General features: G+C 40.0%; 377 protein-coding genes, 5 pseudogenes, 2 riboswitches and 1 other annotated feature (3 of these 385 cut by a window edge). Of the genes and pseudogenes, 281 read left to right on the top strand and 101 right to left on the bottom strand.

The window, feature by feature from the left end:
* Positions 1-5 carry the end of an HAD-IIA family hydrolase gene (locus MKY15_RS04585; protein WP_187045880.1) on the top strand. The gene continues 769 nt to the left of window position 1, outside the view, so 5 of the gene's 774 nt are visible here — the last part of the coding sequence; its start codon lies off the left edge, out of view; it ends in the stop codon at positions 3-5.
* Here MKY15_RS04585 and MKY15_RS04580 read toward each other — a convergent pair.
* Positions 1-563, bottom strand: the 5' portion of a protein-coding gene (locus MKY15_RS04580; RefSeq protein ID WP_187045879.1) for a glycerol-3-phosphate responsive antiterminator. Its footprint begins 1 nt before the window's first position; only the first 563 of its 564 coding nucleotides appear in the window; it begins with the start codon at positions 561-563; the stop codon is cut by the window's left edge — 2 of its three bases fall inside, at positions 1-2. The genes MKY15_RS04585 and MKY15_RS04580 overlap by 6 nt on opposite strands.
* 168 nt (positions 564-731) lie before the next feature.
* Between MKY15_RS04580 and MKY15_RS04575 the strand changes: the two genes are divergently transcribed.
* The 3 genes from MKY15_RS04575 to MKY15_RS04565 all read left to right on the top strand — a co-directional run bounded on the left by MKY15_RS04575 (position 732) and on the right by MKY15_RS04565 (position 7,034).
* On the top strand, positions 732-2,372 hold the full coding sequence (locus tag MKY15_RS04575; protein WP_342539148.1) for an FAD-dependent oxidoreductase: 1,641 nt from the start codon (positions 732-734) through the stop codon (positions 2,370-2,372).
* Between the two features lie 357 nt (positions 2,373-2,729).
* Positions 2,730-4,994: a 5'-nucleotidase C-terminal domain-containing protein gene (locus MKY15_RS04570; protein WP_342539147.1), complete on the top strand. Its 2,265-nt coding sequence runs from the start codon at positions 2,730-2,732 to the stop codon at positions 4,992-4,994.
* Between the two features lie 471 nt (positions 4,995-5,465).
* Positions 5,466-7,034 (top strand): family 10 glycosylhydrolase, encoded by a 1,569-nt coding sequence (locus MKY15_RS04565; RefSeq protein ID WP_342539146.1) that lies wholly within the window; start codon positions 5,466-5,468, stop codon positions 7,032-7,034.
* A gap of 563 nt (positions 7,035-7,597) precedes the next feature.
* Here MKY15_RS04565 and MKY15_RS04560 read toward each other — a convergent pair.
* Positions 7,598-7,741, bottom strand: a complete 144-nt coding sequence (locus tag MKY15_RS04560) for a hypothetical protein (RefSeq protein WP_342539145.1) — start codon at positions 7,739-7,741, stop codon at positions 7,598-7,600.
* Positions 7,742-8,199: 458 nt separating this feature from the next.
* Here MKY15_RS04560 and MKY15_RS04555 point away from each other — a divergent pair, with 458 nt between their 5' ends.
* The 28 genes from MKY15_RS04555 (at position 8,200) to MKY15_RS04420 (ending at position 35,678) form a co-directional block, all read left to right on the top strand.
* The gene (locus MKY15_RS04555) at positions 8,200-9,081 is read left to right on the top strand and encodes a DUF1672 family protein (protein WP_342539144.1); all 882 of its coding nucleotides are present in this window, start codon (positions 8,200-8,202) and stop codon (positions 9,079-9,081) included.
* Between the two features lie 231 nt (positions 9,082-9,312).
* Entirely contained in the window at positions 9,313-9,975 is a 663-nt protein-coding gene (locus MKY15_RS04550) for a hypothetical protein (RefSeq protein WP_187045872.1), read from the top strand.
* A 215-nt stretch (positions 9,976-10,190) separates the two neighbouring features.
* Positions 10,191-10,853, top strand: a complete 663-nt coding sequence (locus tag MKY15_RS04545) for a hypothetical protein (RefSeq protein WP_342539143.1) — start codon at positions 10,191-10,193, stop codon at positions 10,851-10,853.
* 162 nt (positions 10,854-11,015) lie between these two features.
* Positions 11,016-11,669, top strand: coding sequence for a hypothetical protein (locus MKY15_RS04540; RefSeq protein ID WP_342539142.1), 654 nt, complete (start codon positions 11,016-11,018; stop codon positions 11,667-11,669).
* Between the two features lie 215 nt (positions 11,670-11,884).
* Complete coding sequence (locus MKY15_RS04535; RefSeq protein WP_342539141.1) at positions 11,885-12,547, top strand: hypothetical protein; 663 nt, start codon at positions 11,885-11,887, stop codon at positions 12,545-12,547.
* Between the two features lie 644 nt (positions 12,548-13,191).
* Complete coding sequence (locus tag MKY15_RS04530; protein ID WP_342539140.1) at positions 13,192-13,860, top strand: hypothetical protein; 669 nt, start codon at positions 13,192-13,194, stop codon at positions 13,858-13,860.
* Positions 13,861-13,902: 42 nt separating this feature from the next.
* Positions 13,903-15,870, top strand: coding sequence for a DUF6792 domain-containing protein (locus MKY15_RS04525; RefSeq protein WP_342539139.1), 1,968 nt, complete (start codon positions 13,903-13,905; stop codon positions 15,868-15,870).
* 17 nt (positions 15,871-15,887) lie between these two features.
* On the top strand, positions 15,888-16,238 hold the full coding sequence (locus tag MKY15_RS04520; RefSeq protein WP_187045868.1) for a hypothetical protein: 351 nt from the start codon (positions 15,888-15,890) through the stop codon (positions 16,236-16,238).
* Positions 16,239-16,384: 146 nt separating this feature from the next.
* A complete protein-coding gene (locus MKY15_RS04515; RefSeq protein ID WP_067212644.1) occupies positions 16,385-16,678 on the top strand; it encodes a WXG100 family type VII secretion target in 294 nt (97 codons plus the stop codon).
* Between the two features lie 80 nt (positions 16,679-16,758).
* Positions 16,759-16,998, top strand: coding sequence for an EsaB/YukD family protein (locus tag MKY15_RS04510; protein WP_067212643.1), 240 nt, complete (start codon positions 16,759-16,761; stop codon positions 16,996-16,998).
* A gap of 13 nt (positions 16,999-17,011) precedes the next feature.
* Positions 17,012-18,367 carry a type VII secretion protein EssB gene (essB, locus tag MKY15_RS04505; RefSeq protein ID WP_342539137.1) on the top strand — a complete coding sequence of 452 codons (1,356 nt, stop codon included), beginning with the start codon at positions 17,012-17,014 and terminating at the stop codon, positions 18,365-18,367.
* 45 nt (positions 18,368-18,412) lie between these two features.
* Positions 18,413-22,894, top strand: coding sequence for a type VII secretion protein EssC (gene essC / locus MKY15_RS04500; RefSeq protein ID WP_342539136.1), 4,482 nt, complete (start codon positions 18,413-18,415; stop codon positions 22,892-22,894).
* The gene (gene esaA, locus MKY15_RS04495; RefSeq protein ID WP_342539135.1) at positions 22,891-25,719 is read left to right on the top strand and encodes a type VII secretion protein EsaA; all 2,829 of its coding nucleotides are present in this window, start codon (positions 22,891-22,893) and stop codon (positions 25,717-25,719) included. The genes essC and esaA overlap by 4 nt, the downstream gene beginning before the upstream one ends.
* Positions 25,709-26,245 carry a type VII secretion protein EssA gene (essA, locus tag MKY15_RS04490; protein ID WP_067212633.1) on the top strand — a complete coding sequence of 179 codons (537 nt, stop codon included), beginning with the start codon at positions 25,709-25,711 and terminating at the stop codon, positions 26,243-26,245. Before esaA ends, essA begins: the two co-directional genes overlap by 11 nt.
* Positions 26,246-26,256: 11 nt before the next feature.
* Positions 26,257-26,619, top strand: a complete 363-nt coding sequence (locus tag MKY15_RS04485; protein ID WP_067212631.1) for a DUF5082 domain-containing protein — start codon at positions 26,257-26,259, stop codon at positions 26,617-26,619.
* Positions 26,616-26,918 (top strand): YwqI/YxiC family protein, encoded by a 303-nt coding sequence (locus tag MKY15_RS04480; RefSeq protein ID WP_338655059.1) that lies wholly within the window; start codon positions 26,616-26,618, stop codon positions 26,916-26,918. Before MKY15_RS04485 ends, MKY15_RS04480 begins: the two co-directional genes overlap by 4 nt.
* On the top strand, positions 26,915-28,492 hold the full coding sequence (locus tag MKY15_RS04475; protein WP_340740733.1) for an LXG domain-containing protein: 1,578 nt from the start codon (positions 26,915-26,917) through the stop codon (positions 28,490-28,492). Before MKY15_RS04480 ends, MKY15_RS04475 begins: the two co-directional genes overlap by 4 nt.
* Positions 28,489-29,277, top strand: a complete 789-nt coding sequence (locus MKY15_RS04470) for a hypothetical protein (RefSeq protein WP_342539134.1) — start codon at positions 28,489-28,491, stop codon at positions 29,275-29,277. The genes MKY15_RS04475 and MKY15_RS04470 overlap by 4 nt, the downstream gene beginning before the upstream one ends.
* A gap of 21 nt (positions 29,278-29,298) precedes the next feature.
* Positions 29,299-29,754 carry a hypothetical protein gene (locus MKY15_RS04465; RefSeq protein ID WP_338655064.1) on the top strand — a complete coding sequence of 152 codons (456 nt, stop codon included), beginning with the start codon at positions 29,299-29,301 and terminating at the stop codon, positions 29,752-29,754.
* Positions 29,751-30,200, top strand: coding sequence for a DUF5085 family protein (locus MKY15_RS04460; protein WP_338655066.1), 450 nt, complete (start codon positions 29,751-29,753; stop codon positions 30,198-30,200). Before MKY15_RS04465 ends, MKY15_RS04460 begins: the two co-directional genes overlap by 4 nt.
* A gap of 74 nt (positions 30,201-30,274) precedes the next feature.
* Entirely contained in the window at positions 30,275-30,493 is a 219-nt protein-coding gene (locus tag MKY15_RS04455) for a hypothetical protein (protein WP_342539133.1), read from the top strand.
* 147 nt (positions 30,494-30,640) lie between these two features.
* The gene (locus tag MKY15_RS04450) at positions 30,641-30,898 is read left to right on the top strand and encodes a hypothetical protein (RefSeq protein WP_338655070.1); all 258 of its coding nucleotides are present in this window, start codon (positions 30,641-30,643) and stop codon (positions 30,896-30,898) included.
* Positions 30,899-30,945: 47 nt separating this feature from the next.
* Positions 30,946-31,500, top strand: a complete 555-nt coding sequence (locus tag MKY15_RS04445; protein WP_342539132.1) for a membrane lipoprotein lipid attachment site-containing protein — start codon at positions 30,946-30,948, stop codon at positions 31,498-31,500.
* 310 nt (positions 31,501-31,810) lie between these two features.
* Positions 31,811-32,362 (top strand): hypothetical protein, encoded by a 552-nt coding sequence (locus MKY15_RS04440; protein ID WP_187045858.1) that lies wholly within the window; start codon positions 31,811-31,813, stop codon positions 32,360-32,362.
* Positions 32,363-32,585: 223 nt separating this feature from the next.
* The gene (locus tag MKY15_RS04435) at positions 32,586-32,966 is read left to right on the top strand and encodes a hypothetical protein (RefSeq protein WP_187045857.1); all 381 of its coding nucleotides are present in this window, start codon (positions 32,586-32,588) and stop codon (positions 32,964-32,966) included.
* A gap of 21 nt (positions 32,967-32,987) precedes the next feature.
* Positions 32,988-33,551: a hypothetical protein gene (locus MKY15_RS04430; protein ID WP_342539131.1), complete on the top strand. Its 564-nt coding sequence runs from the start codon at positions 32,988-32,990 to the stop codon at positions 33,549-33,551.
* Positions 33,552-33,622: 71 nt separating this feature from the next.
* Positions 33,623-34,000 carry a hypothetical protein gene (locus MKY15_RS04425; protein WP_342539130.1) on the top strand — a complete coding sequence of 126 codons (378 nt, stop codon included), beginning with the start codon at positions 33,623-33,625 and terminating at the stop codon, positions 33,998-34,000.
* Between the two features lie 751 nt (positions 34,001-34,751).
* On the top strand, positions 34,752-35,678 hold the full coding sequence (locus MKY15_RS04420) for an aldo/keto reductase (RefSeq protein WP_342539129.1): 927 nt from the start codon (positions 34,752-34,754) through the stop codon (positions 35,676-35,678).
* A gap of 377 nt (positions 35,679-36,055) precedes the next feature.
* Here MKY15_RS04420 and MKY15_RS04415 read toward each other — a convergent pair whose 3' ends face one another.
* Positions 36,056-36,238, bottom strand: coding sequence for a hypothetical protein (locus MKY15_RS04415; RefSeq protein WP_342539128.1), 183 nt, complete (start codon positions 36,236-36,238; stop codon positions 36,056-36,058).
* Between the two features lie 223 nt (positions 36,239-36,461).
* On the opposite strand from MKY15_RS04415, the gene MKY15_RS04410 reads away from it, so the two are divergent.
* From MKY15_RS04410 to MKY15_RS04390, 5 genes are all read left to right on the top strand, one after another.
* Positions 36,462-39,200 carry an X-prolyl-dipeptidyl aminopeptidase gene (locus MKY15_RS04410; protein ID WP_342539127.1) on the top strand — a complete coding sequence of 913 codons (2,739 nt, stop codon included), beginning with the start codon at positions 36,462-36,464 and terminating at the stop codon, positions 39,198-39,200.
* Between the two features lie 587 nt (positions 39,201-39,787).
* The gene (locus MKY15_RS04405) at positions 39,788-40,057 is read left to right on the top strand and encodes an excalibur calcium-binding domain-containing protein (protein ID WP_187045853.1); all 270 of its coding nucleotides are present in this window, start codon (positions 39,788-39,790) and stop codon (positions 40,055-40,057) included.
* 704 nt (positions 40,058-40,761) lie between these two features.
* A complete protein-coding gene (locus tag MKY15_RS04400; protein WP_342539126.1) occupies positions 40,762-42,066 on the top strand; it encodes a glucose-6-phosphate isomerase in 1,305 nt (434 codons plus the stop codon).
* Positions 42,067-42,808: 742 nt separating this feature from the next.
* The gene (locus MKY15_RS04395; protein WP_342539125.1) at positions 42,809-43,633 is read left to right on the top strand and encodes an alpha/beta hydrolase; all 825 of its coding nucleotides are present in this window, start codon (positions 42,809-42,811) and stop codon (positions 43,631-43,633) included.
* A 374-nt stretch (positions 43,634-44,007) separates the two neighbouring features.
* Positions 44,008-44,649 (top strand): hypothetical protein, encoded by a 642-nt coding sequence (locus MKY15_RS04390; RefSeq protein ID WP_067212584.1) that lies wholly within the window; start codon positions 44,008-44,010, stop codon positions 44,647-44,649.
* Between the two features lie 483 nt (positions 44,650-45,132).
* Here the strand turns inward: MKY15_RS04390 and MKY15_RS04385 are convergent, their stop codons facing one another.
* From MKY15_RS04385 to MKY15_RS04350, 8 genes are all read right to left on the bottom strand, one after another.
* Entirely contained in the window at positions 45,133-46,185 is a 1,053-nt protein-coding gene (locus MKY15_RS04385) for an acyltransferase family protein (RefSeq protein ID WP_342539124.1), read from the bottom strand.
* Positions 46,186-46,491: 306 nt separating this feature from the next.
* Positions 46,492-47,253 (bottom strand): IclR family transcriptional regulator, encoded by a 762-nt coding sequence (locus tag MKY15_RS04380; RefSeq protein WP_342539123.1) that lies wholly within the window; start codon positions 47,251-47,253, stop codon positions 46,492-46,494.
* A 57-nt stretch (positions 47,254-47,310) separates the two neighbouring features.
* On the bottom strand, positions 47,311-48,579 hold the full coding sequence (locus MKY15_RS04375; protein ID WP_342539122.1) for an ArgE/DapE family deacylase: 1,269 nt from the start codon (positions 48,577-48,579) through the stop codon (positions 47,311-47,313).
* Positions 48,576-49,526 carry a DUF1177 domain-containing protein gene (locus MKY15_RS04370; RefSeq protein ID WP_338655095.1) on the bottom strand — a complete coding sequence of 317 codons (951 nt, stop codon included), beginning with the start codon at positions 49,524-49,526 and terminating at the stop codon, positions 48,576-48,578. The genes MKY15_RS04375 and MKY15_RS04370 overlap by 4 nt, the downstream gene beginning before the upstream one ends.
* Positions 49,527-49,545: 19 nt before the next feature.
* Complete coding sequence (locus MKY15_RS04365) at positions 49,546-50,514, bottom strand: dipeptide ABC transporter ATP-binding protein (RefSeq protein ID WP_342539121.1); 969 nt, start codon at positions 50,512-50,514, stop codon at positions 49,546-49,548.
* A complete protein-coding gene (locus MKY15_RS04360; protein ID WP_342539120.1) occupies positions 50,507-51,520 on the bottom strand; it encodes an ABC transporter ATP-binding protein in 1,014 nt (337 codons plus the stop codon). Before MKY15_RS04360 ends, MKY15_RS04365 begins: the two co-directional genes overlap by 8 nt.
* Before the next feature lie 17 nt (positions 51,521-51,537).
* Positions 51,538-52,431, bottom strand: coding sequence for an ABC transporter permease (locus MKY15_RS04355; RefSeq protein ID WP_342539119.1), 894 nt, complete (start codon positions 52,429-52,431; stop codon positions 51,538-51,540).
* Positions 52,428-53,396 carry an ABC transporter permease gene (locus MKY15_RS04350; protein ID WP_187045838.1) on the bottom strand — a complete coding sequence of 323 codons (969 nt, stop codon included), beginning with the start codon at positions 53,394-53,396 and terminating at the stop codon, positions 52,428-52,430. The genes MKY15_RS04355 and MKY15_RS04350 overlap by 4 nt, the downstream gene beginning before the upstream one ends.
* 311 nt (positions 53,397-53,707) lie before the next feature.
* Between MKY15_RS04350 and MKY15_RS04345 the strand changes: the two genes are divergently transcribed.
* The 6 genes from MKY15_RS04345 to MKY15_RS04320 all read left to right on the top strand — a co-directional run bounded on the left by MKY15_RS04345 (position 53,708) and on the right by MKY15_RS04320 (position 63,640).
* The gene (locus MKY15_RS04345; protein ID WP_342539709.1) at positions 53,708-55,300 is read left to right on the top strand and encodes an ABC transporter substrate-binding protein; all 1,593 of its coding nucleotides are present in this window, start codon (positions 53,708-53,710) and stop codon (positions 55,298-55,300) included.
* A gap of 79 nt (positions 55,301-55,379) precedes the next feature.
* Complete coding sequence (locus tag MKY15_RS04340; RefSeq protein ID WP_342539117.1) at positions 55,380-56,459, top strand: amidohydrolase family protein; 1,080 nt, start codon at positions 55,380-55,382, stop codon at positions 56,457-56,459.
* Entirely contained in the window at positions 56,459-57,619 is a 1,161-nt protein-coding gene (locus MKY15_RS04335) for an amidohydrolase family protein (RefSeq protein WP_342539116.1), read from the top strand. Before MKY15_RS04340 ends, MKY15_RS04335 begins: the two co-directional genes overlap by 1 nt.
* Positions 57,616-58,287: an AroM family protein gene (locus MKY15_RS04330; protein ID WP_342539115.1), complete on the top strand. Its 672-nt coding sequence runs from the start codon at positions 57,616-57,618 to the stop codon at positions 58,285-58,287. The genes MKY15_RS04335 and MKY15_RS04330 overlap by 4 nt, the downstream gene beginning before the upstream one ends.
* 29 nt (positions 58,288-58,316) lie before the next feature.
* On the top strand, positions 58,317-59,228 hold the full coding sequence (locus MKY15_RS04325) for an aminopeptidase (RefSeq protein ID WP_342539114.1): 912 nt from the start codon (positions 58,317-58,319) through the stop codon (positions 59,226-59,228).
* Positions 59,229-60,595: 1,367 nt separating this feature from the next.
* Positions 60,596-63,640 (top strand): ATP-binding protein, encoded by a 3,045-nt coding sequence (locus MKY15_RS04320; RefSeq protein ID WP_342539113.1) that lies wholly within the window; start codon positions 60,596-60,598, stop codon positions 63,638-63,640.
* 51 nt (positions 63,641-63,691) lie between these two features.
* Here MKY15_RS04320 and MKY15_RS04315 read toward each other — a convergent pair whose 3' ends face one another.
* Together MKY15_RS04315 and MKY15_RS04310 are read right to left on the bottom strand one after the other, a co-directional pair.
* Positions 63,692-64,852: a response regulator gene (locus MKY15_RS04315; RefSeq protein WP_342539112.1), complete on the bottom strand. Its 1,161-nt coding sequence runs from the start codon at positions 64,850-64,852 to the stop codon at positions 63,692-63,694.
* Between the two features lie 149 nt (positions 64,853-65,001).
* On the bottom strand, positions 65,002-66,132 hold the full coding sequence (locus MKY15_RS04310; RefSeq protein ID WP_342539111.1) for a DUF5050 domain-containing protein: 1,131 nt from the start codon (positions 66,130-66,132) through the stop codon (positions 65,002-65,004).
* A 397-nt stretch (positions 66,133-66,529) separates the two neighbouring features.
* On the opposite strand from MKY15_RS04310, the gene MKY15_RS04305 reads away from it, so the two are divergent.
* Complete coding sequence (locus MKY15_RS04305; RefSeq protein WP_342539110.1) at positions 66,530-67,147, top strand: class D sortase; 618 nt, start codon at positions 66,530-66,532, stop codon at positions 67,145-67,147.
* A gap of 139 nt (positions 67,148-67,286) precedes the next feature.
* The gene (locus tag MKY15_RS04300; RefSeq protein WP_342539109.1) at positions 67,287-73,319 is read left to right on the top strand and encodes a SpaA isopeptide-forming pilin-related protein; all 6,033 of its coding nucleotides are present in this window, start codon (positions 67,287-67,289) and stop codon (positions 73,317-73,319) included.
* 289 nt (positions 73,320-73,608) lie between these two features.
* Here MKY15_RS04300 and MKY15_RS04295 read toward each other — a convergent pair whose 3' ends face one another.
* Genes MKY15_RS04295 through MKY15_RS04285 form a run of 3 tightly spaced genes read right to left on the bottom strand, consistent with a single transcriptional unit; the run spans position 73,609 to position 75,646 of the window.
* Entirely contained in the window at positions 73,609-73,737 is a 129-nt protein-coding gene (locus MKY15_RS04295; RefSeq protein WP_342539108.1) for a hypothetical protein, read from the bottom strand.
* Between the two features lie 56 nt (positions 73,738-73,793).
* Entirely contained in the window at positions 73,794-74,438 is a 645-nt protein-coding gene (locus MKY15_RS04290) for a response regulator transcription factor (RefSeq protein ID WP_342539107.1), read from the bottom strand.
* Positions 74,438-75,646, bottom strand: coding sequence for an ATP-binding protein (locus tag MKY15_RS04285; RefSeq protein WP_342539106.1), 1,209 nt, complete (start codon positions 75,644-75,646; stop codon positions 74,438-74,440). The genes MKY15_RS04290 and MKY15_RS04285 overlap by 1 nt, the downstream gene beginning before the upstream one ends.
* Before the next feature lie 52 nt (positions 75,647-75,698).
* A riboswitch (cyclic di-GMP riboswitch) is annotated at positions 75,699-75,780 on the bottom strand.
* A gap of 598 nt (positions 75,781-76,378) precedes the next feature.
* On the opposite strand from MKY15_RS04285, the gene MKY15_RS04280 reads away from it, so the two are divergent.
* The 9 genes from MKY15_RS04280 (at position 76,379) to MKY15_RS04240 (ending at position 83,056) form a co-directional block, all read left to right on the top strand.
* Positions 76,379-76,993, top strand: a complete 615-nt coding sequence (locus tag MKY15_RS04280) for a CalY family protein (protein WP_342539105.1) — start codon at positions 76,379-76,381, stop codon at positions 76,991-76,993.
* Between the two features lie 317 nt (positions 76,994-77,310).
* Positions 77,311-77,982, top strand: coding sequence for a hypothetical protein (locus MKY15_RS04275; RefSeq protein WP_342539104.1), 672 nt, complete (start codon positions 77,311-77,313; stop codon positions 77,980-77,982).
* Entirely contained in the window at positions 77,930-78,541 is a 612-nt protein-coding gene (locus MKY15_RS04270) for a signal peptidase I (RefSeq protein ID WP_255428506.1), read from the top strand. The genes MKY15_RS04275 and MKY15_RS04270 overlap by 53 nt, the downstream gene beginning before the upstream one ends.
* A 33-nt stretch (positions 78,542-78,574) precedes the next feature.
* Complete coding sequence (locus tag MKY15_RS04265; protein WP_342539103.1) at positions 78,575-79,474, top strand: hypothetical protein; 900 nt, start codon at positions 78,575-78,577, stop codon at positions 79,472-79,474.
* 147 nt (positions 79,475-79,621) lie between these two features.
* On the top strand, positions 79,622-80,200 hold the full coding sequence (locus MKY15_RS04260; RefSeq protein WP_342539102.1) for a class D sortase: 579 nt from the start codon (positions 79,622-79,624) through the stop codon (positions 80,198-80,200).
* A 415-nt stretch (positions 80,201-80,615) separates the two neighbouring features.
* Entirely contained in the window at positions 80,616-81,038 is a 423-nt protein-coding gene (locus MKY15_RS04255) for a hypothetical protein (RefSeq protein WP_342539101.1), read from the top strand.
* A 39-nt stretch (positions 81,039-81,077) separates the two neighbouring features.
* Positions 81,078-81,851 (top strand): hypothetical protein, encoded by a 774-nt coding sequence (locus tag MKY15_RS04250; protein WP_342539100.1) that lies wholly within the window; start codon positions 81,078-81,080, stop codon positions 81,849-81,851.
* Positions 81,852-81,915: 64 nt separating this feature from the next.
* Positions 81,916-82,560 carry a hypothetical protein gene (locus tag MKY15_RS04245; RefSeq protein WP_342539099.1) on the top strand — a complete coding sequence of 215 codons (645 nt, stop codon included), beginning with the start codon at positions 81,916-81,918 and terminating at the stop codon, positions 82,558-82,560.
* Between the two features lie 361 nt (positions 82,561-82,921).
* Entirely contained in the window at positions 82,922-83,056 is a 135-nt protein-coding gene (locus tag MKY15_RS04240; RefSeq protein ID WP_255428504.1) for a hypothetical protein, read from the top strand.
* A 9-nt stretch (positions 83,057-83,065) separates the two neighbouring features.
* Here the strand turns inward: MKY15_RS04240 and MKY15_RS04235 are convergent, their stop codons facing one another.
* From MKY15_RS04235 to MKY15_RS04225, 3 genes are read right to left on the bottom strand one after another with little or no spacing between them, the layout of a single operon-like run.
* Positions 83,066-83,638 carry a hypothetical protein gene (locus tag MKY15_RS04235; RefSeq protein WP_342539098.1) on the bottom strand — a complete coding sequence of 191 codons (573 nt, stop codon included), beginning with the start codon at positions 83,636-83,638 and terminating at the stop codon, positions 83,066-83,068.
* Between the two features lie 12 nt (positions 83,639-83,650).
* A complete protein-coding gene (ribD, locus tag MKY15_RS04230) occupies positions 83,651-84,751 on the bottom strand; it encodes a bifunctional diaminohydroxyphosphoribosylaminopyrimidine deaminase/5-amino-6-(5-phosphoribosylamino)uracil reductase RibD (RefSeq protein ID WP_342539097.1) in 1,101 nt (366 codons plus the stop codon).
* Positions 84,744-85,499 (bottom strand): GTP cyclohydrolase II, encoded by a 756-nt coding sequence (locus MKY15_RS04225; RefSeq protein ID WP_187045820.1) that lies wholly within the window; start codon positions 85,497-85,499, stop codon positions 84,744-84,746. The genes ribD and MKY15_RS04225 overlap by 8 nt, the downstream gene beginning before the upstream one ends.
* A 402-nt stretch (positions 85,500-85,901) precedes the next feature.
* On the opposite strand from MKY15_RS04225, the gene MKY15_RS04220 reads away from it, so the two are divergent.
* Positions 85,902-86,765 (top strand): YitT family protein, encoded by an 864-nt coding sequence (locus tag MKY15_RS04220; protein WP_082786844.1) that lies wholly within the window; start codon positions 85,902-85,904, stop codon positions 86,763-86,765.
* Positions 86,766-86,861: 96 nt separating this feature from the next.
* Here MKY15_RS04220 and MKY15_RS04215 read toward each other — a convergent pair whose 3' ends face one another.
* Both MKY15_RS04215 and MKY15_RS04210 read right to left on the bottom strand, forming a co-directional pair.
* Entirely contained in the window at positions 86,862-87,935 is a 1,074-nt protein-coding gene (locus tag MKY15_RS04215) for an S-layer homology domain-containing protein (protein ID WP_342539096.1), read from the bottom strand.
* A 475-nt stretch (positions 87,936-88,410) separates the two neighbouring features.
* Entirely contained in the window at positions 88,411-88,620 is a 210-nt protein-coding gene (locus MKY15_RS04210) for a hypothetical protein (protein ID WP_342539095.1), read from the bottom strand.
* Positions 88,621-89,071: 451 nt separating this feature from the next.
* Between MKY15_RS04210 and MKY15_RS04205 the strand changes: the two genes are divergently transcribed.
* The 12 genes from MKY15_RS04205 (at position 89,072) to MKY15_RS04150 (ending at position 102,035) form a co-directional block, all read left to right on the top strand.
* Positions 89,072-90,040, top strand: a complete 969-nt coding sequence (locus MKY15_RS04205) for a BadF/BadG/BcrA/BcrD ATPase family protein (protein WP_342539094.1) — start codon at positions 89,072-89,074, stop codon at positions 90,038-90,040.
* Between the two features lie 44 nt (positions 90,041-90,084).
* Complete coding sequence (locus MKY15_RS04200; protein WP_342539093.1) at positions 90,085-91,137, top strand: serine hydrolase domain-containing protein; 1,053 nt, start codon at positions 90,085-90,087, stop codon at positions 91,135-91,137.
* A gap of 10 nt (positions 91,138-91,147) precedes the next feature.
* Positions 91,148-91,870 carry a PIG-L deacetylase family protein gene (locus tag MKY15_RS04195; protein ID WP_342539092.1) on the top strand — a complete coding sequence of 241 codons (723 nt, stop codon included), beginning with the start codon at positions 91,148-91,150 and terminating at the stop codon, positions 91,868-91,870.
* The gene (gene nagZ / locus MKY15_RS04190; RefSeq protein WP_342539091.1) at positions 91,867-93,435 is read left to right on the top strand and encodes a beta-N-acetylhexosaminidase; all 1,569 of its coding nucleotides are present in this window, start codon (positions 91,867-91,869) and stop codon (positions 93,433-93,435) included. The genes MKY15_RS04195 and nagZ overlap by 4 nt, the downstream gene beginning before the upstream one ends.
* 120 nt (positions 93,436-93,555) lie before the next feature.
* Complete coding sequence (locus tag MKY15_RS04185; protein WP_342539708.1) at positions 93,556-94,707, top strand: anhydro-N-acetylmuramic acid kinase; 1,152 nt, start codon at positions 93,556-93,558, stop codon at positions 94,705-94,707.
* Between the two features lie 27 nt (positions 94,708-94,734).
* A complete protein-coding gene (locus MKY15_RS04180; protein WP_342539090.1) occupies positions 94,735-96,066 on the top strand; it encodes an extracellular solute-binding protein in 1,332 nt (443 codons plus the stop codon).
* A 60-nt stretch (positions 96,067-96,126) separates the two neighbouring features.
* A complete protein-coding gene (locus MKY15_RS04175) occupies positions 96,127-97,071 on the top strand; it encodes a sugar ABC transporter permease (RefSeq protein ID WP_338655143.1) in 945 nt (314 codons plus the stop codon).
* 14 nt (positions 97,072-97,085) lie between these two features.
* A complete protein-coding gene (locus MKY15_RS04170) occupies positions 97,086-98,057 on the top strand; it encodes a carbohydrate ABC transporter permease (RefSeq protein ID WP_342539089.1) in 972 nt (323 codons plus the stop codon).
* The gene (locus tag MKY15_RS04165; protein ID WP_342539088.1) at positions 98,057-99,220 is read left to right on the top strand and encodes a DUF1343 domain-containing protein; all 1,164 of its coding nucleotides are present in this window, start codon (positions 98,057-98,059) and stop codon (positions 99,218-99,220) included. The genes MKY15_RS04170 and MKY15_RS04165 overlap by 1 nt, the downstream gene beginning before the upstream one ends.
* Before the next feature lie 12 nt (positions 99,221-99,232).
* Complete coding sequence (gene murQ / locus MKY15_RS04160) at positions 99,233-100,147, top strand: N-acetylmuramic acid 6-phosphate etherase (protein ID WP_338655146.1); 915 nt, start codon at positions 99,233-99,235, stop codon at positions 100,145-100,147.
* Between the two features lie 8 nt (positions 100,148-100,155).
* Entirely contained in the window at positions 100,156-101,103 is a 948-nt protein-coding gene (locus MKY15_RS04155; protein WP_342539087.1) for a GNAT family N-acetyltransferase, read from the top strand.
* 53 nt (positions 101,104-101,156) lie between these two features.
* Positions 101,157-102,035: a MurR/RpiR family transcriptional regulator gene (locus tag MKY15_RS04150; RefSeq protein ID WP_338655149.1), complete on the top strand. Its 879-nt coding sequence runs from the start codon at positions 101,157-101,159 to the stop codon at positions 102,033-102,035.
* 365 nt (positions 102,036-102,400) lie between these two features.
* Here the strand turns inward: MKY15_RS04150 and MKY15_RS04145 are convergent, their stop codons facing one another.
* A complete protein-coding gene (locus MKY15_RS04145) occupies positions 102,401-103,738 on the bottom strand; it encodes a S8 family serine peptidase (protein ID WP_342539086.1) in 1,338 nt (445 codons plus the stop codon).
* 258 nt (positions 103,739-103,996) lie between these two features.
* On the opposite strand from MKY15_RS04145, the gene MKY15_RS04140 reads away from it, so the two are divergent.
* Positions 103,997-106,006 carry an S-layer homology domain-containing protein gene (locus MKY15_RS04140; protein WP_342539085.1) on the top strand — a complete coding sequence of 670 codons (2,010 nt, stop codon included), beginning with the start codon at positions 103,997-103,999 and terminating at the stop codon, positions 106,004-106,006.
* A gap of 345 nt (positions 106,007-106,351) precedes the next feature.
* Complete coding sequence (locus tag MKY15_RS04135; protein ID WP_342539084.1) at positions 106,352-107,254, top strand: nuclease-related domain-containing protein; 903 nt, start codon at positions 106,352-106,354, stop codon at positions 107,252-107,254.
* A 140-nt stretch (positions 107,255-107,394) separates the two neighbouring features.
* Here the strand turns inward: MKY15_RS04135 and MKY15_RS04130 are convergent, their stop codons facing one another.
* Complete coding sequence (locus MKY15_RS04130) at positions 107,395-107,766, bottom strand: hypothetical protein (RefSeq protein ID WP_342539083.1); 372 nt, start codon at positions 107,764-107,766, stop codon at positions 107,395-107,397.
* Between the two features lie 395 nt (positions 107,767-108,161).
* Here MKY15_RS04130 and iscB point away from each other — a divergent pair, with 395 nt between their 5' ends.
* Together iscB and MKY15_RS04120 are read left to right on the top strand one after the other, a co-directional pair.
* Positions 108,162-109,439 carry an RNA-guided endonuclease IscB gene (gene iscB / locus MKY15_RS04125; RefSeq protein ID WP_342539082.1) on the top strand — a complete coding sequence of 426 codons (1,278 nt, stop codon included), beginning with the start codon at positions 108,162-108,164 and terminating at the stop codon, positions 109,437-109,439.
* A 183-nt stretch (positions 109,440-109,622) separates the two neighbouring features.
* On the top strand, positions 109,623-110,354 hold the full coding sequence (locus tag MKY15_RS04120; RefSeq protein ID WP_342539081.1) for a hypothetical protein: 732 nt from the start codon (positions 109,623-109,625) through the stop codon (positions 110,352-110,354).
* 103 nt (positions 110,355-110,457) lie between these two features.
* Here MKY15_RS04120 and MKY15_RS04115 read toward each other — a convergent pair whose 3' ends face one another.
* From MKY15_RS04115 to MKY15_RS04105, 3 genes are all read right to left on the bottom strand, one after another.
* Positions 110,458-110,937 (bottom strand): VanZ family protein, encoded by a 480-nt coding sequence (locus MKY15_RS04115; protein ID WP_342539080.1) that lies wholly within the window; start codon positions 110,935-110,937, stop codon positions 110,458-110,460.
* A 218-nt stretch (positions 110,938-111,155) separates the two neighbouring features.
* Positions 111,156-112,082 carry a LytR family transcriptional regulator gene (locus MKY15_RS04110; RefSeq protein WP_342539079.1) on the bottom strand — a complete coding sequence of 309 codons (927 nt, stop codon included), beginning with the start codon at positions 112,080-112,082 and terminating at the stop codon, positions 111,156-111,158.
* Positions 112,083-112,563: 481 nt separating this feature from the next.
* Entirely contained in the window at positions 112,564-113,382 is an 819-nt protein-coding gene (locus MKY15_RS04105; RefSeq protein WP_342539078.1) for a hypothetical protein, read from the bottom strand.
* A gap of 138 nt (positions 113,383-113,520) precedes the next feature.
* Between MKY15_RS04105 and MKY15_RS04100 the strand changes: the two genes are divergently transcribed.
* The 20 genes and pseudogenes from MKY15_RS04100 (at position 113,521) to MKY15_RS04005 (ending at position 137,855) form a co-directional block, all read left to right on the top strand.
* Positions 113,521-114,249, top strand: coding sequence for a Wzz/FepE/Etk N-terminal domain-containing protein (locus MKY15_RS04100; RefSeq protein WP_342539077.1), 729 nt, complete (start codon positions 113,521-113,523; stop codon positions 114,247-114,249).
* Between the two features lie 5 nt (positions 114,250-114,254).
* Complete coding sequence (locus MKY15_RS04095) at positions 114,255-114,959, top strand: CpsD/CapB family tyrosine-protein kinase (RefSeq protein WP_342539076.1); 705 nt, start codon at positions 114,255-114,257, stop codon at positions 114,957-114,959.
* Positions 114,960-115,014: 55 nt separating this feature from the next.
* A complete protein-coding gene (locus tag MKY15_RS04090; protein WP_342539075.1) occupies positions 115,015-115,782 on the top strand; it encodes a CpsB/CapC family capsule biosynthesis tyrosine phosphatase in 768 nt (255 codons plus the stop codon).
* 114 nt (positions 115,783-115,896) lie between these two features.
* On the top strand, positions 115,897-117,726 hold the full coding sequence (locus MKY15_RS04085) for a nucleoside-diphosphate sugar epimerase/dehydratase (RefSeq protein WP_342539074.1): 1,830 nt from the start codon (positions 115,897-115,899) through the stop codon (positions 117,724-117,726).
* A 69-nt stretch (positions 117,727-117,795) separates the two neighbouring features.
* Positions 117,796-118,674 (top strand): UTP--glucose-1-phosphate uridylyltransferase GalU, encoded by an 879-nt coding sequence (gene galU, locus MKY15_RS04080; RefSeq protein WP_342539073.1) that lies wholly within the window; start codon positions 117,796-117,798, stop codon positions 118,672-118,674.
* A gap of 194 nt (positions 118,675-118,868) precedes the next feature.
* Positions 118,869-119,978, top strand: a complete 1,110-nt coding sequence (locus MKY15_RS04075) for an aminotransferase class I/II-fold pyridoxal phosphate-dependent enzyme (RefSeq protein WP_342539072.1) — start codon at positions 118,869-118,871, stop codon at positions 119,976-119,978.
* A 5-nt stretch (positions 119,979-119,983) separates the two neighbouring features.
* Positions 119,984-120,616, top strand: a complete 633-nt coding sequence (locus MKY15_RS04070) for a sugar transferase (RefSeq protein WP_342539707.1) — start codon at positions 119,984-119,986, stop codon at positions 120,614-120,616.
* Positions 120,617-120,624: 8 nt separating this feature from the next.
* Complete coding sequence (locus MKY15_RS04065; RefSeq protein WP_342539706.1) at positions 120,625-121,242, top strand: acetyltransferase; 618 nt, start codon at positions 120,625-120,627, stop codon at positions 121,240-121,242.
* A 3-nt stretch (positions 121,243-121,245) separates the two neighbouring features.
* Complete coding sequence (locus tag MKY15_RS04060; RefSeq protein ID WP_342539071.1) at positions 121,246-122,457, top strand: glycosyltransferase family 4 protein; 1,212 nt, start codon at positions 121,246-121,248, stop codon at positions 122,455-122,457.
* A 19-nt stretch (positions 122,458-122,476) separates the two neighbouring features.
* Positions 122,477-123,499, top strand: a complete 1,023-nt coding sequence (locus tag MKY15_RS04055) for a polysaccharide biosynthesis protein (RefSeq protein WP_342539070.1) — start codon at positions 122,477-122,479, stop codon at positions 123,497-123,499.
* Entirely contained in the window at positions 123,496-124,605 is a 1,110-nt protein-coding gene (locus tag MKY15_RS04050; RefSeq protein WP_342539069.1) for an NAD-dependent epimerase/dehydratase family protein, read from the top strand. Before MKY15_RS04055 ends, MKY15_RS04050 begins: the two co-directional genes overlap by 4 nt.
* Positions 124,606-124,612: 7 nt before the next feature.
* Positions 124,613-125,743 carry a UDP-N-acetylglucosamine 2-epimerase (non-hydrolyzing) gene (gene wecB, locus MKY15_RS04045; RefSeq protein WP_342539068.1) on the top strand — a complete coding sequence of 377 codons (1,131 nt, stop codon included), beginning with the start codon at positions 124,613-124,615 and terminating at the stop codon, positions 125,741-125,743.
* On the top strand, positions 125,743-126,822 hold the full coding sequence (locus MKY15_RS04040; protein WP_342539067.1) for a glycosyltransferase: 1,080 nt from the start codon (positions 125,743-125,745) through the stop codon (positions 126,820-126,822). The genes wecB and MKY15_RS04040 overlap by 1 nt, the downstream gene beginning before the upstream one ends.
* Before the next feature lie 27 nt (positions 126,823-126,849).
* Entirely contained in the window at positions 126,850-128,052 is a 1,203-nt protein-coding gene (locus MKY15_RS04035) for a glycosyltransferase (RefSeq protein WP_342539066.1), read from the top strand.
* A gap of 211 nt (positions 128,053-128,263) precedes the next feature.
* Positions 128,264-129,514: a hypothetical protein gene (locus MKY15_RS04030; RefSeq protein ID WP_342539065.1), complete on the top strand. Its 1,251-nt coding sequence runs from the start codon at positions 128,264-128,266 to the stop codon at positions 129,512-129,514.
* 264 nt (positions 129,515-129,778) lie between these two features.
* Complete coding sequence (locus tag MKY15_RS04025; RefSeq protein ID WP_342539064.1) at positions 129,779-130,963, top strand: glycosyltransferase family A protein; 1,185 nt, start codon at positions 129,779-129,781, stop codon at positions 130,961-130,963.
* Positions 130,964-132,304: 1,341 nt separating this feature from the next.
* Positions 132,305-133,642 (top strand): flippase, encoded by a 1,338-nt coding sequence (locus tag MKY15_RS04020; RefSeq protein WP_342539063.1) that lies wholly within the window; start codon positions 132,305-132,307, stop codon positions 133,640-133,642.
* A gap of 32 nt (positions 133,643-133,674) precedes the next feature.
* On the top strand, positions 133,675-134,589 hold the full coding sequence (locus MKY15_RS04015) for an ATP-grasp fold amidoligase family protein (protein ID WP_342539062.1): 915 nt from the start codon (positions 133,675-133,677) through the stop codon (positions 134,587-134,589).
* 138 nt (positions 134,590-134,727) lie between these two features.
* Positions 134,728-135,894, top strand: coding sequence for a nucleotide sugar dehydrogenase (locus MKY15_RS04010; RefSeq protein WP_342539061.1), 1,167 nt, complete (start codon positions 134,728-134,730; stop codon positions 135,892-135,894).
* 198 nt (positions 135,895-136,092) lie between these two features.
* Positions 136,093-137,855, top strand: a pseudogene (locus MKY15_RS04005) (phospho-sugar mutase).
* A 114-nt stretch (positions 137,856-137,969) separates the two neighbouring features.
* Here MKY15_RS04005 and MKY15_RS04000 read toward each other — a convergent pair.
* Positions 137,970-138,548 carry an RES family NAD+ phosphorylase gene (locus MKY15_RS04000; protein WP_342539060.1) on the bottom strand — a complete coding sequence of 193 codons (579 nt, stop codon included), beginning with the start codon at positions 138,546-138,548 and terminating at the stop codon, positions 137,970-137,972.
* Between the two features lie 15 nt (positions 138,549-138,563).
* Complete coding sequence (locus MKY15_RS03995; RefSeq protein ID WP_342539059.1) at positions 138,564-142,193, bottom strand: VPA1262 family protein; 3,630 nt, start codon at positions 142,191-142,193, stop codon at positions 138,564-138,566.
* A gap of 516 nt (positions 142,194-142,709) precedes the next feature.
* Between MKY15_RS03995 and MKY15_RS03990 the strand changes: the two genes are divergently transcribed.
* The 5 genes from MKY15_RS03990 (at position 142,710) to MKY15_RS03970 (ending at position 151,685) form a co-directional block, all read left to right on the top strand.
* Positions 142,710-143,888, top strand: coding sequence for a beta-ketoacyl synthase N-terminal-like domain-containing protein (locus tag MKY15_RS03990; protein WP_342539058.1), 1,179 nt, complete (start codon positions 142,710-142,712; stop codon positions 143,886-143,888).
* A 12-nt stretch (positions 143,889-143,900) separates the two neighbouring features.
* On the top strand, positions 143,901-146,297 hold the full coding sequence (locus tag MKY15_RS03985; RefSeq protein ID WP_342539057.1) for an EAL domain-containing protein: 2,397 nt from the start codon (positions 143,901-143,903) through the stop codon (positions 146,295-146,297).
* Between the two features lie 725 nt (positions 146,298-147,022).
* A complete protein-coding gene (locus MKY15_RS03980; protein WP_342539056.1) occupies positions 147,023-150,505 on the top strand; it encodes a right-handed parallel beta-helix repeat-containing protein in 3,483 nt (1,160 codons plus the stop codon).
* Positions 150,506-150,761: 256 nt separating this feature from the next.
* The gene (locus MKY15_RS03975) at positions 150,762-151,217 is read left to right on the top strand and encodes a DUF4274 domain-containing protein (RefSeq protein WP_342539055.1); all 456 of its coding nucleotides are present in this window, start codon (positions 150,762-150,764) and stop codon (positions 151,215-151,217) included.
* 213 nt (positions 151,218-151,430) lie between these two features.
* Positions 151,431-151,685, top strand: a complete 255-nt coding sequence (locus MKY15_RS03970) for a GlsB/YeaQ/YmgE family stress response membrane protein (RefSeq protein ID WP_342539054.1) — start codon at positions 151,431-151,433, stop codon at positions 151,683-151,685.
* Between the two features lie 386 nt (positions 151,686-152,071).
* Here MKY15_RS03970 and MKY15_RS03965 read toward each other — a convergent pair whose 3' ends face one another.
* The gene (locus MKY15_RS03965; protein ID WP_342539053.1) at positions 152,072-152,740 is read right to left on the bottom strand and encodes a DNA alkylation repair protein; all 669 of its coding nucleotides are present in this window, start codon (positions 152,738-152,740) and stop codon (positions 152,072-152,074) included.
* 731 nt (positions 152,741-153,471) lie between these two features.
* Here MKY15_RS03965 and MKY15_RS03960 point away from each other — a divergent pair.
* From MKY15_RS03960 to MKY15_RS03950, 3 genes are all read left to right on the top strand, one after another.
* Positions 153,472-154,554, top strand: coding sequence for an NAD/NADP octopine/nopaline dehydrogenase family protein (locus MKY15_RS03960; RefSeq protein ID WP_342539052.1), 1,083 nt, complete (start codon positions 153,472-153,474; stop codon positions 154,552-154,554).
* Positions 154,555-154,890: 336 nt separating this feature from the next.
* Entirely contained in the window at positions 154,891-155,400 is a 510-nt protein-coding gene (locus MKY15_RS03955) for a MepB family protein (RefSeq protein WP_342539051.1), read from the top strand.
* A gap of 66 nt (positions 155,401-155,466) precedes the next feature.
* Positions 155,467-156,123: a Type 1 glutamine amidotransferase-like domain-containing protein gene (locus tag MKY15_RS03950; RefSeq protein ID WP_342539050.1), complete on the top strand. Its 657-nt coding sequence runs from the start codon at positions 155,467-155,469 to the stop codon at positions 156,121-156,123.
* A gap of 382 nt (positions 156,124-156,505) precedes the next feature.
* On the opposite strand, the gene MKY15_RS03945 is transcribed toward MKY15_RS03950, so the two are convergent.
* The gene (locus tag MKY15_RS03945; RefSeq protein WP_342539049.1) at positions 156,506-156,988 is read right to left on the bottom strand and encodes a sigma-70 family RNA polymerase sigma factor; all 483 of its coding nucleotides are present in this window, start codon (positions 156,986-156,988) and stop codon (positions 156,506-156,508) included.
* 252 nt (positions 156,989-157,240) lie between these two features.
* Between MKY15_RS03945 and MKY15_RS03940 the strand changes: the two genes are divergently transcribed.
* Complete coding sequence (locus MKY15_RS03940) at positions 157,241-157,741, top strand: competence protein ComK (protein WP_342539705.1); 501 nt, start codon at positions 157,241-157,243, stop codon at positions 157,739-157,741.
* A 786-nt stretch (positions 157,742-158,527) separates the two neighbouring features.
* On the opposite strand, the gene MKY15_RS03935 is transcribed toward MKY15_RS03940, so the two are convergent.
* The 6 genes from MKY15_RS03935 to MKY15_RS03910 all read right to left on the bottom strand — a co-directional run bounded on the left by MKY15_RS03935 (position 158,528) and on the right by MKY15_RS03910 (position 161,708).
* On the bottom strand, positions 158,528-159,316 hold the full coding sequence (locus MKY15_RS03935; protein WP_342539048.1) for a helix-turn-helix domain-containing protein: 789 nt from the start codon (positions 159,314-159,316) through the stop codon (positions 158,528-158,530).
* Positions 159,317-159,879: 563 nt separating this feature from the next.
* Positions 159,880-160,497 carry a peptidoglycan DD-metalloendopeptidase family protein gene (locus tag MKY15_RS03930; protein WP_342539047.1) on the bottom strand — a complete coding sequence of 206 codons (618 nt, stop codon included), beginning with the start codon at positions 160,495-160,497 and terminating at the stop codon, positions 159,880-159,882.
* Between the two features lie 94 nt (positions 160,498-160,591).
* Positions 160,592-160,726, bottom strand: a complete 135-nt coding sequence (locus tag MKY15_RS03925) for a YvrJ family protein (RefSeq protein WP_342539046.1) — start codon at positions 160,724-160,726, stop codon at positions 160,592-160,594.
* A 76-nt stretch (positions 160,727-160,802) separates the two neighbouring features.
* On the bottom strand, positions 160,803-161,021 hold the full coding sequence (locus MKY15_RS03920) for a DUF2922 domain-containing protein (protein ID WP_342539045.1): 219 nt from the start codon (positions 161,019-161,021) through the stop codon (positions 160,803-160,805).
* A gap of 33 nt (positions 161,022-161,054) precedes the next feature.
* Positions 161,055-161,276: a DUF1659 domain-containing protein gene (locus MKY15_RS03915; RefSeq protein ID WP_067212838.1), complete on the bottom strand. Its 222-nt coding sequence runs from the start codon at positions 161,274-161,276 to the stop codon at positions 161,055-161,057.
* A 255-nt stretch (positions 161,277-161,531) separates the two neighbouring features.
* On the bottom strand, positions 161,532-161,708 hold the full coding sequence (locus tag MKY15_RS03910) for a hypothetical protein (protein ID WP_338655241.1): 177 nt from the start codon (positions 161,706-161,708) through the stop codon (positions 161,532-161,534).
* Between the two features lie 627 nt (positions 161,709-162,335).
* Between MKY15_RS03910 and MKY15_RS03905 the strand changes: the two genes are divergently transcribed.
* The gene (locus MKY15_RS03905) at positions 162,336-162,518 is read left to right on the top strand and encodes a hypothetical protein (RefSeq protein ID WP_338655243.1); all 183 of its coding nucleotides are present in this window, start codon (positions 162,336-162,338) and stop codon (positions 162,516-162,518) included.
* Positions 162,511-163,938: an amidase gene (locus tag MKY15_RS03900; protein ID WP_342539044.1), complete on the top strand. Its 1,428-nt coding sequence runs from the start codon at positions 162,511-162,513 to the stop codon at positions 163,936-163,938. The genes MKY15_RS03905 and MKY15_RS03900 overlap by 8 nt, the downstream gene beginning before the upstream one ends.
* A 72-nt stretch (positions 163,939-164,010) precedes the next feature.
* Here MKY15_RS03900 and MKY15_RS03895 read toward each other — a convergent pair whose 3' ends face one another.
* Complete coding sequence (locus tag MKY15_RS03895) at positions 164,011-164,139, bottom strand: YvrJ family protein (RefSeq protein ID WP_342539043.1); 129 nt, start codon at positions 164,137-164,139, stop codon at positions 164,011-164,013.
* A 217-nt stretch (positions 164,140-164,356) separates the two neighbouring features.
* Between MKY15_RS03895 and MKY15_RS03890 the strand changes: the two genes are divergently transcribed.
* From MKY15_RS03890 to MKY15_RS03835, 12 genes are all read left to right on the top strand, one after another.
* Positions 164,357-164,827: a peptide-methionine (S)-S-oxide reductase gene (locus MKY15_RS03890; RefSeq protein WP_342539042.1), complete on the top strand. Its 471-nt coding sequence runs from the start codon at positions 164,357-164,359 to the stop codon at positions 164,825-164,827.
* 666 nt (positions 164,828-165,493) lie between these two features.
* The gene (locus tag MKY15_RS03885) at positions 165,494-165,763 is read left to right on the top strand and encodes a hypothetical protein (RefSeq protein WP_187045784.1); all 270 of its coding nucleotides are present in this window, start codon (positions 165,494-165,496) and stop codon (positions 165,761-165,763) included.
* Between the two features lie 495 nt (positions 165,764-166,258).
* Positions 166,259-167,560: an ArsR family transcriptional regulator gene (locus tag MKY15_RS03880; RefSeq protein ID WP_342539041.1), complete on the top strand. Its 1,302-nt coding sequence runs from the start codon at positions 166,259-166,261 to the stop codon at positions 167,558-167,560.
* Positions 167,561-167,707: 147 nt separating this feature from the next.
* The gene (locus MKY15_RS03875) at positions 167,708-168,886 is read left to right on the top strand and encodes a M20 family metallopeptidase (RefSeq protein WP_342539040.1); all 1,179 of its coding nucleotides are present in this window, start codon (positions 167,708-167,710) and stop codon (positions 168,884-168,886) included.
* Between the two features lie 32 nt (positions 168,887-168,918).
* A complete protein-coding gene (locus tag MKY15_RS03870; RefSeq protein WP_342539039.1) occupies positions 168,919-170,331 on the top strand; it encodes a Na+/H+ antiporter NhaC family protein in 1,413 nt (470 codons plus the stop codon).
* 396 nt (positions 170,332-170,727) lie between these two features.
* Entirely contained in the window at positions 170,728-171,417 is a 690-nt protein-coding gene (locus MKY15_RS03865; RefSeq protein WP_342539038.1) for an RraA family protein, read from the top strand.
* Positions 171,414-172,421, top strand: a complete 1,008-nt coding sequence (locus tag MKY15_RS03860) for a TRAP transporter substrate-binding protein (protein WP_342539037.1) — start codon at positions 171,414-171,416, stop codon at positions 172,419-172,421. The genes MKY15_RS03865 and MKY15_RS03860 overlap by 4 nt, the downstream gene beginning before the upstream one ends.
* A gap of 17 nt (positions 172,422-172,438) precedes the next feature.
* Positions 172,439-172,933 carry a TRAP transporter small permease subunit gene (locus tag MKY15_RS03855; RefSeq protein WP_342539036.1) on the top strand — a complete coding sequence of 165 codons (495 nt, stop codon included), beginning with the start codon at positions 172,439-172,441 and terminating at the stop codon, positions 172,931-172,933.
* A 3-nt stretch (positions 172,934-172,936) separates the two neighbouring features.
* Positions 172,937-174,223, top strand: a complete 1,287-nt coding sequence (locus tag MKY15_RS03850) for a TRAP transporter large permease (protein ID WP_342539035.1) — start codon at positions 172,937-172,939, stop codon at positions 174,221-174,223.
* Between the two features lie 82 nt (positions 174,224-174,305).
* Complete coding sequence (locus tag MKY15_RS03845; RefSeq protein ID WP_342539034.1) at positions 174,306-175,112, top strand: carbon-nitrogen hydrolase family protein; 807 nt, start codon at positions 174,306-174,308, stop codon at positions 175,110-175,112.
* 17 nt (positions 175,113-175,129) lie between these two features.
* Entirely contained in the window at positions 175,130-175,774 is a 645-nt protein-coding gene (locus tag MKY15_RS03840; protein WP_342539033.1) for a GntR family transcriptional regulator, read from the top strand.
* A gap of 219 nt (positions 175,775-175,993) precedes the next feature.
* Complete coding sequence (locus MKY15_RS03835) at positions 175,994-176,950, top strand: AEC family transporter (protein ID WP_342539032.1); 957 nt, start codon at positions 175,994-175,996, stop codon at positions 176,948-176,950.
* A 713-nt stretch (positions 176,951-177,663) separates the two neighbouring features.
* On the opposite strand, the gene MKY15_RS03830 is transcribed toward MKY15_RS03835, so the two are convergent.
* Complete coding sequence (locus tag MKY15_RS03830) at positions 177,664-178,593, bottom strand: DMT family transporter (RefSeq protein ID WP_342539031.1); 930 nt, start codon at positions 178,591-178,593, stop codon at positions 177,664-177,666.
* A gap of 145 nt (positions 178,594-178,738) precedes the next feature.
* Between MKY15_RS03830 and MKY15_RS03825 the strand changes: the two genes are divergently transcribed.
* Positions 178,739-179,617 carry a LysR family transcriptional regulator gene (locus MKY15_RS03825; RefSeq protein WP_342539030.1) on the top strand — a complete coding sequence of 293 codons (879 nt, stop codon included), beginning with the start codon at positions 178,739-178,741 and terminating at the stop codon, positions 179,615-179,617.
* A gap of 661 nt (positions 179,618-180,278) precedes the next feature.
* Complete coding sequence (galU, locus tag MKY15_RS03820) at positions 180,279-181,166, top strand: UTP--glucose-1-phosphate uridylyltransferase GalU (protein ID WP_187045773.1); 888 nt, start codon at positions 180,279-180,281, stop codon at positions 181,164-181,166.
* A gap of 203 nt (positions 181,167-181,369) precedes the next feature.
* Here galU (MKY15_RS03820) and MKY15_RS03815 read toward each other — a convergent pair whose 3' ends face one another.
* The 10 genes from MKY15_RS03815 to MKY15_RS03770 form a co-directional block, all read right to left on the bottom strand.
* Positions 181,370-182,899, bottom strand: a complete 1,530-nt coding sequence (locus tag MKY15_RS03815; RefSeq protein ID WP_342539029.1) for a hypothetical protein — start codon at positions 182,897-182,899, stop codon at positions 181,370-181,372.
* 96 nt (positions 182,900-182,995) lie between these two features.
* A complete protein-coding gene (locus MKY15_RS03810; RefSeq protein WP_342539028.1) occupies positions 182,996-184,045 on the bottom strand; it encodes a glycosyltransferase family 4 protein in 1,050 nt (349 codons plus the stop codon).
* 3 nt (positions 184,046-184,048) lie between these two features.
* A complete protein-coding gene (locus MKY15_RS03805; RefSeq protein WP_342539027.1) occupies positions 184,049-184,840 on the bottom strand; it encodes a glycosyltransferase family 2 protein in 792 nt (263 codons plus the stop codon).
* On the bottom strand, positions 184,818-186,038 hold the full coding sequence (locus MKY15_RS03800; RefSeq protein ID WP_342539026.1) for an O-antigen ligase family protein: 1,221 nt from the start codon (positions 186,036-186,038) through the stop codon (positions 184,818-184,820). The genes MKY15_RS03805 and MKY15_RS03800 overlap by 23 nt, the downstream gene beginning before the upstream one ends.
* Positions 186,019-187,488, bottom strand: coding sequence for an oligosaccharide flippase family protein (locus MKY15_RS03795; protein ID WP_342539025.1), 1,470 nt, complete (start codon positions 187,486-187,488; stop codon positions 186,019-186,021). Before MKY15_RS03795 ends, MKY15_RS03800 begins: the two co-directional genes overlap by 20 nt.
* 7 nt (positions 187,489-187,495) lie before the next feature.
* On the bottom strand, positions 187,496-188,491 hold the full coding sequence (locus MKY15_RS03790; protein ID WP_187045768.1) for an NAD-dependent epimerase/dehydratase family protein: 996 nt from the start codon (positions 188,489-188,491) through the stop codon (positions 187,496-187,498).
* A gap of 24 nt (positions 188,492-188,515) precedes the next feature.
* A complete protein-coding gene (locus MKY15_RS03785) occupies positions 188,516-189,067 on the bottom strand; it encodes a sugar transferase (protein WP_187047985.1) in 552 nt (183 codons plus the stop codon).
* 102 nt (positions 189,068-189,169) lie between these two features.
* The gene (locus tag MKY15_RS03780; protein ID WP_342539024.1) at positions 189,170-189,808 is read right to left on the bottom strand and encodes a CpsD/CapB family tyrosine-protein kinase; all 639 of its coding nucleotides are present in this window, start codon (positions 189,806-189,808) and stop codon (positions 189,170-189,172) included.
* Positions 189,789-190,535, bottom strand: coding sequence for a Wzz/FepE/Etk N-terminal domain-containing protein (locus tag MKY15_RS03775; protein ID WP_342539023.1), 747 nt, complete (start codon positions 190,533-190,535; stop codon positions 189,789-189,791). The genes MKY15_RS03780 and MKY15_RS03775 overlap by 20 nt, the downstream gene beginning before the upstream one ends.
* Positions 190,536-190,589: 54 nt before the next feature.
* Positions 190,590-191,687: an acyltransferase gene (locus MKY15_RS03770; protein WP_342539704.1), complete on the bottom strand. Its 1,098-nt coding sequence runs from the start codon at positions 191,685-191,687 to the stop codon at positions 190,590-190,592.
* A 530-nt stretch (positions 191,688-192,217) separates the two neighbouring features.
* Between MKY15_RS03770 and MKY15_RS03765 the strand changes: the two genes are divergently transcribed.
* Both MKY15_RS03765 and MKY15_RS03760 read left to right on the top strand, forming a co-directional pair.
* Entirely contained in the window at positions 192,218-192,394 is a 177-nt protein-coding gene (locus MKY15_RS03765) for a hypothetical protein (RefSeq protein WP_342539022.1), read from the top strand.
* Positions 192,394-193,101: a DNA alkylation repair protein gene (locus MKY15_RS03760; protein ID WP_342539703.1), complete on the top strand. Its 708-nt coding sequence runs from the start codon at positions 192,394-192,396 to the stop codon at positions 193,099-193,101. The genes MKY15_RS03765 and MKY15_RS03760 overlap by 1 nt, the downstream gene beginning before the upstream one ends.
* A gap of 213 nt (positions 193,102-193,314) precedes the next feature.
* On the opposite strand, the gene MKY15_RS03755 is transcribed toward MKY15_RS03760, so the two are convergent.
* Positions 193,315-194,094: an acetoin reductase gene (locus tag MKY15_RS03755; RefSeq protein ID WP_342539021.1), complete on the bottom strand. Its 780-nt coding sequence runs from the start codon at positions 194,092-194,094 to the stop codon at positions 193,315-193,317.
* A gap of 285 nt (positions 194,095-194,379) precedes the next feature.
* Here MKY15_RS03755 and MKY15_RS03750 point away from each other — a divergent pair, with 285 nt between their 5' ends.
* From MKY15_RS03750 to MKY15_RS03720, 7 genes are all read left to right on the top strand, one after another.
* Positions 194,380-194,976, top strand: coding sequence for a class I SAM-dependent methyltransferase (locus MKY15_RS03750; RefSeq protein WP_342539020.1), 597 nt, complete (start codon positions 194,380-194,382; stop codon positions 194,974-194,976).
* A gap of 518 nt (positions 194,977-195,494) precedes the next feature.
* Entirely contained in the window at positions 195,495-196,574 is a 1,080-nt protein-coding gene (locus MKY15_RS03745) for an iron ABC transporter permease (RefSeq protein ID WP_222617992.1), read from the top strand.
* A 3-nt stretch (positions 196,575-196,577) separates the two neighbouring features.
* Entirely contained in the window at positions 196,578-197,339 is a 762-nt protein-coding gene (locus MKY15_RS03740; RefSeq protein WP_067212740.1) for an ABC transporter ATP-binding protein, read from the top strand.
* Positions 197,340-197,349: 10 nt separating this feature from the next.
* Positions 197,350-198,360 (top strand): ABC transporter substrate-binding protein, encoded by a 1,011-nt coding sequence (locus MKY15_RS03735; RefSeq protein WP_342539019.1) that lies wholly within the window; start codon positions 197,350-197,352, stop codon positions 198,358-198,360.
* Positions 198,361-198,692: 332 nt separating this feature from the next.
* The gene (locus MKY15_RS03730) at positions 198,693-199,889 is read left to right on the top strand and encodes a hypothetical protein (protein WP_342539018.1); all 1,197 of its coding nucleotides are present in this window, start codon (positions 198,693-198,695) and stop codon (positions 199,887-199,889) included.
* A 36-nt stretch (positions 199,890-199,925) separates the two neighbouring features.
* The gene (locus MKY15_RS03725) at positions 199,926-200,246 is read left to right on the top strand and encodes a histidine kinase dimerization/phospho-acceptor domain-containing protein (protein ID WP_342539017.1); all 321 of its coding nucleotides are present in this window, start codon (positions 199,926-199,928) and stop codon (positions 200,244-200,246) included.
* 252 nt (positions 200,247-200,498) lie between these two features.
* A complete protein-coding gene (locus tag MKY15_RS03720) occupies positions 200,499-200,939 on the top strand; it encodes a cell wall hydrolase (protein WP_067212729.1) in 441 nt (146 codons plus the stop codon).
* Between the two features lie 547 nt (positions 200,940-201,486).
* Here MKY15_RS03720 and MKY15_RS03715 read toward each other — a convergent pair.
* The gene (locus MKY15_RS03715) at positions 201,487-201,612 is read right to left on the bottom strand and encodes a YvrJ family protein (RefSeq protein WP_342539016.1); all 126 of its coding nucleotides are present in this window, start codon (positions 201,610-201,612) and stop codon (positions 201,487-201,489) included.
* A gap of 283 nt (positions 201,613-201,895) precedes the next feature.
* On the opposite strand from MKY15_RS03715, the pseudogene MKY15_RS03710 reads away from it, so the two are divergent.
* Positions 201,896-202,994 (top strand): annotated as a pseudogene (locus tag MKY15_RS03710) (YjiH family protein).
* 641 nt (positions 202,995-203,635) lie between these two features.
* Positions 203,636-204,514: an alpha/beta fold hydrolase gene (locus MKY15_RS03705; RefSeq protein WP_342539015.1), complete on the top strand. Its 879-nt coding sequence runs from the start codon at positions 203,636-203,638 to the stop codon at positions 204,512-204,514.
* A gap of 70 nt (positions 204,515-204,584) precedes the next feature.
* Here the strand turns inward: MKY15_RS03705 and MKY15_RS03700 are convergent, their stop codons facing one another.
* The gene (locus MKY15_RS03700; protein ID WP_342539014.1) at positions 204,585-205,724 is read right to left on the bottom strand and encodes an amidohydrolase; all 1,140 of its coding nucleotides are present in this window, start codon (positions 205,722-205,724) and stop codon (positions 204,585-204,587) included.
* A gap of 182 nt (positions 205,725-205,906) precedes the next feature.
* Between MKY15_RS03700 and MKY15_RS03695 the strand changes: the two genes are divergently transcribed.
* The 11 genes and pseudogenes from MKY15_RS03695 (at position 205,907) to MKY15_RS03645 (ending at position 217,607) form a co-directional block, all read left to right on the top strand.
* Positions 205,907-206,356, top strand: coding sequence for an AsnC family transcriptional regulator (locus MKY15_RS03695; protein ID WP_342539013.1), 450 nt, complete (start codon positions 205,907-205,909; stop codon positions 206,354-206,356).
* Positions 206,357-206,393: 37 nt separating this feature from the next.
* A complete protein-coding gene (locus MKY15_RS03690) occupies positions 206,394-207,320 on the top strand; it encodes an ABC transporter permease (protein ID WP_342539012.1) in 927 nt (308 codons plus the stop codon).
* 1 nt (position 207,321) lies between these two features.
* Positions 207,322-208,266, top strand: a complete 945-nt coding sequence (locus tag MKY15_RS03685; RefSeq protein WP_340792148.1) for an ABC transporter permease — start codon at positions 207,322-207,324, stop codon at positions 208,264-208,266.
* A 12-nt stretch (positions 208,267-208,278) separates the two neighbouring features.
* Positions 208,279-209,301, top strand: coding sequence for an ABC transporter ATP-binding protein (locus MKY15_RS03680; protein ID WP_342539010.1), 1,023 nt, complete (start codon positions 208,279-208,281; stop codon positions 209,299-209,301).
* Positions 209,294-210,247 carry an ABC transporter ATP-binding protein gene (locus MKY15_RS03675; protein WP_342539009.1) on the top strand — a complete coding sequence of 318 codons (954 nt, stop codon included), beginning with the start codon at positions 209,294-209,296 and terminating at the stop codon, positions 210,245-210,247. Before MKY15_RS03680 ends, MKY15_RS03675 begins: the two co-directional genes overlap by 8 nt.
* 68 nt (positions 210,248-210,315) lie before the next feature.
* The gene (locus tag MKY15_RS03670) at positions 210,316-211,941 is read left to right on the top strand and encodes a peptide ABC transporter substrate-binding protein (RefSeq protein ID WP_342539008.1); all 1,626 of its coding nucleotides are present in this window, start codon (positions 210,316-210,318) and stop codon (positions 211,939-211,941) included.
* A gap of 76 nt (positions 211,942-212,017) precedes the next feature.
* Positions 212,018-212,398 carry a DUF3899 domain-containing protein gene (locus MKY15_RS03665; protein WP_342539007.1) on the top strand — a complete coding sequence of 127 codons (381 nt, stop codon included), beginning with the start codon at positions 212,018-212,020 and terminating at the stop codon, positions 212,396-212,398.
* Between the two features lie 18 nt (positions 212,399-212,416).
* Positions 212,417-214,258 carry a S9 family peptidase gene (locus tag MKY15_RS03660; RefSeq protein WP_342539006.1) on the top strand — a complete coding sequence of 614 codons (1,842 nt, stop codon included), beginning with the start codon at positions 212,417-212,419 and terminating at the stop codon, positions 214,256-214,258.
* Entirely contained in the window at positions 214,215-215,504 is a 1,290-nt protein-coding gene (locus MKY15_RS03655; RefSeq protein WP_342539005.1) for a M20/M25/M40 family metallo-hydrolase, read from the top strand. Before MKY15_RS03660 ends, MKY15_RS03655 begins: the two co-directional genes overlap by 44 nt.
* Positions 215,505-215,672: 168 nt before the next feature.
* A pseudogene (locus MKY15_RS03650) lies at positions 215,673-215,890 on the top strand (methionine ABC transporter permease); the annotation flags it as partial.
* A gap of 373 nt (positions 215,891-216,263) precedes the next feature.
* Entirely contained in the window at positions 216,264-217,607 is a 1,344-nt protein-coding gene (locus tag MKY15_RS03645) for a cyclic 2,3-diphosphoglycerate synthase (protein ID WP_342539004.1), read from the top strand.
* A 205-nt stretch (positions 217,608-217,812) separates the two neighbouring features.
* Here MKY15_RS03645 and MKY15_RS03640 read toward each other — a convergent pair whose 3' ends face one another.
* A complete protein-coding gene (locus MKY15_RS03640) occupies positions 217,813-218,874 on the bottom strand; it encodes a permease (RefSeq protein ID WP_342539003.1) in 1,062 nt (353 codons plus the stop codon).
* Positions 218,875-219,483: 609 nt separating this feature from the next.
* Here MKY15_RS03640 and MKY15_RS03635 point away from each other — a divergent pair.
* The 3 genes and pseudogenes from MKY15_RS03635 to MKY15_RS03625 form a co-directional block, all read left to right on the top strand.
* Entirely contained in the window at positions 219,484-220,194 is a 711-nt protein-coding gene (locus tag MKY15_RS03635) for a GDSL-type esterase/lipase family protein (protein ID WP_342539002.1), read from the top strand.
* Between the two features lie 400 nt (positions 220,195-220,594).
* Complete coding sequence (locus MKY15_RS03630; protein ID WP_342539001.1) at positions 220,595-221,587, top strand: bile acid:sodium symporter family protein; 993 nt, start codon at positions 220,595-220,597, stop codon at positions 221,585-221,587.
* A gap of 164 nt (positions 221,588-221,751) precedes the next feature.
* A pseudogene (locus MKY15_RS03625) lies at positions 221,752-221,865 on the top strand (IS4 family transposase); the annotation flags it as partial.
* A gap of 622 nt (positions 221,866-222,487) precedes the next feature.
* Here the strand turns inward: MKY15_RS03625 and MKY15_RS03620 are convergent.
* The 4 genes from MKY15_RS03620 to MKY15_RS03605 form a co-directional block, all read right to left on the bottom strand.
* On the bottom strand, positions 222,488-222,862 hold the full coding sequence (locus MKY15_RS03620) for a carboxymuconolactone decarboxylase family protein (protein ID WP_342539000.1): 375 nt from the start codon (positions 222,860-222,862) through the stop codon (positions 222,488-222,490).
* A 1-nt stretch (position 222,863) separates the two neighbouring features.
* Positions 222,864-224,498 carry a thiamine pyrophosphate-binding protein gene (locus MKY15_RS03615; protein WP_342538999.1) on the bottom strand — a complete coding sequence of 545 codons (1,635 nt, stop codon included), beginning with the start codon at positions 224,496-224,498 and terminating at the stop codon, positions 222,864-222,866.
* A gap of 23 nt (positions 224,499-224,521) precedes the next feature.
* On the bottom strand, positions 224,522-226,738 hold the full coding sequence (locus MKY15_RS03610) for an EAL domain-containing protein (RefSeq protein WP_342538998.1): 2,217 nt from the start codon (positions 226,736-226,738) through the stop codon (positions 224,522-224,524).
* Between the two features lie 396 nt (positions 226,739-227,134).
* A complete protein-coding gene (locus tag MKY15_RS03605; RefSeq protein ID WP_342538997.1) occupies positions 227,135-227,362 on the bottom strand; it encodes a hypothetical protein in 228 nt (75 codons plus the stop codon).
* 396 nt (positions 227,363-227,758) lie between these two features.
* Here MKY15_RS03605 and MKY15_RS03600 point away from each other — a divergent pair, with 396 nt between their 5' ends.
* From MKY15_RS03600 to MKY15_RS03590, 3 genes are all read left to right on the top strand, one after another.
* Entirely contained in the window at positions 227,759-229,015 is a 1,257-nt protein-coding gene (locus MKY15_RS03600) for an S-layer homology domain-containing protein (protein WP_342538996.1), read from the top strand.
* 213 nt (positions 229,016-229,228) lie between these two features.
* Positions 229,229-231,766, top strand: coding sequence for an EAL domain-containing protein (locus tag MKY15_RS03595; protein ID WP_342538995.1), 2,538 nt, complete (start codon positions 229,229-229,231; stop codon positions 231,764-231,766).
* Positions 231,767-232,348: 582 nt separating this feature from the next.
* Positions 232,349-232,432: riboswitch (cyclic di-GMP riboswitch) on the top strand.
* 42 nt (positions 232,433-232,474) lie between these two features.
* The gene (locus MKY15_RS03590; RefSeq protein ID WP_342538994.1) at positions 232,475-232,654 is read left to right on the top strand and encodes a hypothetical protein; all 180 of its coding nucleotides are present in this window, start codon (positions 232,475-232,477) and stop codon (positions 232,652-232,654) included.
* Between the two features lie 707 nt (positions 232,655-233,361).
* Here MKY15_RS03590 and MKY15_RS03585 read toward each other — a convergent pair.
* A complete protein-coding gene (locus MKY15_RS03585) occupies positions 233,362-233,817 on the bottom strand; it encodes an S-ribosylhomocysteine lyase (protein WP_342538993.1) in 456 nt (151 codons plus the stop codon).
* 205 nt (positions 233,818-234,022) lie between these two features.
* Here MKY15_RS03585 and MKY15_RS03580 point away from each other — a divergent pair, with 205 nt between their 5' ends.
* Complete coding sequence (locus tag MKY15_RS03580; protein WP_342538992.1) at positions 234,023-235,324, top strand: Na+/H+ antiporter NhaC family protein; 1,302 nt, start codon at positions 234,023-234,025, stop codon at positions 235,322-235,324.
* A gap of 176 nt (positions 235,325-235,500) precedes the next feature.
* Here the strand turns inward: MKY15_RS03580 and aspA (MKY15_RS03575) are convergent.
* Positions 235,501-235,839: pseudogene (gene aspA / locus MKY15_RS03575) on the bottom strand (aspartate ammonia-lyase); the annotation flags it as partial.
* A 336-nt stretch (positions 235,840-236,175) separates the two neighbouring features.
* On the opposite strand from aspA (MKY15_RS03575), the gene kdgD reads away from it, so the two are divergent.
* The 4 genes from kdgD to MKY15_RS03555 all read left to right on the top strand — a co-directional run bounded on the left by kdgD (position 236,176) and on the right by MKY15_RS03555 (position 240,258).
* A complete protein-coding gene (gene kdgD / locus MKY15_RS03570) occupies positions 236,176-237,108 on the top strand; it encodes a 5-dehydro-4-deoxyglucarate dehydratase (protein ID WP_342538991.1) in 933 nt (310 codons plus the stop codon).
* A 9-nt stretch (positions 237,109-237,117) separates the two neighbouring features.
* A complete protein-coding gene (gene gucD, locus MKY15_RS03565) occupies positions 237,118-238,578 on the top strand; it encodes an alpha-ketoglutaric semialdehyde dehydrogenase GucD (protein WP_342538990.1) in 1,461 nt (486 codons plus the stop codon).
* Positions 238,579-239,256: 678 nt separating this feature from the next.
* A complete protein-coding gene (locus MKY15_RS03560) occupies positions 239,257-239,544 on the top strand; it encodes a hypothetical protein (protein ID WP_342538989.1) in 288 nt (95 codons plus the stop codon).
* Between the two features lie 24 nt (positions 239,545-239,568).
* The gene (locus MKY15_RS03555; protein WP_187045736.1) at positions 239,569-240,258 is read left to right on the top strand and encodes a FadR/GntR family transcriptional regulator; all 690 of its coding nucleotides are present in this window, start codon (positions 239,569-239,571) and stop codon (positions 240,256-240,258) included.
* Between the two features lie 118 nt (positions 240,259-240,376).
* On the opposite strand, the gene MKY15_RS03550 is transcribed toward MKY15_RS03555, so the two are convergent.
* Positions 240,377-241,300: a LysR family transcriptional regulator gene (locus MKY15_RS03550; RefSeq protein WP_187045735.1), complete on the bottom strand. Its 924-nt coding sequence runs from the start codon at positions 241,298-241,300 to the stop codon at positions 240,377-240,379.
* A 445-nt stretch (positions 241,301-241,745) separates the two neighbouring features.
* On the opposite strand from MKY15_RS03550, the gene MKY15_RS03545 reads away from it, so the two are divergent.
* From MKY15_RS03545 to MKY15_RS03525, 5 genes are all read left to right on the top strand, one after another.
* The gene (locus tag MKY15_RS03545) at positions 241,746-242,207 is read left to right on the top strand and encodes a RidA family protein (RefSeq protein ID WP_338655320.1); all 462 of its coding nucleotides are present in this window, start codon (positions 241,746-241,748) and stop codon (positions 242,205-242,207) included.
* A 44-nt stretch (positions 242,208-242,251) separates the two neighbouring features.
* A complete protein-coding gene (locus MKY15_RS03540) occupies positions 242,252-243,226 on the top strand; it encodes a hypothetical protein (RefSeq protein WP_187045733.1) in 975 nt (324 codons plus the stop codon).
* A gap of 305 nt (positions 243,227-243,531) precedes the next feature.
* Entirely contained in the window at positions 243,532-244,545 is a 1,014-nt protein-coding gene (locus MKY15_RS03535; RefSeq protein ID WP_342538988.1) for a TRAP transporter substrate-binding protein, read from the top strand.
* A gap of 19 nt (positions 244,546-244,564) precedes the next feature.
* A complete protein-coding gene (locus MKY15_RS03530; protein ID WP_342538987.1) occupies positions 244,565-245,059 on the top strand; it encodes a TRAP transporter small permease in 495 nt (164 codons plus the stop codon).
* Entirely contained in the window at positions 245,056-246,363 is a 1,308-nt protein-coding gene (locus MKY15_RS03525; protein ID WP_342538986.1) for a TRAP transporter large permease, read from the top strand. The genes MKY15_RS03530 and MKY15_RS03525 overlap by 4 nt, the downstream gene beginning before the upstream one ends.
* Positions 246,364-246,982: 619 nt before the next feature.
* Here the strand turns inward: MKY15_RS03525 and aspA (MKY15_RS03520) are convergent.
* From aspA (MKY15_RS03520) to MKY15_RS03510, 3 genes are all read right to left on the bottom strand, one after another.
* Entirely contained in the window at positions 246,983-248,401 is a 1,419-nt protein-coding gene (aspA, locus tag MKY15_RS03520) for an aspartate ammonia-lyase (protein ID WP_342538985.1), read from the bottom strand.
* Positions 248,402-248,473: 72 nt separating this feature from the next.
* A complete protein-coding gene (gene gltS / locus MKY15_RS03515) occupies positions 248,474-249,694 on the bottom strand; it encodes a sodium/glutamate symporter (protein WP_342538984.1) in 1,221 nt (406 codons plus the stop codon).
* A gap of 171 nt (positions 249,695-249,865) precedes the next feature.
* A complete protein-coding gene (locus tag MKY15_RS03510) occupies positions 249,866-250,765 on the bottom strand; it encodes a LysR family transcriptional regulator (RefSeq protein ID WP_187045727.1) in 900 nt (299 codons plus the stop codon).
* Between the two features lie 266 nt (positions 250,766-251,031).
* On the opposite strand from MKY15_RS03510, the gene MKY15_RS03505 reads away from it, so the two are divergent.
* The gene (locus MKY15_RS03505; protein ID WP_187045726.1) at positions 251,032-251,973 is read left to right on the top strand and encodes an agmatinase; all 942 of its coding nucleotides are present in this window, start codon (positions 251,032-251,034) and stop codon (positions 251,971-251,973) included.
* 241 nt (positions 251,974-252,214) lie between these two features.
* Here the strand turns inward: MKY15_RS03505 and MKY15_RS03500 are convergent, their stop codons facing one another.
* On the bottom strand, positions 252,215-253,111 hold the full coding sequence (locus tag MKY15_RS03500; RefSeq protein WP_342538983.1) for a hypothetical protein: 897 nt from the start codon (positions 253,109-253,111) through the stop codon (positions 252,215-252,217).
* A gap of 1,237 nt (positions 253,112-254,348) precedes the next feature.
* Here MKY15_RS03500 and MKY15_RS03495 point away from each other — a divergent pair.
* From MKY15_RS03495 to MKY15_RS03460, 8 genes are all read left to right on the top strand, one after another.
* Positions 254,349-255,371 carry a LacI family DNA-binding transcriptional regulator gene (locus MKY15_RS03495; protein WP_342538982.1) on the top strand — a complete coding sequence of 341 codons (1,023 nt, stop codon included), beginning with the start codon at positions 254,349-254,351 and terminating at the stop codon, positions 255,369-255,371.
* A 103-nt stretch (positions 255,372-255,474) separates the two neighbouring features.
* The gene (locus tag MKY15_RS03490) at positions 255,475-256,626 is read left to right on the top strand and encodes a Gfo/Idh/MocA family oxidoreductase (RefSeq protein WP_187045723.1); all 1,152 of its coding nucleotides are present in this window, start codon (positions 255,475-255,477) and stop codon (positions 256,624-256,626) included.
* 28 nt (positions 256,627-256,654) lie between these two features.
* Entirely contained in the window at positions 256,655-257,677 is a 1,023-nt protein-coding gene (locus tag MKY15_RS03485; RefSeq protein WP_255428492.1) for an ABC transporter permease subunit, read from the top strand.
* Between the two features lie 12 nt (positions 257,678-257,689).
* Positions 257,690-258,568 (top strand): carbohydrate ABC transporter permease, encoded by an 879-nt coding sequence (locus MKY15_RS03480; RefSeq protein ID WP_342538981.1) that lies wholly within the window; start codon positions 257,690-257,692, stop codon positions 258,566-258,568.
* A 16-nt stretch (positions 258,569-258,584) separates the two neighbouring features.
* Positions 258,585-260,201, top strand: coding sequence for an extracellular solute-binding protein (locus tag MKY15_RS03475; RefSeq protein ID WP_187045721.1), 1,617 nt, complete (start codon positions 258,585-258,587; stop codon positions 260,199-260,201).
* A 68-nt stretch (positions 260,202-260,269) separates the two neighbouring features.
* The gene (locus MKY15_RS03470; RefSeq protein ID WP_342538980.1) at positions 260,270-260,917 is read left to right on the top strand and encodes a DUF624 domain-containing protein; all 648 of its coding nucleotides are present in this window, start codon (positions 260,270-260,272) and stop codon (positions 260,915-260,917) included.
* A 266-nt stretch (positions 260,918-261,183) separates the two neighbouring features.
* Positions 261,184-261,915, top strand: a complete 732-nt coding sequence (locus tag MKY15_RS03465; RefSeq protein WP_342538979.1) for a GntR family transcriptional regulator — start codon at positions 261,184-261,186, stop codon at positions 261,913-261,915.
* A 293-nt stretch (positions 261,916-262,208) separates the two neighbouring features.
* Positions 262,209-263,594: a S41 family peptidase gene (locus MKY15_RS03460; RefSeq protein ID WP_342538978.1), complete on the top strand. Its 1,386-nt coding sequence runs from the start codon at positions 262,209-262,211 to the stop codon at positions 263,592-263,594.
* 101 nt (positions 263,595-263,695) lie between these two features.
* Here MKY15_RS03460 and MKY15_RS03455 read toward each other — a convergent pair whose 3' ends face one another.
* Complete coding sequence (locus tag MKY15_RS03455; protein WP_342538976.1) at positions 263,696-263,836, bottom strand: sporulation histidine kinase inhibitor Sda; 141 nt, start codon at positions 263,834-263,836, stop codon at positions 263,696-263,698.
* A gap of 526 nt (positions 263,837-264,362) precedes the next feature.
* On the opposite strand from MKY15_RS03455, the gene MKY15_RS03450 reads away from it, so the two are divergent.
* From MKY15_RS03450 to MKY15_RS03440, 3 genes are all read left to right on the top strand, one after another.
* Complete coding sequence (locus MKY15_RS03450) at positions 264,363-265,142, top strand: hypothetical protein (protein WP_342538974.1); 780 nt, start codon at positions 264,363-264,365, stop codon at positions 265,140-265,142.
* Positions 265,143-266,183: 1,041 nt separating this feature from the next.
* Complete coding sequence (locus MKY15_RS03445) at positions 266,184-266,612, top strand: VOC family protein (protein WP_338655333.1); 429 nt, start codon at positions 266,184-266,186, stop codon at positions 266,610-266,612.
* Positions 266,613-267,409: 797 nt separating this feature from the next.
* Complete coding sequence (locus tag MKY15_RS03440; RefSeq protein ID WP_338655335.1) at positions 267,410-267,955, top strand: DL-endopeptidase inhibitor IseA family protein; 546 nt, start codon at positions 267,410-267,412, stop codon at positions 267,953-267,955.
* Positions 267,956-268,046: 91 nt separating this feature from the next.
* Here the strand turns inward: MKY15_RS03440 and MKY15_RS03435 are convergent, their stop codons facing one another.
* A complete protein-coding gene (locus tag MKY15_RS03435) occupies positions 268,047-269,204 on the bottom strand; it encodes a polysaccharide deacetylase family protein (RefSeq protein ID WP_342538973.1) in 1,158 nt (385 codons plus the stop codon).
* Positions 269,205-270,332: 1,128 nt separating this feature from the next.
* Between MKY15_RS03435 and MKY15_RS03430 the strand changes: the two genes are divergently transcribed.
* The 19 genes from MKY15_RS03430 (at position 270,333) to argH (ending at position 292,054) form a co-directional block, all read left to right on the top strand.
* Positions 270,333-270,500 carry a YezD family protein gene (locus tag MKY15_RS03430; RefSeq protein ID WP_082786694.1) on the top strand — a complete coding sequence of 56 codons (168 nt, stop codon included), beginning with the start codon at positions 270,333-270,335 and terminating at the stop codon, positions 270,498-270,500.
* Between the two features lie 79 nt (positions 270,501-270,579).
* A complete protein-coding gene (locus tag MKY15_RS03425; RefSeq protein WP_342538972.1) occupies positions 270,580-271,635 on the top strand; it encodes a sulfate ABC transporter substrate-binding protein in 1,056 nt (351 codons plus the stop codon).
* A gap of 80 nt (positions 271,636-271,715) precedes the next feature.
* Complete coding sequence (gene cysT / locus MKY15_RS03420; protein ID WP_342538971.1) at positions 271,716-272,549, top strand: sulfate ABC transporter permease subunit CysT; 834 nt, start codon at positions 271,716-271,718, stop codon at positions 272,547-272,549.
* 11 nt (positions 272,550-272,560) lie between these two features.
* Positions 272,561-273,424 carry a sulfate ABC transporter permease subunit CysW gene (gene cysW, locus MKY15_RS03415; RefSeq protein ID WP_338655343.1) on the top strand — a complete coding sequence of 288 codons (864 nt, stop codon included), beginning with the start codon at positions 272,561-272,563 and terminating at the stop codon, positions 273,422-273,424.
* A gap of 16 nt (positions 273,425-273,440) precedes the next feature.
* Positions 273,441-274,514, top strand: a complete 1,074-nt coding sequence (locus MKY15_RS03410) for a sulfate/molybdate ABC transporter ATP-binding protein (RefSeq protein WP_342538970.1) — start codon at positions 273,441-273,443, stop codon at positions 274,512-274,514.
* Between the two features lie 735 nt (positions 274,515-275,249).
* Entirely contained in the window at positions 275,250-276,260 is a 1,011-nt protein-coding gene (locus MKY15_RS03405) for an asparaginase (RefSeq protein ID WP_187045711.1), read from the top strand.
* Between the two features lie 41 nt (positions 276,261-276,301).
* The gene (locus tag MKY15_RS03400) at positions 276,302-277,906 is read left to right on the top strand and encodes a glutathione ABC transporter substrate-binding protein (protein WP_342538969.1); all 1,605 of its coding nucleotides are present in this window, start codon (positions 276,302-276,304) and stop codon (positions 277,904-277,906) included.
* A 71-nt stretch (positions 277,907-277,977) separates the two neighbouring features.
* Positions 277,978-278,898, top strand: a complete 921-nt coding sequence (gene gsiC / locus MKY15_RS03395; protein WP_187045709.1) for a glutathione ABC transporter permease GsiC — start codon at positions 277,978-277,980, stop codon at positions 278,896-278,898.
* 49 nt (positions 278,899-278,947) lie between these two features.
* On the top strand, positions 278,948-279,817 hold the full coding sequence (locus MKY15_RS03390; RefSeq protein ID WP_187047977.1) for an ABC transporter permease subunit: 870 nt from the start codon (positions 278,948-278,950) through the stop codon (positions 279,815-279,817).
* A gap of 25 nt (positions 279,818-279,842) precedes the next feature.
* The gene (locus MKY15_RS03385; RefSeq protein WP_338655353.1) at positions 279,843-280,892 is read left to right on the top strand and encodes an ABC transporter ATP-binding protein; all 1,050 of its coding nucleotides are present in this window, start codon (positions 279,843-279,845) and stop codon (positions 280,890-280,892) included.
* On the top strand, positions 280,822-281,799 hold the full coding sequence (locus tag MKY15_RS03380; RefSeq protein WP_342538968.1) for a dipeptide ABC transporter ATP-binding protein: 978 nt from the start codon (positions 280,822-280,824) through the stop codon (positions 281,797-281,799). The genes MKY15_RS03385 and MKY15_RS03380 overlap by 71 nt, the downstream gene beginning before the upstream one ends.
* Positions 281,800-281,803: 4 nt before the next feature.
* Entirely contained in the window at positions 281,804-282,799 is a 996-nt protein-coding gene (locus MKY15_RS03375; protein WP_338655355.1) for a winged-helix domain-containing protein, read from the top strand.
* A gap of 89 nt (positions 282,800-282,888) precedes the next feature.
* A complete protein-coding gene (dat, locus tag MKY15_RS03370) occupies positions 282,889-283,737 on the top strand; it encodes a D-amino-acid transaminase (RefSeq protein WP_338655356.1) in 849 nt (282 codons plus the stop codon).
* 318 nt (positions 283,738-284,055) lie between these two features.
* Positions 284,056-284,874 carry a M55 family metallopeptidase gene (locus MKY15_RS03365; RefSeq protein WP_187045704.1) on the top strand — a complete coding sequence of 273 codons (819 nt, stop codon included), beginning with the start codon at positions 284,056-284,058 and terminating at the stop codon, positions 284,872-284,874.
* Between the two features lie 45 nt (positions 284,875-284,919).
* A complete protein-coding gene (locus tag MKY15_RS03360) occupies positions 284,920-285,984 on the top strand; it encodes a P1 family peptidase (RefSeq protein WP_342538967.1) in 1,065 nt (354 codons plus the stop codon).
* Between the two features lie 265 nt (positions 285,985-286,249).
* Positions 286,250-287,302 (top strand): extracellular solute-binding protein, encoded by a 1,053-nt coding sequence (locus MKY15_RS03355; RefSeq protein ID WP_156476180.1) that lies wholly within the window; start codon positions 286,250-286,252, stop codon positions 287,300-287,302.
* A gap of 395 nt (positions 287,303-287,697) precedes the next feature.
* Positions 287,698-288,768 carry an ABC transporter ATP-binding protein gene (locus MKY15_RS03350; protein ID WP_187045702.1) on the top strand — a complete coding sequence of 357 codons (1,071 nt, stop codon included), beginning with the start codon at positions 287,698-287,700 and terminating at the stop codon, positions 288,766-288,768.
* Between the two features lie 12 nt (positions 288,769-288,780).
* Positions 288,781-290,502: an iron ABC transporter permease gene (locus MKY15_RS03345; RefSeq protein ID WP_342538966.1), complete on the top strand. Its 1,722-nt coding sequence runs from the start codon at positions 288,781-288,783 to the stop codon at positions 290,500-290,502.
* Positions 290,503-290,536: 34 nt separating this feature from the next.
* Positions 290,537-292,054, top strand: coding sequence for an argininosuccinate lyase (gene argH / locus MKY15_RS03340; RefSeq protein ID WP_187045700.1), 1,518 nt, complete (start codon positions 290,537-290,539; stop codon positions 292,052-292,054).
* Between the two features lie 122 nt (positions 292,055-292,176).
* Here argH and MKY15_RS03335 read toward each other — a convergent pair whose 3' ends face one another.
* Entirely contained in the window at positions 292,177-292,722 is a 546-nt protein-coding gene (locus MKY15_RS03335) for an XRE family transcriptional regulator (protein ID WP_342538965.1), read from the bottom strand.
* Between the two features lie 112 nt (positions 292,723-292,834).
* On the opposite strand from MKY15_RS03335, the gene MKY15_RS03330 reads away from it, so the two are divergent.
* The 3 genes from MKY15_RS03330 (at position 292,835) to MKY15_RS03320 (ending at position 298,415) form a co-directional block, all read left to right on the top strand.
* Positions 292,835-294,112 carry an MFS transporter gene (locus MKY15_RS03330; protein ID WP_187045698.1) on the top strand — a complete coding sequence of 426 codons (1,278 nt, stop codon included), beginning with the start codon at positions 292,835-292,837 and terminating at the stop codon, positions 294,110-294,112.
* A 21-nt stretch (positions 294,113-294,133) separates the two neighbouring features.
* Positions 294,134-295,123 carry an ornithine cyclodeaminase family protein gene (locus MKY15_RS03325; protein WP_342538964.1) on the top strand — a complete coding sequence of 330 codons (990 nt, stop codon included), beginning with the start codon at positions 294,134-294,136 and terminating at the stop codon, positions 295,121-295,123.
* Positions 295,124-295,574: 451 nt separating this feature from the next.
* Entirely contained in the window at positions 295,575-298,415 is a 2,841-nt protein-coding gene (locus MKY15_RS03320; RefSeq protein ID WP_342538963.1) for an S-layer homology domain-containing protein, read from the top strand.
* A 77-nt stretch (positions 298,416-298,492) separates the two neighbouring features.
* On the opposite strand, the gene MKY15_RS03315 is transcribed toward MKY15_RS03320, so the two are convergent.
* Complete coding sequence (locus tag MKY15_RS03315) at positions 298,493-299,860, bottom strand: DUF6612 family protein (RefSeq protein WP_342538962.1); 1,368 nt, start codon at positions 299,858-299,860, stop codon at positions 298,493-298,495.
* A 216-nt stretch (positions 299,861-300,076) separates the two neighbouring features.
* On the opposite strand from MKY15_RS03315, the gene MKY15_RS03310 reads away from it, so the two are divergent.
* The 18 genes from MKY15_RS03310 to ilvA all read left to right on the top strand — a co-directional run bounded on the left by MKY15_RS03310 (position 300,077) and on the right by ilvA (position 322,405).
* Positions 300,077-301,372 (top strand): hypothetical protein, encoded by a 1,296-nt coding sequence (locus MKY15_RS03310; protein WP_342538961.1) that lies wholly within the window; start codon positions 300,077-300,079, stop codon positions 301,370-301,372.
* A gap of 18 nt (positions 301,373-301,390) precedes the next feature.
* Positions 301,391-302,632, top strand: a complete 1,242-nt coding sequence (locus MKY15_RS03305; protein ID WP_342538960.1) for a hypothetical protein — start codon at positions 301,391-301,393, stop codon at positions 302,630-302,632.
* A 102-nt stretch (positions 302,633-302,734) separates the two neighbouring features.
* On the top strand, positions 302,735-303,352 hold the full coding sequence (locus tag MKY15_RS03300) for a class D sortase (protein WP_338655375.1): 618 nt from the start codon (positions 302,735-302,737) through the stop codon (positions 303,350-303,352).
* 233 nt (positions 303,353-303,585) lie between these two features.
* On the top strand, positions 303,586-304,230 hold the full coding sequence (locus tag MKY15_RS03295; protein ID WP_342538959.1) for an NEAT domain-containing protein: 645 nt from the start codon (positions 303,586-303,588) through the stop codon (positions 304,228-304,230).
* Positions 304,231-304,252: 22 nt separating this feature from the next.
* A complete protein-coding gene (locus MKY15_RS03290) occupies positions 304,253-305,797 on the top strand; it encodes an NEAT domain-containing protein (RefSeq protein WP_342538958.1) in 1,545 nt (514 codons plus the stop codon).
* Positions 305,798-305,890: 93 nt separating this feature from the next.
* Positions 305,891-306,868: an NEAT domain-containing protein gene (locus tag MKY15_RS03285; protein WP_342538957.1), complete on the top strand. Its 978-nt coding sequence runs from the start codon at positions 305,891-305,893 to the stop codon at positions 306,866-306,868.
* A gap of 71 nt (positions 306,869-306,939) precedes the next feature.
* On the top strand, positions 306,940-307,827 hold the full coding sequence (gene isdE, locus MKY15_RS03280) for a heme ABC transporter substrate-binding protein IsdE (RefSeq protein ID WP_338655378.1): 888 nt from the start codon (positions 306,940-306,942) through the stop codon (positions 307,825-307,827).
* A 14-nt stretch (positions 307,828-307,841) separates the two neighbouring features.
* On the top strand, positions 307,842-308,834 hold the full coding sequence (locus tag MKY15_RS03275) for an iron ABC transporter permease (RefSeq protein ID WP_340740636.1): 993 nt from the start codon (positions 307,842-307,844) through the stop codon (positions 308,832-308,834).
* Positions 308,824-309,594, top strand: a complete 771-nt coding sequence (locus tag MKY15_RS03270) for an ABC transporter ATP-binding protein (protein WP_340767141.1) — start codon at positions 308,824-308,826, stop codon at positions 309,592-309,594. Before MKY15_RS03275 ends, MKY15_RS03270 begins: the two co-directional genes overlap by 11 nt.
* A gap of 1,452 nt (positions 309,595-311,046) precedes the next feature.
* The gene (gene ilvD, locus MKY15_RS03265; RefSeq protein ID WP_067214050.1) at positions 311,047-312,714 is read left to right on the top strand and encodes a dihydroxy-acid dehydratase; all 1,668 of its coding nucleotides are present in this window, start codon (positions 311,047-311,049) and stop codon (positions 312,712-312,714) included.
* A gap of 3 nt (positions 312,715-312,717) precedes the next feature.
* Positions 312,718-312,960 (top strand) — a binding site (T-box leader).
* Positions 312,961-313,091: 131 nt separating this feature from the next.
* Positions 313,092-314,819: an acetolactate synthase large subunit gene (gene ilvB, locus MKY15_RS03260; RefSeq protein ID WP_255428716.1), complete on the top strand. Its 1,728-nt coding sequence runs from the start codon at positions 313,092-313,094 to the stop codon at positions 314,817-314,819.
* Positions 314,816-315,331, top strand: a complete 516-nt coding sequence (ilvN, locus tag MKY15_RS03255; protein WP_067212339.1) for an acetolactate synthase small subunit — start codon at positions 314,816-314,818, stop codon at positions 315,329-315,331. Before ilvB ends, ilvN begins: the two co-directional genes overlap by 4 nt.
* 137 nt (positions 315,332-315,468) lie before the next feature.
* The gene (gene ilvC / locus MKY15_RS03250; RefSeq protein ID WP_067212335.1) at positions 315,469-316,503 is read left to right on the top strand and encodes a ketol-acid reductoisomerase; all 1,035 of its coding nucleotides are present in this window, start codon (positions 315,469-315,471) and stop codon (positions 316,501-316,503) included.
* Entirely contained in the window at positions 316,490-318,031 is a 1,542-nt protein-coding gene (locus MKY15_RS03245) for a 2-isopropylmalate synthase (RefSeq protein ID WP_342538956.1), read from the top strand. Before ilvC ends, MKY15_RS03245 begins: the two co-directional genes overlap by 14 nt.
* Positions 318,032-318,235: 204 nt before the next feature.
* Positions 318,236-319,336 carry a 3-isopropylmalate dehydrogenase gene (gene leuB, locus MKY15_RS03240; RefSeq protein WP_067212328.1) on the top strand — a complete coding sequence of 367 codons (1,101 nt, stop codon included), beginning with the start codon at positions 318,236-318,238 and terminating at the stop codon, positions 319,334-319,336.
* 35 nt (positions 319,337-319,371) lie between these two features.
* Positions 319,372-320,781 carry a 3-isopropylmalate dehydratase large subunit gene (gene leuC / locus MKY15_RS03235; RefSeq protein ID WP_342538955.1) on the top strand — a complete coding sequence of 470 codons (1,410 nt, stop codon included), beginning with the start codon at positions 319,372-319,374 and terminating at the stop codon, positions 320,779-320,781.
* A gap of 19 nt (positions 320,782-320,800) precedes the next feature.
* Positions 320,801-321,391 (top strand): 3-isopropylmalate dehydratase small subunit, encoded by a 591-nt coding sequence (leuD, locus tag MKY15_RS03230; protein WP_187045683.1) that lies wholly within the window; start codon positions 320,801-320,803, stop codon positions 321,389-321,391.
* Between the two features lie 36 nt (positions 321,392-321,427).
* Positions 321,428-322,405, top strand: a complete 978-nt coding sequence (gene ilvA, locus MKY15_RS03225; protein WP_342538954.1) for a threonine ammonia-lyase — start codon at positions 321,428-321,430, stop codon at positions 322,403-322,405.
* 160 nt (positions 322,406-322,565) lie between these two features.
* Here ilvA and MKY15_RS03220 read toward each other — a convergent pair whose 3' ends face one another.
* Both MKY15_RS03220 and MKY15_RS03215 read right to left on the bottom strand, forming a co-directional pair.
* Entirely contained in the window at positions 322,566-324,686 is a 2,121-nt protein-coding gene (locus tag MKY15_RS03220; protein WP_342538953.1) for a collagen-like repeat preface domain-containing protein, read from the bottom strand.
* A 326-nt stretch (positions 324,687-325,012) separates the two neighbouring features.
* Positions 325,013-326,098 (bottom strand): glycosyltransferase family 2 protein, encoded by a 1,086-nt coding sequence (locus MKY15_RS03215; RefSeq protein ID WP_342538952.1) that lies wholly within the window; start codon positions 326,096-326,098, stop codon positions 325,013-325,015.
* 356 nt (positions 326,099-326,454) lie between these two features.
* Between MKY15_RS03215 and MKY15_RS03210 the strand changes: the two genes are divergently transcribed.
* The 3 genes from MKY15_RS03210 to MKY15_RS03200 all read left to right on the top strand — a co-directional run bounded on the left by MKY15_RS03210 (position 326,455) and on the right by MKY15_RS03200 (position 330,735).
* Positions 326,455-327,786, top strand: coding sequence for a sodium/glutamate symporter (locus tag MKY15_RS03210; protein WP_342538951.1), 1,332 nt, complete (start codon positions 326,455-326,457; stop codon positions 327,784-327,786).
* A 159-nt stretch (positions 327,787-327,945) separates the two neighbouring features.
* Complete coding sequence (locus MKY15_RS03205; protein WP_342538950.1) at positions 327,946-328,365, top strand: hypothetical protein; 420 nt, start codon at positions 327,946-327,948, stop codon at positions 328,363-328,365.
* 102 nt (positions 328,366-328,467) lie between these two features.
* Positions 328,468-330,735: an S-layer homology domain-containing protein gene (locus MKY15_RS03200; protein ID WP_342538949.1), complete on the top strand. Its 2,268-nt coding sequence runs from the start codon at positions 328,468-328,470 to the stop codon at positions 330,733-330,735.
* 520 nt (positions 330,736-331,255) lie between these two features.
* Here the strand turns inward: MKY15_RS03200 and MKY15_RS03195 are convergent.
* Positions 331,256-333,283, bottom strand: a complete 2,028-nt coding sequence (locus MKY15_RS03195) for an S-layer homology domain-containing protein (RefSeq protein ID WP_342538948.1) — start codon at positions 333,281-333,283, stop codon at positions 331,256-331,258.
* Between the two features lie 196 nt (positions 333,284-333,479).
* On the opposite strand from MKY15_RS03195, the gene MKY15_RS03190 reads away from it, so the two are divergent.
* The 9 genes from MKY15_RS03190 (at position 333,480) to rbsB (ending at position 345,269) form a co-directional block, all read left to right on the top strand.
* The gene (locus MKY15_RS03190; RefSeq protein ID WP_342538947.1) at positions 333,480-334,943 is read left to right on the top strand and encodes an O-antigen ligase family protein; all 1,464 of its coding nucleotides are present in this window, start codon (positions 333,480-333,482) and stop codon (positions 334,941-334,943) included.
* 524 nt (positions 334,944-335,467) lie between these two features.
* Entirely contained in the window at positions 335,468-337,723 is a 2,256-nt protein-coding gene (locus tag MKY15_RS03185; protein ID WP_187045676.1) for an S-layer homology domain-containing protein, read from the top strand.
* Between the two features lie 575 nt (positions 337,724-338,298).
* Positions 338,299-339,444: a polysaccharide pyruvyl transferase family protein gene (locus MKY15_RS03180; RefSeq protein ID WP_067212275.1), complete on the top strand. Its 1,146-nt coding sequence runs from the start codon at positions 338,299-338,301 to the stop codon at positions 339,442-339,444.
* 152 nt (positions 339,445-339,596) lie between these two features.
* Positions 339,597-340,577 carry a LacI family DNA-binding transcriptional regulator gene (locus MKY15_RS03175; RefSeq protein WP_067212272.1) on the top strand — a complete coding sequence of 327 codons (981 nt, stop codon included), beginning with the start codon at positions 339,597-339,599 and terminating at the stop codon, positions 340,575-340,577.
* On the top strand, positions 340,577-341,461 hold the full coding sequence (gene rbsK, locus MKY15_RS03170; protein ID WP_342539702.1) for a ribokinase: 885 nt from the start codon (positions 340,577-340,579) through the stop codon (positions 341,459-341,461). The genes MKY15_RS03175 and rbsK overlap by 1 nt, the downstream gene beginning before the upstream one ends.
* Entirely contained in the window at positions 341,458-341,847 is a 390-nt protein-coding gene (gene rbsD, locus MKY15_RS03165; protein WP_067212267.1) for a D-ribose pyranase, read from the top strand. Before rbsK ends, rbsD begins: the two co-directional genes overlap by 4 nt.
* Before the next feature lie 65 nt (positions 341,848-341,912).
* Positions 341,913-343,409 (top strand): sugar ABC transporter ATP-binding protein, encoded by a 1,497-nt coding sequence (locus MKY15_RS03160; protein ID WP_340740625.1) that lies wholly within the window; start codon positions 341,913-341,915, stop codon positions 343,407-343,409.
* Positions 343,396-344,337 (top strand): ribose ABC transporter permease, encoded by a 942-nt coding sequence (rbsC, locus tag MKY15_RS03155; protein WP_342538946.1) that lies wholly within the window; start codon positions 343,396-343,398, stop codon positions 344,335-344,337. The genes MKY15_RS03160 and rbsC overlap by 14 nt, the downstream gene beginning before the upstream one ends.
* A gap of 14 nt (positions 344,338-344,351) precedes the next feature.
* Positions 344,352-345,269, top strand: a complete 918-nt coding sequence (gene rbsB, locus MKY15_RS03150; protein WP_342538945.1) for a ribose ABC transporter substrate-binding protein RbsB — start codon at positions 344,352-344,354, stop codon at positions 345,267-345,269.
* 977 nt (positions 345,270-346,246) lie between these two features.
* On the opposite strand, the gene MKY15_RS03145 is transcribed toward rbsB, so the two are convergent.
* Positions 346,247-346,903 carry a LytTR family DNA-binding domain-containing protein gene (locus MKY15_RS03145; RefSeq protein ID WP_067212257.1) on the bottom strand — a complete coding sequence of 219 codons (657 nt, stop codon included), beginning with the start codon at positions 346,901-346,903 and terminating at the stop codon, positions 346,247-346,249.
* 226 nt (positions 346,904-347,129) lie between these two features.
* Between MKY15_RS03145 and aceA the strand changes: the two genes are divergently transcribed.
* The 7 genes from aceA (at position 347,130) to MKY15_RS03110 (ending at position 355,923) form a co-directional block, all read left to right on the top strand.
* Positions 347,130-348,410 carry an isocitrate lyase gene (gene aceA / locus MKY15_RS03140; protein ID WP_342538944.1) on the top strand — a complete coding sequence of 427 codons (1,281 nt, stop codon included), beginning with the start codon at positions 347,130-347,132 and terminating at the stop codon, positions 348,408-348,410.
* 40 nt (positions 348,411-348,450) lie between these two features.
* Positions 348,451-350,103, top strand: a complete 1,653-nt coding sequence (gene aceB, locus MKY15_RS03135) for a malate synthase A (RefSeq protein ID WP_342538943.1) — start codon at positions 348,451-348,453, stop codon at positions 350,101-350,103.
* Positions 350,104-350,146: 43 nt separating this feature from the next.
* Complete coding sequence (yhfH, locus tag MKY15_RS03130; protein WP_156476085.1) at positions 350,147-350,275, top strand: protein YhfH; 129 nt, start codon at positions 350,147-350,149, stop codon at positions 350,273-350,275.
* A 141-nt stretch (positions 350,276-350,416) separates the two neighbouring features.
* Positions 350,417-351,583 carry an alanine--glyoxylate aminotransferase family protein gene (locus MKY15_RS03125; RefSeq protein WP_342538941.1) on the top strand — a complete coding sequence of 389 codons (1,167 nt, stop codon included), beginning with the start codon at positions 350,417-350,419 and terminating at the stop codon, positions 351,581-351,583.
* Positions 351,584-352,372: 789 nt separating this feature from the next.
* Entirely contained in the window at positions 352,373-352,750 is a 378-nt protein-coding gene (locus MKY15_RS03120; protein ID WP_342538940.1) for a MerR family DNA-binding transcriptional regulator, read from the top strand.
* A 4-nt stretch (positions 352,751-352,754) separates the two neighbouring features.
* Positions 352,755-354,281, top strand: coding sequence for an AMP-binding protein (locus tag MKY15_RS03115; protein ID WP_342538939.1), 1,527 nt, complete (start codon positions 352,755-352,757; stop codon positions 354,279-354,281).
* Entirely contained in the window at positions 354,253-355,923 is a 1,671-nt protein-coding gene (locus tag MKY15_RS03110; protein ID WP_342538938.1) for an acyl-CoA dehydrogenase family protein, read from the top strand. The genes MKY15_RS03115 and MKY15_RS03110 overlap by 29 nt, the downstream gene beginning before the upstream one ends.
* Before the next feature lie 239 nt (positions 355,924-356,162).
* Here the strand turns inward: MKY15_RS03110 and pulA are convergent, their stop codons facing one another.
* Positions 356,163-358,286, bottom strand: a complete 2,124-nt coding sequence (pulA, locus tag MKY15_RS03105) for a type I pullulanase (protein WP_342538937.1) — start codon at positions 358,284-358,286, stop codon at positions 356,163-356,165.
* A gap of 546 nt (positions 358,287-358,832) precedes the next feature.
* Between pulA and glgB the strand changes: the two genes are divergently transcribed.
* The 16 genes from glgB (at position 358,833) to MKY15_RS03025 (ending at position 380,240) form a co-directional block, all read left to right on the top strand.
* Complete coding sequence (glgB, locus tag MKY15_RS03100; protein ID WP_342538935.1) at positions 358,833-360,752, top strand: 1,4-alpha-glucan branching protein GlgB; 1,920 nt, start codon at positions 358,833-358,835, stop codon at positions 360,750-360,752.
* On the top strand, positions 360,752-361,903 hold the full coding sequence (locus MKY15_RS03095) for a glucose-1-phosphate adenylyltransferase (protein WP_342538934.1): 1,152 nt from the start codon (positions 360,752-360,754) through the stop codon (positions 361,901-361,903). Before glgB ends, MKY15_RS03095 begins: the two co-directional genes overlap by 1 nt.
* Positions 361,904-362,189: 286 nt before the next feature.
* Positions 362,190-363,296 (top strand): glucose-1-phosphate adenylyltransferase subunit GlgD, encoded by a 1,107-nt coding sequence (gene glgD / locus MKY15_RS03090; protein ID WP_342538933.1) that lies wholly within the window; start codon positions 362,190-362,192, stop codon positions 363,294-363,296.
* Between the two features lie 36 nt (positions 363,297-363,332).
* Positions 363,333-364,757, top strand: coding sequence for a glycogen synthase (locus MKY15_RS03085; protein WP_342538932.1), 1,425 nt, complete (start codon positions 363,333-363,335; stop codon positions 364,755-364,757).
* Between the two features lie 11 nt (positions 364,758-364,768).
* On the top strand, positions 364,769-367,201 hold the full coding sequence (locus tag MKY15_RS03080; protein WP_342538931.1) for a glycogen/starch/alpha-glucan phosphorylase: 2,433 nt from the start codon (positions 364,769-364,771) through the stop codon (positions 367,199-367,201).
* Between the two features lie 850 nt (positions 367,202-368,051).
* Positions 368,052-369,041, top strand: coding sequence for an ABC transporter ATP-binding protein (locus tag MKY15_RS03075; protein WP_338655409.1), 990 nt, complete (start codon positions 368,052-368,054; stop codon positions 369,039-369,041).
* Positions 369,038-370,036: a dipeptide ABC transporter ATP-binding protein gene (locus MKY15_RS03070; RefSeq protein ID WP_338655410.1), complete on the top strand. Its 999-nt coding sequence runs from the start codon at positions 369,038-369,040 to the stop codon at positions 370,034-370,036. The genes MKY15_RS03075 and MKY15_RS03070 overlap by 4 nt, the downstream gene beginning before the upstream one ends.
* Entirely contained in the window at positions 370,033-370,839 is an 807-nt protein-coding gene (locus MKY15_RS03065; RefSeq protein ID WP_342538930.1) for an IclR family transcriptional regulator, read from the top strand. Before MKY15_RS03070 ends, MKY15_RS03065 begins: the two co-directional genes overlap by 4 nt.
* A 15-nt stretch (positions 370,840-370,854) precedes the next feature.
* A complete protein-coding gene (locus tag MKY15_RS03060) occupies positions 370,855-372,435 on the top strand; it encodes an ABC transporter substrate-binding protein (protein ID WP_338655412.1) in 1,581 nt (526 codons plus the stop codon).
* Between the two features lie 90 nt (positions 372,436-372,525).
* A complete protein-coding gene (gene nikB, locus MKY15_RS03055; protein WP_187045654.1) occupies positions 372,526-373,461 on the top strand; it encodes a nickel ABC transporter permease in 936 nt (311 codons plus the stop codon).
* On the top strand, positions 373,458-374,360 hold the full coding sequence (locus MKY15_RS03050) for an ABC transporter permease (protein WP_342538929.1): 903 nt from the start codon (positions 373,458-373,460) through the stop codon (positions 374,358-374,360). Before nikB ends, MKY15_RS03050 begins: the two co-directional genes overlap by 4 nt.
* 11 nt (positions 374,361-374,371) lie before the next feature.
* On the top strand, positions 374,372-377,233 hold the full coding sequence (locus MKY15_RS03045; RefSeq protein ID WP_187045652.1) for a M14 family metallopeptidase: 2,862 nt from the start codon (positions 374,372-374,374) through the stop codon (positions 377,231-377,233).
* Positions 377,234-377,250: 17 nt separating this feature from the next.
* Positions 377,251-377,865, top strand: a complete 615-nt coding sequence (locus MKY15_RS03040) for a pyroglutamyl-peptidase I (RefSeq protein WP_187045651.1) — start codon at positions 377,251-377,253, stop codon at positions 377,863-377,865.
* Complete coding sequence (pxpB, locus tag MKY15_RS03035) at positions 377,855-378,604, top strand: 5-oxoprolinase subunit PxpB (protein WP_342538928.1); 750 nt, start codon at positions 377,855-377,857, stop codon at positions 378,602-378,604. Before MKY15_RS03040 ends, pxpB begins: the two co-directional genes overlap by 11 nt.
* Complete coding sequence (locus tag MKY15_RS03030) at positions 378,601-379,368, top strand: 5-oxoprolinase subunit PxpA (protein WP_342539701.1); 768 nt, start codon at positions 378,601-378,603, stop codon at positions 379,366-379,368. The genes pxpB and MKY15_RS03030 overlap by 4 nt, the downstream gene beginning before the upstream one ends.
* Complete coding sequence (locus MKY15_RS03025) at positions 379,365-380,240, top strand: biotin-dependent carboxyltransferase family protein (protein ID WP_342538927.1); 876 nt, start codon at positions 379,365-379,367, stop codon at positions 380,238-380,240. Before MKY15_RS03030 ends, MKY15_RS03025 begins: the two co-directional genes overlap by 4 nt.
* Positions 380,241-380,297: 57 nt before the next feature.
* Here the strand turns inward: MKY15_RS03025 and MKY15_RS03020 are convergent, their stop codons facing one another.
* Positions 380,298-380,870 carry a hypothetical protein gene (locus MKY15_RS03020; protein WP_338655417.1) on the bottom strand — a complete coding sequence of 191 codons (573 nt, stop codon included), beginning with the start codon at positions 380,868-380,870 and terminating at the stop codon, positions 380,298-380,300.
* Between the two features lie 272 nt (positions 380,871-381,142).
* Between MKY15_RS03020 and MKY15_RS03015 the strand changes: the two genes are divergently transcribed.
* On the top strand, positions 381,143-382,642 hold the full coding sequence (locus MKY15_RS03015) for a long-chain fatty acid--CoA ligase (protein ID WP_342538926.1): 1,500 nt from the start codon (positions 381,143-381,145) through the stop codon (positions 382,640-382,642).
* 20 nt (positions 382,643-382,662) lie between these two features.
* On the opposite strand, the gene MKY15_RS03010 is transcribed toward MKY15_RS03015, so the two are convergent.
* On the bottom strand, positions 382,663-383,541 hold the full coding sequence (locus MKY15_RS03010; RefSeq protein WP_342538925.1) for a glycerophosphodiester phosphodiesterase family protein: 879 nt from the start codon (positions 383,539-383,541) through the stop codon (positions 382,663-382,665).
* Between the two features lie 310 nt (positions 383,542-383,851).
* Between MKY15_RS03010 and MKY15_RS03005 the strand changes: the two genes are divergently transcribed.
* From MKY15_RS03005 to MKY15_RS02970, 8 genes are all read left to right on the top strand, one after another.
* On the top strand, positions 383,852-384,985 hold the full coding sequence (locus tag MKY15_RS03005) for an ABC transporter ATP-binding protein (protein WP_187045645.1): 1,134 nt from the start codon (positions 383,852-383,854) through the stop codon (positions 384,983-384,985).
* Positions 384,982-385,884: a sugar ABC transporter permease gene (locus MKY15_RS03000; protein WP_067212202.1), complete on the top strand. Its 903-nt coding sequence runs from the start codon at positions 384,982-384,984 to the stop codon at positions 385,882-385,884. The genes MKY15_RS03005 and MKY15_RS03000 overlap by 4 nt, the downstream gene beginning before the upstream one ends.
* The gene (locus MKY15_RS02995) at positions 385,881-386,699 is read left to right on the top strand and encodes a carbohydrate ABC transporter permease (protein WP_067212201.1); all 819 of its coding nucleotides are present in this window, start codon (positions 385,881-385,883) and stop codon (positions 386,697-386,699) included. Before MKY15_RS03000 ends, MKY15_RS02995 begins: the two co-directional genes overlap by 4 nt.
* Positions 386,700-386,739: 40 nt before the next feature.
* Positions 386,740-388,110: an ABC transporter substrate-binding protein gene (locus MKY15_RS02990; protein WP_342539700.1), complete on the top strand. Its 1,371-nt coding sequence runs from the start codon at positions 386,740-386,742 to the stop codon at positions 388,108-388,110.
* 198 nt (positions 388,111-388,308) lie between these two features.
* Entirely contained in the window at positions 388,309-390,678 is a 2,370-nt protein-coding gene (locus tag MKY15_RS02985) for a bifunctional 2',3'-cyclic-nucleotide 2'-phosphodiesterase/3'-nucleotidase (RefSeq protein WP_342538924.1), read from the top strand.
* A 482-nt stretch (positions 390,679-391,160) separates the two neighbouring features.
* On the top strand, positions 391,161-392,849 hold the full coding sequence (locus MKY15_RS02980; protein ID WP_338655421.1) for a methyl-accepting chemotaxis protein: 1,689 nt from the start codon (positions 391,161-391,163) through the stop codon (positions 392,847-392,849).
* Positions 392,850-393,008: 159 nt separating this feature from the next.
* Positions 393,009-393,170, top strand: a complete 162-nt coding sequence (locus MKY15_RS02975; RefSeq protein ID WP_338655424.1) for a hypothetical protein — start codon at positions 393,009-393,011, stop codon at positions 393,168-393,170.
* Positions 393,171-393,320: 150 nt separating this feature from the next.
* Entirely contained in the window at positions 393,321-394,415 is a 1,095-nt protein-coding gene (locus MKY15_RS02970) for a CapA family protein (protein WP_067212189.1), read from the top strand.
* A 145-nt stretch (positions 394,416-394,560) separates the two neighbouring features.
* On the opposite strand, the gene MKY15_RS02965 is transcribed toward MKY15_RS02970, so the two are convergent.
* The 3 genes from MKY15_RS02965 to MKY15_RS02955 form a co-directional block, all read right to left on the bottom strand.
* On the bottom strand, positions 394,561-396,735 hold the full coding sequence (locus MKY15_RS02965; RefSeq protein WP_342538923.1) for a 5'-nucleotidase C-terminal domain-containing protein: 2,175 nt from the start codon (positions 396,733-396,735) through the stop codon (positions 394,561-394,563).
* 178 nt (positions 396,736-396,913) lie between these two features.
* The gene (locus tag MKY15_RS02960; RefSeq protein WP_067212187.1) at positions 396,914-398,599 is read right to left on the bottom strand and encodes an N-acetylmuramoyl-L-alanine amidase; all 1,686 of its coding nucleotides are present in this window, start codon (positions 398,597-398,599) and stop codon (positions 396,914-396,916) included.
* A 144-nt stretch (positions 398,600-398,743) separates the two neighbouring features.
* Positions 398,744-399,652, bottom strand: a complete 909-nt coding sequence (locus tag MKY15_RS02955; RefSeq protein WP_067214046.1) for a C40 family peptidase — start codon at positions 399,650-399,652, stop codon at positions 398,744-398,746.
* Positions 399,653-399,971: 319 nt separating this feature from the next.
* Here MKY15_RS02955 and MKY15_RS02950 point away from each other — a divergent pair, with 319 nt between their 5' ends.
* From MKY15_RS02950 to MKY15_RS02900, 11 genes are all read left to right on the top strand, one after another.
* On the top strand, positions 399,972-401,084 hold the full coding sequence (locus MKY15_RS02950; RefSeq protein ID WP_342538922.1) for a glycosyltransferase: 1,113 nt from the start codon (positions 399,972-399,974) through the stop codon (positions 401,082-401,084).
* A 1-nt stretch (position 401,085) separates the two neighbouring features.
* The gene (locus MKY15_RS02945; protein ID WP_342539698.1) at positions 401,086-402,360 is read left to right on the top strand and encodes a lipid II flippase MurJ; all 1,275 of its coding nucleotides are present in this window, start codon (positions 401,086-401,088) and stop codon (positions 402,358-402,360) included.
* A gap of 348 nt (positions 402,361-402,708) precedes the next feature.
* Positions 402,709-403,815 carry an amidohydrolase gene (locus MKY15_RS02940; RefSeq protein ID WP_342538921.1) on the top strand — a complete coding sequence of 369 codons (1,107 nt, stop codon included), beginning with the start codon at positions 402,709-402,711 and terminating at the stop codon, positions 403,813-403,815.
* 185 nt (positions 403,816-404,000) lie between these two features.
* Entirely contained in the window at positions 404,001-404,660 is a 660-nt protein-coding gene (locus tag MKY15_RS02935) for a GntR family transcriptional regulator (protein WP_342538920.1), read from the top strand.
* Between the two features lie 15 nt (positions 404,661-404,675).
* Complete coding sequence (locus MKY15_RS02930) at positions 404,676-405,875, top strand: CoA transferase (protein WP_187045635.1); 1,200 nt, start codon at positions 404,676-404,678, stop codon at positions 405,873-405,875.
* Positions 405,876-406,775, top strand: coding sequence for a hydroxymethylglutaryl-CoA lyase (locus MKY15_RS02925; RefSeq protein ID WP_342538919.1), 900 nt, complete (start codon positions 405,876-405,878; stop codon positions 406,773-406,775).
* 4 nt (positions 406,776-406,779) lie between these two features.
* Entirely contained in the window at positions 406,780-407,817 is a 1,038-nt protein-coding gene (locus MKY15_RS02920) for a DctP family TRAP transporter solute-binding subunit (RefSeq protein WP_342538918.1), read from the top strand.
* A gap of 31 nt (positions 407,818-407,848) precedes the next feature.
* On the top strand, positions 407,849-408,346 hold the full coding sequence (locus MKY15_RS02915; RefSeq protein WP_342538917.1) for a TRAP transporter small permease: 498 nt from the start codon (positions 407,849-407,851) through the stop codon (positions 408,344-408,346).
* On the top strand, positions 408,343-409,617 hold the full coding sequence (locus tag MKY15_RS02910; RefSeq protein WP_187045631.1) for a TRAP transporter large permease: 1,275 nt from the start codon (positions 408,343-408,345) through the stop codon (positions 409,615-409,617). The genes MKY15_RS02915 and MKY15_RS02910 overlap by 4 nt, the downstream gene beginning before the upstream one ends.
* A gap of 237 nt (positions 409,618-409,854) precedes the next feature.
* On the top strand, positions 409,855-410,856 hold the full coding sequence (locus tag MKY15_RS02905) for a TAXI family TRAP transporter solute-binding subunit (RefSeq protein ID WP_338655435.1): 1,002 nt from the start codon (positions 409,855-409,857) through the stop codon (positions 410,854-410,856).
* 41 nt (positions 410,857-410,897) lie between these two features.
* On the top strand, positions 410,898-412,850 hold the full coding sequence (locus MKY15_RS02900) for a TRAP transporter permease (RefSeq protein ID WP_342538916.1): 1,953 nt from the start codon (positions 410,898-410,900) through the stop codon (positions 412,848-412,850).
* 455 nt (positions 412,851-413,305) lie between these two features.
* Here the strand turns inward: MKY15_RS02900 and MKY15_RS02895 are convergent, their stop codons facing one another.
* The 3 genes from MKY15_RS02895 to MKY15_RS02885 form a co-directional block, all read right to left on the bottom strand.
* Positions 413,306-414,970: a collagen-like protein gene (locus tag MKY15_RS02895; RefSeq protein ID WP_342538915.1), complete on the bottom strand. Its 1,665-nt coding sequence runs from the start codon at positions 414,968-414,970 to the stop codon at positions 413,306-413,308.
* Between the two features lie 238 nt (positions 414,971-415,208).
* Entirely contained in the window at positions 415,209-415,808 is a 600-nt protein-coding gene (locus MKY15_RS02890; RefSeq protein WP_067212175.1) for a hypothetical protein, read from the bottom strand.
* Positions 415,809-416,001: 193 nt separating this feature from the next.
* Positions 416,002-417,588 (bottom strand): SulP family inorganic anion transporter, encoded by a 1,587-nt coding sequence (locus MKY15_RS02885; RefSeq protein WP_187045628.1) that lies wholly within the window; start codon positions 417,586-417,588, stop codon positions 416,002-416,004.
* A 217-nt stretch (positions 417,589-417,805) separates the two neighbouring features.
* On the opposite strand from MKY15_RS02885, the gene MKY15_RS02880 reads away from it, so the two are divergent.
* From MKY15_RS02880 to MKY15_RS02870, 3 genes are all read left to right on the top strand, one after another.
* A complete protein-coding gene (locus tag MKY15_RS02880; RefSeq protein ID WP_067212172.1) occupies positions 417,806-418,543 on the top strand; it encodes an SDR family oxidoreductase in 738 nt (245 codons plus the stop codon).
* Positions 418,544-419,238: 695 nt separating this feature from the next.
* A complete protein-coding gene (locus MKY15_RS02875) occupies positions 419,239-420,201 on the top strand; it encodes a BMP family ABC transporter substrate-binding protein (RefSeq protein ID WP_342538914.1) in 963 nt (320 codons plus the stop codon).
* Between the two features lie 17 nt (positions 420,202-420,218).
* Positions 420,219-421,868, top strand: coding sequence for a methyl-accepting chemotaxis protein (locus MKY15_RS02870; RefSeq protein ID WP_342538913.1), 1,650 nt, complete (start codon positions 420,219-420,221; stop codon positions 421,866-421,868).
* Positions 421,869-421,912: 44 nt separating this feature from the next.
* Here the strand turns inward: MKY15_RS02870 and MKY15_RS02865 are convergent, their stop codons facing one another.
* The 7 genes from MKY15_RS02865 to brnQ form a co-directional block, all read right to left on the bottom strand.
* Positions 421,913-423,586, bottom strand: a complete 1,674-nt coding sequence (locus tag MKY15_RS02865) for an energy-coupling factor transporter ATPase (RefSeq protein ID WP_342538912.1) — start codon at positions 423,584-423,586, stop codon at positions 421,913-421,915.
* The gene (locus tag MKY15_RS02860; RefSeq protein ID WP_342539697.1) at positions 423,583-424,341 is read right to left on the bottom strand and encodes an energy-coupling factor transporter transmembrane component T; all 759 of its coding nucleotides are present in this window, start codon (positions 424,339-424,341) and stop codon (positions 423,583-423,585) included. The genes MKY15_RS02865 and MKY15_RS02860 overlap by 4 nt, the downstream gene beginning before the upstream one ends.
* Before the next feature lie 74 nt (positions 424,342-424,415).
* Complete coding sequence (locus tag MKY15_RS02855; RefSeq protein ID WP_067212160.1) at positions 424,416-425,018, bottom strand: ECF transporter S component; 603 nt, start codon at positions 425,016-425,018, stop codon at positions 424,416-424,418.
* Between the two features lie 255 nt (positions 425,019-425,273).
* Complete coding sequence (locus MKY15_RS02850; RefSeq protein ID WP_338655446.1) at positions 425,274-426,026, bottom strand: NlpC/P60 family protein; 753 nt, start codon at positions 426,024-426,026, stop codon at positions 425,274-425,276.
* Between the two features lie 646 nt (positions 426,027-426,672).
* Positions 426,673-428,775 (bottom strand): methyl-accepting chemotaxis protein, encoded by a 2,103-nt coding sequence (locus MKY15_RS02845; protein ID WP_338655447.1) that lies wholly within the window; start codon positions 428,773-428,775, stop codon positions 426,673-426,675.
* A 183-nt stretch (positions 428,776-428,958) separates the two neighbouring features.
* Positions 428,959-429,312 (bottom strand): SCP2 sterol-binding domain-containing protein, encoded by a 354-nt coding sequence (locus MKY15_RS02840; RefSeq protein WP_338655449.1) that lies wholly within the window; start codon positions 429,310-429,312, stop codon positions 428,959-428,961.
* A 76-nt stretch (positions 429,313-429,388) separates the two neighbouring features.
* Complete coding sequence (gene brnQ, locus MKY15_RS02835) at positions 429,389-430,666, bottom strand: branched-chain amino acid transport system II carrier protein (RefSeq protein ID WP_067214042.1); 1,278 nt, start codon at positions 430,664-430,666, stop codon at positions 429,389-429,391.
* A gap of 607 nt (positions 430,667-431,273) precedes the next feature.
* On the opposite strand from brnQ, the gene MKY15_RS02830 reads away from it, so the two are divergent.
* Positions 431,274-432,587, top strand: a complete 1,314-nt coding sequence (locus tag MKY15_RS02830; protein WP_342538911.1) for a malic enzyme-like NAD(P)-binding protein — start codon at positions 431,274-431,276, stop codon at positions 432,585-432,587.
* Between the two features lie 604 nt (positions 432,588-433,191).
* Here MKY15_RS02830 and MKY15_RS02825 read toward each other — a convergent pair.
* From MKY15_RS02825 to MKY15_RS02815, 3 genes are read right to left on the bottom strand one after another with little or no spacing between them, the layout of a single operon-like run.
* Positions 433,192-434,847, bottom strand: coding sequence for a b(o/a)3-type cytochrome-c oxidase subunit 1 (locus tag MKY15_RS02825; RefSeq protein WP_342538910.1), 1,656 nt, complete (start codon positions 434,845-434,847; stop codon positions 433,192-433,194).
* Positions 434,847-435,350 (bottom strand): cytochrome c oxidase subunit II, encoded by a 504-nt coding sequence (locus MKY15_RS02820; RefSeq protein WP_067212141.1) that lies wholly within the window; start codon positions 435,348-435,350, stop codon positions 434,847-434,849. The genes MKY15_RS02825 and MKY15_RS02820 overlap by 1 nt, the downstream gene beginning before the upstream one ends.
* 23 nt (positions 435,351-435,373) lie before the next feature.
* Complete coding sequence (locus MKY15_RS02815; protein WP_082786682.1) at positions 435,374-435,520, bottom strand: cytochrome c oxidase subunit 2A; 147 nt, start codon at positions 435,518-435,520, stop codon at positions 435,374-435,376.
* Between the two features lie 286 nt (positions 435,521-435,806).
* Between MKY15_RS02815 and MKY15_RS02810 the strand changes: the two genes are divergently transcribed.
* Positions 435,807-436,508 carry a glucosamine-6-phosphate deaminase gene (locus MKY15_RS02810; RefSeq protein WP_340767210.1) on the top strand — a complete coding sequence of 234 codons (702 nt, stop codon included), beginning with the start codon at positions 435,807-435,809 and terminating at the stop codon, positions 436,506-436,508.
* A gap of 72 nt (positions 436,509-436,580) precedes the next feature.
* Here the strand turns inward: MKY15_RS02810 and MKY15_RS02805 are convergent, their stop codons facing one another.
* Positions 436,581-436,916, bottom strand: a complete 336-nt coding sequence (locus MKY15_RS02805; RefSeq protein ID WP_342538909.1) for a hypothetical protein — start codon at positions 436,914-436,916, stop codon at positions 436,581-436,583.
* A gap of 214 nt (positions 436,917-437,130) precedes the next feature.
* On the opposite strand from MKY15_RS02805, the gene MKY15_RS02800 reads away from it, so the two are divergent.
* Positions 437,131-437,622, top strand: a complete 492-nt coding sequence (locus MKY15_RS02800) for a C40 family peptidase (RefSeq protein WP_067212133.1) — start codon at positions 437,131-437,133, stop codon at positions 437,620-437,622.
* A gap of 945 nt (positions 437,623-438,567) precedes the next feature.
* Here the strand turns inward: MKY15_RS02800 and MKY15_RS02795 are convergent.
* Together MKY15_RS02795 and secA2 are read right to left on the bottom strand one after the other, a co-directional pair.
* Positions 438,568-439,470, bottom strand: a complete 903-nt coding sequence (locus tag MKY15_RS02795; RefSeq protein WP_342538908.1) for an accessory Sec system S-layer assembly protein — start codon at positions 439,468-439,470, stop codon at positions 438,568-438,570.
* On the bottom strand, positions 439,467-441,830 hold the full coding sequence (gene secA2, locus MKY15_RS02790; RefSeq protein ID WP_187045615.1) for an accessory Sec system translocase SecA2: 2,364 nt from the start codon (positions 441,828-441,830) through the stop codon (positions 439,467-439,469). Before secA2 ends, MKY15_RS02795 begins: the two co-directional genes overlap by 4 nt.
* Positions 441,831-442,247: 417 nt before the next feature.
* Here secA2 and MKY15_RS02785 point away from each other — a divergent pair, with 417 nt between their 5' ends.
* A complete protein-coding gene (locus tag MKY15_RS02785; RefSeq protein ID WP_067212122.1) occupies positions 442,248-443,291 on the top strand; it encodes an MraY family glycosyltransferase in 1,044 nt (347 codons plus the stop codon).
* A 136-nt stretch (positions 443,292-443,427) separates the two neighbouring features.
* Here MKY15_RS02785 and MKY15_RS02780 read toward each other — a convergent pair whose 3' ends face one another.
* Positions 443,428-444,483 (bottom strand): LCP family protein, encoded by a 1,056-nt coding sequence (locus tag MKY15_RS02780; protein ID WP_342538907.1) that lies wholly within the window; start codon positions 444,481-444,483, stop codon positions 443,428-443,430.
* Positions 444,484-444,632: 149 nt separating this feature from the next.
* Positions 444,633-445,265, bottom strand: coding sequence for a YigZ family protein (locus MKY15_RS02775; RefSeq protein ID WP_067212114.1), 633 nt, complete (start codon positions 445,263-445,265; stop codon positions 444,633-444,635).
* 211 nt (positions 445,266-445,476) lie between these two features.
* On the opposite strand from MKY15_RS02775, the gene MKY15_RS02770 reads away from it, so the two are divergent.
* From MKY15_RS02770 to MKY15_RS02755, 4 genes are all read left to right on the top strand, one after another.
* Positions 445,477-446,583 (top strand): sensor histidine kinase, encoded by a 1,107-nt coding sequence (locus MKY15_RS02770; protein WP_304627130.1) that lies wholly within the window; start codon positions 445,477-445,479, stop codon positions 446,581-446,583.
* A gap of 21 nt (positions 446,584-446,604) precedes the next feature.
* Positions 446,605-447,285 (top strand): response regulator transcription factor, encoded by a 681-nt coding sequence (locus tag MKY15_RS02765; protein ID WP_067212111.1) that lies wholly within the window; start codon positions 446,605-446,607, stop codon positions 447,283-447,285.
* 75 nt (positions 447,286-447,360) lie between these two features.
* Positions 447,361-447,930, top strand: coding sequence for a nuclear transport factor 2 family protein (locus tag MKY15_RS02760; protein WP_338655463.1), 570 nt, complete (start codon positions 447,361-447,363; stop codon positions 447,928-447,930).
* A gap of 180 nt (positions 447,931-448,110) precedes the next feature.
* On the top strand, positions 448,111-448,320 hold the full coding sequence (locus tag MKY15_RS02755) for a hypothetical protein (RefSeq protein WP_342538906.1): 210 nt from the start codon (positions 448,111-448,113) through the stop codon (positions 448,318-448,320).
* 136 nt (positions 448,321-448,456) lie between these two features.
* Here the strand turns inward: MKY15_RS02755 and MKY15_RS02750 are convergent, their stop codons facing one another.
* The 3 genes from MKY15_RS02750 to MKY15_RS02740 form a co-directional block, all read right to left on the bottom strand.
* Positions 448,457-448,984, bottom strand: a complete 528-nt coding sequence (locus MKY15_RS02750) for a competence protein ComK (RefSeq protein WP_338655466.1) — start codon at positions 448,982-448,984, stop codon at positions 448,457-448,459.
* Positions 448,985-449,546: 562 nt separating this feature from the next.
* Complete coding sequence (locus MKY15_RS02745) at positions 449,547-450,713, bottom strand: amidohydrolase (RefSeq protein WP_067212106.1); 1,167 nt, start codon at positions 450,711-450,713, stop codon at positions 449,547-449,549.
* A 120-nt stretch (positions 450,714-450,833) separates the two neighbouring features.
* Positions 450,834-451,343, bottom strand: coding sequence for an antibiotic biosynthesis monooxygenase (locus MKY15_RS02740; RefSeq protein WP_067212104.1), 510 nt, complete (start codon positions 451,341-451,343; stop codon positions 450,834-450,836).
* 215 nt (positions 451,344-451,558) lie between these two features.
* Between MKY15_RS02740 and hemE the strand changes: the two genes are divergently transcribed.
* From hemE to MKY15_RS02720, 4 genes are all read left to right on the top strand, one after another.
* Positions 451,559-452,599 carry a uroporphyrinogen decarboxylase gene (hemE, locus tag MKY15_RS02735; RefSeq protein WP_067212102.1) on the top strand — a complete coding sequence of 347 codons (1,041 nt, stop codon included), beginning with the start codon at positions 451,559-451,561 and terminating at the stop codon, positions 452,597-452,599.
* A 30-nt stretch (positions 452,600-452,629) separates the two neighbouring features.
* Positions 452,630-453,562: a ferrochelatase gene (gene hemH / locus MKY15_RS02730; protein WP_067212099.1), complete on the top strand. Its 933-nt coding sequence runs from the start codon at positions 452,630-452,632 to the stop codon at positions 453,560-453,562.
* A gap of 27 nt (positions 453,563-453,589) precedes the next feature.
* Complete coding sequence (gene hemY, locus MKY15_RS02725) at positions 453,590-455,017, top strand: protoporphyrinogen oxidase (RefSeq protein WP_342538905.1); 1,428 nt, start codon at positions 453,590-453,592, stop codon at positions 455,015-455,017.
* Positions 455,018-455,100: 83 nt separating this feature from the next.
* Positions 455,101-455,961 (top strand): glycerophosphodiester phosphodiesterase family protein, encoded by an 861-nt coding sequence (locus tag MKY15_RS02720; RefSeq protein ID WP_342538904.1) that lies wholly within the window; start codon positions 455,101-455,103, stop codon positions 455,959-455,961.
* A gap of 102 nt (positions 455,962-456,063) precedes the next feature.
* Here the strand turns inward: MKY15_RS02720 and yhfH (MKY15_RS02715) are convergent, their stop codons facing one another.
* The 3 genes from yhfH (MKY15_RS02715) to yhfH (MKY15_RS02705) form a co-directional block, all read right to left on the bottom strand.
* Positions 456,064-456,189 carry a protein YhfH gene (yhfH, locus tag MKY15_RS02715; protein ID WP_082786678.1) on the bottom strand — a complete coding sequence of 42 codons (126 nt, stop codon included), beginning with the start codon at positions 456,187-456,189 and terminating at the stop codon, positions 456,064-456,066.
* Between the two features lie 78 nt (positions 456,190-456,267).
* Positions 456,268-456,393 (bottom strand): protein YhfH, encoded by a 126-nt coding sequence (gene yhfH, locus MKY15_RS02710; protein WP_082786676.1) that lies wholly within the window; start codon positions 456,391-456,393, stop codon positions 456,268-456,270.
* Positions 456,394-456,471: 78 nt separating this feature from the next.
* Positions 456,472-456,597 (bottom strand): protein YhfH, encoded by a 126-nt coding sequence (gene yhfH / locus MKY15_RS02705; RefSeq protein ID WP_342538903.1) that lies wholly within the window; start codon positions 456,595-456,597, stop codon positions 456,472-456,474.
* A gap of 178 nt (positions 456,598-456,775) precedes the next feature.
* On the opposite strand from yhfH (MKY15_RS02705), the gene MKY15_RS02700 reads away from it, so the two are divergent.
* The 5 genes from MKY15_RS02700 to MKY15_RS02680 all read left to right on the top strand — a co-directional run.
* Positions 456,776-457,768, top strand: a complete 993-nt coding sequence (locus MKY15_RS02700; RefSeq protein WP_342538902.1) for a lipoate--protein ligase — start codon at positions 456,776-456,778, stop codon at positions 457,766-457,768.
* Positions 457,769-458,388: 620 nt separating this feature from the next.
* The gene (locus MKY15_RS02695; protein WP_187045604.1) at positions 458,389-459,093 is read left to right on the top strand and encodes a response regulator transcription factor; all 705 of its coding nucleotides are present in this window, start codon (positions 458,389-458,391) and stop codon (positions 459,091-459,093) included.
* A complete protein-coding gene (locus tag MKY15_RS02690) occupies positions 459,090-460,142 on the top strand; it encodes a sensor histidine kinase (RefSeq protein ID WP_338655483.1) in 1,053 nt (350 codons plus the stop codon). Before MKY15_RS02695 ends, MKY15_RS02690 begins: the two co-directional genes overlap by 4 nt.
* Positions 460,143-460,152: 10 nt before the next feature.
* Positions 460,153-460,875 carry an ABC transporter ATP-binding protein gene (locus MKY15_RS02685; protein WP_255428711.1) on the top strand — a complete coding sequence of 241 codons (723 nt, stop codon included), beginning with the start codon at positions 460,153-460,155 and terminating at the stop codon, positions 460,873-460,875.
* Positions 460,847-461,373 carry the 5' portion of an ABC transporter permease gene (locus MKY15_RS02680; protein ID WP_340740572.1) on the top strand. The gene runs 1,408 nt beyond the window's last position, so only the first 527 of its 1,935 coding nucleotides appear in the window; it begins with the start codon at positions 460,847-460,849; its stop codon lies off the right edge, out of view. Before MKY15_RS02685 ends, MKY15_RS02680 begins: the two co-directional genes overlap by 29 nt.

Below are 461,373 nucleotides of genomic sequence, written 5' to 3'. Positions count from 1 at the left end.
TATAAGTCGAAATTCCACATTTCAGGATCTCCAGAAGAAACTGCGAGTGCGCCAGCCTGTAGTGCATCATGGACTTCAGATATTTGAGTTATTAGTCCACCTGCAATAATTGGATAATTCAGTTCTGAGGAGAGCTCATCAATGATTTTTGGCATGATACCAGGCATGATTTCTACAGCGTCAGGGCGACAAGATTTCACCATCTCAATACCTTTTTGGATTGCGCTTCTGTCTAATAAAAAAATACGCTGTATCGTCATTAGTCCAACTTCATTTGACATTTTAACAATGTGGCTCTTTGTTGTGATAATACCCGTAGGTTTCCAAAATTCAGCAACATAACTGAGGGCATTTTTAGAATTCGAAATTCCATCTATAAAATCTAGATGGATGAAGACATATTTACCTGCCTCTTTAAGTTGTTTGATATAGTCAGCTATCGTCATTAAATTTCCAGTGAGTAAGAATACAATATTAGCATTACTTGTAAGTGACCGTTGTAAATCTTCTTCATTTTGCACAGATGCAATTATTTGCGATTCAACCATATCAACTAAGCGCATAGAGGATTTCCTTCTTTCAATCATTGGAGTGTTTACCTAATAATTATAACATACTAAATAGAGTAATAAATTGAATAAAGGTCAGAGAAGAAGAGAAAGGCCATTACGATGCCCTCCCATAGAGTGAGGGATATTGTGATGGCCTTATTTTGTAAAGGAGATTATAAAATGAAAAACTTTTCTTATATGGATAGAAATAAAGTGTTGTCAGGGATTGAGGGAGAAGAGTATGATGTCATAATCATCGGGGGAGGTATTACTGGAACTGGAATAGCCCTGGATTGCACAACACGTGGGCTGAAGACGCTTCTTGTGGAAATGCAAGATTTCGCAGCGGGGACATCGAGTCGGTCAACTAAATTGATCCATGGAGGTCTTCGGTACTTAAAACAATTTGAAGTGAAAATGGTAGCGGATGTAGGAAAAGAAAGAGCAATTGTTTATGAAAATGCCCCACATGTCACTCACCCGGAATGGATGCTTCTTCCTATTTATAAAAAAGGAACTTTTGGAAAGTATTCTACTTCTATCGGACTTCAAGTGTATGACTTTCTAGCTGGTGTTAAACGTAGAGAAAAGCGGAAAATGTTATCTCGGGATGAAACACTAAAAAAAGAACCTTTACTAAAAAAAGAGGGCCTTTTGGGTGGAGGATATTATGTTGAATATCGTACAGACGATGCCCGGTTGACAATTGAAGTTGCGAAGAAGGCGGTAGAAAAAGGTGCAGACCTACTAAGTTATACGAAAATGGAAGAATTCTTATATACCTCTGATGCCCGTCTATCAGGTGTTTATATTAAGGATATGTTGACAGGGAATAGGTTTAGGGTAAATGGTAAGAAAATTGTTAATGCTTCCGGTCCTTGGGTTGAAAAAATAATTGGCATGGATCGAAAGATTGATGGTAAAAGCCTTCTTCATACAAAAGGTGTCCATATTGTTATTGACGGAGCAAAATTCCCACTTCGACAGCCGATTTATTTCGATACACCAGATGGACGAATGGTTTTTGCAATTCCAAGAAGCGGAAAAGCCTATGTAGGAACGACAGATACTGTATTCGAAGATGAATTGCAGCATCCTCAAGTTACAGTCAAAGATAAGGAGTATTTATTGAAATGTATCGAGTTTATGTTTCCAGCGGCAAGCGTTGGTTTGGATGATATCGAATCGACTTGGTCGGGTGTAAGGCCCTTAATTCATGAGGCAGGAAAGGGTCCTTCAGAAATTTCTCGGAAAGATGAGGTATGGATCTCAGAAACCGGACTTATCACGATTGCAGGTGGGAAATTAACAGGCTATCGGAAAATGGCTGAAACAGTAACTAATTTACTCTGCAAGGAACTGCGAAATGTAGGAGTGCAAAGTGGTAGTTCAATCACTAAAGACTTGAAGTTATCAGGAGGGGAATTTAATAACCCCAAAAACTATCCAAACTTTATAACTTCCAAAGCAAGAGAAATTACATCACTTGGTATTTCGATTGAAGATGCGACAAATATAGCTGCCTTATATGGGACAAACACAGACGTTATTGTTAACCTTGCGAACGAAGTATTAAAGGAAACAGGGTTACCGCTCTCAATCACACTGACACTTCATTATGCCATAAAACATGAAATGATCTTAACACCAGTCGATTACTTTATGCGAAGGACTGGAACAATCTTCTTCGATATTAATTGGGTAGAGACTTGGAAGCTTTCGGTGATTGACTACATGGCACAATTTATGGAGTGGACACAAGAACGGAAAGAGGAGCTTACAGAAGAATTAGAGTTGCGCATATTGGAAGCAAAAGCATAGAACTTGAAGTTGATGAAGTTCGTTCGTGAATCGGATGTAGGATACGGGTAAGCCTCTTAATTGGTCAAAGTTCTCTGATTTCTTTAAGTACCAGAGACGAGTTGAACCCTAAAATAAAAAGGAACCCTGAACTATTTTGCTATTTGTCTGGCTACTTATACTAGTTCCAATTTAATATTGTCCTTCGGATGTACTCGTCCTAAGTATTATAGGAGTGAATAAATTTCAAGTATGCTGCGCTCCACCTCATTCGGAAAACTCACTTTAATTGAAGGACAACTTGTTAGAAAATGGTGTAAATGCTATACTCGGAGAGGTATTCTTAAGATTCCGAAAATAATAGGGGGAAATAATGGAATGGTTAAATTTAAAACGTCTATATCAATTATTTTAGCAATCGTATTAGTTCTTGGAGCAGGGACTTTCTCTATGCCAATAACTGCTAGTGCGGAAGAAAAAGAGATTAATATTACACTGCTTGCAACCTCAGATATTCATGGTCGTTTCATGCCTTGGGATTATGCAGTGGACGGATCAAACCCAAGCGGAAGTTTAACGCAATTGTTTACAATTATTAAAAATGTACGTGAACAGAATCCAAATACAATCCTTCTGGATAATGGCGATATGATTCAGGATAATTCTGCGGAACTGTTCAATGATCAACCAGAGTCACCTTTAATGAAGGCTTTAAATGAAATGGATTATGACGCATGGTCTTATGGTAATCATGAATTTAATTTTGGATTGGATATATTGGATAAAGTCTCCAGCCAGTACAAAGGTCCGAAATTGGCGGGAAATGTTTATAAAGATAATGGCGAGCGATTTTTACCGGCTTATACGATTATCGAAAAAGAAGGCGTTAAAATTGCGATTATTGGTATGGTCACGCCATTAATCGTTGAATTTGAAAAAGGTACTAATCATCTGGAGGGTTTGGTTGTTAAAAATCCAGTTGAAGAGACAAAAAAGGTAGTTAAAGAATTAGAAGGAAAAGTAGATGTCATGATTGGCATAATGCATATGGGTCTAGAAAATGAAAATGGGATTCCTGGAACGGGTGTGCGTGATGTTGCAAATGCGGTACCTGAGTTAGCTGCCATTTTTGGGGGCCACAATCATGTACTGATTGAAAAAGAAGTGGTAAATGGTGTTTTAATTACAGAACCCAATAAATACGGTACACATATTTCCCAAATAGATTTGACTTTCAATCGTGAGGGTACAAAATATATTCTGAAGGATAAAGATGCAAAAGCAATTCCAGTTAAATCTGTTGACGGAACGATTGTTGAATCGGACAGTAAGTTGGAAAAACAATTGGAATCGTTTCATGAGTTCGCTCGTGCGGATGCGAATATTGTTGTGGGGCAGCTGAAAGGAATGAACCTTGTTCCGAAAAATGAAATCACCGGAATTCCAGCTGTACAAATTCAAGAAACACCTTTGTCGGACTTTTTCCATGAAGTCATGCTTCATTACAGTAATGCGGATGTAGTGGCGCATCAAATTGATAACGATAAGGCTTTCTTGGATATCGGTCCTATTAAGAAAAAGGATATTGCATACAATTATCAGTTTGCCGGTGGAGAAATATCGGTATATGAAGTAACCGGAAAAGATTTGAAAGACTATATGGAATGGGCTGCCGGCTACTTTAACAGTACTCGATCAGGAGATGTAACGATTAGTTTTGATAAAACGCGTCGTGCATCAAAATATAGTACAAACGACTTTTTTGGCAACGTCAAATACGATATCGATTTAACAGAGCAAGCAGGTAACAGAATCAAAAATCTTCGCAGATTAGATGAAACACCAATTAACATGGAAGACAATCTAACACTTGGCATGAATGCGTATAGGATGGACTTCCTTCTTTCAAAGGGACAGCCATTTGAAGCACGAAAATTCAATATGCTTTGGTCCTCTAAAAATGAAAGCGCACATGGTGAAACAGGAGGCACAATCCGTAATTTGGCGATTAAATATTTAAAAGAAGAGATGAAAGGTGAATACACACCGATTCTTCAAAGCAACTGGAAAGTTATCGGAGTAGATACAAAATCACCGTCATATTCAGCGGTCGTTGATCTTGTAAATAAAGGCATTTTGGAAATCCCTACTACGGAAGACGGGAAATTCACAAACATCGCATCTATCAATGCAAATGATGCTGTAACGAAAGAGGAGATTAAAGCCCTTTCTTTAAAAGCCAAAGTAAGTGATAGTCATTTTTCCAAAGTGAAAACGACAGGAGAATTTTATCAGGAGCTATCAAAAGTATTAAAAACCCCTGCCCCTGTCGAAGATGAAGGAAAAGATAAGCCGGTTAGTCCGAGCAAACCGACACCGGATAAAGTTAAACCAGTTAGCCCGAGTAAACCCGCACCAGATAAAGCTAAACCCGTAGTCACAAAACCAGCAACACCTAAAGGAAATGTTACCGCATTCTACTTGAATGTTCGTTCTCATCCAGCAAACAGCGGGAAATCTTATGGCACCGTATCTAAGAATACAGAGCTAACTATTTTAGGAGAAGAAAAAGGCTGGTATAAGATTTCATACAAAGGCAAGACAGCATATGTTTACAGCCGATATGTGAAAATACAAAAGTAATAACTAGAAAAGAAGGTCATTGTGTCAATCACCGGTACCCTTAGTCAATTCTGACACTCGTGAATAGCCTCGAAGAAAATAGTCCTTCAATCCTTTAATGGATTAAGGGGCTATTTCTTTTGCTGTTCATTCTATACTCTAACTACTTTCTCTTGAACGTCGAATAAACCAAATATTTTTCGAGTTGGTGCAAAAGATAGAATGATACGAATATCGGGAAGCCGATTTCTTATATAAAACTCATCCATTGTTCCATCTCGTCAGCTCCTCTCTTTGGGTAAATAAAATTCGGAAGTTCTTTTGGATACTTTAATTGGGGGAATTACTCCTTTCATATTTACCTATAATTGGATACAATTAGAATAGGATAAGGATACAGGGGGAAATGGAAATAAAGAAGTCAAAAAGATGGACAACTACTCGAGATACTAGAAAAACCATTACATAGGGTAAGGAAGGAAGTTATTTATAATGAAAAAACATCTATTTAAAGCTACATTATCAGCGGCTATAACACTCGTTTTACTTATTTCACTCCTGCCGTTACAGGTTAAAGGAGCAAGCGTGACGCCCCCTAAGAATGAGATGCGTGCGGCTTGGATTGCAACCGTTCAAAATGTGGATATGAAACCAGGCATGAATGCAGCTCAATATACTGCTTGGGTACAGAAAACATTGGATCACTTGAAAGCTGATAAATTCAATGCAGTTATTTATCAAGTAAAACCAACAAATGATGCGTTATATCCTTCTAAATTGGCGCCATGGTCATCCTATATAACGGGGGGGAAACAAGGGAAAAGCCCTGGTTACGATCCTTTATTAATAATGATAAATGAAGCGCACAAGCGTGGTATGGAGCTACATGCATGGGTCAACCCTTACCGAGTTACAATGCCTGGCCAAACATTGGCAAGCCTTGCGCCTAGTAATGTAGCCCGTACAAATCCTGGATGGGTAGTTAAATATGGTAAGCAATATTATTTGAATCCTGGACTTCCTGAAGTACAAAATTATTTAATAGCTACAGTCAAAGAATTAGTAGCTAAATATGATATTGATGCTGTTCATATGGATGATTATTTTTATCCTTATAAAATTAAAAATGAAACATTTCCCGATCAAGCTGCATTTAAGAAATATGGATCTTCTTTCAAAAAAATAGCCGATTGGCGTCGAGATAATGTTAACCAACTCGTCAAAAAGGTTTATTCATCAATTAAAACGACTAAACCGCATGTGCAATTTGGGATTTCTCCATTTGGAGTGTGGCGTAATCAATCAATGGATCCTACTGGCAGCAGTACGCGAGCTGGTGTAACAAATTATGATGACTTATATGCAGACACAAGACAATGGATTAAAGACGGCAGCATTGATTATATTACGCCACAAATCTACTGGTCTAAAACACTGTCAGTAGCTAAGTATTCAACTCTGTTGGATTGGTGGAGTAATGAAGTAGACACCTATGCTGACAAACATCCTGTTAATCTATATATTGGTCTAGCTGATTATAAAGTTGGCGTTGACGCCGATAAAGCATGGAAAAATAAAATGGAGTTACCCAACCAAGTAATAGCTAACAGAGCAAACCAAATAGCTACGGGTCAAATGCACTTTTCTTTAAAGAGCATCCAAAAAAATCAGCTTGGTTATGCAACAATCCTGAAGCAACAACTTTATAATTATACTGCTTTAACTCCAGCAACTTCTTGGAGCAACGCGGCAATTCCAGCAGAACCAACATGGGTACAAGCTAACAAGGATATAGCTGGAATGAAGTTAGTCATCCAGGATCAAACGACTACACAACCAAGAAAATATGTAATTTACCGTTTTGAAGGAAATCAAGTAGGATCCTATGAAAATCCTCATAGCATAGTAGATGTTGTCTATAATACAAAAGGAAATACCGTATTTTTAGATAAGACAGCAAACGGCAACAAACAATATACCTATGGAATTACTTCCGTATCCGCCACTGGCGTTGAGAGTGAGAATGCATATGTTGTGACGTCTGAAGAGGTTAGGCGCTAGGGAAATAACGCTGATTTGACAGCTACGAATTCGTTAGTGGATTGCTTGAGTATGCATATTTACGGATTACAGTTCGTACGCTCGTTATGTTTAAAGTACTTAACCCAAAATTGATTGAAGACGCCTTCTGCTTGATCACAGTAAATGATCAGGTGGAAGTCGTCTTTTTTAGTCCATGGTTGCATGGGTACTAGTAGTCTCGAGCAATTAAAATCTGGGGTCTTCGGGGAATCTCCTGGAAGTGTCCAACGAACTCAATAAAGTTTCCAACCAATCGCTGAAAGCGTCCAACCATTCACGAGAACTGTCCAACCAACAGTGAAGTGTCCAACGAAACCCTCGAAGTGTCCAACAAAGCCAGAAAAGCCTACAACCAATCGCTGAAAGTGTCCAACCATTCACGAGAACTGTCCAACGAACAGTGGAGTGTCCAACGAAACCCTCGAAGTGTCCAACGAAGCTAGAAAAGCCTACAACCAATCGCTGAAAGCGTCCAACCATTCACGAGAACTGTCCAACGAACAGTGGAGTGTCTAACAAAATCCTCGAAGTGTCCAACGAAGCTAGAAAAGCCTACAACCAATCGCTGAAAGTGTCCAACCATTCTCGAGAACTGTCCAACCAACAGTGGAGTGTCCAACAGAACTAGAAAAGTCTCCAACCAATCGCTGAAAGCGTCCAACCATTTTCAAAAACTGTCCAACCAACGAAAAACCTCCAACAAACAGAAATCCAATTATCTACTAACCACATAAATCCCTTCATATCAAGGTATTTTCCGATTCTTAAAAATAGGGAGAATGAACCTAAAGTAATGGTTACGGGGCAGTCCGTAAGGTATCTTACTGTATTAGTAACAGTTTACTAGAATGGTATTTACTAATAGCAGACAATTGTTACTTGTTTAAATGGAACGGCATATTTCGTGTGGGTTAAATGATCTAAGCTTATATCATTGTATATTGTCTTTCTTTGACAGTTGGTTATCTTAGTGGTATCTATTAGTATTATGGAAAATTCATGTAAATCATTGATAGCGCTTTTTATATAGAAGAGGGACAACAATCTACTATAGACATTTGAGGTGTATTCATTGAATATTGGCTATAAAAACATACTGGCACTAACATTGAGCTCCTCATTACTAGTAGGAGGATGTACAGGTATGGATAATTTAACCAACAATGAAAAAATTGAGGTTAAGAAACCGTCGACTGAAAACAAGAGAAATGCGTACGAAATAGAGAACTTCGTACGTGTACAGGACTACACCGGTGAAGGTTATAAATTGCGCAACAGCAGACCAGAAACAGGAAGACTGGCTGAAGAACACCGGGAAGAAATCGAAGAAGCGGTCCAAAAGTATTTCTTAAGCACCTATAAAACAGAAGTGATTGTCCATAACATCATCGGGGCAGTCGATGGTGCAACCATATTTGTGGAGTCGGTAGGTGAACCCCATTTTTATACGTATGCAATTATACCAATAGATGTGGATAGTGAAACCGTGGAAACTGATGAAGTCTGGTCCGAAGAAGGGCAAGTTGAAAATGCGATCCAAGGCGCATTATATGCAATGATTTATGAACAAGAATTTGCAACGCTAGATGAATACTTGGAAAGTATACTTCAAAAATACCCTGTTGTCGGAGTACCAATAGAGGCAATAGAAAAAGTCGGAGGTTCTGGATTCTCAAGTTCAGTGTACAGAACAAGCAAGCTCGGTAACGAATTTCAAGGGATATATGATATGTATTTAGAAAACCCGGAAATTAGTAAAGAAGAAATAAAAAAGAATTTGAGTAAAGCTGATTTCAAGCCCGATCAAATGTTGATTCTCATAGAATTATTTATGAAAGAATCTGACACGGAACCCGATCAGGCGGTCTTTGATAAAATCGTTTCAGATATTAATGAGCTGGAAGGTATACCTAGAGGTGCATATACAATTATTTTGAATGATAACTTGATTGATAAAAGAAGAGGTATAGGAACAAAGGATAATACGCTGGAAAGTATGAATCCAAATGAAATTTTGAAAGAATGAGGAGGTAGAGAAAATCCCTCAAGTCTCATATTCGGTGGATGAAGAACCCTCCCTCTGATTGAAGATTAACTTTATATAGCGATAAAGATTTAGTCGAATTGACTGGTTAATCTAAGCTGAGTAATCCCTTGTATTTTGGATTTTTTAGTTCTGGCAAGATTAAATTCCATGATGAAAACCTCATACAAACCTACTAAAAAACGAAGGGTTCCATTGGAAGGAGACTACGAATTGAAACGATTACAAATGACAATCTTGATAGTTTTTTCGGTTTTGATAGTGGGCTGCACAGGCATGGAGAAATCGAGCGATAATGAGGAAACAACAACGGTGCTTCCAGATACAATTGCAGCACAAGATGAATACACACGCTCTTTCCTCGTTTCAACTGACGAAGTTGCGGAAGGGCATTATGCTTTTAAGCCATGGACGGAAGCATATACCATGTGGATACCTGTGGACGGGACGCTATCAGAAACTTTTTATGAGAAAAGAGAAAAACACTGGGAACGATTTTCGTATTCATGGGAAGAACAACAAAAAAATATTTCCTACGGCATATTTGGGCAATTTGAAGATCGCCCAGACTCTGAGGAGTATGGATTGAAACACTTGACGCGTTTTTCAGGTTTCGAAGGTGAATATAGTAAAAGCGACGATGAAAACAATGTCTATTATTATGGTGAAATGATCTCCGAGGTTGGTGAAGAAGGGGAGGAAAAAATTTCTGTCTATTCAAATATAGGCTTCATTAAACATAAAAACAGTGATAAAGCGTTGGGGATTTTATTTGATCATAGATGCAGTGATTGGACAACAAATTGTGATGCAGATACACAACGAATTAAGGATCATTTTTGGAAACTGGTCAAATCAGTAAAATTTGAGGATTAAAGTAGATCATAAATTAATTATCCAAGTCTTGCTAGAGGGGAGGACAAGATGAATAAATCAAATGACGAATAATTAGATAAATAATTCCAACAGTGTACGCCGTAGTTCGTAGAATGTCTATTGAATATAGTGTTCCGGCGGGATTTATTCCCATGATGAAAAATACATAGAAACCAACTTAGAAACGAAGGTTTCAATTGAAAGGAGACTACGAGTTGAAACGATTACAAATGACAATCTTGATAGTTTTTACGATTTTGATAGTGGGCTGCACAGGCATGGAGAAATCGGGCGATAATGAAGAAACAACAACGGACCTTCCAGATAAAATTGCAGCACAAGATGAGTTTACACGTACTTTCCTCGTTTCAACTGACGAAGTGTCAGCAGGGCATTATGCTTTTAAGACTTGGACAGAAGCTTACACGATGTGGATACCTGTGGATGCTAAACTATCCAAAGGGTTTTATGAAAAGCGAGAAAAACACTGGGAACGATTTTCATATGCATGGCTAGATAACGAAGAAAATCTTTCCTACGGCTTATTTGCTCAGTTTGAAGACCGACCAGATTCTGAAGAGATAGGATTAGAACACTTGTCTGACTTCTCTAAGTTTGAGGGGGAATATAGTAAAAAAGAAGATAAGAATAATATTTATTACTATGGTAAAAGAATTTCTGAGGTTGGAGAAGAAGGAGAAGAAAAAATTCCTGTCTATTCACATATAGGCTTCATTAAACATAAAAACAGTGATAAAGCATTGGGGATATTATTTGATCACCATTGCAGTGATTGGACAACAAATTGTAATGCAGATACAAAAAGTATTAAAGATCATTTTTGGGGATTGGTCAAATCAGTAAAATTTGAGGATTAAGCTAAATCATGGATTAACTAGCATGAGGAATCTAAAGGATGAACTCAGCAGTTATTAGATTTATTTTGCAAATTTGTATTTCAGCTATATTGTATTCCCTTCATCAAAAACACATACAAACCTACTAAAAAACGAAGGGTTCCATTGGAAGGAGACTACGAGTTGAAACGATTACCAATGACAATCTTGATAGTTTTTACGATTTTGATAGTTGGCTGCACAGGTATGGAGAAAGTGGGCGATAATGAGGAAACAACAACGGACCTTCCAGATACAATTGCAGCACAAGATGAGTTTACACGTACTTTCCTCGTTTCAACTGAAGAAGTGGCAGAAGGGCATTATGCTTTTAAGCCATGGACAGAAGCTTACACGATGTGGATACCTGTGGATGCAACATTGGATTCTACATTTTATGAAAAAAGGGAAAAACATTTTGAACGATTCTTATATGCATGGGAAGAAGAGGAAGAAAACATTTCCTACCTATTGTATGGCCTTTTTGAAGAACGACCTGATTCTGAAAAAGTAGGTTTGGATCACCTGTCTTTCTACGCGAAATATGAAGGAAACTACGAACGTTTCGAAGAAGGCGATAATATTTTTTACTATACAAATGATATTTTTGAAGTTGGAGAAAACAGTATACCTGTATACGCTCATATAGGTTTTATTAAACATAAAAAAAGTGATAAATCGATTGGAATAATATATGAAAGAAATTGCAGCGATTGGACAACGAATTGTAACGCAGATACAAAACGTATAGAAGATCATTTTTGGAAACTGGTCAAATCAGTAAAATTTGTGGATTAAAGTAGATAATGAATTAACTATTCAAGTCTTACTTGAGGGGAGGACAAGATGAATAAATCAAATGACGAACAATTAGATAAATAACTCCAACAGTGTACGCCGTAGTTCGTAGAATGTCTTTTGAATATAGTGTTCCGGGAGGATTTATTCCCATCATGAAAAACACATACAAACCAACTAAGAAATGAAGCGTTCAATTGGAAGGAGACTACGAGTTGAAACGATTACAAATGACAATCTTGATAGTTTTTACGATTTTGATAGGGGGCTGCACAGGCATGGAGAAATCGGGCGATAATGAGGAAGCAATGACGGAACTTCCAAATACAATTGCAGCACAAGATGAATATACACGTTCTTTCCTCGTTTCAACAGATGAAGTGTCAGCAGGGCATTATGCTTTTAAGCCGTGGACAGAGGCATATACGATGTGGATACCGACGGATGCAACTTTGGATTCTTTCTTTTATGAGAAAAGAGAAAAGCACTGGGAACGATTTTTATATGCGTGGCTAGATAACGAAGAAAATTTATCCTATGGAGTTTACGGTCAATTTGAGGATCGACCTGACTCCGAGAAAGTAGGTTTACAACACCTGTCTGACTTTGCAAAGTTTGAGGGTGAATATAGTAAGAGCGAAGATGAAAACAATATCTATTATTATGGTGAAAGAATTTATGAGTCTGGTCAAGAAGGAGAAGAAAAAATCCCCGTATATTCACATATAGGCTTCATTAAACATAAAAACAGTGATAAAGCATTGGGGATATTATTCAATCACCATTGCAGTGATTGGACCACAAATTGTAATGCAGATACAAAAAGTATTGAAGATCATTTTTGGAAACTGGTCAAATCAGTAAAATTTGAGGATTAAAGTAGATCATAAATTAATTATCCAAGTCTTGCTAGAGGGGGGACAAGATGAATAAATCGAATGACGAACATCTAGATATACTCAATTCCGCTATGCCCCAAGAATAAAAAACCTCAGTCAATTTCCAAATCAAATACATCCCTTCATTTCAAGCATCTTTATATCGAGATATTATTTTAATTTTCAAAAACTTAAAATGAATCTAAAGTAATAGATTCGGAATAGAAATCTTGATTATCTATTAAATAATAACTACTTAACTAGATTGATATCAACTAGTTATTACTCTGAAAAATAGATTTTAAATAGTTAAGTGGGCTTAAAGGGCTGAGTCTAATTCGCTGAAAACTGGTGTTCTTTGACAGCAGGTTATCCAAGTGTTATTTATTAATATAATGGAAACCTATGGGAATTAATTAAAATGAATTTTTAGCAAGTTAAAGAGTCAGTGAAAATCAATCGAGTAACATATTCGTCGGCTAGCGATAAAGACTTAGTAAAATTGGCTGGATAATCTAAGCGGCGTACTCCGAAGTTATAAAATTTCTTATACGAAGCCGTATTCCAGCAAAATTGAATTCCATCATGAAAAACACATGCAACCAACTAAGAGATGAAGGGTTCAATTGGAAGGAGACTATGAGTTGAAACGATTACAAATTACAATCTTGATAGTTTTTTCAATATTGATAGGGGGCTGCACAGGCATGGAGAAATCGGGCGATAATGAGGAAACAAAAACGGTACTTCCAGATACAATTGCAGCTCAAGATGAATATACACGTTCTTTCCTCATTTCAACTGACGAAGTTGCGGATGGGCATTATGCCTTTAAGCCATGGACAGAGGCATATACGATGTGGATTCCGACAGATGCAACATTGGATTCTGTCTTCTATGAGAAAAGAGAAAAGCACTGGGAACGATTTTTATATGCGTGGCTAGATAACGAAGAAAATTTATCCTATGGCGTTTACGGTCAATTTGAGGACCGACCTGATTCTGAAGAGATGGGCTTAGAACATTTGTCTGACTTCTCTAAATTTGAGGGTGAATATAGTAAAAGTGAAGATGAGAATAATATTTATTACTTTGGCAAAAGAACTTCTGAGGTTGGAGAAGAAGGAGAAGAAAAAATCCCTGTCTATTCACATATAGGCTTCATCAAAGATAAAAACAGTGATAAAGCATTGGGGATATTATTCAATCACCATTGCAGTGATTGGACCACAAATTGTAATGCAGATACAAAAAGTATTGAAGAACATTTTTGGGAACTGGTCAAATCAGTAAAATTTGAGGATAAAAGCTGATCGTGTATTCACTATCTAAGTCTTACTAGAGGGGAGGACAAGATGAATAAACCAAATGACGAACAATTAGACGTACTCGACTCCGCTATTCTTAAAGCGCGAATTGCAAAATTAGAATATGGAACTATAGATGATGGGAAATTCACTTCAATTTCAATTGAGGATATACGACGCATTTATATTGAAGAAACAGGTGCAGAACCACCAAGCGCGATTACTTTATATAAATCCAATGATTTCAAAAGAGAGGGAAGAGATAGCGGTTTCGATGGGACGGTCATTCATTTCTACGATTCAGAGAAGGGCATAAATCAAAGTTATATGATACCTCGTGGCTCTGAGCACGCAGAGAGTGGTGGAGAGGGAGACGGGCAACCGCTCGACTGGATATACAATGGGTTAGGTATTTTCACTGGGGAAGTAAATGATCAATTACAAGATGCGAAGGATTTCGAGAAATGGGCAAGTGAAGAAATAAATAAAGTAATTAAAACGGGAAATACGAGTGGAAACGATATGAGAATTCCTGAACTTAGAAAAATTGGCATTGGGCATTCACTAGGTGGTAACCACATTCAAATGCTGCATTTATTGGGGGCAGATTTTGACGGAGTCTATGCATTAAATGATGCAGCGCCGACCGTCTATCAACTTGCTGCAAATGACGCGGACTTTTTTAATGGAATTCGAAAAAAGTTCGGACAACAAATCCAGAAGGTTTCTGAACTTTACAAACTCGACCCAAATCAACTCCGTACTTTCGCATTAAACTACTACAAATCAAAGGGCAAACACATCGAGCATATTACGGCCGAAGAAGATGCGCTCTATCCCTTACATCTTACCAGAGGATTTATACGTTTTGGAAATGAACAAGTAGTCGATACGGACCCTAACATAACAGGACTTCACGATGTAATAAGTAGAATTCCGGATAAGCAGTTGCAATCACTGCAAAAGTACGTAGCGACAGCGGCACCTTACTATGAAGAGGCGGGTATGGATGGGTTATTCTACTTTGCAACGGGCATCGATAATAACTTCCTTCAAAATGTTAATGTCTTGCTGACTGGAGATTCCGAAAGTGAAGGGGCTTTAAGCCTGAAAAACATTGCGAAATTTACAATCTCCAATCCATTCAAGGCGGCAAAGAATCGGCATGCGGCTTTCAAGGGAATTGTTAACCAAATTCCTGTTATTCAAGAACGGCTGCTAACGTTGATCAAGCAGCTTCCGACGCTTATAGTGATTGCCGATGCAATGTCGGGGGAAGAGGGACAACGGATTTCAGATTATTTGAGAAGCATACAGGAGCGTGCGGAGAAGGTGTCGAATGTGTTGCTTGCAATTTCGACTTTTGATATCACGACAGTAAAAGGGTTCAATGATAGCTTCAAGGGGATTAAGTATGCGATTCAACAATTGGATGGTATCGTTTCTGACTTTCATCTTTTATGGGAATCAGGGAAGGACCTTCTAGCAGATGTATTAGGATCATTCGATGCGCATGCATTAGAGGCTCTTATCAACGGGCTTTCCCAACCGAATCGGCGCTATGTAGGGAATGACCTCATTTATTCCGCAGGAGGGGGAGCTTCCATTATCGAGGTGAATGTATCTTCTGCGACCCGGTTGTATTGGATGGGATTGGATAACTACGAAGAAAAGAGCCATGTCATCCAGCGTATACAACGTGCTTATATCGAGAAGTTTGAACAACCTTACGAGTCCAGACGAAAAGACTTACTAACTCAAATAGGCTATATGGAAACGAATCCTCATTCATACAGTTATTTGCTTGGCGGTGGTGATCGCGAGATGATCGGTATTTCTGTTCAAGAACACATTCCGCCCATGCCGTCACAAATTACAAATGTGATGGATGGAATTCAAAGTTTCTACGCAGCCGATATAGAAAAAGGGAAGCTGTTATTCAGTCAAATGAAGGATGCAATTATTCAACTTTTTACTGAAGATCAGCAACTTACGGTGATGTTTGAGCTTCGCTAATGAAGGGGGAGTTGAAATTGGGACAAATCAATATGGATTATTGTTTTTTACCAAACGAAGACATGCAGCCCAGTGGTGTATATGTGAATGGTCTGCTGGGCGAAATGGAAGAATTGGCGCTTCGATTGAATCGGTTGGTTGATGCGGAATTACAGCATGCAAAAGGCACGATTGTTGAAAAAATAATAGCTGAAGTCAATGAACGCGCGATTGAACAAGTAAATATCTGCAACTTCCAAAAATACTATGTGACGGGCGCGACCCGGGAATATAACACGATTTACAATGACCTTGCGACTCAACCAATCACAATCACTTATCGGATTAGGGAAACAGTAGAGACTACATCGATGATTCTTGCACCATAATTGCTCATCGAAACGGAAAGGAGGTGATGCCGCAAAAAACCGCGAGTCTAAATTCAGAAGTTTCTGTATTGCGATGAGAAATTGTCGTTATCCATACAGTTATTTTATACATGCACTAAAATTCAAGGAAAAGGGAGATGTTTGGAATGTCAGGAATTATTCGCGTAACACCAGCAGAACTGGATGCAATGGCATCACGCTACAATCACGAATCAGGGGAGGTTGCTTCACAAATCGGCCGTTTGGACGGAATGATTGGTGAATTGCAATCCATGTGGGAAGGGGCTTCTAGTGCAGCGTTTGCGGAGCAATATGAGCGCCTTAAGCCAAGTTTTAACGAAATGCGTGAATTATTAAGCGAAGTCGGCGTACAGTTAAGCCGTGCAGGACAAGCATTACAAGACGCGGATCAGCAAATCGCTGGTCAAATTCGCGGCTAATTGTTCAGATTCAGAAGTTGAAAATAGTGGAGCGTCATTCCCTAAAAGGAAGGCGCTTTTCCTTCATTGAGGTGGAAATTATGTATATCGAAATTACTGTAGATCTTTCAAATTACGAGGGCGATATAATCGATCTTAGATTATCCGATTACTATACTATGAAAAAAATGATAGACATTGCTTGGCAGGCAAATTCTATTTCAATTAATCCGCGTGAAGGTCACTGGATACGGGTAGTTAATAAAGACAAGCTATTTCCAGGGCATTTGACACTGGCACATTGTGGGATTAGGACAGGTGACCGTATTGAAATCATTTGAAGGAGAAAAAAAGATGCCGACTCATGTACATACATATTTAAAAGATTTGATAGGTGTAGAGATCAATGAAGAAGAGAACAAAAGAACATTCATCTTCCAAAAAGAACGTTTCGGTTTTAAAAGAAGTACTGAGATTGTCTTTTTAAAAGAAGTCAATCCTGAAATCAGAAAAGAAATTGTCATAACAGATGACGAGTTAATCATACAAGCAGACATACCAAGTTCGTTGAAGCAGTTTGATGAAATTCAATCGGAAGATGCTAAGTCAAGATGGATGTTTGCGCATCAGCTTGTAGAAAAGGTTGATGCTCATCCGTATCCCCGTCTAAATCTGATCGTTTGTCCCGAAAATATAGTGTATAGCAAAGGCATGGCCCCTGTTTTCATCTATTACGGGGTGATGGAGAGTTTGCCGCCATTTAGAAATGATGCAGAGCGCGTCTGGCTGGAAACGAGGGCGGCAGTAGCTGCGGCAGTAGATGGCTCATTCACATATGAAGAATATTTAAAGTATAACGAGGTCCTGGAGCTTAATGAGACAAGTGCGAAAGTGATGTCCATTCAGGATAGCCGAGCGCTACTCGACTATATTGAGCAACAACTTGAAAATCTGGATATCAAAGAACAAAGCTTTGTGAAATTACCGCGTAAAAAGTGGAAAATGACTAAATGGTTATCTATCGGTCTTAGCGTGCTACTTATTCCAGCACTACTATTTGCATTTATTTATTTCATACACGAAAAGCCGAAAAATGAAGCGTACATTGATAGCCATGAATACTTTTTGCAGCGAAATTATAGTCAGGTTGTCACCGTACTAAGCCCGTACAGTATAAAGTCGATGCCTTATGTGATGCTGTATGAACTGGCTCATTCATTCGTAACAAATGAAAAATTGGATGAAGAACAAAAAAGAAATGTGCTGTCGAATATCACATTGCAAACAGATTCCGACTACTTGAAGTATTGGATTTACCTTGGCCGGGGGGAAGCCGCGAATGCGGTTGATTTGGCTAGGTCAATGGAAGATGGTGAACTCATCACGTTTGGATTACTGAAGCGACGTGAAGAACTCCAAGCTGATCACACGCTTACAGGCGAAGAGAAACAATATCTGTTAGAAGAAGTAGATAGAGAAGTGGAAGAGTATGAAAAATTGATGGAGCAGAATGAAGAAGACGAGGCAGAAAAAGCCGAAGCAGAAGCAGAAGTAGAGAAGCAAGAAAAGGCAGCTAAAGTAGTGGAACAAGAAAAGCTAGACAAAGTAGAGAAACAAAAAAAGGCAGCCGAAGTAGAAAAACAAGATAAAGCAGACAAAGTTGAAAAGCAAGAGAAGGTAGACAAAGTTGAAACAGTAGATAAGGAATGAAATTTGTAAGCGAAAACTAGGAACTAAAAAAAGAAGGTGTACATGATGAAACAACTATGGGTGTTTTACGGGGAACATTATCAACGTATCGATTTGGATGAAAATTCTTTTACTTCGCTAACTATCGGGCCAGCTATCGAAAATGATATCACAATCCTGTCGTACCCATTTACATCGGGCCATTTCACAGTAGCGAAGGAAAAGGATGGTTTTACGGTTCATGATGGAGTCGATCACGTCGGTCGAATATTGGACAAAGGGAGTTTGTCGATTGAACAAAAAGAACTAATTCTTCATTTATATGTCTTAACTGCTCCCGCTTCTACAAAAACGTACTATCTCGACTATGAAAATGAAGTTTCGTTTGATAGTCGACTTGAAACTGCAACATTCAATCGGGAAGAAGTTACTTTTTCAAATGTAGAATCCGGTCATTTTTCATTGAATAAGACATTGGCTGGCTGGATTATTAAGAAAAATTACAGTTGCCCGCTCTATGTGAATGGCAAACGAGTTGACATGAATGAGCCCCTTCAAATCGGAGATGTAGTTCAGTGGGCGTTCATGGAAATGAAATTAATCGAACAAGACATTTTAGAAGTCGTTACTGCTGCCCAGTACGAAACCCGACTGTCAGAAATTGACGTGCCACAGTCTGAACTCGTTACGATGTATCCCGATTACAGACGGACACCCAGAATGATCTACGACTTGCCTGAAGACAAAGTGTCACTATCCTTTCCAACGCAGGAAAGTGATGATTCAGGGCGCGGTCTTTTGCTTATTATTGCACCGCCGCTAGTTATGCTCATCGTCATGGGGCTTGTTGCCATTTTGATACCCCGTGGGATTTTCATCATCATTTCCATTTCGATGTTCCTCATGACCTTGGTCACTTCAACTGTGCAATTTTTTAAAGATCGAAAAAGACGTAAGGTAAATGAAGCGAAAAGACGCCGTGTCTACACAATCTACTTGCAAAATATGCGTCAAGAACTATATGAATTATCCAAAAAGCAAAAAGAAGTATTGGACTATCATTTTCCACCGTTTGAACAGATGAAGCAATTGACGAATCAGTTGTCGGGTAGAATTTGGGAAAAGACATTGGAAAGTCATGACTTTCTGGAATTTAGACTTGGTACCGGCAATGTGCCCGCTAGTTATGACATTAAGTTGTCATCGGGGGATTTGGCGAATAGAGAAGTCGATGATTTGTTGGAACAAGCACAGCGTATGGAAACGGTCTATAAGGAAATTCCAGGTGCCCCAATCACTGCCCGTATATCGCAAGGAATTTTAGGACTTATCGGAAAAGCATCGATTATCAAGCGTGAATTACGCCAGATCGTTGGGCAGCTCGCATTTTCTCATAGTTACCATGATACACGTTTCATCTACATCTTTAACAACAAGGACTACGCAGACATTGAATGGATGAAATGGTTGCCACATTTCACACTTCCAAATATGCATGCAAAAGGATTGATTCATAATGAAGAGACGCGCGATCAGTTGCTGTCGTCACTCTATGAAATAATTCGCGAACGCGATATGGATGACATGAAAGGGAAAGTGAGATTCACACCCCATCTCGTATTCATCGTTTCCAATTACCCGTTAATTGCGGAGCATGTCATTCTAGAGTACTTGGAAGGGAAAAGTAATGAGGATCTCGGCATTTCTGTCATATTTGCTGAATCGGCACAAGAGCGTATGACTGAAAATGTTCATACGCTTGTCCGTTACGTAAATGACTGGGAAGGCGATATCCTCATCAATGCTGGAAAAGCAGTTAATACGCCATTTCAACTGGATGCCTATGATGAGAAAACGAATGAACGCTTTGCCCGAATGCTGAAGTCGCTCAATCATCAGATTGGTATGAAGAATTCGATACCGAGTTCGGTCAGTTTCCTTGAAATGTTCGGGGTGAAGGATGTTAAAGATGTTCCGATTGGACGCAATTGGCTGACGAACGAATCTTCGAAGTCACTTGCCGTTCCAATCGGTTTCAAAGGAAAAGAGGAACTTGTTCATTTGAATCTACACGAAAAAGCGCATGGTCCTCATGGTTTGCTGGCAGGGACGACGGGTTCAGGGAAAAGTGAATTTCTTCAAACGTATATTCTATCGCTTGCCGTCAATTTCCATCCCCATGAAGTTGCTTTTCTATTGATTGACTATAAGGGTGGAGGAATGGCGCAACCGTTTAGAAATATTCCTCATTTATTAGGCACCATCACAAACATTGAAGGCAGTAAAAACTTCAGTATGCGTGCACTTACTTCTATTAATAGTGAACTGAAAAGGCGGCAGCGTTTATTCGACCAATATGTTGTCACACATATCGATGATTACACGACGCTCTATAAGGAAGGAAATGCAGCTGAACCCTTACCGCATCTGTTCCTGATTTCAGATGAATTCGCAGAGTTGAAAAGTGAAGAACCTGAATTCATTCGCGAGCTAGTTAGTACCGCCAGAATTGGCCGAAGCCTGGGTGTCCATCTTATTTTGGCAACACAAAAACCGGGCGGTATCATCGACGAACAGATTTGGAGTAATGCCCGTTTCCGTGTCGCATTGAAAGTACAGGATGCATCGGATAGTAAAGAGATTTTGAAAAATGGCGATGCTGCCACAATTACTGTAACCGGTCGAGGCTATTTACAAGTGGGGAACAATGAAGTCTATGAATTGTTTCAATCTGCTTGGAGCGGCGCGCCGTATATGGAGGAAACATTGGAGGGCGAAGATGACATTGCGATTGTCACAGACCTTGGTCTGCATTCTCTTTCCGGCATCGAAACAAATATCAGTAAGAAAAGAAGCGGTCTAACGGAAATGGAAGCCGTAACAGCAAAAATTGCACAAACACAAGCGGATATGTCCATCCTGAAGTTAGCGAGTCCGTGGTTACCGCCGCTGGCAATGCGAATCGAAACGATGGAAGATCGTTCTGCAATACAAGTTGGCTTTCCGCTCGGGATGATTGATGAGCCAGAAAAACAAAGTCAAACACCAATTGGTTATGATTGGACGAAAGATGGCAATCTGGGTGTTTTCGGATCATCAGGGTATGGAAAGTCGTATACACTGCTGACGACAGTTCTTGGAATAGCTGATCATCTACCGCCGAGCGAAGCGAACTTTTATATTTTGGACTTCGGCAATGGATCGCTACTACCACTCCGGCAACTACCGCATACAGCTGACTATTTCACGCTGGATGAAGAGTTGAAGCGGGAAAAACTCGTTAAGTTGATGAAAGATGAGATTACGAAAAGGAAATTGGCATTCCAACAAGCGGAAGTCAGCAATATTAATATGTACAACGAATTGTCTGCGCATCGTTTGCCGCTGATCTACATTGTTGTCGATAATTACGATATCATCCGTGAAGAGATGGAAGAGCTCGAAATGCAACTGATTCAATTCGGGCGTGACGGACAGTCGCTCGGTATCTATCTGTTTATCGCTGCGACACGCGTGCAGTCAGTTAGACAATCACTCATGAATAATTTGAAAACGAAAGTTGTTCATTATTTAATGGATGCGACAGAATCATTTACAGTCATTGGACGTGTCCCATTTGAGTTGGAGCCGTTCCCTGGCAGGGCCATTATCAAAAAAGAGGATCCACATTTCGCGCAAGTTTTCCTTCCGGCGCCGGGGGCAAATGATTTCGAAGTCCTGGAAGCGATTAAAATGATTGCCCGAGAACTGAAGGAGAAATACCGTGGGCAGGAACTTCCTCAACCGATTCCGATGTTGCCGTTCGAATTGACGTCAACCATTTTCCCTTCTTATGTTTCAGGGGAACAGGAAAATGGACTTGTTGCAATCGGATTGGATGAAGAAACAGTACGGCCGATAAAGATCGACTTCAGGAAAAATCGCCATTGTCTGCTAGTTGGACAAGTACAGCGAGGGAAAACAAATACATTGAAGTGGATCCTTCATACGCTGATGGAGCAAGACGTTGGCTTCATCGCCATCTTCGACTCATTTGACCGGGGCTTATCCATGTTTTCCGGAGACCCGAAAGTCGACTACTTGGAAACGAAAGAACGTCTCATGGAGTGGTTAACGCAAGCCGAACAATTCTACATTCAAGCCGAAAATGCGTATCTGGAAACCGTCCAGTCAGGAAATAGGGCAGCTGAACTTGTACCCTCTTATTTCATCATCGATGGCTATACACGGTTTTTACAAGTAGCAGATATTGGCATACAAGACCGCTTATCGAAGCTGATGAAAAAGTATTCCCACTTAGGGTTCAATGTCATTATCTCTGGAAATAATGCAGAAATTACGAAAGGCTATGACACATTTACGAATGAATTGAAACTGGTTCGTCAAGCGCTTATCTTCATGAAAAAATCGGAGCAGACATTATATACTGTTGCGTACGAACGCAAAGAAATGGATCTTCCGTTAGGATTTGCACATTATATTTTGAATGGCAATGCTAGTAAAATACAAATTCCGTTAAGTGAGATTGAGAGGAAGATTCTGCAATGAAAAAGAATAAGAGTTTACTGAAAATTGGTGCGGGAATTGTATTAATACTAGCTGTTCCCATTTTGTTTTTTCAACTACTAGGTGTGAATCTGTTTAATGCGGATAGTTCCAATAAACGAATTATAGCGATTGTCAATGAAGACCAAGGTATGTCCAAGGATGATGAAACCGTCGATATGGGAGAAGAGGTTGTTTCCATTCTAGCCGAAGATTCAAAGTATGAATGGAAAGTCATGAGCCGTGGTACCGCTGTTAACGGGTTAAAATCGAATCAGCATGAAGCGATTGTGTATATTCCTTCAGACTTCTCGGAAAGTATCATGTCATATGATCAGCAGAATCCAGAGCAAGCGGAATTCTCCTATGAAGTACAACGCCAAAAAGCGGGTTCAGAAAAAGAAAAAGTACTCCATGAAATTGAAACGGCCACAAACCGTGTAAACGAAAAGGTTTCGACACTCTATTGGAGTTATGTTGCACAAGAAATGGATCATATTAAAAAAGAGTTCACAACTATTCTTGGCAAGGAAACGGAATTCCTTACTGCGATGTCCGACTATTATAAACCAGGGTCCGAGAAGCTAGCGGAAGAGATGAAGAGCCAGAAAAAACAAATGGAAGGACTGCGCTCCGTAATCAGTGATGCAAATAATGGTCATAATGCCCGAATTGAAAATGCAGACTCATTCGGACAGCAAATGAACGGTTTCATCACATATGTACAGCAGTATAAAGAATTTCAGCAACAGCAAAAAAATATACTTCAACAAGTCCAAGATGACAGTCTAGCTAAGATTCATGCAGCTGCCGCAACTCAATCGAGCCAGTTCAACGAATCGGTGCAGATGCTTGAAGAAAATAACGAAAAGTTAAACGGTGAAATTGTCAAAGTGAATGAGAAAATTGACGCAAATAAGGAGAAATTCAATGCACTGTCCGATTTGCGTAAAAACGAAGTCGATCGACAACTAGTGGACCTTCTTGTCGTCCAAGGAACTGCGATTGACCGCTATAATAATTCGATTTTAGGTAATTTGGAAAAAGGAATTGCGGCTGGAAAAGACGGATCGGCTGTAGGTGGTACAACTAATCCAACAGCTGATCAGCAACAAATGAACGCAATCAAAGAAGAAATGGACCGCAAAGCCGGTGCTAAGCTCGCAGCTGCATTGCCAGGGCTCGAAGAAGAGCAAAATAAAGTGACTGCGATTTTAGCAGCATTGACCGCGATGAAAGCTAGTGTTGCCGAAGCGACTCCCGATTCTACATTCATAAGTGAATTGGAACAGCTTGAAGGCGAGCTATCATCGATGAACGCAGTCATGTCAGAAAAGGAAGCACTTTGGAGCGGTACAAAGAAAGAAGGAACGGATGATTATGTAAAAGCATCCACCGACTATAAGGATCTGGTTGGTGATTATGATGTATTGAACAAAGAATATGAATCGATTCAACAAATTTTGAATTCAGCCCCTGCAGATACAGCGCAGATGATTTATCAAATAAAGCAAAAAGAAGCATCCCTTCTTAAGCACGATGGATTGTCGGGGGATCAACGGAATAGATTAGCAGACTTGTTTGCGAAAGGTGCTGCTAGCACGGATACAAAAACATTGTTGACCTATTATGCAACGCTCGAACAATTTGGTTTTACCCTCGACGAGCAGGGGCAAAGTACGCATAAAGATGGCGTTCTAAAAGATGAAATCTTAACCGCATTATTGAAAAACGTTGTCGAGATGAATGAAATAGAACTCGAAGGCTGGACTTCTGTAGGGGACGGTATCCCTGAAACTGAGCTCGGCATGAGTGAGTTGAGTACAACGTTTGCTGCAATCATGTCCGGTTACAAAGAAACAGTGCAAGAGCAGCATGCTGCGCTATTGAATGATTTGAGTTTGATTGATGAGCAAGCAAACGTTTTACTTAGCCAGATTCAAAATACTGCAGGCGAACCTGTTGCGGCAACAAGTGAAGGCGAAGTTGCTGCTAGTCAAAGAAATGTGAGTGGTCAACTTGTTTCGCTCAGCGGCATGATGGATTCATTGTCAGAGAGGCAAAAAGGTCTTGTCAATTACGCGAGTGATCTAACTGCAAAAGCGGATAATATGAAAGAAACGTCTACCGCATTCAGCGATAAGTGGGAAACGAATGTGGATGCAATGTCAGCATTTGATACGGATATTCAAGACTTTCTTGGTAACACCTATGTTGACGGCCAAGAGAATGGCTATGTGTTCAATCATTTTGTCAATCCACTCCAGGTAAAAGGAGAGGCCGCATTTGCGGATGAAGTGAGGAAAGTACCGCCTGTTATTCTACTACTCATTTTGCTTATTAGTAGCCTGTTAATTGGTTTCTTTAGTTATCAAATTAAAGAAGGTCCAATTGGCTTCCGCTTAGGATTGACTTGCATGCTGTCTTTACTCGTAGGTCTTATTATCAGTCTCTACAGCATAAACATGTATGTGCTGAATGACCAACGTGCAGTTGAATGGACAGTATTCACCATCCTTCTCCTAATGGCTAGTGCCGCGGTTATTCGTGCAGCACTTGAATTCGGGCAAACAGCAGGATGGATTGCGAGTGTCGTACTGATGTGTCTATACATTACTCCGCTGCTGATCCTTGCAGTACCTGAAATAAACATTCCAGATATTTTATCGACTGTTTATATGTCCATAAAATATGAACCTGAAACGAACTTCATATGGGGAGCAGTACTTACAGGTATCATTGCGATTGCGATGATCATGATTTCTTATTTGATCAATAAATACAAAACAAATGACACGTCAACGGCAGAACAAGCTCATGATAACTAAATCGACTTGGCTGCTACTTGTAATCCTGTTAATCGCTTGGACGGCGGGTCATAGTACCGTTCAAGCAGCTCCGGATGATGAACCCAATCTCGATTTGGAACCAGTTGTTTATGAAAAACTAAAGTTCAAGAAAAACACCGATTATTTGCATGACAGTAAAAAGGTTGAGATGAGAAACACAATTCCTGTTAAACAGTTTGATATTTACTTTGATGGTAGAAGGCAATTACCGAAGAGAAGCAATGGATCCTATCTTTTCCAGACTAAGGAACGTGGAGAGAAAAGTACTGTCGCAGCAAAAACAGCCGAACTCGGTCTCTTTACCAGTGCTGAAAAGAGTGGAAAGAAAACCAACGCTGTCAAGATCGTAGAAGAGAATACCGCTACTAATAAGCCGAGGACACTGATTTTATTGGCCATTATTGTGGCTGGGCTCGTTACCTTGTTTACGTTTTTCTTGCCAAAGCTAGTCAACACTTCTGAAGGGGATCAACGAAATTTACGGAGTGATAAAACAACAGGATAGGAGGAAAAGACTTGCTGGCTTATTACAATGAACTATTACGGAAAAAGCTGGAAGAAGTGAGGCGTCTCACCAAATGCCAATCAGACTTAGGGATAAAACAATCGGAATTTCAATCGGATGAAAAAAAGTGTCTGGAACCAGAATTATCTACGAGTACATGGCATGGTACGCTGGCCACTGCTTTTCAAGATATTCGTGAAGCGGGAATCCATACACCTTTCCTGGAAATAACCGGAGCCCAGTTCACGAACGTGTTTACTGCAATTGCTGACAAGATTAATTCGCTTAACGCTGAAATCGTTTCTATCGAACAGACCATTGCGCGTCTTGAGGCGGAAGCTAAGGAAGAAGCAGAGGAGGCAAAAACTAGATGACTACCGAAGTGAAAATAGTGTATGCAGATGTTGAAAGTAAAGTCAGTGACATGAGCAATGCAACCACATTGCTTAATCCGAAAGCAGAACCACCAATTACAGGGAATACACTGGATGTCGTGACGAAATTGACGGAGCTTTCGACTAAGCTAGAAACGTTACTAACGAGTTATCAAACGGTGCTTCTTGCTAATAGTGTAACGACTACCAATTCAGTCAAGTTTATGAGTGAATCCGATGAAAAAGTAGCATCTGTCATGCAGTGCACACTAGCAGGACCGAAGCAGGTGTCACAATGAAGGTACTGGACGTCAGCCCATTTGAAGAGGGTTTGCAGAACAATATTACTATGCTCAGCCGTTTGGAAGGTGAGATGAAAGCAATTGAAACTGCCGTTGGAGGGCTCGTTGCGCTGGATGATTCCCTGAAGGGACAAGGCGGGAACGCTATCCGAGCATTTTATAACGATTGTCATATGCCGTTCTTACAGTTTTTCACGACCTTTAAATCTTCTTATGACAGCGTTCTAAGCCAAATGAAATCCGCTCTCGACACGCTGGAATCGGCTTCGAACGGTTACATCCAAGAAAGTTTTCTCGAAGCGGACGTTAAACAAGGACTGACAACAATTGACCAATTAACGCTCACTTTGACGGACGAAGCGAATGCTATCATGGATGAAGTCAGTGACATCGTCGCTCTTCCGCACTTGAATGACAGCGAAGTGCACGAAGGCGTGAAACGTGCACAAACGAAGCAGGAAAAAACGGTCACTGATCTCCATGAATTCGATGCAACGCAGACAGCCGCATTAACGCAGATTGAAGCGGATTTGCTGACAATGGAACTGTGGTTGCTTGAAATAGAAGGTATGATGAGCAATGGCCTGACCGATATAGATTTTCAACCTGAACAGTGGGCGGAGCAATCGGAAAACCAACCGCTCAAAACAGAACTGCAACACCGAGTTGACGTTATGAATGGCGTTGTCGAAGACGGTTCAGAGGATGTAACGGGAGAGGTATCAACAGCTTCTGCCAATGGCTATGTAATGATGTTGAAAGAAGCTGTCGGTTTGGCAAAAAAAGCGAACAGTACGATTACTGGAGGGCTTTCTAGTTTTGGCATGTATGTTGCAGGTAAAGACGGTGGTTTGAGTACTTCAAGACACTTAAATCTGCAAACAGGCAACTATTCATATCGCATCAATGCAACCCAAACCGCATTAGACCGTTTAAAGGTCAATCCCGATGCGAGAGCACTTAAAGAACTCATGGCAGGACTTCCTAAAGGGAATAAAAAATGGTCTCCGAAGCATTATGGCATTCAAGCTACCAATCAGGCGATGCTGAAGTTTGCGTCACAGAAACCGGGACAGAGCGGCTGGTCAGGTACTGGAGAGAGTGTACTGAAAAAGCATCCAACTTTGGCTTACTGGAATGACCAAGCAACCATTAAACAACAGGCAAAAACAATAGGAACAGCGACCATTAAAGGCGCAGGTAAGTCCTTTACGGATGTCGTTGATTTTAAAGGCATTGCGAATAGCGGCATTGTAAAAGGAGCTGCTAAATCACTCGCACCTTTAGGAGCAGGTCTTAGTTATTATAGTAACTATTCTACAGCGAAAGACGAAGGACTAGACGACGGTGCAGCTGCAGGTAGGGCAACAGTTGACACGGCAATCGATTTAGCGATCGGCGGCGCAGTACAAGTCGGATTCACTGCAGCCGGTACAGCGCTAATCCCAATACCGGGTGTAGGTACCGCAGTCGGTGTAGTGGCAGGAATAGCAGTGAACTCCTTATTGAATGTTAAATTTGGAGATGACGATAAATCAGCAATGGACCATATTAAAGGGTGGTTCCATTGAGCGAAGAAAGGGTGCATTTGATGTCCTCCAAACGAACAGTAGAAGATTTCGAAGTTCTAAGAGGACCTCTTGAATCAGGTAGGCAGCGCCCCTCTGCTTTGGCGGGTGTCCTGGTTCTATGCGTATTCCTCCAGGCATTACTATTTTCACTGGAATACTTTGTTGCAGGAGATGTGACAGCATATCCATACAAAGATGAAATATTGAAGGTTCATTTCTGGATAACGGCGGGACTTATTGTGCTGTCTCTTATTTATGCAATTCCGGCAGTGTATAAAAGAAGTGGCAAGGTCCAGTATTTACTGTCCATCTTAGTGGCCCAAAACCTATTTTCCGTTTCTCTTTTTATCTGTGCATTATTTTTCATCGGAAAGAAAGGGGAAGGCTCGTCGGTTGCACCAGAATCACTTCTGAATTTCACCTATATCACACTCCTGATAGGGTTACTGGTTTTTATCGCAACATTCGTTCGTTTCGCTATTTTACTGCGCAATGGACATTATCGCAAAGGGTCGAAAAAAGATGAGCTTAGAACACGGTTTGAAACAAAATCGTACATACCAGCCGCTGTTCTTGGCGGAATTGGATTGGTCTTTGTGATCCAGTACATTGCCAGGACCTCTGCAATCACAGATATCAATATCATGGTTGTCATTGCGATAGGCATTTTACTGTTCTACGTCATGCTATTCATCCTGCCCGAGCAGCTCGTCATCTTGTATTGCAAGTTCCGTTTTAAAAGCTTTAATTTTAATGAACAAGGAAAATTATATAACGAAAAGTGATGTTAGAAAGGGTGTTTGTAAATGGGAATCGAAAAACGTTCACTGATTTTCAATAACGTACTAACATATGAAACAGAACAAAAAAAAGAGAACTGGCAAGAAGCCATCTTCATGCTAGAAGAGTTCACGCTCAATAAAGATGTCTACAAAAACGGTCCGGTGTTTTTCTCGTTTGTTCAAAACCTAGGGGATGAAACGTCCGGGAAATTCACTTACTACTTGCCAATCAGCAGTCCAGTCGTTTTAGTAGAAGAGTCTGATTTTACTTTCCATGAAAACCTAAGCATCGGAAGTGCATTGGTCCTGCGGCAGGCTGATGAAAAAATGGATTTCGCCGCTGCCTATGAAGAAGTGAAGGCATACGCCAACACGCAACAAATCCAATTGGACACTACCTATTATTGCGTTTTACTGTATGTATACGGGGATATCATCATCGATCTCTATGTGCCGATAAAAGGGCAGGGCGATGCATGATGATTGCAGAAAACCATCAGATTGCATACCGCAATGTCGCGTCCAAACTATATAACTTTCTACCCGAAGAAATTGATCTTGCTTTAACGGATTTTGTCTCGATTCTAGATGGGTATGGCTATCAAATTACGGGACCGATGTTCTTTTCAATCATCAGCGATCCGACTGATGAAGTCATGACAGCTGAATTATTCCTTCCCATTAAAGGGAAGCATTTTACAATACCGAAGGAAGCAGAAGTTAATTTCCACAGCTATTTCCTAGTTGACCGTATGCTCACGACACGAATCAAAGGCGATTTTGAAGTGGAAGCACAGGTGAAGTATTGGGAGCTCATGGAGTATTTGAACACACATGAAAAAACTCAAAAAACACCTATTTTTGTTGAGTACAAAAAAAGCCGCGCGGGGCAGACCTATACGGAGATGAGTGTAGGGGTTTTATAATACTTATTAAGAAGATTAGGTCAAAAAAACCTTGACTGGCTTTAAGTCTTTCAAGGTTTTTTGAGTTTGGAGGTGTGCTATTCGTTGCTACTGTCATCCGATTTTCTATTTTATTGAAAAGAGGGAAGTATCGAAAGGGATCGAAACGAGATGGACTCCTAGCGAAATTCGAAACGAAAACGTATATTCCAGCCGTTATTATTGGAGGTACTGGACTTGTGTTTATCGTTCAATTTGTCGTGAGAACGTTCAATTTGGCTGATATCGAAGAGGCTGTCATAACAGTCCTATGATTTGCCGTATTCTATACGATGATTTTTGTATTGCCCGAGCAGCTCGTCATTTTGTATTGCAAGTTCCGCTTCAAAAGCTTTAATTTCGATAAAAGGGGTTATATGAACTCTGAAGACTAAGATGTAGGAAAGAAGTTCTTTTCCATTATGAGCAATCCCACTGCCGAACTGTTTATTCCAATTGAAGCAGAAGAGGAAATTAATTTTAGCAGTTATTTCCTGAACGACCGCATGATTATGACTCGACTAACAGATGACTTTGATGCCCAATCACAGGTAACGTTTTGGGAGCTTCTCACCTATATTGAAGAGCATGAAATGAGTCGGAAAACGTCTATATTCATAGAGTTCAAAGAAACGAATGCAGGGCAAACCAATGTGGAGATGTCTGTAGGGGTGCAATGATGAACAGGCGATGCGTTACTATTTGCAATTTGATTAGGAGGATTCGCATGAAAAAAACCATATTTTTTTTGATAGTTGTTTTACTATTGGCAGGATGTGCCTCAAAGGATAATAATAGGGAAAAAGGGGCTGAAGAAAAAGTGGATAAAACAGTTGAACAAGAAACACTTTCATTACAATTATTGAAAGCAGACGAAGAAGCAGGGGTAACGATTGAAAATAGCGAAGTCTATAAAGAGTTAAATCGAATGATTACGGAAAATGCAGATATGGGACTCGCCAATGATTTCAGTATTAATATTATCGACATTGTGGATAGTGGAACAGAAAACGCTTCATTGCTTTTCCTAGCCATCAACCGCCTGGATGAACCCATGAAAAACATCAAGTTCGACTATACATTAGGTCATGATAATGGTGCATTTGTGTGGGAGGGCGTTGAAGTGGACCTTTCCGAGCAAGAAACAGGTATCATTCAACCGAATCATGCAGTTCCATTCTCTCTGAGCATAACGCCTGAACAAGAAGCACTCATCGACACACTTGAACAAGATAACCAAGTCGTGAAGATGGATAACTTTAAATTTGATTCAGTAAATTAATGAAAGCGTTGCAATGCTACTTATGATTGCAACGCTTTTAGTTGTTCGTATTTATAATTTAATTGGCGATGCAATAAAAAAGAGAACAACAGGTATCATTAATAAAGTTTCATCTTGGTATAACGGATAGGAGAGTATCAAAATCGGGGAAAATAGAATCGATACAATTACATTATCTTATTTAAAATTCCAAACGCCTAAGGAAAACAGATCTAATATTATTTGTTTTTTCTTAATATTATTATATGTAATTGGTGTAATTCCAATTTTAGGAGTACCATTTTCGTTTATTTATTTTATGGCGGCAATTGTGCCGGTAGCAATCCTACAAATTTGGGCATTACTTTATTTATTCGCCCCATACAAATTTGAGAAGTCCTATTATCTCTTTTTTGGTGTATATGGGGTTGTTAATACATATGTCTATTTTTTAGCAATACAAAAGTTATTGTATCTTCACTTAGGAGCAGAAGGGAAAGGACCTTTTATTATTGGATTTCTTCTCTTTATCGGCTTACTGGTAACGATGAACTGGTTGAATATAAAGGCGCTGTACACAGGAACATATCATAAAATGCAACAGATGGAGAGTATTAATGTTAGATGGTTATCATTCGCAGGATTAGGATATGTAATCGGCCAACTTATATTAACGTTTGTCTATAGTGAATCCGCAAAAATGATGATTTTCATTTTTTTAATTTCACTATTATCAATTATAACTGCATATTTTTCTGTATATCTGCATCGTTACTTTTATATTGTCAAAAACAAGGGTCTTGTAAAGCAGGTTTATCCGGAATTTAGTTTACCACTGAAAGAAAGACAAGACGGATCTAAAAAAAGTAATAGAAAGAAGTGAAGATATGATTCCAGAGTTTACGGAAAATGATATTTTCGTTATGTTGCAAACGCTGAATACAAAGTCAATCATCGGTTTTTCCAATCCATTTATAGCGTTAACAAAATAGGAAATAGAAAAGGAATGGGAGAAAACGTATAAGAAACTTCATCTTCGTGGGCTTGTTAACCTCGTCGACGGTGAAGTTAAGTTAGAGGAAGGGTTCGCCAATGCGCTCTGGATTATGTCCAGAACGAATTTGACTGTGGAAATTCTTACTGACGGAAAAAAGAAAAGCGTATTTTATTTCGGTACAGAGAATGTAGTTGAATGCTCTAAAACTTTGGGGAATAATTACACGCTCTATATGCACGCGGCTCCTAACGACACATGGAATGGCGTCATCTATCCACGTATACTTACTGGCGTTGAAAAACAACACGTGCAAATGAAGGATAGGATTCTTATTCCGACATCTATGAATAATACATGCGTGGAAAAAGATGTAGTTTTGGATACCGAAAAACTAGGGCTGTTCAATGAAAGTCCTAATTTGAACAGCGTAACTAAAAAGTTGAATCATTCCATTATAGTAAACTTATACATAGTCGACAGTAATTTTTAATCATGATTGGAGAGTCTCGAAATGAAGAAGCTACTTAGAATTTTATTCGCCGCAATACTATTAGTGGGGTGTAATGGCGACAATGACCAAAAACCGCAGACGGGAGAGGAAGAAAACGTGAAAAAAGAGATAGAGCAACAAGCACTTTCGATGCAAGTATTGAAAGCGGACGAGGAAAATGGCGTCACGTTGGAAGAAGAGATGTATCAACAATTGTCCGGACTTGTAGAAGCCAATCCCGATATTGGGGTTGCGGAAGACTTTAGTATTCATGCAATTGACTTTGTAGAAAAGAGTGCAGGCGAGAGTGTCATGCTATTTTTAGGAATTAACCGATTGGAAAAGGGAATCAAAAATATTACGTTAGAATACACGTTGGGCGTTGAAACGGAGGATACTGTAAAATATGTATTCAATCGTGAAAAAGTAGACCTATCCGAATCATTTGCAGGTGTTATTCAGCCAAACCATGCGATTCCATTTACTGTTCCGGTTACACCAGAGGGGAAAGAACTACTTCAATTGATGACTGAAGAAAACAAAACTGTGAAAATTGAAAACGCTAAATTCGAATTGGAAAAATAACTAAAATGCTACAGATTTTCACGAAGTTGTAGCGCTTTTATGTTTAGAGAATTTTTGGAGGTCTAGAAAACGTGAAGAAAATAATAAGGAACGTATGGGAAGTATTGAAGCAATCTGCTTCGGAAATAAAGGCGAATTGGAAGTTTAGTCAACTCGTTCAAGGAAGAAGTAAAAAGATGAAAATGTATGGATTAGTTTATATGAATACCTGTTTTTTTCTTGTCTACGCAAGTCTTTGTTTTATTTCTATGATTTATATTCTGTTTGGTATCATAGGCGGCACAATCCTAGGAATCACGGAAAGCCCATATTGGTTCTTGTTATTTCTATTGCCAGTAGCCGCGCTGCCCTTTTTGTATTTTGTACATAGCATTTGGACCTCAAACTATTCCGGCTTTAAAAAGGAATATTTAAAAACACATTCGATTCAAGTACCTCAAGGGGATTGAATTTTCCAGTGCATTCCTATTGGCTGATATCGGGGATGCCTTCATAACAGTCATATGCTTTGTTTTATTCTATACGATGATTTTTGTGTTGCCGGAGCAACTCGTTATCTTGTATTGCAAGTTCCGTTTTAAAAGCTTTAATTTTAATAAGAGAGGTAGCTTATAGAATGAAGAATATGTAAAGAAACTATGCGGGGTGGACCTATACGGAGATGAGTGTAGAGCCCTTGAAGTGTCCAACGAATCGCCGCAAGTCTCCAACCAATTTTGAAAAGTGTCCAACCAACGAAGGAGCGTCCAACCAAACCTTCGAAGTGTCCAACCAATCGCCGCAAGCCTCCAACCATTCTCGAAAAGTGTCCAACCAACGAAGGAGTGTCCAACAAAACTCTCGAAGTGTCCAACCATTCGCCGTAAGCCTCCAACCAACGAAGGTGTGTCCAACAAAACCTTTGAAGTGTCCAACGAATCGCCGCAAGTCTCCAACCAATTTTGAAAAGTGTCCAACCAACGAAGGAGCGTCCAACAAAACTCTCGAAGTGTCCAACCAATCGCCGTAAGCCTCCAACCATTCTCGAAAAGCCTCCAACAAACAAAGGAGTGTCCAACAAAACTTTCGAAGTGTCCAACCAATCGCCGTAAGCCTCCAACCATTCTCGAAAAGTGTCCAACCTAAGCATGAAATTGTTCTTTTACCTAGATTGTGAGGTATTCTAAATAGTGTGACTACATTTAAGGGAGGCTTTTTTCCATGAAATATACGCAAATTAAACATACCGAACTCAACGCATCCAACATTATTATGGGGAATATGCGTTTGACACAGCTTTCTTTAACGGAAATAGAGCAGTTAATCCGCACTGCACTTGATGAAGGGATTAACTTCTTTGATCATGCAGATATTTATGGTCAGGGTCGGTGCGAAGAATTATTTGCCGAGGCAATCCAAATGAATCCAAGCATCCGTGAAAAAATGATTTTGCAAAGTAAATGTGGCATCAAAGGCCAAGAAAACTACTTTGATTTTTCCAAAGAACATATCCTCGACTCAGTTGACGGTATTTTAAAGCGTTTAAACACGGATTACTTGGACCTGCTACTCCTTCATCGTCCTGATCCATTAATGGAGCCTGCTGAAGTTGCCGAGGCATTTGAGAAATTGCATAGCAGCGGAAAAGTAAAACATTTCGGGGTGTCGAACCATAACCCAGCACAGATCGAACTGTTGCAAAAATATACACCACATAAATTAGTAGTCAACCAAATTCAGTTTAGTATTGCACACACACCGATGATTGACGCGGGAATTGCGTTAAATATGAATATAGATCAAGCTATCAATCGTGATAGCAGTATACTAGAATACAGTCGTTTGCATGATATCACGCTACAAGCATGGTCACCATTTCAAAATGGGTTCTTTGCTGGTCCATTCCTTGGTGACTTAGAGAATTTTTTAGAGTTGAATAAAGTGATTGACGAAATTGCTGCCAACTATGACGTAACAAACACGGCCATCGCAACCGCCTGGATTAGCCGCCATCCAGCTAACATCCAAGTCGTACTCGGAACAACGAATCCCCAGCGATTAAAAGACGCATGTAAGAGCACGGATATTAAGTTAACAAGGAAAGAATGGTATGACATTTATAAAGCAGCTGGAAATATCGTTCCATAACAACACCATTATCAATTACAACGAAAACAACCTCCTGACCGGATTATCGGTCGGGAGGTTGTTCTGGTTTGAACCAATCATACCTCCACGCCAACCGATCATATCCCGCGTGGCCCAATCATGTATCCGCGCTAACCGATCATATCCCACGTGGCCCAATCATGTATCCGCGCTAACCGATCATATCCCACGCGACCCAATCATATCTCCGTGCTAACCGATCATATCCCGGGGAGACCGATCATATGTCCGCGCTAACCAATCATATCCCACGGGTCCCGATCATATGTCCGCGCTAACCGATCATATCCCACGGGTCCCGATCATATGTCCGTGCTAACCGATCATATCCCGGTTAGCCCGATCATATGTCCGCGCTAACCGATCATATCCCACGCGATCCAATCATATGTCCGTGCTAACCGATCATATCCCACTGCAGACCAACCATAGATGATACCGAATGCCGCCCGTACAATCCTACTACTGAGAATTATCGATAGTTGTGCGAGGAAGGCAAGCCGGAAATTAGCGCAAATCCATTCAAAGTTTGGAAGCACTTAGTTGCTTCCAAGGAGCTATATAAACAGTAGAATATCGGACAAACTTTGGACCTTCAAACCTAATCACGATATTAAAGTAATATCTCACTATAATAATAGGCGCACTATTCAAATTAGTTTAGAATTCGAAGTAAATTCACTGTCAAACAATTTGTAGATTTGTTATATTAAATCTGTAGTCTGACAATCTACAAACAATATGAAAAGGGGGAGTTAAGTAGTGAAACGGTTTTTAGTAGCATTTTTATCCATCTATATGGCAATTGCGATGGCATTGCCAGCATCAACGTTAGCTGCCCAAACAGTTGATACTGTCCAAGTTAGCCAAGCGACCCAACTAGAGGTTAGCCAATCCCTATTCTCACTTACGGAGATTCGCGATGTAGAGTTGGAAGTTGATTTTGGAAAGAAAGTAGACCTAACCAAACTGGAATTTCAATTTGGTGGGAAAAGTCTATCGGAGTGGAAGATGTGGGATGCGAAAGCGGAATCATATTCTGGGGATCCATTCATCATTGTTAAAAAAGAACCACACTATGTCGGCGGAACAACTAAGATCGCCGCTGAACTAGAGTTTGGACTACCTTTTAATACAGACAATCTATCAACACGGTCAATCCGTGTCATCTACAAAGAGCTAATTGGAGACTATGAACTTGCTCTGGTTGATGCTGCAAATGATTTAAATGCATCAACGACTGTAAAGTTGAATGTCTATGACCAATATCTCGACTGGGAAGCTATTAAGCCATCTATTGATAGTATTTTTGCCGAGTCAAATAAATTAAACGATCGCTATTTAGAGTATCAAAGCCCAGGTAAATCTGTCGAGGGCCGCGACTTTCACCTTGTAGTACTTGCAAAAGATAAAGAAGCAGTGGATAAGTATCTCAATCAAACACTACCGACTGCGCTTGAAAATCCGGAAGAACTAATGAAGAAGATTAAAGACGGCACGATGGGTGATTATCAAGTTCCAGTCTGGTTCAATAATATCCATCCAGATGAAGTGGAAGGAATCGACTTCCAAACAGAGCTGCTAAAGAAATTCGCGATGGAATCACAAGTTGAATTCACATCAACGGATAAAAATGGTGATTCTGAAGAAGTCATTTTGGATATGGACAAAGTATTAGACAATATTATTTTTATCTTTAACTTTTCACATAACCCGGACGGACGTGTCCTGAATACACGCGCTAATGCACTTGGATTTGATTTGAACCGTGACAATGCTTACCAAACACAGGTCGAAACGATTCAATTGAATCAGGAAATTGCGAAGTGGACTCCGCTTACAATGGTAGAAGGGCATGGCTATGTAAATGGATTCTTAATTGAACCGGCTACACCGCCGCATAACCCGAACTTTGAATATGATTTACTTATTAAAAGCATGACTGAACAGGCACATGAAATGGGGAAAGCGGGAATTGGTAATTCTAATTTAACTTCTTATTTCCTAGCTTCAGAAGGCTATAAAGATGGATGGGATGACATGGGTCCTTCCTATACACCTATCTTTTCAATGCTTCATGGAACTCTTGGACATACTGTCGAGGTGCCAAATTTAAGTCAGGACTCATTACGCGCTATGGTAGGTACTGGCTTTGGAGCGACAAACTATGTCCTTGAGAATAAAGACGAGTTATATTTAAACCAGCTTGAAATCTTTAGTCGTGGAATTAAAGGACAAGACAATCGTCTCGTTGATCCATTGTTAACGAATGCAGCTGGAGAATCAATCGGTCGGGTTCGCGGGAATAATGAAAACTTCTTCCCGGATTACTATGTATTACCGGCTGATGCAAGAAATCAGAAGAACGTGCTAGAAGTTTATAATATGGTAACGTATTTAATCCGCAACGGTTTAACAGTTGAACAAACGACTAAAGACATAATGATTGAAGCAACTACTTATCCGAAAGGAACTTATGTTGTTCCGATGAAACAAGCAAAGCGCGGCTTGGCGAATGCGATGCTTTATAAAGGCGATGACGTTTCTGATTGGGAAGCAATGTACGATCCCGTAGTCGTTAATTTCCCAGCGCTTAGAGGTTTTGACGTCGTTGAAGTACGTTTTGGAGAAGAAGAAGGATTCGAAGGACATACAACAAAGGTTAGTGCAATCGAAGTTCCAGCAAGCGAAGTTAAGAAAACGGCTACTAGACAAGTACTAAAAAACACTAATAATGACACAATCAAACTTGTGAACAAACTCCTTGCAGAAGGAAAACAAGTCGGCTTGGTGCAAGAGGAAAAATTCGGATTCCGTAAAGGCGATTACGTAGTTAATACAAGTGATTTACTCTCCTACGTCGAGGATTATACCTTTGAAGCGAATCCTTTACCAGCATACAATGCGTTTGAAATAAAGTGGATTTCGGAGCCAAAGGTAGCAGGAAGTGGTTCTAGTCAATTGGCATTTTCGTTGAAAGAGCTAGGCTTTAAGCTAGTTGATGAGAAAAATGCAGAAGTCATTATCTCTGATAGTACTTTGCCGAAAGATTTATCAGGTAAAACGTTCGTAGGTATTGGTAACAGTGTACTAAAAGCCGTTAAAGATACAAAGTTACTTGAAGGATTCGATTATGTAACGACTCAAGGTGGACATGAAGGACTTGTGAAAGCGACAGTAAATGTCAATCACCAATTAACTTCTGGTTATAAGGCAGATGAGCTTCTATATACAACGAGGGGTTCATGGATAACTGAAGTGCCTGTGGATGCTGAAGTATTGGCAACAGTCAAAAATACGGATGATTTCTTCGTTTCGGGATGGTGGCCTGGACATGAAGGAGCGCAGGGGCAAACATTCGCCTTTACGCAGCAGTTGGAAGATTCAACAGTGACGCTATTTGCGAACGACTTAGCATTTAGAGCCCACACGAAATACTATTACCGCATGCTTGCGAATAGCATCTATGCTTCGGCAAGTGAAGATACAACGCCAGAGTGAGTAGTTGATACGAAACCGGCTACCGCCAAGTTAAATTCGAAGCAAAATAGAAAATTTCAAAGTATTAAGGGGACCCAGTCATTAATAAAATGACTGGGTCTATTTACTTGTGCTAAATTGAAATCTCTAGGATTTGTCATTTTCATAGGCAGGCCATTTATATACGAGCCCGAACCGATCATATCCGTGTGCAGCCGATCAAATCCCACGCGAACCGATCATATCCGCGTGCAGCCGATCAAATCCCACGCGACCCGATCATATCTCGACGTAGCCGATCAAATCCCAAGCGACCCGATCATATCTTGACGCAGTCGATCAAATCCCGCGCTAACCGATCATATCTCCACGCAGCCGATCATATCATGACGCAACCGATCATATCCCACGCGAACCGATCATATATCAGCCCCAACCAGTTTTTTCAGGGTATTCAATAAACTCAAAGTCTGTTAAGGTAATTATATAGTTCAAGAGGGATGCCTTCAGCCTGATCGCTATGAATGATTGGGATAAAGGAAGGCGTTTTTTCATGCCTATAAACAGGTTCATACCCAAGAGGGTTAATTGAAAAGGAGGTTTTTGTTATGAAGAAAGTATTTACTGTCTTGCTGGCATTTACTATTGCGATAGGCTTCTCATTCAGTTCGGTGAATGTTGAGGCGGCTAGCCCGAAAGTCGTGACATATAAAAATTGCACAGAGTTAAACAAAGTGTATAAAGGCGGCGTAGCAAGATCTGCATCTATTAAAAATGTAGGCGGGGAAACGAAGTACAAGCCATTTGTATCTCAGGCAATCTATGATGCGAACAAAAAAAGCGACCGCGATAAAGATTTAATCGCGTGTGAAAAGTAACTATAAAAGTAACGTAACAGCTTCAGTCCAGATGGATAGGAGCTGTTTTTTACTATAGTATCTGGCTAGGCTTGGTTGTTGTTACCCTAATTCGCACTTCAAATTCATATGTATCCGCTCCCGATGTTTCTTCTCACCAGCTACTTTTATACCGAATTACTGCACATATTCTGCGAGTGTCAATCCTCTCCTATACAATAAGTGGACAGACTTTTAAGTGCACGTTTGACTATTAATTTATTCATTCAGCTATAACGGGAGCCACTAAACCGTGCACGATACATTGTATTCCAAGGTGATTAAATCATAGTTCATTAGCAGTGGTTAAAATAACAGTAATTCGTTACGGATTACTTATGTTGTGTAAGTGGGGTAGTTGCATTACGATAACTAAGTGTTACTGAAGGAAATTCCTTCATATAATATATCTTCCACTGTTAATCATCCACGGAAATTTAGAATTGAAGTTAAGATGCTTCTTGGTCATAATAGAGAAGAAGAGCTTTGATGATCTATTTTTAATTGTGATAGCTGAAGAGGCTCACCTAATGGGAAATGAGTTACTGCCCTATCTTGATAAAAGATGAGTGGGAGTTGAAAGTGATAGACTGTTATTGAACCCGTAGAAAGAAGTCGGACATGTTAGATGAATGGTAATTTATGACTTAAATTGATAAAACCACCTAGAAGGGGAGAATGTCGAATTGGTAATTCCGTTAACACTAAATCAATCACATGTATCTATAAGTAAGCTTGAGGAAGTATTTGGTACACAGGTGAAAACGATTCATCAAGAAATGAATAAAGGTACTTCTGAAGGTGCTGATTATTTGGGGTGGAAGAATTACCCGAATGAGATTTCGTCACATGAATTAGAGGATGCTCTGAAGGCGGCGAAAAAACTTCGTGAAAATGCAGATTTGGTTGTTGTCATAGGTATTGGAGGTTCTTATTTAGGAGCGAAAGCGATTCAAGACGCGCTATCACCGTATTTCGAAAAAAAGTCGGATGATCCTGAAGTACTCTTTGCTGGCCAAAACTTGAGCGGTGCTTATATGAAACAATTATTAAGCTATATGGGGAGTAAAGAAGTTGCCATTATTGTTATTTCGAAATCTGGAACAACGACGGAACCTGCAATTGCTTTCCGGATTATGCTTGAATATATGGAAAACCGTTATGGTTCATCCGCAAGCGAACGAATTGTTGCGATTACCGATAAATCAGAAGGTGCCTTGAGGGAAATGGCTGTCCGTTCAGGATTTACGTCTTTCATCATACCAAATGATATTGGGGGCCGTTATTCCGTTCTCACGCCAGTTGGTTTAATCCCTCTTGCAGTAGCTGGTGTCGATATTGAACAACTCCTTGCAGGAGCAAAAAAAGCCATTCATGATCTCTCGAACGCAAATATAGGTTCGAATATAGCTTATCAGTATGCTGCTTTACGAACGCTACTGTTATCTGAAGGCTACAATGTCGAAATTTTAGCGAGCTTTTCCCCATCCTTTGAAACTTTCCATGAGTGGTGGAAGCAGCTCTTTGGTGAAAGTGAAGGGAAGGGCGGAAACGGTATTTTCCCTGCCGCCGTCGCATATCCTACCGACTTACATTCCCTCGGTCAATATATACAAGATGGTCAACGGATGCTCTTTGAAACGTTTGTCCATTTCACAGAAGAAGCGGAGGATTGTGCGATACCTTCATCCAAAGAAAACTTGGATGGCTTGAATTATCTATCGGATAAAACATTAAATGAAATAAATGAAGTAATGATGCATGGGGCTATGGAGGCGCACCGAGATGGAGGCGTACCTTTACTACGTCTTGAAGTGGCTAAGCAAGATGCCTATCATGTTGGTTATCTCATATATTTCTTCCAACTTTCATGTGCAATGAGTGCTTACTTGCAGGGCCTAAATCCTTTCGACCAGCCAGGGGTTGAAGAATATAAAAACAATATCTTTAGATTGTTGGAGAAGCCCGGGCATGTAATAGCGGCTCTATAACAGGTGTAAGTTTTAGTAATCCACAACTTAATAAAATGAAGATCAGACATGTACGTAAATGTCTGATTTTTTTTTGTATATAGGAAATGATTGGGCTGCGGGGGGGATGTGATTGGTTATGTGGGGGTTATGATCGGTTGGCGGGAAATATGATCGTGCGTGTGGTAGTAATGATCGGTTGGCGGAATATATGATCGTTCGTGCGGCGTTACTGATTGGTTGGTAGGATATATGATCGCGCGTGTGGTGTTACTGATTGGTTGGCAGGATATATGATCGTTTGTGTGGCGTTATGATTGGTTGGCGGAATATATGATCGTTTGTGTGGCGTTATGATTGGTTGGCGGAATATATGATTGTTCGTGCGGCGTTACTGATTGGTTGGCAGGATATATGATCGTTTGTGTGGCGTTATGATTGGTTGGCAGAGGATATGATCGTTCATGCGGGGTTATGATCGGTTGGCAGGTTATATGATCGTTCACGCGGCGGATTTGATTGAGGATAAACATTTAGCTAATAATGGATAAATACTCCATAGGGAGCGTGCACAAGGAGATAATTCTCTTTTGTGACAACAAAAAGTACAGAGGGAAAATTCGAGGCGATTCTTTCAGGCTAGCACAAGACTTTTGTAAACGAATGAATTACAATAGTATTCATAAGATAACAAAAACCGACAAATTTCGATAAAATGTAGGTTTTTTGTGGATTGCTCTAAAGGGAAGAGGGTTAATTTCATTTGTTACATTATGAAACGCATAACTTAGGTCCTCAGCATGAGTGGGTTGTATTTCTTCATGGCTTGGGTGGAAATTCGAATATATGGTATAAACAAATAAAAGAGTTTAAAAAGCATTTCAACCTGCTCTTCATTGACTTAAGAGATCATGGCGGTTCCGCTAATTATGAACCCGAAATGCTAACATATACACCTGAAATTTTAGCTAAAGATGTCGTAAAGGTAATGGATTGCCTTTCTATTGAAAAGGCTCACTTTGCCGGGATTAGTTTGGGTTCTGTTGTCTTACATGCGATGCATATTTACGCACCCGGTAGAATTAAAAGCATGATTTTAGGTGGTGCAATTATCCGTTTAACAAGTGTTGCGAAAGTGATTCTGAGAACAGGAAATTTGCTTAAAAGTGTGGTCCCCTACATGTGGTTGTATAAAACATTTGCACGTATCCTTATGCCTAAAGCACACCATAAGAAGTCAAGGGATGTTTTCATCCTAGAAGCAAAGAAAATCCGTCAAAAAGGGTTTATTAAATGGTATCGATTTGCTGCCAAGGTTTGTGAAATTTATCCGCGAATTGATTGTGAAAAACATGAAATTCCCAAGATGTACATCATGGGTGATCAAGACTATATGTTTCTTGGCCCGGTTGAAGAAGATACGATAAAGGATAAAAGCGCTAGATTGCATATTATTGAGCAATGCGGCCATGTCTGTAATATTGAGAAGCATAAAGAGTTCAATCAAATAGCCATACAGTTTATCAAGGAACAAGTTAAAGTGGAGCAGGAATTATTAGCAACTAGTAAGCTTGTTAGTATTGCGTAATGTTAAATGAGGACCAGCCTGGATTGTGAGGGCTGGTTTTTTGTGCTAGTTAAAAAGTAAGAAAAATATATTTCGAGAGTATATTTATATAGACGGCACTTACAAAAAGAATGTTCTTCCAACACCGCTTTGTCGCTTGGTGATGGCCTCACGCAATAAGCCCATCAGAAGATCACTGTCGGTCTTATTGCTTCGGCTCACACTTGTCGCTCCTTCGCTAGATTTGTTCATTATACTAATGAAGGTGTAGCAACCAGTTCACTCCAAATAAGTAATACCGAACATTTACAACCCCATTGTAGAAAGTATGTTCCTAAGCATGTTATGATTATAGTAAAGATACGTAAAAGAATAGTGAAAAGGGTGGAAGCGTCATGGATAAGAAAGAACAACAGTTATTTGCACACTACTACAACAAATTTGTTGAAAGAAGTTTTGATGAAAAGGACTTCTATAGTTTCATGATGTTGGTTCGAGACGATGCGCATGGAATTGATAGTGTTAATGGGCTTGCTGATTTCATCGCGCTAAGGGAGAAGAGCTCGGGATATGTAGGGGAGTACCTAGGAGACTGCAAACAGGTTATCGCAAATTTGGGTAATGGGGTCAAAGCTAAAAAAATTGAGGATATCTTCTCGTTTAAAGAAATAAGGAATGGTTTTAACGCGCTGTTTTTGAAAAATGGCTTTGAGAAGTTACCTGCTGAAATCATCAATGATTTCATTTTATGCACAATTTCTTTATTGCAGGACGTGAAATTAGTATCGGGTAATTTGAATAAAGAAGTGGGACATCTGAGTTTTGCTGTTTCCAGCAAAGAAGTATTTTTGATGGGGAACATGAAAACATTAAACAAAGGTCGCTATATTCCAGTTACATTTCAAGTTTTGTCTGTCAAGAATAGCTACGAGGCAATAACACCACAGGACAAAAATGATACACCGTATTTGTTTAACGAGGAACTGATTGAGGTTGTAAATATCGAAGGAAATCTTGTAATAACGTTTCCGGAATAACTTTCTGGTGCAATGAAGAAAGTACAAAGCAAAACCAGCCAAGATAATAAATGGCTGGTTTTTCCGTTCTAAGCTATGTATTACGCGGCACTACTGGACAATCTCCAGTCAGATTATGCTTGGTATTCTTTTTCACCTTCCGTCGAAAGTGCCCCCGTGCGGGACAGAGGAGTGCCGCCTCTCTGTGATTAGTAGTATATGCGCGAATGCCTAGACATATACCTGTTGATCGTCTCACCGGTGTAACGAACAAATCTAGCGACAAGCGGTGTTGGAAGAACATTCTATTTGTTAAATGCCGACTATCTATATAAGTTGAACTAATGATCTTATAAATCTCCAGCGAAGGCGTCTACTGGGGTAGCCGAAGCAATAAGACTGACAGTGGTTTTCTGTCCGGCTTATTGTGGGAGGCATCCCCTAGCGCCGAGCGTTGTTGGTAGGATTCTTTATTTCAACTTATATAGTACAGATTTTAGTGTGCTACTGCTGAATGGGTAGTGGCCTTTTTTGAGAAAATCCACCAAGTAGTAGCTTTCCATGTGGTATCAATTTTTGAATGATGATTGAAACCACGATTGGAATGACCAATCCAAATCCTGTGAATCCAATAATGCCATATGTGAAGTAATCATTTAACAAAATATCTGTAAAGATGTGCAAGTACATGATCGTTAGGGAGTGCTTCTCGATCCTTTGCAGCCAATTGAGTGACAGTTGAGTAGCGATGAGTTGGAATACGCCCACCAATACAAGTGTGAATGAAAGTGGAATGATCAAATCTAAAACGAAATGTTCATAACGCAAAAATTTCATGCTCAAATGATAGTCAATTACATTAAAGTTATCAAGCAAAACTGCTGTCACACTACCGATCAATCCCGCGGTTAACCATCTTTTCGAAACATTCATCCAAATACTCTTCATATAATAACCGAGTGAAAAATAGACGACTGCCATGAGTGCAACATCGATGTTCCAAATCATTGGGATTGTTTGAGAAGCAGTATCTGGTGATCCACCAATGACGCGCATCGCAAACAAACTTTCAAAATGGGCAATACTATAAAAGATAGCCAAAATAATAATTTGTTTCGTACGACTAAAGTATTTTGTCATCCATAAGAAGAACAAATACGTAAAGAAAAGCGTAGTTACAAACCAGAATACACCATATGCACCACGTGCAAAACGTCCGCCGACAGCGAGTGTCCACAAATCATTTACATACCATGATAGATCCATATTGCCTGAACCAATTTCTATCCCGTAACGAATCAGCGTAATGCTGACGAGGAAAAACAAATAGGGGACAATCAATTGCATAAAACGTTTTTGAATGGACAGTTTCATTAAGCCCTTTTCTACAACAGGCTTAAAAAACAAACCACTTAAAATAAAGAATGCTGGCATGTGAAACCAATAGATATACTTCGCCAGTGGGAAATCGAGCTGTCCAGGATAATGACCAATGACGACAAGAATCATTAAAAATCCTTTGGTGACATCCACCCAGGATAAACGTTTCTTATTCATAATCAAACTCCTCAAGAAAATTGACGTATATCTAGTGTACAACGTATCAGTAGTTGGGAACGGTATGTAACAGAATTGACTCGGGATTGAAAGAAAGGTAGCAATGCTTGGAGATATTTCCTTGATTTATTACGGATAACTAATTTAACTGACTATTTAACGTGGTTGGATAGAGAAGCTACAGGGGAACTATCAAGGCACGCACCTTTCAAAGCAGCAATGTTCCAATATAATTGACTTAGAATCATCTATATTCAAAAAAACACCCCTCGATGATTTTTAGTCGGGGGGTGTTGTCTCGTCACTTCATGTATTCAATTTCAACTTATATCGCGTAATTACTTCCACAACCTCATCCCGAGTCTCATGCAACAATGGAAGGGCAATGTTTTTTTGTTCTTCTTCTATTCTATATGAAGGACCCGCTACCGTGATTGAGCCGATAATTGTGCTATCGACTAGTAGCGGAACTGCAAGTGCGACAACGTCAGGTGTATATTCACCTTGGCTTTCGGCCCAGCCATTTTTGCGAATTAAAGATAACTCATTACGCAAATCAGTAGAATCTGTCATCGTTTTCCCAGTGTATTTCACTAATTCACCAGTAATCACTTTTTCTCTGGTTTCTTCAGACATATATGCCAATATTGATCGGTAAGAAGCTCCTACATAAAGTGGAGCACGGCTGCCGGCTGAAACAGAGAACTTTACCTTGTTTTTAGGTTCGATTACCATCAGTGTGACAGCTTCTCCCTTATCCAGGACCGTTAGAAAAACAGATTCTCCTGTTTTCTCGCTTAATTTCTCTAGAATAGGGTTAATAAGAGTACTAATATTTAGTCCCTCATAAAAAACCGTACCCAATTCCCAAACAACTGAACCTAATGAGTATTGTTTAGTAATCGGGTCTTTACTGACGAAACCGTTCCGTTCCAATGTCTCCAGAATTCGATAGATATTGGTGTGATTCAGTTCCATTTCATGTGCTAATTCCCGGCCACCCCAAACAGGCTTGCTTTTGGAAAACATTCTCAATACCTCTAAAGCTAGATTCACTGTCTTTAACATTAATATACTCCTTTTATACGAGCAATTATAGATATTGGATATCATACTATCATCCTACTATTTTTCGTATAGGAAATCAATTACAGCCGCAGCATACACTTTTGCGCAGCGGATTATATCTTCTACTTGTACTTTTTCATTGTAGCCATGGATACTTGGAAGATAGGCAGGCCCGTATTGTAAGACTGGAATATTATAATCTCTAAAATGTCTTGCATCACTGCTTGCCCACTGCATAACGCCATAAGCTTCATGATCAGTAACGAACGTAATATTGTCCACAATTGCGCGGCAAACTGGATCTTCTGCAGAAGTGTAGTTAGCATGACTTTTAAATCCGAACAATCGAATGGAATAACGGATGCCTAAACTATCTAAAGCATCTTTTAGATACAGAGAAACTTCGTCATGTGTAATTCCGAATGGTAGGCGGCAGTCTACTTGTACTTTACAACTTTCTGGAATAATATTTGATTTTGTTCCACCTTGAATTGTTCCGATGTTAACCGTGATTTTTTCCAGCACAGGCTGAAATTTCAGTCTGTCTTTTTCAACTTCGCGCATATAGCGTTGGGATACTTCGATTAACGGTTTAATTTCATCCGGGATGGTAATGTTTAGATCCCATAAATCTTGAATTTTATCGATGGCTTTAATGGCATCAGTGATTGCATTATTCCCGGCAATTGGTGAAAGACTACCGTGTCCTGGTGTACCGAACACCTCGAGCTCAAACCAGTAAGACCCTTTTTGACCGATCGTCGGGTTGTACGGAGAAGAAGGTTCTGCGATGAGTGCACCATCGCCTGCAATCAGCTTGTTTTCGAGTAACCAAGGCACCCCGAATTCGCCACCCGTTTCTTCATCGGGAACTATCGCTAATGTTAATTGTCCAGGAAGCTGAATGTCCATCCGTTTCATTAGACCGTAAACAAAAATGAGTCCCGCTAGTCCAGCTTTCATGTCACTCGCACCGCGTCCGAGCATCCAGCCATCTACAACCTCACCAGAGAATGGATTGAAATCCCATTTCGTTAAATCGCCTGCTGGAACAACATCCGTATGCCCGCAATAAATGAGATTTTTACCTTCTTTGTTGCCATACGAAGAGATCAGGTTGAACATTTTGTCGCTTGCCTCGTGCCACTCAGGCTCTAAATCATATTGTTTTAAGTAATCTGTGATAAATTGGCTGATATCCGTAGAGTCTCCCGGTGGATTTTCACTTGGAATTTGGATAAGGGAACTGCATAGTTCAATTAGTTCGTCTTTTCTTTTCTCAACTTCATCGATTAATAATTGCTTGAGTGCTATTGTATCAGTCATACTGCTTCCACCTTACTTCCTTTTGTTTGGAGGTGATTCATTGTGCCGTATAGTTTTTCAATCAATTCAAATTCAGTCTCATCGTAGAAGTCACATTTACCTTCACCAAATGATTTTGCAACTTCGATTGCAAAACGAACAACTTGTTCAACATCAGTAGGGTGGGAAGCACCGGTTGCACAGCCGGCTACAGCCGTTTCTGTCGTAATTGCAACTCCGACAACCGGTGCATTCGTTGCAACAGCAGGCTGTAAAATACTGTTTACATGGTAAAGTCCATTGCCATAAGGCGTAATATCCTGTGTTGTAATAGGTAGTGTGACAGGCAGGATTCCTGCAGATTGTGTGTAGATGTGTAAAAGATCATCACTGACTTTTAGTATGTAACCAGCTTTTACTGTAGGTGTAATTGCAAATCCTTTATGGTTCGTGATCATATTTCCCTTTGTCGTGTCAATGGAGATAATAGCATCCATTTCAGCCGTAACTTCATGTTGATTCATCGCAAGGATGTCAACAGGCGAACCCATAAAAGCAACCGGCTCATGAGGAGTTGTCGGAGCATCTGGGCAAATATGTGTTGTTAACACGATATCGCCTTTCAGGTCATCACCTTTTCCAGACATATCAAGAAGTTTAGCAGCAGTAGAAATACATGCCAGCGCGCCATCTCCATCAGAAACGAAGCCCTTCATTTCCGGGCGTGCACCGATACCGCCTAAACGTCCGATAATACCGAGAGTAGGGGAAGTACCGCCTTTGGATTTTCCATTTTCGCCTGCAAGTGTAATTTTGATGAAATCAGTGGATCCTTTTTCACCGAAAACTGTTTCTACAGAAATGTCCCCGTTGGAAGAGATACCTTCCAAATAACTTTTGATGCTTTCTCCTGTTACAAACTTACTATCCATTAATTCAAGAACTTCCATTACGTGTTTGAGTGACATATTCATTTCCTCCTAGTTTTTAATATAGATGACAAGCGACTTGGTTTTCTGGTTCGATTGTCTGCAATACAGGTGCGTCGGTTTTACAAATATCCATCACATATTGACAGCGTTCATGAAAAGCACAGCCTGAAGGTGGATTAACCGGACTTGGTACGTCACCTGTCAAAATGACACGTTCCTTGTGTTCGAACGGATTTTCTTTTGGAATTGCAGAAAGCAGGGCCTTTGTATAAGGATGCTTCGGATCTTCGTAGAGCTGTTGGAAAGTACCTGTTTCAACGACTTTCCCTAAATACATAACTGCAATACGGTCACACATATAACGAACGACGTTTAAGTCATGTGAAATGAAAATATAGGTCAAGTTAAATTCCTTTTGTAAACTTTTAAGTAGATTGATGACCTGTGCTTGTACGGATACATCCAGCGCCGATACCGGTTCATCGCAAATAATGACATCAGGATTTAGCGCAAGAGCACGTGCAATATTGATACGCTGCTTTTGACCACCAGAAAATTCATGTGGATAACGGCGGGCATGGTAGCTACTTAGCCCAACTGTTTCTAATAGTTCATGCACCCGTTGTTTACGGCTTTCTTTCGTGCCAATATTATGGATAACTAAAGGTTCAGCAATTAAAAACTCAATCGTCTTCCGTGGATCTAGTGAAGCATCAGGATTTTGGAATACCATTTGTATCGATTTCCTTGCTGCACGAACATCTTTAGCGGATAAAGTTGCTAAATCTTTACCTTTAAACTCTACAGAACCAGCAGAAGGGTGAACAAGCTGATTGATTAGGCGTGCTAATGTCGACTTGCCGCAACCTGATTCACCCACAATACCGAGTGTTTCGCCTTTATAAACATCGAAGTTCACGCCATCAACAGCTTTGACACTTTGATGCGATTTCACAAAAGGAATGGCACTATGAATAGGAAAGTGTTTTTTTAAATCACGTACTTTTATAATCGATTCAGTCAACGTACATTCGCTCCTTTCTTTCTAAACGAGTCGTTGTCGTTTGGAAATGGCAGGATACAATATGATTCTCTTCTACTTCAATTGGCTCAGGTTTTGTTGTTAAACAAATCTCTTGGCCGAACGGACAGCGGTCATAGAAAGGACAACCCGGCATAGGTTTTCTCATGTCAGGAGGACTTCCCGGGATGGCAGGCAATTTCTCACCGTGAATTACGTCTTTTGTAATTTGTGACTCTAGTAACCCCCATGTATATGGATGGAGAGGGTTATTAAAGATTGTTTCTACCGTTCCGGATTCAACAGTTGAACCGGCGTACATGACAATCAATTTGTCGCACATTTCCCAGACAACACCGAGGTCATGCGTGATCATGATGATAGATGTATCGTTTGTTTGTTGCAGTTTTTTCATCAAATCTAGAATTTGCGCTTGTACCGTAACGTCCAGTGCAGTTGTAGGTTCATCTGCAATCAATAACTTTGGATTACATGACAATGCAATCGCAATCATAACCCGCTGCCTCATGCCCCCCGAAAACTCGTGCGGATACATGTTAATTCGCTTTTGAGGTTCCGGAATGCCGACCACTTTTAACATTTCAATCGCTTCTTTTTTAGCATCTTTTTTGGATATCACTTTATGGTTTCGAATCGCTTCGATGATTTGATTGCCAACTTTGAACACTGGATTCAAGCTCGTCATTGGATCTTGGAAAATCATTGCGATGTCATTGCCTCGTATCGCTTTCATTTCTTTTTCAGAGAGCTTCAGCAAGTCTTTGCCATCGAAATTGATGGTCCCGCCGGATATTTTACCTGGGGGGGAGGGGATTAGTCGCATTAAAGCGGTAGCTGTTACACTTTTACCCGATCCGGACTCACCGACGATACCGAGTGTTTCTTTTTTATTTAACGTGATATTTACACCATTTACGGCTTTCACTACAGAGGAGGAAGATCTGAATTGAACGTCTAAGTCCTCTATGCGAAGTAAAGTTTCCGACATATTCATCCCTCCAATCGTCAAACTTTCATTTTCGGATCTAGTGCGTCACGCAGACCATCACCGAATAAGTTAATACCTAACACCGTTATTAATATAGCAAGTCCTGAGAACGTAGCCATTTGAGGATTCAAGACCAGAAAGTCTTTCCCGTCTTTCAAGATGCTGCCCCAAGAAGCAGTAGGTGGCTGGACGCCGAGACCTAGGAAACTAAGGGCAGCTTCTGAAATGATTGCGCCAGCAATGCTCATCGTTCCATATACAATCAGCGGCGCTAAACAGTTCGGCAAGATGTGGTAGAAAATAATTCTTGGATGTGTGGCTCCCAATGAATTCGTTACTTCTATAAATTCCTCTTCCTTAACACTTAAGACTTGTCCACGTACAATCCGTGCAAATCCTGGAATATTAGCAACTCCGATTGCAATAATAACGTTTACCAGTCCTTGACCAAGTACCGTCATTAACGTAATTGCCAAAAGAATAAAAGGAAATGCGAAGAGTCCGTCCATCGTGCGCATAATAATCGAGTCAAGCTTCCCGCCGAAGTAGCCTGCTAACAGGCCAAGCAAGGTACCTAAAATGGCCCCAAGCAGTACAGCCGAAACACCGACGATAAGGGAGATTCGAGCTCCATAGATAATTCGACTGAAAAGGTCACGGCCATAGTTATCAGTGCCTAAAAGATGACCTTCAGTTCCAGCACTAGCAAGTGTATTCGCAAGATCCATACTATTTGGAGTGTGAGTTGCTATTAAAGGCGCAAATACAGCTACGATGACCATTAAAATAGTGACACCTAGTCCAAAAGCGGCTAATTTATTTTTGAACAGCTTTTTAAGAAAACTCGCTTCTTTTGGAATTACATTATCCTTGGCAGTTGGACGAGAACTAGTAGGCTGAGTCAGTGTCATTTTCCACCGCCCCCTTTTTTCGAGAGATAATTGACCCGCGGATTGACAACTTTATAGAGCATATCGACTAACAAGTTGACGACAACAAAGATGATGGCGATGAATAATACAGTTCCTTGTACAACGACAAAGTCCCTTTTATCGATGGCATCGACAATCAATCGTCCCATCCCCGGCCAGCTAAAGATTGTTTCTGTTAAAACTGCTCCTCCAAGTAGCATTGAAATTTGCATGCCTAACACCGTCAAGATGGGTGTAAGAGAGTTTTTAAAAGCATGTTTTGATATAACCCAAAACTCGCTGACTCCTTTTGCACGTGCCGTTTTAATATATTCTTGTGATAAAACCTCTAACATACTAGATCGTGTTATCCTGGCGAAAGTCGCCATTGGAATGGTGGCAAGTGTGATAGCTGGTAATGCAAGATGCTTGAGATAAGGGATGAGCCCTTCACTTAAGGTTCCCATTCCTGTTGCAGGAAACCAGCCTAAACCTACGCTGAAATAAAGAACTAACATAACACCGAGCCAAAAAATGGGCATCGACACGCCAATTAATGAAATTAACATAACCACATAATCCAAAATGGAGTTATGACGAGATGCAGAAATCATTCCTGCCGGGATACCGATAACCAGCGCAATGATTAATGCGGCTACTGCCAGGACAAGCGTGTTTGGAAAGCGCTCCATGATCAATTCCGTTACGGGTTGGTTATAACTTAATGAAGTGCCAAAATCCCCTTGTAGCAAACCAGTTATATAACTGAAGAATTGTTGATATAAGGGTTCATTTAATCCCAATTGCTCCGTCAGCTTTTCTATATCTTCTACGCTGGCGGTAGGGCCTAGCATAACGGCTGCGGGATTTCCGGGTATTAGACGTGTAATGATGAAGACGATAATAGCTACAACAAAAACAGTAGGTAATAAATCAATCAGTCTTCGAAGAAAGTACTTACCCATTCACTTCCACCTCTCATTCTATTATTCTGAAACACTGGTTCACAATGTGAATTTAGGATAGCGTACCACCCTCTGAATAAAAAGTAAATGGTAAATCTTTAGAATTCTTAATTACCTGTGGCCCTTATAATGAAGTGGCTTTTTGAATAATTATGCACGTTATAAGATATTAGAATCTTTTAAAATAATACTTTACATTTGATGATAAATCGTGTTAAGTTAGTAACTAATTTAACACTGTTGAATCAGTGGTTCACAGTGTGAATCAATATGGAAGTGGGGGGATTATATTGGGATATAAAAGGGCGAAAATGTTTTTAGTTGGTGTTTCGCTGTTACTCGTATTAGCTGCTTGTTCAGGAAAGTCATCCACGCCAAGTTCTGATAGTAAGGACGGAGACAAAGGGGGAGAAAATAGTGGGGAACCTCAAGATGGAGGGACTTTGCAAATTGGCCTCTCAGCCAATCCACAAACACTTGACCCGGTTAAATATACAGGCGTATACGAATCACAAGTTATGCGTTCGGTTGCAGATACACTCGTAGTTTATAGTAAAGACTTGAGCGAGATCACTCCATCGCTCGCAACAGATTGGCAAATCTCTGACGACTTGCTTGTCTACACGTTCCAACTAAGGGACGACGTCTTCTTCCAACCTGGTGAATACCAAGACGGCCGTCAAATGACTGCCGAAGATGTAAAATATAGCTTGGAAAGATCAGTAAATGAATCTGTCATGAACAGACTTAACGGCGTTACAAAAGTAGATGTATCAGGTGAATTTGAAGTACAAATCCATCTTGAAACACCTAATGCTGCTTTGCTAGCTGTATTGACTGATGCTGGTAACTCAATTGTGCCAAAAGAAGAAGTTGAAGGATGGGGCGATGAGTTCGGTGCGCACTTAGTGGGTACTGGTCCGTTTGCCATTAAAGATTGGAAAAAGGATCAGCAAATTGACTTAGTAAGAAATGACAAGTATTGGGGCGGTAAACCACATTTAGATGGTGTACGGATGAAAGTTATTGCGGACCCTAATATGATGACAAACGCATTGCGTTCAGGCGATATCGATGTCGCTTTGGATGTTAAAGGACAAAATAGGGAATTGATTAACAAAGACGAGAACTTTGAATTACTAACTATCCAAGCGCTATCTATTACGTATCTTGACTTGAATAATAAAGTTGGGCCAACTGCGGACGTTAAAGTTCGTGAAGCGATTTATAAAGCAACAAATGTTGACGAACTAGTATCTGGTGTTAACCAATGGGGCGGTGCTGTCCGTTCTTATCTGCCACTTCCTACTGGATCTTGGGGCTACGATGAAGAACTGGAAAAACTAGTCCCAACTTATGAACCGGAAAAAGCGAAAGAGTTGCTTGCTGAAGCAGGCTATCCAGATGGCTTTAAAACAGAAATTTACGTTGGGGCAGCGCGTGTTCCATACGCAACAATCTTCCAAAATCAAATGAAAGAAAACCTCAACATCGATGTAGAAATTAAAGTCGTAGAGTGGGGAACTTACAGTGACACGGTATCTAAAGGGAATGCACCGATGTCCATTGGCGGCTGGTCATGGTATCCAGACCCGTACTTCTTCCTTTATCAGTTGTTCCACACAGATCAACTTAGTGCTTTAGGAAACGGGAAAGGCTATGACAACCCTGAAGTTGATAAACTGTTAGATCGTGCATTATCTGAAACGGCCGATCAAGATGAACGCGCAGCAATTTATCAAGAAGCATTGAAAATTATCTTGAAAGACGTTCCGCGTATCGAAATTGATGTTCAAGAAGCAACAGCGGGCATCAGTAAAAAAGTTCAAGGATATGAAGTGTCTGCGGATAACTCTATCCAAATCGTTCACCCGAACGGAGCAAATGTTTGGATTAAAAAGTAAGTAGTAAAATAGGTATTGCTGAAAAAAGTAGAGGGTCTGAGTCTCTGCTTTTTTCAGCGTATATATGAGGAGGAGTCATATGACAACTGTTATTAAAAATGGAAGGGTACTAGATTCCGACAGTGGGGTGTTTAGTAAACAAGACATCTTTTTCACGGATGAATTATTGGCTAGCTGTGATGAAAGTGCGATTTCTAAGACGATAGATGCTACTAATCTATACATTACACCCGGATTGATTGACACTTGCTCTCAAATTGGATTACGCGAAACAGGTGTCCGGTGGGAAGGCAATGATTCCTATGAGCCCCAACAAGAAGATCCGACACAACTATCTGTGACGGATGGTATTTATCCGTTTGATCCTTCATTTAAAGATGCAGTTGCATCAGGAGTCACAACTGCACATATCCTGTCCGCGCCTAACAGTGTGATAGGTGCAAAAACGGCTATCATTCATATGAATGGTTCCACCGTTGAAGAGATGCTGATTGATAATGAAGTAGGGTTTTCTTTTTCGATGGGTGATATTCCTAAAAAGTCCTTTATGGAACAAACAAAGATGCCTTTAACGCGAATGGGTATTGCTCAGAGGATTAGGACTACACTGAAGCGGTTAAAAAGATCAGGGGAATTGGACAACAGAAAAGTATTTGTAAGATGCCATCGAGCGGATGATATCGAAACCGCAATCCGAATTTCAAAAGAAGTGGATGTGCCAATCACATTAGTTCACGCGACAGAATGCGGACTAGTCGATAAAGAAGTATTGACGCATTCCAACAGTAGTATCGGAGGACCCAGTTTTCAAGCGATTGAACGATTGGAGCTGAAGAATCTGAAACCGGCGCTCTACAAAACGCTTCAAGATTCAGGCTTACGCTTCGGCTTTGCGACCGATCACCCCGTCAATTCTGTTACACATTTAAAACTCGAAGCATCGCTTGCTTTTCGCGAAGGGGTTTCATCTGAAGATGCATTGTTAGCCTTAACGAAAAATGCAGCTAAACTACTGGAAATCGATCATTTAACAGGCTCTATTGCACCCGGACTATTTGCCGATATCGTTATCTGGGATCAGCATCCGTTAAATTTAACTGCAAATGTCCTGCATACCTTCATTAAAGGACAAGAAGTTTACCGTAAAGGAGGATTTTAATGGTTACTGTATTGAAAAATGCCACACTTTATACAATGGACAAATCGAATACAGTCATTCAAAACGGTGAATTTTGGATACAAGGCGGTTTAATCACACATATAGGCACTGAAGTTCCTATTCCAAGCGAAGCTAAAGTAATCGATTGTTCTGGAAAGGTGATAACGCCAGGCCTAATCGATGCGCATACACATGTAGGGATATGGGGAGAAATTAGTGAGCAGATAAATGATGCCAATGAATACTCAGATCCTTGGACGCCTTCGATGGCAGCAGTAGATGGGATTGATATTCGCCACTTTTCATTTGACTTAGCGGTTGAAGGAGGAGTAACTACGATTCAGACAGGTGCAGGCAGTGCGAATCCAATAGCTGGTACATGGAGTATCATGAAAACTGGTGGAGGAAGTTTGGAAAAACGTATTCTTGTAGAACGCAGTGGCTTAAAAGGAGCGCTTGGGGAAAATCCTAAAAATGTTTTTGGCAATCAATATCAAAAAAAACCGATGACGCGGATGGCTGTTGCAGATATTATACGTCAAGGTTTTCGCGATGCACAAAAATTGACGAAAGAGCAACGGGAAGTGGTAAGGGAAGATGAAAGTGAGCTAATGCCCTTTATACAGGTATTGGAACACGATATGCCGTTACGTCTACACTGCCATCGCGCTGATGATATTGCGACTGCTATCCGAATTGCAAAAGAATTCGATGTGTTGCTATCGCTTGAACATTGTACGGAAGGGCATATGATGTTGGACGCGGTTAAGAATAGCGGAGCGAGTGTGACGCTTGGTCCATTCATGTTGCCAGCAAGTAAATTTGAAACAAGAAATTCCACGCCTATGGCACCGAAAATGTTTCATGATGCAGGTATTCCATTTGCAATCATGACGGATCATCCATTTATTCCGATTCAATACCTTATTTATTGTGCTGCGGAAGCGGTTAAATTCGGATTGGATGAAATGGTAGCTTTAAAAAGTGTTACATATGAAGCAGCTCGACTTATGGGCGTAGACGAAAAGGTAGGTTCACTTGAAATTGGAAAGCATGCAGATTTTGTCATTTGGTCTCATCAGCCATTCCAGGCCCAAGCAAATGTACTCTCAACATATATTAATGGTGAAAGTGTGTACGAAAAGGGATTTGTTGAATGAAGAAAACTCTTTGTATCCTTACAATTGGGCAAAGTCCAAGGGCCGATATGATTCCAGCCATCACTCAATACTTGCCGAAGAATTTACGATTAATAGAAAAAGGTATACTGGATGATTTATCAACATCAGAAATTGAAGCACTTGCGCCTGTGGATCGTAAAAAAACATTAGTTTCACGGCTACGTGATGGCTCGAGTGTAACGCTAGGGAAACAATTCGTGGTTAGCGCATTGCAACGGCTAATAGATGAATGTCAGATGGAAGACATTGACACAATATTACTTGCTTGTACGGGGAAATTTGACCTTTTTGATTCTGCTATACCTATCGTTTATCCGGACTATTTATTGAGCCATGTCGTTAAAGGCTTATTTAAAGAGGGGGAATTAGGTATCGTCGTCCCATTACTTGAGCAATCACAAAGCATTACGGAAAAGTGGGACGATGCAGGTTTTACTTGTTCCGTTTTAGCGAGTTCTCCATATGACTTTAAAAGTGAAAATTTAATTAATGTTGCAAAGGAAATGGACAAGTTGCCTGTCACTGCGATAGTGTTAGATTGCATGGGATATACGGACGAAATGAAGAAAATTATGGTTGAGTATACTACAAAACCAGTACTTGTTGCGCGTAATGTAGTGTTTTCTTCACTAGCTGAGATGTTGTGAATAATTTAAAGCGAAAGGGTGGAGAAAAATTGAAAGACTTTCAACAAACGGTCGCAACGTTAATGGTCAATAACTTCTCGGTCGATAAAACCGTCAATATTCTCGTTCTTACGGATGTCAGCACCGAAAAACTAGGCAAGAAGTTCAGTGATGCACTGGAGAAAGACGGATGGCAAGTGAGTTCGCTTATCATGGAAGACAGAACAAAGTCTGGCGAAGAACCACCGGAAGCAGCTGCGAATGAAATGTTAAATTATGAACTAGTCTTTTGTTTGACGAAACATTCACTGACACATACTGTCGCACGAAAAAACGCAAATGCAAAAGGAATTAGTGTCATTACAATGCCAGGCATTACGGAAGATATGTTCCTGAATGGTGCGATGGCTGCCGATTACAGCGTAGTGGAACAAGAAACAAATGAAATGACTGCCAAACTAACAGCTGCGAACAAAGTAACAATTCGCACGGGAGGTCAATATGAATTGGTCATCCCGATCGACGGAAGGAATGGTGTTCCAAGTACGGGGGTATTCCGGGAAAAAGGGGCTTCTGGCAACCTTCCATCAGGGGAAGCTTATATTGCACCAATTGAAGGAGCAGCCGAAGGGACAATCGAAATAAACGGCACGATTTCTACGATAGGATTACTAGAAGAACCAGTCATCCTATCGATTGAAAAAGGTAGGTTAACTACTGCAAGCGGCAAAAATGGTGAAAAGTTGCTAGAAATACTGGGCGAAGGTGACGGACGACTGCTTTGCGAATTTGGTATTGGCACGAACTACGCTGCCCGATTGACGGGCATTATACTGGAAGACGAAAAAGCCTATCATACGATACATGTGGCATTTGGCTCGAATCATACGTTTGGCGGCACCATCAAAACAAATGTGCATATCGACTGTGTAACGAAAGAACCTATTGTTGAGTGGGATTGAGTGGATAATAGCTAATCATACGTGATATAAAAATGAAACAGCTCGGATTCAGTTACTGAATCTGAGCTGTTTTGAATGGAGGTTTTCAAAGGGAGAGGCTGTCAGAATATATAAGACTGTCGCCCGATCATATCCCAGGGCGAGCGATCATATAACACTGCCAACCGATCATATCCCAGGTAGAGCGATCGTATATCCCGTCCAACCGATCATATCCCATGTTGAGCGATCATATAACCCGCTTAACCGATCATATCCCATTTTGAGCGATCATATAACCCGCCCAACCGATCATATCCCATTTTGAACGATCATATAACCCGCCCAACCGATCATATTCCATGTAGACCGATCATATATCCGACTTAACCGATCATATCCCATGTTGAATGATCATATATCCCGCTCAACCGATCATATCCCATATTGAGCGATCATATATCCCGCTCAACCGATCATATCCCATGGCGAGCGATCATATAACCAGCTTAGCCGATCATATCCCATGTTGAACGATCATATAACCCGCCCAACCGATCATATCCCATGTTGAACGATCATATATCCCGTCCAACCGATCATATCCCATGTTGAATGATCATATATCTCGCTCAACCAATCATATCCCATGGCGAGCGATCATATAACCAGCTTAGCCGATCATATCCCATGTTGAACGATCATATAACCCGCCCAACCGATCATATCCCATGTTGAACGATCATATATCCCGTCCAACCGATCATATCCCATGTTGAATGATCATATATCTCGCTCAACCAATCATATCCCATGGCGAGCGATCATATATCCAGCTTAACCGATCTTATCCCATGTTGAATGATCATATATCCCGCCCAGCCGATCATATCCCATGTTGACCGATCGTATATCCCGTCCAACCGATCATATTCCATGTTGAGCGATCGTTTATCCCGTCCAACCGATCATATCCCATGTTGACCGATCATATCTCCCGTCCAACCGATCATATCTCCCGTCCAACCGATCATATCTCATATTGACCGATCATATATCTCGTCCAACCGATCATATCCCATGTTGACCGATCATATATCTCGTCCAACCGATCATATCTCCCGCTCAACCGGTCATATAACATATCATTCTTGCTAGCCGACCCACTGCAAAAAAGGTCTATCTGCTATGATTATCACAGATGATCTAACGCACTCCAAAGAGTTTGCGAATGAAATACCCAGTAGCGTCCAATTGGAGGGAGTCACTATACTATTACTTACACACTGCTATATCTTGCCCTTGTAATCGTGTTCTTCACACATCGAAAACGAGAGAGGTATGACTGTAAGAAGGAATTAGCTTATCAAACAGCGAATCTAACTATCATGAATAAGAAAAAAATGATTATAATAATCGGTTTATTTTTACTTTTACTTACGAGTTTTAGGTTACTTTGGCTCAATCATTATATGACGTCAGATTATCCTTACGCAGAAGGGGGAATCCTTGATCTTCGGGGTGTGGAGTTGCCAGATGATAAAGCAATCACGCTGAACGGTGAATGGGCTTTTTTCGGCAATCAATTAATAGCGCCGGAGAGCTTGACGAAGCAATTCTCTGGCGCTAAGCAACAATGGATTAGAGTTCCTGGAGATTGGGTAGAAACAGTATCTGACGATAGAAATATACCGTATGGATATGGAACCTATCGCCTTCAGATTTTGCTGGATGGACAATCCAAGCTGTACACCATGAGTTTTAAAGAAATTAAATCCAGTGCAACAGTTTTTATCAATGGTGAAAGAGTGGCAGAAATGGGACGCGTGGCTGAAACTGTCGAATCAGCTATTCAGGACTATCGCCCATTCGAAGTATCCATAGATGGCAATCTTAAAGAGATAGACCTGATTATTCAAGTCTCTAATTATAACGTTGGCCATTCAGGTGGAATCGTGAAATCGATTAAATTCGGGAACTCTGCTTCCATGAAAAAAGATCAAATGATGTCATCTTTGATGCAATTTATGTCGGCAACAATACTGTTTCTTCATGGCATTTATGTATTAGTCATCTTTCTTGTATTTGTCAGAAAGAGAGAATTGGTTTTTCTCTCCATTGTATTTTTTTGTGCGACAGTTTCAGTTCTTGCGGATGATGATAAAGTATTACTTTACTTATTTCCATCCATTAGCTCGGGGATGTGGGCGAAAATCCTTTATCTTTCATATGCGAGTAGCGCATTTTTTCTGTTGCAATTTTGCAGGCCAATAATGACGAGACATTCAAATAGTAAAGCTCGAGTATTTAACCTATATAGGGTTTTAAACCTCGTATATTTATTATTTATTGTTAGCGTACTGATAGATTTCAAGATTGTAATTAATCCGTTTTTCTCAGTTATTATGCTTCTTATCCCGATGATTATTCCACTTGTAATATTGAAGAAAGTAGCAGTAAGTGAAGCGGGGATTATCTATCTGCTTCTTGCTACAATCAGCATTGCTTCCAGCGCTATTTGGGGAGACATAAAAAATAAGCTATCTGTTTCATTACCCTACTATCCGATTGACATTATATTGGGTGTCATATTTTTTGCGGTATTCTGGTTTAAACGTTTTTTCCTCGCTACAGAAGAAACTAAGAATCTGGCTGGAAGGTTGCAGAAAGAAATTGAAAGAAAAGACGAATTCCTTGCCAATACATCACACGAATTAAGAAATCCACTTCATGGAATCATTAATATGTCACAAGCAATTTATGACAATGAAAAGGATGATTTGACTGAAGAAAGTAAACAAAACCTACGAATACTGATGACAGTCGGTCGGCGTATGTCGATGATTCTGAATGATCTACTTGATATTACTAAACTAAAAGAAAATGGAATCCGATTGCAAGTTAAAGAAACAGACCTTGCATCCGTCGTATCTAGTGTATTTGATACGCTTGGTTTTATGAAAGAAGGGAAAAGTATTGTATTTGTACAAACGATTCCCGAAACATTTCCGAAGATAGAAGCTGATGAGAATCGCCTATTTCAAATTCTATTCAATTTAGTTCATAATGCGGTCAAGTATATGAATGAGGGAGAAGTCGTAGTGTCTGCGGAATCCCAAAAAGAAATGGCGATTATTCATGTACAGGATAATGGAATTGGTATGGATGAAGAAACGATGAAGTCCATTTTTTTACCATATGAGCAGGCGGATTCTGATATGACAGCGATTGCTGGTGGAATCGGACTTGGACTAAGTATTTGCGAACAGTTAGTCAAACTGCATGGAGGATTATTATCCGTCAAATCGTCTGTAGGGAAAGGTTCTACATTTACTTTTACACTACCAATTTCAGCAAATCAAACGAGTGACCCTCTTGTACGACTAACTGTAGTGGACGTGACTAACGGGAATAAGAGGACAGAGCAGATTATGACTATAGGATTTCCACGTATATTAGTTGTGGATGATGATCCTCTTAACTTGGCGATTGTCGAGCGAATTTTAGTAGCTGAACAGTTGGAAATCATTACATGTACGAGTGGGAAAGAAGCATTGGTTTTATTGGATAAAGGAAAGTGGGATCTTGTTATATCGGACGTAATGATGCCAAGCATGTCTGGGTATCAGCTAGCGCAGAAAATACGGGAACGGTTCACGATTTCAGAACTTCCTATTTTATTATTGACAGCTCGTAGCCAATTAGAGGATATTCAAACTGGTTTTCAATGCGGAGCAAGTGATTATGTTACTAAACCCGTAGAAAAAATTGAATTGGTGTCACGCGTAAAGGCTTTAATCGATTTGAAAACGTCTATTGGCGAACGAGTTCGAATGGAAGCAGCCTGGCTGCAGGCGCAAATCCAGCCTCATTTCTTGTTTAATACATTAAATACGATTGCGGCACTTAGTGAAGTCAACCCACCTAAAATGGTGGAGTTATTGGATAAATTCGGCGATTATTTGCATGCTAGCTTTGCCAGCCATAATCTAAATCCAGTGATCCAATTAGAAAATGAGTTGGAACTTGTGCGTTCGTATCTTTTCATCGAACAAGAACGGTTTGGAGAACGATTGAATGTAGAATGGGAGGTAGAAAAGATACCAGCTATTGGAATTCCTCCACTTTCAATTCAAACAATCGTAGAAAACGCCATTCAACATGGCGTATTAAAACGTCCAGAAGGTGGAACTGTTCGAATCCAGGTTATAGAACAGCCGGAATTAGTCGAAATTACAATTCTAGACGATGGGGTAGGAATACCAGAAGGGAAATTGAAAAATTTACTGACCCATCAGATAGAAGGACATCGGGGAATCGGCTTGCTTAATACCGATAAACGACTTAAACAGCAATACGGAAGTGGAATTGACATAACAAGTGTACCCGATGTGGGGACCACCGTTAGATTTATCGTACCAAAAGAAGAATAGTAAGGAGAAAACGCCGCTGTCCATGGTACGACAGCGGCGTTTTCTCCTTAACTAATTTGTAACTAGAATCGATTCGTAGAGTTCTGTTGTTGCACGACCTGGCGAAATACCGAGATCCTCCTGTAACTGGTTTTTGAACTCATGATAGACATTAACGGCATCACCGCGGTTACTAACGGTAATGTAGTAGCGCATAAGTTGCTGTAAAGCATGTTCCGAGTAAGGATTATAGGTGAGTAGAATTTGTAAATAGTGCTGTTTTTTATCCAATTTTTCATTGTCGGTATAGTAATCAATCATTTTTTGCAGAAGCCACAACAGTTCTTGGCGAATATTTTGATTTTTGACTGCAGCCCATTTATATCCGTTTTTACCCATATAATCACCGCTGTATTGCTGAACGACATGCTCGAATAGCTGTATAGTATTATGATTTACAGAAGTATACATAGCTATTGTCTGTTCTAATTCAATTGCATCGCATTGAAAGTCATAAAGTTCTAAAGTATAGTTTTGATTGGAAAAAGTTAAAGAACCCGAATAACCCATAGAATCTAACGTTTTTCGCAAATGTGAAATAGACGTATGGAGTAGAATCTTAGCCTTTTGATATTCGGTGTCTGGCCAAAGTAAATCGATAAGGAAGTCTCTATTTACATAAGTGTTAATATTCGTGACGAGGAAAGCAAAAAGTTCTTTTACTTTTGCCGTTTTCCATTTTACTGGTTCATTATGACTGAAGACAGCAAACTCATCAAAACAGACAACTCTTAGTTTTGAGGAGATATCCTGTTCAGTGGAAGATGAGTTATCATTTACTCGCAGTTGTTCTTGTATGCGGGTTACAGTTTTTTCAAGACGTTCTTTCATAATTGGCTTTAATAAATAATCAATCGAATTCAATTCAAAAGCTTGAACAGCATAATCTCGATGGGCTGTAACGAAAACAATGTAAACATCTTTGAATTGCTCTTGAATTAGTTCAGCTAAATCCAATCCGCTAAAACCGGGCATTTCAATATCCAAAAATGCCACTTGAAAATTAAGATGTTTCATTTTTTTTAAGAAATTACCTACATTTAAAAAGGTCTTAACAACTTCGACAGTACCCAATTCACTTAGCTTGATTTCCATATGTTTCAAAGCCAATGGTTCATCGTCAACTACAATCGCGCGTATGATGAAATTACCTCCTTTCAGTGTAGGAAACACTTCATTCTATTAACTCAAGATTATCATAGTTTTGGAATATATAACAAATCTATATCTTCAATGCTATGCCAGTACGAATAAGCATTCTAGTCAAACTAAAAAGATACCATAAAAAAACTCCTAATCGGTTTTAGCCGATTAGGAGTTTTTTATTTTATCGTCAATTTAAGAACTTTTTTAGTTTTGGAATCAGTATAGTGAAGCTGATTGTTCACTGCGACAAGATTGATTGAATGGATGGAATTTAGTTGTTGAGGTTTGGATCCATCGATTTTCATCTTATACAAGAATCCACCTTTCGAATAATTACTGAAATAAATCCAGTCATCGATAATGGCGAAATAAGGAGCCTTTACATTGTTAACTTTTTGCTTAGATTTTCCGTCTTTCTTAACTCGATATAATGTATCCTTGTCCGAAATACTGCTGTAGTAATAGTGTCCTTTGAATTCGATCATCGAGCCAAAGTCGTTCAAGAAACTGTACGTTTTACTCTTGGCAATTGGCCAATCCGCTTCGTTCCATTTATGGTCTTTTCGCAGTTGATCGGCAGAGGCTAGGAAGTATTTATAACTAATAGCACCTTTTACATTCGGAACGGGGTCGTCCCAGGTAATGTCCATGAAGTAATACTGACCGTTTAGATTGACTAAGTTCCATGAATGCTGACCGCCATTACCATATCCGTCAACATAGTAATTTTCAATACCAAGACGATCAAGTAGGAGTTGAGCAGCTTTCGTATATCCATCACAAACGGCCACACCTTTTATAAGTGCACCATAAGCTGTATTGGAATCAGAAGGGATGTTGTTATTTTGAAAGTTCTTGTGATCATAAGCAACATTCAATACTAAATAATCATGAATGGCTTTTACTTTATCGAAATTTGTGAAGCCGGGCTTGATAATTTGGGCAAGCACCTTGTCAACCTCTTTTGAAAGAGCAGCTTTGTTCTTTTTTATTGTGCTAATAGGGAGTGAGTACGCAAACTCAATGTCACCATTTGACCATGACATCGCCGAATCAAAATAAAGAATTTCAGGATTTTCACGTACTACTTTTTGAATAAGGGCGTCAACTTGTGTATATGAAACTTCTGCGCTATCAAATTGCCCAGTACGTTCATTTTTTAACAGAGAGGAACGGATTGAGTTGTATGAGTCCGCTGCTACTGTCGTTTTAAATCCAGGATTTTCATTGCTAGCAGCTAGTGTATGGGTCGAGTAACTAGCAAATGACAGTGCGAAAAATAAGAGTGTGAAAAATATTTTTTTCAATAGAATTCCTCCAAATTAAAGTGCGTCATTTTAACTATGATTATTGCCTTTAACTCTCTTAATTTAATTATTTGATTAGGACTTTAGTTTACTAACTGTAATTAATAATAGTATACCATAATGCCTGAGTGTGAGATTGGTAAAGTGTTGTTAGCGTATCAATAATTAATGTTACGAATCTGTACAACGTCTAGAGAAGACTAAACAGAAATCCTCAAATTCAGGCGTACTCATTACTAAAAGACGTTGGCTATTAATTGTTTAAGAGAAGTGTAAGAGGTTGTAAAGCGTTCTATAAGAGGGATTCCATATGATAAATTAAGAAACGTTTGCCAAGGGGCTGCGAAAAGTCTTAGCGTACGTTCACTTTTTATGTCCAAGTAAGGAGCGAATAGGATTGCGGAAAATTGTAGGCATTCTATTGATGGTCATTGGCTTAGCGGTTGTATTTTATCCGCAACTTGAAAAACAGCACTATGATCATGGTCAGCAGCAGCTGGTAAGGAGTTTTGAACAATTAGGCAATACGGAACAAATTGAGCAGGCCTCCAATCAATATGAAGATACACTCGCGGTGCAGAAATACAATCAACCAACTGGTGAGAAATCCAAATTATTGGAAGGAGCCCGCGGAATTATTAATATTAACAAAATTGACCTTGAAATGATTATCTTTGATGGGACAACTCCCGAAACGCTCAGTAAAGGCATCGGCATGATCGAGCCTGAAAAAGAATTGGGCGTCCACAACATTGGTTTAGCTGGACACAGAGCAGTAGCGAAAGGGAAACAATTCAATCGTATGAATGAATTAAGGATAAATGATGAAATTCAAGTGACTACACAAGAAGGTACATATGAATTTGTCATAGTAGACTCATTTATCGTCCATCAATCGGATGTGTCCGTGCTCGACGATCAAGAAGGACCACTTCTCACGTTGGTAACTTGCACACCGCTTGGAGCAATTAATCCGCCGAACCGATTGATTGTTCAGGCGGTACTAAAGAAGTAGTAGTTTCAAAAATCATAAATTAATATTTATAGAAATTGATATAAATATATTTATTATGAAAAGGGGAATTGGGTATGAAATTTCGAAATGCCTATTATTGGGCGGACAAGTCGAATAACAAACAGATAGGGGGGATAGCGTGAAGAAGTTAAATATATTTGCCTTGATGTTACTGCTGATTGGTCAAGCTATTTTGGGACCATTGGCTTCCGCAAGTGCAAACGAATTCAGTGAAACTGAACTGAATGAGGATAATCAGATAGTTCAAGTTGAAGCTGCCCAGGAAGATGTTGGGGGAATAGAACCAGAGATAGAACCAGATGAACCAGTAACAGAACCAGAAGTAACTCCTGGTGAAGATGAAGAAGGTGCCGAAAACGAATCTCCAGAACTACCAGAAAATGTAGTGCCGGAAAATGAAGTACCAGAAGATGAATTGGGATGTGAAGAAATTGCCGAATCCCCAGAATGTGAGAAGCCAATAGAATGCGATGAAACCGATGAACTATTGGAATGTGAGGACTTGGAAAAACTACCAGTAGTAGAAGGAAGCAAAGCGGCAACGGAAATAGTAGATAATATTTTAACCGGTTTCAAATTAGCATATGAAGATAAGGATGGAAATCCAATTGCAAACCCAGGATTCGACTCACTAATTTCGGTCGATTATGCATGGGCACTTGAAGATGGTCATGGCTATAATGCCGGATCTACATTTACATTCAATCTCCCAAAAGAGCTAGAAGTTTATAACATTGTTAATAATGAAGAAATGAAATCTAATGGTGAAACAGTGGGGTATTTCAGTATTACACTCGATGGGGTAGTCACTGTAACGTTCACGGACTTCATCGAGAAAAATTCAAATATCAGTGGCACTATTCAAGTTTGGACAGAATTAAGTGAAGACATTATCGTTACAGAAGAAGGAACGATAACAATCACGCCTATAGAAGGTGGAGCTTCAATAACGATCCCTCTAACCTTTGAACCGGGTGGGCCTGCTGTTGAAAAAAGTGGGTTACCTAACAAAATCTATAATTCTGAAACAATTGAATGGACAGTCGATTTCAATAAAAATCTGAAAAAAATTAATAATGCAATCCTTAGCGACCCAATGCAGGCCGGTCAAGCATTTCAAGCAGATTCTTTGAAGCTGTACCATCTCAAGGTTCAATTGAATGGTTCCGTAAGTCTTGGAGAAGAAATGGATCCGAGTAAGTATACGGTCGGAACAACAGCAGATGGTAAAGATTTTATAATTGATTTTAATGGAGACATTAGCACTGCATATCGAGCCGTGTATACGACAACGATTACAGATCAAGATCAAGCAGTTTTTTCAAACACAGCAACGTTGTTATCGGATGGCAGTGATGTTGGAGAAGCAACTGCAACTGTTAGTGTTAAGCGAGGCCAGCCGTTAGAAAAACGGTCAAGTCACTATGATGTTAAGACTCAAACAATCACATGGGAAATTAAATACAACTACAACGAAAAGGACATTGCCCAAGCGGATGCATTGTTGAAAGACTTCTTCAATGATAGTCAGGAGCTTATAGACGATTCTTTTATCATACAGAAAGTAACAATCAATGAAAGCGGCGGCGAAGCTGGAGTTGAAGAGTTTACAAATTATACTGTTACTCCAAAATTTGAAGACAATAAAAACGGATTCGAGTTTCAGTTCAATGAAAATATCAATTCAGCTTATAAAATTATCTATAAAACAAAAGCAACTGACCGTGTGTTTGAAGGGGATAAAATCACCAATACGGTCACTACTGGTGACCTGTCGAAAGGTGCAGACAGGGATATTAACCAACAAATCTTGTTTAAATCTCATGGAACACCCAATTACAAAGACAAAAGAATTGAATGGACAATCACCTTTAACAACGACAGTCATGAAATGAAAAATGTGAAATTAACGGATATCTTTACAAATAAAGGCCTTACATTGGATCCGGAGAGCATTATTATTACGAGCGATGTAGGAACATTAACAAGCGGTACAGATTATGAACTCACAAAAAACGAACAAGATGAGTTTGTCATTGAGTTTAAAAACACGATAACGAAACCACATACCATCAAATATACAACAGCTTTTGATTATGAACAGCGAGCAGATAAAAGTAAGAATTATTTACAAAACAAAGTAACGCTTCATTGGAAAGACAAAGATGGCAAAGAGCAAACAAAAGAAGCGGAGTCTAAATTTACTCCAGACGGTTATACACAGTCCAACGGTTTTAAAAATGGTTCATACAATGCCGTGACGCAAGAAATCACTTGGAATGTGGGTGTGAACTATAACCTTAAAACTCTTTCGAATGCTTCTGTGGAGGACTTCATTCTTGGGAATCAAAAACTATTAAAAGATTCGATTGAAGTTCATGAAATGACTCTTACAGGTGGGGCGAATGGAACGGAAGTTAAAGAATTAATTCAGGGATTGGATTATTCAATTAGTTGGATCGAAAAAGATGGAAATCCAGGCTTTCTAGTTGAATTTAAGAAGGGAATAACTAAGCCGTACATGATTACGTATAAAACAAGCTTGAAAGATTTAAATTTCGTCGAAGCCAAATACGATAACACAGCAACCGTTAAGAATGGCTCGGATAAAGAAACAGATCTTACAGCATCCGTTTCAATTCCACACGGTGGAAAATACACAGCTAAATCCGGTTTGCAAAATGGGAAAATCATTGATTGGAAAGTCGACATTAACTTTGCCCAATCGAAAGTTTCGAATGCGAAAGTTACCGATATGCCAAGCACTGACCAAGCGGTTTTAGAGGATTCAATACGGTTATATGCTGCGAAAACAGATTCAGCTGGCGCAATAACTAAAGGTGCAGAATTAACAAAAGGCACAGACTATAAAATCGATTTCAATGAAAGTCACGAACCTTATGCATTCGAACTTTCATTTGTAAATGAAATTAGTGAACCGTATATTTTGGAATATCAATCATTTATTCTAAAAGCACCAGCAAGTATTACAAATAAAGTTTCATTTACTGGTGAGCATGTTGCTTCTGAAAATGAGGAAACGACCAGCACAATCGAAGTGAGAAAAACTTCGGGTATGGGAGATGGCTCAGGTGAATTAGGACGCCTACAACTAACGAAAACAGATGCTGTAACTGGCGAACTACTTGACGGTGCTACATTCATATTGAAAGACAAAGATAGTGGAATAACTATTAAAACAGGAGTTACTGATGAAAATGGAGTCGTCACATTCGACAGGTTACTCTGGGGTGAGTACCTCTTGATAGAGACTGAAGCTCCAGAAGGATATCTTGAAAATGAAGAAGTGATGCCAATTACAATTAATAAGGCATACGTCGATGGAGATGCAGAAAAAGTAGGGAACCATGAACTTGTTACGAACAAAAAGATTGTGCGAGCTGTTCAATTAGAGAAAGTAGATAGCGAGGACCATAATAAGAAGTTAAAGGGAGCCAACTTTATGCTGGAACGAAAAGATGGTGATCAGTATAAAACAGTTGGACTTAAGACGACGAATGATGATGGGATAATTCATGTGGAAAATCTTGAAGCAGGAGAGTATCAATTCGTCGAGATTATCGCTCCAGCAGGTTATCTAGTAGATGATACGCCAATCCAATTTACAATCGGAGAAAACCAACTTGAAGTTCTGAAAGTTGGACCGGTAACGAATAAGATTATTAAAGGGGCAGTCGAACTTAAGAAGGTCGACAAAGAAAATACGGAAATCACGCTTGAAAATGCAGTATTTGAGTTGCAAGATGCAACTGGAAAAGTGCTTGAACAAGGTTTGACAACAGATAGCGACGGAAAAATCATTAAAAATGGTTTAAATCCAGGCAGCTATCAGTTTGTTGAAACGAAAGCGCCATTCGGTTATAAGCTAGATCAGACACCAGTTCCATTCAAGATTGTACAGTCTCAAAATACGATTCTTGAATTGACGGCAACGAATGTAATGATTTTAGGATCCGTAGTCCTCACAAAAATTGACGAGGACAATTCCGAAACAACATTGGAAGGCGCAATCTTTGAATTACAAGATGCAACAGGTAAGAAAATTCAAGGTGGAATTTCAACGGATCAAGACGGTAAAATCACTGTCCCTAACTTAAAACCAGGAGCTTATCAGTTCGTAGAAACGAAAGCACCTGCGTACTATCAACTCAATCCAAAACCGATTGTCTTCAATATTGAAATTGGAGCAACTTCAATTACAACATCAGTCGAAGCACCAAATAAATTGGTAACTGGTTCAGTTGAATTATCGAAAGTCGATAAAGATAATGCTGAATTGGTAATAGAAGGTGCAGAATTTGCACTGCAAGATACTGATGGGAAAGTACTTCAATCGGCATTGAAAACTGACAAAAATGGCAAGTTGCTTGTTACTGACTTGAAACCGGGTAGCTACCAATTCGTAGAAACGAAAGCACCATTCGGTTATGTGTTAGATGAAACACCAATTTTGTTTACAATTGAAAAAAGTAAAACAACAGCTGATGTCAAAGTGGTGACAGTCAAAGCAGAAAATGAATTGACGACGGGCTCTGTAGAGTTAACGAAGGTCGACAATGAAGACCCGACAAACACATTGTCAGGTGCAGAATTTAAATTGCTAGATATAGAAGGTAAAGTACTAGAAGAAGGCTTACTAACGAATGAAGTAGGTAAAATCGTTGTAGACAACTTGAAACCTGGTAAGTATCAGTTTGTCGAAACAAAAGCACCTTTTGGCTACGACTTAGACCCAACTCCAGTTGAGTTTACGATTGACAAAGGTCAATCTGAAGTGCTCCAGATTTCAACAGACAATAATTTGACGCGTGGCTCTGTTGAACTCGTTAAAGTGAACAGCGATAACAATGCAGTCACTCTAGCGGGTGCAGAGTTTAAATTGCTAGACGAAAAAGGTGAAATGCTCCAAGAAAACCTACCAACGAATGCTGATGGGAAATTGGTTGTAAATGAATTAAAACCAGGAAAGTATCAGTTCGTGGAGACGAAGGCGCCTTTTGGCTATGAATTAGACGATACACCAATTAATTTCACGATTGACAAAGGTCAAACTGAAACGCGTGGATTGGAAATTCCGAATACGATCATTAAAGGCTCAGTTGAATTAACGAAATACGATAAAGACAATAATGGTGCAATTTTAGCAGATGTTGAATTTGAGTTGCAAGATGAAAAAGGTAACGCGATTCAAGTAGGATTGGTAACGGATGAAACTGGTAAAATTGTTGTAGACGAATTAAAACCAGGTAACTATCAGTTTGTAGAAACGAAAACACTATTTGGTTATGATCTGAATGCAACTCCAATCAAATTTACAATTGTCCTAGGACCAACTGCTGTAGAAACAGTAGAAGCCTATAACGAATTATCAACAGGCTCAGTTGAACTTACAAAGCGTCCCGAACATAATGGGAATGGAACACTTACAGGTGCAGTCTTTAAACTGCTAGATGCAGAAGGCAACACGTTGAAAGAAGATTTAACGACAGATAAAGATGGTAAACTAGTTGTAGATAATTTAAAACCGGGTAACTACCAGTTTATCGAGACAAAAGCTCCAACTAATTATATTCTAGATACTACACCAGTAAAATTTGAAATTATTAAAGGTCAGACAGTTACGGTACAGGTAATTAAAACAAATAAATATAATCCGTATTATCCACCGGTCGACCCAGGCAAACCGAGCGACCCAGGCAAACCGAGCGAACCAGGCAAACCGAGCGAACCAGGCAAACCAAGTGAACCAGGCAAACCAAGTGAACCAGGCAAACCAAGTGAACCAGGCAAACCAAGTGAACCGGGCAAACCAAGTGAACCGGGCAAACCAAGTGAACCAGGCAATCCAGTTGAACCAAGCGAACCGGTTGAACAAGAGAATCCGGGCGTACCGGGTAACCCAAGCAATCCAAGCAATCCAAGTAACCCAAGTAACCCGAGCAATCCAAACAATCCAAGTAATCCGAGTAACCTAAGTAATCCCGATTTAGTGACTCCAAGTAAAAAATTACCTCAAACGGGTGAAGCATTCCCAATCGGTTCAATGGCGACCGGTTTTGGAATAATTCTACTTGGAGCTTGGATGTTCTTTAGACGAAAAAAATCTCGCAAAACGCAAAGTGAGATTTAACAATAAGATAGCCCTATGCAAAACCAGTTCGCTTTAAAGGGACTGGTTTTGTTTTTTTTGTTGAATTTTAGAAGGACAAAGAGCTTTATATAGGAGAATTATTCCGCATGACAACATTTAGAATACCCGAAGTGCGAATGCCCATTCGAATCCGTCGGCCGACCAATCATATATCCCGCCACCCAATCATAACCGCCGGGTTGCCGATCATATATCCCGCGACCCAATCATAATCGCGGGGTTGCCGATCATATAACCCGTCACCCAATCATAACCGCCACGCAGCCGATCATATATCCGGCCATCCAATCATAACTGCCGGCCTGCCGATCATATATCCCGCCACCCGATCATAAACTGTCGCCCACCCGAGCATATAGTATTTCAACTGATCGTATCTTTCCACCACTCTATCCAACAGAAAAACTCCCACGAGGTTACTAATCGTGGGAGTTTTTAGCGCTAAACATACATTCAATTCACACTATACGCCACCAAGCCCTTAGCATTGGCATACAATGCCGCGTTTGTTCGATCGGCAAGATTTAACTTTGCTAATACCTGACTGACATGTTTTTTTACAGTAAACTCTGTAATATATAAAGCCTGTGAAATTTGTTTATTTGAATGGCCCATCCCGAGTTCGAGTAAGATCTCCTTTTCCTTCGGTGTTAGCTGTTCGATATGCCTATCATTTTCAAAAGGGCTTTCCTTCGATTTTATCACCAAATCAAACACCCCTGGATCATAATACTTTCTACCTCTGCCGATAACTCCGAGGGCATGGATCAGTTCTTCAGGTAATGCCTCTTTTAATATATAGCCATCGACTCCTATTTCTTTTGCCTGTTTAAAGTCGTGCTCTTCCGTCGATGAAGTTAGCACAACAAATTTACAGGTTATTCCTTGTTGTTTCGCTTCTGTAATTAATTCCAAACCGGATTCATTAGCTAAGCGAAGATCCACTATAGCCAAATCAGGTATAGTGTCATGGAATAGAGTTAGCGCGTCCTTTCTATTTGCTGCTTCACCTAGGATTTCAATTGCTCCATCTATAGTAAGGATAGATGTTAATCCTTTTCTTACTAATGGATGATCATCGACAATAACAATTTGCATTAGCCAATCACCTGGACCTTCTCAAGTATTTTTGCGGTTGGAATTTCGATTTGTATTTCTGTCCCTATCCCGTGTAATCCATTTATCAAAAACGATCCTGCAAAAGTACTTACAAGACGTCTAATATTGAAAAGACCGATTCCTTTTTCCTGCTGGCCTTCGGAAATGTGCGAATTAATTCCGATTCCATTATCATGAATTTCCAATACAGTTTTCTCGTCCAGTATAGATAATCTGAGTTCAATAGCCGTGCACTGGCCATGGCGAACGGCATTTCCGCAAGCTTCACAAATAATTCTATAGATTGCTTGTTTTAGTTCGCTTGATAGTAAAGCTTCATCACCCGTTATCTGATAATCAATTCGTATATCACTTAACCGTGCATACTCGTCCAAATAATTCTTCAGCTGGACTAGAAAAGGCTTTTCACCATTCTTCGTCGAGTTGAGACCGTAAATAGCCAACCGTAGTTCCTTTAGTGTAGTGTTGGCAGATTGTGAAAGAAATTGATATTCATCATTCAACTCAGTACTTGTCATGCCTTTACTTTTTGTTTGTAAACTGTGCAGAGAATATACAATACCGACCAATCTTTGTGAAACACTGTCGTGAATTTCATTGGAGATACGATTCTGCTCCTTAATTACAATCATTTGCTCCTTCATTGAATCTGTATGAATTCTTTCGAGCATTATTTCACTAAGTTCGGCTAAAAACTCAAATGGGCGATTAAAGAGCAATGTTTCTCTAGACTCACTTGAACCGGAAATCTTAACTCCAATCACACCGGTAGTAGTGGAGGTTCTAATTACTTTCATACCGTACCAATCCTCGTTAATCTTACTGACAAACAGTTCTTTCTCCAGGCGTATAGTATTCCATTGTTTTCTTAGGCTAGTTTCAATGTGGGGATTACTCGTAGAAGATGTTAGGTAGCTATTTTGATGATTTACGTCGGTCAACCAAAAGAATGCTTCTCCACTATGTGTAAGCTTGATGATAGCTGCCATTATTTCATTCATTATAATTTGAGGGCTTGAATTATCCATTAGGTGGTACAGCGATATACCGTGCTTCAATGTATCTAGATAGGTATCATTCGTTTCGATTGGTTTATTAGTAGCGCATGCTTGTACCAAATCCAAAGCAGAAGCTTTCTGAGTGTATCCTTCTAATATATCAGCTAGAATCTTTCTGATTTTTGTCACACCCTCTCATTTCATAATAAAAACCCAATCAACTTGAACATAATGTCCAAGTGTAATTAGGTCGGTTGCACCAATAACTCCATACATCCAAGGTGCCCATATAGAGGATGTATTTCACAGTTTCCGTAAATTATATTCTTTTATATAGTTCAGTATAACCAAATTACATTGAATATGACGTCATCTCCTGCGGTTGAAGAGGTTCTTTTTTTTTGTTATTAACTTGTATTTTAGCGAATTAAGACTTTTCAGTTACTTGTTACCTATCAGTAAATCAATATTAAAGGTTACTTCTATAAGATAGAGCTATTACTTCCGAGTGAGCTATTCATTAACAGAAGTAGAAGTGAACTGGTACAAAAGTGCACCGACCCTACACTAAAGTAGAAAATCGAAGTAGACAATCGATATCAGAAAATCACTCTTTAGAGTGAGGATGCCCGCTAGGAATACTCCTATACTAAAAGTAGTTACAAAAATGGTAACGAGCCGAAAAAAGCATTGGAGGAGATTTCCATGAAAAAGTATGACACCTACTAAAGGGGTGTCAAGGATCACAACAGCTGCCAAACTATGAAAATGGTGCATGCAATCAAGGCTACTTTATCAGGTGAAAATGAACTCATACCTTAGAACGAAGAAGAAAATAATTTCTTCCAAGTCGCAGGGAAGAACAAAGAACAAGCATTCAATAAAAGCGAAAAAATACAAACTAATTGGAGGAAATTAAAAATGGGTATTAAACAGAAGCTAGCAATGGGTATCGCAACTGGGGCATTGGCTGTAAGTATGATCGGTGGAGGAACATATGCTTATTTCAACGATGTGGAAACAAGCACGAATACATTCGCTGCCGGTACACTGGATTTATCACTAAAGCCTGAAACAATTATCGATGTAAAAAACATTAAGCCTGGTGACTGGATGAATCGTGATTTTACATTGAAAAATGACGGCACACTCGACATATCCAAGGTATTACTTAAGACAGAGTATTCAGTAACAGACAAAAATGGTGATAATGTAGAAAACTTTGGAAGTCATATCCGAGTTAACTTCATGTGGAACCACGATAAATCAATCACGGGACCGTGGACTGGACTGGACAACGTGGTTTACCAAACAACTCTTGCTGAGTTACAGGGTATGACACCAGATGCCGTTGCAAATAAAGTCTTTGTCCCATACCTTGAAGAAAAAGGCGGTTTAAAAGCCGGCAATTCTGACACGCTGTCCGTACAATTCGAATTTGTCGAGAACGACAAAGATCAAAACGAATTCCAAGGTGATTCTTTAGAGCTTAAATGGACATTTGATGCACAGCAGACAAAAGGGGAAAAGAAATAACATATATCCCGGGAGGAGAGCACTTCTCCTCCTTCCTTTTATTTCATCAATCAACCAATGCTCTTCCTTATATATATTTCTCAACATATAACTCGATTTTATGTTTTGAGGAATATACGTAAGAAAAATCCAGTGGTAAAAAATCGAAAGGCGGGATCAGGTTGAAAACCAGCCGAAGGCGCAAACGTAGGAAAAAGCATCAAGGTCCATTTCTGACTTTAAAATTGGCACTCATATGTTATTTAGTCATCTTTAGCATTAGTTATATTTCGTCTGACACATCCGCATATCTCAGTAGCCAGTCGGAAGTTTCCCAGATGATCACTGCCGAATGGGAAGTTCCGGTTGTACTTACGAATCAATGCGGTGAGGAAATTGAAAAGGATGCTGTAACGGGCGAGGAAATCAAGATCGACCGCGAGAACATAGATAATAAGCCTAAGGAAGAAAACGATAAGGACACGGTATCGGGTGAGGAAACCGAAGTCGACTGCCTAGACAAAGATGATAAGACTAAGGAAAAAGAAGAGCAGGATGCTGTACCAAGCGATGTCGATTGCAAGCGCGAAGATGGTAAGTCTGTTGGAGAAAACGAACAGGATGCTGTATCAAGCGAGAAAATAAAGGCCGACTGCAAGAATATAGATGATGAATCAAAGGAAGAAATTGAAAAGGATAAGGTCATAGAAGGTGAAGATGATAAAGCAGATTCGGATGCTAACAAAGAGAACGAGCAGCAGAAGCCTGAAGATGACGGTCAAAAACAGCCGGACATCAAGGATGGATCTGTTGATGAATCTACTGAAAAGAAACCGGATGAAAAGGATTCTGTAGAAAATAAGGCTCCAGAAGACGGCTCTAAAACAAAGAATGAAGCTGAAGTGAACGCTGTCGTAGAACCAGAAAATAATACAAAGAAAGTAGAAGGTGATACAAATGAGAGAGAAGAAATTAATGAAAAAGAAGAAACGAATGAAGAGGATAAGTAGCATCGTCTCAGGCATATTGATGGTTCTGCTGATTAGTGTCGCTTCCGTAGTGGTCTTCACGAAAATCTCAGGCGGCGAGCCACAACTTTTCGGTTACCAACTAAAAACTGTTCTGTCGGGATCCATGGAGCCGGGAATCCTAACAGGCTCGATCATTGCTGTGAAACCGGCTGAAGATAAAACCAATTTTAAAAAAGGCGACGTCATCACATTCCAGGAAGCAGAAAATATTTTGATCACACACAGGATTACTGAGGTGGTCAAAAGTGGAGACTCCGTACTTTACCGGACAAAAGGCGACAACAACAATGCAGAGGACATGAATCCAGTTCTGTCTGACAATGTGGTAGCAGAGTACACCGGTTTTACAGTGCCTTACGTAGGGTACTTCATTAACTTTACCCAGTCGAAGAACGGTGCGCTTTTGCTATTAATACCCGGATTCCTGCTGCTTATCTACTCGGGGTTTACGATTTGGAGAGCACTTGGAGAAATCGAATTGGCTCCGAAAAAAAAGGTGAATATAGTGGGGGAAGATGGCGGAGAAAGTTCTTCCTGAATCAATCGCTAAGATATGTAAGGAGGCATTATCATGAGCAAACTGTTTCGACTTTTTCCGGTTCTTCTATTGATTAGCGGAATCTGTTTCTTTCCTATGACGAGCGTATTAGCAGATGGTGAAGACAACACGGGCAATGCTGATATAGACATCGGCATTTCACCAAAAGATACGTTATTTGAAATCAGCAATATGAAGCCTGGTGACTGGGCACCTCGGACCATTACAGTCAAAAACTTAGGTAGCAAAGAATTTGCCTACCAAATGCAGTTAGAAAACAGTGGAGAAAAAAAGCTGTTCAACGAGCTACTGCTGGAAATAAAAGCCGACGACAAGGAATTGTATCAGGGCAAATTGGCTGCATTTAAATCTCTGCCCGCAAGAAAACTTACACGCGGCAGCGGGGAGAATCTGGACATCACTATTCGTTTTCCGGAGCACCTTGGAAATGATTTTCAAGGCCTTGGGGCGGCATTTGTTTTCACTTTTACGGCGGAAGGAAGAGATAACCCGGGGAATGGAGGAGGCGATAACCCAGGGGACGGAGGAAGCGATAACCCTGCGGAGGGAGGAAGCGATAACCCTACGGAGGGAGGAAGCGATAACCCTACGGAGGGAGGAAGCGATAACCCTACGGAGGGAGGAAGCGATAACCCTGCGGAGGGAGGAAGCGATAACCCTGCGGAGGAAGGAAGCGATAACCCTGCGGAGGAAGGAAGTGATAACCCAGCGGAGGGAGGAAGCGATAGCCCGGCGGTTCAAGTCACAATACCAGGACAGATCGACAGCGGCGTTCCAACAACAGCCGGGTTCAACTTGCCTGCCACGTCAACAAATATATTTAATTTGATGTTAGTTGGTTCTGTACTTGTGGCAGGTGGAATTGTGTTGATGATCATCAGGCATTACAGAAGGATGAAAATAGCTCAATAGACACGTAAATGACTCAAATGGCTAATTGGTTAAAGAGAAACTTTTGAAAAGCTGCCTGTGCATGGCGTATCATGCCTTGGTAGCTTTTCTGTTTTTCGTGAAAATGAGATGAATCAACACATGCTTTATTAGCTGGAGGTGATGTAATTGCTGAAAAAAATGGCTGTGATTTTGCTGGCGGTTGGACTATTTTTGATAGGCTACGCCAGTGTGCAGCTAAAATCCGCACAGCAGTCGGAAAAAGCCGCACTGGTTCAGGCAAAGGGGGAGTTGGAAAAACAAAAAATAAAGTCACCCCAGCTTGAGTCATCCTATCCCGACCTGTCTTTTCAGAACGGTCAAACAATCGGCATCCTGCAAATTCCCATTATCCAAAAAGAGCTTCCCATAGTGGAAGGGACGGATGACGATGCTTTAAAGCAAGGCGTTGGTCACTACACAGGCACCGTTTATCCCGGGCAAAAAGATCAAATTCTGTTATCGGGACACAGGGACACCGTGTTTACCGGATTGGACAAATTGCAAAATGGCGATACAATCATTATGGAAATGCAGCATGGCACCTTTACATATGCCGTTGTGGATACGGAAATTGTAGATGCAAATGATACAACAGTCATCCGTTCTACAGCACCGGAAGAAATGCTGACTTTATCCACATGCTATCCATTTCGGTATATCGGCAATGCACCGCAACGGTATATTGTTTATGCGATACCGAAGTGAAATGAGTACCTACAAGACTTCGTTATTCAAAAAAGTTTGGAAAAAATCCAGCCAAGTACGTGATTGGTTGGATTTTTGCATGCTTAGCACCGAATACTGTCGCTATTTCTTCTCACATCGATAAGAACCTACATCTATTACAACTACCCATCGATTAATCAATATACAAATTTACTTCTATAAAATAGAGCCAATCATCGAAGTAGAAGTGAACTGGTACAAAAGTGCACCGACACTACACTAAAGTAGAAAATCGAAGTAGACAAACGATACCAGAAAAGTACTCTTTAGAGTGAGGATGCCCGACAGGAATACTCCTATACTAAAAGTAGTTACAAAAAAGGTAACAAGCCGAAAAAAGCATTGGAGGAGATTTTCATAAAAAAGTATGAAATCTACTAAAGAGGTGTCAACGATGAAAAAAATTCTTGGGTTTGTTCTGGTGTTTACTCTCTTAATAGGCGCAGGAACCATTTATGCAAGTGGCAATCCAGGACAGAACCTTTCCCAATGGTATAAGAATGCATTCCATAAAGAAAGCGAAAAGTTGGGTGCAGCTACTGCAACCGGTATGATATTGGTCTTGAAAGAGGTCAATGTTTTTGTGAAAGAATCAAAAAAAAGCATTGATGATGCATTGGCAAGTTTCCGCGACGATAAGGTGAAAGAAGCGGAGTCCGGCATCGAAAAGTATCAGGCTGACACGATAAATAGTCTGAACGCTACGGTTAATAAACTTGAAAACGTAAACTTCAATGATTATGTGGACAAGCAGAATATTGAAGCACAAATTGATCAGGAATTCGAAAAGATGGTAGAAGACGTATTTAGCGAATAAGCACTCATACAAACCAATATGATAAAAGGGGATAATTAAATGTTCAAAACAGTAAAAGGTAAAGTAATCGCAGGAACAATGGTATTTGGACTCGTAACAGGTGCAGGAGTAGCGTTCGGTGCAACAGATGCAGGCACAAACCTCAAAAGTTGGTATGACGGGCAATTTGGGAAGGCATCCACAAATGTAGCAGGACAAGTTGCCGCATACGCTGGCGGTAAAGTTGACGGATTGGCGGTTGAATATAATGGCCTGAAAACAGATGCTACAAACAGTATTAATGCAAAGGGCGTAGCCCAAGCAGGTGTAGCAAATGAAAATATTGAGAAACAGAGCCGTGAACACATCGATGCAATAAAAGAAGAACAAGCACATATCAACACTTATTTGTCTGGTCAATTTGATAGCTTATCAAATTTTGCTAACGGTTTAATTAATCAAGCTGGTGATGACGCCCTTCAATATGCGAAAAATGATTTAAGGGAATACACAGGAGCTGCGGGAAATGCCGCGAATGAAAAAGTTAAAACGGACGTAAAAGCAGTAACTACTCAAGCGATTAGTGATTTGGAAGTAACAATCAATGCGGCGAAAGCAGATCTTCAAGCTAAATTGGATAAGGAAACGGGTTTAACCGTTACTGAAATTAAAGGTTTAATCGACGCGAAAATTACTGACCTCCGCACTAAAATCACTAAAATGAAAAATGATTTAGTTAAAGAACAGGAAAAACTTATTACTTTCACAGCAAAAGGACTTCAACTTGAAGCTGAAAAGGCAATGCAAGATTTGGTAGATGGCATTAATAAATAAGTACTAATGCTCAATAAGGACCTCATCCAGTGAGGTCCTTATTGTTTTAAATGGAGGTGCAACTATGTCGAATAAATTCAAAAGGTATAAAAGTAACTTCAGTTTTAAAAAGATAGGCCTCTTACTCGGGGCTCTCCTGTTAACGATAGGTCTAGGAAGCGGCATGAATAATGCATTTGCTGGCGAGGATGCCGGAAGTTCATTAATAAATTGGTTTGGAGCCAAGAGGACAGTATCTGAACAAGAAATATCCGGGGCAATTACTGTAGAAAAAGACAAACTTATGGGCGAGTTGAAAATAGCTTTGCAAGAAGCTAAGCAAAGTGCCGAAGACGAATTGGCGAAATTCACTGAAGAACAAAAACAAATCCGTACAAGTGAATTGCAGAAATTCGCCGCTAATTTAAAAGCGAATATAGAAATCGACCTCACTAAAGAAAAAGAGGCGATTATTGCCGAGTTGGATGCAGAACATAAGCAAGCCATCGAAGACTTGGAAAACCCAGCGGCTCCAATCAATCCAACACCAAAACCAGGAGTAGAACCGGAACCAGCTCCAGAGCCGGGGGCAGAAGTGAAACCGGAGCCAACGCCAGAACCTGAATTGGAGACACAACCAGTGTTGCCATCTGAATCGGATACAGAACCGAAACCCGAGCCAGCATCTGAACCGGAAACAGCGCCAATAACGGAGCCGACTTCAGAATAACTTGCAGGCGCGGGTTAGTGACAATGAATCCCTGCAAATCAGAGGCAATCAAGCTTTATTGGACGACAAAAATCCAGCCAAGTACGTGATTGGCTGGATTTCTGTATGTTTATCACCTAAAACTATCCCTATTTCTTCTCACCAATCATAACCGCCCTGCTACCGATCATATATCCTGCCAAGCGATCATAACTGGCGGGCTGCCGATTATATATCCCACTCACCGATCAAAACTGCCCGTCTGTCGATCATATACCCTGCCAAGCGATCAAAACCGCCGCGCTACCGATCATATATCCCGTCAACCAATCATATACTTCATCCGACTCTCCTCGATTGGGGGAATTGGGGGACACCACCAGTGTTGCCATCTGAATCGAATATAGAAACGAAACCTGAGCTAACAACTGAACCGGAAACAGCGGCACCAATTGAACAACAAAAAAAATCCAGCCAAGTTCACAAATGGCTGGATTTCTCTATGTCTAACACCTAAAAACGATCCCTATTTCTTCTCACCAATCAGCAAATCGAACAGCTCAGACCAGTCGGTTATTCGTGGGAGATCAAGATGTCGATTATACGATTGGCTTTTGGCGAACAATTTAAGGGGATGATTCCTCAACGTTTCAAGAACCGCAGGCTTGTCATCGAAATAATAGTCTAGGTTCAAATCCTTGATGATGTTGACTTTGTCTTCATCTTTCATGCCGTAATAAAACCTGTCTCTGTCAACAGGAAACCCATTTTCAATCATCCACTCGATTGTACGCTTGCCATGCACGTCGGGTCTCGCCGTAATATAATAAATTTCATGTCCTTCTCTATCCAGCCTTTGTAAGGTTTCCACTGCATCTGGATAGGGAGGGCAGGATGTGAAATAGATTTCTTCCAATGAACGATTCCACATTTGACTGCCTTGTTCAGCAGTCATGTCAAAAAGCTCATGAATTTCAACCTTATCCAACGCGTGGAAGAGATCCACCGCCACTGTCCGATTCAACTTCGTGTTGTAAAGTTGAAAAGCATGTTCCCTTAAATTAATCAACGTATCATCTATGTCAAAACCGAATTTCATTTTCCAAAACCTCTATTCATTTGCAGTATATCGCGGATAGCCGGTGAACTTGAAATCTTTACCGACGGGGGTAATCCGGAGATCTGCTAAGTCTACAGCATCCCGCATTAATTCCACGCCTGTACCTTCAAGAAATGTTGGTGCATGGGCGCCTCCGACTAATTTAGGTGCGATATAAATTTCTACTTTGTCGACGAGTCGATTTTCAAGGAAAGCAGCGTGAATCGAGCCGCCTCCTTCAATCAAGACAGAGGAAATAAGCTTTTCACCGAGAATGCGGACGACGTCATTTGGGTTCACCTGTTTCACTCCGGAAGTTGGGAAGATTAAAATTCCTTGTTCTTCTAGCTTCTGTTTAGCTAGTTGGTCAACCTCTTGTGCAGTGAAAATCCAAGTGGGTGCCTGTCCGTCGGTTACGATCTTTGAATCCAGTGGAATTCGCAGTGTGGAATCTAAAATGACGCGAATCGGATTCCTTCCATTAGGGATCCGTGTAGTTAATTCGGGATCATCCTCAATTACTGTATTGACGCCAACTAAAATAGCCATATTTTCATTGCGCAGTACATGTCCGTCATGCCTAGCTTCGGCGGATGTAATCCACTTACTATCGGCAGTGTGTGTAGCGATTTTGCCATCCAATGTGCTTCCTGCTTTCATCGTCATGAAAGGCTTTTGTTCGACGATGAACTTGTTAAATACTTCATTCATCTGGCGAGATTCCTCTTCCATTATGCCGACGATGACCTCGATTCCGGCATCTTCCAAAATCTTGACACCGTTACCGGCAACGACAGGATTTGGATCAAGCGTAGCGATAACAACTTTGTTAATCCCGGCTTCAACAATGGCTAGTGCACAAGGACCCGTTCGCCCGTAATGCGAGCATGGCTCAAGGGTCACATAAATCGTGCCGCCTTTTGCCCTATCACCAGCCATCCGAATGGCATGTATTTCCGCATGCGGTTCTCCAGCCTTTAAATGTGTCCCGATGCCAACTACTCGATTGTCATTAACAATAACCGAACCGACGAGTGGATTTGGATCTGTCTGTCCTTTCATCGCGCGCGCATTGCTTAGGGCTAAATTCATGTAAAATTCATGGTTAGTCATTTGGCTGAGTTCCTTTTTCATCTAAATGGCCTGAACGATCAATCTTTGTCTGCAAATAACTTTCATTGAACTCTGATTTATCGCCCCATAAAGGTTCTCTTCCGGATACAGGGAGCCCAGCATTTTTCAGTGCATCCAGTTTCTTTGGATTATTTGTCATGAGCTTAACAGGTTTTGTCCGTAGCGTCTTGAGTACCTGAATCGCATCATCATAATTTCTGGAGTCGTCGACAAATCCAAGACTTTCGTTTGCTTCCACTGTATCATAGCCATTTTCCTGCAGCACATAGGCCATCGCTTTGCTGAATAAACCAATACCACGCCCTTCATGATTCGCTAAATAAAACAGCGCACCCGTCCCATGGTCCGCAATATTCTGCATCGATTGCTTGAGCTGATAGCCGCAATCGCATCTTTTACTACCAAATATATCGCCAGTATGGCAAATTGAATGCATGCGAATTAACGCATCATCCGCATGTTCGAAATCTCCGTAGACGAGCACGCTTGACTGTTGGTACTCCGCCAAATTCGCAGATGACAACTGTTCGATAATTTCTAAGTAATTGTCCGTTACTTGGCAACGGCTAAGCCAGCAATACCATTGAAAAACAACTGTTTCTCCATGCAGATTGACAGGGAGTTGGATTGGTCCGACCAAGTAGATGGCGCCTTCATCTGTGGGGATCATTTGTATTTTATCTTTTAATACGTCAAGGACTTTTGGTTCCAGTTTCAAATTCAACATACAATCATTCCTTCTATTTAAATTTGGGTTATCATGCAAATTTATAGTAACTGTAGTACTAGAGCCACTTCATGTGGATTTTTAAATGTGCAATAAATCAGGAAATTATTCCTTTAGCATACCTTATTGTTTCGTGATTTACTCTAAAGTTGTTTTGGGCAGTTTGCTAGGCAGTTCATTCAATAAAACTTCATCCTCTTCTATACGTATGCGCTTATATCTTATTGTCGGTGACAGTCACCCAGTCAAATTGAAAACTGCCGAATAAGCGGTGACAAAAGCAAAGAAATCGTGCAAATTATTATTTTGCTCCGAGCTGATCTTTTATTATTTACATGGAATGCAGAAAGAGGGATAATAGTATTACAAAATAATTTAATGTCGAGGGACTGTATTTCACTCATGAAAAAACAGCACAAAAAAGAAACACGTACACATTTTATATTCCGTTATCTATTCATTATGATAGGGGCGACTATGGCGGCGGTCGCGATTGAACTATTTCTTGTTCCAAACTCTATTATAGATGGTGGAATCATCGGGATTTCACTAATTCTAACTTTTTTAACGGGTATCCCATTCGGTTTACTCATACTGCTGATCAACTTGCCATTCCTTTTCTTTGGCTATAAGTATATCGGGAAGAACTTTTTCATATCTTCCTCTTTTGCAATCGTTGTACTTGCGCTTGTGGAAATTCCACTTAAGGCGGTTGACCCTTTTGTGACGGATCCGCTTCTTGCGACTGTCTTCGGAGGGCTACTGTTAGGAGCGGGCGTTGGGCTTGTCATTCGTAATGGCGGTGCTTTAGATGGGACTGAGATACTTGGTATTTTATTGACTAAAAAGATTCCATTCTCTGTCGGCGAATTTGTGATGTTTTTCAATATCTTCATTTTCGGCTGGGCAGGCTTTGTACTCGGCTGGGAGCAAGCCATGTATTCGATTCTGACGTATTATATCGCTTCGAAAACAATCGATGCTGTTATCCAAGGTTTGGATGAAACAAAAGCGGTGATTATCGTGTCGGATGAATACGAGGAACTCGGTATTGCTATTAATGAACGTCTCGGTAGAAGCATTACGAACCTTAAGGGAAGCGGCGGTTATAACAACAGTGACAAAGATGTCATTTACGTAGTTGTCACGCGTCTGGAAATAAGTAAATTGAAACAAATCGTCCATGAAGTCGATGCAAATGCATTTTTAACAATCATGAATACGCAAGAAGCACATGGCGGACAGTTTAAATCACCGATTCATTGAGATAAACAACAAAAAGAAGTGTAGACCTTAATTGGTCTGCACTTCTTTTCATTAATAAAGAAAAATCCCCCCATCCGGATTTGGATAGGGGGACTGTCAATTAGTGCTTGGAACAAACACGTGGAAGTTAACATTAAAAGTTTCTCGGAATTGAATGTCGTTTTTGTCAGCGTAAAGTGTAACTTGGACGTCCTCTGCAGATACATCGCTGTCTGTTGAAGGTTTAGTACTTGGTTTCAAGAGGGCGAAGAAGTCTTCTTTCAACGTATCTTTTGCGGTGGGTCGCGAGAGGTCGACAGCTTTAGCATTACCTATGCTAATTTTTTTCACGCCGAGCGCTCGCAATTTACTAGAGAAAACACCAATTCCGGTCAACCCTTTAATCCCTTCGTCAATATCATAGGCAGTCATCGTTACTGTATTTGTCCTGCTATTAAACCTTGACTCAGCAACTTTTTTAACGCCTACTTCAATGACACCATTTTGCGTAACGACTTTTTTGATTTCAGCACGCGCCTTTTCGATTGGATTAGATGCGACTTTGATATTCTCGGTACGTACAACAAATGATGCCATTTGGGCACGTGTGATGCTAGCATTCGGATCGAAAGTTGTTGGCGTCTTTCCTTTCGTCACCTTGTTAGTGACGAGTGCCTTGACATGATCCACGTACCACGCAGAATTACTTACATCTCTGAATGGATTTACGGTAGATTTACCCTCGAGTTTGAATCCGAGATCGATTGCTTTCGCCATATGGGCACGCGTCATGGATGCATTCGGTTTGAACGTGTTGTCTTCGAATCCTGAAATGAGCCCTGCATTTTCAAGTGCTGCTACATATTTATAGAAGCCATTCTTGTTGTCGAGGTCTTTAAAGCCCGGATTTCTGACGTTTCTCGTATCCAGCTTCAATGCGAGCGCAAGTATTTTCGAAGCTTGACCACGCGTAAGCTCATTGTCCGGACGATACGTACCATCTGAATAGCCTTTGACAATTCCACGTCCAGCAAGATTCATAATCGGATCATAATGATCAAGAGTCGGTTTTACATCTGTAAATGAAGTACCAGCCGCATCAGTAGTGACAGGTACTGCAGTAACAATCACTCCCAAGACAACTGCCACAGAAACAGTAGCCGCATATATCTTTCTTCGTAAATTGCTCATTTTGATGTAATTCCCTCCAATAGTTAAACTTTTATGGCAATAATATGGATTTTAATACACAAAGAAACTATAGCATAATCCTATTTAGAATGATAACTCAATATATGAACTAATTATAGAGTTAAGCTGGACTTCTAGTACTTAACGGAAATGGTACTAGTTGGTTAGTTGGGGAATTGGATGTGATTGTTGAGGAGTTCAAGGAATCGGGGGAGTGTCCAACCAACCTATCGAAGTGTCCAACGAACGCGGTGGGATGTCCAACCAAATCGGTGAAGTGTCCAACCAACGCGGTAGAGTGTCCAACAAAATCGGCGAAGCCTTCAACCAATCCCGCAAAGTGTCCAACCAACCGGAAAGCGTGCAACCAAACAATCGAAGCGTCCAACAAACGCGGTGGAGTGTCCAACAAAACCGGCGAAGCCTCCAACCAATCCCGTGAAGTGTCCAACCAACCGGAAAGCGTCCAACCAAACTACCGAAGCGTCCAACCAACGCGGTGGGATGTCCAACCAAATCGTTGAAGCCTCCAACCAATCCCGTGAAGTGTCCAACCAACCGGAAAGCGTTCAACCAAACTATCGAAGCCACCAACCAACGCGATGGAGCCTCCAACAAAATCGGCGATGCGTCCAACCAACCGGAGAGTGTTCAATGAAATCGCTGGAGTGTACAACGAAAACAATGAAGTCCTCTAAAGTTGATAAAAACTTTAGAGGACTTCATTAATTCTTTATATGCATTTTTACACTCATGCAGATTTCTTTTCAAAAATGGTGAACTCCATGTTATTTAGGACCAAATCAGGTATCGATTGTACTTGGCCAATATATTTCTTTCAATTCGCCAGTACTCCCACAATTACTTGTTAGGAGCACATCTTTTTGATGGGCTTAAGAAGTATAGGGGAATATATTTCGGTTGTTGGAGAAGTATTGGTGGCTTCCTTTATATTGCGGACAAAACTTGTTTTGGGGCAGAAGTAAACTCCTCCCGCGAATCATCTTATGCCTGTTGTGGTTGGATAGCATCATACGCTTTTCTGAAATTAAATATCGAATATTGAAAGATAAGTTGAAATAATCTATCAATAGTTTATACTATATTTAAAGAAACGAAAAGGCGGGAAAAAGCGAATGTATGTGTTAGGGATAGATGGCGGGGGAACGAAAACGACGGGTGTAGTGACCGACAGAAATGGAAACGTTTACATGCAAGCAGTCACTGGACGTAGTAATTCGAACACATTGTCTCAAGAAGAATTCCAAAACGTAATGAGTGGATTATTACTGCGACTTAAAAAACAACACACTAAAATATATGATCAGATATCTGTGTGTTTTGCGGGATTAGCAGGAGTTGGCGAAAGTGGACGCGACGTTGAAGTTGTAAATTTATTAAGGAACTACTTGCCACGGGATACGAAAATACTTGTACGAAACGATGCATTTAATGCTCTTTACTCAGGAACATTAGGGGAACCGGGAGTTGTCCAAATCGCAGGAACGGGAACAATTACGTTCGGATTTAATGAGGAACAAAAAATGGTTCGTTCAGGTGGTTGGGGTTACTTATTTGATGACGAAGGAAGCGGATTTTATTTAGGGAATGAGGCGCTGCGTGCTGTATTTAAAGAGTTTGATAATCGTGGCCCCACTACGTCTTTAACTACCAGTTTTTTGAATTACTTTCAAGTTCAAGCGGTTCCAGACATCATAGGGAAAGTCTATGGGGAAGAACATCCTCGTTCCGTCATTGCTCCACTTGCTAGATTGGTAGTAGAAGCGAGCGTAGCCAATGATGAAGTAGCGAAAAACATTATATTGAATGCCTGTAAGGAAATGATGCTCAGTGTTATATCGTGTCACAATCAATTATTTGAAGCAGAGCATCCAACGACTATCGTGTTATCTGGAGGCGTCTTTACAAATTCAGAGTTATTTATTCGCCATTTTAAAGAACTATCATACAAAACTCTTCCAAATGTAATTTTTCAACAAACGAAAGTACCCCCAGTTGGAGGTGCAATTATTGCTGGTTTGAAGTTACTCGGTGTAGCAATAGACGAACACTTTGTGGCCAAGTTTAATGAGCAAATACAATAAGTAGGGGATCCAATGAACGTTCATCATAAGGAAGAGGTGAAAAAATGAAAAACAAAGTACGCTCATTTTTGCAACAAGAAATTGATAAACAAGTAACGCCAGGGGCGGTCATTCGGGTTAAACATAAGGGACAAATCATTCTCGATGAAGCCATTGGTACGAATAGTTTAGATGGGGACCGCATTCAAATGACGAGTAAACATGTATTTGATATGGCGTCTTTGACGAAGGTAATGGTGACGCTACCGGTAATGTTGCAACTCTTTGAATCTGGGGATATCCATTTACACGATAAAGTCGCTTCATTTATTCCAGCGTTCGCTAAGAACGGTAAAGAAAGCATTACTCTACAACAATTACTAACACATTCATCTGGACTGATTGCGCACCGTCCTTACTTTGAACGGAAATTGACAACACAAGAAGTTCTCGATGATATTTTTGAAGAGCAATTATCTTACGTGCCTGACACGAAAGTCGTTTATAGCGATTTAGGCTATATCTTACTTATGGAAGTAATTGAACAAGTAACAGGTCAGCCGCTTCAAGAGTATGCACACCAACACCTGTTTCAACCGCTTGGTATGAATGATACGAAGTATAAGCCGAGTTACGAGCGCGATCAATATGCACCAACTGAATACCTCGAACATTTACAAGACCATAAATATGGAATAGTGCACGATGATAACACAGAATTTATGGGCGGCATTAGTGGTCATGCAGGATTATTTTCAACTATGGATGATATTTCTCAATTTACACAAATGCTCGAGAACAACGGTATACACGATGGGAAACAAATCGTAGATCCACTATGGTTAACAAAGTCACGCGGCAATTTTACATCATTTTCTACTGAAAGCAGAGGTCTTGGGTGGCAATTAAAAGGAGAAGGATTTAGTCCAGCCGGCGATTTGATGTCGCCGCTTACCTATGGTCACACTGGTTATACTGGCACAAGTTTTTATATTGATCCACTCGAAGAATTGACGGTGATTTTATTAACAAACCGCGTGTACTTTGGGCGACATGATCCAATCGTTCGATTACGACCACGATTGCATAACATCATCGTCACAAATTTAACTAATTAGGAGTGTTTGTATGCATTTAATGATTGTGGGGGCGCATTGTGGAGATGGTGAAATTCAAGCAGGTGCTATTGCGCATAAATACGCGCAAGCGGGTTATAAAGTGACCTTTCTTCATTTAACAGCGGGGGAAAAAGGAACGCCTGCTCATTTAGATGTTGAGTCATACCGTAAACAAAAAATTGAAGAAGCCGAAAAAGCCGCGGCCATTTTAGGTGGAACGAGTATTACTTTAAATCACCGTGATGCCGAGCTGACGTTTAATGAGGAGTTAGTAAAGGAAGTGGCAACGATTTTTCGAAAAGAGAAACCGGACTTCGTGATTACACATTGGGTGAATAGTATGCATCCCGATCATGCTCTTTGTCAGCTTATTGTACAAGATGCATGGTTAAAAGCGTCACTTCCTGGTTTTGAACTAGACGGGTTGGCACCACATGGTCTGCGCCGTGTATTCCACAGTGAGAATTGGGAAGACATGGAAGGCTACGAACCGGATATTTATGTGGATGTCTCTGATTCCTTTGACGCTTACTTGGAGGCTTTGTCTTGTTACTGGTTCATTATGAATTCAACCAGTTTCAGATACTATGATTATTACAAAGCACTAGGCACGATGCGTGGATGTTTAGGACGAACGACGTATGCGCAAACATTGCAAAATTCAAAAGGACTTCATGTGCGCCGTGAAGGACATATCCCGGGATTTCCGATTCCTCAAGGAGGCACAAAATGACTATGCAAAAGAAAGTTGGTCGCTTACTAATAGCCGGGTTTAAGGGCATAACCATGTCGGATGAAATTAAACACTTGATACATGCCTATCATATTGGCGGGGTTATATTGTTTGGCCGCAACATTGGCACACCATTAGAAGTTTTAGAGTTAACGAAAAGCCTGCAGCGAGAAGCGAAAAAAGCGGGTTATAAGTTCCCATTATTAATTTGTATTGACCAAGAAAACGGTGCCGTTCGTCGACTTGGTGAAGGTACAACAATCGTTCCGGGTGCAATGTTAATTGGGGCCACACATGAACCAAAGCATGCTCGTAAAGCGGGCAACCTAACAGGTAAAGAATTAAAAGCATTAGGAATCAACTGGAACTTGGCACCCGTTGTTGATATCAACAACAACCCGAGAAATCCAGTAATTGGTGTTCGGTCATTTGGAGAAGATACGCATGACGTGGCAGAAATGGCAAAGAACTCCATGCTTGGTATGCAAGAAGCAGGTGTCATGACGACGTTGAAGCATTTTCCGGGGCATGGTGATACGAGTGTAGACTCGCATTTAGATTTACCTGTGATTGGACACGACTTAAAAAGATTGCATGAAGTGGAATTAGTCCCGTTTAAAGAATGTATCGCGGCTGGTGCGGATGCCATTATGAGTGCGCATGTGTATTTCCCAGCGTTAGAAAAAGAAGCAAATACACCCGCGACATTATCATACTCAGTCATTACAGGCCTTCTGCGAGAAGAACTTGGTTTTGATGGTGTGATTACAACTGATTGTATGGAAATGGACGCGATTGCGAAAGGCATCGGTACAGTAAACGGATGTATGAAAGCTATTGAAGCAGGTGTCGATTTAGTAATGGTGTCTCATATACATCCTTTACAAGAACAAGCAATTCTTAAAATAGTAGATGCAGTTGAAAAAGGCACGATTACACAACAACAAATTGAACAATCCATCACGCGAATTGAACGTATGATTGCAACATACACGTCTTGGGAAGAAGTTGAGGAGACGCAAGAAGTTGCAAACTTCGTCGGATCACAAGCACATCGAGATGAAATGAAACTGATTTATGAAGAAGGTATTACCTTGGTTAGTGGTGAGGGGAAGCCTATACAAGCAGATGATAAAGTTCTCTTAATTTATCCTACCAATGAATATGCAACGATGGTAGAAGATAAGCGTTATGCAACACTTGAAATGGCTGAGAAACTAAAGAACGTTCATGAGCATGTAGGTGTAATTGAAATAGACCCGACACATTTCGAAGAAACGATTACCGATATAGTAAGTCAAGTGAACAACTACGATCATATTGTGGTTCTTACGCTCAATGCTACACAACAGGAGAATCAACTGAAGCTAGTTCATCAATTAATTGATTGTGGTAAACCGGTAGACGTAGTTGCCGTTCGCACACCGTATGATGCTGCTCAGTTTCCGCTGGCAAACCGCATGATTTGCACATACGAATTCACGCAAACAGCTTTTGAGGTAGTTGCCGAAAGCTTAGTTGATAAAACTAAAATAAAAGGAAAATTACCAGTTACTCTAGCATGAGTGATATTTATTTTTATAATATTAGAAAAATATTGATATTTAATATTGAATAAGTTAAAATATGGGTAAGCATTTTTTTAGCACGACTGCTAATGGAAAGGAGGGATGAGAGTGAAACCCATGCGTGTTTGTGGACTTATGTCGGGTACGTCGCTCGATGGATTAGATATCGCGATTGTAGACTTTACCGTCGTTGCTAAACAAGTAACGTATGAGCTAAAGCATTTTGTGACAATGTCTTACACTGACGAACTGACGGCTCAACTTTTCCAACTAATGGATCCATTGGTGCCACTGAACCATGTATCGTCGATGAATATGTATTTAGGTGAATTGTATGCAAAGTGTATCAAAGATGCTTTAGTAGATTCTGAGATTGATTATGAATCAATTGATTTAATCAGTTCGCATGGACAAACGATTTGGCACGAACCGACTGTTGTAAGTCAACGCTTGTATGCACGGCCAAATACGATGCAAATCGGTGATATTGCAGTACTTGCTGAACAAGCGGGTATTCCAGTAATCGGTGATTTTAGAACGCGTGATATGGGTGCAGGAGGTCAAGGAGCTCCTCTTGTACCATTTGCAGATCAAATTCTATTTCAATCACAGACGAATGGGCGTGTGCTTGTGAATATTGGCGGAATTGCCAATATGTCTGTCTTGCCTCCCGCTCACTTTGCGCAAGAGGTTATTGCATACGATACCGGACCTGGAAATATGATCATTGATGCATTTGTTAATAAATATTCAAACGGTTTGCTAAGCTACGATGCAAATGGTGACTTGGCAAAGGACGGCATTGTTCATAACAAATGGTTAGAAAAATTGATGGCAAATGACTACTTTTCACTCCCGGCTCCGAAAAGTACAGGAAGAGAATTGTTCGGTTCAGTATACGCTGATAAATTGTGGTTACAAGGTGATGAGTATGGATGTTCGTCACTAGACAAAATCGCAACAATCACAATGTTAACCGCGAAATCATTAGCAACTGAAATTGAGAAATATTGTCAGACGCATGATTTAAAAGAGGTGTTTGTTAGTGGGGGTGGCGTTCATAATAAGACACTCTTAGCCTACTTAACAGAATTACTTCCCAATCAAATAGATGTAAGAACGTCCGATGAGATTGGTATAAGCGGTGATGCGAAAGAAGCTTTTGTTTTTGCTTTACTCGGGTATTTAGGGTTTCAAAAGATGCCAAATAATTTACCTTCAGCAACAGGTGCAAATAGACAAACAATTTTAGGGAAAATTGCATGGTGAAAATAACAATTTGGGGGGAAATGACGAATGAAGAATGTGTTTAAAAAATCCGCACTAGCAATTGCATCTTTAGGCTTAGCAGCAGCTGTTTTAGCAGGTTGTAATGGAGATAAAAAAGAAGCAGGAAACACAGAAGAATTTAAAGGAGAAATTACGATTTGGGATGGTCCAAGATGGCCGGATAAAGATGATAATAAGTTCCACTGGTTAGATGCGAAAATTAAAGAGTATGAAGCGGCAAATGAGGGTGTGAAGATTAAATTAGTTCAAGTACCCTGGGCAGAAATGGGCGACAAACTTGGCGTAACAATTGCTGGTAAATCATGGCCAGATATAGCACCTGTTGATATTAGTGGAAGTTCAGTCAACATCAATCATATCGATCAAGGCGTAATTGAGCCACTTGATGAGTTTTTTGACAAAGCTGAGAAAGCAGACTTCTATGAAAACGCATTAGATGCTTACACGTACAATGATAAGTTATATGGAATTCCAAATAGTATCACGTTGCACTCAATGCTGCTGAACTTAGATTTATTTGAAGAAGCAGGTGTGACGCCTCCTGAAAATGGAAAGTGGACATATGATGATTTTTTAGATACAGCGAAAAAATTAACGTTTGATCGCGATGGTGACGGCAAAATGGATGTATACGGATTTTCAACGTATGTAATGCCAGGATACTATGAGTCGTGGCCGTTCTTCTACAAGAATGGTGGATCTCCACTTAATGAAGACATGACAGAATTTACATTTGATACGCCTGAAACAGTTCAAGCAATACAAGATTTAGCCGATTTGAAATTAAAGTATGAGGTTGCACCTGAAACATTGGGTGGTATTGATGTTGGGGGAACATTCCAGGCATGGGCGAATGAAGAGCAACGCACAGTTGCTATGCAACCATGGGCAACATGGGCAATTGGTGCTGCACAAGGGCAATACCCAACTAACTTTATGGTAGCTGATTATCCAACAGGTGATTCTGAAACCCCAACAACAATCGGTGGTGTAGGTGGATGGGTAATGTTCCACCAAAAAGATGCTAATAAAAAAGCTGCTATAGCTGACTTCATGAAATTTATATCAACAGATGAAGAGCAATTCCTTATGGCTCAAAATTACGGTATTTTCCCAGCCCGCATCAGTGCAGCTGAAATGGATCCATTTAAAGACAATCCAGAAATGACACGTGCTATGGAAATGTCAGAACAGGTTATTATGCTTCCTCGTCACCCAGAGTGGAAGAAAATTGATGAGGCGATTCAAGCACAGCTTCAACTAGTCTTTAACGGTGAAAAAACAGCTGAAGAAGCAATGAAAGATGCAAAGAAAACGGTTGACGAGTTATTGAAATAACAATGTTTGAGCAGGTTCCGCATCGCGACAACCTGCTTCATTTTTAGGAGGTGTCCCAAATTGACTCAACTACCAATGGGTGCAGTACCGAAAAAAGAAAATGAAAAGTTAAAAGTGTTAAAGAAACCGAATAAAGGCGTGCTTCTTCAAATGAAGAAAAACTATAGTGCATACCTTTTTCTTTTACCTAAATTAATTTTATTTACGTTATTTGTGGCGATACCCGTGATTTGGGCATTCATTCTATCGTTTCAATCGTACAAAGTGTTCGGCAGTGAATTTGTTGGTCTCGATAATTACATACAAGTTTTTAGCAGTGAAGCGTTTCGTATTGCACTAAAAAACACCTTATTGTTCACGGTAGTAACAGTACCGTTTGGGGTCATTAGTGCACTTGTAATATCCACACTTATTTTTGCACTGGGAAGATTTTCTCAAAGTGTGTTCAGATCTGCGTTTTATTTACCCACAGTGACATCGATGGTAATTATCGCGATGGTTTGGCGCTGGATGTACAACTATGACTTTGGTTTATTTAATTATATTCTTGGCTGGTTTGGAGTTGAACAAATTAACTGGTTGGGTCAATCCAATAGTGCGCTCTGGGCTTTAATCATCATGCAATGTTTAATTCCATTCGGTATAGGAATTATTATGTACTTAGCTTCAATGGGGTCGATTTCACAATCACTTTACGAAGCGGCACGAATGGATGGAGCAAGTAGTGTTAAACAATGGTTTCATATAACAGTTCCATTGTTAAAGCCTACAACGTTATATCTCACTTTACTAAGTACAATTGGTTCCTTCCAAGTGTTCACTCAAATCATTATGATGACAGGTGGAGGACCAGGCAGTGCTACAGAAACATTAGTTCATTTGATTTATAAAACAGGTTTCCGTGACTTTGAATTTGGATTGGCAGCGGCTCAATCTGTTGTATTATTTGTTATCATCCTCATCTTTTCCATCATCCAATTCAGGGTGTTGCGCCATGATGAGTGATTGGGGGATAGACCATGAAGAAAAAACCATTAGATAAGTTTAATAAGTTAATTATTTATACTCTCCTTGTGGTATTTGCTGTGGTTTCGTTACTACCACTTTACTGGGTATTTTCTACATCGCTGCAATTAAGTAGCTACCAATCGCAAGATATGGAACGCCCAGTGTCTTATGTGGATTCCAATCCGCCAAAAATGTATCCGATGGGAATCCCGCTCTATTTCGAGCATTGGGGAGAGGCTAGAAAAGCGGAAAAAGTAGGGGATTTAAAAGAAGAAACTTACCATCGTGGAATGATGGATAACATTGTTGAAAATACATTTTCAAGCTATAAGAGTCTATTCAAAAAACACGATATTGGAAAATGGTTTTTTAATAGTGTATACATTTCAGTAATTGTGACGGTTGGTATTTTACTAATCGATTCGATGGCTGGCTATGTGTTAGCAAAAAAGAAATTTCCAGGTCGAAATTTAATTTTCTGGATTATTATTTCAACAATGATGATTCCAGGGCAGGTCACGCTCGTCCCTTTGTTTATCATGGTTGGGAATTTGAACTTGATGGATACGCACTGGGCGTTGATTTTACCAGATTTATCAATGGTATTTGGGGTATTCCTGATGAGGCAGTTTATGTATTCCATTCCTGACGAGTTGCTAGAAGCAGCAAAAATGGATGGTGCCAGTGAATGGCGAACGTTTTGGACGATCGTCTTGCCGCTTGCGAAACCGGGACTTGCCGCACTAGGGATTTTCACATTCATGAATGTGTGGAACTCATTCCTTTGGCCGATTATTGTACTAAACAGTGCGGAATTATATACGTTACCAGTTGGATTGAAAACGTTACAAGATGCTAACTTGGCGAGCTTTAAGTTATTAATGAGTGGGGCTGCAGTTGCTGCAATTCCAATGATTGTGGTATTTATTTTATTCCAGCGTTACTTCGTGAAAGGCTTAACACTTGGCGGAGTGAAGGAATAATGGCAGAAAAAGTGAAGCTTGGCCTCGATGTTTTTTTGGAACACTATGTGTCAGATATTCAAGGAAAGAAAATTGGTCTGTTAACAAATCAAACGGGTGCAAATGCTGAGCTAACCTCAACAATTCGATTGTTTCATGAACATCCAAATATTCAACTCACGGCGCTGTTCGCACCAGAACATGGCTTGAAAACAAATGCAAAAGAAGGCGAGAAATTTTCAGATTCCATTCATAGTGCGACAGGCATCACTGTTTTCAGTTTATATGGGGCGTCAAAAAAACCGACGGATGCCATGATGGAGCATCTGGATGTTGTAGTCTTTGATATGCAAGATATTGGTACGCGTTACTACACTTATATATACACGATGGCTTATATGATGGAAGCTTGTGCGCGCACAGGTAAAAAAATGTACGTACTCGACCGTCCGAATCCAATCGGTGGCCATGTAGTGGAGGGGAATTTCGTCGATGCAGATTTCACTTCGTTTGTGGGATTGTATCCGATTCCAACTCGCCACGGAATGACGGTTGGTGAACTTGCGATGTATTTTAATGAGGTATTTGAAATTCATTGCGATTTAGTAGTGGTGGATATGGAAGGGTGGACCCGAGATTCGTTTTTTCCGGAGACGGGATTACCTTGGATTCCGCCTTCGCCCAATACCACGAGTGTTGATATGATGTTGCTTTATCCAGGTACATGTTTAATCGAAGGGACGAATTTATCCGAAGGACGAGGAACAACACAGCCATTTGAAATTGTAGGTGCTCCGTTTATAGATGGTGAACAATTGCAAGATGAAGTCAATGCGTTAAGTCTTGAAGGTGTTCGTGCACGTGCGGTTTCCTTCACACCTACGTATCAAAAATACTCAGGTGAGCATTGCGAAGGTATTCAACTGCATATTACGGAAAGCTTTACATTTCAACCGCTCCATACATTTGTACGCATTTTGGCGCTCATTGCAAAGTTGTATCCGAAGGACTTGAAGTTTTTAGAATACGGTAGTTTGAAGCACCCCATGTTTGACCTGCTTGCTGGGAATGCAAAACTAAGAAATGCTTTAAACAATGGGGATGTGGAAGAATATCTACAACAGTGCCAACTCGACTCGAACGATTTTATGAAAAAGAGAAAAGCATACTTGCGATATAGATAGGAAGGTGGAGCTATGAAAAAGTTATCGCTTCTTACAACTGAAGAATCCAATCCGAAATCTACAAGATTAGATGAAATGTCGATAAATGAAGTTTTAAATACCATGAACGAAGAGGATCAGACCATTGCATTTGCTGTTCAACAAATGATCCCATATATCGGTCAAGTTGTTGAAAAAGTCGTAAGGGCATTTAAAAATGGAGGACGACTTATTTATGTTGGCGCTGGAACGAGTGGACGAATTGGCGTTTTGGACGCTGTAGAGTGTCCTCCTACATTTAGTACATCTCCTGAACTCGTCCGAGCGGTTTTAGCGGGTGGTGAAGGTGCTATGTTTAACGCTGTAGAGGGTGCAGAAGATGATGAATTACTTGGTTCTTCTGACTTGCAAAAACTCGATATCACCAAAAATGATGTCATTATTGGCATTGCAGCAAGTGGGCGAACCCCCTATGTGATAGGTGCCCTTACGTTTGCAAACACTTGCGGAGCAACGACAGTCAGTCTTGCAAGTAATGAACAATCCGCAATAAGTGACTATGCGGATATCAATATTGAAGTCATCACAGGCCCCGAAGTGTTAACCGGTTCAACTCGATTACGTGCAGCAACTGCGCATAAAATGATTTTAAATATGATTTCAACAACAGCGATGATTAAAACTGGAAAAGTATATAAAAACTTAATGGTTGATTTGAATGCAAGTAATTATAAATTGCGTGAGCGTGCAAAAAAGATGGTGTGCTCGATTACAGATGTGTCCTATGAACAAGCGGAAATTGTTTTAGATGAAACCGCTTATGATGTAAAACTAGCGATTGTTATAATTCTTACGAATGTGACTAAAGAAGAAGCAGGGAAACTGATAACAAATGCAGATGGATTTGTGCTAGATGCGGTGAAACTCGCTTCAATTAAAGAAGGGTGATGGAGAGAATGTACCGGACATTTCAAAATGGAGATGAAATAGGGATTGTCGAGTTATGGAATGACGTATTGTATCATGATCCCATTAATCAAATACGGTTCCGTAAACAAGTATTACTCGATGCGAACTTTGATCCACAAGGTTTATTTGTTGCTATCCGAGAAGAAAAAATTGTCGGTGCCATATTAGCCATTACCCGAAAGCTTCCAATGCAATGCGGAAGTTTGGAGTCTGATACGGGGTGGATTACGTTCTTTATGGTTCAACCAAGTGTAGAGAGAGAAGGTATTGGCCACGAATTAATGGAACGGGCATCAGCCTATATCCGTGAGCAAGGAGCGGAAAAGCTATTTTTTTCTTCATATGCTCCAAACTACTTTTTACCTGGCATTGATGAAGAAGCCTATTCATCTGGTTTTGCCTTTTTACAAAAAGAAGGATTCCGTCGCGTGTATTCACCCGTAGCGATGCACCGTACATTGCTCGATTATGTGTATCCCGAAAACGTGCAAGCGTTAAAGCGTGTACGCCAGCAAGAAGGCTACTCATTTGGTCATGTGCAAGACGGCGACTTTTATGAATTAATCCAGTTTGCCAATCAACAGTTCAATCCCGATTGGGGACGGGCGATTCGTGAAGGTGTATTGCAGGGAGTAGATCCGTCTCAAGTGTTGGTAGCGAAAAAGCATAATCAGGTTGTTGGGTTCGCATTGTATGGAGGATATGAAGGGATTCGTGAGCGTTTTGGTCCTTTCGGAGTGGATGAAAATGAACAAGGAAAAGGACTAGGCAAAATCTTGTTACACGAAACGCTTCATATGATGAAACAACAAACAATACTGGGTGCCTGGTTCTTATGGACAAGTGAAACGAGTGCAGCTGGTCATTTATACTTAAAAAATGGGTTTCAAACTTACCGAACGTTCCACGTCATGGTGAAAGAGTTGACAAACTAATAGTCGCATTAGATGATTCGGAGAGACTAGCAAGTGAAGAAGGGTTGATGGAAATGGCAATATCAAGTGGCGGTTTAGTGTTATTAAATGAAATGCGACAAGTTCTTCCACCGTCAGAACAAAAGATTGCGGATTATATTTTAGCCAATCCCGAAAAGGTTGTTACGATGACGATATCAGAACTTGGAGAAATTAGCCTAACAAGTGGTGCGGCAGTGACCAGACTATGCAAGTCTTTAAAGCTTAAAGGCTTCCAAGACTTGAAACTTCGAATTAATGGAGACATAGGTCGTAAAATTGAACTTACAAACCGGGACATCCAGCCAAATGAACCCGTTTCCACGACAATACAAAAAGTAACGGAACACGCCGTGCATACCTTACTGGAAACAGCTGAGTTACTGGAAAGCGAACAATTAGAATTAGCAGTAGAAGCTATCGTAAACGCTGAAAATATACACTTTTTTGGCGTAGGTGCTTCCGGAATTCCCGCAATTGATGCGCAGCAAAAGTTTTTACGTATTCACAAAGCTTCAACAGCAAGCACTGATTTACATATGGGTGCAACGATTGTGGCCAACGTTGGAGAAAACGATGTCGTCGTTGGAATTTCCTTTTCAGGCGCCACATTTGAGGTTGAGAAAATCTTGGAAATGGCAAATGAAAAAGGTGCCACGACAATTAGTTTAACGAAATTTGGACAGTCACCTATTTCGCTAATATCACAAATCCAGTTGTATACATCTCCAACGCGCGAAGCGAACTTTCGAAGCGGAGCTACATCCTCTAGACTTGCCCAACTGCATGTAATGGATATTCTGTTCATGTCTGTTGCATCCAGACAATTTGAAACTACGATTACGTATTTAGATGCGACCAGAGAAGCAATTGAAGACATTCAAAATCAAACTTTTCGTAAAAAGAAAAAGTGATAGTGTGATTGAAGAAGGTGCTTGGAATGAGTACTATAATTCTTCATTAAACCACTACAATATTTGCTTAAGAATTACTTTTGTGTTGAGTTTTTATGTAGTCGTCATACAAAAAAAGAAGTGCAGGCCTCGATTGGTCCGCAATTCTTTTTTTGTGCACTTTATTGGGAGTGTACAACGAACGCGGTGGAGTCTCCAACAAAATCGGCGAAGCGTCCAACTAATCCCAGGAGGTGTCCAACCAACCGGAAAGAGTATCCAACCAACTCCGGGAAGTGTCCAACAAACCGGAGAGTCTCCAACAAAACAGAACCTCCAACCCAACAAAAAAACCCAGCCAAAGTCCCACCTTGGCTGGGTTTCACCTAATATCCAGTATAAAAATCCATCAAATAATCTTTACCATTTTTAACACGAATCACAAGCTTATACGAAGTAGATGGCGCATAAGAAGAAACCGCCGTAGCAACAATCTCCTTAGTTTCAACTTTTGAACGCAACGTAATCGGCACTAGTTCACTGCCCCGAAAAACGTGAACGTCAATGATGTCCTTAGCTGAAAGCTGCCGGGTAAACTCAATATGCCACTCCTTATTCAAAGGAACATTTCTCACTGAGGGAAGCGAGATGAAGTTTGAAAAATCCATCCCCGCCACATCCGCACTTTCACTTCGAGGTTCGTCATACGACGCAACATTGACAATGCCCTCCCCGAAAATCGGATCCCAACCAACAGCACCTTGATCATCCACATACTTCTTCAACAGCCGTTCAATCTCCTGAATCGAACGACTCGGATCATCCAGTTTTATCATCGCTGCAACACTGCTAACAAACGGCACAGCCATGGAAGTGCCAGTCAGACTGCCGTATCGATTACCAGGTAAACTCGAAACAATCCCGACGCCCGGGGCAGAAAGATCTATTGCATCGCCCGTATTACTGAAACTGGCGATATTATCATGTTGATCGGTAGCGGAAACAACGATTACATTTTGTTCGGAAGCAGGGAAATAATTTGCAGTATCCGCCCCGTTATTCCCAGCAACGACGACCACAAGGACATTATTCGCAAGGGCGTAATTGAGTGCATCGGTCAAGTATTGCGAGTAACCTTCCCCAATAAAGCTCAGGTTAATAATATCCGCTCCATTATCAACCGCAAATCGAATCGCTGTCGAAATATCGGAATCATACCCTTTTCCTTTTTCATCCATTGCGCGAATGGGCATGATCTTCACATTTGCCGGCGTTGAATCAGCAATGATACCCGCGACATGCGTACCATGGAAATGCACATCCATCGGGTCAGACGTATTTTTGAGTACATCATATCCCGCTACAATCCGATCCTTCAGCAGCGGATGCGTGTAATCGACACCCGTATCGATGACTGCGATAACAACCGTACCCTTACCTGGAACCATTTTTTTTACACCAATCCGTTCTTTCCCCCAAGAATCCGCAACGCCAGTAGTTGTCTGTATGGCTGCATAGCGAATGAAATCAGGCTGAAGGACCTCGATACCATTAAGAAGTTCAACCTCGTCTTTTGCCACACTATCAATCAATTCACTACCAACGAATTTAACAAGCACTCGATCACTCTCTTTAGATGAAGCAAAGCCTTCATTTGCAGGAGGCACAACATACAAAAGTCCAAGAATAAAAAAGAATCCAAGTATAGAAATAATTTTCTTCAAAAATAACACCCCTATATTATAGTAGTTATATGTTTATATATCGGCTAAAAAGGGAAGCTAGTAAGGGAAATAGTAGAGTTGATTGTAGAAAAAGTTTTCAGAAATACCAAACAATTTTTATCAACCTACTATAGAATACCTACTAAATCTATGATACGATGAAAATAGTAAATTCAGATTACCATGTATTTATGGGGATTATGTCTAATAATATGTTAAAATGGTTTTTTAAGGATATATATCATAGGAGGTTGGAGAATGAAGAAAAACACTTATCAAAAACTATTCAGAGCAACATTAGCGACAACGGTTGCAACGGGGGCATTTGTTGCGGCTGTACCGACCTTTACACAAGCAGAAGTAACGAAAGGCACTTCTTTCTCGGACGTTAAAGATACGCATCAGTTCTATGAAGCTATCAAGAGTTTAACATCTAGAGGCGTTATTAATGGCTATGAAGACGGTACATACAAGCCAGGTCAACAAATTAGCAGAGCTCATGCGGCAAAAATCATGGCTTTGGCTTTGGGTCTAGACACGAAAAATGTAGTAGATCCAGGATTTAAAGATGTTAAAAAGGATCATCCTTACTACGGACATATCGCTGCACTTGTAAATGCAGGAATTATTAAAGGATATGAAGACAAAACATTTAAACCAACTGGTAACCTAACACGCGCTCATGTCGCGCAAATGCTCGTATTAGGCTATGAATTAGAAGAAAACAAGCTTTCTAATCTACCATTTAAAGACGTTAACAACAAACAATGGTTTGCGAACTATATTCAAACATTGTTCTCCAATAAAATCACGTCTGGAACAACTGCAACTACTTTCTCACCTAACACATTTGTAACACGCGGACAAGTTGCTTCTTTCATCTTTAAAAGTGAAGCAGCAACTAAAGTAGAAACGCCTGAAGTTCCGGAAGTTCCAGAAGCTCAACAGAAAGAATCGACACTCGTAAACATTACGGCTGATAAAGTAGAGTTCGCAGAAGGAACATATACATTGCCAGCTATCTTGAAAGACGTATTCAGCGATTCTAATCTAGAAGCTCTTAAAGGAGCAGTCGTAAAGTACTCGGTTAAAGACGGTACGATCGTTGGCATTAGTTCAATTGAAATTAAAGCAAGCGGTACTGCTGAAAAACATCTTACACTAGATGGCAAAGGTTTGACGTTCCCGGGGAATCTAACGATTAACGGAGACTATGTTCACCTGAAAAACCTTACAATCAAAGGTGATCTAGAAATCGGTAAAGAAGTGAAAAGCAGCGTCACTGTTGAAAAAGTTACAATAGAAGGAAAAACAATCGTTTCCGATAAAACAGCTTCTACAGCAAAAGCGAGTTATTCGATAGCGGCAGAAACAGCAGCAGCAGACATCATCTTTATTGATTCTACAATGGCTAGCGTTGTGGTAACGAAAGACGGCGTACTAATCGAATACAAAGGTACTACAAAAGTTTCAGAATTAATCATTTCTGCTAACGTTACGATTAAAGCGGATGCGGGCATCACGATTCCAAAAGTAACGATTAATGCAGGAGCTACAGCAGTAACAATTGATGCAAATGTAGGCAACCTAACAGTCAATTCAACTGACAAACTAACAATCGCAGGTACTGGCAACATTGCAGAAGTAACGATTGAATCTGCCAATGAAGTGAAGTTAGATACAACAGGGAAAGTCGACAAGCTTGAAATTAAGTCAAAAGACGCAAAAATCTCCCTAGGCGATAAAACAAAAGTTGCAAATCTAGTCCTTCCTGAAGGAGTAGCTGCAAAAGATCTAATCCAAGATTACGATAAAGTAAAAGGCAACATCGAGCAAATCGGTGGAACAACAAACCCTGACGCTCCAGTAGTAACACCAAGTCCTGGAAACGGTGGCGGTGGCGGTGGAACAGTAACACCTCCATCAGCTGAAGCGGTATTCGAATCAGCAGTTCAAGCTAAATTGGCTGCAGCGGGTATTTCTAGTGAAATAGTTCAATTTCTTCCGAATACTAATACTGTGAACGTGAAAATGACAGATTCGGAATTACTAGCTATAAATGGAACAGGATTAATAACTGCATTTACTGGAGTTGCTGGAGTAGATAAAGTAACAGCAGGCGGGTATGAATTTACAAATGTTACTCCCCCTTCGGAGATTAAAAGTAATGCGCTTTCTGCAATTATTAACTCTCAACTGAATGATTTAGTTGTAACGGTTAAACTAAGCGGTGGGGAAGTTTTAACGTATACAGTTAAATTTATTTAATCGTAATAGAGTTTTGGTACTACAGCACCGTTCAGATATATTTCAGTCATTTAGAAAAAGAAAGGCAGCCAATTATTGGTTGCCTTTCTTTTTATTTTTCAACCATAAGCCTCCAATCAAAAAGGCGCCCCCCAACGAACCCAATAACCAACCGCTAACATATCTCAACATCTCATTGGTTTCCCCCTGAACTTATGCTATTCTATCACCATACACAGAAAATTCTTAACGAAGGAGTGTTCAACGATACGCATTTACCGTAGAAAAACAGAACTAGCAAAAGCACTCCCGCGGCTCCTTGCGAGACTTCACCCCCAAAGTCAAAATTACAAGGAAATGGCCGACATGCTCTATCGCACGGAAGCGGGCTACGCTGGCGAAACTAAAGTCGATAGATATTTGGAATCGATTGACTTCCCAGAACGAGTCCACATTTTCACGGATCTGCAACTATCCATTAACCCCAAATTCGACATCCAAATCGACACGCTAATCCTGACCCCCTCATACGCATTGATTCTCGAAATTAAGAATATCGCGGGTACCCTGAACTACATTTCGAACCCACCCCACTTCGAATGTACCTATGAAGATAAAAAATCCATCGTTATCGATTGTCCCATCATGCAAATAAATAATAATAGGAATGGCCTGGACACATGGCTTGAAAGAAACGGTTTTCCCATTCGGACTACCGGTAAGATTGTCATGGCGAACAACAAGACATCTGTCAAAAATGCACCTACCGAAATGCAAATCATGTATGCGAAACATCTACCTCTGTACTTCAGAACGCGGAAAAATGGAAAAGTGCTTTTGACCGACAATCAATTCAGTGCGCTCGCCGAAAAGTTAGCCCGAAGTCAACAACAGTACAATCCCTATCCATTATGTGAAAGGTACAGAATTGACAAGACGCATATTTATAAAGGAATTATTTGCAGTCTTTGCAACAATAAAATTGAACGTATAAATCATATGGTTTGGGTCTGCCCAGCCTGCGAGCTCAAATCAAACCAACCATTTACCGAAGGTCTCAAAGACTGGTTCATGATTATGAAAAACACAATCTCAAACGAAGAATGTCGCGATTTCTTCCAATTAAAAGATAAATACGCTGCAAACTATGTATTGAAATCACTCCCACTTAAGCGTGTAGGGAAATCAAGAGCTTCCATCTATATCTGGGATTACAAAATTTCACCATCTACCATACAGAAAAGAAAGAAACCCACTTCGAAAAACTGAAGTGGGTTTCTTCCTAGTTGGATAAAAGTCTTCATGTCCAACCAACTCCGCAAAGCATCCAACCAAAACCCAAAAGCGTCCAACGAACTCGAAAGTATCCAACCAAATCCCCAAAGCGTCCAACCAATCCCTCAAAGCGTTCAACAAACCCGCAAGTATCCAACCAAAACCGCAAAGCATCCAACGAACCCAGTAAAGTGTCCAACCAACTCCGCAAAGCGTCCAACGAACCCGAAAGTATCCAACCAAACCCCCATAGCGTCCAACGAACCCAGTAAAGTGTCCAACCAACTCCGCAAAGCGTCCAACGAACCCGAAAGTATCCAACCAAAACCGCAAAGCGTCCAACGAACCCAGTAAAGCATCCAACCAACTCCGCAAAGCGTCCAACGAACCCGAAAGTGTCCGACCAATCCCGCGAAGCGTCCAACAAACCCAGTAAAGCATCCAACCAACCCCGCAAAGCGTCCAACGAACCCGGAAGCATCCAACCAATCCCCCAAAGCCTCCAACGAACCCGAACCCCCCAACCCAACCCAAACAAAATAATCCCATTTAAGGGAAATCCTTTCAATCAATGGTATAATAGTACCTGTATACATCAACCCCCCCAACCCCCGCAATCCAAAAAAAGCGTATTAATCATAGTCAACTACCCACCACTCCAACATCTCTAGCTGTTGAAGTGGGGGCTTGAGAGAGCCTAAGTTGTCTAGCCATAGTCTTTTTTGACTACGTTGGTTCGGTGATCACACCCTGGGATAATACTCTAGTCCCTTGCACTGTGTCGGCGCTGTAAAAGCTCTGTTGGGTCGGAGCGGTCAACCGAATTTGGCGACATTTAATGTCGGAAGCCTTACCAACATTGGCGAAGGGTGACAAACTCCAAAAAGGGAGGGAATACGCTATGCTCGTATTCGTAATTAATCAACATGGTGAGGCGCTCATGCCTTGCCCAACACGAAAAGCAAGACGATTGCTGAAAGAAGGAAAAGCGAAGATTATCGGTTACCAGCCGTTTAGTATCCAGTTAGTATATGGGTCCAGCGGCTACAAACAGTCGGTTACAATAGGCACGAAAATCGGGGAGAAACAGATCGGCATTGCGGTTATATCCGAGGGCCGTGTACTGATGAAAGGTGAAGTCGAATTACGGACTGATGTAAAAAGTCTAATCGAAACACGTAAAATATACAGACGCATTCGTAGACAACGAAAAACAAGATACCGAAAAGCCCGCTTCCTGAATCGGAAGAAGCCAAAAGGGTGGTTGCCACCGAGTTTGGAAAGTCGAAACGCGAACACTTTTCGTTGGATTAATCGTTTTAGTAGTTTGCTACCCAACCCGACACTGCATATCGAAATCGGCAAGTTCGAAGTACATAAGCTAATCAATCCAAGCGTAGGCAACATTTCCCATCAAAAGGGGCATAGTGACGGCTATTACAATACGCGGTATTATGTCTTCGCGAGAGACAACTATATTTGCCAAGTATGTAAAAAGAAAAACAAAATAGTAAATGCGCATCATATTATCTACAAGACACAAGGCGGAAGCGATCATGCAGATAACTTGATCACCATTTGCACCGATTGCCATACGTCGGACAATCATCGTCCCGGCGAAATTTTTTGGCAGTGGATGCAAAGCGGAAAAAAACTGAGATCCTACAAAGAACCACCTTTTACCATCACTTTGCGAAGCCGCGTTTACGAGCAATACCCGGATGCAATACTCTCATATGGTAGCGAAACGACGCCTCATCGGAAATTGATTGGGTTAGAAAAATCACTTGTCAACGATGCCATCGCGATAACCGGGATACCAGCGATTATGAAGATAACTGACACCACCTTCATGGCAAAACAGTTCCGCAAGAAAAAGCGAAGCCTGCATGAAGCGACCGCCCGTAAAGGACGGAAGCAGCCAAATACTACAAGTAGACGTAACGCGAAGAATACCAAGGCGTCCAAAGGATTCTTTTTGAACGATGAAGTACGAACACCTTGTGGTAACATCGGTTACATTAATGGCTTTACTGGAAAAAACGCTTGCTACGTCAAATCAATTAATGGCCAGTACATCGTTATTCCAGAAAAAACACATAAACAACAATCGCTCAAAGGACTTGTAAAGAGAAGCCATCAAGGCAATTGGCGCTATCAACTTATACATAATGAATAAGGCGAACAGTTCTACATAAAAGATTTAGTGGGATGAAAAAAGTCGATAAAGAGAAGTCCGTTCCACCCCTTATCGAGCAAAACCTACAAATTGACACAAAATGTCGAAGATTGCCTATTTAGCTACACCCGACACCGCCTTTCTGTTAAACTAGTAAAAACACACCAATAAAGGGGTAGTCAATTGAAGAAAAAACTAAAGATTTTCTTACTAATACTACTAATTGTACTTTTGGCCACCGCGGGAACTCTACTTTATTTCTTTAAATTCAAAGAGTACGATGTAGCGGATGAAGAAGTGGCAAAAATCATTGAAGATCCGTATACCATTGAAATGCCTGACGGAACGACGATTACAGTGGATGCCAATGGTGAAGTTGTGGAATCTGTCGAGCCGACTATACCTCCCGTAACCGAGGGAACTTCGTCTGAAGGAACGTCTACAGATGGCAGCGAAGTGAAAGGGACTTCTACAGACGGCAGTAAAGGGGAAGGAACGTCTTCTGGCGATAAAGCCCCTAGCTCGACGACGGGGGAGAGCAACACTACGGAAACAACTCCAAAACCGACAGTCAGTACGATTAAACAGAAGTATGTCCCGACGCTTGAAAATCTCCAATCACAGGCTGACAGTAAGCTGAATACATTGGTGGGGCATGCGAAGAAAGAGTACAGTGATAAAAAAGCGAGTGGGGAAAGCATCAGCTACGGTTATTTTTACAATAAATACGTAGGTGCTGCAAACGGGCTTGAAGCACGTACCGATGCAGTATTTGCAGGTGTCATCAAAGGGGTAGAGAAAGATCTAGTAGCAAACGGCTACGATAAATCCTATGCACAAAACTTAATCGATGATTATAACGCGAAGAAAAAAGCACGTAAAGACAGTCTATTGAACAAAGCAATGGGTCTATAAAAAGAATCAAAAAAGCAAGAGTCGCCTCTCGGTGGACTCTTGCTTTTTTATGTCTAGCCGCTTGGAGGCTCACAGGAACTGGTGCACTTAAGCTGCGTTCCTTTTAGGCGACGCTTTTCTTCTTTTTCTTCGGTTTCACTAGCATAATCAACCGTAAAATAAGCAAAAACGTCACCGCTCCAGCCGCATCGAGAATGACATCTTGCAACGCTGGCGTTCGTCCGCCCGTCAATGACTGGTGATACTCATCCGCTATAGCGAGTAGAACTGTAATCCAAGTCGCTGTCAACATTCGAAATACATGTTTGGGTAGTATCAAGTAGATAGCGACGGCAAGAACACCGAAAATGACAAAGTGAGCGCTTTTTCGAAGAAGAAATTCAACGAAGTGATAATAACCCCGTTCCTCCACTGAAATCGTTGTACCCCAATAGGGCACTTGCAGCTTTGAAAGGGATGATTCGAACGGTTCACTCGGCAGCCATTTCTCAAGTGTTGGGATGAGCGACTGCTGTTCATAGGTTTGCCCGGATGAGAAGAATAGAATGCTAAGTACAATGATCAGAACGATTAGTTTTTTCATATGGGGATTGTACCATACTGAATGCAAGAATACATACATAAGGAAAGGTCAGAGAAGGGGGCCTTCGGACGTTCAAATCAATTATTGCTTAGGAACGAACAGTCAAAAGTATTCATAGTTTGAATGAAAACTCCCCCAACTTCAAAAAAATCCCCCAACCGTTTAGTAATCCAGTTTTGGGGGACTATCTTACTAGCAAACGCAATGAACAACTGCTTTCACAACTTCAAATGCTCTTTCAATTCAACTTTGATACTTTCTAATTCCTGATCGTTCATCATGTAATACCATACACCATTCATCATTTTACCCTGACCTTCTTTAATATAAAGCTGGTCAACTTTTCCGAACGCATCGCGATACTTCGATTGAACATCAGTCATTTCGTCGAACGTCATATTTGTCCGGACATTCTTACCGATCGCGCCAAAGATACTTTTGAAATTCACTAAGCTATTAAGAGAAGCGGCTTCACGCATAACCGCTTGGATGACTTGTTTTTGTCGATCCTGTCGGCCAAAGTCGCCACGTGGATCTTCATAACGCATTCGTACGAAAGATAATGCTTTTTCGCCGTCCAATGTGATTTCACCTTTAGGGAATGTATAGGTACCTACTTTAAAGTCCAATGGATTAGTAACTTTAATACCGCCAACCGCGTCAACGATATCCTTAAAACTCTCCATATTCACTTGCACCACATAGTCAATTGGAATGTCGAGCAAACCTTCAACGCTATCCATCGACATCTCGATGCCACCGAATGCGTAGGCGTGGTTAATTTTATCTTGGACACCTTTACCAACCATCTCTGTATATGTATCGCGTGGAATACTGACCATCTTAGTGGATTTTAATGCTGGATTCACAGTCAAAACAATCATCGTATCCGAACGTCCCTTATCGCCATCACGCTCATCAACGCCAAGCACGAGTACGGAAAACGGTTCCTTCTTTTTAAAAGCAACAGGTTCTTCACGTTTTTCGGATAGTTCACGATCAATCGGTTCGTGTATCTCTTTAACTGTATCGGTCAACCCTTTGAAAACCACAATACCATAAACAACAACTGCTAAAATTAAAACCCCGATAATACCAACGATCCAAGGCCATTTTTTCTTCTTTTTTTTATCAATGCGATCCATCTTCTGTTCCTCCGTCTAGTTGCTATAAAATAAATAATTAAAAAATGTGCCCAAACTTCTGCACCATCACTGTTCGGCGTGCTCTTGTCATCTAGGAAGGCTAAGAGTTGGCCATTTAATCCAATACTTCACATATGGTATTCCTTCCACTTCGGCAACCGATTTAAGAGCAGTCACTTGAGTTGAGTAATACGTTGCTGCATAAATCGGGTTGGGAGGATGAAAGGAATAGAATGCGAAAAAAAAGAACAGAACGATTCGTTTTGCTCAGATTGGAATTGTACCATATTATGTAGACATAAAGAATCCAATAGAATTTGCTGCAGCGCTAGGGGGGGCCCTTCGCTCATTTTACATAGGTAGGCGCCTTACAAGGGGTTTTTATTGCTTCATGCTCATAGTGACTGCTTTAGTGTTGTGCCAGCTGCAGTCACAATTCGAAGTAAACGAATGGTGTCAGTAACTGGCACAGTGTATTATTTTATTCACTCACAAAATATGCAATAAGTGCATCCGACCAGGCGAGCATCCCACTCTCAGTAGGGGTACGCGCTTCATCCATATACGTCAGTAAATCTTCTGAACCCGTGTCGGGCCAATTAGACCAATGATTGATGTAGGGGATACCGCGCGTTGTTGTGTACTTTTCAAGCGCTCGGATCTGCGTCAAATAATAACCAGCTCGGTAAATCGGTTGCGGCGGAGTGACAAGGAACGATACATCCTCTACAGTACTTTCCGCTAGTGCCTTCACAGCAAGCAAATGCCGGTGTTCGTTTTCAATGACGACTTTACCGTTGTTGTGCAACGTGAATGGCTCGTACAGGACGATGTCATAGCCCGCTTGCCAGTCAATTCCTCCGCTTTCCAACTCCTCCTCGACAAAACGAGCGGATGTCATATCGAATGTGGCCACATCTACGCCAATCAAATCGCCATACGCATCACTAATCACGCTTGCAAAGCGATCCGCTGCATCTGCAAGTGCCTCGGAACCGACAATGAGCATCTGGACATGCTCCCCGGCTTCCGCGCGGGTACTAATCACCTCAAGTGTCTTGTCGTCTAATGAAGCGCCTATCTTCTGTAGGTCATCTACGCTCAACTTCTTAACGGGTGACGTCTTTTTAACATTAACAGGCGTCTCATTTTCAACAATGGTTTTTTGTATAACTTCATCCTGCTGAGTAGAAGTTCCCCCTGCATTCCGAATTTTCTCTTGCCAAGTCGAGGCACTGAACCAAAGGATACTTACACAAACAACGGATAAAATAACTATAAAAATGGGTTGAGTCTTCATACCTGCACCTTTCTACTTCGTTTTAGAATAGCTTTAATATACCATATAGATTGGGGATATTTGTTACAAAAGGAAAACCCATTATGATATACTTAGGCAAAGTTCGACAATGCAACTGTAAAGGGGAAACTGTCATTTATGGAAGAAACGATTAGTTTACAAGATTTAGCTAAGACATTGAGGAAACGGCTTGTATTGATCATCAGTGCGGTCATTCTTGCTGTAACGATTGCCGGAGTTGTTAGCTACCTCTTTTTGACACCGATATACCAAGCGTCGACACAAATTCTTGTCAATCAAGAAAAAAGTGAACAACAACAATTTAACGCACAGGCCATTCAAACCGATCTTCAACTCATTAATACATATAACGTTATCATCACAAGCCCAGCAATCCTTTCAAAAGTGATTGGAAATCTGGATTTGGATACAACGCCTGCTGGACTAAAAACCAAAATCACTGTGAATAGTGCGCAAAACTCACAAGTCTTAGACATTAGCGTCCAAGATACCGAGCCTTATGTAGCAGTGGATATTGCCAATACGACAGCTGCAGTGTTCCAAGAAGAAATCAAGAAGTTGATGAATGTCGATAATGTTAACGTCCTATCGCCGGCAGTCCTTGCGGAAAACCCATCACCGATTAAACCGGATCCGATGCTCAATATGGCAATCGCGGCAGTAATTGGCTTGATGCTAGGTGTAGGGATTGCATTCTTACTTGAATACTTGGATACGACTGTGAAGACGGAGCAAGATGCGGAAGAATTGCTCGGTTTACCGATACTCGGCCTAATCAGCACGATTGCAGAAAAAGATATACAGGATGCAAAAGGACCCGTAAAAAGTAGAAGGAAGAAGAGGTGACCGTCATGTTCAACAAGAAAAAGAAGCCCGTTCAAGCGGTTGCACGAAAACTTGTGACCAATGTGAATCCGAAATCAGTCGTTTCGGAGCAATTCCGCACGGTCCGAACGAACATTAACTTCTCAATGCCTGATAAGGATCTCAAAACATTACTGTTTACTTCATCGACGCCGGGCGAGGGCAAATCGACGAGTGCTGCAAACATCGCCATTGTTTTTGCGCAGGACGGGAAGAAAGTACTGCTCGTTGATGCGGATATGCGAAAACCAACGATGCATTACACATTCCACACAACAAATTCGACAGGGCTCTCCAACTTATTAACTAGAAAGTGGGGGTTGCAGGACGTCGTTATCGAAACAGAAATTGAAGGCCTCCACCTCGTGACATGCGGACCGATTCCGCCGAATCCTGCAGAATTGCTTGGCTCGAAAACGATGGATGTCTTGCTCGAAGAACTAATTGCAAGCTATGACATCGTTATCTTCGACGCGCCACCAATTTTATCTGTCACGGATGCGCAGATTTTGTCGAATAAATGCGATGGTACAATCCTTGTCCTGAATTCGGGTTCAACAGAGAAGGCTAGCGTTCTCAAAGCGAAAGAGGCATTGGTGTCAGCTAAAGCCAATATCCTTGGAACAATGCTGAACAATTTTGTACTTGAAAAAGATCAATACTACTACCAATATTATGGAACAGGAGAGTAAAGGGATAGATTTGTCCTTTCACTCTCTTTCTTTATTGCTGAAAGAGGAGAACTAAATGATAGATATGCATAGTCATATTCTTTTCGGTGTCGATGACGGACCGAAAACGATTGAAGACACGTTACGAATACTAGAACAAGCGGCACAAGAAGGCATTACAGATATGATTGCAACACCGCATGCATTCAGCCCACACTTTCATGTATCGCGTACTGAGATTGAAGGTCAAATCGAATTACTGAAAGATGTTGTAGCGGCAGCGGAAATTCCGGTCACGCTCCATGCTGGCCAAGAAGTTCGTCTGTGTGATAATCTTGTCGAAAAGTTGCTCATGAAAGAGGCGTTGACACTCGCGAACTCACGCTATCTACTACTCGAACTTCCAACGCAATCGGTGCCTGCCTATACCGTAAATATTATCCAGTCCTTGCTGGGAGAAGGCTACATCCCGATAATCGCTCACCCCGAACGTAACCGGGCCATCGCAGAAAAACCCGAACGGCTCGAGCGGCTCGTCAGGCATGGTGCACTTGCACAAATCACTGCGGGCAGTGTAGCGGGTCACTTTGGGAAGAACGTTCAAAAGCTGTCACTCCAACTGATTGAAGCGAACTTGATTCATACATACGGGTCAGACGTACATAACATGACGACGAGACCCGCCCTGTTCGAAAAAGGGCTCGATTATTTGGAGAAGAAGAAGCTGCATAATATCATGGATATCTTGCTAGAAAACAACGACCGTATTGTACAGGATGAATCTCTGTTCCTATTAGAACCCAAAATACCCAACTCCAAAAAGTGGTGGCAATTAATTGGATGAAGTGCTACTATTGTACTGGGATAAACTTTAAATAATGATAAATTATGTGTCATTAGTTAAAAAGTCCTGTTATAATAGGAATGTTCAAATAATTCGGCGGAAGGAGAGTGGAAAATGTCGATTAAAAAGAGAATGACATACTTAGCGATTGCGGACTCCTTCATAGTTTTGTTTTCCATCTACATAGGTTATTTCATCTTGCATCCTTATATCAACGTATTTACCAACAAAATGCTCCTCATCAGCGCGATTACTATTCAAATCGCCCATCACTTCTTCGCATGGCGCTTCGGCCTATATCGAAAGGCATGGTCCTATGCGTCTATCGGTGAGTTAAAATCGATTTTCCAAGCGGTTACATTAACGATTGTCATCGTCGCGGCGGTCCAATTCACTATTACACAAGATATTTATTTACGGGCACTTTTCCTTACATGGATGTTACATATTCTTATGCTTGGTGGGTCGAGATTGTCATGGCGGCTATTCCGGGATACGATCAATTACCGTGAGGACAAAGAAGCGAAACGGACAATGATCGTTGGGGCTGGACAAGCTGGGAGTATGATTGTGCGTCAAGTCCTTCAAAACGCTGATTCTGGCATGAAACCGGTTCTTTTTGTAGACGATGACCGTGCGAAACAAGGCCTCGAAATTTTCGATTTGAAAGTAGTCGGCGGCACGAAGCAAATTCCTAATTTCGTGAAAGACAATGACATCGAAAAAATTGTTATTGCTATCCCGTCCATGGATAAACAGCAAATGGCTGACTTGATGAAATTATGTGTTGAAACGGGTGTCCAAACACAAACAATTCCACGCATTGAAGATTTAATGACGGGGAAAGTATCCGTCAATGATATGCAAGACGTGAAAATTGAGGATTTGTTAGGCCGAGACGAAGTCCAGCTTGATTTAAAAGCGATTGCTGACAAGCTAACGGATAAAACCATTCTTGTTACAGGAGCAGGTGGTTCCATCGGATCGGAAATTTGTCGACAAGTTTGTGCATTTAAGCCAAGCCGTTTGATTCTGTTAGGTCATGGTGAAAGTTCTATCTATAACATTGACATGGAATTACGCCAAAAGGTTTCAACAGATATAGAAATAATTCCGATTATCGCAGATGTCCAAGATCGAATGCGTATTTTTGATATCGTTAGTGACTATAAACCGGATGTTATGTATCATGCAGCTGCACATAAGCATGTACCTTTAATGGAAGCTAATCCGATGGAAGCTGTGAAGAATAATATCTTCGGTACGAAGAATGTTGCGGAAGCGGCAGATACATTCGGTGTTCCGTACTTCGTAATGGTGTCAACGGACAAAGCTGTCAACCCACCCAATATCATGGGTGCGACGAAACGCTTTGCTGAGATGATTGTCCAGAATCTTGCGAAAGATAGCGAGACGAAATTTGCGGCTGTGCGGTTTGGTAATGTGCTTGGGTCTAGGGGAAGTGTTGTTCCTTTGTTTAAGCAACAGATCGCAAAAGGCGGTCCGGTTACGATTACGGATCCTGAGATGACTCGCTACTTTATGACGATTCCAGAAGCTTCACGGTTAGTGATTCAGGCAGGAACGTTGGCTGCCGGTGGTGAGGTGTTTGTGCTTGATATGGGTGAGCCGGTGAAGATTGTGGATCTGGCGAAGAACCTGATTAAGTTGTCGGGGTATAGTGAGGAAGAGATTGGGATTGAATACTCGGGGATACGGCCTGGGGAGAAGTTGTTTGAAGAACTTCTTAATGAGAATGAGCGGCAGAGTGAGTATGTGTTTCCTAAGATTTTTGTTGGGAAGGCGGAGCCGGTTAGCCAGTTAGAGATGGAGTTTGTGTTGAGTAAACTTCTTGAAATGAACAATAAAGAGCTGAAGGAAACGCTTGTTGGTTTAGCTAACCGGAAGATTCCTAGTATTGATAGGCAAGTTACGACTGCATAGCAGGGGGACCGAAGCATACTGGGTGCCAGACACTGACAACCCTAGTATAGAAGTAGAGGAGGTATTGCATTGAAAAAGGTACGAAAAGCAATTATTCCAGCAGCTGGTTTAGGTACACGGTTTTTACCGGCGACAAAGGCGATGCCTAAAGAAATGTTACCGATTGTCGATAAGCCAACCATTCAGTATATTGTCGAAGAAGCAATTGCATCAGGCATTGAAGATATTATTATCGTTACAGGAAAAGGGAAACGAGCGATTGAAGATCATTTTGATTACTCGTTTGAATTAGAGGAGAATCTTATCCAAAAGGAAAAGTACGATCTTCTTGAAAAAGTACAAGCATCTTCTAAAGTGGACATTCATTACATACGTCAAAAAGAACCAAAAGGACTTGGACATGCTGTTTGGTGTGCACGCAAGTTTATCGGTGATGAGCCGTTTGCTGTTTTACTAGGTGATGATATTGTTCAGAGTGAAGTTCCAGGATTGAAACAACTGATCGATCAATACGAGGAAACGCATGCTTCTATAATTGGCGTACAAACTGTACCAGATAATGAAACCCATCGCTATGGCATTGTTGAGCCTTCCTTGCAAACAGGACGAAGGTATGCGGTTGAAAACTTTGTGGAGAAACCTGCGAAGGGAACAGCTACATCGAATCTTGCCATTATGGGCAGATATGTACTCACTCCTGAAATCTTCATGTGTTTAGAGAAGCAGGAAACTGGAGCAGGTGGAGAAATTCAGCTGACAGATGCGATTCAACAGTTGAATAAAATTCAGCGTGTGTTTGCTTATGATTTTGAAGGTAAGCGGTATGATGTTGGCGAGAAATTAGGGTTTATTACGACTACGATTGAGTTTGCGTTGCAGAATCCGGAAATTAGGGATGAGTTGATGGCTTATCTTGAGGAATTGATGGAGAAGAGGTTAATTCGATAGTTAGTGATTATTTGGGCCCTTGTTCATTATTGTTTAATGGGCGAGGGGTTTATGTTGTTTTAGCTGGGGGTAAAGGCCCCGATGTAATAGATTTAGTGGGTTAGTAGTTGGTTGGAAATAGAAGAGATATGAAATTCCAATTAAGTCCTAACCATCTAAAGAAGAAACCTAACAAAGGAAGGAAGTCTTAGACAATGCAAGATCGAATATTACTCTCATCGCCACATATGAGTGATGAGGGTTATGAAATGGAATATATAAAGGAAGCTTTTGATACAAACTGGATTGCACCTCTTGGCGAAAACGTAAACCAGTTTGAAAATGAATTGGCCAATAAGGTTGGGTCAAAAGCAGCTGCAGCACTATCTTCTGGAACAGCTGCGATTCACTTGGCTCTTAAAGCTGTTGGAGTAGGTGAAGGGGATATTGTGTTTTGTCCAACACTTACATTCTCTGCTACAGCTAATCCAATTATCTATCAAAATGCGATTCCTGTTTTTATAGATAGTGATTATGAGACCTGGAACATATGTCCAAAAGCATTGGAAGAAGCTTTTGTGAAGTATCCGAACGTAAAGGCTGTTATCGTAGTGCATCTTTATGGATTGTCAGCAGACATGGACAAGATCATGGAAATCTGTAAGAAGCATAATGTTGCAGTAATAGAAGATGCTGCTGAAAGTTTAGGTACATATTATAAAGGAAAACATACAGGTACTTTTGGCGATTACGGTATTTTCTCATTTAACGGAAATAAGATTATCACTACATCTGGTGGTGGGATGCTTGTTTCTGATAATGAAGAACGAATTGCTAAGGCGAGATTCTGGGCTACTCAATCTAGAGATCAAGCAAGGCATTACCAACATAGTGAATTAGGATTTAATTACCGAATAAGCAATGTTGTTGCTGGGATTGGCAGAGGGCAACTTAAGGTGTTAGATCAGAGAGTTGAGAAGAAGAATTATATATTCGAGTTTTATAAGAGGGAACTTGGTGGGCTTGATGGAGTTGAGTTCATGCCTAGCAATGAATGGGACGAACCGAATTATTGGTTAAGTGCGTTGACTTTGAGTGGGAAAGTGAGACCACTTGATGTTATGGATGCTCTTGAAATAGAAAATATTGAGTCAAGGCCTGTTTGGAAGCCTATGCATTTACAGCCTTATTTCGAGAAGTATGATTTTGTTGGGACGGATGTATCAAAGAAGTTATTTGAGAACGGTGTTTGTCTGCCGAGTGATACGAAGATGACGGATGGGGATTTGGAAAGAGTAGTGGAGACTATTAAGAAGTTATGGTGAGAGAAATGAGACCTTCTCAAGGCCGTATTTATAAGAGATTTATCAAAAGGCCAATGGATTTTATATTATCATTGACTGCAATTATAGTTCTAAGTCCGGTTCTTTTTATAGTTGCAATATTAGTGCGACTAAAGCTTGGAAGTCCAGTGTTATTTAAACAACAAAGACCTGGACTGAATGAAAAAGTATTTATGATGTATAAATTTAGAACAATGACGGATGAAAAAGATGAAAATGGAAATTTCCTCCCTGATAGTGTTCGGTTGACTAAGTTTGGGAAATTCCTTCGTTCTACATCCCTTGATGAACTTCCTGGACTTTTTAATATACTAAAAGGCGATATGACTATCATCGGACCTAGACCGTTATTGGTGCAGTATTTACCTTTATATAATTATCATCAAAAAAGACGTCATGAAGTAAGACCGGGTTTATCTGGTTTAGCACAGGTTAGCGGTAGGAATGCAATTTGTTGGGAAGAAAAATTTAATAAAGACGTTGAGTATGTAGATAATGTAAGCTTTATAGGAGATTGGAAGATTATCCTTCTAACTCTTAAAAAGGTATTTGTTAGAGAAGGTATTAATTCTGAGACTGCAGCAACGATGGAGTTTTTTAGAGGGACTAAAAAGGAATGAGTAGAGATATGAAAGAAAAACTTCTCATAATAGGTGCCAGTGGTCACGGAAAAGTAGTTGCTGATATCGCATTGAAAATGAATAAATGGCAGAGCATTTCTTTTTTAGATGATGATGAAAGCATCAAATCATCAATGGAAATAGAAGTAGTTGGTAGATCAATTGATGCATTTAGACATATACAAGATTGCGACATATTTGTAGGTGTAGGTAATAATGAAACAAGAGAAAAAGTTCAGGAGAAGCTTGAAGCTGATGGTGCAAGTATACCTATATTGATCCATCCTACTGCTGTAATTGCAGAACAAGTTGAAATAGCATCAGGTACTGTGGTAATGGCTGGGGTTGTCATTAACTGCTGTACCGAAATCGGAAAGGGATGCATTATTAATACAAGTGCTACGATAGATCATGACAATAATATTGAAGGTTATGTTCATGTATCACCTGGAGCGCATTTAGCTGGTACGGTAAAGGTTGGACAAGGATCGTGGTTAGGTATCGGTAGTCTTATAAGCAATAACGTTAATATTACTAGTAGATGCATTGTAGGTGCAGGTGCTGTGGTTATTGGGGATATAGTTGAACCTGGAACTTATTTAGGAGTACCAGCGAGGAGAGTTTAGAATATGAATGTCTTGTTTTTAACACTTTTAGATTTTTCTTCAATTGAGAAGAATGGCATATATACTGATTTAATGCGAGAATTTGTAAAAAATAATCATAAAGTATATATAGTTTCTCCGACTGAAAAAAGTAATCAACAACCGACGAAGTTGATTGAAAAGGGTAATTATAAAATTCTTAAATTACAGATCGGGAACACTCAAAAAACAAACATTATTGAAAAGGGCATTTCAACTCTTACGCTGGAATCTAAATTTCTAAAGGGTATTAAAACTTACTTTTCGGATGTTAATTTTGATTTAGTAATTTATTCAACACCTCCTATAACACTTCAAAAAGCAGTTGAATATGTGAAAAAAAGAGATAATGCTAAAACATACTTATTGTTGAAAGATATTTTTCCTCAAAATGCAGTAGACTTAGGCATGATAACGAAGACCGGAATTAAAGGTCTATTATATGATTACTTAAATTCTAAAGAAAAAAGGTTATATAAAATATCGGATTATATCGGATGCATGTCTCAAGCAAATGTTGATTTTTTATTGAAATATAATCCTGAAATATCTCCTGAAATTGTTGAAGTATGTCCTAATAGTATAGAGCCTTTAGATATAAAAATAGATGATAAATTAATAATCGATATTAAAAAGAAATACAACATACCTTTTGATAAAACAATATTTATATACGGGGGCAATCTTGGCAAACCACAAGCTATTGACTTCTTAATTGAGTGTTTAAAGGAAAATGAAACTAACGAACAAGTTTATTTTGTTGTAGCGGGCTCAGGGACAGAATTTTACAAGCTTAAAGCATTTTTTAATAAAGAGCAACCGATTAATGCACAGTTGTTTGAACAATTACCAAAAGAGGATTATGAGATTCTAGCTAATTCATGTGATGTCGGCTTAATATTTCTGGATAAGCGATTTACGATACCAAATTTCCCTTCAAGACTGCTTTCTTATATGCAGGCTTCAATGCCTGTCTTAGCGGCAACTGATATAAACACTGATATTGGGCAAGTGATTGAACAAGGTGAATTTGGATACTGGTGTGAGAGCAGTGACGTTGAGAAATTCAATAAAAAAATACAGCAGTTATGTGACTTGAAATTAAGGAGAAAAATGGGTGTAAATGCAAGAAGATATTTAGAAGAAAATTATACAGTGAAGCATTCATATGGAATAATTATGAGTCATTTTGAATGACTAGAATAGAGGGAATCATATGTTCAAGAATAAAACTTTATTAATAACAGGTGGTACAGGTTCCTTTGGAAATGCTGTAATGGAGCGATTCTTACATACAGATATTAAAGAAGTCCGTATCTTTTCACGTGACGAGAAGAAACAAGACGATATGAGGAAAGTTTATAATAACGAGAAATTAAAGTTTTATATCGGAGATGTTCGTGATCTAGCAAGTGTAAAGTATGCAATGAATGAAGTAGATTATGTATTTCATGCTGCAGCACTTAAACAAGTTCCATCATGTGAATTCTTTCCCATGGAAGCCGTTAAAACAAATGTCATTGGCACAGAAAACGTATTGAATGCATCAATAGAGTTTGGTGTTAAAAAGGTTATTTGCCTTTCAACTGATAAGGCAGCCTATCCAATCAATGCAATGGGAATTTCAAAAGCAATGATGGAAAAGGTATTTGTTGCTAAAGCGAAAACTGTTTCACCAGATAAAACACTAATTTGCGGTACAAGATATGGAAATGTTATGGCTTCCCGTGGATCAGTTATTCCGCTTTTTGTAGAACAGATTAAAGCTGGTAAGCCACTTACAGTAACAGATCCAGACATGACAAGATTCCTAATGAGCCTTGAAGAAGCGGTTGAACTTGTAGTTTTTGCATTTAAAAATGCTGCTGCAGGCGATATTATGGTCCAAAAATCCCCTGCCTCTACAATTGCAGATTTGGCACAAGCAGTAAAAGAAATTTTTAATGCCGATAATGAAGTGAAACTTATAGGCACCCGGCATGGTGAAAAACTATTCGAGACGCTTCTTACAAGGGAAGAACATGTTGTTGCAGATGACTTAGAAGGATTCTATAGAGTCCCAGCAGATAATCGTGATCTTAACTATGATAAATACTTCGAGGAAGGTAATGAAAAACTTTCTACGGATGAAGAATACAACTCACACAACACATATCGACTTTCAATAGAACAAATTAAAGGTAAGCTTTTAGAACTCCCTTACATACAAGATGAATTGAAAGGGTGGAGCCACAAGTGAAAATTCTTGTAACGGGTGCAGGAGGATTCCTTGGTAAAAACTTAGTAGCTGAATTGAAAAACCAGGGATATGAAGATTTACTTTTGTATACAAGAAATCATACTTTGAAAGACTTGCAAGAGTATACAAAGAAATGCGAATTTGTATATCACTTAGCTGGAGTAAATAGACCAGAAAATGAAAAAGATTTCATGGATGGAAACTACGGTTTTACATCTGAGTTATTGAAACTACTAAAAAAGAATAATAACAAATCACCTATACTTATTACATCGTCTATCCAAGCTGAAAAAGATAATCCATATGGTATTAGCAAGAAACTTGGGGAGAATTTATTATTTGAACACTCAATAGAAACTGGTGCAGAAGTATTCGTATATAGACTTCCCAATTTGTTTGGAAAGTGGAGTAAACCTAACTATAATACGGTTGTTGCGACGTATTGTTACAATATAGCTAGAGATTTAGATATTCAGGTTAATAATCCAGACGCAGAACTTACTCTGTGTTATATAGATGATGTATTAGAGGAATTTGTGAAAGCACTTGAAGGAAATCCTAATAAAAATGATAATTATTGTTTTGTAGAAACACCATATACAATTAAATTAGGGGATTTAGCAAGTCTTATTAGAGGTTTTAAAGAGTCTAGAACAAATTTAAGCGTTCCTAATATGGATGATGCACTAACCAAAAAACTTTATAGTACATATTTAAGTTTTTTGCCTAAAGATCAGTTCGCATACGATTTAAAAATGAATATAGACAATAGAGGTTCATTCACAGAGTTTATAAGAACTCCTGATAGGGGCCAAGTGTCTGTGAATGTTTCTAAGCCAGGTATTACAAAAGGTAATCACTGGCATCACACAAAGAACGAGAAATTCCTTGTAGTTAGCGGTCAAGGATTGATAAGATTTAGAAATATTAATACTGAAGAAATCATTGAGTATAAAGTAAGTAGTGAAAAACTGATAGTAGTCGATATACCTGTAGGTTATACACATTCTATAGTGAATATAGGAGAAGACAACTTAGTTACCGTTATGTGGGTGAATGAGAGTTTTAATCCTGAAAATCCTGATACAAACTTTTTGGAGGTATAAGACTATAATGAAAAAATTAAAAGTAATCACAGTCGTAGGTACTAGGCCAGAGATTATACGACTTTCAGCTGTAATCAATAAATTAGAAGAGTCAAATGCAATTGAACATGTACTTGTTCATACAGGGCAGAATTATGATTATGAATTAAATGAAGTGTTTTTTAAAGATTTTAATTTAAGAACTCCTGATTACTTCCTGAATGCAGCTACTGGAACAGCTATAGAAACCATTGGGAATATCTTAATTAAGATTGATCCGATTTTGGGAGAAGTACAACCAGATGCCCTTTTAGTTTTGGGGGATACAAACAGCTGTTTATGCGCTATTGCAGCAAAAAGAAGACATATTCCAATATTCCATATGGAAGCGGGAAATAGGTGCTTTGATCAAAGGGTACCAGAAGAAACAAATAGAAAAATTGTCGATCATACAGCTGATATTAATTTAACTTATAGCGATATTGCGAGAGAATATTTGTTAAGAGAAGGGCTACCTGCGGATCGAATTATTAAAACTGGTAGCCCAATGTTTGAAGTACTAAACTCTAGAAAAGATGATATTGAAAAATCAGATGTGTTAGAGAGATTAGACATTGAAGAAGGGAAATATTTTGTAGTATCCGCACACAGAGAAGAAAATATTAGTTCAGAAACTAATTTCATGGATTTAGTTGATAGCTTAAATGCGGTTGCAGAGAAGTACAATATGCCTGTGATTGTAAGTACGCATCCTAGAACTCAAAATATGATTAATGCTAAAAGGATAGAGTTTAATCCGTTTGTCAAAACAATGAAACCATTAGGTTTTAATGATTATGTGAAACTTCAAGTCAAGGCAAAAGCTGTTCTTAGTGATAGTGGAACGATTAGTGAGGAATCTTCTATTCTTGGGTTTAGAGCGCTTAATATTAGACAAGCTCATGAAAGACCAGAGGCTATGGAAGAAGCTTCAGTTATGATGGTGGGTCTTAACAAGGAGAGAATATTACAAGGATTAGAGATTTTAGAAATACAGAAGAAAGATACTTTAAGAAAAGTTGTTGATTATAGCATGCCTAATGTATCCGATAAGGTGCTTAGGATAATATTGTCATATACCGATTACGTTAATAGAGTCGTTTGGAAGATGGAAGTATAATGAAAATAATGGTATTCGATGTTCCAGCCGAGAGTGGGGGGGCTTTATCGATTCTAGAAGAATTTTACCAAGAAGTAAAAAAACATCATGATAAGAGTATCCAATGGACTTTTGTTTTGAGTAAGCCTATGTTACAAGAGTCCAAGAATATCAAAATACTAAGATTTCCCTGGATAAAAAAAAGTTGGTTGCATAGGATATATTTTGATCAAATAACTGCACCAAATATTGTGAAAAAATATAAACCTGATAAAATTTTTTCGCTTCAAAACATAACTGTACCTAGAGTTGACGTTGAACAGATCATATATGTTCATCAATCACTTCCCTTTGTAGATTATCAATTTGATTTTAAAGAAAATAAACTTTTCTGGATATATCAAAATGTACTCAGTAAAGCAATTTATAAATCCATAAAAAAATCAACAAAGGTTATTGTTCAAACGAATTGGTTTAAAGATGCATGTGTTGAAAAAACGGGAGTGAGTGAAAATAAAATTATAGTAATTTCACCAAAGATAAATATCAATATTAAAAAGTGCTTTTTAGCAAGTGAAAAAAGTCTTTCAACCTTTTTTTATCCTGCAGGGGCTAGTTATTATAAAAATCATCGTACTATTGTTGAAGCATGTAAGAAAATGAAGGGAAATAAAGATGATGAGTATAGAGTGATTTTTACACTAAAAGGAGACGAAAATGATCACGTTTCCAACTTATACCAAGAAGTCCAAAATAATCAACTACCGATAGAATTTATAGGAAGTATTAGTCGAGAAGAAGTCTTCAATTATTATTCGAAATCGGTTCTCATATTTCCTTCGTATATTGAAACCTTTGGTTTACCCATGTTAGAAAGCAAACTGCATAAAGGCATGATATTAACAGCTAATACACCTCTTTCTCATGAGATTTTAGATGGTCATCTGAATACTTACTTCTTTGATACTTTTAATAGTGAAGAGCTAGCACAGCTGATGAAACAAGTTTCTAATGGGGAAATAAGCTATATAGAAAATAATTCTTTCAAATATAATAATGAAGGTGACGATAGGATTTTAGTTAATGAAGTTGTTGATTAAAATAGAAATGTGCGAGGTATGTGAAAAATGAAAGTCTTATTTTTAGGTAGTGTAATAAAAACAGAAGACTGTACAAAATATAAAGGTCCATCCGTCGCAGGAAATAAAATGCAGATTGGTTTAATCAAAGGGCTATCAAATTTGTTTGGTGAAGGTTTAACTGTGTTTACTCAGGTACCGATAGCGGCTTTTCCAAAAGAAAAGAAACTTTTTATACGTAAAGGGGAAATTAATTTAGTAAACAGTATCTCTGCCTTTAAAGTTTCCTTTATCAATTTATTTATAATAAAGCAACTACTACTTATTATAAATACGTTTATAATGATTGTTCGATGGAGCTTATTATATAAATCTGATAAAAAGGTTATTATTTGTTTTAATGCATTTCCATATATCTCAATTCCAGTCTTATTTGTTGGGAAAATATTTAAATTTAAAACGGTTTGTTTATTTGCGGATCCTCCGATAGATGTTGTTAAACGCGGTTTAATAGGGAAATGTGCTAAATATATTGAGGACAAAGCTACAAGGAACAATATTCAAAAGTTTGATGGTTTAATAGTACTTAATGAACAATCAGTAAAAAAATATGCTCCTAACTCAAAATATATACTTGTTGATGGAGGCTTTGATTTAATTGATACCCCAACAAATGAACCTGGGGGACAGTGGCTAAATTATGAAGCTAAGGATACAGTAATTGCAGTCTTTAGCGGAGCATTAATTGAATACAATGGGATAATAAATTTAGTTGAAGCAGTAAAAATTATGGATAATGATTTCTTTGTAATGGAGTTTTATGGTTCAGGACCACTTGTGGAATATGTGAAAAAAGCGGCTGAAGAAGATAGTAGAATTAAATTTAAAGGTAATGTTCCTAATTCTAAGATGATGATAATACAACAAGAGGCAGGTATTTTGATAAACCCTCGCATTGTAAATGATCCAGTGAGCTTATATACTTTTCCATCAAAGATTATTGAATATCTCTTAAGCGGTACACCAGTAGCTACCACAAAATTGAATGGTCTCACTGAGAAATATTTAGAAAATGTATTTGTGTTTAAAGATGACACACCTAAGGAGATAGCAAAAACCATAGATTATTTTATTCAGCTAGATAAACAACTGTTAATAAAAAAAGGAGAAAAGGGCCGTAGATTTATTGTTGAAAATAAGAATTGGGATATTCATAGTAAGAGGATTAAGAAGTTTATTGAAAAGATATAAAAAGTAGTTGTTTGCTTTTAATGACTAATTAATAATATAACATTGTTGGAAATGTTAACCAATCAGTAACCTAAGCTAATAAAATCCTAGAAACAATTAAGTGGAAAAGAATTGCGGAAAAAAGCATATATGATAAAACAGTTTTTTGTGAATAGTGAAACTAGGATAAAAAATGTGGAAAAATATATGACTTTATACAAGGAGTCAAATGATGAAGCAATTAAGAAATCTAGTTGTAAGAAAAAATGTAGAATACTTCGATAAGTTTGTTTTTTGGTCATGTATTATTGATATCCTTTTCTTACCTTATTTTAATTTAGTAGCTATTCCATATTCGATGCCATTAATTATTTATTGGTTTTTCACAAGAAATAAATATTTTAAAAATGATAAGGAATTTAAATTGTTTATTATTTTGTTTGGAATCATGTGCATGAGTACACTAGTAGGATTTCTTTTAGCTCCTCAATATGCATATAACAGTATGACATATTTAATTATTTTTACTTCTTTAATTTTGTATTATTTTATGTTTGTAAACTTTGTAAATAAGTACAGTTTTAATTTAAAGAAATTATTAATAGGATTTATTGTAGTCGTGGTAATATTTGCAGGTTTTTATTATATAGACAAAAATTTATATCAATTTTTCAAGACTATATGGAATTTTAAATCGAGTATATTTGTTGAAAATGCTTATGAGGGTTTAGTTGGTTATAGATTTTCATTTATTTGGCAGGATCCTAATAATATTGGATATATGATGAATGCTATTGTCTTATATTTGTGGTGTAATGAAAAAATAAATTCTTTTACTAAGGTTTTTACTTTTTTTGCTCTAATTTTTGTTTTAGTAGCTTCAATGAGTAATGGAGGGTTTTTAGCACTTGGTATTAGCATTGTGATTTACTTTTTAGTCAGTATTTTACAAGTATTCGGCAAAAAGAAGTTTAATATTAAAATTAGAATTAATCTTATGAATATGTTCTTATTCATTGGTTCTTTTTTACTTATAATATACATCATTCCAAAAATTCCGGAGTTTCTTCAAACAAGCACCGCACTTGAATCATTTGAAAGAATTGAGAATAATTCAGGGGAATCAAGATTTATTATTTGGTCAAATATAATAAATAACCTAGACTTTATTGATTATATAGTTTTATTCTTTGTTGGTAGTGGTGGAATAGCATTGATCGATGGTATAAAAATAAACCCTCATAATGGTCATTTTTATTGGATATTAAGCTATGGTTTTATCTCATATCTTATTTTCATGTATTTAGTTTTTAGAAAAAGAAAAATCACTCCGTTAAAAAAATATATATGGATAATTCCGGTCTTTATTGGATTTACTGTTAATGTCATGATAGGAGAAAGTAAGTTAACAGCCATTATATTATTATTGGTAGCATGTTCGTCAAGTGAGCTGTACTTAAAAAATTCTGAAAAAAATAGATGAATTATAATAGCCTGTTTATCATAACTTTTAGGTAGGGATATTTTCCCTACTAGAATCAATAAGCGCTTAATAAACAGTAACAAAAGTATACTCTTAAGGGTTTAAATCCCGTGTGATATTTTGGGAATGCTGCGATAGTGACAATAAATCCCTAAATATTAATGAAGTTATAATTTAAAGCTATTCTGAAAAAAATTTCATAAGATTTAAACGTTTGAGCTATATCGGAGTTATAAAAAGGAAGTAAGAAATGAGAGATTTATTATGAAAGAGATTGCAATAGTAGCTATAGCATATAATCGACCTGTAAGCTTGAAAAGACTTCTTCAATCCCTAGATGAAGTTTCTTATGACGATAAAATTAAAGTACCTCTTATAATTAGCATTGATTGGAGTGAGAATAGGGATTCAGTTTATGAAGTGGCTGAAAAATTTACATGGGAATATGGTCCCGAAAAAATTATTAAACATAAGGAAAATCTAGGTTTAAAAAAACATATAATGTTTTGTGGGGATTTAACAAAGGAATATGAAGCTCTAGCTGTTTTTGAAGATGATATATATGTATCAAAAGGATTTTACAAATTTGGGTTAAAGGCAATTGAATACTACGGGAATTCTGAAAAAGTTTCTGGTATTTCTTTGTATACTCCAGAATGGAATCAAACAGCAAATCGTTTTTTTTCTGTCGAACAAAATGAATATGATACCTTCTTAATGCAGTATGCCCAATCGTGGGGACAAATTTGGACAAGAAATTGGTGGTCTAATTTTAAACAATGGTTTGAAGAAGAGAATAATAATGATTTTAATAAAGAAACAATTCCATATAATGTCCAAGCTTGGCCTGATAATTCATCGTGGCTTAAATACTATATTAAATATTGTATTGAAAAAGATAAGTACTTTGTTTATCCGAAATTATCATATTCAACTAATTTTAGTGAAGTAGGAGAACATAACAGCATTTCAACCCCAAGTTATCAAGTCTCTTTATTTCACGCCCAAAAATCCGATTACATTTTCCAACCAGAAGACGACAATACTCTAAATTATGATGCATTTTTTGAGAGAGAGCATCTATCTCAATATTTAAACTGTAAAGAAGAAGAGTTGTGTGTAGATTTGTATGGGACGAAGAAAAACAGCAAAAGATATTTGCTAACTACGCAGATTTTAAATTATGAAACTGTTAAGTCTTTTGGAATGAAATTGAGACCACATGAGTTAAATGTGATTAGAAATATTGAAGGACAAGAAATTCATTTTTATGATACACATAAAATTATTAAAAGAACATCTGATATTAAAAAGAAAAGAAAATATATAAATATTTACCTATCTCTTTATGACATTCGTGCTACTTCAAGAAAAAATCTTATTTTACTGACATTGGAATACCTTAAGTTAGCTATATATAATAAAATCAGATTATTTCGCGGCAAATGAATACCTTAATTCCAATATTAAATGCAACAACTCATGAAAGTACAGACAAACCGTTACTCAGGCTAAGTTGACGAGTTCTTCTTCAGGTGTTCGATATCCAAGGATTTTCCTGGGTAGGCGATTACACCAGTTCTTTGTATAACGAATTGTGTCTTCAGAAACTTAAGTAATTGCTTTCACCCTTCAGGATAATACGGCAGATTAATCCATTATGACGCTCATTCGTTCCGCGCTCGTAAGATGTAAAGGGGTGAGTAAAGAAAATATCTGCATCTTCACTTAAGACGGAAGTATCAAGTTCGGAGAATTCGGATCCATTATCAGCGGTAATTTTCTAGAATACATTGGCGAAGTTAGGGCCGTAGTTCTTGCGTATCTCACAGATAGCAGCACTCACGGTTTCGCTACTCTTGGCAAAAAACTTTAAGATGATTTCCTTACTTTTTTCAGTTCAGTAATTGTCAAATGCGACTCGGCCTGGATTTTATTCCTAATTATCTAATACTTTACAATCCTCGGCTTCGCTCGGGCGCTCTTCGATACTACGACCTAGGATACGCTTGTTTACCCAGCTTTTTTTGTTTTTGTATTCAGGCGAAATTTCAAAGGTAAATTAATAATTTTCACAGTGATGAGTCTGAGCTTTGAGTTTGACAATCGCAAGCTTTCTGATTTTCTGCGTATTTTACCTGGGCTGTCTCAGGTAAGTAGGCTTCGTACATGATGCGATCGGTTTTCAGCTGTGTTACGCGACCACGTTTTAATTCTCGCCAGGATTGTACTACGGTCACAGCCGACCGAGTGTGCCATGTCCAGCATGAACCTTGCCATGAAGTGCTTCAATCATATCTCGTTAATAGGTCGTTAGAAGTTTAAAGGTGCGTTTAGATGTGGTAGAATATGTTTGTGCCATAGATAAACCTACGTATTGATTGTGTTTTAGTCGACCTAATCATGCAGGGTTTATCTGTGGCTTTTCATGTTTTAAGGTTGTTGCAGCCCGGTGTAAATGAATATTAAGATTCCTTAGAAAAAAGATGTGGTTAATAAAATTAAAGCTTTAATCCACGCTGCTGCGATTGGATACGAGATTAGATTAGTCGCAATAGTTACTAATATGGTAGATATATATAAATGATGAAATACTTTCTATTATTGCTCGCGGAACTGTTGGCATTATTCCCTTTAGGGATGACTTGTGGTTATTGACCGATTTTTTATTTTACTGTTGGTGAAAGAATAAAATTAAAAGCATTACATTTTTATCATTCAAGTTAAAAATTTTTAAAAAAACATAATAGATTAATGGAGATATAAAAAATGGAAAAGAAGGAATAGATAGTGAAAATCAAAAATAATATTACAAAATCCTTAAAATTTATAAAAAGTAATGAAGTCGCTTCAAAAATTATTAATAATGCAAGTTGGTTAGTTGGCGACAAAATTTTCACTTTGATCATTGGTGTTTTTGTCATGGCGCTAATAGCAAGGTATTTAGGTCCTGAGAATTATGGACTTTACAATTATGCATTAGCTTTTGTTACTTTATTTACAGCTTTATCTACATTAGGTTTTGAAACACTATCTGTAAAATCAATAGTGAATAAAGAAGAAGAAGAGGGAACGATTCTTTATACAAGTTTAGTTTTGCGAGTGATCGGTGGCATTATATTAACATTGTTTTCAAGTCTTATTATTCGATTTCTCGTACCAAATGAACCGCTTGTACACATGCTAGTATTAATAATGTCTTTTACCATGATTTTTAAATCCTTAGAGGTTATTGAATATTGGATACAAGCATATCAAAAATCAAAAATATCTTCGTTGATTCGGATGGGCGCATATGTCATTTCAGCTATACTCAAAGTAGCCTTTGTACTATTGGAGGGTAATTTACTTCATTTATCTCTTATTTATATGTCCGATACGTTATTAATAGGATTAGCATTAGTTATAGCATATTTTAATAAAAGAACTACCTACACTAAATGGAAGTTTAAATTCCAATATGCAAAAAATACTTTGGCACAAAGTTGGTATATGATACTTTCGGGGCTGATGATAACGCTTTACATGCAAATTGACAAGGTTATGCTTGGTTCGATGTTACCAAATAAAGAAGAATTAGGATTATATTCAGCAGCAACTCAAATCGCTAGTATGTGGTATTTTGTACCGATGGCAGTTATTACATCCTTCAATCCAGTAATTATGAGTAAAAAAAAGATAGATGAAAAGAGTTATCTTAAATCAATTCAGCTTTTATATACAATTGTAGCATGGATAGGTATTGGATTTGGTCTTTTCATTTTCTTATTTTCAGATATTATAATCGGTATACTATACGGAGCAGATTATTCAAATGCTGCCAGTATATTGACTGTGAGCATATGGGCGGGAACTTTTGCTACGCTTGGTTCTGCAAGAGGAACTTGGTTAATTTGTGAAGGCCTTCAAAAGTATTCTCTTATTTATATTAGTTCAGGAGCAGTTATCAATATAGTACTTAACTACTTTTTAATACCTATCTATGGAGGTATAGGAGCAGGGGGAGCGACACTAGTCTCACAAGTGACTGTTGCTATTATATTTCCATTATTTATTAAAAAGACTAGAATATCTTCTATAATGATGGTAAAAGGTTTCATGATGAAAGGCTTTATAAAAGAACGGTAATATCCTATGAAATTATTTTGGAGGTTAGGTGTATGTCTTCTGTAAAAAAAATATTAAAGAGAAATGATACAATTAGGAATACATATCATAAAATACATGAAATTTTTTTTACACTATTGGTAAAAGCTTCACCAATTTTGGCGAGCAAATATATATATCAAAAGGCCACTGATAAAAAATTAAATTTAAATAACCCTAAGGATTTTAATGAAAAGTTGCAATGGTTAAAGCTTTATTGGCAGCATCATTTAGTTGTCAAATGTGCGGATAAATATGAAGTTAGAAATTATGTAATAGAAAGTGGTTGTGGCGAAATTTTAAATGAATTATATGGAGTATACAATGATACCTCGGAAATAAGTTGGGATTCATTGCCAAAAAAATTCGCTTTAAAAACTACAAACGGTAGTGCTACAAATATTATATGTAATGACAAAAGTATACTTGATAAAGATGAAGCAATAAATAAATTAGAAAAATGGTTGAATATCGATTTTGGTTTACTTTATGCTGAAATTCATTATTCAAAGATGACTCCCAGGATTATTTGTGAAAAATATATAGAAACGGATGCAGGAGTATTACCTAATGATTACAAAATATTTTGTTTTAATGGTGAGCCAAAGTTTCTATATGTTGGTATAATAGATGAAACTGGATATACACATAAAACTTTTTATGATATGGAGTGGAATAAACAAAACTTTTTAAAAGAAAGTTATAAATCATATGATCATGAAAAACCTAGTTGCTTAAATGAGATGATAAAATATGCGTCTATTCTTGCTAAGCCGTTTCCATTTGTAAGAGTAGATTTTTATGATTCTAATGGTAAGCCATTATTTGGAGAGATGACATTTACACCTACTGGAGGGCTTGCTACTTATTATAAAGATGAAACTTTGGAGTTGCTTGGAAATTTGATTGAACTACCTGAAAAAATATAATAATAATATTTTGTTTATTATAGAAAAAAGGTTGACTTATTATTTTTTAGAATTGATAGATTAATGGTTGAAAATATAATTTAACCATTAAAATCTTCCGGAATTAAATATATAAAAGCAAGGTGGAGAAAACTCAGTATGAAAATAACCATTGCTGGAACAGGATATGTTGGGTTATCCAACGCAATATTACTAGCCCAAAATAATGAAGTAATAGCTCTTGATATAATGCAGGAGAAAGTAGATTTAATCAATAGTAAGAAGTCTCCTATAGAAGATAAGGAAATTGTACAGTATTTAGCAACTAAAGACTTGAATTTAAAAGCAACTACTGATGTAGTAGTTGCTTTTAAAGAAGCTGAATATGTAATCATTTCAACACCTACGAATTATGATGAAATGAAAAATTACTTTGATACAAGTACCGTAGAAGTAGTCATTCAAAATGTATTAAATATAAATCCGAATGCTGTAATGATTATTAAATCTACGGTTCCAGTGGGGTATACAGAATCGGTACGCAAAAAGTTCGATACAGAAAATATTATCTTCTCTCCTGAGTTTTTAAGAGAAGGGGAAGCACTTTATGATAATTTGTATCCTTCAAGAATTGTTGTTGGAGAACAATCTGCAAGAGCTATAGTATTCGCTGATTTATTGGCAGAAGGTGCTATGAAAAAAGATATAGACGTGTTGTTTACGAATTCGACTGAAGCAGAAGCAATTAAGCTATTTGCAAACACATATTTAGCTTTGAGAGTTGCTTTCTTTAATGAATTGGATTCTTATGCAGAAGTGAAAGGATTAAATACACAGCAAATTATCGATGGCATTGGACTTGATCCGAGAATAGGAAATCATTACAATAATCCTTCCTTTGGTTATGGTGGATACTGTCTCCCTAAAGACACAAAACAACTACTTGCCAACTATGAAGATGTTCCAAATAATATTATTTCTGCAATCGTCGATGCCAACAGAACAAGAAAAGATCACGTTGCCGAAATGATTATTAAACGGAATCCCAAGGTTGTAGGAATTTATAGATTAACGATGAAGATGGATTCTGATAACTTTAGACAATCTTCTATTCAAGGTATCATGAAGCGTATTAAAGCAAAGGGCATCGAAGTTATAGTGTACGAGCCAGCCCTTGCTGATAAAGAGTTCTATAATTCTAGAGTTATTAATGACTTTGAAGAGTTCAAGAATCTTAGTGATGTCATTGTTGCAAATAGGTTGTCTGATGAGATTAAGGATGTTGCGGACAAGGTTTATACGAGGGATTTGTTTAGTAGAGATTGAATATAAATGAATAACAATTTCCCGTTTTTTTATTCTCCGGACCGGATTATCAACTGGGTACCTTTCATTAGGTACCTTTATTTATAAATTCTTACAAGAAAAGCGCTCATTTATACGGTAAGAACTCATTCGATTGCCCGGCGTCAAGGCGGATAAGAATAATATGTTTGAATTTCTAGGAAATATCGTTTTGAGTGAATGGGAGGTTATAGTTATGGGGACATATATGCATGTTTTGAAAGATGGATACGCGAGGGTTCAATTCCAAATAAGTTGCAGTATGAGCTAAAGCTTATTTCACATAACAAAGAAGAAATAGAAGACAGGTTTTATCAATATCTTTCATTCGGGACGGGTGGAATGCGAGGACTGCTTGGAGCAGGTACTAACCGGATGAACCTATATACAATCCGTCGTGTTGCGGAAGGACTGGCTCAGCAAATCATTGCCTCTGGGGAAGATGCTATGCGCCGCGGAGTTGTGATTGCCTATGATACTCGACATTATTCAGAAGACTTTTCTTTGGAAACTGCGAAAACAATTAGGAAGCATGGCATTCGAGTTTACCTGTTCAAAGAAAGTCGACCAACGCCTGAATTATCATTTGCTATGAGACATTTAGATGCATTTGCAGGTGTCGTTATTAAAGCAAGTCATAAACCTGCACAGTATAACGGTTTTAAAGTATACGGGGAAGATGGTGGACAACTACCGCCGGATGCCGCTGATGGAATTGCTCAACATATGGAAGAGATTGAAAATTTGTTTACTATTCAAACTGCTGGTGAGGAAGACTCCTTCAAAGTGGAATGTTGACATATATACTAGAAGAGATTGATGTAGCTTATCAAGAATGTCTTCTTACACTACGGGAAGATCCAGCTGTCATTGAAGCGGTAGGGAAGGATATGTCCATCGTATACACAGCACTCCACGGATCAGGGCTTGTTCCTGTGACGGAAGGGCTACGGAACTTCGGGTTTTCAACCGTGCATGTTGTGCCAGAGCAAGCTATACAGGACCCTAGATTCTCAACGGTGGTTTATCCAAACCCAGAAGAGCGTGAAGCATTCGAGCTAGCGATTCAACTTGGTAAAGAAAAAGGTGCGATTTGTTACTTGCAACCGATCCCGATGCCGACCGTCTTGGTGTGGCAGTCAAAAACATAGATGGGGAGAATGAACTGCTCACCGGTAACCAGCTTGGCGCACTTTTGTTACATTATCTACTTATGCAGAAAAAGCGAAAAGCTACTCTAGCGGAAAATGGAATTGTTATGAAGACGATTGTCACTTCTGAATTTGGTCGTGCTGTTGCTGCGAAATTTGCGATTCCAACTATTGATACATTGACTGGCTTTAAGTTTATCTCTGAGAAGATTGAGGAATTTGAAAAGAGCGGCGAACACCAGTTTCTATTCGGATACGAAGAAAGCTACGGCTTTTTGATTGGCACATTTGTCCGGGATAAGGATGCAGTTCAAGCTGCGTTGTTGACGGCAGAAATGGCTGCCTATTATAAATCTATTGGTAAATCGTTGTACGATGGGCTGATGGATCTGTATGATGAGCTGGATCATTACAGGGAAGCCTTGGAGTCGTTAACGCTTGCGGGGAAAAAATGGACAAGAGAAGATTGCAGTGATTATGGAAGAGTTACGTAATGATTCCCCGCTATCTATAGCTGGCATTGCTGTAAGAGCTATTGAAGATTATCATGCGGGGATAAAACGCCTTGGGGATGGAACAATTGAGAAATTGACATTGCCAAAAGCGGATGTATTAAAGTACTTACTTGAGGATGGTTCTTGGGTGTGTATTAGACCATCTGGGACTGAGCCGAAGTGTAAGTTTTACTTTGGGGTAAGGAAGGATACGGTGGAAGAGGCGGAAGCTGCGATAGAAGTTTTGGTGGAAGTCATAATGGACCTTGTCGATAGTCTGGAAATTAAGCGGAAATAGCTTTCGTTGTGTGGGCTTAACTATTAATATTATTTAATTAATATGCCTCAGCTGTAGCTTATACAACTGAGGCGATTATAGCCAGGGAGTCTCCTTGCTGTGAGAAAAAATGGTTTAGTCGTCATAAACACCCTTCAGTATTTTAGCTATGCCCCCATCAGGGTCATAAACATTAACAAATGAACCTTTTTTCAAAAGCTCGGGGAAAATTACTATATTTCTTTTAGGTTCTCCCTTGGCGGTATAGAATTGAATGGCTTCAAATCGCTGAGAATCGTAGGCGGCTTTTCCCAATAACTGTGTTGGAGCTGGTGTCTGCGTAAAATGGTTCTTCCAGTTTCCTGTGAGCTCTTGGTAGCTTGTCTGTAGGATGTCCCAATTTGCATCGTTGCATAGATCAAGAACACTATCTAGTTGAATTACTAAAGAAATAAAAATCCGAGGAGGATGGTTTTGGTCCTTGGGATGATAAGTTTCATCAAACGAAGTATACATATCCTCCGAAGCATAATAGCAGGAAATTCCGTGACTTTTTAAATGGAATCGTCCATCTGCAAATTTTGCACCTTCTCCTGAAAGTGGATTATCTCCGAGTAATAAGTATTTAATGTCGCTGTTCCGGTACATTGTTTTGGTAAATGGGATGGGTTTAATTTTTTTTAATGTTTTCTCAAGTTTATTGTCCATGTACATGATTGTCCGGCCCCCTTATGAAAAATTCCCGACAATCATTCTAATCAAATCATCCAATGCGTCTCCGCTCTTGCCGCAATGAATGAAATCCCAAGGAGAATCATTTGTTAATTCATCCCGTTGATGAAGCCAATCTTGAAAAGCTTCAGTTTTTCCAAAAAGATATAGTCCTACGCCAGTGATTTGATTAAAGACATCTACGGTTCCCGCCACTCTAAAGCTTTCCTTCATTTCCTTAATACTCGTTCGAAATAAATTTGCCCACTTCTCATAATCTGCATCAGTTATAGGCGTGGAAAGTTGAAATTGAAAGGCTATACTATCTATGTTTATCGAGGTATCCTTCAGTAATGATTCAATCAACCTTGCCAATGATTTTATATCTTGGATTATTTCTACGTCGGTGATTTCTTGTGACATTGAATCGATTACTTTTGACAGCCAGATAAGGCGTCCAATCATTTTATCCCCGAGTCTAAGTTTTAACTCCTTAGATTGAAGAAGCTCTATCAATTGTGTTCTTCTTTTGGTGAAAATTGAGGGGTGGCTACCATATAAGATTAGAGAGTACGTTGGATCGAAATACTGATTTTCTAGGACTTTTAAAATTTCATCTGTTTCCTGACCATATTCGAATTCCGACAAATAGAATCCGAGTCCGTATACGACTTCATCGAGCAGCCCTGAATCATAAGTGTATAATGGGAGGCTTTCAGAGAAATAGGTCTTAAATAGTTTTGAGATTTTCTGTGCAGTTCCACCATTTAGCTTTTCATTTCCAGCTTGTAGGCTCATGAATCCGAAATGAAAGGACCATAACGCTCTATCCACGTAATTACGCCATTTGGAGTAATTATGATAATAAAGGAACGGGTTTCGTAATTTTTGTAAGTCCAGCTTTTCAAGAATTTCTTTTTCATACCAGCTTTCCCACTGCCCACCATAAGCTTGATAAGAATACATAGCCATTTCTTCTGTAATTGGTTGGTCGGTTTCAAAATGAAAACTTAAATGCTTGCCATGGAGAAGATTACTTACCCATTTGGTGACAATTCCTTTTTTTAATTCAATTACCAGTTCATCTGTAATTGAGCTTCCCATTTGCCTAAGATAAGCAAGAATAGTATCTTGCCGTATCTGCATGATGAAAGTAACAAGGCCTTGATCGATAGGTTTCTGAAATAATGATGCATGTTTTTGTATGAATAATGATTGCTGTTCCTCTTTATACGTGTGATCCAAGGCTGTGAATAGGGATCTTTGTTCAACGGCTGTTGATTCTTTAAGTTCTGTTAAAAGAACATCTTTCTTTGGATTATTGTGAGAGTCGAAAAATGAATAATAATACAATCTTGTTGCTAAGAGAGATAAGTTTGCTTCCTCAGGTGCTTCCATAACCTGATGAAGTTTTGTTAAGAAATGGGGGACAAGTATCCATTTCTTATCTAGCATTTCAAAGTAGATTCCTAGGTCATTTTCCCAAAGACCGTCAAGAATGAATTTGTACTTGTAGATGAGGCGCGTATACTCAAATGAGTATTGGTATATTGTCCACCATTCATCATAACTTTTATAGGTTTCGCCTAGCTTTTCGAATGTATCTTTTATTTGGTGCCACCTTACATCCTCGTCGTGAATTTTGAATTCGATATTCTTTTGGATATTGTCAACTGTTGGTTTCATTACTTGAATCCAAAATAGGGTATTCGGGAGTACTTCGGACGGTTTTAAATCTAGACCGTAATAGGACCAATTCGATAATGCAAGAAGCCAATGCTCCGCTTGGTCTAAATTCTGAATTGGTTCTAAATATGAGCATATGAGCTTCCGAACCGTAACTAGCTTTTCCACGATTATCGACCAAGAGTAATGACCATTGGAACTTTCAAAATATCCTTTATCTATCATTCCCTTTAATATATCAACGAGCTCTTCTTCAGGATTGTTGCGAAAAGGTTCCATAAGCAGTTCCCAATGAGGGAAAGTGGGAAAGCCTTCGCAAATAATTTCTTTTTGGACTATTGCGTTTGAAAAAAGAGTTTGAATCATTGCATCGGGACGATCGTTAACATGACCCGTTTTCAATTCATTCAGATATGAAAGGACCTCCTCTATTAGGTGGTTCGGGAATTTGACCATGAGAGAGGGATATCGTTGTGCCTGGCTATTATAAGAGTTACCTAAAAGCCAGCCCTCCCAGCACCCTTTTTCTTTTATAAGAAAAAACCGATCATGGAATTGTTGTTTTGTAGCCTCGCTGTTTTGAACGTTTAAGACAGTTAAATCAGATGGTAAATGAATCTTATATTTTTCGAGAAACTTCTTAAAGGATTCAAGCAAAGGGCTGCCAGTCTCTGGTTGTTTGGTTGTTAAGCTTGTCAGGACTGTAATTGGGATATTTGCCGTGGACCTTGTTAATATTTTTGATGCTGCCTTGGTATCAAAAAAAGGGTCAGCAATTAAGACTTCTTCGGTAGTGGAAGCGTCCAGTTTTGACTTAATAAATTCAAAGAAACGAACCTCAGCTTCCGGATTGCCGTAAAAGAAAAGGCTTTCCTCATCGGTGTTCAGAGGGGAGGGGTTCATATCCTTAAGGAAATCTGCAAAGTTTTCGACTTCTTCCACCCAAGGGTCCCGGTTGAAATCTCCTACATTTATTTTTTGAGGAGTTATCCGTTTCTGTTTTTCTACTTGATTTCTTAAATTTGTCGGTAGTTTTTTCGACCATGGATCACTTATCACTTTTGTGCCTGTATGGACACCCATAGAAATATTAATTTGACGAATTAAACCTGTTTTATTGTAATGTAGAAGTTTACCATCCGCATTCCACAGCTTCACTTCAACAGCGGAAATTGGTTCTTCGGCATCACAATGGATAAGTTCACCGACCGAGGTAATACTCAATAGCCGATCTTGAACGATAGCCTCGCTTCTCCCTCTCCCATTCCACAATGTCACATTCAGCTGTAAGGGCAGCTGATCTTCAAGAGAACCGTCCGCCCATAACGTAATACCTCTAGCATCCGTTTCCACGCGGCTCCAATTCTGCATTTGAACTTTCGTGCGCTTAACATCAACATGCAGACCAATCGGATAGAACAGAGATTGTTGTAACGGGCTAGTAAAAATCTCGAAATTCCCAAACCGTTCCGAGTCTGCGGAAAACAGTTTCAAAGTAGATTCCTCAAACAGTTTCTCCTCTATGTCTTTTCCTTTTTCAAGAAAATCTTCCTGATTATTAAATATTGCAGCTGTCCATCTTTTCTTTTCAAGAGCGAAATAAACTTTTGCACTAGCCGTATTATTCGTTAAGGCAAAAGCAGATTTATGTTCATGTTTTTTCTCATTTGCAATTATATTAGGACGGACACTCCATGATGGGAGATTTATAGATACATCTTTTCTATTTGTGAGCTGTGGATTCCATAGCACTTGATCATCTAGTTTGGAAACTAGATGATCAAGTGCTTCTGCATCCAAAATAGCCATTAGCATTTGTAGCTTAAACTGTCCCTTAGATTTAATATCTCTTAACGTAAAAGGCATATTTTGTTCGTTGTTAATTTGAATCGCACTACCGTAAAGCCAATAAGTTTCATTTGTTTTTTCATTGGTTAAGATATAAATGGATAGCCCATACATGAATTAATTTCACTCCCCGTTAAATTTTGTCATGAATCGCGTTCTATTGTTCATTGGCATCTCCCCTTATTATGCCATAGAGGGAAAGCTCTGGTACTTTCTTTTAGGCATAGTGTCTTAATCATTATGAATTTTCAGGTACACTGTGCATGACGCTATTCAGATGAGTCATTACAATTAAATATTTATAAGGCGTGGATTAGTTATTTACTTCAATATCTAATCTTATTTGCATTTTTACACAATTTCATGAATTGTTCGATGTTGTTTGTTGCACAGGTATCAATTTTTAATCGTTTACAACGTTCTCCAAATATTCATAAGTCCTCTCTAGTTCAAGTCACTTTAACCATCTAAATAAAACGTGAATTTAGTGATTATTCTCATTAAATTAGGGTCGCTATGTCTTTTGATTCATTATGCGGATCTTGAAATGAGGCTAAAGGTATGGGAATATAGACTCCCCCTATTATGTCGTATATAATAAAATAAAGTCGGAATTTGAAGGTGATGTAATTGGACGATATCGTAATAACAGGGTATGGCATTAAAGCTCCTGGTGTTTATGATAAAAATAGTTTTTTAAATGTATTAGATAAAGGTATCTGTACACAGAGTATTTTAAAAAATGAAAACCAGCCTAACACTACTATCGTTGCAGGTTTGATAGAGGAAAACTTTCTGGAGATAAATGGAGAAAATTACAAACGATATCCACGTTTTGTAAGAATGGCGATTGCTGCTGCGCTGGATGCATCTAAAATGTCGAATTTAGAATATTTTAAGCCACACCGTATTGCTGTAATTATAGGAACATCCGCTGGCGCTATTCTTGAAATTGAACAAAACTCTGCTGCGAGTTTTGATTTGAAAAGTTTCCCGATTCATGGGGTTTCAATTGTTGATACACACACTCTTTCTGGTTCTGTTGCTGAAGCGTTAGGAACGCGCGGACCAACCTTCACATTAACAACAGGATGTACTGCCAGTATTGATGCAGTATTGATGGGGAAACTCCTACTTGAGAATGGGACTGTAGATGCTTGCATAGTAGGAGGAACAGATGCCCCTCTAGGCCAATGGACAATCAATGGCTTTAAAAAAATAAGATCACTCTCAACTGAGACCTCTATCGATCAAGCTGGAGTCCCATTTTCAACGAAGCATCGAGGCTTTGTTTTAGCTGAGGGGGCTGGTGTAATCGTTCTAGAGCGGAGACAATCTGCACAAGCGCGTGAACAAAGGATATATGGGAAAATTGAACGTGTCATTTCAAGAAATGAAGGGCAAAAACTATTAAGCTTTGATAAAACTGGTAGACATATGCTCGAAGTTTTTCAAGAAGCCGTTGGAAATACTACACCAAGCTATGTGAACAGTCAGGCCCTTGGTATAGAATCAAATGATAAGATAGAACGATTTATCCTTATGGAGACTTTTGGTTCGGACGTACCAATCACTTCAATAAAAGGAATGATCGGACATACGTTTGGTGCAATGGGAGCAATGCAAATCATTTCATCCCTGCTATCAATGGAGTATGGATTTATCCCTCCTACAATCAAAACATCAGGGAATGGATTTGAAGACGTGCCGATTGTTTATGAAACTAGACATCAAGCTGTAGAGTCCGTATGCATAACTACCCATGGGAGTAGTGGGAATAATGCTTGTCTATTATTGACACATGCATAGGAGGCTCAGTATATGTTTTTTCTGTTTTTAATGTTGTTAACTTGTATTCCCTTATGTATTGGAATTACGATACTTGTTTTATTCAAAAAAAATAATCTATCAAAAATCATTTTTATATTTCTCCTATTGGCCTCATTCTGGCAATTAGATGTTGCATTTTTGTATTCGATTGATCTGTTTAAAGAAGAGACAATTGAGATTTTTTTCAAGCTCTTCCGATTTGGCTCTATCATGATAACGCCAACGATTTTCTATGTAGGGTATACAGTTGTTCAAGAGACATTGTCAAATGACTTGAAAAAGAAGTGGCGTTTTCTTGTAAATCGTGCCACCGTTCTATTATTCTATGCGTTGTCTTTCCTTGTTTATATCAGCGGATGGAGTGATAAAGGAATTAGTGGATTAGAACTTATACAAATTGGTTCTCATATATTTTATTTTCCTATATACGGAGAGCTATCATGGATTTTTAATTTCAATATCCTTCTTTTTATAGTTAGTATGATTATCTGTTTTTCGATTAGTAGACATGTACAAGATAAGAGTATGCGTTCATTTTTAGTTTATTTCAACATTTTAACGTCAATTGCATACGCAATAGGCGCTTTAAATATGTTTCCATCGTCAAGATTGTACCCAAGTTCGATTGCAATTTTGTTCTTTGCTATTTCCCTATTAATTCTTTCGAGCCGAATGTATCTAGATATAGTAAACAATATGAATAAGAAGCTATCTGAGCAAAAGAAGTTTCTATTCCAAGTTATAGATTTAAACCCAAACTATATTTATGCTCTCGACGAAAATGGTCGATATACACTTGTGAATCAGTCCTATGCTCAGTTAATGGGAATGAGAATTCAAGATATGATTGGGAAAACCGACTATGACATACATCAAGATACACTTGTAGTGAAACAAACCGTCAATCAAGAAAAGATTATGCTCAAACATCCGGAAAAACTCTTCAATAGAGAGGAAGCCGTAACAGCCGCATCAGGAGAAGTAATATGGGTACAGACTGTCAAAGTACCTATCAATATAAACGATAGCTCAGCGCTACTGGCTGTATCAACAGACATTACGGAACGAAAGCAATATGAAGATGAAATCAAGTTCCAAGCCAATCATGATGCTTTAACAGGGTTACCGAATCGAAGAATGTTCAACGAGAATTTAACTAACTTTCTAGAAAATGCTAAAATCGAGGGAAGTCGGAATGCAATTATGTTTCTCGATTTAGACCGATTTAAATACATCAATGATACACTCGGACATGATGTCGGTGATCTCTTATTAATAGAAGTATCAAGACGTATTGAAAACTTACTAAAGAAAAGACATAATTGTGAAGAGATTTATCGTCTCGGTGGAGATGAATTCACCATTTTACTTCCACATTATAATGCGACAGATAGTGAAGCTTTTGCCAAAGAATTATTGGGGGCATTTAGAAATAGCTTTTTAATTGATGGTAGTGATTACTTCATTACGCCAAGTATTGGAATTAGTATCTTTCCAAATGATGGAGATGACGCTAATACATTAATAAAACATGCAGATACGGCAATGTACTATGTGAAAGAAAGAGGGAAAAATAACTTTCAATTGTTTAATTCAGAAATGCATCAAGAATTTTACAGGAAAATGATGATTGAAAAACAATTACGAACCGCACTAGATAATGAAGAATTTGAACTTTATTATCAGCCTATTATTGATCTGAAAACGAACGAAATCGTAGGGATGGAATCTCTTATACGCTGGAATAACGAAACACTAGGACAAGTTCCACCGGATGAATTTATATCAATTGCGGAAGAGACAGGAATGATTATTCCAATTGGTCACTGGGTACTGAATACAGCACTTGAACAAAATATCCGTTGGCAAAAAGAAGGATATCAGCCGTTAACAGTAAGTATTAATGTATCTGTGAGGCAGTTACTCGATCCAACTTTTTTAGAGAAGGTGAAAAACGCGATTGAGAACACTGCACTTGATGGGTCCTATATTGTGTTAGAGATTACTGAAAGTATTGCGATGTATGCAGAGGCGATGATTGAAAAGTTAGATGCATTAAAAGAACTTGGTATAAGTCTATCAATGGATGACTTTGGAACAGGATACTCATCGCTCAGCTATCTGAATAAATATCCCCTCGATTCATTGAAAATCGATAAATCATTTGTTATCGGAATGAATCGAGACGATGAGAATAAAGCCATTGTAAAAATGATTATAGCGATAGCAAAAGAACTCGATTTGAAAGTTATAGCTGAAGGTGTAGAAGGACAAGAAGAATATCAATTCTTGGATGAGATTGGCTGTGATTTCGCTCAAGGCTATTTATTCAGTCGCCCACTCCCTGCAATCGATTTCAAAGAAAAATGGCTTAGAGCGGGTGACTAAACAATGGCGGTGCTAGTGGGCACCGACACAAGTAAAGTGCGTACCAGTGATACATAATAGGTACCGATTTTTAGATATCATCAGCGTATAGATTACGGAATAATAGACGGGGTAAAGGCGACCTCCCAACGAAAGAGGTCGCCTTTTCAATCTGGTATCTTCGTTAACACCAGATTGGCATTAATTGATTAATGTATTCTTTTATAATTTATCAAACAATTCAGAGTTTGTCAACTGGGCATCAAATTTCAAAAGCGATGCCTGTGCACCACACAATTCAGACGCTAGTCAGACAATTCAAGGAGTGAATAAAAGGAGTCCTCTGGCCGAAATATGGCTGGAGTTTTTTTATTTTCGATTCAATTTTCCACCACCTTTTGTTGTGTTGGCGATGTAGTGTCAGGTACCTGTTAAAAATACTATTTTGATAATTCACTACAGTTACATATTTATAAGTCTTCGATTAGGTATTTACTATAATATCTAATCTTTTTTTCCATTTTTATTCAATTGTGCGATTCGTTTGTTTTTTTCTTACACAGGTACCGATTTTAAAGGGTACCTTAAAATTTTGCTATCTACTCTTGTTCACAAGCAGTTCTTTACTCTGTCCGTAGGCTTACTAGTATACTTAACTGATGATGGAACTCCCGCGTATAATTGTGTGTAGAAAAATACAAAGTATAGAAATCAATTGAATTTACTAATAGAAAGTGGGAAGATACGTGGCAATTATTCAAGTGTCTCAGCGTGAAGGATCCAACTACAAAACCATTCAGGTTGCAGTAGAGACAGCTCTACCAGGAGATACAGTGGAAGTTGATGAAGGTGTTTATGATGAACATGTGACAATCGATAAGCTGCTCGTTCTTCGAAGTTCAGAAGGTGAAGCGAGCTCAGTTCGTCTAACAGGAAGTGTTCGTATCGCGACAACGGAAGAAGTGCGTATCGAATCGATCAGTATTGGAGGAGGCACTGGTCGAGTGGACTATGGTTTACATATCGAATCAGGAGGTGTAACGCTTCACCACTGTCTTTTCTCTGAGATTCAAGGAGTTGCAATGCGAGTTGATGCAGCTGCAAAAGTATCCGCAGAGCATTCGATCTTTCAAAAAAACATACAAGGGATTGAGGTATTAGGGCGTTTGGCTTTGTTCGAATGCATAGTAGAAGACACGATCAAATCTGCACAAATTAGTGTGCGCGCGGGAGGAGAAGTAGCGGTAACGAATTCCGGAATTTTAAGTGGGCAAGAAGAAGGCCTTTGCTTGTATGAAACGAGTCGAGCAACAATCACCAAAAGTTCATTCATCGGAAATCGCGGGGTTCAACTTCGTTTGGAACAAGACAGTTCTATGGACGTAGAAAGTACGAATTTCTATTTTGGACATGTCCAAGGAATCTATTGTGATCAATCTAAGGGTGTTCTGAAAAATTGTGTCTTTAAAAACCAGAGTTTGGAGCATGTAGCATTTACGAATGGATCCCATATCGAAGTCGAGGCAAGTACGTTTGAAAATGGTGAGGCTGAAGGAATGCACGTCAATGGTTCATCAGTTGAGCTATCCGACTCACAGTTTAAAAACCAAAAAGGAGACCAAATTTCCTGTAACGAACAAAGCAAACTCGCGATTACAAAAACCCAGATCCTTTCGGGTGCGTCTAGAGGAATTGTCTCCGAAAATTCCACGTGTACACTTATCGAATCTGAAGTGAAGTACAATCAGATGACACAACTCTCTGCGTTTACTCAAAGCGTGTTCACGATTCTGGGTTGTGAAATTGAGAGTGGAACCAATAAAGGAGTTTACGTGACAAGTAGTCAAGTGACTATTTCGGATTCTCTTATTAGCCATCATAGTGGTGTACAGATTTTTGCTTCTGAACAATCGGAAGTAATTCTGTCGAATACCGCAGTAAAGAGTGGGGATAGTGCAGGGATAACTGTGAAAGAATCCGAGTTGACGGCAGCCAATTGCATCATCTTCGGTCATAAGGGATCCAACGTTTTACTCAGTGCTGCGGCTAAAGCAGAAATTACCGATTGTAAAATATCGAGTGGCGATAAGAACGGCATACTTGCAGGTCCTGAAGTAGTTATTTCAGTAGAACGGTCAATTTTGTTCAATCATAAAAGGCCACAAATAAGAGCAACGGAATCTGCAGAAGTCTTTATAACGGAGTGTGAAATCTATGACGGTAAATCGTCAGGAATCGTCTTGAGTCAGGTGGAGCGTACTGAAGTGACGGTCACTCGAGTACATGGTCATCGTGATGATCAAATCATCTTGCAAGATTGTTCGGATGCTGTATTCACTGGGGTGCAAGTGATGAATGGAAAGAAGGCTGGACTGAGACTCGAGCGTTCGGTTCCGGTTCTTAACGACTGTTCTTTTGAGGACAACCAAGCAGGAGATTTAGTCCGCTTTGATGACAGTGTTCCTGTACTCACCGATACGGACTTGCAGGTTCCACCAATCACTAGTAAATTAGGCGGCAGTGCTGGACATTCCTCTACTGTAGATTCATCACCTACTGATCAGGTGGATGTTTTCATGAGTGGTTTGAACGGGTTTATTGGACTGGAAGATGTGAAAGACAAAATCCAAGAGTTTAAAAACGTAAGCGACATTAATCAATTCAAATTAGAGCGTGGAATGAAAGCTAATCCGATGGTAGCGCCTCATATGGTCTTTCAAGGTAATCCGGGTACTGGTAAAACGACAGTCGCTCGGCTTATAGGAAAGATTTTTAAGGAACTAGGTTTATTAAAGACAGGCCACGTAACTGAAGTGAAGCGGGAAGATCTTGTTGGAACGCATGTTGGTGAATCAGAAGAACGAACGAAAGTAATTATTAAGGAAGCTATGGGTGGCGTCCTCTTTATAGACGAAGCGTATACGCTTGTAGCAGGGGGCAATTCTAGTAAGGATTACGGAAAAAAAGTAATTGAAACGTTGCTGCCTGCAATGGAAAATTCTCGCGGTGAATTCATTGTCATCGCAGCAGGCTATACCGAAGAAATGAACAGATTCCTAGCGTCTAATCCGGGATTGAAAGATCGTTTTACTGAAAAGATTCACTTTCAAGACTATACACCAGATGAGTTGCTTCAAATCTTCTTAAGCCAGTGTGAAGGAAGCTATGTGCTTACTCCTGCTGCCAAACAAGCCGTTTATGAGGAGTTCGTGGAACGTTATCGTATGCGCGATGAAACATTTAGTAACGCTCGAATGGCACGTATACTATACGATCAAATCGGGCTTGCTCAGTCGATGAGAATTGCGAAACTTCCGCGTGAAGAGTGGACGGAAAAGGTATTGACGACGTTTGAAGAACAAGACGTTGTACAAGCGGTACAAGAGCGTGGCGTGAAGACGTACGAAGTTCCAATTGATGAAGTACTACTCGCCCATAAACGTGCAGAACTCCATCAGTTTATCGGCCTTGATTCTGTGAAGGCTGAAATAGATAAAATGATTGAATTAATGAGATACTACAAACGAGAAAATCATTCTACAGAGAAATTGATGAACCACACGCTGTTGATTGGTAAACCTGGGACAGGTAAAACCGAGGTCGGTCGTGTGCTCGCTGGTATTTACCAATCGCTTGGATTATTAGAACGAGGCGATCTGATTGAAGTAGATCGCAGCGATTTAGTCGGTAGTCATATTGGTGAAACGGAGAAGCTGACAGCCGGACTGATTGAACGAGCGATGGGTAGTGCGTTGTTTATTGATGAAGCGTACACACTTGCGAGTGGTGGAGAGAATGACTTCGGGAAAAAAGCAGTGGACGTGTTGCTGAAAAAAATGTCCGATCGACAAGGCGAGTTCCTCTTAATTGCCGCTGGGTACGAAAAAGAAATGAATCGTTTCTTAGACAGCAACCCCGGACTCCGTCGACGTTTCGGACTAACGCTCCATTTTGAAGATTATACACCAAAGGAATTAATGGAGATTACCGACCTCTATAGTAAAGGGTACGGCATAACAGATGAAGCAAAGCGTGCATTAGTTCATCACTATGAAGAGATTTATGCGCGTAGAGATAGTCATTTCGGAAATGCCGGTCTTGCTAAAAAAATAGCGAAAGAAATGACGCGTAAAGTCGATTATCGAATGGCTGTGGCGACCAATAAACAAAATAGGCTTGCGCTCGAAAAAGAAATTACGAAGGATGATTTAGTTTTGTTGGAGAGTTGAATTAATTTCAGGCGCATATGGTTTGCCCCCTATATATCGGACGCAGTTAAATACTAGCTTTGAGGTAACAAGTGCGCTTCCAAGTGTTTTTTACCACCGAATGATAGTAAGCGTCAAATAACGCCCACCTGTTTAACAGGTGGGCGTTAGCGTATTATTTAGGTATTCTTTCTGACGCAACAATAGAACTCTGGGAAAGAAAGCTAAAGCAATTGGAAAATTAGATTTCTAAAAGCATAGTGGGAGGGAAAATATCATGGATAAGAAAGATATTAATTTTCTTGAAGAGTTGCTATATAATACGGATAAAAATAATTTAATCAGTCAGTTAAGCAAGGTAGATAACCCACTAATACTCCATTTTTTTGTAGCAAATTATAATTGGAATAGTGGATTTGATGTACCAACAGTTATTTTAGAAAATGAGGCTTGTGATTTAGGGACGGGTTTACTAATGTTTCATTATGCAGACGGCTACAGTTTGTTAGATAATTCAGATGAAGTTTCAAGTTCTTCATTAGAGAAATGGAAAGATTTCTTGAATAAGATTTATAACAAACTTATAAAATTAGAATTTAAATCGCAGAATATTTTCTTTGACCCTGGTTTAACAAAAATTCAAAAGTATAAGTTGAAAAAAAATAACCCAAACCTTCCTGATATACTTATTAGTAAATCCTCAGGCGAAATGGTTGATATTCCTAAAATATAATGTGGTTGCTTAAAAACCTTGATTGGCAAAGTGTCTTTCAAGGTTTTTCTGTGTGATAGGCATGGGGAAACGCTGGTCCACTACAGGCTTGGCAGTAGGAACTGTTAGCAGAAAGCAAGGTTGATTTTTTCCTCATTAATGTTTGAAGGGATGTAATAAAGGTTAAAGAAGACTATAGCGAAATATTAAACTACAAAATAGGAGATGGACAGTATGAGTTTCATTTGGTTTTTAATAATTGGCGGGATTATCGGTTGGTTTGCAGGTATGATTTTGGGAAAAGATATCCCAGGTGGAATTATTGGTAATATTATCGCAGGTATTATCGGTGCATGGATTGGTGGTATGCTTCTTGGAAGTTGGGGGCCTAAAATTTCTGATTTCTACATCATCCCTGCTTTCATTGGAGCAATTATACTTGTGTTCATTGTAAGCTTAATTATGAGATCAATGCGTAAAGTTTCGTAATGGTAAATAGACCTTTCAGTTTATTTCTATACGGTTAAGTGAATCATGTGTAAGCGACAATTAATGGTGACTGTGTATATAATAAAAAGCGGCCTTCCACAATCTAATCTGTGGAGGACCGCTTTTTACTCATTACAATCTCCTATAAAAGTTAGTGTTAGGTGCCCAATAGCCTTGCATGGCAGTAAATAAAAGTAATTAAAACCTTTATAAGTATAGTAATCTATATGATTATATAATAAAATGCTCCTTCTGTAGAATTGATACTGACAACTAAATCAGTTCCCTACACTACAAATGAAGGAGCATTTCATATGAAAAGTGTAGATGGAAAAACGATGCCTGTGCACCGCACAATTAAACTCTAATGAACTTTTCAGAGGTAACTAATTTTTATGTCGTTTATTAACTTCAATTGTAATGAACTCCGGCAAATAGCTGGGAGTACATCCTTTTGCTACTACTTCATCTTTGTAAAGACCCGTTTTCTCACCAAGTTTAATACAACGCGCACGATTCTTTTCATCATAAACGCCTATCCAACCTGCGGTGAAATTCATAGCCCATTGAACTTCCGGTTCTTCCTGCGTAATAGTAGCATCTAATGCAGATAGCAAGTCTTCGGTGTTATCCGGCGGTGTTTGTCCAGTCCATCTCAATCGACCTTGATAATACCAGAAAGCTCGCCTTTGAAGAGAAGAAGGACTATTTTCCCATGACTCCATCAATGCAATTTTCTTTTTGTCTTTGGTGAGCTGATTAGCCATTAACCAATCCATTAAGTTATTTCGCTCATCAAAAGTGTGAGTCTGCATATCCTTATCAAGCTTATTTAGCACATCTTGTGAAAGAAGTTTTTTATCCATAATTAAGATTGCTAATAGTCTGGGCAAAAACTCTTCGGTTGACCAAAGTTCCATAGCTAGTTCGTGATCTTTTTTAATGTCCTTCGCGATTTTTCGTAAGTCGCCTAGCTTAGTTTTACAATTGATCTGAGGTAGAATATTTTCTGCTTTTGAAGAGCGTTTTATTTCTGTACCTTTATTTTTAATCATTTTATACAACTCCTTTATTAAAGTACTGTTTCATAATATGTCCTTGAGGGGATATATGAAGAACTTAATTGTGCCTCCAAAGGTTACCTTTTTTTAATGTTTTAGCATATATCGTATTAAAAAGCGATGCCTGTGCACCACACAATTCAGACACTAGTCAGACAGTTTAAGAAGTGAATGAAAGGAGTCCTCTGGGGGAAACATGGCTGGAGGTTTTTTATTTTCAATCCAATTTTCCACCACCTTTTGTTGTGTTGGCCATGTAATCGAACTTTTTGACTGCCGCAACTGCATAAATTTTGAATGGGTTTGGTTTTGAACTTCAAGCCCTAGTAGCAATAATCAGGTGTGGACTAGGTATTTACTGCAATATCTAATTTCATTTGAGTTTTTATGCAATTGCATGAATTGTTCGTTGTTGTTTGTTGCACCAAATTTCAAATAGAAATTGCGAAAGGCGATCATTCATGAAGAATGATCGCCTTTTTCTGATAACCTTTGACAGCATCAGATTGCATTTTATTGGAAGTTAAGCATAACATTAATCAGTTTGTTCTGTCAATGGTGAATTAATTTTAGGTACCGATTTTTAACTTTCGCACGTCTTCTTATTTTTGGAATAAATGAAAAATAATAAAAACAGTGGTATAGTAATAGTTAAGGAGGAAACTTCTGGGAAATAAACATTTGAAGAGTTGCATAGAATTGATCAAATTACTGGGGGGATTTTTATGAGAATCACAGTTGTAGGAGCAGGACATGGTGGAACAACAATCGCTGCTGATTTGAAACGTAAGGGTCATCTAGTCACTTTGTTAAAGACTTCAAAGAGTTTGCATAACGAAAATTTTGATTACTTAACGAATAATAAAGGTCAAATCACCATTGTGGATGGCAAGGAAGAAAATACAGTATATCTAGATGTAGTGACGACGGATGTTGAGGCGGCAATCAAAAATGCTGAAATAATTATTGTTTATGTACAAACGAATTACCATGAACAAGTTATTAAACGTATATTACCTTTCATGAATGAAGACCAAATCGTGTTGCTGGAGCCGGGCTATTTATCGACAGCTTATTTCTTGAAACATGAAAAGAAAAAGCGCTTTACAATTGTTGAAGCACAAAGTTCACCAATTGACTGTAGAATTATTGAACCTGGTAAAGTGAAGATATTGTTTAAAAATGTTAGGAATCCGATTGCGATCTATACGGAAAAAGATAAAGCAGTTATTCAAGAAAAGTTAAATACGCTACACTATCATTTTGTTTACCTCGAATCAGTCATCGAAGCTGCTCTCCACAACCCCAATTTAATTGTCCATACGATCGGAGGAATTATGAGTATTCCTCGAATTGAATATACTGAAGGCGACTATTGGATGTACAAAGAAGTGTTCACACCCCACGTCTGGAATATGGTAGAAAGCCTCGATAAAGAAAAAATGGATGTGCTGGAGAAAGTAGGATTGGAACGATTGTCTTACGTGGAAGCCTGCAAATTCCGTAACTTTGAAAACCAAACAATTGATGCGAAAGAAGCTTTTTTAACATATGCTAAAAACAGTTCACCAGAAGGTCCATTTGTAGCGGATTCAAGATTTATAACAGAAGACGTTCCCGAAGGTCTCGTATTGCTGGAATCTTTGGGGCTGATGTTAGACGTCGAAACGCCTACATGCACAGGTTTAATTAACATCGCGTCTGCTGCTCTTGCTACGGATTTTAGAGAGAATGCGAGGACTGTCGAATTACTTGGTAAAGAAAACTTGGAGAAGATAATCGGTACTCTTGCTGTTTCAGTAGATTGAAAAGCGATGCCTGTGCACCAAAGGAGTCCTCTGGCCGAAACATGGCTGGAGTTTTTTTATTTTAAATCCAATTTTCCGCCACCTTTTGTTGTGTTGGCGATGTAATCGAACTTTTTTTCTGGGTTCGGTGTTGCACTTCAAGTCCTAGCAGAACTACTACAAACTCCTGAAAAAATAGTTTCAGTGCTCAATGATTACGGTCTCATATTTTCTAGATGATTAATGTGAAAAACATACATTATTGATATACTTGTTGTACTAATTTAACTGATTTTCAATAAGAACTGTATTCAACAAACGGACCGCCGTTTAGGTAAAGGTTTTGGGAGTGAAGAAATGAACAACTTTTATACAGCATTAACCTATGTAAGTAAAATCATTTATGGGCCCAATCACTTAACTGTAAAGTCGATACAAGAAGAAAAGCAAAATTCCAAGTATGGTGCGGGTACATTTGAATTATCTTCTAGAACAGTTCGATTCAGAGTTGCGAATAGTACGCCTGCCAAAGTAGGGCAGTTTGTTGCATTTTGGGAAAAAGATGAAAACAATAAAAATCAAGCCTATTCATATGCAAAAGCACCGGATTTGTTAGTGATTACTACCTTTAAAAATGAAAATGAATTCGGGCAATTTATTTTTCCGAAAGAAATTCTTTTCAAGCAGAACATTCTCAGGTCCAGTTCAACAACGGGGAAAATGGCAATAAGAATTTATCCTAGCTGGGATAGTCCAACAAGTAAACAAGCGATGAAAACTCAAGAATGGCAGTTACCCTATTTTGTTGATATGAGTAACTCGAATAACTTAGCTATAGAGAAAATACTAGAACTATATTCTTTGTAATTCTTTGCAATCAAAATGTGTAACGCAGTAAATTAATGTTATTTATACTTTGCTACGGGGGTACTTATGAAAACTCACTATTATTTAGGTTGGTTTAGCAATTTTTTCCCAGAGAATCTGGGTAGGGTGTTACAGGAAGATATAGCTGATAGAAAATCGCTTGCTATGATTAGTTCGAATCCATCTATTCATGAAGATGATGGTGCTACAGAACGCTCGTGGCTTGACCAGGCTGACATTATGTTTGATGAATATCATTTAATCAATTATCGCGTACAGAAGGAAGATGCCCAAACGATAATTCAAAATGCTTCAGTGATTTTCTTGTTGGGTGGGAATATTCTTAATCAAAATCGTTTTTTGACGGACTATGAATTATCGGATTCGATTAAAAAAAGCAACGCTGTTGTGATGGGAGCAAGCGCTGGAGCAATCAACATGTCCGCTAAATGGTTATGCTCGAAAAACTTTGGAGATGAAGTTGAAATGAGCTCTGTTTACGACGGAATCGGTCTTGACAATTTTTCCGTCCTGTCTCATTTTGATCTTGAAAATAACATGGCGCTGGTTCAAAGCGAACTATCTCCCTTATCGGAAGAAATGAATATTTATGCGTCTAACAAGGATTGCGCACTACGTATAAAGGGAGACAAAATCGATATTTTTGGCAATGTATACTTAATTTCTCACTCAGAGATTAAGAAATTGGATGAGACGTTCTAGTTGAAAAGCGATGTCTGTGCACCAAAGGAGTCCTCTGGCCGAAATATGGCTGGAGGTTTTTTAAAATCCAATTTCCCACCACCCGCTGTTGTGTTGGCGATGTAATCGAACTTATTTCTGGGTTCGGTGTTGCACTTCAAGTCCTAGCAGCACTGTAACGATATTGAATCTTTACTGCAAAATGTATGGAGTCGAGTTATCTGTTCTAATTTCATATCCGGGATTGAAGCATTAACACTTCAATCCCGGATAAATTGGGAAGCCGTTTTCCAAATGAAACAGCAGCCCCTCGAGTCGCTTCAGTCTTGCCGAAAAGGCAAAGTCCGCCTTTCTCGTCAAGCCTTCCAGCGATTTTCGGGACTAAACGGCGCCTTCCGCTTTTCTAGGTTAATCCACGTTTCAATTTCGCTAGCGATCGGTATCTTCGTTTCCTAACCCCTTCAACTGTAATTCCAATTCGTTCAGCACATTCTGTAAGCGTATACCCTTCGATGAATAGCCATTGCACAAGTTCCCGCTCGGCGGAGGATAACACGTCCAGTGCATCCGCAAGTCTATTTAGCGCTTCGTGCTGGTCAGCGATTTCCGGCACCATTATAAACGCCAAGGACTCGTCTTCCATCAACGTGATATTCTCTTCAAATACGTTTTCCTTTTTTAATTCATCGAGCATGCCACCTCGTATGCTTCGATAAGCAAATGGCGTGAAACTCCCTTTCGCTTCGTCAAAGCGGCTCCATGCTTGCCATAAAGCGACTCTTCCTGCCTGCCTGAAACTGTCATGGTTGCGGTGAATATTCAATTTGCGAATAGATGCAGAAATCATCGGTTCATACTGCTCCAAAACATCTTCAAAAGTCATCATTTGTGCGGCCTTCCAGACCGTGCACGGTGCTTTGTATTCCCGGGTGACTACATCGTAGTGCATTTGAAATAGGGAATCCAATGAGCGTTTAGGATGTTTGGCGCATCATACGTGATGAATGGGTAGCGAAAAATGACATTTGACACATAGAAATTACAATATTCATCATATTCGGATAAAAGAGCTTGAATATTTATGGGTAAATGGTATCATACATTTATAACGGGTTAAAAGGAGGATGTTGATTTGCGGATGTGTGATTCTTTTTTAATTAATCGAACAGTATTGGCAGTTAAAGCATTTTTCATAGGGGGAAATAAAAGTAAAATTATTACAACACATGGTATTTATTACTCTGTGTTAACACCGCTGGAACTACTCAATAAGGCCTGCATTAATTATTCTTCAACTTGGCAGGGACGTACAGATGTTGCTACGGTTTTGTTGAATTATTCAAAGAAACCGCCGTTCATTATTGAACCTAATAAAATTGGTGTATTTCCGACAAAATCATCAAAAAGTCCGGATTGTGTCTTTATTTTTAATCATCACATCAGCGTTCACGAAGTGGCGAAAGGCCAATCAGTGATAACGTTTATGGCAGGGATTTCCGTTACCGTAAAAGTCTCAAAAAACACCATACTAAAGCAATATCAACGCCTCCACACGTTGATGAGCGTAAGCAACTTGAGGCATCAGGAAAAGGAGTTATATGATAGGGAAAATGGTTTCGATGATAGAATTGTATGGTGATTGGTGAGGATCCATTATTTAGGTAGTTGTGCGTCAATTCACTACAATTGCATACTTATGAACTGGAGAATAGGTATGTATCTATTCTCTTTTATTTTATTAACAATGGATTGAACGGTCATAACCCGTGGATCCAACAAAAGCCGGGAGTTGTCCAATCAACTTGGCCAAGTATCAACGAAAGCCTCGAAGTGTCCAACCAACAGGGAGGTTTCCAACAAACTCTTCGAAGTGCCCAACGAAAGCTCGGGGCTGTCCAACTAACATGGCCAAGTGTCTAACGAAAGCCCCAAAGTGTCCAACTAAGAGGGAGGTTTCCAACCAACTCTTCGAAGTGTCCAATGAAAGCTCGGGGCTGTCCAACTAACATGGCCAAGTGTCTAACGAAAGCCGCAAAGTGTCCAACCAAGAGGGAGGTTTCCAACGAACTTTTCGAAGTGTCCAACGAAAGCCTGAAAGTTGTCCAACCAACTCGGCCAAGTGTCCAACAAAAGCCCGTAGATGCCAACTATCCGCATCCTGCTCTAACCAACCTCCTCAGATTTCCGACGGACTATGATTTTGTTAGTGAAATTGACAGCCACGTAGAGAAAACTCGTTTGCGACTAGTATTTTTCTTTAAGTTCTTGTTAGATGTTAGGAGACAGTTAGTCGCCAGTTGCTCGTCTGCCAATGTGCTGATTACCGTCTCATCTAACCCTTGCCAAACTTCGCATTTGGCAAAGGGTATGGGACTATTTTATGCTGCTAATCGGTCTGTTGGGAACGTGAATCTAGTACTTTATTTCATCGGCAGAAAAATCCCTCAACTGGCACGTCGTAATCCATAAATGCATCGCTGAATAAAGCCTTGCCGATGAGTTCGCGCAAGACACCTGAATAATAACCGGGCAGATTCCGGACTTTTTTCTGTTTCGTTGTTTGAACCGCAATACGAAGGGCATGCATGGCTAATTGCTCGAACAGTTCTCCTTTGTCTTCGTGAATACTGAATTTCAGCATTTGTAGGGACTGTTTCCGATAGACGCCGTAAAAATTACGTGCTAATTTACTTTCTCCGATTGTTGAAGAAAGAAGAGATTTCATTTTACCGAAAAGTGTAGTAGGCACAATTTCCGTAGGAGACGTTCTTTTAAGGTCTTTAGTCTTTATCGCTTTAGAAAGAAAAGCTTCGGTTTGTAGATTAGCGGGTTCAAACTTACTGCTAGAAGGCTTTTCGTCATTCTCTGGGGTGTTCAATTTCGACTGGTCATTAGTAGGTTTAATGACATAAATGTTAGCGCCTAGACCGCTCATAACGGGGCGGATATAGTGAATGCGTTCGATGATTTCGAGCTTTTCTAATTTGCGGATGGCGCGTCGAACGGTTGCATTGGATTTCTTGATGGCCTTTTCGATTGTTTCGTGTTTCAAGTGTGCAGCGCCGTATTTAACGGAGTAGCGACGGATCATATCAAGAACAGCCCGCTCTGTTTGATTCATGTCATTCCAGTTCGTGAGTACGTGCTGCCTTGTTGCTGCGTCTAAATCGTGTTTGTTTGTGAAGTGTGCGTATTCCGTTAGGTAAGTTGTCATAAAGAATATCCCCTTTATTCTTTATATAGAAGGGAATTGAGGTTTAGGGGACAATGTTGAGAAAAAAGTTTTTGTGATTTTTTTAGAAGATGGCAAGCGCATTAAATGAAAAAATCCAGTGAGAGGGAATGGAGCATACTACCGCGTTGGCGGAAACAGCGTAGTAGGAGTAAGAAGATATCAATAAAAATGGTATGACAGCGTTATTATTGCTTCTTTTTTCTTAGTACGCAGTTGGATCAAACGGGGTAGTAAAGATACTTCAAAAGTTTTTTTAGGTAAGTTGTACGTGAAGGTATTCAGAACATACAAGGAAGTCTCCAACAAAGCCCGGAAACTGTCCAACCAACTTCGCAAAGTCTCCAACCAACTCAGGAAAGTGTCCAACAAACAGAGAGGTTTCCAACAAACTCTTCGAAGTGTCCAACGAAAGCCTAGAGCTGTCCAACGAACTCGGCCAAGAGTCCAACGAAAACCTCAAAGTGTCCAACAAACTAGTCCTAGACTCACTCGTAAAAGCCCAATTGCTCATAAAAATGAGCAATTGGGCTTTTTCATACTTATTATACCTCGGCACCATTGACCACATTATCTTTCGCCACTTTAGCAAGTGCAGCTGTCGTCAACTTTCCTGGAATTCCGTCTACAACAAGTCCAAAAGCCTTTTGAAACGACTGAACCGCAGACTTTGTAGCAGGCCCGTTTAGTCCATCCACAGCAATCTTGTAACCTACTTTGACGAGTAAGCTTTGTATTTCTTTTACTTCATGATCCACAACATAACATAACGGATCAACCGCATTCGTAAACTTGTTGTTCCAACGACCAATGTGGACCTCGAAATGAAGATGGATCCCTGTGCTTTTTCCAGTCGTACCTTTCACGCCGATACGTTCGCCCTGTTTGACAATCTGCCCGACTTTCACACTGATAGAATGTAGATGTGCATACACGGTTTCAAACGTCTTTCCACCGATTGCGTGGACAATCATAACCGTGTTGCCATAACCATTTGTCGACTTAGAAAAAGTAACTTTCCCAGCAGCTGCTGCAACGATCGTATTGTTTGAAGAAGTATTTCCGTAATCCACACCCCAATGCATCGTTCGCAAATGCGTAATCGGATGGATGCGGTAACCGAAAGGAGACGTGACAGGACCCTCGCATGGTTTAATAAACATTAATTCCCTCCTTTCTCCAAATTAAGTTCAACTAGTACCCAGCAACGCAACGCGAGCGAGTAGTCCTACTGAAATTTCCATTGATGGGAGATGATTAAAGTTCATGCATTTTTAATGAAACCAACACATCATGAATCGCAACGAGTTTTGTTTCGAGCCGGTGCAAAAGATAGAATGATACGAATATCGGGAAACCGACTTCCTGTATGAGACTCATCCATTGTTCCATCTCGTTTCCTCCTCTCTAAATACATAAAAAAACCGGTCCCCAGTCCGAAAACTGGTGAACCGGTCGTTGCTGCTTGTTAGCCGTTTACAAGTTCTGTTACATTGCGCTCTATAACCCGAGCGCTAACAACTGTTGCGAGTGGAGCGCCGTTTACTTCGAATACATTTGCAGCGATGATCTCCTGCATCACCGCTTCGATGCTTTGCGGCGTCAAATCTGCGCGGGGTTCATCCACCGTCAAACTCACCCTTTTCCCGCTTGCTGTGTTGAAGTTCAATTGTAGTGTTTTAGCCATTTTTTATCCCTCCTTTTCCTATTACTTTATTGGTTAGTCAATCAAACTCGATGTTTCCACGAGATCCGCTCCGATGAACAACAATGTTGAGAGCCGACCAAGTTGCTCCAGCGCTTTGTACAAGTCTTCAGCTGGTGCATTTTCTTTGATATAGCGGTACGTCTTCGATTTACGGATAATCTTTCCGTCCTCTGTCAAACCACCGTCGAAGAGAACGCGGCCCGCCGCGTGTTGAAATTCGATTGTTGCAGCCATGTAATCACCTCCTTTCACCCTCTATATAGAGTGATAGGGAAGGAAAGGGGACATTGTTTGTAAGTATTTTTACAGCTATGCAACGCTAGTGGGTACCGATTTTTTAGGAATGAAAAAGAACTCTATACTTAGAGTCCCTTTTCTTTCACCGGTTTACCTCAACGTATATTCAATTCAACCACAATTTTTTGTGCCATTTTACCATTATGCAGCTTTCCGAACACAGTACGCACAGGTAAATTGTAACCGATTTTTTTAGCTTCTCCATTGGTGACAGGGGGAGTCTTTAACGCTCCATTCCACTTCAATATGGTATTCATCGGGAAGTTGTTGTCCCGTCTCGTCGTCGAAGAAAATGCCCACCCCAGGTTCAACCTTTACATCCATAACTTTACCGACTGCCATTAATCCTTGTTGATTCACATATGCCAACATGATATCTCCACAGAACTGCCTTGCAGGTTACGCGGCCCGTTTTCATAACCATAAATGGCTACTACATTTCTGTTGAACATTTTCTCGTAGGACCCCTGGATGATGCTTTTCGTTCGTGTTGAAAATCCAGTGTCTTTTCCATGTGCTCGAGGAGACAACAGAATCGGGAGTATCTTGGAGGCCCTTAATTTCCAACGGAGGATAATTTGAATGCAATTTATGATTTAACTTTTGATTTTATCTTTTTATAATATACTCAAACGTAGCATCGAATAGAAAGGTAGCTTTAGCCAGAGTTAACCGAAGAAAAATACAATTATAGGATACGGAAAATGAGTCTCAGCCATATGAGTAGGTCAATGGCTGAGTATTTTTATGTTTTCATTTCTATCCGAGAATCATAGTGCTAATACAGTTAATAATTTGAATAATTTGATATCCGAATTAGTTTAATGTACACTATATTTGCTATGTGAAATTTTGATTATATGTTGGTGGTGATAGTTTTCTAGTTGAAGATCTTTTTGTTCGTTGTTGAACTGTAGGTATTCGTTCTAATTTTTGCGTTTAATTTTGTACCGATTGTAATAGTTTTAATAAAATACTAATTGGAGTGATTTATTAATGACAGTGTCAATTCGGGAACTATTTGCTGCAAAAGGGTTGGAAATACCAGAAGGTGACTACAAAGTGGTGGAGTCACGGTGGGAAGCGATTGAAAAACTGAAAGAACAACTAACAGATCTGCCACTAGAAAGCTATGACATTTCATTACGCAATATTGCAGGAGGTGACCAAGTTGAGTAAAGATCTCATCTCTCTTTCAATAGAAGAATTGGCACCACTTATTGAGAAAAAGGAAGTTTCTCCGGTTGAACTGACAGACGCAGTATTGAATCAAGCTGATGCGCTAAATGACAAGAACAATGCATATATCACCATTACACACGAAAGTGCGAAAGAGTCTGCTAAAAAAGCAGAGAGCGAGATTGCTAACGGAAATTACCGCGGCAAGCTTCACGGGATTCCGATGGGTATTAAAGATAATATTTACTTCAAAGATGAAGTGACGACGATGGCATCGAAAATCCACAGTGATTTCGTTTCGGATTACGATGCGACTGTCATCGAAAACCTTAGAGAGTCCGGTGTCATTTTTACCGGTAAGCTTAATATGCACGAATATGCTTGGGGCATCACCAATAATAACCCCCACTTCGGTCCGGCGCGTAATCCATGGGATTTGGATAGGATTCCAGGGGGATCGAGCGGAGGCTCGGGAGTGGCAATCGCCTCCAATATGAGTATTGGGACGTTAGGGACAGATACTGCCGGTTCAATTCGAATTCCATCATCGGCCTGTGGTATTGTCGGACTGAAACCGACTCATGGATTGGTGAGTAAATATGGATGTTGGCCGCTTGCCTGGTCTTTGGATCATATTGGTCCGATGACGAAGACAGTGACGGATGCGGCGGCAATGCTCGAAGTGCTCGCGGGGTATGATAGCAAAGATCCGACTTCCGTAAATGTCCCGACGATGAAATACACAGAAAAGTTAACGGGGGATGTCAAGGATTTGGTTATCGGTGTCAATGAGGATTATTTCTTCAAGGATGTCGATTCGAATGTGGAGAAATTGGTGCGTGAAGGTATCCAGGCATTGGTCGATCAAGGGGCCAAAGTGGAGGTCGTATCCATCCCTTCATTGAAATATGCTGAGTATGCGGAATTGATCACTTCGTTATCTGAAGCAAGTACGATCCATCATAAGAACTTGCAAAAACGCCCGAATGACTTTGGAGAGGATATCAGGTATCTATTTGAACTTGGTGAAATCCCTTCGGCAGTTGACTATTTACAAGCCCAACAAATCAGAAGGATGATTAAGCTCGACTTCCAAAAAGCGTTTGAAAAAGTGGATGTGCTTATCTCACCGACATTGCCATTAATCGTACCGAATATTGGCGATGACACAGTTGCGATTAACGGTAATCATGTTGATCTGATAGAAAATATTATTAGATTCACAGGTCCCGGCAACTTGACGGGCCTTCCAGCACTAACAATTCCATGTGGATTGGTTGGAGGAATGCCAGCTGGGATGCAAATTATGGGACCAGCATTCAGGGAGGATCTCGTCTTGAATGTTGCCTATGCATTTGAGAAGACGAATCCATTAAAAGGTGCCCGTCCTCAAACGCTTGTAGCGGCAACTAGTAAGTAATTTATGACGATAAGACATGTGCGCATGTCTTATTTTTTTGTTGCGCATATACCTGTGAATGTTTTTTAAAATTTATTTCATTTTCAATGTTAGTAAAACATTATGTATCGCAACAAGTTTAGTTTCAAGCTGGTGCAAAAGATAGATTGATACGAATATCGGGAAACTGAGTTCCTGTATGAGACTCATCCATTGTTCCATCCAGTTATTTCCTCTTTTCACATATGAAAAAAAGGTCCCCATTTCGAAAACTGGTGAACCGCCTTCATTGATTAAAATGCTGAACGGTAAACTTTCTGCAATTAGGTGGTCACTTGGTGATGAATGGGATATGTTAGATACATGAAATAGTTCCAGATAAGCTAAGCTTGAAGAAAATCAAAAAGTACATTTTGATTTTAAGGAGAGGAGAGTCAATATGGAAGTAGTGTATTTTGCAGGTGGATGTTTATGGGGAGTACAAGCTTTTATAAAAACGTTACCTGGAGTTACATTTACAGAAGCAGGAAGAGCTAATGGAACAAGTCATACACTTGAGGGGAATTATGATGGGTACGCCGAATGTGTAAAAATAGGATTTGATCCGACAGTTGTAACGATCAGGGAATTAATGGGGTATTTATTTGAAATCATTGATCCATACAGTTTGAATAAACAAGGACAGGATGTTGGAGAGAAATACAGAACAGGCGTATATAGTGAAAAGCCTGAACACTTAAATGAGGCGAAGGCGTTTCTTAGTGAGAGAAATGATTATGACCTCATCGTTGTTGAAGTATTACCTCTTACAAACTATGTGAGAAGTGCAGAAGAACATCAAGATAGGTTAGCTAGATATCCAAATGATTATTGTCATATTCCAGAAGAATTATTAAGTAGGTATAAGTAAGGGAGCATATTAATTTCAGGTACTGTGGCGACATTCTGACTACTCGCTACAATTACATATTTATAAGGCCTGGATTAGGTATTGACTACAATATCTAATCTTTTTTTGCGTGTTTATACAATTTCGCGAATTGTTTTTTGGTACACAGGTAGCATTCGCTACAAAAAAAGAACTCTTTATGGATCCATGACGTCTCTTGCTTAGACGAACGATGCTTTCATACTCTATATAAACAAACCATTCGAAAATGATACAACGTGATGACATTTACTTTTTCTTCACGATGGTAATGATTATGACCATAAGAACGAACCACTTCTGCCATGTTTTTTTCCAGCGATTGCCGCTAGACTTACCAATCAGTTTACTAATGGGGGAACGATAAGAAAGTGGGAATTTATAACGTTAATGATTTTGAAAGATAAAAAAGCCAAACCCCTCTAATCTTTGTGCAATTATGTGAATTGTACACTATTGTTTATTGCAACCACACAATTAGTAGGCAAATATAAGCAATAACTATTTATTTATTCTGAATTTATGATACTATAGACTTATAAGAAGCGCGTGCATTAGTTTCTGAAATATGTCCGAGTAATTCAACATAAGGCTAACTTGCTGCACTTGAATATGGTGTTTATTAAAATGGGAAGTGGGGTTATATGGATGAAGAGAGCTTTTATTATATTGGGTAACAATAAAGACACACAGGAATTGATTGATAATCTGAGAAAGAGGGATAGTGGGACGATTACGATCGTTGATGAAGAACTTGGGAATGGGCTATCTAGAAGAGGTGATCTTACCTATGTGAATTGGACTTATATAGAAAGCGTCAAGGACATGAATCTCCCATTCGTCTATTACCACCACATACCACCAACGCATCGTAGGGATGGACGGAAGTGGAGACGGAGTTTAAGTAGTGTAGGGTGAATTTCGGATACCTGCGCGAAACCATTCCGACTACTCACTACGATTACATATATATGACCGGGTGATTAGATAGGTAGCTGATAATGTAATCTCTATATGTTTTTTATACAATTGGGGGAATTAGTTGTTTTTTGTTGCACAGACACTATACTTCAGTACCAAGGACCTTTATTGATGACAGGCATTTGGAAATTGATTTCTTTAAATACTCAACATATAATAGAGTAAGAGATGAATAATATATAAAAGTGGCCAAAGGTTCGGTAAAATAATGGCTGATCCTCCGCTTTAAAAAAGAAGTAACTGTCAAACCTTACCACAGGGACGGTTTGACAGTTACTTCTTTTTTGTTTGGAAAAAGGTGCCTAACTAGCTTCCTGAGTATGTAATTACTATGCAATTCATCGGTTACTATAAGATATATTCATACTTATTGTATGAACATAGTGAAAAAAGCAAGTTCTCCTCACTCATCTAGAAAGGTGGTTCAGAACTTTGAAGAAAATTCGAATAGGCTTGTTTGGTGCGGAGGATTCCCTTGAAATTATGGAATCTGTCATTTCACAGTACCCTGAATTCAGTTGTATCTCTATTACCTACTGGCATGATGAAGAAATTCCAGAAAAACTGACTGCGAATATGTGGGATGTCGATATGTGGCTTTTTTCTGGGCAAATTCCTTATGGCTATGCCAAGAAATGGTCTGGATCCTCACAGCCGATGTTTTATGTCCCTTCTTCTGGATCTAGCTTGTATAAGACTTTGTTGCATATCGCATATCAACAAAAGATCGAATTCAACCAACTAAGCTTCGATACGTTCGAACCTTCTGTGCTAGAACGAGTTTTCTTAGAATCTGAGATAGATTTTCAACCCGTATATTTAAAACACTATGAAGAAGAGATTCCTACGGATGAAGTGGTGAAGTATCACTATGATTTATGGAAAGAAGGAAAGACACTGGCTGCTGTCACTTGTCTGAAAAATGCTCAACATGAACTGATAAAGCTTGGCGTGCCTGCATTTCGGGTCCTTCCGGCACAATCCGCAATCGTTTCTACGTTGGCACTTATTCGCCAGACATATGAAACTATGCACTTTAAGGATTCTCAAATCGCAGTACAAATGATTGAGTTTGACTCCTTTTCCAGCTTAACAAAGGATACTTTTTCAACAGATGAAATCCATAAAATCGAAATCAAAATGACAGAAAAGCTACTCGTATATACTAAAAAAATAAATGGTTCACTTAAATCTGCCGGGCCAGGTCGTTATATAATATTTACAACGCGCGGACCGTTAGATGAAATTACTAAAGATTTCACAGTAATTCCAGATCCGACAGTTCTTCAGCTAACCGGGGATGATGCTGTCACTTGTGGGATTGGAATTGGACAAACTGCCTATGAAGCAGAGATCAATGCTGGGATTGCTTTACTACATGCAAATGATCATGACAAGGGATCATGGATGGTCGTTTTTGACGGCAAAACGATTACTGGCCCATTAGGACAACCTGAACAGATTATCTATGGGATTGCCCCGGAAAAATTACAATTATTAAGCCAGCAAACCTCACTTAGCGTCGTCACTTTAAGTAAACTAGAATCTATCTTAAGGAAAATCGGGAAATCGGAAATTAGCGCCCATGATCTTGCCCAATATATGAATATTTTGCCGCGTAGCGCACGCAGAATTTTGACAGAGTTAGAGGCAAAAGGATTGGCCCAAATAGTCGCCGAAGAAACTCTACACCCAAGAGGAAGACCGAGAAAAATTTATAAAATCATGTTATGACAAGATGCCTTTTATCTTGTCTTTTTTTATTTTTATCGAAGTTAGAAAATTAACGCTAGACTGAACTACCAAACTTAATATATAATAATGGCTACAACCGTTAATGGTCCGAAATTATAAATTAAATGAATAGTAGGAGGTTATTAATTGAAAAATACTAAATTCAGTCATCTGATTGATGAAGTTCAGAATGAAGTAATTAGTTGGAGGAGATATCTTCATGAATATCCTGAGTTGTCCTTTCAGGAGGAAAAAACATCCGAGTTTATTTATGAAACCCTGCAGTCCTTCGGTAATCTAGAAATTTCACGTCCTACAAAAACTAGTGTAATGGCACGTCTAATTGGGGCTCGCCGTGGTAAAGTTTTAGCAATTCGAGCGGATATCGATGCCTTGCCAATCCAAGAAGAAAATTCACTGCCGTTTTCGTCCAAAAATGCTGGTGTCATGCATGCTTGTGGTCATGATGGTCATACAGCTATCCTACTAGGAACAGCTAAAATTCTATCCTCTCTGCAGGATCAAATTAAAGGTGAAGTCCGTTTCTTATTTCAGCATGGCGAAGAACTAGCTCCGGGTGGTGCTCAAGAAATGGTACGTGAGGGTGTGATGGATGGGGTCGACATGGTTATTGGAACTCATCTTTGGTCCCCCCTCGAGACAGGACAAATTGGGGTTGCGTCTGGCCCAGTGATGGCATCACCAGATACATTTTCAATCACGATTACCGGTCGGGGAGGACACGCCGGTCTTCCACATCAAACCGTCGATGCGATTGCCATTGGGGCTCAAGTCGTTAGCAACTTGCAGCATATTGTCTCTCGAAATATGGATCCGTTGGACAGCGTAGTCCTTTCTATCACCAAGTTCGCAAGTGGTTCAGCCATGAATATCATTCCAGATTCTGTTGAAATGGGGGGAACAGTTCGTCTTTTCAGCACTGAACATCGCATAATTATCCGTGAATTGATGGAACGAATAATAAAAGGAATAACTGAAGCGCATGGTGCCTCCTATTTTCTTACCTACAATGATGGGGTTGATCCCGTCATAAACGATGAGAAAGTATCCCGTGTAATCGAAGAGACTGTGCGTGAATTATGGGGAACCCAAGCGCTAACACAGATGAAACCGAATATGGGCGGTGAGGATTTCTCCGCTTTTCTGAAGAAGGCACCAGGCACATTCTTCTTTACAGGATCTGGTAATAGCGGTTTAGCCACTGATTATCCACATCATCATCCTCGTTTTAATATTGATGAAAGCGCTTTATCTGACGGGATGAATATGTTTGTTCACGCAACGTTTAAGTTACTTGATTACTAGTTAGTACAGCACTACACAAATGGAGGGATAATATGACGGACTCAAGAACTACTGACAATAAGAAAGTAAAAAGAAAGTGGGAAATGCCTGACACTTACGTTATTCTTTTTTTAGTGTTGTTGCTTGCTGTTATCGCAACTTACATTACACCAGCGGGATCATTTGATCGTGAAGAAGTGAATGGCATTGAGAGGGTAATTCCGAACACCTATAGCGAAGTAGAAAACAATTCCGCTGGATTAATGGATATTTTTCTAGCATTGCAATCTGGAATGGTTCAATCCGGCAGCCTTATTTTTCTTGTTCTGTTTGCGGGAGGAGCATTTGAGGTAATTGAACGTTCCGGAGCAATTAAGGGTGGTATTTTAAGGGCGGTCAATAAAACACAAGGCAAAGAATTTTGGCTCATCGCTATTATTTCCCTTTTGTTTGCACTAGGAGGAGCAGTTGGCGCAGTCGCCAATTCGGTCATTCCATTTGTGGCAATCGGTATTATTATCGCGAGAGCGCTTCGGCTTGATGCAATTGTTGCAGTCGCCATTACTTTTGGGGCTACATTTGCAGGTTTCAATGTGGGTTTTTTAAATCCCTATACGGTTGGAATTGCCCAATCAATTGCTGGCCTTCCTTTATTTTCAGGAATGACGCTTCGCATCATCACATTTATCGTTATTGTTGGCGTAACCATTTTCTATACTTGGAGATATGCAAAGAAAATTTTAGACGATCCATCAAAAAGTCTGATCGGAGTACTGGAGAATTCTGGTGATTCTGAAGGTGAGTTGATAGCTCCCTTTACTGTCCGCCACAAACTTATTTTAAGTTTTGTAGGCTTGGCATTACTATTCTTCGTCTTCGCAACCATTCAATTTAAATGGAGCATCGATCATATGGCGGCGTTCTTTATTATTATCGGGCTTGTTTCGGGAATAATTGGGGGCATGAACTATAATAAAATTGCGCATGTATTTTTGGAAGGATGTCAAAAGCTAGTGTATGGTGCGTTGATTATTGGCGTAGCAAGGGCAATCCTCATTATAATGGAGAATGCACAAATTTTAGATACAGCTGTAAATGCGCTTGCCATACCATTGGAAACGCTACCACCTGTTTTAGCTGCACTTGGCATGTTCGTGGCCAATGCTGCTCTTAATTTCCTAGTTCCTTCAGGTAGCGGCCAAGCAATGATTGCGATGCCTATTTTATCGCCATTGGCAGATATGGTTGGTGTCACTCGACAGGTTGCCGTACAAGCATTCCAATTTGGAGATGGTTTTACAAACAGTATTTTCCCTACATCTGGAACATTAATGGCCAGCCTAGCTGTGGCGGGAGTGTCATGGATTAAATGGGCGAAGTGGATGTTTCCCCTCTTTTTAATTTGGTGTGCAATAGCAGTAGTTATGCTAGTTGTAGGCGTACTCATTGGATGGGGACCATTTTAAATCTTGGTGTTGGATGACATGAATTATTGTTTGTTTTTGTTGCACTAATATTTTAGCCGATAAATTAATTCTCTATCTGTATTGCACGAGTACCCTTACTGATTTCTATAGTGATAATTCCTTGTCTTTGGATTACTATCAATACTTGTTAACCTCATAAAGTTTCTTTTCAATGGAGAATGATTATTTACTGACTTGAGAAGATTTTTGAATATGAAAAAGTCGCACCGCTAGTTATATGCGGTGCGATTTTTTATTTGAGTGATAGGTTGATAAACATAACGAAATTCATTTAATTAACATAATCTATTGAATAATTAAAATAGTGTTTGCAATTACGATGCAGGTAATGTAATATACATCTTGTATACAACAAGTATTTAAGGAGGAATAATAATGAGGATTTTTGAAAGAGTAGAAAACAACAAGGTAAGTAAGGAAATTCATGAGAGGTTTAGTAAGGTTGAACCGGCAACGGTTGGCCACCATTTGCATTATGGTTTTATGGATCCTAGGATAAAATCGATGCTCCAAAATGTCAATGTAGTTGGTACTGCATTTACGGTTCGGACAAGTGTCAATGATTCTACTATGGTTCATAAAGCAGTTAGTTTAGCGCGGGAAGGTGATTTTTTAGTTATTGATAGAACTGGAGATGTGAAGCATGCTTGCGTAGGTGAAATAGTGGCTTATGCAGCAAATGTTAGGAAGTTAGCAGGGATTATAATAGATGGACCTTGTACAGATATCCAAGCATTAAGAGAGATTGGATTACCTGTCTTTGCAACGGGTTTATCACCAATTACAACGAAACTATATGGGCAAAGTGGAGAAATTAATACAATTATCCAATGCGGTGGGGTAACTGTTCATCCGGGAGACCTAATCGTTGCAGATGATAACGGTGTTCTCGTATTGGCACAGGACTTAGATTATGAAGAAATCCTAAGGAAAACAGAAGCGAGTGAGCAAAGCGAACCACGTACCAAAGGTTTGTTGGATGGTGGTCAAGTATTAAGTAGTATAACAAGGGCTGATCAGCTTATAGATGAATATAGATTAAGAGAAGGAAGTGTTGTAAAGTGAAAAAAATAAACTTTATAGGTGTACTTCTTTTATTAATGTTAATTGTAAGCGCTTGCGGGGAGAAGGCTGAAGGTACTGACGATGTTATTGAATTAAAGTTGGGTACGAAAATGCCTCAAGATACCGCTGAAGGAAAAGGGTTTGATATTTTTGCTGATTTAGTAAAGGAGAAAAGTGGGGGTAAACTCATAGTAAAGGTTTACCCCGCTGAACAATTAGGAAAAGGTACGACACAAGTTGATAACATGCTACTTGGTACACAAGATATGTACGCTGAAGGAGCAACTTACTTTTCGGATTTTGACCCTAGAATTGAAGTGAGTAGTGTACCCTTTCTCTTTAGAGATTTTGATCATTATCAGAAATTCAATACTGGGGAAATAGGTCAAGAAATTAATGAGAAATTAATTTCTGAAGGCGTAAGAATATTAAATACAGATAGAAACTTTATACGTGGACCATATCGGGTGCTCTTAACAAAAGAACCAGTGAAAACGGTAGAAGATCTCAAAGGATTAAAACTTCGTTCATTTGAATCTGCATTTTATTCTGCGGCGTATAGTTCTGTTGGAGCTAAGCCGGTAGTGGTTGCATGGACTGAGACATATCTCGGTCTAAAACAAAATCTAGTAGATGGAGTGACTTCACCAATTTCTTTAGTTTGGCCAATGAAGTTTACGGAAGTTGCACAGAATATGACGGTTATAGATGAATATCCACAAGATGTTGTCATCACTATGAACGAAGATCGGTTCTCGAAACTATCAGAGCAAAATCAAAAAATATTAATTGAAGCGGCGAATGAGGCTGGCGAAGAAGCAACAAAAATAACATTAAGTGAAGTAGAAAAACATTTGGAATTAATGAAGGAAGAACATGATATAGAAGTATTTGAAATAAATAGAGCAGATTGGACAGAAGCATTTTCTGACTATCATTACCAATTGGAAGAGGAAGGAAAAATACCGGAAGGATTTGTTGATCGTATAAAATCTATAGAGTAAAGGAAGGAGACTTTCATTTGAAAAAAGTACTCGATTCGATTGCTAATGTATATCTGATTGTCGCTTTGCTCTGTATGGCTACCTTAATAAGTGTACTAACCGCGGAAATAGTTTTAAGGTACTTTTTTAGCCATTCGATGGTTTGGTCACAAGAACTGTTTTCAATTTTGATTTGTTGGATTACGTTTTTAGGTTTCGGGAAGATTGTTGTGGATAGACAGGATATATCAATTACTTATCTCGTTCAGAAACTAAGTAAGGAAAAACAACGAATTGTTATGATTATTAATAGTGTGCTATTACTAGTAATATCAAGTCTTATGTTGTTCTATTCTACAAAATTAACAATCAGCCATTTAGAAAAAACAACTACAATTATGAAAGCGGCTTCTGCCTGGTTCTATTCACCATTGGTATTGTTGCTGTTCCTAGTGGTACTTACATCAGCACACCATATTTATTTAGCTTACAAATCTCAATTAGGCTTATTCTCAGCGGAAGAGGAGGAATAAGTAATGGTATTAGCGCTTACTTTGTTTCTTGTTTTTTTATTATTGCTAGCAATAGGTTTTCCAATTTCTTTTGCGATGGCACTTTCAACAATTATAGCGTTAATTATGGGGAACTATACATCGGAAGTATTACCCCTCATGTTAGTGGAAGGAATAAAGGGATATACATTATTATCTATTCCACTATTTATCCTAGCTGGTAATCTGATGAACTCTTCAGGAATTACTCAGCGTATATTCGATTTTGCTTCGGCTATGATTGGTCATATTCGGGGTGGTTTAGCACAAGTAAATATTGCGGCAAGTGTAATTTTTGCAGGAATTTCTGGAACGGCTGTCGGTGATCAGGCAGGTTTGGGAGCTATTGAACTGAAAGCGATGAGAGAGAAAGGTTACGAAGGACCTTTTAGTGCAGCTCTAACGTTAGCTTCATCAGTTATTGGGGCAATTATACCTCCTAGTGTCTCTCTAATTATTTATGCTTATTTGGCGGAAGTTTCAGTAGAACAAGTCTTCATTGCCGGCGTAATACCTGGTTTGCTAATTGCGCTAACTTTATCAATATATGTATATGTCGGTGCTGCTCGAGGGACAATAGTTACCCCTCCTCCTGAACCTTTTAAAGTTCAAACTTTGCTACAAACATTTAAAGATGGATTTTTTGCGATACTCGCTCCAGTAGTCATACTTGGTGGAATGTTAGGCGGGGTAGTTACTCCAACTGAAGCAGCTGCAATCGCAGTTGTTTATGCACTGTTTTGTGCAGTTGTCTATAAAGAGTTTAAGTGGGAAAATCTAAAGAAAAGTTTTATCGAAAGCGTTGGTTCAACTTCACTAATTATGTTTTTAGTAGGGATTGGAACAGCAATGGGGTGGATAATCTCAGCAGAGCAACTGCCTTATCTCCTGTCTGATGTCTTATTGGGGCTAACGGAAAATAAATATTTAATGCTGATGATCATTAATATCATGCTTCTATTCTTAGGAATGATCATGGAAGGAATCCCAATTAAATTAATAATTTTACCGATTTTATTGCCGATTATTGATAGTTTAGGAATAGACCGCGTTCATTTTGGAATAGTAATGTCATTTAATCTACTAATAGGAATGGTAACACCGCCGGTTGGTTTAGGACTCTATGTAATGTCTAGGGTAGGGAAAATGTCATTTGAAAGTATAGTAAAGGCAATAATTCCAATGTATATTCCCCTATTTATTGCGTTACTATTAATCACTTACTTCCCGCAACTGTCACTTTGGTTACCAAATCTTTTAAGTGGCAAGTAATAAGGGGTAGTTAAACACTAAGATGCACATCATCATTTATTAGCCAAACGATATCATGTAGAATAGAAGGAGTGGAATAATATTGAAAATCGCAGTAGTTCAATTAAATTCAAAAGATGACAAGCAAAACAACTTAAATAAGGCAACTGTTTTTATTGAACAAGCAGCTGAAGCTGGGGCAGAACTCGTATCCTTACCAGAGTACTTTAATTTTATGGGTTCAGATTCAGAAAAAAAGAATAATGCTGAACAAATTCCGAATGGAGAAACTACAAACTTATTAAATGGGCTTGCTACAAAGCATGGAATTTATATTCACGTCGGTAGTATCCTCGAGAAATATACTGAAGAAAAGTCTTATAATACAAGTTTTATAATCGGTCCGGATGGGAAGATATTAGATACATATCGAAAAATCCATCTTTTTGATATTGAAATTGAAGATATGCCGGCTTATAAAGAATCGAATACAATTAAGGCTGGGGAATCTCCTGTATTGATTGACTTGCCATTTGGAAAAGCAGGATTGAGTATTTGCTATGATTTAAGATTTACTGAATTATATCGAAATTATGCATTTAACGGTGCGAAAATATTATTTATACCTGCCGCATTTACGCTATATACCGGTATGCTGCATTGGGAAGTATTATTACGCGCCCGCGCAATTGAAAACCAATGTTATGTTATTGCCGCTGCTCAATTTGGTAGTACCGAACTGGGAAAGGCTTGCTACGGCAGCAGTATGATAATCGATCCCTGGGGAACAGTTATTGCGAGATCACCAGAAAGCGAGGGGTTCATAATAACGGAAATTGACAAATCGTACGTAAAAAAGGCTAGGGAAAGTATTCCGTGTTTAACTCATAGAAGACCGGAAGTATACTAACTATCTAAGAAATGTAGGTGGAAGAAGTTTCAAGGAAAATGTATCTGAGTGATATTGCATATCTTAAGATTAAAGACTTAATCATACGTGATGAGCTTAGCGGTCCAATTGTATCCGAAAGTGAATTAGCAACATTATTAAATATGAGTAGAACTCCAATCAGGGAAGCGTTGAATAGACTACAAAATGACGAATTTTTAGAGGTTTACCCCAAACGTGGAATTTACATTAAAGAAATGACAGTGAGCGAAACAAACGATTTAATGAATGTCAGACTAGCAATCGAACTTTTTTCTATGGATAAAATTGGAGACGTATTCCAGAATCATGACTTAGATTATCTGGAAAATAAAGTTGTTGAACAAGAAGTAGCCATGGGAAATGAAGATATATTTAACTTCATTAAACTAGATTTAGATTATCATGAATACTTATTGAAAGTTACCGGTAACCAATACTTTGTTAAAACATTAAACAATGTTAATGACCGTATTTATCACCATGGTATGAAAATGTTCAAACGAGATTTGTCCCGTATACAGATGTCAATTGATGATCACAAGGTTATAAATGGACATTTGAAGAATCGGGATTTTACAGAAGCTCGTCATGCTTTGGAACAGCACATACAGACAGGAAAGAAACAATACCTAACTAGATAATAGTTAGTACCCGTCAACTTATTTTAGGTCTTTCATGACGCTAGAAACAAATACCAATAGAGCATTTCTTCAAAGTCTGTGGAATGAACGTTATTTTATGAGTGGTAAGGGGCTAAAGAAATGCTCTTTACTCATTTTTATAAAAATGAGTTAGTCCTAAGGTTATTCGGTCAGTTGTGTAGAGACTAGTTTTTAGAATGAATAAAGGCGGTTATAAAAATGGAGATAGCTGTCGTTATTCAATCTATCGCCGTCATTTCATTAATGATTATAATTGGTGCTATACTAGGCAAAACATTCGTGTTCAATGAAGATACAAGAAGTGTTTTTATTAGTTTAATCGTTAATGTAGCAATGCCTTGTATTATTTTATCAAGTATTTTCAATGTTAAAATGGATGAAAACACATTTAATACAATTATTTTTGTGTTTTTCTTATCTATATTAATAAACGTGATGGGAATTACACTTGGATGGTTACTCGCATTTGTTTTTTATCGTAACTCAACTAAAAAGAAAGAAATGGCATTGCTATCCGGACTTGGTAATACTGGTTTTATAGGAATTCCTTTATGCGCTATTCTTCTAGGTCCTGAAGGTGCGCTATACGCCGCGATTTTTGATGCAGGCGTTGACTTTACGATTTGGACGGTCGGTGTTTTTATGCTACAAAAGAACAACTTTTTTACAGTAAAAACATTGAAGTCGATGGTTAATATTCCACTCATAGCGATAGCCGTCGGATTAACAGCTTCATATTTTCATTTTAATCCCCCGTTGCTCCTAAAAAGTCTTGTTGACCAGTTGGCTGCACTTGCTGCACCGTTGGCTATGTTTTACATAGGGATTTTGGTTATGGCCTTACATGAATCTAAGGTAAAGCAAGCGAATGGTTCGAAAGTATTGCTACCCATATTCGTTAAGTTAATTATTCTCCCTGGATTAGTTGCACTATTAATAGGCTATCTGAGTTTAGAAATGACAATTGTAAAAGCAGTACTTATACAATCAATGATGCCAACTCTTACTTTGGCATCGATATTATTTGCGAAATACTCAGCAGATGAAGAAATTGGTGCAATAACGACTGTTTTATCAACCTTGTTTGCATTAGTAACAATTCCACTAATGATTTATGTAATGAATTCTGCTTTGCTGGTTGGCCCACAACGGTAGATTCGATTCTTGAGAGTACAGTGTAAGGTATCTATTTAACATAGTAGATGCCTTATTGTGCACTTATTCTTTTAAAGTTGTTAGATTGCAATAGGAAATAAATGTACCCAGTTATAACGCAATTCGAAGTTGTATTCTAGCTAGGTGTCTTTGGTTTAACCCCCTTTTTTCGGACACAGTTAACTACAATTACATATTTATAAGGCGTGGATTAGGTATTTACTATAATATCTAATCTTCTTTGTGCTTTTATACAAATTGGTTGAATTATTCGTTGTTGTTTGTTGCAGGTACCGAATTTTAAAGTTGTCCAACCAACTAGGCCAAGTGTCCAACGAAAGCATTAAAGTGTCCAACAAACAGAGAGGTTTCCAACGAACACTTCGAAGTGTCCAACAAAAGCCTGAAGGTGTCCAACCAACTAGGGCAAGTGTTCAACGAAAGCCTTAAAGTGTCTAACAAGCAGAGAGGTTTCCAACGAAACCTTCGAAGTGTCCAACAAAAGCCTGAAAGTGTACAACCAACTAGGTCCAGTGTCCAACGAAAGCCTGAAAGTGTCCAACAAACGGAGGGGTTTCCAACAAACATTTCGAAGTGTCCAACAAAATCCTGAAGTGTCCAACCAACTAGGTCAAGTCTCCAACGAAAGCATTAAAGTGTCCAACAAACAGTGAGGTATCCATTGAATTCTATCTTGTCTAGACACCTGGCACCTATAATCCGCTCTCCCTAGAGCGACTCATTGTATATAAGAAAATTCTTCTCCCCAATAATTTCTTTAAATTGATCTCCGCGGCAAGTACCCCGAATAGCACCAGGACAGCCCCTACATAACCTTTATTTGTAAGGATTTCACCTACGAAAATAAAAGCAAAGAATGCTGCAAATACAGGCTCTAATGAAAAAATCAGACCAGTACGTGTAGGTGTTGTATGTTTTTGGGCTACAGCTTGGCCAATAAATCCAACTGCACTGCACAGAATGCTTAATGCCAAAATCGCACTCCATGACTCGACGTTGCTTGGAAGTTGTGGTTTTTCAAATAAGAGTGAAAAGAGAAGTCCCCATGCACCTGCAACCCCAAGCTGTATGATCCCAATGGAGATGGCATCCACATTTTTTGTTGCTTTCCCTGTAACGATGATGTGAAGGGCATAAAATAAGGCACCTAAGATGCACAAGAAATCGCCAGCATGGATGTGGAATGTCTGGTTTAACGTTAAAAGACCGATTCCTGTAATCGAGATACACAAGCTAATCATCACTCTTTTTTTAGGTTTCTTTCGAGAAAAGAGTGCTACTAACAAAGGAACAAAGATAACCGCGAGACTAAATAAAAATCCGGCATTTGAAACTGAAGTCGTTTTTAAACCGATCACTACAGCGGAAGTGCACAAGAATAACAACGATCCGAGTAAAAATCCATATGTGATCGTTTTACCATCAATTTTCAGAAGGCGTCGATAAAATACGAGCGCAGCTACAAGAAAAGCAATCCCAAAACGTAATGCAATTAGGTTATACTCTTGAATCGAATGGAGGCCCATCTTCATAAACAAATAGGATGCACCCCATAACATTGTCACCATGACCATCATCAAGTCCGCTTTTACTTGTGTGCCCCTACTTATTGGATTATCCATCTTACACCCTCCAGTTCCATTCATTGTGCCAAAATTCAACGAAAGTTATTGATTGTTTTTTAGTATACATGTTAAGTTTAGATAATAAAAATGAATGTTTTTAAGTTATTAGATGAATAAAATTCATGTAAAGGGAGTGGGGAAGTTGTCACTGGTCAAGTTTGAAATATTTAGCACTGTTGTAGAATCAGGGAGTCTCAAACAAGCAGCAGAGATCCATGGGTTAACGCAATCCGCCGTGAGTCATGCAATTGCCAGCCTTGAATCCGAATGGGGATTTACAATCTTGATTAGAGGACGTGCGGGGATCAAGTTGACTAGTAATGGAGAACGCGTATTAAGGCATATCCATGAAATGTTAAAGTGGAATGAACAAATGATGCAAGAAATAGCGAATATTAAGGGTCTTGAAATTGGCACCGTCCGCATTGGAACTTTTTCGAGTGTTTCCGTTCAATGGCTACCAGAAATCCTGAAAAGTTTTAATGCAGATTTACCTGCTATCGAAATCAAGTTGTTAGAGGGGGATTACGATACGCTTGAGCATTGGATCGCTACGGGTATGGTTGATTTTGGGTTTGTCTCACTACCGACTTCGAAGTCATTTGAAGTGATTTTCTTAAAAAAAGACCGTATGTTGTGTATTCTTCCTGACGATCATCGACTCGCAAACCAACAGGAGGTCAGTTTTGCAGACCTTAAAGAAGAGATGCTAATTATGTCCAAGAAAGGGAGCGATAATGACTTAAAGCGCATTTTTCATGAAAACAATGTAACTCCTCATATTAAATTTGAACTTGCGGATGATCAAGCAATCATTTCAATGGTTCAAAATGGGATGGGAATTAGTATTCTTCCTGAAATGGTTTTGTACCGTGTTCCGCATAATGTACGCATCCTGAGCTTGGAAGGAGAACATTATCGTTCCATCGGTATCGCAGCCCCATCCTTCAACACGATTTCTCCGGCAGCTAGAAAATTTATTGAATATATGAAGGCATGGTTGAACAACTCCCACCGCTAAAGTGGTGGGAGTTCTAGGTACTCATGAAAGGTACCAATTACTAACTGCATTCTGAATTTCCTGGGTACCTATTATGTTAAATTGACTTAATCATATGGAAGAAAGTCGGGATGTTTCATAATGACGATTTGACCCCATTTTAACCATGAAATGGCGGTCGAATTTTAATTTTGGATCGAAAATAGGGTATAATTATTTTGAGGTTTTTTCAGTTATAGCTTGAATTTCAGGTACCTAGACGAGTATAAAAAGAGTGACCGTGAAAAAGATGTAATTGTGTGTGAACGATGATACTAATAAAAGGTCTAACCCAGAATGCGTATCTGGATTGGACCTTTTTAATGTCCATTTTTTCTTTAAAACTTAAATACTAGTAATGCCAATTTGGAAAAATGTGAACGTATGTCGGAGAAGTGAATAAAATTCGTTCAATATAATGGCTTTGGTTCAATTGATGCAGTTAATCTGTTCTCATACCGTACAACTTCGCATAGAGTGTTGGTAACGGTTGCGCGGATTCATTCGTAAAATAAGGAATACTTGAAAGCAGCTATTGATGAAGCGGAAATAATCGTTATTAGGCTGAGCAAAAAATTGTAATAAGAAAAATAAAGTCCAATGTGACATACCATTAATTTTTACTGGAAAATGGGAGGGAAATATGAAAACTGTAAAAAAGGTCATTATACCTGCGGCAGGTTTAGGAACTAGGTTTCTTCCTGCTACGAAGGCCATGCCGAAAGAGATGCTTCCTATAATAGATAAGCCTACTATTCAGTACATTGTTGAGGAAGCAATCGCCTCTGGAATAGAGGACATTATTATTGTAACTGGTAAAGGTAAAAGAGCGATTGAAGATCACTTTGATCATGCGTTTGAATTAGAGGCAAATTTAGTGAAGAAAGAAAAGTTTGACTTGCTTTATAAAGTAATAGCGTCATCTTCTATAGAAATTCATTATATACGACAAAAGGAACCATTGGGGCTAGGTCATGCAATTTGGTGTGCCCGGAAATTTATTGGTGATGAACCATTTGGTGTTCTTTTAGGGGATGACATTATCAAAAGTGATACCCCAGCTTTGAAACAATTAATTAATCAATTTGAAAAAACAGGTTCGAGTGTATTAGGTATACAGGAAGTTAACGAAGAAGACATACACAAATATGGTGTAATTGATCCTGTTTCCATCGAATCCAACCTGATAAAGGTAAGAAGTTTTATTGAAAAACCTTCAAGGAATGAAGCCCCATCAAATTTGGCAATAATCGGACGTTACATCCTGACTCCGGAAATATTTCAATTTTTGGATGAAAAAAAGATTGGCAAGGGTGGAGAAATCCAATTGACTGATGCTATCGAGCAGTTAAATACTATGCAGGATGTTTATGCCTTTAAGTTTGAAGGCAAAAGATTCGATGTAGGGGATAAACTTGGGTTCATCGAAACTACATTAGATTTTGCTTTGGACCGACCCGAATTGAAAGACGGAGTCCTTGAGTTGATGGGTAAATTTATCAATGAAAACAAAGTGAAGATTACGCTATGATTAGGCAGTTAACTGTAAGCAATGAGCAAAATCGCTGACAGTGGACAAGCCAATATAGTAAATCAAGTGTCCTACTCAATTATGTGGAGCTTAATAAGGCGGTAAGTAAGGCTTAAAATAGTTAACCTACTTAGTGTCTGTAAATTAACATTCTCTTTTTAGGGGGGCTTTCACAGCATTTGTTCTGTCAAGATTATATTGTTTCATAGCTTTGAAGTGTTAATTTGTCCTTGGTCATTAATACTCACTTTCCATTTAGTTCCGTTCGGAGAAACTAACTTCACGGATTGCCCTTTTTGTAGTTCTAAATCTCCATATAATGTACCGCCTGTAGTTGGCAACCAAGAGGCACCATGTTGTAATGATGATTTAGCAAATATCCGATTAATACGAAATCGTTTGTGCTCTTGCGTGTAACCGCTTAGTGTTAACTTAACTTTATATAACGTAGCTGCTCTTACCTCCGAAATAACAGTGTTTCCGACATTAAATGGGACATTTTTAGCCACTATCCATGGTCCATTTAAACTTTGTTGGTATTCAATTAACACATGGCTCGGACTTTCATTCCATCCAAAATAAATACCAAAGCAATTCAGCATTTTAATTGGCTGTTTTGAAAAGTCTAATTCGATGACAACTGGCTGGGAACTAGGCACATCCAAGTAATTCACGCTTTGCTCATCTAGTAAGTTAAAACAATTATTTATAGTTCCTCCATAGGGGGCTTTACCCAAAAGTTGACGTACAGTATATCGGACATGTGCATTTACTAATATATCATCTTGGTTCCCAACCAGATGTGCTTTCCCTAATGCAAGAGGGGGATATACAGGAAGGGATTCTTCATGAGGTGACGTGTAACGATTGTATTGACCAAGATCTAGAATGGATGTGGAAACTTGATTCGAGAATAGGTAATTATGATGAGAAATGGAGGAAAATTCAATGACAAGTGGAGGATCATCCATACGGTTGGTATCCCAAATCAATCCTTCAAATACATTATAGGCACCCGAGCAGCGGATTACCTTTTTTGTTTGTTTCCGGCATTGAACTTGGATATCGGTAAAGGTGTTACCAGAAATTTCATATGGTAAATCACTATTTCCGTCAATCTCTATACCATACTGACAACCATCTATATAAATAGAGTGGAAGGAGTTCGCATTAATCCAACACGGGGTATTTATATTTTGAAGTTTTTCTGTTTTAAAATAGAGGGCCGTATGAAAGTTTGTGATTTGTATGGAGTTTGCTTTAAAGAAGCTGATGAAATCCCATGCATTTTTACAGTATAGTTGAATGGCTATACCCTGGTATGTTGTTGTACGGTTTATAATATTTATATCGGAAATAGAAGTGTGATTATGAATCTCTATTTGTTGGGCACCAGAAAGGAAGATAACAGTTGAATTAAAGCTATTATCCATGATTTCAATCGTTCCACCCGAGATTGAAGCATCTTTTTGAAGCTCAAACACTTGGAAATCACCTTTGACAAGTAATGTAACTGTAGAATCAATTTCGAGACTTACATTTGACTTAATGACAATGGGGGAGGAAAGGATATATTGTTTCTTCCCTGTGATGACAACTTTTGAGTGATTATTAGCTATACAATTATTAATGGCTTCTTGAATGGCTGGGGAATTGTCTGCTAAATTTGGATCAGCTCCAAAACAATCAATATTAACAACATCTCTATTCTGGCAGTCTTCAGAGTCCATCATTTTAAAACACTCCTTTTCTAGTGGGGTGTTATAGAATATGCTTTTTAAAAAAAGATGCATAGGTATAAAAAAACAAACGAATGTATCGTTTGTTTTTTAAATTTGATAGGTTTTCAACGTAGAATGAATCATAGTAGAAAGAGAAAAAGATTCTTCTACTTTTTGTCTTGCTGTGCTTCCCAAGTCTTGTCTTAAATCCTCATTATCGTGGAGCATCATGATTTTTTCTGCAAATTCTTTTTCTGAATGATGTGAAATGAGAATCCCTGTTTCATGATCTATAATTGCTTCTTTAATGCCACCAACATCTATAGACACGATCGGCGTTCCTGTAGCCATTGCTTCAAGGACAACCATTGGAAAAACTTCTCTGAAGGATGTTAGGAGTAGCAAGTCCATATTGCAAATAAATTCATATGGATTGGAAGCCTGACCTAAAACATTTATTTTATGGCTTAACTTTAGCTTTTTTATCTCTTTTTCGACAAATTCCCTCTCAGGTCCATCACCCGCAATGTGAAACGTAAAGTGGTCCATATTCCTTAATTCATTGGCAATAGTTAAGAATAGTTTATGGTTTTTTTCTTTTGATAAACGAGCTAAGATTCCGATATTGAATGTTTTCTGAGCTTGCTGTGGTTGAAAAGGAAATTGATCCAAATCGACTCCATTATAAATGGTCCGAATAAGTTCTTTCCTTACTCCAAGTTGTTGTAAGTTCTCCGTTTCAAAATTGCTAACCGAGATAATTTGATCAACATGCCGATTCAACACTTTTTTAAAAAGGAAGGGAATCTTTTTTTCAAGCATTGTAACATTATGTTTGGTATAGACCAACTTGATTTCTCTGTTGGTAATTTTCTTTATTGCGATGGAATAGAGCAACATTCTTAAACTATTTGCATGAATGACATCAATGGCCTTTTGAATTACTTGTTTTCTCAGTGTCTTTAGATTACCGAGGTGATTTTTTAAGCTTAAAGGAATAAAGTTACTTTTATTATGAATTTGATTGTACATCTCTCCAGCTGCGGCTGCTGAGTAAAACGTCATGTTTTCATCCTTGAGGTGGTTTTCCAATTTACAAAAATACATCTCGGCACCACCTGTTATGAGTTTATCAGTTAGTAGTAGAACAGTGTACATTCTTTATTTACCCCCATTTGGTAAAGACACTTTGTTTTTATTGTATGCATGATAGGCATACTTACCAAAGTAAAAGTTGGATTTTACAAGGTTTAACTTTTCTTGGCTTCGTAAGAGTTTCCAATATCGATAGGCAGCTTTGAATTTATTCCTTGAGGCGGAGTTACAAACAATACGATATCTTGATAAAACCTTTTGTAAGCCATATGCTTTATGCCCTTGCCGAAGTAACAACAACCATAAGGCAGTATCCTCAGGCTGAATATCTGGCATTTCTATCTGTTTAATTTGTTGTCTATCTAACATTACAGTTAGGCAGCCAATAATTGTATTTCCAATCAGATACTTATAATCCACTACTTTTGGTGCTTTTACTTCTATATCCATATGATTACCATCTTCATTAATCAACGAATAGGAAGTAAAGGAAAAAGTAAGATTCCCCTTTTGCATAAAAGCAACTTGTTCTTCTAATTTAGTAGGTAACCATAGATCATCGCTATCAAGAAACGCTAAATAATTTCCTGTGGCCATTTTAATGGCTGCATTTCTAGCCCTAGCTGCACCACTATTTTGGGTTAAGGAAATTAGTTTAATCCGTTGATCGTTTTTTACATATTGTTTAATTACATGGATTGAGTCATCCTTCGACTTATCGTCAACAATGATCATTTCCCAATGGGGATATGATTGGGCCTGAACGGATTCAATGGTCTCTCTTATAAATGTCAAGCTGTTATAAGAGGGAGTAATAATGGAGACCAACGGAATATTATCCTCTTGGGCGTTCATCATAAAATTCAGCTCCTTTTTTATCAAATACAGAAATATATTTGAAAGCCAGTGCTAGAAAAATAAAAAATGCTTCATTAATTATGAGGGACAGGGACACCATCTGTAGTGAAAAAGCGAAGAGTGTAAGTACGATGTAGGGGCTTTGTTTATGTAGCTTAGTCCTAAAGAAGGCGATAACTAGCATCACCAGAAAAGAACAGTAAAAAAGAAATCCAATAATTCCTGATTCCACCAAGATCTCTAGATACGTATTATGAACATATAGTTTCACATTATGATCAAATGCGTAGTAATCAGAAAAGTTGAAAGCACCAATTCCAAAAAGAGGATGTGCCATAAAATAGTTTAAGGCTTGACTCCATAATTCAAATCGGCCACTTCCTCCGTCAGTAGAAAAATCAGTGATGCGACTGGTGAAAATCTGATTAAAATCTACTTGAATGAATGACCCTGCAGCATAGAGAAACGCTAGGCCTAACAAAGAAACGGTCATCATTTTTATCTTTTTAGAAAAATTCACTAAAATCATATACAAAATGACAACTAGTATGAGAGCGACAATCCCACCTCTTGAAAAAGTAAGAAGGGAAGTAATTACACATAAGGTAAACCCGATTGAGTGTTTGAATCCCTTTAAATGCGTTAGATAATAAGAGAAGAACAATGTATTGAAAAAAATGAAAATATTTGGATCGTCAAGTAATCCAATAAGTCTTGGATAATCTCGGTCTACTAATAATCCATAAGAAATAATCTCAATACCTTTTGGTGATCCTCCTGTCACCTGCAACCCAATTAAGTACAATAACAGGCTAATGGCGTTAAAAACAATGCCAACAGTGGCAATAGAAGTTTCAATTATAGGAATCGAGGTTTGTTCCAGGATAAATCTCATGATGAAATAACAGCCAAGGATGAGAATTACGCCTAGAATGACCCGAATGCTTTCTTCTGGATACTGTGAAAAAGCACCACTTAGGCAATAGATAAAATAAAATAACAACAGTAAAACTTCATAATGATAGAGGGGACTAAAGTGAAAAAATCTGAAATAAATGCACAGGAAAAAGACCAGAAAAACCATATATATTTTCAATGAAAAACCGATAGACAAATTATATTTACCGAGTGTAATAAAAAGTAACAAAAGGAAGACTGGCCAGGTAGAGGTGTTTTTGTTAATGTGCATTATTTTCATCCTCTCGTTGTCTCCCGTTTGTTACATGGGATATTTCCTGTTGCTTTTTCTTTTTTATAAAGCCCTTGATTAAAGCTCGAGTCGACTTATCAAATAGATAAATCATCGCAGACACAGAGATGAAAGTAGTTAATATAGCCATAAAAGGGTACTTGGATAATAAATAGTGTAAAAGGATAAAACTTATAGAAAAGTATGAGCCATATGGAAGTATAACCTTGGTTAGAATCATATTTCTTGTTGGATGTGTCAGGATATACCCAGCAAATGATACAATTTCCATGGCTAAAACTGCAAAGGCTGCACCGACTACTGCATAGGAAGCGCTCAGATAATAGAGGGACATAACACCGATAGTAATGGTGATAAACTGTACAATAGTACGACGGTTCTGCAATCCCCGAGTCGTAAGGCCGTCTGCGATGGCAATGTTAAATCCTTGTAAGACGATAATGAAGGACAATATTTTTAAGGGTTGAACAGCAGAAGCCCATTCATCTCCGAACAAAATAGTGACTAAGAATCCAGCCAAATAGAATAAGGATGTGGTCATACATATCCCAATATAGGACATAATCTTCATTTGCAAAATAGTTAAACGTGTATGTTCTTCTAGCTTTCCTTGATTATAAGTCTTAAATAGCAAAGGGAAAAATGCACCTGCAATAACCCCTGGTACTTGGTATAAAGCAGAAGGAATCCGGTAAGCTACCGCAAAGAGACCTACAAGCGTTAGGGGGAGTGTCTTTTCTAAAACTAATGGACCTAATTGGGGAGTCAACATAATAAATAAACCACTTATTAAGAACGGACTAAGATTAGCTACCAACTGGTTTTGAAAAGGAGACTTCCATTTTACTTTTACATTTTTTTGAAGTAAATACAGGCTGTAAAGGCCGGCTATAAAATAAGAGAAACCGTATAAAAAGGCTGTCAAACGGACATCTACTTTTAAGGCCATGCACAAAGTGATTGAAACGATTAATACAATCGCCGAAAAGATTTTAATGGATGCGATGAACTGCATTCTTTCAGTTAATTGAAAATAAGTGATTCCTATACCTTGCATCATTAGGCCAATAACCATGGGAATCAGTAAGCTATACATCATATAAAGAATCTGTAGTTCTTGATAAAAGGTATGAATACCAACCGAAAAAACAATAATTGCTAAAAGTAAACAGACAACCCGGATCTTTATATAGGAAGAAAATGTATTGCTTAGGCTTTCCTTCTTCGATCCTTCTCGAAGGAACGTGTTACTTACTCCAAGGTCTGTAAAAAAGTTCATGATCATAGCAAGCGCAAGAGCCACACTAAATATTCCATAGTTCTTAGAGTTGAAAAAATTGGCCAATAGTATGAGCGTGGTAGCATTTAAGATATTGGCTAGAATTGTACTGTAGAATAAATGAATTATATTTCTAATTATCGAATTTTTCTTATTCACTTGTTTTTCACTCGATTTGAAGCAATACATTCGTAGATTGCATTGTTGTTGAAGGTTCTTCAAACGAGGCACTAGTAGGCTGATTTTGCTTAAGATAATATTCGTATGTATTCGCAAGACCTTCTGGTAGCGAATATACAGGTTTCCAATCTAACTTTTGGATACTCTCTTTATTACAAAGCAAGCTTTCTTTGATATCTCCACTTTTAGGTGTTTTGTAAATAGGATAGATATCATTTTGACTTAACGATTGAATAATGGCGTATAGTTGATTGATATTTGAACTAGTTGTTATTGAAATATTGAAGATGCCACTTCCTTGTAATCTAATGGCTTGAAGATTGGCACTTGCAACATCCTCTACATAGATAAAGTCTCTAGTTTGTAAACCGTCGCCATAAATAATGGGCTGCTGCTTGTTTATTACTTGATTAGTGAAAATTGAAATGACCCCGCCTTCACCACCTGCTGTTTGCCGTGGCCCGTACACATTACTATAGCGAAGTATTACATAGTCTAAATTGAATAATTCCTTTGCGAGTATTAAATAATCTTCAGCTGTTTTTTTTGAAACACCATAAGGAGATAAGGGTTGAATAGGGTGTGAGACTGGAATAGGCAGCACATTAGAATGTCCATATACAGCGGCAGAAGAGGCAAATACGATCTTTTTTACGGCATACTTCTGGGAAAGTTGGATGAGGTTTATTGTACCCATGATGTTGATTAGTGCATCATTCGAAATATCCGAAATGGAGTTTTGTATACTAACCTGCGCGGCTTGGTGAATCACATAGTCGGGCTTGAACGTCACTAATGCCTTTTCTAGCGACCCCTTATCTTCAATATTCCCTATAAAAACTCCGGCTTCTGAATGGACATTCTTAATAGATCCAGTGGATAGGTTATCATAAACGGCTACTTCATAATTATTATGAATTAATGTATCTACAATATGTGATCCGATAAATCCAAAGCCACCCGTTACAAGTACTCTCGGCATTTTCCAAATCCTCCATTTCGTCTTCTATCTAGCACCATTTCCAGTAAAAACAATTAACAATGTTAGTAACAAAATCTTGATATCCATAGCAAATGATTTATGCTGACTATAATATAAATCGAGAGTCAACTTCTCTTCAGGGGTTAAATCGTATCCGCCATTCACTTGTGCCCACCCGGTTAATCCAGGTTTTTCAAGTAAGCGGTTTTTAAAGGTAGGGAGGAACTTATCAATTTTTTTATAAAAATATTCTCTTTCCGGTCTAGGACCAATCAGTGACATATCCCCTTTTAAAACCATAAGAAGTTGAGGTATTTCGTCAATGCGGGTTCTTCGTATAAAAACGCCGACTTTTGTAACTCTAGGATCTTCTTTATTTGCCCACTGAGGGCCATTTTTTTCGGCATCTAAACACATAGATCGTAATTTTACTACTGTAAATGTTTTTCCGTTTTGACCCAGGCGTTGTTGAAAAAAGAAGGGATTACCGGTTGAGAAAATAGGGATTAGAATACAAAATATAGCCAAAATGGGGGATAGGAGAAGTAACAAAAATAATGATGTGATAACATCCATAGAACGTTTAAAAGCGTAATAGGCTGAGATCGATTGTGGTCTTGTTAGTAATTCTTCTTGTATATTAACCTTAAACTTTGAACTCAATGGTTCGCTTCCTTTTTAATTAATTAGTACCGTACCGGTTATTCCATATTTTGCACGTTCAAATTGTTTTTTTACACTTACAATCTTTTCTAACTTGTCTTTACCTTCTTTAATCACTAAAACAATACCATCACAATATTTTGCCGCGATTTGTGCATCAGGCGTGTTTTGACTATTGGATGTATGCAATAGGATGATATCAAAATGCTGTTTCCACACCTTAGCGAGGATAGGAAGGGTCTCTTTGGATAGCAAGGTCGATGGCTCATAATGGACTTCACCTGTTGGTAAACAGAATAGATAGTCAGTTATCAATATCGTATTATCGCTATGCTGGAGCTGTTCACCTAAAAGTAAGGATGTTAGACCAGATGAGTTATCAATCATAAACAGATTATGCAGCGAAGGTTCACGAAGATTACCATCTACTACTAACACGCGTTTTCCTTGTTCCGAAAATGCAAGGGCTAAATAGGCTGTAGCATTCACTATGGTTTTTGTTTGTGTAAGTGAAGTGACCATTAATAATGTTGGATTGACCTTGGTAAGGTTAGATTCAATATTGTTACAAATGGTATAAAACTGCTCTTTAATTTTGATATTCTTCGGCTTAAATGAATGTTTCTTCTTAAATTTAATAGTCAAAGTATTCACCGCGTTTCGCTGAGTTTAAGGTGTTAAAACGTGTTTTGCGTGTTTTTTTATTTCTATGAGTGTTTAAGTTCACTCTGCCTAACAAAGGAAGACCAAGTCGGTCAAGTTCACGATCACTAAAGGCTGTATCATCAAAATGTTCCCGAATAAGCGCCAATGCTATTCCGGTAAAAAAACCTAACACGATTGAAATGGCTATAATGAATTTAGGTTTTGGAAAAAGAAGCTCAGATTCTTCAATGACATTAGGATCGATTAGAATAGTAATCTGGTTTACGTTTGCAAAGTCTTTAAACTTAGTTATGGACTGATTTGCGACAGACAGTGCAATGGCTTTAGCTAACTCTGGGTTAGAATCTTTGACGGAAATAGTAATGATTTGTGAACTATCTCTATTGGTAACGGAAACTTGCTTTAGTAACTCATAATTTGAACGAGTTAGCTTTAACTCTTTTTTCACGCCCATCATGATTTGAGGGCTTTTAATAGCATCCATATAGGAAAGTGCGAGCTGTCTGTTTTCTTGCACTTTATTTATCGAGGTTTCCTTACTATCCATACTTAAAGATCCTGCCAGAACCTGAGTAGAGTATTGATAAGCAGGTTTCATTAGAAATAGAGTCGAAGCAATAATGAGACCAGCTGTACAAATTGCAATAAGTATTATGATTAAGAATCGTTTCTTTAAAATAAGAACTAAATCTTTTATCTCTACTTTTTCATTCATCATTATTACCTCTTTTTTGAGTTAGTAGGAGAATTTACACTCCTTCACATTTATCTATCTTGTTAGTGGATGATCCGCTGGTATTGCTAAATCCACTTTCTTGGCTCTCTTAGTTAAATACCGCCCAAGGTTTATGCATGGTTTTTCTACAAATAGATAAGACAATGAAGACAATAGGAAAGAAAATATAAAAGAAAGAATCAAAATTACGGTGATAGATAATTTATCATAAAAGAGATAGATGAATGAGTATAAGGAGATTAGATGATACAAATAAAGACTATATGAAATTTTTCCGAGAAGTATGAGTATTCTATGCTTCAATAATGAACCAAAAGTTTCCGAAGAAACACTCATTATAAATAAGATACAGACGCCGAAAGAGACTACATAGTTTCTAAATATATAGTTATTTAAAAAATTTATTTCACCAATCAATCCTTCATACATAAAACAAGTAATCGCTAATGATAGAAGTATAAATTTCATTGGTTTTTTAATTTTCAAAGTAAACGTAATGAGTATATGGCGATATTTTGCTAGTAAAGCGCCTATTAAAAAGATAGTTACGTAGTGAAAACTTAAAAAAATACTAGTTAGTTTTACACCTGAGCCAAGCAAATATAATCCCAAAATAGAAGAAAAACATAATGCAATTAAATATACTAAGGATTTTTTGAGATTTTTCCCGATAAAAGGGAGTATTAAGAATGGAAATACTATTGAGATTCTCATTTCATGAACAAGAGACCATATAACGTTGTTATAGATGTCTGTATTGTACTGCCCGATAAAAAAAAGATGGCGTACTAATATGGCTGGCGAATCTGATACTGTCCAGGATTTACTAAACCAGTTACTAATAAATGGTAGGTTATTATGACTTATAAGCATTTTAGCTGAAATAGCAATTATGATGGCTACGAGATACGGTATATAAATTCTACAAATTCGTTTAATTATATATGTGGGATAATGGAACTTAGAATTATTTATTGATACATACAAAACAAAGCCACTCAATACAAAAAATAAAATGACAGATTCATTGCCGCTACTGAAGAACATGCGAAGAGGGGTTTCCTTAACCAAATAGACTATGAAAGGACTATTTAGTTCATACCTGTAACTCTCATAGGCAGGAAATATCATCAAATAATGTCCAATTAGTACAATAAGTGCTGCTACTCCTCTTAAAGAGTCTAATTCTCCATATCTAATCATCCTATTATCCCTCGTTTTGAACTGTATATTTTATTTTTTGTTATTTGCAGCATTTCGATTATATTAATTAGTTTCCCCCTTTCTTCATTATTTTCCAAACCATCATATAACTACCATATTATTAATTAGTTCTAGTTATCATACAAATTGTATAAAACTATTTGGAATTTATCTGTTTACCATTCGGATGGAGGCGCCAAATACTGCTACGTTTAACTTGATTCAAATAATCCAAAACAACACCCCCGACTAAATTATATTCAGACAAGCTGTGGAATATTTCATTTTGTAGTAATTCATTTTGTTTGGCTTAATATATCCTCTAGTAACAGTCATCCCGAAAAAATCTCATATATAAAAGTGGCAATTGACGATGCAGAAATTATCGTTGCTGAGTCGATGGCGCATGTTGCACCCCCTGACAGCGCAGCTTTGTATAATTAATGCGGTACCATTGAATGAAGCGTATGGAATCTACAGCTGGCGATAAGGATGAAAAGTATGTTGCAAAACACATTGCTGAACGATTTGAGGGGAATGATAGATTTGTGTTTTGCTGTCAAACTGCGGGTGGTTATAAGATAATGGTGATATATGTGATGGGTAAACTCCAGAAAGAAGGAAGTGTTAAATGATGAATGTAGAGTTGGTTATGCAGGAGCTTGAAGCCCTTGGCAAGGAACGAATGAAGAAAATGTACATGTCCAATGGTGCGCATGAGCCGCTTTTTGGCGCAGCTACAGGTGCTATGAAACCAATTGTAAAGAAAATTAAAATGAATCAACCTTTAGCTGAAGAGCTGTATGCCACAGGGAACTATGATGCAATGTACTTTGCAGGTATTATTGCAGAACCAAATGCTATGACGGAAGCGGATTATGATCGTTGGATCGATGCGGCGTATTTTTATATGCTGTCTGATTATGTAGTGGCTGTAACTTTATCAGAGTCAGATATTGCACAAGAAGTTGCCGATAAATGGATCGCAAGTGGTGAAGAGCTGAGAATGTCGGCGGGCTGGAGTTGTTACTACTGGCTGTTAGGGAACCGACTGGACGTTGAATTTTCAGAAGCCAAAATTTCCGATATGCTTGACATGGTAAAAAATACGATTCATGATTCACCAGAACGAACGAAATCCGCAATGAATAATTTTATATACACCGTGGGGATTTCCTATTTGCCGCTCCATGAAAAGGCAATCGAGACCGCAAAGGCGATTGGAATAGTAGAAATCAAGCGGGACAAGAAAAAAAACAGTTTCCTAAATGCTTACGAAAGCATTCAAAAAGAAGTCGATAGAGGAAAGCTTGGTTTTAAACGCAAGCATGTAAGATGTTGAAATTAATTTCAGGTACCTGTTCTGAAAGTTTCAGGTGCATGATAATCTAATTTCTATTGGTTTTTTGGTGCACAGGCATCCACACAAATATGGGGAAACCTTACACTATTTTGAGGATCAAAAAAACCTAATTTCTCGATGTTAAATGAGAAATTAGGCTTTTAAAAAATGGGGATATCTTCATTTTTATAGGATATCTCTTGAGATAGTGAATTAATTGAACACCATACCACCATCTGATAAGATGTTTTGCCCAGTGATGTAATCAGAGTTTGGTGAAGCCAAGAAGGATACAAGATGAGCTACATCTTCAGGAGTTTGTGAACGACCAAGTGCAATTCCTTCAGTGAATTTCGCAAACGCTTCTCCTTTTTTCGTCCCCATGTGTTCCATCATTTTTTCATCTAGTCTGTCCCACATACCTGTTCCAACAATCCCAGGGCAATAAGAATTGACGGTGATTTTATCTTTCGCAAGTTCTTTTGCGGCAACTTGGGTCAACCCTTTAACCGCAAATTTACTTGCCGAATAAACACCTAACATTTCGAATCCTTCTTGACCAGCAATCGAACAAGCGTTAATGATTTTACCGCCAGTCCCTTGTTTCTTCATCTGATTTGCTGCCGCTTTAATGCCATAAATCGTCCCTTTAACGTTAACTTCAAGCGTAAAATCTACCGCTTTCGGATCAACATGTGTAAGTGGTGCAACTTGTCCTTCTAAACCTGCATTGTTAATAAATACATCAACGCTGCCGAACGTATTAACCGCATGTTGAACAAGTGCTTCTTGATCGTCGGGATTGGCTACGTTACCAACGAACGATGTAACTTCAAATCCATTATTTTTAAATTCTTTTTCGGTTTCAGTTAGAGTTTGTTCGTTAACATCGCTTAACACAATTGAAAATTCTTCATTCGCTAAACGTTCAGCTAACGCTTTCCCTATACCTTGACCTGAACCTGTAATGACCGCTACTTTTTTCTTGCCCATTATAAATTCCTCCCTATTTTTTCACAAACCATCAAAACGCTACATTCAATTGCATTCCCCAAAATCTAAAACCTCAAACGATATGGAATATAGTGTTTTTCACAATAGAGGATTCTTTAGTTAGTGGGAAGTGAATTTATTTAATCTAATATATAAGGCATGGACTAGGTATTTATTTCAACATTATTCAGAGCATTGAAAGGGAGAATTGTCCCTTTAGATTTTGATGTTTGTTATAATGACGAATATGTAGCTTAAATTATGTACTAAATAGGGGAGCGGAATATGGAAAATAACGTTTTTGAACAGATGGCAAAAAGATACGACACAGAGGAAAGAATTGAATTAGCTAAAATACTAGTTAAGGAATTAAGACCAGAATTACGAAATAGTAAATCGAAATCTTTAATAGACTATGGGAGTGGTACTGGTCTAGTTAGTTTAGAATTATCAGATTTAGTAGATTCTATTTTGCTGGTAGATTCATCAAAACAAATGTTGGAGGTTGCGAAAGCTAAAATTTCTCACAAAGGAATCCTCAACTCAAAAGTACTTTATTCAGATTTCACGCAAGAAACTACTGAACTTAAGGCAGACATCGTTTTAATGTCACTAGTCCTTCTTCATATTCCGGATACTAAAAAAATTCTACAAGGATTGTTCAACATTTTAAATAATGATGGCAAGCTAATTATTATTGATTTTGACAAAAACGATGAAATATATCATCCGAAAGTTCATAACGGTTTTTCGCATGAAGAATTGAAAAATAGATTATCCGAAGTTGGATTTAAATCAATTGAAATTAAGACATTTCATCATGGAAATCGTATTTTTATGAATCAAGATGCCTCAATGTTTATATCCAGTAGTATTAAGTGATTTCTTGTTTTTTCTTGAAACACAGGCACAAAATTTCCATAAAATAAAAGAGGAATGCAACCATATCTACAAATGGTTGCATTCCTCTTTTATTTTTTATTCGGAGCCTTGAGTTGACGGAATGCAGCTATGCTCAGTTCCCCTTCTACTTGGCCATCAACAAATCATGGAAAGCGTCCAACCAATTTAGGAAAGTTTCCAACGAACGGGGAAGTGTCCAACAAACCATTCGAAGTGTCCAACCAATCCCGGGAAGTGTCCAACGAACGGGAAAGCCTCCAACAAACCAATCGAAGTGTCCAACCAACCCCAAAAAGCCTCCAACCAATCCCGAAGAGCCTCCAACCAATCCAGTAAAGCCTCCAACCAACAGGCGAGTCTCCAATGAAACAATCAGATTAACAAGTTATTCAATAAAATTGTTGTTGTTTTTCTTCAGAATATGTTCTACAATACAGAAGCAGTTGATAATGATAATCGTTATCAGTTAAGCGGGTGATTGTAACGGAGGTGAAATATTGAAGAAAAAGGATCTAAGCAAGATAGGGATGGGCAAAAGTTATTATGTATTTATTTTTCTTCTCGTAGGCATCATTTTGCTATCGGCTGTCTTTTCAGTATCAATTGGACAAGTTAATATTCCTTTCACGCAGGCTATGGACATATTATTGCATGCATTAACAAATGGAAGGCTTGGATCACTCGATCATGTACAAAGTGAATCATATTTAAATATTATTTTACAGGTGAGGATGCCACGTGTTATTTTCGCACTGCTTATCGGCATAGGGCTTGCTTTATGTGGAACGGTTATGCAAGCAGTCGTGCAAAATCCACTTGCTGACCCATACATACTTGGTATTTCATCGGGCGCATCATTAGGTGCAACTTTTGCCATTCTCGTTGGATTTGGAAGTAGCGCATTTTTGTCTCAGTTTGGCGTGGCATTCGGAGCCTTTGTTGGTGCGATGATAACATCAATGGCAGTTCTTATTTTATCGAGCATCGGCGGTAAAGCAACATCTGTGAAACTCGTTTTATCAGGGGTTGTAATCGGTGCATTGTGTAGCTCCTTCGCTAGCTTAATTATCTATTTTGCCAATAATGCAGAAGGGATTAAGACCGTTACTTTTTGGTCAATGGGAAGTCTAGCTTCAGCAAGTTGGGATAAAACACCGATTTTAGCCATTGTTGTTCTGCTTGGATCAGCCCTATTTCTTTTCCAACATCGCGTGTTAAACACGATGCTTCTAGGTGACGAATCTGCTATTACACTAGGCATTAACTTAAGTGCATTCCGAAAACTTTATATGATCATCACTGCTCTTGTTACGGGAACAATGGTCGCCTATTCAGGGATGATTGGCTTTGTTGGTTTAATTATTCCGCATATCACTAGGGGGATTTTCGGAGCAGATCATAAGCGTTTAATGCTTGGAACGCTGCTTTTAGGAGGACTTTTCATGATTTGGGCCGATATTTTGTCAAGAACGTTAATACATAATGTTGAATTGCCCATCGGAATCATTACCTCTGTTATTGGATCTCCATTATTTATCTACATGATTGTAAAAAGAGGCTACAACTTTGGAGGGTAGAAAATGGAATTGATTGCAAAGGGAATAGACATTACTATCGGGAAAAAAGAGATTGTGAAAAATATTTCAATCCTTGTGAAAAAACAACAATTTGTAGGGCTGATTGGGCCAAATGGTTGTGGAAAATCAACGCTGTTAAAGGCTATCTATAAGAGCCTTGTTCCTCAAAAAGGAATGGTTTTTTTAGACGATGTGGATGTACTGAAAAGTTCAGAGAAAAAAATTTCACAGCGATTAGGTGTAGTGGGGCAATTTAATGAAATGAGTTTTGATTTGTCCGTACAGCAAATGGTGATGTTAGGTAGAACACCACATAAAAGAATGTTGGAGTCAGACAAACAAGAAGACTATGTGATTGTGGAGGAAGCTTTGAAAACCACAAATTTACTCGATTACAAACAGCGTGGTTTCTTATCGTTGTCTGGTGGAGAAAAGCAAAGGGTTATTTTAGCGAGAACCATTGCGCAACAGCCAAAAATCATGGTTTTAGATGAACCGACAAACCATTTAGATATACGCTATCAGCTTGAAATTTTATCATGTGTTAAAAATTTGAACATTGGTGTATTAGCAGCTCTCCATGATTTAGAAATGGCAGCACATTACTGCGACTACTTGTATGCTATAAAAGATGGAGAAATCTATGCGCATGGAACACCAGAAGAGGTTTTAACGCCAACTACAGTTGAAGCATTATATCAAATTAAATGTCAAACATATACCAATCCTGTTACAAATGGATTAGGTTTTGCATATGGCATATAGGAGGGGCACCATGAAAAGAAAATTATTACTTGGTATCGGTTTAGCAGCACTTCTAACATTAACGGCTTGTGGAGATTCGAGTAAAAGTACTTCAAAGGAAGCCGAAGCGAAAGGGCATTACCCGTTAACGATTCAAAACTATACGAAAGCGGAAGGCGGAACAACTTGGGATAAGAAAGACCAAGTATTTGATGCTGCACCTGAAAGAATCATGGCTAATACGCGTCCAGCAGCGGAATTATTATTGCATTTAGGCTTAGGCGATAAAATCGTTGGGGTAGGGGCAAACTTCGGAGCTCCTGACAAATCAGTAGAGGAAGAATACTCGAAATTAACTATTCTAAGTGATGAATATGTCGGCAAAGAGGTGACATTAGGAACCAATCCAGATTTAGTTTTTGGTCGAGGCGGCTTATTTGATAATGCGGATTGGGGTGTAGGTACAGTAGATACACTCAATGATATGGATATTAAAACGTACGTAATAGAGTCATCTGTTACAGGCGGAACATATGATTCTATTTATAAAGATATTGAAAACATCGGTAACATTTTTAGTGTCCAAGACAAAGCGGACAGCTTTATAAAAGAGCTTAAAGACAAACAAACATCGATTACATCAAAATTAGAAAGTATTCAAGACCATAAAACATTTGCTTATTTGCATACAAATGACCCAAATGAGATTTATGTCTATCCAGCAGGCGACGAAACATTCTTCAACGATGCCTTTAATATGGTCAAGCTAGATAACATATTCAAGAAGGAGACTGCTGATGTAAGTATTGAAACGCTTATTGAGGCTGATCCAGATGTATTAATCTTACCGGAATGGGATGACGCAGACCTTGAAAAAGTGAAAGAAGGGATCTATGCAAACCCGAAATTATCAAGTATGAAGGCCATCAAAAATAAGCAGATTTATGTAGTGGATTACAATTATATGTTTGGCTATGGTTATAACACGATCGATGGAATGGAACTATTAGCAAAAGAAATTTATCCAGACTTGTTTAAATAACATATGAAAGCTGCCAGTTTTGAAAATACTTCAGACTTATTTTTAAAACTGGTGTCTTAATTTAGGTAAAAACTACTCTACTAATTTACTTCAATTGCATAGTAATAGAAGGAAGACCAGACAAGTTACGACTGTTTGGTTTTTTTGTATGTTTATCCAAGTGAATTTACATATATTTACTGCTGCGCATCTCTAGTGGACACCGCGCAATAATATTCACTTCCATCATTGAGATAACCCACCTTCGTATTCAAAATGAATTAATACCTAGCACTAAAAATGGGTGAATGTTATAATACTTCTAATAATTAACAAGGTGGGAGGTGAATCAATTGAAGAAGATATTCCTTTTATGTGTGACTTGCTTCAGTTTATTCCTAATCGAACCTACTATCGTTCATGGTGAAAATCCGAATGCTTCCATTAGTGAAGATGTTGGAAGATCACGAATCACTTTGTTTGGCAACGTAAAGAAGGTAGATAATGTATTGAAAGATAAAACGGAGTCTATTGATACAGTTCTTCAAGAAACAGTGAATGGTATGCAAAAAACAGAAATTAATTCTGTTACTTCTGAAATTAAGAATACAGGGGATTTACTAAATAAGACAGTTACCGATACAGTGGAGAAAACAACCTCTGAAGTAACAAATGTGGTGAATGACACAGTGAATTCGGTCGTATATGGATTACCAACTGTTCCTGTCGTCACCCCGGTCGTTAAGGATATAAATGAAACAGTTGAGAAAACAACTTCTTCTGTTCAAACGATCGTAGAAACCACAGGGGAATTTGTTAATGAAACTCTGAAATCTACAATCGATGTTTCTGAAGATGAGGTTATTGAACCTGTTGAAACAGTGGATACCGTTCCTAAAGTTATAGAACTTCCTCTTGAAATCTTTGAGGAAGATAAAAAAATCAGTAGTGGGAATGTAAATATCTTCACTAAATTAAAAGAGTGTAGTCATGATGTTAGGCCAGTGCCGAAACCGGAACCTATTACGCCTTTAGCGCCTGAAATTGAGACAGATGTATTGAGTAAACAAGTTGGTACTAGTGAACTAGAGAAACATAGTGACATCGGCTTGGATAATAAGAGTGAAAGTAGTATGAATGACGAGGTTTACCTAGAAGTAGATTCTATTTTAGTGGGAAATTATGTGAATGAGCAGTCGATTGGTAAGAAAGTAAAAGTGCATGAACAGGGGAATGGTTTGATTGAACCAATTATTAATTCTAAAACTGATGTGTTAGAAAAGAAAGATGTTGATAATCCTAATCATTCAACTAAATCAAGCCAAGAGGAGGGGAGTCTACCGCCACCTATCATTATAGGAGCACCTTCGCCTACAGCCTCCTTAACTTTAGAAATGGGCGGACAAAGTGATTTAAGTTTTTATGGAATCGTTGATGTATTCACGCTAAAATCTTCAGGCGGGGGAACGTGGATACATTTGAATGAGGTTGCAATGGTTAAATGGGCACATGCTCCTCCCGGGAAACCGCCACAACAATCTCCTTTTTAAAATGTGTGATAAACATTATAAAGGGGATGAAAACAAATGAATAACATCATGGAAATTAGGGATTTATCGGAGAGAACAAAGATTAAAGATATGATACAAAGTACAGACCAACATTATGTTGTTGGACAACTTGCGGCAAGTATTGCCCATGAAATACGAAATTCATTAACAACTATTAAAGGGTACACGCAATTAGGCAAACAGGAGGCACCAACTAAAAACTTTGATGTAGTTATGTTGGAGATCGAAAAGATCGAAGAAATAATAAATGATTTGTTACTTTTAGCTAAACCGCAAATTTCCACTTTTGAAGAATTGGATATACAAAAGGTTCTCGATAATTATTTGGAAATTTAGGCACCCATGTATAAAGTGAAAGGCAACCGCGACAACATTTGGTTGCCTTTTTTTTGAGTTTTTTTGACTATTGAATTGTCATAAATCAACCATGAACCTTTCGCTATTAACTTTAGGTATGCTGTGCATGATACTATTTCGGCAATTCACTGAAATTACATATTTATAATTTGGGTCAATTTAGCCATTCTTAATTTATAAACACTGACATCATTGTATGCTTTTATTCATACTATATTTTGGGGTGAAAAAATGCCAAGAGTGAAATACCGAGATTCAGACATCGACTTACTGGCAAGGATGATGAGAGCGGAAGCTGAAGGTGAAGGTAAACAAGGAATGCTATACGTTGGCAATGTAATTGTTAATCGTCTCGTGGCAGATTGCTTGGACTTTACAGATTTAAGATCAATTGATGATGTCATTTTTCATGTGCAAGGAGGAAATTATTCTTTTGAGGCTGTTCAAAAAGGTAATTTATTTTATGAAAGAGCAAGACCTGTTGAAAAGAGATTAGCAAGACAGACATTGGATTACTGGAGAGACCACCCAGGGAAATATGCCCTTTGGTATTTTAATCCGTCTGGTCCATGCCCTCCAACATGGTACGGTCAACCTTTTACTGGTCAGTTTAAAGAACATTGTTTTTATGAACCAGTAGCTGGAACATGTGAAAGTGTTTATATCGGTTAGGTTGACTAATGAAGATTATTAATTCTGGAGTTTAATTATAGTTTTGCTTTCTGGGAATACAAATACAACACGTTTAGCCGCAGATGCTTAATTTTAGGTACCTGCATGAAAGGGTTCAGAGTACACAAATAAAATCAAGTTTATAGGTATCCGTCTGACAATCTTGATTTTTATTTTACTATGTATGTTGACATAAAGAATCCACTCAACTACGTTCGGCGCTAGGGGATGCCTCCCTATGAGGCGCCTGTTAGAAAATCGGTTCTACTTGCTTTCTCTCGAAAGTAAAACCCTTCAAGCACCACATCATAATCCGCTGAATAAGTATGACGAGGTCCTCGGGAAGAATTTTAATTTCCACGAGGATCTTTTAGTAATGTGCGGGAAACATCCATTGAATTCAGACGTCTTTGTGGAGGAGTGTCCGGATGTAGGCTGTCAGTAGTACTGCCACTCATACAACTATGAATACCCTTCCTACTTATTTAGGAAGGGATTTTTTTATCCGGAAATTAATGGGCATGCGTATCAAGATTGAACGATACAATCAGATTTTCAATTCAAGAAGCATATCATGGATCGCCACAAGCTTGTTCTCAATCTGGTGCAAAAGACAGAATGATACGAATATAGGGAAACCGATTTCTTGTATAAAATTCATCCAATGTTCCATTTTGTTAGCTCCTTTCTTCGAAATTGGACTTATGTAGAAAGCGTCAAGGACATGGATCTCCCATTCGTTTATTACCACCACATACCACCTACGCATCGTAGAATTTGACGAAAATGGAGACGGAGTTTAAGTAGTGCAGGATGAATGTTGACGGTACGAGAGGGCAGTTCGTTAATGAATTTTTATGTATGTTTTGCACGCAGGAACGTTTCGCTTGGCAGAGTTTCCACATCCGTACCCAGTTAATTCTGCGGAACAGGTGATCGAGGATCTACCGAACTTCATCATCTACTTTAACGGTGAACTTAGCCAAAAGAGGGCTGGGTTATTTGGCGCCGACTACCCATTCTTATCGGAAAAATGGAAGAAATCGAATGTTGACACTATCTTTTCGCTGTTCAATATTATGGGGTTAATCGTCGGGATAATGCTTGTCTTTCAGTTTGGTCCAGCATGGTTATTTGATCCGAACATTGGCCCTTTTCTATTCAATAAACTCGTCATTCCCGTTGGACTACTCGTTCCCATTAGTGCAGGTTTCCTCGCTCTTTTAGTAGGATACGGACTCCTTAAGTTTGTCGGTGTATTGGCATAACCGATTATGCGTCCCATTTAGAAGTCAACGGGTCGTTCTTCGATGGATGCCGTAGCATCCTTTGTTGGAAGTTATTCGTTAGGGCTGCTAATCACGAACCGAATTTATAAAGAAGAAAATAATCGGCAAGGGAAGCGGCGATCATAGCGACTGGTTTCTCAACCGTTTCGGCGACATTCATGGTCATTGTCGCTAAAACATTAGGGTTGATGGAAATGTGGAATACTTATTTTTGGGTGACGCTCGTCGTTACAATTGCAGTAACAGCCATTACCGTGAGAATTCGGCCATTATCCAAAATCAAAGATGAGTATTATGAGGGAGCAACTCCGCAACCGGAAGCTGAAATTACTGGAAGTCGTTTTGTGGCAGCGTGGAGTGAAGCGAAGGGTACAGTGGCTGATTCGCCAGATTTACTCGAGAATATCCGAGTGAATGTAAAGGATGGCCTGATGATAGCGATGGCTATTCTTCCGTCCGTTTTATCGATTGACTTACTGGGATTGGTGTTGGCTGAATTTACGCCTATATTTGATTGGATCGGATATATCTTTTATCCCTGCACATTAGCCTTACAGCTACCGGAACAGATGCTCATTGCAAAGGCAAGTGCACTTGGCATTGCGGAAATGTTCTTGCCGGCATTATTAGTGACGGAATCTGTACTCATCGTGAAGTTTGTTGTCGCTGTTGTCTCAGGATCGGGCATAATTTTTTCTCGGCATTCATCCCTTGTTTTGTATCGATGGAGATTCCAATTTCAATTCATCAGCTCGTCACACATTGAGTTATAAGGGTCATTTTAACACTTATTATTGTGACGCCAATAGCTTATTTACAACTTTATAAGAGTTAAAATAGAAAGAAGGTTGTATGGAAAAGTCGTAGGCATTCAGACTTTTCCGTGTAGCCATTTTTGTGTTAGACAAAGTTTTTTTCTTATTATAAAGTTTGTCGACATGTCATTAGTGAATCTTACATACCTATTACTATGTTTAAAAGATGATCTCAATCATTCTCTTTCACATTAAATGATGCATGGCATTTATTAGTCCGTTTACTAGTCTCATCGGTGATGTTTGCAAGCACGATAATGTATATATTGCTTCTGATGTAAGTGTTCGTGCAGATGAAGGAACACCTTTTATATTGGCTCTAATGTTAGTCTTCAAGACAGTGTAATTTTACATGGGCTATTGAATAAATAAATTTCTTTGGGCAGTAGTAGCTATTCAATCTTTATTGGATACATGAATTTTTGTATTTCTAATTTGTGTTCTTTAACTACAAAGAGGTATAATTCGCAAAAAGAATTTGCAGTAAATCTTAAACTGGTATGGTTAAATAACGCACTTTTTTTTGAAAAAGGGTATGATATCCAAAATGGCGAAGTAAGTTTAAATGTATCTTATCAATGGAGGTTTTAAAATGTACGCACAAGTTAATGGAATTAAGCTGTTTTTTGATGTAGAAGGAGCTGGGTTTGTACCTGAAGGGCCAATAATGAGGGGAAAACCGGTTTGTTTTGTACTGCACGGAGGCCCGGGGGGGGACCATACAGTCTTTAAGCCAGCATTGAGTCCTCTGACGGAAGAAATGCAACTCATTTATATCGATAATCGGGGAAGCGGTAGATCTGAAAGAGGCTCACAATCTACATATACATTGAAAAATAATGTTGAAGATATAGAAGAACTAAGAAAATACTTAGGGTTAGATGAAATTGTTCTATTGGGCCAATCCTATGGGGGAATGGTTGCTTTGGAATACGCTAAAAAATATCAAGAAAACGTAAAGTCATTATTGCTTGTTGTAACGGCACCGAGTAGTACCTTTACTGACAAGGCAAAAGAAATTGTGAATCAAAAAGGGACGCCTAAACAAAAAGAAATGGCACAAGTACTATGGGATGGTGCATTTACATCTAGCGAGCAACAAGAACAGTATTATGAAATTATGGCTCCCTTATATTCATATAGCCATAAAGAGTCGGTCGAGGAAAACTTATCAAGAGAAAATGCAAGTAAGAGATCTAATCGCTCTTATGAAGCATTAAATGAAGGATTTGGTGGTTTTTTAAGAGACTATAATGTAGTAGACTTTTTACCATCTATAGACGTACCCACATTAATTATTGCCGGAAGACATGATTGGATTACACCAGTTGAGGGTTCTATCTTTATGAATGAACAGATACCAAACAGTCAATTGGTTATTTTTGAGGAAAGCAGTCATGGAGTAATGAAAGATGAGCATGAGAAATTTATAGCAACGGTTAAAGATTATGTGAAGAACCATATTAATTAAGCAAAAGATGGAGAAATCATTGAAAAGTCGACCAGAGTAGAGGGATCTAAACTCTGGTCGACTTTTATAGTTAGGAGGAAAATACGCATTTACCATTTATAAATGTTGAGTGGACACTTGTTCTCAAGTCAAAGGGATCTCCGTTCCAAATAACGAAGTCTGCATCTTTACCTTCTTCGATTGAACCTACACGATCACCAACTCCAATGTGTTTAGCAGAGTTCAACGTAATCGCTTCGAGTGCTATCTGTTCTGAAAGTCCGTTCTTTACAGCTAGAATTGCGCTCGTTCTTAAATGTTCAATACTAACTACTGGATGGTCTGTAGTTATTGAAATTTGGACACCTTCGTTAACAAGTTCTACTAAAGTATTCCAACCTTTATCTTTAAGTTCTTGTTTTGACCTTGTAGACATTGTTGGACCTACGGAAACCATTACATCGTGTTTCGCGATGAAACTTGAAATTTTATGTCCTTCTGTACAATGTTCTATTGTCATGTCGATGTTGAATTCTCTTTTAATTCGTAGGGCTGTTGCAATATCGTCGGCACGATGGGCATGGACTCTTAAAGGTATTTCTTTCCTCAAAACTTTTGCTATATTTTCTAATCCAAGATTTCTTTCAAAAGTATCACTTTCAGATTTATTTATATAGTTGAGGCCTTCAATTAGTTTTTCTCTTAGGCGACCCGCAACTCCCATTCTGGTGGAACCGGCTCTCCCTTTTTCACCATGGAATTTTTTCGGATTTTCACCCGTCGCTGCTTTTAAACCGGATGGATTTCTAATAACCATTTGATCGACCACATTGCCTATGGTTTTTAATACCACCATTTCTCCGCCAATAATATTGGCGCTTCCTGGCATAATTTGTACGGTAGTGACACCCGAATTCCTTGCATCTTCAAATCCTTTATCACTTGGAAGTATTCCATCCAAAGCCCTCACTTCTGGCGTAACTTCTGAACTTAACTCATTAAAATCGTGTCCATCGCGACCTCCACCTTCTTCATTTACGCCTAAATGAGTATGTACATCGATTAAACCGGGGGTCACTATATTTCCTCGTGCATCAATGACTTCCGCTCCTAAAGGAATCTCCAAAACTTTTCCAATGGATATAAATTTTCCGTTTTTTATCAACATCATGCCCTCTTCAATCGTTTTAGATGAAACAGTGACTATTTTAGCATTTTTTATAATTAACATCTAATATCCTCCTTTAATAATTTGAAAATTTATTGATTTCTGAAAGGTTTGTATATATACTAACCTATAACATATCTTTTTACGATACAAAACTTAGAATTTTGTATTGTTTTGAGTCCTTATTTGCATAATAGTCCTTTTTATAGGTATTAAATTTGAAAATTTATACAGAAAGTTGGTGGATGGTGAAAAGTAGTATAGATGATTTAGATAAAAATATTATTAAGTTATTGTCAAAAGATGGACGCATGTCATTTAGAGATTTGTCGAAACTCCTTGAGGTAACAGAAAAAACAATCAGAATGAGATATATGAATTTAATTGATAGCGGTATATTGGAAATTGTAGGTAAAATAAACCCCATCACAATTGGGTTAAAGGAAGGGGCTATTATTCAACTTAAAATTAAAGCAAACGGCTTATATAAAGTAATTGCAGACTTAAAAGAGATCCAGCATATCAGATATATCACAGTTACTACGGGAGATTATCCTCTTCTAATTCAAGTTGCAGCGGCAAATCAGGAGCAGATAACGGAGTTGATTCTTTCGTTATATGAACATAGTGAAGTTACTGAACTTAACACTATGATTCAATTAGAAGTATCAAAAAGTTCATATCAAGTAAACTGAATAATTGATGTATAAGTGAACGGAGGGGGAAATTCGAATGTATATATTGAAGCGGTTTTTCACAATGATTTTAACGATATGGGTTATTACAACTTTGACATTTGTGATGATGAAGTTTATTCCGGGTGATCCATTTGCTTCTGATGCTGACGTATTGCCAGAGGAAGTTTTAAATAACATGAGGGCAAAATATAATCTGGATAAACCAATCCCGGTACAGTATGTGCTATACCTAAAGGATTTAGTTACGCTGGATTTAGGCCCATCTATACAATCCCGAACAAGATCGGTAAATGACATCATTTTATCTGGGTTTCCCCCTTCAGCATTACTAGGAGCTCAGGCACTCGTCATCGCACTTGTTTTTGGGCTATTCCTCGGAATAATTGCAGCACTCTATCATAATCGGTTCATTGATTATTTTGCGATGATCGTAGCAATTATTGGAATATCAATCCCAAGTTTTATTTTAGCTCCGTTGTTGATAAAGTTCTTTGCTGTAGAGTGGGAGCTATTTCCAGTTGCGACCTGGGGAACTTGGAAACATACAGTGCTACCATCAATCGCATTAGCTTCCATGCCTCTTGCGGTCGTTGCCCGATTTATGAGGTCGAGTATGATTGAAGTTATGAATGCGAATTATATTAAAACTGCAGATGCAAAAGGGTTAAGTACAGCCGGAATCGTTATCAAACACGGCATTCGTAATGCAATTCTGCCAGTTGTATCTTTTATTGGTCCCTTATTCGCATCGCTGATTACTGGAACGTTTGTAATTGAAAAGATTTTTGCTATCCCTGGCATTGGCCGTTATTTCGTAGATAGTATATTTAATCGGGATTATCCGGTCATCATGGGAACAACGATCTTCTTCAGTGTTATTTTGGTAGTTACACTTTTCCTAATAGATATCTCATACAGACTTATTGACCCTAGAATTAGTCTTACAAGTAAGGAGGGATAACGTGGTAATTAAACAAGCTGAAAATGCCTTATTTACTCCTGTGGATCCTAGTAAAAAGGTAATTGATGATATTCAACGTCCTAGTTTAAGTATATGGAAGGATACATTTCTAAGTATCGTGAAAAACAAGTTAGCATTATTAGGATTCTTTTTATTAGCAATTATTGTATTCCTAGCTTTATTTGGACCGTCAATGGTGCCGTATTCTCCTTCTGAGCAAAGTCTTACAAAAACGAACATGCCTCCTTCAGCGGATCATTGGTTCGGAACGGATAATTTAGGCAGGGATATGTGGGCAAGGTCTTGGTATGGAGCTAGGGTTTCCCTAATAATCGGTATTGTAGCAGCCCTTATCGATCTGATATTAGGAGTAATTGTCGGTGGCGTTTCCGGGTATATGGCTGGTCGCGGAAAGAAAGGCGATCGCATTGACGGTATATTGATGAGAATTGTTGAAGTGCTTTACGGAATTCCATATTTATTAATCGTTATTTTATTAATGGTTATCATGGAGCCAGGAATAACAGCTATTATTATTGCCCTGTCCGTTACGGGATGGGTCGGTATGGCCCGAATAATTAGGGGACAAATCCTCCAATTGAAATCGCAGGAATATGTCCAAGCTGCGGAAAAATTGGGTACATCTCACACGAAAATTATTTCAAGACATCTATTGCCAAATACGATGGGGATTATTATTGTCAATTTAACATTTACTATTCCGACAGCAATTTTTGCAGAATCATTTTTAAGCTTCTTAGGATTAGGAGTTCAAGCGCCGTTTGCGAGTTGGGGGACGATGGCGAATGACGCGCTAGGTGTTATTTTAAGTGGTCATTGGTGGAGACTCTTCTTCCCAGGTTTCCTAATTTCACTTACTATGTTTGCATTTAACGTTTTTGGAGATGGTATTCAAGATGCATTAGACCCAAGAGATAGAAAGTAGGGAGGTGTACGAATGGAACAATTATTGGAAGTGAAAAATTTGAAAGTGAATTTTAGAACATACGGTGGTGAAGTTAAGGCTGTTCGTGATGTTTCATTTCACATTAACAAAAGTGAAATCCTTGCTATTGTAGGTGAAAGCGGGAGCGGAAAAAGTGTCACCGTACAAACAATAATGGGCTTATTGCCGACAAGCGTTGCCGATATAAAAAGCGGTTCTATTCATTATAAAGGGCAGAACCTATTGAAATTAAGGAAAAGTGAATTACGGAAATTAAAAGGTTCCAAAATCAGTATGATCTTTCAAGATCCAATGACCTCTCTTAATCCGACGATGAAGATAGGATCCCAAATAGCAGAAGGCTTGATCATTCATCAAAAAATAAGTAAACAGGATGCGAAAGCACAAGCTATAAATATGATTAAACTAGTAGGAATACCTAATCCAGAGCAGCGTTATGACCAATATCCTCATGAGTTTAGTGGTGGAATGCGTCAGCGGGTGATGATTGCAATTGCATTAGCATGTAAACCTGAATTGCTAATCGCGGATGAACCAACAACGGCACTGGATGTAACGATTCAAGCACAAGTGCTGAAATTAATGATTGAGTTGAAAGAAAAAACAGATACGGCCATTATATTAATCACACATGATTTAGGCGTAGTTGCTGAAACTGCTGAAAGAGTAGCGGTCATGTATGCAGGGGTAATTGTGGAAACAGGGACAGTTCATGAGATTTTTGAAAAACCAAAGCACCCCTATACTTGGGGGTTAATGGAGTCTATTCCGGATTTCAATAGCACAACGAAGGAAAGATTAATTCCAATTGAAGGTTCACCCCCTGACTTATTTGCCCCACCAAAGGGATGTCCATTTGCACCAAGATGTAAATATGCAATGGATATTTGCATTGACCAAATGCCCGTAGATTATGAAATTAGTTCAAGTCATTTCGCGAAATGTTGGCTAAATGATGAGCAATCACCAAATGCTGAAGAAGTTCTTGCGTTAGGGAGGTATTTATATGGGTGAAGCGTTAGTAGAAATCGGGAATTTAAAAAGATATTTTCCCGTTGCAGATAAAAAAACGGTCAAAGCTGTTGATGATATTTCAATAAGTATTTATAAAGGTGAAACGCTTGGGTTAGTTGGAGAGAGTGGAAGCGGGAAATCTAGTCTCGGGAAATTAGTCGTCGGATTGGACTCGCCTACTTCCGGATCAATCTTATTCGAAGGAAAAGAGTTTACTGGATTAAATAAGAAAGAACAACGTGAAATGAACCGTGAAATGCAAATAATATTTCAAGACCCGCATGCGTCATTGAATCCGAGAATGAGAATCGGTGAAATTATTGCGGAAGGCATTGATGGTTACAAATTGGCCAAAGGAAAGAAAAGACTTGAAATCGTTTATAGTTTGCTGGAAAAAGTCGGGCTCCGACCCGAGCATGCTCACCGGTACCCTCATGAATTTAGTGGGGGACAAAGACAGCGTATCGGGATTGCAAGAGCGCTAGCCGTTCAACCCAAGTTTATTGTGGCGGATGAACCAATTTCAGCTTTAGATGTTTCTATACAAGCGCAAGTAATCAACCTATTAGAGGACTTAAAAGAAAAAGAGCAACTGACTTATTTATTCATTGCACATGATTTAGGAATGGTCAAACACATTAGTGACCGCATTGGAGTAATGTATTTGGGGAAGATGATGGAGTTGGCTAGCAGTGATGATTTGTTTAAAAAGCCTTTGCATCCTTACACACAAGCGTTAATGTCGGCGATTCCCATTGCTAATCCTAGTTCGATTAAGCGAGACCGTATTGTCCTTAAAGGAGATCCTCCGAGTCCAGTCAACCCGCCTAGTGGGTGTCGATTTAGAACACGTTGTGCGCATGCAATGGATATATGTGCAAAAATCGAACCTCAATGGAAGGAGGTGGAAGATAAACACTGGACAGCATGTCATTTATATTCTTAATTGTGACATTTTAGAAAAAAAGGTTACAACAATACGTATTTTTACAAACATAAGGGAGGGTTATTAAATTGAAGAAAATTTTATTATTAATGATTACTATCCTAGCACTCTCAGCTGTTCTTGCTGCATGTAGTGATAAAGATAGTAGTGACACTAGTGATTCATCATCCAAAAAAACAGAAAAACAAGAAATTGTAGTAAACGCGGGAAGTGAGCCTCCAGCAATTGACCCGGCATTAGCAACAGATACAACGTCAGGTTGGGTTTTAGACCATATATTTGAAGGGCTCTACACACGTGATAAAGATGGGAAAACAGTTCCAGGATTAGCAGAGAAAACAGATGTTTCAGAGGATGGGAAGACGTACACATTCACAATTCGTGATGGTGCAAAATGGTCTGACGGAAGTCCATTGACAGCTAATGATTTTGAATTTGCTTGGAAACACGTTCTTAATCCCGACACGGGAAGTTCTTTTGCATTCTATTTGTATTATTTAGTAAACGCGGAAGAGTATAACAAAGGAAACGTTGAAGCAGAAGATGTTGGCGTAAAAGCATTAGATGAAAAAACATTAGAAGTAACTTTAAACGAGCCACTTGGTTATTTTGAAACATTGTTAACAATGTGGACATTTTATCCAATAAAAGAAGAACTAGTTGCTAGCAATGAAAGTTGGTCTGCTGAAGCCAAAACATATGTAAGTAATGGGCCATTCAAAATGACAGCTTGGGAACATGACAGTGAGGTTGTTATTGAGAAAAACGATGAATACTATGATAAAGATAGTGTGAATTTGGACAAAATAACATTCAAAATGGTTAGTGAAGCAACAACATACTATCAAATGTACAAAACTGGGGAACTTGATTTCATTAAGAGTTTACCGACGGATGTAATTGAATCTGAAAAAGGTAATGAAGACTTTGAAATTGCCCCTTATTATGGAACATATATGTACATGTTTAACGTGGAGAAAGAACCATTTACAAATGAAAAGGTACGTAAAGCATTTGGTATGGCAATTGATCGTAAAGTTTTAACAGAAAATGTTACCTTAGCTGGAGAAATTCCTGCGTACGGAATGGTTCCAATTGGAGCTGATACGCCAGAAGGAGATTTCCGTGAAGTTGGCGGAGATTATTTTGAAGAGGATTTCGATAAGGCAAAAAAATTAATAGAAGAAGGTATGGCTGAAGAAGGTTGGACTACTCTTCCGGAAGTTACACTGTTATACAATACAGATGAAAACCATAAGAAAACCGCAGAAGCAGTTCAGGAAATGTTAAAGCAAAATATCGGTGTGGACATCAAGCTTGCGAATCAGGAATGGAAAACATATCTAGAAACAACGAAAACACATAATTTCCAAATGGCGCGTATGGGATGGGTTGGAGTGTTTGTAGATCCTGTAGTGAACTTAGATTACTATTTAGGGGATAGCCCGAATAACCGTACAGGTTGGATCAATGATGACTTTGATCGTTTAATGGCAGAGTCTAAAGTAGAACAAGATACAGCAAAACGCTATGAGTTACTTCATCAGGCTGAAGAAATTTTAATGGCTGACTTCCCAATGATGCCAGTTTACTTCTATACAAACACGTATTTAACGAACGAAAGTATTAAAGGCGCGGCTAATTATGTTAACCGTTTTCCATTCATGAAGTGGGCAGAAGTAACAGGAAAATAATAATTGAACAACCCTCTGTCTTTTTTGGTTGATAGAGGGTTGTTTTAAGTTAAATGAATTGCCAGAGGAGAAAATTATGAAGGTAAATGTTTTTATTGCTAGCTTTAGTTTTATCGTATGGCTGTTGATCAGTAAAGTAGGAAACCTGTCATTACTTGAGATTACTAATTTAACATTTATTGTAGGTCTTATAGCGTTACTTATTTATTCAGTTATCTATATAATTCAGTCTAAATTTCTGGATTTATTTACCAATGGATTTAAAAAGATAAACTATTTAATATTTCCGCAATCCAGGTCTTCGAAAAGAGCGGAAGAACTTGCGGAGAGCGATTATAAACTGAACGAATGGAAACTATCTGTTAAAGAAGTGATGAAAAGATTGGCTGCTGTTATTTCAGTTACCACTTTAGGTATTTCGTTAGTCTGTTTAGCGTTGGATTATTGGATTATATAAAAATGAAGAGGTGTAAAAATGGAAGAGAAACTCTCGCTTTATTTGAATATAGTTAACGGTTATGGCCCGGCTGTAATACCAGGAAAAAACAAATTCACTTTTCTAAGTAAAAAAACTGGAATGCCTCAAGCATATATTTGGAATGGCAATGACGACACTGTACAAGCATTCGGTGATTTTGCAGATCGAATCATGTCTGCATTCCATTCACCATCTGGAAGTCGAACAATAATGGGAATGGACTTTAAAGGGAATGAAAAACAACAATTCTATTTGGTGGATGAAGAAGGGAACTATGAAGAACTTGTTTTATCACCAAATCATTTTCATAACTTTGGTGGCTGGTCCTCTGATGAAAGTAAAGTTATGTATTCAAGTAATCGACGAAATAGTGGTTGCTTTGATATTTTCGCCCTTGACCTTGTCACAAGGAAAGAAGAAATGATATTTGAATACGATGGAAATTGTATGCCAATTTGTTGGGTGAATGAAAGCCATAAGGATATTGTAATTAGTATTCAAGAAACAAATATTGATAGCTCATTTTATATTTTAAATATTGATACAAAAGAATTGACGAAAATAGGACCTGATAGTGGATTTGCAAGATATCAATCCTTAGTGTTATCGAAGGATGGAAAAACTGGATATATTTTATCAGACTTTGAAATGGACCATTTAGCCGTTTACCGATTTTTTATCGATCAACCTGGGAAATTGGAAAAGTTATTACATGAACCTCTATGGGATATAGAAGAAATATCCTTGTCGTCTAACATGGAAACGCTTCTCGTGAATGTAAATGCAGGTGGAACTTCGATTATTAAAAATTATAACCTTCTAACAAACGATGTTAACCAGGTAGAAGGCGTCCCGCGCGGGGTAATTGATTCGTTTAGTTGGATGGATAACAATCGTTTTATATTCGCGCTAAAAAGTGCTACTATGCCCGGTGATATTTGGGCATACGATGTACAAGAGAAGAAAGCCGAACGACTAACGTATTTTGGGGTGTCAGAAGAAATAGAGCATCTTTGGATACAGCCGGAAGTATGTAAGTTCAATTCCTTTGACGGTTTAGAAGTACCTTATTTTTATTATTCCAAGGAACAAAAACCGAAAGCTACTGTTATTTATGTACATGGAGGACCCGAAAGTCAAATCAGGGCTGATTTTAATCCTGTTATTCAGTATTTAATCTCTAAAGGCTTCGCGGTAGTAGCTCCCAACGTAAGGGGGAGCATGGGGTATGGTCGAAAATATGTTCAGTTAGATGACGGAAGAAAAAGAATGGATGCTGTAGCGGATCTTGCGAGTTTAGTGGAAGATCTTGTACAGTCTAAATCGATAGACCGCCATAAAATTGGAATAATGGGCAGAAGTTATGGGGGATTCATGGTGCTAGCCGCCTTAACTCACTATCCGCAATTGTGGGCAGCAGGTGTTGATATTGTTGGAATTTCTCACTTTAAAACTTTTTTGGAGAATACAGGCCCTTGGCGTAGAAAGTTAAGAGAATGTGAATATGGAACACTCGGAGTGGATGATGAATTTTTTGAAGAAATTGCACCTTTAAATCATCTGGCTCAAATTCAAGCACCTTTGTTAGTCTTTCATGGTCAAAATGATACGAGAGTTCCAGTTAGTGAAGCGGAGCAACTAACAAAAGAAATGCGTGAAATGGAAAAAGACGTTGAATTAATCATATTTGAAGATGAAGGTCACCAAACTGAAAAATTAGCCAATCATATTACAATGAATACAAAAATTGTAGAGTTCTTTAATCATAACTTTGAGAATTTGGAGGGGTTCATTCATGAGGGAAAAGCAAGTAATGGAATTGTCAAAACAAGAATATAATTTATCCACTGAGGTGCAAGAAGTTTACAAATTACTCCGTACAAATTCCCAAGTCGAAAAAGGACTTTCTTTTTTAGAGAAAGATAACGATTTTACAACAAATGAACAGATTGAACTTACAGCCATACAAGCACCTACATTTCAGGAAGAAAATCGTGGTATATACTACCAAAATAAATTAAGAAACTTAGGAATTGAGAATGTCGAAATAGACGAGGTTGGTAATGTATTTGGAATCCGTACGGGAACAGGTAAGGGCCCAACTTTAGTTTTGTGTGCCCATCTGGATACAGTATTTCCGGAAGGAACGGATACTGTCGCAAAAAAAATAGACGGGAAAGTATTTGCTCCTGGAATTGCTGATGACGGCAGAGGGTTAGCTTCTGTACTTACAATAATAAGGGCTTTGAACGATGCCAATATTCAAACAGAAGGAGACTTGCTTGTAGGTGCTACAGTGGGTGAAGAGGGACTAGGAGATTTGCTAGGTGTAAAAACCTTTTTTGAAAATCGGAATGATATTGATGGGTTTATTTCTATCGAACCAGGTGAACCCGATCGAGTAATCTATTTAGGAACAGGTAGTAAAAGATATAAAGTTTCATATCGAGGACCGGGGGGACATAGTTTTGGAAACTTTGGAACGCCAAGCCCCATTCATGCACTTGGAAGAGCAATTGCGAAAATAGCTTCTTTAGAAGTACCCGTTAACCCAAAAACAACTTATAATGTGGGCTTAATTAACGGAGGTACTTCTGTCAATACAATAGCTGAAGTGGGTGAAATGGTTATTGATTTGCGTTCTAACTCTCAATACGAATTAGTGGCTTTAGAAGAAAAAGTAATAAATATCATCAAAGAAGCCGCGCAAGAAGAAAATCTTCGCTGGGAAAAAGAAAACGACATAACTGTAGATATAGAACTAGTAGGTAATAGACCAGCAGGTACTCAAAAACCAGATTCTATCATAGTACAAGCTTCAGTCGCTGCTACATCTGTCATTGGCTTTGAACAAATCTTAAGTGAAGCAGGTAGTACCGACTCTAACATTCCAATCAATCTTGGAATACCCGCCATTACTCTTGGCGGTGGTGGTGATTCGGGGGGGCATCACACACTGAAAGAATATTACGATCCAACAGATGCTTTCTATGGTGTACAACAAATATTTTTAACTATTTTAGGACTTGTGGGACTGAAGGAGGTCACTCTACCTCTACTCTCAAAAATAGAAAGTGGAGACTAATCAACTCTTGGCGAACAGTTTGTGGTTAAAATAAAATGTGAAATAGTTACGTTGTATTCCTATGTGTAATAACGTTCAGATTGTTAAAAATAAGCGAAACAAAAATGAAAACCAAACAATTTTATGAATGGTTGGTTTCTAACATACTCTATCCATTCTCACATATAAGTTATTATATTGACGACGGCGATGATCGGACTACTGGGGGCAACAGCAATGGGGGGGCTGTCGGAGGTGGGGGAATCGGCGATTTAGCCATTTCTTACGGTTACCAGAGATTTGATTCTTTTATTATGATTGTCACTGTCATAGTCTAAATTATTTTCGTTCAAATTATACAAACCATCGGGAACTGGCTCGCAGCTAGAGCCAGACGGAAAAGTTAGGGGGCTGCCTGGAAAACGTACTATAATCGTATATAGAAAAAAGACGAAGCCGACCATATCAATGTTTTGGTCGGCTTCGTCTTTCTACTTTCCAATTAAACTACCTTCATTATAATGCCCTGCCCGTCATAGTCCAAATCGAAATGCTGTTTCTTCCGAGTGATTGAAAAATCGATGGGGAGTTGAGCTTTTAAAACGATTGCTGTCGCCTTCCTGCAAGATGATTTCTTGATATCCCGATGGCTAGTTGTCGGAATAGTGTCCGAATTAACTGGATAACTGTCACCCAGTTAATTCATAAAACTCATGTTGTATTAAAATGCAATATACTCTATAATTATAACTAGACATTGTAACTATAGGAGTGAATGCTATGAACAGAAAAAATATAATTATTATAGGCGCAGCAGGAAGGGATTTCCACAATTTCAATACGTTTTATCGTAATAACGAAGAATATCGTGTTGTTGCTTTTACGGCAACACAAATTCCTGATATCGATGGACGTAAATATCCTAGTGAATTAGCTGGTGAACTATATCCAGAAGGTATTTCTATTTATTCAGAAGACCAATTGCCAGCGTTAATTCAAGAGTTGGAAGTTGACGAATGCGTGTTTGCATATAGTGACGTAAGTTATGAATATGTAATGGGCATAGGTGCGATTGTGAATGCAGCGGGTGCTAACTTCACACTGCTAGGACCAAAAGGCACGCAGTTAAAAAGTAATAAACCTGTCATTTCTGTTTGTGCTGTACGAACTGGAACCGGGAAAAGTCAAACGTCACGGAAGATTATTGAAACGTTACTTGAGCATGATTTAAAAGTCATTGCAGTTAGACATCCTATGCCTTACGGCGATTTAAATGCACAGCGTGTTCAGCGCTTTGCAACAGTGGAGGACTTAAAGAAACATAATTGTACGATCGAAGAAATGGAAGAGTATGAACCACATGTGGAACGTGGGAATATTGTTTATGCTGGTGTAGATTATGCAGATATTTTAGCAGCAGCTGAAAATGATCCAGCTGGTTGTGACGTTATTTTATGGGACGGGGGAAATAATGATTTCTCGTTCTTTAAGCCTGATTTAGCCGTTACTGTCTTGGATCCACATCGCCCAGGTCATGAGTTGAAATACTATCCTGGCGAAGTTAGTTTGAGAACAGCCGATGTTGCCATCATTAATAAAGTTGATAGCGCAACAGCAGAATCCATTCAAATCGTGGAAAATAATATTAAACTCGTAAGTCCTAAAAGTAGCATTATTAAAGCTGAATCAAAGATTACAGTCGATCACCCAGAACTTATTATCGGTAAACGTGTATTAGTCGTTGAAGATGGCCCGACATTGACACACGGAGAGATGAAAATTGGTGCGGGAACAGTTGCAGCCGAACGTTTAGGTGCGAAGGAAATCATTGACGCACGTCCATTTGCAGTTGGTACAATAGCAGAAACGTTCAACAAATATCAACATATCCAAAACGTCCTTCCAGCGATGGGATACGGCGAACAACAATTGAAAGATCTTGAAGAAACCATCAATAATGCTGACTGTGATGCCGTGATCATTGGAACACCGATGGATTTAACTCGAATTATTTCGATTAATAAACCTTGTACACGTGTACACTATGATTTAGATGAAGTGGGTAGTCCGAATTTAAGCGATATTTTAAAAGGTTTTATCCAAGAACATAAACTTGTGAAGTAAACAAATTACAGGTACCTATTTTGAAAATACACTTCAATTTTATAATAAAACAATTAAAATCAGACAAATTGGCGACTGTCTGATTTTTTTGTACGTTAATTTGTATATATGAATTGTTTACCAGTGTGTCTTGTATTCAGATGAAAAAATACCTGAGCAAGAGACATATTTCATCTCCTGCTCAGGTATATTCAGTAACTATCTCTTATAAAATATACATACCAATCACACCGCATAGTATACCTAGCAATACGACGGATCCTGCTACAAAAAACAAGACTCTTGTAGGGAACGATTTTGCAACTAACAACAGAGATGGCAGACTGATAGAGGGTAATGTGATTAGGAGTGCTGCAGCCGGACCACCACCGAGCCCAAAGGACATGAACGTTTGGATGATAGGAATTTCCGCAGCTGTCGGAATCACAAATAACATACCTGCGATTGCAAAAATGATAATTGTGAAAATGGTATTAGCAGACGCTTCGCTCACATGCGGGAATAACCAAACGCGAATTGCCCCCATCAATAGAACGGATAGGATATAGGCCGGAAGAATATACAAAGTCATTCTTCCTAAGCTTTTCATCCATCTGGAAATGAAGGATCCTGTCTCCTCGACATCCGCTTCTTTCATGATTTTATCGATATCGACTTGTTTTACTTCCGGCACGAAACGATTGGCCAGATAGCTGACGCCGAAAGTTAAAATAACACCGAACACCAGTCGGAGTAAAGTAAACTCCCAAGACAAAACAAATGTCATGAAAATCAGTGTGGCAGGGTTCAAGGTCGGGTTGCCAAGCCAAAAAGCAAGGCTAGCCCCTACGGAGACATTTTTCTTGCGCAGTCCGACAGCAACTGGTGCAGCACAACAGGTACACATCATGCCTGGAAGTGAAGATAGGCCCCCAATTGCCGTGCTACCAAAAGAAGTTTTTCCAAGCACTCTGAGTAACCAGTTTGCCGGCAATAATACCTGTACCAAAGATCCCAATAGAATACCCAGAACAGCTGCTTTCCAAACGGAATTGAAATAGATCAAAGCATAGGACCAAGCGCCTTCCCAAGAGAAAGATCCTGACTTAGCCGGATCCCCCAAAATGGAATCCCCGATTGAATGAGAATTAATGGCCAAGATGCTTTTGCTATAATACGGCACCCATTTCAAGTAGGCCAATCCTACAATGGCAATCAACAAAAATATCAAAATATAAACAATCGTCCTTTTGGAACGGGACGATTGAGAAGGTAATGAATGATTCATCTGTACATCTCCCATGAAAATAAAATAACTAGCTAATTATAGCACTATATTAAACAAGAAATTAACTATTTTTTCCTTTGTGTTTTTTTGTGCAATTGTAGTGTGCAACAAAGCCCGGAATGTGTGCAACCAATCTCGGGAAGTCTACAACAAATCCGGTGAAGCGACCAACAAACGGGGAGGTGTCCAACGAAACTCTCGAAGTGTGCAACCAAGCCCAGAAAGTGTCCAACCAATCTCGAGAAGTCTGCAATCAATCCCAAGAAGTCTGCAACCAATTCGGGAAAGTGTCCAACCAATCCCAAGAAGTCTACAACCAATTGAGGAAAGTGTCCAACCAACAGGGAAGTATCCAACAAACTAATAGAAATCTCCAACAAATCCGAGAAAGTGTCAAACCTAAATTCAAGTACCTATGCGTGAAAAAATCAAGAATAACACTGTGATTTTATGATAATACAATCAAAATTAGGTTTATGGATGACTGCCTGACTACATAAGGAATTGAACCTGAAATATGAGATGAAATAAAACATTATTTGTTGGAAATCTGGGTATAGATATATTGTAGTAAGCTCCATACATAAGGAATAGATTTAAGAATAGGGAGTGTCAAATTTGAAAAAGATTAAGTCTTTATTAGTTATATCATTACTTTTAAATATCATTTTGATTGGAGTGGGAAGTGTTGGAGTGTCTAAAATAGGCGGCATTGAATTCATTAAAAAACAAATGCAACCGGCACCTTCCGGAAAAGGAACTTCAGATTATTACTTCACGAAAAAAAGTATCTTCGATCAGTCCGATGTTAAAGATGTACATAAAATATTCATTGGGGACAGCATTACAGATTATGGAGAGTTTCAGGAATACTTCCCTAACGAGGTTGTACTAAATAGAGGAATTAGAAACGACGTGTCAAAAGGAGTATTGAATCGAATACAGGAAGTGGTTAATCGGAACCCTAAAGAGGCATACCTTATGATTGGCGTTAACGATATTCGGTACTCCAAAGGTAGTAAGAATTTCGAAAAACACATAACTGCGATTGTGAATTCTTTCAAAGGTGAAAACAGTAAACTCTTTATACAATCCATACTTCCAGTAAATAACGAGCTGTTTGGTAATGAAGTATCTAATAAAAAAGTAAAACAATTTAATGAAGTATTACAAAGAATTGCTGAAGAAAACGGAATCGAATACATTGATTTACATTCTAGTTTCGTGGACAAGAACGGGCAATTGGATGAGAAATTCACAATTGATGGGATTCACTTAAATGGGGAAGGGTACAAGATTTGGGTGGATGCTCTAAGTTGAAAATGATAATTTCAAACCTGTGAGATACTATTTTAGATATACACTACAATTTTATAATAATACAATGAAAAACAGACAAATTAGTGAATGTCTGTTTTTTTATATTTGTTTTCGCATAAGTGATATTTTTGTCTTTTTGTCAAGCACGGTATCTTTCACTCGTTCGGGGAAGTATCTAACCATAGTAAGTCAATTGTACAGGAAAAAATATTTGGACCTGTGCATAGTGTGGTACATTTGGTAATGTGGAAGAAGCAATTGAATTAGCAAATGCCACTGATTATGGACTGGTTGCTGGTGTTTGGACTAAAGATATTGATATAGTACATTATGTAGCGATAGGCGGTGTTCAAATACCGTTTGGAGAATATAAGAATAGGCTCTAAAAAGGAGGTTTGAAATGAAAGCACTTAACAAAATTAGTAGTTTAGCTGGTAAACATTTTGCCCTTATAGTAATCGTGTTTTCAGTCCTAGCTTTTATGGTTCCAAGCTTGTTCTCTTCATTTGGTGCGTATATCACTATCTTACTTGGGGTCGTAATGTTCGGCATGGGACTTACGTTGAAAGCATCCGACTTTAAATTAGTATTTACCAATCCAATCCCTGTTCTAATAGGAATAGTCGCACAATTTTCTATCATGCCAACTATTGCATTTCTCATTGCTTATTCATTAAAATTACCGGCTGAACTTGCCGCTGGTTTGGTTTTACTTGGAAGTGTTCCTGGGGGTACTTCTTCAAATGTAATGGTGTATTTGGCAAAAGGAAATGTTCCTCTATCCATCACCATGACAAGTGTTTCTACATTACTGGCTCCAATTATGACGCCATTACTATTATTAATTTTTGCAGGTCAATGGTTGCCAATTGATCCAATGTCTATGTTTATGTCCATTATACAGGTGATCATTATACCGATTATATTGGGCTTATTAGTTAATAAATTCCTACCTACTGTTACTAGTAAAAGTGAATCTGTTTTACCTCTGATTTCCATTGTTGCGATTACCATTATTGTATCTGCAATTGTTGCAAACAATAAAGAAAATATTGCAACTGCAGGGATACTAGTGTTCGTAGCGGTCTTACTGCATAATGGATTTGGACTTTTATTGGGATACTATGCAGCGAAAGCTTTAAGACTATCTCGTCAAGACCAACGTGCAATATCGATTGAAGTAGGAATGCAGAACTCCGGTCTTGGTGTAGCTTTAGCTGCTGCATATTTCTCGCCACTAGCTGCATTACCAAGTGCATTCGCTTCCGCATGGCAAGTAATTACCGGAACTATTCTCGCTTCCTACTGGGCAAAACATGAAGTACCAAACGATACTAAAGAAATGCAACCACTTCACGATCCTTTCTCAGATGCTGAAGACCTATCAAAATAACATGAAAAAGAGCGCTTGATGAAGTATCAAGCGCTCTAAAACTATTGTTTATCTGTATGAAAAAATAAAGGATATTTCTTGATATAATCGAATAAATTCAACGAAAAGGAACTATGTAAAATCACGATGCAGCTAAAAAGTATTAAATTGAGTACATTGCACACAATTTAAACAATCACCAATGGGCTAAATCCCATAAAATAAAGGCAGTGATAAAGTTGCATCTACGTCTTTTTTTCACGGAAAAAGAAACTTCCTATCCCGAAAAAGTGGTACTCAACCAATGAATGGTTTTCCAAGGAAATGAGGGAAGCCTCCAACAAAACTATTGAAGTCTACAACCAAGCGCAGAAAGTGTCCAACGAACCCCAAGAAGACTACAACCAATTTATGAAAGTGTCCAACCAACAGGGAAGCCTCCAACAAACCTATGGAAGTGTGCAACCAAGCGCAGAAAGTGTCCAACGAACCCCAAGAAGTCTACAACCAATTTATGAAAGCGTCCAACCAACAGGGAAGTGTCCAACAAACCTATGGAAGTGTGCAACCAAGCGTAGAAAGCGTCCAACGAATCCCAAGAAGTCTGCAACCAATTCATGAAAGCGTCCAACCAACAGGGAAGTCTCCAACGAAACTATGGAATTGTGCAACCAAGCGCAGAAAGTGTCCAACGAACCCCAAGAAGTCTACAACCAATTCATGAAAGTGTCCAACCAACAGGGAAGGCTCCAACGAAACTATGGAACTGTCCAACAAACCACATAAACTCTCCAACCAACCCCATAAAAATAGAAAAAACCAAACATATTTACAAATGTCTGGTCTTTTCCATGTTTATTTAAATGTGTGAACTATATGCCTCCATATCAAGCCTATCAATCCTTCAGGCGCCAATAATCCCTACTCATTCTTAGCGAAAATCTCTCCAGCGATACCCATTGCTTGAACGGCCTTAGGGAAACCGACATATCCGGCACACTGGATTATGATTTCGATAATTTCATCTTTTGTGAGGCCGACGTTTAAGGCTGCCTGCAGGTGAACTTTAAATTGTTCAAAAGCTCCCTGTGTGATGAGGGAAGTGAGTGTTATGAATTCCCGTTCTTTAAGGGTAAGACCTTCTCTAGTGTAAAGATCACCAAAGCCGAAGGACACAATCATCTCCCAAAAGTCAGGTGAGATTTTTTTTATGCCTTCCATGCCTGTCCGTACTTCTTGCGAGAATAATTCTTCCATTGCATTTAAACCGTACTCATACCGCTTGTTATTTTCCATATTATTGCCTCCCCATTGTTGGTGGAATTTCATTTTCAAGAACTAATGCTTCAATTACGATCGGTTTGTTGGTTTCTTTAATCATATGTAACGCTTCTTTTATAGCTTCGGTTAGATCATAAGGGGTATGGCATGTAGTTGCTGTTAATCCCATTGATTCGGCAAATTTAGCTACGTCGAGTGGAGTTTCATAAATACCACCGATGGACGTGCCAATCATTTTTTGCATTCCTTTTTCCACCATGTCCAATCGTCCATTATTCAAAACGATGAACAGGACAGGGGAGTTATAGTTGTACGCTGTCGAAAGTTCCGTACCGTGCATGAACATACATCCATCACCAACTAAACAAATAATTGTTTTTTCGGGGGCTGCTAGTTTTGCACCTATGGAATAGCCGATTCCGTTACCCATCGCACCGAATATATCATCAAAGAAGAAAGTTCCTGGTTTGTAAATATCAAAGTATTTAATGCCGTAGAATGAATGGCTCCCATCATCTCCAAAAATAATTGCGTCATCTGGAAGCGTGTTACGCATCACCCGTAATACTTGGACTGCAGACATTCGCTCACCGGGCTGATTATCCTGAAGTGGGCTCAACTTAATTGGTAATAAAAAGGCTTCGCTGTTTGTTTCTGGTATATCCTTTAAAATCGCTGTTAGATTAGATTTAATGTCGCCAAGCACGGGAGTAGTTGGTACTTGAATTGATTTCCCGATAAAGGTTGGGTCATAATCAAAGTGGATGATATGCTCTGGATACATCGCTTCGGATAATCCAGCGATCGACATGTCACTTAATCTTGATCCGATGATAATAAGTAGGTCAACCTGCTCATTAAAGTATTCTGCTGCTTCCACGGTACCGCCCAATCCGAATGCTCCTAAAGAGAGCTTATGATTGGATGGAAATGTACCTTTTCCACCTGGTGTGGTGATGACAGGAATGTTCCAATGCTCAGCAAGATGCTGCACTTCTTCGTAGGCCTTGCTGGAATGAACGCCTTTTCCCAGAAATAGGAGGGGACGCTTGGCCGCATGTAGTTTTTCGAGTACATCATCGGTTTTGGGTGAAATCATTTCATGGGACACTGGAAATTCTAATTGAAATGGTTCGATCTCTTGAAGTAAAATATCAAACGGAATGGATAGATGCACAGGTCCTTTTACACCTGATAACGCTTTTTCAAGGGCATGCTGCAGGAATGGCTGTAGCATATCACCGCGCTCTACCCGTGCACTGAACTTGGTGACAGATTTGAACATATCCACAAGATCGGTACCGAATATGCTGGAGTCCTGACCCATTGCTTTTCCAGTATCTTTCAGTGAAGGGTGCCCTGTGATAATTAATAAGGGAAGATTGGAGGCTTTCGCCTGACCGGCGGCTGTCAGTAGGTTGGTCCCACCAGGCCCAGACGTACCAACTGCGACCCCGATCTTCTGATTCATTAAGGCATAGCCGGAAGCTTCAAACCCAGCGGCTGCTTCGTGTTTACTTAATACAAATTCCAGATCATGTTTCAATATCTCGAATAATATAGGGGATATTGCCTTTCCCGGAATGCCGAAAATATGATTAATACCCCAATATTTGAAATTCGCTACTAATACGGATGCAGTCGTTGTCATGCTGTTTGCTCCCCCTATTATCCTTATCGTACTAAATAAATTTCCTCGATTTCCTCAATTGGAAGTGGCTTGCTGAAGAAATAGCCTTGCGTTATATCACATTGGTGATTTGTCAGGAAGTCGAGCTGTTCCTTTGTTTCAACACCTTCTGCAATCACTTCCTTATGAAGGTTGTGTGCTAACGTGATAATTGCGTTTACAATAATGGCATCATTCGGATCGTTCATTAATTCACTAATGAAGGATTTGTCGATCTTAATATAATCAATCGGGAAGTTTTTAAGATAGTTCAGCGAGCTATAACCAGTCCCGAAATCATCAATACTGATGCCGATGCCGAGCGATTTCAGCTTATTCAATACGAGAATAGAGTATTCGTACTCCATAGCCATATATTCGGTGATCTCGACTACGAAATAGTGCGGGTCGAGTGCTGTACGTTCCAGAACTTCCTCCACAAATGTAATGAGATTTCTAGTAAGAAATTGCTGTGTAGATAGGTTAACTGCAACTTTTACAGGTACCATTCCAGCATCCTGCCATTTTTTGTTTTGGGAACATGCCTCATTGATAACCCACTCTCCAATTTGGGTGATCAATCCATTTTCTTCAGCCAGTTTGATAAATTTACCTGGAGGGAGCAGACCTAACCTTGGATGCTGCCAGCGAATTAATGCTTCAAACCCAATCAATTTACCGGTCTGGTTATGAATTTGCGGCTGATAATGAAGTACAAATTCATTATTATCAAGTGCTTTCCTTAAATCAATCTCGAGACTATATTCATCCATCATATCTTCTAGTAATTCGGAGGTGTGAACGACATAACGATTTTTACCTCGTGATTTTGCCTGATACATCGCATTATCTGCGTATACCATGAACCTCTCCATTGAAACGGGATAGGCGGGATAAATCGCAACTCCGATACTCGCTGTCGTATGCAACTCTTTCTTGCCGACTTGAAAAGGTTCATGAAACAGATTGAGTATCTCTTCGGCCTTTTTCGTCGGATAATCAGGACTACTAAAATCTGTAAGCAGGAAGATAAATTCATCACCACCCATTCGGGCAAGTACATCCTGTTCCCCAAGACAACCAGATAAACGCTCGCTTACTTTGGTAATGAGTTCATCCCCATATGAATGACCAAAGTTATCGTTAATGACTTTAAAGCGGTCCAGATCCATGTACAAAAGAGCCATAGTCCGATTTTGGCCTGCTTTTAGTCCCTGGATGATGATTGCTAGTTCCTTATTAATATATCGTCTGTTTGGTAGGTTTGTTAAATCATCATGATAGGCTAAGTAGTTATATTTTTCCTGCAGTCGGTAACGGTCTGAAATATCTCTGAACTGGCCGAAGGCACCAATCATTTTGTCTTCTTCATAAATAGGCTGGGCATCGAACAGGCAGACAACTAGGTTACCCGCGTTATCTTTAAATTTGATTTCTTCGTTTTCGAATATTTTTCCCTGTTCCAGTACTTCTTTAAAATAGTCTCCCGTTATTGACGATTCGCAAATATTTCTTCCTACAACCGATTCTCTGCTGTTATTCGATATTTTTTGGGCAAAATCATTAAACTCAGTAGTGATTCCAAACTCATCTGTAACAACAATCCCATTTCTTGTTCTGCTTAACATGATTTGATTCATAATATTAAGTTTTTTATTTTGTTTTCTTAATAAAAGTTCCCTTTCAATCGAATCAACCGCCTGGGTTAACATCGTAAGAAAAAGCGGGTTTTGAAATGAGATGGGCATCATGATGGACACACTACCAAGTAGGTTATTGTCATCAGTATAGTGAAATGCAGCCCCATAACACGCAATGTTATGAAGAAACGTATGATAATGTTGTTCGCCAATTAGACTGATTGGGTGTTTTTGTTGCAATGAAAGACTGACGACACTCGTGCCTGTATCTTCCTGGGTGAACAGGCTACTTAGTCTGATCCCAAATTGTTCGATGGTAGACTTTATAGTTTCATCTCCTTCAATTTCAAGAAGATAACCGTTTGCATCCGCAACAACAACGAGTATCGGCGTGCCCTTTAAGGAGTTCAGCAGCTTATTCGAGAAAAAACTCACAACTGATAGAATTCCACTATATGATTTTCTTTTCTCGGCAAACTCCACTTCGCTCAAAAAGTTCTTTGGCCTCGATACCTCATTCGGATCCATTCCGGACGCTTTGCACATTCTTTTAGACTCAGTAATATAGTATGGTTCCGTCATATTTAAGTTCCCCTCCCAATGTCCTTGCAAAAATTATATATTTCCTTGCCTGAATTAGTAGCTGGATTATTAATGAATAAGTAAAAAAATCCTTTTCTGCCGAGGTTAAATCAATAAAAATAACCAGTAGAAAGGATTCTTATAATACCAATTTTACCGTAATTTCAGCTTAATATCAATCTGAGTATTGGCATAGCAGCTAGCTATGCAACGCTACTATTAAATTATGCTAAAGTTGTATAAAAATAGAATGTAAATAAGACGAATTGTCTATTATTTCTTTTTTATATGCTCATTTAGTCATAGGGGATGGTTTGTCTCTTTGTCAAATGGAGGCAGTCTTTAAACATGTCTGCGACTATTTATCCCTTAAAGGTTATAAGTTCATGTCAGCGGTTAGTTGCCTGTTGAAGTAACTGTTGCGGTCTGATCTAACCGTCGATAAAGTGTCCAACCAAGCCGAGAAAATGTCCAACGAAACCCAAGAAGTTTACAACGAACCCATGAAAGTGTCCAACCAACGGGGAAGTCTCCAACGAAACTTTTGAAGTGTCCAACCAAGCCTAGAAAGTGTCTAACGAATCCCGAGAAGTCTGCAACGAATCCATGAAAGCCTCCAACCAACGGGGAAGTCTCCAACGAAACTTCCGAAGTGTTCAACCAATCCTAGAAAATGTCCAACCAATCCCGAGAAGCCTCCAATCAATCTATGAAAGAGTCCAATCAATGGGGAAGTCTCCAACGAACCCATGAAAGCGTCCAACCAACTCGGGAAAGTTTATTTAAATGTGTTGTTTTTAATGGTTCGGGTAAATACTATATAAAAAGGATATTTTTATCCAGAAAAATGTATGGGAAATAACCAAGTCGTTAAAAGTAAGAGAAATTAATTATGGACAGAGATAAGAAGGTGGAAATAATGAATATTCAGCTTGATAGTTTATAAAGTAATGTTGTTCAAGTAATGATAATTGGGTTATAGCTGCATCGAATTACGAAGTAAAAAGGAGATGGTATTAGATGAAAAACCGTTGGATATGGCAATGGCTTAGCTGCATTGTTGTTGTAGCAGTTGTGTCTCTCAGTGGACAAACAAAAGCTTTATCTCAATCGTTTAAAGATGTCTCACAAAACCACCCTTTTCGAGAAATAATTCAGAACATGCAAGTAAGGGGGCTGATTAATGGCTATCCGGATGGCTCGTTCAGACCAGACGAAACAATTTCACGTCAGCATGTTGCTCATTTATTGGATAAAGCATTAGCGTTAGAAGCGAAGACAGTCGCCGTTATTCGTTACAAGGATGTGCCTACGAATCATCCTTACTCAAATGCGATTTTAAAAGTTTCACAAGCAGGAATTTTCAGCGGAGACGTTAATGGGAACTTTAATCCTAACGCACCCATCACACGGGTACAGATGGCTAAAGTACTGGATCTGGCGTTTGAATTAAATATTAAATCCTTCAGCCATTATCGAGATGTAGGTAAAAATAATTGGGGGTTTCTGCACATACAGGCCCTCAATTCAAATGGGATTACAGTTGGAAATAAGGGCTATTTTAAACCGAATGAGCCCGTGACACGTGCCCATTATGCGGCATTTCTGCACCGTGCGTTAAAAATGCCTAAGGTTCCAATCCCTAATCCGAACCTCCCGCCGACGAAAGAGGAAATACTAAATTTAGTCTATAGATTGCCTGTTACAGTTGAAACTACTATTAATAATTCTAAGTTACAGTCGTCCCCGTTTAGCGCGGTTCGTACGGAACTATTGGAAACTGCAACGCAACCGTTAGTGGACTCAGACTTGAAGAATTACTATGCAAATATGTGTACGTATTGTGATATGGGTCTTTTTCCATCTCTAGCGGATGAAACAGATTACCGATTTGAAATTCTTGAAAACACGCCAAATTTAGTTAGGATTCGTACGGTTTCCTTTGATGCTCCGCTTGAAGACGCTGTTTATTTGGAGTATGGGTTTGAAAAACAATCGGGCAAGTGGAAACTGTCAATATTCGACTGGGATCACGTCGGGGCAGGAAGCTTTGACCTTACCAAAGAGGAAGCGCTTCAAATTGTGAAAAATGAGTATGCTAGCTATGCATCGTCGCCGGTACGAGTGACTTTTCTTAACGCCAAGTATGCCGATGTATATGATCCATACACGGACCAGGATTATCGTCGCCTTGTGTACCGAATGCAAGTGGAAACTGAAGAAGGAAGTTTCAATACCTTTTTCTATCCACATAGCGGATTGTTTGATCAAGAATAGACAGTGCATGAAAAGTGTCTCTACGTGACAATTTTCAGAAAATACACTACGCTTGTATAATAATAGAATGAAGATTAGACACTTGGTGAATGTCTGGTCTTTTTTTTGTATTTTTATTCAATAAGTTGATCGGTGAAATGAACAGTCACCAGTTCGACTCTGATACGATTACCGCGGTATTATCTAATCGTTTTTTATAAAGGGGGAGTATAATTGCTAACAAGAATTAATAAAAGGAAAAGATTAATGGCTTATCTGAACGAGGAAAAAAACTCTTATCCGCAAATATTTGAAAATTCTCCTGATATACTTCTCTTCGTTGTTGATCGAAAAGGGGTCATCGTCAGTATACGTGGAGGGAGTGAACTGATAACTGGAACTAAAGTAGAAGAATGCATAGGGGAAAAGTATAGTAACTTTGTTTATGAAGAAGATTTAGAAAGGGTAAAAGGCTACTTCGCCAAAGTTTTAAACGGAGAAGCTCAATATGTAAAATATCGAGTCATTAATGAACATGGTGGAGTCAGTCATATTGATGTAACGCTGACACCTATTCAAATGGAGAATAACGAAGTCTTAGGTCTTTATGGATTAACAAGTAATATTACTGTTGCACAAGAATTGAAGCAGGATATTCAAGAAATGCGCGAAAAACTTCAATCATTAATTCATTATTCTCATGAAATTATTGGCATCCTCGATTCAAAAGGAACAATTGTCTTTGAAAGCCCAGCAATTGAGGCTGTTCTTGGGTATGAAGTGGAGGAGATTACTGGGACAAACTTTTTTGACCTGATACATCCAGATGACCATCAACTGAAGAAGAGTAAATTCAAAGAGATTCTCAAGCGGCCTAATACTCCGTTCACAGTAGAGCTGCGATTAAAGCATAAAAATGGAGAATGGCGTGACTTTGAAGTTATCTATACGAATCTACTCCATGCCCCAAGTGTGAATGGGGTTATTTGTAACTTACATGACATTTCTGAACTGAAAAAGCAACAGCGCGAAATTCAATATATGGCTTACCATGATTATTTAACTGAGTTACCAAATCGACGAGCATTTGAAAATGGAGTGGATCTTGAAATAAGACTAGCGAATATTGATAAGAGAAAGTTCGCCGTTTTGTTCCTTAATCTAGACGGATTTAAGTTTTTAAATGATTCATTAGGTCATGAGGTCGGTGATCTGTTATTAATTGAAATTGCGAGGAAGTTAAAAAATACACTTAATAAAAATATAAAAATGATGGCCAGAATAAGTGGAGATGAATTCGCAATTTTAACTACAAACCTTCAAGACATTCATTCAATTGAACAAATCGCGAAGGATGCATTGCAAGTTTTTGAACAATCATTTGACATTAAAGGTTATAATCTTTTCATTACGACGAGTATTGGTATTAGTATTTATCCTGAATCGGGAGATGATACTGCTTCACTCATGAAAAATACAGGCTTAGCATTGTACCTTGCAGAAAAAGCGGGAAATAATAATTATCAAATTTATTCACCAACGGCCAATGTCGCTACATATAAGGTTTTTTCTTTAAGAAATGAGCTCAAGCAAGCGTTGCATGACAATCAATTTCTTGTCTATTACCAACCGATTGTTCATACGGGGACGAATCAAATTGTTAGTGTAGAAGCGCTACTACGTTGGAATCATCCAGTTTGGGGAATTGTTTCACCGGATGAATTTATTCCGCTGGCTGAGGAGTCGGGATTGATCACTCCAATTGGTGAATGGGTATTGCGGACAGTTTGCAAAAATGTGCGTTTATGGCATAATGCTGGGTACTTTATTCAGGCATCAGTCAATTTGTCACTTGTGCAGTTTTTACAAACAGGTTTAGTCGCTATGATTTCTAGCATCTTACAAGAAAATGAACTTGATCCAAAATGGCTTAACATTGAAATCACGGAAAGTACGATGATGGAGCAGGAAGAAAAAGTATTAGGGAAAATAGAGAAGTTGCGTGGGTTGGGTATACAAATCTCACTTGACGATTTTGGGACAGGCTATGCATCCTTTAAAAGTTTAAGAGACATAAAACCGGATATATTGAAAATAGATAGGAGTTTAATAAAGGACATTCCATCTGATAAGGATAGCGCCGAAATAGTAACCTCAATTATTCAATTAGCACATAGACTCTCAATAGAAGTCGTAGCGGAAGGTGTCGAAACGATAGAACAGCGAGAGTTTGTATCTAATTTACAATGCGATTGGATTCAGGGGTATTTATTTAGCAGACCTGTTTCAGAAGAAAACATTCTAAAGTTATTAGCCGGAAAATCGAATTCTGAAATTGAATCTGTGCCTATAAAAGAAAAAAGAAAATATTTTAGAATTGATCTCCAATATCCGCTTGAAGCATTTATGACGGTGGCAGAATTAAATGGAAAGAAGGTACAATTAGGAAATACAAAAGTGGTAGTTGAAAACATAGGACCGGGTGGATTACGTTTCGTATCCAACATTAAACTTCCTACAAGATCGGACATTGTATTGAAGTTTCAAACAACAATAATTGACGAGGAAATGACGCTTTATGGGACAATTGTATTTGATGAGGAACAAGGAAATCTCTACCGATACGGCGTTAAATTCATAGTCGATGAGAAGGAAAGAGACTACTTGATTAAGAATTTCAACCAATTTCAATTGCAGTTGAAAAAGGATCCGCTCTTAATCGGACATTCATTTGTAACAGAAAATGTGGCAACTTACTTCAAGGGGTTATAAGAGCTTTTAGATACCTGCACACCAGAATAGCTAGAAAATACACTGGAATTTGCATACTGATTAAAATAAAGACCAGACATGTACCTAAATGTCTGGTCTTTTGTGTTGGTGCATGTTTATTGAAGCGAGAACTGGGACTTGTTTGTTAGGTTTCCTCCTATTGAACCGTAAAGTTATAAATGGAATAACCTAACGATATCTAGCATATATTAACGAAAACATAAAAAAGAAATGTGATGGGATATTGAGTTTACCTTAATTCCATTGTTCGTAAAACTGCATAATTAAAGGCTGCCATAAAAATTTACATGTATTCAAAATGCTTTACCCGATACATTTACTGATTCAAAACAATGATTTAGAGGAAGTTTTTTATATAGAAACGGCTCCTTAGAACAAGAAAAATCCTAATATATCTTGCACCTAAGAACTATATTGAAGGGGTGAATAATATACCCAATTGGGAAGTGGATGCTATTCGATAGTTGGAACAGATTGAGATGTAACGGTAGTTCTGGAGTGAATTAACCAATTAATTGACTGTGTATTAAGACTGTTATATAGGCTATACTAATTAGGCAGAACGTATGAGGGCAAAACTAGTGAAAAGTAGTGACGCAAAACTAAAGGGGCTAATGTTTTTGACTATGCCAGCCAGTTACCAGAACGGACCTCCGTACGAATATAAACAGGGGCGGTAATGTAAACATGCGTAAAAAAGTAGCGCTTTTTTGGCATTCGTTGAGCTATAATTATAATGAAATAATTATGAAGGATTGTTTATGTCACGAAATGAAAACTAAAATTAAAGTAAAAAGAGATTATCACTCAGGAAAAATAAAAGAACTTGTTTCAAGTACCCGTGTAGGATCGTATTTAGAGAAATGACTGCATTCTTATATAAATAATGTGAAGATCAGCCATCTAAGCAGGAGGCAGATCTTTTTTGTTTGACGTTTTTGGATTGTGAGAGGAAATCAGTGGAGTGTTTAAGTAGATTATCTGGGTGTCCAACGAAGTCGGTAAGAGTGTGCAACCAAATCACCGGAGTGTGCAACGAAACAAGGGAAGTGTGCAACAAAGTCGGCGAAGTGTCCAACCAAATCATTTGAGTGTCCAACAAAACAAGTGAAGCATGCAACGAACGGCGAAGTGTCCAACCAACTATGAGAAGTGTGCAACGAAGTCGGTGGAGTGTGCAACCAAATCATTGGAGTGTCCAACAAAACAAGTGAAGTGTGCAACGAACGGCGAAGTGTCCAACCAACTATGAGAAGTGTCCAACAAAGTCGGCGGAGTGTCCAACCAAATCATCTGAGTGTCCAACCAACCAAACAAGTGAAGTGTGCAACGAAGTCAGTGGTGTGTGCAATCAAATCATTGGAGTGTCCAACGAAACTATAAAAATCTCCAACAAACTCACTGCTCACCAAATTAGTTGGCAGAACATTAGCCTACAACTCATATAGTACAAGAAATCAAGATTGCAAACAAAAAAGAGGTTGCCCCAAATTCAACGTTGGGGCGACCTCTACTGTTGTTTTCAGGTGCTAAATTATAGAATGACAATCATAATTGTACGTAATTTAATATGCTTAATCGCGGAACGGATCGTCACTTAGTCCCGCTTCAAGGACTAACTTTGCATACTCTTGTGCTGCAATTAGCGAATGATCTTTATAATTGCCACATTCAAGTGCAGAAACGGCGGGAATGTGTTCGGTTGTTACTACTTTTTCGAGCACTGTTGTTAAAGCGGCGGCAACTTCTTTAGGCTCATGTTCATTCCAAATAATCATGTAAAATCCTGTTCTACATCCCATTGGTGAAACGTCGACAATCCCTGTCAGTTCGTCGCGTAAATACGTCGCAAGTAAATGTTCTAGCGTATGAACAGCTGAAGTTGGCATTGCGTCCTGGTTGGGTTGTAAAAATCGTAAATCATATTTTTGAAGAGTACTGCCTTTCTCGTGTTGTTCCGTACCCGCCAAGCGTACATAAGGGGCTTTTACTATCATGTGATCTAATAAAAAGCTTTCCACTACTGCCATTTTAATCATCCTCTCAGGTTTGTCATCTAACCTATCACACTTTAACTAGCTATGTAAACTAATTTATACGTTAATTCTGATAATTATAAATAGCCCTGTTGACAGCAGTAAGAAAGCAGGATACGATTAGTTATTGTAATTCATATAGAAATACTATGTTTTCAGTAAGTTCTGGGATTTCGACAGACTACTAGGAGGAATATTTATGACAAAACTTAAAGTGAAAAAGGGAAATCCCTTTGCGCTTTTTCCATTACTTGTTTTTGTGTTGCTATTTATCGGCACGGGGATTTTCACAAAAGACTTTTCAAATATGCCATTGAATGTAGCGATACTAATCGCAGCCGCTATCGCTTTGATGATGAATAGAAAAGAAAAGTTGTCCAGTAAAGTGGAGACATTTACTAAGGGCGCTGGCCATCCGAATATTATATTAATGGCTGTCATCTTTATTTTAGCGGGTGCATTTTCTGCAGTTGCTAGCGGAATGGGAGCGGTCGAATCCACTGTTAACCTTGGCTTATCCCTATTACCAACGAATTTGTTGATGGTTGGATTGTTCGTTATTGGCTGCTTTATTTCGATTTCAATGGGAACGTCAATGGGGACCGTTGTTGCATTGGCTCCGATTGGAATGGGGATTGCGAGTCAAACGGGTATCCCGCTTGCAATGGCGATGGCGACGGTAATCGGGGGTGCAATGTTTGGTGATAACTTGTCGATGATTTCAGACACGACAATTGCGGCGGTTAGGACACAAAATATAAAAATGAAAGACAAGTTTAAAGTAAACTTCTTGATTGTTTTGCCTGGGGCAATTGCTACAGCGCTTATTCTAGGTATAATCACACGCGGTAATGTAGCAGATTTGAGTGGGGACTATCAGTATGAGTTGTTTAAAATACTCCCTTATATCGTGGTATTTGTAGCGGCGTTATTAGGTGCACATGTGCTGGTTGTTTTGCTTGGTGGAACGCTATTTGCTGGAATTATCGGGATGATTGATGGGTCTTACAGTTTCGGTGGTTTTTTACAACTAGTTGCTGAAGGGATTATTAGTATGGAGGATTTAGCAATCATTGCAATCTTAATCGGTGGCGTCGTTGAGATTATCAAATATAACGGCGGTATTGATTATCTTTTATATGTCATTACGAGCAAAATTAAATCGAAAAAAGGGGCTGAGTTTGGGATTGCTGGTTTAGTTAGTATGGCTAATATCGCCACCGCGAATAATACGATATCGATTATTATTACTGGGCCATTAGCAAAAAGTATCGCGGATGAATATGAGATCGACCCAAGGAAGTCAGCTAGTTTACTTGATATGTTCGCAAGTAGCTGGCAGGGGATTTTGCCTTATGGAGGGCAAATGCTTGCGGCTGCTGGATTAGCAGCAATATCACCGGTTAGTATTATCCCTTATTCTTTTTATCCTGTCTTAATCGGAATTTGCGGTGTTGTTGCCATTTTAATTGGTTATCCGAAATTTCGTCAGACAGAATAGGCAGTTGCGATTTCGCTTATTTGGGATAGCTGTCCGCTGACACACGTTTAAATTACATATAGTTCTGAAAAAGTTGTAGTTATAATTGATAATAAACAATCCCCCACAGTTTAGAAAAGTGGGGGATTGTTTATTTATTTCAATAACAGTCCTCCAGAAATTCCTGGGTTGGTCATTTAATAAAGATCTAAGATTAGGTTTAGTTCCTCTTCAGATAAAATCCCGTACTGATTACAAAGTTCACAGATGAATTTATTCTCTACAATAGCTTCACGTACTATTTTGCAGCAGCTTCATAGCCAATATGAGAAGTAATGGCTGTAATAACTGCCCCACTCTTTTAAACATAGTGTTTCATTTGCTTTTATTCCTAAAACATAATAACCGGTAAATATCAGGAATCCATTATTCATGATGTTAATGGACTACGGTAGGTTAAAAACGAGTAAAGGTTCCATGACATTCAGTTCCAGTTGGCCAGCTTCGTATGCTAGACATATGGTGTTATCAATTCCATAATCACACTTTATTTTATGTTTTACAATGCGACAATGTGTTGCTGAGCATGATTCACGCGATACATTGGGAATGCATTTATAGATTGGTGGATTACAGGAAACAGGATTCTATTCTCAGCCAGATGTACATGAAACAACCTTAGCCCAAAATCACTGTATCACTAATGATAGTAAAACTACATAATTCAGTCCGAATTCTACTTATACGTTTGGTATAACAATTTAAATGTGGAGCTTTTTTTCAAGCGTATTTTTAAAAGAGTTGACAGATAATTATTATTGTCTTACAATATGACATATAGAATAAATACAATTTTGAGGGGTGGAATTAACATGAGTACATTTAGTAGGAGAGCACCAAAAGGAATTTTAGGGTTCCCAGTTGCTCCAATGGATGCAGAAGGTAAATTGGATTTACATGCGTTAGGTGAAAACATTGAGTTTTTAATTGATAATGGGTTGAAATCGGTTTTTGTTGCGTGTGGTGCAGGGGAATTACATGCAATAAGCAATGAAGAATATAGAGCAATGGTTGAAGTTGCAGCAGAAAAGACTAAGGGGAAAGTACAACTCTATACGGGTGTTGGTGGGAACATTACTTATGCTCTTGAACAAGCTCAAATATCTAAAGAACTTGGGGCTGAAGGTTACCTGATCTTACCTCCGTATTTGATAGATCCTTCTCAAGACGGAATCTATAATTACTTGAGTAAGATCATAGAAAGTACAAATTTGAATGCAATTGTTTATCAACGTGATAACTGTGTTTTAGAACCTAAAACCTTGCAAAAACTATGTGAAATACCACAGCTCGTAGGCTATAAAGATGGATTAGGTGATATGGAGCTAAATGTTGAGCTCACTCATTTGATTGGTGACCGCCTGGAGTGGATCAATGGAATGCCGTTAGCAGAAGTGACGATGGCGTCGTATGTAAACCTTGGATTCACTTCTTATTCATCGGCTATTTCCAACTATATCCCTCACATTTCCGCGAAGTATTATGATGCACTGCTAAAAGGAAATGACGAAGTAGTTCATGAATTGTATGAAGAAGTAATCTTTCCAATTCATCGTATTCGGAAACAGAAAAAAGGGTATGCTGTTTCACTTATTAAAGCGGGGATGCAAATCGTAGGCCTTCCTGTCACTACAAATGTCCGAGCGCCTATCGCCCCTGTGGAAGAGGGGCATTATGAGGAGTTAAAATCGATTATTAATAATGCATTGGCGAAATACCCTACTCATGCCAAGGCTATAAACTAGGAGGTAATTATGAATACAACAACTGAATCTAAAACTACGACATTCTTAAATTATATTAACGGCGAATGGGTGGCTTCCGATACAGGTCAGACGGAGGTCAGTAAAAATCCTGCAATAAAAGGTGAAGTGGTCGGTTCGTATCAACTATCCTCAAGCAATGATTTTAATGATGCGGCAACCTCTGCTCGAATAGCGCAAAAAGCTTGGCGTAAACTAGCAGGAAGTGTTCGCGGAGATTATTTATTGAAAGCTGCTTCTATATTAGAGGAGCGTATCGATGACATTGCGGCTACAATGACCCGAGAAATGGGGAAAACATTTGCTGAGGCGAAGGGAGAAACTGCACGTGGTGTAGCTATCCTACGATATTATGCTGGCGAGGGAATGCGGTCGATCGGGGACGTCATCCCTTCAACAGATAGCGAAGCACTTTTGTTTACAACACGCGTTCCTGTAGGGGTTGTTGGAGTTATTACGCCGTGGAATTTCCCTGTCGCTATTCCACTCTGGAAAATGGCCCCAGCACTTATTTATGGGAATACAGTTGTTATTAAACCTGCAAGTGAAACGGCCATTACATGTGCTAAAGTGATTAACTGCCTGCACGATGCAGGTTTTCCGGCGGGTGTTATCAACATGGTGACAGGCTCAGGTGCTAAAATTGGTACAGAGATGGTAAATCATCGTGAAATCGATGCCATTACGTTTACAGGGTCGAACACAGTCGGTAAACAACTGGCCCATAGCGCTGTTACAAGGGGAATTAAATATCAACTTGAGATGGGTGGAAAAAACCCAGTTATTGTTGCAAGTGATGCGGATTTGGATTTGGCAGTCGATGCTACAATCAGTGGTGGACTAAAATCTACTGGCCAAAAATGTACAGCAACAAGCCGTGTTATCGTTCAAAAAGAGGTATACGATAGATTTAAAGAAAAGTTGCTTGAAAAAGTGGCGGAAATTAATGTCGGAGACGGTCTTGAATCAGGTACGTGGATGGGACCTTGTGCCAGCGAAGGCCAGTTGAATACCGTTCTTTCCTATATTGAAAAAGGAAAAGAAGAAGGGGCGACATTGTTATTCGGTGGAAATCGAGTACTTGAAAATAAAGGATATTACGTGGAACCTACCGTTTTTGAAAGTACTTCGCCCGATTTGACGATTGTCAGAGAAGAAATCTTCGGTCCCGTTCTTGCACTCTTGAAAGTGGATACACTGGAGGAAGCTCTGGAACTGGCAAATGACTCGGAATATGGACTAAGTGCTTCTATTTTTACAACAAACATAGGGAATATGTTGTCCTTCATTAACGAAATGGATGCTGGCTTAGTGCGGATCAATGCAGAAAGTGCGGGCGTTGAATTACAAGCTCCGTTCGGTGGTATGAAGCAATCCAGTTCTCATTCCCGGGAACAGGGTAGAGCTGCAATTGAATTTTTCACTTCTATTAAAACTGTATTTATTAAATAAGATCCAAGCAGAGGAGTTATGCGATGAAAAGCTAACTCCTCATTTTTACATGCCTTTTTTTAGTCGTTTGATTTTTTGCTGAAGTGGATGTATGGTCTCGAGTAATGATGAGAAGGGATAACGTGCATTACATTAATGACCAAGAAATTAGGAGACTCATTTCGGTGAGCGGCATTATTGAAACAATCTAAGCGTATTACTTACAGGAAGGGGAAAAACGTTCATTGCTCCCAGAGCGATTATTTATAAATGAAGGTAAAAATTCGGCTTTGTAAATGCCTTCATTTTATGAGAACTATAATGGACAAAACTAATTGAAATCACCTCTGATAATGAAGCTAGATTGAGGGGGATTTTTCTATTAAGTGACATAGAAACGATGAAACCACTTGTTCTTATGGATACCAGAGCGATTACAGCAATGCGAACCGACGCTGTAAGTGGTTTAGGTATGAAATACTTGGCCTCCGATTAAACTGATACAATTGGCGTCATTGGCACATGAGATCAGGGGTTTAGCCATTTGCAGACCGCTTGTGTAGTTCGGCCGATACAGCGCGCTTAGTGTATAATCGTAGTAAGGAATGACTAGATTCTTTTTTAGAGGAAGCCAAGGGTGAATTTCCATCCGTCCAATTTGAAGTTGCTGAACCCGAAACAATTTTGAAAGAGGCTCAATTGATTATTACAACAACGACTTCCGTGGAGCCTGTTATCCCCTTTGACGGGCAGATTGATTTAACTGGAAAGCATTTCGCAGCTTCAGGTTCCTTTAAGTCATTTATGCAGGGATTTCCTGATACAATTATTAATGGGGCGGATTATTTATTTGTCGACTCGCGTGCTGCAATTTCTGAATGCGCTGAAATGATCCAGTCAAAAACATTTGGCTATAATGAGAACATGGTTCCCGAATTGAGAAGTTTAGTCCAATGTGGTAATAATGAAAACATGAAGAAAGAATAGGATAGTTTTGAGAGGAGGGGTGGTATGCAGGAATATAAAATGGATACTATCCGTAGAAGTACATTGTCACAACAGGTGCTAGAACAAATTGTACACCTGTTGATGAGTGGACAATTGAAACCGGGGGATAAGTTGCCGGCAGAAATGTCATTAATGAAGCAGTTTGATGTAAGCCGACCTGTATTACGCGAAGCACTGAGTTCATTGGAGACATTGGAGATCATTACGAGGAGACCACGTGGAGGTACATTTATAAATAACAAGGTCGGCAGTAATCCATTCAATGTTATGCTTGCATTATCTATTAATAATGTACCTGCCATCATCGAAGCGCGTATGGCCTTGGAATTGGGTTTGGTCACGATTGCAGCTGAAAAAATAACGGATGACCAACTTGAAAGGTTAAGGGAGACCATTGATTCCATACAAGAGAATGCGGATGGTGATTATGGTCGTTTAGATAAAGAGTTCCACAGGATTATTGCACAAAGTGCAGATAATCCTGTGGTTGAGGGAATGATTGATTCCCTGCTTGTAACACATGAAAAAACGGATAGCTTAATTAGCTATCGGGAACCGGAAATTACAATTGAGCATCATATCGCAATCTATGAAGCATTAAAAAGAAGAGATCCTTTTGAATCCTTTACACAAATGTATAAGCATCTTAGCTATGTGAGAAATAAAATTTTGAAGGATTACGAAAAGAAGTAATTATACTAATAGTAAACGTCAACTAATGCCTGCAAGTTTAGATGGGCATTAGTTGACGTTTATTTATGTTCATACCAAATTCAAATGAATGGGTTTACCGTTACCCATTAAATTTCCTTCAGAGTGAAAGATCTTCATGTTTTTCATTTAAGAAATTTGCGTACTGGAGAATGAAATTGAAAAAAACCTCTATGCATGGTAACGTGGGATGAATTTTAGAAGTAGCGAGATAAATATTTCTAAATGCATTAGGGTGATCAATAGGAATCTTTTTAATGGAGAAACTATCAAGAACATCCAGATCGGGTACGATTGCAATACAATTATTATGATTAGTAGAAACTAATCCAGCCATAGTGATTTCTTCCGCCATAGTACAAAAATGATTAGGTTTTTTAGAACAACCGGAAAAAAGTCGATTGATGAAACTTTGAATTTCTCCCGCTGACTCAGTATAACTGATAATTGGGTAAGGCAATAATTCTTCCATAGATAATGAAGTTTGATTTGCCAATGGATGATTTAAAGATGTGATACAAACCAAATTTTGCTTGAGAACGGGTGTGAAATTTATATCGGGTTCATTAGGCATATAGGTGCAAAATCCAAGATCCACGGAACCGTCTTTTATCTTTTTTATACTGGTCGCGGTATCGCATTGATGGAAATTTATTGTGATATTTTTGTGATTTATATCGGCAAGAAAGTTTTTAATTAGTATAGGTACAAAATGATATCCCAGTACAAATAAGAAACTAAAATCGATGATCCCAGAATCCTTTTTCTTAAATTGATGTAGCAAATCATAACCGAGTTCAATTTCATGAAATCCCTTTGAAACATAAGAGCTTAACAATCTACCATACTTTGTCAGACGAACATTGCGGCCCTCTTTTTCAAACAGCGCAACCCCTAAATCTTCTTCCAGTATCGACATGGCACGACTTAAACTAGGCTGCGTAATGCAAAGGAATTTGGCCGCTTGTGTATAATGCTGGAATTCTGCCATTATCTTAAAATAGTAAAGATTATTAAAGTTCATGTCTATCTGTCCTCCTCATGTTTTTAAGCCTAAAATGTTTTATTCCTCGCTAGGTAGCAATCAACTGTTTATTGTGATTTTTCCATCTTCTAAAATTGATGAAAAAATGAATTGTCATTTACGAAAGAAAAAGTCAGTTTTATTGTCTTTACTTTCGAATGATTTCTAAAACTATACCAACAACCATAGATAAAAGCTATGTATTCAGGTAGAAATAAGTATTGGTAGTTATGTGATAATTCGTAGTATTATAAATGAAGCAGGGAAGATACGATAATGTTGAAACCCGCGGATGAATTAATAAAAGAATATCTTAGTATAATACGAGGCTTACGATGCTGTACAGCGCTCGAAATAATGCAATATCACAGCAGAAAGCAGATTGGTTCAAAAGAAAATTACTCGGAGTATTCTTATTGTTATTGGGTGGAAGGGAGAAATAATTATGGGTTATGAAGAAAGATTAGAGAACGAAGGATATAAACTTCCTGAACAAGTCAAACAAAGTAAGCGATTATTTGAGGGGGGAGTTAGAACCGGTAATTTGATTTTTGTATCAGGAAATGCTGCGAAGGTGGATGGCATTTTGAAGTATCAAGGAATTGTTGGTGACACAATTGCTATTGAAGAGGCCCAAGACGCAGCTAAGATTGCCTTTGTAAACTGTTTAGCAACAGTAAGGAATATGATGGGAAGCCTTGATGGTATTAAGAAAATTGTCAATATAAAAGGTTATGTGGCAAGTACAGCAGATTTCATTGAGCAGCCGGAAGTTATGGATGCAGTGTCTGCTTTGGTGAATGAAGTATTTGGTGAAGCGGGGAAACACAGTAGGGTTTCTATGGGAACAGCTTCACTTCCAGGAGGAACACCTGTAGAAGTTGAAATTGTTGTTGAAGTAAAATGATGAAGTCGTAAATTAAAAATTGACACAAAAAGGAGAAAAGAGCTATGAAAGAAATGCTAAAAGAAGTGCCATTGGGTATCAGACAATTGTTTACTAGTATTACACATTTAAAAGAAGGAGAAAAGGTACTTGTCATCACTGATGATAATAAAAAAGAAATCGGTGAGTTCGTATATAAATATGCTAAAATGTTTTTTGAAACAACTATGATTGTAATGACACCAAGGGAAGGGCACGGTGCTGAACCTACGGAAGCTGTCACAGCAGCATTAAATAATTGCGATGTTGCGTTTGGTGCAACCACGATGTCTCTATATCATTCAAAAGCCCGTTTAGATGCAAGTAAAAATGGACGATTACGCTGGATTGGACTTCAGGATTATGCCCTTCATATGTTTGAGTCAGGAGGATTAACGGCGGATTTTGACGAGGTTACAAGGGTAGTTAATCGTGTGGCTCCTTTTTATAAAGGGAAAACGTTTACACTTACTGCACCTGGTGGAACCAATATGGTTTGTAGTATAGAAGGACGTGAGCCTGTTTTGGATCATGGAACGGCAATTGTGCCTGGAGCTGCTTCATTTCCTCCGAATGCAGAAGTTGCGTTGGGACCGGTTGAAGGGACAGCTAATGGTGTATTAGTATTTGACGGAAGTATTCCACATCCTTTATTAAACTTAATTGATGAGCCAGTCAAATGTATTGTGAAGGACGGGTTTATTACAGAAATATTGGGTGGGCGTGAAGCAGATATATTACGTAAACTCTTAGCTGATTTCAATGATCCGACAGTTTATAATATTGCAGAACTCGGTCTCGGATTAAATAAAGAGAATTTCCTCTGTGGGCATATGGCGCCGGATGAAGGTTCTTTTGGAAATATCCATATTGGTATTGGAAAGAATTTGAACTTTGGTGGTCATGTAAACTCCCCATTGCATTTGGATTTGGTAATTAAGACCGTGACCTGCGAGATTGACGATCGCTTCATTATGAAAGATGGCGAATTGCTAGTATAACTAGGTAAATCATTCACAAAGAAATATTAATAAAAAACCTCTTGATATCATAAGTTGTTCCCGTTTGATGGCGAAAAGAACAACTCTATGTACCAAGAGGTTTCTATATGGTTTGTAACTTGTGAAAGCACTTAAATCACAAAAATGTCTACACAGAATAATAAACCGTCATATAAAGTAAGCGCTTACAATGTGTGGCTAAGATGAAACATTTAGCAACTACTTCTTATTTAATCTATTAAGCTCTCTTGTTGTAAAGGAAGAATAGTGAGAGGTAACGAAATATTGTATAGGAGGATGATTATATGAAAAAGATTAAAAAAATTACAGCTGTCATTCTATGCTTGTTTTTGATGCTAGTAGTAGCTGGATGTTCTTCTTCGGTTAGTGGTGAAGAAATAGGCGAAAAACGAATTATCAGCATAGCTACAGTTCAGCCAGAAAACCATTCCATCGTTCTAGGTTTGAATGCATTTAAAGAGTATGTAGAGGGGGAATTAGGTGACAGAATTGAAATAAAAATCTTTACCAATGGTGTAATTGGTGGCAATTCTGAGGCGCTTGAATTACTACAGATGGGATCCTTGGACATGCTTGTGACAAGTGGAAGCAATTTAGAAGCATTTGCTGATGAATATAAGATTTTCAGTTTACCTTATTTGTTTAAAGATGAGGCAAGTTTTCGCAAAGTTATGGACGAAGAAGAATTTGTAGACAAGATTTATGATTCTACGGCTGATAAGGGAATTCAGGGAGTCACTTGGTTTGCTAATGGTGTTAATAATTTCTATTCTTCAAAGAAAATTGAAACGCCGGAAGACCTGAAAGGCTTGAAGGTTCGTGTGCAGTCAAGTGAGGCGAACGTAAAGATGGTACAAGGCTTTGATGCAGCAGCAGTTGTTTTGGCATACGGTGAAGTCTATACTGCATTACAAAATAAGGTAATTGATGCTGGAACTAATCCTGAGATGGCACTTGTTAATATGAAGCACGGAGAGGTTGCAAAATACTATTCTCGGACAGAACATCAGATTTTTACAGATATGTTTGTGGCAAATACAAAGTTTTTGGATTCATTGACGGATGAAGAAGAAGAAGTTTTCCGAAATGCTTTCAAATTGAGTACCGAAGTTGCAAACGGTGAATGGGACAATCTGATTACAGAAGCAATCCAGGAGGCAACACTGATGGGAGTAGAGTTTGTTACAGTGGATAAAGAACCATTTGAAGAACTACAAAAGCCGGTAAAAGAAGAGTTATTGAAAGGAAATCCGGAATTGCAAACTCTTTATGACATAGTCCAAAAAATTCAAAACTAAATGAAAGGAGAGGATGATAATGGAGAAAATAAGAAGTGTTATGGATAAAGCTCTAGCAGCGATATGTGCACTACTATTAGCTTTTATGACTGTACTTGCGACGTACCAGGTAATTACGCGGTACGTCTTCAAAGCTCCGAGTACAATGTCAGAAGATATGCTGAGTTATTCATTTGTCTGGGTATCCTTGCTAGGCGCTGCACTTGTCTTTGGTCAAAAAGATCATATGAAGCTATCCCTACTTTCAGATAAGTTTAAAGGAGCAAGCGGGCTTGTCTTATCAATTTTTACTGAATTGCTAATTATAGCGATTGCAGTAATTGTCTTTTTAGTCGGAGGAATAGATTTTGTCGGAGTAGGTGCACTGCAGGCTTCACCCACTTTAAATATTACTATGGATTTTGTTTATACAATTCTTCCACTCAGTGGTATTTTGATAATAATCTACAATTTATTAAATATCATTCAATCTATCCAGAAATTTAACGATCGCGAAAAGGAGGAATTACAATGAGCGTAGCGGTATCAGCAGCTTTATTGATCCTTGTGACGATTGTTGTTTTACTACTATTGGGTATTCCAATTGGCATCACATTGATTGTTGCATCAATATTAGCTATTACGCAATCGTTGGGTTTTTCGGCAGCGGTTCCTTCCTCTGCATTAAAAATGTTTCAGGGGATTAATATCTTTACACTATTAGCAATACCTTTCTTTATTCTGGCGGGAAATATAATGAATAAGGGAGGCATTGCCCTTCGTTTAATCAATCTAGCAACTGCAATGACAGGGAGGATTCCGGGCTCATTAGCTCATACTAATGTAGTAGCTAATATGCTATTTGGATCAGTATCTGGCTCGGGAACAGCGGCTGTATCTGCAATGGGAACAATCATGAGTCCTATTCAAAAAGAGAAGGGCTATGATGAGGATTTTACAGCAGCAATTAACATCGCAACCGCACCTACTGGACTGTTAATTCCACCCAGTACTGCTTTAATAACCTACGCGTTGGTGAGTGGTGGAACTTCAGTTGCAGCTCTTTTTCTTGGAGGCATACTTCCAGGTATATTATGGGGTTTAAGTTGTATGGTTGTGGCTTATTTTTATACAAAGAAGAAAGGATATATCGATACAAAACCAATATCATTTAAGGAATTTATTAAAGTTACACTAGATGCAATCCCCAGCCTGTTTTTGATTATTATAGTTATTGGTGGGATTGTTGGTGGTATATTCACTGCTACAGAAAGTGCTGCATTCGCAGTAGTCTACACCTTGCTTTTATCCACTATATTTTATAAAACATTAAAAATTAAAGAATTATATACAATTCTAGTTGATAGCGCGAAGTTGTCAGCGATTATTATGTTCTTAATCGGCGCTTCTAATATTATGGGCTGGGTCATGTCGTTTACTGGAATACCTAACATGATGGCTGATGTCATATTGGGGATTTCTGATAATCCTATCATTATCTTGTTGGCCATAAATCTTTTATTACTATTTGTAGGTACATTTTTGGATCTTACGCCTGCGATTTTAATTTTCACACCTATTTTACTTCCTGTTTGTTTAGCATTAGGAATGACACCTTTACATTTTGGAATTATGCTTACGTTTAATCTATGTATTGGAACGATTACCCCACCAGTAGGGAATATTCTTTTTGCCGGTATTAAAGTGGCCGATAGGAAATTGGAAAAAGTTATGCCACACCTTTTAAAGTTTTATGGAGCTATTTTTGTTGTTCTTATGCTGGTAACCTATTTCCCATGGTTTTCATCATTCTTACCATCATTAGCTGGATATCGTTAACATAATATTTGAAATGATAAACAAGGGGCTGTGTGACAAACAGCTCCTTATTTGTATACCAAGTATTGGCGTATTCTAATGGAGGTTAATGTTATATCCTCAGATCAGGCGATTAGACATCATTAGAAAGATGGCGGAAACTAATTTCATGCACAGGCACCGGCGTTTGTTTTTTAAAATTACTGCATCTTCAATGTAAGCAATACATCATAGATTGCGACGAATGATGTTTCCACAATATCCGCTCCGATATATGGGACACCCGATAGTCGGGCAAGTTGCTTCGATATGTCTTCAGTTAAATTGCAATGTACAAACCATAGAAAAGGGGGGAGCGCCCGATTGTATCTTCGGGCGCTTTGAAAATGGATAGAGAAGAATCTATTCCTTCATATTAAAAGCAAGCGCTCTTCTTTTATGTCCATTATAGGGAAGCGAAGGACAGCTAACGGTAACACGATTACCGAAAAGAACGCTAAAATAAGTGACTTCGTCACTTATTTTAGCGCTTGATTTCTCAATAATCGTGTAGCGGGCACTTTGTCCAAAGCGAACCAATAATGGCCTGTAGAAAAAGGCAACTCACTGTGATTGTCTTATTTTTTTATTCAAAGTATCTTTATTTACTCAACAGTCCTCCAGAAATTCCAGGGTTGGTCATTTCGTAAGGATCTAAAATTAGGTTTAGTTCATCTTCAGATAAAATCCCGTATTGTTTACAAAGTTCACGAACCGACTTATTATCTATAATCGCTTCACGTGCTATTTTTGCAGCCGTTTCATACCCGATGTGTGGATTAATGGCTGTAATAACGCCCACACTCTTTTCAACATAGTCTTTCATTTGTGTTTCGTTTGCCTTGATTCCTGAAACACAATAATCGGTAAATACCTGAAATCCATTATTCATGATGTTAATGGACTGCAGTAAGTTGAAAACGAGTACGGGTTCCATGACATTCAGTTCCAGTTGGCCAGCTTCGGATGCAAGACATATGGTGTTATCATTTCCGATTACCTGAAAGGCAATTTGGTTAATGACTTCAGCCATTACTGGGTTTACTTTCCCTGGCATCATTGAAGATCCGGGTTGTCGGGATGGTAAATTCAATTCATTTAACCCTGCACGTGGACCGGATGCCATTAATCTTATATCATTCGCTATTTTAGACATGTTCATCATACATACTTTTAGAGAAGCGGACACTTCGGTGTATACATCCGTATTTTGTGTCGCATCTACTAAATTCTCAGCTGCGAGTAAAGGAAAGCCACTGATTTCCTCTAAGTGTTTAACGACGGATAGGATATATTTCGGCTCAGCATTGAGTCCGGTCCCAACTGCAGTAGCACCCATATTTACTTCGTACAGATGCTGACGCGATTGGGAAATACGTTTAATATCTCGTAGGATTACACGGCTATAGGCTTCGAATTCTTGTCCTAACCGGATTGGAACCGCGTCTTGTAGATGAGTGCGTCCCATTTTAATGACATGATCAAATTCATTTGATTTTAATTTAAACGCATTATACATGCTTTCCATGGTTACCAGTAACTTTTCTGAAAGGGCAAGTGTAGCAATATGAATAGCGGTAGGGAATGCATCATTTGTTGACTGAGCCATATTGACATGTGTGTTTGGGCTTAAAAAATCATAATCACCTTTTTGTCTGCCGAGTATCTCCAAGGCGCGATTGGCAATGACTTCATTGGCATTCATATTGATAGAAGTCCCTGCGCCTCCCTGTATCGGATCGACGATGAACTCATTGTGCCAGTGTCCTTCGATTATTTCATCAGCAGCCTGCACAATCGCTTTCTCCAATTGAGAAGGAAGGCGGTCTATCTCTCGATTGGCGATTGCGGCTGCTTTCTTGACGATAGCCATGGCTACTATCAATTCTTTATCGATACGATAGCCAGTAATCGGGAAATTCTCAATGGCCCTTAGCGTTTGAATCCCGTAGTAACAATCATTCACCACCTCTTTTTCACCTAGGAAATCTCTTTCTACTCGTATATTTACAGTTGTCATCTTTATCAGTCCTCACCTATTTTATCGGATAAATGTATTCTCAATAAATGCAACTAGCCCTATTAAATACCGTTAGTGTGCGAAGAAATTAGTGAATATAACGATACAAGGTACCCCTACCAAATCGATTAACATTGATCCGGCTACTGGAATGATGAAAAATGCTTTTCTGGATACAAGTCCGTATTTACTCGCAACTGCGTCCATTACAGCTAGTCCATTTGCGGTTGCTCCTAAACCATGGCCGATAAATCCACTTGCAAGCAGTGCAGCATCGTAGTTTTTTCCTGTAAATTTAAAGACAATAAATACTGCAATCAGGACTATTGCAATGGTTTGAGCTACTAGAATGATAATTAGAGGAACGGCTAAGTCATACAGTTCCCATATTTTTAATTTCATCATGGCCATCGTCAAGAATAATTCTAGGGCAATGATTGAAATGACATCGATTGTTTTCTGGCTAACGGCAAAGTATTGTTTCTTTTCATTAATTGATCGGAAAACCAATCCTACAAATAAGCTGAATACATGGCCTGGAACAGTAAATCCTGTTGCATCTGTTATCCATTTAGCTGTATTGGTTCCAATTGCTAAAATGATTAGGATTGCGGCAACGATTGTAATAATGCTTTTGGCAGTGATTTCGTCCTTAGAATTGTTATCTCCAGTTTCAACCAGCTTACTCCATCCGGCGTCAGTTTCAATTTTTAAGTTATTTCTCTTAATTAACCAGTTACCAACCGGTCCACCAATCAAACTTCCCGCAACTAAACCATATGTTGCGGCAGCCATACCGACAGTGAGAGCGCTTTCAGCTCCAGCATCTTGAATGAACGGAGCCATTGCGGCTGCCATTCCGTGACCACCCTCTAATGCAACGGCACCAGCAACAATGCCTAACAAAGGATCAATGCCAAGTAAGGTAGCGAGTGCTACACCAAATCCATTTTGGAAGATAGCCAATCCCCAACAAATGAGGAGATAAATGAAAAGTATTTTCCCACCTTTTCTAATTAAGTCAAAACTTCCTCCAAGGCCGATTGTGACAAAAAATACGAACATGAGTAAATCGCCAATTGTATTATCCAATGAAATAGAAGGTAAATTGACTTCAAATAATACCCATGTGAGTAATGCGAACCCAAATCCGCCGATTACCGGGGCTGGAATACAGTACTTTTCAAAAAAACTGATTTTCTTTCTCCCTAACATTCCAAGAACCAATAATAATGCACCAAGTGCTGTCGAAGTGATTAAATTTAGTTCAAGGCCCCCATCTTGAAAAATCATTGAAATCCTCCCCCTCTGGAATAAAGTAATACTCCTATTCAAGCATCACTAGTAAGATATTTCTGAATGACTAAAAATTTGTTATAAAAACTATAACATGTGGGGGAGGTTTCGAATTATCAGACTGTTTTATTAACTGATAGATTAAATTTATGAATGATTTAATCTAAATTAAAAAAGTGGGTTACTCTGAAATTGATGAAAAACGAAAGATGAACAAAAATTGATAATTTCTGTAACGGGCTCGTCTTTTGAATAAGCTATTGCAATTTCTGTATTGATATTTAAAGGTTTTGTTAATGGAATGTTCACCAACTGATTGCTCTCAACTTCCTCATACACTGCATGTTGCGGTAAAAAGCAAATACCCATGCCTTTCTTTACTAACCTTTTAGCGGATTCCATATTGTCGACTTCTATAATTGTATTTAGTTGGAGGTTCATGGACTCCATTAATCGATTTATATAGAGCCATTCAGTTGAATTATGATCGTAAAAAATTATATCCTCGCTTGTTAATTCTTCTAAAGAAACGGATTTTTTCTTGTTGGCCAGGTTGTGGTTTGCAGCTGCGAAAAGCCCTACAGGATTGCTGAGTATTGTTTTTGTATGAATTTTTGGATGAGTAATCGTTCTGATAAGCCCAAAATCAATTTCATTATTTACTAATTTGTTCATAATTTCTTCGGAATGATGAGAAATAATTTTCACCCTTAATAGTGGGAACTTTTTTTTGAGTTCGGGCAAAATTTCCGGTATGAGATAACTTGAAACTGAATTGGCGCATCCAATCCGTATTTGATCGGGAATATACATATCTTGTTTCATTTTATAGGTCGCTTCTTGATAATAACTAAGCATTTTTTCAGCATAAGGGAATAGTTTTTTTCCGCTATCCGTTAGTATGGACTTCCTGCCTTCTCTGAAAAAGAGTTTTGTATTCATTTCATTCTCAAGGGAACGAATGCGTGCTGAAATAGTAGGCTGGGATAAAAACAGTGCCTCCGCAGCTTTATTGAAGTTATCAAAATGAACAATGTAGACGAATGCTTCTAAGTTCCGGATATTCATACTTTCATCTCCTATTCATATCTTCTATATATTCTACCTGAAAATAAAACGACTGACAGATTGTTTTCAAATGAATGAATACATAAATATATTTTATCGTTTGATAAAATAGTCTGATAACTAATAGGGGATTTAGCGTGCTATATTTGTTTTAGCCCTAATATACACTTTCACCGGCTAAGGATGAATTATACCTTACCGGTCAGAAGGCTGAAGTGGAAATATGAAAGATAGCAGTCAAAATTCATTTAAATGGGGGATTTACTATGGAAAGAGTTAATATGCCGATTACAGGAATCTGTTCTTTTGCTAAGTATCCAATCTGTGATAACTTAGAAAATCTTGACGCTGACATCGCAGTTTTAGGTGTTCCGTACGATACGGGTGTAGGATTCATGACGGGATGCCGTTTCGGTCCAAGAAGAATTCGTGAAGTATCCACACATTATTCACGCGGAGATGCTGGTTTTTACGATCCGGAAAGAGATGAAGTTTTCTTGGGAGCACCCGTAAAAATAGTTGACGTTGGAGATGCAGACGTTGTCCACGGAGATATTCCGAGATCGTTCGACGCTATTGAGTATGCGGTTAGTAAAATTCGTGAAAAGGGTGCAATTCCTGCAATTATGGGTGGAGATCACTCAATTTCAATTCCGATTGCAAGGGGATTAAAAAACGAGGGAAAAGTAACTGTCATCCAATTAGATGCACATCTGGATTGGTCCGATGCTCCAGGTGGACAAACACTTGGTAATGGTAGTCCAATGAGAAGAATGTCTGAAATGGAACATATTGATGAAATGGTGCAAATTGGGCTCCGTGGACTAGGGAGTAGCCGGAAAGAGGATTATGATGCAGCCAAAGCATATAATAGCCAGTTGATTTCTGCAAAAGAAGCGATTAAGCTTGGTGTTGAAGGGGTGTTAGACAGAATACCGGTGGCAGATAAATATTATGTAACAATTGATATTGACTGTTTTGATATCTCGCTAGCTACCGGTACTGGATCTCCATCACCCGGTGGATTCTCATATGACTTCTTAAATGATATTTTGATAGGGATTGCAGAGAAAGGCAATGTTATCTGCTTCGATCTTGTTGAAGTAGCGCCTCAATATGATCCGACAGGTGCAACTACTCGTGTAGCTGCAATGACGATGTTGAACTTCATGGGACATATTTTGAAAAAACAAGAAAAGATTCAATAATAATGCCTCGCAATCACACGAATTAGAATTGAATTTGAAAACTTTGTTGTATTCAATAAGAATGAATACCATTGCATCTAGGTAGATTTAGTATGTATCGAAGTCTTGGCGAAGAAGGAAATTAGTATCTTAATTGAAAAAATCAATTGTCATCGTGGATCTCGAATTTAGGGAATAAATCCAATCAATTGAAATGAAAAAAAGTCAGCCAACTCTCAAAGTTGGCTGACTTTTTTGTTGTTTACTCCACCACGGAAATTTCACCGTGCTCCAAACTATAATAAAAGTTTTCGTCAGCTACTGTAACGAGAACATTGATTGTGGAGGGGTCCTCTTCGTTTGGACGATATAGTAAAAGATCTTGATTTTGCGGGACTAGTAAATAGTCGGTACCGTCTTTATTGCGGTATCGGTCGCCTTCAAAGTGCTCTGCAATTTCCGCCTCAAGAGCCTCTTTTGTTGTTGTGAAAGAAATTGTTTCTACCCAATCGTCGTAATACGTGACGAGTAATTCTTTCGCAGGGTATTGTTGAATCCAGTAATTTTGTATCATTTCATCAGGGCCTTCAGATTCTGGATTGCCAAGCTTTGCTTTCACTGCCGACGGTTTGTCGCCTTGTAGAACGCCGTAGATTAGGAATTGGTCATTTTTCATACGAAACATAGGCGTTTCTTCTATTGAAGTAGATTTTTTGTATTCACCGCTGAGTATTAACTGAGATCCGTCAGTAATTTCTTCATTGAAGGTGAGCTGGAGCGCTGAGCCGTCCATCTTGATGATCATTTTGCAGTTTGCGGTAGCCTCGCAAGTAGCTTCGGCTTGATGGCCATCAATTGTTCCGTTCCCTTCAAAGGTAAGTGACTTCGGAGAAGAGTCTTCAGTAGTTGGCTGTAAGCCGCTTATTTTGTAGTCGAATTCAGATTCATCGTTCTCCGTAATGTGCAGCGTGCCAAGTATGTTGTCACTTAGGAAAAACCATTCTCCATTCCAAGGGCTTTCGGAGACGGTTTCGTTAGTAGGTGTCGGATTTTCTACTGGATCAGTTTTTCCACTGGGAATCTGATCTTTGTCGGGGCTGCATCCCGTTACAATGATTGCGAGAAGCAGGATGGCTGTTCGTGGTATCCACTTTTGCATATTGGTACCTCCATTTATTGGGTTGTTGTGCATTCAACTATACAGGAGATACATGACAATTACATGGTAGATAAGTGTGGGCTAGTTCTAAGTTGTCTAAGTAGTGTTTGATAAACCAATAGGTAAATTGAACACTTTGGAAGTTGTGAAAAGTTAAATATAAAGTAATCCGAAAAACAATAAATTCATTTGCTTTTAAAGACAGAAGTTATTACTTACAGTTTAAGATAAAAGACATCATAAAAGGTTTTAATGCGCTAAAGAACGACAAGATTCAATCGTTAATTCACTGAAAGTTGATTGTTTTACAATGAAACATCCGAACTGCATTTATTAATGCGTCTTGGGTGTTTTTTAATTATATTGGACCAAGATAATATGTCTTTGGTATTGAAGGAAACATAGTTCACGATATCTAACGAGCAAAAAATTGTGGTTGACCTGAAAGTAAATGAAACATAATATTTGAACGAGTTTTGTTTAATTGCTCTAAAGAAGAACTTTTGAACATAGAATATCAAAATTGACGTTTGAACTCGTGTTTAAAATTTTAACGGTGTTCAAAAAAGACTTGCAAATTAATTTTCTGATTGCTAGAATGATGTAAAGTTGGAATAGTCAGATAACTAAAAGGCGTTCAAAAGGAGAGAATCAGATGAAAGGGCCGGACGTCTTGGAAGAAAATCAGGGGAAGGCTTTTTAAATACTGAGGGGTAATAAGTGAAGAGATTTATCGATAGGGTGAGCATTAGTTGCTTGTCCGTTTATTGATGTAATCGAAACTTTCGACGAAGCTTCAGTTTGCAAAAGATGAAAATCGAGTGGGAAAGTGCTGATAGGGAATATAAGATACTTTTGCATACTACGGTTTACTAATAATGAGGAGACGGGAGATATACGGTCAGTATCGAATTGAAGTCCCAACTTTTATATGCCAGGGACCATCAATTAATATAAGGGGATGCGTAACACAGTTGTATTGTGATGTAAATTAGAGTTAGTAATCTTATTTAATAGACTATTTAAAAAACATGTTGACACCCGTAAAAATAGACTATATATTATTTGTAATAACAATTTTCCGACTATAGGGAAGTACTTCACATATTTTTTACCTAAAGTTGTACCTACAACCCATCCACAAACTGCTGTGAGTTTACTATTGTACTAAACTACATGGAAATTTGTAGTACAATAATGTAAAAGAAAACGGTTGCAAAAGAAAGAGGTAAATAAAATGGTGAGATTAAAAGATATTGCAGAGTATGTGGGTGTTTCAGTTACAACTGTTTCCCGTGTGATTAAAAATGATTCTTCTCGAAATGTGAATCCTGAAACAAAGAAAAAAGTTTGGCAGGCAGTAAAAGAGTTAGGATATACGCCAAATGAGTATGCGCGGCATCTTGTTGCATCTTCTAGGCAACAGAAAAAAAGAACGAAGAGAATTGCGTGGCTAGCTAGTCCACGCCTTGCAGAAACAAATCCGTATTTTTCTAAAATCTATTCTGGTATCAGCGAAACATTGAATAGCGCTGGATACACGTTGCTGCTGCTAAGTAATGAGGATTTGGAAGATGAGGCACTTTTCCATCAGATGATTCGTGAAAAGGAAGTTGAAGGGATATTACTAATTGATAAAGTGGATGAAAAAGTTCTTCTTGAGATTAAAGATTTACTTCCTGTTGTGGGTGTTGATTTTAACTACAGTGATCATGCGATTTCAACTGTAGATTATGATCGGGAGGATGCAGCGTGGAAGGCTGTAGAACATCTAGTGTCAAAAGGGCATCAGCGTATTGGATTCATGGGCGGTGAGATAGGAGCCGATATGGCCAGCGAAAAACGTTTCAAGGGCTTTAAAAAAGCGATGAATGAATTCGGATTGACTATTGATAAAAGTTGGGTGATTAATACAGGTTGGTGTTTGGAGCAAAGTTATAAGTCGGCGATGGATTTATTGAGTCAACCATCAACTAATCGTCCAACTGCTCTATTATGCGCGGGGGATTTGTTGGCGATTGCGGCGATGCGGGCAGCACATGAACTTGGACTTACTATACCTGATGATATCGGGTTTATTGGGATCGATAATAATGAAATGGCTCAATATGTCCATCCTTCATTGACAACAATATCGATTCCACAATATGAAATGGGTGTAATCGCGGCAAAAACGCTAATTAACCAAATTGAAGACCATCCGAACATTGATTTAAAAACGTTATTACCATTTAAATTAGTAGTACGTCAATCGACATGAAAACAGGTAATTAATTTCATTAGGTACATAAGGAAAACGTTTTCCTGAAATCGGGGGATAAGTACCCAAAGTGAAAAAATTTGGATATAGATGGGGTGGGGACATGAAGAAAGTAAGAATGGGAATTATAGGAGCGGGTTTACGCGGTGGACTTGCACACTACTGGCATAAGTCGGAAGGGGAATCTGAAGTTGTTGCAATTGCAGATATTTCTAATGAACGCATTGCCAAGTTCCAAGAGAAATATGAGACACCGTTATATCAAACAAATGACTATAAAGAACTGTTAAAGCGTAATGATATCGATGCGGTTGCCGTATTGTCGCCGGATTATTTGCATGAAGAACATGTTATCGCGGCTCTTGAAGCAGGTAAACATGTCTATTCTGAAAAACCACTTGCTATTACGGTCGAGGGATGTGACCGAATTATTGAAGCGTGGGAGAAATCAGGCAAGCACTTGATGGTCGGTTTCAATATGCGTTATATGAGCATGTACCAGACGATGAAGGAATTAATTGACTCAGGTGCAATTGGGGAATTAAAAGCAATTTGGGTTCGTCACTTCGTCGGCTTTGGCGGTTATTTCTACTACCACGATTGGCACGGGAAATCAGAAAATACAACGTCACTTCTGTTACAGAAAGGTTCACATGACCTTGACGTTATCCATTGGATTTCAGGCAAGTATACGACAAAGGTTTCTGCATTTGGGAGCCTTGATTACTACGGAGGGGATATGCCGAACGACTTAACATGTCCCGAGTGTGAGTTAAAGAATACGTGCCCTGAGTATGTAGCACATACATTTACGCAATGTGCATTCCGAGAAGAAATCGATGTGGAAGACAATAACATGCTTATTATGGAACTTGAGGGCGGCATTAAGGCATCGTATCTTCAATGTCACTTCACACCAGATTATAATCGTAACTACACATTCATTGGAACAGAAGGCCGTATAGAGAATGATGATGTTAACGGAAAAATACACTTGAAAACGCGTAAAACAAACACATGGAAAGAGCTAAGTGATGTCACATACGATTTGAAACAAGAAGAAGGTAGCCATGGTGGGGCAGATCCGAAAATAACGCAAGACTTTATTGATTTAATCCTTCATGGTAAAGAGCCTCTTACTACGCCTTTCGCTGGAAGAATGAGTGTAGCGGTTGGATGTGCAGCAACAGAGTCAATTCGTGCAGGTGGTAAAGTCGTCAGGGTTTCACAAGAATCTAGCATCGTACACAGCTGAATGTGTTTGGAGGAAAAGGGGTCTGATCATGACGAATATTAGTGAGAGGGTAGGGTCTGCAGAGAAGAATGGCTTAAGTGAGGGAAAGAGGATGTTTAAAAGTCCTCAAAATAATCAGGGTCCCGAGAACGCGAGGAAAAGAAAAAAGGGAATTGGATGGAAAAAGGAAATCCGGAAAAACTGGGAACTTTATGTATTACTAACACCAGTCATTCTATACTTTCTTGTGTTCCATTACTTCCCGCTCTACGGTTTGCAAATTGCATTTAAAGATTTCATTGCGAATAAAGGGGTTACGGGCAGCCCTTGGGTAGGATTTAAGCACTTTGAGCGATTCTTTGATAGTTACTATTTCTGGAGACTTATTAAAAATACAGTCGGAATTGGTATTTTCACTTTATTGGTATCATTCCCAGTTCCGATTATATTGGCGCTCCTATTAAATGAAGTGAAAAGTTTACGTTATAAAAAATTCGTACAGACAGTTATCTACGCACCGCATTTCCTTTCAACAGTCGTTGTTGTGGGAATGATGCTACTGTTCTTGAAAACAGAGGGGCTAGTCAATCAGGTGGTTCGAATTTTCGGTGGGACACCAATCGATTTTATAACGGAGCCAGCTTGGTTTAAAAGTTTGTATGTATTGTCAGACGTCTGGCAAACGATGGGTTGGAGTTCAATTATTTACATTGCGGCATTAGCTGCAGTAGATCCTTCTCAACATGAAGCAGCAATGATTGATGGTGCATCAAGGTTCCAACGGATTATTAACATTAATATTCCTGCGATCATGCCTACAATCGTCATTCTCTTCATTTTGAATGCAGGGTCTGTTATGGCTGTTGGATTTGAAAAAGTATACCTTATGCAAAATGACTTGAATATGGTGACATCAGATGTCATCTCGACATTTGTGTATCGAAGCGGAATATTGGAAGCGCAATATAGCTTCTCTGCAGCAGTAGGACTATTCAACTCGCTCATTAACTTCTGTATGCTGATAATGGTCAATCAGATTGCGAAAAAAGTGAATGAGACAAGTCTATGGTAGGGGGTGGGTGCAGTGAGAGAGACGAAAACAGATCGTACGTTTACTATATTTAACTATGTGTTCCTTACCATTGTTGCCTTACTTGTCATCTATCCATTAGTTTTCGTGGTCAGTGCATCTCTAAGTAACCCACAATATGTGATATCGGGTGAGTTGTGGTTATGGCCGAAGGAATTTACGCTAGAGGCATATGAAAAGGTCTTCAAAAACCAGGCTATAATTAATGGGTTTGTCAACACGTTGAAGTATACAGTATTTGGAACGATTTTGAATGTCATTATGACTATTTTAGCAGCGTATCCATTGTCACGAAGAGATTTAAAGGGACGTGGTGTTATTATGGCGTTTATCATCTTTACGATATTTTTCAGTGGGGGACTTATCCCGACATATCTACTTATTCGTGATCTTGGAATGCTAGATACTTTTTGGGTCATGATTATTCCGAATGCCGTTGCGGTTTGGAATATCATTATTATGAGAACGTTTTTCCAGGCTATTCCTCAAGAGTTGGAAGAGTCAGCCAAAATGGATGGCAGTGGTAATTTCAGAATTCTTTGGAGTATTGTGTTGCCATTATCATTTCCAGTTATTGCCGTCATGGTGCTATTCTATTCAGTCGGCCATTGGAATTCATACTTCCAGGCATTGATTTATTTACAGGATGAAAATAAGTTTCCACTGCAATTGATACTTAGGCAAATTCTGATTCAAGGTCAGACTGATGACATGATTCAAGCAACGTCGGAAAGCTTTTTAGCGCAACAACTCAGTGTTGAAGGGCTAAAATATGCAGTACTGATTGTTGCCAACTTACCGATGCTCATGCTGTATCCATTTTTACAAAGGTACTTCGTGAAAGGCGTTATGATAGGTTCACTAAAAGGCTAATAAGGGGGAGAATGGTTTGAAGAGAAGGTATTTTTCAAGCGTAGCAGTAACTTTATTGTTAACAGCGGGGATTTTGGGGGCTTGTTCAAAAGACGATGAACCTGCTGAAAAAGGCGAAAATGCTGGTAATGTAAACGCAACGGGTATGCCAATTGTTGAAGAAAAGATTCAAGTCGATGGATTTGCAGCGAAATTCTTCTCTTCACAAGACTGGGACAGCCTTATGCTTTGGGAAGAGTATGAGAAAATGTCGAATGTTGAAGTGAATTGGACAACCGTACAAATTGAGGGATTAGCAGAGAAACGCAACTTGATGCTTGCAGCTGGGGATTATCCCGATTTTTACTTCGCTTCAGCTTTATCCAAAACAGATTTGATCAAATACGGAGAACAAGGTGTATTTATATCGTTAAATGACTATATAGATGAATACGCACCGAATTTCAAACAGCTACTTGATAAGTACCCTTCGGTGAAACAAGGTGTTACGATGGCGGATGGAAATATTTATGGTTTCCCTGCAATTTATGACCCGGAATTCGAAGCTTTACGTGCAGGTACACCGTGGATAAATAAAGATTGGCTTGAAAAATTGGAACTCAAAGCACCTGAAACACCGGATGAATTGTATGTAGTATTGAAAGCGTTCAAAGAACAAGATCCGAATGGTAATGGTAAAGCGGATGAGCTTGGATGGGGGAGCGGCTATGGCGTTGCTGAATTCACTAGCTATTTACGCGGAACCTATGGCTTGAACAAACAAGGGTCTATGAACATCAACCTCGACTTTAAAGAAGGTACGGAGGAGTTCCGTTTTGTTCCGGCCACAGATGAATACAAGGAAATGCTAACATTCTTGAACAAGCTATATAAGGAAGGTTTAGTTAACCAGGATGTGTTTACGACTGAACCACAGACGTTTTCTGCAGAAGCATCTAAAGGGAATTATGGTATGTTGAGTGAGGTTGACCCGAAAGAATTACTAAAACTCGACGGTTATGTTGGTGTACCGGTTCTTGAAGGTCCTACGGGGGAACGTGCTTATAACACAGTTTCCACTGGACTTGGAAATCTTGGCATGTTCGTTTTGACGGATAAAGCAAAAAATCCAGAAGCAATGGTTCGCTGGATGGATCACTTCTATGGGGAAGAAGGCAATAAAATGTTCTTCATGGGCTTCGAGGGTGTGACGTATGAGGAAGATGCAGAAGGAAACTTCAAGTATCTACCTGAAATCACGGACAATCCGAATGGCCTAAATATGGACCAAGCGATTAGCGAATACTTGACTTGGCCAGGGGGCTATTATCCTGGAATCGTTAGACAGCAATACTTCCAAGGAGCAGAAGGAAAAGAAGCTACTGCTGCAAATGCTGCGCAAACAAAACCCTATCGCATAAAAGATGAAGATATTATTCCTGGACTCAACTATACACTAGAAGAGAATGATAAAGTCAGTGCAGTTATGACAGATGTTCAAACATATGTGGATGAAATGACTGCTGCCTTTATTACGGGGAAACAGGACTTTAGCAAGTGGGATGAATACAAGAAAACACTTAATAAGATGGGATTACAATCGTATCTTGAAGTTGCTCAAGAGGCATACGAGCGTATGCAAAAAGAACAATAAAATAAAAATCAAAACTCATATGAAGAGTTACCTTCATATGAGTTTTACCTTTTAATGGAGGTCATTACATGAGCGCAAACGGATGGAAAGGTAAACTTTATTGGTTCGTGGAAGTTGTAACAATGCTCGCGGTGTTGCAACTCATGTGGATTGGGTTGACACTACTTGGCCTAGTAGTTTTGGGCATATCACCGGCTACTGTAGGGTTATTCGTTGTCATGCGAAAAAGATTACAAGGTCAAGACAGTTTACGATCGCTAACAAGCAATTATTGGGCGACGTATAAAGCTGAGTTCATTAATTCGAATAAGATTGGTATTATTTTGATTGTCATTGGCTATTTTCTCGTTCTTAATTTGCGTATTGTGCTGACGATTAATGGGACCTTTGGATTGTTGATGATAACGTTGATGGTCATGATTTCGATTCTTTATGCTGTGATGGTGATGAATATTTTTCAAGTGTTTGCTAACTACGAACTGCCACTTTTACGATATTTCTCTGCATCGCTGTTACTAAGTATTTCCTACCCGATTCAAGTGATTGGATCTGTTATGGGACTTTATGTGTTTTACCGAGGATTCCTGATTATTCCGGGGTTGCTTCCGTTTTTCGGAATCAGTGTATCGATTCTATTTTTAACATGGATGTCCTCGCAAATTTTCCGTTTGAAAGGTGAATCGGATGGTTCATCTCAAGTGGAAGAAGTTAAATGAATACCAATAATAAACTGAGCGAAGGTTCCATTTGATACCAGTAACTGGGTGCGAGATAGCACAGTGGTCATATTTAGGACGGGAGGCATCCCCGAGCGCCGGAGCGGATTTGAAGAAAATCTATATTTCAACCCTTCACAGGCATGAAATGGACAATTTGTAAGGGTTCTATTCCTGATTAGCATAATGGCGTGTTCAATTGTTGCGAGTCTTGTTGAAATGATGGTAGATTGAAGAGTAAGAACTATGAAAAAGGATGAAGTGTGATGAAACCATTAGATCAAGGAAGTATCATTCCATTATATCATCAATTGAAACAAAGATTAGATACACGCATCCGAGCAGGGGAATGGAAGCCAGGCGATAAAATTGATTCGGAAAATATCTTGATGGACATATTTCATGTGAGTCGGAATACAGCGAAGAAAGCGATTGAAGAATTGGTCCAGGAGGGCGTACTTTATCGGATACAAGGAAAAGGCACCTTTGTTTCTAGACCTAAATTTGAACAATCATTAACTGGATTTTATAGCTTTAGCCGTGTTTTACGTGAAAAGGGACTGCATCCTACTGACCGTGTACTTGAAGTAAAGGAAGTTGCCCCTTCTGCAACTGTGAGAGCGGGATTGCAGCTTCCAGCGGGTGAAAATGTAATTGAAATGAAAAGGCTACGCTGTGCGGATGGAGAACCGATTATTCTTGAATCATCATTTATGCCGAAATCAGTTATTCAAGATATGGCTGTTTTGTATGAAGTCGGAACATCATCATTGTACGATTTGTTGGATGAACGTTATGGCGTGATAGTTGTCCGTGCGAAAGAAACCTTTGAACCCGTTTTAATAAGGGAAGAGGAAAGTGACCTTCTCGAGACGGACGTTGGAAAACCTGCTTTGCTTTTGGAAAGAACAGCATATGATACGAATGGGCAACCAGTAGAATTTTGTATTTCGATTGTGCGGGGAGATCGTTGTAGATTTTACACAGAATTAGTATAAACTCATGGAATTTTCTATGGGTTTATTTGTGTTGCTAAATATGTTGAACAAATGATTACCTGTATAACCCAAGCGAAGGCGCCTTATAAGGGATAACCGAAGCTGCTGGGTTTATGGCGGGAGGCATCCCCTAGCGCCGTAGAGGATTTGAAGGGTATCTTTATTTCAACATATATGATTCAATTCGAACATTACTCGTATAGTTATCCGAATACTTTTAATCTAACTTGGAGCCTATCAATGAAAAGCGTATAATAGAAGAAAGTTGAAATTAATAGGAGGGATTAATCAGCGTGAAGATAAGCCTGAAATCATTTGTGTTGTTATTTGCCATGCTATTCGTATTACTTCCACAGGTAACTTCCGCGTCAGCAGAACCGCTTGATGAAATCCGGCAATTGGTGCGTGATTTCTATGTCGATGACGTGCCGGAATCGGTGTTGTCTAAGGGCACAGTTAATGAGATTACAAAGCATCTCGATCCCCATTCCGTCTATATGAGTGCGAAGGAGTACCAAGGATTCGTAAATGGGATTGAGCAGCGGATAGTTGGAATTGGTGTTGTGCTAGAAGAGGATTTGAAAGGTGTTAAAGTCATTTCGGTTATTCCGGAAGGGCCTGCAGCGAGAGCGGAAATACAACCGGGTGATGTGATTACACATGTAAATGGGAAAAGCATCGTAGGGAAGTCAATTCAGACTGCGATATCGTTAATTAGCGGAGAAGAAAAAACAGTGGTTACGGTAACGATTAACCGGATTGGCCAACGAGACCCTATCACCAAAAAAATTACGCGGGAAGAGATTACGCTGCCGAATGTTGAATATGAAATGCTTGGCGGCAATATTGCCTACATTCGACTGAACAGTTTTGCAATGGAATCCTCGAGAGAAATGAACAAAGCAATTCAATCTTTAAGCGAAGCAGATGGATGGATTGTTGATTTGCGTAACAACGGCGGCGGTTACATAACAGCTGCACAGGACATTGCGGGGTTCTTTCCAAATACAGTAAACGCGTTTCAATTAAGGGAAAAGAACAGTAAGCCGATGACTTATCCGTCGACTATTCAACCAAGAAAGTTTAACGGACCAACGCATGTTTTGATTAATGAATACAGTGCGAGTGCTTCGGAAATGGTCTCTGCGACAGTGAAAGAGCAAAAGACGGCTACTTTATACGGTCAAACGAGCTACGGTAAAGGTACGATGCAAGCGATGTATGGATTTGATGATGGCAGTGTGTTGAAAATGACGACTGCAAGATTTTATTCGCCGGGCGGACAATCAGTAGATAAAGTGGGTGTTAAGCCGGATGTCATAACCAAAAAAGAGGCTGAGCTCGAAGTGTCCCATCATGATCAGTTACTTAAAAAGCTGAAGGGATACAAACAGCTTCCTGAACTTGTGAATGTCCCCGTCAGCAAGAAGTTTACGGTTGAAATGAATACAACAATGAATTGGAAAAACATCGATAAAAAAACGGTTCAACTTATCCAATTGGGAGGACAAGAGATCGGGGCTTCTATAAAGGTTGTGAATGCAACTACAGTTACTGTTGTTCCGAATAAACCATTGATAGCGGGAAGTAGATATGTACTTGTGATTCATCCGCTTTATAAAAATACGCAAAATAAACCGATGAAACAAGGCGTATACTTAGAAGTATCGGTTAAATAAATAAGCACCGGGTTTTCGTCGACTTTAAGAAATATAAAGTTGGGTGAAACCTGGTGCTTTTTTTCTTGGAATATGAAATTCATTTTAAGAAATTTATAAAATCAAGAAGAAATTTGAACTTCATAGTGTAAAGAGCGTCGACGAATTTCCGCTTCTAACAATTGAATAAAGTGAGGGCATAGTTTGATGTCTTTTGCCTTGAAATAGGATTCAATCAACAAGTCATCAGGTAATTTACTCATCTGGGGTTCCACCTCCAATCGTATAGATTATAGATTATGTGTACTATATTGAAATGTGTATGCATAAGATGATATGTAACAAGGTTGTACTCTTAATCTACCAAAGATTCGGATTAAGAACAACTGTTCCTTTATCCACAGTTGACGGTGGGTAAGCTGTGGTTAATATGTTTGTAATGGCTACGGATACATAGGGAGTGGTGGGTATAACGTTAGCAACTTTATCCACAGATGTTAAAAACGCAGATTTTGTCGAAACATTTTTTTGGATTTCTGATGAATTTTGGTGTGAAATAGTTATTATGTCTATTCTAAAACAAACAGAATAAACATGAATATTTGAGTAATATGCATTCTATCTGTCCTGATTAGGCGAATCCCTTTAAGTTATTTCGGTAATTGCATTAAAAATAGGTTTTTAAGAATATAAGTACGGGTTGAAGGAATAGAGTAGAATAATCAAGTTGCTGTGTGGTAATTAGTGAAAAGTGAATTTTATTAATGACTAAGAATGGGAGGGCATGGATTGCACTGCATAAATTGCGGACATGAACAAAGTGAAGGTAAATTCTGTGCGGTTTGTGGCGTGGTTTTGGGCGACATTCTGATTGAAGGGGAGCAAACAAGAAATCGGTCATCTGCAAGATATAACCAACAATCAAATGAATACATCGAAAAGGTTAAAAATGCATCTAAAATGTACTGGAACTATTTCCTGAACTATTTGAGGCAACCTTCTCTGGCGCTTAAACAAGGTGAAAAGGAGTTTTTGAATGGCATAATAAATATAGTAACTATGGCATTTATTATTGGTTTATTTTTATTTACCTCCATGAAACGTGTTGCATCGTCATTTCTTGAAGCTTCGCACGAACTGTCATTTACCTCAGTGATTGGTAGTTCTTTATTATTTGTGTTTATCAGCACAGCAATTATTATCGCATCATTGTTCCTAACGATTAAGTTTCTCGGTTCTGAACACTCATTCAAAAGTATCGCTGGCATTTACGGAACGCATCTTATCCCATCCACATTCCTCGTATTGATATCCTTTATTTTGCTCCCATTAAAAGCGTACACCTACAGTAACTTTCTTCTATCGTTTGCACTCCTATTTGCATTTTTTATCATACCGCTGTATATTCTGATAAAATTACTGACCAAAGCAGAAGAGGGGATTGATCCGCTGTACTGCGTCCTCGCCTATATTGTCATTTTTGGAATTGCTTTTTCGATCTACCTTTTTCTTTTAGAAGGTTCTTTAATTGTTGATGTGTTGAATGGGTGGATGGTAGGCAAACTGTGAATGATGAACGGATAAAAAGTAGCATCTCAGAACTAGTTATAGGTTCGGGGATGCTGCTTTTTAATGTTTCATTCCGGTCTGTTGATTAAACATTTATTTGCATAAAATTCTGGTGAGAAGGGCTTGATGACCTTGATTTTCACTGGACTATTTTCGGCTAACTATTCAAGTGAAAAATGCAGTAGTTTTGGAAGAAAAAATGGATGACATTCTATGTAGTGTGTAAGTGCCCGAAGATGCAATTTCGGGCACACTTGCAAGTTGTATAATGCGTTCCTTTCATACTTTTAGTAAAGATTATGGACCTAATTCATGTGATGTCTTATTGAAAGTGACACTTCTTTATTAAAAAAAGAAAAAACCATATATGTTGAATTAAAGAATCCCATTGAATCTACTGTAGCGCTTAATAAGGAGAGAGTTATAATTCGGAGGGCACTGAAAAAGTACGATTTCCTTCAATCCCGTTGATTTCCGTTCCGAGCGGACGCTTTCCGCGGGCACGGCTTCAGCCTCCTCGTCACTGCGTTCCTGCGGGGTCTTCAGCTCGCGCTGTTCCCGCTGGAGTCGCCGCTCTTCACTACAATCAACTAGTTGATACTATATAAATTGAAATAAAGAATTCCATTGAACCGCTACGGCGCTAGGGGATGCCTCTCGCCATAAGCCAGATGAGGTATTCTTTAACCTATCTGGAATAACCTCTTGGCATTAACTGTATAATTTCTGCAAAGAACGCAGAAATTATACAAACCGAACTCTTCGTTGTTCGGTTGGCTACCCCTGTTAAGGCGCCTTCGCTCAGTATATATACCGGATTCAACATATAAAATTATATTCAAGAAATCCGCACTCTAGGTTGCAGATTCCATCACAGATAATGAAATGCGCTTTTTCAAATAAGACCATCCAGCGCAGGCGCGGTTTACGATTTGACCGCGTGAAAGTACCTCGCATGACACCGAAACAAAAGAAGTGTTACACTATTGGGACAAGACACTTAACAATAAAGATTAGTTAAAAATCGAAGGAGTGATGGTAATGGCTGTTGATGTTTATCTTAATTTTAACGGGAATTGTCGTGAAGTGGTGAATTTTTATGCTGAGGTATTTGGAATAGAAAACCCGAAAATAATGACATTCGGAGAAATGCCACCTAATCCGGAATATCCACTTCCAGAAGAAGCGAAAGATCTTGTTATGCACTCCCGTCTGAATATTAGCGGAAGCAATGTTATGTTTTCAGATGTGTTTCCTGGAATGCCATTTATTGAAGGCAATAACATTAGCCTCGCAATCGTTAGTAAGGATTTAGAAGAGATTACATCTGCATTTAGTAAACTGAAAGAAGGCGGCAAAGTAGTTATGGAACTCCAAGAGACACCCTGGAGCAAATCCTACGGCCAATTAACGGACAAGTTCGGGATTATTTGGCAATTTAATTACGACAGTGGAGAAACTTTCATGTGATTTAACAACACTGAAAAGTAAAACGCAATGCGCAGACTTCAAAGCGAATTGCGTTTTTTTCATTGTCTAGATTCCAGCGCTTTTCTTAAATTCAATACGTATCACTCCCTTTACTCGCATATACATAATTGGTAGGACTTACAGCTATATATATGTTGAATTAAAGAATCCCATTGAATCTACGGTAGCGCATAATAAGGAGAGAATTGTAATTCGTTGTGGATTGTAGAACGCTTGGCGCTTTGGGATGCCTTTCGCCATAAGCCTGGATTAGCGCTTCGCATCCGGTCTTACAGCTTCGGCGACCCCTTTGTCGCGCCTGCGCTAGAGTGTTCATTATCGAGAGAAATGTAATTTTGAGATGTATATGCCGAGACTATAAGGTGATTACTTTTTGATACTATTTATATTCAAGAAAGACACACTCCAGGTTGCAGATTTCATCGCAGATAATGAAAAGCTCTTTCTCAAATAGACCATCCAGCGCAGGCGCGACTTCGTGGTAGCCGGAGCGATAAGACTGAAAGCGATCTTCTTTCTGGCTTATCGCGGGAGGCATCCACAAAGCGTCCAAGCGGTATTGGCAGGAATTCTAATTAGTTCTAAGTATTGGGACTTTTTCAAAGGCCTCCTAAAAGCCCTTGTAAAGCGCATGCGCCGTATTCATTTGTTCAACATATGTAGGTTGAATTCGTTACGGTGCTAGGGGATGCCTCCCACCTAAGATTATATAGACTTTTATTTGTTCAATATACATACGACTTGAAAGTTATAAATATATGAGAGGTGGCATGGAATTGAAAAAGTTGTGGCTATTTAGCTTGTCGCTATTGCTGTTGTTATGTACTGCTTGCCAGCAATCGGCTGTTGCCGAGGTGGAAGAAAGTGAAGTTCATTCGGAGAAAGCGGTGGAGATTGCTGCAAGTTGGGCGGCGACGGCGAGTCTTGTGCAAGCAGGTGGGGTTTATATAGAAGGGGAATATATGAGGTTCAACTATAAAGGTAAGACATATCGCTACATGGCTAGCCACTTGGATACGAAGAAGGAAATGAGGGTCGAATTAGAGAAGTCAGTAACAAAAAAAGTTGCCAAACAATTTATGAAGGACCAAAATTTTATTAAACAACAAAGGAGGTTGGCGCAGGTAGAGGTTGACGGTGAATCGCTTCTTCAGTGGAGTGAGGCGACAGCAAAATTGGTGAAATCGAAAAAGAATAAAAGCGTATTCGAAGTGAGAGTACCCGTAGGCTATACAGGGGAATTTGATACGTTCGAAGTTACGTACGAATACGTGAGGAAATCAGGTTGGCGTATAAGTAAACTTCCGGAATATAAGAAATAAAAGATGAAACCTCCCCGTGAGTTGGGAAAGGTTTCATCTTTTTTGATTATAAGAACAGAGTCCCGGATGGCTGTCATCTAGCAAAGAAATTTTATCTTCCTTGCAATTTATCCGCAAATTGCTTCAAGTTCATGTTGGAGTGAATGCGCTGACGTTTTAGATCGAAGAGGGAATCTCCCTGGAAGACATTGCCCTCATCAATTGTATACGCACTCGTTATCCCGGCGGATTGTAAGGCGTAAATTGCCGCCAAACTGCGTTTTCCATACGGGTATGCGTGGGCCATAACTTGATAGTCCCCGCCAATAATTTGTTCGATGGTTTCATTTGCTGTTTGGATGTCCTCAAAGATTGCTAGTTCCGATTCATATTGTAACAGGCTTAGGTTGGTAAATGAATTAAACATATGGAATAAATGTGTGTGGTTTTGATAGGAATAGACATCCTGTGTCTGAATGATATCTTGTTCTGAAACCGTGCTGATTCGATCGATACGACTTGTAATCAGGAAAGAAGTAGCTTGGAATCCGTGATTTTTCAAAATAGGATAGGCTAAGTCAATTGTCGATTTGTAGCCGTCATCGAATGTGATTAGAACTGACTTCTTTGGAAGTGTTCCCTTTTTAGCAACCCAAGATTCTAACTGTTGTGGAGTGAGTGTCGTCCAGTTGTTTGCCTTCAAATAGTCCATCTGCTCTTTAAACTTAGCAATTTCTAATGTTGATGCATTTTGGTCGGTTTTACTACGCACAAGATCGTGATACATCAAGACAGGGATACCAGGTTCGATGAGCAGCTCGTTCTTATGTATATACCCCGTTTTACCACCTATTAAGACGGGATAATAATTACCCTTTAATCTTTGTACATTAATCGTCATATTCGGTTGGATGTGTCCAATGCTATTCGCTTTAACTGCTGGGCGATCCAAGATTTGTACAGGCTTTGAAGTCTTGGCTCGAACTGGATGTGCAGCTTTCCAGTTATTCGGTGGATCCTTAATAATTACAGCTTTCTTTTTCGAGAGTTTAACTTGATCGTTTCCAATGAACGTATGATAAAAAAGGTTCGATTCATTTACCACGGTGTGTGAAGTACCTTTTAGGAATACAGCGACCTTCTGGTAGTCATCGAAAACAGGAGTGGTTTCGGTAATTTTTATCGATTTGACAGTTGATGCTTCAGTTGCTTCTGTGAAAGTTGGAAATGCTACAAGTAATAGTAGGAAAAACAGTATAAATTTCTTCAATCTTAAGTATGCCCCTTTATTCTAGTTTCTATCTCTATGATAGATAGATTGGGAGAAACTAGCAAGGTGTAGTTGAATTAAATAATAAGTATAGAATAATCAAACTTATCAACAAAAGCGGTGGATATCCTGTGAGTAACTTGTTTGAAATGTTAATAAATACAGATAATTCGGTCTGAGTGATGTTAATAACTTTATCCACAGTCATGTGTGAAGGAGAGTTTTATGCTAACAGATAGAAAGTGACACTGTCTTCCATTCGAAAAGAAATGCTATAAAGAAGGAGTAAGCAGTCAAACATCCCGATAATTGTAGAGTAGTCGTTTAGTCCAAAGCGATTCAAAAGCACCTGTACATAGGGTATCTAGTGTTTTATCACAAAAATAAGTAGTCACTTACGGGTTTACTTTGGCTAAGTAACATATGTTAAACAAATGATTCGCTATACAAACTGAGCGAAGGCATCCCAAGCGCCGAGCGTTGTTGAGAGGATTCTTTATGTTAACAAATATAGGTAATTAGTTGTAATTATACGGGTTAATTGTAATTCACTCCTTTATTTTAAAAATGCGTCTAGACAGATTAGAAAGGATACGCTATAATCTTATTAATCTAACAAAACATATAGAGTTACTTGGTTATTGAAGAGGTACCGTTGCTGATTAGTGTTCGGAGCAAGTTATCCAGTCGTTGAAATGAATTTAATAAAACCAGAGAAAGAGTCTGTATAGGAACCTCTCCCTTGGTCTTTCATAGTAAAAAGATAGTAGCTGATCGGAAAACCGAAGGCTCTCAACCGAATTTAATGTTGAGAGCCTTTTTGTTTGTTTAAAATCATAGACAGTGTCAGCCACGTAAGGAATGTATGTGGACGAAAGAAATATAATGGGAGGTTTTTATTGTGCAGTATAGTTATGTTTCGCTTCTTAAATGTCCTAAACGTCCCTCTCCATAAAAAGGCTAATTCGTTTACTCAGATATGAAAACTGCATATAAAAGGCTGCTGATCAGACGATTGAAGGCTCCTTGAAATCTATTATTCTTGTGAATATAGGCTTCTTGGAGCCTTTTATTATAATAATCGACTACATTAGCTGAGATATTAAAAATGAAAATAGGAGGCCTCACATGGTAGAAAAACAAATCGATGAGCAATGGATTGAGTGTATTGTACTGTCAGTGAAAGAAATCAAATGCGGATCGGTGGAAATAGTTATTCATGACTCGCAAATTAAGCATATTGATCGGCTGGAAAAGAGACGGTTTTCTTTAAAAAGTCAACAACTTGAGCAATGAAGACAAATGAAGATACAATCATAAACCAATCAAAAAGGGTTCTTATAAAGAATTGAAAATAGAAGTGGAGGTTAATAGGATGAAGAAAAATACGACAATAATCAAGTTTTTAGTGGGCATCACTGCAACGGTTGGGATTTTAACAGGATGTGGTGGTACTGAAAAAAGTGGGGATCAAACTGCCTCTGCTGAAAAGAAGAATTCAGTCGAGCTGTTAAATGTATCCTACGATCCAACGCGTGAGTTATACGAGGAGTTTAATAAAGAATTTGCTGCACATTGGAAAGATGAAACCGGACAGGAAGTGACTATTCAGCAGTCGCATGGTGGATCAGGAAAACAAGGTCGAGCAGTAATTGACGGTCTAGAAGCAGACGTTGTCACACTGGCCCTTGCTTACGATATTGACGAAGTCGCCGCCGCCCGTGACCTGCTAGCAGAAAACTGGCAAACTAGATTGGAAAATAACTCAACACCATACACGTCAACGATTGTTTTCCTAGTTCGAAAAGGCAATCCACAAGGCATTAAAGATTGGGATGACTTAACGAAAAAAGGTGTTTCCGTTATAACACCAAATCCGAAAACATCAGGCGGTGCACGTTGGAATTACTTGGCGGCTTGGGCATATGCAGATAAGAAATTTAATGGGGATGAAACGAAAGTGAAAGAATTTGTTGGCGATCTTTATAAAAACGTTGAAGTACTAGATTCTGGGGCTCGCGGCTCAACGACAACTTTTGTTGAACGAGGTATTGGAGACGTATTACTTGCTTGGGAGAATGAAGCCTTCTTAACCTTAAATGAACTTGGAAAAGGTGAATTTGAAATTATCGTCCCATCACTCAGTATTTTAGCAGAGCCGCCAGTTGCAGTTGTGGATAAAATCGTCAAGAAGAAAGGCACAGAAGAAGTCGCACAGGCCTATCTGGAATACCTGTATACAGAAACTGGACAGGAAATTGCTGCGAAAAACTACTATCGTCCCCGTGACCCAGAGGTATTAAAAAAATATGCAGATCAATTCCCAGACATTAACTTCGTTACAATTGACGATGACTTCGGTGGCTGGAAAGAAGCCCAGGAAAAACACTTTAATGACGGCGGTACCTTCGATGAAATATACCTACCGTAGTAGTGTCTAATTAAAAAATCCAATTGATAAGTTGGAGTAGAGGCGTTAAAACATTTAACTACAGAAGTGAAGGTGAAGGAATGGCAAAGAAATGGAGATTAAAGAAACATAGTATATTGCCGGGATTCGGGCTATCGCTCGGATTCACGATGCTGTATCTCAGCTTGCTCGTTTTACTTCCGCTCTCCATGATTTTCATTAATACCTCATCAATGGGCTGGTCAGATTTTTGGGCAACGGTAACAGAACCACGCGTCATTGCATCGTACAAAATAAGTTTTGGTACCGCATTTGCAGCAGCCTGCATTAATCTGCTATTCGGTGTATTGATTGCCTGGGTACTCGTTCGCTATTCGTTCCCTGGCAAGCGAATAATTGATGGATTGGTAGATTTACCATTTGCACTCCCAACAGCTGTTGCGGGTATCGCATTAACAACACTGTATACGGAAAAGGGTTGGATTGGTCAGTTTTTATCGTTTAAAGTTGCGTTTACGCCTCTCGGTATTACGATTGCATTAACATTTATCGGCTTGCCATTCGTCGTCCGAATGGTGCAGCCGGTTCTTCAAAATCTTGAACGGGAAATGGAAGAGGCATCTGCTATTTTAGGCGCAAATCGTTTTCAAACGTTTGTTAGAGTAATTGTTCCAGAAATTTTACCAGCAGCAATGACGGGTTTTGCTTTAGCATTTGCCCGTGCGATTGGCGAGTATGGCTCGGTGGTCTTCATTGCGGGTAATATGCCGATGAAGACCGAGATAACACCGCTCATTATTATGACAAAACTTGAACAATACGATTATGCTGCTGCTACAGCAATTGGGGCAGTCATGCTCATTTTCTCATTTATTATATTGTTATTTATTAACGGGTTGCAATGGTGGACTAATCGGAAACTTGTTCATAATTAGGAGGGGATTCCATGGCAGAACAGAGTCAGAGGCAGTTGGTTAGTAAGAAAGGGAGCAAGCGGACTACAGATGCTCAGCCTTGGGTTCGTATTCCGCTAATTGCGATTGCACTCGGATTTCTATTGCTTTTTCTAGTATTACCGCTTGTTGCAATCTTTATAAAAGCTTTTGAAAAGGGAGCAGGCGTCTATGTAGCTGCAATTACAGACCCGGACGCACTATCGGCAATCAAACTAACATTACTTGTCGCCATACTTACGGTGCCACTAAACGCGATTTTTGGAATTGCAGCTGCATGGGCAATTACTAAGTTTGAATTTAAAGGGAAGAGTCTTTTAATTACCTTGATTGACTTGCCGTTTGCAATTTCACCAGTTATTGCAGGTCTCGTGTTTGTTTTATTATTCAGTGCCCACGGGTTGTTCGGTGAATTTTTGTTTGCAAATGATATTAAAATTCTTTTCGCCGTCCCGGGCATAGTGCTTGCCACATTGTTTGTGACATTCCCGTTTGTTGCACGTGAGTTGATCCCACTTATGCAGGCGCAAGGAACGGCGGAAGAAGAAGCCTCATTAACACTTGGAGCAGGCGGATTTAAAACATTCTTGCATGTCACGCTGCCAAATATCAAGTGGGGATTATTATACGGTGTCATTCTTTGTAATGCGCGTGCAGTCGGCGAATTTGGCGCTGTCTCGATTGTTTCGGGGCATATTCGCGGACTTACGAACACGATGCCGTTACATATTGAAATTTTGTACAATGAATATCAATTTTCCGCAGCGTTCGCTGTTGCATCTCTTATGTCCATTTTAGCGATTATTACGCTAGTTTTGAAAAACTTCATTGAATGGAAAACAAGTCAGCAGGGATAGAAAAGGAGGTCTCCAAATGAGTATTCAAATAAAAGAAGTGTCGAAGAAGTTTGGCTCGTTTGATGCACTGAAAGATATTAACCTCGACATTAAAACAGGAGAGCTCGTGGCGTTGCTTGGACCATCTGGATCGGGCAAAACGTCGCTACTGCGCATAATTGCAGGACTTGAAGAGGCGGATCATGGGGTTGTCTTATTCGGTGAGGAAGACATGACCCATATTCGCACGACAGAACGAAAGGTTGGTTTCGTTTTTCAGCATTATGCCCTGTTTAAACATATGACGGTTTTTGATAATGTTGCATACGGATTGAAAGTGCGATCCAAAAAAGAACGACCAACTAAAAAAGAGATTGCTGCGAAAGTGAATGAATTACTAGGACTTGTAAAGTTAGAAGCATTTGCTACTCGTTATCCATCTCAACTATCGGGGGGGCAAAGACAGCGTGTTGCACTAGCTCGGGCGCTTGCAGTGGAACCAAAAGTACTGTTACTTGATGAACCATTTGGTGCGCTCGATGCAAAAGTACGGAAAGAACTGCGACGTTGGTTGCGAAGATTGCATGATGATTTTCATATTACGAGTATATTTGTGACGCATGATCAGGAAGAGGCTCTTGACGTGGCGGACCGGATTGTTGTTATGAATGAAGGGAAGATTGAACAGATAGGTAGCCCGGAAGAAGTTTATGATCATCCAAACAGTCCGTTTGTATATGATTTTCTAGGAAATGTGAATATTTTTCATGGGCGCTTGCAAAATGGCAAGCTACTCAATGTACATGTCGATTTGGATGCGGTAGATCTTGAAAGAGCTGAAAATAAGTTGGCTATTGGTTATGTTAGGCCACATGATGTGACGATTGAACGAGAAAGTACAGATGCGGAAGCAGTTAAAGCAAAAATTATCCATATACATGTCGTGGGGCGCACTGTGCAAGTGGAACTTAAACGACAAGATAACGATCAATTTCTCGAAGCAGAATTGACGAAAGAGAAATACCGGGAGCTAAATGTGAAAGCAGGTGAAGATGTATATATCAAACCGAATCAACTTCGTGTTTTCATTCCAGAAGACTTCTCGATTTGAAGCGATGATCGATAATAAGATTTAAATAGAACACGTAAGCTACCTGATGCCGAATTTCTATTGGCATCAGGTAGTTTGCGTTCTTCGGAGTACTTTCATTGTGTCGTAATTGTATTGGTGACTGTCAGTTTCTCGAAAGTAAAGAATAATCAAAACTTATTAACAAAAGCAGTGGATATCATGTGAGTAACCTGTTGGAATTGTTAATCAATATAGATAAATCAGTCGGTTTAGTGTTAGTAACTTTATCCACAATGTAGAATGATGCGCTTTATTGTCGAAAGATAGTAGGGAATAAAGTGGGGAAATTCTTTGGCTTACTATATAGATTGAAAAAAGATTCCCTTAAAATCCGCTAGAGGATCCTAAACTGCCGCCCCGCTACCCCTTCTAAATCGCCTACACTCAGTTTATATAGCTACTCATATGTTCAATATATAAGCTCTATATGATGCTGGACCCGATGCCCTCTAAAATTACAGGTCTTCACGCGTCCATGATTTTACCTGCAGACTCGTTGCTACTTGTTATTGCAAGTCCGCTCATTGTATCTGTTATCAAAGGATTGTCCAAATTTACCACTTTAGGTATTATATTTTACCTATTCACGCATATATCAACGCATTAACCCATGATTAGTTTTTAGAATAGGGAGCATATTCTAAATAAAGGGTTGTAATAAGGTGTAACATGAGATAATATAGTTAGAAAATACAGATAACAAGAGGTGCAACTATGAATGCTGAACATTTAGTAGATGTAATAAGAGGAGATAATGTTGAAAGTGAGCATTGGGGACATATTGCAGTAGTGAATAGTGAAGGTAAACTTCTCTATTCCAAAGGAAATCCTAATAGGGTAACGTTTGCTCGCTCGTCAATGAAACCTTTACAAGCGATTCCGATTGTTGAAACAGGAGCAGCTGACCATTATCAATTCAATCAGGCAGATCTGTCATTAGCTTGTGCATCACATAATGGAGAAAATCAGCATACCGACCGGGTAAAAACCATTTTATCTAGACTAGGGCTTGGAACGGACGATTTGAAATGCGGCACGCATCCTCCACGCTGGACAGAAGCGTATGAAGCATTAATTATAGCGGGTAAGGAAATCACGCCCGAATATAACAACTGTTCTGGGAAACATAGCGGCATGTTAACTACAGCCATACATATGGGTGAGAGTTTGGAAGATTACTATAAAACGGATCATCCAGTTCAGAAAAGAATTATGGAAGTGATAAGTGATATCTCTGAAACACCCTTAAATGAGATAGAAATTGGTATTGATGGTTGCGGAGTTCCTGTCCATGGCATTCCACTAAAAAACCTCGCATTAAGTTTTGCAAAGATGGCAAAACCAATATCATTTCCTGAAAAAAGAAAAAATGCAATTGAGCAAGTGACTGCAGCTATGATGGCAGCACCAGAAATGGTCGGAGGCACTAACCGCTTTTGTTCAGATTTTATGAGGATTGAAGATGGAAGAATGTTTGGAAAAGCCGGGGCTGAAGGAGTTTACTGTATAGGAGATCTTGAAACAGGTCTTGGAATTGCCATTAAAATTGAGGATGGTAATGGTCGAGCAACTTCGCCTGTTGCGGTGGAAGTGCTAAAACAGCTCGATTTACTCAATGAAAAACAGATTAAACTATTACATGATTATCACTATCCGAAGTTGAAGAATGCGAGACAGGAAGTCGTCGGACAATTAAGTCCAATCTTTTCATTGAAAAATGCGTAATGCATTTTATCATAAAAAAAGTTAGTAAAGGGGAGAAGAAGATGAAAAAAGCGTATGGTTTAATTTCTTTACTGGCCTTAATGATGCTACTCGTTTTAGCCGGCTGTAGCAGTGATTCAAAAGAGGGCAGTAAAGATGCTAGTAAAGAGGATGGAAAGCCTGCTGAAAAAGCTAAAAAAGAAGGTAAGGATATCGTCATTGCTGTAGCGGATAACTTTACAGGCATGGACCCACATGACACAAATGACACGCTATCTGGCTCAGCTCAAAAAGCAATGCTTGAAGGACTTGTAGGGTTTGATAAAGATATGAATGTGATTCCACTTTTGGCTGAAGAGTATTCGGCAAATGCTGAGGCAACTGAATTCACATTCAAATTACGTGAAAATGTGAAATTCCATGATGGAACGCCTTTTAATGCAGAAGCGGTAAAAGTGAACTTTGATAGATTATCAGATCCAAATAGCGGATTGAAGAGACACAGCCTCTACGCTTTAATTGAAAAAACAGAAGTTGTTAATGAATATGAAGTGAAATTTACACTATCAGAACCTTTCGGCGCGATGATCAACACGTTCGCTCATCCAGCTGGATTAATGCACAGCCCGAAAGCTTTAAAAGAGTTTGGGAAAGAAGTTGCAAGAAATCCAGTTGGAACTGGGGCATTTAAATTTGTTGAATGGAAACCGAGTGAAGGTCTAAAAATTGAAAAGAACGAAGAATATTGGAATGCAGGATTCCCGAAAGTAGATTCCATCACATTTAAACCGGTATCGGAAAATGGATCAAGAATTGCGATGTTGCAAACAGGTGAAGCGGACTTCATTTATCCAGTTCCCACTGAACAAGTAGAGGGAATTAACGGGAAAAACGGTATAGAAGTTGAAAGTAAGCCTTCTATTGTAGTTCGTTACATGTCTATGAACACATTAAAAGCACCATATGATGACGTTAAAGTTAGGCAAGCACTTAACTATGCAATTAATAAAGAAGCTTTCGTCAAAGTTGTAATGAACGATCAAGGAACTGTATTGGATTCCATTATTGCACCTGACGTTCAGTTTTACTCAAAACAAGAGCCTTATGCATTTGACCTTGAAAAAGCGCAGGACCTACTAAAAGAAGCTGGCGTTGAAAAGGGCTTTAAAGCGAAACTATGGGGCGGCAACAGCTCTGGCGCGATTAAGGCAATGGAATTCTTACAACAGCAAATGGCACAAGTTGGTATAGATGTTGAAGTTGTACCAATGGAATCAGGCACAATATCGGACAAAATTTGGTCTGTTCAAAACCCAGACGATGCTGAGCTTGAATTGTACTATGGTGGATGGTCACCGTCTACTGGCGATGCTGACTGGGGTATTCGTCCACTTGTTGGGGGCAAAGATGCATTCCCGCCTATGTCATATAACGTTTCTTATTACGACAATCCTGAAGTAGATCAGCTAATTCTAGATGGTCTGCAAACAGCAGATTTGGATAAACGAGCAAAAGCTTATGAAGATGCACAGAAATTAGTTTGGGATGATGCACCTTGGGTCTTCTTATCTGCTGACAATACATTGGCTGGTAAGAAGAACTATCTAAAAGGAATCTATCTGTTACCGGATGGTTCATTGAGCGTATCAGATATTGAAATCGAGTAATGAATTGATAAAAGGGCGCTATATATAATTAATATATAGCGCTCTATCTATATACCAAAGGAGTGGTTCAATTGTTTCGATTCATCATTAAAAGACTACTCGAAATTATCCCGATCCTGTTGATTGTATCCATTCTAATTTTTCTATTCGTACATATGATTCCTGGGGATCCAGCCCGTCTAGTTGCCGGCGAAGATGCAACACTGGCAGATGTGGAGATGGTGAGGAAGGAACTAGGCTTGGATAAGCCGATTGTAGAACAGTATGTCACTTATATGAAAAACCTTTTTAAAGGAGACATGGGGAATTCACTAAAAACAAATCGGCCGGTGAGCGATGAGATAGGCGAACGATTCATGCCGACATTTTGGTTAACCGTCTGGAGTATGGTGTGGGCGGTCATTGTTGGTTTAGTGATTGGTGTAATTTCGGCAACAAAAAGGAATAAATGGCAGGATTATTTAGGAATGTTTGGAGCTGTTTCAGGGTTATCGTTGCCGTCATTCTGGCTAGGACTCATGCTTATCCAACTTTTCGCCGTAACGCTTGGCTGGCTACCTACTGGAGGAATGGAGTCATGGAAGAGTTATATCCTTCCTGCATTCACTCTTGGAACCGGTGTAGCAGCTGTAGTCGCACGTTTTACACGATCATCTTTGATGGATGTGCTGAAAGAAGATTATATCCGTACAGGCAGATCAAAAGGATTAAGCGAACGTAATGTTACGTGGGGACATGGATTAAGAAACGCAATGATTCCCGTTGTTACAATGACAGGTTTGCAATTCGGTTTCCTGCTCGGAGGATCAGTTGTCATTGAAACTGTATTCAGCTGGCCGGGGTTAGGAAAACTACTAATCGACTCAGTTGCTTACCGTGACTACCCGGTTATTCAAGCAGAAATGATGATCTTTGCTTTAGAATTCATCGTAATTAATCTAATTGTTGATCTGTTGTATGGCATCTTGAATCCACAGATCCGGTATGAGTAAGGAGGGGACCAAAGTGGTTGAAGTAAAACTGTCTAAAAAAGAAGAATATATGCAACGAACCTTGGAAAATATTACATCGAATACACCATTCTCTGAGTTTTGGAGGAAGTTCAAAAAACAAAAACTTGCGTTTGTATCATTCTTTTTTGTGCTATTTCTGATTGCACTTGCACTTGTCGGCCCATTTTTTGTGCCTTACGATATAGCAGAACCAGATTATGACAATGTACTTTCTGGTCCTTCAGCTCAACACTGGGCGGGAACCGATGCTTATGGTAGGGACATTTTCAGCAGAATTATCGCAGGTACACAAATTTCTTTATACGTCGGATTAACTTCCGTTTTCTTAGGAGCAATTGGGGGAACATTTTTAGGGCTTATTGCAGGCTATTACGGTAGAAAAATCGACATGATTATCATGCGCATGTGTGATGTATTACTCGCATTCCCTGGAATCTTGTTAGCTATCGGTATTATTGCAATTCTGGGACCTGGGCTTAGCAACGTCGTCATAGCGGTCGCGATTTTCAGTGTTCCGGTATTTGCCCGAATTGTACGTAGCTCGACGCTAGCTGTTAAGTCAACCCTCTATGTTGAGGCTACAAAATCAATTGGTGCAAGACCACGTCGAATAATTTGGAAGCATGTCTTTCCAGGAACATTATCTAGTATTATTGTCTATTTCACGATGCGAATCGGTTCGGCAATCTTAACAGCAGCAAGCTTAAGTTTCCTTGGGCTAGGGGCACAGCCGCCTTCACCTGAGTGGGGTGCCATGTTAAGCGGCGGACGGGATTATTTAAATATTGCACCACATGTGACAGTCTTTCCGGGACTCGCAATCTTCATCACTGTACTTGCATTTAACCTTCTAGGTGATGGCTTACGTGATGCGCTTGATCCGAAAATTAAGGACTGATACTTGGTAGAAAGGAGGCATTCTAGTGGATCAAACTGTACTGAAAGTAAATAACCTACAAACACATTTCACAAGTGATTCCGGTGTTGTAAAAGCGGTGGACGGAGTCTCTTTTGAAGTTTCAAAAGGTGAAACACTTGGCATAGTTGGAGAATCGGGAAGCGGGAAGAGTGTTACCTCACTCTCAATTATGAGGTTGTTGAAAGACACACCCGGGCATATTGCAGGTGGAGAAATTCTTTATGAAGGCAGAGATCTTGTCAAAATCAGCGAAAATGAAATGCGAAAAATCCGCGGCAATGAAATTGCGATGATATTTCAAGAACCAATGACTTCATTGAATCCCGTATTTAAAATTGGGCGTCAATTGGAAGAAGCTATTATCCTTCATTTAAAGATGTCGAAAAAGCAGGCGAGAGTTAGATCAATTGAAATGCTAACAGCAGTTGGAATTTCACGCCCAGACAAAATTGTCCATGAGTTTCCGCATCAGTTGTCAGGTGGCATGCGTCAACGTGTCATGATTGCGATGGCCATGGCTTGTAACCCGAAAGTCTTGATAGCTGATGAACCGACAACGGCACTGGATGTGACAATACAAGCGCAGATATTAGATTTAATGCGTAACTTGACGAAAACAACAGATACTGCCATTTTACTTATTACGCATGATTTAGGTGTAGTTGCAGAAATGTGTGATCGTGTTGTGGTCATGTACGGGGGGCGTGCAGTAGAAGAAAGCGATGTCCTATCAATCTTTGCTAATCCGAAACACCCTTATACGCAGGGATTACTGGCTTCTATTCCTAAGATAGGGGAAAGGGTAGAACGATTGCAATCTATTCCGGGTAATGTTCCGATACCATCGAGGATGCCGGAAGGTTGTAAGTTTGCCCCGAGATGTCCACATGCAATGGATATATGCTGGGAAAAAGAACCTGAATTTAAAGAAGTATTAGTGAAGCATTCTGTCAGATGCTGGTTACACGAGGAGGTGCATCAAGATGAGTCAGAACTTGCTGGAAGTACACAACATAAAAAAGTATTTTCCGATAAAGAAAAAGCTGTTCAGTAAAAAGAAAGGGTTTGTAAAAGCGGTAGATGGTGTTTCATTTACTGTGAAAAAGGGAGAGACATTAAGCATCGTTGGAGAAAGTGGCTGTGGAAAGTCCACTACCGGCAGAGTATTAATGAAGTTATTGGATGCGACGGAAGGACGAATTATTTTTGAGGGGCAAGACATCACCGATTTAACGGATGATGAAATTCGCCCGCTACGAAAAGAATTCCAAATGGTTTTCCAAGATCCCTATGCGTCACTCAATCCTCGGCTTACTGTAAAAGAAATCATCGAAGAACCACTGATCGTTCATAATATCGAAAAATCGAAAAGGGCAGACCGTGTTATTGAATTATTGGAAGTTGTCGGGTTGAATAGATACCATGCGAATCGCTATCCCCATGAGTTTAGTGGTGGGCAGCGCCAACGAATCGGTATTGCACGAGCACTGGCAGTGAATCCAAAGCTTATCATTGCAGATGAACCGGTTTCGGCACTTGACGTTTCCATTCAATCACAAATTCTAAACTTATTAAAAGATTTACAGGAACAATATAATTTGACATATGTATTTATCGCGCATGATTTAAGTGTAGTAGAACATATTTCGGATCGGGTTGGGGTTATGTATTTAGGGAGGCTTGTCGAATTGGCTGATCGGGATGGATTGTTCGGAGGTCCACTTCATCCTTACACGAAAGCTTTACTAAGTGCAGTTCCAATTCCGGATCCTACTTTAAGAAGAGATCGAATTATATTAAAAGGGGATATACCGAGTCCGGCCGATCCGCCTTCTGGATGCACATTCCACACTCGTTGTCCTTTTGCCCAACAATTATGCAAAGATCAAGTACCCGAGTTCCGGGAATTAGGCAAAGGTCATTTTGTGGCTTGTCATTTTGCAGAAGAATTACGGGGTTAATTAGATGCGAAAACTTCATGTTATTTCAATTCAAAAAGCTTATTTAGACATCGTGGTCAATCAATTAGTGGAGATATTTGGAGATGAAATTGAGTTATCTGCAATCACGCTCCAAGAGCTTACAATGGATGTCATTGCGGAACAGGATATTGTTATCCTGTCTAAAGAGATATTAAAGGGAATAACTCGTCCGTTCATACCGGAATCATGTCCAATTATTATTGCCAAGCGCGAAGTAAATATAGCAGCAACGAAAGACCTGTACAAACTGCTAAACGGACAACAAATTCTAGTCATAAACGACACTATGGAACATGCTGTAGAAACAGCTCGTTCCCTTAAAAGTATCTATTTTGAGCACGACTATATTGCTTATGATCCTATGAATTTAATGCCTTCCAATATCAATTGGATTGTTACTCCTGGAGAGAAGGAACTTGTTCCGAGGGAATTTGAAAATGTGATTGATATTGCCCCAAGGACACTGGATTTCAAAACTGTGCTGGAGACAGCTAAATTCGTGAAATCTGAAATGGGACAGATTTCATTAATGAATAGATTCTATAAATCGCAATTGGCATTGGCAGAAAAGTGGAATGATGAAAACGAACTTCAGTATAAGAAAGTATTGGTTCAACAGGCTGATAAGCGTTCAAAAGTCGAGGATAGGAAGGAAAAGTATAACTCCTTGGCTGTAGAAACAATGAGGTCGATTATCGATAAAATTGAAGAACATGGTTTTTTAGAAGAGAGTTTAGCAATCTTAGCTGTCTACAAAGAAGCTAAGGGGAATTTCGAATCCTTTGGTCGTGCAAAAGTAAAACTGAAATTACGAGATGCTGGTATTACGTTTTCCGATCAACAACTTCGGCTTCGATTAGAAATACTGCAGGAGATAGGTTTAGTCAATGCGCGTCAAGGCAGGGGCGGGACGAAGTTATCGGATAAAGGCGAAACATTTTTGAAACAGCACAATGAAGTAGCAAGTAACGAATTTTAGAGGCGAGTTCAGATTTAGATAAACAAATTCTGTGGTATCAATTGATTTACCGGATTAATAGCGATGCCTATATTGAGGAGGATTATTATATGACAATTGGTTATTTTAATGGTGAATTTATTTCAGTTGAGCAACTTGTTATTCCTATCGACGAACGAGGTCATCAATTTGGCGATGGTGTTTATGAGGTGATTCGAGTTTACGACGGTAAATTCTTCATGTTAGAAGAACATATTGAGCGGCTATTTAAAAGTGCACAAGCAATTAGGCTGCAAGGTGATCAATCTATAGAAGAGATTCGACAGCTTATCCACGAAGCGGTTGAGAAATCAGGCTTGGCAGATTGTGATGTTTATATTCAAATTACAAGAGGCGTTGCAACGAGAAAGCACTTATTCCCAGACGTGCCTGTCTCGGTTTCAATGACAATTAGGCCAATGAAACCAACAAGTGATACCGTCAGAGAAAAAGGAATGAAGGCGATATTCCATGAAGATGAACGATGGGCAAACTGTTATATTAAATCATTAAATCTTCTGCCGAATATACTGGCTAAACAAACCGCCCAAGACGCTGGTTGTTATGAAGCAATTCTTGTGAAAGATGGTTTCGTGACAGAAGGAACGAGTTCTAATGTGTATATAGTAAGCGACAAGACAATCTATACAACACCGCTTTCAAAACATATTTTAGCTGGAATTACACGGATGGCGGTAAAAGAACTTGCAAATGGTCTTGGTGTTCCATTTGTTGAAAAACAATTCACGACTGAAGAATTGATGCAGGCGGATGAGGTTTTCATTACAAGTACAACTAATGAAGTCATGCCGATTGTTAATGTAGACGGGAAGAATATTAAGGACGGGTCTGCTGGGGAAATGACTTTGAAGTTGAATGCAAAGCTTATGGAACTGGTTAAGTCTGTCCAACATACTTAAGTAGTATTGATTGTGAGTGTCTCCTTTTAAGATGGGGCGTTGGGAGAGTTATAATCCGACAAACCTAATTACAAGGAGTTTTTTTAGATAGTACATTGGGCCAGTCCCAGTTGCTACCACAAATCGTATGTTGTCAGTAACTAGGACTATGTGTTTTAACAGAGTGAAGGCGCCTAACAAGGGGTAGCCGAAGCCCTAAGACTGGCGGCGAAGCTGCTTGGCTTAGGGCGGGAGGCATCCCCTAGCGCCCTAGCGGATTCGATGGAGTTCTTTAATTCAATATATAGAATGAAAAATCACTTTGTGAAAGGAGCAACTATGCGCGTTTATATTTCAGCTGATATAGAAGGTGTCTCAGGGGTCGTTCATGGCGAACATACAGCCCGGGATGGTAGAGAGCATGACTATGCACGGATGTTGATGACTGAAGAGGTTAATGCTTGCGTACTTGGCGCGTTGGAGGCGGGAGCAGAAAAAGTTGTTGTCAATGACTCCCACGGAACAATGCGTAATATCTATCATGAGAAATTACATACGAAAGCAGAACTTATTCTAGGGGGACCGAAAAAACTGGCGATGATGGAAGGGATTAGTGCGGATTTCGACGCGGTTCTTTTTGTCGGGTATCACACTCGAATGGGTACAGATGGTATATTAAATCATACATTTAATGGTCGGGTAGTCAGGACTATTGAAGTAAATGGAGTAGAGCTTGGGGAATTTGGTCTAAATGCCCTGGTTGCCGGTCATTTTGATGTGCCAGTTGTGTTTGTATCAGGCTGTAATTTAGTAGCAATCGAAGCCGAGGAGTGCATTCCAGATATTCATCAGGCAATCGTAAAACAAACGATTAATCGAACTACGGCTCTGAACGTCCATCCGGTTAGGGCAAGGGAACTCATAAAAGAAGGCACGAAAAAAGCGTTGCTCCACCGCGACGAGATTAAACCATTTACTATGGAAGCACCTTATACAGTGAAAATGGAGTTTTTGCATACCGGTCTGGCTGATGCAGTTGAGATAGTACCCTTCGTGAAAAGGACAGGACCCCTTACGATTTCATTTGTCACTGATGATGTGTTGGAGTGTTATCAATTGATTAGAAGTTCAATCATGATTGCGAGTTCAGTATCTTGAACTAGTCATTCATCTAAAAACCACTATTACCTGGAGTGATTAAAATTGAAGCTACAACAGCCAAAGAAAATTAGAGATAGAGGTATTACGATTGGTCGTCTTCCGGTCGGACAAAAGAATTGTATTACGGATGTAAAGGGTGTGAAAGTTGGGCATGTCACACTGGATAATCCATTGCAGGGAGCTGAATACGCCGCTACTGGCGTGACTGCTATATTACCGCATGGGGACAATTTGTTCATGAATAAAGTAGTGGGCGCGAGTTACGTATTGAATGGTTTCGGAAAGACAACAGGACTCGTCCAAGTGGATGAATTAGGGCTGATTGAGTCACCGATTATGCTAACCAATACGTTTGGTGTTCCAGCGGTTACACAAGGGGCCTTGCAGTATATGTTAGAACAAAACCCTGAGATTGGAGATACAACTGGAACTATAAATTTGGTTGTCGGGGAATGTAATGACAGCAGGCTAAACTCGATTCGCGAGCTACCGATTCAACCAAGTCACGCGATTGCTTCTATTAAACAAGCTTCCACTGAGGCTTCCCTAGAAGGGGCGGTTGGAGCTGGAAAAGGCATGATTTGTTTTGGGTATAAAGGCGGAATCGGCTCTTCCTCACGAACTATCAAAGATGGCACAAGTGGAGAGACCTATACAATTGGTTGTTTAGTCCTTAGTAACTTCGGACGGAAAGAAGACTTTCAAATTGACAGATATCATCTGAGTGACCATCAGGATGTGCCTACCTATCCTAAACCAGCTGATGGATCCATCATGATTGTCTTGGCTACAGATGCACCGCTGGGCAGCAGGCAGTTAAAGCGGCTGGCGAAAAGATGTGGTATAGGACTAGGGAGAACTGGTAGTCATTTTAGTAATGGCAGTGGTGACATTATCATCGCTTTTTCGACGGCTCATAAAATCCCGCATTTCACTACGGATACTGTTGAAACAAGGCTAGAGCTAAGAGACGATCATCCGATTATGAATGACCTTTTCTCAGGAGCATCAGATGTTACAGAGGAAGCGATTTTAAATTCATTGTCGCAGGCAGTGACGACTACGGGACGAATGGGGAATACCGTACACGCCTATCCATTTGGATGAACATGAAATAATGAAGCGACCTTTTCAAGCATTAAAGTGCTTGAAGGGGTTCTTTTTTGTTTAATGAAAATAGTTACGGTTATAAATTGTATTTAGAAAATACCGATAAATTTGACTTGAATGAATTTCCATTTTACACTAAATGAAACATCTCTAGTTGGGGAACCATATAGTAACAGAGTGGTAGTTAATTCCTCGGTACCTTGCAATCGTTTATATAACTAAAAGGGGGGTCATTTTATTGAAGAAAAAAGGAATCTTTAGTATGTTGCTTGTCCTGTTTCTCCTTGTTGCCGCAGCGTGTGGTAATGATAAAGGGGAAGGCGACACCAAAAAGGACGATGACGTAGTGAAAGAAGAAGGCGCTTCAGGCAAGCTCGTTATTTACACAGGGCGTGATGAAAGTGTTGTTGAGAAGGTCGTTGGAATGTTCAATGAAAAATACCCTGACATTCAAGTTGATAATTTGACGATGGGGGCACAACAAATACTGGAGCGTGTCCGCGGTGAGAAAGCGAATCCTCAAGCGGACTTCTGGTGGGGCGGTACACAATCCGCAATGATGGTGGCGGCGGATGAAGATCTGCTTATGCCGTTCAAGCCGTCATTTGACGAGGCGATTGCGGCCGACTATAAAGATGCTGAAGGCAGATGGTACGGAGAAATGCTATTGCCGGAAGTCATTATGATCAATAGCGATGTATTAACACCGGAAACGGGTCCGCAAGATTGGGATGATTTGTTGAAGCCGGAATGGAAAGATAAAATTGTTATCCGCGGCGTTCTAGCGTCTGGTACGATGCGTACAATTTACTCATCAATGATTTATCGTCAAGGTGCGGATGATCCTGAAAAAGGCTATGAATGGCTTAAAGGCTTAGATGCAAACACGAAAGATTATGCGCAAGACCCGACGAATCTCTATTTGAAGCTGGTGCGTCAAGAAGGAACGGTGTCGTTGTGGAATTTGCAAGATATCTTGCTGCAAAGTAAATTGAACAACCAACCGTTTGACTATATTTATCCGAAAAGTGGTGCGCCGATTCTGGTAGATGCGGTCGGTATTGTCAACGATGCGAAAAATGAAGCGAATGCGAAATTATTCTACGAATTCCTCTTTGATCCAGAAGTACGTGCGGAACTTGCAGAAGAACTTTATCAGATTCCGACACGCTCGGATATTGCAAAAGAAGATATGCCGGATTGGTATCAAGACCTTGACCTGAAGGCGCTTGATATCGATTGGGAAGTGATGGCTGACAAAGAAGCGGAATGGATGGAGCATTGGGATTCGAATATCAAGGGTAAAGGGAAGTAATTATAGTTGAAAGATAAGTACACTTTTTCTACATGGAATAATGACTAGGCTCCTGTCGCATCTAGGCAGGCGGGCTGTGCTTTTCAGTAAGACCTCGGGTTATCACTCTCGAGGTCTTTCCATTACATAGTGACTATATTGTTGAACAAATGAACATCTATATAAACTGAGCGAAGGCGCCTTCTAAGGGGTAGCCAACCCAACAACGAAGAGTTCGGTTTGTATAATTTCTGCGTTCTTTGCAGAAATTATACAGTTAATGCTAAGAGGATATTTCATATAGGTTAAAGGATATCTCATCTGGCTTAGGGCGGGAGGCATACCCAAGCGCCGTAGCGGATTCAATGAACTTTTTTATTTCAACCTATATAGATTTGAGCGAAAGGGGTGACGGGATGAAGGGTGTTCGATTACAAGATATAACGAAAACGTTCGGAAAAGTTCACGGTGTGAAAGAGTTGAATATCGACATTCAACCTGGTGAATTTTTCACATTTCTTGGTCCGAGCGGATGTGGAAAGACGACGACGCTTCGTATGATTGCGGGATTTTATTACCCAACGGATGGGAAGATTTTTTTTGATGAACGTGATGTAACAAGGTTGCAGCCAAATAAGCGAGACATCGGCATGGTGTTCCAAAACTATGCACTTTTCCCGCATATGACGGTAAATGAAAATATTGCGTTTGGCTTAGAAGTGAGGAAGTTTTCGAAAGAGGATATAAAAGCAAAGGTGGATGAAGTGAGGGGCCTTGTGCGGCTTGAACAATACGGTGGGCGAAAAATCAATGAGCTTTCTGGCGGTCAGCAGCAACGTGTCGCATTAGCTCGGGCGCTCGTCATTAAACCGGATATTTTACTGTTGGATGAACCGTTATCGAACTTGGATGCCAAGTTGCGCGAAGAAACGCGTATTGAAATAAAAAGGCTGCAAGCGGAACTTGGTGTGACGACGGTCTATGTTACACATGATCAGACGGAAGCGATGGCGATGTCTGATCGCATTATGGTGATGGAAAACGGCTATGTACAACAGATTGGCACGCCACAGGAAATTTACAATCGTCCAGTGAATCGATTCGTTTCATCGTTCATTGGTGAATCGAATACGCTAGAAATGACTATCATGTCGATCGACAGTGAAAAAGTCGTTGTGAAAAATGAACAAGGTGTCACGCTGACGGGACTTCTTGAAAACAGTTCTCCACTTGCTCCGATGAATAAAGGGGAAACAATCCATGTGTCAATCCGTCCAGAATCAATTCTTCAAGGAGATGGGGAAAACACACTGACTGGAGAAATTACATTTGTTGAATTTACCGGTCTAAGTGTCAATTATATCGTGAAGATTCCTGGTATTACGCTCAAAGTAATGATTATTAATACAGGCGGAAAACTGTTGCAAATCGGGGATTCCATCCAGTTAAGTATCCCGTCTCGAAGCCTTTACTTTCTTGGGGAATAGGGGGCTAGACTTATGAAAAAACAGACAATCTACTCTTCGCAAGATAGTTTGTGGGCACGTATTACGCGGTCTCCTTCATTTATCTATGTCCTTATATCACCATTGTTCCTCATTTTATTTGGATATGTTATTTTTCCATTTTACCAAACGTTCATCCAAAGCTTTGGCAGTGAGACAGGGCTGAACAATTATAAAAAGTTTTTCAGTTTGGAGAGTACATCCAATCTGGAAGCACTCTGGACGAGTGTGTACATTTCAGTAATTAGTGTTATTACGTGTGCGATTGTCGGCGTGTTGATGGCTTTTTTACTGGAGCGGTATGACTTTCCGGGGCGGCGTGTATTGTCCGTTCTTGTTTTAGTGCCAATGGCGTTGCCGCCGTTAGTTGGTGTGCTGTCGTTTACATTTTTATATGGGGAAAGTGGGATTATTCCACGTGGTCTCCAGCATTTATTCAACTTAGAGCAAGTGCCTTTCAAGCTAAAAGGGGTATGGGGCGTTATTGTGGTCCATACGTTTACGATGTATACGTACTTCTATTTGACCGCGTCGGCGGCGATTAAGGGGCTCGATCCGTCACTCGAAGAAGCGGCGACAAACCTAGGTGCGAGCAGAATTCGAATATGGCGAAAAATTATTTTACCAATGCTGACGCCTTCCATTGTGGCCGCGGCGCTTCTCGTGTTCATGATTTCGATGGCGTCATACACAGCACCGCTCATTTTTGGAGTGGAGCGGACGATGACGATGCAAATCTATTTATCGAGAACGAATGGCAACTTGGATATGGCCGCAACACAATCGACAATATTATCATTTGTATCAATTTCATTTTTAATCATCATGAGATGGTACCAAAATAGGCGTAATTACCAAAACTTAAGCAAAGGAATTAGTGTCCATCGTTCGGAAGTGAAGTCGAAGGCGATGAAAGTGGTTTCCGTCATTCTATCTTTTGTTGGCGTTCTCATCTTGTTATTGCCGATTTTGACGCTCATTCTCATATCGTTATCTGTGGATGGCACGTGGACGACTCAAGTGTTGCCACCTGAATATACGTTTGACCATTATAAAGCATTATTCACGGATGAAAGGACATGGCGACCAATTTGGAACTCGTTGCAAATGGGCTTTGTTGCAACGCTTGGTAATATCGTGTTCGGTGTTGCAGCGGCGTATGCGATGGTAAGGCTTAATTTCAAAGGGAAGACATTGCTTGATATTTTAATCATGGTTCCGTGGGCGCTTCCGGGTACTGTCGTAGCAGTGAATTTGATTGCAGCATTCAGTGAAGAAAACATTTTTGCTTTCAATCAAGTGTTGATAGGGACGTTTTGGATATTGCCACTCGCTTATTTCATTCGCCACTTGCCACTCGTTTTCCGCTCGACATCAGCGTCGTTAATGCAGATGGACCAATCGATAGAAGAGGCTTCGAGGAGTCTTGGCGCTGGTTGGTGGATGACGTTCCGAAAAATTGTTTTACCATTGACATTGACGGGAATTTTAGCAGGAACACTTCTTGCATTTGTTCAAAGTATCGGGGAGTTTGTAGCGTCGATCCTCATTTATAGTACGTCAACGATGCCATTATCGGTAGCTATTTTCCAAAAGATGTATGCCTTTAAATTTGGAACAGCCTGCGCTTATGGTGTGTTGCAAATCATTTTAATCCTCATTGTGTTGACGATTTCTGAAAAGTTATCTAAAGGAACTGCTGGTTCGGCGATTTAATTACTTAATTCCGAATGAAAGGGTGGATTACCTAATGATTAGGAGCTTCAAAGATCGCATCAATGAAGTCGAAGGAGAAGAGTTTCCGTCTAAAACGTATCGGAAAATGGTTTTGCAACCTGCTTATGATGAAGCGAAGAAGTACTTTTTACATTCGATGATTCAGATTCATACTGCACATTTAAAAATGTTGGAAGAGCAAGGTATTGTCAGTCAGGAAGATGCAGTGACGATTGGAAAAGCAATCCAGACACTCGATGTGGCTTATTACAGTACGGACCATTACAATCCGCTGTTTGAAGATCTCTTTTTCCGCATTGAGCATGATTTGATTGAGGATGCAGGGGAGATTGCGGGGAATTTGCATATTGCGCGAAGCCGGAATGATATGGGAATCGCTATTTACAGAATGACATTACGCAAAAAACTGCTTGAGTTGATGAGTGAGATGCTAGCGTTAAAAGATGCACTGATTGCATTTTGTGAAGAGCATGTCGATACGGTGATGATTGGTTATACCCATACGCAACAAGCGCAACCGACAACGCTCGCCCATTATTTAAAGGCAGTAATTGATCAACTCGGCAGAGATTTCAAGCGCGTTCAGTCGGCGTTTGGAACTGTAAATCGAAGCAGTATGGGAGCGGCTGCACTAACAACAACGGGTTTTGCAATCAGCCGTGAACGAATGCGAGATTTGCTGGCGTTTGACGATATTATCGAGAATTCATGGGATGCGGTGGCTGGCGCGGATTACATTACGGAATCGGCGAGTGCAGTCCAGTTGTCCGCGTTAAATTTGGGGCGTACTGTTCAAGACTTTCTAACATGGGCGACGCAGGAGTTTAATGTTTTCACTTTGGCTGATCCATATGTCCAAATAAGTTCGATCATGCCTCAAAAACGAAACCCGGTGTCGATTGAACATATGCGTTCTTTATTGTCAGCAGTTGTGGGTGATACGAATACAGTGTTGACGATGGTGCACAACACACCGTTTGGGGATATTGTGGATACGGAAGACGATATGCAGCCTTTTTTGTGGAAAGCGATTGATCGGCTGATTGGAATCTACCAATTGTTCGGCAGTGTCGTCCTAACAATGAAAGTAAATAAGAAAAAGTTACTTGAACGGGCGGAAAGCAGTTTTGCGAACGTGACAGAACTGGCTGATACATTGGTTCGTTCGGAGCAGATTACCTTCAGACAATCCCATCTAATCGTCAGTAATTGTGTGAAAGCATTGGTAGTGGCAGGCGAGGAATCGTTAATGAGCCTTACATGGAAACTGGCGAATGACCAGGCACAGCTTGTTTTGAATAAAGATTTACTAATCACTGAAGAGGATTTCTATAAAACATTACGTCCGCAACATTTCGTAGCTATACGAACGATCTACGGTGGGCCTTCCGCGGAAACGATGAAAGCTTCACTCGAACAATCGAAAGAGTTTACGAAAGAAGCAATGCATTGGCTCAATGATAAAGAACGTAGAATTATTGATGCAGAAATTCAGTTGGCAACATTTAAAACTGATTGGGGTAAGACTTGAAGACAGTCACCTACTCAATCCCAACACGAGCATGAAAGTTAGTGCAATACATTTTCATGTTGGAAATGACATGAGAAAAGATAAATAACCTCCGACCAATTGCTGGTTAGAGGTTATTTGTGTTATTTTTCATCATACGAAATACATAAAAAACGCACATCGTTATCAGTATAATTATACCAATAATGTAGGTCTCGGGAATCGACCATTATGGAGTCGAAGGCATCGAGTGTATGTAGTTTTTCTCCGATTTGTACAGTCAATTGTCCCTCGAGAACATATAAAAACTCCTGCCCTTCGTGGGTGATGGGATCACCTTCATTTTGATTAGGTTTCATGACAACAAGGAGTGGTGTAAATGCTGGTTGATTCATCTCACCGCTCAAATCTTTGTAATAAATATTATGTTCTTTCGTCCGTATTGGAACGGTTGAATTCCGATGAACTACTTCTTTTTCCTCATTTGGGTCGATGAAAAAGTAACTTGGATTCACTTCGAGAGCAATGGAAATCTTTTTAAGGGACTCCAGTGTTGCTGACGATTTCCCGCGTTCCAGTTGAGATAAAAAGCTAATGGAGAACCCGGTCATTTCAGCTAGGACTTTCAATGTCATACGTCTTTTTGTTCGAATTTCCTTTATTTTAATACCCAAGTTACTATCTTGCATTTAATCACTCCTTTAAAAAAATGTTGACAGAAAATTTTATTATCAATATGATAGAATTAATCTAAATTGAAGTGTCACTTCAATTTAGTTAACAAACAAAGGGGAGTTTGGTATGGATAAAAGAAAGATGAATCGCGTCTTGCTTGCGAGTCTTATAGGGAGCTCTATTGAATGGTTCGATTACTTTTTATACGGAACGGTAGCGGCACTTGTTTTTAATCAAGTATTTTTTGTTACCGAAGACCCGTCAGTCGGCCTAATACTAGCGTATGCATCGTTTGCACTCGCATTCTTCATCCGTCCGTTCGGGGGAATTATTTTTAGTCATATTGGTGACCGGATAGGAAGAAAGAAAACACTTGTCCTAACACTTTCGCTGATGGGTGTTGCAACATTCGGAATGGGGCTATTGCCAACATACCAAGCAATCGGTATTTGGGCGCCGATTCTACTGATTACACTGCGCTTGATTCAAGGGTTAGGAATCGGCGGAGAATGGGGTGGAGCATTACTGCTCGCTGTCGAATATGCACCAAAAGAAAAACGTGGACTTTATGGAAGTGTACCACAAATGGGAATTACGATTGGGATGCTACTTGGAACAATTGCACTTTCGATTATGACACTTCTTCCTGAAGATTCATTTATGACATGGGGATGGCGAGTTCCATTCATCTTAAGTGCGTTGCTTGTCGTGTTTGGGTTATGGATTCGTAAAGGAATTGACGAAACACCGTCGTTTAAGGCAGTACAGGAAAAAGGGGAAATTCCGAAAGTACCGCTATTCCATACGTTAAAATATCACTGGCGCGAAGTACTCATCGCAATTGGCGCAAAAGTTGTTGAAACTGCACCATTTTATATTTTCAGTACATTTGTTGTATCTTATGCAACGACAAATCTTGGGTTCACTCGGACAGCAACATTAGGTGCGGTTATGGTCGGAACAATTGTTACAACGATCTTAATACCGATTATGGGCGCTTTGTCTGACCGTGTTGGTAGAAAACCGTTGTATGTATTCGGAACAATCGCCATGGCATTGTATGCATTCCCATACTTCTGGTTAGTGAAACAAGGTTCGGTAACACTCCTAGTTATTGCAACAGTAATTGGACTGGGCGTCATTTGGGCACCGATTACCGCAGTTCTTGGCACAATGTTATCAGAAATTTTCTCTGCAGAAGTCCGTTATACGGGTATCTCACTCGGTTATCAGATTGGTGCGGCATTAGCAGGAGGAACAGCACCACTTGTTGCAACGGCACTTTTACTAAAGTTCAACAACTCATATGTGCCAGTCGCACTGTATATTATCTTTACTGCAGTCGTTTCATTGTTAGCGGTTTGGGCTGTAAAAGATCGTAAAGGTCAAGAGTTAGACGCATAAATTAAAAAAGGTGGTATAAACATGCTTTTATTGAATGAAAATGAGATTCAATCTATTTATGGAATGAAAGAAGCATTAGTAGACATCGAAAAGGTTTTACGTTCTAAGGTCGAAGGGAAGATAAAGAATCCGCCACGGACAGTCGTTGAATTCCCAGACCATAACGCATCTTCATTGTACATGCCAAGTGCTGATCTAGTAGAAGAAGTAGTTACTGTGAAAACGGTTACAATTTTCCCGAATAATCCAGCAGTTGGAAAGCCGACAACTCAAGGAGTCGTACTCGTTACGGATGCACAAAACGGGGAGCATCTTGCATTAATGAATGCATCGTATTTGACGAGATTGCGCACGGGTGCACTTAGCGGGTTGGCGACAGCGAAATTGTCAAAGTTGAATTCAACTGTGCTAACAGTTATAGGCACGGGTGGAATGGCATTTGAACAAGTTCTTGGTGTTCTAGCAGTTCGCGATATCAAAGAGATTCTCCTTGTTAATCCGACAGAAGAAAAAGCGGTGAAGTTTGGCGAAAGACTTCAAGCATTTGGAGTTAATGAAGAAGTTCAAATTACTATTGTAAGGGATGTAGCTGACGCGGTTCGTCGTGCAGATATCATTTGTTGCAGCACTCGGTCTACTACACCAGTTTTCAACGGAACCGATGTTAAGCCAGGGACGCATGTTAATGGGGTTGGATCCTATTTACCACATATGAGGGAAGTAGATTTCGAATTCATTCAACGTGCCAGTAAAATTGTCGTTGATGATCTGGAAGGTGTAACGGAAGAGGCAGGGGAATTGATTCATGCTGCTACTGAGCCAAACTGGGGATTCGAAAAAATTCACGGGGAGCTAATGGATGTCGTTATCGGAAAGCTAGATGCCCGCACGAATGATGAAGAGATTACTTTCTTCAAATCGGTAGGTGCGGCATATTTCGATTTGGCCGTTGCGCAAGGCGTCTATCGAAAAGCGAATGATCAAGGCATCGGGGTACAATTTGAGATATAAGTAGTCGGGAAATAGGAAAGACACCATTTTGATAGTTCAAATGGTGTTTTTTTCTGTGGTGCATTTGTATGATTTTTACGAATTGTAATGAGTTCCTTCTATTATAGAGCCATATTTTTAACAATGGCACTCGACGGGTTGGGAGATAGAAGTATGGTAGACTGTTTTAAGCGTCCGGTTAACGGGTATAGAATACTATAGGTGAATGAAGCGCTCCTCGTCCTAGGCGATGTCGGTTGCTGTTTAATTCATCCTATTTACGTTGTTCCAGTACTGCTTAATCTGTTTGTGCCTTCTAATCTAGCAAACAACTATACCCATAAATTGGACCATGATAGACTTCAAACTACATGCTACGATAAGGGTGCAACAAAAAGGTACATAAGCAGTACCACTAAGAATTGGTATTTTTACAATGCAATTCTATAGTATTTAAGAGGAGGAATTTTTTATGACTAGTAAACAATCATCGAAGTACAAGAAATTTATAGTAGGAGCTGCAACAGCTGCTCTAGTAGCATCGGCAGTAGCACCGGTAGCAAGTGCGAAAGATTTCAAAGATACAAAAGGTAACACACACGAACCAGCAATCGACGCACTATCTGATGCGGGTGTCATCACTGGCTATCCAGACGGTTCATTCTTGCCAAACAAAACGTTGACTCGTTCTGATGTTGTGAAATTGATGGGTAAATGGCTTGTATCTGAAGGTTATAAAGTACCGACAGACTATAAAACTAACATGCGTTTCAAAGACTTGAAACCAACATCAAATGATGAGCTATTACAATATGCTGCAGTCGTAAAAGAAAATGGCGTATTTAACGGGAGTAACGGTAATCTATTAGCAGGCGACAACATCACTCGTGAAAACATGGCTGTTGTTATCGTTCGTGCTTTTGATACAGTTGAAGACATAGAACTCGTAAAATATGTTAAAGATCAAGACTTCAAAAAAGACGTTACTGATCTAGCAAAAGCAAAAGCTGAAGCTCGTACAGCTATCGATGTTCTTGATTTCTTCGATATCACGAACCCAGCTGCACCTGCTTTCAACCCTAAAGCCACAACAACTCGTGGACAGTTTGCTACGTTCTTACACAAAACTATTAAAACAGACTTCTCTGAAGTTAAAGCACCTGTAGTAGATGTGGATAAAGTTGCAGTGGACGCAGCAGCTGAACAAGTTAAAGCTGGCGCAGTTACTGTTGCTCGTGGAAACTATGCAACTGATGCTAACAAACTAGCAGCAGTTCAAACATATGTTACTTCACTTGTAACTGAAAAAGACGTAGTAGCAACAGTAGTAGCAGGTAAAACTGCTGGTGAATATGCTGTGACACTTACTAAAGGTGAAGCAAAAGCAGAGAAAACTATCGCTGTAACATTTGACTTCGCAGCAGACGATCGCTTTGTTACTGAAGTTAATGCATTGAACGCTACACAAGTTGAAGTTAAATTCAGCACAGCTGTAGATGCAAGTGATATTGCTAACAAAGTATCTATACAAGGCGTGAAATTCACTTCTCAGTCTTTGTCACAAGATGGAAAAACTCTTTCATTAACTGCTGAGAAACCAGTTAACGCTACAAAAGCAACAGTTGTTGTTGAACCGATTAAAACAAAAGCAGATGCAAAAGTTAAAACAGATAAATATGTTTCCACAATTACTTATAAAGATGAAGTAGCTCCGACAATTGCAAGCATTGAAGCGAAAACAAGCGGTAACGTTGCAACTAACCTTACTTTGAAAACTTCAGAGCCAATTAAAGCTACTGGACTTGTTAAAGTGAACGGAACTTATGTAACTCCAGTATTTACAGATTCAACTACTATTTCAGTTTCTGGGCTTGCACTTGAAGCTGGAAAAACACACACAATCGAACTAGTTAACATTGAAGACTTGGCTGGTATTAAAACAGTTTCAACTTCAGCTAACTTTACTGTAAGCGTTGATGCAGCTGCTCCAGCGGCTACACTTTCAGCAAAAGGTGAAAAACAAATCCTAGTTACTTTTAACAAATCAATGGATGTTAAATCTGTTCAGGATGCTATAGTAAGTGGATCTGTTAAAGATGAAGCATTAAATACTATTGCAACAAGTACAGTAACTGCTGTAGAAGGTTCAAACGATACACAGTTCTTGATTCCAGTAACAGCTGAAAACGTTTTTGCGAATAAAGCGAGCAGAACGTTGACTGTCGTATTGACAGATGCAAACAAAGATAAATTAGGTAATAAAATTGCAGCTACTACACAGAATGTAACACTTACAAAAGACACTGTGAAACCAGTAGCAACTGGCTATAAAGTAATCAAAAACGACGCTGGTAAAGTTACTTCAGTTGAAGTTGACTTCAGCGAAGGATTAGCTGCAGGAACACCTGCATTACCAACAATCGTTAGCGAAAATGGTGTAGCTGTATCGAACTTCCTTGGTGGATTCACTACAACAGTTAAAGCAGGAGATACAAAAGTAGTTTATACTGCTAAAACTCCAGCCAAAGTATCTGGTAAATTTGCATTCTCGTTTGCGAAAGACTTAGTATCTGACCAAGCAGAAACTGTAAATAAATCAGAAGCATTTAATTACACAATTGACTTTGGTCAAACAGAAACAGAAACAACATTTTCATTAACTTCCGCTGAAGCTAAAGATAATGTCATTACAGTCAAGTTCCCTGAAGCTGTAAAAGGTGGAGCAGTTGCAAACTCTGCGACAGACTTGGCTAATTATGCAATGGCGGGTAAACCACTACCATCTGGTACAACAATTACATTAGATGATGCACAAAAAGTAGCTACAATTACTCTACCAGTAGAATCAGTTGAAAAAGATGATCAAGCGGCAATCTTTACAGTAGCTAATATTCAATCTACAACTGGAAAATCATTAAACACGTACACAGGCACATTGGCTGTAGATGATAATGTAGCTCCTGTACTTGTAAGTGCAAAAGTTCTTGACAACAAAACTATAGAATTAACATACAGTGAGAATATTAAGCTTGCTAATGCTGAAGATAATATCTTCGAAGTTGATAACGACTTTGCGATTACAGTCGGTACAACTGCTTTACCTCTTAATAAGGGTGAATTGAAAGCAGAAGCAGTTTCTGGATTCCCTACGAAAGTGAAAATAACGATTGCACAAGGCAGTGGTGAAACAGCAACTACACTTGATTTAACAAAAGCTATAAAAGTCGTAACGAAAACTTCAACAACAACTAGTATTAAAGACATTAAAGGAATTGCCCAAAAAGCTGGCGTTGAAGTAAATGTAACAAAGTAAGTCAGTTATTATTAGGAAATATAAAAAAGCGGAACAAGCTCATTACGAGCTCGTTCCGCTTTTTCAAATCTACCTACTTACTTCTTCAAAGCCTCAGCTTTTTCAAACTCCAACTCTAACTGTTTCATATACTCTTCCATGCTGATTGCTTTTTTGATAACATCAGCAGGAACTTTGATTTCTTTAACTGCGTTAAAGTTGCTGAACGTTCCTTCAAGAAGTAATTTGATAGAGATTGTATCCTCATCCACCGTCATTGTAATATTTGCAACTGCAGATGTATCAAGTGGGAACAATGTCTTTTTATCGATTGTAGAAACAACATAGAATTCCTCGATGTTGAAATCTAGACCCTCAAGACCAATTACTTCTTCAGTAATTTCTCCCTCAGTAGCCTCTTCTTCAACGACAACTGCTTCTTCAGTAGCTTCTACAGTTACTTCTTCGATAACTTTCGTTTCTTCAGTTTTAGCTTCTTCAGTTACAGGAGTAGCTTTTACATCCTCTGATACTACTGGTTCAGTTAAGCCTGATCCTAGAAGTAAAGAAGTTACTTCTTCCATCATAGAAGCGAATTCTTCGTTAGAAATAGTTTGTGTCATTACATATACATCATCGTATTCAAAGATGTTAACGCCTTTAGTGAATTTCTTTTGTAGCTCTTCTAATTGTGCAAGTAAATCCGTTTGTGTTGAAAGATCAAGTAAACCTTTTGTTAGTTCATCATCATGCTTGACCCATACATCACCGATTTGTTGGAAATAACCATCTTTTGTGAGGTACATAGAAGAAATATCTTCAATTGCTTCTCCGGCAAAGTCTGTTGATGCTTTAGTAATTGTATAGAATGATAGTGGCTCGTTGATTTGGTCCATCTTGATATCCATAAGCATGCTGATTGCTTCATTTTCTTCAAGAGATGACTCCATTTTCATGTCCATTGTTAATGCTGAAGAAACACTTTTCAAATCAGCTGCAGCTGATTTTGCTAAGAATGCAGCGACGTCTTGTACACGGTTTGTCGTAACGGTAACCGTTTTTTGATCTTCAGAAACTTCAACTTCAAAACCTTCTAAAGTTGCTAAAAACTCACCAGAAACATAGTTTCCTGCGTTTTGCAAAGTAAGAGGGAATTCAGTGTCCGCTTTCTTGCCGTCTACTTCAATCGAACTTGCAGCTGCATTGAAATCAACAGTCAAGTACGTGTTTGTTACGTTAACTTTACCTGATTTGTCCTTAGCAACTTTATAGCCAGCTTCCTTAAACAAATCTTCCACCGGAATTAAAACTTGATCGTGTGACATAAAGGGTTGCTCGTAGCTAGTAACCTCGACGCCATCTACTACTAACTTCATTGCGGATGATTGTGCAGCCGCTGATCCGTGTGGCAATGCGAACGATAGTGCGAAAACGAACGCCAATGCCCATGTAATAATCTTCTTCATTGAAATAAAACCCCCATCAAATTATTGGTAAAAAACCTACTAAGTTGTAAGTATACTACCATTTACGAGTATATTCCAGAAAGGTTTCACTTATTACGAAATTAATCTGAATTTATTATTGTCATTTAAGTAGTTTGGTAGATTTAACGAAGGGTATCTGTATATAAATGAATTATTAAAAAACTCTATATCGTTTTTGGAAAGGTGGTGAATTGAGTGAAGAGAATATTTATTGTTTGTGTGACTTGTATAACATTCTTTCTATTATCACCAACTTTTGTTCATGGTGAAAAAATGCCGGTAGAAAAGTCTGACGGCTTATTGGCTGGTACTTTGAAGAATGTCGGTGCAGAGTTAAAAAGCACAACAGAGTCAATTGAAATGATAGTAGAGGAGTCGGTGCATGGCGCTAGAGAAACGGTTAAAGACACAGTTGTTTTTACAGAACAGACTGTTAAGAGTTTGTCTGAGCCAGCGAAAAGTGAGACTGAATCTTCACTACTAAATAATACAAAAAGTTTACTAGAAAACACGGTTGACAACACTTTACCTGTTGTGGAAAAAACGACTGAAGCAGTAACTGAAACGATTAGAACTACGTCAACTGAAGTAACGAATACTGTAGATTCTATCGTAAATGAATTACCGGAAATGCCTGTGGTCGCTCCAGTTGTTGGAGGAGTAAAAGAATTAGGGAAGCAAACAACGACTGAAGTGCTGAAAACGGTCAATCTGACAGTGGATTCTGTTGTAGCTGAATTGCCGACTGTCCCTGTTGTTACCCCGGTTGTAAAGGAAGTTGGAGATACGGTTAAGGAGACGGTTTCTGCAGTTCAACCAATTCAGGTAAAACCAGTTGCGGATGAAACAGAAAAAAATCCGGACAGTACTCCAATAGATGCAGTTGTAGAGACTAACGAGACGGTAAGTAAAGAACCACAAAATGATAGCGGGACAATGAGTATGGAGAGCGATAAATCCTACCAAAGACAAATAAACGCAACACGTATAATTCTAGTGGAAGAAACAACTGATTTGATTAAACAGGAGGACCTAATGGAAGAACAGACAGGCCTTAGTGATAGACCGAATAGACTTCCTGATGAAGCGGAAATAGTTAGTGCTCTTCCTATTTCAAAAGATACTTCAAATCTCGTTTCTATGAAAATAGTAGCGTCTCAACTAACAAATTATACGGGTGGTGACTCTGTTAACTTCCAAAAAGAGGTGGATCAAAAGTCTACTCTGCCAACCGAACCCCGACAAAAATGGAAAGATCTTTCGGTAGCTACCATAACATCGTCCATGTCCTCAATAGCAACTTCTCCATTACAAATAAGTGGACACAATGATTTGGGTTTTGGGGTAGTAGTTGATGTATTTTTATTACTTATTTCAAATGGTAGGCAATGGATACCATCAGATGACCATGCCATGATTCAATGGACACATGCTCCTCCAGGGCAACCGCCGCAACAGACTCCTTTTTTAAATGTGAAACAAACATTATAAAAAAGGAGAGGAATAATAATGAAAAACAATTGGATGAAGTATGCTGGGGTGACTTTAGGGATGTGCTTGACACTGAGCTTCTCTCCCTCATTTGTGAATGCGGATGAAACTGGAGAAGATAACTCGTTGAATTTGGATATTAACCTACTGAATGACAAGGAAGATAAGGCAACAATTGTGGATATTCAAGCGGATAATATTCCGATTTTAGGAGACCTGAAAGCACAGATTCCAGCAAAAAGTCCAGTCTCTGAGAATACTAGCGATGTAGGAGAGGATAATCAACAGAAATCTGCCCTTGCAACAATCGAATTGACCAATACAGATGGGTTAATCGACGATCTGAATGTCTCCGTCATGGAGCAAAGTAGCATGCAAGACGAGAACTCTGCTTCAAGTAAAAGCTCACTCGCATCGGTCAACTTATCGACACCGATAACAAACGAAGTCGAGTTGGATGTTCTTCTTTCAGATGCACAGTCAGGCGAAGAAACCTCATCGTATGATGGTGGATTAGTAGAGTTGAATGCAGAAGATCTGCCAGTACTCGGAGAAGTACATGCAGGCGTTTTGGATAGTCACTATAAAAACGCTGAGGAAACTACATCATTGTCATCCGGTTTGCTACAAGCCGATTTAGATGATGGGTTATTAGATAAAACTTCAGTTGATGTTCTTACGCTAGACAGGAACACAGATGGAAATATGACATCTACTAAACATAGCGGTGTTTCATTAATTGTTGGGAACGATACAATTGGAAATATCAACGTCGATATCCTAACAAATGAAACTATGCAGCCCGGTTTAACCGAAGGAGATACTGTACTCACTCCACCTATAGATGATGCAACTGGCTTAACGCCAGATGAAGGTGGAGACGTCGCAACCCCAAATGAAGAAACAGTCTCACCACCAAAGACTGAAGATGTGACCGGTTTAAAACCAGGCTCTGACGCAGGTGGCGTGTCACCCAATGTAAATATAGAGGAGCAAACGCCGAGTACTGTGACCGAGGAAATTACACTGAATGAAAATACAGAGGGCGTAAGTGACGATACAGTCGGAATAACACACAGTGAAGACAGTGCCAGTTCAGCATCAGAGGAGGAAACTGATGGTATAGTATGGGCCGCAACTGATTCTAATGCAATGTCAGAAGCTATTGCAATGGATACAATTGGCATGAAACAAAATCCTCCATCCAGCAATGGAATGGACAAGTATTGCCGAAAACGGGAGGGTTTTTCGATAGTATAATCCTTTCTTTACTAGCCTTGTTTCTTCTTGCAACTGGACTGGGTATCCGTCGATTTGCTCATTAATCCAAGTGATTTCAAGAGCAAGGGAGCGGATGCGTAGATGAAAAAAACAATGAAATGGCTAGGAAACATTATGATTATGACGAGCATTTTTTTGCTGGTGTGGTTGATTGCGGGAAATATGACTAGCAAACAGCAGCAAAGCCACCTTTTAGATGCTTTCGATTCGGTCAAAGCGGAAGCCGATTTAGATAGGACTATAACAACTGATGAACAAGGACCTTCCAGTGGGGAAAAACAAGAATCCCGTGAAATTGAGGGGGTATTGTCCATTCCTGTCATTAATCTAAAATCGCCAGTTCTGTATGGAGCCGATCCGGTTAGCCTAAGTAGAGCGTTGGGTGCTGTGGCGGATATGGATAAGCCAGGTGAGTTAGATGGCAGTTATGCTATCGCAGGTCACCAAGCCCATGTGTTTGGTGCGTTCTTTAATCGTCTTCATGAAGTTGAAGTTGGTACTCGCTTCATTTATGAAACAGTTGAAGAATCCATGGAATTCGAAGTGTTTGATGTGAAAGTGGTCAAGCCGAATGAAGTGAATGTCCTTGACCGAAAAAAAGGTGTCGCGCTGCTCTCGCTAATTACGTGCTATCCTGCGAACTCGAACAAATATAGACTTGTAGTCCAAGCGAAGAGAGTGGATGCGGTGACACCATAACGAACCTTAGAAATCAGTAACCCCCTTAATGTCACATAGTTGACAATGAGGGGGTTTTTCTTTGAATTGTGTCAGGATTGTTGTGATGACTGTCACCACACATGTGAACAGTTTGTGAAAGCCTTTGCAAGTTGTTTGACAACACAAATCTATAAGCTATTATAGGAAGAGTAATAGATGATAATTGTTCTCACTATGGATTCTTCCCGTGTGGAGGGAGGAGGTATTGTGTTTTGAAACATCGATTAACCATACCACTTTCATTACTCATTTTTTTTAGTGTTGTTTTTGGTTCTTATACACCTAATGCTCACGCAGCCGAACTCTCGGATGGTACATATGTTGTCGACTACGAAATGTTGCAAGCTGAGAATGATTCCGTATCGATTGCAAATGATTATTTTGAAAAACCGGCAACGCTGACGATTGATAAAGACGGGCAGTATTTACAATTCACAGTGAACCATGCTAAATGGATTAAATTCATAAAATCGGCAAATGGTGAATCATTTGCTGACGTGAATATGGTCAGTGAAGATCTTGAGAATGATAAGCGCGTCATTGCATTTAAAGTAGACGGAGATAGTACAGAGCCGTTGCTGTTACAAATGCATGTTGTCATTGAAGAGATGGAGCCGTCGTATGATCACAAGTACTCGGTCCGTTTGAATCTAGATGTAGAAACGATGGAATTGACAGACGCTCCTGCGGTTGTTGTTAATACGCCTGTTGCCGAATCAAAATCTGTTGACACGATTGAAAAGAAAGATGAGCCAACAAGTAGCACAGCACTTATTTATGTATTGCTCGCAATAATCGCTATCATTGCGATTATTTTTGTGCGCAAGTTCAGTTCCGCGAAGAAAGTAAAAAAATAAACCATTAAAAGGGGATTAACGAATGAAAAAGCAACTAATGATGTTATTTTCAGCACTACTCGTTCTATTTACTGTACTACCTGCTAGCCAATTCGAAGCAGCTGAAGTAACTACACCGGCGAAACAAGAATTTGAACTACCACTTGATATATTGCAAGTTGAAAATGATGATAAATCAGCAACAGCACAATATGTGAAAAGTCCTGCGAAAATTGTTGTTGAAGACGGTAAAACTTACGCATACGTAACATTATTAAGCAGTAAGTGGTGGCAGTCACTGAAAGTCCAAACAAAACAGCCAGGTACATTTAAAGAAACAAACTTCGCAGATGCAGAAGTAATCAGTGAAGATAAGGCAGCGGATACTAGACTTGTTAAATTTGAAGTTCAAGATCTTAGTAAAGAATTGAATGCTAAAATCCATATTATCGTAACGGGTGTACCAGGCTTAGGAGAGTATGACCACAGCTATGATATCCGTTTGAAATTCGATGACAGCAAAACTCCGGTAGTACCAGAAGTACCGGAAGTAACTCCTGAAAAACCGGAAACTCCCGAAGTACCCGTAACACCAGCACCAGAAGTAATTAAAGACGGTGCATATACAATCGATTACAAAGCATTGCATGAAGAAGAAGATAAAGATTCATCAATGACTAGATACCTTGAAACACCAGCAGCACTTTCTGTGAAAGACGGTAAAAACCTTGTTACAATGACACTTACGAACAATGAACAAATTACAGCTTTCCAAGTAGAACAAGCTGGTAAATTCGTAGATACAACTGTTGTAAAAACAGATGTAGAAGCAAACACAAGAGTTGTTGAATTTGAAGTAGCTGATTTATCAACAATTATCAATGCTAAATTCACAGTATTTGTAGCAGCAGCGAACCACACAGGGAACTATTCTGTACGTCTTGCTTTTGACAAAGCAACTATTAAACCAGTTGTAATAGAAGAAGTACCTGGTGAAGAAGTAGAAACGCCTGTTGAAGTAGTACCCGTAACATTTAAAGATATCGACAAAACATGGGCAAAACCTTACATCGAGTCACTTGCATCAAAACAAATCGTTAAAGGCAAAACGGCAACAACGTTTGCTCCAAATGATCAAATTACAAGAGTGCAATTTGCAATCCTATTGTCACGTGCACTTGAACTTCCGAAACAAGATTATAAAGGAACATTCTCTGACGTAACAAAAAACATGGACTGGATCGTTTACGAAGCTGAAGCGGCAAGCCGTGCAGGTATCATCAGCGTAACTGATGGAAAATTCCGTCCGAATGAAGCAATCACACGTCAACAAATGGCTACTATGATTATCCGTGCAATTGAATACAAAGATGCAAGTGTACTAGAAGGCGTGAAAAATGATGTTGCGTTTGCAGATGCGAAAGACATTACTGCATATGCAAAAACATCTGTTGACTTGGCAGCTGGTCTTGGTATCATTGGCGGTAAAGAAGTAAAAGGTAAACAACTATTCGAACCAAAAGCAAACGCGACACGCGCACATGCTTCTAAAATGGTTTATTACTTACTCGAAACACTTCAAAAATAATTTTATACAATCAATCAATGCCGGCGTCACTGCACCATTTGTGACAGCCGGCATTGTACTGATTAAAATGTTTTCGGTAAAGGAGATAATGATTTGAAAAAAAAATCCGTATTTATGATGACAGTATTATTCGCTTTATTTACGATACTTCCCACACTTGCACCAGACAAAGCAGCTGCGGCTTCCAAATATGCCGATGGCGAGTACACGGTTCCGTTTACAGTGTTAAAAGATACAGGTAATGAGCAATCGACGACAGCTGACTATATGGTTAGTCCGGCGAAAGTAACCGTTCAAAACGGTAAAACGTATGCCGTTGTTACATTGAAAAACAGTTCTTGGTGGCAATACTTTAAAGTGCAAGCAGGCGGTGGATTTGCCGATGTACAAGTAGTAAGTAATGATACGGCAAATGATAAACGCGTTGTGAAATTTGAAGTGACAGACATTGAGCAATTGGTAAATGCCAAAATTCATGTCATTGTAACGGGCATACCCGGTTTTACATATGACAACAAATACGATATCCGCTTCAAATTTAACAGTTCCAATATCCCTTTAGCGCCTGTCGCCGGGCAGCCCGCAACACCTCCAGCGTCTAAACCAACACCTAAACCAGTACAACCAACACCGAAACCAACGCCCGAACCTTCAGTAACGGAAAAGGCGACTGCAACACCTAAACCAGTTGAAAACAAACAGGCTGTAACAAAAGTAGAAACGAAAACTGAAGAAAAAAACGAAGCGAAACCAGTAGAATCTAAAGAAGTTGCGAGTGAAAAGTCAGCTACAACAGCAGAAGAAAAAGCGACTGTTGAGACTGAGCAATCGAAAGAAGAAGCTGAGTCTGTGGCGAGTGAAGAAGAAATCGTTGCCGAAGATCAAGCAGCGGCAGAAAAAGAAGAAGAGTCATCTGAAGTAACGAATGAAGCAAACGAGGCTGAAGTTGAAGCAGATTCAATATCTGAGTCGAATTCGAAATCTATATGGTATATCGTCATTTTCTCGATACTTATTCTTGGTGGAGTTATTGTCTTCGCTATGAGACAGCGCACACGGACTGAAAAGTAAGAGGTACATGGTAGTCGGGTCTTGAGAACGAAAGCGAGACCCTTTTTTACATAAGCTACAAGGAGTTGTTAATGAACATGCGAAAAGCACGTAATCTTTTTTATATACTTCTAGCTACTGTAGTTCTAGCTGGTTGTTCGTCCCAAAAAGGCACTTCATCCAATGAAGAAAATACCGAACCAGCGGGTGAGCGGATCGTTGCTACAACGGTTGCGTTGACGGAAATTATGGATGCCCTAGAAATCGATTTAGTCGGGATACCATCAAGTTACAAAGACTTGCCGAAACGCTACACCGATGTACAAGAGGTCGGGAATCCGATGAGCCCCGATATGGAAATGCTGCTGTCACTCAAACCGACAGAAATACTGTCCGTGACAACGCTAAAATATGATTTGCAAGAGATGTTTGACGAACGTGACATCGATATGACTTATGTAAATTTGGAAAGCATAGACGCAATGCACAGCGAAATCTTACATTTAGGCGAGAAGTATGATCGCGAAAAACAAGCGAAAGCGATTGTCGATCAATTCGAAGAGAAAGTTGCCGAAATTGATAAACTATCAGAAGGTAAAGCTCAGCCTACTGTGCTCATTTTACTTGGTATTCCAGGGAGTTATCTAGTTGCAACAGAACATTCCTATATCGGAGACCTTGTTAAGCGGAGCGGCGGTAAAAATGTCATTACAGGAGAAAAAGTAGAGTTTCTTTCTTCTAATACAGAATACTTACAGCAAGCAAAACCGGATATCATTTTAAGAGCTTCACATGGTATGCCAGAACAGGTCATTCAAATGTTTGACGATGAGTTCAAATCGAATGACGTTTGGCAACATTTCGAAGCTGTTAAAAATGACCGTGTCTATGATTTAGACGAACTTCTATTTGGAACAACAGGCAGTTTAGCAGCAGTCGAAGCATTGGGCGAACTGCAAAAAATGTTGTATCCAAACTAAAGGCAGGGATAATAATGTTACGGAAAAATAAAAAGGCGCTCAGTTTTATCAGCGTCATTATTCTACTCATACTAGTTAGCATTCAATCTGCACTAATGGGAAGTATTAAAGTCACGCCGTACGAACTGATTCATGGACTAATAACGGGGACAAATGATCAGGTTGCTATCATTAAGGATTTACGGCTTCCACGAATTCTAATCGCTCTATTTGCAGGAGCAGCTTTATCCGTGGCGGGTGTACTATTGCAAGCAGTAATGCGTAACCCATTAGCAGACCCAGGAATAATTGGTGTTTCTGCGGGTGCCGGGTTTATGTCCATAGTTGTAGTCGCTTTTTTTCCGACACTGTACTTTTTCGTTCCTCTTTTTGCTTTCTTGGGCGGAGCTTTGGCATTTTTCCTCGTGTACTCACTGTCCTGGAGATCCGGGCTTGATCCACTGCGCATGATTTTAATCGGAATAGCGGTGAATGCCTTATTCACAGGGCTGAGCCAAGGACTTGGTTTTAGCGGAAGTGCACTTACACAATCGATGAGTCAAGTGATGACCTCGACGCTTACGATGAAAAAGTGGAGTGATGTCGATGTACTCATTTTATATGGAACGATTGGCCTCGTGTTGGCGTTTGTCGTTTATTCGTGGTGCAATTACTTGGCGTTAGATGATAAGACTGCGAAAAATTTAGGGGTTAATGTAAATCTAGCGAGATTAGTGATTTCGTTAGTGGCTGTTCTGCTTGCTTCAGTTGCAACTGCAGTTGCAGGTCTATTTGCATTTGTCGGCTTGCTTATACCTCATATTGGACGGTCATTGGTGGGAACGGACCACAAAGTGCTAATTCCGTTTTCAGCACTGGCAGGGGCCTTGCTGATCTTAACGGCGGATACGTTAGGCCGAACGATTATAGCACCTAATGAAATCCCGGCATCTATCATTATGGCTGTCATCGGGGGACCTTTCCTCATATTCTTGCTGAGAAAGAGTGATCGTATTTATGGACATTAAGGCTATTACTTTCTCCTACGATAAAAAAGTAAATACGTTGCATGGCGTCAACAGTACGATTGATAGTGGGAAAGTGACGACGATTATCGGGCCAAATGGTTGTGGGAAATCGACATTACTTAGTGTGATGGCCAATAATAATCATCCGCAAAGTGGACAAGTTCTATTAGAGGGAAAAGCACTTGCCGATTTTAAACCGAAAGAGCTGGCGAAAAAATTAGCCGTTGTGCATCAGCAAAATAATGCCCCATCCGATATGACCGTCGAAAAACTAACAGGTTATGGCCGGATTCCATATAAGAGTTTGTTCACTTCAGCGACAGATGACGACCAACAGGCAATTGAGTGGGCGCTCGCGTGTACCAATCTGACAGATAAGCGAACAGTACCAATAGACGAATTGTCTGGAGGTCAAATGCAGCGCGTTTGGATTGCGATGGCGCTAGCGCAAAAAACGCCCTTCCTGCTATTAGATGAACCGACGACTTATCTTGATATTTATTACCAATATGAATTGTTGGAACTGATTAAGGGCTTGAATCGCACACATGGTATGTCAATCGTCATGGTTTTACACGATATTAATCAGGCGATACGTTATAGTGACATCATTATTGCGATGAAAGATGGAAAAATCGTTGCCAAAGGTACACCTAGTGAAGTTATCACCGTTCAAACTGTAAAAGAAATTTACGGGGTTGATGTTGTTGTGAAAAACGATAAAGAAACAGGTATGTACATCATTCCAATAGGGATTTGACTCACGTAGGTGACTGTCGTCCTCATAAGTAACCACTCCAGTAAACGCCTCTGGAGTGGTTTTTTATTGTCTAGACTCCAGCCGCTAGCCCCTGGGCCGTTGAAAAAGTCTCAATATATGGTGAAAATGGGGGATCCCGCTAATATCGCTTCTGCGCTTTGTGGATGCCTCCCGCTATAAGCCAGAAAGAAAACCACTTTCAGTCTTATCGCTCCGGCTACCACGAAGTCGCGCTTTCGCTGGGTGGTCTATGTAGAAAGCGCATTTCGGTATCGGTATGACATCTAGAAGTACGGTTTACTTCAAACATGGGAATGCATTTAACAACAGTCGCAATATAGGGAACGAATCGGAAATCCTGCTAATATCGCTTCTGCGCTTTGTGGGTGCCTCCCGCGATAAGCCAGAAAGAAAACCGTTTTCAGTCTTATCGCTCCAGCTACCACGAAGTCGCGCCTGCGCTGGATGGTCTATGTTAAAAAGCACATTTCGTTATCTATCATTACGGAGGCAAGTAATAAATATTCCAATATAGTGTGTAGAATCAGAAATCCTGCTAATACCGCTTCTGCGCTTTGTGGATGCCTCCCGCGATAAGGCAGAAAGGAGATCGCTTTCAGTCTTATCGCTCCGGCTACCACGAAGTCGCGCCTTCGCTGGATGGACTATGTGAGAAAGAGCATTTCGTTATCGGTATGAGACCTGCAATCTATAGTACTTCTTTCTTGAATTAAATCACTATCAATAAATAATCACATTAGAAACTCAGTATATACTCTCCGAATCACAACTCTCTCACTAATGAACAACGCTAGCGCAGGCGCGGCAAAGGGGTAGCCGAAGCTGTGAGACTGGAAGCGAAGCGCCAATCCAGGCTAACGGCGAGAGGCATCCCCAAAGCGCCAAGCGATCTACAATCTACACTCTGAATCACACTCTCTCAATAACGCGAGCACTAGCGCAGGCGCGGCAAAGGGGTAGCCGAAGCCATGAGACTGGATGCGAAGCGCCAATCCAGGCTCATGGTGAGAGGCATCCCCAAAGCGCCAAGCGATCTACAATCCACACTCCGAATCACAACTCTTTCACTAATGAACAACCTCATCGTGCTGAGCAGGCGATTGTGCTTTTTAAGCTTTTAGAAAAGTACTCATATCGGAAAAGATCATTGAAAATTGAATTCATGAAAAATAAATTTAAAAGTTTTTTAAATGTGCTATATGTGATATATCGCTGTATAACTGACGTGTAAGCGGATACATTTAAATCTACTATTCATAATTGGCTAACAATTTTAAAAACACTGTTGACTCCAGTGGGTATCCAAGATATGATGACATCAATCCAATTCAGTTCGTGATTCAATTCACAAACTACATAACCTAGACAACTAGATAAACAGATGTAAACATGTAAGTGATTTGATTAGGGGTGAGTACAATGGAAAAACCAATGAGAAGTGACATGATTAAAAAAGGTGTAGACCGTGCACCGCATAGAAGTCTGCTGTACGCAACGGGCGTTAGAATGAAAGATATGCACAAACCTTTCATCGGTGTATGTAACTCATATATTGATATTATTCCAGGTCATATGCATTTGAATAAATTCGCGGAAGTCGTCAAAGAGGCGATTCGTGAAGCAGGCGGTATCCCGTTCGAGTTCAACACAATCGGTGTTGATGATGGGATTGCAATGGGACATATTGGTATGCGTTATTCATTACCAAGCCGTGAACTCATCGCAGACTCTGCAGAAACGGTTATCAACGCTCACTGGTTCGACGGCGTATTCTACATTCCAAACTGCGACAAAATTACGCCAGGCATGTTGATGGCAGCAGTTCGAACGAACGTCCCATCCGTATTCGTCTCAGGCGGACCGATGGAAGGCGGCGTATCATCGACTGGTAAGCCTTTATCACTCGTTTCGGTATTCGAGGGTGTTGGTGCTTACAAACAAGGTACGATGACAGCTGAAGAGCTGCTAGACATTGAACAGAGTGCATGTCCTACATGCGGATCGTGTTCAGGAATGTTCACAGCGAATTCCATGAACTCGTTAATGGAAATGCTGGGAGTGACAGTTCCGGGTAACGGAACGATCGTTGCCACTTCGGATGAAAGACATAGACTCATTAAAGAAGCAGCGGAACATCTTGTTCGCATGGTGAAAGAAGATGTTAAACCGCGTGACATTATAACGAAAGAAACAATCGATGATGCATTTGCACTTGATATGGCAATGGGCGGTTCTACAAACACAGTCCTCCATACACTGGCAATCGCACACGAAGCAGAAATCGAATACGATGTTCGTGATATCAACAAAGTTGCTGAACGTATTCCTTATTTATCCAAAATTAGTCCATCTTCTGACTACACAATGCATGATGTTCATCTTGCTGGCGGTGTCAGTGCAATTATTAAAGAGCTCTGTGAAATCGAAGGAGCCGTCAGTCCAAACCGGATGACGATTACTGGTAAATCGCTTTATGAAAACGTAAAAGATTCTCATATTCTCAATGATGAAGTCATTCGACGTCACGATAATGCATACAGTCCTGTAGGTGGCTTGTCCGTTCTATTCGGTAATATTGCACCGGACGGCGGCGTCATCAAAGTAGGAGCCGTTGACCCATCGATTACAGAGTTCCGAGGAAAAGCCATTGTGTTTGAATCTCAGGAAGATACACAAGAAGGAATCGACAACGGAACAGTAAAAGCGGGTGATGTTGTTGTTATTCGTTACGAAGGTCCGAAAGGTGGACCGGGAATGCCAGAAATGCTCGCACCTACTGCAGCAATTGCAGGACGTGGGCTGGCAACGAAGGTAGCACTCATTACAGACGGACGTTTCTCAGGGGCATCTCGTGGTATCTCGATTGGCCACATTTCACCTGAAGCGGCTGAAGGCGGACCTATCGCACTAGTCGAAAATGGTGATATCATCTCAATCGATTTAACAAATCGGACAATTGAACTTGAAGTTTCCGATGAAGAACTAGAAAAACGAAGAGCACACTTAAAACCATTCGAACCTAAAATTAAAAAAGGCTATCTAGCTAGATATTCAGCGCTTGTCACATCTGCAAGTACAGGCGGAGTTATGAAAATTTAATAGTGAAAATCAATGATGGGGCAAAAGTAATTAGAACCTGTATTCACAGAGAGCCGGTAATGCTGGAAGCCGGTAATACAACTAGTTGCGACATCACCCCGGAGTGGATTGTTGAAATTATAGTAGGCAATCCCGGGCGTAGAGAAATCGGCGCTCGTTATAAAAAGAATAGACCTAGTCTATTCATGAGGCGGCTAGATTGCTGCGAACAAGGGTGGTACCATGAAAAGTTTTTTCATCCCTATGTAAAGGAGAAGTTCTTTGCGTGGGATGAAAAGGCTTTTTTTTTCGACAAGAAGATTGATTATTCAAAAGTAGAAGTAAGGAGGAGTTTATAGATGAATGCTGAAGTTCAAACGAAGCAAGCAGTAGAGGAAATGGCGCCAGAGACTGTGCAAGAGCCACAACAGACTAAACAACCGAAAGATGGGTCTGCTGTACTCATTCAAGCTTTGAAGGATCAAGGTGTCGAAGTTATTTTCGGTTATCCTGGAGGAGCTGTACTACCGATTTATGATGCATTGTATCAAAACCCTATTTCCCACATACTTGCACGTCACGAACAAGGCGCAATTCATGCGGCTGAAGGATATGCTCGTGTTTCAGGAAAACCTGGCGTCGTCATTGCGACATCTGGGCCTGGCGCGACAAACTTGGTAACTGGAATTACGGATGCAATGATGGATTCACTGCCACTTGTTATTTTCACTGGGCAAGTTGCGAATACAGTCATTGGTACTGATGCGTTCCAAGAAGCGGATATTATTGGGATCACGCAGCCAATCACAAAGCATAACTACCAAGTGAATGATGTATCTGACTTCCCAAGAATTATCAAAGAGGCATTCCACATTGCTTCAACAGGACGCCCAGGACCGGTACTCGTTGATATTCCTAAAAATATTGCAACGGGGCTCTTCATTCCAACTGGAGACTTGGACGCGGAAGTAGATTTACCAGGTTATCAGCCGACAACGACTCCGAACTATTTACAAATACAAAAAGCAGCAGAAGCCATTTCACAAGCGAAAAAACCACTTATTCTAGCAGGTGCAGGTATCTTGCATGCGCAGGCGATGGATGAATTGAAAGAACTCGTGGAGAAACATCAGATTCCCGTAACAAATACACTACTTGGCCTTGGCAGTATCCGTGGAGATCATGAACTATTCCTAGGAATGGCTGGTATGCATGGAACAGTTACATCCAATATGGCCATTAGTGAGTGTGATGTACTTGTCAATATCGGCGCGCGTTTCGACGACAGACTGACAGGCAATCTGGCATCATTCGCACCAAACGCGAAAATTATCCACATCGATATCGATCCTGCTGAGATCGGCAAAAATGTACCGACAGAAATCCCAATCGTGGCAGACGCCAAAGAAGCATTACAAGCGTTGCTGAAACAACAATTCAAGTCACCAGAAACAGAGACTTGGCTGACATACTTAAAAGAATCCGCCAAGAAGTTTCCACTGTGGTATGACAACGATGATGAAGGAACAATTCTTCCGCAACAAGCGCTTGAAATCATTCATCGTATTACGAAAGGCGATGCAATCGTCACAACGGATGTAGGACAGCATCAGATGTGGACGGCTCAGTACTATTCACTGAATAATCCAGATCATTGGGTAACCTCAGGCGGACTTGGCACAATGGGCTTTGGGTTCCCAGCGGCAATTGGTGCACAAATCGCCAAGCCGGATGCGCGTGTCATTGCAATTGTAGGAGACGCTGGATTCCAAATGACGGCGCAAGAGCTGTCGCTGTTACAAGAAATGCGCATTCCTGTGAAAATTATCATTCTCAACAATGGCTGTCTGGGAATGGTTCGTCAATGGCAAGAGACGTTTTACGAAAAGCGTTACTCACAATCATTGATGCCGGTTCAGCCAAACTTTGTGAAATTAGCAGAGGCGTATGACATTAAAGGCTATCGGATTGACACATTGGAAGAAGCGGAAGCGGTATTCCAAGAAGCACTGTTATCTGATGAACCCGTTCTCATCGACTGCCGTGTGAAACAACTGGAAAACGTCTATCCGATGGTTGCACCAGGTAGAGGACTACATGAAATGATCGGGGTGAGTAAACTATGAAACGAGTTATTACGGTAACTGTTATCAACCAAAGTGGCGTGCTCAATAGGGTGACCGGCTTGCTGATGAAAAGGCAGTTCAATATCGAAAGTATCACAGTTGGTCACACCGAAATAGCAGGCAGATCGAAAATGACGTTCATCGTCAATGTAGAAGACGAACGGAAAATTGAACAGCTCGTCAAACAGCTGCAAAAACAAATTGATGTTCTTAAAGTTAATGACATAACGGATAAAGCAATCGTTATGCGTGAGCTAGCTCTAGTAAAAGTCATTTCACCTCCGCATGTTAGAAGTGAAATGAACAGCATCATCGAACCATTCAGGGCAACGGTTATCGACACTGGAAAAAATGTCGTCACGTACCAAGTGATTGGAAATCCGGAAAAGATCGAGGCGTTTATCGATTTGCTCAGACCTTATGGCATTAAAGAATTGACAAGAACAGGCGCTACGGCATTTGTTCGTGAAACACAGAAAGTCCAATTACCTCAGTTATCTATATTAAAGTAAGAAAAACAGTGAAGGCGCCTTTCAAGGGCGAGAGGCATCCCCTAGCGCCGTAGCGGATTCAATGAAATTCTTTATTACAACATATCTAGACAGCAATATCAAACTAAAAAAACCCAACTATTAGGAGGAAAACAATTATGGCTAAAATGTATTATAACCAAGATATCAACGAAGGACTTTTGAAAGATAAACTAGTAGCAATCATCGGGTACGGATCACAAGGTCATGCACATGCGCAAAACCTAAACGATTCTGGATTTAATGTTGTTGTGGGTGTTCGCCCAGGTAAATCATTTGATCAGGCAAAACAAGACGGACTAAACGTATTAACTGTGCGTGAAGCTGCTGAAAAAGCGGACGTTATCATGATTCTACTTCCGGATGAAAGACAAAAACAAGTCTATGATGAAGAAATCGAACCGGCACTTAAAGCAGGTAAATCACTTGTTTTCGCACACGGATTCAACGTTCACTTCGGTCAAATCGTTCCACCTGCTGATGTTGACGTATTCCTAGTTGCACCAAAAGGACCTGGACATCTCGTTCGTAGAACATTCGAAGCAGGCGCAGGTGTTCCAGCATTGTTCGCAGTGTATCAAGACGTTTCAGGCCAAGCGAAAGACGTAGCTCTTGCGTATGCAAAAGCGATTGGATCAGCACGTGGCGGCGTACTTGAAACGACGTTCAAAGAAGAAACTGAAACAGATCTATTCGGCGAACAAGCGGTACTATGTGGCGGACTGACTTCACTTGTTAAAGCAGGTTTTGAAACACTAGTTGAAGCAGGTTACCAACCAGAACTTGCTTACTTCGAAACATTGCACGAAACAAAACTGATTGTCGATCTTATGTATGAAGGCGGAATGGCAGGCATGCGCTACTCAATCTCAGACACAGCTGAGTGGGGAGATTTCGTTTCTGGACCTCGTATTGTTGACGCGGATACAAAAGCGCGTATGAAAGATGTACTAACAGACATCCAATCAGGTAAATTTGCAAGAGAATGGATTGCAGAAAATGAAAATGGGCGTCCGAACTTCAATCGATTTGAAGAAACAGAAGCACAACATGAAATTGAAGTAGTTGGCAAAAAGCTTCGCGCAATGATGCCTTTCGTCAACGAAGGTGCGAAATCAAAAGAGGAAGAAGTGGTGGGTAGTGCGAAAAATTGACATATTTGACACAACTCTTCGGGACGGTGAACAATCTGCAGGTATTAACCTAAATACAGCGGAGAAATTAGAAATTGCACGACAGCTTGAAAAATTCGGGGCAACAATCATCGAAGCAGGGTTTCCTGCTTCATCCCCCGGTGATTTTGAAGCAGTGCAACGTATTGCAAATATAGTGAAAAAGTCGACGGTAACTGGTCTTGCCCGCGCAATGAAAAGCGATATCGAAACATCTTGGGAAGCACTTCGCGGTGCGGAACAACCTCATATACATGTGTTTTTAGCAACTTCACCTATCCATATGGAATATAAGCTTCAGAAAACACCTGACCAGGTCGTCGAAATTGCAGTAGAAGCTATAAAATATGCCCGCAAGTTCTTCCCGCAAGTTCAATGGTCTGCGGAAGATGCATTCCGTTCAGATCGGGAGTACTTAGTACGCATCATCAATCAAGTAATTGCAGCTGGCGCATCAGTTATTAACATTCCTGATACGGTCGGCTACGCAACACCTCAAGAATACGGTGCATTATTCAAGTTTTTGAAAGAAAACGTGACCGGTATCGATAAAGTGAAGCTTTCTGCACATTGTCATGATGACTTAGGCTTTGCTGTAGCCAACTCAATCGCAGCGATTGAAAATGGTGCGGACCAAGTCGAAGGTACAATCAATGGTATTGGTGAGCGGGCAGGAAATGCTGCGCTTGAAGAAATTGCTGTTGCACTCCATATCCGCAAAGACTATTACGGATTGGAAACAGGTATTAATCTACACGAAATTAAACGCACAAGCCAGCTCGTCAGCCAATTGACAGGCGTTGTCATTCAGCCAAACAAAGCAATTGTTGGTAAGAACGCATTCGCGCATGAGTCAGGAATTCACCAGGATGGCTACCTAAAAAATCGTCAAACATATGAAATCATTACTCCTGAATTAATTGGAGATAAAACTGAACCGCTTGCGCTAGGTAAACACTCTGGCAGACATGCATTTAGTGACCGTGCTATTTCAATGGGCTTCGATCTTAGTGTTGAGAAGTTAAATGAAGCGTTTGTCGAATTTAAGAAACTTGCAGACCGTAAAAAAGAAATTACAGAAGATGATCTATTTGTATTATTTACAGATCAACAAATTCAATATAATGATGTACCTGTTTATAAATTTAAAGATGTTCAAGTTCAGTATGCAACTGCGAATGTTCCATCTGCAACCGTCACGGCTGTTAATCCGGACGGAGAAACGGTCACTGCGACAGCAACAGGTTCGGGATCAGTTGAAGCGATTTTTAATACGTTGGAACTACTTGTTGAAGGCGAAGTTCACATTCTAGATTACCGTGTAACATCGATTGGCAAAGGACGCGATGCACTCGGTGAAGCGGTAGTTAATCTAAGTATTAACGGTGAAGTATCTATTGGACGCGATGTCGCGCAGGACGTATTGGGTGCATCTGCTAAAGCATACTTTAATGCCATCAACAGACAATTGGTCAAAAAGCAATCAAAAACAAAAGTAACTGTGATTTAACCAGTTACATTGAACAAATAAATACCTATACAAACTAAGCGAAGGCGCCTTAAAAGGGTAGCCGAAGCAATAAGACTAGTGGCGAAGCTGCTTGGCTTATGGCGGGAGGCATCCCCAGCGTCGAAGCGAAGTCAATGGAATTTTTATTTCAACTTAATATAGTGAGCATAAATAGATTCAAAAACAATAAGGAGGAGAAGTTCTATGGAGAAGAAAGTAGCAGTATTACCAGGTGATGGAATCGGCCCAGAAGTGACTGAAGCAGCAGTGAAGGTACTTGAAGTGATTGCAAGACGTTTTAGCCACACCTTCCATGTAGAGTACGGAGTAATTGGCGGCGTTGCAATTGACAAACATCAAAATCCACTTCCAGATGAAACGGTAGCACTATGTGAAGCGAGTGACGCGGTACTTCTCGGTGCTGTAGGGGGTCCGAAATGGGACCAAAATCCATCAGCGTTGAGACCGGAAAAAGGACTACTTGCGATTCGGAAACATTTCGACTTGTTTGCTAATCTTCGGCCTGTGAAAGCTGTACCATCCTTACTCCATGCATCTCCTCTAAAAGAAGAAGTGGCAAAAGATGTAGATATGATGATCGTCAGGGAATTGACTGGTGGTCTGTATTTCGGAGAACCAAGTCGTCGAACGGCAGATGCCGCAGTGGATTCACTCGTTTATACACGAGAAGAGATTGAACGTATTGTTGTTAAAGCGTTTGAAATTGCTCGCTTACGTAGAGGGAAAGTAGCTTCTGTTGATAAAGCAAATGTACTTGAAACGAGTAAGCTATGGCGTGAAGTTGTTGAAGAAAAGAAGAAAGCATATCCAGATATTGAAGTGGAGCATATGTTAGTCGATTCCACTGCTATGAAATTGATTACAAATCCGGCAGCATTTGACGTTGTCGTAACGGAAAATATGTTTGGAGACATTCTAAGTGATGAGGCATCTGTAATCACAGGGTCACTTGGCGTACTTCCGTCAGCAAGTATCCGTTCGGATGGTTTTGGATTATACGAACCAGTCCACGGTTCCGCGCCCGAAATTGCAGGACTTGGTTTAGCAAATCCAGCTGCAGCGATTCTATCCGTTGCAATGATGTTGAAGTATTCATTCAACCTAGACACGGAAGCATCAGCGATTGAAGAAGCAGTTAACACAGTGTTCGAAGACGGTTTCTTCACAGCCGATCTTGTAGAACCGGGTAAACGGGTTTTATCGACAAAAGAGTGGACGGACAAAGTCATTGACGAACTTGATACACAATTCGTCTCGAATAGCATTATGTTTTCATACGTTTAACCATATTCAATTGATCAGAGAGGAAGGGCTGCCATATGGCGAAAAATATCATCGAGAAAATCTGGAATCAGCATATCGTCTACGAAGAACAAGGGAAGCCTGATTTGCTCTATATCGATCTTCATTTACTACATGAAGTGACTTCTCCGCAGGCGTTTGAAGGGCTGCGACTTGCGAATCGTACCGTGCGCAGACCCGATCTCTGTTTTGCAACCATGGATCATAACGTTCCGACACGAAACCGTGATGAGATTAAAGATCCAATTGCTCGGAAACAAATAAACACATTACAAACAAATTGTGATGAATTTGGAATCCCACTTGCAAATATGGACCATCCAGACCAAGGAATTGTCCATATAATCGGGCCAGAACTTGGACTAACACAGCCTGGTAAAACAATTGTCTGCGGCGATAGCCATACATCCACACACGGTGCGTTCGGGGCAATTGCATTTGGCATCGGAACTAGTGAAGTCGAGCATGTCCTTTCGACACAAACATTGTGGCAATCAAAACCGAAAACAATGGAAATCCGCATTAACGGTAAACTTGGATTCGGTGTTACTGCAAAAGATGTCATTTTAGCAATTATCGCCAAATTCGGAATTGATATGGGCACAGGTCATATTGTTGAATTTACGGGTGAAGCAATCCGTGATTTGACGATGGAAGAACGGATGACCGTTTGTAATATGTCCATTGAAGCAGGGGCGAAAGCTGGTTTAATCAGCCCAGATGAAACAACTGTTGCTTACTTAAAAGGACGCAAATATGTTCCCGAAGGTCAAGAATTTGAAGCGGCAGCTGCACACTGGCTATCGCTTGCAACAGATGAAGGTGCAGCCTATGATACGATTCTTGAAATGAATGCAGATGAAATCGAACCATTTGTGACTTGGGGAACAAACCCTTCAATGGGTTCTGGTATTTCAGCGAACGTTCCCTATGCGAAAGATTTTGAATCAGAATCGGATAAAGACGCATTGAAACAAGCACTAACGTATATGGGGCTTGAAGAAGGTGCTCCGCTGAAGTCGATTGATATCCAGCATGTCTTCATTGGTTCATGCACAAATGCAAGATTGAGTGATTTACGTGCAGCGGCAAAAGTGATTGCAGGGAAGAAAGTCCATCCATCTGTCACAGCAATTGTCGTTCCTGGTTCACGCACTGTTAAAAAACAGGCAGAAGATGAAGGATTAGATTCGGTATTTCTTGAAGCTGGATTCGAGTGGCGGGAATCGGGTTGCAGTATGTGCCTAGCAATGAATGATGATGTAGTTCCTGTAGGTGAACGGTGCGCTTCAACATCTAATCGAAATTTCGAAGGACGACAAGGGGCAGGGGCACGGACACATCTTGTAAGTCCGGCCATGGCAGCAGCTTCAGCAATTGCAGGCCATTTTATAGATGTACGGGAATTGGAAGCTGTTCATTCATAATTGAGGAAAGGATGATTAGATGGAACCGATTAATGAAGTTGTTAGCGTCATAACGCCGCTCGATCGTAAAAACGTCGATACCGACCAGATTATTTCGAAAGAGTTCTTGAAACGAATTGAGCGAACAGGGTTTGGAAAATATTTGTTTTATCACTGGCGACATAATGCTGATGGAAGCGAAGTTCAAGATTTCGTACTGAATGATGAGCGGTTCAAAGGATCTAAAATCCTCGTTGCTCAAGAAAACTTTGGGTGCGGCTCCTCTCGTGAACATGCACCGTGGTCGATTTTAGACTATGGATTCAATGTCGTCATCGCGCCAAGCTATGCGGATATCTTCTATAATAACTGTATGAAAAACGGTTTGCTTCCAATTAAATTAACAATGTCGGAAGTAGAAGAGTTGTTGGCAAATGGGCAAAAAGATCCTTACTCAGTAGAAGTTAATCTTGTTAAACAGTCGGTGACAGGGCAGGATGGCAAGTCCTATTCGTTTGATATCGACCCGTACTATAAAGAAATGTTATTAAATGGTTGGGATGAAATATCCTTGACTTTCCAATATGAAGAACAAATTTCTAACTATGAAAAACAACATCAAAACGCGTAAACATTAACTTAAAAGGGAGATGGTGTAATTGGGAATTTGTATGAAACAACGCGCTTATTCGAAGCATTTGAACGCTTAACTGAAATTGTTCACCGCACACCTATTAAACAATCGGAGACATTGAATGAATGGACACAATCCGAAGTGTATTTGAAACTTGAAAACTTACAGAAGACAGGGTCGTTTAAAGTACGCGGCGCGTTCAACAAAATTTCTCAACTGACAGCAGAAGAATGTGCGAAAGGTTTACTTGCGGCTTCTGCGGGAAATCATGCACAAGGTGTTGCATTGGCAGGACGGAAAGTGGGCGCCAAAGTTACAATATTCATGCCTGAAACGACTCCAGCGGCAAAAGTGGCTGCTACCCGGAAATACGGGGCAACTGTTAAGCTAGTTGGGAAAAATTTCGATGAGGCTTATAAAGCCGCTCGTACTGAACAACTGGCAACAGGTGCAACGTTTATCCATCCTTTCGATGATATAACAATTATTGAGGGTCAGGCAACGGTTGCGATGGAAATGCTGCAACAGCAACCGGACTTGGATACAATTGTTGTACCAGCAGGTGGTGGAGGACTATTAGCAGGGACTGCACTTGCTGTGAAAACAATACGGCCTTCGGTAAAAGTGATTGGCGTTCAGGCCGCAAATGCACCTGCAATTGCTTCGACTTATCACGGTAGAAAAAGTAATCTGACTCACTTTTTACCGACGATAGCAGAAGGGATTTGCGTCAGAGAACCTGGTAAAGTAACGATGGATATCATTCACAATTATGTAGACGATATGATTACAGTGTCGGAACAAGAAATTTCATCAGCCATTCTTTTCATGTTAGAACGTGAGAAAATGCTTGTTGAAGGAGCGGCAGCCGCAGCGGTTGCTGCTGTCTTGAATAAGAAATTACCTGTTTCATCTAACCGAATTGGTGTTATCGTTTCGGGCGGAAATTTTGATGTTGGGAAGCTAGGAAATTGTATAACAGCATGTAATGATTCTGTGCTTAATTTTTAATATCCTTGCTGTGTTTAAAGCACAGCAAGGATCATCGTAAGAATTACTATCTTTGAACAATTTAATTTAAAAAAGCCCCTTTCATTGTTGTTGAATGAAAGGGGCTTTTTTGGTGTCTGTAGGCTTCATTTAGAACTGTGTTTCTGTACATTTTAAATTATTAATTGATTGTCAGACCTGCACTAGCGGCTCCTTGTATGAGGCCAACTAAAGGAGCACTTGCAGAAAACACCATTAGCAAACGATCTCCAGCGTTTACCGGAACTGAGAAAGTATCGGCAGTGCCAGTTTGTATGGCACCAACTGTTAATCCGCTGAATGTTAGAGTTACTGTAACGCCAGTTGCGCTGTAGGTATTGCTATTTCCGGTTGCGCGATATACTTCAGCATGAACTAATGTCGTTCCTAGGCTTAATGCCACGTTACTATTAAAGTATGCTGATATAGCTGTAAGGGTTCCTGCACGAGGAACTATAAAGGCAAAGTTACTTAGAATTGGGAGTGTTATTGTAGCACCAAGAGCAGTAAGACCTGCTATGGAACTCCCGAATCCTATAACAGAAGGAATACCAACTGCTCCCAAGAGTAACGTAGTCAATGCCATTGTTGAGGTTCCAGTTGCAAATGGAATTATCGTACTGTTACCGTTAATGCCGTTAGTTCCCGTCGCACCGGTAGCTCCATTAGCTCCAGTAGCTCCAGTAGCACCGTTAATGCCGTTAATTCCCATGGCTCCAGTAGGGCCAATATCACCCGTAGGTCCGGCAATTCCCGCTAGTCCCGTAGCTCCGGTTGCGCCAGTAGCTCCGGCTACACCAATGTCTCCAGTAGCCCCGGTAGCCCCGGTAGCCCCGGTAGCCCCGGTAGCCCCGGTAGCCCCGGTAGCCCCGGTAGCCCCGGTAGCCCCGGTAGCCCCGGTAGCCCCGGTAGCCCCGGTAGCCCCGGTAGCCCCGGTAGCCCCGGTAGCCCCGGTAGCCCCGGTAGCCCCGGTAGCCCCGGTAGCCCCGGTAGCCCCGGTAGCCCCGGTAGCCCCGGTAGCCCCGGTAGCCCCAGTAGCCCCAGTAGCGCCAGTAGCTCCGGCTGCCCCAGTTCCACCAGTCGCTCCAGTAGTTCCGGTAGCACCCGTTGTACCCGTTGCTCCAGTAGCGCCAGTCGCTCCGGTTGCCCCAGTAGCTCCAGTAGCCCCAGTCGCTCCGGCTGCCCCAGTTCCCCCAGTAGCTCCAGTAGCGCCAGTAGCTCCGGTTGCCCCAGTAGCTCCAGTAGCGCCAGTAGCGCCAGTAGCGCCAGTAGCTCCGGTTGCACCAGTAGCTCCAGTAGCGCCAGTAGCTCCGGCTGCCCCAGTTCCCCCAGTAGCGCCAGCTGCACCAGCTGCTCCAGTAGCCCCAGTAGCCCCAGTTGCCCCAGTTCCCCCAGTAGCTCCAGCTGCACCAGTAGCCCCAGTAGCTCCAGTAGCACCAGTAGCGCCAGTAGCTCCAGTTGCACCAGTTGCTCCGGTAGCTCCAGTCACGCCAGTCGCTCCGGTTGAGCCAGTAGCACCAGTTCCTCCAGTAGCTCCAGCTGCTCCAGTTGCACCAGTAGCTCCGGTAGCTCCGGTAGCTCCGGTTGAGCCAGTAGCACCAGTTCCTCCAGTAGCTCCAGTTGCCCCAGTAGCGCCGGTAGCTCCAGTTGCACCAGTCGCACCAGTTGCTCCAGCTGCACCAGTCGCTCCGGTAGCTCCAGTAGCTCCGGCTGCCCCAGTAGCACCAGTAGCGCCAGTAGCTCCAGTCACGCCAGTCGCTCCGGTTGAGCCAGTAGCACCAGTTGCGCCAGTCGCACCAGTTCCTCCAGTAGCTCCAGTTGCACCAGTCGCACCAGTAGCTCCAGTTGCACCAGTAGCTCCAGTTGCACCAGTCGCACCAGTAGCTCCAGTTGCACCAGTAGCTCCAGTTGCACCAGTCGCACCAGTAGCTCCAGCTGCACCAGCTGCACCAGTCGCTCCGGTAGCTCCAGTAGCTCCGGCTGCCCCAGTAGCACCAGTAGCGCCAGTAGCTCCAGTCACGCCAGTCGCTCCGGTTGAGCCAGTAGCACCAGTTCCTCCAGTAGCTCCAGTTGCACCAGTTGCACCAGTAGCTCCGGTAGCTCCGGTAGCTCCAGTCGCGCCAGTAGCCCCCCTGTGTCCTCTTTTACAACAACATGGATCGATATTGCATTTGTCATGTTTAACACATTCATAACATTCATTACATTTACAGCATTTATTGCATTTATTACATTTTCGTTTATTGTAATCATAATAATTCATTTTTTCACCCCCTTTCTGTAACATCCTATTCGAGCAATAGTTGGGGGGACGGGCAATCAACTACGTGCATAAAATAATAGATTAGGAAATGTCACAGAGAGGGCGAGAGATTTATTTGATATTTATCCAGTTTTATTAAGGAAAGGGATTTGGTTTTGAATATGCTCGCCATCTTGGACGCTGATGCCCCCAACCAACTAGCCGCTCCGACAAGGTGTCGAAGCGGCTAGTTAGTTGGATATATGAAGCTAATGAAAGTAGTTCTTGAATGAATTTCAACTGTAGGCTACACAAATAATCATTCTGCTGGCTGTGTGTATTGACTCTTAAATTTTCTCCTGATTATTTTTAATTACTTCATCTAAATACTTTTTATTTTTCATTATACTGTCATTATTTGGTTTGTGTTTTCGGGCTAATTCATTATGATGATAGGCTTTGTCGTACTGTTTTAAGCGATCGTAAAGAACACATAATTGAAGATTGGGTAGCCAAGTAGAAAATGAGGTGTTTTGAAAGCCTATCTGTTGATGATTTTCATATAGGAACGCTTGACTATACCAGTGGATAGCCTCGTGGTTTTTAAATTGTTCCATAAAGTAATACCCGAGTCGGCAACACGCTTCGGGACGAGGAACGTCATAGGCAAGGGTTCGTAAGGTAGAACTAAGTTCTTTATTCTTGTCATTTAATTTATGGTAGCAGTCAGCCAGTCTGAAACACGCCCTAATATTGTCTTCAATCCAGCCCAGTTTCGAATCTAAAAACTCCTCATAGTAAAGGACTGCTGTTTCAAAATCACTATGATCCATCAATTCATTGGCGTAATAGAATGTATCACGGGGGGACAATGTTTTCCCTGAAGCTAACAACTTTTTATAGATCGTGATATTACGTCCACTATCATGACTTAAAGGGGAGTGGGTAACTGCTACATCACTATCGAATAGATTACCTGACACGGAAAGAAACTCGTGTACCGCTCCTATCCATTTAAACTCATTTACTTTTTTTACTAGACGATATCTCCTCAAAAGGGAGGTCACATTGCCTTCATGATCAAAACTTAAATGGTAATTCATTGAAACAGCATCAATCGTTGGTTGTAAGGATTGTTTCAATAACTTGAACTTTTCCTGATCTTCAGCTGTAAATACATCATCCGCATCGAGCCAAAGAACATAATCCATTGTTGCTTGTTGGAATGAGAAATTCCGTGCAGCTGAAAAATCGTCAATCCACTGAAAATCAAAAATTCGATTGGTGTACTTATTTACGATTTCTTTTGTTCGGTCGTCAGACCCTGTATCCACAATATTGATTTCATCCACTAACTCGCAAACAGAATCTAAACATCTACCTATTACTTCCTCTTCATTTTTCACAATCATACACAAACTTATCGTTATCACTTTTTATCCCTCCAAGCTTCCTTCTATTTATATGCAGTCTCTAAAATTTTGACGAACAAATTGCTGTCGAATGTTACGAATATATATATATTTTATGTAGGAAATATTCTTGAAAGTCATTTAATGATGATGAATATATTTCTTTATTTAAAAGAGTTTTTAGTTAGTTTCCAATTGTGAATTCATTAAGGAATTCTAAGTAGTCCGTTAAATTTACTAGAACTTTAATAAATGTTATTGTAATATGAGTTGATAAAAAATATGCTTTTTATATTCGTGTAATCGGTTACATAGATGTTAAGAAAGGGGCATTTAATTCAGCAAAAAAATAATGTATAGATTAGGAGAATAGTTATATGGATTTTTCACCATGGGTTTTATTTACGGATATCGGTTTGATATCATTGCTTCTGCTTGTAGGGACGATTATTCGAGCAAAGGTTAAGTTCATCCAGCAAATGTTTTTGCCGGCCAGTATTATTGCGGGGCTTCTGGCTTTGCTGTTAGGGCCGAATGGTTTCGGAATTTTGCCGTTTTCAGATCAAATGAAATTCTATCCGGCAATCTTAATAGCAGTAATCTTTGGAACACTGCCGTTACTATCACCACGGATTGACTGGAATGCGATTAAGACAAGAGTCGGGAGCATGTGGTCGTACTCTCAACTTGCAATGGTATTAATGTGGGGTGGAGGATTGTTATTCGCACTTCTACTGATTAATCCATTTTGGAATGTACATGACGGCTTCGGTTTGTTACTTGCAGCCGGCTTTGTAGGGGGACACGGAACTGCAGCGGCAATTGGTGCGACATTTGAGCAAAATGGCTGGGAAGAAGCGACTTCTTTGGCTATGACATCTGCCACTGTAGGGATTATGAGTGCGATTCTAATTGGGATTCTCTTTATTAAATGGGGGTCTTCGAAGGGGCATACATCATTCCTTGCTTCGTTCAAAGATTTGCCTGACGAGATGAGAACGGGATTAATCCCGCCAGAATCTAGAACGAAATCTGAAACAGATACGGTATCGTCGATTTCGATTGATCCATATGTTTTTCACCTGTCTATCATTACGATTATCGCCATGGGCGGTTATTATTTAAGTGAATTAGGTGCAATGCTATTACCAAGCGTTGTTATACCGGCATTTTCACTGGCATTTCTTGTTGGATTGTTCGTGAAGAAGATATTGAATTCGACGGATACGGATAAATATGTCAGTAAGGATGTTGTGTCAAGAATTAGTGGAAGTGCAACGGATATTCTCGTTGCATTCGGAATTGGTTCAATTAGTATTTCAGTCGTACTTGATTATGCTGTTCCGTTAATTTTGTTATTTGTGTTTGGTCTTGTGTATGCATTTTTATTCTTCGCAGTATTTTCGAAGAAGTTTTTCCCGGAATACTGGTTTGAAAAGGGGATATTCACATGGGGCTGGACAACAGGAACGGTCGCTATGGGTATGGCGCTACTTAGAATCGTAGATCCAAAATCGGAAAGCAAGACGCTGGATGATTACAGCTTGGCCTATATACCAATTGCGCCGGTTGAAATTATGCTCGTGACATTTGCTCCGATGCTTGTATTGAACTCACAAGGATTTGTCTTTGTTGCTATCACATTTGCATTTGCATTCGTTATTTATCTGATGGCAATTAAATATAAATGGTTGAATAGAAAAGCGTAATGAAACAGGGTCCCTGCCGTCGAATGACAGCAATGGGGCCCTATTTTTTTACTGAATAGCAGTCAACCAATAAGCGACACCAAGTAGTGTGTGCCTTGTCGCTTAAACTTTTTATATGTTAGGATAATATATACTTTAGATGAAGGAGGAGAACCTAATATGAAAAAATCATTATTGTTTGCAGCATTGTTAGGATCAGCTCTTTTGCTTGGTGCATGCGGGGAGTCGGATAAGAAAGATGAGCCGAAAACTGATGAAGAGAAGAAAAGTGAGGCAGTTGAAAAAGACCTTAAGGAACAAGGAGCTGTCGATAAATCAGAAACGGCAAAATCGGACGATGACTTAAAAGAAGAGTTTGGTAAAGAAGAAGGCGTTTCTTCGGTCGGTATTATCGTGACAGAAGATAGCGGTGGCTTCGTTCTACTCGATTTTGATGTTGCTGCTGATATGAAAGAAGAGAAAGCAAAAGAACTTGTCGAAAAGTTTGCTGAAAAATTGAAAGTAGAATATCCGGATTATAAAATCGATGTTCAAGCACGTAAAAATGGCGAAACGTTTGCACAAAAGACAATAGAGTAACGAATCAGCCTCCTGGTAAATGGGAGGTTTTTCTATGCCGATATATGGTATTATAGATGGATGACTGTACAGATTAAGTAAGGAGAGGGAGGATATTTGTAAATGTTACACAAGAAAAAAATGAAAGGTCCAATGAAAGTCGGACTTATTGTCGTAGTTCTTTCACTGTTTGGCTTTGGTATATTGAATGCTAGCGCGAATCCAATTAGTCCAAGCTTTACGGACGTACATAATGATTTCTGGGCAAAAGATGAAGTAACACAACTTGTCGACTTAAAAATTATTAACGGTTATCCGGACAAGCAGTTCAGACCAAGTTTAGAGGTATCACGGGCACAAGCGGCAAACTTGATAACGAACGCACTCGAGTTGCCATTTTCATCCTACAAGCCGATTTTTAAAGATGTCAGTGCAAAGTCGTCCCATTTGAAAGGTGCCATGGCTACATATGAAGCCGGTATTTTCTTAGGGAAAGAAGACGGGACGTTCGGCGTTGGTGACTCTTTGACACGTGAACAGATGGCGACTGTCATCGTTCGGGCTTTCAAATTGCAAGATACGGGAGAAGAAATCACGTTCAAGGACGATAACAAAATCAGTGAATCTCATAAATTAGGTGTAAAAGTACTTGCGCAACACGGTATCACAACTGGTAAGGAAGACGGGACATTCGATCCGAAAACAGCTGTAAACCGCGCGACATATGTCGTATTTTTACACAGGGCGATGCTGCAAAATAAGCTAATAGAGAAATTGCCTGCAACAGAATTCACGGAGCCAAATACGTACGGTACGTTTGATACCGTCCGACATGAGCAACAATTTGTCGAAGTACCACTTTCGACTACTGCCAAAACCTATTTGCGTTCGAACTATATCATGCAGTTTGCGGGAGAGAAAACCGTCAAACATGCACATGCTACAGATATTATTTACACGTACCGCATAAGTGGCTTTCCGTCCGTCACGGTGAAAATGACGAAAAGGGAACTGCCTAACGGCGATTATTTTTTATTCAACGAACTGAGAAATCCTCAGAACATACCGGTAACTGTTGATGTTATCCAGACGGAAGAAGGATTATCGAAAGCCGTGCTTCACGAGTATAGTCGATTCCCAATCAAGAAAAGTGTGGATGAGACATTTGGCTATGACTTGATGACGTACCCAACAGGTATTTTCGAAAAAATACAAACAGACGGTAAAGTATCTCAGCGGATGATTGGGAAGTCATACCAGTCAACTGAACTGAACCAGAAATACCCTACAGGCGCAGAAAGCCATACGAGGGAATTACATCAGGAAAGCGAAGCGTTTAGCGGCGTTATGCTTGGAGAAACGCAACTTTCCGTTTACAGATTACAGTCAAGAGGTTTTGATGTTGTTGACCAATGGCTCCTAGCTTCTGAAGAACGATTGTTTGAGGATCGGAAGCAAATGGACGCTTGGATGCTTGAGTCAGCAGTTAATTATAAAAAACGAAATAAATGGTACACAGCCGAAGGTCCATACAATAAGATGGCGGTAACGGTTGAACCAATGCCGAAGTCGGGTAGAGGGTATGGTCGTAATCTTCTTCTTGTGAAAGAGGATCGAGTTATGGCCCTTTACTCCGAAACTGGTGCACGGTATTATGAAAATCTTCTCTATAATTCATTTGCTAATTTGGACGTATTCAGAGGGAAATCGACGTATTGGGAGACAGAAGTAACAAGCACGTATCTAAAAAGCTTGTACGGTATAACGGCTCCGTTCGTCGATACTCGATTCAACGAACAAATTGCATTATTCATGTATAATGGCGGCAAAGCGTTTGAACATAAGGACTACAATGTCGGTCTGAAAAACTATGCCAATTTGCTTGTATCGCAAAAGGAAAAAGGGAATATCATCAAGGTGGACAACGAGTCCTACTATATTTCTGATTACTTCCCTGGGGCGCAAAAAGTGAAGACACATACGTCCATGAACCATGCGCTTGGTGGAATGAACATTCTTTTAATGGCTTATCAAGAGTTAAACGATCCTGCATACTTAGCTACTGCAACGAGTATCCAGACAGCGATCGTAAAGGAAAAGAATAAGTGGATCCGTCCTGACGGTGACATTTGGTATAAAATTTCGCCGGAACGTGAATTCTCTGGACGCGATTATGTTCATTTAACTTTGGAAGATTTGATCAATTCTTATGAATTGTGGTCGGCGATTGATGAATCGAAGTTGCCTATCTTTGAAGAAATGATTCGTTCCAAAGCGGGTTATTTGAACGAAAACAAGTTAGGTTATACGACGAAGATTAAAAAAGGCCTTGAGCGTATCAACATGTCGGATATTCTTCCGGCAGGTAGTGAACATACGGACGCACTTTGAGGTAAAGTGATTGAAATATGAAATCCCCCGCACTGGAATCATTCAGTGCGGGGGATTTTTTGATGGGGGAAAGGGGATTGCCATTTTGATTATATATTTAGTCATCACAGTTACGGGTGAAGCCATGAGAGTTTAGTCATAAGCCATCACAGTTACGAGTGAAGCCATGCCAGTTTGATGAATTGTCATTAGAGTTCGGCGAAGCCATGAGAGTTTAGTCGTAAGCCATCACAGTTACGAGTTGAGCCATGACAGTTTGACGAATTGCCATTAGAGCATGGCGGAGCCATGAGAGTTTAGACATAAGCCATCACAGTTACGAGTGAAGCCATGCCAGTTTGACGAATTGCCATTAGAGTTTGGCGAAGCCATGCGAGTTTAGTCATTTACCATTACAGTTACAAGTGGTGCCCAGAAATTTTTCAATCAAGTTATGACCAATGTCACATTAACTAGGGGAGGCTAATTGCGTAAAAAAAATCCTGTCCACTTAAACACCAGTGGACAGGATTTACCTATTTTACTCCGTAATTCGTTCTATAAGGTCTGAACGAATCCAGCCGTAGTCTGCAGGAGGATTGCTATCTGCAATTACCTTATACCATTTGAAGCCGTCGCTACCGACTGTTTCATCGACAATAACTACTGGATAGCCGAATGCGGCATTGGCGCCGGGGTCTTTCTGTTTGTAAGAGAATAGTTTAGCACTTAGCGGATCAGGGCTTGTCCGTACATTGACACCTACGGGACCGGTATAAATGATGCGGCCGAGATCCGCTTGTTTGTAATCTTTCTTGCCGAGGAATGTATCGATTCTCCACATATGTCCGGCGATTTTACTTCCCCAGTTTGGATCAGAAGCGTACCTGACATTAAAGCCGACTACTTTATTGCCTGGAACAGCTCCATACGAATATCCGCCTAGCGGGTTAGCGTAATTTTTGTTCATGTATTCGTTAATAAATGCATCGACACTATTGTTGGGATGTTTGTATGTTCCACCTGATTCCGGACTAGAATCAAACACTTTAATACCGAAAATATTATTTTTCGTTAGTGAATTTCCGCTTATTCCGTAATCACTTTCGTGGATGGCTGTTGCAAGAATGAACAATGCGTTGACACGATGTGTTTCTTCAATTGTTTTTAAATAATTACCAAGACCAATTAACTTTGATGTAGTCGGAGCATCTTTGTAACGAGCGAGACCGGTTCTCTGACGGTCTTTCAAAATCTCAGTGATGAAGTAATCAAGTTCTGCACCGCTGTATGAAGAGGTTTGACGGACTGATTGGAATTGGAAGTATGGGTAATGTGTAATTGTGTTTTTCGTACCTACTTCATCAAAATGAACGCCATCAAGACTTGTATACCTTTTCCCGTTTTTCATGGATGAAGCTGCAGGACCGATAGAATAAACCCCACGTGTTTTAGTCAAGTTGTTATACGTATCATGATATAAGACACCATCTGTGCCTACTTCATAAAAGCTGTTGCCCGTGACAAGTTCTGTTGGAACAAGATCGACTTCGTTAGGTTTCGCGTAGAAAGTTAACCCACCAACTTCCAAAATAACATGATTCTCACTACTTCCGATATAGTTCATTTCATAACCTTTTTGAATATATGTTACTTCAGTCCGTAAAGTGGAATCGCTGTAGAGAGAGGTATATTGTTTAGGGTTTTCTGAACCAAAAGCTCGTCCAGATTTTATTTTAATAATCCTATTGTTTTTTCCAATGGCCTTAACAGATGAAGATGCATTGTAAGCAGCCAATGCATCTTCATAAGTTTTATAGAGTGCCGTTGTGGGAAGGAGTTTTCCGCCTGAAATTGTACTTACTTTGTATACTTCAGGATCAACGTCGGGTACAGAAGGAACTTCGGGTTTACCTGGTTCGCTTGGACTCGGCTCACTAGGTTCTGTCGGTTTTAACACTTCCGCGGCAGCGAATAATCTGAATAGGAATGCTGAAGCGTGTGCAATCGTTGCGTTATCTTTAGGGTTGAAATAAACACCATCTTTCCGGTGATCCCCTCGAATAATGTTCAAGTTTACGGCAGTTGAGACGGCGTCAATAAAGTTAGCTGAAATCTTTTTTGAATCTTTAAATTTCAAAGCTGTCTTTTGTGCAGGAAGGTCCATATAACGCATCGCTTTATACATCATACCTGCCATTTGTTGACGGGTAATTTTTTCGCTGGCTTTGAATGTACCATCGGGATAACCCGAAAGGATTCCTGCGCCGGCTGCATTTTGAATCTCAATTGTTAGACCCATGTTTGCCTTTAAGTCTTTGAATGTGTACTTTGTGGAAACAGGTAATTTAAGAGCACGTGCAATGTACGAAGCAAATTCGCCTCTCGTAACGGCTCTATTGGGATTGTAATTTCCTTTTGCGTCTGCACGAATGACGTTTTTTCCAATCCAATAATTCAAGTCGCTTTCCATCTGATGACCTTTAATGTCACTCGCCTGTGCTTGTATCTGGAAGACAGGGGAGAACATGAGTAGTGTGAGTAAAGTGAAAGTAATTAATTTTTTCACTCGTAAACCTCCTTCTATAATCTTACTTAATAGTATCAGAAGTTTGCTAGAATAATAAGGTTCAATTTGCACAAGTAGAATTTGTAATAAATATGAAACTAAAGAATAAGCCACAACGTCCTATAAGATGCTATAATTACGGAGGACTTTGTTCATTATTATGAGACGATTTAGTCGTAGAAAGGGAAAATATTTCATGACAACTATAAAAGAAAATTTAAAAGATAAAGAAACAATGTATTTCATTGCAGCATTGGCAGTCATCGGCGTAGCATTGATGCTCCCATCGTCGATTGCACTTGTTCTATCTTCCCTGTTCTTTGCGTTATTCGCATTTTTCAGACCGCAACAAAGCCTGCTTTTCCTCGTAGTCTATGTGAGTATCCGTCCATTTCTTGTCGAAGTGAATCCGGGCCTCAAACTAATCGGGGATCTCATTACGTTCATCGCATTTGCAAAAGTACTCATTGCGGGTAGAAAGAATTGGAAGTCACTGTTTTCGTTCAAATGGTTTGAATGGGCATTTTTTGCTTTCCTATTGTTCGGGGCTATCAGTGGACTAGTCCAAGGCGTTTTACCTTCTGCGGTCATTTTTCAACTACGGACATTTATTATTATGTATTTGCTTTACTATACTGTTTCACGGATGCTGTTACCGGAAGGATGGTTCCAACGGCTTGCATGGGTAACCGTATGGACAAGCCTTATCGTTTCAGTTCATGGCATTATCGAAAAGCTATCTATGAGGCAGTTCCTGTTGCCAGATGTATGGAAATATAAAACGTTATCGGCGACAAACTTGGTAAGAATCTATGGATTACCAGGAAATCCGAATTCACTGGCGTTATTGCTGCTGTTCGGAATTATTGCTGTGCTGTTCCTTCAATCAATCTACAAAACCGAGAAATATAAATGGTTCCTAACGATTAATCTTGTCTTGTTCCTTGGTGTATTTATCCTCACCTATTCAAGGGGAACTTGGATTTCAGCATTTATCCTCGGTGTGATTTTCATTATCATGTCGAAAAACTGGCATCTTATGAAACGACTTGTGATTGCGGGAGTGGCCTCTATCATCCTTGTTTATATACCAGTCAATCTCGGTGTACAGTACTTCAAAGAGCTTGGTCTTGCTGCACCAGACACCGGTCCAGGAAGCATCGCAGAACGATTTGGAGAGACGTTCGATCAAAAAAACTTGGCGCTCATGACGGAAAGTGGTCGTTTCTTCTATATTAATAAAGGGTTTGAAGTATTCAAAGACTATCCAGTGGCAGGAGCTGGATTCGGTTCATTCGGCGGGTCTGCGACATTGTCATATGGATCGCCAATCTATAAGTTTTATGGAATTCGTTCAGACATCTACGGCGGAAAGTATTTCTACTCGGATAATCAGTACATTCAAGTAATTGCTGAAACTGGTGTTGCAGGTGTTGCCCTATTCTCAGCGTTTCTTCTAGGAATGTTTGCGCTGTTCTGGAAAGAACGTAAAACAGTATTCGGCAAGTTCATGATTGCCTTCTGGTTTGCGACCGGATTCTCAGGATTCTACTATAATATTTGGGAATTGAAATTCTATACGATGTTCTATTTCATCATCTTTGGAGTGTTCGCATCTTATACAAGTCAATATGTGAAGTTTAAAATTAAAGACTTATAATAGAGCGGTTCGGGGAAGAGTAATCTGCCTCGGACGGCTTTTTTTTGTGTCTACGTAGTCGGCACTTAACAAATAGACTGTTCTTCCAACACCGCTTTGTCGCTAGGTGATGGCCTTACGCAATAAGCCCGTCAGAAGATCCCTAGGGAGGGATTGAACTGCATCCCTCCTTGGTCTTATTGCTCCGGCGCCTGCAGGATGCGGGTGTGCAGCCATTGCCGCAGGACGCGGCGATATTTGGCTGCCTTTCATTAGTGTCGCTCCTTCGCTAGAGTTGTTCGTTATACGGGTGAGGGATACCACCTAGTTAATTCTATATAAGTAGTGCCGAAAATATAGATGGCGCCTTCCGCTTGGGTCTACAGGATGTAGGTCATGCAGTCATTGCGACACGATGTCGCGAACTTAGACTGCTTTTCTCTTAATTTCCTTCTTATGGATTATGGTAATATATCGAATCCTTTGGTAAGCTGTATATTCATAGGAAGGGAGAGTGTCGTTTTATCACTAGTAAAGTAGCTTCAATGAAACGTTTCAGTAAACAAGTCGCAATGACAGCGGTAGCAGCCACGCTTCTTTGGACTGTACCAGCAAGTGCCTCGGCCAATCAGAATGCGGTGAAGAGTTATCCGGTATCATCGGGTGTAACTTATTCTCAATATACGCAATCAGCTTCAAAATACATAAATCATCTATCTGTCAATTTAGGAGATCCATATACAAAATTACAAGTTGGACTTCCTTCACCGATTGCGAAGAGACAAGCAACAACAGTGCTCGCAAATCGCGATTCAAAAGATGGGAACCGTGTCGTTGGGGCGATTAATGCTTCATTTTTCGACATGAAAAACGGCTTGCCGATGTATTTGATTTCACAGGGGAACGAGATTGTTAATGGCGGCGTGATCTCCGATTCAACAAGTAATTATGTAAGTCAACCGATTGCATTTGGTGTGACGAAAGATGGACTTTCTGAAATCGATCAATTTAATTTTAATGTTCGTATGGATTACAAAGGAACAAACCATCTATTGACGGGGATAAATCGTCAGCGTCAAGATGATGAAACAATCATTTTCACACCACAGAATATTGAGACACATACGAATTCCAATCAGTACGGAATTGAAATAGTTATCGACACAGGACAGCCAATTACAAATACACAATACGGCCAGAAACTGACGGGCAAAGTTGTGAAAGTACGCGGTTATGGATCGAAAGAGAAAGTAGAAATACCTAAAACAGGATTCGTTCTTTCTGTCCATGGCGCAAAAGGTCTTGAGAAATTCAAAAATATGCAAGTGGGTGAAGATGTATCCCTTGCATTGACTATCGATGATAAATGGATGGATTCTGAGTTCATGTTGGCGAGCGGTCCGATGTTATTGAAAGATGGCAAGGTGAATATTACGATGAATACATCTAATTCACGAGCTACTGCACTTACCGCGCGTACAGCAATTGCAATTAGTAAAGATAAGAAACAAGTGCATCTTGTAACAGTAGACAACGTAAGAGGCTATAGCAACGGGATGTCGCTTACACAATTCGCAAATTATTTAGCAGCACAAGGCTATGATCGGGCACTCAATTTCGATGGTGGCGGTTCTACAGCGATGGGTGTACGGAATCATGGCAGTAATACGGTCGTGCTGGCAAACCGGACGTCAGATTCTTCGGAACGCCAGGTGTCCGCAATCATGGAAGCAATCAGTACAGCACCTGTAAGCGAACCTGCACAACTTAGCGTTTCGCGCAATCAAGTTGGTACGATGCTTGTAGGTTCAAAAACATCCTTGACAGTGAATTACTTACTGGATGCTTATTACAATCCATTAAAAGTGGACAACAGTCAGATTCAAGTGACAGCAGAAAAAGGTAGCGTTGCTGGTTCGGGACTAACGTACAGTGCCGTAAAAGCTGGGGAAGATCGAGTTTCCGTGCAATATGGAAATGCGAAGCAGTCATTCCCTGTATCAGTTGTCGATGCACCGGCTAAGTTAACAATTGTACCTTCTACAACGAAAGTGAAACCAGGTGCAAGCGTGACCTATAAAGCAAATGCAACGGATGCACTAGGAAAGCCAATCATATATTCTCCAGAACAAGTGAAGTGGAGCGTTACAGGTGATATCGGAACGATTACACCGGCTGGGGCCTTTAAAGCTGTTAATAAAGCAGGCAAGGGGTCAGTAAATGTGACACTCGGATCGAAAACGACAAGCATTCCTATCGTTTTGTCTGATGATACACCAGCGTTTTCTGATATACCTTCCACTTACGCATACTATACAGAAATAAGTTTCCTAAAAGACCTTGGTTATATACAAGGAGATTTGGATGGTAAGTTTAACCCAGGAAATACATTGTCGCGAGAACATGCGGCCGTCATTTTAAGTCGTGTGTTCAACTTAGATGCATCTGTTGCAAGTACACAACAGTTTAAAGACGTACCTAAAAAACACCGTTATTACAATGAAATCAATGCTATTGCAAGTGCGAATCTAGTAGGCGGTAAAGGGGACGGAACATTCGACCCGGCTGGCCAGTTGACACGTGCTCAAATGGCAGCAATCCTTGTGAAAGCGTACAAACTGTCAGGCGAATCGTCTAAGAAATTCAAAGACGTCCCTACAAGTCACTGGGCGTATAAACAAGTTCATATTCTAGCAAACAGCGGGATCACAACAGGGAATGAAAAAGGCAATTTCGAGCCGAATAAACCTGTGAACCGCGCGCAATTCAGCGCATTCCTATACCGCAGTATTAATAAATAAGAAAAGCGGAAGGCGCCGTTTTAGCCCCGAAAAGCGCAAGACACTAGACACCCTATGAACAGGTGCTTTTGGATCACTTTGGACTGAACGACTACTATAGAATTATCGGAATTTCTTGCTGCGTAGGGTGCGACAAAGTCGCATCCTACGCAGCTTTTTCGTTAATCTTATGGTGGCCGTTCGTCCGTTGCTCTCCAAAGTTACAGGTACACGAAGTGCTAAAAACTTTGGGAACGAGTGAATAACCACTCACCTATTTATAAAGGAGCAGCCAAAGATGCAATTTTGGCTGCTTACTCCTTTTTAATAGCGTTTCCTTTTCGAATGAAAGGCAGTGTCACTTTCTATCTAGCGTCACACTGTTACTTGTATGATCTTTGCTTTATTAAAAGCGGTGACGTGCCCGAAATTTCATCTTCGGGCACGTGTAACCTCTATAGAAAGGTTGCTATTCTTTCATCGTCCAAAGCGAGCCGGAAATGTACAAGTGCAACTTCAGGCTAAAGGGTTCCATTTTCATCGAGTAGCACAGCTATGTTATACTAAATTCATCATGTAGTAGAGGAAGTCGGCTAATGAAAATAGGTATTGTAGGCAATTATGGCAACGATAATAACGGGGACGAAGCGATCTTATTCAGCATTATTAAACAAGTGACGTCAACGTTCAAGATAGACAGTAATGATTTAACGGTATTTAGTAATAATCCTAAACAAACAGCAGAACGGTATGGAGTGACTAGTTTTCCACTGTATTATAAAAATGGCAACGCAGTAAAGACATTTTTTAAAACGTACCAAAATAATAAGAGAATCGTAAAGACGTTTGATTTGCTGATTATTGGTGGCGGCGGAATCTTAATGGATTTATATAAAAGGGAAGCGCCATTATTTGGGTCATATGCAATGATGGCTAAAAATTCGAAGACGCCTTATGTTGTTTACGGATGCGGCGCGGGTCCGCTAAGCAGCGGTATAGGAAAATGGTTCATTCGCTATATGGCTAAACATGCAGAAAGTATCTCGGTACGCGATCCCGAATCTGTTGAACTGTTGAAGTCAATCGGCGTGAAAGAACACGTTCTGACTATCGGCGATCCAGCGTTTTCCTTGCGTCAAACGGGTGTTGAGAAATCGACAGTTCCGACGAAAATCGGTATCACAGCTGTTCCTTATTACAATGCAGGCTATTGGCCTGAAGGTAATCCTGCCATCTATAACGATTATATAGAAGGCATGGCAAAGAATCTGGACAATCTAGCTGAACTAGACAATGTTGAGCTGACATTTTTCGCGACAAAATTCCCACAAGATGCAGATGTTACAAAAGATATTCAGAAGAAAATGACACATAAAGATAAGACGACAATCATCGATGATAATCTACTACCAACTATGATCCTTGATGTGACAGCACAGCAAGACATTATTATTGGGACGAGACTCCATTCCTTGATTTTGGCAACATGTACTGAAACACCTGTCATGGCAATTTCTTATCATCATAAAGTGAATGATTTCATGAAACTTGCTGACCTGGAAAAGTATGCATTTCCAATCGGAGACATCAACAAACAACAAACATTATTCCTGGATGCATTCAACGACATGAAAGAAAACTGGCCTGCAACGGTTGAAAGTACGAAGAAACTCTCTCAAGATTTGTATGATGAATCGATGAAAGGAACAGAGCAGTTTATAAAGGCAATAAAGAAAAAGTAAATGACATAAAAACAGCCACAAAAGTGAAACTTACTTTTGTGGCTGTTTTCGTATTGTGAATGAATGGAATGAAACTGTTGTTGACAAACAAATCAATAGATTGGTATTATGTGTGTAACCGGTTACACACATAATAGAAAAGGGTGAAATAGTTGGCCAATATTCGGGATGTAGCGAAAGAGTCCGGTGTTTCAGTAGCGACTGTTTCACGCTTTATAAACCAAAAAGGATATGTTAGTAAAGAAGCAAAAGAGGTTATTGGACGGGCAATCAAAGAATTGGATTATAAACCGAACCTTGTTGCGCGATCATTAAGTACGAAGCAAACGAAACTTATTGGCTTAATTGTACCGGATATTATGAATCCGTTTTTCCCAGAGCTTGCTCGTGCAGTGGAAGATGTTGCACTAACTTATGACTATACGGTCGTGTTGTGCAATTCGGATGAAAAAGCAGAAAAAGAAATCCACTATATTGAGACATTAAGGCAAAAATATGTAGCGGGTTTCATCGTCACAACGAATCAGTTGCAAGCGAGTCATTATCAAAACTTGGATATACCAGTGGTTGCACTGGATCGTACGATAGATGCTTCGATACCGACAGTTTCATCGAACAACAAAGAAGGTGCACGGTTAGGAACTGCCCATTTAATCGAACAAGGTTGTCAACATATCGTCTGCATGCGTGGACCGACAGGACTTGGACCGGCGGATGACCGATTAGACGGTTTTTTAGAGGCTGTAGAAGGTAAGGAAATAGTGACGCATATTATCGAGTGTCCATTTCATTTTGAGCAATCAGAAGAGATAGCTAGAAAATTTCTGTCAGAGCACAAAGGAATTGATGGGGTTTTTGCAAGTAGCGATGTCTCGGCGGCAGGTGTGTTGAAAGCAGCACATTCACTAGGAATTATCGTACCTGATGAGTTGCAAATTGTCGGGTTTGACGGTATAGCACTTGGCGGTATGTTATCACCTGGGCTAACAACAGTAGCGCAAGATATATATAAGCTAGGGGCACTCGTTACACGAATGCTTATTAAGTTAATTGAAGAAATTGAGCTCGAAGAAAAAGAAATTCAAGTTCCAGTTAAACTGATTATTCGAGGGACAACGAGGAGTGAACAATGATGATTACGGTTGTCGGTAGCGTCAATATGGATTTAGTTGTGCAAACAGATGTATTCCCAAAACAAGGTGAAACAGTTTTAGGCCAATTATTCACCACGGTACCAGGAGGCAAAGGAGCCAATCAAGCAGTGGCTGCAGCCCGTCTTGGCGGGAATGTCCATATGGTGGCAAATGTTGGGAATGATGGTTTTGGTGAGGAATTACTGGAAAACTTGAAGGGCAACTCAGTAGACGTTTCCGGAGTAACGGAGAGTACGGGGGTAGCTACTGGCATTGCCAATATATTGTTGTCGGATGGAGATAACCGAATCATCGTCGTACCAGGTGCGAATTATGAACTGACGCCTGCATGCATTGATGAAATGAAAGAAACGATTCGAGCAAGTAAACTTGTTTTACTGCAACTTGAAATACCGATACCGACAATTATACATACGTTGAAAATCTGCGCTGATCTGAATGTTCCTGTGTTATTGAATCCGGCACCTGCTGGAGGTTTCCAAAATGAATTTATGTCATATCTTACGTACCTAACACCGAATGAGACAGAATGTGAACAAATTTTTGGGCCGGATATGGAGGCTGCGTTGGAAAGTTATCCAAATCAATTAATTGTTACACTCGGCAGTGCAGGAGCTCGTTATTATGATGGTGAAAAGCATGTCATCATAGACGGTTTTAAGACAGACGTTGTCGATACGACAGGAGCAGGAGACACGTTCAACGGTGCATTTGCGTATGCGATTGTCGAAGGATTTGAATTGACTGAAGCGGTTACGTTTGCAAACGCTGCCGCATCTTTATCCGTCGAGAAATTTGGTGCACAAGGTGGTATGCCGGCGCGCGCTGACGTAGAACTGCGACTCGGGAGTGATTGGCGATGAAAAAACATGGCATATTGAATCGTGAACTGGCAGCCGTTTTTGCAAAGCTTGGTCATACCGATCAAGTGACAATAGCGGATTGCGGATTGCCTATACCAGATGGTGTCCATTGTATCGATCTTTCATATACGATTGGAAAACCTTCTTTTATTGAAATAGTAGGCGTGGTTTTGGAAGATTTGGAAGTAGAACATGCATTTATTGCGAGTGAAATAGAGAGTCGTAATACTGAAGTGTATGAAATCCTTTGCACTAAATTACCAAGTATAACAAAGCTGGCACATGAAGATTTGAAGCAATTGACGCACAAATCAAAAGTAATCATTCGCACCGGTGAAGCAACGCCTTTTGCAAATATTGTTCTGCAGTCGGGCGTCATATTTTAAGAGAGCTCGGAGATCTGGGTGACTGTCACCGTCAAAGACTGCTAAAAGAAAGTGGGTGAAGAAGTATGATTGAAATGACTGGGATTTCAAAGTCTTTTGATGGGAACTCCGTTCTTACTAATGTGGAATTCTCCGTGAAAAAGGGAGAGATTCATGCCTTAATGGGTGAGAATGGTGCGGGGAAATCAACGCTAATGAAAATACTAACCGGTATTTATGCACGTGATACAGGTGAAGTCAAAGTGAGGGGCAAGCTAGTCGATTTCAAAAACCCGAAAGAAGCAGAACATGCTGGAATTGCAGTTATACATCAGGAACTAAATATATTGCCAGATTTGACGGTCGCTGAAAATTTGTTTTTGGGGAATGAAAAGACGTTTGGTAAAAGTGGTATTTTAAAAACCAAAGAAATGAATAAGAAAGCAAAGGTGATTTTGGGAGAACTCGGACTGGATGTCGACGTAAAAACAGTTGCCCGGGAACTTTCGGTAGGTAAACAGCAAATCATTGAGATTGCCAAAGCGATGTCATCGAATGCAGAAGTGATTGTTATGGACGAGCCGACAGCTGCACTAACTGAGCGAGAAATCGTATCGTTGTTTGAAACAATCAGAGCCCTTCAATCGAACGGTGTATCGTTTGTTTACATATCACACCGGATGGAAGAGATTTTTGCATTATGTGACCGAATTACCATTTTACGTGATGGCAATTATGTTGGCGTCAAAGAGATTAAAGAAACGTCATTTGATGAAATTGTTCAGATGATGGTCGGACGCGAACTGGGTGAACGATTCCCAGAGCGTAACGCTACAATTGGTGATGTGAAATTGACCGCAAGTGGTTTAACACGCAACGGGCATTTCGAAGATATATCGTTTGAGTTGCGTAAAGGTGAAGTTCTCGGTATTGCAGGTTTGATGGGAGCGGGAAGAACCGAAGTTGCTCAATCCTTATTCGGTTATAAAAAACTGCAAAAGGGAACGATTTCTCTTAATGGAAAACCTGTGAAAATCAGCAGTCCACTACAAGCGAAAAAACTAGGTTTCGGCTATGTTACGGAAGACCGGAAGTCGGAAGGCCTTATCGTAGATTTCTCGGTAAAAGACAATTTAAGCTTAACGAATTTCAATAAAGTTTCAAGCAATGGCATCATCAAAGCGAATGAAGAGAAAGTGTTGTACGAAACAATGGTTAAACGGTTGGGTGTCCGAACGTCGGGTCCCAACCAAGCTGCCAAATCGCTTAGCGGGGGAAACCAGCAGAAAGTCGTTATTGCGAAATGGCTGGGTATCGAACCGAATGTGCTGATTTTAGATGAGCCGACCCGAGGTGTGGACGTCGGAGCAAAAAAAGAAATTTACTCGATCATTAATGAACTTGCCGAAAAAGGTGTCGCGATTTTGATGATTTCGTCTGAACTTCCCGAAATTATTGGCATGGCAGATCGGGTACTTGTCATGCATGAAGGTACTCTTACAGCCGAACTGCAAAAAGCTGAAATGACGCAAGAACGAATTATGCATTATGCTACGGGAGGTGACAAAGTTGCTCAAATCTAATACACAGTCGGTACTGCAAAAAATCGGACCCCTTATTGGGCTCTTATTAATTGTCATTATCATTTCAATCATGAGTCCGAATTTTCTTACGCTTAACAACTTACTCAATGTTTTAAGACAAGTGTCGATAAATGCGCTCATAGCATTTGGGATGACCTTCGTCATTTTGACAGGCGGCATCGATTTATCTGTTGGGTCGATATTAGCTTTAACGGGAGCGGTGACTGCCGGATTAATGGCTGGTGGAATGGACCCGCTTCTCGCGATGTTCCTCGGATTATTACTTGGTGCGGTTCTTGGTGCAATTAACGGCGTTATTATTGCCAAAGGAAAAGTTGCTCCTTTCATCGCAACACTTGCGACGATGACGATTTACCGTGGATTGACTCTTGTATACACAGAAGGAAAACCAATTTCAGGACTTGGTGATTCACAAGCGTTCCAGTTGCTAGGGAAAGGGTACTTCTTCGGAATTCCTGTCCCTGTTATAACGATGGCCATTACTTTTGGGATTTTGTATTTCATTTTGAAAAAGACTACATTTGGTCGCCGCGTATACGCAGTAGGCGGCAATGAAGAAGCTTCACGGCTTTCTGGAATCAGCGTAGATCGTATTAAAATTTACGTTTATGCACTGACGGGAATGCTAGCGGCACTTGCTGCAATGATTTTAACCTCAAGGCTAAATTCCGCTCAACCAACTGCGGGTAACATGTTTGAACTCGACGCTATTGCGGCAGTTGTCCTTGGGGGGACAAGTTTGACGGGTGGACGGGGTTGGATTGTGGGGACGTTAATTGGTGCACTTATTATTGGTGTTTTGAATAATGGTCTCAATCTTATCGGTGTATCCTCCTTCTTCCAACAAGTGGTGAAGGGTGCAGTTATATTAGTTGCGGTGTTATTAGATCGTAAAAAAACAGCTTAAGGGGATGTTGGGAAATGAAAAAAATGAAAATAGCATTGATCATGGCGATTATGCTCGTACTTGCAGCATGTTCAACAGAGGCACCAGGAGCCAAGAAAGATGAAGAAACTAAAGGTGGAGAAGGAAGTTATAAAATTGGTTTCTCCATTTCAACGTTGAATAACCCGTTCTTCGTAACATTGAGCGAAGGAGCAAAAGAGCAAGCGAAAGAAATGGATGCAACGTTAACAGTTATCGATGCACAGGATGATGCAGCAAAACAAGCGAGTGATGTAGAGGATTTAATCCAACAAGGCGTGGACTTGATTTTGATTAACCCGACGGATTCTAGCGCAGTTGTAGCCGCGGTTGAATCTGCAAACAATGCAGGAATTCCTGTTATCACAGTCGACCGAAGCTCTGAAGGCGGAGACGTTGTTTCTCATATCGCTTCAGATAATAAAGCAGGCGGAGAATTGGCTGGTCAGTTCTTAGCTGATTTAGTTGGCGATGGAGCAAAAGTTGTAGAATTGGAAGGAATCGCTGGTTCTTCGGCTGCGCGTGACCGTGGAATGGGCTTCAATGAAATAGTAAAAGGTAAATTGGATATCGTTGCTAAACAAACAGCGAATTTCAACCGTGCTGAAGGATTGACAGTTATGGAGAATATCATGCAAGCAAACCCTGACATTAAAGGCGTGTTCGCGCATAATGACGAGATGGCACTTGGCGCACTTGAAGCAATTGAGGCCGCAGGGAAAGAAGTTAAAGTTGTTGGATTCGATGCAACAGATGATGCAGTAAAATCAGTCGAAGCAGGAAAATTGGCTGGAACTGTCGCTCAAAAACCGGATCTTATCGGTAAAAAAGCAGTAGAAGCAGCTGTTCTATCACTTAAAGGTGAAACAGTGGAAGCGTCAATTCCAGTTGAATTGGAGTTAATCAAGAAATAATATGCTAATGAATTGCGAAAGCCGCCCTAGATTAATTTCCGGGCGGCTTTTTTTATTCCTTTGAGTGTCTAAATTAGTGTGTAGACCCGATTATATAACTCCACCAACCGAGCATATCCGCAGTCCAAACGATTATATACCCATGACACCGAGCATATCGACTGTCAAAGTGATCATATCCCAATGACATCGAGCATATCCACAGTCCAAGCGATCATATCCCAATGACACCGAGCATACCCACAGTCAAAGCGATCATATCCCACTGACACCGAGCATATTCACTGTCAAAGCGATCATATCCCACTGACACCGAGCATATCCACTGTCAAAGCGATCATATAGGCGTGACACCGAGCGTATCCACAGTCAAAGCGATCATATCCCACTGACATCGAGCATATCCACTGTCAAAGCGAACATATAGGCGTGACACCGAGCGTATCCACAGTCAAAGCGATCATATCCCACTGACATCGAGCATATCCACAGTCAAAGCGATCATATCCCAATGAAACCGAGCATAGCCACTGTCCAAGCGATCATATACCCATGACACCGAGCATAGCCACAGTCAAAGCGATCATATCCCACTGACACCGAGCATATCCGCAGTCAAAGCGATCATATCCCACTGACACCGAGCATGCCCACAGTCAAAGCGATCATATAACAATGAAACCGAGCATACCCCCACTGTCAAAGCGATCATATCCCACTGACACCAAGCATATCCACAGTCAAAGCGATCATATCCCAATGAAACCGAGCATACCCGCAGTCAAAGCGATCATATATCCTTGACACCGAGCATATCCGCAGTCCAAGCGATCATATCCCACTGAAACCGAGCATATCCACAGTCAATGCGATCATATAACCCTGCCAACCGAGCATATCCACTATTCAACCAATCATATAACCTCACCAACCAAGCATATCCAAACGACCAACACTCAACCTCGCCCCTAATCACCCTAAAATCCAAGCGCTTTCCTAACATCGGCCATATACGTCTGACCAACAGGCAACTCTGTCCCATCTCTCAATGTAAGTACTAGATTAGAAGTAATGTCCCTGGAAATGCGCTGGATAGATGGGATGTTAACAATGTAAGACCGATGGATACGTAGAAACGTCTTTGGCAGTCGTAATTGTAAATCTTTCAGCGTGTAGCTGATACAGAATTGTTCACTTGCAACATAAAACCAAGTTTTCTTTTGCAAGCTTTCTATATATGCGATCTCTTCAATTGGAATAGGACACCATTCTTCTTCCTGTTTGCCTGTGAGGAAACGAAAGGGTTCTTGTTTCAGTATATGATAGTTTGAAGGCAAAATGACAAGTAGTGCAGCGGGCTCGCCTTGGAGGTCAATCGGATAACCGATTCCATAATACGGGGACCCGAACAATGTGTTATCCATAACTTTATCAACTTTGAGTCGTTTATTAATTACTTTATCCGCAATGCTGCCGGGTACAACAGGTTGCCCTTCTATTAGTTGGATATCCTGAATGCCTTCCACATAATAAATGTAGCGGTCGCCCATGGCAATCGCGATTGCGGCGTCTTTCGGTATCCAATCACCTAGTATAGAAACATATTGTTCTAACGTTTCTCTTGTAATTACCATATTTGTTTCCCCCTTGTTTTCTATGAAACTCTAAAATAACAAACTACTTCATCATCGTAAAATCGAGTTCATCCTAAAATAATGCCCTTTCGTCGGAAAGTACAGACAACTTTGTATCTTCTGTTATATATTACTGTATAACAACTTCAGCTGTTATGAAACAGTGCTAAAGAATTAATTTCATAACTGGTTGAACATAAAAAAACTGGAAGGTGTGACTGTAGATATGACTAGACAAGAGCAGATTAAACAATTGGAGAAAAGCTGGGCGGAGGATAGCAGATGGAAAGGAATTGAACGTCCTTACACTGCCGAAGATGTTGTGAAACTGCGTGGATCTGTTTTAATCGAACAAACACTGGCAACAAAAGGTGCAACTCGCTTATGGAGTTCATTGCATGAAGAAGATTTCATCAATGCTCTTGGTGCTCTAACAGGAAATCAAGCTGTTCAACAAGTAAAAGCTGGACTTCAAGCAATCTATCTAAGTGGTTGGCAAGTGGCGGCAGATGCAAACCTTTCGGGTCAAATGTATCCGGACCAAAGTTTATATCCGGCAAATAGTGTTCCTTCTGTCGTCAAACGTATCAACCAGGCACTTCAACGGGCTGACCAAATCGACCACTCAGAAGGGCGCGTAGACGGTTTTGACTGGTTCGCTCCAATTATTGCAGACGCTGAAGCAGGTTTCGGAGGACCACTTAACGTATTCGAATTAATGAAAGGCATGATAGAAGCTGGAGCAGCAGGCGTTCACCTTGAAGACCAACTTGCATCCGAAAAAAAATGTGGACACTTGGGTGGTAAAGTATTGCTACCTACACAAAATGCAATCCGTAACTTAGTTGCTGCAAGGCTTGCGGCTGACGTTCTCGGCGTACCAACTGTTCTTATTTCACGTACAGATGCAGATGCAGCAGATATGGTCACAAGCGATATTGATCCAGTAGACGCTGAATTCCTTACTGGAGAACGTACACCTGAAGGGTTCTACCGTACAAAACCAGGTATCGATCAAGCGATTGCACGCGGATTAGCATATGCACCTTATGCCGACCTTGTCTGGTGTGAAACATCGCGTCCATCTCTGGAAGAGGCACAACAGTTTGCAGATGCAATCCATGAGAAATTCCCTGGAAAGATGCTTGCTTACAACTGCTCGCCTTCATTCAACTGGGAAGCAAATTTGGATGAAGCGACAATCGCGAAATACCAAGTTGAACTCGGCAAAATGGGTTACAAATTCCAGTTCGTTACACTTGCGGGCTTCCATTCATTGAACCACAGCATGTTTAACCTTGCACATGACTATAAAGACAATGGAATGGCGGCCTATTCAAAACTGCAACAGGCTGAATTTGCTAATGAAGACAAAGGGTACACAGCGACTAGACATCAACGTGAAGTTGGAACAGGATACTTCGACGAAGTGTCACAGATCATTTCTGGCGGTACATCTTCTACGACCGCGATGAAGGGCTCGACGGAAACCGCGCAATTTGTTTGATCTTTCGGTTCCAGTTGCTGCCACAATTCGAAGGGCATGAATGGTATCAGTAATTGGGCACCAACAACAATCGGGGAGGGTGATCAATCTGTCTACGAATCAAGTGACATCTCATACTATAAAAGTTTTAGGCGAACTGACTGCTGAAAGTGAAGAGATTTTAACGCCGGAAGCACTTGCATTCCTACAATCTCTTCATGATAACTTTGACGAAAGACGGAGAGAGCTTTTGGCTAACCGGCAACAGCGTCAAAGTAGCATCGACAGTGGAATAAAACTGAATTTCTTAGCTGAAACACAACATATACGGGATGGGGATTGGACAATTGCTCCCCTCCCGCATGATCTACAGGACAGACGAGTGGAAATTACAGGTCCTGTCGGTCGGAAGATGGTCATCAATGCATTGAATTCAGGTGCAAAAACATTCATGGCTTGTTTTGAAGATGCAACATCTCCCACATGGGCAAACATGTTGGAAGGACAGCTCAATATGAAAGATGCCGTTCGGCGGACGATTGAGTTTGAACAGCATTCCACTGGAAAGACATACAAGTTGAACGATGAACCCGCGGTGCTCATGATACGGCCGCGCGGATTGCATCTGCTGGAAAAGAATGTCGTAATTGATGGAGAGTCGATTGCAGGAAGTTTCTTTGACTTCGGATTGTACTTTTTCCATAATGCCAAGGAATTAATCGCTCGCGGATCTGGGCCATATTTCTACCTACCTAAGCTTGAAAGTCATTTGGAAGCAAGATTGTGGAACGATGTGTTTGTCTTTGCGCAGCAGCAACTTGGAATTCCAACCGGTACAATTCGGGCAACGGTGTTAATCGAAACGATTGCGGCGGCATTTGAAATGGACGAAATTCTATATGAACTTCGGGACCATTCAGCAGGTCTCAATTGTGGACGCTGGGATTATATTTTCAGCTATATTAAACGGCTGCGCAATCAACCGGACGTTATCTTGCCTGATCGTGGGCAAGTAACGATGACATCGCCATTCATGCGGGCTTATACATTGCTTTGTATTCAAACCTGTCATAAGCGCAATGCACCGGCAGTCGGTGGGATGGCTGCACAAATTCCAATTAAAAATGACCCAGAAGCCAACGCAGCAGCATTTGGCAAAGTAAGTGACGATAAACGCCGTGAAGCGACGGATGGACATGACGGAACGTGGGTAGCGCACCCAGGACTTGTCGCGGTTGCGATGGAGCAGTTCAACGAGCATATGCCGACACCGAATCAGATTGGTCGTAAACGAGAAGATGTCAAAGTTACCGCTGATGACCTGCTGGAAGTCCCAAAAGGAACGATTACGGAACAAGGCTTGCGAATGAATTGCAGTGTAGGCGTTCAATATATCGCATCTTGGCTCAGGGGGAACGGGGCAGCTCCTATTAATAATTTGATGGAAGATGCGGCGACAGCTGAAATTTCAAGATCACAAGTATGGCAATGGATTCGTCATCCGCAAGGGAAACTTAACGATGGGCCGGATATTACAGAGAAATTGGTTGCAAAAGTATTGCAAGAGGAACTGGAATTAATCAAACAGACTGTTGGTGACACTGCGTTCACTACTGATAAATATGAAGCAGCTGCAGAACTGTTTTCAGCATTGATCGTGCAAGATGACTTCGTTGAATTTTTGACACTGCCGGGGTATGAAAAATTAAATTGATTTACAAATGGAGGTAAAAAATATGAGAGTGGAGGAGATTTATATGCAAACAAACAACAATAGGAAAGAATTGCCGAGAAAGATTTGTCGTGAATGTGGATGTGAAATTGTAGAGCAGATTGAATCCCCATTGTTTGAGTGCGAGCGGTGTATTGGTTCGAATGAAGAGTGACATAGCAACGGCTCTATTCCTACAAGTGGAATAAAGCCGTTTTTACTTGCCTTGATCCAATATAAGAGGGTTTACTCAACAAGTATGGAAGTAGTACTAGAGCTAGTAATTGTATTTTGAAAATAAGTGGGGGGAAATAGAATGAGAAACGAAGAAATGTTACTGATACCTGGACCGACGCCTGTTGTCGATTCCATTTATGATGCGATGGCGAGTGAAACAAGAGGGCATACTGATCCGAGATTTGTTGCAATTTACAAAAATGCGATTGAACAGACACGTGAAATGTTGCAAACAGACGGGGATGTTTTTGTCGTTGCCGGGTCAGGAACGATTGCAATGGAAATGGCGCTTGTTAACACAGTCGCGGCTGGGGAAAAGATATTAGTTGTCAGCCAAGGTTATTTCGGTGACCGGTTCATTAAATTAGGACAAGCTTTTGGCATTGAGGTGGATGTGCTTCAATCGGAATGGGGCAAGCAAGTTACACCTGAAGAAGTGGAGGCGAAACTTGTTGAAGGGCATTATAAAGCAGTAACAATTACGCATGCAGACACATCGACTGGTGTTGCAGCTGATCTCGAAGCACTTGTACCAATCGTGAAAAAACATGGTGCACTTGTCATTTTAGATGGTGTTTGTGCAACGGCAGCGATGGAAGAAGATATGAGTAAAACATACGGCAATCCGGACTATAAAATTGATGTTATTTTGACTGGCTCTCAAAAAGCAATTGGCGTTCCACCGGGATTAGCGATTGTCGCCTTTAACAAAACCGCTTTGGCTGCTAGGGAGAAGATTGAACGCGTTCCGGCTTATTATTGCGATATCTACAATTGGATTCCTGTCATGAACGACCCTTCAAAATATTTTGCAACACCGCCAGTGAACTTGATTTATGCCTATAATGAAGGAATGAGACTCGTTCACGCAGAAGGCTTGTCGACAAGAATTATTCGCCATACGGCATTCGGCAAAGCGGTGCGAGCCGCGCTTTCTGAATATGGCATGAAAGCAATTGCCGATGAAAATGTAGCAGCATCAACATTGAGCTGTATCCTCTATCCTGAGGGTGTCGGCGACTCGGAATTCCGCGCAACGCTTGGTAAAAAAGGTGTGATTGTAGCAGGATCACTTGCTCATTTAGCAGGAAAAGCGTTCCGAATTGGGCATATGGGGAACACAACAGAGGAAATGTTGGAACAAGCGATTGAATTAATTGGTGACACGTTGAATGAAATGGGTCATTCAGTTGATTCGGCGAAGGCAGTTCAGCGGTTTAAGCAAGAAGTGCGTGTGGGTGTTTGAGATGGGGCTATCCTTTAACGGGTAGCCTTTTTTTATTGGAAAAATGGGTGAGAGATTATATAACCCGGCACCCGATCCTATCTGCGTGCGACGCGATCCTATCATCAGACACCCGATCATATCCGAGTGCGACCCGATCATATAACCTGGCAGCCGAGCATATCCGCGAGCGACCCGATCATATAACCCGGCAACCAATCATATCCGAGTGCGCCCCGATCATATAACCCGCCAACCGATCATATCCGCGTGCGACCCGATCATATAACCCGCCAACCAATCATATCCGTGAACGAACTGATCATATAACCCGGTAATCGATCATATCCGTATGTGGCCCGATCATATAACCCGGCACCCGATCAAATCCGCGTGCGACCCGATCCTATCATCAGACACCCGATCATATCCGAGTGCGTCCCGATCATATAACCTGGTATCCGATCATATCCGCGAGCGACCCGATCATATAACCCGGCAACCGATCATATCCGCGAGCGACCCGATCATATAACCCGGCAACCGATCATATAAGTGTGCGACCAATCATAAAACCAGGCACCCGATCATATCCGCGTGCGCCCCGATCATAAAACCCGCCAACCGAGCATATCCGCGTGCGCCCCGATCATATAACCCGCCAACCAATCATATCCGTGTGACACCCAATCATATCTACCAGCTAACTCTATTAATAAATTTCCATATCCTCACTTGCCATTAACGTTAACGTCAATGTTAAACTACTCATATAGTTGAAAATTCCAACACTTCAAAGGGGGAGCTAAAGTGAAGGATATTACTGAAGTTGCCCAGGCATATGATGTGTCGACCCGTACAATCCGGTACTATGAGGAACTTGGTTTGTTGAAACCCGACAGGACTGCGGGAAATAGAAGGATTTATCCGAAAGCAGAGGTCGTAAAGCTGAGACTGATTTTGCGCGGAAAAAGGTACGGATTCACGCTGGATGAAATAAAGGAGATGATTTTACTTTTTGACAAAGATCGGACTGGGATAAAACAATTGGAGCGGACAATCGATTTTGGCAATGAAAAAATCGGACAAGTAGAAACCAAAATTCAGGAGCTCACGGAAATGAAGATGGAGATGGAACAGCTTCTTGTGCAATTCACCGAAAAACTAACCAATTTAAAGGGGGATTAAGGAAATGAACAGTTCACAATTGTTGGAGCGTAATGCAAGAAAATATCCTAAGACTGAAGCGGTTATTGGAATGGGGAAACGCTATACGTATAAAGAACTTGATCAGCTTGTGAATCGTTTTGCGCACGGCCTCAAGCTTCTTGGAATTGGGCGAGGAGACAAAGCTGTTCTATATATGCCAAACGTTCCGGAATTTGTTATCGCCTATTTTGCAGTTCAGCGGCTTGGGGCAATCATTGTCCCGATAAATACCAAGATGACGCTGTCAGAAGTCGAATATGTACTTGAGAATTCTGATGCAAAAGCCTTCATCGCACATGACTTGCTGTTTGAATCAGTGAAAAACCTGGATAGCAATTTAGTGTTAATCAAAACAGGAGCCCCCCTAGACGATAAGTGGATCAGTTTTGAAACAGTACTCAATGATAATGATTCCTCAATTGAATGCAATTTACCCGATTCCAGTGAATCGACCATTTTATATACTTCCGGCACAACAGGTAAACCGAAAGGCGTGTTATTCAGTTATAAAAACATCCTAACAGTTGCACAAATGATTTGTGTTGAGATGGAAATTAAACCGGAGAGCCGCTTGCTCATCATGATGCCGCTTAGTCATTCTGCACCGCTCCATCTGTTTTTCATGGCGGGGTTAATAGTTGGTGCGACTAGCGTATTAACGCCAACATTCACACCTGATCTTTTAATTGATACTGTTGAACAAGAAAAAACAACACACTTCTTCGGGGCACCCGTCGTTTATTTATTGACAGCGAAGAATCCGAAGATGGAAACAGCTGATTTGTCTTCAATGAAATGGTGGATTTACGGCAGCGCGCCTTTATCGCAACCGGAAGTTGAATTTGTGCAGAAAAAGTTCAAATCGGATAACTTCATCTGTGTCTATGGACTGACAGAAGCGGGTCCAAACGGCACGTTATTGAGCGCAAGTGAACATAAAACGAAAGCAGGCAGTATTGGAAAACGGGCGGCGCTTCACGCAGAGTTTAGGATTGTTAATCCGAACGGGGAAGACGTGCAACAAGGCGAAGTAGGGGAAATTCTTTTACGTGGGGAAGGCAATATGCTTGGCTACTATAACAATATAGAAGCAACGGCTGAAACATTTATAGGGGACTGGTTGAAAACAGGTGACTTGGCGAAAATAGATGAAGACGGTTACATTTGGGTTGTCGACCGGAAAAAAGATCTGATCATTTCCGGTGGAGTCAATATTTACCCGAAAGAAGTTGAAGAAGTACTAATTACACATTCGGCAATTAATGAAGTGGCAGTAGTTGGCGTGCCGCATCCGGAATGGGGCGAAACGGTTAAGGCTTATTTTGCGGCAAGTGAAGTGCTTAATCTAGAAGAGGTTAAACAATTTGCGCAAGAACAGCTTGCGCAGTATAAAGTACCGCGTTTGTATGAACAAGTTGAGGCTCTACCGCGTAATGCATCCGGCAAGATATTAAAACAACCATTGAGAGAAGGCGAAGTAAATGGTCTTACAGCAAAGGTCGGAAATTGAAACACCATTGAATTTCTTTGAGCACGATGAGACATTACAAACACTATTAAAAGAATCCTTGTCTCCTAAATTTTACGATTATGCCCATTCAGAATTAACGAAATTTGGTTCACTAGTTGCCAATGAAATCGATGAACGTGCCAAACATACTGACCGTGAAGGGCAACCCCGTCTTGAAATCTATGACAAGTACGGAGATGATCGTTCACATGTCTGGGTCAATGAAGGCTATAAAAAGACAGTGGAAGAAACGTATCGGACAGGGATTGTGGGCTATGTTCATAAAGATATCCCGGAACTCGGCCATAAAGGAAACTACCTCTACAGTTTTGCGCAAGGCTACTTATTATCACAAGCAGAACCGGGATTCCATTGTCCTGTGACGTTGACGCAAGCCACAGCTTATTTGCTAGATCATTATGCTAATGAAGAAGTGAAGGAGAAGTTCCTGTCGCATGTTTGTGCAACGGGTGATACGGAGTTATTTGAAGGTGCGACATTTTTAACGGAGCGACAAGGAGGTTCAGACGTAGGTGCTAATGTCGTGAAGGCAGTGGAAGACGGTGAAAACTATCGTTTATTCGGAGAAAAGTATTTTGCATCCAATGCTGGAATGGCAGGCGTCGCTATGGTTCTTGCTAGAATGGAAGGTTCAGCAGAAGGCTCGCGCGGACTGAGTTTATTCGCGGTGCCTTGGAGAAAAGACGACGGTTCACTAAATGGTATTAAGATTCGGAGATTGAAAGATAAGCTTGGCGTGCGGGCAGTACCATCGGGTGAAGTGGAGTTTGATGGTGCTCTAGCTTATGTCGTGGGTGATCCCAAAAAGGGCTTCTACTATATGATGGAAGCGTTGAATTTATCACGAATTTGTAATGCCGTCGCGTCACTTGGCATCATGCGCCGTGCGTTCAACGAGGCCTTGATGTATGCAGAAAGACGCAATGCATTTGGTAAAAAGTTGACTGACTTTCCGATGATCCAGGAAAGTTTAGCGACCATGAAATCGAAGCTTGAAGTCAAACTGGCAACAACATTCGATCTCATTAAGCTCTTTGATAAAGTAACTTCTGGGAATGCATCTGACGAAGAAACTGCATTAAACCGCCTGAAGATTGCGCTCGTTAAAAAAGAAACCGCAGAACAGGCAATCCATTTCGCTCATGAAGCAATTGAAATGCATGGTGGAAATGGCTATATAGAAGACTTCGTCACACCGCGGTTACTTCGCGATGCACAAGTATTAACGGTTTGGGAGGGGACCGCGAATATTTTAGGATTGGAGCTCCTCAGGCTCGTCAATAAATTCAGTGCACACTTGTTATTCATTGACGAAATGACAGAAAGACTAGACGCTGTTCCCGAAAGTTCATGGAAACTACGGATATCCAATGCAGTGGAGACACTAGCAAAAGACCTCACGATATTTGCAAGTTTGAACCCTGACAATCAAACAATCGAAGCAAAGGGATTAATGCGCACTATGGCTTTACTTTATGAAGGGGTCGTTGCGCTTGAATGGTCGGAACAACATGGAGGTCGACATGAAAAGCTGATGGAGATTTTCATCGAAACGAATTGGCCAGAACGAACGATTGGGGAAGTGAAGAGGAGTGTGAAATATTTTAGTGATGTACTGTAAATAGCTGAATAACGATAAATCCCCTACGGCCACTTGGCATGCTAGGGGATTTTGTTTGTTTAAAATCGATAAATTAAAGTTGATATTCGTTAAATAACACATCGGCAATGGCTTGTTCTGTATCTTGAAATGTTCAATATGAATCGTGCAACACAACAAATTTTCCGTCTCTTGTCATGTGTAAATCTCTATGAAAAATAACGCACAAAAAGGTGAGCCAAGCATCTGGGTACCCTTGCTTATTCGATCTCCCGTGATTTCTTTAAGACGACTAACTCGTAAGCATCAACAGAAGTAAATTCACCTTTTACTTCCTGTTGCGCTGTATTCTTATCAAAATTATTATTCGCCATCACTCTCCATATTGCCGATGAAGGTAAGCGCAACTCATAGGATTTTTTTGTTGGATTAATATAGATTGCAAAATCTTCGTTATCTCCAAGTAATGTGAAGCCAAAAACAGGGGCGGGCGTGTCTAATATATATAATCTTCTCCTAATATCTTGGTTAGAAGTAAGGCGAAATACATCATATTTTTTTCGAAGCGCAATCAGCGTTTTAATAAATTCAACATAGTCATTTTCTACTTCTCTTTTCCGCCAATCTAATTGATTGATCCAATCACTGGAAATATAGCTATTCTCATCGCCCTGTTTAGTTCTAAACCATTCTTGACCAGCATGGATAAACGGAATCCCTTGGCTTAATAACGTGATACCGGAAGCAAGTTGATGCATTTTCTTACGCGTCAAATCGCTGTCTTGATCATTGCTAAGTAGAAGCCGATCCCATAGTGTGTGGTTATCGTGACATTCGACGTAGTTAATTGTTTGGTTCACCTCGGACACAAATGGTGCACCAAATTCTTCTAAAGTGGTTCCAGATACGAGGTGGGGCAGCCTTTCGATGAAACGACCTTGACCATTTACATAACCAGTATCGTGTTTGTTAAATAACTGACCTTTGAGTGAATCGCGGAAGTAGTCATTGAAAAATTTAAGACCTGTTAATTGATTGGAGTGGATGGAAGTAGCTTTCTTTTCGGAAGCTAATGCTGTTGGAAGATCCCAACCTTCTCCTAAAAGCATAATTGGCACTGATTCTTCTTTACAGCGCTCATGAATTTGGTTCATTGTCTCGATATCGATGGCCCCCATTAAATCGAACCGGAATCCATCTACATGATAGTCATTCAGCCAAAAATCAATCGTATCTAAAATGAATTTCCGGGCCATTGCTCGCTCTGTTGCAAAATCATTCCCTACCCCAGTTCCGTTGCTAAGGCTTCCATCACTGTGATAACGGAAGTAATAGCCTGGAACAAGTTTTTCAAATGGTGATTCTTCCATGATAAAAACATGATTATAAACGACATCAAGGATGACCGCGATTTCTGCCTGATGAAACGCTTGAATCATCTTTTTACATTCAATGATTCTTGCTACGGGGTCATTAGGTGTTAGGGAATAACTGCCTTCTGGTACTTGAAAGTATAATGGATCGTACCCCCAATTATAGTCATCGTTCGGACTAGTCTCATCTACGCGTGCAAAATCATTAATTGGTAAAAGTTGAACATGCGTGCAACCTAATTCTTTCATATAAGTGAGCGCTGTTGAAAAACCATTTTTTGTCGTTGTAGCTGTTTCTGTCAAACCTAAATATTTACCTCGATTCACGACACCGCTTTCTTCTTGATTGGTCGCGTCTCTTACATGCAACTCATAGATAATTGCATCTTGTAAATTCTGAAGTTTTGGCCTGTTTCGTTTGTTAAAGTTAGGTGGGTCAGTTCTAGCAGGGTCTATAATCACGCTTTTTTCACTGTTAGCAAGCATAGCTTTCGCGTATGGGTCATTCAAACGTGTCGTTTGTCCATTGACGATAACCTTATAATCATAAGCAAAACCATGCCAATCACCATCCATTTTTAGTTGCCATAGACCACTTTTATGTCGATTTAATAAAAAATCACGATTATCTAAATTTAACTTTACAGAAGTAGCCGTCGGGGCCCAAATAGAGAATGTGGTTGCGGAGTGTTCATAGTCAGTCCCTAATTTAGTAGTCAAATCAGCATAGTGCTGATCAAACCAATCCGTTCGGACGATTGCTCTAGGGTAAACAGGGACCTTCGCTGTGCCCCATAAGAGCACAAGACTTTCTCCGATTGGCAGTTCTTCTAAAAGAATAATCCTTACGGTGGAATCGGCGTTTACTTTTTCAACCTTTGTCGAAAAATACTTCTCTTTTGCTGCCCAATAAATGACGGGAGGTTCTTCCGTGTGCAGCAATATAGATATATCGTTCACGATAACGGTTAACACGTGAACATCATCGATCCAAGCTACATGAGTTTCCACAAAAGCAACCCCTTTTCTTGTTTGAATCTAACATACAAGACGTTTGGACGCCGAGTTCTCTATTGCCAATACCTAAAACCTACCTCCGCTTTTGCCATTCATACTTGCTTATTCCTAGTATATGTTCTACCCCTATTTTAAGAAACTTACTTGAATTTTAACCAGGAATTAATATATTTCCCTAAAAAACAGTTGTCACATTATTCTAAAATTAAGCAATTCAATTGATTTCTATATGGATGTGGAGTCAGAGTTAAGTCATTCATTCGACATTAATTTACATTAAATTTACCAATAAAAGAATTTTGTAGAACGATTTAACATTCATTTACATAATTATCTGCTAATATTAAAATTGGTGCAACCCTTACTAATAAGGGTTCTACATTACGACTGTAGCTGCATTAGATCGTGAAAGTTGTTTCTTTTTTTATCGAGCTATTACAAAGAAGTGAATGATAAAAGATCCATGACAAAGAAGAACTAGTCATATTCATATACCATCCTGAATATAATCTTAATTGGCTCAAGAAAGGAGTCAGCACGATGTATTACAATATTTCAGAACAAGAACTATTTTTATTTCACCAAGGTACTAATTATCATAGTCACCAATTATTAGGTTGCCATACGATTGAATGGGAAGGTACTCAAGGCTATCGATTTGTAGTGTGGGCACCTAACGCTAAAGAAATTCATGTAGTCGGTGACTTTAATCAATGGAAAGGCAATTTACACCCATTAAAGAGAATCACGAACGAAGGGTTATGGATTGGTTTTTATACGGACATTCCCGAAAACATCCCTTATAAATATGAAATTGAATCGGAGAATGGTCAAGTGCTACTGAAAGCAGATCCATATGCTCTTCAATCTGAGCTTCGACCTAAAACGGCATCTTTAACCCCGATTCTATCCGGATATGAGTGGAGTGATGATGATTGGCAAGAAGAAAAGAAAACGTTTGATGTTTATTCATCACCCGTATCGATTTATGAAGTTCATCTAGGCTCTTGGAAAACAAACGTAGACGGTGAATTTTATTCATATCGCGAACTTGCTGATCAATTGGTTCCTTATGTAAAATCGCTAGGTTATACACATATTGAATTACTCCCACTTGCGGAGCATCCATTTGATCTGTCGTGGGGCTATCAAATAACTGGTTATTTTTCTGTCACGTCGCGTTATGGTCCACGTGATGAATTTAAATACTTTGTTGATCAGTGCCATCAACAGAACATCGGTGTAATTATGGACTGGGTTCCTGGTCACTTTTGTAAGGATGATTTTGCACTTCGTCAATTTGATGGGGAGGCATTATATGAATATGCCGATCCTCGTAAAGCTGAAAAAAAGTTGTGGGGAACATTAACCTTCGACTTTGGACGACCTGAAGTACAAAGCTTTTTAATCTCTAATGCACTTTTTTGGCTGGAAGAATATCATATCGATGGGATTCGTGTAGATGCAGTAGCTAGTATGCTCTATCTTAACTTTGATAAATCGGAAGACAAGGATAAAATCTACAATTCATACGGTGGAGATGAAAATCTTGAAGCATATGCCTTTATCCGCAAATTAAATGAAGTTATTTTTTCATATGAGCCTGGGGCAATGATGATGGCTGAAGACAGTTCAGATTTACCACTTGTTACGGCACCTACACATGTAGGAGGGCTTGGTTTTAATTTCAAATGGAATATGGGCTGGATGAACGACACGCTTACCTATATGGAAGCAGATCCAGTGTACCGAAAATGGCATCACAATCTACTAACTTTCCCATTTATGTATACACATACAGAAAACTTTCTACTACCGCTGTCACACGATGAAGTCGTTCATGGTAAAAAATCATTGCTCGATAAAATGCCTGGTGATCAGTGGCGGCAGTTTGCAAACCTGAGATTACTTTATGGCTATATGATGGCGCACCCTGGTAAAAAGTTATTATTTATGGGAGGTGAGCTAGCACAGTATGCTGAATGGAAGGATCAAGAACAATTGGATTGGCAACTTTTAGATTATCCACTTCATAAAGCGATTTTTAACTATGTTAAAGCGCTCAATCATTTCTACTTGGAATATCCTGAACTTTATGAATTAGACCATAATACTGAAGGGTTTGAGTGGATTGATCCTCATAATATCGATCAAAGTGTGATTGCTTTTCGTAGACGTAGTACAAGCCCAGGGGAAGAACTAATCGTTGTCTGCAATTTCACACCGGAAGTCCTTTTTGACTATAAAATTGGTGTGCCAACTCCTGGAACTTATCAAGAAATTTTTAATTCAGATGCTAGTCAATTCGGGGGATCTGGACAGGTAAACGATGCTGACCATTTTAGTATTCCGCAAGAATGGCACAGATTATTACAGCATATAAAAATAAAGGTACCACCTTTAGCTATCACAATTTTTAAGTGCAAAAAAGTACCTGAATTTATTGAGGAGGCTAATTAATGAAAAATTGTGTAGGCATGTTGTTGGCTGGTGGAGAAGGGAAACGTTTAGGCAAATTAACGAACAACTTAGCGAAACCAGCAGTGCACTTCGGAGGTAAGTATCGAATTATTGACTTCACGTTAAGTAATTGTGCCAACTCAGGACTTCAGACATTGGGCGTGATGACTCAATATTCACCACTTGAATTAAATAAACATATTGGAAATGGAAAACCGTGGAACTTGAATCGGCAAAACACTGGTGTGACGATACTTTCCCCTTATACCGCGAAAGACGGAGGAGACTGGTATTCTGGTACGGCTGATGCAATCTATCAAAACATTCATTTTATCGACCGGCATGACCCAGAATATGTCCTTGTCATTTCGGGTGATCATATTTATCAAATGGATTACGCAGCAATGTTGGAAGAACATAAACAAACGGGCGCTGATGTCACCATTTCCGCAATTCCAGTGGTTTGGGAAGAAGCATCGCGGTTTGGAATTTTGAATACAACTGATGACATGCGCATCTACGAATTTGATGAAAAACCGCAAAATCCAAAAAATAATTTAGCGTCTATGGGCGTTTATATATTTTCATGGGCAACATTAAGATCCTATTTGTTGGAGGATGCTGAAAATAGTCAATCCAGTCATGATTTCGGAAAGGATATTATTCCATCGATGGTTAATAATAATCTTCGCTTGTATGCGTATCGTTTCGAAGGTTATTGGAAGGATGTCGGTACAATCGAAAGCTATTGGGAAGCCAATATGGACCTGCTGGATAAAGATTGGAGTCTCTTGTTAAATAATGAAAACTGGAGAATATACACCAACGAAACGAACATTCCCCCAGAGTATATCGGGGAAACTGCAGTTGTGAAGCAGTCATTGATCAATTCTGGATGTTGGGTGTGTGGAACAGTTGATAGTTCTGTATTGTTTGAGAATGTAGTGATTCATCCTGATAGCATGGTTAAACAATCCATCTTGTATCCAGGCGTAGAAGTAGGGAAGAACTCGATTCTAGAACGAGTAATTGTAATGGAAAATACAAAAATTCCTGAAGGCACACATATTAGCATTGGACTTACTGAAGAGCCGCTCGTGATCAATCAAGATACACTGAGTGGGATTTTAGCGTTAAGTTATATCGGATAAGCAATAGAAGTACGATGGCTTGTTGGACTCTCTGTTGAAGTAATGTTGTGTATATTAGAACCATATATTCGGCACTACTTATTTGAAGTTAACTAGGTGGTATACCTCGCCAGTATAACGAGTAAATCTAGCGAAGGAGCGACAAGTGTGAGCCGGAGCAATAAGACCGCCAGTGATCTTCTGACGGGCTTATTGCGTGAGGCCATCACCAAGCGACAAAGCGATGTTGGAAGGACAATCTATTTGTTAAGTACCGACTATCTATACAATTTAAGGGGGAAAATAGATGAACACAATGATGGGCCTTATTAATCTGGAACACGAGCATCATTATTTTCATGAATTAACTTATTTTCGTAGTGGTGCCACAATTCCTTTTGCAGGTCGTTATCGTTTAATTGATTTTCCGCTTTCGAATATGGGGAATTCTAATGTAGAGTCAGTGGCTATTTTTACCCGCAATAAATATAGATCCTTAATGGATCATCTTCAAACAGGTGGTAGCTGGGAGATGGATGAGCGCAATGGTGGCTTGTTTATTCTTCCACCGGATTGGAACGATCCATCTGATATTTCAAAAGGCGATTTGAGTTTTTTTCATAATAACCGTGATTATTTTGCTCGTGGAAAATCTTCCTATGTACTGATTAGCGGAAGTCAATTTATATCAAATACGGATTATCAAGATGCATTTAAAAGTCATCTTGCTAATAAAGCAGATGTCACGCTGATTACTACTCATGTTGAGACGTTAAATACTGAACATGATTCTGCATTTCGAATTGAAGCAGACGAAGATGGCTGGGTCACTACTATCACGAATGATAAGCAAGAAAATGACCTTTTCACGGGTGTTTATATAATCAATAAAGACTTATTAATGACGTTAGTTGATCAATGTATCGCACACCACCAAGATCATTTTTTTGTCCATGGCATTAAAGAGAATCTTGCTACGTTAAAGGTTCAAACGTATAAAAACAATGGTTATGGTGTGTTTATCAATTCCATCGAGAGTTATTATCGACATAATATGAATCTATTATCAGAGGAGAATTATAAAGCATTATTTTATAAACTACCATTTATTCGGACGAAGGTTGGGAATCAGCCACCTACGAAATATCGTAATGAAGCGAGTGTCAAAAAATCAATTCTGGCAAATGGTTGCATTATTGCTGGCGAGGTAGAGGGCAGTGTATTGTTTCGAGGTGTAACCGTAGAAGAAGGTGCAACGGTAAAAAACTCGATTATCATGCAGCGTTGTAAAATTGAAGCAGGTGTCCATTTGGAGAATGTGATATTAGATAAAGACGTTCATGTGACCGCAAATCAACAATTAATCGGATCAAAGGATAAACCCTATGTCGTTGCAAAAAGACAAGTCATGTAAAAAAAGAAATCGTTGGTTGGAAAGGGAAGATTTCATATGAGAAATGTATTATTTGTAGCTTCGGAATGCACACCTTTTATTAAAACCGGTGGATTAGCAGATGTGATCGGGTCACTTCCACAAGCATTGAAAGAGAATGAAGGAGTCGAGGTGCGAGTGATTCTTCCACTTTATGATGAAATACCGCTAGAATGGCGAGATAAAATGGAGTATGTCATGAGCTTTAATGTACCGCTTGGCTGGCGTAATTCGGAAGCAAGTATGTATTCATTAGAATATAACAATATCATTTATTACTTCGTTTCAAATGAGTATTATTTCACCCGTAAAGGGGTATACGGGTATTACGATGACGGTGAACGATTTTTGTTTTTTAGTCGTGCTGTTATTGAAGCATTAACCCATCTAGATTTTAAACCGGACGTACTTCACGCACATGATTGGCAAGCGGGTATGGCTGTTGCTCTTGCTAAAATTATTCAGCCCATATTCGATATGAAAACCGTCATGACAATTCATAATATTAAGTACCAAGGGCTGATGCCAATCGACATATTTGAGGATTTCTTTGATATGTCACGGGAGCATATCGGTGGTTTTGAATGGAATGGAATGCTGAACTGTTTGAAAAGCGGCCTGTTTCATGCAGATAAAATCACAACGGTTAGTCCGAGTTATGGAGAAGAAATAAAAGAACCTTACTATGGTGAAGAACTTCACCCATTTCTTTTGGAACGGTCCGCTGATTTAATCGGTGTGCTTAATGGTATTGATACTAAAGATTATAATCCTCAAACGGATCCGGCAATTGCAGTTAACTACCGTTCTTCAAGAGCTAAAAAGAAGGAGAATAAACTTATACTTCAAGAAAAACTAGGATTGCCAATCATAGCTGAAAAGCCGCTCTATATTATTATTACTCGGCTTGTTGAACAAAAAGGCTTGCATCTTGTTCAACATATTTTAGATGATTTTCTCCACGAAGATGTTCAATTCATAATCTTAGGAACCGGGGATGAAGAATTTGAAACGTATTTTGCGGAAGCCGCTGAGAGTCATCCCAATAAACTTGTGACCTTGTTGGCTTTTGATGAAGGAGTAGCGCGACAATTATATGCAAGTGCCGATTTCTTTGTCATGCCATCAAAGTTTGAACCTTGTGGATTAGCCCAACTCATTGCCTTACAATACAAAACGGTACCAATTGTGCGGGAGACAGGGGGATTGAGGGATACAGTTCAATCGTTTAACGAACTAACTGGTGAAGGAAATGGATTTAGTTTTACAAATTACAATGCTGATGATTTATTGGCTACCTTACGCTATTCTTTAAGAATTTATCATGATCCTATTCAGTGGCCAGTAGTGGTGAAAAATGTGAATAAAAGTCAGTTCAGTTGGAAGAGTTCAGCTCGAGATTATGCAACCATTTATGACCAGTTAACGACAATAAGTGTATAGGGGGCAGAATCTTGCTTGAACTAACTGTGGATGAGTTTAAAGAGCGGATCATAAGCAAATTACAAACAGACAAAAGTAAAGAAGTAGCAGATGCGACCAATAAAGACATTTATTATGTGATTGCTTCAATTGTCAATGAGGAGATCCTACCGCATTGGCAATCGACTAAAAAAAGATATAACGAGAAAAGCTGTAAACAAGTTTATTATTTATCGATGGAGTTTTTAGTGGGTAGTTTAATTGAAAGTAACCTGCTTAATTGTGGGATGCTTGAACAGTCAAATGAGGCGCTGAAGCAGTTAGGGTTCGACCCTGATAACATCTATGCCCAAGAGCATGATGCTGGTTTAGGGAATGGCGGGTTAGGCCGATTAGCGGCTTGCTTTCTCGATTCATTAGCCTCACTTAAATATCCTGGACATGGTTTCGGAATACGTTATCGTTACGGGTTATTCGAACAGCGAATTATCCATGGTAACCAGGTTGAGCTTCCGGATTATTGGTTAAAGGATCAGTACGCTTGGGAAACACGAAAAGAAGACGAAGCTATTTGCATTCATTATCACGGAAACGTACATATGTTTCAGCGGAATGATGGAAATATTGAATTTAAACATGAAAATACAGATAAGGTAATGGCGATACCTTATGATATTCCTATTGTTGGCTATAAAAATGAAGTGATCAATACACTTCGTCTTTGGAGTGCAGAATCAGTTGGTCTAGATCGGGACGGCTCATCAGAAGAAGGAATGCATTATTACCATGATCTTGATCATAAGCATTCGATTGAACAAATTTCAGGATACTTATACCCTGACGATTCGAAGTATGAAGGAAAAGAGTTGCGCTTAAAGCAACAGTATTTCCTTGTTTCTTCCAGTATACAAAATATCATTAAGGACTTTAAAAAGAACCATCAAAAATCGTTGAAGTATTTACCTGAAAAAGTGGTTATTCAAGTGAACGATACGCACCCAACTTTAGCAATTCCTGAACTAATGAGAATACTTATGGATGAAGAGCACTTCAGTTGGGACAGTGCTTGGGAAGTAACGACGAAAGTAATTGCCTACACGAATCATACAACATTGAGTGAAGCGCTTGAAACCTGGCCTAAAGGCATGATGGAGCATCTACTTCCGCGTATTTATATGATTATTGATGAAATTAACGAGCGTTTTTGCAAAGGACTCTGGTTTGATCATCAGGAGCTTAGAGAGAAAATTCCGGAGCTAGCCATTATCGCTGATGAACAAATCCACATGGCACGGCTCGCAATTGTTGGGAGCTTCAGTGTGAATGGTGTCGCGCAAATTCATACGGATATTTTAAAGGAAAAGGAAATGAAGAATTTTTATGAACTTTTCCCGGAACGTTTTAACAATAAGACGAACGGAATCACCCATCGCCGTTGGCTGTTGCAAGCAAATCCTAAATTATCGGGACTTATAACAGAGTCAATTGGTCCGCAGTGGATACAACGCCCCAAACAGCTTATCAGCTTATTAAAATATTCGAAGGATGCTTCATTTTTAGAGAAATTTTATCAAGTGAAGCATGAAAATAAGCAAATATTAGCGAACCTCATTCATGAGCGCACGGGTATTTTAGTAGATGATCAATCAATTTTTGATGTACAAATTAAACGACTTCATGAATACAAACGTCAGTTACTTAATATTTTCCACATTATTTATTTATACAATGAATTAAAAGAAAATCCAAATCTAGATATGATTCCTCGCACATTTATATTCGGGGCAAAGGCCGCACCGAGTTACCATTTAGCGAAAGAAGTAATCAAGCTTATTAATAAGGTCGCCTCGATTGTGAACCACGATGCGGCTATTCAGGGTAAACTAAAAGTTGTTTTTTTAGAAAACTATAATGTTAGCCTTGCTGAAAAAATTATACCAGCAGCCGATGTTAGTGAACAGATATCAACGGCGAGTAAGGAAGCATCAGGTACTGGCAACATGAAAATGATGATGAATGGCGCTTTAACAATTGGTACGCTAGATGGTGCAAATGTTGAAATTAAAGAGGCTGTTGGCAATGCAAATATTTTCATTTTCGGTTTAAAAGCGGATGAAGTATTGAATTACCATCAACATGGCGGTTATAATGCTACGGATATTTACAATACGGATGACAGGATTAGCCGGATTTTAGATCAATTAAATCAGGGTGAATTTGGATCGCATGAAATTGAGTTCAAAGATATTTATTACAATATTCTATCCCAAAATGATCCTTATTTTGTTTTAAAAGATTTTGAACCTTATCTTGAAACTCACGAACTAGTGGAGCAGACGTACCGTGATAAATTATCCTGGCTCCATAAGAGTGTCACGAATGTCGCTCACTCAGGAAAGTTTTCCAGCGACCGAACAATCCAAGATTATGCGACAGAGATCTGGAAGTTGAAAAAACAGGTTTGAATCAAATGGAAAATAACCTTATCAAACACTAGGCGTTCAGTGTACAGTTGCTTTTAGATCACTTTGGATTGAACGACTCTTATCCGATTACCGAGATATTTTGATCTATGGGGATGCGACGCAGTCGCATCCCCATAGATCTTGTTTTTCGATAATCGCATGGTGGTCGTTCATCCGTCGTTCTCCAAAGGTATAAGTACACGAAGTTCTAAAGCTTTTTGGGATGAAAGAATAGTTGGCTTCTTAGTTGGATAAAGGCAGTCAAAAATACAATTTTGGCTGCTTACTCCTTCTCTATGGTTTTTCTTTTTTATTTTAAGGAAATGTTAATTTCTACAGGATATCACGTAATAACAAGTGTGATTTTGCTGAAAGATAAGTAAGGAACGCATTGTAGAAAATGCAAACGTGCCCGAAATTGTATCTTCGGGCACTTATAACTTCTGTGAAAAGTCATCGATTCTTAATTTTTAAACAACTGCAGTTTTCACTTAAACGTTGTAGATACACGACAGGCAACCCTCCTCTTCTCCTCAGTAAAACTGTCGTGATTAATTTAGCCGAAAGCGAGCAGAAAACGTACTAGTCCAAATGAAGAATTTTGCGCCTACCTTACAAGTAACTTAAGCAAAAAAGTGGTTAATCAACAGACATGAAAAAAGCTGACTCACAAGAGTTCAGCTTTTTTTATTGTGTGAAGAGGTAACCGACCGTATACAATCGTATCCAGAAAATGTGAATAAATAAATATTGAAAGACTATTGCGAAGTGGCGGAATTATAGTTACAATGTTAAGAATCAGATAAATGAAACTGCGTTTCAAATAATGAAACCATTGAGGGGTGTATTAATGGTTCGAACATTAATGGAAGTAGATAAATTACAAGTTGGTATTCAAGATGATGGAATAAAGACTGCGATTGTCAATGGAATTAGTTTTCAATTGAATGAAGGTGAGACGCTTGGAATCGTAGGTGAATCAGGTTGTGGAAAAAGTATGACAGCGCTTTCACTTATGGGATTGCTACCACCGGGAGTTGAATGGCAAAGTGGGGATATTCATTTGAATGATCTTCATTTTAAAGACTTCAGTAAAAAGGACTGGCGTAAAGTTAGAGGGAAGAAAGTATCGATGATTTTCCAAGAACCGATGAGTTCCTTGAATCCGGTCTATACAGTCGGAAAGCAAATAATAGAAATGATTTTAAATCATGAAAATATCGATAAAAAGCAAGCGAGAGCCCGTGCGCTTGAAATGTTGCAATTAGTGGGAATACCGAGACCTGAACAAGTGCTGGATGAATATCCACACCAGTTGTCAGGTGGGATGCGTCAGCGTGTAATGATTGCGATTGCCATGTCTTGTAATCCGGAAATTTTAATTGCGGATGAACCTACGACCGCATTGGACGTTACGATTCAAGCACAGATTTTGGAACTGATGAAAAAACTGCAGCAACAGTTGAATATGTCAATTGTGCTAATTACACATGACTTGGGCGTTGTTGCTGAAATGTGTGACCGTGTCATCGTTATGTATGCGGGAGAAATTATAGAAGAGGCAAAAATTGTCGATTTATTTGATCAGCCGAAGCATCCCTATACGAAAGGGTTGCTTGCATCATTGCCTGATATTAATGAACAGCAAGAATATCTATCTTCTATTCCAGGAATGGTGCCTGCACCAGGTAGTATGCCGAGTGGGTGTCGTTTTGCACCACGCTGCTCAATGGTCCATGAAAGATGTACACAAAGCCCACCGCTAATTGAAACTGAAAATAAAAACAAAGTGAGATGCTGGTTATATGATGAAGCAAAACTGGAGGTGATGACCAAATGATTGAACGGGAAGAACTACTCCGAGTTGAAAACTTGAAGAAATACTTCCCCATTAAAGGGGGAGTATTTGGCAACACGACGACACAACATGTAAAAGCGGTAGATGGAATTACATTCAACGTGAAGAAGGGTGAAACATTCGGAATTGTTGGTGAGTCGGGTTGTGGTAAAAGTACAGCTGGCCGAACAATCATGCGAATGATGGAACCGACAGAAGGGAAAATTTTTTTCCAAGGACAAGATATTACGAATATTAATAAAGATGAAATGCGAAAGTTGCGGAAAGATATCCAAATTGTTTTTCAAGATCCGTATGCATCATTAAATCCAAGAATGCGTGTCTATAAGATTATTGAAGAACCGTTAATCAATTTTGGTATAACGGATAAAGCAGAAAGGCATAGACGCGTGCTTGAAGTTGCTGACCAAGTCGGGTTATCACAGGCACAATTGAAAAGATTACCGCATGAATTTTCGGGTGGTCAGCGTCAACGAATTGGAATTGCACGTGCTTTAATTTCAAAACCAAAACTCATTATAGCGGATGAACCGGTTTCCGCATTGGACGTTTCTATCCAGTCACAAGTATTGAATCTTATGAAAGACTTACAAAAAGAATTTGGCTTGACTTATATTTTCATATCCCATGATTTAAGCGTCATTAAGCATTTTTGTGATCGTATTGGTGTTATGTATTTAGGTAAGATGGTGGAAGTTTCAGAGAAGAATAAGTTATACGACGATCCACTGCATCCTTATTCAAAAGCTTTGTTATCAGCGCTTCCTAGTCCGCACCCACTTCAGAAAAAAGAACGAATTATTTTAAGGGGGGATGTTCCGAGTCCAGCGAGTCCACCGAATGGCTGCACATTCCATCCAAGATGTTTTTCTTGTATGGAGGTCTGTAAAACGGTGAAGCCGGAACTTCAACTTATGGATGAAAATCATTCAGTTTCTTGTCATTTATACAAGACTGCCGAGGTAGAGCATGTATGAGTAAAACGATGGAAAAAGGGTTGCAATTGCTTGATTTATTTACAGAAGATCATCCCTACTGGCGGTTAGATGAAATTTCAGCTTATACAGAAATTCCGAAACCAACAGCACTAAGACTTTTGAGGACATTGGTAGAGGCAGGTTTCTTACAGCGGACACCTGTTGAAAGGAACGGCGCCATAATAGATGGTGACAGCTATTCGCTTGGTTTGAAGTTACTACAGCTAGGCGAACGTGTGGCAAGCGGTTTGGAAATAAGAAATATTGCACTTCCTTTTATGCGGCAATTGCAAATGCAGTTCAATGAGGCTGTTCAACTGATTACACGGGAAAATAATAATGGCGTTTACATTGAAAAAGTGGAAAGCACTCGGCCAGTTAGATTGTACACGCGTGTCGGCAGACATGCCCCGCTTTATGCAGGAGCATGCACGAGGACATTACTATCATTTTTGCCAGATGAAGAAATAGACGCGATATTATCAATGCCTCTTACGAATTATGCCAGCCAGACTCCAAAGTCGGCAGAAGAAGTATGGTCCTTGATTAAGCAAGTTAGAAGTGAAGGATACGCTTATAGTCTGTCGGAGCTTGAAGAAGGAACTGTTTCGATTGCAGTTCCAATATTTAATCGTCATGGCGAGGTAGAATACTCAATCAGTATTGCAGGGTTTCCTGTATCCCTGCCTAAAGAGAACGCGAATCACTTCTTACAATCTCTTTGGGAGGCAGCGGCAAATATATCGGAGAAAATAGGCTATACCGATCTGTATCCGTATAGAAATGCACTTAAAAAATCATAGTATGGGGGAGAAATTATGACGAAGAATAAAAATCTAGTTGTTTCATTGTTATTGGTAGTAATGCTTGTGTTAGCAGCTTGTTCAGGCGGCGGAAATGACAAAACAGAAGGAACTAAGAAAGAAGCTAATGGGAAGAATCCCGCGGCTGATCGCGGAAATGAAATAGTCGTTGGTATTAATAGCGATCCACAAAGTTGGGATCCTATCGATACGTTCTTGCTAGACTGGAGTACTGTTGCAATATCAGTATTCGAAGGACTAGTAGAAAGGGATCTTGATTTGGAGTTGCAACCGGGACTTGCAGAAAGCTGGGAATACTTAGATGACAGTACGCTAGAGTTCAAATTACGTCAAGGCGTTGTGTTTCATAATGGAGAACCATTCAATGCAGAAGCAGTGAAGTTTACGTTCGATCGTTTACTGGGTGAAGAGGGACAAAAAGGGCCTCAGTATTCAAACTATACCTCTATTGACTCTGTCGAAGTAAAAGATGAATACACAATTACAATGAAGTTGAATTCCCCAGATCCAGTTTTGCTTACCAAACTAGCCGGATATGGAGCAGTCATTGTACCACCAGGTTATGTGACAGAAGTTTCGGATGAAGAGTTTAATGATAAACCGGTAGGTACAGGTCCATTTAAAATGACAGGTTATAAGCGTGATCAAGAAGTAGTTCTGGAGAAAAATGAAGACTATTGGAAAGAAGGACTTCCAAAACTTGATAAAGTAACCTTCAAAATTATACCTGAAGCTTCTACACGACTTGCAGAACTGCAAACAGGAAAAATTGATATTATGAAACGTGTTGAAGTTGCGCAAACAAAAACAGTGAAAGACACAAACTTTTTAAAGCTTGAAGAAGTTGGAACACCGACTGTATTCTCTTTACGTTTTGATACAGCAAATGCACCTCTTGATAAAAAAGAAGTAAGACAAGCGATTAACTACGCAATTAACAAAGATGAAATTATTGAAGAAATTCTAGGTGGCTATGGTATTCCAATCAGTACGTATCAAAGTGAATTGTCATTTGGTAATAATCCAGATTTGAAACCGTATGCATATGACCCTGAAAAAGCAAAAGAAATGTTAAAAGCAGCTGGAGTTGCTGAAGGAACAGAACTAGATGTATTCATTCCTGGGAATGATGGAAACTTTAAAGAAATCACACAGGCAGTTGCATTTTATCTGGAAGAAGTCGGATTGAAAATGAATATAAACAGTGTAGATAATACAACATTAATTTCAGATTTAATTCCAAACGGTAAAGCAGGCCATATGTACCGCCAAGGCTGGGGTGGTTGGACATTGGACTTCGATAATACAGCGTACTTAATGTACCACGAAGGCGAACAATGGAACCCATCTTTTAAAGATGAAAAAATAGAAGAATTATTGGCTGCACAGCGAGCAACAGTTGACCAAGATGAGAGACATAAAATTTTCATGGAATTGACAACACTCTTGTATGATTTAGCACCTGAAGTGAACTTGTATCAAGCAGTAGATTTATATGCAGTAAACGAGCGTTTGGAAAACTTCCAACCACCGCATGAAGATCGTATGCGTCTTGAAGAAGTTACTGTCAAATAAGCTGGTTACCGCTAGGCAATAACCAATTCATATAGAGATAGTATGGTCCTCATACTATCTCTTTCTTTTAAAGAGGACGGAGGAAAGAAAATGATTGCATACCTTACCCGGAGGCTATTTCATACAGTTCTAGTCGTTTTAGCTATTTCCGTTATTATATTTTTCTCAATACGATTGACCGGGGATCCTGTGTCCGTCATGTTTTCAGCAGGTGAACCATCTAAAGAAGCGATAGCCGAAGTCAGAACTGCACTCGGATTGGATAAACCATTGTACGTGCAATATGGTATTTTTCTTAAAGGTATAGTCACATTGGACTTTGGTGAATCATTCCGAAGCGGCACACCGGTTATAGGATTAATCTTTGAAAGGCTTGGGGCTACACTAGTGTTAGCACTTGGTGGAATAATTGTTGCGGTTTTGATTGCGTTTCCAGTTGGAATAATATCGGCTGTTAAACGTGGAACACCTGTTGATTTCTTTGGAAGAATATTTTCATTAATAGGTATATCTTTCCCTAACTTTTGGCTTGGGATAATGTTGATTTTGATATTTGCTGTAAATTTAAAATGGTTGCCGTCTTCAGGATTCGATGGTCTTTCATCACTTATCCTGCCGTCAATTACACTCGGAATGATTTTATCGGGTATTTTGGCTAGATTAATCCGATCATCAATGTTGGAAGTGATGAATCAGCAATATATGTCAACTGCGAGGTCGAAAGGAATTAGTGAATGGTCCGTCATTATCAAACACGGATTCCGGAATGCTTTATTGCCGACAATTACATTTTTAGGGTTACAGTTCGGTTCATTACTTGGTGGAACGGTTATTGTTGAACAAGTATTTTCGTGGCCAGGCATCGGACGTTTAATCATTGATGCCATCAATCAACGAGATTATCCGGTCATTCAAGGTGGAGTGATTTTCCTTGCGATTATCATGGTTGTTGTTAATTTAATTGTAGATTTAAGTTATACATTGATAGACCCTCGGATTAAAGCTGGAAGAGGTGGTAAATCATGACAAAGTTGCGAATCGAAGAAGTTGAAACGCGTCCAGAGAAAACAATATTGCAACGTATTTTCCGTTTTGTTAAGAAAAACCCTGCTGGCTTTGTTGGAATGATTCTAGTGTTTCTAGCGGTCGGTTCGGCACTATTCGCTCCGTGGATTGTATCGTTCGATCCGTCTAAAGCAAGTCTGACCTCTCGATTAGATCCTCCATTTTGGGCCGATCCTTCAGGAGAATCAACGTTTTTCCTTGGAGCTGATCAGCTTGGCCGGGATTTATTTAGCCGCATCATTTATGGTGCGCGAATTTCATTGATGGTTGGATTTTTTGGGGTCTTAATATCCCTTGTTATCGGTACAATAATGGGGCTAATTTCAGGATTCTTTGGTAAATGGTTGGATGATTTAATTATGCGTGTTGCAGATATTCAACTCGCATTCCCATTCATTTTGTTTGCTATCGTAATTATGAGTGTTCTTGGGACGGGCGTTTGGAAGATTATTATTATTTTAGGAATAACATATTGGGTAGGTTTTGCTCGACTAATTAGGGGTCAAGTTATTTCGTTGAAAGAGCAGGAATTCGTTCATGCAGCAAAGGCAATTGGAGGAACAAACTTTACAATAATACGGAAACATATATTACCGAACGTTATGTCCTCTATCTTAGTACTGGGAACAATGTATATTGCAGAGTTCATTTTACTCGAGGCATCGCTTACGTTTCTTGGTCTAGGTGTAGATCCAACGATTCCGTCATGGGGCGGTATGCTTGCAGATAGCCGAAACTACATAACATCGGCATGGTGGACATCCGTATTTCCAGGTATAGCAATTATGCTAACAGTGCTTGGCTTTAATTTACTTGGAGATTGGCTTCGCGATAAGTATGATCCGAATATGAAAATGTAGGGGATGAGCAAATGAGTCAGATTTCCGCACTATGGTCACTAGAGGGCATGCTTGTTGATAAAAATAGAGACGGCGTCGTGGATGGTATATCTTTGTTCATTGATTTACCCGAAGGCTTATTGCCAGAAGGACTTATCGATTTTTGCGCAAGAGCGGGGTTTGAAACAACAGCGCTGTCATTTACGTTTTTTGAAGAAGTTGGACAGAAAGTGACGATGTCATTTGAGCATTCAGAAGAAACGACAACGGCTACATTTTTGGATGGAAAACTGGTCTTAACCTTTAAAAATGAACAGGAACTGTCGTCATTGTTACGAGAGTTAGCATTTGGTGAGTTTGATTTAACGGATAAAAAGAACGAACATTTTTATACTGATGTTGAAAGCATAAGTGACATCTGGAGTTTCTCAGGTTTTGGTCAACATACAGAAGCCTCACCAACTAGGACACTTAGCTTACAAATCACAGTAGAAGAGCAGATGATGACAACATTATTGTTGAAAGAATTGTGTCATTTTGCGGCAAGAACTGCTTTACATAGCACTGAAATCCAACACGCTTTAACTGGACAGGATGGGGCACATATCCAGTTTACAGTTGCATCCGGAGAGCAATCAGTATTGACGTTGGAAGAAAAGAATCGAATTCGATTGGCGGGTACGAAAACAGATGTACCGAATGCCCTTCGCACATTGGCAGAAAGCAACCATTGGAGTGAGGGCGGTGCATTTGGTCACTGGGAGCAACACGTTATTGATGACAAGCCACAGTCCCCATTATTAATAGAAGAAAGTTGGTCGGATGAAGGGGAAATTGAACGTGTGATACGTGCAATGCAATCTTTAACAAACTTAGAGCATGCGGATGTTGAAGTGTATCTATCTGAGCCGCGTGAAATCCGTGAACAGCTGGCTGCACAATTGAAGTCGGATTATCCTGCAATGAACTCAATCCGAGTTAGATCGTCATTTAAAACGGGGTTTCATTGGATACAGGAAGAACTGATTTCGGAACTAACTGAGGACATCCGAGAACTGGTCATTGAAGTACAAAAAGAAGAGCGTGCACAAGCTTTGGAGTTACCAATACGTTGGATTCAAGAAATCTATCCGATTGATAGATATATCGAAGAAATAACGGCTATCCGTGCTGATGATGTTACATTTACCTTAAATAGCGAATTAGAAGGTACTTACGCCGTGTACGGTATGTTACAGAATAACGTAAAAAAACTACTTGGCAAGCTGCAAGTACCTGTATCGAAAATGAACTATGTTGATGGTGAACATGTTGTTTATCCATCAACAAGTGCGATCCGTATCATTCGTCATGGTGAGGTAATTGAAGAACAAATCATCGAAACAGATCGGGCACAATTTTACCGCTATTATACGGAAGAAATTTTACCGAAACTACGAAAATCTGTTGAACTCTACAATGAAGGACAAGGGCATGTACGACCGTTATTTGATCGGATTGAACTTGACGTCTGGATGAGTGAAGAAGAACAGAAACTTCCGGTTGATGAAGAACGGATTTCATCACTTGAAGCATTACATGAGGATTTGTATTTTAATACGCTCGACTATTTTGCGCAAATGGGTATTGAAGTAGAAGGTAAACCGTTTAATGCACCCGGTGGCGTCCATCCCTATATGCATGTACGCATAGGGGAGAAACCGGAAGCTAGGATTCGTATCTATCAATGGGATGATAAACATACCGTAGATGTAACCACTTCCAGTGTCACATTTACTACTGATGGTGCCTTTGACCAAGCGTCAATGAATGTGGATAACAAAGTGATTTATAAGCGAATTGAACGATTTAATTTCCCGACTAAACATATTCACGAAGAGGTAAATATGTGGTTAAAAGAACAAAAGAGTTACAAGGTAGTCTACCCGGCTAATTCTTATAATGGACATGCCATTCCAGTCATAGAGTGTTATGAGCCGACCGGTGAAGTATTTGAATCCACATTGAAAATGACATTAATGAAAAAGACAATATTTATAGAAGCAGGCCATCATGCGAATGAAATTTCGAGTATACCTGCCATCTTGGAATTAGTAGACAATTTGGATCTTCAATTTAAAGATCTTTATAAGGAAATGAATGTTGTTGTAATACCATTGGCTAACCCGGATGGTTATGAACTGGTTAAAGAGTTAATGTATGAACACCCCGAATGGAAGCACCATGCAGCAAGGTATAATGCAGTCGGTTTGGAGTTTGCGCATATTCGTTTTCAAAAAACAATGTTTGGTGAAGCGAATGTTTACCCCGAAATTATGCGGAAATGGGCACCGGACATTATCGTTGATGATCACGGAATACCAGCACATGAATGGGTTCAACCTTTTGCAGGTTACAATAGTCCACCTAGATTTCCAGTATCCTATTTTCTCCCGAGCGCTAAGATTTACGGCATTGGCCGCACTTCTCCGGAGGTTAACCATTTACTGCACCAAAGGAATTTGGATAAAATCGTTAGCAATGTAAGTGGAGTTATAAAAGATACCAAAATCGCAGTGGAGAATGACTATTGGCAACAACGTTTTATTAAATATGGAAATCAGTGGCTTCCTGAGATCTTCCCAATTGAAGAAGCGGAAGGAATCCATTTCTATACAGAAACAACTGTGACACCAACGTATAAATCTGTTGGGATTATGCGTTATCCTGAATGGGTTGCGGCAGATATTATTTCAGAAGCAGCCGATGAAATCGTCAATGGAGAAGCGCTTTTGGACTGTATCAATGCGCATAAAGTTTTTGATTTGGCGATTATCGATACCTTATTCCAAGCGCAGGTGCAGATAGAAAGGGCAGGTCTCAAAATGAGTCGTCAACGTCCTATCCAATTATAAGAAAGCAGGTCATCATAATGAAAACACTCTTACTCACAGGATTTGAGCCCTTTTTAAAATTCACTGTTAATCCGACGATGAAAATCGTAGAAGAACTGCATGGCAAAGTGATCGGCAATTACAAAATTCACAGTGAAGTATTGACGGTAGACTTCCAATCATCCGGCGAGCAACTTCTTACTCATATTGAAGCGCTAAAACCAGATGCAGTGATTTCACTGGGGCTTGCGGGAGGCCGTTTTAAAATGACGCCTGAACGGATTGCAATTAATGTGAAAGACGGCGAGCCTGATAATAATGGTAATACGCCTGTTGATGAACAAATTCAAGCGCAAGGTGAAGCTGGATATATGTCAACACTGCCAGTTCGCGCAATGGTGAATCGATTACTAGAAGAAGGGCTGCCGGCTGAAGTTTCAAATACTGCAGGCACATATCTATGCAACAACGTCATGTATGAAGGACTGTATTATGCAGCAACACAACGCCCAACGTTGAAATCGGGTTTTCTTCATATACCTGCTTCACATGAATTGGCGATTGAACATGGCAAAATTCCAAGCTGGTCACATGAAGATTTGAAAAAAGGCGTCGCCGTATGCATCGAAGTGCTATCTGCTGATGAATCCTAACAAGCAAATTATCCCCCGTGCAATGGTTATGAACGAACAAACAATACGTTTCGACTTTGGCCCGGAGACGAGCCGAGAAATCTATCACACAATCCAGCAATTTTGTCAGGTTGTTGAAAGTGACAGGAATCATTTACTTGAAGAGGTCGTACCGAGTAATAAAACGGTAACTGTTTTTTTTCGCAAAGAACTTGTGAACCCTAGTGTAATCATTGAACAATTACTGAAAAAGTGGGTGAATAGAACTGACAGTATATTGAGTGTAAACACGCGTACCATTGAAATACCAGTCTGTTATGACACCATGTTTAGTGAAGATATACCGCGGATTTGCAACCATACAGGGCTGACACGTGAAGAGGTAATCGCCATACATACAGGCACAAGCTATAAGGTGTATATGATTGGTTTTTTACCAGGATTTCCGTACCTCGGGGAATTGCCGGAGATACTCCATGTCCCACGTTTGGAAAAACCACGATTAAGCGTACCTAAAGGAACCGTTGGAATTGGAGGCACGCAGACAGGTATTTACCCGATAGAATCTCCTGGAGGTTGGAATATAATTGGGCGGACACCACTCGATCTATACTGTTTGAAACGCATTGAACCGTTTTTAATACGTGCCGGTGATCAATTGAAATTTCGTTCTATATCTCTTGAAACCTTTAATGAGATGAAAGAAGAGTTAGCGCGTGAACCTGAAATGATAATGCAGTTTGTAAAGGAGGGATTATAATGCGAATTGATCTAAATGCAGATGTCGGTGAAAGTTTTGGTCAATTTAAGGTTGGGGAAGATGAAGCCCTTTTCAGCTCGATAACATCTGCCAATGTTGCGTGCGGATTTCATGCCGGTGACTTTAATGTTATGCAGAAAACGGTAGAACAAGCGGCTAGACAAAAGGTTTCAATTGGCGCACATCCCGGATATCCTGATTTACAGGGATTTGGAAGAAGAGAGCTGATGATGTCCCCCCGTGAAATTTACAATGCAGTCGTCTATCAAATCGGTGCACTCAAACAATTTTGCGACATACAAGGTGTTACGTTGAACCATGTGAAGCCGCATGGTGCCCTTTATAATACTGCTTCGATTAACCGGACTGTTGCTGATGCAATTGCAGAAGCCGTTTATGATGCTGTACCGAATGCGTATTTATATGGGCTTTGTAATAGTGAGTTATTGCAGGCTGGGAATAAAATCGGCCTAAAAACGGCGGGTGAAGCATTTGCAGATCGCAGGTATACGGCAGAAGGTACATTGTGCTCCAGGTTATTGCCGGAAGCTGTCCTCCATACATATGAAGAAATTGAAAAACAAGTGATGGATATTGTGTTAAACAAGCAGGTGCAAACAATAACTGGAGAAATGATTTCATTACAAGCAGATACAATTTGTTTCCATGGCGATGGACAGGGTGTGGCGTCCCATGCCCGTCAAATTCGTCGAGCGTTGGCGTCTGTTAATGTTCGTGTTAGTGCACTAGGAGACGCGATATGATTCCGTTATTTCGGGTCGTCAAATCTGGCGTCTATGCTACGATACAGGACCAAGGTAGATTCGGTTTCCGGCGTTTCGGTATGCCAGTTGCAGGACCAATGGATAGAGAGGCATTCCAGTTAGGCCAAGATATTATTGGGAATGATGAAGGCACAAATGCGCTAGAACTTTTCTTAGGCGGCTTAATGATAGAGGTATTAACCGATCATAAAATTGTCATTGCAGGAGCAGATTTAGGTGCAATGATTGACGGAGAAACGCCAGCACCACTTTGGAAAACGTTTCAGATTTGGAAAGGGCAAACGATTTCATTTACTAAACCGATTAGCGGTGCGATTGCGTACATCATTCCGGATGGTGGGTATGCTGTTAAGGAGATTTTGGGTAGCAGTTCCAGTTATCCGAGGGGGTTAATTGGTAAGACCGTCAAAAAAGAGACTCTCCTTTATGCGAATTCATTAAAACAAAAGCGCTTGAACCGTGGTTTACTTGTTGATAAAATCCCGAATTATACTGAAGACATTACGATTGAATTGTTCAAAAGTCCGCATATGGACCTATTTGAAAAATCGAGTGTGAATACATTTCTAAACTCCAGCTATACGTATCGCGGGGGAGATCGAATGGGGTATTATTTCAACGGGCCCCCACTTGAGTTTATTGAGAGTGGAGACATTGTCAGCGAAGCGACTCAGTTTGGGACTGTGCAGGTCCCGACGAATGGTCAGCCAATTATTCTAATGGCAGATGCTCAAACGACGGGAGGATATGCGACAATCGGTACGGTTGCGAAAGCTGATTTGCCGAAAGTGGCCCAATTGAAAAACGGTGGTACCATTCGGTTTGTGTATCGAATGCATGATTTAGTGTAAATAAATAACCCTATAAAAAATCCTGTAAGAAGTGAAATAACTTCTTACAGGATTTTTTCAATTCATGTCTTGTTCTAAGCTTTTTGACCGAAATTGACGAATCAACACAAGTAACATGATTTCGACAATAAAGGACACAATCGCTAGTACGAGTATGATTGGCAACAAAGCCACTTCGGGTAAGATAAATATAAAAAGTGGAATAATTTGCGAGCTGACTGTCAGAATGATATAGAAACGCAACAAATGGTCCGTTTTCTTCTCAAGTGGTTGGAATGAGACTTCTTGTGTGATTTCTAGTAGCCCACGCATAAGGTGATAGACGAATCCCAAGTGGATAAGCGTGATGACTGTAAACATGCCCATTAGCAAAAAAGTAGTTGTCGTCAGTTGCGGCTGTCCCACAAAAGTTTCTTCGAATTGGTAGATTAACGGAACAGACACTACTGCGAGCAGTAATACATAAAGTTTAGCTTTCGAAAAGTGGTTCGAATAGGAGACTAATCCTGCTAAACCTAGGTAGATGAATAGATAACCAAGGAAATCAGGAAAGATATCGAAATGATTAATATGAAAATCTAGAAAAACGAGGAGTGTCCCCCAAAATATTTTATTTAGCGCAGATGCCACTCTTATCGCCCCTTTCTGTTTCTATATATATTGAGCATAGATTACAGGTGAAAACAAAGCGAAGACATCCCCAAGCACCGAAGCGGACTTTAAGGGAATCTTTATCTCAGCTCATGTAGTCGTATTCATAATGAAATCAGGCTATTACTATCCTATAATACATTTTCAACATACTAAAGGATTTGTACTTACTACCAATTATCTTGCATTAAGGTGTTTTACTATTTATAATTATCTAATAATTATCAAGGGACATTAAAGGGGGCTTGGCGATGTTTATTGCAGAGAAACTGAAGATTATTTCCGAGGCATATCCAGAAAGAGTTATTACATCATTTAATGGAAAAGAACTTTCTTACGGGGAATTCTATCGTAAAGCTGAGAATCTAGCAGGGCATTTTCAAGATTTAGGTTATGTGAAAGATGACATTTTAGCATTTTGTCTCATGAATTCGGATTCCTTTTTAATAGGCTACTATGCATGCCAAATAGGCGGATTTACAGCGCTACCCATCAATACAAAGTTAACTGCACCGGAAATGAACTACATTTTAGCGCATTCAGAAGCGAAAGGACTCATTTATGATGAGCGGCTGGCATCTGTGTTTGATTTACTCGAAGGGAAATTACCCGCGTTACAACATAAAATGGTTACCAATCGTGAATTCGAAGCGATTATCGACGGTGAACGCCGTCATGCCGAACGACGAGAAGCATTAGATGCTGATACAGCGGTCGTCTTTTACACATCGGGAACAACCGGTCGGCCAAAAGGCGTTATGCTAACCAATAGAAACGTTGCTGCAATCGCTGAAATATGGAGTGAATCGATGGAAATGGATCAGGATGATCGTATGCATATTGTGGCTCCGCTTTTCCATTGTGCGGCAAGTCATGTATTTAGCATACCCGTCATTTACCAAGGTGGAATGGTCATCATTGAGGAAGCGTTTTCTCCAGAAGCAACAATTCGTACGATGGAGCAACAACGCGCGACGATATTCTTTGGCGTGCCGGCAATGTACAGTATTCTTCTGAATACGCCGTTGCTGGAAAAAGCGGATCTATCCAATTTGCGACTGCTCTGCTATGGAGCAGCGCCGATGCCTTATGAACTTGTGAAAAAAGTGAAAGCATTGTTCCCAGACGTCAACGTACAAAACTTGTATGGGCAGACGGAAAATTCACCGGGTGCGACGACGTTAAAAGATCAACATGCATTGTCAAAAATCGGTTCTGTAGGCGAACCATTGCCACAAACCGAAGTACAGGTAATGGATGAGTTTGGTAAACCGCTTCCGACGGGTCAGGTGGGTGAGATCGCTGTGAAAGGCCCTCAAGTGATGAAAGGCTATTTGAAAAATGAAGAAGAAACTGCACGAACGATAAAAGATGGCTGGATGTACAGTGGTGATCTCGGTCGTTATGATGAAGACGGACTGCTTTATATTGTGGACCGTAAAAAGGATATGATCATCCGCGGAGGAGAAAACGTATATCCGGTAGAAGTGGAAGAAGTGTTATATGCCATTCCAGAGGTACTCGAGGCAGCAGTCATTGGTATTCCTCATGAAATATACGGAGAGGTTGCGAAAGCGTACATCGTATTAAAAGAAGGGAATAAGCTTACTGAACAAGCAGTTATCGATTTTTGTAAAAGCCAGCTGGCCTCCTTTAAAATACCAGCTGCTATCGAATTTCTCGATACACTCCCACGGAATGCCAGCGGAAAAGTCTTGAAAACAATACTTAGAGACCCAGTCAACATATAATATGAAAAGCAGTTTGGACCCTAGTCGGCATCCAAACTGCTTTCTTCATTTTTTACACGAACGGCGATATCAGGTTTATCTGTGAACACACCATCTGCTCCAAGTTTTATAAGTTTACGGATTGTTTTTTCGTCGTTGACGGTGAAAGGATGGACGTCCAATCCTTCTTTATGCATCGCGTCTATAAATTTCTTTGTCACTGAATCCACGTTCAAACCTACACCTGATGCATACTTTAGAAGCTGCCGTACTTTCTTTTTTGAAAGATGTGCTTCCTTGTCGAATGAATATAATTTGATAAGCGGAATAGATGGTTCCATGTCGAATATGTTCTTCAAACTATTTTCACTGAATGATTGAATGACTACTTTTGGTATACCATCATCACTGGAGAGAAGATTATTTGCCCGAAGCTGCCGTAGGAGTTCTTTTTCGATACCTGGATACTTATTGGGCGATTTCATTTCAATATAGTAATTGACCGAGTCACCGAAATGGAGAAAGATATCCTCTAATTCAACAATGCGCAATTGCTTATAAATAGGTGAAGCATACCGAGGGTTCGTTTCATTAAATTCCTCACCCGGCAAATAAAGTTGAAGTTCGTTAAATGTTACATCAGCAATAGCTTGTTCAGTATCCTGAAACATTAAATAGGAGTCATGTAACGCAACGAGTTTTCCGTCCTTTGTCATGTGTAAATCAAGTTCGATATAGTCTGAACCCATTTGCACAGCTAACTCATAGGCGGCTAATGTGTGAGGTGGTGCGTAGGCGGATGCCCCGCGATGGGCGATGACGAGGAATTCGTCATCGGGTAAAGACGTACGTTCAACAGTGGGCTTCGTAGAACCAGATGACAGTAAAAGCAATAGAAGCACCACCATTACTCTTTTCATCGCAATCACTCCTTATTTGAATGGCAAATGTAAATGTTTGTAAAGATTCAGTTAATAATGAAGGGAATAGCGCCTTTTTATCGAAAGGTATACCAGAGAGCTGAACTTATCGCCTTTTAAAAAGATAAGAAAGTATCTGTTTTTTGATTTAGAACAGTGTCTAGCTCCAGGCGCCAACCCCTCGGGTCATAAGCCGTTTTGCTGTGGGGGCTGAAGTACGCCTCCTCGCAAACCGTCTTATGCCTGTCTGGGCTGGACGGCGCCTTGCACTTTTCTTAATTGGGTTTTCTAATGGAAAGGGATTGAATTTATGAAAAAAGTGGAGCTTATTAATTTATCAAAGTCATACGATAAACAAGTGGATGTTATCTCCAATATAAACGTAACCATTGAGCCTGGCGAGTTTTTTGTCCTTGTCGGTCCTTCCGGTTGTGGGAAAAGCACGATGCTCCGGATGATTGCGGGTCTTGAGAATATTACGAGTGGCACGCTTAAAATCGGTGATCAGGTTGCCAACCACTTATCACCCGATAAGCGTGACCTTTCAATGGTATTCCAAAACTATGCGCTTTATCCACATTTGACAGTTCAACAAAATATTACGTTTGGGCTCGATGTGAAAAAAGTGAAGAAAGCTGTACAGCGAGAACGGGCAACTGAAGTGGCGAAGATGTTGGGGCTCACCGATTACTTAAAAAGGAAGCCACGTGAACTATCAGGTGGTCAGCGGCAGCGAGTTGCGCTTGCCCGGGCAATTGTGAGTGAATCGCCGATTTGCCTGATGGATGAACCGTTATCTAATTTGGATGCGAAGTTGCGGGCTCATATGCGTACGGAAATCAGACGGATCCAGCGGAAGCTAGGTATTACAATGATTTATGTGACGCATGACCAAGTTGAGGCAATGACGATGGGGGACCGTATTATGATCCTTCATGAAGGGAAGATCCAACAAGTCGGAAAACCGATTGATATTTACAACAATCCGGCCAATCCATTTGTCGCCACGTTCATCGGTTCACCACCAATGAATTTAGCATATTCCGATGTCGATAAAAAAGCTTCAGCAATCGTCATTGGAGATATACTGCGTTTGCCCGTACCGTCTGAGGAAGTTATTGGTATCCCTGAGTATCAACTTGTTGCGGGCATCCGACCGGAACATTTACGACCAGCCTTAAAAGATACGCCAGAAAAGGATAAGCTGTATGTCGTCGTAACGAACGTTGAGATTTTGGGCAATGAAACCGTGTTTTCATTTAAATTGGGTACCAATGAATGGATGGCCAAATGGAGTGGACAATGGCATATCGACATTGGAGATTCAATTCCAATCCTTATTGACTACGGCGCATTCTGTCTCTTTGAAGCTAGAACTGGTGATTTAATCAAAAAGCCGACGGACCTTGGAAACTTCGTATTCGGCAAAGAGGTGCTTGTATGACTTCGCTTGAAAAGCCGGGAATCTGGAAAAAGACGACGAATGGCAGAACAGCGCTTCTTTATTTACTGCCATCGATAGTCCTTTTTTCAGTGTTTGTCTTTTATCCGATGTTTAGAACAATTTACTTAAGTTTTTTCTTAACAGACCAAAATGGAAACGCCGCGATATGGGTAGGTTTTGAAAACTATACGTATTTACTAGAGTCCACTGCATTTCTCAATAGTATGAAAGCAACCGGGTTGTTTGTCTTATACACAGTACCTATTGGCATCATCTTAGCGTTATTTTTTGCCTTGTTAGCGAATGAAAAACTGAAAGGGATAGGATTCTTTCGAACAGTATATTCGTCAACAATGGGAATTTCTGTTGCAGCGTCATCCGTGATTTGGTTATTCATGTTTAATCCAAGTATGGGGATGTTCAATCGGATGTTGAGCATGCTGAATTTGCCACAAATACAGTGGCTGCTTGATCCGGAGTGGGCACTTCTATCCGTCTCCATTTCGACGATTTGGATGAACATCGGCTTTTCGTTTCTCATTTTACTCGGAGGGTTACAAAATATTGATGAACATCTCTATGAGAGTTCCAGGATCGATGGAGCAGGATATTTTTACAGATTGCGTCGGATTACGCTTCCGATGTTGTCACCAACTTTGTTTTTCATCATTACTATTTCACTCATTAATGCGTTCCAATCGTTTGGCCAGATTGATATTTTGACGCAAGGCGGTCCGTCGGCATCGACGAATCTAATTGTTTACTCCATTTACCGTGAAGCATTCATCAATTACCAGTTTGGAACAGCGAGTGCGCAGGCGGTCACTTTGTTTATCATTATTCTGATTGTGACTATTCTTCAATTTAAACTAGGGGAAAGGAGGGTTCATTACCAATGACAACAAGCCTTCCTAAAAAGATTTGGATCTATTTCCTGCTAATTACTACATCTTTTCTTGTATTCTTTCCAGTTATGTATGCGTTTTTGATTTCATTTATGACAGGACCCGAACTATTGCAGGGGAAGTTTTTACCACAGTCATTTAGTTTGGATAACTATATTAAAGTGTTTGATAGGTTGCCATTGTTGAATTACTTATTGAACAGTTTCATCGTTTCCGTAAGCGTGATGCTTGGGCAACTGGCGGTGTGTAGTCTTGCTGCTTATGCCTTCGTTTTCATCCAGTTCAAAGGGCGCGATTTCATCTTTTTCCTGTTCATATCGACAATGATGATCCCGTGGGAAGCAACCATGATTCCAAATAAATTCACAATCCAAAAACTCGATTGGCTCAATACGTATCAAGGGCTGACGTTACCCTTTTTTGCACTGGCATTTGGGACATTCCTGCTACGGCAACATTTCAAAACGATTCCGAAAGAGTTGCACGAAGCCTCTCAAATTGCTGGTTTAAGTAAATTCGCCTTTTTCCGGCGTGTGATTTTGCCTGTCTCAAAAACGAGTCTTGTCACGCTTGGTGCATATGGCTTTTTAACGACTTGGAATATGTATTTATGGCCGTTACTTATTACGACAAATACATCTGTGCGAACCGTTCAAATCGGTTTAAAGCAATTACAGTCCCAAGAAACGGGAACTGAATGGGGGGTGGTTATGGCAGGTGTTATCGTAGTAATTATTCCGACATTATTATTGTTATTTATCGGGCAGAAGCAATTGCAGAAAGGTTTATCTCAAGGTGCTTTAAAATAATGATTACTATTATGACAAAGGGGTGCTCAGTAGGATGAAAATGTTGAAATTATCGTTCGTTTGGCTTCTTATTTTGAGTTTGGCCGTTCTCGCAGCGTGTACGAACAGTGATAGTAGTACAAAAGATGATGAGACCGAAAAGTCCAAACCTGCTACTAGCGAAGGAACAGAAACGGAAGAAAGCGATGAAAAAGTGTCCATTGAATTTTGGCATGCAATGTCCGGTACAGGACAGGAGTCACTCGATTCAATCGTCAAAGGTTTTAATGACTCACAAGATAAGTATGAAGTGGTAGCCGAATTCCAAGGTACCTATGAAGAATCGCTGACAAAGTTACGTGGTGTCGGTGGGACAAAAGACGCTCCAGCTATTACGCAAGTATTCGAAGTCGGTACAAAATACATGATCGACAGCGGATATATTGAGCCAATGCAGAAGTTCATCGACAAAGATGATTATGATTTATCTCAGCTTGAAGAGAATATTTTAAATTACTATAAAGTTGACGGTGAGCTCTATTCGATGCCATTCAACTCATCGACGCCGGTAATGGTCTATAACAAAGATGCGTTCAAGGAAGCTGGACTTGACCCTGAAAAAGCACCCGAAACGTTTTCAGAAGTAATTGATGCGGCAGCAAAACTGAAAAAGGGTGAGATGTATGGATTCTCCATGTTGACGTATGGTTGGTTCTTTGAACAGCTTGTTGCAACGCAAGGCGGATTATATGTCGATGAAGACAATGGTCGTTCAGGTGACGCAACGGAAGCGCTCTTTAACGGGCCAGAAGGACTTAATGTCTTTAGCTTCTTGGATACTATGAACAAAGCTGGTACATTCGGTAACTTCGGAACGAACTGGGATGATATTCGCGCAGCATTCGCATCTGGAAAAGTTGCTATGTACATGGATTCATCAGCAGGAGTAGCAGGAGCCATTACCAATGCGCCATTTGACGTAGGTGTTGCCTATATTCCGCATGCGGATGAAGTGAAGCGAAACGGTGTAGTTATTGGCGGTGCTTCACTTTGGATGTCCAAAGGCATCGCTGAAAAAGACCAGGAAGCGGCATGGGAGTTCATGAAATACTTAACAACGCCAGAAGTGCAGGCACAATGGCATTTGGATACAGGCTATTTCGCCATTAACCCAAAAGCTTATGATGAAGAGAACGTAAAAGAGAAGTGGGCGGAATTTCCGCAGTACAAAGTAACGGTAGATCAGTTGCAAGACACAGTGCTGGGCCTCGCGACACAAGGAGCGCTTATTTCAGTCTTCCCGGAATCACGCCAGCAGATTGTCACTGCATTGGAAGATCTTTATCAAGGAAAGGACCCACAAGAAGTACTTGATAAAGCAGCTGAAGGAACAAACCGAGCAATGGAGATTGCCAATAAAACGAAGAAATAGAACTATAGATAATAAGCCCCTATTTGAACAAAAAAAAATAGGGGCTTATTTCGTATTATTCGAAAAAGTGAGTGTAATCAGTGCGGGATATTTCGGATTCCGTGATATGCTAGAAAGTGAGTTGGCTAGCTTACTAGAACAACTTTGTCATTCCGTGTATTCGCACGGAAATGAATACAAAATAAGGGAGATGGACGAATGTCTTTATTAAAAAAGACGGGGTTGTGGATTGTTATTTTGGCACTCACATTCAGTGGGTTATTGTATACACCTCAAGCGAATGCAGCTACGAAAACGCAAGATGTGACCCGGGGTGAATATATCACAGCAATCGTTAAAGCACTTGAATTTGAATTAAGTGACGGCGAGACGCTCGAATTTACAGATGTAAATGCACAATTGGCGCCTTACGTGGAAGCCGCACAGAAAATGGGCATCATCAAAGGAGCTACTTCAACAACTTTCAAGCCGAGTCAAAAGCTGACACGTGAGCACGCATTTCTGATTGCGTCCCGGGCCATCAAGTCAGAAGAAGTTTTTTCTACTGATTTGCTTGATAAATTCAAAGACAAAAGTTCATTTAAGACAAACGAATTTGTGGAGCTTTCAAGAAGTGTCGGACTCGGGTTGTTACAAGGGTTTGAAGACGGCACGGCAAAACCTCAGAAGCTCGTAACAAAGGTACAAGTTACTAAAATTATTGATCGGTTGTTACGTGCATATAATGTGGAACCGCCAACGAATTCAGTTTCACTGCGCATTTTAGGAACATCCGATTTGCATACGAACTTTGTTAACTATGATTATTATCAGGACAAAGTATCGAATGAAGTCGGACTTGCGAAGACAGCGGTCTTAATTGAAGATGCGCGTGCAGAAAAGCCAAACAATCTCCTGTTCGATAACGGAGATTTAATCCAAGGAACGCCACTTGGTGGTTATAAAGTAACCGTAGACAAGCTAGAAAAAGGTGAACTTCATCCGGCACTGGCTGCCCTCGAGTCACTTAATTATGATGCAAGTACATTAGGCAATCATGAGTTCAACTATGGTTTGGATTATTTGGATTCGGTATTGGAGGAAGCGCCATTCCCGGTATTGAACGCCAATGTCTATGATGCAAAAACGAAGAATAATCGCTACACACCTTATGCTATTTTCGATAAAGAAGTTGTCGATGGGATAGGCGAAACGCATACGTTGAAAGTTGGCGTTATCGGTGTTGTTGCACCGGGAATCGTTCGTTGGGACCGTGCACTGCTTGACGGTAAAGTGACTGTAGAAGATGCAGCGAATACAGTTGAGAAATTCATCCCCGAGATGAAGGGGCAAGGCGCTGATATTATCGTGGTCTTGTCACACTCAGGAATGGGAGATGAAATCCATACTGTTGATGAAGATGATGTTACGTATCAAATTTCACAACTCGATGGTGTAGATGCAATTTTGACAGGTCATAACCATGCAGTATTCCCTGGAGATTTTGGGGATCTTAAAAATATTGATATGGAACAGGGAACAGTGAACGGAACACCTGTCGTGATGCCGGGTAAATTTGGTAGTCACTTGGGCGTCATTGATCTTGAACTAAAGAAATCAGGCGATCAATGGGCTGTTATCAAAGGTAAAGGTGCAGTGCGTGAAATTGATAAAAAATCAGATAAAGTTGTTCAAAAAGTAATCGATGCAGTAAAAGAAGCACATGAAGGAACAATCGAGTATGTACGCAGTCCAGTAGGTAAAACTACGGCACCAATCAATAGTTACTTTGCTCTTGTGAAAGACGATCCTTCAATTCAAATTGTAACAAATGCACAAAAATGGTTTGTTGAAGATAAGATTAAGGGCACTGAATACGAGAAACTGCCTGTCCTATCATCAGGAGCCCCATTTAAAGCAGGTGGTCGTAATGGAGCAAACTATTACACTGAAATTCCAACAGGTGAAATTGCCATTAAAAACGTGGCAGACCTTTACGTATTCGACAATACAGTGTTCGCACTTGTTATGACAGGCGCAGATGTTAAAGAATGGCTTGAAATGTCGGCAGGTCAATTTAACCAAATCGACCCGTCATCTAAAGAACAACAAAACTTAATTAACGAAGAGTTCCGTACGTATAACTTCGATGTTATCGATGGAGTCACATATGATTTTGACGTCACTCAACCTGCTAAATATGATTACGATGGAAAAACGATTAATGACTCAGCTAATCGAGTTGTCAATTTGCAGTATGATGGAAAACCGATTGATTCAAAACAAAAATTCCTCGTAGTGACGAATAACTATCGTGCAAGCGGAGATTTCCCAGGTGTACGCAATGCTACAGATTCAATCGATTACGCTTATGAAAATCGCCAGGCAATCATGGACTACATGATTGATGTAGGTACAATTGACCCATCTGCAGACAGCAACTGGGCATTCGCACCATTGAATGAAAGTATCAATGTTACATTTGAAACGTCTGGAAAAGCGAAAGAAATCATCCCACAAGGAAGCGGTATTGAATATCTGTCTCCAACTGATGAAGGTTTCGCGAAGTATTCATTGAAACAGAAATAATGTACTGAATGAAAACGTACAAAGGGAGAAAATTCCTTTGTACGTTTTTTATTGCCTAGGAAATTATCAAATTTCGTACTGGTGATAAGTTGTAACGTCGAGATTTACATCTGGTCCCCCAACCCGCAACCCCTGTATCCACGCGAATTCATGAATTTAGAACGTCTTCCTTTACCTTAAGGCCCCCAGAATTTTTCGGGTCTAGAAAGCCGCTCGCGCTTTTGTTAATTAGCGAATGGTTGGCTGAGACGGATACTGGGAAAACAATATAATTGCGAATGAAGACAACGTATTTCGCAAAGTAAACTGCGTTTAGGAGCTAGTAAATAAGTATAATTCACTGTAACAAGAAGTGGTGTTAAATTAATCTGAAAAGATAGTAGGTATATTATTCTAATTATTCCGAATTAGTATATAAGTAATGCTATTATCCGTCAATAGTTATATAATTTGAATAGGCTAAAAGATCGTGGGGGGAAATGATGAAATTTACTGTAGCGAAAAAATTATGGTTGGGATTTGCAACGATATTGACATTACTTGTCATTGTGGGGGGCCTGAGTTTATGGTCAACAATTCGGATTGGCTCAGATTATACTTTTTTATTGGATGATCGTGTAAAAAAAGTAGAATTGGTAGATGAATTCATCTTGAAACACAATCAAATCCAAGATGATGTGCGAGGTTTTATGCTTTTCAAAGACGATAAGCATTTGGAATCGCGGACGGAAAATATTAACCGTTTCAACGAATTGTATCAAGAATTAACCGTCTTACTTCAGACAGGAAAACATAAGGCCTTACTGGAAGATCTTGAGGTGGCACGTACGAAATATTTAAACCTGCAAGATGAGATTGTACTGAATGTCCAAGAAGGAAAAGATCGTAAAGCGACGGAACTTGGACGAGCTTCGGCAAATGTGGGCGCTCTTGTACTGGAAAATGCTGTAATCATCAAAGCGGATCAATTTCAGGAGCAAAAGAAGACCCGTGCTGAGCTGGAAAGCTTCATGATGGGCACAATTATCTTTGTAATTGGAATTATTATTTTTGCAACGCTTCTAGGTATTGTCATTTCTACATTCATCAGCCGGGGTATCGCGCGTCCTGTTCGTGTAGTAACGGATGGGTTGAATGAAATTGCATCAGGAAACTTAACAATTGATTTACTAAAAGTTAAAAACAAAGATGAAATTGGGGATATGGCGGCTGCATTCAACAAAATGGGGACAGATGTAGCAAATATGGTACGTAAAATCAATCTTTCTGCTACACAGTTAGCGGTTCAGTCAGAAGAATTGTCCGCAAGCTCAGAAGAAAGTTTAGCATCTTCTGAAATGGTTGCTAAGACTGCTGAGAATCAGTTAATGGGCAGTGAAAAGCAACAGAGAATTATTGAACAATCTAGTTCTTCCATGGAAGAACTATCATTAGGGGTTGCAGAAATTGCGAGTAATAATGAAGAGATGTTGCAATCAACGGAAACTGTATCAAAACTTGTTACTACGGGTTCAAGTGTAGTCGGGGAAGTATCAGTTCAAATGACAACAATTCATACGACAATCCAGGAATCTTCCGTAATCATGGAGGAAATGGCGCAGCATTCAAATGAAATACAGAAAATTACGACTCTCATCACTTCTATTGCCGAGCAGACGAACTTGCTTGCACTTAATGCGGCAATCGAAGCCGCGCGTGCAGGAGAATACGGCAAAGGCTTTGCAGTTGTAGCAGAGGAAGTCCGAAAACTGGCAGAACAATCGAAGACCTCTGCTACAGAAATCGGCACAATGGTAAGCATGATCCAAAACGCGTCCAAACGGGCAGTCACTTCCATTAACGCTGGCAGTGAGCGCGTAGATATCGGTATCGCTGCAACGGAACAGTCGCGTCTGGTCTTTGAAGAAATTCAAAACGCAGTCGGCGATGTGGCAACAAAAGTCGAGACAGTATCTGCTGCAATTGAAGAAATCCAGGCGATGGCAGAAGAAGTGAGCTATGGTGCTGGTGAAATCGCCCAGCTGAGTGGCGAGGCAGCTGCGTCTGCGGGGGATACAAGCGCAGCAACAGAAGAACAGTTGGCGGTCAATGAAGAGATTTCATCTAGCGCGCAAGCACTGGCAAAACTTGCCGAAGATCTCCAAATGGAAATGAAGCATTTTAGAGTATAAATAGTAAAAAGAGCTAGTCAAAGCGAACACCAAGTCTCCGGACTCGTTGTTCGCTTTTTCTGTATATTAGTTTTGAGTATTCTTAAACTAAGTCTTTTTAGCTTGAAAAAGGAGCTTTTAGGGTATTAATAATACTATCGATAAAAAGGAGTGCTTTTAATGTCTGAAAAAAAGAAGCAAGATTCGAAAAAAGAAAATAACAATGGATTTACGGGAATGCCAGAAGAGAAGCCGTTTCCAGACTTCGAGCCAAAAACGAGTGAAGAAAAGCAAGTTGAACAATTTAAGGATAGTGCAGAAAATGGTAAGAAAGATAAGTAATATAATTAATGAGACACTCCCCCAAAGTGTCTCATTTTTCTTTACCATAGTCTTTTAATTTCTACGAAACGCTATTCAGCGCTAACTTCTGGTCTATAATGAGTTAGATAGTAGTGAAAATCTAAAATTAGCAAGACAGGGGATAGTTTAGTGAAAAGGAAAGTATTTGTGCTAATGATTATAATGTTTATTCTAAGCGGGTTTAGCCTACGTGATTATATGGGGGAGAAGTCCACTGAGATTACCGTACCTGCCGATTTTGCAGAACGTAGTATACCGGTCACGCTAGATATAAAGATTGATATGAAGACGGTAACCATTGGTATGATTGGCGATATTCTTCTTCATAATCCGCTCTATACTTACAATAATTATGATTTTGCATTTGCGGCCGTGAAAGACCGACTGACAGGTATTGATTTCTTGCTGGCTAACCAGGAGTCAATGCCTGGTGGTGTGGAGCTAGGACTATCTGGTTATCCGAGCTTTAACAGTCCAAAACATATTATCCGAGATTTGAAAAAGACCGGCGTTGACATGGTATCGATCGCGAATAATCATACAATTGACTTGAAAGAAGCAGGTCTGCGGAAAGCAATCAGCAATATTAAAGAGTATGGCATGCCCTATGTTGGCGCATATACATCTAGTGAAGACAAGGAGAAAGATCGAATTGTGGAAGTTGATGGCGTTCGGATTGGCGTTCTAAGCTATACGCACAACACGAATGGCAACCCAATTCCGCAAGGGAAAGAATATTTAGTCTCCGTCACTGAGCAGCAACAGATGCGCGAGGAAATTGTCCAACTTAGAAGCCTGGTGGACGTGTTGGTTGTTTCCATGCATTGGGGGACAGAATATCAATTAACAATATCGGAAGCGCAAGAGGAGTTTGCGGGGCTCATTGCTGATGCTGGTGCGGATATAATTTTCGGCCATCATCCACATGTGTTGCAAAAATACGATGAGGTAGAGAAAACGAAAGTGTTTTATTCACTTGGTAATTTTTATTCAGCGCAGCAGTTTGACTCGACGAATGTAGGTGGTATCGCAAGAGTTTCTGTGGATCATACGAAGTTCGCAGGGAAGCAATACATAGGAATAGGGGAGGCTGAATTTTTCCCTACTGCCGTGATAAGAGATAGCAACAGAAAGTACATTGTTGTTCCATTAAAAGATGCGGAATTGGATGGAATGTATAACGAGGGATGGGTCGAATCACAAGTAGGTCTTCCATCATTTTAATGAAAAGAAAAAGCGTTCTTGCACACTATGAGAAGTGTACAAGAACGCTTTTAGGCCAATAATTAAAAGACAGTATAATTTTTTGAACCTCGAGCAGTACCTAGACTTCAGGCGCTAACCCCTCCGAGGCTGAATGTCGCTTTTTTTATTCAGCCTTCTTCGCTTGTTTTACATTGTAAATGAAGTTCGAGACAATTTTCGCTGCATGTTCCCGTGATGTAGATTGACCAGGCATAAATTTACCGTCAGACCCAGTAGTGATTCCGAGTTCGTGAAGCATAGAGATAGCGTTCACTGCTTCCGAGCCATAGTTACCGAAATCTGCATATGGTGCTTTTGCAGCTGCTGTGTATTTTTTACCTGTGTAATTTTCATACGCGCGTTCTAGCATCAACGCGAATTGTGCACGCGTCACTTTTTCACTAGGCATGAACTTGCCGTTAACGCCTTTAATCAATCCATTTTCGTATGCTGCAACAATTTCCGCTTTTGTATCAGCAGCATAGTTTTCGATGTCGTTAAATGGTGCCGAACCATCAGCTTTCAGGTCAAGTGCGCGGACAATCCAAGAAGCAGCTTGTGCACGTGTCATTTCTTTTTCTGGACCATATGTCGCATCTGTACCTTTCAAAATTCCGCGGTAATAAAGATCTGATACGTAAGGATAAGCCCAGCTATCGTAGGCAACGTCACTATAAGGGACTTTTGCTAGGATACGGCCTTCTATTCCAGAGTTGATTGTGCCGATGGATTTCATATGATCTGCGAAATTTTCCCAGTCGGAGAAGCCTGGCTCACTGGCACGTCCATCTGCATATGCTTTTTTTAGAACTTCATAGTTGTCGCCACCTTGAGCAGTGAAGACGTTAGTTGTGATTTTATATGTTTTGTCAGCTTCTATTTCCTTGCCATCGATTGCCATTGAGATGACTCGATTGCCGATTTCAGCTGCGGGATTGAAAATCAGTTTCATTCCAGAAACGTGAAGGAAGCCACCATCCTCCTCTGGGTACTTCTCGACAGATCTTTCAAAAACAGATTTCAATTCTGCACCGCTTAGTTCCATCAATGCAAGTGTATTACCAAATGGCAGTACAGAAATTGCCTGGCCGTATGTAATCGGACCTTGTGGAATTGAAGTCCGGATACCGCCGCCATTTTGGAATGCGATAACAGTCGAAGGATCGATTTCTTTCGCCTTAGCGAGCATACCGTCCGTGATGATATTCCCTAGATTGGTTTCACCTGCACGAACACCGCCAAGATCACGGAGACCGCTAAGGAATACGCCAGCCGTGGCGCCAGTTGGTTTTTCCATAGTCTCTTTTACTTTATCAGAAAAAGGTTTAATAAGTTCTGCTGCGCCTGCGTCAACTGCGGCATTTTCACCGCCGACAGCATGAAGGACACCGCTATAATCTTTAATGACACCTTTATCATCGAATGTGATGTCAAGTTGACCTAAGAATTTATTGTACTCATTCGCTTGAACGATAAGCACAGGTTCAGTATCCTTATTAACTACGAAAGGTTCGTCAAGTTTAACATGCGTGTGCCCCCCGACGATAATGTCGATACCTGGCACGTTTTTAGCAAGAAGAAGATCGTTGTCGACATTGTCAGAGTCATTATATCCTATATGAGTAAGCGCAATAATTTTGTTCACACCGGCTTTTTCAAATGCAGCAACCGCTTCTTTCGCTTCCACAATATAGTTCGTAAATATCACTTTTTCAGGGCTCGAAATGTCTTTTGTTTCTTCAGTCGTTAGTCCGAAAATACCGACTTTCTCACCATTCACTTCTTTAATAATTCCGTTATAGATTTTACCGTCTTCGGCTTTTGCTTCGACTGTTTTAGATTGAAGACCATCGAAAAGCGGGTCTGCCGAGAAATCAGTATTCGCACTAATGAATGGGAATTTCGCACCTTTGATGAAATCTACTAGCGCTTTGTGCCCTTCTGCAGAGGAGCCAAGGTCGAACTCGTGGTTGCCGAATGTCATGGCATCGTACCCAAGATAATTCATAACAGCGAGGTCAGCTTGTCCTTCAAATTCGTTGAAGTAAAGTGTTCCAGAAAAAACATCGCCTGCATCAAGCAGGACATTGTAAGGCTTTTCTTCACGAATTTTTTTGACGAGTGCTGCACGTTCCGCAGTCGTAGCAAGGTTTGCGTGCGTGTCATTCGTGTGGAGAACCGTCATCGAGAAGTCCCCAGTTGCAGCAACGGGTGTTTCGGCAGCCATGACAGGTGTAATAGCAATTGAGCTTAATAGAAGCATAGCTGCTGTAGCACTTTTAGAGTATTTAATAGACAAAGTACAACCCTCTTTTCCTTTTTTTATACTATTTTATCATCATATAAATATATGAACTAATGACGAAATAGTCTGTAATCCAATTGTACCATTAGGCTCAGTAATGGACAAAACAATTTTGTGTAAATTCACAAAAAAATACCGAAGAGAGTAGTTTCACTCTCTTCGGTATATATTATTATTGAGCTGAATAGTATTGTACTAGACCTTGATAGATTGATTCAGCATATATTTCCAGATAGGCATCACTCGTCAGCTTTTTAAAGTCATCTGCATTTGAGATGAAAGCAAGCTCGACGAGGACAGCTGCGATATTGTTGTTCTTAATGACATAAAAACGATTGTCTTTCACACCGCGGTTAACCATATTTGCTCTTTTAACAATATTATTTTGAATGTAAGTTGCTAAAGATTTACTTTCTACTGAGTTAGCATTCGAAGATGAGTCGAAGTACGTTTCAGTTCCTTTTGCTGATGTCGCGGCGGCTGAATTTACGTGAATCGATACAAATGTTTCGGCAAAATTTTTCTTGGCGAATTCAGTGCGTTGTTCAAGTGAAAGGAACGTGTCATTTGAACGTGTCATAATTACTTTTGCGCCTGCTTTTTTCAATTTTGCTTCTACAAGTTTACCAACTTTTAACGTGATGGTTTTTTCTGATACCTTATTTTTTGATGCACCGGGATCATGTGCTCCGTGACCCGGGTCTAAGATGATGATGCGATTAGCAAGTGGATTGCCTTTTTGGTTGAGTAGTTTTAAATATGTTTTACTAACGAACCCTGTTTTAGAATTCACACGAATTTTTGCCCAGTTACCATCGAGTGATAGCACTTCAACTTTTTGCCCTAGTGTTAACGCAGCGATAACAGGGGAGCTAGTGCCAGCAGCTTGTCGCATGTTTAGGCTTTTCACCGTTACTTTTCCGATTAGGTCGCCAGTCACGCTGGGTTCTTCAGGAATTGTCGGTTTTTCAGGTGTAACAACATTGTCATCGGGTGTTTCCGTTCCAGCTTCTACAGTATATTTACCGTTGATATAGCCTTCACCGTCATCCAGAAGAATTAGTAACCAGTCTCCTGTTTTACCGACAACTTCAACGATATCTTTATTATTTAGCTGTGCAACGATATTCCCATTCACTGATGGAAGTGAGCGTACGTTCAGCGTTTCTCCACTTGTTGCCACTCTTGCAAAATACGTACTTGAAGTTTGATCTGGTAGTTTAACGGGTAAAGCATACTTATCATTCATTGCGCGAGCTAGGAATAGAGAGAACTGTGAACGAGTTAAGAAATCGTTAGGCAGGAACTTTCCAGCATCACCTTTTGTTACTCCAGCATAATAAAGTCCATTGATACGTTCAGCGTATTGATGACTCTTCATATCTGTAAGCATCATTGGTTTTTCAGTTGAAATCTTTTCTGAAAGATTGAAAGCAACCGCGAGTGCATTACCCATCTCGCCACGCTTTAAGTTTTCGTTTGGTTTGAAGCTTCCGTTAGATTCCGCTTTAAAATAGCCAAGTGAAACGGCGCGGCTTATATACTCATATTGCTCGGTACCAGGCTTAACGTCTTTGAACTGTAAAGACGGGGCAGGGATGTTCTGCTTTTTTGCAGCAATGACCAGCATTTTAGCGGCCTGGGCACGTGTTAAGTTATTACCCGGTTTAAATTTTGAAACCCCATTTTCTAAGTATCCTTTAATAATATCAAGATCAGCTATGTAATTGACCTGTTCATAGTATTCCTTATCAGTTGTTACGTCCGTGAATTGAGTTTTAGCGAAAGATTGTCCCGGGACCATGGAAACGAGTGTGAAAATCATCATTACCACTGCTGCCCACTTAATTGTTTTCATTGTGTCCTCCCTTGTATTACTAGAGTTGTAGATTCATTTTAACAGTGATGTCCAATTATTGCTATACTAATAAATAACTATAATTGAATTTTTATATAAAAAAACCGAATGTTCCTTTAAGTGGAACATCCGGTGAATGAGAAATTAATTAGTGAGACGATCAGTGAACTTCTTGAACTGACTTGCAGTAACTTTATCGCTTAGACCGTAATTACCATCACCATAACCGGTCGTAATTTCATTGTGATAAAGAATGTTAATATATTCACTTGCCCAATGATCTTTTGGAACATCTTTGAAGGAAGTAACTGTAGATCCTTTAAGATCAAATGCTTCTACAAGTACTTTAGCAAGTTGTGCACGTGTCATTTCACCACTAGGATCAAATTTGCCGTCATTTCCTGAGAAGATACCTGCATCTGATACTGCAATGATAGCATCAAGTTGTGGGTGATTTGTAGCTACGTCAGAAAAAGAAGATTTAGTGCTCGTTTTTTTCAAGCCGAGTTCATCGACAAGTGTTTGTGCAATTTCAGCACGAGAAGCGTATGTAACTGCTTTTTTAACTGCTGTTGGTACGTCAGCCGATGCGACGAGAGAACCTGGTGTGAAATCATTCACTCGTTTAGCGCCGATATAACGGCTACCCCAGTAGGCAGGGTCGTTTATGGAAGAAATCATGACACCCTTGCTTGTAGACGAATGGATGAATTGACCGGACCCAATGTAAATTCCATTATGTGAAACTCCACTGCCGCTTGTATTGAAGAATACAATGTCGCCTGTTTTTAACTCGCTTTTTGCAACAGATGTTCCCATAGCATACTGTTGGCTAGCCGTTCTAGGAATGGAAATTCCTTGTTGTTTAAATACATATTGCGTATATCCTGAGCAGTCGAAACCGGAGGTGGTTGTCCCTCCATATGAATAAGGTGTACCTATATATGATCGAGCTGTGTTTACGAGATTAGTTGCAGAATCTGCTGAAGCCATGGACGGGATGGACGTTGAAAATAGTATGCTTGCAAAAATTAATAATAAAAAACGTTTCATTCTTTTCTCAATTTCCCCTTTCGCACATATAATAGCGTGTGCTTTATCTTTCAACATCTTAGCATAGCTAAACCTTTAATTCGGTTACAGTTACATTACAATAGCATTACAAGGCTAGTATTATACTCATAAGTAGTCTTAAAACACCATTTGACGGGATTCTATTCTATCAAATGGTGTTTTTGTTGTGGTTAGTAAATAGTGTTGGATTGCGGTATTGGCTGTCAAGAGGTCGAATGTAAGATGATATGCTATAATTATTGAATCTAAATAAAGGTCTAGCTCGTTAGGTTATTGAAAGATGGGGTTGAGAAATGAAATGAGAAAAATAGTCGTATTCAGCAATATGTATCCGTCAATGCAACATCCAACATACGGTATTTTTGTGAAAAATCAGGTTGGCCTTCTTCAGTCTGCTGGTCTTGATGTCGATGTGGTTGCTATTCAGAATCCTGGAAAAGGGAAAATACAGGCATTGAAAAAATACATGACATGGTTTTTCCGTTCTGTTTTATACATGATGAAAAATCGTAAGAAATTATCCTTAACACATGCGCATTATGCATTTCCAACAGGAATTATTTCATTGATTGGGAAAAAGATGTTTGGTATTCCTTACGTTGTGACTGTTCATGGTGGAGATATCGATAAAATGGCTGCGAGGAGTCAGCGCATTGCCGATATGACAAAAAACATTTTACGACAAGCGGAATCGGTCATCGTTGTTGGCGACAAACTTCGGGAAGATGTGATAAATAACTTCGATGTTCCGGAAGCGAATGTTCATGTCATGAGTATGGGTGTCGATACATCCATTTTTAACTATGTAGCTAAAGTAGAGGCGAGGGAAAAACTATCTCTTCCTATAGAAGAGAAAATATTGATCTTTGTCGGAAATGTGATTCAAGCAAAAGGCCTTCTTGAACTTGTCGAAGCGTTTGATTCACTGAAAATGTCGTTTCCTGATAGTTCGTTGTACGTAATTGGTTCGCAGAAAGACGGTCAATTTGTTGAGGAGTTACGGTCGTTCATACGAGAAAAGGATGTTGAAGACATTCATTTCAAAGAACCTCTTGGTCAAGCGGATTTGGCACTATGGATGTCGGCGGCTGATGCGCTTGTACTTCCTTCCTATCATGAAGGGTTCGGATTGGTTGCGCTCGAAGCAATGTCGGCTGGAACGAAGGTTGTCGCAACGGACGTTGGAGGGCTTTCTTATTTGTTGAAAGACCGGGCAGGTATTTTGGTTGAACCGAAAAATCCGGATTCATTGGCGAAAGGTTTATGGAGTGCGCTCGATGAGAATTCTAATGTCATTGATGAAACAGTAGTGCAGGCAAAAATCTCACAACATTCATATGAGACGATTTTAGAGGACTTATTGTCGATTTATCGTTCAGCCGAGAAAGGTCAGGTTGATCATAGTGAGTAAAATGATGAAAATTATCGGCGGAGTTGCGATTATTAACATTGTTGCGAGGCTGTTTGGGTTTGCAAGGGAAATGGCGATTAGTAATCAATACGGTGCTTCGGCAACTGCGGATGCGATTATTACAGCCTATACTATCCCGAATTTCATTTACCTAGTGGTTGGAGGTGCGTTGACGACAGCGTTCATATCTGTCTACCATTCTACAAGGACGGATAAAGCATTGTTCGTGCGAAAATCATTTACGACGGTTCTTGTAGCAGCAGTTGCGATTACGGCCATATTGATGATCTTTACAGATTCTATCTTGCATTTGTTTTTCAAAGATATGACTGCTGAAAAATTTGCGCTGACGCGAACTCTTTACCTTTGGATGATGCCGTCTTCTATTATTCTGGTGTTATCGACATGGATGAGTGGAGTAATGAACGTCAACGGTAAATTTAACTTGTCCAGTTTAGCAGTCCTTCTATATAATGCGTCTTTTGTCGGAATCGCTCTTGTTCTAACAAGTTATTTTGGTCCTGAATCGTATGGGATTGGTGCACTGGTTGGTGCGTTATTAATGGGTGTGTTCTTATATGTGGGACTTCGAAAATCAAAACTCTATTCTTTGAAGCCTTCATTTGCCATGTCTGTTGATACGAAACGTTTATGGGTGATTGCATTGCCAATTTTGTTCGGTGGTGCATCACTACAATTTTATGCTGTTATTCACAGAATTGTAGCTGGCGAGTTTGGTGACGGGACAATTGCGGCGGTCAACTATGCCTCTAAATTAACTGGCTTTCCGCAAGCGATAATGATGACTGCCGTAACAACCGTAATCTATCCTCTCCTCAGTAAAAAAGAGGGTGAAGGGGATATGGATACAATTCGTGCCCTCTATAAAAAAGGGATGCTTTATTTAGTTGCTTTGCTTGTGCCGGCAACTATGATAGCTTACTTTTTTGCAGATCCACTTGTCCGTCTTGTCTTCGGATATGGAGAAATGACGGAGAAGGATATACTGCTAACGGTATCGCTTTTCCGTGTATTTACACTGTCGATGTTTTTCCTTGCTGCAAACACGTATATTACTCGATTCTATTACGCAAAAGCCAATTCGATGGTGCCTGTCATATTCAGTTTGATAAGTGTCTTTGCGATTAATCTCGGAGTTATTTATTTGATGATTGACTCGCACGGTGCTTCAGCAATTGCATACGGTACGGTCATTAGTGCCGCGGTGAACTTCGTGATGCTCGCTATTTATGCGAGAGTGAAATGGAAATTATAATTTAATAGAGTGACGGAGTTGCCCTGGGATATTTGGGGCAACTTTTTTATTGGTTTTGAGAGAGAGCAATCGATATATGCGTTGACCCGATCATAACGGCGTGCTAACCGAGCATATATGTTGCTACCCCGATCATATATTCCGCTAACCGGTCATATATGGAGCTGAACCAATCATAACGGAGTGCTAACCGAGCATATATAGCGTTGAACCAATCATACCGGTCTGTTACCCGATCATAACTATCTCCAGCACCCCCTTTATATTTTCTAGAAAATAGGTTATTCTGAAAGATGTGAAGTATTTAATAATATAACGGTGAGACATAGAATGATTGGAGTGTTTTAATTGGTAATCAAAGAGCAAATTGGAAAATGGTTTGAACATTTTCATGCCTATCCAGAAGTGAGTTGGAAAGAAGTAGAGACAACTGCAAAACTAGCAGAAATATTAACTGAAATGAATGTAAAACATCATACATTTGACGATGTAACGGGTGTTGTCGCGGAAATCGGTGAAGGCAATCGTATTATCGCGGTACGCGCCGACATTGACGCATTGTGGCAGGAAGTCGGGGGTGTCTATAAGGCGAATCATTCTTGTGGGCATGATGCGAATATATCCATGGTGTTAGGTGCGCTTAGTTATTTGCAACAGGAGGAACTGGGCAGCCGAATCCGATTTATTTTCCAACCAGCAGAAGAAAAGGGCAATGGTGCAAACTCGATGATTGAGCGAGGAGCGGTCGACGACGTTTCATATTTGTTTGGTGTGCATTTGCGTCCACAGGAAGAAATTCCATATGGAAAAGTGACACCGGCAATTCATCACGGGGCGGCTGTATTCCTTGAGGGCAAAATCATTGGCGACGATGCGCATGGTGCACGTCCTCAGCAAGGAAACAATGCACTCGATCCGTTATTTGCGATTGCCCAGTTTGTGAAAACAATCCATTTTTCACCTTACGAAGCGTACTCAGCAAAACTGACAAAAGTGCAGGCAGGCGGAGATAGTCTTAATATCATTCCGGGAACTGCAACGTTTGCAATCGATGCTAGAGCACAATCGAATGTGGTGTTGGGAGAGCTGAAGGAACGTATTTCCCGGGGAATCCAAGCAATTGGACAGATGCACGGCGTGGAAATTGAATTGGCATGGAGTGACTATACACCGGCTGCAGAAGTGTCTGAAGAAGCTACAACTGTTGCACGTGAAGCTATCTTGGCAACAGTTGGGGAAGAGGGATATGCATCTGACATTATTACATCGGGCAGTGATGATTTCCATTTCTATACGATTCATAATCCGAACTTAAAAGCCGCAATGATTGGCATCGGAGCAGATCTTAGTCCGGGGCTTCATCATCCAGATATGACGTTCAACAAAGAAGCGCTTGATATTGGAGCGCGTGTATTGGCGGAAACGTTAAAAAAAGCATCGTATTTGAATAACTAAAAAGACTTTCTTGCACTGTGCCAATTGCGGCAGTGTAAGAAGGTCTTTTTAGTTTGTAATATGTTAATAGTTCATAAAGATACTGGTAGTTAACTATATTAAAATAGTGTTGACTAATTAAAATAATAACCCTATTCTGACTATAGAGATAATTGTATACAGTCGACGGAAAGAGGAATTAGCTTATGACAAAAATTGAGATTAAGAAATCAACTTTAAAATCGCAAGTTTATGAGTATTTAAAAGAAGATATTATTCTCGGGCGCATTAAACCGGGGGAAAGGCTCATAGAAGAAAAAGTTGCTGAAGAACTGCAAGTGAGTCGAAGTCCAATTCGAGAAGCCGTTAGGATGCTCGAAAAAGATGGTCTGTTGTCTGTCAACAAATCAGGTGGAGTTACAGTTGTAGAACCTTCAATTGAAGATTTCAGATACTTGTATGAATGCAGGGTTGAGATGGAGTCACTCGCCGCCTATTACGCGGCAGAGAGGCGCTCATCGGAACAGTTAGAAGAAATCCGTATGAATATATTGAAAATGGAGAAAGTAACGTCCCATAATTCCTTGAAAAATGTGCATGATGTTAACGTCAGTTTTCATGAATCAATCGTCCGTGCAAGTGGTAACCCATTTCTTATCTCAATGACTTCGCAATTAAGAGGTGTGAACAGTTTTTATCGGAAAGCTATACTTGAATTCGATCCGAAGCGCGTGGTAGATGCAAGTGCGGAGCATCGACAAATTTACCAAGCAATTGTTGACCAAGATAACATAAGTGCTAGAAAACTGATGAAACAACATATTGAAGACGATTATACATTATTTATGAAGTCAGCTATGCAATAGTAGGAGGTTCAAAAAATGACTAGAAAACCATTAGATGGAATTAGAATTCTGGAATTAGGAAATATAGTTGCAGCACCATTTGCAGGGAAAATACTTGCAGAGTTTGGAGCGGAAGTAATTAAGGTGGAAGAACCAACGAATGGTGATCCACTTCGGAATTGGCGTGTTATGGATAAGGATACGTCAGTCTGGTGGTACGTCCAAGGTAGAAATAAAAAGTCAATCACTGTAAACATGCGAGAAAAACAGGGACAGGACATCGTGAAAACCCTTATCGGAAAAGTGGATGTAGTTCTCGAAAACTTCAAACCGGGTACGTTGGAAAAATGGGGACTTGGATTCGAGGAAATGCAGAAAATCAATCCATCCATTATCCTTACACGTATTTCAGGATACGGACAAACGGGACCATATAAAGAAAAGCCAGGGTTCGGTAGTGTCGCAGAAGCGATTGGAGGTCTCCGGTATTTGACGGGGTATCCGGAACTTCCGCCTGTTCGTGTTGGCATTGCACTTGGTGATATGGTGGCTGGTTTGTATGCAGTTATAGGTACGCTAATGTCACTGCGGGCGAGGGATGAAGATTCTGAAAAGAAAGGGCAAGTTGTAGACGTAGCATTATATGAATCTGTTTTTAGTTTACTTGAAGGAATTCTTCCGGAATACGATCTTACCGGACATGTTCGGGAGAGAACAGGCACTACGTTGCCAGGCATCGCGCCGTCCAATACGTATTTATGTGCTGATGGAAAACACGTAGTGATTGGCGGAAACGGAGATAAGATATTTCAGCGGCTCATGACTGCCATTGGAAGGGAAGACCTTGCCAACGATTCTAACTACGGATCCAATCAAGGACGTGCGGACGATGTAACGTTCATTGATGAGACAATCGAAGAATGGACGAAACAGCACTCGCTAAAAGAAGTGCAAAGAATACTGGATGAAGTGTCAGTGCCTGTAGGACCTATTTATGGAATCCAAGAAATTGTTGAGGATGAACATTATAAAGCTCGTGACATGTTGTGTGAAGTTGAGTTGCCGAATGGAGGAAAAGTTTTAGTACCTGGAATCGTACCGAAATTGTCTGGTACACCAGGTGGAATTGAGTGGAACGGACCAACTCTTGGGGAACACAACGAAGAGATATATACGGAATTCATGAAATTCTCTATTGAAGACTTTAAAAGACTAAAAGAGCAGGGAGTCGTTTAAATGCCGGATGTAACAATAATTGACGTCAGTCCGCGAGACGGTTTACAAAATGATCCGAAGTCTGTATCGACGGAGGAAAAAGCGACTCTTGTACAAATGCTGGTTGAATCCGGAGTTTCAAAAGTCGAAGTAACATCATTTGTTCGCCCAGAAAAAGTTCCGCAAATGGCCGATGCGTCTGCTGTCATAAAGGCAGTATCTTCATTTAAAGGATTAGAACCGATTGCACTTATACCGAATTTAAAAGGGTATGAGCGTGCACGAATCCATCAGCTTTCGGAGATTAACTGGGTGAGTTCCGCAACAGAGACATTCAATAACAAAAATATAGGCATGTCGATAGAGGACAATTTGGATCAGTTTAAGACTGTTGTTAAACAAGCAAAAAGTGATGGAGTAAAAACCTGTTTTTCTATTGCGGTCAGTTTCGGTTGTCCGTATGAAGGAGATGTCTCGGAAGAGCAGGTACTTGCCCTTGTCCAGAAGGCTAAAGAGGCAGGAGCGGATCGCATTAGTATTGCGGATACAATCGGTATCGCCACTCCGGATCAAGTAGAACGTTTAATGGGGAAAGTATTACAGATAGCAAGCGATACACCGGTTGCTATCCACTTGCATGATACAAGAGGGCTCGGTTCGGCCAACGCATACTCAGCTTATCAAGCGGGAATAAGAATATTTGAAACTGCTGCAAGCGGGATTGGTGGATGTCCGTTTGCGCCAGGGGCGGCGGGAAATTTGGCTACTGAGGATCTCGTGTACTTATTTGAAAGAATGAATATTGACACAGGCGTGGATTTTGAGAAATTGTTGGATGCTGCGGATTATGCCGCGAGTTTGTCTTCAAAAAAACCGTTGGGACGTATCAGACACGTTGAAAGAAAAAAGATAAGGGGATGAGAAGATGAAGAAGTGGATGTCAATCATGATTTATTCAATTATTACTGTGTTACTGTTATCGGCATGTAGTGAGTCCGGTAATGAAGCAAACGAAGTCGATGCGGCTACGAAAGGGGATGGATTCGAAGCTACGACAATCCGTCTTGCTTATAACTTGCCCCAGGATCACCATATTTCTATAGGGATTGAAAAGTTTGCAAAAGATGTAACTGAAAAATCGGATGGCAAAGTAGATGTGCAGGTATACCCGGCTGGCCAATTATTAAGTGATAAGGATATGAATCAGTCCTTATTGTCAGGCGGAGTCGAAATGGTCGTGAATTCCTCGACTTTATGGGCATCAACCGTTCCTGCAATGGGGATATTCGACGTTCCTTACGTCTTTAATGATTATTCGGCAGTAGGCGAAGCCGTGAACAGTGAATTTGGAGATAAGTTACGAGGTGCAATGGAAGAAAAAGGCGCGAAAGTGTTAATGTTTGCTGACTATGGTTACGTCCAGTTTGCAAATAATAAACGTCCATTAAAATCACCGGCTGACTTTAAAGGACTGAAAATTAGAAGTATTGGTGATTTGCCATCCGAACTGATAAAAGCTTATGGCGCATCTCCTGTGTTTATGGGTGGCGGAGAAGTGTACATGGCTCTTCAACGCGACACAGTTGACGGTGCAACATCAGGTACTACCGCAATGTTACAGCGTAAATATGATGAAGTAACAAAGTATTTGACAATTAATAATTACGCATACCTCGAATTCTTATTGGCAGTCAATAAAGATTATTGGGATAGTTTACCTGAAAAGACGCAAGCATTAATTGAAGAAACTGCAAAGGAAACTGAAGTTTGGATTCGTGAGCAAGCAGAAAAGGAAGATTCTAAATCAGCTAAAGCGCTAGAAGAGAAGGGGATGGAAGTCTACGTCGTTCCGGAAGAAGATTTGGCGGAATGGAAAGAAGCTGCAGACCCGGTACGGGAAGCATTCACGAAACACACGGGGGATTTGGGTAAAGAGTTGCTTGAAATGACAGATAAGAAATAAAAGTACTCTTATTTAAAGGAGGAAAGTGCTTGTGAAAAGGATTTACAACTTTTTTGATCATTTAATTAGATGGGGAGCGTATATTGCCGGGATTTTAATTCTTATTACGACGGTAATGACATTTTATGAAGTAATTTCACGATCGTTTTTTCATAAGCCGACCTCATGGGCAACAGAATTATCAATATATGGAATAATAGGAAGCTGTTTTTTGGGAAGTGCCTTTGCAGTTAGGACCTATTCTCATATAACAGTAGATTTATTGATTAACAATGTGAATGACCGCATGAAAACGGTTCTAGCATATATTTCAAACGCATTAGGATTAGTATTTAGCGTGATTTTTACATTGTATAGCTTTTTCCACGTTGCGAAAACATTCGAACTGGGAGTGACATCTGCATCCTTACTGCGTGTCCCTATGTACCTACCGGAGTTATTTCTCCCGGTAGGAGGGACGCTGCTATGTATTGCATTTATCATGCAAATTATTGATGGCGGCATACATAAAGGGGGGGAGAACATATGAGTTTCTTTTTTACTGGAGGAATGGGTATCCTTCTAGTGCTCGGTCTTCCCGTCGCATTCACCCTTGGATTATTAGCGGTAGCGGGCATGTTTTTCTTTAACGGAGGCACATTCGCTTTTATGCAAGTCCCTATAATCGCCTATAAGTCGTTGGATGACTTTACGCTAACAGCGCTTCCTATGTACGTATTAATGAGCCAAGTATTGGTGATTAGTGGTGTCGGGCGGGATTTATACGAAATGGCAAGTAGATGGTTCCGTCATTTTCCTGGAGGACTCGCAATTGCAACGCTCTTCTGTTGTACGATTTTTTCCGCGATATCCGGCTCAAGTGTCGCAACCGCGGTAACTGTAGGGTCCGTTGCGCTTCCTGAAATGGTGAGGAGAGGCTATAATAAGCGCCATGTATTAGGACTGCTTGCAGCAGGTGGAACACTAGGTATTTTGATTCCACCAAGTATTCCGATGATAATCTATGGATCAGTAACTGGTGAATCCGTTGGAAAACTTTTCATCGCGGGAATCATTCCGGGAATTATTTTAACGATAGCATTTATGATCTTTTCTGCCTATCAAACGAGACATATTAAAGATGTGCCTGCTACATGGGGGGAACGGCTTGAGGCATCGAGGAAAGCGATATGGGGACTATTGTTGCCTGTCGTCATTATCGGCGGAATTTATGCAGGTATTTTTACACCGACAGAAGCAGCCGCAGTGGGCGTCGTTTTCAGTTTCGCAATTGCTGCGTTTGTTTATAAAAATTTGACGATTAGTAACTTAAAAGAAATCATGTTAGCAACAGTAAAAACAAACACGATGATTTTATTTATCATAATCGGTGCTATGCTCTTAGGATTTATCCTAACGATTTTACAAATACCACAAACGATTGTGAGTTTTGCAACGTCTCAGGATATTAACCCGTGGATAATCTTTATTTTGATCAATATCGTTTTGTTGATTTTGGGAATGTTTCTCGAGACGGTTTCGATTCTTGTTATTACATTGCCGATTCTTTACCCAATCATCATTGCACTCGGTTTCGATCCAATCTGGTTTGCAATCATTATGGTGATTAATATGGAACTGGCATTGATATCTCCTCCAGTAGGGTTGAATCTGTTCGTTTTAAAAGGGTTGGATAAATCGAATACGATTAGTGAAATCGTTAAAGGTGTCATACCCTACGCTGTTATTATGCTAGTCTTCATGGTCGTCCTATCATTTTTCCCTGAAATTGCGACAGTACTCGTCAATAATGTAGAGTAGAAAATATAAGAAGAACCGTCATCTGAGCATTTATGTGCTTGGTTGACGTTTTTTTGTTGGCGATTTATCTGAATTTAAAGATTTGCACTCAAAGTCATATAAACCCATATATGGATTGATGACAATATGAATATTTCAAACGGCTGTTACGTAAAATGAACTTAGCAATCTACGGGTCTAACATCTAATTTGAAAAAGTCCACAAGTTAAATAGAAATTAAACAAGGAGGTTATAAGGTGAGGAAGAAAAAAGTACATGTATTATTTTTCTTGGCTATTGGAATGGTACTAGTCTTATCTGCATGCGGCGGGGGAAGTAAAAATATTGCCATAGGACCAGCGGCGAGTGAAACGAATAATGTGGCGAAGTTGATTCTGCAGGCATATGGGCTTGAAGATGGAGACTATAAGGCATACCAAGAAGGCTTTGGAGATGCAGCGGACGGTGTTCAAGATGGAAATATCGATGTTTCGATTGGTATTCTTGGGCTACCGGCTGCAAGTATTGAAAGCCTCCAAGCATCTGCAGGCGATGTAAAAATGCTTGGACTGTCGGATAAAGCGATTGAACATATTGAAAAGAATTCAGGTTATCGACGACTTACAATCCCAAAAGAAACGTATGATTTTCTTACGGAAGATATTGAAACTGTGACTGCATACGCGATTCTGATGGGGAGCACGGATACGATTGATGAGGAACTAGGATATGAGATTGCGAAAAGTATGATTGAGAATGCTAGCGAAAATACACATGCTCAAGCGCAACAAATGACATTGGAAAATGCACTGCGCGGGGCGGAAGGGCTTTTAATCCATCCGGGAGCGAAAAGATATTACGAAGAACAAGGGCTAACGGTTGAAAATGAAGTTGCGGAACTTACTGCTGATGCAACGAAGCGAAAGAAAGAATTTATACTTGGAACAGGTAGTCAGGGCGGAACATATTATCCTCTTGGTGGCGAGATGGCCAACCTCTGGAACAAATATATCGATGGCATGCATGTAACGAATACCGAAACGGGTGCTTCGGTGGAGAATTTATCCACAATCCGTGATGGACATATGGATCTTGGTATGTCTGTACATGTTCCGGCACTGCAAGCATTGAACGGGGAAGCTGAGTTTGAAGGGCACGAAGTTAAGAATGCGGCTTTCATCGGCCATATCTACCCTGAAGTTATTCAGATTGTCACAAGAGAAAAGACTAAAATCAAAAATCTTGGCGATTTGAAATGAATTATAGAGACGCGTAATTAAATAGGAAGGGAGTACGCCAATTGAAAGCCACCCAGCAGAATGATGCACAAGAAATCCTAGAGAAGTATGATAAAGAAAATCAGTTTCGCACTCAAATTGGGAAATGGGCATGGGCCGTAACATTTCTTGGCGTTGCACTCACTTTTTTTCATCTATATACGGGCTATTTTGGTACGCTCCCTTCCCAAAAACAAGGGGCGGTACATCTTGGTACTGCTTTAGGGATTATTTATCTTCTCTATCCTGCAAAAAAGGAATGGAGAAATACGCATAAAAAAGTTCCATGGTACGATGTTACGCTAGCTTTTACTGCGATGTATGTGACCTACCATAAAATCATTTTCTTCGATTCGATATTGCAAAGTCGAGTTTCTGGCTATAGTACAATTGACATCATCATTTCCATTCTAGGGATCGCTTTGGTTCTCGAGGCAACAAGGAGGACAGTTGGTTTGCCGATTGTCATTGTAGCAGGTGTGGCTATTATCTATACGCTTGTAGGGAAGTATATCCCGACGCAGATTCTTTCTCATCCTGGATTTTCAATGGATCGGATAACGACAAATCTATGGTACAGAGAGAGTGGCATCTTCGGGACGCCCATACAGATTTCGGCAAAGTTCATTTATCTCTTTCTATTTTTCGGTGTTATTCTTGTTCATACACCAATTGGTAAGTTTTTTAATGACATCGCCTTCGCTTTAACTGGACGATTTACGGGCGGGACTGCCAAGGCTGCGGTTGTGGCAAGTGCGTTGCAAGGGACAGTTTCGGGCAGTTCAGTTGGAAATACAGTCGCCTCGGGATCATTCACGATTCCGATGATGAAAAAAGCTGGTTTCACACCGGAATTTGCAGGGGCCACAGAAGCTGCGGCTTCTACTGGTGGACAGATTATGCCGCCTATGATGGGGGCGGCGGCATTTATAATGATGGAATACTTAGGTGTTTCATACGCCACCATCATGTTAGCGGCAGTTGTTCCAGCGATCCTTTATTTCACGGGTATATTCATAGGAACACATTTCGAAGCGAAGAAATTAAAAATTATTGGATTGCCGAAATCCGAATTGCCTCGATTCAAGGATTTACTTATTAGAGACGGTTATATGCTGATTCCTCTTTTCGTTATTATCGGGACCATCATGTCAGGCTTCACGCCACAACGGGCAGCACTCTTTGGCATTTTATCTGCTTACCTTGTTTCGCTCGTTCGGAAGGATTCTAGGATGAATATACGCCAAATCGTCAATGTCCTTGAACAGGGGGCAAGGGTTGCTTTGCCGGTTATCGCCGCGGTGGCGACTGCAGGAATAATAGCAGGAGTCGTCAGTATTACAGGACTTGGAGCGAAATTTGCTTCTGGCATTATCGCGTTATCAAGTGGTCACTTGATCCTTGCGCTCTTTTTCACGATGATTGCCTGTATCATACTTGGGATGGGGCTTCCAACAACTGCGAACTATGTTGTAACAGCAACAATTGCTGCACCTGCATTGATTAATGATTTCATGGTGGCTCCACTTGCTGCACATATGTTTGTGTTCTACTTTGGTATTGTTGCCGATATCACGCCGCCTGTTTGCCTAGCCGCCTATGCAGGGGCGGGAATAGCAAAAGCCAATCCGTTTAAAACAGGGGTTACTGCGGTGAAACTGGCGATTGCGGCATTCATCATTCCGTATATATTCATTTACAATCCGATGCTGGTTCTTGTAGATGTGGTCGTATGGAAATTGATTATTGGAGTTCTAGCCGCCGTTTTAGGAATGATTGGCGTAAGTAGTGCTGTCATTGGTTTTTTCATCCGTAACTCCAAAATTTGGGAGCGGCTTGTATTACTCGGTGCTGGGTTAATGTTAATAATTCCTGAATTTTTATCTAGCGGAATTGGACTCGTGTTGATTAGCATCATCTGGTTTATTCAGATGAAAAGACCTGAGGAAGGGGGGAGTACAAAAGTGCTCGCTTAGTAGTGTGAATCTCAAAAAGAAGGCTACCCATAGCGGGGAGCCTTCTCTTTAGGTGTAGATAAATATGCTTTAGTTCACATGGAAAATGTTTTTCCAATTGTGTCATACAATTCGTGATAGCTTCGGTGAACGGGAAATTACGAGGCAACGCAAAATCATCGCTCCAATAAAACTTGTTAACACATTTTATACACTTTATACAAGGAATCTTACACCTTACTACATGAATACTCTGAAATTAATCTTTAATAGTCATTAAGAGTTATAAATTTTTATTAGCACCTTTGTCATAGAGCTCCTTAGTTGTTTGGGTCTGAAATTGTTTAATTCTTAGTTAGAGCCCTGTGATACCAAGGTAGTTATTATTAAGTTTTGTCAGGCTTTCTATCTTGACAGCTTGAAAACCGCATGACAATTTTATATTGAGTTTGCGATAGTCCCCTATCTTTTCAAAACTAGTTTAATTTTGCAATGACAAGAGACGCGTTTACGTTTGTTTGTGTGCCTCCTGCCAAAGTCTGAAGGGTAACTGCTGCGGCAGAAGAATGATTTCGAAGTGTAAGAACATCACCTGCTGCTACGGCAATTATAGCCTGACCGTCGTTTTGCTGGGTGCCTGCACCTGAACCGTAGACTGTACCCGCAACCGGCGCACCATTTAAAAATAGTGCGAATTGGTTGGGTTCTACACCCGACACGGAGAAAGTAACCAGGTAGTCTCCCGGTGTAGTAAATAAAACTTGTGAGGTTCCGGGGGCATGCGTAATTCCAGCCGTGATTATTCCATTTGTATCAAAAATAACATCAGCTTCTATAGCTACCGTCTGAGCACCTAGATTGTAAATATACCCGTATACGGATAATCCACCGGCTGCGCCAGTAGCGCCAGTAGCGCCAGTCGGCCCGATGTCTCCGGTAGCGCCGGTAGCCCCAGCAGGTCCGATGTCTCCGGTAGCGCCGGTAGCGCCAGCAGGTCCGATGTCTCCGGTAGCGCCGGTAGCGCCAGCAGGTCCGATGTCTCCCGTAGCGCCGGTAGCGCCAGCAGGTCCGATGTCTCCGGTAGCACCGATAGCGCCAGTCGGCCCGATGTCTCCGGTAGCCCCAGCAGGTCCGATGTCTCCGGTAGCGCCGGTAGCCCCAGGAGGTCCGATGTCTCCGGTAGCGCCGGTAGCGCCAGTCGGCCCGATGTCTCCGGTAGCACCGGTAGCGCCAGTCGGCCCGATGTCTCCGGTAGCGCCGGTAGCACCAGTCGGCCCGATGTCTCCGGTAGCTCCAGTAGCGCCGGTAGCGCCAGTCGGTCCGATGTCTCCGGTAGCACCGTTAGCGCCAGTCGGTCCGATGTCTCCGGTAGCTCCAGTAGCGCCAGTCGGTCCGATGTCCCCGGTAGCACCGATAGCGCCAGTCGGTCCGATGTCTCCGGTAGCGCCGGTAGCCCCAGTCGGCCCGATGTCTCCGGTAGCTCCAGTAGCGCCGGTAGCGCCAGTAGCGCCAGTCGGTCCGATGTCTCCGGTAGCTCCAGTAGCGCCGGTCGGTCCGATGTCTCCGGTAGCCCCGATAGCCCCAGTCGGCCCGATGTCCCCGGTAGCACCAGCAGGTCCGATGTCTCCCGTAGCGCCGGTAGCACCGGTCGGTCCGATGTCTCCGGTAGCGCCGGTAGCGCCAGTCGGCCCGATGTCTCCCGTAGCGCCGGTAGCTCCAGTCGGTCCGATGTCTCCAGTAGCACCGGTAGCGCCAGTCGGTCCAATGTCTCCAGTAGCGCCGGTAGCCCCAGTCGGTCCGATGTCTCCGGTAGCTCCAGTAGCGCCGGTCGGTCCAATGTCTCCAGTAGCGCCGGTAGCCCCAGCAGGTCCGATGTCTCCGGTAGCCCCGATAGCCCCAGTCGGCCCGATGTCCCCGTTAGCACCCGTAGCGCCGGTAGCCCCAGCAGGTCCGATGTCCCCGGTAGCACCCGTAGCGCCGGTAGCCCCAGTCGGTCCGATGTCTCCGGTAGCTCCAGTAGCCCCAGTAGCCCCAGTCGGCCCGATGTCACCTTTGCAACATTTTCTACATTTTTTTTGACAAGAGCAACAATCGCTTTTGCATTTATAACATTCATGATTAATGTCGTTGTAAAATTTCATATTTTCACTGCCTTTCACTAACATTCTATTCGAGCTATGAATTTAGGGACGGGCGTCAAACTAAGTGTTTAAAATAGTTTTTAAACAATAAATTTGAATCGGGGAGTATCGCCCGTAATTGTTCAGAAGAAAAGACCTGAAGAGATAATCCCAAAATGCTCGCCGTTTAGAATCAATAAAAAAAGAGCTATAAACCATAATGGTTTTAGCTCTTTTTTCACATTATCCATTTCTATTTTTATTGGCCTCTTAAAATTTCTCCAAATAGAAAATGATCTTTATTGTAGCGGATTTTCCCTATTTTCCCTTCTTCCGGACAAGTTGCGAGACCCGTTATCTCTGCTTTCATTTTATCGCCACCGTCTTTTTGATACGTGACATGAACGGTAAAGTCATAATCCCGCGGTCTACCATCGACTGGTTCCACATTAATCTTGTCGACGGTGATTTGATAGCCGTTGTCGTCAGCCGGTGAATGTAAAGTTAGGAAGAGAACCTTGCCACTATATCCAAAATCAGTGAAATAAGGCCTGAAATTATCCTCCAGGTAAATCTCGAGTTCATTATCTTCTTCTGGAGCTGACACTAGGCCGTTTTGGTCTACAATTGTCATGTTACTTGGGTCGTTCTTCATTCGAATATACTCTTTATCGGGTGCATTAAATTCATGTTCAAGAACAGTTTGAATCGCAACAACATTTTTATCCACGGATTCAGTTTGAGAACAGCCCGTAACCAACGAACTAAGAAGAATAACAAAGAGAATGACTTCAATTTTCCGTCGGACGCTCTTTTTAACAAGGAATGAAGAATAGTTATTAATAAATCTAAGATTCATAATGATACCTCCCCTTTTTAACTTGTTCTTCGACGTTTAGCCAAAAGTTAAATATGAAACTACTACTACTACTACTACTACTTCTACGACTTCGCATTGATAAATTTTCGTTAATTGGGAAAATTGGTTTAATTATGTTAAATGATTAAACAAAAAAACATCGCCCAATGCGATGTTTTTGATTTGTGGATAGTTACATGAAAAAATTAGCCTCGCCAATTCGGTTATACAATCCGCTCTTTTTGAACAGGGGCAACTTTTCTTTGGGCAAGCGTTTGATAATAATTTGGATACCCGCTTTATCGGCATCGTCAAGTAGTGCATAGAGCGCTGCTTCACCTGTCGCATCGATAACGGATAGGTGTTCCAAATCGAGAATGATTTTCCTCGCGCCTGTTAGGAAAATTGCAGGATATTTGTCTTCGAATACTTTTGCGGTACCGAAGAAAATAGGGCCGTCCACGGTATATTTTGCTAATGAAGATGTATCGCTATCACTGAACTTAATAATTTCAACATCGGAAAGGGTCGCTTCTTTAATATCGAGTTTACCACTCATTTTACGTAAGAACGACAGGGCAGCAAGCAAAATCCCCACCTGAACGGCAATCGTTAAGTCGATGAAAATCGTCAAAAGGAACGTCGTTAATAAAACCAGAGAATCCCCCGACCGGATCATTAAAATATGCGTGAATGATTTGCGTGCACTCATATTCCAGGCGACGTACATAAGAATCGGCGCCATTGCAGCTAATGGAATGTAAGAGGCATACGGTGCGAAAAGGAGCAAAAAGGCAAGAACGAAAACACTTTGTACGACTCCTGATATTGGGCTGACTGCTCCAGATCGAATATTGGTAGCTGTACGGGCAATGGCTCCTGTAGCAGGGATACCGCCGAATAATGGCGTTATCATATTGGCGATCCCTTGACCGAACAACTCACGTTTCGAATCATGCTTTTCACCGCTTTTCATACCATCTGCAACAACAGCAGATAACAATGATTCAATTGCACCGAGTGCGGCAATAATAAGGGCGGGTTGCCACAAATTGACCAACTTCTCCAATGTGATTTGTGGAAAATGAAAATTCGGGAGTGAGTTGGGAATACCACCGAAGGCTGTCCCGATCGTTTCAACTTTACTCGGAAATAGAAAAATCGAAATGAGGGTCGGAATAAGTAGTGCAATAAGCAGTAATGGGACACGCGGCGCTATTTTAGGCAATATGAATAGTACGATGAGCCCGATTAAGGCGGTGACTATGCTGAAGACGTTCACCGTGTGAAACTGATTGACAAGATCAATCATGTTTTCGTGGAAAAACTCTTTTTTTTCTAAGCCGGTAATTCCAAAGAAATTACCTAGTTGGCCTGTAAAGATAATGACCGCAATCCCCGTAGTAAAGCCTATGGTTACAGATCTTGGGACGAAATGAATTAGATTACTTACACCGAGAAAACTCATAATAACGAGGAAAATACCTGCTAGAAATCCAGCAATAAGCAGATCTTCATAGCCATATTGTAGAACAATTGCGAGCAATATCGGGATGAATGCTCCAGTGGGTCCCGCGATTTGAAAACGAGATCCGCCTAATAATGCAACGATAAGCCCAGCGATAATTGTTGTATAAAGTCCATATTCTGGTTTGACACCTGAAGCAATTGCAAAAGCCATCCCGAGCGGAATGGCTACAATACCAACAGTGATTCCTGCAATCAGATCTTTGCGGAATCCGGCTCCATTGTAATCAAGATATCGGTTATCCTTGAACATTCGATTCACTTCTTTCAGGATCTTAATACAAAAACTTCCTCTTTCTAGTGTATTCCTAAAATGCTGTAGTAACAAGGGTTTGAGATTCGTACAGATGTATTCAATGAAAAGAATGATGTGCAGAATTCAACATACTTACTAAAGCAAATAGATTGCAAGTGGATCTAAAAGGGATTATTGTTTAGACGTTAAACTATATTGAAATGGAGTGGTCATAATGGGTAGATTACAAGATAAAGTTGCATTCGTAACAGGTGGCGCGTCAGGTATGGGCGAAATGATGGTCAAAATGTTTACTGCTGAAGGTGCTACTGTAATTGCAGCAGACATTAATGAAGCAGCACTGGAAGAAAAGTGGGGCAACAATGAAAAAGTTATGACTGTTAAATTGAATGTCACTTCCGATGAAGAGTGGAAAGCGGCCGTTGAAAAAGTGGTTGCTAAACTTGAGAAAATCGATATTTTAATTAACAATGCTGGTATTTCTACGGAAAAAGGAATGAATGAAATTACAATTGAAGACTGGCGCAGGCTGTCGGATATCAATAGTTTCGGTCCATTCCTTGGTATGAAACATGTACTTCCTTATATGAAAGAAGCAACTAAAGGTTCAATCGTCAATATCTCTTCCTATACAGCACTTATCGGAATGGGATTGAACCCTTATTCTGCATCAAAAGGAGCAGTTCGCGCAATTTCACGAGCAGCTGCAGCGGACTTCGGACAATTTGGTGTACGTGTTAACACCATCTTCCCAGGAATCATTGAAACACCGATGACGAAAGGTCTTGAATCGTCAAAAGATGTAGTAACAGCACTTGTGAGAATGACACCACTTGCCCGTCTTGGAAAACCTGAAGACGTTGCAAATGCGGTACTTTTCTTGGCATCAGACGAAGCTGCATACATTACAGGTGCAGAACTTGTTATTGATGGCGGATACTCTGCTAGATAACTTCCCTAATGAAGCGTATGTATATAGGAAATAAAACAGACCGTCATGGATTTAATCCGTGACGGTCTGTTTTTCGTTGTAGTAGGAAATTATAAAGTGCTTGGACAATGGAGAAACATCGGATGCTGAAATTCCGCGATTTTGGGGTGGATATATGATCGTGCGCGCGGCGCTTCTGCTTGTTTTGCGAGATATATGATCGTTCGTGCGGTGCTTATGCTTGTTTTGCGAGATATATGATTGTTCGTGCTGTGCTTCTGCTTGTTTAGCGAGATATATGATCGTTCGTGCAGTGCTTATGCTTGTTTTGAGAGATATATGATCGTTTGCGCTGTGCTTATGCTTGGTTTGAGAGAAATATGATTGTTTGCGCTGCGCTTCTGCTTGTTTAGCGAGATATATGATCGTTCGCGCTGCGCTTCTGCTTGTTTAGCGAGATATATGATCGTTCGTGCGGTGCTTATGCTTGGTTTGCGAGATATATGATAGTTCGTGCAGCGCTTCTGCTTGTTTAGCGAGATATATGCTCGTTCGGCGTTTACATACAATAGGTCGCACCACGCTATTGTTCGCTGGTATAGTCTGAAAATATGCAGTTGTAAGACATCAGACGACATTAGCTGTTTTTTATCAACAAATCAAAATTATATCCGATGTAATATAAGGGAAAAGGTAAATGAAAGCGAGTGATAGGGATGAAATTAAAACTACTGATTGTTCTTACGACAGCTTTACTCATACTTACAGGCTGTGGCCTTGAGGAAAAAAATCCGCTTGATGGAAAAGTGAAAGTGGGTGTTATGCTTTCGGAAAATGGTCTTGGAGATCAGTCATTTTCAGATTTGGCATTCAAGGGTTTGACGAAGGCGCGGGATGAAGAGGATATTGTTGTCGAATACTTGGAACTTGCGGAAACAGGGACTTATGAAAAAGGATTTAGAGAACTTGTGGAAAGTGGTAATGATTTAGTGTTTGCGCTAGGGTTCACCGGTCAGCAGGAGTTGGAAAAGGTGGCTCTGGACTTTCCGGATCAAAAATTTGTTCTCGTTGATGCGGTTTCGGAAGCTGCGAATATCACATCGATTACATTTAAGGAAGACGAAGGAAGTATGCTTTCTGGAATTGTAGCGGCAACTGTTTCAAATTCACAGGTAATCGGTTTTATAGGTGGTATGGAGGTCCCAGTTATTCAACGGTTCGAGCAAGGGTTCATCCAAGGAGCAAAGTCGGTTAACCCTGATATTGTTATTCTCAATGAATATGCCAATAACTTTGATGACGATGGCTTAGGAGCAGAGATTGCTTCGAAGATGATTGACGACAAGGCGGATGTTCTTTACTCTGCTGCTGGTTTCACAGGAGTGGGCATGCTGAAAGAAGCTGAAAAAAGGGGTATTTACGCAATCGGTGTAGATAGTGATCAATACTTTTATGCAGAACAGGCCGTCATTACATCCATGATGAAAAATATTGATAGTGCGTTGTTTGATATCATCCTTTCCTATAAGGAGTCGGGAGCAATCCAATCCGGTCATGTCGAACTGGGGCTGGCGGAAAACGGAGTAGGTCTTGCACCATTTCGAGTGCTAGAACTGACGGACGTTGAAAAAGGTAAGTTAGATGCGCTCATTGAACAAGCCGCATCAGAACTGAAATGATAGGGGGGAAAGTTGAAATGACAATAAAGAAAAAAATAGTGATCAATTCACTTTTCATGCTTGGCCTATCAATTCTGATGATCGCGATTATTATTGTCAGAATGCTGGCGATTCAAAATACGAGTAATGATTACTTGAACGTGCTGTTAGCTGTTCATGACGTAAATGCAGAAACCAAAGCGTCAATGCAGAGTTTGAATACACTTGCTTATAACATGACGGACGCCAATAAAGACAATGTTCGTCAACAACTGGAGTCGACCGCTGAAAAATTCTCCGTTGCGGAAAGCCTTGTTAAGGAGAAAGAGCCGCGGGCAATTCTTTTGAAGGCGCAAGAGAAATTTCATTTATTGAAAGAGCAAGCACTTGCAGCTGTTGAGGAAAATAACTCCGCGGAAATCAATCGACAATCGCTTCGGAACGTAGGGATTGTCAATGATATTTATATGGTAGATCTCTATACATCCGCACACTATGATTATTTACAAGAAGCACTCATCGCTAAAATTAAAGGCATCATTACATTCGCAATAATAGGTAGCGTATTTGTCATAATGGGGACAATGGTAATCATTATCCGACTGGCAAACGCAATTACAAATCCACTTAAGAAGCTGGCGATGAACGCCGAAGAAATTGCAGCGGGCAATTTGGTCGTCGAGCCGATTCAGTATGATAAAAAAGATGAACTCGGGCAATTGAATCACTCATTTACATCCATGACCAATCATCTACGGACATTATTGCAATCCATTGACGGGGCAAGCAAAAAAGTGGATGACTACACAAAAGAGCTAGAGGTAGAAAATCGTTATCTTACAGAAGCGAGCAACCAGGTGACATTATCGACGGAAGAGCTTGCAAAGGGAACCCAAAGTATCTCCGAGGACTTGCAACATTCCGTAGAGCTCATAGAGCAGATGAATGAGGAATTCGAATTTAATGTCGACCGGGCAAGAAATTCGGCTGATTCTGCAGCTATGGCTAACGAGGCAATTGTGGAAGGGCGTCGCGCCATCAATGAACAGCGTGAATTGATCGATAGCAATAATGTCGCATCGGAATCGATTAAAGATGCGACTGAGCAATTTACGCACTATGCAATAAGAATCGAAGATATGGCCAAGGCGGTTTCTAACATTGCTTCGCAGACAAACTTACTTGCGCTAAATGCTGCAATAGAAGCTGCGCGTGCGGGGGAAGCGGGGAAAGGATTTGCAGTAGTTGCTTCGGAAGTAAGGAAACTAGCTGATGAATCAACAACCGCAACTGCACAGATATTCGATATGGTTAATCTAATCAAAGGCGGACTTGGCTCGATTTCTGAATCAGTTGGAAAAGGTGTTGAAATTGCCGAAGCGCAAGACGGCAATGTAACCCGAACACTCGATACATTTGCAAACATCGAAAATAGAATGGGGAATATTACGGAAGCGTTGACAGAGCTCGTTACAGGCGTGAATAATTCGAAACAGTTCAATGTTACGGTGCTTGAGAATACAGAAAATATTAGTGCGGTCGTGGAACAAACGGCGGCAGGTAGTGAGGAGATTTCCGCTTCAGCAGAAGAGCAACTAGAGTCTATCGGGAAAGTAGTGGACAAGGTGACAGCACTTCGCGAATTAACCGATGATTTGAACGCAACGATATCAAGATTCCGATTATAAAGTGAAAGACCGCGTGCCTAGTAGTTGGCGACGCGGTCTTTTACTTATTCGTTGATCAATTCATTTTCTTTTAATAAAATCTCATCATAACCCATCTTATGAGCAAGTTGGGTAATATGGGGCTGTTCAAGACGAGCAGTGTGGAGAATAGCCACTTCTGAAAAAGCAATACGAGTCGGGCCGTCAAATAACAACTGTCCATTACTTACTATAATTGTTCGACCAAATGTTTCAGCGACAAAATCCATATCATGCAAAATACAAAGCACAAGTTTACCTTGCGCATGCAACTCATGGATAATTTCTTTTAGCATCGCCTTACCGCTTGCATCTTGCCCCATTGTCGGTTCATCGAAAATAACGATGTCTGTATCCATTGCAAGAATGGATGCAACAGCAATCATTTTTCGCTCGGCTAGACTTAAATCATATGGATTTTCTTCTGCTTTAGTTAATAGTCCAACGCGGTTAAGCATTTTCTCGGCATTCAAGCGTGCAACTTCAGGCGTTTGTCCAACATTGAGCGGACCGAACATTACTTCATCCAAGACATTATTTTTGAAAATCTGGTCATTTGGATTTTGGAAAATGAGTCCGATAGTGCCCGCAAGTTTTGCCGCGGTCGTGTCTATCGTATTCGTGCCATTTATGATGATTTCGCCAGCATTTGGCTTTAATAAAGCTTTCAATAATTTGACGAAAGTGGTTTTTCCTGCACCGTTTTGTCCAATAATGGCTGTAGGTTCACCACTTAACGTCACGCTAATTCCGCGCAAAATGGGGGTATCCTTGTTATAGCTGAACTGGAGATCTTTTACGGAGATTTCAGGACTAGCCATTTTTGTTGAAGTTGAGGATTCGGTGACTGCCCGTATATCCCCAATAGTAATTCCACTTACAGGCATTTCTTCGAGTGAAATCGGATAGAGGCCAGTCAACTCGTTTTTTAAATGAAGCGCTTTTGCGACTGAAGTATAAACAGGTGGTTCGACTCCGAAAGTCTGTAAATCATCACGTGAAAAGATTTCAGCAGGCGGTCCAGAATCTATCAATTTACCTTCGTGCATGAGAAAAATACGATCGGAATAGGCGGCAAGTTTCTCCATTTTCTGCTCAACCATTAGTATCGTCATACCTTCTCTCGACAGTTTTTCAACGATGCGGAAAACTTCCTCAGAACCTTGTGGATCGAGCTGTGATGTCGGTTCGTCAAGTATTAAAATATCCGGTTTCATGGCGATAACACTGGCGATTGCGACACGTTGCATTTGCCCGCCAGATAAGGAGAACGGATTTTTATCCCGTAATGCTTCGATATCGAGGAACTGCATACTTTCTTTAATACGCCTATGCATTTCGTCACGAGGGATGCCCAAGTTTTCGAGTCCGAAGGCGATTTCATCGTAAACCGTGAATTTTGCACCTGTCATTTGTGAAAAAGGATTTTCAAAAACGAGTCCAACTTTCGCTGTAATGTCGCTGATTTCATGTGCAAGCACGTCCATGTCGCCAATGAAAACATCCCCACCATACGCACCTTTGAAGAAATGGGGAACCAGGCCACTGAGTGCATAACATAGCGTCGTTTTTCCAGCGGTATTCATGCCGGCTATACCAATGAATTCTCCCTTTTTAACTGTGAATGAAATATCGTCAAGCGCGAAAGTATCGGTGTTCGGGTATTTATATTTTAGATTTTCGACACGGATACTGTTCAAAAGGCAACCCTCCAGACGATAGCGGCGATCAATAGGATGACAAGTATAATTTTCAAGATGAGACCGAATTTATAATGAAAGGATTCATTCAAAAATGTTTTTGTTCCTTTCGCATTGAAGCCGCGTATTTCAAGCGCAATAGACCTTTCACGCGTATCGTTTAATGAATTGAGAACAACTGGACCGAGAAGTGGGATAAATGACTTGATACGCGTAAGTAAATTCCCTTCTGTTTCCATACCACGTGCCCGCTGAGCATCGGTAATTTTACTAGTCATTGCAATCATTTGTGGGATAATCTGTAAAACTGATAGAAAAACGTAGCCGATTTTAGGAGACATTCCCTTATTGATAAGTGATTCGACAAGGTCATCTGGTTTCGTCGTCAAAATGAGAACACCGAACGCACACACCATATTAATGATACGGAGGGTAAGTAGCAGTGCGAATGCGAATCCTTCCTTATAAATAGGAAGAGGTCCAATTTCAAAAAGGAGTGTAGCACGGTCCGGATGGAAGAAACCTTGAACGATGATGATAGAAATAATCAACAGCAGGCTGACACCAATAACCGGCAAAATGTACGTAAATACTTTGCCTGCAAGTAGTAGAAGAAGCGTAAATGACAAGACACAGATGACGAATAAATGAGTCGGGAGGATATATGTCAATGCGATTGATATGAAGACGAATAAGAGCTTAGTAAGCGGATCGATGTTGTGGATGAACGAATCCTTATCTACATACAGTGTCATGTTTTTCACGGGAATCCTCCTAACAGTATAATCTAGTGTAAGCGGCCCGGTGAAGCAGGCCGCTTACGTATTCCTTAAAGACGTTCTATTTCCGAACGGTTGTCGTACATATGCGTCAAATTTTTAGGCAATCCTTTGAAGAGAAGGAAACTGATTAGAACCGTCGCCATTTTATCAGGCACGTCAACGACAATACTGTCTGCGAATGATGCAAACCAAAGCGGCATGTCTTGTGCCATCATTGTTGCAAAAAGTGCATCACCCCATACATTCCCGGTTTGCCCACCCCAAAACATGATATTAAGCGGAGTTGAGACTGTGGCAGCGATTAAGCCGACGACAAGTCCGAGGACAAGTGCTTTTCCTACGTTTGCTATCCATCCTTTATAGGCCATGATTCCCACGACAAGACCGATGACTGCCGATGTAATTGCATAGACGAATGAAATCGGATCGGCAGTGAAGCCGTAAATAATATTGTTCACAATCCCTGCAATGGCACCGATAATCGGACCTGCTAGCATACTAGCAAGCACTGTGCCAATTGAATCGAGCCATAGCGGCAATTTAAGCAGACCAGCAAACAACTTTCCAAGGTAGTTGATGCCGATAGCTGCTGGAATAAGGACGAGTGCGGCAGTCGTGAAGTTAAGCGACCACATGCTGTTTTTCTTCATGAATTAGTTCCCCCTTTTTTTATCGTATGAGGCATATGCCCAGAACGACACAATGCATGATTGTATGTCTTGACAGGTGTCAATTCAATTATAACTTACATTTGGCTTAGGGAATAGATAGAATTTTCGATGGGATGAAAAAAGTCGAAGATTGTACAAGAAGAAGGACGAACTGTACGGCAGAAATGTGGAACTTTACGACACTAACGCAATGTAAAAAAACAGCTTCCCCACTAATAGGAAAGCTGTTAACTATCAATTAAGCTGATTAAAACGTTTGAAGCCTGTGAATTTGTCTTTCCAGTAAACTGAATCAATTGAAGAAACTTCAACTTTTTGCGTAGCGGCATGGATGAATTTACCTTCACCTAAATAAATTCCAGCGTGCGAAATGCCACTACGGTATGTATTTGCGAAAAACACCAAATCGCCCGGTATAGGCTTGTCCACATTAAAAGAATTGGTATGCATACCAATTGTATCTAGTCTTGGTATAGTAAGTCCTGCCTCGTTAAATACATAATAAATGAACCCGCTGCAATCGAAGCCTTCTTTAGTTGCGCCAGCCCAAACATATGGTGTATCCAAAAGTGGAAGTGAAACTTCGACGGCATTAAGTAATACCTTTTTAGAGGGAAGATTCAACTCTTTTGGCTTCACAGTTGTTGCAACGGCATTCTTCCATGAGTTAGTGGAAGAAGTCTCCTTTAGTACAGTGGTAACTTTCGTATTTGCTGTTTTTACTGGGGGTGAACTGACTACTCCAGATTTTTGACCAACCGCATTTTTTGCAGAAACGGCCAATTTTTGATTGGTTTTAATCGAATCGGAAGCAAGACTGTTTAGACTTTTAAGTTCGTCCACAGTTAATTTATGCTTTGTAGCAATTTGCCATAGCGTGTCACCGGGCTTGACGGTGTATGATTCAGTTGCTGCATCCGCGCTCCCGACTGAGATAAACGCCGCTAGGGCAAACGCTGCCAGCACCGAAAAAGCTCTCTTTTGCATCTATTTTCCCCTCTCCACGACAAACAGTTCTATATATGTATTCTATCTGATTAATAGAACTAGAACAATAGACTGTTAAATTACATTTGTGTTACAGATAGATTGCGAGAGTATTGCAGGAGGATCGTTATTACAATATTATATATGTCAAAATAAAAAAACTTATGTTGAATAAATGAATAGGGCATAGGTGCTTTACAATGGAATGAATTAGAATTCCTGCTAATACCGCTTCGGCGCTTTGTGGATGCCTCCCGCGATAAGCCAGAAAGAAGACCACTTTCAGTCTTATCGCTCGGGCTACCACGAAGTCGCGCCTGCGCTAGATGGTCTATTTGAGAAAGTGCATTTCATTTTCTGTGATGGAATCTGCAACCTAGAGTGCGTCTTTCTTGAATACAATTTGTATCAAATAGTAATCACCTTGTAATCTCGGCATATACATTTCAAAATTACATTTCTCCCAATAATGATCAACCTAGCGCAGGCACGGGGCAAGGCATCCCCGAGCACCGTAGCGAATTCGGTGGGAAATCTTTGTTTCAACATACACAGTAGCTGAAAGTCACGTTAAAGACACCTTCTAAAAAAAGCCTGCCCAGCAAACAATCTTGACTGGGCAGGCAAATCTTATTTAGGTCCTTGATTATGATAATTTAAATCGATCGACGACTTCTTGCAGTTCTTGAGCGATTTTATTCATATGATTGGTCGATTCTGCGACGCGTTCAAGCTCACCCTGTTGCGCGGCGGCTGAGGCGCTGACTTGTTCAGCTGAAGCAGCAGTTTCTTCCGAAATCGCGGAGACACTCTGAATTGCCAACATCGCTTGGTCTTTATGTTCCATCATATCGGCGAGTTTAGTGGCTAACTCGTCTATTGAACCACCCATCTGTTCAGCAAGTTCCGCATTGCGGGTAAAGGAAGATTCTGTACTTGATACAGATTCGTTTTGGCCTTCCATCAATTGAATATTCGCTGTAATAATAGAAACAGTCTGCTGTGACTCTAGTAATATTTCTTGAACCGTTTGTTGAATAACATCTGTTTCTAAGCGAGACTGCTCGGCAAGTTTTCGTACTTCCTCCGCTACGACAGCGAAGCCTTTTCCATGCTCACCAGCACGTGCAGCTTCAATACTAGCATTGAGTGCAAGCAAATTTGTTTGTGCAGTGATGCCGTGAATCGATGCAATAACCTGATTAATTTCCGCTATTTTAGTGGTCAGTGTTTCAATTTGTTGCTGTACCTTTTCATTCATATCATTCGTAGCTTCATTATGTTCGCGCAGTTTTTTTACTTCTGTCATTCCTTGTATAGTTGATTGACCTGTTTGTTTTGATAATACGTTCATGTTATTTGAAAGAATAGCGAGCGAGTCCATTTGGTCTGACAAATCTAAAATTCGGTGACTTGTTTCTTCCGTATCTTCCGACTGCTTAGAGGCCCCATGTGCAATTTCATCGGTTGCTAGAGATACTTCTTGACTAGATGCAACAATCTCCTCGAAAACATGGTGGACGTGATTGGAAGATTTGTTTAATTGAGTGGAAGAATCCCAAACTGTATGAATGGCGTCATTTGTTTTACGGAGCATATTGTTATATGCCATAGCTACAGCACCAATTTCATCTGGATGGATATGTTTTTCATCTATACTTCTCGTCAAGTCACCAGCTGCTGCTGTTTCGATTGACTCTCGTAAATAAGCAAGTGGTTTTAATTGTTTGAAAATGAACCACAAGGTAGCTGCAGACATTAAAACAACCATGACAATTGCAGAAATGATTGTTAGAAGTAAGATTGTGTTATATGTTTCTAGTATTTTTGACTTTGGAACAACCGTCTGTACAGACCATGTATCTTTAATATTGTCTAACAGCATCGGGGCGAACGAGTTAAAGGCCTCTTCATTTAGTTGCTTTGAATCAGCATATAAAGTCGATACTTCTCCTTTTCCAAGCGTGTTCTTAATTGTGCTCCAATCATAAGAGTCTTGCACATTTACCCCGTTCAACTCTTCGCTAATACTGTTGGCAGTTAAGTAACCGCCATCGGTAATAATGCTAGCATATCCACCATCCGGCTTGATTGTATTCACGAGTTCATTTAAAAAATCGATGGAAATATCTGTTGTAAGAACACCGAAAAAGGAACCTGAACTTGTAATTAGCGGTACGGAAATGGTGGTCATTAAGACGATTTCACCACCTGCACTGTACTCGTACGGTTCTGTCAAGACAGCTCGCTTTTCTTTTTTCGGTATTAAGTACCAATCTCCTTCGCCCTCTGTTTCATATTCGCTAAGAGCCTCCATAGTAATCTTGTCTCCATCCTTATACAAATAAGGAATAAAACGCTTCTCTGGATCTATTAAATCATTACTAACAGACTCTTCAATAGGAATAGATCCGCTTTCAAATATAGCAGCCATTCCAGAAGCATCAGTGTTGTTTTTTAAATTATTCTCTATGACAGTTATGGCTTCGTCCGCAGTTAAATTACCTTGTGCCTGCAGTGTTTCAAATATGTGTTTTGTTGTGTGGAGCATGTCATTCGTTTTCTTAAATCGGTCGCTCATTTTAGCAGCATATAGTTCAGTGTTATCAATTGCAGAACTCTCCGCGTCGTTGGTACTTTGATTATGCAAAATGGTACTTGTAACGACTGTATATGAGATAAATAATACTAAAAAGAGCGTAATAATAAGTGCTGAAAGTTTCCACGCAATGCTTTTCGATTTTTTCATATAAAAGTTGCACCTTCTTTCGAATTTTCTTTCATTTTACATCAATATACCTAATTCGACAATGGGCTCCCTTTATCTGAAGTGGGAAGTATTACTCATAGTTGGCTTCAAACGTGCTCATTTCAATTAATTATGGGGAATCAAAAAACGACTCCCACATTTAATGAGAGCCGCTTTCTTCTATTAAAACGAATACTGTTTTAATAAACCTTCTAATTTTAACGCAAGACCAATATTTCCTTTAACTTTGAGTTTACCCATCATAAAGGCAGCGGTCGAATTCAAGTTGCCAGCAAGTAGTTTCTTGAAATCTTTTACACTCATAGTTAACGCACAATCAACTTCACCGGGATCTCCGGTAATTGTTACGGCTTTGCCATCTGCTAACGTTAAGCCATATAGACCGCCATCATCACCAGATAAATCGAATGAATAGGTCACAGTCATTCCTTTAATTGGACCTGGTTCCCCGTTCAATTTCTCGTCAATTTTAAGCCAAATAGTTGTCATTGTCATGTCATCAAAATTCATCGTCATTGGAAAACCCTCCATAATACTGAATGTTCATTCAGTATAGCTGAAATTGGAGGTAAAAGCATGAACTTTCTGAGAACTAAATCCGTTTCTTAAACAAGGGGCTTAGAACCACACCAATAAGTGCTCCGACAATCGCTGGTACAAGCCAACCAATCTGCTGTTCATAGAGTGGGAGATGGGCAAGTACATCATTGACAGGCTTAATGTCGATTCCGGCTCCTTTTAAGCCGTCAAAGATACTAACAAAAGCAGTTGCCAGTAGCGCCAGGATATAGACAATTGGCTTTCTACCAAACGATTTGTCGATGAATGACATAAGCATCAGAACAATTGCGAGTGGGTAGATTGTGAGCAAAACCGGTATTGAAATAGAAATAAGTTGTGTCAATCCAACGTTTGCAATAATTGCACTGAATCCCGCGAAAATGAAGACATATGTCTTGTATGAATTCCGCGGAAATACATGTTCGAAATACTGTGCACATGCTGAAACGAGACCAATCGATGTTGTCAGACAAGCAAAAATAATTGTCATTGCCAGAATCATCGTTCCGTATGGTCCGTATAAGACGGTAGATGCGAGTGCGAGAACCGCACCTCCGTTGTCTTGTATCCCGATAACATCGACGCTTGTCGCTCCAATATACCCGAGTGAAATGTAAACGAGCGCTAATCCAGTAGCTGCGACAACACCAGCGAAAACCATTGCTTTCATGACAGCACGGCTTTCTGTCACGCCTTCTGCTTTAAGCGCATTAATAACGACGATGCCGAATACAAGTGCCGCAATGACATCCATCGTTAAATACCCTTCAACAAAGCTACGGAAAAACGCATTGGTTGCAAAATCACCTTGGGCTTGTCCGATATCTCCCATTGGTGACACAATACTCTTCACAGCAAGTGCCCCAATAACTAAAAATAGGACAGGAGTCAACACTTTCCCTATGCGATCGACAAGTTTCGCAGGATTTAGGGCGAGAGCGACCGTAATAGTAAAGAAGACGATCGTAAACAACGCAAGTGGCCAGTTTGAGCCAGAAATGCTATCAGGCAAAAATGGGACGACCCCAATTTCATATGAGACAGTAGCTGTTCGTGGAATGCCGAAAAATGGACCAATTGCCATATAGACAATCATCGTGAAAATAACTCCAAAATAAGGATTGACGCGACTTGCAATGGTTTCTAATCCGCCGCCTGCATTGGCAATTGCTAGAACTGCAATGAGAGGCAACCCGACTCCTGTGATTAGGAATCCAATCATCGCAATGAAAAGTTCATCCCCTGCCATTTGCCCAAGAAGCGGTGGGAAAATAATATTACCAGCACCGAGGAACAAAGCAAAGAGCATAAGCCCAATCACGAAATTTTTCTGTATAGACAAGTAAACTGCAACTCCTTGAAAGAATTATGTAAAAAACTCACCACCTTTCATTATAACCGAAAAGAGGAGCAATTGTCTAACAAATTCAATAGTTTGATGGTTAGAGAATGATTCAAATAGTAATTCGGAAAAAATAGTTCTATTTAACTATGATTCTACATAAAGCGCGCTATAATTATGATAATCGCTTCTTTTTCGACAAACTATGCACTATTTACAATTTTTAAGTGAAATTAATAATAATATAGAAATAGGGGATTCAGAAATGAAGGCGATAACGACCGGATATCGTTCGAAGTTGAAGCGATGAGAGGAACGGCAAATGTGTTATGCACACTTTCTGAAGCGTTGGAAACGTCTGTGAGCCGATTTGCAATCGAAGAACGTAAAGACTCATAATGAAAAAATAGTTTCTAATTCGGCTTGGAACCGTTTTGTTATGGGAAAACCCTCCTTTAATTATGCGTGAAATATGTGAATTCGCGATAAATTATAACCGAAGTCATAAAATGTTTACGACCTGGTCCTATACGTGTAAAATGAGGATTGGCAAGTATAATCAGGGGGTAATACAATGGAACAAGTGCAATTTATGCGTAATCTAATTATCGAAACACCATCAGTGCCGGGCAACTTCGCGAAAGTTGCGTTAGCTATCGGACAATTAAATGGAGATATTGGTGATATCCAAACTATAAAAGTAGGTACATTATCAACGATTCGTGATATTTCAATTCAATGTACAAGTGAAGAGCACTTGTTGCAAATTGTTGAAGCGGTTAATCAAATCGGCGACGGAATTAGTGTCCACGCTATAACGGATGATGTATTGCAAGCACATGAAGGCGGCAAGATTCATATGAAAGGCCGTATGGAAATTCGTTCTTTAGGTGATTTGCGACGTGTCTATACACCAGGCGTTGCGAACGTCTGTGAACTTATCAAGAATGATCCGGAACAGGCGAAATACTTTACTGGAATCTCAAACACGGTCGCAATTGTGACAGATGGCACAGCGATTCTGGGTCTTGGAAATATCGGACCTGTCGCGGGAATGCCTGTAATGGAAGGAAAAGCTGTGTTATTTGATCAATTCGCTGGGATAAGTGGTATTCCTATCTTGCTTAACACGAGTGATCCAGATGAAGTTGTAGAAACAATTAAACACATTCAGCAAGGGTTTGGTGGAATATTGTTGGAGGATATCGGATCTCCACACTGTTTCGAAATTGAAGAGCGGTTGAAAGCGGAGCTGTCGATTCCAGTTATGCACGATGATCAGCATGGTACAGCAGTTGTCACGTTGGCATCTGTAATTTCAGCTTGTCAACAGACAGATGTTTTGCTAACGGAAGCGGTTGTGGGCCAAATTGGTCTTGGTGCAGCTGGTCTAGCAATTAGCCGTATGCTTATGAAATATGGTGTGAAGGAAATGCGTGGTATTGACCGTAATGAAGTCGCACGTCAGAGGCTTGCTGATCATGGCGGCACAGTCATTGATTCACTTGAAGAATTGATGGCAACGTGTGACATTATCGTAGCCACAACGGGCGTTGCAGGACTTATCAAACCAGAAATGATACGAAAAGGGCAAATTATCTTGGCTTTGTCCAATCCAAACGCTGAAATTACCCCGGAAGACGCACTTGCAGCGGGCGCGGCATTTGCGGCAGATGGCCGTCTCGTTAATAATATCTTAGGCTTCCCAGGTATTTTCCGCGGTGCCCTAAATGCACATGCGAAGGAAATTACTTATCCGATGCTAATCGCAGCTGCACTTGCAATTGTCGACAGCACGAAACCGGGCGATCTTGTCCCACATCCACTTGATCCAAACGTCCATCTTAATGTAGCAGCTGCGGTTGAACGAGTTGCGAATAACTTGTAATTGATAAAGGCCTCTTACCTGGGAAGATAAACCAGGTAAGAGGCTTTTTTATATGGAGCAGAGTAGATTATGGATTGCCTTGATGGTATTACTGGAAGTGTTCAACCAATGCGCTGAAGTGTGCAACAAATCTGCCGAAGTGTCTAACCAAAAGGGGAGTTTCCAACCAACTCGCTAAAGTGTCCAACCAATTCATCGGAGTGTCCAACCAACCTGTCGAAGTGTGCAACCAATCCGCTAAAGTGTCCAACAAATAGGGTGTTGTCCAACCAACTCGCTGAAGTGTGCAACCAATTCAGTGGAGTGTCCAACCAACCCGCTGAAGTGTGCAACCAATTCATCGGAGTGTCCAACCAACCTGTCGAAGTGTGCAACAAACACACCGAAGTGTCCAAGAAATAGGGTGGTGTCCAACCAACCCGCTGAAGTGTGCAATCAATTCATCGGAGTGTCCAACCAACCTATCGAAGTGTGCAACCAACACATCGGTGTGTCCAACAAACATGTAGAAGTGTGCAACCAATCCACTAAAGTGTCCAACAAAATGAAAACAGCCCAGATTTCACGGACAATATCCGCAAATCAGAGCTGCTTCATAATGTGACTATCTACCAATCAGCCAATCAAATGGCGGCGAACCTGGAGGTGAGTGTTTCAGTATATCAATGACTGGAATTGTGTAAGCGAACAGAATCAGTGCAATTGTAATCCCAACCCATAGATACCAGTTTTCAAGAATTTTAGGTGTAGGCTCTGCATCGTCTTCCTCTACGGCAATCGGATATTCTTGAACGCCGCGTGGTGCAAAGAATGTCAGTTGGATGAAAATGTATACCATTAAGAGGATACCGATAAACAAAATCGTTCCTCCAACAGCTTGCGCAATCTGATAATTGATCCACGTAGCGACTTGTTCGCCGCCTGCATATTCGGAGAAGCTTGAACGACGCGGTCCGCCAAGTAATCCTTGAATATGCATAGAACCTGACATAATTGTCATACCAATTGTCCAAATAAATGTTTGAATAATCCCGAGTCTATTCAACCTCGGAGTCAGTCGGCGGTCAGTTAAATGCGGTACAAGCCAATACGTAATCCCGAAAAATGTTAGAACGACTGTTGTTGCAGCAGTTAAATGGAAGTGACCTGTAATCCAAATTGTATTATGGACGAGGGCATTCATTTGGTGAGATGCGTTAACGATTCCGCCCACGCCACCCGGAATGAATGCAGCCATCCCGATGAATGGTGCTAGGAAACGTACATCTTTCCATGGAAGCTTTTTGAACCAACCAAATAAGCTCTTATAGCCTTTTCGTCGGCCTGTTGTTTCAAATGAAGCGAAAATCGAGAATGCTGTCATTAATGACGGAATAACAACCATGAATGTCAGCACAACTTGAATGAATTTCCAAGTAGGGTCAATACCCGGTTCTGTCAACTGGTGATGGAATCCGACCGGAATCGAGAACATTAGTAATAGAATGAAAGCCATTCTAGCAAGTGCATCACTGAATAATTTTCCGCCTATGATCTTTGGAATAACAACATACCACGCCATATAAGCTGGAAGTAACCAGAAATAAACGAGTGGATGTCCGAAATACCAAAATAACGTACGGCTTAGTAAAACATTGATTGTTTCAGCATAGCCAAGTGACCAAGGGATGAACAGCACTAGGACAGATGTTGCTACGCCGATTGTAGCGATGAACCACATAAGCATATTGATAATAACCATAAATGCAGGTAATGGTGATTTTTCACCTTTATGTGCTTTCTTCCATACGTAAAGCTGACGGAAGTTAACGAATGCAGCAATCCAGCTACCGATAATAACGAGTGCTAAACCGAAATAAAATGCTGGGTGAGCTCGTAGTGGTGCATAGAATGTGTATAATACTGAAGCTTCGCCTACAAGAATCGTAATTGCAGCCATGATGGTTCCGATCAGCATTACCCAGAAGGACAGCCATGCGACTTTCAACTGTTTATCCGAAATCCCTACCGTTTTCCCCATAAGTGAAAACTGGAAACCGATAATGAAAAAGGTTGTTAAGACGAGTCCAAGAATAACACCGTGAACAGTCAGGATTGTATAATAATCAATATTAAACGGTAATTTGAATTTCCCAGAGCGGACAAAAGTCTGTAATAAACCCATCAGACCTCCGACAAAAAGCGAGATATAAGTAACCCACATGAATGCCATATATAATCTGGATTCTTTTTTAGAAAGCGGTAATTGAACCTTAGTCATTATTCATACACCTCCACTGTTCCGTACATCTGGTGGTGACCGATGCCGCAGTATTCGTTGCAGACAATCGTGAATTCGCCTGCATTTTTCATGACAGTCTCGTAACGGCTAATGTGGCCAGGTTCAACCATCATGTTGACGTTTGTTCCAGCTACTTGGAAGCCATGGACAACATCTTTTGTTGTGATTTGATAAAGAACGGTGGAACCTTTTGGCACGCGAATCGTTTTAATAGCAGTACCTTCCGTGTCTTTACCGAAATCATAGTTGAACGCTGAAGCAACGATGTTGACGATATATTTGCCGTCAGCTACTTCACGAATGCCAAGATTTTCAGGCTTGAATGCGTCATGTGCTTCAACATTTTGTGGATCGATTGTTTCAATATGGCTCTGCGGATGCGTCCCTTTCCAGAAAGCAGCGAAGCCGATAATTAGTAGGAATAGGACGAGTGAAGCCATTCCGAAAACAAGCCATATCTTTTCATATTTGTGCAAATGCATAAGTAACCCTCCTGATATAATTATTATCTAGATAAAAATAGTGCATAAAACCCGAACCAAGATACTAGAATGACGGCACCCAACAGCATGACGGCTATGAAAGTACCTTTCAAACTATGTGTAGATTCATGCGTATTGGGTTGATGTTTCATTGAATTTCTTTTCCCCATTATTACACCTCCTATTTCCGGCGAAGTGGATTCGCTGTCATACCTTTATCATAGTCTTAAGGTTTAATATGGGAATTAGGGAAAACCCTATGCCTAAGGATATAAGGGAGGGTTTCACAAGTTGTTCACGCATTCTTCATATTTCCGTCAATTACCTATAATAAAGGTCTAGAGATGCATGTGAGAAAAGAAGATGGTATGTTAAGTTCGATTAAAGTTGACCAGACTGTTTAGGGAAATTACAATAAAGCGAGAGCAAAATCTTAATGGAAGTTGGTTGATCTATATGAAAAATCTAAAACTTATAAAAGTTGAAAGCCCTGAACAAGGCGCAGAACAAGTTTACGAAATCATTAAAAACGAAATTGAAAGTGGACGTCTAAACGTACTTGGGCTGGCAACAGGAAGTACAATGATTCCTGTTTACGATAAATGGGTTTCGTCAAATCTTGATTTCTCCAATATTGTCACTTTTAATTTGGATGAGTATATCGGAATACCTGAATCAAGCCCGAACAGCTACGCTTATTTTATGAGTGAGCATCTGTTTGATAAGAAAGAATTTAGAAAAACAAATATTCCGGATGGGATGGCTGAAGATTTGGTTGAAGAATGTGCCGCTTATGAAGATCTTTTAGAAGAGTACCCACTCGACATCCAGCTACTTGGAGTAGGAGAGAATGGCCATATCGCATTCAACGAACCTGGACTTCCTTTCGATTCTGTTACACATGTAGCGCAATTGACGGAATCGACATTGGGTGTGAATAGCCAGTACTTCGAAAATGATGAAAAAATCCCTGAAACAGCTTTATCGATGGGAATTAGTTCGATATTAGGTGCGAAAAAACTTGTTTTACTAGCATTTGGCGAAAAGAAACGAGCAGCTATCGAGAAGTTGCTCGAAGGTAATGTAACGACTGAGTGGCCGATTACAAAATTAGTTGATCACAAAGATGTCATCGTCATTACGGATTTAGAAATTTAATGAAGCTAAACAAAAAGGTGAGTGACTACGATTAGTAGCACTCACCTTTTTGTTATTATAGAAAGAAGGGGATTAGTGTCGATCATGATTCAATGTACTGAATATAGTTTGCATATCACCAAGCTGCCCATTTTTGGCAATTAGTGCATCACGTTTTTTTTGAGAGAAACCACGCTCTTTGTTGAATTTCCTAGTCGTTCGGTGTGGGTCTTCTGAATTATGAAAACGGCTATCTTCTTTCAGGGGTTCATAATCACCTGCTGCGTGATCGAGATATGGATTATGAATATAATTTTTTGCGGAATATTTCTTATCGGTTTTTTCGTTACCTAACCAACCATGGGCTTTTTCTTGTGCTTCAAGAAAAGACTCTTGCGTATTATCTGAAATGTCATCTTCGTGTTTCACTTCAAACGCCTCCCATTAAATTAGATGCTACTTTACTAAATTCCCGTTTTAAAAAACTATAAACCCCATAAAAAGACAATAATGTTTCGAAAGTCTACTTTAATACAAGTAGTGTAATAGACTTGTTACACAATTGTAATGTAGGAGGCGTTTGAAGCGTGTTAAGGTTGTAACAGATCATTATTTCAGATAAATTAATCCTTTGGGGGAACAGATGAAACTTACATTCACATTCAAAAAGTCCATTACAATTATAGCAATGTCATTTCTACTACTCGTTGCACCTTTCGTTGGACAAGCCGAAGCTTCGTCAAAACCTGCTGCAATTTCAAAAACGGCAACAAGCCTAATTGGCGTCAAGTACAGTTACGGTGGTAACACGACGAGTGGGTTTGATTGTTCGGGGTACGTATCATATGTATTCAAGCAACATAATGTCCAAGTGTCGCGTACTGCTGCTAGTATGCATGCATCAGGAACTTCTGTTAGTAAAGCGAATTTAGAAACAGGTGACCTCGTATTCTTCAATACAGCAGGCAAACGAGTTTCACACGTTGGCATATACATAGGTGATGGTAAATTTGCGCACGCATCGACATCAAAAGGTGTACGCGTTGATAAGTTGAATGACCCTTATTATTGGGGTGAACGCTACGTAGGTGCAAAACGCATCTCAGGCGTGAATGCAGTTGCTTCAGCCAATTAAAACAAAACAGACAGCACTGAGTACCCTTAATAGGGAACTTGGTGCTGTTTTTTTTACTATATATTTCCGATATCACGTTTGCTGATTATCCATATTCTTGCATAAAATATTGGTAAGGTAGGCACAAAATTCTTCATTTGGGCTAGTACGTATCCCGCTTGCTTTCGGCTAAACTAGCCACCCCTTTTCGACAATTCTGTTGCGATTAGTTGCCTGTCGCATACCTGCAACGTTCAAGGGGAAATTGCATTTTCTACAATACGTTCCTTATTTACTTTTAGTGAAATCACGCTTGTCATCATGTGATATCTTGTAGAAATTAACAATTCCTTAAAATAAAAAAAGAAAAAACCAGAAAGAAGGAGTAAGCCGGCAAAATTGTATCTTTGGCGGCCTTTATCCAGATAAGAAGCCAACTATTCTTTCGTCCCAAAAAGCTTTAGTACTTCGTGTACCTTAGTCTTTGGAGAGCGACGGATGAACAACCATCATACGATTACCGAAAAAAATCTATAGGGATGCGACGAAGTCGCATCCCTATAGATTAAGATATCTCGGTAATGGTATAGGAGTCGTTCAATCTAAAGCGATATAAGGCAACTGTACGCGGAGCACCTAGTGTTTGATTTAGTTATTTTCTGGCTACTTTTGGCTAATCAACACCTGTGGTCAAAATATAGGCCTTCATTTGTTCAACATAAATAGCAATAAAAAGGGCGGCACATCCGAATCAGAATGTAACTGATTTGAATGTGCCGCCTTTATCTTCAAGCCCTCCAGCGCTTTTCGGGGCTAAACAGGCGCTTGCGCTTTTGTTTACACGTCTAGACTCCAGCGCCTAGCCCCTCGAGTCGCTTCAGTCTTGCTGATAAAGGCAAAAGGACGCCTTTATCTTCAAGCCTTTCAGCGCTTTTCGGGGCTAAACAGGCGCTTCCGCTTTTGTTGTTACACGTTTTGTTGTGGTACGCGAACTGTCCAGCGAGATAAGTCTGGCTCATCTTTTTGAATCATTTCTTTTGGATAGATGAACGTCCATGGTTTTGAAGTGTTTGCTTTTACTGAAAGTGGATCAAGGGCGAATGAACCGCTAGCTACTAAATCACCAGATGCATCAATCAGTTCTAGTGGAAGCTTTTCGATATTGATTTGTTTCGAGTGACCATTACGGATAAATACAGATGCTGCGATACCGCCGTCATCCTGTTGTTTTACTTGGAATCCGCTAATATTTACTTCACGCGGTTTCAATTTTGGAAGTCCTTCGACAACTTTTGTAAGTCCATCCTTTTGTTCTGCCGTTAAACCGTCTTCCCATGTTTGCTCCAACTCTAGTTTGTGAGGCACCATCGATTGGACGTTAAATGCAAGTTTCCAGTTTTCTGTTGGTGGCTGTTCTGCAAAGATATTGTCTTTTGTGAAGACGAATACCCAAGGTCTTGCGCTTCGTGCCGGAATATCGCCGAGCTCTTTCAAATCGAATTCATCGGAAGCGAGTGTTTTACCTTCCTCATCAAGAAGCATCAGTTCGACTGATCCAACTGAAATCTGTTGGTCTAGTGAAGAACGGAAAAACGCTTTAACGAGCCAGCTACCATTAGCAGGTTCAACGTCGATGTCAATGCCTGAAAGGGAGATTTGGTTCGGTTTAAGTGGTTCTAGCTCATTCGAATGGAAGCGGAAAACATACTCTTGCTCCTGTGGTACATTCCATTCTGGGTGTAGGGATAGCGTAGTCTCGACCTCATCTGTATTTGTCGATGCGTTTAGGCCGTCAATAATTTCTTCGGAACCGATTGTGCTATCTGATCCTGTCTTTTCGGTTTTCTTGAAAAATGAGAAAAGCTTCATTGTTGTACCTCCTGTTGTTGTGTAATAACTTTCATAAAGCTAATAACTTCAGATGCGATGTTGCGGCGTAATTTTTGATAATGACGCCCGAATAATTCGAGTCCTTCACGCTGATAAATCCGCATTGGGTCCTCTTGTCCATATGAACGGAGTCCGATACCTTCTTTTAAGCGTGTCATAACTTCCAAGTGCTTGACCCACATCGTATCAATATGAGACAGCATTACTTGTGGAATCATCTGATTGATCTGTTCATCGTCTGAGAATGATTCGATGAAGTCGAGCAACTCAGTAAGTGGAGCATCATATAGTTTTAGAATGTCAGACGTCTTATCAAGCGTCCGCGGAATTACGACAGGTTCTAACAACAGGCTGTTCATTGTATGTTCAATTCGTTCGAAATCCCAATTGCTTGAAGTCTCTTCATCTGGGCAACTATCGAAAACAACAAATTCTACTGTCTCGGAAAGCATCGATTTTAATTGTTCAAGGATACCTTCGCGGTCTAGGACGTTATTACGAAGCCCATAGATGACTTCACGCTGATCGTTAATGACGTCGTCGAGTTTTAAGTTGTATTCGCGCATTGAATAGTGGGCACCTTCTACGATACGCTGTGTCCGTTCTGTCAGTTCATCTACTTCGGGATTCTGCACTAGACCGTCTTCATTTGTTGTTACTTTTTTGAGGAACTTCTCAAGCTCTTCTTTAGCGAACCGCTTGAACATATCATCTTCGAGAGAAAGGAAGAAGTGACTCTCACCATGGTCACCTTGTCTTCCGGAACGTCCCCGTAGCTGGTTGTCAATACGACGGCTTTCGTGCTTTTCTGTTCCAAGTACGAAAAGACCACCAATTTCTTCAACCTTTTCACCGAGCACGATATCAGTTCCACGTCCAGCCATGTTTGTCGCGACTGTGATTTGACCGAGTTGTCCTGCGAGGGAAATAAGGTCTACTTCCTGTTCGACACTTTTAGCGTTCAATAAGTTATAAGTAAGTTTGTATTCATCTAAATACGCTACTACTTTTTCAGATTGTAAAATGGATGTTGTGCCGACAAGGACGGGTTGTCCTTTTTCATGACGCTTAGCGACTTCTTTCGCCATCGCCTTATATTTCTGGTCAATTGTTTTATATACTTGGTCAGGTGAATCGATACGTGCGCGCGGACGATTTGTTGGAATTTGAACAACTTCCATACCATACACTTCACGGAATTCTTTCTCCTGTGTTTTAGCCGTACCAGTCATTCCGCACAGTTCTTTATACATACGGAAGTAGTTTTGGATTGTAATTTGTGCTTGTGCTTTATTTTCCTCAGTGATTGGTAGTCCTTCTTTTGCTTCAATTGCCTGGTGTAAGCCATCGGAAAGTGTGCGTCCTTCCATGATTCGACCCGTAAACATATCGACAAGTTCAATTTTTTCTTCTTTTACGATATAGTCAACATCACGTTCGAAGATGACATGTGCACGTAATGATTGAATCATATAATGATAAAGTGTTTGGTGCTCCAATTCATATAAATTGTCGATACCAAATGCTTTTTCTACTTTCTCGATTCCAATATCAGTAAGGGAAGTCGCTTTTGTTTCATCATCAAAGTCGAAATCGATCCCTTTTTTGAAGCGTTTTGCGAGACGTGCCGCAATGTGATGAAGATCCGCATCCGCTTGCATTTTACCAGCAACGATTAATGGTGTTTTTGCTTCATCAACAAGAATACTATCAACTTCATCGATAATTGCGAAATGGTAGGGACGTTGAACTTTTTGTGATACTTGGTGCGCCATATTATCACGCAAATAGTCGAAACCGAATTCCGTTCCCACTCCATACGTAATATCCGCATTGTAAGCAGCTTGTTTTGCGGGACCTTGCATCATTGGGACATTCAACCCAACTGTAAGGCCAAGAAAACGATGGATTTGACCAATTTGTTCATAGTCACGCTTCGCAAGATAGTCATTCACGGTAATAACGTGAACTCCTTTTCCTTCAAGTGCACGCACATATGATGGAAGGGAAGCGACTAGCGTTTTACCTTCGCCTGTAGGCATTTCAGCGATATTACCTTCTGTTAGAACGAGTCCGCCGATAAGTTGGACATCGAAATGACGCATGCCAAGGATTCGCTTGGATGCTTCACGAACAACAGCAAAAGCATCTGGAATAATAGATTGGATCTTTTCTCCAGATTGTATTCTCTCCTTGAATATAGTAGTCATACTTGTTAGTTGTTCGTCTGACATTGGTTCGTATGTAGCTTCTAATTTATTTATTTGTTGGACAATCTTCCGATACTTTCGAAGTTGTCTTTCGTTCGTCTGATTTGAACGTTTGAATATTGATAGCATTGGATGAACGCTCCTTTTTTCCGATCCCTTTAAAGGACCCGTCCCCATTTTACCAAAAAGAATGGAAAATGACTACCTTGAGCTGAAATCTACATAATGTAAGGAAAGAAAAGGTGGGGGGATAGCTAGGGGAATGAAAGGGAAAGATAAGATAAACAAAATTGTAAGCACCCGCTAAAAATGAATGCAGTTTGAGTACGCCGCTATCTGTGGCTATCCGAGCACTAGACGCGGGAATCTTGATGTGGAACATTCGCCTTGCGAAGGTTATCCAAAGTATATTATTCTAAACTGACCTAAACACAAGGAAACAATGATAATTAGAAAAGAGTTTTCTAGTAAAGTGCTTTACTTGTTTAAATATGCTATGATACTGTTGGTATGATAAATTAGCGATTTACTATAGGGAGGAAGGACATGTTATTCCTTGCAATGGCTGCTGCACTACTAGCTTCCATCTTACTTACTCCACTCGTCATTAAATTGGCATTCCGGATAGGAGCGGTCGATCGGCCGAATTACCGGAAAGTCCATGCGTCTGTTATGCCGCGAATCGGCGGTCTTGCGATATTTGGTGCTTTTCTAATTGGCTATGCGGTATTACTACCGAAAGATGAACACGCTGTTGGAATACTTATCGGTGCTGTTATCATCATTGTTATGGGCTTTCTCGATGATATGCTTGAAATTACCGCGAAAGCAAAACTTGCTGGTCAATTGGCTGCGGCTATTGTCGTTGTCGTATGGGGCGGTTTACAAATTGAAGTTATTAATTTACCGTTTATTGGGGAATTTGATTTTGGTTACTTAAGTATTCCAATTACAATTATTTGGATCATCGGCATTACAAATGCTATAAATCTTATAGATGGATTGGATGGACTTGCAGCAGGTGTTTCAACGATTGCACTTATTACAATTGCTGTTATGGCGATGATAATGGGGAATGTATTCGTAGTTGCAACAGCTTCGATTCTTGCGGCAAGCTCGCTTGGCTTCTTGTTTTACAATTTCCATCCGGCAAAAATCTTTATGGGAGACACCGGATCCTTGTTCCTGGGCTTTATGATTTCGGTTCTTGCATTATTAGGATTCAAGAACGTTGCTGTCGTTTCACTGATTATCCCAGTTATTATATTGGGTATTCCAATTTCTGACACGTTCTTCGCAATTGTTCGCCGTATACGCACGAAACAGCCTATTATGGCACCGGATAAATCACATTTACACCATTGCTTACTTCGTAGCGGTTTTTCACATAGGCAGACAGTCTTGGTCATTTATGCGCTTGCAATTCTGTTTGGGGTTGCAGCTGTATTGTTCTCGCAAGCGACAGTATGGGGAGCAATTCTGCTTATTGTAGTCATGCTTATCGCGATTGAACTGTTCGTTGAAGTAATCGGTCTTGCCGGTACAAACTATCGACCGTTGTTAAATCTTGTACGGATGATTGGTAAGTAACACAGCTGTTTGTACACTAGACAATAAGAAAAAATGGCCATGCACCTTTTCATTAAGGTAGCATGGCCATTTTTTATAGAATTATGTGTGGAAAGAAAAAAAGAACCAGCTAACTTTCAGCCTGGTTCTTTTGGTATCATTCATTAAAACTATCTTCTAAAGCTTCTTCGGTTGAACCAGTTATGGTCGAACCACTGTCAGTCAGACTAGATGAGTCGGGGATGAGACCGAGATGTGCTTGCAATATGTTCTTCACTTCAGCTAAATAGGTTTCATCAAGTTTCCAGTAATAAATTCCCGTAGACATGTCGTCGTAACCCTTCAAACTTAGTGTATCGACTTGTGGCATACCGCCTTTTACATATTCCAAGAACGATTTCATTTCGTCAAACGTCATGTCAGTTTTCATGTTCTCGCCAACTGCCTCAATAACATCACCGTACTTCGTTATTGATTTTACTGAAGCGGCTTCTTTCATGATTGCCTGTAAGATCATTTGCTGACGTTTTCCGCGTTCGATGTCGGTATCGAGTTTACGTGTCCGTGCAAGCGCAAGGGCGTGTTTGCCGTCAAGATGTTGCAGACCTTTTTTCAAATGAATCGTATATTTATCATTTTCGTCTTTTTCAGTTCGGTTGTATGGAACCTCAACGTCGATTCCGTCAATTGCATCAACAACATCAATGAATGCATTGAAATTCATCCTCACATAGTAGTCGACAGGAATCTCAAACAATTCTTCAACTGTTTCGATTGTTGCACGTGTTCCGCCAAATGCATGGGCATGGGTGATTTTATCACGATATCCGACTTCAGGGATATAGGCGTATGAATCACGCGGAATACTGACCAATTTTACAGATTTACTCGCCGGATTCAATGTAGCGAGTAGAAGTGCATCCGAACGGCTGTTGTTATCTCCTTGGCTGCGCGCTTCACTGTCATCGACACCGATGAATAGAATTGAAACATTGTCGTTTGCTGGCTCGACTTTTACTTCGCGAATTTCGGATTTTGGTCGGTCAGGGACGGCTTCATACGCACTAACTGCCATGTTTTCTGCTTTTTTCTGAAGTGAAGCAGCATATGCCGCAACAACAATAAATAGGGACAAGGTGAGAAGAAGCACAACTTTTACGGCTAAGCGTTTCCCGGACGATTTGTTTCTTTTTTTATAGTCTTTTCTTTTCATTTTTTAGTTCCTCCAGAATCGACTATGTAAGTTTTTCATAGTTGATCATATAATTGACAAATATCGTCAAAAGGTAGAGATAGCATAACGGATCACAAGGTTTTGTGACATAAATACTCATGACCTTTTCTATTATACTATTTTTTTAGTTAGTTGTCGAACTCGAGAAATTCGCTAGAAGTCGACACAATTTCCGCCTGACCATTTGTTAATTCGGCCATCCAAGCAGTGAAAACATTCTCTTCTGTCACTGGAACGTATACGAATAAGTTGACGCCGTCCGCATAGGAAATTTCTTTTAGTGGATAAGCGGACTGCCTTATCTCATTTTCGACTTTTCCGAGCCATGTATAATCAATTGTTACTCTCATTAGATGATGAAGTTTTCTTACGACAGTACCCGTGGCTGTAATGCCCTCAGACGTCGCGCGGCCATACGCACGGATTAACCCACCGCCTCCAAGCTTGATACCCCCAAAATAGCGCGTCACAACGACGACAGTATCTTTTAACCCTTGTTTTTTCAAGACTTCGAGCATTGGCACGCCAGCCGTACCTGTTGGTTCACCATCATCATTCGCTTTTTGGATAGTATCGTGCTCGCCAATCATATATGCCGAACAGTTGTGGTTGGCATTATGATGCTTTTTCTTGATTTCTTGAATGAACTCTAGGGCTTCATCTTCCGTCTCTGCACGTGACACATAGGTGAGAAATCTAGATTTTTGGATGATCAATTCACTTTCACCGTAATCTTTAACTGTATAATAATCTGCTCGCATTTGCGGCACCCCCATCACTTGTAATACAATCTTAATATCCATTTGGTACTATGATGCTATACTATAATGAAGTGCATAAGGAAATCAGTATTCCTGTACCACTTCTTACTTAATAGTATATATGTAATTTTTCAGGCTGTAGGCGGGAGGGAACTTAATATTGAGGGAAAATATAGTTGATATCCAAACGCTTGAAACAATCTTTAGTAGTATGGTCCGTGCTATGGATAACTCAAAGAACGATATCTTTATTATAAGCGAACAAAGCCGTCAAAGCTTTGTCGATATGAAAAAAGAGCTTGCAACGGTCAAAAGTGATATTTCCCAGGCAATAACCGAAGGCGACTATTTGGAGAACATGACTGGGCATTCACGCAAACGTCTCGCCGACGTCTCGAAGAACTTCATGAATTACTCAGAGGAACAAGTGAGAGAGGCTTACGAAGTTGCGAATGACTTACATGTCCGATTATCCATTAACCGGATGGAGGAGAAGCAGCTACGTGCACGTCGGGACGATTTAGACAGACGCCTCGTAGCGCTACTCGATACAATCGAACGGGCGGATCAGCTTGTTAATCAAGTGGCGACCGTTATTAACTATTTGACATCTGATTTAAAAAATGTTGGTGAAGCACTTGAAAATGCAAGACACAAGCAGGATTTCAGCATCAGAATTATTCAGGCACAGGAAGAGGAGCGCAAAAGGCTTTCTCGTGACATTCATGACGGGCCAGCGCAAATGTTGGCGAATGTGATGATCCGTACTGGGTTGATTGAAAAAATCTTTGTAGAAAAAGGTCCTCAACCTGCATTGGGTGAATTAGCAGATCTCAAAGTGATGGTGAGGAATGCACTTTATGAAGTCCGGCGTATCATTTATGATCTTCGACCTATGGCACTTGACGATCTTGGCCTGATTCCGACATTGAGAAAGTATTTGTCGACAATCGAAGAATATGAAAAAAATGTTGAAATTCACTTTCAAAATAGTGGACAAGAGCAGCGTTTTCAAACGAATTTTGAAGTGTCGGTCTTCCGACTTGTACAAGAATCTGTATCAAATGCATTGAAACATGGAAAATCGAAGGACATTTGGGTGAAAACTGAATGGCTTCGCGATATAATGAATATTATCATTAAGGATAATGGACAAGGATTCAACCAGAATGAAGTGAAAGATAAGTCGTTCGGTTTAATTGGGATGCGGGAACGAATTGATTTATTAAAAGGCGATATGACAATCACTTCAACGCCTGGCAATGGTACGATGATCCATTTCCGGATCCCGCTTCGGAATGAAATAATTGACGGCTAGATATATGGGGAGGAAATGACTATGACTGTTACGAAAATATTAATTGTAGATGATCATCAATTATTCCGTGAAGGGGTAAAGAGAATTCTGGACTTTGAAGATTCTTTTGAAGTTGTTGCAGAAGGTGATGACGGTAGCGAAGTAAATGAACTTTATAGACAGTGCGAACCGGATGTTGTTCTTATGGACATTAACATGCCACGTATGAATGGTGTCGATGCGACCGAGAATCTTGTTAAAGAGTTTCCTAATGCGAAGGTAATTATGTTGTCGATTCATGATGACGAGTCATATGTATCGCATGCACTGAAAACGGGTGCGCTTGGCTATATGCTGAAAGAGATGGATGCAGATGCAATCGTTCAAGCGATTAAGGTCGTTGAAATGGGCGGTTCGTATCTTCACCCGAAAGTGACACATAACCTTGTTACGGAATTCCGCAGATTGAGTGAACGGGAGCATAAAGGGTCATTCCAGCAAAATGATATCCGCCGACCATTCCACCTACTTACAAAACGTGAGTGTGAAGTATTGCAACTGTTGACGGATGGGCAAAGTAACCGGACAATTGGAGAAACGTTATTCATTTCTGAAAAGACGGTCAAAAACCACGTTTCAAGTATTTTGCAAAAAATGGCTGTAAATGACCGGACACAAGCAGTTGTAACTGCTATTAAAAATGGTTGGGTTGAAGTGAAGTAATTCGGACTTTGTTCAATAAAAGGAGAAAGGCCATCCAGTCGGAGCGGCCTTTTTACCTGTTCAGGAGGAAAGAAAATGAAAAAAATATTTGTTCCTATAAGTATGTCGGTTCTTTTACTACTTGGCGCGTGCAGTAGCGATGGAGAGAAGTCGACTGGAAGCGGCTCGGTCAATGATGGCGAGGCAGCGAATGAAAACGGTGCAATTGATCATGGTGTGGAAGACAAAAAAGTGGGTTTTAGCTTAGAGGGAGGAGTTATAGAAGAAGCTTCTGGTGTTCCGGCTGAGGAGAAAGAACAAATTTTAGCAGTATATAAGGTGTATATCGATACGCTGAATGAACAAGATATCGATGGCTATTTGAATACACTTTCTCCGGAAGACTATGATTTTGAGGAAGAACGTGCATTCATGGAAGAGCAATTTAGTGAATATGAGCTAAATCGCGAAATATCGAACGTAACGATTGTAAAGTATTCTGATAAGGAAGCCCAAGTCTTCTCGAATTTGAATACATCATATAAACAAGTATCTACTGGTCTTGTGACAAAACAAGATGGAAGACAAGTGACCGTATTTACGAAAAATGGTGACGATTGGAAAGCTGCGTCGGTGCATTACATCGGTGATGACGGGAAAGAGTAAATGTGGTTCATATGTAAGACTTTCAGCTGTAATAGCCGAAAGTCTTTTTTTGTTTCGTGGCTGTCGTACAGTCCCCTACAAAACCATATAACCTACAAAATAATTGTAGGTTGTCTTATCAGCGATATGGGTATACAATAACGAGAACGAATGTTCTGTTTGAGGGTGGGAGCAGTTAAAATGCATTTAATATCTGCAGAGGCATTGCCGCATTTTGGGAATATGATTTATTTGCCGATGATTCTTATTATATTGGAAAAGGATCGAGATTCGTTTGAAAAAGGTCCATTCAAACTGAAAGGACCTTATGTCAAACTTGTTGATGAAGCAACAAGAGCTGCACGTGCTGAACTAGGGAAACCACCATCTACTTACGTCGCCAGAATATGAAAGTCATACGCTATTTTCACTGAGTATATTTTCGTATACGGGGACAATAAGGACCAGAGACGTTATTTGAACATCCGCCTACGTAATTGGACGAAAGAACTGTTAAACATTTACTTCGCCATGTTTGAAAGTTAAGTCAATCCTCATCCGGGAAGTCAAATTTATCGAATTTAGATGGCCTGTTCAATTGTCTTTGTTTTTTCAAAAAGTTTTTTTCGAGAAGTGCAGCGACTGCATATTGGCGATACATTGTTGTAGCTGAAATATCGAGCTTGAAGGAAAGACCATTTTCCAAGTAGAGAATACAGCCCATACCATCCGGTTCTATATTATCAATCGCACTATAGGAAACCCAGACATTCTCTTCTGAATTCGGAGACATTGTTGGTAGAAAGATATAAGGTACTCCGAAATCATGAGCTATAATTATAGGCATTTTATGGCGTTTTCCAATTGCTAGTTTTGCTGTATTTGTTGAATTTTGTAAAGAACCACCATAATAATGACAAGAATTTTTAACAATGTGAACGGGTTTTCGTGAAACGTTCAATTCACCGTTTCGTTCGATTACAAGCGTTGATAGTTTATTTCCTTGGACCACAGGTAGTAACAAAAATGTATTGAAAGAAACAATGTATTTCCCTAACCATTTCTTTTTAACCAATAAAATGCACCCCTTATAGTTTATTGTTGTTGCATAAGTCCTAGTATAAATTAGAAAATTTAAAATGCAACCATTTAATTAAACTATTTGAACTATTTTGTTTTTTAGTGCTATTATCACTCGTATTATGCTATTTACTAAAATGGAATTTGTTATTATTTTGAATGAGCAGGATTTTGTATCACGTCTGTTGAATATCCACTTTCTTACATGGAGAACCTGTAAGAAAAGCATACAAGTCTATATTTGCACTTGTACATTTCTAGTCACATCCCTTTCCGACTATCTGTCCGTCGCTTCCCAACGCAGTAGTCGTTCAGTCCAAACCGATCCGATAACACCTGTACATAAGGCTTCTAGAGTTTTATCATAAAAGTAAACAGTGAATAAAATAATCACCTACTGGTCAAATATGCGTCACGATAAATATGTCGTGATTAGTTCTCCGAAAAGCGAACGGAAATGGTCTAGTGAAAATGGATTTTTCCAAGCCCTATTCACCAGTATTTCATGTGAAAAAAAAGGCCTTCTACTCCTAAAATTAAGAGTGAAGACCTTTGTTTTATAAATTTTGGAAATCGATAGCTGCAGCGCCGAGTGTTTTTGCTGCGAGAAGCATCGCATTTTCATCGATGTCGAATTTTGGGTGATGATGTGGATATGGATTGTCAGGTTTTGCGCCAGTGAAGAAAAATGTACCGGGTACTTTTTCCAAATAATATGCAAAATCTTCGCCGCCCATTTGTGGTGTTGATTCCACGACTGATTCCACGCCAAGAATACCTTCCGCGACAGTCTTCAGAAATTCTGTTTCGGCTTTGTGATTGACAACAGCTGGATAGCCGCGTACATATTCGAAATCGATTGTACAGTCATTTGCAAGCGCAGTCCCGTCAACAACGCGTTTCATTTCGCGTTCCATCAAATGGCGAATGTCAGGGTTGAATGTCCGTACCGTACCGCCTAGTTTTGCTGAATCGGCTATGACATTAAATGCGTTTTGTGCAACGAATGAACCGATAGATAACACTGCCGAGTCGATTGGATCGACGCGACGGGAAACAAGTTGCTGTAAATTCATCACTAGCTGTGCGCCAATAACGATAGCGTCTTTCGTTTGATGCGGAGCCGCACCGTGACCGCCTGCGCCTTGGATTTTAATGTCGAAACGGTCAGCCGCTGCCATTACAGGACCGGTCAAATATTCGATTGTACCTAAAGGTGTCAAAGACCATAGATGCGTTCCAAAAATGACATCAACCCCATCAAGGCAACCGTCTTCAATCATGGAAATTGCACCGCCTGGAGCAAATTCTTCTGCGTGTTGGTGGATGAAAACATAGTCGCCAGCAAGGTCTTCATGCAGTTCATGAATGGCTTTTGCAAGCTGTAGGAGTGTAGCAGTGTGCCCATCGTGACCACAAGCATGCATGACGCCTGGAACAGTTGATTTATACGCTACATCCTTTTCATCTTGAATGGGTAGCGCGTCGAAATCTGCACGTAGTGCAACCGTCTTACCAGGTCTACCACCCGAAACCCTTGCAACGACACCATTGCCGCCAACCCCCTTACGTACTTCAATACCAAGGTCAGCGTAAAAATCATGTATGTACTGCGCAGTTTTTTCTTCCTTAAAAGATAATTCAGGATTCATGTGAAGGTGGCGGCGAATAACGACCATATCCTCATAAGCGCTATCGAGCTTTTCATACAATTGTTCTTTCAATGGACTGTTCCCCCTAAAAATTATCTAATTTGAATGTTGCTACTTCTATTATAGCAAACATTTGAGAGGGAACACTAAAACGCAACCCTAAAACGCAACCCGTAGTTCGGGTCGCGCGTTTTATATCTTATCTTTCGTGGTATAAGTTGTTACATAAGGAGCGCTCGAGAAAATATGAAGCGAAGTATCGACGCCTGCTTCTGCATGATTTGATGAGTGAGCCTTGTCGAAAGCAGATGAGTTTTCCCATCTTGTATAATGGGTGCTATCAGACCATTCTGTCAGAACGATATACGTGTCTGAATCGAGTGGACGGAGCAAACGAAATGCGATGAATCCGAGTTCAGATTCAATAGCACCCGTAAGTTCTGTAAAGCGATGCTCAAAAACTGGACGTCCTTCATCCGTGACGGGAATATTGTTGAAAACGAAATAACCGTTATCTTGCAGTGTTCCCGAGGAGCTAATGACTTCGTAACGGCGTGGTGTTTGGAACACAGTTTTACCTACCGTTTCATGCAGTAAAAGAGAATTACCATGACCATGCATGGCAATCAAGCTTTCTGCCGCATATTTTTCTTTTAAACTTTCCATAAATTCAGGTGTACCCGATGTCATATAAATATTCATTTTCAAAAAAACCTCCTTGTAGTTCTTATTTATCTATTTTCCCCTATTTGAGAACTTAAAACAAACTTTGACAAAATGATGGCGAAAAAAGTAAGAAGTTAGCACAATTGTATGAATAACGGGGCTAAAAGCTATACTTTGCAAAGGGAAACGTCTATATTGAGTACGGATATGTAACACGGAAATAGTTAATTAAGAAAGTGGGAATAAACCAAATGACAAAATTCAATGATACACTTTTACGCGCTGCAAGAGGCGAGAAAATTGATCATACACCGGCTTGGTACATGAGGCAGGCAGGGCGTTCACAACCGGAATACCTAAAAATCAAGGAGAAATATTCTCTTGAAGAGATTACGCACCAACCTGAACTTTGCGCATATGTAACAAAGCTTCCAGTTGATCAGTATAATGTCGACGCGGCAATTCTTTACAAAGACATCGTTACACCACTTCCGGGAATTGGTATTGATGTGAAAATAAAAGCGGGCATTGGTCCAGTTATCTCAAATCCAATCCGTACAGTTCAAGATGTCCATAATCTTGGCGATCTATCACCACAAGATGATATTCCTTTCGTTCTTGAAACGATTAAAATATTGACGAAGGAACAATTGAATGTTCCGCTTATCGGCTTTGCGGGGGCACCATTTACGCTTGCGAGTTATATGATTGAAGGCGGTCCATCGAAAAGCTACAACTTGACGAAATCATTCATGGTATCTGAGCCGGAAGCATGGTTCGCATTGATGGACAAACTAGCAGATATGACGATTACGTATATTACTGCACAAGTTAATGCGGGTGCAAAAGCAATTCAAATCTTTGATTCGTGGGTAGGGGCATTAAATGTATCTGATTACCGAATCTTCATCAAACCAGTTATGACGCGTATTTTCACAGAGCTGCGTAAATTGAACGTTCCGCTAATCACATTCGGTGTCGGCGCAAGCCACTTGGCAAACGAATGGCATGACTTGCCTGTAGACGTTGTTGGTCTCGACTGGCGCTTATCTGTAAAAGAAGCAGGAGAGCGCGGTCTAACGAAGCCGCTGCAAGGGAATCTTGACCCATCACTGCTACTTGCAGATTGGAGCATTATCGAAGAACGTGCGAAAGTAATCATCGAACAAGGCGTAGAGCATGGTAACCACATTTTCAACCTTGGTCATGGCGTGTTCCCTGATGTGAAACCAGCAACATTGAAACGATTAACTGAATTTGTTCATGAATATAGTGCACAGCTGCGTAAATAACGTGCTGATCCAAACGAAGAGGTGAATGTTATGACAAAGAAACAAATGGGACTTTTAGTGATGGCTTATGGGACTCCGAATAAGGAAGAGGATATTGAATCGTATTATACGCATATCCGCCACGGTCGCCCGCCTGCACCCGAACAATTGGAGGACCTTCGCAATCGCTATGAGGCAATTGGCGGGATTTCTCCGCTTGCGCGAATTACTGAAGACCAAGCAAACGCGCTTTGCAACCGTCTGAATGAAGTGCAGGATAACATTGAATTCAAGGTCTATATTGGATTGAAACATATTGCACCATTTATTGAGGATGCGGTAGAAAAAATGCATGAAGACGGGATTACAGAAGCGGTCTCAATCGTACTGGCGCCGCATTTCTCGACGTTTTCTGTCAAGTCATACAATGGCCGCACGAAAGAAGAGGCTGACAAGCATGGTATCACAATTACTTCTGTCGAAAGTTGGTACAAACAGCCGAAGTTTATTGAATTCTGGACTGATCAAGTGCGCGGTACATTCGACAGCATGAGCGAAGAAGAGAGAGCGAAAGCATGTCTGATTGTTTCAGCGCATTCGTTGCCGGAAAAAATAATCGCGAATGGTGATCCATATCCAGATCAGTTGAAAGAAACAGCTGAATTGATTGCAAAAGCTGCTGGTGTGAAAAACTATGAACTAGGTTGGCAAAGTGCAGGGCAAACGCCTGAACCGTGGCTTGGTCCCGACGTTCAAGATTTAACACGCGATTTGCATAATGAAAAAGGATATACAACATTTGTTTATACGCCAGTTGGATTTGTTTCCGACCATCTCGAAGTACTATTTGACAATGATTATGAGTGTAAAGTTGTGTGTGATGAAATCGGTGCATCCTACTACCGTCCGGCAATGCCGAACATCGACCCACTCTTCATCGATGCGATGGTGGATGCAGTATTTGAAAAGATGAAAGAAGCTTAATATGGTTGAAAGAAAGTGATGATGGACATGAGCGGACAAAACAAGAAAGTCGTTATTGTCGGCGGAGGGATTACGGGCCTCTCCGCGGCATTTTATATGCAGAAAGAAGCGCGTGAAAAAGGCTTACCTCTAGATGTCATACTTGTCGAGGCGTCAAATCGACTTGGTGGCAAAATCCAGACAGTCCGGCGTAACGGTTTTATCATCGAGCGTGGTCCGGATTCATTTCTTATACGGAAAAAAAGCATGGGAATCCTTGCACAAGACCTCGGAATCGAAGGGGAGCTTGTGAAAAACGCGACAGGGCAAGCATACGTGCTTGTCGGTGGCGAGTTACATCCGATTCCAGGCGGTTCTGTTATGGGTATCCCGACAGAAATTGGTCCATTCTTGAAAACGGGACTGTTTTCGTTGTCAGGAAAATTGCGTGCAGCGGGCGATTTCGTCCTCCCACGCTCAAACATCAAAGGGGATCAGTCACTCGGTGGATTTTTCCGCAGACGTTTTGGCGGGGAAATTGTTGAGAACTTGATTGAACCGTTGTTATCTGGCGTTTACGCAGGCGATATTGACCACATGAGTTTGGAATCTACATTCCCGCAGTTCTACGCAGTGGAAAAGAAACATCGAAGTCTGATTCTCGGGATGAAAAAAACGACACCGAAACAACTACCGCAGAAAGACGGACATGGCGCTAAGAAAGAAGGCGTTTTCCACACGTTCCGAAACGGACTTGAAACAATTGTTGAAGCAATTGAACAACAACTTGAACCAGGTTCCGTCATGAAAGGTGTTCGGATCGATGCAATTGAGGCGCCAGGAATGGTCGGAGAAAAGACTATACTTGAAATGAATGACGGCCGTAAAATCGAAGCAGATACAGTTATACTTACAACTGGGCATGAGATGGCGGGTCGCTTATTTGCTCCGCACGGATTATTGCAAGATTTAAGAGAAATACCAACAACGTCTGTTGCGACAGTGGCACTTGCTTTTCCGGAGGAACATGTCGTACAGGACAAAGAAGGAACCGGTTTTCTTGTCTCAAGAAGCAGCGATTATTCAATCACGGCGTGCACGTGGACACACCGGAAATGGCCGACGACAACACCTGCTGGAAAAGTACTTATCCGGGCCTTCGTAGGTCGCGTAGGCGATGAAGCGATTGTTGATTTACCAGATGCTGAAATTGAGAAAATCGTTCTTGCTGATCTTGGCAGGGTTATGAATATAACAGGGAAACCGGATTTTACGGTTATTACCCGTTGGAAAAAAGACCGCCCGCAATACCGGGTTGGTCACAAACAGCGGATTGCAGCAGCCCGCGCAGAACTGGAATCGAAGTTCCCACAAGTAAAACTCGCCGGTGCCTCTTATAATGGAGTCGGATTACCCGATTGTATTGATCAGGGAAGAGCGGCAGTGAAAGAAGTATTGGAAGATTTATTTGACTGAAAAAATTCGCCCTCGGGTGGATTTTTTTTGTTGGAAAAAGGGTATAGAAGAAACATAGAAAGTTAACGAAAAGAGGAAGCAAAATGAAAAAGTATACATGGGGAATACTGTGTGCGGTGTTGTTATTAACGGGCTGTAGCAAAGGCGAGGCGGAAAACGGACCAATGCCAAGCGAAGATTTCCTCATTATCGCACATCGCGGCGCGTCAGCATACGTGCCGGAAAACACACTTGCTTCTTTTGATTTGGCAGAAGAACTTGCTGCCGACTATATTGAACTTGATATTCATCTGACCAAAGACGGCCAACTTGCGGTTATGCATGACGCGGATGTATCTGGTACAACCGAAGCTAATGGCAAAATCGGTGGATTGACACTTAGTGAGCTGAAGGAGTTATCCGTTAACTTTCGGCACAAGGATGAAGACAAGAAAGCTGTAAATGGCCCATCAGAAGAATATGCAGTTCCTACACTGGGTGAAGTATTCGGTCAATTTGGGGACAATATGAATTTCATCATTGAGTTGAAAGATCCAGAAGACTATCCTGGGATCGAAGAAAAACTGGTTGATACATTGAAGCAATACGACATGATTGGGTTTGATAAAGATAGACATCCTAAAGTAGCAATCCAGTCATTCAGTAAAAAAGGATTAAAACGCGTTTACGAATTAAATCAAGATATCCCGCTTCTAAAACTCATTTCATTTGATGATGATGAAGAGGCGAAATTGTCAAAAAAAGAATTGGATGAGCTTTTGACATATGCATCTGGACTGGGAGTTAGTTATAAAGCACTAACGGTCCCATTTATAAAGAAAATGCATGAAAAAGGACTATCCGTTTATGCGTATACTATTATTGATGCTGAAACTGCATTAAAAATGATGGCCATCGGTGCAAATGGCATTCACACAGATCGTCCCGACATACTAGACAAATAAAAAGGTATATCTTTCTACAATCAAAAAACAGCCGAAGGAGTCTCTACGGCTGTTTAAAAAAGATAAGTAAACGTTATTCACCTGGAGCAGCGCTTTTCTAATTCATAGGATATTGCAGTCGTCACATTTATTGCCGTAGCATTCATGCTGCTCTTCGATTTCTTTCCCGCAAACCGTGCAAACTTTAGCGGGTAGGTTTTTGAAAAACTCAATTACATTTTCAAGCATATTTTATTCTCCCCTTCCTTATTTGTATTAGTACTAGGCTTAATATTAACGTTGTGATAGTACAGTATATGCAAAAGGTTATACGGTATTGCAGGCATCGCATTTATTGCCGTAACACTCATGTTGTTCTTCGATTTCATTGCCGCATGACGTACAAACTTTAGCAGGTAGGTTTTTAAAAAACTCAAGTACGTTTTCAATCATCGCTAACATCCCCTTTTTCACTGTAATAGTATTAGATTTATTCTTTAATGTGTAATAGTACAGACTCCGCAAAAAAAATTACAAGATGTTGCAGTTATCACATTTGTTACCGTAGCATTCATGTTGCTCGTCGATTTCACTCCCGCATGATGTACAAGTTTTAGCAGGTAGATTTTTGAAAAACTCGATGACATTCTCAATCATATTTTCATTCTCCCCTTCCTAATTTGTACTACAACTAAATCTGTTATTAGTAGTGTATTATAACAGTATACTAGATGTCAACACATTTCACAATTTATTCTGAAAGTTGTAAGAGGGGGTCTTCTCTTCTTAAAGATGATAAAATGGGTGAGAAGCTATTAATGAGGAGCGATAAACTATGTATTTCATTGATAATAAAGGAATTACAGATCCGCATATCAACTTGGCGATAGAGGAATACGTCCTCAAGAATATGGATATCGACAAAGATTCGTTTTTGCTGTTCTATATTAACGAACCTTCTATCATCATCGGTAAAAATCAGAACACGATTGAAGAGATTGATACAGAATATGTGGAAGCAAATGGTATTCATGTTGTTAGACGATTGTCCGGCGGGGGAGCAGTCTACCACGATTTAGGCAACTTGAATTACAGTTTCCTAACAAAAGACGATGGCGAATCGTTCCGCAACTTCAAAAAGGTGACAGAGCCTGTCGTTCAGGCGTTGGCAGAAATGGGTGTCAAAGCAGAGTTACTCGGCCGCAATGACATTCTTGTTGAGGGTCGTAAAGTTTCAGGGAACGCACAGTTTTCAACGAATGGTCGTATGTTTAGCCACGGAACACTGATGTTCGATACAGAAATAGAACGTGTTGTTTCAGCATTAAAAGTACGTAAAGATAAAATTGAATCAAAAGGGATTAAATCAATCCGTAGTCGTGTCGCGAATATTTCCGAATTCCTGAATGACTCAATGACAATTGAACAATTCCGAATGGAAATACTGAAATCGATTTTCTGCGGAGAAGAAAAAATCCAGTATCTAGAGTTGACTGATGAAGATTGGACGAATATCCATAAACTTTCTGCGGAGCGTTATGCAAACTGGGATTGGAATTACGGCAAATCACCGAAGTTCAATATGCAGCATTCACACAGATTCCCAGTAGGCGGCATCGACGTCCGTATCCAAGTGAAAAAAGGAATCATGGAAGACGTCAACATTTTCGGCGACTTTTTCGGTGTCGGAGAAGTGACAGTTATCGAGGAAAGCTTGAAAGGTATCCAGTATGAGAGACAGGCAATTAGCGAAGCGCTCGCACCAATTGACATTCCGACATATCTAGGCGGCATTACGAAAGAAGAGTTCCTTCAATTGATTTATTGATGAAACTAGAAGCCTGACGATATGTCGGGCTTTTTCTTTTTGGATTAATTCTTCAAAGTGGAAGGATTGATCATATAGCTAGGCAAAGCGATCATATAGCTTGTCCTACCGATCATATAAACCGCCAAGCGATCATATAGCTTGTCCGCCCGATCATATAAGCAGGCAAGCGATCATATAGCTTGTCCGCCCGATCAAAAAAATAGCCAAGCGATCATATAGCTTGTCCAGCGATCAAATAAGCCGCTAAGCGATCATACAGCTTGTCCGCCCGATCAAATAAGTAGCCAAGCGATCATATAGCTTGTCCACCCGATCAAATCAGCCGCCAAGCGATCATATAAGCAGGCAACTGATCATATAGCTTGTCGAACCGATCAAATAAGCCGCCAACCGATCATAAGCTTGTCCACCCGATCATAAGCCTGTCGAACCAATCATATAAGCCGCCGAACCAATCATAAGCCTACCGAACCGATCATATAGCTTGTCCAACCGATCATATAACCCAACCAACCAATCATATCTCCCACAAAAAACAACAACATTCCCAAAAACCTTCCAACCGCCGGGCCTGTTTTTACGCTATAATAAAGGGAAGTGTGAAAGGGGACTGACCTATGGAAAACCATCGTATATTCATAGTTGAAGATGATAAGAAAATCGCACAACTGTTAGCAGACACGCTCCGGAAATACCAATACGACGTTGCAATCGTCGAAGATTTTGACCAAGTTACTAAGGAAAGCCTCGCGTTTGATCCGCATCTCATTTTGCTTGATATCAATCTGCCTTCTTATGACGGCTATTATTGGTGCCGTCAGCTTCGTCAACATACGACGTGTCCTATCTTATTTATTTCTGCACGTTCTGGCGACATGGATCAAGTATTTGCGCTAGAAAATGGTGGAGATGATTTCATCACGAAACCATTCCATTATGAAATCGTCCTTGCTAAGATAAGAAGCCATTTACGTAGAACATTTGGCGAATACGCTCCTAACCAATCAGAACGGACCGTGAAAATTGGTGCACTTCATTTATATATCGAACGGATGGAACTGCATATTCGTGAAAATAGCGTACCCCTTCAGAAAAAAGAATGCGTCATCCTTGAGTTGCTGATGGACGCGGCGCCGAAAGTTGTGTCGCGGGAAAAACTGCTTGAAGAACTCTGGGATGATCAGTCATTTGTTGATGAAAATACATTAAATGTCAATATGACTAGAGTGCGTAAGAAACTGGCTGATTATGATATTAAATCTTCAATCGAAACCGTGCGTGGCGCGGGATATCGCTTCTTATTAGCGCCGGAAGAATCATGAAAAAACTAAGCCTTTTTCTAAGAGAACATCTATCTTTCCTCGCTTTTCAACTAATTCTTATATTGTTCATTATGTTGCTGTATTGGTTGGATGGTTTCCGCAATTTCAACACGGCTATCTATTCAATCAGTATGAGCATGTTGTTGACCAGCGGCTATTTATTAGGGAAGTTTATTATGAGGCGTTCATTTTACGACGCGATTACGCGTAAGCCAGAAAAGATGGAAGACGCACTTATCCGATTTGCACAAGCGCCAGAGCATCGGCAAACGACTGAGTTTACACGTGAATTGTATCGACTGTATCAAAACGAAGTGCAACGCTTGTATGCAGCCCAACATCGGCAACTCCACTTTATGAACCAGTGGGTCCATCAGATGAAAACACCGATTTCCGTTATGGGACTTTTACTGCAGGAAAAAGATGACCTCGACCGTGACAGTATCACTGAAGAGGTTGAGAAAATACGGCGTGGGCTCGATTCGGTACTTGTCAATGCACGGCTCGAAACGTTTGAACAAGATATGCAGATCGAGCGCATTGATTTGAAAAAACTAGTACAAGAAATCGTGACGGAACATAAGCGACTGTTCATCACCAATGGCGTATTCCCAGTTATTTCAATCGATGACAACTTCGTTGTTGCCACGGATGTGAAGTGGATGAAAATCGTCATCGGGCAGTTCATTACGAATGCGGTGAAATATACGTTCGACGAGGGAAAGAAAGTCCATTTAATAGCGTCTTGTACAGGGAATGGACTGAAATTGCAGATTCGAGATGAAGGGATTGGTATCCCATCTTCGGATTTGAAGCGAGTTACCAAGGCTTTCTTCACTGGTGAAAATGGGCGACTAACTGGCGAATCAACAGGAATGGGACTTTATATTGCATCAGAAGTATGCAATCGGTTAGGTCATCCACTGTCAATTGAATCTGAAAAAGGAATCGGGACAACGGTGACAGTACTATTTGAAAATGGAGAGGCAGGTGAGACGGGTGAATCGGAACACAATCGTGGAACTGACGGAAGTGACGAAAATTTATGAAGGAAAAGTGATGCACCGAGCGTTGAACCGTCTTGATTTTGAAGTGGAGGAAGGCGAGTTCGTCGCAGTCATGGGCCCTTCTGGAAGCGGAAAAACAACGTTGCTGAACTTGATTTCGACGATTACATTACCGACGTATGGACGCCTGATGATAAATGGAATCGAGCCAGAAGCGCTCAAGCAAAACGACCTAGCATTATTTAGACGACGCAATCTCGGCTTCGTTTTTCAAGATATTAATCTGCTTCAAATGCTGACAGTAGAAGAGAATCTCGTTTTACCGTTGACCCTTGATGGCTTATCAGTTCCTGAAATGGAAAGACGTATTGCAGAAACTGCAGCACGTCTTGATTTGACAGATATTCTGAAACGTAGGCCCGACGAATTATCGGGGGGACAAGCGCAACGAACGGCGATTGGGCGGGCACTTATTCATAAACCCAAAATCATTCTTGCTGATGAACCAACTGGTAATCTCGATTCGAAGTCCGCGAAAGATGTGCTCGAATTGCTAAGCCATATTAATAAAAGTGAAAAAACAACTGTCGTTATGGTGACGCATGATCCGATTGCCGCCAGTTATTGTGACCGTGTGCTATTCATTAAGGACGGCGAATTTTTCAATGAAATCTATAAAGATGAAAGACGTCAAACATTTTTCCAACGTATTTTGAACGTCTTGTCTCTTCTCGGGGGGAATGTCCATGACCTTTCGTCAATTCGCTTACCGTAATGTTATTCGAAATAGACGTGTTTACACTGCATTTTTCATGGCAAGCGTTTTCTCCGTTATGGTTTTTTTCCTTTATTCCATGTTGTTGTTTCATCCATCCATAGAAAATCGGTTTGTTCAAGAAATTGCCATAATGGGTATGGGAATCGCAGAAATTATATTGTATATTTTCACTGTGTTTTTCCTGTTTTATTCGATGCGGGCATTTCTTCAGGCGAGGTCGAAGGAATTCGGCATTTTGCTGCATTTAGGGATGGCAAAGCGACAATTGAACCGTCTTATATTCATTGAGACGATGATTATTGGAACGGCGTCTATTGTTGCAGGGACTATTCTTGGATTTATGTTTTCAAAATTCTTTTTTATGATTATACGGGAAATCGTTCTGTTGCCAGCTTTGCCCCTCTATTTATCATGGGAACCATTTGCACTGACAATTGGTGCCTTCATGAGTCTGTTTATAATCATTTCGTACGTCGCTCCGGTGTTCATTCGGAC

Source organism: Sporosarcina sp. FSL K6-1540 (assembly GCF_038620285.1).
In the GTDB taxonomy this organism is placed as follows: domain Bacteria; phylum Bacillota; class Bacilli; order Bacillales_A; family Planococcaceae; genus Sporosarcina; species Sporosarcina psychrophila.
Note: the sequence above shows the minus strand (reverse complement) of the source record. Positions and strands in the feature narration are given on the sequence as shown.

What these genes read in the sequence shown, in the direction of transcription:
- MKY15_RS04575 (WP_342539148.1), top strand. Translation starts at nt 732, where the DNA reads ATGAAAAACTTTTCTTATATGGATAGAAATAAAGTGTTGTCAGGGATT.
- MKY15_RS04570 (WP_342539147.1), top strand. Translation starts at nt 2,730, where the DNA reads ATGGTTAAATTTAAAACGTCTATATCAATTATTTTAGCAATCGTATTA.
- MKY15_RS04565 (WP_342539146.1), top strand. Translation starts at nt 5,466, where the DNA reads ATGAAAAAACATCTATTTAAAGCTACATTATCAGCGGCTATAACACTC.
- MKY15_RS04555 (WP_342539144.1), top strand. Translation starts at nt 8,200, where the DNA reads ATGGATAATTTAACCAACAATGAAAAAATTGAGGTTAAGAAACCGTCG.
- MKY15_RS04525 (WP_342539139.1), top strand. Translation starts at nt 13,903, where the DNA reads ATGAATAAACCAAATGACGAACAATTAGACGTACTCGACTCCGCTATT.
- MKY15_RS04515 (WP_067212644.1), top strand. Translation starts at nt 16,385, where the DNA reads ATGTCAGGAATTATTCGCGTAACACCAGCAGAACTGGATGCAATGGCA.
- MKY15_RS04510 (WP_067212643.1), top strand. Translation starts at nt 16,759, where the DNA reads ATGTATATCGAAATTACTGTAGATCTTTCAAATTACGAGGGCGATATA.
- essB (WP_342539137.1), top strand. Translation starts at nt 17,012, where the DNA reads ATGCCGACTCATGTACATACATATTTAAAAGATTTGATAGGTGTAGAG.
- essC (WP_342539136.1), top strand. Translation starts at nt 18,413, where the DNA reads ATGAAACAACTATGGGTGTTTTACGGGGAACATTATCAACGTATCGAT.
- esaA (WP_342539135.1), top strand. Translation starts at nt 22,891, where the DNA reads ATGAAAAAGAATAAGAGTTTACTGAAAATTGGTGCGGGAATTGTATTA.
- essA (WP_067212633.1), top strand. Translation starts at nt 25,709, where the DNA reads ATGATAACTAAATCGACTTGGCTGCTACTTGTAATCCTGTTAATCGCT.
- MKY15_RS04480 (WP_338655059.1), top strand. Translation starts at nt 26,616, where the DNA reads ATGACTACCGAAGTGAAAATAGTGTATGCAGATGTTGAAAGTAAAGTC.
- MKY15_RS04475 (WP_340740733.1), top strand. Translation starts at nt 26,915, where the DNA reads ATGAAGGTACTGGACGTCAGCCCATTTGAAGAGGGTTTGCAGAACAAT.
- MKY15_RS04465 (WP_338655064.1), top strand. Translation starts at nt 29,299, where the DNA reads ATGGGAATCGAAAAACGTTCACTGATTTTCAATAACGTACTAACATAT.
- MKY15_RS04460 (WP_338655066.1), top strand. Translation starts at nt 29,751, where the DNA reads ATGATGATTGCAGAAAACCATCAGATTGCATACCGCAATGTCGCGTCC.
- MKY15_RS04450 (WP_338655070.1), top strand. Translation starts at nt 30,641, where the DNA reads ATGAGCAATCCCACTGCCGAACTGTTTATTCCAATTGAAGCAGAAGAG.
- MKY15_RS04445 (WP_342539132.1), top strand. Translation starts at nt 30,946, where the DNA reads ATGAAAAAAACCATATTTTTTTTGATAGTTGTTTTACTATTGGCAGGA.
- MKY15_RS04435 (WP_187045857.1), top strand. Translation starts at nt 32,586, where the DNA reads ATGTCCAGAACGAATTTGACTGTGGAAATTCTTACTGACGGAAAAAAG.
- MKY15_RS04430 (WP_342539131.1), top strand. Translation starts at nt 32,988, where the DNA reads ATGAAGAAGCTACTTAGAATTTTATTCGCCGCAATACTATTAGTGGGG.
- MKY15_RS04420 (WP_342539129.1), top strand. Translation starts at nt 34,752, where the DNA reads ATGAAATATACGCAAATTAAACATACCGAACTCAACGCATCCAACATT.
- MKY15_RS04405 (WP_187045853.1), top strand. Translation starts at nt 39,788, where the DNA reads ATGAAGAAAGTATTTACTGTCTTGCTGGCATTTACTATTGCGATAGGC.
- MKY15_RS04390 (WP_067212584.1), top strand. Translation starts at nt 44,008, where the DNA reads ATGGATAAGAAAGAACAACAGTTATTTGCACACTACTACAACAAATTT.
- MKY15_RS04385 (WP_342539124.1), bottom strand. Translation starts at nt 46,185, where the DNA reads ATGAATAAGAAACGTTTATCCTGGGTGGATGTCACCAAAGGATTTTTA.
- MKY15_RS04380 (WP_342539123.1), bottom strand. Translation starts at nt 47,253, where the DNA reads ATGTTAAAGACAGTGAATCTAGCTTTAGAGGTATTGAGAATGTTTTCC.
- MKY15_RS04375 (WP_342539122.1), bottom strand. Translation starts at nt 48,579, where the DNA reads ATGACTGATACAATAGCACTCAAGCAATTATTAATCGATGAAGTTGAG.
- MKY15_RS04370 (WP_338655095.1), bottom strand. Translation starts at nt 49,526, where the DNA reads ATGTCACTCAAACACGTAATGGAAGTTCTTGAATTAATGGATAGTAAG.
- MKY15_RS04360 (WP_342539120.1), bottom strand. Translation starts at nt 51,520, where the DNA reads ATGTCGGAAACTTTACTTCGCATAGAGGACTTAGACGTTCAATTCAGA.
- MKY15_RS04355 (WP_342539119.1), bottom strand. Translation starts at nt 52,431, where the DNA reads ATGACACTGACTCAGCCTACTAGTTCTCGTCCAACTGCCAAGGATAAT.
- MKY15_RS04350 (WP_187045838.1), bottom strand. Translation starts at nt 53,396, where the DNA reads ATGGGTAAGTACTTTCTTCGAAGACTGATTGATTTATTACCTACTGTT.
- MKY15_RS04345 (WP_342539709.1), top strand. Translation starts at nt 53,708, where the DNA reads ATGTTTTTAGTTGGTGTTTCGCTGTTACTCGTATTAGCTGCTTGTTCA.
- MKY15_RS04340 (WP_342539117.1), top strand. Translation starts at nt 55,380, where the DNA reads ATGACAACTGTTATTAAAAATGGAAGGGTACTAGATTCCGACAGTGGG.
- MKY15_RS04335 (WP_342539116.1), top strand. Translation starts at nt 56,459, where the DNA reads ATGGTTACTGTATTGAAAAATGCCACACTTTATACAATGGACAAATCG.
- MKY15_RS04330 (WP_342539115.1), top strand. Translation starts at nt 57,616, where the DNA reads ATGAAGAAAACTCTTTGTATCCTTACAATTGGGCAAAGTCCAAGGGCC.
- MKY15_RS04320 (WP_342539113.1), top strand. Translation starts at nt 60,596, where the DNA reads ATGAATAAGAAAAAAATGATTATAATAATCGGTTTATTTTTACTTTTA.
- MKY15_RS04290 (WP_342539107.1), bottom strand. Translation starts at nt 74,438, where the DNA reads ATGCAAATTGTTATTGTCGATGATCATCCATTAGTAAGAAAAGGATTA.
- MKY15_RS04280 (WP_342539105.1), top strand. Translation starts at nt 76,379, where the DNA reads ATGGGTATTAAACAGAAGCTAGCAATGGGTATCGCAACTGGGGCATTG.
- MKY15_RS04275 (WP_342539104.1), top strand. Translation starts at nt 77,311, where the DNA reads ATGATCACTGCCGAATGGGAAGTTCCGGTTGTACTTACGAATCAATGC.
- MKY15_RS04270 (WP_255428506.1), top strand. Translation starts at nt 77,930, where the DNA reads ATGAGAGAGAAGAAATTAATGAAAAAGAAGAAACGAATGAAGAGGATA.
- MKY15_RS04265 (WP_342539103.1), top strand. Translation starts at nt 78,575, where the DNA reads ATGAGCAAACTGTTTCGACTTTTTCCGGTTCTTCTATTGATTAGCGGA.
- MKY15_RS04255 (WP_342539101.1), top strand. Translation starts at nt 80,616, where the DNA reads ATGAAAAAAATTCTTGGGTTTGTTCTGGTGTTTACTCTCTTAATAGGC.
- MKY15_RS04250 (WP_342539100.1), top strand. Translation starts at nt 81,078, where the DNA reads ATGTTCAAAACAGTAAAAGGTAAAGTAATCGCAGGAACAATGGTATTT.
- MKY15_RS04245 (WP_342539099.1), top strand. Translation starts at nt 81,916, where the DNA reads ATGTCGAATAAATTCAAAAGGTATAAAAGTAACTTCAGTTTTAAAAAG.
- MKY15_RS04235 (WP_342539098.1), bottom strand. Translation starts at nt 83,638, where the DNA reads ATGAAATTCGGTTTTGACATAGATGATACGTTGATTAATTTAAGGGAA.
- ribD (WP_342539097.1), bottom strand. Translation starts at nt 84,751, where the DNA reads ATGACTAACCATGAATTTTACATGAATTTAGCCCTAAGCAATGCGCGC.
- MKY15_RS04225 (WP_187045820.1), bottom strand. Translation starts at nt 85,499, where the DNA reads ATGTTGAATTTGAAACTGGAACCAAAAGTCCTTGACGTATTAAAAGAT.
- MKY15_RS04220 (WP_082786844.1), top strand. Translation starts at nt 85,902, where the DNA reads ATGAAAAAACAGCACAAAAAAGAAACACGTACACATTTTATATTCCGT.
- MKY15_RS04215 (WP_342539096.1), bottom strand. Translation starts at nt 87,935, where the DNA reads ATGAGCAATTTACGAAGAAAGATATATGCGGCTACTGTTTCTGTGGCA.
- MKY15_RS04205 (WP_342539094.1), top strand. Translation starts at nt 89,072, where the DNA reads ATGTATGTGTTAGGGATAGATGGCGGGGGAACGAAAACGACGGGTGTA.
- MKY15_RS04200 (WP_342539093.1), top strand. Translation starts at nt 90,085, where the DNA reads ATGAAAAACAAAGTACGCTCATTTTTGCAACAAGAAATTGATAAACAA.
- MKY15_RS04195 (WP_342539092.1), top strand. Translation starts at nt 91,148, where the DNA reads ATGCATTTAATGATTGTGGGGGCGCATTGTGGAGATGGTGAAATTCAA.
- nagZ (WP_342539091.1), top strand. Translation starts at nt 91,867, where the DNA reads ATGACTATGCAAAAGAAAGTTGGTCGCTTACTAATAGCCGGGTTTAAG.
- MKY15_RS04185 (WP_342539708.1), top strand. Translation starts at nt 93,556, where the DNA reads ATGCGTGTTTGTGGACTTATGTCGGGTACGTCGCTCGATGGATTAGAT.
- MKY15_RS04180 (WP_342539090.1), top strand. Translation starts at nt 94,735, where the DNA reads ATGAAGAATGTGTTTAAAAAATCCGCACTAGCAATTGCATCTTTAGGC.
- MKY15_RS04170 (WP_342539089.1), top strand. Translation starts at nt 97,086, where the DNA reads ATGAAGAAAAAACCATTAGATAAGTTTAATAAGTTAATTATTTATACT.
- MKY15_RS04165 (WP_342539088.1), top strand. Translation starts at nt 98,057, where the DNA reads ATGGCAGAAAAAGTGAAGCTTGGCCTCGATGTTTTTTTGGAACACTAT.
- murQ (WP_338655146.1), top strand. Translation starts at nt 99,233, where the DNA reads ATGAAAAAGTTATCGCTTCTTACAACTGAAGAATCCAATCCGAAATCT.
- MKY15_RS04155 (WP_342539087.1), top strand. Translation starts at nt 100,156, where the DNA reads ATGTACCGGACATTTCAAAATGGAGATGAAATAGGGATTGTCGAGTTA.
- MKY15_RS04150 (WP_338655149.1), top strand. Translation starts at nt 101,157, where the DNA reads ATGGCAATATCAAGTGGCGGTTTAGTGTTATTAAATGAAATGCGACAA.
- MKY15_RS04140 (WP_342539085.1), top strand. Translation starts at nt 103,997, where the DNA reads ATGAAGAAAAACACTTATCAAAAACTATTCAGAGCAACATTAGCGACA.
- MKY15_RS04135 (WP_342539084.1), top strand. Translation starts at nt 106,352, where the DNA reads ATGCTCTATCGCACGGAAGCGGGCTACGCTGGCGAAACTAAAGTCGAT.
- iscB (WP_342539082.1), top strand. Translation starts at nt 108,162, where the DNA reads ATGCTCGTATTCGTAATTAATCAACATGGTGAGGCGCTCATGCCTTGC.
- MKY15_RS04115 (WP_342539080.1), bottom strand. Translation starts at nt 110,937, where the DNA reads ATGAAAAAACTAATCGTTCTGATCATTGTACTTAGCATTCTATTCTTC.
- MKY15_RS04110 (WP_342539079.1), bottom strand. Translation starts at nt 112,082, where the DNA reads ATGGATCGCATTGATAAAAAAAAGAAGAAAAAATGGCCTTGGATCGTT.
- MKY15_RS04105 (WP_342539078.1), bottom strand. Translation starts at nt 113,382, where the DNA reads ATGAAGACTCAACCCATTTTTATAGTTATTTTATCCGTTGTTTGTGTA.
- MKY15_RS04100 (WP_342539077.1), top strand. Translation starts at nt 113,521, where the DNA reads ATGGAAGAAACGATTAGTTTACAAGATTTAGCTAAGACATTGAGGAAA.
- MKY15_RS04095 (WP_342539076.1), top strand. Translation starts at nt 114,255, where the DNA reads ATGTTCAACAAGAAAAAGAAGCCCGTTCAAGCGGTTGCACGAAAACTT.
- MKY15_RS04090 (WP_342539075.1), top strand. Translation starts at nt 115,015, where the DNA reads ATGATAGATATGCATAGTCATATTCTTTTCGGTGTCGATGACGGACCG.
- MKY15_RS04085 (WP_342539074.1), top strand. Translation starts at nt 115,897, where the DNA reads ATGTCGATTAAAAAGAGAATGACATACTTAGCGATTGCGGACTCCTTC.
- MKY15_RS04075 (WP_342539072.1), top strand. Translation starts at nt 118,869, where the DNA reads ATGCAAGATCGAATATTACTCTCATCGCCACATATGAGTGATGAGGGT.
- MKY15_RS04070 (WP_342539707.1), top strand. Translation starts at nt 119,984, where the DNA reads ATGAGACCTTCTCAAGGCCGTATTTATAAGAGATTTATCAAAAGGCCA.
- MKY15_RS04065 (WP_342539706.1), top strand. Translation starts at nt 120,625, where the DNA reads ATGAAAGAAAAACTTCTCATAATAGGTGCCAGTGGTCACGGAAAAGTA.
- MKY15_RS04060 (WP_342539071.1), top strand. Translation starts at nt 121,246, where the DNA reads ATGAATGTCTTGTTTTTAACACTTTTAGATTTTTCTTCAATTGAGAAG.
- MKY15_RS04055 (WP_342539070.1), top strand. Translation starts at nt 122,477, where the DNA reads ATGTTCAAGAATAAAACTTTATTAATAACAGGTGGTACAGGTTCCTTT.
- wecB (WP_342539068.1), top strand. Translation starts at nt 124,613, where the DNA reads ATGAAAAAATTAAAAGTAATCACAGTCGTAGGTACTAGGCCAGAGATT.
- MKY15_RS04040 (WP_342539067.1), top strand. Translation starts at nt 125,743, where the DNA reads ATGAAAATAATGGTATTCGATGTTCCAGCCGAGAGTGGGGGGGCTTTA.
- MKY15_RS04035 (WP_342539066.1), top strand. Translation starts at nt 126,850, where the DNA reads ATGAAAGTCTTATTTTTAGGTAGTGTAATAAAAACAGAAGACTGTACA.
- MKY15_RS04030 (WP_342539065.1), top strand. Translation starts at nt 128,264, where the DNA reads ATGAAGCAATTAAGAAATCTAGTTGTAAGAAAAAATGTAGAATACTTC.
- MKY15_RS04025 (WP_342539064.1), top strand. Translation starts at nt 129,779, where the DNA reads ATGAAAGAGATTGCAATAGTAGCTATAGCATATAATCGACCTGTAAGC.
- MKY15_RS04015 (WP_342539062.1), top strand. Translation starts at nt 133,675, where the DNA reads ATGTCTTCTGTAAAAAAAATATTAAAGAGAAATGATACAATTAGGAAT.
- MKY15_RS04010 (WP_342539061.1), top strand. Translation starts at nt 134,728, where the DNA reads ATGAAAATAACCATTGCTGGAACAGGATATGTTGGGTTATCCAACGCA.
- MKY15_RS04000 (WP_342539060.1), bottom strand. Translation starts at nt 138,548, where the DNA reads ATGTACATGGACAATAAACTTGAGAAAACATTAAAAAAAATTAAACCC.
- MKY15_RS03995 (WP_342539059.1), bottom strand. Translation starts at nt 142,193, where the DNA reads ATGTATGGGCTATCCATTTATATCTTAACCAATGAAAAAACAAATGAA.
- MKY15_RS03985 (WP_342539057.1), top strand. Translation starts at nt 143,901, where the DNA reads ATGTTTTTTCTGTTTTTAATGTTGTTAACTTGTATTCCCTTATGTATT.
- MKY15_RS03975 (WP_342539055.1), top strand. Translation starts at nt 150,762, where the DNA reads ATGGATAAGAAAGATATTAATTTTCTTGAAGAGTTGCTATATAATACG.
- MKY15_RS03970 (WP_342539054.1), top strand. Translation starts at nt 151,431, where the DNA reads ATGAGTTTCATTTGGTTTTTAATAATTGGCGGGATTATCGGTTGGTTT.
- MKY15_RS03965 (WP_342539053.1), bottom strand. Translation starts at nt 152,740, where the DNA reads ATGATTAAAAATAAAGGTACAGAAATAAAACGCTCTTCAAAAGCAGAA.
- MKY15_RS03960 (WP_342539052.1), top strand. Translation starts at nt 153,472, where the DNA reads ATGAGAATCACAGTTGTAGGAGCAGGACATGGTGGAACAACAATCGCT.
- MKY15_RS03955 (WP_342539051.1), top strand. Translation starts at nt 154,891, where the DNA reads ATGAACAACTTTTATACAGCATTAACCTATGTAAGTAAAATCATTTAT.
- MKY15_RS03950 (WP_342539050.1), top strand. Translation starts at nt 155,467, where the DNA reads ATGAAAACTCACTATTATTTAGGTTGGTTTAGCAATTTTTTCCCAGAG.
- MKY15_RS03945 (WP_342539049.1), bottom strand. Translation starts at nt 156,988, where the DNA reads ATGATGACTTTTGAAGATGTTTTGGAGCAGTATGAACCGATGATTTCT.
- MKY15_RS03940 (WP_342539705.1), top strand. Translation starts at nt 157,241, where the DNA reads ATGTGTGATTCTTTTTTAATTAATCGAACAGTATTGGCAGTTAAAGCA.
- MKY15_RS03935 (WP_342539048.1), bottom strand. Translation starts at nt 159,316, where the DNA reads ATGACAACTTACCTAACGGAATACGCACACTTCACAAACAAACACGAT.
- MKY15_RS03930 (WP_342539047.1), bottom strand. Translation starts at nt 160,497, where the DNA reads ATGTTTATTAAACCATGCGAGGGTCCTGTCACGTCTCCTTTCGGTTAC.
- MKY15_RS03925 (WP_342539046.1), bottom strand. Translation starts at nt 160,726, where the DNA reads ATGGAACAATGGATGAGTCTCATACAGGAAGTCGGTTTCCCGATATTC.
- MKY15_RS03920 (WP_342539045.1), bottom strand. Translation starts at nt 161,021, where the DNA reads ATGGCTAAAACACTACAATTGAACTTCAACACAGCAAGCGGGAAAAGG.
- MKY15_RS03915 (WP_067212838.1), bottom strand. Translation starts at nt 161,276, where the DNA reads ATGGCTGCAACAATCGAATTTCAACACGCGGCGGGCCGCGTTCTCTTC.
- MKY15_RS03905 (WP_338655243.1), top strand. Translation starts at nt 162,336, where the DNA reads ATGACAGTGTCAATTCGGGAACTATTTGCTGCAAAAGGGTTGGAAATA.
- MKY15_RS03895 (WP_342539043.1), bottom strand. Translation starts at nt 164,139, where the DNA reads ATGGAACAATGGATGAGTCTCATACAGGAACTCAGTTTCCCGATATTC.
- MKY15_RS03890 (WP_342539042.1), top strand. Translation starts at nt 164,357, where the DNA reads ATGGAAGTAGTGTATTTTGCAGGTGGATGTTTATGGGGAGTACAAGCT.
- MKY15_RS03885 (WP_187045784.1), top strand. Translation starts at nt 165,494, where the DNA reads ATGAAGAGAGCTTTTATTATATTGGGTAACAATAAAGACACACAGGAA.
- MKY15_RS03870 (WP_342539039.1), top strand. Translation starts at nt 168,919, where the DNA reads ATGACGGACTCAAGAACTACTGACAATAAGAAAGTAAAAAGAAAGTGG.
- MKY15_RS03865 (WP_342539038.1), top strand. Translation starts at nt 170,728, where the DNA reads ATGAGGATTTTTGAAAGAGTAGAAAACAACAAGGTAAGTAAGGAAATT.
- MKY15_RS03850 (WP_342539035.1), top strand. Translation starts at nt 172,937, where the DNA reads ATGGTATTAGCGCTTACTTTGTTTCTTGTTTTTTTATTATTGCTAGCA.
- MKY15_RS03835 (WP_342539032.1), top strand. Translation starts at nt 175,994, where the DNA reads ATGGAGATAGCTGTCGTTATTCAATCTATCGCCGTCATTTCATTAATG.
- MKY15_RS03830 (WP_342539031.1), bottom strand. Translation starts at nt 178,593, where the DNA reads ATGGATAATCCAATAAGTAGGGGCACACAAGTAAAAGCGGACTTGATG.
- galU (WP_187045773.1), top strand. Translation starts at nt 180,279, where the DNA reads ATGAAAACTGTAAAAAAGGTCATTATACCTGCGGCAGGTTTAGGAACT.
- MKY15_RS03815 (WP_342539029.1), bottom strand. Translation starts at nt 182,899, where the DNA reads ATGATGGACTCTGAAGACTGCCAGAATAGAGATGTTGTTAATATTGAT.
- MKY15_RS03810 (WP_342539028.1), bottom strand. Translation starts at nt 184,045, where the DNA reads ATGTACACTGTTCTACTACTAACTGATAAACTCATAACAGGTGGTGCC.
- MKY15_RS03805 (WP_342539027.1), bottom strand. Translation starts at nt 184,840, where the DNA reads ATGATGAACGCCCAAGAGGATAATATTCCGTTGGTCTCCATTATTACT.
- MKY15_RS03800 (WP_342539026.1), bottom strand. Translation starts at nt 186,038, where the DNA reads ATGAAAATAATGCACATTAACAAAAACACCTCTACCTGGCCAGTCTTC.
- MKY15_RS03790 (WP_187045768.1), bottom strand. Translation starts at nt 188,491, where the DNA reads ATGCCGAGAGTACTTGTAACGGGTGGCTTTGGATTTATCGGATCACAT.
- MKY15_RS03785 (WP_187047985.1), bottom strand. Translation starts at nt 189,067, where the DNA reads ATGGATGTTATCACATCATTATTTTTGTTACTTCTCCTATCCCCCATT.
- MKY15_RS03775 (WP_342539023.1), bottom strand. Translation starts at nt 190,535, where the DNA reads ATGAATGAAAAAGTAGAGATAAAAGATTTAGTTCTTATTTTAAAGAAA.
- MKY15_RS03770 (WP_342539704.1), bottom strand. Translation starts at nt 191,687, where the DNA reads ATGATATTTCCTGCCTATGAGAGTTACAGGTATGAACTAAATAGTCCT.
- MKY15_RS03765 (WP_342539022.1), top strand. Translation starts at nt 192,218, where the DNA reads ATGAAGCGTATGGAATCTACAGCTGGCGATAAGGATGAAAAGTATGTT.
- MKY15_RS03760 (WP_342539703.1), top strand. Translation starts at nt 192,394, where the DNA reads ATGAATGTAGAGTTGGTTATGCAGGAGCTTGAAGCCCTTGGCAAGGAA.
- MKY15_RS03755 (WP_342539021.1), bottom strand. Translation starts at nt 194,094, where the DNA reads ATGGGCAAGAAAAAAGTAGCGGTCATTACAGGTTCAGGTCAAGGTATA.
- MKY15_RS03750 (WP_342539020.1), top strand. Translation starts at nt 194,380, where the DNA reads ATGGAAAATAACGTTTTTGAACAGATGGCAAAAAGATACGACACAGAG.
- MKY15_RS03740 (WP_067212740.1), top strand. Translation starts at nt 196,578, where the DNA reads ATGGAATTGATTGCAAAGGGAATAGACATTACTATCGGGAAAAAAGAG.
- MKY15_RS03735 (WP_342539019.1), top strand. Translation starts at nt 197,350, where the DNA reads ATGAAAAGAAAATTATTACTTGGTATCGGTTTAGCAGCACTTCTAACA.
- MKY15_RS03725 (WP_342539017.1), top strand. Translation starts at nt 199,926, where the DNA reads ATGAATAACATCATGGAAATTAGGGATTTATCGGAGAGAACAAAGATT.
- MKY15_RS03720 (WP_067212729.1), top strand. Translation starts at nt 200,499, where the DNA reads ATGCCAAGAGTGAAATACCGAGATTCAGACATCGACTTACTGGCAAGG.
- MKY15_RS03715 (WP_342539016.1), bottom strand. Translation starts at nt 201,612, where the DNA reads ATGGAACATTGGATGAATTTTATACAAGAAATCGGTTTCCCTATATTC.
- MKY15_RS03705 (WP_342539015.1), top strand. Translation starts at nt 203,636, where the DNA reads ATGTACGCACAAGTTAATGGAATTAAGCTGTTTTTTGATGTAGAAGGA.
- MKY15_RS03700 (WP_342539014.1), bottom strand. Translation starts at nt 205,724, where the DNA reads ATGTTAATTATAAAAAATGCTAAAATAGTCACTGTTTCATCTAAAACG.
- MKY15_RS03695 (WP_342539013.1), top strand. Translation starts at nt 205,907, where the DNA reads ATGGTGAAAAGTAGTATAGATGATTTAGATAAAAATATTATTAAGTTA.
- MKY15_RS03690 (WP_342539012.1), top strand. Translation starts at nt 206,394, where the DNA reads ATGTATATATTGAAGCGGTTTTTCACAATGATTTTAACGATATGGGTT.
- MKY15_RS03680 (WP_342539010.1), top strand. Translation starts at nt 208,279, where the DNA reads ATGGAACAATTATTGGAAGTGAAAAATTTGAAAGTGAATTTTAGAACA.
- MKY15_RS03675 (WP_342539009.1), top strand. Translation starts at nt 209,294, where the DNA reads ATGGGTGAAGCGTTAGTAGAAATCGGGAATTTAAAAAGATATTTTCCC.
- MKY15_RS03665 (WP_342539007.1), top strand. Translation starts at nt 212,018, where the DNA reads ATGAAGGTAAATGTTTTTATTGCTAGCTTTAGTTTTATCGTATGGCTG.
- MKY15_RS03660 (WP_342539006.1), top strand. Translation starts at nt 212,417, where the DNA reads ATGGAAGAGAAACTCTCGCTTTATTTGAATATAGTTAACGGTTATGGC.
- MKY15_RS03655 (WP_342539005.1), top strand. Translation starts at nt 214,215, where the DNA reads ATGAGGGAAAAGCAAGTAATGGAATTGTCAAAACAAGAATATAATTTA.
- MKY15_RS03645 (WP_342539004.1), top strand. Translation starts at nt 216,264, where the DNA reads ATGAACAGAAAAAATATAATTATTATAGGCGCAGCAGGAAGGGATTTC.
- MKY15_RS03640 (WP_342539003.1), bottom strand. Translation starts at nt 218,874, where the DNA reads ATGAATCATTCATTACCTTCTCAATCGTCCCGTTCCAAAAGGACGATT.
- MKY15_RS03630 (WP_342539001.1), top strand. Translation starts at nt 220,595, where the DNA reads ATGAAAGCACTTAACAAAATTAGTAGTTTAGCTGGTAAACATTTTGCC.
- MKY15_RS03620 (WP_342539000.1), bottom strand. Translation starts at nt 222,862, where the DNA reads ATGGAAAATAACAAGCGGTATGAGTACGGTTTAAATGCAATGGAAGAA.
- MKY15_RS03615 (WP_342538999.1), bottom strand. Translation starts at nt 224,498, where the DNA reads ATGACAACGACTGCATCCGTATTAGTAGCGAATTTCAAATATTGGGGT.
- MKY15_RS03610 (WP_342538998.1), bottom strand. Translation starts at nt 226,738, where the DNA reads ATGACGGAACCATACTATATTACTGAGTCTAAAAGAATGTGCAAAGCG.
- MKY15_RS03600 (WP_342538996.1), top strand. Translation starts at nt 227,759, where the DNA reads ATGAAAAACCGTTGGATATGGCAATGGCTTAGCTGCATTGTTGTTGTA.
- MKY15_RS03590 (WP_342538994.1), top strand. Translation starts at nt 232,475, where the DNA reads ATGCGTAAAAAAGTAGCGCTTTTTTGGCATTCGTTGAGCTATAATTAT.
- MKY15_RS03585 (WP_342538993.1), bottom strand. Translation starts at nt 233,817, where the DNA reads ATGGCAGTAGTGGAAAGCTTTTTATTAGATCACATGATAGTAAAAGCC.
- MKY15_RS03580 (WP_342538992.1), top strand. Translation starts at nt 234,023, where the DNA reads ATGACAAAACTTAAAGTGAAAAAGGGAAATCCCTTTGCGCTTTTTCCA.
- kdgD (WP_342538991.1), top strand. Translation starts at nt 236,176, where the DNA reads ATGAGTACATTTAGTAGGAGAGCACCAAAAGGAATTTTAGGGTTCCCA.
- gucD (WP_342538990.1), top strand. Translation starts at nt 237,118, where the DNA reads ATGAATACAACAACTGAATCTAAAACTACGACATTCTTAAATTATATT.
- MKY15_RS03555 (WP_187045736.1), top strand. Translation starts at nt 239,569, where the DNA reads ATGCAGGAATATAAAATGGATACTATCCGTAGAAGTACATTGTCACAA.
- MKY15_RS03550 (WP_187045735.1), bottom strand. Translation starts at nt 241,300, where the DNA reads ATGAACTTTAATAATCTTTACTATTTTAAGATAATGGCAGAATTCCAG.
- MKY15_RS03545 (WP_338655320.1), top strand. Translation starts at nt 241,746, where the DNA reads ATGGGTTATGAAGAAAGATTAGAGAACGAAGGATATAAACTTCCTGAA.
- MKY15_RS03540 (WP_187045733.1), top strand. Translation starts at nt 242,252, where the DNA reads ATGAAAGAAATGCTAAAAGAAGTGCCATTGGGTATCAGACAATTGTTT.
- MKY15_RS03535 (WP_342538988.1), top strand. Translation starts at nt 243,532, where the DNA reads ATGAAAAAGATTAAAAAAATTACAGCTGTCATTCTATGCTTGTTTTTG.
- MKY15_RS03530 (WP_342538987.1), top strand. Translation starts at nt 244,565, where the DNA reads ATGGAGAAAATAAGAAGTGTTATGGATAAAGCTCTAGCAGCGATATGT.
- MKY15_RS03525 (WP_342538986.1), top strand. Translation starts at nt 245,056, where the DNA reads ATGAGCGTAGCGGTATCAGCAGCTTTATTGATCCTTGTGACGATTGTT.
- aspA (WP_342538985.1), bottom strand. Translation starts at nt 248,401, where the DNA reads ATGACAACTGTAAATATACGAGTAGAAAGAGATTTCCTAGGTGAAAAA.
- gltS (WP_342538984.1), bottom strand. Translation starts at nt 249,694, where the DNA reads ATGATTTTTCAAGATGGGGGCCTTGAACTAAATTTAATCACTTCGACA.
- MKY15_RS03510 (WP_187045727.1), bottom strand. Translation starts at nt 250,765, where the DNA reads ATGAATATCCGGAACTTAGAAGCATTCGTCTACATTGTTCATTTTGAT.
- MKY15_RS03505 (WP_187045726.1), top strand. Translation starts at nt 251,032, where the DNA reads ATGGAAAGAGTTAATATGCCGATTACAGGAATCTGTTCTTTTGCTAAG.
- MKY15_RS03500 (WP_342538983.1), bottom strand. Translation starts at nt 253,111, where the DNA reads ATGCAAAAGTGGATACCACGAACAGCCATCCTGCTTCTCGCAATCATT.
- MKY15_RS03495 (WP_342538982.1), top strand. Translation starts at nt 254,349, where the DNA reads ATGGTGAGATTAAAAGATATTGCAGAGTATGTGGGTGTTTCAGTTACA.
- MKY15_RS03490 (WP_187045723.1), top strand. Translation starts at nt 255,475, where the DNA reads ATGAAGAAAGTAAGAATGGGAATTATAGGAGCGGGTTTACGCGGTGGA.
- MKY15_RS03485 (WP_255428492.1), top strand. Translation starts at nt 256,655, where the DNA reads ATGACGAATATTAGTGAGAGGGTAGGGTCTGCAGAGAAGAATGGCTTA.
- MKY15_RS03470 (WP_342538980.1), top strand. Translation starts at nt 260,270, where the DNA reads ATGAGCGCAAACGGATGGAAAGGTAAACTTTATTGGTTCGTGGAAGTT.
- MKY15_RS03465 (WP_342538979.1), top strand. Translation starts at nt 261,184, where the DNA reads ATGAAACCATTAGATCAAGGAAGTATCATTCCATTATATCATCAATTG.
- MKY15_RS03455 (WP_342538976.1), bottom strand. Translation starts at nt 263,836, where the DNA reads ATGAGTAAATTACCTGATGACTTGTTGATTGAATCCTATTTCAAGGCA.
- MKY15_RS03445 (WP_338655333.1), top strand. Translation starts at nt 266,184, where the DNA reads ATGGCTGTTGATGTTTATCTTAATTTTAACGGGAATTGTCGTGAAGTG.
- MKY15_RS03430 (WP_082786694.1), top strand. Translation starts at nt 270,333, where the DNA reads ATGGTAGAAAAACAAATCGATGAGCAATGGATTGAGTGTATTGTACTG.
- MKY15_RS03425 (WP_342538972.1), top strand. Translation starts at nt 270,580, where the DNA reads ATGAAGAAAAATACGACAATAATCAAGTTTTTAGTGGGCATCACTGCA.
- cysT (WP_342538971.1), top strand. Translation starts at nt 271,716, where the DNA reads ATGGCAAAGAAATGGAGATTAAAGAAACATAGTATATTGCCGGGATTC.
- cysW (WP_338655343.1), top strand. Translation starts at nt 272,561, where the DNA reads ATGGCAGAACAGAGTCAGAGGCAGTTGGTTAGTAAGAAAGGGAGCAAG.
- MKY15_RS03410 (WP_342538970.1), top strand. Translation starts at nt 273,441, where the DNA reads ATGAGTATTCAAATAAAAGAAGTGTCGAAGAAGTTTGGCTCGTTTGAT.
- MKY15_RS03405 (WP_187045711.1), top strand. Translation starts at nt 275,250, where the DNA reads ATGAATGCTGAACATTTAGTAGATGTAATAAGAGGAGATAATGTTGAA.
- MKY15_RS03400 (WP_342538969.1), top strand. Translation starts at nt 276,302, where the DNA reads ATGAAAAAAGCGTATGGTTTAATTTCTTTACTGGCCTTAATGATGCTA.
- MKY15_RS03390 (WP_187047977.1), top strand. Translation starts at nt 278,948, where the DNA reads ATGCAACGAACCTTGGAAAATATTACATCGAATACACCATTCTCTGAG.
- MKY15_RS03380 (WP_342538968.1), top strand. Translation starts at nt 280,822, where the DNA reads ATGAGTCAGAACTTGCTGGAAGTACACAACATAAAAAAGTATTTTCCG.
- MKY15_RS03375 (WP_338655355.1), top strand. Translation starts at nt 281,804, where the DNA reads ATGCGAAAACTTCATGTTATTTCAATTCAAAAAGCTTATTTAGACATC.
- dat (WP_338655356.1), top strand. Translation starts at nt 282,889, where the DNA reads ATGACAATTGGTTATTTTAATGGTGAATTTATTTCAGTTGAGCAACTT.
- MKY15_RS03365 (WP_187045704.1), top strand. Translation starts at nt 284,056, where the DNA reads ATGCGCGTTTATATTTCAGCTGATATAGAAGGTGTCTCAGGGGTCGTT.
- MKY15_RS03355 (WP_156476180.1), top strand. Translation starts at nt 286,250, where the DNA reads ATGTTGCTTGTCCTGTTTCTCCTTGTTGCCGCAGCGTGTGGTAATGAT.
- MKY15_RS03350 (WP_187045702.1), top strand. Translation starts at nt 287,698, where the DNA reads ATGAAGGGTGTTCGATTACAAGATATAACGAAAACGTTCGGAAAAGTT.
- MKY15_RS03345 (WP_342538966.1), top strand. Translation starts at nt 288,781, where the DNA reads ATGAAAAAACAGACAATCTACTCTTCGCAAGATAGTTTGTGGGCACGT.
- argH (WP_187045700.1), top strand. Translation starts at nt 290,537, where the DNA reads ATGATTAGGAGCTTCAAAGATCGCATCAATGAAGTCGAAGGAGAAGAG.
- MKY15_RS03335 (WP_342538965.1), bottom strand. Translation starts at nt 292,722, where the DNA reads ATGCAAGATAGTAACTTGGGTATTAAAATAAAGGAAATTCGAACAAAA.
- MKY15_RS03330 (WP_187045698.1), top strand. Translation starts at nt 292,835, where the DNA reads ATGGATAAAAGAAAGATGAATCGCGTCTTGCTTGCGAGTCTTATAGGG.
- MKY15_RS03325 (WP_342538964.1), top strand. Translation starts at nt 294,134, where the DNA reads ATGCTTTTATTGAATGAAAATGAGATTCAATCTATTTATGGAATGAAA.
- MKY15_RS03320 (WP_342538963.1), top strand. Translation starts at nt 295,575, where the DNA reads ATGACTAGTAAACAATCATCGAAGTACAAGAAATTTATAGTAGGAGCT.
- MKY15_RS03315 (WP_342538962.1), bottom strand. Translation starts at nt 299,860, where the DNA reads ATGAAGAAGATTATTACATGGGCATTGGCGTTCGTTTTCGCACTATCG.
- MKY15_RS03305 (WP_342538960.1), top strand. Translation starts at nt 301,391, where the DNA reads ATGAAAAACAATTGGATGAAGTATGCTGGGGTGACTTTAGGGATGTGC.
- MKY15_RS03300 (WP_338655375.1), top strand. Translation starts at nt 302,735, where the DNA reads ATGAAAAAAACAATGAAATGGCTAGGAAACATTATGATTATGACGAGC.
- MKY15_RS03290 (WP_342538958.1), top strand. Translation starts at nt 304,253, where the DNA reads ATGAAAAAGCAACTAATGATGTTATTTTCAGCACTACTCGTTCTATTT.
- isdE (WP_338655378.1), top strand. Translation starts at nt 306,940, where the DNA reads ATGAACATGCGAAAAGCACGTAATCTTTTTTATATACTTCTAGCTACT.
- MKY15_RS03275 (WP_340740636.1), top strand. Translation starts at nt 307,842, where the DNA reads ATGTTACGGAAAAATAAAAAGGCGCTCAGTTTTATCAGCGTCATTATT.
- MKY15_RS03270 (WP_340767141.1), top strand. Translation starts at nt 308,824, where the DNA reads ATGGACATTAAGGCTATTACTTTCTCCTACGATAAAAAAGTAAATACG.
- ilvD (WP_067214050.1), top strand. Translation starts at nt 311,047, where the DNA reads ATGAGAAGTGACATGATTAAAAAAGGTGTAGACCGTGCACCGCATAGA.
- ilvB (WP_255428716.1), top strand. Translation starts at nt 313,092, where the DNA reads ATGGCGCCAGAGACTGTGCAAGAGCCACAACAGACTAAACAACCGAAA.
- ilvN (WP_067212339.1), top strand. Translation starts at nt 314,816, where the DNA reads ATGAAACGAGTTATTACGGTAACTGTTATCAACCAAAGTGGCGTGCTC.
- ilvC (WP_067212335.1), top strand. Translation starts at nt 315,469, where the DNA reads ATGGCTAAAATGTATTATAACCAAGATATCAACGAAGGACTTTTGAAA.
- leuB (WP_067212328.1), top strand. Translation starts at nt 318,236, where the DNA reads ATGGAGAAGAAAGTAGCAGTATTACCAGGTGATGGAATCGGCCCAGAA.
- leuC (WP_342538955.1), top strand. Translation starts at nt 319,372, where the DNA reads ATGGCGAAAAATATCATCGAGAAAATCTGGAATCAGCATATCGTCTAC.
- leuD (WP_187045683.1), top strand. Translation starts at nt 320,801, where the DNA reads ATGGAACCGATTAATGAAGTTGTTAGCGTCATAACGCCGCTCGATCGT.
- MKY15_RS03220 (WP_342538953.1), bottom strand. Translation starts at nt 324,686, where the DNA reads ATGAATTATTATGATTACAATAAACGAAAATGTAATAAATGCAATAAA.
- MKY15_RS03210 (WP_342538951.1), top strand. Translation starts at nt 326,455, where the DNA reads ATGGATTTTTCACCATGGGTTTTATTTACGGATATCGGTTTGATATCA.
- MKY15_RS03205 (WP_342538950.1), top strand. Translation starts at nt 327,946, where the DNA reads ATGAAAAAATCATTATTGTTTGCAGCATTGTTAGGATCAGCTCTTTTG.
- MKY15_RS03200 (WP_342538949.1), top strand. Translation starts at nt 328,468, where the DNA reads ATGTTACACAAGAAAAAAATGAAAGGTCCAATGAAAGTCGGACTTATT.
- MKY15_RS03190 (WP_342538947.1), top strand. Translation starts at nt 333,480, where the DNA reads ATGACAACTATAAAAGAAAATTTAAAAGATAAAGAAACAATGTATTTC.
- MKY15_RS03185 (WP_187045676.1), top strand. Translation starts at nt 335,468, where the DNA reads ATGAAACGTTTCAGTAAACAAGTCGCAATGACAGCGGTAGCAGCCACG.
- MKY15_RS03180 (WP_067212275.1), top strand. Translation starts at nt 338,299, where the DNA reads ATGAAAATAGGTATTGTAGGCAATTATGGCAACGATAATAACGGGGAC.
- rbsK (WP_342539702.1), top strand. Translation starts at nt 340,577, where the DNA reads ATGATTACGGTTGTCGGTAGCGTCAATATGGATTTAGTTGTGCAAACA.
- rbsD (WP_067212267.1), top strand. Translation starts at nt 341,458, where the DNA reads ATGAAAAAACATGGCATATTGAATCGTGAACTGGCAGCCGTTTTTGCA.
- MKY15_RS03160 (WP_340740625.1), top strand. Translation starts at nt 341,913, where the DNA reads ATGATTGAAATGACTGGGATTTCAAAGTCTTTTGATGGGAACTCCGTT.
- rbsB (WP_342538945.1), top strand. Translation starts at nt 344,352, where the DNA reads ATGAAAAAAATGAAAATAGCATTGATCATGGCGATTATGCTCGTACTT.
- MKY15_RS03145 (WP_067212257.1), bottom strand. Translation starts at nt 346,903, where the DNA reads ATGGTAATTACAAGAGAAACGTTAGAACAATATGTTTCTATACTAGGT.
- aceA (WP_342538944.1), top strand. Translation starts at nt 347,130, where the DNA reads ATGACTAGACAAGAGCAGATTAAACAATTGGAGAAAAGCTGGGCGGAG.
- aceB (WP_342538943.1), top strand. Translation starts at nt 348,451, where the DNA reads ATGGTATCAGTAATTGGGCACCAACAACAATCGGGGAGGGTGATCAAT.
- yhfH (WP_156476085.1), top strand. Translation starts at nt 350,147, where the DNA reads ATGCAAACAAACAACAATAGGAAAGAATTGCCGAGAAAGATTTGTCGT.
- MKY15_RS03125 (WP_342538941.1), top strand. Translation starts at nt 350,417, where the DNA reads ATGAGAAACGAAGAAATGTTACTGATACCTGGACCGACGCCTGTTGTC.
- MKY15_RS03115 (WP_342538939.1), top strand. Translation starts at nt 352,755, where the DNA reads ATGAACAGTTCACAATTGTTGGAGCGTAATGCAAGAAAATATCCTAAG.
- MKY15_RS03110 (WP_342538938.1), top strand. Translation starts at nt 354,253, where the DNA reads ATGGTCTTACAGCAAAGGTCGGAAATTGAAACACCATTGAATTTCTTT.
- glgB (WP_342538935.1), top strand. Translation starts at nt 358,833, where the DNA reads ATGTATTACAATATTTCAGAACAAGAACTATTTTTATTTCACCAAGGT.
- MKY15_RS03095 (WP_342538934.1), top strand. Translation starts at nt 360,752, where the DNA reads ATGAAAAATTGTGTAGGCATGTTGTTGGCTGGTGGAGAAGGGAAACGT.
- glgD (WP_342538933.1), top strand. Translation starts at nt 362,190, where the DNA reads ATGAACACAATGATGGGCCTTATTAATCTGGAACACGAGCATCATTAT.
- MKY15_RS03085 (WP_342538932.1), top strand. Translation starts at nt 363,333, where the DNA reads ATGAGAAATGTATTATTTGTAGCTTCGGAATGCACACCTTTTATTAAA.
- MKY15_RS03075 (WP_338655409.1), top strand. Translation starts at nt 368,052, where the DNA reads ATGGTTCGAACATTAATGGAAGTAGATAAATTACAAGTTGGTATTCAA.
- MKY15_RS03070 (WP_338655410.1), top strand. Translation starts at nt 369,038, where the DNA reads ATGATTGAACGGGAAGAACTACTCCGAGTTGAAAACTTGAAGAAATAC.
- MKY15_RS03065 (WP_342538930.1), top strand. Translation starts at nt 370,033, where the DNA reads ATGAGTAAAACGATGGAAAAAGGGTTGCAATTGCTTGATTTATTTACA.
- MKY15_RS03060 (WP_338655412.1), top strand. Translation starts at nt 370,855, where the DNA reads ATGACGAAGAATAAAAATCTAGTTGTTTCATTGTTATTGGTAGTAATG.
- nikB (WP_187045654.1), top strand. Translation starts at nt 372,526, where the DNA reads ATGATTGCATACCTTACCCGGAGGCTATTTCATACAGTTCTAGTCGTT.
- MKY15_RS03050 (WP_342538929.1), top strand. Translation starts at nt 373,458, where the DNA reads ATGACAAAGTTGCGAATCGAAGAAGTTGAAACGCGTCCAGAGAAAACA.
- MKY15_RS03045 (WP_187045652.1), top strand. Translation starts at nt 374,372, where the DNA reads ATGAGTCAGATTTCCGCACTATGGTCACTAGAGGGCATGCTTGTTGAT.
- MKY15_RS03040 (WP_187045651.1), top strand. Translation starts at nt 377,251, where the DNA reads ATGAAAACACTCTTACTCACAGGATTTGAGCCCTTTTTAAAATTCACT.
- pxpB (WP_342538928.1), top strand. Translation starts at nt 377,855, where the DNA reads ATGAATCCTAACAAGCAAATTATCCCCCGTGCAATGGTTATGAACGAA.
- MKY15_RS03025 (WP_342538927.1), top strand. Translation starts at nt 379,365, where the DNA reads ATGATTCCGTTATTTCGGGTCGTCAAATCTGGCGTCTATGCTACGATA.
- MKY15_RS03015 (WP_342538926.1), top strand. Translation starts at nt 381,143, where the DNA reads ATGTTTATTGCAGAGAAACTGAAGATTATTTCCGAGGCATATCCAGAA.
- MKY15_RS03010 (WP_342538925.1), bottom strand. Translation starts at nt 383,541, where the DNA reads ATGAAAAGAGTAATGGTGGTGCTTCTATTGCTTTTACTGTCATCTGGT.
- MKY15_RS03005 (WP_187045645.1), top strand. Translation starts at nt 383,852, where the DNA reads ATGAAAAAAGTGGAGCTTATTAATTTATCAAAGTCATACGATAAACAA.
- MKY15_RS03000 (WP_067212202.1), top strand. Translation starts at nt 384,982, where the DNA reads ATGACTTCGCTTGAAAAGCCGGGAATCTGGAAAAAGACGACGAATGGC.
- MKY15_RS02995 (WP_067212201.1), top strand. Translation starts at nt 385,881, where the DNA reads ATGACAACAAGCCTTCCTAAAAAGATTTGGATCTATTTCCTGCTAATT.
- MKY15_RS02990 (WP_342539700.1), top strand. Translation starts at nt 386,740, where the DNA reads ATGTTGAAATTATCGTTCGTTTGGCTTCTTATTTTGAGTTTGGCCGTT.
- MKY15_RS02985 (WP_342538924.1), top strand. Translation starts at nt 388,309, where the DNA reads ATGTCTTTATTAAAAAAGACGGGGTTGTGGATTGTTATTTTGGCACTC.
- MKY15_RS02980 (WP_338655421.1), top strand. Translation starts at nt 391,161, where the DNA reads ATGAAATTTACTGTAGCGAAAAAATTATGGTTGGGATTTGCAACGATA.
- MKY15_RS02975 (WP_338655424.1), top strand. Translation starts at nt 393,009, where the DNA reads ATGTCTGAAAAAAAGAAGCAAGATTCGAAAAAAGAAAATAACAATGGA.
- MKY15_RS02960 (WP_067212187.1), bottom strand. Translation starts at nt 398,599, where the DNA reads ATGAAAACAATTAAGTGGGCAGCAGTGGTAATGATGATTTTCACACTC.
- MKY15_RS02955 (WP_067214046.1), bottom strand. Translation starts at nt 399,652, where the DNA reads ATGAAACGTTTTTTATTATTAATTTTTGCAAGCATACTATTTTCAACG.
- MKY15_RS02950 (WP_342538922.1), top strand. Translation starts at nt 399,972, where the DNA reads ATGAGAAAAATAGTCGTATTCAGCAATATGTATCCGTCAATGCAACAT.
- MKY15_RS02945 (WP_342539698.1), top strand. Translation starts at nt 401,086, where the DNA reads ATGATGAAAATTATCGGCGGAGTTGCGATTATTAACATTGTTGCGAGG.
- MKY15_RS02935 (WP_342538920.1), top strand. Translation starts at nt 404,001, where the DNA reads ATGACAAAAATTGAGATTAAGAAATCAACTTTAAAATCGCAAGTTTAT.
- MKY15_RS02930 (WP_187045635.1), top strand. Translation starts at nt 404,676, where the DNA reads ATGACTAGAAAACCATTAGATGGAATTAGAATTCTGGAATTAGGAAAT.
- MKY15_RS02925 (WP_342538919.1), top strand. Translation starts at nt 405,876, where the DNA reads ATGCCGGATGTAACAATAATTGACGTCAGTCCGCGAGACGGTTTACAA.
- MKY15_RS02920 (WP_342538918.1), top strand. Translation starts at nt 406,780, where the DNA reads ATGAAGAAGTGGATGTCAATCATGATTTATTCAATTATTACTGTGTTA.
- MKY15_RS02910 (WP_187045631.1), top strand. Translation starts at nt 408,343, where the DNA reads ATGAGTTTCTTTTTTACTGGAGGAATGGGTATCCTTCTAGTGCTCGGT.
- MKY15_RS02895 (WP_342538915.1), bottom strand. Translation starts at nt 414,970, where the DNA reads ATGAAATTTTACAACGACATTAATCATGAATGTTATAAATGCAAAAGC.
- MKY15_RS02890 (WP_067212175.1), bottom strand. Translation starts at nt 415,808, where the DNA reads ATGAATCTTAGATTTATTAATAACTATTCTTCATTCCTTGTTAAAAAG.
- MKY15_RS02885 (WP_187045628.1), bottom strand. Translation starts at nt 417,588, where the DNA reads ATGTTCAAGGATAACCGATATCTTGATTACAATGGAGCCGGATTCCGC.
- MKY15_RS02880 (WP_067212172.1), top strand. Translation starts at nt 417,806, where the DNA reads ATGGGTAGATTACAAGATAAAGTTGCATTCGTAACAGGTGGCGCGTCA.
- MKY15_RS02875 (WP_342538914.1), top strand. Translation starts at nt 419,239, where the DNA reads ATGAAATTAAAACTACTGATTGTTCTTACGACAGCTTTACTCATACTT.
- MKY15_RS02870 (WP_342538913.1), top strand. Translation starts at nt 420,219, where the DNA reads ATGACAATAAAGAAAAAAATAGTGATCAATTCACTTTTCATGCTTGGC.
- MKY15_RS02860 (WP_342539697.1), bottom strand. Translation starts at nt 424,341, where the DNA reads ATGACACTGTATGTAGATAAGGATTCGTTCATCCACAACATCGATCCG.
- MKY15_RS02855 (WP_067212160.1), bottom strand. Translation starts at nt 425,018, where the DNA reads ATGAAGAAAAACAGCATGTGGTCGCTTAACTTCACGACTGCCGCACTC.
- MKY15_RS02850 (WP_338655446.1), bottom strand. Translation starts at nt 426,026, where the DNA reads ATGCAAAAGAGAGCTTTTTCGGTGCTGGCAGCGTTTGCCCTAGCGGCG.
- MKY15_RS02845 (WP_338655447.1), bottom strand. Translation starts at nt 428,775, where the DNA reads ATGAAAAAATCGAAAAGCATTGCGTGGAAACTTTCAGCACTTATTATT.
- MKY15_RS02840 (WP_338655449.1), bottom strand. Translation starts at nt 429,312, where the DNA reads ATGACGATGAATTTTGATGACATGACAATGACAACTATTTGGCTTAAA.
- brnQ (WP_067214042.1), bottom strand. Translation starts at nt 430,666, where the DNA reads ATGCTCTTTGCTTTGTTCCTCGGTGCTGGTAATATTATTTTCCCACCG.
- MKY15_RS02830 (WP_342538911.1), top strand. Translation starts at nt 431,274, where the DNA reads ATGGAACAAGTGCAATTTATGCGTAATCTAATTATCGAAACACCATCA.
- MKY15_RS02825 (WP_342538910.1), bottom strand. Translation starts at nt 434,847, where the DNA reads ATGACTAAGGTTCAATTACCGCTTTCTAAAAAAGAATCCAGATTATAT.
- MKY15_RS02820 (WP_067212141.1), bottom strand. Translation starts at nt 435,350, where the DNA reads ATGCATTTGCACAAATATGAAAAGATATGGCTTGTTTTCGGAATGGCT.
- MKY15_RS02815 (WP_082786682.1), bottom strand. Translation starts at nt 435,520, where the DNA reads ATGGGGAAAAGAAATTCAATGAAACATCAACCCAATACGCATGAATCT.
- MKY15_RS02810 (WP_340767210.1), top strand. Translation starts at nt 435,807, where the DNA reads ATGAAAAATCTAAAACTTATAAAAGTTGAAAGCCCTGAACAAGGCGCA.
- MKY15_RS02800 (WP_067212133.1), top strand. Translation starts at nt 437,131, where the DNA reads ATGAAACTTACATTCACATTCAAAAAGTCCATTACAATTATAGCAATG.
- MKY15_RS02795 (WP_342538908.1), bottom strand. Translation starts at nt 439,470, where the DNA reads ATGAAGCTTTTCTCATTTTTCAAGAAAACCGAAAAGACAGGATCAGAT.
- secA2 (WP_187045615.1), bottom strand. Translation starts at nt 441,830, where the DNA reads ATGCTATCAATATTCAAACGTTCAAATCAGACGAACGAAAGACAACTT.
- MKY15_RS02785 (WP_067212122.1), top strand. Translation starts at nt 442,248, where the DNA reads ATGTTATTCCTTGCAATGGCTGCTGCACTACTAGCTTCCATCTTACTT.
- MKY15_RS02780 (WP_342538907.1), bottom strand. Translation starts at nt 444,483, where the DNA reads ATGAAAAGAAAAGACTATAAAAAAAGAAACAAATCGTCCGGGAAACGC.
- MKY15_RS02775 (WP_067212114.1), bottom strand. Translation starts at nt 445,265, where the DNA reads ATGCGAGCAGATTATTATACAGTTAAAGATTACGGTGAAAGTGAATTG.
- MKY15_RS02770 (WP_304627130.1), top strand. Translation starts at nt 445,477, where the DNA reads ATGGTCCGTGCTATGGATAACTCAAAGAACGATATCTTTATTATAAGC.
- MKY15_RS02765 (WP_067212111.1), top strand. Translation starts at nt 446,605, where the DNA reads ATGACTGTTACGAAAATATTAATTGTAGATGATCATCAATTATTCCGT.
- MKY15_RS02760 (WP_338655463.1), top strand. Translation starts at nt 447,361, where the DNA reads ATGAAAAAAATATTTGTTCCTATAAGTATGTCGGTTCTTTTACTACTT.
- MKY15_RS02755 (WP_342538906.1), top strand. Translation starts at nt 448,111, where the DNA reads ATGCATTTAATATCTGCAGAGGCATTGCCGCATTTTGGGAATATGATT.
- MKY15_RS02740 (WP_067212104.1), bottom strand. Translation starts at nt 451,343, where the DNA reads ATGAATATTTATATGACATCGGGTACACCTGAATTTATGGAAAGTTTA.
- hemE (WP_067212102.1), top strand. Translation starts at nt 451,559, where the DNA reads ATGACAAAATTCAATGATACACTTTTACGCGCTGCAAGAGGCGAGAAA.
- hemH (WP_067212099.1), top strand. Translation starts at nt 452,630, where the DNA reads ATGACAAAGAAACAAATGGGACTTTTAGTGATGGCTTATGGGACTCCG.
- hemY (WP_342538905.1), top strand. Translation starts at nt 453,590, where the DNA reads ATGAGCGGACAAAACAAGAAAGTCGTTATTGTCGGCGGAGGGATTACG.
- MKY15_RS02720 (WP_342538904.1), top strand. Translation starts at nt 455,101, where the DNA reads ATGAAAAAGTATACATGGGGAATACTGTGTGCGGTGTTGTTATTAACG.
- yhfH (WP_082786678.1), bottom strand. Translation starts at nt 456,189, where the DNA reads ATGCTTGAAAATGTAATTGAGTTTTTCAAAAACCTACCCGCTAAAGTT.
- yhfH (WP_082786676.1), bottom strand. Translation starts at nt 456,393, where the DNA reads ATGATTGAAAACGTACTTGAGTTTTTTAAAAACCTACCTGCTAAAGTT.
- yhfH (WP_342538903.1), bottom strand. Translation starts at nt 456,597, where the DNA reads ATGATTGAGAATGTCATCGAGTTTTTCAAAAATCTACCTGCTAAAACT.
- MKY15_RS02700 (WP_342538902.1), top strand. Translation starts at nt 456,776, where the DNA reads ATGTATTTCATTGATAATAAAGGAATTACAGATCCGCATATCAACTTG.
- MKY15_RS02695 (WP_187045604.1), top strand. Translation starts at nt 458,389, where the DNA reads ATGGAAAACCATCGTATATTCATAGTTGAAGATGATAAGAAAATCGCA.
- MKY15_RS02690 (WP_338655483.1), top strand. Translation starts at nt 459,090, where the DNA reads ATGAAAAAACTAAGCCTTTTTCTAAGAGAACATCTATCTTTCCTCGCT.
- MKY15_RS02685 (WP_255428711.1), top strand. Translation starts at nt 460,153, where the DNA reads ATGCACCGAGCGTTGAACCGTCTTGATTTTGAAGTGGAGGAAGGCGAG.